Below are 461373 nucleotides of genomic sequence, written 5' to 3'. Positions count from 1 at the left end.
TGGGAGCGGGTCGTGCGCGAGGCATGGTCCGTGCCCGCAGGGCCCGTCAGCCTCGTGCTCGCCGATCCGACGTCAGGGCCCGGAAGGGCTCTCGTCCGCATATTCCCGCACGCACGTCTCACCCTCCTCGCCGACCGCCTCGAGCGCTGGGCACCGTTCCCGAAGCCGCTCGGTGACGGTGTGCCGGGTCGGCTCGACCTCCTCGTCGCTCCCGAGCTCGTCCCCGGGCTCCGGCCGCGCGTGCTCGACGAGCACGGCACAGCCACGGTCGTCGTGCCCGTGCGACGCCTCGTCGACGTCGTCACCGAGGTCGTCCGCCCGGGGCCGCCGGGCGTTCGCCCCGGCGGCCCCGGGACCGGGCGCACGGCGCTCGTGCTGCTCGATCCCCCGGGCGATCTTGGCCTGGACCTGCCTGACGGTGACGGCCCACCCGATCCGACCGCGGTGTCGCTCGCGGAGGCGCTCACCGACGACCTCGCGGGCCTCGTCGCCGCAGAGGTCCGGTCGGCGTCGATCACCGAGGTCGTGCTCGTCGCCCACCCACGCACGCCCGCGCGGCTCGTCCAGCGCGCCGTTCGCGCCGTGCGCGCCACGGGCGCGACGGTCCGCGCGGCGGACCCCGACGTCCCCACGGAGGTCCTCGTCCACCGTGATCGGCCCGCGCTCGTGCTCGGGACCGCGTCGACGTCTCTCGTCACGGCGCTCGCGCTCGGTGCGCCCGACGTGCGCGCTCTCGGCACGGCCGAGACGCTCAGGTCGCTCACCCCGTACCACCACCCGGCTCGCACGGCGCTCACGGTGGTCGACCGGCTGCTCGCTCCGGGCGCCGACCCGACGGCCTCCGACGTCGTCCGGCTCGTGGACGCGGTCACGTACGTCATGTACCCGCAGCGAGTTCCGCACCTGCGGCCGGCGGCCGTCGCGCTCCTCGTCGCGGAAGGTCAGCACGACGCGCAGGGGCGGGCCGCGTGGCGCCGGTGGGTGCGCAAGCGACGCGTCGAACGCCTCGGGCTCCTCGACCACGCGACGTCGAGGGACGACGCGGCACCATCGAGGGATCACGCGACGTCGAGGGACGACGCGGCCCCGGCGGTCGCGCGCGCGGTGCCTGGTACGCCGCCGACGGCGAACGTGGCCGCCGCTGCCGCGCGCGGGCTGCGCGTCCCGCGCCCGGGTCGGCTGCGGGCCGCGTGGGCACGCCTCACCCCGTCAGGCCACTCCCGGCGCGACGCATGACGCACCTGGCCATCGTCGAGTCACCGCTCCAAGTGCTCGGCCTTGCCGAGGCCGTCCTCGCGGGTGCGGAGGGTCCGGTGACGGTCGTGCCGCGCACGGCCACGGCGTCCGCGACCCTCCGCGTCCTCGCGCCACACCTGCCCGCCAACCTCACGGTGCACCCGTCCTGGCTGCGCCCCGGCACGCCCGGGTCGTCGTCGCTCGTCCTGGGTGACGCGCTCTCGGGTGCGGGGCAGGCTCGCCTCATCCTCCACGGCCGCCGCTCCCCGGTGACGTTGCTCGACGACGGGACGGCGACCCTGCTGCTCATCGACGCGCTCGTGGGACAAGGGTCGCTCGTGCGCGCGCAGTCCCCACCGTCAGTCCCGCGACGAATGCTCGCCGCCGCGGCGCGTCACGCCCTCGCGTCCCGCGCTCGCGCGGGCCTGCTCACCGTGCGCACGTGCCTCCCCCTCGACCCGCACGAGGTCATCGCGCTCACGCGCGAGGGGGTGCGCGTCGAGCGGCACGCGCTCGAACGCGTCCGAGCGCTCGACGTCGCGCCCGCCATCACCGACGACGTCGTCGTGCTGGGCTCGGCCCTCGCGGACGACGGCCTCATCGCGGCCGACGCCTACGAGGTGTGGCTCACGACGACGATCCGGGCTGCGCGCGAGCAGGGATCGAGCGTCCGCTACCTCGCCCACCGTCGCGAGCCCGCCGCGCGGCTTGCGCGAGTTGCCCGCGAAGGTGCGTCGACCGATGCGATCCCGGTGCCCGCCGAGCTCCGGCTTCACGGCCGCGGCGGTGTTCGACGCGTCGTCACCCTGCCGACGTCCGTCCTCCTGACGATCGGCCCAGCACTCGTGGCCGACGGCGTCGACGTCGACGCACAGGCCGTCCCGGCGTCGTGGTGGACACCGCGTGCGTCACTCGCCACCCGCGCCCACCTCGGCATGCCGCTCGCGCTCTTCACCCGGGCTGCCGCCGCGGGCGCACCGCGCCCAGGCCCGGCGCCCGCTCCCCCACCATCTCGAGAGGTCCCCGCAGAATGACGGCACAACTGACCGGCGACATCGCACCCGCACGCGCGCCCCGGATCCTCGCGATCGCTGACTCGGACTCCTACCTCAAGTGGGGCGCCGCGACCCTCGCGACGCTCACCGACGTCGGTGAGCTCGACCTCGTGCTCCTTCGCTCACCGATCCTTCCCTCGGAACTCCAGCGAGCCGCGGCTGTCGCGGGGACGCCGTTCGAGAGCCGCGAGGTTCCGGTGCTCACGCTCCGCAGCCTCCGTTCACGACTACGCACCGCGCGCCCCGACGTCATCGTGCTCTCGGCGACCGGCCCCGTGGCCGAGCTCATCATCGATCTCGTCGCCCGGCTCGGCACGGGCCGCAGCGAGCACGAACGCGCTCGTCGCACCGCGCGCACGGTCGCGGGCACGACCCCACGCGCGGGCAGGCCCGCGCTCGTCGGGGGCCTGCCCGGCATGTCGTACCCCGCGACGCTCAGGGCGTTGCGGTTCCGCGCCGGGCAAGATCTCTTCGTCGTGCACTCCGCGCGTGAACGGCGCGAGTTCGCGGCCGTCGCCGACCAGCTCGAGCTCGACCTGCGCATCGCCCTCGCGCCGCTGCCCTTCCTTCCTGACCGCGTCACCCGCGCACCTGCCCGTGCTGGCGCCAAGGACGCGGAGGACGCGGAGGCTGCGGCCACCGCGTCGGCACCGCACCCCCTCACGCGCGTGGTCTTCACGCCCCAGGCGAAGATGCCCGTGACGCGTGCCCACCGCGAGAAGATCGTGCGTGCGCTCGCGCGGCTCGCGACCGAGCGCCCCGAGGTCGACGTTGTCATCAAGGTCCGGGGTCGAGCCGGAGAAGCCCAGACGCACCGCGAGGACCTACCGTTCGACACGCTGCTCGACGAGCTCATCGCCCAGGGCGTCGTCCCGCCCGGGGCGATCCGGGTCGCGACCGGGCCGCTGGCTGACCAGCTCGAGCCCGGCTCCGCTCTCGTCACCGTGTCCTCGACCGCCGCCCTCGAGTCACTCGCCGCAGGCATCCCGACGCTCATCCTCGAGGACTTCGGCGTCAACGAACGCATGCTCAACGCGGTCTTCCTCGGCTCCGGCTGCCTGGGCTCGCTCGACGACCTCGCAGCAGGCCGCTTCGGAACCCCCGACCCGGTGTGGCTCGAGGACAACTACCTGCACGGTTCCGCGAGCGAGCTGGCCGACGCCGTCCGCGAGCTCGTGCAGCGCGGCAGGTCCGCGGACCTGCCCCACCCGGATCTCGCACGACGACCAGGGGTCGTGCTCGGACGTCAGCGCAGGCGGCTCGTGAGGACCCGGCTGCGCTCGGAGCTCCCGGCAGGCCTGCTTCGCGTCCTCACGGCGCCGGGACGCGCGCGTCGCGCGCTGCGACGCGGCCTGCTCCGCGCGGCACGTCGACCCCGCGCAGGAACCCCGCACCCCAGCTGAGGTGCATGGTCGCGAGCACCGCGGGCAGCCGGACGACGACGCGCCACGGCTGATCCCGTCCCGCGACGAGCGCGCCTCCGGCAAGGACAGCGCCGTAGCCGAGCCCAGGCATAGCACCGAGCCCCGTGAGCCACACGCCCCATGAGTCGTCCGTGAGCAGGCCGACGACGCCCGCGGCGAAGAGCACCAGCCCCGTGACCAGACCGAGCACGGTGAGGGGCGGAGCAAGGTACCTCGGGGAGGCCGTGCCGCGGTGACGCCGCACGACCTCGCGGCGCCACCGACCCGTCGACCAGAACTGGCGTGCCAGGGCCCGGAACGACGCACGCGGCCGATACTCGACGACGAGACTCGGGTCGAACCACACGAGTCCTCCCGCACGCCTGATGCGAAGGTTGAGCTCCCAGTCCTCGGCCCGCTCGAAGAGCTCGTCGTAGCCGCCGGCACGGTCGAGGGCCGCGCGCCTGAACACGCCGAGGTAGGCGGTCTCGCTCGGGCCCGCGGCACCTCCGACGTGGAAGGGCGCGGGCCCGATCCCCACCGGGTGGGACATGCCGATCGCGACCGCACGCTGCGTCGCGCCGACACCGCGCGGGCTCATGAGCCCGCCGACGTTGGCGGCACCCGTCGCGAGGAGGATCGTCACGGCCTCCCGCACATAGCCGTCGGGCAGCGCCGTGTGCCCGTCGAAACGCACGAGGACGTCGGAGCGAGCATCGCACGCACCCATCGCGACATTGAGGCCGTCGGGAATGAGCCCCGTGCGGTTCTCGACGATGCGCACGCGGGGGTCGGAGCGGGCCATCTCGGCCGCGATGCCATAGGTGTCGTCCCGGGACGGCCCCACCGCGACGACGACCTCGAAGTCACCCGGGTAGTCCTGGGTGAGGACCGACTGCAGCGCCCGTCGCAGGTGGTGCTCCTCGTCCCGGACCGTCGCGAAGATCGAGACCGGGGGCCAGGGATGGGCGTCGCGGTCAGCGTCGGTGAGCGTCACGCCCCGACGCTAGGACTCCCGGACGTCCGTGGAGCGAGAAGCTGTCGACGCCGTGGCGTCGGCGACGTGAACAGCCGTCGTCTGGGCGCTCGCGACGCTCGGACGCGGCGGCTCGTTCTCGAGCGACTCGACCGAGACGGGCGCGGCGGACCCGGCGACGTGCCCGCGCACCTCGGCTGGGGCCGCGGTGCGCTGCGCGTCGTCCTGCGGCGCTGGTGGCGTGAAGAGCCACGTGTACGTCGGCTGGATGAGGGGCCTGAAGACGCGTCGCACGGGCGGCGTCGCGAGCAGCGTCGCAAAGACTGCGGTCGCGGCGAGCAGGAGGAGCACGTCCGTGCGGGAGTCGAGCCGGTCGAGGAGGCCCGTCTCGGCAAGCTGCCGCACCGCGAACGGGTGGATGAGGTAGATGTAGAACGAGCCCGAGCCGAGGTACGTGATCCACAGGAGACGTCCGCGCGGCATGAGCGCGAGAACCGCGAGCGCAGCGAGGATCCCGCCACCGATGAGAACGAGCACGCGCGCGGTGAAGTCGCCCATGAGGTTGCTCTCCGCGTACGGCTTGACCATCGAGAACCAACGACGCTTGAGGTCGTCCTCGGTTGCGAAGATCGCGACGGTCCACACGGCGAGGACGGCCACGGAGGCCCATCGCACCCAGACGCGGTCGAGCACGTGACGCAAGCCATGCTCGCGCAGCTTCGCGCCGACGAGGAACACGGGGAAGAACGCGAGCGTGCGGCTCATGGAACCGACCCCCGCGATCGAGGGTGCGAAGCCCGCGATGAGGGCGACGCCGATGCTCAGCAGAACGACCCCGCGCAGGTGCGTGACCAAGGGCAGGAGCGCGCGCCAGATGAACAGCGACAGGAGGAACCACAGGGCGAGCGACGGACGCGCTGGATCGAACTGGAGGGTGCCGCTGAGCATCCACTTGTGCGCGGTCGCGAGGAGCTCGAAGCACAGGTAGACGAACAAGATGTTGCGCAGGAGCGAGATCGCGTGCCGTCGATCAAACGGCCCGGCGTGCGAGAAGTACCCCGCGAGGAGCGCATACAGCGGAACGCGCGCGGGCCAGGCGACGAAGAGCAGGTGGTCGAGGATCGCGCTCTCACCCTGGACCTGGTCACCGAAGTGCACCATGACGATGAGGACCGCTGCAAAGAACCGCGCGTTGTCCGGCCACGGGTCGCGCGGACCGCGCCGCGTCCTGGCCGAGGCGTCAGCCGTGCGGGTGCTCACGTGTGGGATCTCCTCAAAGTTCGGGGGTGGCGCGTGCCGAGGCTGACGGTGCCACCTCACGCAAAGAGAAGTGTGCCGTACTTTCCGACGATGAGGGCTGCGAGAACGATCACAAGGCCGGCTGCTGCGTAGGCGTCGGCTCCCGAACGCACGAAGGCGAGCGCGCGGCGCTGGGCTGCGGGCGGGAGATAGAGGTTGTCCTCGAGGATGTTGTGGTGAAGGAGCGTCATGAAGACGAGAGTCGTGCCGACCGTGATGACGAGGCACCACGGGCACAAGGCGCCGATGACCCACATGGACTGCGAGAAGAGCCACAGCGCGAAGGCGAGGCCGAAGAGGTAGACGACCTGCGCCGAGAACATGAACCATCGCGGGAACCGCACGCCACCCAGGCTTGCGACAGCGATCGTGATGACGACCGGCTCGCAGATCATGCCGAGGAACGCGTTGGGGAAGCCGAAGAGCGCGGCCTGCCACGACGCACCGACCGCGCCGCACGAGAGCACCGCGTTGATGTCGCACGCGAGCGCGGCGTCGGGGTTGGCGGCCAGCGTGATGGCCTCGGTTGAGAGCACCCACGAGGCGATGAGCGAGCACAGGGCGGAAAAGAGCATCGTGCCGAAGATCCAGCCACGCGTGTGGCGGAAACCTTCTCGAGCGTCATCGAGTACGCGCGGTTCGATGTCAGTCATGTGCCCTCCTGGGTGTCCGGTCCATCGTGTGCGACGTCCGGCCACGCATGCTGGGGACGAAGGTCCCCAGAAGCGTACTGTCCCGACGCTGGGAGTTTCCGGGGAGCCGCGATTCTCGATGCACGACTGCTCCCCCGCGGCCTAGTGTGCCGTCATGACCACTTCCGCACACGCCGCGTCCGCACCTGACCCCGCTGCGGCTCCCACCTCTGCCACCTCCTCACGGACGCCGACAGCGATCGACGCCCTAGCAGACGCTCATGTCGCGACGGTGTGCCGCCTCGACCCGTTCACGGCGACGGGCATCGGCGTGCCGGGCTACGACCACCTTGCGCCCGACTGGTCGCCCGCGGGAGTGACGGCTCGGGCGGAGGCGGCGCGCGCGACCCTTGCGGCGCTCGACGCCCTCGTGCCGGTCGACGACGTCGACGTCGTGACGGCCGCTGCCATGCGCGAGCGTCTGGGCCTCGAGGTCGCCCTGTTTGACGCGGGCGAGCTTCTCGCGCCCCTCAACAACATTGCGTCGGCCGCCCAAGAGCTGCGCGAGATCTTTGATCTCATGCCGACCGCGACGCCCCAGGACTGGGAGACGATCGCGTTGCGGCTGCTCGCAGCGCCCGCTGCGCTTGACGGCTACATCGTCTCGCTCCGCGAATCGGTGCAGACCGGGCCGCTGCCCGCCCGCCGTCAGGTCGAGCTCGTCACGGCCCAGGCACGTGCGCAGGCCGACGCGGCCACCTCGTTCTTCACGTCGTTCGTCGAGGGCGAGGCGGTCGACGCGGCCCTCGATGGTTCCGCGACGTGCGCGGCGGTTCGCCGTGACCTACTCGAGGGTGCGGCGGCGGTGCGCGCCGCGTACGGGCGCCTCGCTGACGCTCTCGAGCGCGACATCGCACCGCACGCGTCAGACGTCGACGGCGTCGGCGAGGAGCGCTACGCCCTGTGGTCGCGCTACTTCCTGGGCGCGCGCATCGACCTGCGCGAGACGTACGCGTGGGGGCTCGAGGAGCTTGCGCGCATCGTTGCCGAGCAAGAGGCCGTCGCGGCTGAGATCGGCGGCCCTGGGACGAGCGTCGAGCGGGCCATCGAGCTGCTCGACGCCGACCCCTCGTACACGCTCGAGGGAACAGATGCGCTGCGCCGCTGGATGCAGGAGACCTCGGACGCGGCGATCGCGGCCCTCGACGGCACGCACTTCGACATCCCCGCACCTCTGCGCCTGCTCGAGTGCCGCATCGCCCCGACGCAGACGGGTGGCATCTACTACACGGGGCCGTCGGCCGACTTCTCACGGCCCGGCGCGATGTGGTGGTCCGTGCCCGCGTCGGTCACGACGTTCTCGACGTGGCGCGAGCTGACGACCGTCTACCACGAGGGCGTTCCTGGACACCACCTTCAGGTCGGCGGCGCGGTCGCGCTCCCGCTCAACGAGTGGCGACGCCTGCTGTGCTGGACGTCGGGCTTCGGTGAGGGCTGGGCGCTGTACGCCGAGCGGCTCATGGCCGACCTCGGGTTCGTCACGGCGCCGGGCGACCGGCTCGGCATGCTCGACGCGCAGCGCATGCGCGCGGCACGCGTCGTCCTCGACATCGGCGTGCACCTGGGCCTCGAGCGGCCCGAGGAGTGGGGTGGCGGGACGTGGGACGCGGACAACGCGTGGGAGTTCCTCCGGGCCAACGTGAGCATGGACGAGGACTCGTTGCGTTTTGAGCTCAACCGCTACCTTGGCTGGCCCGGTCAGGCTCCTGCCTACAAGGTGGGGCAGCGCCTGCTCGAGCAGATGCGGGAGGCCGCGGGTGCCGCGGCCGAGTCGCGCGGCGAGGAGCTCGACGTCCGCCAGTTCCACTCGCGCGTGCTGTCCGTCGGGTCGCTGGGTCTCGACACCCTCAAGGAGGCCGTCCTCGCGCAGGCGTGAGCGCGCGCCACGATGAGATGGCGATGCCCCGCCCCCGTGTGTTGGAGGGCACGCGTGGCGGGGCACCGCGACTCCAAGCGTGGGTGCGGGGTATCGGAGGGGTACGTACCCCCGCGCCCACGCTCGCTTGTGGGCGACAGCGTTGTCGCCGGGACCTGACGGCTCCGAGGCGCTCGTCGAGCGCTCCGGGTGATCCCGGCACGTGTCCCTTGCCTTATCCTCGCGGTGCGTGCCCGCCCTCCCGGGGGACGAACGTCCCCGGCGCCGGGGTCGCGCGACCCTCGCCACTACGCTGGTGGCATGACCCGGCTCGTCCTTGCCTCTGCGTCCCCCGCCCGCACCGCGACCCTGACGTCCGCCGGGATCGACGCACCCGTGCGTGTCTCGGGCGTCGACGAGGACGCGGTCCTCGCTCAGGCGACCGCGCGGTTCGGTGAGCTCACGCCAGCCGACGCGGTGCTCGCGCTCGCGCAGGCGAAGGCGCTCGCGGTTGCAGCGGAGCTCGGGTCCGACGACGACGACACCTCGCGCGACGTCGTCCTTGGGTGCGACTCCATGCTCGAGATCGATGGCGCTGTCGTCGGCAAGCCGGGCGACGCGGCGACGGCGCGCGAGCGCTGGCGCGCGATGCGCGGCCGCTCGGCTTCGCTCCACACCGGCCACTGGCTCGTCGACCTGCGCACGGCTGAGCAGGGTGGGACGGGTGGCACGCTCGGCGCGACGAGCACGACGGTCGTGCGGTTCGCTGATCTGAGCGACGACGAGATCGACGCCTATGTGGCGACGGGCGAGCCGCTCGTCGTCGCGGGGGCCTTCACGATCGATGGTCTCGGCGGGCCGTTCGTCACCGCCGTCGAGGGCGACCCGCACGGCGTCGTCGGGCTGAGCCTGCCGCTTCTACGCGAGCTGCTGGCCGAGCTCGGTATTCGGATCCACGACCTCTGGCGCACCGCTCGCTGAGCGGGTTGACGCGCCCGGCTGCTTGTCGGCCGCGCACAACGTCGCACGTCCTGAGCGGAGGCCGGACCCGCCTCGTTTGTTGACCCTGAACAAACGGCTGAGGTCCGGCTTGGACCGCCGTCCAATGTTGTCCCGACACCCGGATGCCTGCCCGCGACGGCACCGGTCGAGGCGATACGGTGAGCCGTGCCCGCACTCACGAAGGTCCTCATCGCCAACCGTGGCGAGATTGCCGTCCGTGTCGCCCGCGCTTGCGCCGACTCCGGTATCGCCTCGGTCGCCGTCTATGCCGACCCGGACCGCGACGCCCTCCACGTCCGGCTCGCCGACGAGGCGTTCGCGCTCGGCGGTGCCCGCGCCGCCGACACCTACCTCGATGTCGCCAAGCTGCTCGACGTTGCTCGCCGCTCGGGCGCCGACGCCGTCCACCCGGGCTACGGCTTCCTCTCGGAGAACGCCGCGTTCGCGCAGGCGGTCATCGACGCCGGCCTCACCTGGATCGGCCCTCCACCGTCCGCGATCGAGTCGCTCGGCGACAAGGTGAGCGCACGCCACATCGCCCAGCGCGCCGGTGCACCCCTCGTGCCCGGCACGGCCGACCCCGTGACGTCCGCGGCCGAGGTCGAGGACTTCGCGCGCTCGCACGGCCTGCCCATCGCCATCAAGGCGGCCTTCGGAGGTGGCGGCCGCGGGCTCAAGGTCGCCCGCACGTATGAGGAGATCGGCGAGCTCTACGAGTCGGCGGTGCGCGAGGCCGTCGCCGCGTTCGGTCGCGGCGAGTGCTTCGTCGAGCGGTATCTCGACCGGCCGCGTCACGTCGAGACGCAGTGCCTCGCCGACGCGCACGGGACAGTCGTCGTCGTCTCGACGCGCGACTGCTCGCTGCAGCGTCGCCACCAGAAGCTTGTCGAGGAGGCGCCCGCGCCGTTCCTCACGGACGCGCAGAACGCCGAGCTCGTCGCGGCGTCGAAGGCGATCCTCTCGGAGGCCGGCTACGTCGGCGCAGGAACGTGCGAGTTCCTCGTCGGGCTCGACGGCACCCTGTCGTTCCTCGAGGTCAACACGCGCCTCCAGGTCGAGCACCCTGTGACGGAAGAGGTCACGGGGATCGACCTCGTGCGCGAGCAGCTGCGCATCGCTGCGGGCGAGCCGCTCGGCTACGACTCGGTCGAGGTCCACGGGCACTCCTTCGAGTTCCGGCTCAACGGCGAGGACCCTGCAGCGGGATTCCTCCCGCAGCCGGGCACGATCACGCGCTTCGACCTTCCGACGGGACCGGGCGTGCGCGTCGACTCGGGCGTCGTCGCAGGCGACACGGTCTCGGGCCTCTTCGACTCGATGATCGCCAAGCTCATCGTCACGGGCGCGACGCGCGAGCAGGCGGCGCAGCGGGCTCGCCGCGCGCTGCGCGAGCTGACGATCGAGGGCATCGCGACCGTCGTCCCCTTCCACCGGGCTGTCATGGCCGACGAGCGCTTCGTCCCCGTCGACCCGGACGAGGCGTTCGGGGTGCACACGCGCTGGATCGAGACGGAGTTCGTCGACACGCTCGCGTCGCTCGCGCCCGCGACGGGGGCTGGCACCGCCGAGCCCGACGGCGCTCCCGCGACCGAGCGCGTCGTCGTCGAGGTCGCGGGCAAGCGCCTCGAGGTGGTCATCCCCGCTGGCCTCACGGGGGCACGCCGCCCGTCAGGGCCGGGGGCCCGGCCGCAACGGGTGCGTCGCCAGACGCGCGTGGCGTCAGGCTCGTCGGGCACCTCGCTGTGCTCCCCCATGCAGGGAACGATCGTCAAGGTCGCCGTGGCCGAGGGCCAGGAGGTCGCCGCGGGCGACCTCGTCGTCGTGCTCGAGGCGATGAAGATGGAGCAGCCGCTCGTCGCCCACCGCGCCGGGACGGTGACGAGCCTGCAGGCGGCCTCGGGCGCGGGCGTGAGCTCGGGCACCGTCATCTGCGACATCGTCTGACCTGACGACCAGCCGGCCGTCCGACCTCTGGGAGTGCGCGCGCCACCGACCGAGAAGTCCCAGCGCGACCAGTCGCCGGAGTCGTACCGTGGGACCGACAGCTTCGACCGAAACGAGGAGTCTCGTGTCCACCTCCCCCATCGACGCCACCACGACGACCGCGTGGCGTGCGCTCAGCGAGCACCGCGACGCGTTCCGCGGCGACCTGCGCGGCTGGTTCGCTGCGGACCCCCAGCGGGCCGAGCGACTCACCCGCACCGCCGGTGACCTGCACGTCGACCTCTCGAAGAACCTCGTCACGGACGAGACCCTCGAGCTCTTGGTCCGTCTCGGCGACGAGGTCGGCCTCCGGGGCCGCATCGAGGCGATGTTCGCGGGCGAGCACATCAACACGACCGAGGACCGCGCGGTCCTTCACACCGCGCTGCGCCGTCCCGCCGACGCCGAGCCCGCGCTCGTCGTCGACGGCCAGGACGTCGACACCGACGTCCAGGAGGTCCTCGCCGAGGTCGCTTCCTTCGCCGAGAAGGTTCGCACGGGCGAGTGGCGCGGGGTGACGGGCGAGCCCGTCAAGACTGTCGTCAACATCGGCATCGGCGGCTCCGACCTCGGCCCCGTCATGGCGTACGAGGCGCTCAAGCCGTACGTCGGCGACATCGAGGTGCGGTTCGTCTCGAACATCGACCCGACCGACGTGGCAGAGACGACCGCGGGTCTCGACCCGACGACGACGCTCTTCATCGTGGCCTCCAAGACCTTCACGACTCTCGAGACGCTGACGAACGCGCGCCTCGCGCGCGAATGGCTCTGGGAGACCCTCACGGCCGCAGGGGCGATCGACGGCTCCGAGGCCGCCCGCGCGGGCGCCGTCGCCCACCACTTCGTCGCCGTCTCGACGGCGCTCGACAAGGTCGAGGCGTTCGGGATCGACCCCGCGAACGCCTTCGGCTTCTGGGACTGGGTGGGAGGCCGCTACTCGGTCGACTCGGCGATCGGGCTCGCGCTCGCGATCGCGATCGGCCCCGACGCGTTCGGGGAGCTCCTCGAGGGCTTCCACACGATGGACGAGCACTTCCGCACCGCGCCGTTCGAGCAGAACGTGCCCGCGCTCATGGGCCTGCTCAACATCTGGTACGTCAACTTCCTCGACGCACACTCCCACGCGGTCCTGCCCTACGCGCAGCACCTGCACCGGTTCGCGGCGTACCTCCAGCAGCTCACCATGGAGTCGAACGGCAAGTCGGTCCGCTGGGACGGCTCGCCCGTCACGTCGCAGACCGGTGAGATCTTCTGGGGCGAGCCGGGGACGAACGGCCAGCACGCCTTCTACCAGCTCATCCACCAGGGCACGCGCCTCGTTCCCGCGGACTTCATCGCCGTGGCAACCCCCGCGCACCCGCTGCGCGACGGCGAGGCCGACGTCCACGAGCTGTTCCTCTCGAACTTCTTCGCGCAGACGAAGGCGCTCGCGTTCGGCAAGACGGCCGACGAGGTGCGTGCTGAGGGCACGCCCGAGGCGATCGTCCCGGCCCGCGTGTTCTCGGGCAACCGCCCGACGACGTCGATCATGGCCCCCGCGCTCACGCCCGCGGTGCTCGGTCAGCTCGTCGCGCTGTACGAGCACATCACGTTCGTCCAGGGCATCGTGTGGGGCATCAACTCCTTCGACCAGTGGGGTGTCGAGCTCGGCAAGAAGCTCGCGATGGAGATTGCTCCGGCGATCTCGGGCGACGACGCGGCTCTCGGGGCGCAGGATGCGTCGACGAAGGGCCTCATCGAGTACTACCGGGCACACCGCGCCCGCTGACGCGCTCGCACGCCTCTCACCGTTCGGCGGTTTCTGGGCCCCCTGCACCTTCGCGGTGCAGGGGGCCTCGTCGTGCGCGAGGTGGTGTGACCCACGTCATAGTCCAGCCTTCGACACGGACGGGCCTCGCGAGTGTCGTGCCCCACACTGTCCGGTAACGTCACGAGCGAACAAAGGGCAGGCTAACCTCACCACGTCGCCTGACCACCGCGCCTGAAAGGACCACACCGTGCTCGCGAACTTCCTCATCGGTCTGCGCGAAGGCCTCGAGGCTGCTCTCGTCATCGGCATCCTTGTCGCATACCTCGTCAAGGTCGGTCGGCGCGACTTGCTCGGACCGCTCTGGGCCGGCGTCGGTCTCGCGATCGTCATCTCGCTCGGTTTCGGAGCCGCCCTCACGTTTGGCCCCAAAGGCCTGAGCTTCGAGGCGCAGGAGGCGATCGGCGGAGCCCTCTCGATCGCCGCCGTCGGGCTGCTCACCTGGATGATCTTCTACATGGGCCGCACCGCGCGGCACCTGCGCTCGCACCTGCACGCGACGCTCGACGACGCGGTGGCAGCAGGCCGCGGCGCGATCGTCGTCGCTGCTCTCCTCGCCGTCGGGCGCGAAGGCCTCGAGACCGCGCTCTTCCTGTGGGCGGGAGCCCAGGCGACGGGCGCCACGACGCGCCCTCTGCTCGGTGCGCTCGCCGGCCTCCTGGTCGCCATCGCGCTCGGGTGGGCGATCTACCGCGGTGCGCTGCGCCTCAACCTGCGCCTGTTCTTCGCGTGGACGGGTGTCTTCCTCATCATCGTCGCGGGCGGCGTCCTCGCCTACGGCATCCACGACCTGCAAGAGGCCCGGATCCTGCCCGGACTGCACACCCTCGCCTTCGACGTCTCGGCCCAGATCCCACCGTCGAGCTGGTACGCGACGCTCGTCAAGGGCATCTTCAACTTCACGCCTGCCACGACGTGGCTCCAAGCCATCGGCTGGACCGCGTACGTCGTGCCGACGCTCGCGCTCTTCGTGCGCAGCGTGTGGTTCTTGCCCGCGCCTGGACGTCCCGTCGCCGCGGTTCCCGCCACAACGACCGCGTGACCTGCTCGACCGCCGCCTCCGATCCCTCCACCCCGCCCCCGCCCGGGCCGCACCCGCACTGCGGTGCTGGGCTGACGTCAAGGACTCCCATGAACCGCACCGCCCGTCGCGCCACCCCGTTCGTCGCGCTCGCACTCACGCTGCCCCTCGCAGCGTGCGTCGACAACGCACCCGCCGTGCCCGGCGGAGCCACCGGCGCGGCGGGTCTCGCGTCGATCACAGTCGACTCGTCCGCGCAGGCGTGTGCGCTCTCGTCCGCGAGCGCACCGTCGGGCAACGTCGTCTTCACGGTGACGAACTCGGGCACGGACGTCACCGAGTTCTACCTGCTCGCCGAGGACGGGCTGCGCATCGTCTCCGAGGTCGAGAACATCGGCCCGGGCCTCTCGCGCGACCTCGTCGTCGTCGCCAAGCCCGGCACCTACGTTGCTGCCTGCAAGCCGGGCATGATCGGCGACGGCATCCGCACACCGTTCACCGTGACGGACTCGGGCGCGATCGTCGCGCCGTCGGGCGAGCTGGCCGAGCAGATCCAGGCCGCGACCGCGAGCTACGTCGCGTACGTCAAGGACCAGACGGAGCAGCTGCTCGCGGGCACGCAGGCGTTCGTCGACGCCTACACGGCGGGCGACGACGACGGGGCGCGCGCGCTGTATGCGTCGACCCGCCTCCACTGGGAGCGCATCGAGACCGTTGCCGAGTCGTTCGGCGACCTCGACCCGCGCATGGACCTGCGCGAGGCGGACCTCGCCGAGGGCGAGGAATGGACCGGCTGGCACCTCCTCGAGAAGGACCTCTGGGCACCCGAGCTCGCGCAGAACGGCGGGGAGACGTACACGCCGCTCACGGACGCGCAGCGCGACGACTACGCGGCTCGCCTGCTCGCGGACACGACCGAGCTCGACGCGCGGACGCACGCGGCCGACTTCGCCGCGACGATCACCGCGGACTTCATCGGTAACGGCGCCAAGGGGCTGCTCGACGAGGTCGCCACGGGCAAGGTCACGGGCGAGGAGGAGATCTGGTCGCACACCGACCTGTGGGACTTCCAGGCGAACGTCGACGGTGCTCGCGTCGCGTACGAGGGGCTGCGGGACGTCGTCGTCGCGAAGGACGCGGCGCTCGCCGAGGACCTCGACGCGCGCTTCGCGACGCTCACGACGCTCCTCGACGCTCACCGCGAGGGAGACGGCTTCGTCCTCTACACGGAGCTGTCGAAGGACGAGGTCAAGAAGCTCTCGGTCGCGGTCGACGCGCTGAGCGAGCCGCTGTCGCGGCTCACGGCGGCCGTCGTCCTCTGACCGACTGCCCGCCGCAGCGCCCGCGACATCCGACCCGCACGACCGATTCGAGAGCACGATGACCGACGCACGCACGACCGGATCGCCCGCCCCCGACGAGGGGGCGGGCGCCGCCGCGCCCGCGGGCACCTCCCCGACCTCCGGGATCTCCCGACGCGGCCTGCTCAGCTTCGCGGGCGCGGGGCTCGCGGCCGTGGGGCTCGGCGGCGCGGGCGGCTGGGCGGCGCGCGGCACGACGGCAGCGGCGCCCCCCGCGGCGGGCTCCTCCCCGACTGGCGTGCACGCGTTCACCGGCCTGCACCAGGCTGGCATCACGACGCCTGCACAGGACCGCCTGCACCTCGCAGCCTTCGACGTCACGACGGACAACCGCGCAGACCTCGTTGCGCTCCTGCGCCGTTGGACGTACGCGGCGGAGCGCATGGCACGCGGTCTGCCGGCCGGGGACCGTGGCCCGACGGGTGGCTCGTACGACGCACCACCGGACGACACGGGCGAGGCTGACGGTCTGCCCGCCTCCAACCTCACGGTGACGATCGGTTTCGGTCCTTCCCTGTTCCGCGACGCGGACGGCCGTGACCGCTTCGGCCTCGCGTCACGTCGACCAGCGCTGCTCGAGGACCTGCCGCACTTCCCAGGCGACACGCTCGACCCGGCGCGCACGGGTGGCGATCTCGTCGTCCAGGCATGCGCAGACGACCCGCAGGTCGCGGTGCACGCGGTGCGCAACCTTGCTCGCCTCGCATTCGGCGCGGCGACGGTCCGGTGGTCACAGCTCGGATATGGCCGGACGTCGTCGACGTCGCAGGCGCAGGCGACGCCCCGCAACCTCTTCGGGTTCAAGGACGGCACCGCGAACATCATGGCCGAGGAGACGGCGGAGCTCGCGAAGCACGTGTGGGTCGACGCTGCCGACGACGCCGGCGCGGGATGGCTCGCAGGCGGCACGTACCTCGTCGCCCGGCGCATCCGCATGACGATCGAGACGTGGGACCGCGCGCCCCTGCGCGAGCAGGAGGCGCTCATCGGGCGCACGAAGGGCTCGGGCGCGCCGCTCTCGGGCGGCGAGGAGCACACCGCGCCTGACTTCGCCCTCGCTGGGCGCGAGGGGACGCCACTCATCGACCCGGCCTCGCACGTCGCGATGGCCCACCCCTCGACGAACGACGGCGTGCGCATGCTGCGCCGCGGCTACAACTACACAGACGGCTCCGACGGCCTCGGCCGGCTCGACGCGGGCCTGTTCTTCCTCGCGTTCGTCCGCGACCCCGCGCGGCAGTACATCCCCATGCAGACGCGCATGGCGCGCAACGACCTGCTCGTCGAGTACCTGCGGCACACCGGCTCGGGGCTGTTCGCGGTGCCGCCGGGCGTGCCGAACGGCGCGCGGCTGTCCCCGATCGACGGGGCGTTCGTGGGCGAGGGTCTGTTCGTCTGACGTGCCGTCGAAGGCATACCGCACAGTACGTGGTGACGACACCATAGCCTCGCCGGTCGGACGTGTCGGTCCGGAAGTTCTCGGCATGTCGGGGGCTGTCGCTAGTGTGCTGCCATGATCGATGCCCCACCGCGCCCCCTCGCGCGCACCGCACTGCTCACGCTGGTCACGGCGCTGACCGTCGAGCTCGTCCGCGTGAGCGGGCCGATGTTCGACCGCGCGTTCGCGGCGGGCGTCGTCATCGTCGCGCTCACGGCGCTCGGTACCTACGTCGCACCGGGTCTCGTGGCCCTCGCGGTCGCGCAACTGCGGCCCGTGACGGGCCGCACGGTGCTCGTGGGTGTCGTGCTGCTCGCGCTCGCGCGGGTCGCGGTGCAGGCGACGGGCGGGGTGCCCCGGTACTGGATCGCGCTCGGTGCCGCATCGGTCGCGATCGGCGTCCTCGTCCTCACCGTGCACCTCGTCGCAGGTGACGACGGCCCGCACCGGGCTGCGTCGAGACGTGCCGCGATCGGCGTGCTGACAGGGGTCGTGCTCGCGACCGGTCTGAGCATGGCGTTGTCGACGTGGGACGCGGTGTGGCGGCCGGGCCTCGAAGGCTGGCTGCCGACGCTCCTCGTCGTGATCGGCGCGCTGTGGTGCGCGTGGCGGCTGCGCGGTGCCGCAGCGACGGCCCCTCCGCGGCGGGTGTGGGCTCTCGGCCCGTACCTCGCGCTCGCGGTCATGGTCATGGGCAACCCCGCGTACCTCGCCTCGCAGCTCGGCCGGGCCCTCGACGACCTCCTCGTACCGCTGACCTTCGGTCTCGTCATCGCGAGCATGTGGCTGTCCTTCGCGCGGGTCGGCGCAGGTCGCGGGCTGGGCCGGCGTGGCCCGGCGCTCGCGCCCGTCCTCATGGCGCTCGTGCTCGTCGCGACGGCGGTCGCGGTCTTCGTCCCGACGCCGGCGCTCGGCGAACCCGCAACCGGACTCGGTGTGGTCGTCGCGCTCGTCGCGCCCCAGCTGCTCGTCGTCGCCTCGACGTACGCCCTCGCGGTCGCCTGGTCGGTCCCGCTGCCGGGTCGCGGTCCCGTGCGCGCAGGCCTCGCCCGGGCGGGCACGGCGACCGCCGTCGGTCTCGGGCTCATCCTGCCGCTTCTCGTCTACCAGCTCGACTACGACGTCCCCCTCGGCTTCCCCAACTGGCTCGTCGTCCTCGCAGCGGTCGTCGCGCTCGGGGCGGCCGGCGTGCGGCGCCCCGCACCGTCGCCGCAGGACACGGACGGCACGCGGTTCCGTCTCACCCGGCCCGCGCACCTGGCCGCGGCGACGGTCGCGATCCTCATGCTCGTCGCCGTGCCCGTGCGGGACAGGGTCGCGCCGCCGCGCGTCGCCCCGGCGATCGACAAGGGTGCGGGCACCGTGCGCGTCCTCGACTGGAACCTCCACTACGGCGTCACGCAGGACCCGGGCCTGGGCCTGGGACGCATGGCCGAGGCGATCCGCGGGACAGGCGCGCAGGTCGTCGCGCTCCAGGAGGTCTCGCGCGGCTGGGTCATGGGCGGCGGAGCCGACATGCTCACGTACCTCGAGCGAGCGACGGGCTTCCGGTCTGTTGCCGCGCCGGCGGCGGACCGCCAGTTCGTCAACGTCCTCCTCGTCGACCCCGCGCTGCTCGGCAGCGACGGCGCGTTCGGTGCGGAGGAGAAGGTCGTGCGCACGCGTCTGCCGTACGGCGACGGGCCGCAGTGGCGCTCCGCGATCACGGCGACCGTCCACGTCGCGGGGCCGAGCGGCGACGTCGTGCCCGTCGTCATCACGAGCGCGCACCTGCAGCACCGTGAGGAGAACACCCCCACCCGCCTTGCGCAGCTCGACGTCCTCATGGCCGCTGACATCGCGTCGAGCCCCGCCGTCGTCATCGCCGGCGACCTCAACTCGGAGCCGGGATGGGCGGAGATCGAGCACGTGACGAGCCGCGGGTTCACGTCCGCGCAAGAGGCTGCGGGCGATCCGTCGGCGCTCACGTTCCCCGCATGGGACCCCGAGGTGCGCATCGACTGGATCTTCGGTCGCGGCGTGACGTTCACGGACGTGCAGGTCATGCCGGACGACGGCTCCGACCACCGTGGCATCCTCGCGACACTCGACCTTGCGGCCGTTGCCGCGGTCCCGAGCGAGTAGGACCCCCACCGTGGACGTGTCACTCACGCTGCCCGAGCTGCTCGCGCTCGCCGCCCCGAACGGGCTGCCGCCCGGGATCGGAACACCGACACTCGTCGGGGATGTGCTCGTGGTCGACGTCGACCCACGCGCGCTGCCCGACCTCCCGACGGCGGCCCGGCTCGCAGCGCGCGCCGCAGGAACCGTGTCGGTGCGGATCACGGTCGTCGGCGTCGTGGCGGGGCGTGCGACGTTCGACGTCGCGGCGTTCGCGCGCGGCCTGCCCGCGCACCGCCTCGTCGGCCTCGTTCATGGCCTGGTCGCGGCGGCTGTCCACGACGCGCTCGTCGGACGCGGGATCGCCCGTGAGGCAGTCGAGCTTGTCCCCCGCGAGGGGCGGCTCGACGTCATCGCCGACACGGCCGCGCTCCTCGCCCCCGCGCGCCTCCCCTCGCACCTGCGCGGCCTGCAGGTCACGCACCTCGCGCTCAGCAGCGGTCGCCTCCACGTGACGGTCGCACTCCCCTAGGGACGTGACCTGCGTCCTTGCGAGCACACGCGAGACTTGAGGCGTGACTTTCGCTGACCGCTCCCTCATCCTGCTCGACCTCGACGGCACGCTCATGGACTCGGCGCCCGGCATCATCGCGTCGGTCGTCCACGCGTTCGAGACCCACGGGCTGCCCGTCCCGTCGCCCGACGACCTCCGCAGGTTCGTCGGCCCGCCGATCGGCACGTCCTTCATGACGCACGGTTTTACGTCCGAGAACGTCGCCGAGGCGATCGGCACGTACCGCGCAGACTTCATCCCGCGCGGGATGTGGATGAACTCCGTCTTCGACGGCGTGCCCGAGCTCCTCAGCACTCTGAGGGCCTCAGGGCGTCGCCTGGCCGTCGCGACGTCGAAGCCCGAGCCGTTCGCTCGGCAGCTCACCGCGCACTTCGGCCTCGACGAGCACCTCGAGGCGGTCTTCGGCGCAACCCTCGACGAGACGAGCCGGGCGACGAAGGCCGCGGTCGTCGGCTACGCGCTCGCCGAGCTCGGCGTCGACCCCGCTGCGGCTCGCAGCGACGCGATCATGGTCGGCGACCGGTCCCACGACGTCCACGGCGCGGCCGAGCACGGCCTCGCGACGATCGGCGTCGCCTGGGGCTACGCGGACCCCGGCGAGCTCGAGTCCGCAGGAGCGGTCGCCGTCGCGGCCGACGTGACTGCGCTCCGGTCGCTCCTTCTCGGCTGAGGGCCGGCCGGGCGGGCGCCGAGCCCGTCAGTCCTGCGGGCGGAGGTGGCCCATGCGCGCGACCTCCGCGATCGAGCCCGTGAGCGACGGGTACACGGTGAACGCCTCCGCGACGTCGTCGACCGTGAGCCGGTGCTGCACCGCGAGCGTGATCGGGAAGATCAGCTCGCTCGCGCGCGGCGCCACGACGACGCCGCCGAGCACGACGCCCGCGTCGGGGTGGTGGAAGAGCTTGACGAAGCCGTGACGCATGCCGAGCATCTTGGCGCGCGCGTTGCGCGCGAGCGGCAGCATCGTCGCCGTGTACTTCGACCCGCGTTCCTGGAGCGCGGTCTCGGAGTAGCCGACGGTCGCGATCTCGGGGGTCGTGAAGATGTTCGCGGCGACGGTCCGCAGCCGGATCGGCACGACCGCATCACCGAGCGCGTGCGACATGGCGATGCGTCCCTGCTGCGCGGCGACCGACGCGAGCGGCAGCACCCCGGTGACGTCGCCGGCCGCGTAGACGCCGCGCACCGACGTGCGTGAGACTCGGTCGACGTCGATGTGGCCCGACTCCGTGAGCCTCACGCCGACGTCCTCGAGCCCGAGGTCGCTCGTCGAGGGCACCGAGCCGACCGCGAGGAGCACGTGGGAACCCTCGACGACGCGGCCGTCGGCGAGCGTCACCTCGACGTGCTCGCCCTCCCCCTCGCCTACGACGCGTGCGGACTCCGCGCGCGAGCGGCCCATGACGGTCATCCCGCGGTCGCGGAAGACTTCCTCGATGAGGTTGGCGGCGTCCGCGTCCTCGCCGGGCAGCACGCGGTCGCGGGAGGAGACGAGCGTGACCGGCACGCCGAGCGCGTTGTACGCGCCCGCGAACTCGGCGCCCGTCACGCCGGAGCCGACGACGATGAGGTGCGTGGGCAGCTCGGTGAGCTGGTAGACCTGCGTCCAGCTGAGGATCCGTCGCCCGTCAGGTCGTGCCGAGGGCAGCTCGCGCGGGGTTGCGCCGACGGAGAGGAGCACGACGTCGGAGTCGTGCGTCGTCACGGTGCCGTCCTCCGCGGTCACCGAGACGCGCGTGGGCGACACGAGACGGCCCGTTCCCGTGAGAAGGCGCACACCTTCGCGTTCGAGCCGGGCACGGATGTCGACCGACTGCGCCTGCGCGAGCTCGCGCACGCGGGCGTTGACGCGCCCGAGGTCGACGCGGGCGCGCAGGGCGCCAGGCTCGGCGTCCTCGCCCTCGGGGGCGAGGGAGATGCCGAGCTCGTTGGCGCGCTCGGCGATCGTCATCCAGTCCGACGTCGCGATGAGCGTCTTGGACGGGACCACGTCCGTGAGGACGGCCGAGCCACCGACGCCGCGCCGTTCGACAAGAGTGACCTCGGCGCCGAGCCGGCACGCGATGAGCGCCGCCTCGTACCCCCCGGGGCCTCCTCCGATGATCGAGACGGTCTGTGCCCTGTGGTCCTGTTGTGCATGTGTCACGGACCCATCGTGCCACCATGCGGACATCGGGACGAGCGCGGGCGAGAAGAGCAGGTCCGGGAGCACCAGGTACCGCTTAGCCTGGGTGCATGACGACTCTTTCGATCGACGACCCCACGACCGACCCCCTCGACGTCGCGGCGGCCGCCGCGGCAGTCATCGCTGAGCGCACGGGTGTGGCGCGCCACGACGTCGCGCTCGTCCTCGGATCCGGGTGGGGCGGCGCAGCCGAGCTCCTCGGCGAGACGGTCGCCGAGATCCCGTCGGCCGAGATCCCCGGCTTCTCTGCCCCCGCCGTCGCCGGCCACGGTGCGTCGATCCGGTCGATCCGCATCGAGGCGACCGGCGCGCACGCGCTCGTCCTGGGGTCCCGCACCCACTACTACGAGGGCAAGGGCGTGCGCCGCGTGGCGCACGGCGTGCGCACGGCCGCGGCCGCTGGCTGCTCGACGGTCATCCTCACCAACGGCTGCGGCGGCCTCAACCCCGCGTGGGGCCCGGGCACGCCCGTCCTCATCTCCGACCACATCAACCTCACGGGCACCTCACCGATCGAGGGTGCGAACTTCGTCGACCTCACCGACCTCTACTCCTCGCGCCTGCGCGACCTGGCGCGCGAGGTCGACGGCACGCTCGACGAGGGCGTCTACGTGCAGTTCCGTGGCCCTCACTACGAGACCCCGGCCGAGGTGCGCATGGCGGGAACGATCGGTGGCGACCTCGTCGGCATGTCGACGACGCTCGAGGCGATCGCAGCACGCCAGGCGGGCCTCGAGGTCCTCGGCATCTCGCTCGTGACGAACCTCGCGGCCGGCATCTCGCCGACGCCGCTGTCGCACGAGGAGGTCATCGAGGCCGGTCAGGCCGCTGGCCCGCGCATCTCTGCGCTCCTCGCGACGATCGTCGGGAAGCTCTCATGAGCGTCTCGAGCGAGCTCCGCGCCCAGGTCGAGGCGTGGATCGCGGACGACCCCGACGCCGGCACGCGCGCAGAGCTCGAGGTCCTGCTCGACCGCGCGACGCCCGACGACAGCGAGGCCGACGTCTTCGCGGCGGAGCTCGCGGACGCGTTCAGCGGCCTGCTCCAGTTCGGCACGGCCGGCCTGCGCGGCAAGATGGCGGGCGGCCCCGCCCGCATGAACCGCGCGGTCGTCATCCGCGCCGCGGCGGGCCTCGCGGCCTACCTGCTCGAGGCGCGCGCCGGCGCGCAGCCCTCGATCGCGATCGGGTACGACGCGCGGCACAACTCACGGACGTTCGCCCTCGACACGGCGGCCGTCATGACGGCTGCGGGCGTGGCCGCGACGGTTCTGCCCCGTGCTCTTCCGACCCCCGTCCTCGCGTTCGCGGTGCGTCATCTCGGACTCGACGCGGGTGTCATGGTGACGGCGAGCCACAACCCGCCCCAGGACAACGGCTACAAGGTGTACCTGGGCGGGGCGATCGTCACGGATGCCGGCCAGGGCGCCCAGATCGTGCCGCCCTACGACGGGCTCATCGCGGCGAAGATCGCTGCGGTCGAGTCGGTCGCGTCGGTGCCGCGGGCCGAGGACGGGTGGACGACGCTCGGCGAAGAGATCCACCTCGCCTACCGCGAGTCCGTCGGGCGCCTGGCGCACCCGCAGGACGAGACCTACCCGCGCGACCTGCGCGTCGTGTACACGCCGCTCCACGGCGTGGGCGCGGAGACCGCGCTCACGACGCTCGCGGGCGCCGGCTACGGCGACCTCTTCGGCGTCGAGCAGCAGCTCGAGCCCGACCCCGACTTCCCGACGGTCACGTTCCCCAACCCTGAGGAGCCCGGTGCGATCGATCTCGCGATCGAGCTCGCCCGCACGGTGGGCGCGGATCTCGTCGTCGCGAACGACCCCGACGCCGACCGGTGCGCCGCGGCCGTCCTCGACCCGCGTCGCGCGGGCCCGGACTCCGACGGCTGGCGGATGCTCCACGGCGACGAGGTCGGTGCGCTGCTCGGTGCGACGCTCGCCGAGAACGCGGCGCGGCTGCGCATCGCGCCGAGCGCGCTGACGTTCGCCAACTCGATCGTCTCCTCGCGTCTCCTCGGCCGGATCGCGACGTCCCACGGCTTCACGTACGCCTCGACCCTCACGGGATTCAAGTGGATCTCACGCGCCGAGGGTCTCGTGTTCGGTTATGAGGAGGCGCTCGGGTACTGCGTCGACCCGGTCCAGGTGCGCGACAAGGACGGCATCTCCGCTGCCCTTGTCCTCGTGCAGCTCGCCGACCGTCTCAAGGCCGAGGGGCGCACGCTCCTCGACCTGCTCGATGACCTCGCGCGCACGCACGGCCTCCACGTCTCGTCGCAGCTCTCGGGCCGCTTCCGCGACCTCGCGCTCATCCCGGCGACCATGGAGCGCCTGCGCTCCGCTCCCCCGTCGATGCTCGCCGGCTCGCCGGTCGTCTCGGTCGAGGACCTCTCGCAGGGTCTCGACGGCTTGCCGCCGACCGACGGGCTCCGTCTCACGGCGGCGGACGCGACGCGCGTCATCGTGCGGCCGTCGGGCACCGAGCCCAAGGTGAAGTGCTACCTCGAGGCGGTCTTCCCCGTCGAGCACGACGCGTCCTACGAGGCGATCTCCAGGGCACGCATCGAAGCCCACGCGCACCTCGAGATCGTCACGAGCGAGCTGCGCGAGCTGCTCGGGCTCTGAGGGCGCGTGAGCGCGGGATGCGGCAGCCCCTGATCCGCCGCATCCCGCGCTCCCACGAGCGGACGCCGCTGGTGCGGCGCGGTTCAGCGGCCTAGTGCTGCCGTTCAGCTGCCGAGTGCTGCCTCGTCGCGTGCGACCGCGTCCTTCCACTCGCTCTTCGAGGCGCGCCAGCCCTCGTCATCGACGCCTAGCCGCCAGTAACCCGACGCGGAGAGGTCCTCTCGCGTGACGCGGCGGTCGGCCCGGACGTGACGACGCAGCTCGCGCACCACGCCCGCCTCGCCGTGAATGAACGCCTGGACGCGGCCGGTCGGCAGGTGCGCGTCGCGCACCGCGCGGACGAGCGCTCCGCCCCACGTCTCGCCGCGCAGAACCCACGTGACGTGGATTCCGTCGCGCGGCGCAACGTCCTGGCGTTCGTCCAGCGAGGCGACCTCGACGAAGACGGACGTTGCGAGCCCGTCGGGCACAGCCTCGAGCGTGCGCATGATGGCGGGCAGCGCGGACTCGTCGCCCGCAACGAGGAGCGCATCGCACGCCGCATCGGGAAAGAAGTCGCCGCCTTGCCCGCGCAGCGTCACCTGGTCGCCCACCGCCACGGCGTCGGCCCACGGCCCCGCAACGCCAGCGGCGCCGTGCACGACGAAGTCGATCGTCATCTCGCGAGCAGCCGCGTCCCACGCGCGCACCGTGTACGACCGCATGACGAGGCCGTCCTCGGTGGGCAGGACGACCTTGACGTACTCGTCGGTCCACGGAAGTTCTGCGACCTCAGCGAGCCCGGGTCCGCCAAGGACGACGCGGACCATGTGCGGGGTGAGGCGCGCGACGCGCACGACCTCGCCCACGTGCTCGCCACGGACGCGGGTCGGCGCGTCAGGCAGGGGCACTCAGTAGCCCCCCGCGTCGCCGCTGACGTAGTCGGCCGCCGTGGCACCCGCGTCGATCCCGTCGAGGACGGCGGCAGTGCCCGAGAGGCCCAGCCGCGTCGCCCCCGCCTCGATCATCGCGAGCGCTGCCGCACCGTCCCGGATCGCGCCCGACGCCTTGACGCCAAGACGCGGGCCGACGGTCTCGGCCATGAGCCGCACCGCGTGCACGCTCGCGCCCCCGGTCGGGTGGAACCCGGTCGACGTCTTGACGAAGTCCGCACCCGCAGCCTCAGCAGCACGGCACGTGCCGATGATCTGCTCGTCGCTCAGCGCGGCCGACTCGATGATGACCTTGAGGATCTTGTCGGCCGGAACCGCCGCGCGCACAGCTGCGATGTCCGCCTCGACGGAGTCGAAGTCGCCCGTGCGGGCCGTGCCGACGTCGATGACCATGTCGATCTCGTCGGCGCCGTCCGCGATCGCACGCGCGGCCTCGGCGGCCTTGATCTCCGACTTCACCTTGCCCGACGGGAATCCGACGACCGTCGCCACCTTGAGCCCCTTCGCGTCGAGCGGGAGCATCGACGGCGAGACGCACACGGAGAACACTCCGAGGGCGACGCCCTCGTCGACGAGGGCCGCGACGTCCGCGCCAGTCGCCTCCGGCTTGAGCAGGGTGTGGTCGACGAGTGCGGCAACTTCAGCAGACGTGGTCACTTGGATCGTTCCTCCTTGACAACCGCGGTACGCGGCAAGATGAGCTGGGCGACGAGGTCACGACGTTCGCCGAAGGGCAGGAACGTGTTCCACGCAGCGGTGAGCGTCACGGCGAGCAGGTCGTCGAGCGTCCAGTCCGCGTCGGTGACGAGGCGGTGCATCTCTGTGGACATCGACGTGCGCGACATGAGCCTGTTGTCGGTGTTCACCGTGACGGCGAAGCCGAGGTTCTTGAGCAGCGTGATCGGGTGGTCACGCACCGAGGTCGCGGTTCCGGTCTGAACGTTGGAGAGCGGGCAGAGCTCGAGAGCGACGCGGCGGTCACGCAGCCACGCGGCGACCGGGCCGAGCGTGAGCTCGTCGAGATCGGCCTTGCCGCGGCGACGCATCGCCTCGGGAACGCCCTCGATGTCCTCGATGATGCGCGCGCCATGGCCGATCCGGGCGGCGAAGCCGTCGGTGATCGCGGAGCGCACGGAGTCGACGCCGTCGGCCTCGCCCGCGTGGATCGTCGTGGGGAACAAGCCGTCGTGGAGGAGCTCGAACGCCTCGGCGTGCTTCGACGGTGGGAAGCCGATCTCGGCACCCGCGATGTCGAAGCCGACGACCCGGTGCTGGCCTCGGTTGGCGAGCGTGAGCTCGGCGATCTCGACGGAGCGGTCTGCGTGACGCATCGCGGTGACGAGCTGGCGGGCGATGATGCGTCCGCCCGAGGCGCTCACGTCGGCCTCGCCCGCGGCAAGGCCGCGGCCCACTGCCTCGACGGCGTCCTGCAGGGTGAGGCCGTTGCGCAGGTGCTGCTCGGGTGCCCAGCGCTGCTCGGTGTAGACGACGCCGTCGGCGGCGAGGTCGATGACGGCCTCCCGCGCGATGCGCTCGAGCGCGTCGGCCGTCTGCATGACCGCGATCGTGTGATCGAAGGTCTCGAGGTAGCGCACGAGCGATCCGGAGTCGGCCGCTTCTTCGAACCAGTCGGCGAGAGCCTCGGGAGTGCTCGCGGGCAGCTCGTACCCGATGAGGTTCGCGAGCTCAAGGAGGGTCTGGGGCCGCAGGCCGCCGTCGAGGTGGTCGTGGAGGACAACCTTCGGCAGGGCGCGGATCTGGTCGAGGGACGGCGCAGTCATGGGCTCAAGGATAGTTGTCCGGGCAGCGTGCGGCGGCCATTCGCCGCGTGTCCGGGCCAGCACGTCATTGCGGCGGGGCGTCGCCCGGCTCGGAGGCCTCGTCGAGGACGACCTCGACCGCCTGGTCGGCGACGTCACCTTCGCTCGCCTCGCCGGTCGTGTCCGGGCGGGCGATCGAAGGGATGTACTCCTCGGGGTCCTCCGGCTCAGTCCCGGGGTCGTGGAGAAGGTCGACGGGTTCGCCGGGCGTCGGCGGCTCAAGGCCTGCGTCGGCCCACCCTTCGGTGGGATCGGTGCTCATGGGAGACCTCCTTGTGGGCGCGGACGGGCTCACCATCTTGCTCGCGTCCGCGCGCGCTCGCACCCGGAGCCGGCCGCGTTCAGCGCGGCAGCAGGATCCAGTGCGGGCGGCTCCACCGTCCCCAGGCGTCCCGCCGTTCCGGCTGCGCCCAGGTCGCGGCGGCAACCGTGAGGACCCTGCCGGACGCGGGCTCGTACACGCGCCAGTGCGGGTTCTCGCCCGGCTGGGCTGGGAGACGGTCGCCTCCGGGGCCATCGTCGAGGTCCGCACGGCTGTCCTGACGCGCCCCGACGACGGTTACGGCCGCGACGTCGACGAGCAGGACGACGTGGCGGGGCACCGCGCTCGCCCATCCCGTCGCGCTCGACCCACCCGTCCACAGCGGAAGGGGGATGCCCTCGCGCAGGTGTGCGTCGATGCGTCTCGTCAGGCGGCGCACGCCCTGTGCGTCGTCGACGTCGACGACGACGCCTCGGTAGCGGACGTCCGCCCACCGGACCTCGCGGGCCAGCCCCCACGGAGTGGTGCCGAGCGCGCGAGGCCAGGGCAGAAGAGCGAGGAGCGACCGGCGAGCCGTGGCAGCGTGCAGGTGGCGCTGGAGCGCCACGAAGCCGCGCGAGGCTGCGACGAGCCGGGCGTCGAGCGGCTCCGAGGTGGCCGGGGGCCGCGTCGGGTTCGCACCGGGCATACGCGTGAGGTTGACGCCCGTCTCGAGCGCATAGGCGAGCACGGGGTCCCCGGCGGCGCAGAGCATCGCGCCGACGGCTGCCCCGCACGTCGTGCTGTCGGTCTGGGACGCGCGCTCTCCGCGCCACTGGGGAGCGTCGACGCTGAGCGGCGCGCCGACGCGCTCGAGCTCGGTCCGCGTGAGCGTGCGCGTCGCGTCGCGCAGGCGCCCGACGGTTGCGGGCGTGTGGCCCGCACGATGTGCACGCACGCACATGTCGTCGACGAGCGCGTCCCTGGCGGCGAGGACCGCGTCCCTCCCCGCGAGGCGGGCACCCTTCGCGGCGAGGTGCGCGCCCTTCCCCGCGAGGGGTGCGTCCCACCCCGCGTCGGGTGCGGCGTCGGGCGCGGCGGGCGTCCCGAGCGTCCCGCGCGGCTCAGGCTCGGGCCCGACCCGCGTGCCGATGCCAAGCGCGCCGAGAAGCCGTGCGAGGGACCAACCACCGAGGACGCTCTCGCCGCCGGAGCTCGCGCGAGGCAGGCGGGTCGTCACCACGTCATGCCCTCGATCGCCAGGGCCGCGCCGACCACGGCGAGCGCGAGCACGCACAGCGCGGCCCTGCACAGGAGCGGCCAGCCCTCGCGGACGAGCGCACCGGCCAGACCGCCGCCCGCGAGCGTTCGGCCCCTGCGAGGGCGCAGCACCCCGGGCCAGATCGCCGCGACCGCGACGCCGAGCGCACCCGCGGCGATCCACCAGTGACCCGCGTGCAGGGCGGTCGTCCCCGCCAGGACCGACCCCAACGTCACGCCGAGCACGGTGCGCTGCCACGCGAGGCTTGAACGCTCCGCAGGCAGCCCCTCGTCCCGCGTGAGCGCGACGTCGACGTTCATACCGCGCGGCCCAGGGCGAACGCTGCGAGCAGGAGACCGAGCAGGACGACTCCCGCCACGAGCGTCGGCAGCGCCCCCGGGACAGGAAGCGGCTGTCGGAGCCGCAGGGCCCGCTCGTTCGCACGCCAACGCGCGAGGGCGTAGAGCGCGACGAGCCCTCCCGTGAGGCACGCGAGCGCAGCGACGATGTCGACGACGACGTGCGGGTCCGTCAGGCTCGCGAGGCTCGCGAGCCCCACACCCCCGGCGACGAGCCCGAGCGCGGTTCGCAGCCACGCGAGCGCCGTCCGTTCGTTGGCGAGCGAGAAACGTGCGTCGGGCTCCGTCCCGACCCCGTACACGGACGCGGGCCGCCGCGGCGGCGCAGCCTCCCCCGGCGGGGGTGGCGCGCCACCGACAGGTGGTGTCACGTCCTCGGCCACGCTCAGAACCCGCTGATGCGATCCATGATGAGAGGTGTGGGCTCGAAGCTCGCGCCGTCGTTGACGTCGAACGAGCCCTCGAGCGCCTCGAGCGCACGGCCGAACCTCTCGGGCGTGTCTGTGTGGAGCGTGAGCAGCGGCTGCCCCTTGCGGACGGTGTCGCCCGGCTTGGCGTGCATGACGACGCCCGCGCCGGCCTGCACGGGGTCCTCGCGGCGGGCCCGGCCCGCGCCCAGACGCCACGCGGCGATGCCGATGTCGTACGCGTCGAGCCGCGTGAGGACACCGTCAGCCGGAGCCAGGACGTCCTGCGTCTCGCGGGCCCACGGAAGCTCCGCGTGCGGGTCGCCCTCCTGCGCCTCGATCATGCGGTTCCACACGTCCATCGCGCGGCCGTCGGACAGGGCTGCACGGACCTCGTCCTCGCCGACCGGCTTGCCCGCGGCGGCGAGCATCTCGACGGCAAGGGCAACCGTGAGGTCGACGACGTCACGCGGGCCACCACCTGCGAGCACCTCGACGGACTCCCGGACCTCGAGCGCGTTGCCGGCCGTGAGACCGAGCGGCGTCGACATGTCCGTGAGCAGCGCAACCGTGCGCACTCCCGCATCCGTCCCAAGGTCGACCATGGTGCGAGCGAGCTCGCGGGCGCGGTCGAGATCCTTCATGAACGCACCCGAGCCGACCTTGACGTCGAGCACGAGCGCGGCAGTTCCTTCAGCGATCTTCTTGCTCATGATCGAGCTCGCGATGAGCGGGATCGCCTCGACCGTCCCCGTGACGTCGCGCAGCGCGTAGAGCTTGCGGTCCGCCGGGGCGAGGCCCGAGCCCGCCTGGCAGATGACGGCGCCGACGCCGTCGAGCTGCGCCATCATCTCGTCGTTGGTGAGCGCAGCGCGCCAGCCCGGGATGGCCTCGAGCTTGTCGAGCGTCCCGCCGGTGTGTCCGAGGCCGCGGCCCGAGAGCTGCGGGACGGCAACGTCGAACACCGCCACGAGGGGCGCGAGCGGGAGTGTGATCTTGTCGCCCACGCCGCCCGTCGAGTGCTTGTCGGACGTCGTGCGCGACAGGCTCGAGAAGTCCATGCGCTCACCCGAGGCGATCATCGCGGCGGTCCAGCGCGCAATCTCGGGACGGGTCATGCCGTTGAGGAGGATCGCCATGTTGAGGGCGCTCATCTGCTCTTCGGCGACGACGCCGCGCGTGTACGCGTCGATCACCCAGTCGATCTGGGCGTCGCTCAGAACCGCGCCGTCGCGCTTGGCGACGATGACGTCAACAGCGTCGAACGCTTCGGTCGGAGACTGGGTCATGGGGTCCTCCTGGTGTCGGGGCTCGGCGACCCGGTCGGGGTCGCGGCGATCGTGTGTCGTGCGCCGGTCGGGCGCTGTGTGCGCGGATCACGCACGGTGTGCGCCGGTCAGGCGCGGGTCACGAGGTCGTCGGGCCCGAACGCGTCAGGCAGCACCTCGGTCATGGGGCGGATCCCCGTGACCGAGTCGACGAGAAGGGCAGCCCCGCCGTGCTCCCACAGGAGCTGGCGGCAGCGGCCGCACGGCATGAGCTTGTTGCCGTGACGGTCGACGCAGGCAAAGGCGACGAGCTTGCCGCCGCCGGTCGCGGCGAGCTGCGAGACGAGCCCGCACTCGGCGCACAGGCCGACGGGGTACGAGGCGTTCTCGACGTTGCAGCCGACGACGACGCGACCGTCGTCGACGAGCGCTGCTGCGCCGACGGGAAACTTCGAGTAGGGCACGTAGGCGCGGGACATGACCTCGCGCGCTGCGGCGCGCAGGGCGTCCCAGTCGATCTCGGGTGTGGGCACGGGTTACCTCCCGGACGAGGACACCCCGCGGCCGTCCGGCCGCGGGGTGTCGGTGGTCATTCCTTGACGTAGGCCGTTCCGGACGCCGCCGGCGCCCGGGACTTGCCGATGAGTCCGGCGACCGCGAGCAGGGTGACGACGTACGGGAGCATGAGCATGAACTGGCTCGGCACGGGTGCCTGCACGATGCTCATGGCGCTCGCGAGCGCAGTCGAGAAGCCGAAGAGCAGACCCGCGAGGGTCGCCTTGATCGGGTTCCACTTGCCGAAGATCACGGCGGCGAGGGCGATGAACCCGGCACCCGCGGTCATGTTCTTGCCGAACGACGACACGGACACGAGCGTGTAGTACGCCCCGCCCATGCCGACGATCCCACCGGCGACGAGGAGCGCACGGTAGCGCACACGGTTCACCTTGATGCCCACCGTGTCTGCGGCGAGGGGGTGCTCCCCGACCGCGCGCAGACGCAGGCCCCAGCGTGTGCGGAACATCGCGAACCACACGGCCGGGACAGTGAGGTACATGAGGTAGACGATGACCGACTGGTGGAAGAGCGCGGTTCCGACGATCGGGATCTCGCTCAGCAGCGGGATCGAGACGCGCGGGAAGCGGTCGGTCGAGTTGAAGAGGTCGGCCTGCGGCACGAGCACCTGGGAGTAGATGAAGCTCGTCAGACCGAGGACGAGGACGTTGAGCACGACACCGACGATGACCTGGTCGACGCGGTACGTGATCGTGAACAGGCCGAGGACGAGGGCGACGAGCGCGCCCGCGAACACACCTGCGAGCAGACCGGCCCAGGGGCTCTGGGTCATGGTCCCGACGACCGCAGCGACGAAGGCCGAGCCGAGCAGCTGGGCTTCGATCGCGATGTTGACGACGCCGGCGCGCTCACCGATCGTGCCGCCGAGCGCACCGAAGATGATCGGGACGGCGAGCAGGACGGTCGAGCCGAGGAGGTTCGAGATCGGCATGTCCTGGGCAGAGCCGGCGCCCGCCCACGCGAGGAAGCCCGCGAGGAAGAAGAGCGCGAAGACGACACCGATGAACCAGGGGGTCCTGCGGCGCGCGCGCCACAGCATCCAGCTGAGGAGCGTGAGCACGAGGCACACGACGACGCTCACCCATGCGACAGGCATCGCGGGCACCGACACGCTCGCGATCTGCAGCGACTCACCCGAGCCGGAGAAGCGGAACTTCGCTTCGCCCTCGCGCGGGACGAGCCCGATGATCGCGACGAGGATCGCGCTCGCCGCACTGAGGACGATCGCAAACTTCGCGCTGATGATCTCGACGTGGCGCATGCCCGCCGAGACGGACTGCTCCTCGGGAATGGTCGTGGGGGCACTCATGCCGCCACCTCCTTGCGGGCACGTCGCGTGGCCTTCGTGGCCGAGCTGCCCGGCGCAGGAAGCCGGAAGATCGCTCGGACGAGGGGCGGTGCGGCGATGAAGAGGACGATGAGGGACTGGATGACCGTGACGATCTCGATCGGGATGGTCTCGGCGGCCTGCATGGTGGCACCACCGGACTTGAACGCTCCGAAGAGGATTCCTGCGCCGAGGGTTCCGAGCGGCGTCGATCGGCCGAGCAACGCGACGGTGATGGCGTCAAAGCCCATCCCCGCGTCGACGTCGGTCGAGAAGCCGGTCGTCGAGGTGCCGAGCACCTGGGTGGCGCCTGCGATGCCGAGCATCGCACCCGAGACGAGCATCGAGTAGACGGTCGTGCGCTTGACGTCGATTCCTGCGACGCGTGCAGCCTGGGGGTTCTCGCCGACAGCGCGGAACGAGAAGCCGAGGCGGGAACGTTCGAGCAACCACCACGTGACCGCGACGGCGCCGAGCGCCAGCAGGAAGCCCGCGTGGAGCGGGAACCCGCTGCCGAAGAGGTTCGGCAGGACCGCCGAGTCGCTCATCGGGGGTGTCTTGGGGTTCGCAGAGCCGGGGGCCTGGAGCAGGCCCGGCGTCGCGAGCAGGAAGAAGAGCAGGTAGTAGGCCGTGTGGTTGAGCATGATGGTCGTGATGACCTCGTGCGCTCCCGTCGCGGCCTTGAGGAGACCGGCGATCCCGGCCCAGAGGGCGCCCGCGACGACGCCGACGACGATCGCGAGCAGCAGGTGCAGGCCGGCGGGGAGGTCGAGCGCGAAGCCCACCCAGCCCGCACCGATCGCGGCGAGGATCATCTGTCCCTGGCCACCGATGTTGAACAGGCCGGCACGGAAGCCGATCGTGAGGCCGAGACCGGCGGCGATGAGCGGCGTCGCGTAGGTGAGGGACGTGGCCAGCGGGCGGATGTTCTCGAGGAACGTCTCGCCTCGAGGGTTCCAGACCGCGCCGCGGACGAGTGCGCCGTAGGCGTCGCGGACGGCGCCCCACACGGCCATGACCATGTCGCCGGGCTTGGAGAAGAAGTAGGTCGCGGTCTGACGGACGGTCTCGTCGGTTGCCGCGATCATCACGGCGCCCGCGAGGAGCGCGAGGATGACGGCGCCCACGGACACGCCCCACGAGCCGCCGACGATCTCACGCCACGCGTTCGCGAAGCGGTTGTCGGGCTCGGTCACGGGGGCGGTGGGCGCGGGAGCCGCGGACGACCCGGGCGACGCTGCGAGGCTGTGGCCCTCGCCGCCCGGCTGCGGGTTCTCGGTGGTGCTCATGCGGCTTCGTGCCCTTCTGCCGGGATACCGGCCATCATGAGGCCGAGGACGTCGCGCGGGGTGTCCGCGGGAACGATGCCGACGATGCGTCCGCGGTACATGACGAGAATGCGATCAGCGAGTGCGACGGCTTCGTCGAGCTCGGTTGCGACGACGATGACGGGAACGCCCGCATCGCGGGTCGCGACGATGCGCTTGTGGATGAACTCGATCGACCCGACGTCGACGCCGCGCGTCGGCTGCGAGGCGACAAGAAGGCTGAGGTCGCGCGAGAGCTCGCGAGCGAGCACGACCTTCTGCTGGTTGCCTCCGGAGAGTCGGCCCGCGTGCGTCGTGATCGACTGCGTGCGGATGTCGAACTCGGCGACCTTCTCTTCTGCGAAGCGGTCGCGCTCGCCGAGCTGGAGCGACCCGGCCTTGACGAACGGGGCACCGTCGGTGCGGTCGAGGATGAGGTTCTCGGCGACGGTGAACGTGCCGACGAGGCCGTCGTGACCGCGGTCCTCGGGAACGAACCCGACGCCGGCGTCGAGGAACTGGCGCACCGAGCGCCCGACAAGGTTGGTGCCGTTGAGGCGGATCTCGCCGCCGGCGGGTGTGACGAGGCCGAGCAGCGCGTCGGCGAGCTCGGTCTGGCCGTTGCCCTGAACACCTGCGATGACGAGGATCTCGCCGCCTCGCACGGAGAACGAGAGGTCATCGACGAGGACGAGCCCGGTCGCGTCACGGATCTCGAGGTTCTCGATCTCGAGCAGCGCAGACGAGTGCTGGGGGGCGTCCTTGTGGACCGTGAGCTCGACCGCACGACCGACCATGAGCGAGGCGAGCTCCGCGTCGCTCGAGCCCGGCTCGGCGTGTCCGACGATCGCCCCGCGGCGCATGACCGTGATCCGGTCCGCGACCTCGCGGACCTCACGGAGCTTGTGGGTGATGAAGACGATGGCAGTGCCCTCGTCCTTGAGCTGGCGCATGATCATCATGAGCTCGTCGGTCTCTTGCGGCGTCAGCACGGCGGTCGGCTCGTCGAAGACGAGGACCTTGGCCTCGCGCGAGAGCGCCTTGATGATCTCGACTCGCTGCTGGACCCCGACGGGGAGGTCTTCGACGATGGCGTCGGGGTCGACCTGGAAGCCAAAGCGGTCGGCGATCTCTCGGACCTTCGTGCGCGCGGCGTCGAGGTCGAGCCGGCCGCCGGCCTTGGTCTGCTCGTGACCGAGCATGACATTCTCGGCGACGGTGAACACGGGCACGAGCATGAAGTGCTGGTGCACCATGCCGATCCCTGCGGCCATCGCGTCGCCGGGCCCAGCGAAGTGCACGGGCTGGTCGTCGAGGAGAACCTCCCCCTCGTCGGCCGCGTAGAGGCCGTAGAGGACGTTCATGAGGGTGGACTTGCCAGCACCGTTCTCGCCGAGGAGACAGTGGATCTCTCCGGGTTCGACCGTGAGGTCAATGTGGTCGTTGGCGACGAGGGCGCCGAAGCGCTTCGTGATGCCGCGCAGCTCGAGCTTCATCGGTCGGGGTTCCTTCACAGAGGGATTCGCGGGGCATGCATCCTCCCCGGGGCGGCCGTGCCGCCCCGGGGAGGATGCATGGGGTCACTTCGCGAGGTAGGACGTGACCTTGACGGTGCCGTCGGCGATCTGCGCCTTGAGCGCGTCGACCTCGGCGAGCAGCGTCGCGTCGACCTTGCCCTCGAAGTTGTGGAGCGGGGCCAGGCCCACACCCTCGTTCGCGAGCGTGCCGACGTAGGCCTCGGCCGAGAAGTCGCCCTTGCCGGCGGAGATGACGGACTCGTAGACCGACTGGTCCATCTTCTTCTCGATCGACGTGAGGATGACGTCCTGCGTCTTCGGGTCGGTGTTGAAGACGTCCGCGTCGACGCCGATCAGCGCGATGTCGCGGCCCGAGTCAGCGATCGAGTTGAGCGCAGCCTGGTAGATCGGGCCACCCACGGGGAGGATGACGTCGACGCCCTGGTTGATGACCGAGTCAGCGGCCTCACGGGCCTTCTGGTTGTTCTCGAAGCCACCCGTGAACGTGCCCTTGTCGCCACCCTCGAAGCCGATGACCTTGACGTCGGCCGACTTCACCTTGTTGTAGTGGTCGACGCCCTGCTTGAAGCCGTCCATGAAGATCGTCACGGTCGGGAACGGCATGCCGCCGTACGTCCCGACCTTGCCAGCCTTCGAGAAGCCGGCGGAGAGGTAGCCCGCGAGGAACGCGGCCTGAGCCGTGTCGTAGACGAGCGGCTTGATGTTCTCCGCGTCCTTCTTGCCGTCGAAGTCGTTGTCGGCAGCGTCGTCGACGAGGACGAACTGGACGTCCGGGTTCGCGTTCGCGGCCTCAACCGTGGCGGCCGAGAGCGCGAAGCCGACCGACGTGATGAGCGAGCAGTTCGTCGAGAGGAGCGAGTCGATGTTCGTCTTGTAGTCGGACTCCGACGTCGACTGGACCTCGCCGGCCTTGACGCCGAACTCGGCGGAAGCCTTGATGAGGCCCTCGTGCGACAGCTGGTTGAACGACTTGTCGTCGAAGCCGCCAGCGTCCGAGACGATGCACGGCTTGAAACCGTCGATCGGCTTGATGGTCTGGACCGGCGTCGGGGCCGACGTCGCGCCGTCCGTGCCGGGTGCTTCGGCGCACGCGGCAAGCGCGAGCGCGGCCACGGCCGCAACAGCCGTGAGCTTCATGGTCTTGTTCACTCGGATCTCCTCAGCAGATCTCGCTATGTCGCTCGTCGGCAGGGGTGCGGCGGCACTCGGCGCACGCCGACAGCCGTCACACCGCACCTCACGTCAGAGCGTGGTGGCACGACTCTACCCAAGGAGTTCGAGTGACATTGGCGACATGGGCCCCGCAGAACCCAGCCGTTACGGAGTCGGTACGGATCGTCTCGTTCCCGGGATGGGACGTCTCACACACCGGAAGCGCGGTGGTCGGGCGCTCAGGAGGGAGCAGAATCGTCGCCCGCGTGCGACGCAGCGAGATTCTCGATCGCAACCGCGGCGAGCAGCCGGACGCCGAGCGCGATCGCGGCCTCGTCGGGCACGAAGTCACCTTGGTGAAGATCGCCCGGCAGCGCACCGGGCGCGCGCGTCCCGAGCCGCGCGAGCGCTCCCGGCACCTTCGTGAGGTACCACGCGAAGTCCTCTCCCCCGAGCGACTGCTCGGTGAGCACGGTCGCCTGCCGCCCCACGACGTCGCGCACAGCACGGTCGAGCGCCCGCGTGCACTCCTCGTCGTTGACGACGGGTGGCACGCCCCGGACGTGCGTGAGCTCGGCAGCAACGCCGAGCGGCGCCACGACGTGCCCGACGGCCTCCGCGAGGATCGGCCCGGCGAGCTCGGCCGACCGCGCGGTGAGGCTCCGCAGCGTGCCCTTGAGGATGCCGCGCCCAGGGATCGCGTTGTGGGCGTCACCCGCCTGGATCGCTCCCCAGGTGAGGTTGATGCCCGAGCGAGGGTCGAGGCGCCGACCGAGGATCGCAGGAAGCTGCGTCGCGAGCTGGCCGAGAGCTGCCACGACATCACCGGTGAGGTGCGGCCGGGACGTGTGCCCGCCCGCGCCTTCGACGCGGATCGTGATCTCGTCGGAGGCCGACGTGATGGGGCCGATGCGCGTCCCCACGAGCCCCACGTCAAGCTTGGGCTCGCAGTGCACCGTGAAGATGCGCGCGAGCCGCTCGGTCACACCCTGTTGCAGGAGGTCGAGCGCCCCGCCTGGCTGCACCTCTTCGGCCGGCTGAAAGACCAGCCGCACGGGGTGCGGAAGGGGCGCCTCGCGGTGGAGCCGCGCGAGCACGATTCCGGCCCCGAGGACGACCGCCGTGTGGACGTCGTGGCCGCACGCATGCGACACGCCCGGGACCGTCGAGGTGAAGGGCAGCCCCGTCGCCTCGGGCACAGGGAGCGCGTCGAGGTCGGCCCGCAGGCCCACGCGCAAGCGCGTGTCCGCTGGGCCGTCGGTCCCGATGTCGCACGTGAGGCCCGTCCCCGCGAGCATCCGTGGCTCGAGGCCCTCGGCGCGCAGCCGCGCGGCGATGAGCGCGGTCGTGCGGACCTCGGCGCGCGCGAGCTCGGGGTGGGCATGGATGTCCCGCCGGATCGCGACGAGCTCGTCAGCGAGCTCGTCGACGAGGTCGAGGACCCTCTGTGCGGCGGTGGTGCTCATACCTCGAGGTTATCGCCGCCCGGTCAGAGCAAGTCGTCGCGTCCGCGGTCGCGGACCGCGTCGACCGCGGCCTTGACCTGCTGGGCACGGGCGCGGGTCGTAACGAGCACGACGTCGTCCGTGTCGACGACGACGACGTCGTCGAGCCCGAGCACGACGATCTGGCGGCCCGCAGCAGGCACGACGACCGATCCCGCGGACTCGATCCGCAGCACCTGGTCGACGTCACCCAGCACCTTGGACCCGCGGTCGTCGACCGCGGGCAGCAGAGCGGCAAGAGAGTTGAAGTCGCCGACGTCGTCCCACCCGAAGTCACCGGGAACCATCGCGACCCCGCCCGCGGCGGCCACGGGCTCCGCGATCGCGTGGTCGATCGCGATCTTCTCGAGCGTCGGCCACACGCGCGCGAGGACCTCGGCCCCCTCAGCGGTGTCCCAGGCGCGAGCGATCTCGCGCAGCCCGTCGTGCAGCTCGGGACGCTGCCGCGCGAGGTGAGCGAGCAGGACGTCGCTGCGCGTGATGAACATGCCAGCGTTCCAGCGGTACTCCCCCGACGCGAGGTAGCGACGCGCCGTCGCCGCGTCGGGCTTCTCGGTGAAGCCGCGCACGCCGCGCACCTGGGGCGCGCCCGCGATCCCGAGCGGCTCGCCCGCGTGGACGTAGCCGAACGCGATCGAGGGGCGCGTCGCCGCAATCCCGATCGTCGTCACGTAGCCCGCGCGCGCGGCCTCGATCCCCTCGCGCACCGCGGCGATGAAGGTCGCCGCGCTCGTGATCACCTGATCGGCGGCGAACGACCCGAGCACGACGGGACCGTGCCGCTGCTCGAGGACCGCGGCGGCGAGGCCGATCGCGGCCATCGAGTCGCGCGGGCTCGGCTCCGCGAGCACGTCGTCGTCGCCCAGCGCGGGCAGCTGCCCGCGCACCGCGGCGACGTGCCGCATGCCCGTGACGATCATGACGCGCGGCTCGCCGAGACCGCTGAGGCGGTCGACGGTTGCCTGAAGAAGACTGCGTCCCGAGCCCGTGAGGTCGTGCAGGAACTTGGGCGCGCCCTCCCGGGAGAGGGGCCACAACCGGGTGCCCGCGCCGCCTGCGGGAATGACCGCGTAGAACGGAAGAGAGGCGGCGGCGACGCCCTCGGGGAGGGCGGGGGTTGCGGGGCTCGTCATGACGACGATCCTAGGTGCACGGGTCACCAAGCCTGTCCCTCGCGTGTGCAGTGCGTCACAATCTGGCGCCGCTTGCGCACAGTTCCGCCACGAACGCGTCACGGGTCGTGCCGCGTAACACTAGAGTGGGGCCGTGCGGCAGGACCTCCGTCCTATCCGCTCGACAGGAACGACGACGAGGACGTCGCCGTCGGGAACTCGCCCCCGGGAGGCCCCCGTGCCCAAGGCACAAGGCACCTTGTACCGCGGCCGTGAAGGCATGTGGTCGTGGGTCGCGCACCGCGTGACCGGAGTGCTCATCTTTTTCTTCCTGCTCGTGCACGTGCTTGACACGGCGCTCGTGCGGGTCTCGCCCGAGGCGTACAACGCCGTCATCGGCACGTACAAGAACCCGGTCATGGGTCTTGCCGAGGCCGGGCTCGTCGCAGCGATCGTGTTCCACGCGTTCAACGGCCTGCGCATCATCCTCGTCGACTACTGGAGCAAGGGCGCCAAGCACCACCGCACCCTCTTCTGGGTCGTCGTCGGCCTGTTCGTCGTGACGATGGCTGGATTCCTGCCACGCCACCTCATGCATGTCTTCGGAGGCTGACCGTGACCACTCCCACCATCGCCGCGCCGCGCTCCCCCTTCGCACGCCGCAAGACCACCCGGGGCAACTTTGAGCTCTACGGCTGGGTCTTCATGCGCCTCTCAGGCGTCGTCCTCGTCGGGCTGATCTTCACGCACCTGTTCGTCAACCTCCTCGCGGGCGAGGGCATCAAGGCCATCGACTTCGCGTTCGTCGCAGGCAAGTGGGCCAGTCCGGTCTGGCAGGTCGTCGACCTCATCATGCTGTGGCTCGCGATGATGCACGGGACCAACGGCGTACGCACGATCATCAACGACTACGCCGAGAAGGACCGCACCCGCGGCATCCTCAAGACCCTTCTCTACGCGGCCTTCGTCATCGTCGTCATCACCGGGACGCTCGTGATCTTCACGTTCGAGCCGTGCCCCGCCGGTGCCGACCCCGCGGTGCTCGCGGACTTCTGCAAGAGGCTCTGAGCCAGGCCCTCGGCCAGCCCTACCCGAACCGTCCCAGGAGGCATCAGAAGCGATGCAGATCCACCAGTACGACGTCGTCATCGTCGGCGCAGGCGGCGCCGGCATGCGCGCAGCCCTGGAGTCCTCGACCCGCGCCCGCACCGCCGTCATCTCCAAGCTCTACCCGACGCGCTCCCACACGGGAGCCGCCCAGGGCGGCATGTGCGCCGCGCTCGCCAACGTCGAGGAAGACAACTGGGAGTGGCACACCTTCGACACCGTCAAGGGCGGTGACTACCTCGTCGACCAGGACGCCGCCGAGGTCATGGCCAAGGAGGCCATCGACGCGGTTCTCGACCTCGAGCGCATGGGTCTGCCGTTCAACCGCACACCCGAGGGCAAGATCGACCAGCGCCGCTTCGGCGGTCACACGCGCAACCACGGCGAGGCCGCTGTGCGTCGCTCGTGCTACGCGGCCGACCGCACGGGCCACATGATCCTCCAGACGCTCTACCAGAACTGCGTGAAGAACGACGTGGAGTTCTTCAACGAGTTCTACGTGCTCGACATCATCCTCGACAAGGACCTCGCGCACGAGGACATCGTCGAGGGCGAGCCCGTTTCCGTCGCCGGAGTCGTCGCGTACGACCTCGCCACGGGCGAGATCCACATCTTCCGCGCCAAGTCCGTCATCCTCGCGACCGGTGGCGCGGGCAAGATCTTCAAGACGACCTCGAACGCCCACACCCTCACCGGTGACGGCATGGCCCTCGCCCTGCGACGCGGCCTGCCCCTGGAGGACATGGAGTTCTTCCAGTTCCACCCGACAGGCCTCGCGGGCCTCGGGATCCTCCTGTCCGAGGCCGCACGCGGCGAGGGCGGGATCCTACGCAACGGCGACGGCGAGCGCTTCATGGAGCGCTACGCCCCGACCATCAAGGACCTCGCCCCGCGCGACATCGTGGCGCGCTCGATGGCCAACGAGGTGCGCGAAGGCCGAGGGGCAGGCCCGAACAAGGACTACGTCCTGCTCGACCTCACGCACCTCGAGCCCGCGCACATCGACGCCAAGCTGCCCGACATCACCGAGTTCGCGCGCACCTACCTCGGAATCGAGCCCTACACCGAGCCCGTGCCGGTGTACCCGACCGCTCACTACGCGATGGGCGGCATCCCCACGAACATCACGACCGAGGTCCTGCGCAACAACACCGACGTCATCCGCGGTCTCTACGCGGCCGGCGAGGTCGCGTGCGTCTCCGTCCACGGCTCCAACCGCCTCGGCACGAACTCGCTCCTCGACATCAACGTCTTCGGCAAGCGCGCGGGCGTCGCGGCCGCCGAGTACGCGGCCGGCGCAACGCTCCTCGACATGCCCGAGGACGCAGCCAACCGCACGATCGCCGAGCTCGACGCGATGCGATCGCGTCCCGACGGTGAACGCGTCGCCGACCTGCGCCGCGAGCTGCAGGAGTCGATGGACCGAGGCGCGCAGGTGTTCCGCACCGAGGCCTCGCTCACCGAGACCCTCGCCGTCGTGAAGAACCTCCAGAAGCGCTACAGCAACGTCTCCGTCCAGGACAAGGGCCGCCTCTTCAACACCGACCTCCTCGAGGCCGTCGAGCTCGGCTTCCTGCTCGACCTCGCCGAGGTCGTCGTCGTGGGTGCCCTCGACCGCAAGGAGTCACGCGGCGGTCACTTCCGTGAGGACTACCCCGACCGCGACGACGCGGGCTACATGGCGCACACCATGGCCTACCGCCGCGGTGACGCAGAGGCCGCCGACGCGGCCGGCATCCCTCCGCACGAGATCCGGCTCGAACAGAAGCCGGTCGTCGTGACCCGCTACCAGCCGATGGAGCGTAAGTACTGATGACTGCCACGACTGAGCAGACCACCGCCGCGATGCCGGTGGGTGAGATCCCGACCTTCGAGGTGACGCTTCGCGTGCGCCGGTTCCTGCCCGAGGGTCCGCACGGCGACGAGTCGTACTGGGACGATCACGTGCTGACGATGAACGGCACCGACCGCGTGCTCGACGCGCTCCACAAGATCAAGTGGGAGCAGGACGGCTCGCTCACGTTCCGCCGCTCGTGCGCCCACGGCATCTGCGGCTCCGACGCGATGCGCATCAACGGTCGCAACCGCCTCGCGTGCAAGACGCTCCTCAAGGACCTCGACATCCGTAAGCCGATCACGGTCGAGCCCATCAAGGGCCTGCCCGTCATCAAGGACCTCGTCGTCGACATGGAGCCGTTCTTCGCCTCCTACCGCGAGATCATGCCGTTCCTCATCACGTCGGGGAACCAGCCGTCCGGCGAGCGCATCCAGTCGGCAGAGCAGCGTGCGGTCTACGACGACACGACCAAGTGCATCCTCTGCGCCGCGTGCACGTCGTCGTGCCCGGTGTTCTGGACTGACGGCCAGTACTTCGGCCCCGCCGCGATCGTCAACGCACACCGCTTCATCTTCGACTCGCGCGACGAGGCTGCGACGCAGCGCCTCGAGATCCTCAACGACAAGGAGGGTGTGTGGCGCTGCCGCACGACCTTCAACTGCACCGAGGCGTGCCCGCGCGGGATCGAGATCACCAAGGCGATCGGCGAGGTCAAGCGCGCGATGATCACGCGCGCCTTCTGACCTGAGACCAGCACTGACCCCAGGTCACGACAACCCCTGGGGACACGACCACGACGGCCCGAGCTCGGAGCGCCTCACGGCATTCCGAGCTCGGGTCGTTCGTTCGGTGCGCGGCGATGGTGCGTCCGGCGCGCAGTGCGCGGCGACAGTGCGCTCAGTGCGCTCAGTGCGCGGCGACGCTGCGCTCGGTGCGCGGGGTCAGCGTCCGAGCGGGAACGACCGGCGAATGCGCCAGACGCCGTCGTCGCCGTGCGCGTACAGGTCGATCTCCGTGACCTCGAACGCCGCGTCATAGTCGGCCATGCTGACGAACGCTTCGTCGAGCGCCTCGTCGGAGACCTCGTGCGCGACCGTGACGTGCGGGTGGTAGTGGAAGCGGAGGTCCTGAGCGAGGATGCCTCGGCGCACCCGCGCCTCGAGCCCCTCACACTCCGCGATGCCCTGGGCCACCTGGACAAACACGACGGGCGAGACGGGACGGAACGTGGCGGCACCGCGTAGGTGAAGCGTGAACGCCGCGGACTCCTGCGCGACCCGCGCGAGGTGCTCCTCGACCGCGGGCATGTCTGCCATGTCGACGACCGTCGGTCCGAGCAGCGTCACGTGCGGCGGGATGAGATCCGCGTAGGGGTCTCCTGTCGCGCGCCGCGCATCGGCCAGCTGCGTTCCGAACGGCTCGGGAACCGTGACCGAGACGCCGATGCGCGCCTGGTCATCACCGCGCTCCGGCATTCTCATCGCACGGCTGCCGATGCCGGGCGGACAAGACCGAGCCTGTCGTAGACACGCTCGAGGGTCGCCGACGCGACGTCGCGCGCCCGCTCCGCTCCGCGCGCGAGGATCGCGTCGAGCTCGGCGGGGTCGTCGAGGTACGTGCGCGCCGTCGCCTGAAGCGGCGTGAGGAACTCGACGACGATCTCGGCGAGGTCGACCTTGAGGTGGCCGTACATCTTGCCCTCGTACTCCGCGACGATCTGGTCGATCGTGCGTCCGGTGAGGACCGAGTAGATGGTGAGGAGGTTGGAGATGCCGGGCTTGGCGGCGGGGTCGAAGCGGATCTCGCTCCCGTCGTCCGTGACGGCCGAGCGGATGTTCTTACGGGCCTGGGCGATGTCGCCGAGCAGCTCGATCGAGCCCTTGCCGGACTCGGACTTGCTCATCTTGCGCAGCGGGTCCTGGAGGTCCTGGATCTTGGCGCCCGCCTTGAGGATGTGGGCCTCCGGGACGACGACGGTCCCCTCGCCGAAGCGCGTGTTGAGCCGCGTCGCGATGTCGCGCGTCAGCTCGAGGTGCTGCCGCTGGTCCTCGCCGACCGGAACGAGCGCCGTGTCGTAGAGCAGGATGTCGGCTGCCATAAGGACCGGGTAGGTGAAGAGCCCCACGGTCGTACCGTCGTTGCCGCTCTTGGCGGACTTGTCCTTGAACTGGGTCATGCGGCCGGCCTCGCCGAAGCCCGTCTGGCACGAGAGCACCCACGCGAGCTCCGCGTGCTCGGGGACGTGCGACTGGATGAAGAGCGCAGCCCGCTCGGGATCGACGCCGCCCGCGAGGTACTGCGCCGCCGTCGCGCGCGTCCTGTGCCGCAGTGCAGCAGGGTCGGGATTGACCGTGAGGGCGTGGAGGTCGACCACGCAGTAGAACGCGTCATACGCGTCTTGGAGTGCGACCCACTGGGACAGTGCCCCGATGTAGTTCCCGAGGTGGAGCGAGTCCTGTGTCGGCTGCATCCCCGAGAGAATGCGCGAGGTCGGCGGCGTCGTTGCGGGCATCTGCCCATCATGACAGGTGAGCCGGGCCCGCTGGAAATCCGTTCGCGGCGATGTGGACGGCCGCGTCCGCAGCCCCGCGCTGGTAAGCGACGTGCCCGTCGCGTCAGGTTGCCTCGTCGTCGAAGGGAGCGGGGTCCCCGTCGGCGAGCGTCGCGTCGTGCCGGGCGCCGGCCGCGCCCGGTGCCCCCGCTGCGCTTGCCCCGCGCACCGTGCCCGACCCGGTGGCCGCGACCGAACGGCGGGAAGCTGACGCGGGCTCGTCGAGGAGCGCCTCGCGCACGATGCGGCGCGGGTCGTACTGCCGCGGGTCGAGCGCCTTCCAGTCGACGTCGCCGAGCTCCGCGTGCACCTCGTCGTCGACGCGGTCGCGCACCTTGGTGATCTGCTCGCGCGCTGCGCGCACGAACTGTGCGAGCTGCCGCGCGTACTCGGGCAGGCGGTCGGGTCCGACGACGAGCGCGACGACGAGCAGGATGACGACGAGCTCGGCGCCGTTGATGTTGAAGAGACCGCCGTTCATCAGTCTGCGTCGGCCTCGTCGAGGACCACCGTGACGTCGCGTTCCCGTCCGGCCTCGCGGATCGTGAGGGTGACCTCGTCGCCCGGGGCGAGCGCGCGGATCGTCACGAGCAGCTCGTCCTCTTGCGTGACGGCGCGGCCGTTGATCGCCACGATGATGTCGCCCGGGCGCACGCCCGCCTTGTCGGCGGGGCCCCCGGGAGTCACGGGGTGCTCCCCCGGTCCGACGTCCTCTTGGCGGACGACGCGCACGCCCTCGCCCTCGTAGCGGTTGTCGATGAGCGCGCCGATGATCGGTCGGGTCGCCCGGCCTGTCTCGATGAGCTGCTCAGCCGTGCGCCGCACCTGGTTCGCGGGGATCGCAAAACCGAGACCGATCGAGCCCGAGCCGGACTGCCCGGCCCCCGGTGCCTGCGCGATCGCCGAGTTGACGCCGACGACCTCACCCGCGAGGTTGACGAGCGGCCCACCGGAGTTGCCCGGGTTGATGGCCGCGTCCGTCTGCAGCGCGTTGATCCACGAGGTTGCTCGAGCGTCGCCCGCGGTCACGGGACGGTTGAGCGCGCTCACGATCCCCGTCGTCACCGTGCCTTCGAGGCCCAACGGGGCGCCGATGGCGATGACCGGGTCGCCCACGACGACGCTCTCGGAGTCGCCCAACGTCAGCGGCGTCAGGCCTGTCCGGTCGACCTTGACGACCGCGAGGTCGTAGCCCTCGGTGCGGCCGACGACCGTCGCGCCGACCTCTGCACCGTCGGCGAACGTCACGGTGATGGAGTCCTGGCTCGAGGCCCCCGCGACCACATGGTTGTTCGTGATGACGTAGCCGTCGGCCGAGTAGACGAAGCCCGAGCCGGTCGCCACGCCGTCCTGGCCGCGGACCTCGAACGAGACGACGGACGGCAGCACGGCCGCCGCAACACCGGCGAGGGACGTCGGCGAGCGATCCGTCGTCCCGCCCGCAGGCTTGCCGGGCACCTCGACCACGGTCGAGGCCGAGCCCGGACCGTCGCCACGCAGCGACAGGAGCGACACTGTTCCGACGGCGCCGAGCGACCCGGAGGCGAGCCCCAGCACGATGACGGCAACGACAGCGCCGGGGCCGAGGCCACGGCCGCGGGACTGCCGGCGCGGAGCCCGCCCGGGGATCGTGCCCTCGGTGCCCCACGCGGGCGCGCCCGCGAGCATCCCGGCGGGAGCGACCGGGCTCGGCGGGTACGACGACCCGGGTGGCGCCGCGGCCGGTGCACCGTAGGGCGTCGGGCGCGGTGGCGCGTACGGTGACGGCTGGGGCGGCGAGTACGGGCCGTACGGCGAGGCCGGGGACGCGAACGGCGACAGCGGAGCAGGTGGCACAGGCCCGTGTCCGCCCCGCTCGGGATCTGCGGACGGATGGGTCATCGGGAGATCTCCTCGGTGAGCACTGACCAGCCATGCGACACGCGCGAGACGATGCCGACGCTCGCGTGGCCCTCGAGCGAGGCGAGGACGTCGCGCGCCGGCTCTCCGTCGCCGGGTGCGTACAGCTCGACGACGACGTCGCCGACCTGGGTGACGACGTGCCAGGGCTCGGTCGTCAAGACATAGACGGTGTGCCCCTCGACATCGACAGCGGGGTGCTGCGCGAGAGCGTCAGCAAGGGTTCCCCTGCGCTCGATCACGACGACAGCACCGGACGGCGTGTCCAGGTCGATCTCGAGCACGTCACCACGCACCGCGTGGTGCGCGAGGCTCACGCCGTCCGGAAGCGCGGACGGCAGGATCCACCCCTCGCGACGCAGACGCGCGAGCACGTCGTCGGACCCGGTCGTCGCCGCGATCCCCACGACGCCGCGCACGGGCGCGAGCGAGAGCGTGTCCAGGGCGGACGCCTGGGCGGTGTCGGGGTTGACGAGAGGGGGGCGGCCGAGCTCGGACAGCCCGATGACGCCGCACCCGACGACGACGGCCGACACCGCGACCCACCGTCGTGTGCGGCGGCGCCGACGCAGATCGCCCGTGAGCGCCGGGAAGGACCTGCTCCCGGTGTCAGGACGCAGGTCAGGATGGCACTCCCGGCGCTGCGTCGGGTGTGCGGCAGATGCGGGGGGCGCTCCCGCGAGGATGCGCGCCGCGAGGTCAGGGCCAGGCGCGACGTCGCGTGCGGCGAGAAGGAGCGAGCGGGCGCGGCGCTCGTCCCCGAGCTCACGGGAGCACGCCGCGCACACGAGGATGTGCGCCTCGAGGCGCTCTGCCTTGGCCGAGGGCAGCTGGCCGTCGGCGTACGCGCTGATCCAGGGACCGAAGTGGCTGCTCACGTACCAACCTCGAGCGTGCTGGCCCCCTCGGGCAGGCGCCGGTGCGCGAGCTCACGCCGCAGCTGGGCACGAGCCCGGTGGATGCGCGAGCGCACGGTGCCGAGCTTGATGCCGAGCGTTACTGCGATCTCTTCGTAGGAGAGTCCTTCGATGTCGCACAGGACGACGGCCGCACGGTACTCCGGGGCGAGCGCGTCGAGTGCCTGCTGGATGTCGACGTCAAGGTTGGCGTGCTCGAAGCCGCGCTCGGGCTCGACCTCGCTCGAGCCCGCGACGCGGGCCGCGTCGTCCCCCATCGCGTCCATGCGGATGCGCTGACGCCGACGCGCGCCGTCCAGGAAGAGGTTCGTCGTGATGCGGTGCAACCACCCATCAAAGTTGCCGGGCTCATACCGGTCGAGCGATCGCAGGACGCGGACGAAGACATCCTGGGTGAGGTCCTCCGCATCGTGGCGGTTGCCCGTGAGCCGGTACGCGAGGCGAAACACGCGCGCGGAATGATCCTGGACGATCTGCTCCCAGGTCGGCACGGTGGTCTCGACATCGCTCACCGGGCCAGTCTCTCAGGTGCCACGCCCGCACGGGAACCGGATGCGCCACGGGCGAACACGCCCGCTGCCGCGGGCTCTCGCCCTCGCTGCCGCGGGCTCGTGCGCCCGTGCCGATCAGGAGCCGCCGCGCGGAGCGTCCCCGGCGGTAAGATCGGCGAGGGCCGACGTGTACCGCGACCGGCCGCACGCCGACGAGGAGGACACCATCTCCAGCGACAAGACCCTGGCCTGGGACTACTGCGAGGACTACGTCGTCGAGGACGACGTTCTTCTGCGCGCGCGCGAGCGCGCGGCACAGTACGGCTGCCACGCGATCGCGCCCGGTGCTGGTGCGGTGCTGCGGCTGCTCGCGACGACGTTGCGTGCGCGCACGGTCGTCGAGGTCGGGACGGGCACGGGAGTGGCTGCGCTGTGGCTGCTGCGCGGCATGGAGCCTGACGGCGTTCTCACGACGATCGACCCCGAGGCGGAGAACCAGCGGGCCGCGAAGGCCGCGTTCACCGAGGACGGGGTGCGTCCCGCGCGTGCACGCACGATCAACGGCCGGCCGCGCGACGTCCTGCCCCGCCTCGCCGACGGCGCTTACGACCTCGTGCTCGTCGGTGCGGACTCCCCGCACGCAGCCGACCACGTGGAGCAGGCGCTGCGTCTGCTGCGCCCGGGCGGTGTTCTCGCGCTCGACGAGGCGCTATGGCACGGCCGCGTCGCCGACCCCGCGCGCCGTGACGAGGCAACGACGCTCGTGCGGGAGATCGGGCGCACGCTGCGCGAGGACCCGCGGGTGGTCCCGGCGATGATCCCCTCGGGCGACGGTCTGCTCCTCGCGGTGCGCCGCTGAGTCACCGCGGTCGACACTGCCCTGGAACGCGGGCGTGACGGCCACAAGCTCGACACGACGATGCCCGGCAGTCGGTGACTGCCGGGCATCGCCACGTCGACGTGAGCTCGCGCTCTACCTCGTGCGGGCGGGCTGCGTGCGGGCGGGCTGCGTGCGGGCGGGCTGCGTGCGGGCGAGGCTCTCGAGCGCTCCGAACACGAGTCGAGCCCCGAACCCGGTCGCGCCCGCGGGGATCTCGTGCGAAGCCTTGTCGGCATGGGCGGGACCCGCGATGTCAACGTGGGCCCAGGGCACGTCCCCGACGAAGCGGCGCAGGAAGAGCGCGGCCGTGATGGCACCGCCGCCACGCTCGTCGGCGGGCACGTTGCGCACGTCGGTGAGCGAGGAGTCGATGCGCGCGTCGTACTCGTCGACGAGCGGGAGTCGCCAGACGGGTTCGCCCGTCGTCACGGCGGCCGACTCGATCGCTCCGGCGAGGGCGTCATCGGTTGCGAGGAGGGCTGCGGTGCGCGCACCGAGCGCGACCTCGGCGGCGCCCGTGAGCGTCGCGACGTCGATGATCGCGTCAGGCGCGAGGGTCGCACGCGACCAGGCGATGGCGTCGGCGAGCACGAGGCGCCCCTCAGCGTCCGTGTTGCCGATTTCGACGCGGGTCCCGTCGGCCATCGTGAGGATGTCGGCGCGACGGTAGGAGCTCGCGCCGAAGTGGTTCTCGGCGAGCGGCAGCACCGCGGTGACGCGCAGCGGCAGCTGGGCGTCGCGAGCCGCGAGGACGGCCGCGAGCACGACGGCTGCTCCGCTCATGTCGTTCTTCATCGTCACCATGGAGGTGCGCGGCTTGATGTCGATGCCGCCCGTGTCGTAGGTGATGCCCTTGCCGACCAGCACGATGTGCCGGGCGTCCGCGGGTGCGTCGTCGGGCGTGTAGGAGACCGCGACGAGCTCGGGGGCGGAGTCGGAGCCCTGCCCCACCGCTGCGAGGCCGCCGAGGCCGGCCGTGGCCAGGTCTGCGCCGTTCAGACGTGTCACGGTGAGTCCTGCGGAGCGGCCGAGCCGCTCGGCGACGTCGGCTACCCACCGGGGGGTCTTGATGTTTGACGGGACCGTCGTGAGGTCCCGCACGAGCCACGTCGCGCGCGCCGTGCGCACGGCCTCGTCGACAGCGGACTGGGCGTGCGCCCCGAGGAGCACGAGCTCGGTCGCGGGAGCCTTGCGCGGCTTGGCCGTCGCGGCGCTCGGCGCGCGGTACGCGCCGAGCAGGTAGCCCTCGACGAACGCACGCTGGTCCTCGAACGTGTCTGTTCCGCTCGCGGTCGTCACGACGCGCCCGACGCCGCGCGTGACGCGCGCGACCGCGGCGCCCGCTCGGCGGAAGTCCTCGACGCGCGAGAGTCCCAGCCCGAGCAGGACGACGCGCTCGGGGAGACCGGCCCACGGCAGTGCGTCCGTGCCACGGTGCGCGCGAGGAAGGTCGACGACGAGCGTCTCGCCCGCGCCGCCGTCGAAGCTCGCGCGGTCCGCGAGCTCCGAGAAGTCGACGCCGTAGCGCAGCGCTGCGTCGATCATGCCGTGACGCGGCTCGAGGCCGTCGCCCTCCTCGGGCCCGGGGGCCACAGGGAGGACGACGACCTCGACCTCGTCCTGCGTGAGAAATGCGCACTCCGCCAGCCGCCCGGCCACGACGACGACCTGAGGAAGGTCGTGGTCGACGCTCCACGGGTCGACGATGGGCGCAGCCGTGCGTGCAGGCGTCCGCGGCAAGGTGTCAGCCCACCACGGCGTCGAGCGCAGCGCCGAGCTCGGCAGCCTCGCCAGCGTTGAGTTCGACGACGAGCCGGCCACCACCCTCGAGCGGGACGCGCATGACGATGCCGCGGCCCTCCTTCGTCACTTCGAGCGGTCCGTCGCCGGTCCTCGGCTTCATCGCTGCCATCGGTGGCTCTCCCTTGTGTCCGTTGTGGCCGCCGTCACAACCCCCGGTCCGCTCGCCCGGCGCCTCGGCGCAGGTCGAGCGGGGTCTTCCAGTGGTTGGACACGACGGATTCCTTACCCATTCTAGTTCATAGACGCGTCATGACGCCGCCCTATGCAGCACGGACCGCCCCCAAAGCCTCGGGTTCACAGTCCGCGAACAGCGGCACGCGGTGGCAGGTCACCGCGGATCGCAGCGACCATGTCGAGCGTGCGGCGCGTCGCTCGGACGTCGTGCGCCCGAAAGACGCGCGCACCGCCCCACGCGGCGAGGGCCGTGGCTGCGAGCGTCCCCTCGAGACGTTCGTTGACCGGGAGGTCGAGGGTCTCGCCCACAAAGTCCTTGCGGGAGAGTGCCATGAGGACGGGATGGCCGAGCGAGACGAGGGCCGGTGTGTGCCGCACGAGGCGCAAGGAGTCCACCGTGCGCTTGCCGAAGTCGTGCGTCGGATCGACGAGAACCCCGAGCGGGTCGACGCCGCAGGCGACCGCGCGCGCCGCGCCGCGCCGAAGGGTCGCGACGACGTCGTGCACGACCGCATCGAGCGGATCAGCATCGTCAGGGGCGTCGGGAGGCAGGTCGAAACGCACGCCGTGCGGGTCGGTGCGCGGCGGCAGTCCACCCGTGTGCGAGACGACGACCGCGAGGCCGCGCCGGCCCGCAACCTCGACGAGGCCCGGGTCGGCTCCCGCCCACGTGTCGTTGAGCAGTTCAGCACCCGCCTGGGCAACCGCCTCGGCCACGTCGGCACGCCACGTGTCGACGGAGAGCACCACGTCGTCACCCACCTCGGACCGCAGCCGCGCGATGAACGGTGCGACCCTGTCGATCTCTTCGACCGGACTCACGTCGGGGCCGACACCCGCGCGCACACCGCCCACATCGATGATCTCGGCACCGTCGCGCACCGCACGCTCGACGGCCGCGAGCGCGACGTCGTCGTCTGCATGGCGGGCACCCGGGAAGAAGGAGTCGGTCGTGCGATTGACGATCGCCATGACGGCGCCGCCCCGCACGCCCACGTCACGGCCGCGCACGCGCAGCGGCGGCGACAACCGAGGCGGTGCGAGGAGCGAGGAGGCGAGGGCGGACCACGGCAGGGCGCCGCCCTCAGCCTGCCTCGTCATGACGCGTCGCGAACGTCCGTCGTCCGGCCCGCAGCCGCGTCCTGGTCGGCCTCGAGCGCGTCGAGGGCCGCGCGCTGCGCTGCGCGCAGCTCGATGTCGCGGCCCACGACGATCTCGACCGCTTCCTCGGCGGAGTCGACGATCTTCACAAGCTCGAGGTCAGCGGCCGAGATCATGCCGCGCGCGAGCACGGGGCCCCGCAGCCACTCCATCATCGGCGTCCAGTAGTCGGAGCCCACGAGGACGATCGAGAACTCCGTGACCTTGTGCGTCTGCACGAGGGTGAGCGCCTCGAAGAGCTCGTCGAACGTGCCAAAGCCGCCGGGCAGGACGACGAAGCCCGACGCGTACTTGACGAACATCGTCTTGCGCGCAAAGAAGTAGCGGAAGTTCACACCCAGGTCGACCCACTGGTTCATGCCCTGCTCGAACGGGAGCTCGATGCCGAGACCCACGGAGACTCCCCCGGCTTCGGAGGCGCCCTTGTTCGCAGCCTCCATGATCCCCGGGCCACCGCCCGTGATGACCGCGTAGCCCTTCGAGACGAGCCTGCGACCCACGTCGACCGCGAGCTCGTAGTCCGGTGTCCCCGGCTTGGTGCGCGCCGAGCCGAAGACACTCATGGCGGGACCGAGCTCGGCGAGCGCCCCGAAGCCCTCGACGAACTCCGACTGGATCCGCATGACCCGCCACGGATCGCCGTGCACCCAGTCGGCGTCGCCGTCCTTCGACAGCAGGCGCTGGTCGGTCGTCTGCTCCGGGATCTGACCGCGTCGCAGCAGGACGGGACCCTTGCGGTAGCCGGTTCCGGGCTGGGAGATGCCTTCGTCACTCATGCTGCCCACCCTAGGGCCAGCGTGTGACATCCGGGTGGACGCGGGACGATCGCTCAGCGCGCGGACAGCCAGTCGAGCAGCGCGTCGTACGTCGCTGTCACCTGCGTGACGGGGCAGTGCTCGTCGTCCTTGTGCGCGAGCAACGGGTCGCCCGGGCCGAGGTTGACGGCCGGGATCCCGAGAGCCGAGAAGCGCGCGACGTCGGTCCAGCCGAGCTTCGCGGCCGGCTCGCCCCCCGTCACCGCGAGGACCGAGGCGACGAGGTCCGCGACGAGCGGATCGTCGAGGCCCGGACGTGCGCCCTCGGCTCCGTCGGTCACCGTGACCTCGTACCCGGCGAAGACGTCGCGCACGTGCGCCTCGGCCTGGGCGAGGTCGAGCGCGGGAGCGAAGCGGTAGTTGACGGTGACGACGCACTCGTCGGGGATGACGTTGCCCGAGATGCCACCGCGGATGCCGACCGCATTGAGCCCTTCGCGGTAGGCGAGCCCATCGACGTCGACGGTCCGGGGGACGTACACGGCGAGGCACGCGAGCACGTCTGCCGCATCGTGGATCGCGTTGTGCCCCGTCCAGGAACGCGCAGAGTGCGCCGCGACGCCCGTCGTGCGGACCTCGGCGCGCAGGGTTCCGTTGCAGCCGCCCTCGATCCCACCCGACGTCGGCTCGCACAGCACCGCGACGTCGCCCGTCAACCAGTCGGGGTGATGGCGGACCAGCCGACCCAGGCCGTTGAGCTCCGCCGCGACCTCTTCATGGTCGTAGAACACCCACGTGACGTCCGCGGCGGGGACGACGTCGGCTCCGAGGCGCGCCGCGAGCGCAAGCTGGACCGCGACGCCGGCCTTCATGTCGACGGTCCCTCGCCCCCACAGCTCAGGGCCGCCCGGCCCGTCAACGACGCGCACGGGGAGGTTCGGCGGGGACGTGAGCGGCACGGTGTCGAGGTGGCCCGCGACGACGACGCGACGCGCGAGGCCGAGGTGCGTCCGCGCAACGACCGCGTCGCCGTCGCGCAACACCTCGAGGTGCCCGAGCCCGCGCAGCGCCGCCTCGACCGCGTCCGCGAGCCGCGTCTCGTCGCCCGAGACCGACGGGATGTCGCACAGCGCGGCGACGAGCGCGGCGAGGTCGCCACGAAGATCGAGGGCGGGGGCGGGCTGCGGCGTCATGCAGGCATGCTAGAGCCGCCACGCATGCCGAGCCCGGACAGCGCCACGGAATGGAACGCACCTCGGGAGCGCGCCGGGAGCGCCTCGGGAGCGCAGTCGCGACCTTCTCGTTCCAGGTGCGGGACGATCTCCACGTCGACGACATCGTCGCCGGCTCCGATCCGCTCAGCGAGGCAGGGTGGCGACGACCACGACACGAGCGTCGTCGTCGCCGGCAGCGTGATCCGGGACGTGCGGGGATCGTGGAGGATCCACGGGGCGATGACGGGCCTGCACCGGCCACGCCCTAGGGTTGTCCCATGACCCAGACCTCCCGAAACGCCTGGGGTCTCGGCCTGGCGACGATCGCAGCCGACGGCTCTGTCCTTGACACGTGGTACCCCGAGCCGCGCCTCGGCCTGGCGCCGGACGATCCGTGGGCAGATCCCCTCGCGCAGCGGGTGAGCGAGCTCGCCGTCGACGACGACGCGCGCCGGGTGCGCCGTGAGGTCGTGCTGCGCGAGATCGACCTCGACGCTCCTCCCGCAGACGCGTCCGACGCCTACCTGCGCCTCCACCTGCTCTCGCACCGCCTCACGGCTCCTCACACGCTCGACCTCACCGGCATCTTCGGCCTCCTGAGCAACGTCGTGTGGACCGACCGCGGCCCGTGCGCGGTCGACGGGTTCGAAGAGACGCGCCTGAGGCTCATGGCCACCGGTCCCGTCGCCGTGCTCTCGGTCGACAAGTTCCCGCGCATGGTCGACTACGTCCTGCCGACCGGTGTGCGCATCGCGGACGCTGATCGCGTCCGCCTCGGCGCGCACCTCGCTCCCGGCACGACCGTCATGCACGAGGGCTTCGTCAACTTCAACGCGGGCACGCTCGGCGTCTCGATGGTCGAGGGCCGCATCTCGCAGGGCGTCACAGTGGGCGACGGCTCCGACGTCGGCGGCGGGGCGTCGATCATGGGCACCCTCTCCGGCGGTGGGACGACCGTCGTCTCGATCGGCCGTCGCACGCTCCTCGGCGCCAACTCTGGCCTCGGCATCCCGCTCGGCGACGACTGCGTCGTCGAGGCGGGGCTCTACGTCACGGCGGGCACCAAGGTGACGCTCGTCGGCGGCACCTCCGGCGCAGCGACGGTCGTCAAGGCGCGCGATCTCGCGGGACGCGACCGGCTGCTCTTCCGACGGTCGTCGCTCACGGGCGCCGTCGAGGTCCTCGTCCGCGACGGCGTCGGCGTCTCTCTCAACGCTGCGCTGCACGCCTGACGTGCCCGCACCACGCACGTCCGCCGCGTCCCGGCCTCGCTCGAGGTCGGGACGCGCTCGGCGCACGCTCGTCCGCTCGCTCGTCGGCATGACGGCGACGGTCGGGCTCGCGATCGGCGGCGTGTGGGCCGTCGCTCAGGTGCTCGACACACGACGTCCTGCGCCTGAGCCGCGGCACACCTGCTGGGCGAGCGTCGGCGAGGACGACTGGTACTTCTCCCCCGACCAGGCCCAGAACGTCGCGCTCTTCGCTGCCATGGCGGCCGAGCGTCGCCTGCCCGCGCGCGCCGTGACGATCGCCATCGCGACCGCCATGCAGGAGTCGCGGGCCGTCAACATCGACTACGGCGACCGCGACTCGGTCGGGCTCTTCCAGCAGCGGCCCTCGCAGGGGTGGGGCTCGGTCGAGCAGATCATGGACCCGGTGTATTCGACGGGGAAGTTCTACGACGGCCTGGTCAAGGTCCGCGACTACACCTCGCTCGACGTCACGGTTGCGGCGCAGGCCGTGCAGCGGTCCGGTTTCCCCGACGCCTACGCCCAGCACGAGGGTCGCGCGCGAGCGTGGGCGTCGGCCCTCACCGCGCAGGACGGCGCGGACCTCACGTGCGAGCTGCGCCCCTCCCTGCCCGGCGGTGACGTGCGCGTCTTCGCGAAGCGCGCCAGCCGCGACATGCCTTCGGCCTCAGTCACCGCCGATGCCGCGACGCGAACCGTGCGGCTCTCGCCGGGATCACTCGCCGGAGATCACGATCGCTCCCTCGCGCGGATCGCGATGTGGGCCGTCGCGGTCGCTGAGCCTGGTCAGGTCGTCTCCGTGACGCTCGGCGACCGCACCTGGGAGCGCGCGACCGGCGCCTGGCGCACCGTGCCGGCGCCGTCGGGCGCGACGACTCCGGCGTCGAGCCCCAACGCGGTCACGGTCGCCCTCGCGCCCTAGGGCCTCGCCCCGTCCTCCCACCCCCCCCACTTCCCTGCGCCCCCGCACCCCCCAGGGGTGCCCCAACGCAACCAACCGGGCACGCCGCGTCGGGACCGGCCAGGCCGCGCCGAGACCCGTCCCAGTTCCCTGCGCCCACGCACCCCCCAGGGGTGCCACGACGCAACCAACCGGCCGGGTCGGGCCGAGACCGGCCGGGTCGGGCCGAGACCGGCCGGGCCGGGCCGACGCCGCGTCCAGAGCGGACCTCGCCCGCCCCCACCCAGTTCCCTGCGCCCACGCACCCCCCAGGGGTGCCCCAACGCAACCAACCGGGCACGCCGCGTCGGGACGACGCCCGGCCCAGCGAGGGCGCGTCGGAGAAGACTGCGCGGTCGCACCACTTGGGGGTGCGACCGCGCAATGAATGCCTCCGGCCCAGGGGGCCGGCACGTCACGGTGAGCTCAGCGCTCCGTGACCGGGACGTAGGGGCGCTCCGTGGCGCCCGTGTACACCTGGCGGGGACGGCCGATCTTCGTCGTGGGGTCCTTCATCATCTCGCGCCACTGTGCGATCCAGCCGGGCATGCGGCCGAGCGCGAACAGCGGCGTGAACATCGTCGGGCTGAAACCCATCGCCTTGTAGATGAGACCCGTGTAGAAGTCGACGTTCGGGTAGAGCTTGCGCTCGATGAAGTACTCGTCGTTGAGAGCGATCTCTTCGAGTCGCAGCGCGATGTCGAGCAGCTCGTCGTGCGCGCCGAGGGCGTCGAGCACCGCGTAAGCCTTCTTCTTGACGATCGCCGCGCGCGGGTCGTAGTTCTTGTAGACGCGGTGGCCGAAGCCCATGAGGCGGACTCCCGCCTCCTTGTTCTTCACGCGCGTCATGTACGTGTCGACGTCGTCGCCCGACTTCTTCAGGTCGTTGAGCATCGCCAGGACGGCCTCGTTGGCGCCACCGTGCAGAGGGCCCGAGAGTGCGTTGATCCCGGCGGAGACCGACGCATAAAGGTTGGCGTGCGCCGAGCCGACCATGCGCACGGTCGACGTCGAGCAGTTCTGCTCGTGGTCGGCGTGGAGGATGAGCAGCGTGTCGAGGGCGTCGACGACGATCGGGTCGGCCTCGTACGGCATGTAGGGCTGCGCGAAGCTCATGCGCAGGAAGTCGTCAACGTACCCGCGCGAGTAGTCGGGGTAGAGCAGCGGCTCCCCGATCGAGCGACGGTGGACGTACGACGTGATCGTGCGCGTCTTGGCGAGCAGCAGGACGCTCGCAAGCTCGACCGTCTCGTCGTCGAAGGGGTCGAGCGACTCGGGGTAGAACGTCGAGAGGGCGTTGATGGCGGACGCCATGACGGCCATGGGGTGCGCGTTGCGCGGGAACGTCCCCATGAACGTGCGGAAGTCCTCGTGGACGAGCGTGTGGCGGTTGACGCGCGTGACGAAGGCCTCGAGCTCGGACGCCGTCGGCAGCGAGCCGTGGATGAGGAGGTAGGCGACCTCAAGGAAGGTCGAGCCCTCGGCGAGCTGGTCGATCGGGTACCCGCGGTAGCGCAGGATGCCCTCGCCGCCGTCGATGTAGGTGATCTCGGACTCGCACGAGGCGGTGTTGGTGAAGCCCGGGTCGAGCGTGACCTTGCCGGTCGTGCCCAGGAGGGACGAGACGACGATGCCGTCGTTGCCCTCGCTCGCGGGGACGACGGGGAGGTCCTGAGTGACCTGACCGACGGTGAGCGTCACACCGGTCTGCGCGTTCGGGGTCATGGTGTCCTTCCTTGGGGCCTGGCACAGAGGCTGCGGCCGCGTACGTCCGTGAGCGTCGACGACCTCTCGGTGCCGTCCGCGAGAGAAGCGGAAGGATCCGTCCTGCGGACCTGGGGAACCCCAGCTCCGGCGGGCTGCGTCGACCGTCAGGCTCGACGGTACCTGCGCGGACCGGCTCACGACCAATCAGTTCGGGTCATCCACGGGTCAGAATCTGGTGATGAACATCACAAAACCTGGGACCATGGTCCCGACGAGCGGTTTCAGAGCTCTGCGAACGTCGTCAGCCGCGCGGCCGCGACCGCAGCCTGCTCATCGCTCACGGTGAGCGCGATCCGCACGTGACCGGCTCCGGCCTCGCCGTAGAACGCGCCCGGGGCCACGAGAATCCCGAGCCGCGCGAAGTGCCCGACGGTCTCCCAGCAGTCGACGGCCTCACCGGAGGGTCGCACCCACAGGTAAAGTCCAGCCTCCGAGTGGTCGATGACAAAGCCCGCCTCGGTCAAGGCGTCACCAAGGACCCGACGTCGGGCGCGATAGCGCTCGCGCTGCTCGGCCACGTGCGCGTCGTCCCCGAGCGCCGCGACCATCGCAGCCTGGACGGGCGCGGGAACGATGAGCCCGAGCTGCTTGCGCAGCGCGAGCAGCTCCCCGACGAGCGCGGGATCACCTGCGACGAACGCCGCCCGGTAGCCCGCCATGCTCGACTGCTTGGACAACGAATACGCGACGAGCAGACCGGACTGGTCCCCGTCGCAGACCCGCTCGTCGAGGAGGCTCGGCACGGCGCCGTCGCCCTCGGCACCCCAGCCGAGCTCGGCGTAGCACTCGTCCGAGACGACGATCGCGCCGATCCGTCGCGCTGCCACGACGACCTCGCGCAGCTCCTCGACACGGGCGACCCGCCCATGAGGATTTCCCGGCGAGTTCACCCAGACGAGACGGACATCGTCGCGGCCCTCCCACGCGGCGACGTCGTCGGTCGCGAGCGACCGCGCCCCCGCGAGGCGCGCACCGATGTCGTACGTCGGGTACGCGACGGCCGGGTGGACGACCGTGTCGCCCTCGCCCAGGCCGAGCATCGACGGCAGGAGGCCGACGAGCTCCTTGGACCCGACCGTGGGGAGCGTGGCGTCGGGCGCGACCTTGACGCCGCGCCTGCGCTCAAACCAGCCGGAGATCGCAGCGCGCAGCGCAGGCGTCCCGGCCGTGAGCGGGTAGCCGTGGGCGTCGGACGCCGACTCGAGAGCGTGGCGCACGACCGCGGGCGTGGGATCGACGGGCGTCCCGACCGAGAGATCGACGATCCCGTCCGGGTGCGCGGCGGCTCGGGCCTTGGCGGGCTCGAGGAGGTCCCACGGAAAGGCGAGCCCTGCGAGGGAGGTCAGGCCCATGCGTCTACCTGCTCTCCCGTGCGCGGTTGCGCTGCGTCGTCGTGCATCGCCACTCCTTCGCTCGGCGGCGCGCCAACTCTACGACCGAGCACGAGCTGCGTGCGGCGGCCGTCCATCGCGCGGGCGCGCACGGCCGACGCACCCGGGACGTGAGATCCGGACCCGACGTCAGATCAAGTCGTCCCGGATGGCGGGACGGGTTGTTGCGGACTCCGGGGCTCCCTACGTTCAGGTCCGTCACGCACCGCCGCAACAGCTCTGCGCAACAGCTCTGCGCACCACCGCCACACCGCACCGCGCCGCACCACCGCACCGCACCACCCGAGGGGGCACCATGACGACGACAGCTACCGACAACGCCGAGGCCGCACCCCGCGCCTCGCGCGGGGTCGCTCGCCCGTCACGTTCGACGCGCCCCCAGGGTCAGTGGTCGGTCGACGGACGCGAGCCGCTCAACCCGACCGAGGTGCTCAAGCAGAAGGACGACGGCCTCAACGTCCGCGAGCGCATCGAGACCGTCTACGCCCAGGGCGGCTTCGCCTCGATCGACCCCGAGGACCTCCACGGCAGGTTCCGCTGGTGGGGCCTCTACACGCAGCGCCGCCCCGGGATCGACGGCGGCCGCACGGCGCAGCTCGAGCCCCACGAGCTCGAGGACGAGTTCTTCATGATGCGCGTGCGCGTCGACGGCGGTGCGCTCACGACCGAGCAGACGCGGGTCATCGGCCAGATCTCGGTCGACTTCGGGCGCGACACGGCCGACATCACCGACCGTCACAACATCCAGTACCACTGGATCGACATCAAGGACGTCCCCGAGATCTGGCGTCGGCTCGAGGCGGTCGGCCTGCGCACGACCGAGGCGTGCGGCGACGTCCCCCGCGTCATCCTCGGCAGCCCCGTCGCCGGGATCGCCAAGGACGAGATCCTCGACCCCAGTCCGCAGATCCGTGAGATCTCCGAGCGGTACATCGGCGACCCGTCATTCTCGAACCTGCCGCGCAAGTACAAGACCGCACTCACGGGCCACCCAAGCCTCGACGTGCTCCACGAGATCAACGACCTCGGCTTCGTCGGCGTCGTGCACCCCGAGCTGGGCCCCGGCTATGACATCTGGGTCGGCGGCGGGCTCTCGGCCCAGCCGCGTCTCGCTGAGCGCCTCGGAACCTTCGTCAAGCCCGAGCTCGTCGCAGATGTCTGGGTCGGCATCACCTCGATCTTCCGCGACTACGGCTTCCGCCGCCTGCGCAACAAGGCGCGCCTGAAGTTCCTCCTGGCCGACTGGGGCCCGGCGAAGTTCCGTGAGGTCCTCGAGACCGAGTACCTCGGCTACGCCCTGCCCGACGGGCCGGCCCCCGCGCCCGCCCCGCGTCCGGGCGACCACATCGGTGTGCACGAGCAGAAGGACGGCCGCTTCTACATCGGCGCGGCCCCCTACGCCGGCCGCATCTCTGGAACGACGCTCCTCGAGGTTGCGCGACTCGCCGAGGCCGTGGGGTCCGAGCGCGTACGCCTCACCCCGCACCAGAAGATCCTCGTTCTCGACGTCCCGCGCGAGCGCGTCGACGAGACGGTCGACGCGCTGCGTGCGGCGGGCCTCGAAACCCACGCGAGCCCGTGGCGTCGCGACACGATCGCGTGCACCGGGATCGAGTTCTGCAAGCTCGCGATCGTCGAGACCAAGGCGCGTGCCCGCGAGGTCGTCGAGACTCTCGAGACGCGGCTCGACCGCGGCGACCGTGCGCCGATCCTCCTCAACATCAACGGGTGCCCCAACGCGTGCGCCCGCACCCAGGTCGGCGACATCGGCCTCAAGGGCCAGATCATCACGACCGCGGAAGGCGAGCAGGTCCCCGGGTTCCAGGTGCACCTCGGCGGCGGCCTCCAGGGGCACGGCCGCGACGAGGGCGGTCTGGGCCGCACGGTGCGGGGCCTCAAGGTCACGGCCGACGGTGTGGCCGACTACGTCGAGCGCGTCGTGCGTCGGTACGACGCCGAGCACGAGGGCGACGAGACGTTCGCTGACTGGGCGCTGCGCGTGGACGACGAGGTGCTCCAGTGAGCACCGGCAAGCACTTCGCTGCGGCGCCACCGGGCCTCGTCGTCGTGGGCGGGGCGGCGCAGCGCGTCGCCCCCGAGCGCGACGCGCTGCGCGCCGTCGGCCAGGCGCGCGCGAGCGACGTGTCGGCCATCGGCGCCGCGGGCCGTGCGCGCGCCGCGGCGCACGAGCGCGACCGGGCCGAGCATGCGGCGGCCCGCGCCGCGCGTGCGGCGCGCCGCCGCAGCGACGAGGAGCTCCGCGCGCTCGTCGCGCAGGGCGCCGCGCTGCTGTCCCCGTCGGACGGCCCCGAGGCCCCGGCCTCCGAGGTCGCGGCGTGGGCTGCCGAGACGTTCGGTGACCTGCTTGCGGTTGCGTGCTCGATGGCCGATCTCGTCCTGCCGCACGTCGTCGCGCAGCACGCTCCGTGGGTCGACGTCCTCTTCCTCGAGACCGGCTACCACTTCCCCGAGACCATCGGGACGCGCGACGCAGCCGCCGCGACGATGCCGATCACGGTCGTCGACGTGCGCGCGCAGCAGTCCGTGGCCGAGCAGGACGCCGAGCACGGACCCCGCCTCCACGAGCGCGACCCCGGCCTGTGCTGCGCACTGCGCAAGGTCGCCCCGCTGAGCGCGTCCCTCGGGCTCTACGAGGCCTGGGTCACCGGGGTCCGCCGTGACGAGGCACCCACACGCACGGGCACCCCGCTCGTCACGTGGGACGAGAAGAACGGCCTCGTGAAGATCAATCCTCTCGCCGCCTGGTCGTTCGACGACCTGCTCGGCTACGCGACGCAGCACCAGGTGCTGCTCAACCCGCTGCTCAACGACGGCTACCCGTCGATCGGCTGCGCACCGTGCACCCGCCGGGTCGCCCCTGGCGACGACCCTCGCTCAGGACGCTGGGCCGGACTCGACAAGACAGAATGTGGGCTCCACGCATGACGACGACGACGACGACCGACGCCCCTGCCGTGCAGGCCGCGCCGTACACCCTCAGCCACCTCGACCAGCTCGAGTCCGAGGCGATCCACATCATCCGTGAGGTCGTCGCCGAGTTTGAGCGTCCCGCGCTGCTCTTCTCGGGCGGCAAGGACTCCGTCGTCATGCTGCACCTCGCAGCCAAGGCGTTCTGGCCCGCACCCGTGCCCTTCCCGCTCGTGCACGTCGACACGGGTCACAACTTCCCCGAGGTCCTCGCGTACCGCGACGCTGAGGTCTCGCGGCTCGGCGTTCGTCTCATCGTCGCGTCCGTGCAGGACTACATCGACGACGGCCGGCTGCGTGAGCGTGCCGACGGCACGCGCAACCCCCTGCAGACCCAGCCGCTTCTCGACGCGATCTCGGACGGACGCTTCGACGCAGTCTTCGGAGGCGGACGGCGCGACGAGGAGAAGGCTCGCGCCAAGGAGCGCGTCCTGTCGCTGCGCGACGAGTTTGGCCAGTGGGACCCGCGCAACCAGCGGCCCGAGCTGTGGAACCTCTACAACGGGCGCCACCGACCGGGCGAGCACGTGCGGGCGTTCCCCCTGTCGAACTGGACCGAGCTCGACGTGTGGCGCTACATCGAGCGCGAGCGCATCGAGCTGCCCGGCCTCTACTACGCGCACACGCGCGACGTCTTCGACCGCGACGGCATGCTCCTTGCCGTCGGCCCGCAGTCGCTCCCCCGCACGGATGCGGAGGCTGCAAGCGTGCGTGCCGAGCTCGTGCGCTACCGCACGATCGGTGACATGTCGTGCACCGGAGCCGTCACGTCGGACGCGACGACCGTGGCCGACGTCATCGCGGAGGTCGCCACGACCCGCATCACCGAGCGCGGTGCCACCCGCGCCGACGACCGCATCTCCGAAGCCGCGATGGAGGACCGCAAGAAGGAGGGGTACTTCTAGGATGCTCCCCCTCCCGCACGTCCCCGCACCGGCCCGCACGTCCCGCCTCAAGGAGGCACGCTCCTCATGACCGCCACGACCGTCCGGCACGACGCCGCGACCCTCCCCGCCTCCGCAACCCTGTTGCGTCTCGCGACCGCGGGTTCGGTCGACGACGGCAAGTCGACCCTCGTCGGACGCCTGCTGTACGACTCCAAGTCGGTTCTCGCCGACCAGCTCGACGCTGTCGAACGGGTGTCGCGCGACCGCGGCCTCGAGGGCGCCGACCTCGCGCTGCTCACGGACGGGCTCCGCGCCGAGCGTGAGCAGGGCATCACGATCGACGTCGCCTACCGCTACTTCGCCACCGCGCGCCGCGCATTCGTGCTGGCCGACTGCCCGGGGCACGTCCAGTACACGCGCAACACCGTGACGGGCGCCTCGACCGCCGACGCCGTCGTGCTGCTCATCGACGCCCGCAAGGGCCTGCTCGAGCAGACTCGACGTCACCTCGCGGTGGCCTCGCTCCTGCGCGTCCCGCACGTCGTGGTCGCCGTCAACAAGATCGACCTCGTCGACTACTCGGGCGACCGCTACGCCGAGCTTGCCGAGCAGATCCGTGCGGCCGCGGCCGACCTTGGCGTGCCGGCCATCCACACGGTTCCCGTGAGCGCGCTCGTGGGCGACAACGTCGTCACGCGGTCGGCCGCCACCCCCTGGTACGACGGCCCGAGCCTGCTCGAGCTGCTCGAAGAGCTCCCGGTCGGCGAGGACGTCGCTGCCCAGCACCTGCGCTTTCCCGTCCAGGTCGTGCTGCGCCCCCAGGGTGCGGCACGCGACCCGCAGCACGTCGACTACCGCGGCTACGCGGGGCAGATCGCCGAGGGAATCGTGCGTCCGGGCGACGAGGTCGTCGTGCTGCCGTCGGGCCGCCGCACGTTCGTCGAGGGCGTCGACACGGCCGACGGCCCGCAGGCCGAGGGTTTCGCCGGCCAGTCGGTGACGCTGCGGCTCACGGACGAGATCGACGTCGCGCGCGGCGACACGATCGTCGCCGCGGCCAACGTTCCGGCGCTCACGCAGGACGTCACTGGCACGCTCGCGTGGCTCGGTGAGAACCCTCTGCGCGTGGGGCAGCGCGTGCTCGTCAAGCACACGACGAAGGTCGTCCAGGCCGTCGTGCGCGACATCGAAGGGCGTCTCGACCTCGACGCCGCCCACCTCGTGCCCGCCGAGACGCTCGAGCTCAACGACATCGGCCGCGTCCACCTGCGGCTGGCCTCGCCGGTCCCTGCCGAGGAGTACGTCGATCACAAGCGGACGGGTGCGTTCCTTGTCATCGACTCCTCCGACGGGCGCACGCTCGCCGCAGGCATGGTGGGCGACGCGCTCGCCGCAGCACGGTTCCCGGGCGAGCGCCCCGTCGAGTTCACGATCTGACCGCGGCCGAGGCGGACGTCGCCCGTGCGGCGGCCGCGGCGCCGCACGGGCGTCACACGGTGGAAACGCGCGGCTGGGTACGATCGCGCCAGCCGCTGGCACCCGCCACAGAACTCGGAGGCACCGTGGACGACGACGCAACACCCGACCCCGCCTACCCGTTGACGCTGCGCGTCACCGGCCGCCGCTGCGTCGTCATCGGCGCCGGTCACGTCGGGACACGTCGCGCACTCGCGCTCGTCCGTGCGGGCGCGGACGTCACCGTGGTCTCGCCCGCGGCGAGCTCCGACGTCCGCGACGCCTCGGACCGCGGCGAGCTCACCTGGATCGAACGCCCCTACGCACCGGGCGATCTCACCGACGCGTGGCTCGCCCACACGACGACCGGCGACCCCGCGGTCGACGCCGCAGTCGCGGCCGAGTCCGACGCGGCACGCGTGTGGCTCATCCGCTCTGACGACCGCACGCTCTCGGACGCGTGGATGCCCGCGGTCGCGCGCGCCGACGACGTCACCGTGGCCGTGAGCGCAGGAGGCGACCCGCGCCGCGCCATGGAGGTGCGCGACACGATCGCCTTCCTCCTGCGCGACGGCACGGTCTCGGCGCCCCGGCACCGCGCGCCCGCCGCACCCGTGCCCTCGCCCCTGTCTGCGACGCCACCCACCGCGCCCGTCCCTGCGCCACCTGGCGTCGGCTCGGTCGCGCTCGTCGGCGGCGGCCCCGGCGACCCCGGACTCCTCACCCTGCGCGCGGTCGAGCTGCTCGCGCAGGCGGACGTCGTCGTCATCGACCGCCTAGCGCCGCGCAGCGCGCTCACGCACGCACGCGCCGACGTCGAGGTCATCGACGTCGGCAAGCACGCCGGAACCCACCCCGTGCCGCAGGAGGCCATCAACGCGCTGCTCGTCGAGCAGGCGCTCGCCGGACGACGCGTCGTCCGGCTCAAGGGCGGCGACCCCTACGTCTTCGGCCGCGGCGGTGAGGAGCTCGACGCGTGCACGGCGGCGGGCGTGCCCGTCGACGTCGTGCCCGGTGTGACGAGCGCGATCGCCGTCCTCGCCGCGGCCGGCATCCCCGTGACCCACCGTGGCCTCTCACGCGGCTTCACCGTGCTCACCGGCCACGACGACCTCGGCACGGTCCCGCAGGCCCCCGACCACACCCTTGTGCTCCTCATGGGACTCGGGCGGCTCGGCACGACGGCCGACGAGCTCATCGCACGCGGCCGCGACGCCCGCACACCTGCCGCCATCCTCGAGGACGGCTTCGGGCCGCGCGCCCGCACGACCGTCGCAACCCTCGGAACGCTCGCTGAGGCCGCCCGGTCCGCGGACGTGCGCGCCCCCGCGATCACCGTCATCGGCCCCGTCGTCACGCGCGCACCCGAATGGGTCGCGCACAGCTGACGCAGCGGCCCCAGCCACGGCGCACGAGAGCCGGGCAGTCAGATGACTGCCCGGCTCTCGTCGTCCTGGTGCCCGTCGTCGAACGACGGGCGGCGTCTCACTCCCCCTGCGGCGGAAGTGCAGCGATGAGCGGGTGATCCATGTCGATGAGACCCATCTTTGCGGCACCGCCCGGCGAGCCGAGCGTGTCGAAGAAGTGCACGTTCGCGTCGTAGTAGTCGCTCCACTCCTCCGGGACGTCGTCCTCGTAGTAGATGGCTTCGACGGGGCAGACAGGCTCGCACGCACCGCAGTCAACACACTCGTCCGGGTGGATATAGAGCGAGCGGTTGCCCTCGTAGATGCAGTCGACGGGACACTCCTCGACGCACGCCTTGTCCTTGACGTCAACGCAGGGCTGCGCGATCACATACGTCACGGTCCGACCTCCTTGAAGTTCAGGCTCCAGTATCCCCCGCCGAGAGCCTTCACCGAGCAGTTCTGGCCGAGTGTCCCGCGTGGTGGTCGTCCTAGACTCGGGCCGTGACCTCAGCAGACCTTCCCCCTTGGCGCTCCTGGACCGTCGGCACCCGCGTCATGGTGCGGCGCACGCTCACCGGAGAGTCCCACCGCTACACCGACATCCTCGGCGAGATTGTTCACAGCAACGAGACCGGGCTCGTGCTGCGCACGCGCACGGGCGACGAGATCGCCGTTCCGGGCAGCGAGATCGCGATCGGTAAGCCCGTTCCGCCGCCTCCCGCACGCCGTCGGCCGCGCTGAGAAGATTGCCCCGGGACGCTCGCGCCGGGGCGGCTGCACCGACGCGGACGCGCCCACGCGGTTGCGCCGAGACGGGCTCCGCCGGTGCCGCAGCGCTCAGCGCGGAGGGAGGGCGAGCGTGATCGCCCGGGCGGACTCGTCCGCACCGACGACGAGCCCCCTCGGACGTCCGAGCAGAGCCGGCCGCCACGTCGCGGGCGAGAGCGTGAGCGTCGTGCGCGGATCCTCCGGGGTCGCGACGCTGGAACCCGCGCGCACCGCAGCCGCAGCGTCGAAGAACGCGGCGACCGGCTCGCCGGCGTCGAGCGCGTCGGCGAGGGCTGCGAGGTCCGCCGCGGCGCGGCGCAGCGCCGGAGCGACCGCCGCCGCGTTCTCGGTCACCATCGCCTCGGTCCGACGCGGGTGCGTACCAGCGACGCGCGTACCGTCGCGGAACGATCCGGCCGCAAGGGCGAGGGCCAGATCTGTGACGTCCGAGTCACCCACGAGCCGCAGCAGCTCGCTCGCGACCACGTGCGGGACGTGGCTGACGAGCGCGACGGCCGCGTCGTGGACGTCCGGCGTCGTCACGCGCGCGACCCCGCCCAGCGGACCCGTGACGAGCGCGGCAGCACGGAGGAACGCCTCGAGCCGTGTGTCGTCCTCGACCGTGAGCGCCCACCGGGCGCCGTCGAGCAACGCCGGGTCAGACGCGGCATAGCCCGCCTGCTCCGTGCCCGCCATGGGGTGCGCGCCGACGAAGCGTGAGGCGAGTCCCGCCTCGCGCACGACGCGGGCGACCGCGCCCTTGACGGAGCCCGCGTCCATGACGATGGTCTCGCCTCGCACGTGCGCGGCCACCTCACGGGTGACGTCGGTCATCGCTCGCAACGGTGAGGCGAGCACGAGGACGTCGGGCTCGGTCGCGCACAGCTGAGCGATCGATCCCGCAGGGATCACGCCGTCCGCAGCGGCGGCCTCGAGCGCAGGCGCGGACGGGTTCCACGCGCGCACCTCAACCCCGTGCCCGACGAGCTTGCGGGCCACGGACCCGCCGATGAGCCCGAGCGAGACGATGCCGACGCGACGCGTGAACGACCCCGCGCTCCCGGAGGCGGCGGAACCGGCTACCACAGGAGCTCCCGAGCCGTCGTCGCGTCGTCGGCGCCCGCACGCACCGAGCCTGCGGGAACCCGCGACGTGTCAAAGCCTGCGTCGCGGCCCGTGCTCGCGGGAAAGACGCCGAGGGTCTTGAGCGAGTCGCCCGCGGCGAGCAGCTGGCGGACGAGAGCGCGCACGTGCGGCTCCCAGGGCGCGCCGTCGAGCGTCACGACGAACACGTACGTGCCCTCCTGCGCCTTGAGCGGGCGCGTGATGAGCGAGGACATGTTGACACCACGCTCGCCGAAGGCCGCGGTGATGCGAGCCAGGACGCCCGGCCCGATCTCGTGCGGCGTGATCGCGAGCATCGTGCGCCACGCCCGCGACTCCTCACGCCGAGCAGCGAGCTCCGCCCGCGCCGCGTCACGTGGGATCACGAGGAAGAAGCGCGTGCGCGCTCCCGCGAAGTCCTGCACGCCACGCTCGACGAGACGCAAGCCGTACAGCTCCCCGCACTGGGCCGGGCCGAGCGCGACCTGGTGCGGTGCCACGTCCCGGCACGCGGCGGCGTTCGACGACGCGGGCACGGCAGCAAGGCCGCGCGCAGCGATCCACTCCGAGCACTGCGCAAGCCCGTGAGGGTGCGCCACCACCTCGGTCGCGGTCACCGCCTGCGGATGCGTGAACGCATCGAAGGCGACGTCGACCGTCACCTCGTCGACCGCGACCACGTCACGCGCAGCGACGATCGCATCGAGTGACGGCACGACGTAGCCCTCGACCGAGCTCTCGATCGCGACGACACCCGCGTCGGCGCGCCCCGCCGCGACGTCCTCGTACACGTCCGTGACGAGCGGGCGCGGCACGGGAGTCCCGCGCCCAGCGAGCGCGAGCGCCGCCGCGTGCGTGAAGGTCCCCTCAGGGCCGAGGTAGGAGAGCGTCGCCATGGGGCTCAGCTCCTTGCCGCCCAGACCGGCGTGACCGCGGCCGGGCCGGGGACGAAGGCTGCACCCCTCATGACGCCGAGGACGCGGTGGGTGACGCCCTGCTCGCTCAGCTGTGCCTTGAGCGCGCGCAGCGGGGCGGACGTCGGAACGGTGAACGACGCAAAGAAGACGTGAGGGCCGTCGGCCGAGGGCTGCGAACGCAGGTGCTGCAGGTCGATCCCCGCCGCGGCCACGAGGCCGAGCGTCAGCTGGAGGGAGCCGCGGTGGTCGTCGCGCGGCCCGAACGCGAGCCACACCTGAGCAGGCTCATCGAAGTCTGCGGGCTCCGCGACGGGCTCGACGAGGCCGTACCAGAGCGGGGCGTGGTCACGGAGGACCGCCGAGCCCGGGACCTCCGAGAAGCCGTCGGGCACGTGGTCGCGCTCGACGACGAGCGACCCGTGCTCGCCCGCGAGCGCGATACGCGCAGCGAGCGAGGTGCGCGCGGGAACGAGGTGCGGGTTGGCGCCGAGAGTCCGCAGCTGGTGACGGCAGTCGCGCATGCCCGCCTCGTCGACCACGACGTGCCCGTCGAGCTCAGTCCCACGAGCCACCCACACCCAGCGCGAGGCCACGGCCTCGACGGCCGTGACGCGCAGCGGTGCGGCGCTCGCGAGCAGCGAGCGCTCGAGGTCGTGGTCGGGTGCTGCGGGGTGCCCGACGTGCATGACGCCGCGCAAGCCGTCGATCCGCGAGACGGTCGCGAGGGCCGCCGACATCGACCCGAGGTCGAGCAGATCTGTGGGCTCGTCGAGGTTCTCGTGCGAGTCCCAGCCGCCCTGCCGTGCCGCCGCAAGGGCGTGCGCGCCCGACTCCCGTTCGCTCCTGCCGAGCATCGCTGCCGTCCCTCCCGGTGCCGTGCGACCGGAACAGGCCGCGCCGCGATCCTACCGAGCGTCCGCACCGCGGGCGCTCGTCGTCTCAGTCGTCGTCCTGAGCCTTCTTCGCCTTCTCCTTGGCGGGGTCGGGCCCACACACAAAGCGGTTCTGCGGCGTGTACCGCCAGGCGCTCGACTCATCCTTGACGAGCTCGCCGTCGTGGGACACCTTGCGGGTCACCGTGACGGCGAACCCGGGCGAGCCCGAGCCCTGGGCGATGCAGCCCTGCTCGGTCGAGTAGATCGTGCGCGGCTGCACGACCTCACGACGGGGCGAGGTCGTCGACTTCACGGTGAAGTGCGGCGACGACCACAGCTTGACGACGACCTTGCCGTCGCGCACCGACGCCTGCATGAGGATCCCGTAGGGAGTGTCGTTCTTCACGCGCATGTCGATCGAGCCCGTGAACATCGTCGACTCGCGGCCCTCGGGGTAGCGCGAGAAGTAGTAGCTGTGCGGGCGGTGCTCGAGGATCTCGACACCGGAGAAGAAGAAGGCGTTGTACGTCGTCGTCGCCATCTGTGACAGGCCACCGCCCACGCCGTCCTGGAGGCGACCGCGGTCGACGATCCCGGCGTTCTTGTAACCGCCCTCCAGCGTGATGGGGCTGATCGCCTCGGTGAGCGACCACTCGGCGTCCGGCTTGATGAGCTGGCCCGTGATCTTCTTGGCAGCGAGCGCAAGGTTCGCGTTGCGCGCCGCGTAGGACCCGGCGAGCGACGTCGAGAACTCCGAGACGACCTCTTTGACACCCAGCTTCTCGAGCGCGGCGCGCGAGCTGTCCGACTCCGTCTCGACGAGCTTGGTCGTGGCCGTGCGTGTCCCGGGCGTCGTCGCCGCCGTGAGAACCGACGCGGCGAGGGCGTCGCGGTCGAGCGCGAGGCCCGTCTTGCCGCCCGTGATCTTCGGCTTGCCGTCCTTGAACGTGAACTTCGCCGCGGTCGCCTTCTCCTCGAGATCGTTCGTGCGGTCAAGGACCGCCTTGGCGATGGTCTCGGCATCGAGAGTGAGGGCGAGCGCGCCGTCCTTGGCGACGAACGTCGCGGCCGCGCCGAGGACCGAGATCGGCAGCTCGGCCTTCTGCTCGGCTACCTCGACGCGGACGGGGGCCGAGACGAGGGTGGTCCCCGTGAGCTTTGCTGCGTCGGTCTCAGCCTGCGTGATCTGCGGCTCGACCTTCTTCACCGGGAGGTCGACCGGCCCGGTCGTCGCGGGGAAGGCGCCGATGACCTTGTCGCGGGCGCGGGCCACGTCGACCTCGAGACCGGGCGTCGCGGGAAGCACCTCGACACGGCCGTCGATGAAGGCGACCTTGCCGTCGACCGGCTCGGTGCGCAGGCTGCCCGCAGCATCCTCGAGCGCCGAGGTGAGCAGCTCGTCGTCGACCGTGACCGACGGCGCGATCTCATCGCCTCCGAAGAGCGAACGCACGAGGTCGCCCGGCGCCAACGAGAATCCGGTGAGCCCCGCGACGGTCGCCCGCGCGTCAAGCCCGAGGCCTGCCTCGACAGGGTCGATGTCAGCGGACAGCTGGCCTGCCGTCACCGTGAGGGGCTGCGTGGCGCGCTCTGCGAGCGACGACTCGATCGTCGCGATCGCATCCGTGCGGCTGAGTCCGCCGATCTCGACACCCACGACGGTCGTCCCGCGCGGGATCTGGTCGGCCGTGGCCACCTGGGCGGCCACGTACGCGCCCGCGAGCACGACGACACCGAGCGCGCTCCACATCGCCACCTTGAGGCCCCGGCCCTTGTGCCCCGTGGGCTTCTCGGACTCGAATCCGTCGAGCGGCGACCCCGTGCGGCCCGTCGCGTTCGATCGCTCCTGCGTCATCCGTCCATCCGTTCTGGCTCTCGCAGCGGCACTGCCGCTCCCCCCGGGTGCGCCCGCAGGCGCCCGTTCATCGTACGTTCCGGCCGTTGTCCGACGCCGCGACCGCTCGATCGTCGCGCCGCGTGCGCGCAACCTCGGTGTCGGCGAACCACGTGCGTGGCAGCCCGAGGACGCCGAGGACGAGCAGCGCAGTCCCGTAGGACCAGACGTAGCCGAGCGTGTCGGCGACGACCTGCGTGTCGCCACCCGGTCCGCCCGCGGCGAGGATCTGCACGGCGACCGTCCAGCCCACGAGGTACGCGATGACCGCCATGGGGGTGAAGGTTGCCCGCACCCAGATGCCGGCCGCGACGCACGCGAGCACCGCGAGGACGAGCCCCCACGGGGCGACCGACCTGTGCCCGAAGGTGCCCAGCACGCCGAGCACTGCGCCCACGACGATCGCCGCGACGTACATGAGGAACCGCTGCATCGTCATCCGGTCACGCTACCCGTCGGATCGTCCCGGCGAGCGGCACCGCCGCCCACCGGTCGCGGTCGGCCTGGGAGGGCTCGCCGCCGTCAGCGCCGACGAGCGCGTACGCCGCGACCCGCGGGAGCCCCTGCACGACGCGGTTCGAGAGCGCAAAGATCGCCGCGACCACGCGGTCGTCCTCGGGAGCGGGGGTCACTGCCATGACCTGCGTCGCGTGCGCGCGCAGCGCAGCGACGACCGCCTCACGGACGGGCGCCACGTCGACGAGCGCGGCAAGCTCGCGGTCCGCGACCACGGCCGGCGGGCGTCCGTCGGCCGGTCCGGCGAGCTCGTGCTCGGCGCGTACGCGCGCGATCCACGGCGCCGCCGTGAGGTGCGCGCGCACCTCTGCGTCGCGTGCGGGAGAGATCGTCGGGCACAGCAGCACGGGCACGGGCCCGCCCGCCGCTGCCAGCAGCGCGAGCGCCCGCACCGTGATGTCGTGCGTGCGGACGTGGTCGGGGTGGCCGTAGCCGCCGCCCGCGTCGTACGTGACGACGACGTCGATCGAAAGCGTGCGCACGTGCTCCGCGAGGGCGTGCGCGGCGTCGTCGAGCGGGACGCTCGTCAACGCCCCGGGGCCGGCGTCGTCGGCCGGGCCGGCGGTGCCGCCGGGGGCGTCGACCCACCGCATGCCCGAGTCGACGATGCGCGCGGGCAGCGTCCGCCGACCCCCCGGAGCAACGAGGGCATCGAGGAACGTGTGCCCAGTGACGCCGAGCGCGACCAGCGCCGCTCTCAGCTCGTCGGTGCGATGGGCCGCAAGCGCGGGGCCGTCGCCCTCGAGCGCCGCGCGGGGTCCGAGGACCTCGCCGCGCTCGCCGCGTGTGCACGTGACGACGAATGCCTCCCCCGGCCCCGCCCACGCCGCGAGCAGAGGCCCTGTTGCCAGGGTCTCGTCGTCGGGGTGAGCGTGGACCGCGAGGAGGCGCACGTCGTTCAGAGGATCAGGACTTCTTTGCGCGGGATGCGGCGCGGCCACGCTCGGTCTGGTCGAGGACCACCTTGCGGATGCGCACGATCTCGGGCGTCACCTCGACGCACTCGTCCTCCTGCGTGAACTCGAGGGACTCCTCGAGCGTGAGACGACGCGGAGGGACGAGGTTCTCGAAGTTGTCCGAGGAAGCTGCACGCATGTTCGTGAGCTTCTTCTCCTTGGTGATGTTGACGTCCATGTCCTCGTTGCGCGAGTTCTCGCCGACGACCTGGCCCTCGTACACCTCGGAGGTGGGCTCGACGAAGAACGAGCCACGCTCCTGAAGGTTGATCATCGCGTAGGGCGTGACCTTGCCCGAGCGGTCGGCGACGAGCGAGCCCGTCACGCGAGTCTCGATCTGGCCGGCCCACGGCTCGTAGCCCTCGGCGAGCGAGGACGCGATGCCCGTGCCGCGCGTCTCCGTGAGGAAGCGCGTGCGGAAGCCGATGAGGCCACGCGCGGGGACCATGAACTCCATGCGCACCCAGCCGGTGCCGTGGTTCGACATGCTCTCCATGCGGCCCTTGCGCTGCGCCATGAGCTGGGTGACGGCGCCGAGGAACTCCTCGGGCACGTCGATCGTCATGCGCTCGATCGGCTCGTGGACCTTGCCGTCGACCTTCTTCGTCACGACCTGGGGCTTGCCCACGGTGAGCTCGAAGCCCTCGCGGCGCATCTGCTCGACGAGGATCGCGAGTGCGAGCTCGCCGCGGCCCTGGACCTCCCACGCGTCGGGACGCTCGGTCGGCAGGACGCGCAGCGAGACGTTACCGATGAGCTCTGCGTCGAGACGGTCCTTCACCTGGCGTGCGGTGACCTTGTGGCCCTTGCCGCCCTTGCCCGCGAGGGGCGAGGTGTTGATACCGATCGTCATCGAGATCGCGGGGTCGTCGACCGTGATGAGGGGAAGCGGACGCGGGTCGTCCGGGTCGGTGAGGGTCTCACCGATCGTGATGTCCTCGATCCCGGCGACCGCGACGATGTCGCCCGGGCCCGCAGACTCGGCGGGCACTCGACTGAGCGCCTTGGTCTCGAGGAGCTCGGTGATGCGGACGTTCTGGAGCGTGCCGTCGTGGCGTGCCCACGCGACGGTCTGGCCCTTGCGGATCGTGCCGTTGAAGACGCGCAGGAGCGCGAGACGCCCGAGGAACGGCGACGCGTCGAGGTTCGTGACGTGAGCCTGGAGCGGCGCGCCCTCCTCGTACGTCGGCGCGGGAATCTTCTCGAGGATCGTCCGGAAGAGCGGCTCGAGGTCCTCGGAGTCCGGGAGGGAGCCGTCGGCCGGCTGCGTGAGGGAAGCGCGCTTGAGCTTGGCCGCCGCAAAGACGACGGGGACGTCGAGGACCGAGTCGAGGTCGAGGTCGGGGACCTCGGCCTGGAGGTCGGAGGCGAGGCCGAGCAGGAGGTCGGTCGCCTCAGCCACGACGTGGTCGATGCGGGCGTCAGGCCGGTCGACCTTGTTGACGACGAGGATGACGGGGAGCTTGGCGGCGAGCGCCTTGCGCAGCACGAAGCGGGTCTGCGGGAGCGGGCCCTCAGAGGAGTCGACGAGAAGGACGACGCCGTCGACCATCGACAGGCCGCGCTCGACCTCACCGCCGAAGTCCGCGTGGCCGGGGGTGTCGATGACGTTGATCGTCATGCCCTCGGGGTGCCCGAACTCCGCCGCGGACGGGCCGGTGTACCGGACCGCCGTGTTCTTCGCGAGGATCGTGATGCCCTTCTCGCGCTCGAGGTCGCCCGAGTCCATCGCGCGCTCGTCGACGTGGTCGTGCGCACCGAACGCTCCGGAGGTGTGCAGCATGGCGTCGACCATCGTCGTCTTGCCGTGGTCGACGTGGGCGACGATCGCCACGTTGCGCAGATCGGAGCGCACAGACATAGGGGTAACCATTCCTTCAGGGGGTGAGGGCGTCGCGCGCATCTCCGCTGCGCAACGGTCCATCCTACCGCGCTGGCAAGCAGATGCGGTGTGGGTCCCCTCACTCTCCTCGCTCGCGGCCCCCTCCGCGAGCGAGCTCCCTGATCCCATCGCCCCGCCGCGCCGAGGGGGCGACCACGGGGTGAGACGGCCTACGCGGCCGTGAGGTGGCCGTCGTGCAGGTCGTAGACGCGGTCGGCACGCTCGACGAGGATCGGGTCGTGGGTCGCGACGACCGCCGCGACCCCGTCGACGCGCGTCAGCTCACGCAGCACGTCCATGACCGCTCCCGCGGTGACCGAGTCGAGCTGCCCCGTCGGCTCGTCCGCGATGACGAGACCCGGACGCGTGACGAGCGCGCGCGCGATCGCGACGCGCTGGCGCTGGCCGCCAGAGAGCTCGTCGGGCCGCTGGTGCCCGTGGCGCGTCAGACCCACGGTCGCGAGCGCCGCCGCCACGCGGGAGTCGCGCTCGTCCGACGGCGTGCGCACGACGCGCAGCGGGAGCTCGACGTTCTCGGCAGCGGACAGCACCTCGACGAGCCCGAACGTCTGCATGACGTACCCGATCCCGCCCGGCCCGCTGGGCCGCGTCACGGTGCCCGACGTGGGCACGTCGGCCCCCGCGAGCATGCCGAGCAGCGTCGTCTTGCCTGCTCCCGAGCGACCCCGGACGACGACGAGCTCGCCCGCGCGCACCTCGAGGCTCGCGCCGACGACGGCGTGGACGACGCCCGCCGGGGTTCGGAACTCGCGCGAGACGTCCTGCGCGGACAGCACGATCTCGGTCATGACGGCTCCTCGGGCACGGCGGTCTCGGGCACGGCGGTCGGGGACGTGGCGGTCTCGGGCGCGGCCGGACCAGCCGCGCTCGTGCCCGGCCACACGCTCACGTGGTCGGGCTCGAGATCGAGCCGGACCCGGTCACGCAGCCCCAGCTGCGTGACGAACTCGGGAGGCAGCTGCATGCGCCCGACGGGGTCGAGGACCGCAAACTCCTCGACCAGATCGTGCGCGACACCGTCCGCACCGATCTCGCGCCGGCGCAGCACCTCGAGCGAGGTGCGTCCGTCACGGATGCGGACGGTGCGCGAGACGTGGTCGGCGACCGTGGGGTCGTGCGTGACGACGAGGACGGTCGTGCCGAGCTCGGCGTTGGCGGTGCGGAAGGCCTCGAGAACCTCAGCGCTCGTCGCCTCGTCGAGCTCGCCGGTGGGCTCGTCGGCGAGGAGGACACGCGGCTGGTTCGCGAGCGCCACCGCAATCGCGACGCGCTGCTGCTCGCCGCCGGACATGTGCGCGGGTCGCGTGTCCGCGACGTGCCCGACGCCGAGCATCTTGAGGAGCTCAGCGGCTCGCGCTGCACGCTCCGCGCCGCGCCGCGGCGTGCCCGCGAGGGCGAGGGGGACGACGACGTTCTGCGTGGCGGTGAGGTAGGGCAGGAGGTTGCGTGCGGTCTGCTGCCATACGAACCCGACGCGGTGGCGCTGAAAGACGACGCGCTCCCGGCGCGTCATCGAGGCGAGGTCCTGCCCCGCGACGCGGGCCGCCCCGCCCGTGGGTCGGTCAAGGCCCGAAAGGATCGACAGGAGCGTCGACTTGCCCGACCCTGAGGCCCCGACGAGCGCGACGACCTCGCCGCGCTCGACGCGCAGCGTGAGGCCCTGGAGCGCCTGCACCTCAACACCCTCGGTGACGAAGATGCGGACGAGGTCGCGGCAGAGGATGTCGGGCTCGTCCTCGTCAGCCCGGGTGTCGTCCCAGAGAGCGGTCATAGTGCCTCCTCGGTGAGGGTCGGGCGGGCTCGAGCAGTGAGGACGGCTGCCACCGCTGCGGCAGCGACGACCACACCGGTGACGAGCGCAAGAGCGCCGACGTCGAAGCGTGGTGGGACCTCGCGTGCGTCGAGGAAGGCGGGAAGGTCGACGACCTCGACCGCGACGAGGGTGAGCCCGATGCCGAGTCCCGCCCCCACGACGAGCCCGGGGACGACCCAGGCCGCGAGCTCGACCGCGACCGCGGTGCGCAGGTCGCGGCGTCCGCCACCCAGGGAACGCAGGACGGCGAGCGACCGGCGGCGCGCAGGCGCGGCCGCCGCAAGCGCCGCGGCCAGTGCTGCGGCAACCGCGAGCAGAGCCATGCCCGCACCCACGGTCGTGCCCCGCACGAGCCACGCGATCGTCGGGTCTGCCAGCTGCGCGTCCCGCTCGGGGGCCAGCGAGCGGACGTCGCCCGTGCCCACGATCCCGGCGAGGGTCGTGCCGAGCGCGGTGACCTGCGCGGCGTCGAGCGAGTCGTCGACGTCGACGAGGAGCACCTGCGGTGTGGGCCGCTCGAGACCGTGCGCGACGAGTGCGGTCGCGTCGACGAGCACCCACCGCGAGGAGTTGCCGAGTCCCGCCACGACATCGGCGGACGCGATGTCGGCCACGGGCACGTCGAGTCCGGCTGCGGTGAGGTGCACGTCGCCGGGCGCGTACTCGCCGAGCGCGTCCCGGACCGCGCGCGAGACGACGACCGGCTGCGGGTCCGCGACAGCACTCAGGGCCGCGTCGTCCGGGTGACGGTGGCCTGCTGCGTCGAGGCGCGCGAGGCGCGCAATGTCGACGACGAGGGCGTCGACGTTCGTGCGGACGCCGCCGAGCCTGAGCGCCGCAGGCGTGAGGACCTCGGCAGCGACGGCGAGGTTGACGCCGTCGACCTTTTCGACGCGCGCGACGAGGTCGGGTGACATCGTCGGGCCCGAGAGTCTGAGGTCAGCTCCCGTCGCTTCCCATGCGCTGTCGTCCGCTCCCCCGCGCACCGTGGCGAGCAGCGCGGTCGACTGGACGACGACGCCCATGCCCACGACGAGCGCCAGGATGCCCGCGACGACGCCGGGGCGGCCGCGCGCCGCGCGGGCCAGGCCGACGAGGATCCCGGGCCCGCGCGTGCTGCGCGCCGCACGCACGAGGACTCCGAGCCCAGGCCGGACGAGCGCGACGACGAGCACAGCGGTTGCGGCGGCCACGAGCGCGGGCAGGACGACGACGAGCGGGTCGCCCGCATCGAGCCTCCCCGTGAGGGCGAGCACCGTGGCGCCAGCCGCTCCCCCGACGAGCGCGATCCCACCGGTCGTGCGAAGCGCACGCACGAGCCGGGCCCGCGACACGCTTGCGCGCGGCGGCGCGACGAGCGCGGCGGCAAGCGCCCCGGGAGCGAGGGCGACGAGCGCCGGGCCGAGGAGGTCGCGGCCCTCGCCGGGCGCGACGGACTCCCCCAGGGCTGCCGCGATGACCGTTCCGACGGCGGCTGCGGGCACCGAGACGAGGAGGGTGTCGAGCGCGGCGAGGCCGCGCACCTGGAGGCCCGAAGCGCCACGGGCTCGCGCGAGCGCAAGGTCGTCACGACGGCCGGCGACGCGGCTCTGCGCGCCGAGACCCAGGGCGAGGGCGAGCGCGGCAAGCGGTCCGGCGAGCGCGAACGCGCCCAGGGCGCGCGAGGTCGCGACGTCGGCCACCGCGTCATCGAGGAGCGCAGGCATGCCCGTCGAGAAGCGCACTCCGCCGAGCGGGGCAGACGCGCTCGCCGCCGCTGCCCGCAGCTGGGCGGCGACTGTCGTCGGGTCTGCGTGGCCGATGGCACCGACCGGGTACCAGACGTCGAGCGTGGGGCGCTGGGCATAGGCGAGGAGCTCCTGCGGATCGAGGATCCCGAGCACGCGCACCGTGACGCCCTTGTCGAGGTTGTCATCGACGTACGGTCCGACCGCCGCGGGCGTGTGCAGCCAGTAGCCGTCGTCAGGGTCGAGCACCTCGTACGTCCCGACGAGGCGGTAGCCCGAGCTCCGGACCGTCGCGTCGCGGACGTCTCCGACGGCCCAGCCCAGACGCTCGGCGCCCGCCCGGGAGACGAGGACCTCCGTGGGGTCCTCGTTCCACCGGGCGTCCGCGCCCCGGTCTGCAGGGGCGCGGCCCTCGATGATGCGCACGCGGTCGATGAAACCCGTCGCTGCGGCGGGCAGGAGCTCGGGGAAGCGCACGTCCGCTCCCGCACCCGCGTCTGTCCGGGCCAGGTGGTCGGTCGCGTCGGAGACGCGCGCCTCGGGTGCGCCGACAGCGGCACGGGCGGGCTCGGGGATCGCGTCGCGCGCACCCGAGAGGGCGGCGACGACGGGTCCGAGCGTGCGCTGCATGCTTCCGGTGAGGCCGGGTGCCTCGGCGTCGGGCGTCGTCCACCGCGAGGTACGGAGCATGAGGTCACGAGCGAGCGGTGAGGCGGCCGCGACGCGGGCACCGACGACCGCGGACTCCATCGCGGTGACGCCGCGCGGCCACAGGGTGAGGACGCCCGCGCCCACGAGGGCGACGAGCGCGACGACGAGGCCGGCTCCGAGGCGCTGGCGCAGCGCCGCCGCGACCAGGCGGGTGCGGGAGACGTTCGCACGACCCGCAGTCTGCCGGGTCTGCACCTGCGAGGTTGGCGGCCTCATGCGGACACCTCCCGCAGGTCGGGGTCAGCGGCTTGACGCACGACGGAACGCGCGTAGAGCGCGATGACGAGCGCGACGGCCGCGAGGAGCGCGGCGAGCCCCCCGAGAAGCGGCGGGAGGTCGAGGGTCGTCGCGGCGGTCGACACGCTTGCGGTTGCGGCTCGGACGAGCAACGGTGTCGCAAGGGCAGCGACGACGCCCCCACTGACGACCCCGACGGCGACTCCCGCCCCGATCACCCACGCGGACTCCGCGACCCGCGTGCGGGCGAGCCGTCGGGGTGCGAGGCCGAGCGCGCGCAGCCCGACGACCTCTCCTTCACGCGCGGCCAGCTGGGCGCTCGTCGTTGAGCGCAGACCAGCGAGTGCAAGCAGGACCGCAGCAAGTCCCGCGGTCCAGAAGGCCGCCGCGACGTCGGTCCCCCGGGGCGCGGCGACGACGGTAAACGCTGCGGGTGCCGCGCCCCAGGTCCCGTCCGCAGCAAGTCGGTCGGCGAGTGCGCGCGCTGCAGCGGGCGCGGCGACGTCATCGGCCGTCGTGCGCAGCCACACCTCTTCGGAGGCGACGGGCGCAGAGCCGGCGGCCAGCTGGGCGGCACGGAGCGAGGTTGCGTCGAGCGCGAGCGCGGGAGCAGCCACGCCGGGGAGCCGGTCGTGGACGGAGACCACCCGGACGTCGAGCGAGCTCCCCGCGATCGTGAGCGGGACGATCGAGCCGGGACTGAGGGCGAGGGACGTCGCGAGGGTGCGGTCGACGACCCCGGGGATCGGGGCCGAGGCGTCGGAGGCGTTCGGCGGCATCCACCGCGCCGTCGTCCCGGGTCGGACGCGCTGCCCCGCCGCAGGCGGGGCGTCCGGCTCGTCACGGGGCGAGTCGTGACGCTCCCACGCACTGACGTCCACGGGTTCGCCCGCACCGCCGATGGTGCCGACGTCGAGCCCGTCGCGCGCGCTGTCGGTCACGCCGAACCCGGCAAAGCCGTCGACCAGCACCTCGTCGACGACGACGTCGACTGCGGCGAGCCGCCACGCGCCGGAGACCTCGGGGACGAGGCGCAGCTGCGCGGACGCGGGTCCAGCGGCATCGAGGAGTGTGCTCGCGCTGCGCACGAGAGCCGTGCGGCCCGCATCGTCGATGAGCCAGGCGGCAGCCATGACGCGCACGGTGATCGTCGGGCGTGCGGGCGCGAACATCGCGGTGAGCTCGCCGACGTGCCCCTCGAGCTGCGCCCGGACCGGCACGGTCAGACCGTCGGGGCCGAGCACCGGCCCCGTGAGCGTCGGACCGCCTGCGATGTCCGCGGCGATCCCGTCGCCGTCGCGGACGACCGCGGCAAGCGCGTCCGCAGGCGCGGCGAGGACGACGACGTCCTCGGTCCCGACCTTCGCCGGCCGCACGACGACCGCGGCGCTCGCCGCGGCTCCTCCTGCGAGCGTGGGGTCGACGTCGATCCCTGCGACCGAGCCCGAGGGTGCCACGGCGACCCGCACGTCGGCGCCCGCGTCGAGCACCGCGAGACGCGCCCCCGTCTGAGCGGACGTACCGGCATACGCGGAGGCGAGGACGAGGGCACCCACGGCCAGCGCGACGACGAGCGCGGGCAGTCGGACCCCGCGGCGACGAGCAGCCGTGCGGAGCGCGAGCACCCGGTCAAGCCGAGGGCTCCGCGCAGCCCGGCGCGCGAGCCCGGCGAGGACGCCCGCGCTCGCAGCGACGCCGAGCAGGACGAGCGCGACGAGCAGCACGCCGGGCGCGGCGAGCGCGAGCACGTCAGGCTGGGCGCCTCGAGCCACGAGGATCCGCCAGGTCGCGACGACGGCCGCGACCGCGAGGACGACGCCCGAGACGATCTGGCCCGTCGCGAGCGTCCCTCGAGGCTCGGTGCGCAGCAGGTCGTCGAGCTGGCGGCCCGCGAGAACGGCCGCCGTGAGAGCCGTGACAGCAACGGTTGCGACTGCGGTGAGGAGGGCGCGCCCGGCGAGGTCGCCGACGCTCTGGGAGGTCGCGGCGAGGACGGCGAGCGCGCCGACGGCACCGGCGACCGCCCCGAGCGTCGTGACCGTCGCCGTCTCCGCTGCGGCGAGCGCACGGACGTGCGCGGGGCCGATGCCGCGCGCCGCGAGGAGTGCGTCCTCGCGGCGGCGACCCGTCACGATCTGACGCACCACGCGGCCGAGGCCGACCGCACCGATGACGGCGAGCACGAGCACGGGAACGACGGCGACGCCACGGAACGCGGTCACGCGCTCGGCGAGCCCGCTCGTCGCGGCCACGAGTCCCCCGCTGACGACGAGACCGCGGGACTGCGCGTCGGACGCCTTGACCGCGCTCTCGAGGGGCGGGAGCCCTGCTGCGAGCACGATGACGTCGTCAGGGCTGAGAGTCCGGGGATCGACGGCGATCGTCCAGGTGACGAACGGGGTGTCGTCTCGGTCGGGGTCCTCGGCACGCGTCACCGTGACGTTCGCCGCGCCGGTCGCGTCGGAGACGATCGCGCGGACGGTCCCGTCCTGTGCGGCCCCGTCACCGAGCAGCCGGGTGCGGAGTTCTAGCCTGTCGCCGTCGCCCGCGAGCTCGGTGGCTGTGCTCACCGTGTGCCGCACGCTCTGCTCGACCTGTCCGAGCACGCCGACGACGCACGCGACGGCGAGCGCCGCCAGCAGGCCGAGAGCGAGCACGGGCCCGCGGCTCGCCGCAGCGCGACGAACCGCGAGCCCGAGGAGCCCGTGCTTGACGGTCAATTGATGCGAAGCTCGGTGACCGAGTCACCCAGCTCCGCGAGGAGTGCGTGGCGCTCGTCGCGACGACGACGCTGCTCACCCGGCTCCGGAACGGGCGCTGCGGCCAGAAGCCGACGCGTGTACTCCTCGCGAGGGTTGCCGAGGACGTCCGCACGGTTCCCCTGCTCGACGATCTTGCCGTTCTGCAGGACGACGACACGGTCGGCGAGCATGTCGATGACCGCGAGATCGTGGCTGACGAAGATGCACCCGAACTTGTAGCGCTCCTGCAGGGCGAGGAACATCTTGAGGACCTGCGCCTGGACGGAGACGTCGAGCGCGCTCGTGGGCTCGTCAGCGACGAGCAGCTGCGGGTCGAGCGTGAGGGCACGTGCGATGCTCACGCGCTGACGCTGGCCGCCTGAGAGCTCGTGCGGGTAGCGGTTGATGACGTCGCGAGGCAGCTCGACGGCGTCGAGCAGCTCGTAGACGCGCGCGAGCTGCGTCTTGCGGTTGCCCACCTTGTGCACGACGAGCGGCTCGGCGATGCAGTCACCGATCGGGAAGCGCGGGTTGAGGGAGGAGGCCGGGTCCTGGAAGACGACGCCGACGCGCCGGCGGATGGCCTTCTCGGCCTTGCCCTTGGCGCGGTAGAGGTCGGTCCCGAAGATCTCGACCTCGCCCGCGGCTGCCGGGATGAGGCCGAGCGCGCAGCGCGCGATCGTCGACTTGCCTGAGCCTGACTCGCCGACGAGCCCGACGATCTCGCCGGGCGCGACCTGGAACGAGACGTCGTCGACGGCGCGGAAGGGGGCCTTGCCGAGTCGCTGGTACTCGACGACGAGGTTGCGGACGTCGAGCGCGAGAGTCGAGTCGCCCGTCGTGTCGTCCTCGCCCGCCTCGACTGGCACGATGCCGAACTGGCCGGGGCCCTGCCCGAGGTGCGGGACGGCTGCGAGCAGCCGCTTCGTGTAGGGGTGCTGGGCGTGGTTGAGGACTTCCTCGGCCGTGCCCTGCTCGACGATCTCGCCCTTGAGCATGACGGCGACGCGGTCGGCCATGTCAGCGACGACACCCATGTTGTGGGTGATGAGGAGGATGCCCGTGTCGAGCTTGTCCTTGAGCGAACGCAGCAGGTCGAGGATGTCGGCCTGGACTGTGACGTCGAGCGCGGTCGTAGGCTCGTCAGCGACGATGACCTGCGGGTCGCAGGACAGCGCCATGGCGATGACGACGCGCTGACGCTGGCCGCCCGAGAGCTCGTGCGGGAACTGCGTGACGCGCCGCTCGGGCTCGGGGATGCCGACCATGCCCAGCAGCTCGACAGCGCGGTCGTCCGCGTCCTTGCCGTGCGCGATCCCGTGCAGCTCGAGGGACTCGGTCAGCTGTGTGCCGATCGTGAGGACGGGGTTGAGCGCCGTCATCGGCTCCTGGAAGACCATGGCGATGTCGTTGCCGCGCATGCGCCGCAGGGCTGCGTCGTCGAGCTCGCCGACGACCTTGTCGCCGACCGTCACGCGCCCGGAGACGCGGGCGTTGCCCGGCAGGAGTCCGAGCGCGGTCATCGAGGTGACGGACTTGCCCGAGCCGGACTCGCCGACGAGGGCAAGGACCTCACCGGGACGGACCTCGAGGCTGATGCCCTTGACTGCGTGGACGGAGCCGAACTCGGTGCGGAACTTCACGTCGAGGTCGGTGAACGAGAGGACCGGGTCCTGGGTGGTGTCGACGCTCATCAGTCCTTGCTCCTGTTCTGGCGCGGGTCGAAGGCGTCTCGCAGCCCGTCGCCGATGAAGTTCACGCACAGCGCGATCGTGAGGATGAGCACGCCCGGCCACCAGAACAGCCAGGGCCGGGTCGAGAAGGCGCCCTGGTAGGTCGAGATGAGCGTTCCCAGCGACACGTCGGGAGCCTTGACGCCGAAGCCGAGGAAGCTCAACGAGGTCTCGAGAAGGATCGCGGAGGCGATCGACAGGGTTGCGGAGACGATGATGACGCCGATCGTGTTCGGCAGGATGTGCCGGAAGATGATGCGGCGCGGTGGGGTGCCGATCGCGAGCGCTGACGCGACGAACTCGCGTTCACGCAGCGAGAGCACCTCTCCGCGGACGAGTCGGGCCAGGCCCGTCCAGGTGACGCAGGCGAGGACGATCGCGAGGAGCCAGACGCCCTTCTGCGAGGCGATCTGGCCGAGGACGGCGGCGAGGACGAGCAGCGGGATGACGATGACGAGGTCGGTGAGGCGCATGAGGATCGACTCGATCCAGCCCCGGAAGTAGCCCGCGAGGCCGCCGATGATCGTTCCGATGAGCGTCGAGCCGATGCCGACGACGAACGCGATCATGAGCGAGATCTGGGTGCCGCGCATCGCGAGCGCGAAGTAGTCCTTGCCCGTGTTCTCTTGGCCAAAGGGGTGCTCGCCGAGCGAGAACGGCCAGAGAGTGAGTGTGGGTGCACCGCCGTTGACGCTTGCGCCCGCTCGTGAGAAGTCCTTGTCCCACCAGCCCGGGAGGGGACCGAAGCCGATCGAGGTGTAGGCCACGACCGTGACGAACAGGAGGATGACGAGCGAGATCATCGCACCCTTGTGCCGCAGGAAGCGGCGCATGACGAGCTGGCCCTGTGAGTAGGACTTCTGCTGCGGTGCGGGCGGCGTCGGCTCGACCGCGAGGTCGACTCCGGCGACCGAGGCCTCGACGCCACCGACGCCGGGGGCGGGGGGCTGGAGGTTCTCGTGCGGTGCGGGGGTGTTGGGGTCAGTCATGGCGGACTCCGCTGAGGGCGTGGTGGACGGCGGTCGGTGTCGTGGTCAACGCGATCACCGCCTGATCCGGGGGTCGAGCGCCGCGTACGCGAGGTCAGCGACGAGGTTCATGACGACGGCGGCCGTTCCTGTGACGAGGAAGAACGCCATAACGGGCGCGGGGTCGACCGCCTTGAGGCCGGTCTGGAAGAGCTCACCCATGCCCTTCCAGCCGAAGACCTGCTCGGTGATGACCGCGCCACCGATGAGGCCCGCGAAGTCGAACGCGACGATCGTCGTGATGGGGATGAGCGCGTTACGGAAGCCGTGCTTGACGATGACGACGCGCTCGGAGAGGCCCTTCGAGCGAGCGGTGCGGATGTAGTCCTGGTTCATCACCTCGAGCATCGACGAACGCGTGTAGCGCGTGTACGACGCGATCGAGACGAGCGTGAGGATGATCGTCGGGAGGATGATCTGCGCGCCCTTGTCGAGGAAGGACTCCCAGAAGCCTCCCGCGAAGTTGGGTGTCTGGGAACCGATCGTCGAGATGGGGCGGCTCTTCAGCCCGAGGAACGATGCCCAGTGGCGGCTCGCGACGTCCGCGACGATGAGCATGCCCATGATGACGGCGATCGACATCGACAAGATGGTGGCTGGCTTGCGCGAGTAGCCGCCGACGAACCAGCCGATGAGTCCGCCGACGAGAAGCAGGACGGGCAGGAGCGCGAAGATCGTTCCCCAGCCACCGTCGGTGAGCATGGGCAGGACGACGATGTGGCTCACTGTGCCGGCCGCGACCGTGCCGAGCGTCGCGTACAGGACGCGGCGGTTGCGGATCCCCGTGAACAGTGCGGTTCCGCCGACAGCCGCGCCGATGCCGACGAGGAGGACGAAGCCGAGGCCGAGAAGGGGGCGGCGGAACCACTCGGTGGCCGAGAAGTAGGACATCGCCGCGATGACGAAGACGAGGGTCGCGCCTGCGGTGATCGCACGGCGGCGCACTCCCCCGCCCAGGATTCCCTGGAGGATCACTCCGAGGACGACCGCGGTGATCGCGATCTGCCCGAGCGTGAAGGTGGGTTCGACGATCCAGTCGTTGAAGCGGATCGCGCCGAACTCCTTGAGGAGCACTGCGGCCCAGAACACGGGGAGCGAGAAGAAGAGGAACGCGAGGAACGTCACGACGTAGTCGAAGCCGGAGTACTGACGGATCGCGGTGACGATTCCGACGATGACTCCGATGACGATCGCGAGGACGGTCGCGAGGACGACGAGCCGGAGCGTCGAGGACGCCGCGTTGCCGAGCATGCTCACAACGTCGACGCCGTTGCGGTTGGTCCCGAGGTCGCAGCTGAGCGTAACGCACTTGGCGACGCCGCCGAGCCAGACGCCGTAACGCTGGAACCAGGGCGTGTCGAGGCCCATGAACTCTGTGCGCTGGCGGATGAGGTAGTCGCGGTTCTCGGCGTTCGACTCTCGAAGGTCCCCGATGGGGTCACCGGAGATGGTGACGAGGAAGAACAGCAGCATCGAGCCGCCGAGCAGCACGAGCAGCGATGCCCCGAGCCTGCGCAGGATGAACTTGGCCACGGACGATTCCTTCACGTCTCTGGGTGGTGCGGGGATGGTTTGGCACGGCACCGACGCCGACCCGCTCCGGTCGGGAACGGGTCGGTGGCATCCTCGCGCCGCTGGGGTGAGGTCGTTGGACGACCTCACCCCAGCGGTCTTGCTGTGCAAGCCTACGTCGCTCTCGCGACCTAGACGGTCGGGACGGCAGCTAAGCCGTCACCGGGTCGATCAGGACGCGCGAACCCACTGCTCCGCGTTCCACGCGACGGTCGACTGGGTCGAGGTCTTGCGGACGTTGGAGATGGTCGAGTCGAACGCGATGAGACCGGGGTGAGCGAACACGGGGATGTTGAGCATGTTGTCCCAGAGCTGCTTCTCGATGATCTCGATCTGCTTGAGCTGCTCGGCGCGGTCGAGGGTCGAGCCCAGGGCCTTCCACGCAGCGTCGATCTCGGGGACGTCCCAGCCGTGGTAGTTCTGGCCACCGTCAGAGGCGTAGATGTTCTGGCCCGAGACGATCTGGCCGGAACCTGCCCACGCGAAGAGCGCGATCTCGTAGTCGCCACGCTCCATGGTGCCGCCGGGCTGGAAGAAGTCAGCGTTTCCGGCGTCGACGACCTCGAAGCCAGCGTCAGCACAGCTCGAGGCGATGAGCGCGACCTGGTCGGTGCGGCGCTGGTTCGGGCCGGAGTAGCCGATCCGGACCTTGATGGGGGTCTCGACGCCGGCAGCAGCAACGAGCTTCTTGGCCTCGTCGATGTTCACCGTGTCGTAGCGGCCGTCGTACGCGGCGCTGGTCACGGCGGCGTAGTCGGGCTGGAACGGGAAGACCTCACGAGCGTTCATGATCGTCGCGTTCGGGTCGATCGGCTTGACGAGGTTGTCAACGATCGTCTGGCGCGGCACGCAGTACGCGAACGCCTGGCGAAGCTCGAGGGAGTCCTTGAAGGCACCGTCGTTGAAGTTGAAGTCGAGGTGCTCCCACGTGAGGGACTGACCCGTCTCCATCTTCACCGCGTCGCCGAGGCCCTCGATCTGCTTGACCGTGTCAACCGTGGCCTGGGGCTCGATGATGTTGAGGTCCTTGTTGGCAAGCGCCTGCACCTGGGTCTCAGGAGCTGCGAAGCGGTAGACCAGGGTCTTCGTCGCGGCCTTCGTGCCGAAGTAGTCGGGGTTGGCCGTCAGCGTGATCGACTGGCCAGCCTCCCACGACGAGAGCGCGTACGGGCCCGAGGTCGGCGTGATCGCCGGGTCAGGAAGCTGACCGGGCGTCTTGGAGAGCCAACCCTCGTTCCAGAACTTCGCTGCGGGGCGAAGCTTCTCGACGTCCTTGTCCTGGATCGCCTTGACGAGCTCCTCGACGGTCATGTCAGCCTGCTTGGCGACGATGTGTGCGGGGAACGCGCTGCCGACCTGAAGCTGGTAGTCGGGGTACGGCGCCTCGTACTCGTAGGTGAACGTCTTGCCGCCGATCTCACCCTGCGGGCCGGCGACGACGCGCTTGCCGAAGTCGAGTCCACCGACGTGGTTGAACAGCGGCTTGGCGTTGCCCTTGTCGTCCTTGCCGTCGGAGATCGCCTGGGCGGCCCAGTCGAGGAGGTAGTCCTCATATGAGATCGCCGTGCCGTCGGACCACTTAGCGGCGTCGCTCAGCGTGTACTCGACCTTCATGGGCTCGTCGGAGACGAGCTTGAACGTGCCGTAGTCAGCGTCCTGGTAGACGGTGCCATCGGTGCCGAAGTAGATGAAGCTGCCGAAGATGCGGTCGTTGACGACCGAGTTGTACGTCGAGTAGGTCTCGGGCGTGTTGCCGTTGTACCCGAGCCACTCCTCCGCGCCGAGCGAGTAGGAGATCGAGTCATCCTTGGTCGTGACGTCACCGAGGTCGGCCTTGCCGGAGTTCTCGGGGGCGGCGCTCGAGCCGCCGCTGGTCGTCGTGGTGGCGGGCGTCTTCGGGTCCTCGGACGTGCCGCACGCGCTGAGCACCAGCGCGCCAGACGCCAGGAGCGCGAGCGGAGCCGCAAACTTCCTGATCTTCAATGTTCCTCCTCGGGTGGTCAGCGCACGACCCCGGGTCGTCGGGTCCCGACGCGAGGGCAGCCACCCTTACGCCGTCGTGCGCCAAGACAAGAACCAACTGTGGTTCTCCGAAACCGTACACAGCAAATCTCGTGACGGGCGCGCCTTTCTGTGCTCCAGCCGACATCGTTACAAAGACGGAATGCCCCGACGTCCGCAGAAGACCCGCTGACGACGCCCAGCACGTGCGCCCGTGACCTGCAGCAACACGCCTAGATCTCACGTGTTGGACGAATTTCGCCCACTCTATGCGCATTGTTCGCACGCGCGGCGACAGCTTTGATGATTGTCCCGCTCGGCCCCATTCGTTACTTCGAACCTGTCGTTTCAGGTACCGGCCATTATCGTCCGGTCCGTGAGATGCGCCCCGGCGCTAGAGTCTGGGCATGCCACCCCGGACCCGCGTCGCCACGTATGCCCGTCGGCGCAAGCGGCGGCTTGCCGCCGTGACGAACGACCTCACTGGCGCTCAATGGGCCGACATCGTTGAGATGTGGGGCGGCTGTGCCTATTGCGGAGCCGACGACGTCAGCATGCAGAAGGACTGCGTCCTTCCCATCTCGCGCGGCGGCCGCTACACCGCGACGAACGTCGTGCCCGCCTGCCGCTCGTGCAACGCGAGCAAGTGCAACGACGAGGTCACCGGGTGGATGCGTCGAAAGAAGCTCGACGAGCGAAAGTTCCTCGGGCGTTGGGCGGAGCTGCTCCGCTCGGTGCGCACCGTCGTGCCCGACGACTCCGTCGACGCTGCGCTCGGCGACCCCACAGCCAGCGACCCCACAGCCGGCGCATAGCCACGCAGTGGACGACATCGTCGTGCTCCCCGCGCCTGGTGCGCCGCGCGGGCTGAGAATCCCGGCCCGCGAGCTCACCGAGCAGTTCTCGCACGCGTCCGGCCCGGGCGGCCAAGGAGTCAACACAGCGGACTCACGGGTCCAGCTGAGCCTTGATCTTGCGACGACGAGCGCTCTCGACGACGCGCAACGCACCCGGGTCCTGGCGGCGCTCGCACCCCGCCTTGCCGGGACGGTGCTCACGGTCGACGCGTCCGAGCAGCGCGCGCAGCACCGGAACCGTCGGGCAGCACGTGAGCGCCTCGCGGCCCTCCTCCGCGAGGCCGTCGCTCCCCCGGCCGTCCGCCGCGCGACCCGCCGAACCGCCGGATCCCAGCGGCGTCGTCTGCAGGCCAAGCGCGAACGCTCCGAGACGAAGCAGACTCGCCGCCGCCCGGCAGGCGACTGAGCCCCCTCACCCGAGCGGCCTCACCAGGACGACGCACGGGGTGTCTTCGCCCCACAGCTCGGTCTCCTCGAGCCCGAGCCCCCGTCGTCACGCTCCCAGGAGTGCGAGCGGGACGACCGCAACGCCGTCGGGCCTGCGGTACGCCGTCGTCCCCGTCGTGACGACGACGAGATCGGCGACCCGCTCCGGCACCTGCTCCCGGAGCCAGAGCAGGTGCCGCACGTCAGACGACGTGACGGCCGCGGCCAGCTTCACCTCGATTCCGACGAGACGTCCATCCGCCCCCTCGACGATGAGGTCGATCTCTCGATCGCCGGCACTGGTCCGCAGGTGGCTCACGCGCGCTTCGGCAGCCTGCGCCATGACGCGGACACCAAGCGTCACAAGAGATTCGAAGAGCGGTCCAACCAACGACGCGCCAGGCCCCGTGACAAGGCTGCTCGCGGACAGCCCGAGCAGCCGCGCGGCGAGCGCAGGGTCAGCGAGCTGGTGCTTGGGCGAGCGCTGGAGTCTCGTCATCGCGTTGCTCGATGGGCTCCACCCGGGGACCGGGTCGAGCAGCCAGAGCTGTGACAGGTGGTCCCTGTAGGCGATGGTCGTCGATCGTGCAGGCTGCCCTCCGTCACCAGCCGTGGTCGCGTCGAGGAGACGGGAGTAGGCGGTCGTCGTGGACGACGCGGCCGCATAGGCGGCGAGCCAGCGCCTCAGCGTCTCGGGGCGCCTGACACCGAAGCCCAGATCGGGCAGGTCACGGTCGATGATGCGCTGCACATAGGCATCCAACAGCTCGCGCTGCACGCGCGCGCTCCGTCCCGTGATGCCCGGGAACCCGCTGGACACGATGGATTCGACGTAGTCGGGCAGACCGAATGACGACGCCCCCTCGACGGGTGCCTGCTCACCCGTGAGCAGTCCGGCGAGCGAGACCGTCGACGCGACCTCGCCTCGCTCGTGCAGCCCCATGGGGCGCATGCGCAACGAGAGGATGCGTCCCGCGCCGCTGTGCGTGCCGGCCGCGTCGGCGGGCGTCGCGGAGCCAGTGAGGAGGAACCTCCCCGGCGGTGCGCCCGCATCCACCCGTCGGCGCACCGCGTCCCAGATCTGCGGGAGCCGCTGCCACTCGTCGATGAGCACCGTGCCGCGGGACAGCGTCGTCAGGCCGAAGTCTGCGCGTGCGAGTTCGAGGTGCGCGGGGTCGTCGAGATACCACGCCGCATCGGCCCGCCGTGCGGCCGAATGTGTCTTGCCGACGCCCTTCGGGCCGTCGATCGCGATCGCCGGCGCCGACGGCATGAGTTCGTCGAGCTCGCGGTCGATCGTCCGTTCCCGGTATGCCATGGGGCTCACCCCTCCTGAGTGTTGTTGGGCCATGCCCTGGCGCGTGCGGCGGGGTCGATGGCCGGTTCGGCTCGCCGGCATCTCTACGCTACAGATTTTATGCTCTCTACGCTACAGATTTCAGAGTCCCTACCCGACAGATCTCATGGCCCACCGTGGGGACAGGGTGGGGCCGGCTCACGCCGCGTCGAGCTCCGCGAGGACGGCCGACACTCGCTCCGGCACGGCCCACACGCGGTTCTGCGTCGGGCACGCGGGTCTGGACGCGCGTGCGCGACTGAGAGTCGCCCGTAGGCGGGCCCGGTCGACGGATCGACAGGAGCTCAGCGCGAGGGTGACGATGGAGGCCTGTCCGACGTCGACGTCGGGCCGCGACGCTGGGAGGAACGCATGGCTGACTCAAACGCTGGACTGTCCAAGGACGAGCGAGACGCAGTCAAGCAACGGGCTGCCGAGCTACGGGCCCAAGAGAAAGCCGGCAAGAGCCGCGCTGCCGGTGAGAAGGCGGTGCGAGAGGCGATCGACGCGATGACCGAGGCCGACCGGATCCTCGCCGAGGGTGTTGACCGCATCGTCGCCGAGGTCGCGCCACACCTCGTGCCGAAGACCTGGTACGGGTTCCCCGCCTACACGAACGCAGACGGGAAGGTCGTCGTCTTCTTCAAGGCTGCGGCGAAGTTCGACTCCCGGTACGCGACCCTCGGTTTCGAAGAGGCCGCGCAGCTCGACGACGGCGACATGTGGGTGACGTCGTTCGCTCTCCTCGCACTCACCGACGAGACCACACGGCAGATCACCGAGTACGTCCGCCGCGCAGCGAGCTGACGCGCCCATGGGGCTGACCGATCGGTTGAGGTCGACTGGCGCCGACCTGCCGTTCGGCGACCCGAGGCGTGCCCACCGCGGAGTCGCGATGGAGGGCTACTTCTGGCGTCTCACCGACCGCAGCACAGGACGCGTCGTCATCGCACTGTGCGGTGCAAATACCGGGCCACGCGGGCCGTGGGCGACACTCGGGCTCGCCGCGTGGCCCGACGGCGACGTCTGGACCGCTGCGGTCGACGGCGCATGGGCGGACCCGCGCGGCCTCGGTGTACGCGGAGGTGCAGGCCACTTCGAGGGTAGTGAGCACGGTCTGCACGTCGACCTCGGTCCCGACGCGCGGCTCGACGTCGAGATCCGCGAGCTCGTGCCCTGGCCGCGCCGCGCCTTCGGCGGGTCGAGCATCTTCCAGATGATCGGCGGCCTGACCCAGTATTGGCACCCGTGGCTGCTCGGCGGCAAAGCCACGGGGACCGCAACGATCGGTGACACAACCTGGGACCTGCGCGACGTCGACGTGTACGCGGAGAAGAACTGGGGTCGCGAGGGATTCCCCGAGACATGGTGGTGGGGGCAGGCCCAGGGGTTCGACGACCATGGGGCGTGCGTCGCGTTCGCGGGAGGCATCGTCAGCGCGGGCGCCCTACACATCGAGGTGACAGCGCTCGTCGTGCGCTTACCGAACGGCCACGTGGTCCGGCTGGGTAATCCGCTCGTCAGCCCTGTCCGGACGCGCACGAGCGACGACCATTGGCACGTGGCAGGGCGCGGCTTCGGCTGGCGCATCGACGTCGAGGCGTCGGCGCCGCTCGACCAGGCGTTCGTGCTGCCCGTGCCGCTGCCGAGCGAGCATCGCAACGTGCCCGGCGACCTGGAGCACCTCACCGGTGACCTCACCGTCACCGTCACACGTCACGGCCGTCGGGTCTGGTCGGGGCGAACAGCTCTTGCCGCGCTCGAGCACGGCGGACTCGACCGCGCACAGCGCGAGCTGCGCCGCCGCGGCCTCAAGCCGACGACACCGTCAGCCCCTCCACGATCGGGACCTCGGCCGAAGGCGTAGCTGAGTGCGTCTGCCGCGGGCGAGCACAAGATGACGGAGCATCGCTCCGAAGACGAGCGCCCACACGAGCACGGCGACGACGAGCGCACCGCCGCCGAGCGTCTCGACGAGCGGCAGGTTGTCCACGCGGCCCAGGTTGAGCGAGGCGACCGCGAACATGCCGACGGGGAAGACGATCGACCACAGCGTCGGGACGTAGGTGAGCGGGACGCGATGGACGACGTGCCGCCACACGCCGGCGCCGATGAGCACGGGCAGCAGCCAGAGGCAGAAGCTCCAGAAGATCGCGACTGTCCCCGCGATGAGCGCGCGCGTCGCATCGACCATGGGAGTCGACCCCATCGCGACGATGTCGCTGCCAGCAACGACCGCGATCGCCATCGCGCCCATCGCCACCCAGTACGGCGGTTCGAACTCGCGCGGCGTGATCCCGAAGTGGACGATGCGCAGCAGCACGAGGATCGCGACGCCGCCGTACAGCGCCACACCGACCGACCACGACAGGACAGCCACGAGCCCCACGAGCGCGCGGCCGTGCTCGAGGGAGGGGTGGATCGCGGTCATCGCGACTGCGAGCGACTGGCTCGCAACCGCCCAGATGAACCACGTGCCGTTCGTGCGCGCGAGCACCGGTAGGCCGTCACGCGTCATGAGCACCTGCCATGGCAGGACGTACCCGAACACGAGCCACAAGAGCGTGGCGACGACGACGAGCGGCACGGCGACGGCGACGAGCCCCTCCGCCACCAGGCGCACCGCGAGGACGTCGCTCGCCGCGACGACCGTGAAGTACGCGAACGCGGTCTCCGGGTTGCGCAGATCGCGCATCATCGCGGACCGGTAGGCGATCGCACGCCACACGTAGAGCACCCAGAGGACGAGGTAGGCGAGCGCCGCGATGACGAGCAACGCGACCGAGAGCTCACGGGCACCGACGGCGTTGAGGCCGACCGAGACGATCCCCGTTCCCATGACGAGCGCAAAATAGCCCGGAGAGAGACCCTCCACTCCGTTCATCGCCGCAGGTGGGGTGGCGAGGACTACTTCGGTCGACGCTTCATGCTCGTCCATGGCGACAGCGTACGGGGAGTGATCCGTGCGGCGAGGATCACACCCATGGGATGTTTTCACCGGCCAGTACCGTCGCGGTGTGCGGCGGCCCATGCACATACTGGCGTCATGTCGTTCCACGTCCCTGACGGTCTGTCCCCCGCGGGCCGCGATCTGCGCGCCTACACCGACGAGCTGCGTCCGGACCACCCCGTCGTCCGCAATGATCGCGACGAGTGGGTTCTGCTGCGCCACGACCTCGTGCGCCGCGCAGCCCTCGATCCGGCGACGTTCTCGAGCGCCGCGTCTCGATTCCGCCAGGTGCCCAACGGGCTCGACGGCGCCGAGCACGCCGCATTCCGCCAGGCGACCGACCCACTGCTGAGCGCCGACGCGCTCGCGCGGCACGTGCCGGTCTTCGAGCGCGTCGCCCGCGACCTCGTGGCGAGCCTTCCCCTGGGGGCTCCCATCGACGCCGTCGGTGAGATCGGCGCGGTGTTTGCGGTCCGCGCGCAGAGCGCATGGCTCGGCTGGCCGTCAGACGTTGAGGACCGCCTTCTCGCGTGGATCGGTGAAAACTACGCCGCGACGCGTTCGGGCGAGCTCGCGCGAACGCGCCAGGTCGCCGAGGACTTCGACGACATCATCCGAACCGTCCTTGCCGGCCGCACGCCCGACGCGTCGCCCGACGCCGACGTCACGGACCAGCTGCTCGCCGTGTCCGTGGACGGTGCGCCGATCGCGCACGACGACGTCGTCTCGATCCTGCGTAACTGGACAGGTGGCGACCTCGGCTCGATCGCGCTGTGCACAGGTGTCCTCGTTGCGGGCCTCCTCGCATCGCCTGGACTTCAGGCTCGGCTGCGCCAGAACGTCTCGGACGTCGAGCTTGACGCCATCATCGATGAGCTTCTGCGGCGCGACTCGCCGTTCATCGGCAATCGCCGGGTGACGACCTGCCCGGTCTCGCTCGACGGCGTTGAGATTCCCGCGGGTGCCCGCGTCAAGCTCCACTGGACGTCAGCGAACCGTGACGAGGCCGTCTTCGGCGACCCCGACGTGCTCGATGCCGAGGGCAACGCGCCGCACAACCTGGTCTACGGGATCGGGCCGCATGTGTGCCCGGGCCGCACGCTCGCGACCATCGAGCTGCGCACGCTCGTCCGAGCGCTCGTCGACGGCACGCGCGCGCTCATCGCCGACCCGATCGACGAGGCCACGCGCGAGGTTGCGCCCGTGGGCGGTTGGGCGCGCGTGCCCGTCGTCCTGGGCTGAACGGTCCGCCGCTCACTCCCCCGCTCGGCGACGGTTTGCGCGACGGGCATACGGGTTGTTCACAGTTCGACACCTCCGCGTGCGTCGGCGGCATACGCGCCCTATCTTCGACCGCATGCCCGCCACCGAGACCCCCACCCTGCGCACGCGGTCACGCGCCCGTACCAAGTCGCCGCTTCCCGCGATGACCGCCTGCGCGTTGGCAATCGGACTCACCGCATGCACATCGAGTGGGCCCAAGACGGCTCCGCCCCCTACTACGTCGGCAACACCAGCGGTCACAGCGACGACGCCCCCGCCCACTGCGGCGCCGTCACCCACCGCCGACCCCAACCCCGCCGGCCTGGCAGCGCTGCCCGCCAACGAGATCGACGCATCGTTCGTGACCATCGAGAACTTCTTCAAGGCTTATGCACACGGGCTAGCGACTGGGGATCGCACGCAATACTCCGAGCTCTATACCGCGGACTGCGAGACATGCCGAACTCTTGACGTCAACATCAGTCTCGTGAGGGAGCGGGGCGATCGCGCCCGGGGCGGGGAGATCAAGATCTGGCGCTCCGAGATGCTCAGTAGCGCAGCACCCGGACGCATCGCATGGCTTCTCGAAGTCGAGCTGGCCCCCCTGCACGTCGGCCGAGCCGACGGTTCGACTTTCGACGACAAGGGCTTCCAAGGCCGAATGCAAGTCGAGGTCGCACCAAATCCCAACGGCGGGTCGAGATTCGCAGTGTCGGGGATCGACACGGATCCCGTCGACCGATGACAGCCAAACGCCAGCTCGGTCTCAGGACGCCAAGAGCGCACACGCCTCACTACGCTCGTCCCACAATCCCGGCGACGTGGGTGCTGGCGCTCTGCATGCTCCTTGCATCGCCGGCTCGGACACCTGGCGTCCCATCACCGGCACCGGTTCAACGACCCACACCACGGCCTCCTTCGAGACCCGCGAGATCCGCTCGGTCCTCAGCTGAGGATCCCTCACGCGACCCTTCAGGCCGCGCTCCCACCGTCGGGTCGTCCACAGTTCGACACCTCCGCATGCGTCCGCCGCATACGCGCCCTATCTTCGACCGCATGCCCGCCACCGAAGCAGTCAAGACTCCCGCGCGCACCCCCGCCAGGGCGTTGAGCTCGGTGTCCGCTCTCTGCGCTCTCGTCCTTGCACTAACGGCGTGCACACCTAGCGGGCCGGTGACCACGCCATCCGCTGCTACGGCGACAACGTCGACGCCGTCGCTCAGCGTGCCACCACCCACTGCCACGCCCACACCTGATGCGAACCCAGCGCGACTCACACCGCTGCCCGATGACGAGCTTGACGCCGGACTCGTGACGATCGACAACTTCTTCAAGGCCTATGCCTACGGCTTATCGACGGGCGACGCGGGCCCATACAAGGGCGTTTACACCGATAAATGCAGCAAGTGCGACGCAATCCTGGTCAACATCGAGCAGGCGTCCACTCCCGGGACAAAGGTGTCGGGTGGCAAGTTTGAGTATTCGCGACTCGTCCTCCTCAACAGCACTGACGCCCGAAGGGCGGTATGGCGCGTAGATCTGACACAGGAAGAGACAACATTCACGTTCAGCGACGGGTCCACGACCAAGCTCGAAGGATTTGACGGCCCCGTCTTCATCGAAGTGGTGCTGGATGCACCGATCCGAGTGTCGGGGATCGACTCACGGGGTGTGGAATGAAGGTTCGCTTTCGAAGACCCTTTCGAGCCGTTGTCGATCGAATCGGACGCGTCGCGAGTGGACTCGCGCATGGGGCGCACTACGGGCTTCTCCTCGCGCTGTTCATGTTGCCGCTACAGGCGGTGAGCATCCAGGTGAGGCCCGATCCAGACTCTTCAATCCCTTCAGGTTCCTTCGATGGCCCGGAGACCGACGACGCTGCCATCACGCGTGAAGAAAGAAGAACTCGTGCGGGAATCGCCCCGAGCGAGCCTCCCGACCGCGATCCTGGGAACCGTCGAGCTCGAGGCCACCCCAACCACCTTCGCGTGGGACCCGGGCGACGGCACGGACCCGTTCACGTCCGCCCAGCCCGGCGCGCCCTTCCCCAACGACACGGTCACGCACATCTACACGAAGGTCGGAGAGTGCCGGATCACGCTCACCACCACGGCCTCGTTCGAGACCCGCGAGATCCGCTCGGTCCTCAGCTGAGGATCCCTCACACGACCCTTCAGGCCGCGCTCCGAACGTCGAGTTGTCCACGGTTCGACACATCCGCATGCGTCGGCCGTATACGCGCCCTATCTTCGACCGCATGCCCACCACCGTGGCAGCTCACACTCCCGCGCGCACCCTCGCCAGCGCGTTGAGCCCGGTGTCCGCTCTCTGCACACTCGTCCTTGCGCTAACGGCGTGCACGCCTAGCGGGCCTGCGACCACGCAGGCCACCGCTCCCTCCGCAAGCCCCATGGCACCCGCATCGGCGCCTCCCGTCACCGCAACGCCCACGCCGACGGTCGACCCCAACCCCGCGGACCTCGCGCCGCTTCCCGCGGACGAGCTCGACGCATCGTTTGTCACCATCGAGAACTTCTTCAAGGCGTACGAGCATGGGCTAAGGACGGGCAACCAGAGCGTCTTCACAGGCCTCTTCACGACACCATGCAAACCATGCACGGCCCTCCTCGGCAACATCGAGAGCGTGGCTGAGCCTGGCGTTCGCGCAGAAGGAGGATCGATCTCGTTCTCACGTGCCGACCTCCTGGAAAGCACGGTGCCCGGTCGTCTTGCATGGCGGCTCGAACTCACTCAACGTCCAACGACGTTCTTCGATGTCGACGGCACAACGACTTCACTCGACGGGTTCACTGGACCCACGCTCGTCGAAGTTGGAAGCGACGACGGCACATGGGTGATCACCGGTATCGACACAGCTCCGGGGCACCGGTGACTTGGCCACGCGTCACAGGCCTTCGACGTCGGCTTCTCGTGCGCATGCTGACGCCACTCGTCGAGGCCGGCACCGGCTCCACCACCCACACCACGGCCCCGTTCGAGACCCGCGAGATCCGCTCAGTCCTCAGCTGAGGATCCCGAACACTCAGCGCAGCGCTTGACACACCCACCCGTCAGGCAGGACGCCGTCAGCGAGAAGCGCGCGGACCTGAGCCACCTCGGACTCGTCGAGGTCCGAATCCATGTACGGATAGATGATCGGCTCCTCCTTCTCGTTGTGCCGCTCGAGCAGCTCGAGAATCGCGGTGCACGCCACCGCCGTCCCGTCGGCCGTCGCAGCCGGATCAGCGAGCTGACCTGCGAGCTCGTCGATCCGCGTCCAGAGCTCGCCGTGCTCACGCCGCATCACCATGAGCGGCATCATGAGCGCACCGGCGGGCAGGTGCGGGAAGACGATCTCCTCCTCGAGGTAGATGTGCCTGCGCAGCGCCTCAAGCGCCCTGAGGAGCGGGGCCGCGCGACGAGCAGGCTCGTCGCCAGAGGCGAGGTACGCCTCGATCCCCGCGTCGATCTCGTGGTGCTCGCGAGTGAACGCGTCCGCGAGCGAGAGAGCTGCGTCGTCCGTCGTCGTCATGCTGGTTCCTCGATCCCTGGCCGCCGCGGCCGCGCGCGGCGCTGCTCTCAGCGCCTCATCACCGACGGGTGCGGCTCGCACTCAGGGTAGAGTGAGAGTTACTACGGAACAACCTGTAGTTATTCAAGGAGGGTGCCCGGGTGGCAGCAGAAGGACAGGCCGACGACGCGCTGACGGCGACCGTCGGCTACCTCATCAAGGCGCTCCGGGCGCTCGGTCACGCGGGAGCGCCCGACGCCGCCAACCGGCTCGCCGCCCAGGCGTGGCTCGCTCTACGCGACGATCATGCGCGCCAGGCCGAGCGCCTCAATGGCGCGATGCACTACCTGGCCCGCCTCCCGCAGCAGCCCGGCAATCCCTCCACCACCGCACCCGCGCCACCCACCGATGAGGAGAACTCATGAGCACCGACCCGCAGCTCGACGTCCGCAACGACCCGCCGCAGCGACGTCACGAACTGATTCTGCAGAACTACCACGACCTCGAGGCGGGCCACGGCTTCGAGCTCGTCAACGACCACGACCCCAAGCCGCTGTGGTACCAGTTCGACGCCGAGTTCCCGGGCCAGTTCACGTGGGACTACCGTGAAGAGGGCCCGACCGTCTGGCGAGTGCGGATCGGCAAGCCTGCAGCGTGACCCACGCCGAGGCGGAGCCCCACCACGACGGCGCGGCTCCGCCTCGCACCACGCGACAACCACCACACGCGCCACAACCGGAAGGACATCTCATGCAGATCGCTGTGACAGGAGCAACGGGCCACCTCGGACGCCTCGCCATTGACGCGCTCATCACCCGCGGACTCGCTCCCCAGAACATCACGGCGATCGTCCGCGACGCCGCCAAGGCCTCCGACCTTGCCAACATGGGCGTTCAGATCGCCGTGGCCGCCTACGAGGACGAGACCGCACTCACGGCCGCGCTCCAGGGCGTCGACCGGTTGCTCTTCATCTCGGGCAGCGAGGTCGGTCAGCGCGTCGCGCAGCACACGAACATCGTCAACGCTGCCAAGCGCGCCGACGTGAAGTTCATCGTCTACACCAGCCTGCTCAACCTCGACACCTCGAAGCTCGGGCTTGCTCCGGAGCACGCCGCAACCGAGAGCCTGCTCTCCGCGAGCGGCATCGACCACGCGCTCCTGCGCAACGGCTGGTACTGGGAGAACTTTGCCTCCGCGCTCGACTCGGGCCGCGCAACCGGCAAGTTCTTCGGTGCCGCAGGCGCCGCACAGGTCTCCGGCGCTGCCCGTCGCGACTACGCGGAGGCAGCAGCCGTCGTCGTCATGAGCGAGAACCAGGCCGGCAAGATCTACGAGCTCGCCGGGTCCCCGAGCCTCTCGTACCAGGGCATCGCGGACGCTGCGGGCGCCGTCATCGGTTCGCAGGTCACCTACGTCAACCAGTCGGTCGAGGACTACCGGGCAACGCTCGAATCCGTCGGGATGCCCGCACCCGTCGCCGCACTGTTCGCGTCGATGGAGCCCGTGATCGAAGCCGGCGCGCTCTACTCGGAGAGCACTGACCTCCCCGACCTCATCGGCCGTCCCACGACCTCGGCAACCGACGCTTTCTCCGCGGTCTCAGCCTGACCACACCAGTCCGCCCGTGGCCCTCGCGTACGCACGTACGCTGAGCACACACATGCGCGAGGGAGGCACGGCGTGAAGATCACGGTTGTCGGAGGCTCACAGGGCACGGGTGCGGCACTTGCCGCTCTCGCGACCAAGGCAGGGCACGACGTCACAGCACTGTCGCGCAGCGGCGGCGCGCCAGGGGGCGTGCGGGCGCTTGCGGGCGACGCGACGAACGCCGACGTCGTCCGCGCGGCCATCGTCGGAGCGGACGCGGTCGTCGTCACCGTCGGGGGCGCCAAGGGCGCCCCACGCCAGCGCTCCGCCGTCACCCGGGCCGTCATCAGCGCGATGGAGCAGGAGGGCATCCGTCGCCTGGTCGTGCAGTCGTCACTGGGCGCAGGCGACTCGGGAGCCCTCATGCCCGCTCCCCTGCGGTTGCCCATGAAGGGTGTGCTGGCCGCACCTCTTGCCGACCACAACGAGCAGGAAGCCGCGGTCCAGGGCTCCGCCCTCCGATGGACGATCGTGCGGCCCACCGGACTCACCCACAAGCCTGCGCTCGGTACGTGGCGCGCGCTGCAGGTCGGGCAGACCGGTCGGCTCGGCGGAACGATCCCGCGAGGTGACCTCGCCGCTTACATGCTTGAGGCGCTCGGTGACGACTCGCTCATAGGCGCCGCCGTCGGCATCAGCAGCTGACGCAGCGCATGGCAACGCGCACGGGGGCTCACGCCATGGGGTGTTGAAAGCCAGTTCGCGACGAATCACGTCGGGCACTTCGCGCTCACGGGGCACCTGCTCCGCGCACTCGAACAGAGCCGCGATCCGCGAGTCGTCACGGTCTCGTCGTCCCTCTACAAGGGCGCGAACCTCGACCTCGCGACGCTCGGCAGCTCGGACCGCTACTCACTCGGGCGCGCGTACATGCGATCCAGACTCGCCAACGTCGTGTTCGCGCTCGAGCTCGAGCACCTCCTGCGTGCGTCGGGGAGCGCTGCCCGCAGCTTCGTCGCGCACCCAGCCCTGGCTCGCACACCCATGCACGGGATCTATCCGTCACGCCTGACGCGACTGATCACCTCAGCGTTGGCGCGCGACCGGTGGGCGCTCTCCGCCTTGCTCACTGGCGTGGAGTTCGTTGCCGGACCATCGGGGTAGGGAGCGAGCAAGACCGCCTGCATGAGCCGCCGAGCCTCCCGGCCCCATCCGGCACCCGGTGTCAGCGCGGGGGCGCGCCTGCCGAGTGACTGGCCGCCGCTGCACGGGATAGCCACGCGGGGATGCGGCCCGGCCGCTGGGGCGGGATCAGTTCGCCCGCCTCACAGCATGTGACGAGCATCCGTGCGCGGCGTTCACGCGTGGCGACCTGCTTCGCGGACATGATCCAGTGACGCACGGCCTTTCGGTAACCTGGCGTTGCGTGCTCAAGAAACGCGACCGACCCGGGCGAGGCGTCGACGATGGCCTGTAGGTCAGACGTGAGGTCACGCTCGGCGCTTTCATGAGAGTAGGTGCCGGAGCGATCACGGGTGCGACGTTCGAACGCCGCAACACCGGCAGGGTGCATGCGGCCCTCCGCCGTGAGTCTCTCGACGTGCGCGATATTGACGTTCGACCACGTGCTGCGACGAGCGCGGGGCGACCACCGCTGGCGACGCGAGTCGGCGTCGATCTTCTGGGAGACCGAGTCGATCCATCCAAAGCACAGCGCCTCGAGCACGGCGTCGGCCCACGTGAGTCCGCGGTCGTCGACGTGCGCGAGACGAAGCTCCATCCAGAGGTGATCTTCAGTCTCATGGTTGTGTTCAAGCCAGGCGCGGAACTCCCCGGCATCGCGAAAGAACGTGGCAGGTCGTTCAGGCGTTCCGCCCGGAGTGCCGTGGCGCGGGGTCATCTGCCAACTTTAAGTGCCTGCGCGGCGAGACAATCGTCACGTCACATCACGATCGGAGATCTATGAGCACCGAGACCCACCGCAGCATCGGCGAGGCGCTCAGCCCCCTGGAGAACACACTGCTCGACATTCTCTGCAGTGGCGAGGACGCCGCCTCTTCGATCGCGCGCGCACAACGCGCGACAGCGACGTGGGGCGGGTACGAACATGAGGGTTGCGAGTGTTTCCTCGTTGCAGTCGCGCCCGCCGAGGGGAGCGCAGCCATCGAGCACGATGGCGGCCCGTTTGCTTTGGCGGAAGTGTCCGACGGAGCAGAGGCACTCGGGCTTCTCGAACTCTGGGTCGTTGATGGACGTCTGCACTCCGTCAACTACATGCCGTTCGGCAATGATCACAGCGCGCTTCCAGCACCCGACGACTACGCGATCACCCTGATTGATCCAGCGTGACGGACCGAATGTCTGGCTTGAAGGAGCCGCAACCAGGCATGACAACGCAAAGCGAACTTCGCCCGGGTTCAGAGGCCCCTCGCGTCACCAGCCGGTGCTTGAATGGGGATTTCATCGAGGAGGAAGCGCAGGGAGCCCGCGTGGCAGCACTGGCGGCAGGTCGCAGGCACTCCGTGGCACTCCGACGCGATGGCACGGTCGTCGCCTGTGGCAACGGACGAGCCGGCGAGTGCGAGGTGGGTTCGTGGTCCGAGGTCATCTCGGCAGGTGCTGGCAATGTGCACACAGCCCGTAACACCGGACGCTCCCACACCGTCGGGCTGCGGGCCGACGGTACGGTCGTCGCGACGGGGTGGAACGGCGATGGACAGACCGACGTGGCCGCATGGCGTGACGTCACGGCCGTTGCAACAGGCTGGCGGACGACCCTCGGCCTTCGGAAGGACGGCACTGTGCTCGCCGCCGGGCGTCACGTCGAGGGCCAGTGCGCTGTCGATGATTGGCGAGACATCGTGTGGGTCGCGTCTGGGGACTGGCACTCCGTTGCTGTCCGCGCCGACGGAACCGTCGTCGCAACGGGAAGCAATGTGCGGGGACAGTGCGATGTCATGGACTGGAGGCGCGTCACTGCAGTCTCCGCCGGATACCTCCACACCGTCGGGTTGCGCGACGATGGCAGTGTCACCGCCACCGGTGAGCGCCGCAAGGGTGAGTGCGACGTCGACGGCTGGAGTCGAGTCACGGCGATCGCTGCTGGCAGCAGCCACACGGTGGCGCTCCACGACGACGGAACGGCCTCGGCGGTCGGCGACAACAGCTGGGGTCAGTGCGAAGTGCGCGGGTGGACCGGCTTGACGGCGATCGCAGCTGGATCGACGCACACCATCGGACTGCTTGGCGATGGAACCGCCGTGGCAACCGGTCGCAACAGTGACGGCCAGTGCAACGTCACCACCTGGAACGTTGCTCAGTGATCAACCACCCGAACCGGTCGGCGACGACCCCGACGCGGCTGGACGCTCAACCGGAACGATGAGCAGGACATCCAGCCTCTCGATCATCTTCCGCGCGTGATCGGCGTGATCGCCGCGATCTGCTCAGCCGCACGCTCCTCGGCCAATTCCAGTTCGTAGTGCGACTGCAGGTTGAGCCAGAACTGCGGATCGATTCCGAAATACCGCCCCAGTCGCAGTGCGGTGTCAGCAGTGATCGCCCGCTTGCCGTGCACGATCTCGTTGATGCGGCGTGGCGGCACACCGATCGAAACGGCCAGCTTGTTCTGAGTGATCCCGAAGCCTTCGATGAAGTCAGCCATCAGGACCTCACCAGGGTGCACGGGATCCCACTTCTCAGTGGAAGTCGACGAGTTCGACATCTTCAGCACCTCCTTCCGTCCAGGTGAAACAGATCCGCCACTGATCGTTCACGCGGATGCTGTGCCGCCCCGCACGGTCGCCTTTGAGCTGCTCCAGCCGGTTCCCCGGCGGAACACGCAACGAGTCGAGAAATCGGGCCGCGTGAATCTGCGTCGATTTTCGGATGGCCGCCTTCTGGACACGCGGATCGATCGACGGCACTTTGTCGCGATGCCACAGCCGCTCGGTCACCTTGCTCCCGAAGGAGCTGATCACGAGACGAGCGTGCCAGGCTTAACGCAACGCGTCAATAACGCTAGACGTTAAACCGGAACTCCACCACGTTTCATCACTTGGAGAACATTAGACCGCACCGATCAGGTGCTGAAACTTTCCTCAGCGCGCCAGTCAGCGTCTGCAAGAACACGCTCCAATGCATCAATGGGCCCGACGGTGGCGTCGAACACCGACTCTTCCAAACCGGCAACCCGATCTTCGCAGCGGTACCAGGACGCGACATCGGCCTCTGACACTTCGGCCGCCAGCGCTTTGGTGCGGTGCCGCTTAAGCGTCTCTTCAAGTGAGAGCTCGTAGTAATAGCAGCAGGTCAGACCCGCATGATCGTTTCGCAATTGCGTGAGCATCTCGCCATAGCTCTCGGAATGCAGGATGCCTTCAATCACCACGTCGAGACCGTTGTCGAGTGCGAACCGCGCCGACAGGTCGATGTAGGAAACGCTCAGCGCACCGGGATGATCACGAACATGAAGGACTTCTCGCCGCAGCACGTCTTGACCGATAATCGCCACACCCCGCGGTCGCGCACCTCGGATAGCGTGCGCCAACTGCGATTTCCCACTACCGGAGTTCCCGCGGATGATGATCAGACGAGAACCCTCCGAGCCAGTCACACCAGACGTCACGCGACCTTCAACGGCGTAATGGCGGCGACCTTGTCACGGAGAGCGCGCCGCTCGAGCCGCAGCTCGTAGTTCGACTGCAGGTTCATCCAGAGCTCGTCGGACGTCCCGAAGTACCGCGCCAGACGAATCGCGGTGTCCGCAGTGATGCCCCGCTTGCCGTGCACGATCTCGTTGATCCGGCGCGGCGGCACACCGATCGACACAGCCAGCTTGTTCTGCGTAATGCCGAAGCCCGCGATGAAGTCCTCCATGAGGATCTCCCCCGGATGGATCGGCTCGATCTTCCGCAGAGCCGCCCGTTGCACCGTCCGGTCGACGCGCTTGACGTACTGCTCCTGCCAGATGCGTTCGGTGCCCTTGCTGCCGAACGATCTGATCATAAAACCAGCATATAACGGAGTCCGTCAATAACGCTATGCGTTAAATCTAAATTCAACCACGTCGGCGTACATACCAGCCTCTCGTTGAATCTCGCCAACAGAGCGCCCTCCGATCACTCGGTTGGCGTCATCACCTCGATGCGATTGCCGAAGCCGTCGCGCGCATGGAACCGAACGTACCCCTCGAACGTGTCGCGCTCTGTCCACGACACCTCGTAGCTTCCCCGCTCGACGCGCTCAGCCGTCGCCTCCAACTCATCCAGGGATGCGCAGACCAGACCAGGGTGGGCCTTGTTCGCAGGCTGGAATGGAGTGTCAACGCCGAGATGGATCTCGGCAACGACGACATCACCGTCGTAGGCGCGGAACCAACAGCCACCCCGACCGACGAGGGCGGGCGGTTTCTGCACCTCCCGAAGTCCAAGGGCGTCGCCGTAGAAGCGCCGCGCTTCATCCTCCGCGCCAACAGGCATGGAAATCTGAACGTGGTGGAGCTTCATCTCCGCCTCCTGTTCATCTCGACGTCAAGATAAATCTAGAGGTGAGCGCTCATGGCGCACCAAGGCAGACGGCAGTCCGCCAGAACGATGCCTCCATTCCGCAACAGAGGTTGAACCGGAACGCGACTAGACGTTGAACCGGAACTCAACCACGTCCCCGTCCTGCATGACGTAGTCCTTGCCCTCGATGCGCGCCTTGCCCGCTGACCGGGCGGCCGCGACGGAGCCCGCCTCGACGAGGTCGTCGAATCCGATGACCTCTGCCTTGATGAAGCCACGCTCAAAGTCGGTGTGGATGACGCCCGCAGCCTGCGGGGCGGTCCAGCCGCGGCGGATCGTCCACGCGCGCGACTCCTTGGGGCCAGCGGTGAGGTAGCTCTGCAGACCGAGGGTGTGGAAGCCGACCTTGGCGAGCTGGTCGAGGCCCGACTCGTCCTGGCCGTTCTCAGCGAGCATCTCAGCGGCCTCGTCCTCGTCGAGCTCAACGAGTTCGGACTCGAACTTGGCGTCGAGGAAGATCGCGTCGGCGGGAGCGACGAGCGCACGAAGCTCGGCCTGCATGGCCTCGTCCGCGAGGCCCGCGTCGTCGGTGTTGAAGACGTAGATGAACGGCTTCGCCGTCATGAGCTGGAGTGGTGCAACCTCGGCAAGATCAAGCTTCTCTGACGCGGCTGCCGAGAAGAGGGTGCGGCCAGACTCGAGGATCGTCTGTGCCTTGAGCGCAGCCGCGAGCAGCGTGGCGTCACCCTTCTTGATCTTCACCTCCTTCTCCATGCGCGGAACAGCCTTCTCAAGCGTCTGGAGGTCCGCGAGCACGAGCTCAGTGTTGATCGTCTCGATGTCATCCTTGGGCGAGACCTTGCCGTCGACGTGCACGACATCGGGGTCGGCAAAGGCGCGAGTCACCTGGCAGATGGCGTCAGCCTCACGAATGTTCGCGAGGAACTTGTTGCCCAGGCCCTCCCCCTCGGAGGCACCGCGCACGATGCCAGCGATGTCGACGAACGACACGGTCGCGGGCAGGATCCGCTCGGAGCCGAAGATCCCCGCGAGGACCTTGAGCCTCTCGTCGGGCAGCGGCACGACACCAACGTTGGGCTCGATCGTCGCGAACGGATAGTTCGCGGCGAGCACCTGGGCGCGCGTCAGAGCGTTGAAGAGGGTCGACTTGCCGACATTGGGAAGACCGGCGATTCCGATAGTGAGGGCCACGGGCACACAGTCTACGGGGGCAAGGGTTGGCCGGTGCACGACCGCCTGTCCCCCGCGCCGCGGGCTGAACATCACCGGCCGCGCGACGGCGTCGTCACGTCGGGCCCGACACCGCGGACGAGTGCGACCTCAGCCGCGCGATCGCAACGCGTGGACGAGCTCGGGCACGCGCGCGTCGTAGATCCGCGCCCCGCCGCGCAACCCCGCGACAAGAAGCACAGCCCCGAGCCCCAGGCCGAGCACGAGCCCGCCCCACCCCGCGGCGGCAGACCCGCGCCAGACGAGGACCGCCAGGACGATCGACGGCGTGGCGAGCACCATGACGACCGTCCACGCGATCGACTGCACGAAGAGGTTCGCCGTCGCCGAGCCGTGCGGCGTCGAGAACGGACCGTCCCCCGGCGCCGGCACAGCAAACAGCACCCACGCCGAGACGATCGACGAGATCCCGAGAGCTCCGCCGAGCAGCACCGCTGACAGGCCGAGCGACGCCGGCACGAGGTCCCACCGGTCCGCCCGCCACGCCCCCGCGACGAGCGTGGCGACAACCGCGGGGACAGCGATGACGAGCACAGCGAGCGCGCGCCCCGTCCGGTCCGCGATGCCCCGCACCCCTGCAGACGCATGCAGCCAGAACGCCGAGGAGTCCATCGCGATGTCAGCGACGATCGCCCAGCCGAGCGTGAACGCGACGATCGCGGGCGCGACGAACGTCGTCACGGGTGCCGCGTCCTGCGCGAGGACGTGCAGAGCGACGACGAGCACGGGAAGCACCGTGAGGTTCGACATGTAGCGCGAGTCGCGTCCCCAGTAGGTGAGGCTGCGTGCGACGACCGCACCCGTCGGGGTCGCGGGGAGCCTGCCGAACCAGCCCGCGCCGCGTTGCGCGACGACGTTCGGCCGTGGCGGGGGCGACGTGAGGGCGCGTTCGAGCCCGACGTCCCACAGCTTGACGAGCAGCGCTGCGGTGACGACCGCGATCGCGAGGTGCGCCGCGGCTCGGCCCCACCGGCCCTGCGCGACGTCGACCTGGACCGCCCACACCGCGCCGGGCGGGGTCCACCCGACGATCTCGATGAGGGCGGGGGCGACGTCCGCACCGCGGCGCAGTGCGCGCAACGACTGCCCGAGCGCCGGCGCGACGAGGACGGCCGGCGCGAGCGCGAGCACGCCGACGACCTCGCGGAAACGCCGCGCCGCGAGCAACGGCTCCATGAGCAGGGCGAACGCCCGTGACCCGGCGATGCACGTGAGCATGACCAGCGGCAGGAGCGCGAGACCGGCGAGGACCGGCAGGACGTCAGGGAGCCACACGAGCAGTCCGGCCGCCGAGATGACGAGCGTCGTGAGCCCGGGGATCCCGAGGAGCCCCGCGACCGCGAGTCCGGCGAGCAACGGCCGTCGCGGCACTGCGAGCAGCGCGAACCGGCGCGGGTCGAGCGCGGAGTCGACACCGAACGCGAGCAGCGGGACGACCCACCAGCCCACCACGACGAGCGCGCCACCGACGATGAGCGTGACGTCCCACGCCTCCTCGGCGATCGTCCGGGTGTACGCCATCGACCCGACAAGGACGAGCGCGATGAGGACCGCGTTGAGCAGGCCCAGCACGAGCCCGACGACCTGCCACGGGCTCCGCCGCAGGCTCCCGGCCCACAGCGTGAGCCGCAGCTTTACGACGTGTGCAACCACTGCAGCCCCCCGGACGTGCGACGACCGCCGACGAGCTCGACGAAGCGGTCCTCGAGCGTCGCGGTGCCGCGCACGTCGTCGACCGTCCCCGCGGCGAGAACACGGCCAGCCGCGACGATCGCGACGTGGTCGCACATGCGCTCGACGAGCTCCATGACGTGCGACGAGACGACGACCGTGCCACCACCTGCGACGAACTGCGCGAGGATGTCGCGGATGTTCGCAGCCGACACCGGGTCGACGGCCTCGAAGGGCTCGTCGAGCACCATGACGCGTGGCCCGTGGACGATCGCGCTCGCGAGCGCGACCTTCTTCGTCATGCCGGCCGAGTAGTCGGAGACGAGGGTGTTCTGAGCGGACTCGAGGTCGAGGGCGGCGAGGAGCTCGGCGGTGCGTGCTGCGACGACGTCGCGGTCAAGCCCTCTGAGCAGGCCGGCGTACGTGATGAGCTGCGCGCCCGTGAGGCGGTCGAAGAGACGGACGCCGTCGGGCAGGGCTCCGAGCAGACGTTTGGCCGCGTCAGGGTCCGACCACAGGTCGTTGCCGTGGATACGGACCGTGCCCGCGTCAGGACGCAGCAGGCCCGTGACCATCGAGAGCGTCGTCGTCTTGCCCGCGCCGTTGGGGCCGACGACGCCGTAGAACGACCCGGTCGGCACGAGGAGGTCGGCGCCCGCGACCGCGACCGTCGAGCCGAAGCGACGCCACAGGCCCCGTGCTTCGATGGCGAACTGCGTCGGCCCTGGTGAGTCCATGCGCAGAGCCTAGCTGTCACGAGAATGTCTGAGGCGGGTGCAAGGCTCGGGCCATGGATGATCCAACCCTGCTCCTTGCCGTCGTCGCCGCGCTCGCCGTCGGTGGCGTGCTCGGGTATCTCGTCGCGGTCGTGCGGAGCGGCAGCGCGGGGCGCGAGCATGCGCTGCACGCAGCTCGCCTCGAGGCGCAGCTGCTCGCTGAGCAGCGCGCCGGGGCCGAACGCCTCGCCGCTGAGGCCGAGGCGGGCAAACGCGCCGAGGATCGCTTCCGAGCTCTCGCTGCCGATGCCTTGGCGCAGAGCTCGGAGCAGTTCCTCGGCATGGCTGAGCAGCGCTTACGGACCACGCAGGTCGCCGGGCAGGCGGACATGCAGCGTCGCGAGGAGTCGGTGCGCGCGCTCGTCGACCCCATCGCGCAGACGCTCAGCACGCTGCGCGCAGAGGTGACGGCTGCCGAGCACGCGCGCCTCGCGGGCAGCGCGAGCATCGGCGAGCAGGTGCGCGCGATGCGCGAGAGCTCCGAGCTGCTCCGTCAGGAGACGGGCCGGCTCGTCAGCGCGCTGCGCACGAGCGACGTCCGGGGCCGCTGGGGCGAGACTCAGCTCCGACGGGTCGTCGAGGCTGCAGGCATGATCGACCGCGTCGACTACGACGAGCAGGTTCACGTGCGCACCGACGACGGTCCGCTCCGACCCGACATGGTCATTCGGCTCGCGGGCGGCAAGAACGTCGTCGTCGATGCGAAGACGCCGCTCGCCGCGTATCTCGAGGCATGTGAGAGCGACGACCCCGCCGTCCGCACCGAACGGCTCGCAGCGCACGCACGTCACGTGCGTCGACACGTCGACGAGCTGAGCAGCAAGCGGTATTGGGAGCACCTCGCGCCCACCCCCGAGTTCGTCGTGCTCTTCGTGCCCGCCGAGCCGTTCCTCCACGCTGCGCTCGAGGTCGACGGCGGCCTCGTCGAGCACGCCTTCTCCAAGAACGTCGTCATCGCGACGCCCATGACGCTGCTCGCCCTGCTGCGGACGGTCGCGCACGCCTGGCGCGAAGAGACGCTGGCCGAGAACGCGCAGCAGGTCCTCACCCTCGGCCGCGAGCTCCACACGCGTCTCGGAACCCTCTCGCAGCACCTCGGCAAGCTGGGGCGCGCCATCGAGTCGGCCGCCAGCGCCTACAACCAGACGGTCGGCTCCCTCGACTCCCGGGTCCTCGTCACCGCACGCAAGTTCCGCGAGCTGGGCGTGACGGATGCCGACCTCCCGGCCCCGCCTGCGGCAGCACCTCAGCTCGCGGTGCTCGCCTCGCGGGACGACGCCGAGCCCGGTCCCGCACCGGAGCCCGACGTGCGTAGCCTGGAGGGAGCCTCATCGACCAAAGGACAGCCATGACCGGGTTCGACTACCCCACGCTCGAGAACACCGTCGGGCGCACACCTCTTGTGCGTCTGCAGCGGCTCGCCGAGGACGCCGCGGGCGGCTCACTCGTCCTCGCCAAGCTCGAGGGTGACAATCCGGCGGGCTCGGTCAAGGACCGTCCCGCGCTCAACATGATCCGGCGCGCCGAGGAGCGCGGCACGATCAGCCGCGGCGACACGCTCATCGAAGCGACGAGCGGCAACACCGGCATCGCGCTCGCCATGGCCGCGGCGATCAAGGGCTATCGCATGGTCCTCGTCATGCCCGGCGACCTCTCGGTCGAGCGCGCCCGCGCCATGCGCGCGTACGGGGCCGAGCTCATCCTCACCGACCCGAGCCTCGGCATGGAGCATGCACGCGACCTCGTCGCAGCCATGGCCGCGCGCGGCGAAGGCATCGTGCTCGACCAGTTCGGCAACCCGGACAACCCCGACGCCCACTACCGGTCGACCGGCCCCGAGATCTGGGAGGCCACCCGCGGTCAGATCACCCACTTCGTGTCGTCCATGGGCACCACCGGGACCATCGTCGGCACCGCGCGCTACCTCAAGGAGCGCAACCCCCACGTCCAGATCATCGGCGTCCAGCCCGCCGACGGCGCCCGCATTCCCGGGATCCGTGCCTGGCCCGCCGAGTACCTGCCAGCCATCCACGACCCGTCGGTCATCGACGAGGTTCGCACCGTCACGCAGACCGAGGCAGAAGACACCACGCGCGCGCTCGCCTCACGCGAAGGCATCCTCGCGGGAGTCTCCGCCGGCGGGGCTACCGCGGTCGCGGTCCGGCTCGCACGCGAGGTGGACGACGCGACGATCGTCGTCATCCTCCCCGACCGCGGCGACCGCTACCTCTCGACGGGCGTCTTCCCCGACTAGGCGGGCAGGGCCCCGCCCCACACGCAAGCGGCGGCCGTCGCCTCAGCAACGGCCGCCGCAGCAGCATCACGCGTGCTCGGTCACACGGTGTCGACGCGCAGCGCGCGACGCCCCTCACGCTCGGGACGGCCCGTGCCCTTCCCCGACGCCTTGAGCGCACCACGCAGCTCGCGCGGCAACGAGAACATGAGGTCCTCCGTCGCCGTCCGCACCTCTTCGACCTCGCCGTAGCCACGCTCCGCGAGGTAGCGCAGCACCTCGTCGACGAGGATCTCAGGAACCGACGCCCCCGACGTCACGCCCACCGTCGTCACGCCGTCGAGCCACGCCGGGTCGATCTCCTTGGCGTAGTCGATGAGGTGCGCGTCGTCAGCGCCAGACTCCTTGGCGACCTCCATGAGCCGCACCGAGTTCGACGAGTTCCGCGAACCCACGACGATGACGAGCTCACACCTCGGCGCGAGCTTCTTCACCGCAACCTGACGGTTCTGCGTCGCGTAGCAGATGTCGTCGCTCGGCGGGTCCTGAAGCGTCGGGAAGCGCTCACGCAGGCGGCGGACCGTCTCCATCGTCTCGTCGACCGACAACGTCGTCTGCGAGATCCACACGACCTTGTTCGGGTCACGGACGACCACCTTGTCGACCTCGTCGGGCGAGTTGACGATCTGGATGTGGTCGGGCGCCTCGCCAGCCGTTCCCTCGACCTCCTCGTGCCCGTCGTGACCGATGAGCAGGATGTCGTAGTCGTCGGCGGCAAACCGCACGGCTTCCTTGTGAACCTTGGTCACGAGCGGGCACGTCGCGTCGATCGTCTCGAGCGAACGCGCGGCCGCAGCCGCGTGGACCGCGGGTGCCACACCGTGCGCCGAGAACACGACGCGCGCGCCCTCGGGGACCTCGTCAGTGTCATCGACGAAGATCGCGCCCCTGCCCGCAAGGGTCTCCACGACGTACTTGTTGTGGACGATCTCCTTACGCACGTAAATGGGCGCACCGTAGTGCGCGAGCGCCTTCTCGACGGCAACGACAGCGCGGTCGACTCCCGCGCAATAGCCTCGGGGGGCAGCAAGCAGCACGCGCCCCTGCGTCGGAACAGCGGGCACGGCGGACGTCGGCTCGATGATGGTGGTCACGCGGCCAGTCTAGGTGAGGACCGCAGCTCGGGGCCGTGAGGTGGCACACCCCCGCACGTCCTCCACGACCCGCACGAATGTCGGTCCCGGCAGGCATGATGGGCGCGTGACGACCGACGACCCGACCGCGCCAGCGCGCGCAGCCCTGCCCGCGCGCGCCCTCGACACGACGGCCGAGAACCCCTGGCCCGTGCGGTTGCTCTCGCAGAAGATCGCGGACTACATGGCCCGCATGTCCCCGACCTGGGTCGAGGGGCAGATCGTCCAGCTCAACCGCCGCCCGGGCGCGTCGATGGCCTTCCTCACGCTGCGCGACACCGACGCTGATGTCTCGCTCCCCGTCGCCATGTACGCCAAGGTCCTCGCCGCCCAGCAGGGCACGGTCACCGAGGGCGCGCACGTCGTCGTGCACGCGACCCCGACCTTCTGGAAGGGCCGCGGCTCGTTCCAGATGCAGGCCGACGAGATCCGGCCCGTGGGCGTCGGCGAGCTGCTCGCCCGCATCGAGCACCTCAAGAAGGTCCTCGCAGCCGAAGGGCTCTTCGGCGCGGAGCGAAAGACGCCGCTGCCGTTCCTCCCTCGCGTCGTCGGGCTCGTGTGCGGACGCGAGTCCAAGGCCGAGCACGACGTCGTCGTCAACGCGCGCGCTCGGTGGCCCCAGGTGCGCTTCGAGATCCGCGAGGTCGCAGTCCAGGGCAAGGACGCGGTGCAGCAGGTGAGCGCTGCGATCGCCGACCTCGACGCGCGCGAGGACGTCGAGGTCATCGTCGTGGCCCGCGGCGGCGGCGCGGTCGAGGATCTCCTGCCGTTCTCGAACGAGGCCCTCGTCCGGGCTGCGGCCGCGTGCCGCACGCCGCTCGTCTCAGCGATCGGCCACGAGACCGACACTCCCTTGCTCGACCTCGTCGCCGACTATCGCGCATCGACCCCAACCGACGCGGCCAAGCGCATCGTGCCCGACGTCGCCGAGGAGCGACTGCGACTGCGGCAAGCCCGGCAGCGGACCATGCTCGCGGTGCGCGGCCTGCTCGATCGCGAGTCGCGCGGTCTTGAGCAGGTGCGCTCACGCCCGGCGCTCGCCCGTCCAACATCAATCATCGACGCACGCGAGGCGGACATCCTGCAGGTCCGCGAGCGCGGACGCGGCACCTTCGCGACCGCGCTGCTGCGCGGCTCTGCCGACATCGCGACGCTCGCCGCCCAGGTCCGGGCACTGTCCCCCGCCGCGGTTCTCGACCGCGGGTATGCGGTCATCCAGCTGGCCGACGGCCAGGTGCTGCGCGCCCCCGACCAGGTGAGTGCGGGGGACGCGTTGCGGGTGCGCCTCGCAGGGGGCGAGATCGCGGCTACGGCGGGCTGACAGAGCCCGGCCGCGTAGGCACGCGGGCAAGCGCGTGAGGACCAGTCGTGGCCCGTCGCACCGTCCTCGAGCAGGCCGCGTGCCGTCGGCACGTCGAGGCAGACTCCACGACTGTCGGCGGTGGCGGCTACCGTGGACCCGTGCCCGAGACTCCTCTGACTGACGTCGCCGCCCTCACCTACGAGCAGGCCCGCGACGAGCTCATCCAGGTCGTCGCACGCCTTGAGGCAGGCGGTGAAGCTCTCGAGGCCAGCCTCGCGCTGTGGGAACGAGGTGAGGCTCTCGCCGCACGCTGCCAGGAATGGCTCGACGGCGCGCGTGAGCGGCTCGACGCGGCGACCCGCGCGGGCCAGGGCACACACACGGGCGACGACACCGAGGGTGAGGCGTGAGCCCCCACTCCTCGCTGCCGTCTGCGGCCCCGGCGCCGCCGGGGCCGACCGGCCGCGCGCTCGTCGTCGGAGAAGCCCTTATCGACGTCGTCCGGCGCACGGACGGGTCCGTGGACGAGCACCCGGGGGGAAGCCCCGCCAACGTTGCTCTCACGCTGGGTCGGCTCACCCGGGACGTCGACCTCCTCACCTGGATCGGCGAGGACGCGTACGGAGCGATGGTGCGGCGGTGGCTCGAAGCCTCACGCGTCGCCCTCCATACGGGATCAACGGGCGCCCCGGAGACCTCGATCGCGACCGCAACCCTCGATGCGACGGGCACCGCGAGCTACGACTTCGACATCGAGTGGCGCCTGCCTCAACGCATTGACGTCGATCCGGACACCCTCGTCGTCCATACGGGCTCGCTCGCGACGGCGCTTGCACCGGGAGCGGACGCTGTCGCGGAACTCCTCGGAGCGCAGCGACGCTCCTCGACGATCACCTATGACCCCAACGTGCGGCCCGCGGTGCTCGCCCACCCTCTCCGAGCGGCGCCGGGCGTCGAGCGGTTCCTCATGCTCGCTGACGTCGTCAAGGTCTCGCGCGCGGGGCTTGCCTGGCTCTACCCGCACCGCGACCCCGATGTCACAGCTGCGCTGTGGCACAAGCGGTCGGGGGCGGTCGTCGTGCAGACCCGCGGGGCGGACGGAGCGAGCGCGTGGGCGGCGTGCGGCCGTGTCGACGTCGAGGGTGTGCGCGTCGAGGTTGCCGACACCGTGGGTGCGGGTGACGCCTTCACGGGGACGCTCATCGACGGGCTGTGGGAGAACAACCTGCTCGGAGCAGCGCAGCGGACCGCGCTGCGCGGAATCGACGCCGAGCTCCTCGCACACGTCGTCACACGCGCGGTGCGCGCGGCGGCGATCACGACCTCACGCGCGGGGGCGCAGCCACCCCGCCGCGCTGACCTGGATGGACGCTAGGGCACATCCCGCCAGCCGGACAGTTCCTGGACCCACCTGCGGACGAGCGCTCAGGGGCGCACAATGTCGATCGTGAACGCCATCGCCTCCTCGTCGCTGCCCATCCCGTCACCCGCCGCCGCATGGCAGGCGCTCAAAGAGGGCAACAGTCGTTTCGTCACGGACGAGATGCAGCATCCGTCCCAGGGCGCGGCGAGACGCGCCGAGCTCGCGGTCGCCCAGAATCCCTTCGCGGTGATCTTCGGCTGCTCCGACTCCCGTGTCGCGGCAGAGATCATCTTCGACCAGGGCCTCGGCGACGCCTTCGTCGTGCGCACCGCTGGCCACGTCCTCGACACGACCGTCATCGGCTCGATCGAGTACGGGATCGGGGTCCTCGACGCCCAGCTCATCGTCGTCCTCGCGCACGACTCGTGCGGCGCGATCGCCGCCGCCGCGCACACCCTCTCCACGGGCGAGCAGACCGACGGCTTCGTGCGCGCGATCGTCGACCGCGTCATCCCGTCGATCGTCGGTGCGACCGGTGAGGGCATCGACTACCTCGACCCCGACACCCTGCGCCGTCAGCACGTGCGCCACACCGTCGACCAGCTTTACGGGTACTCCGCCGCGGTCAAGGCTGAGGTCGACGCGGGGACGGTCGCGATCGTGGGCGTCGAGTACACGCTGGCCGACGGCCGCGCGACCCTGCTCTCGGTCCGAGGCGACGTCGGCGAGGAGCCCGTCACGCACTGAGCCCACGGCTCACTGTGACCCAGGTCCCATTTCGCGCACTGTCGCCCGGGTCGAACGACGGGCGCGTCGTGCGGCACGATGGACCCATGACTGACAACGCTGTCGGCGACGCGCCGAACCCTGCCCAGGAAGCCGACTACCGCATCGAGCACGACACCATGGGTGAGGTGCGCGTACCCGCCGCCGCCCTCTACCGCGCGCAAACCCAGCGCGCTGTCGAGAACTTCCCCATCTCGGGCGCCGGCCTCGAGCGCGGCCACATCGAGGCGCTTGCGCGCATCAAGAAGGCTGCGGCTCGCGCGAACGCCGAGCTCGGTGTCCTGCCCCAGGACATCGCCGACGCGATCGTGGTCGCTGCCGACGAGGTCGCCACAGGCATCCACGACGCACACTTCCCGATCGACGTCTACCAGACCGGCTCGGGCACGTCGTCGAACATGAACACCAACGAAGTGCTCGCGACTCTTGCCACGCGCCACCTCGGACGCGACGTCCACCCCAACGACCACGTCAACGCGTCGCAGTCCTCGAACGACGTCTTCCCGACCTCGGCGCACGTCGCGGCGACCGCGGGCGTCGTGCGCGACCTCATCCCCGCGCTCACGCACCTCGCCGATGCGCTCGGCGCGAAGGCCACCGAGTTCGCGAGCGTCGTGAAGTCGGGCCGCACGCACCTCATGGATGCGACGCCGGTGACGCTCGGCCAGGAGTTTGGGGGCTACGCCGCGGCGATCCGCTACGGCATCGAGCGCCTCGAGGCAGCCCTCCCGCGCGCAGCCGAGGTCCCCCTGGGCGGAACCGCCGTCGGAACCGGCATCAATACTCCCGCGGGCTTCCCGCAGCGCGTCATCGCCCTGCTCGCGCAGGACACGGGGCTCGCGCTCACCGAGGCCCGCGACCACTTCGAGGCACAGTCCTCGCGCGACGGGCTCGTCGAGCTCTCGGGCGCGCTGCGCACGATCGCGGTGTCGCTCACGAAGATCTGCAACGACCTGCGCTGGATGGGCTCGGGCCCCAACACGGGCCTCGGTGAGATCTTCATCCCCGACCTGCAGCCGGGCTCGTCGATCATGCCGGGCAAGGTCAACCCGGTCGTGCCCGAGGCCGTGCTCATGGTGGCGTCACGCGTCATCGGCAACGACGCGACCGTCGCCTGGGCGGGCGCGTCGGGCTCGTTCGAGCTCAACGTCCAGATCCCCGTCATCGCGTCGGCGATCCTCGAGTCGATCCGCCTGCTCGCCACCTCCTCGGTCGTCCTCGCTGACCGCACCGTTGCGGGCATCACGGCGAACGTCGAGCGTGCGCGTGCACTTGCCGAGTCCTCGCCGTCGATCGTCACGCCGCTCAATCGCGTCATCGGCTACGAGGCGGCTGCGAAGGTCGCCAAGCACGCCGTCAAGGCCGGCATCACGGTGCGTCAGGCCGTCGTCGACCTCGGCTTCGTCGAACGTGGCGAGGTCACCGAGGCGCAGCTCGACGAGGCGCTCGACGTCCTCAGCATGACGCGTCCGCCGCAGGCCTGAGCGCCCAGCACAACGGGCGCGGGGGGGGGGAGGGGGGGGGGGGGGGGGGGGGGGGGGGGGGGGGGGGGGGGGGGGGGGGGGGNCACAACGGGCGCGGCCCCGCACACCGTCGGGTGTGCGGGGCCGCGTCCCGGCGTCGCCATCGCGTGGTGCCGCTCAGTGGGGACGGCGTTCCATCGCCAACGCCGCGAGAAACCCGATGAAGAGCACCGCTGAGGCAATGAGCATCGTCTGACCCACGGCGGTCGCGAACCCCGCGTTCACGGCCCCTGCGACCGCATCACGCACCTGGGTAGCAACGTCGGGGGGAATGTCCGCGGGAAGATCAAGCACGGCACCGGGACCGCCTGCCATCCCGCCAGCGAGGTCAGGTGCAAGACGCGCAACGACCTGCTGGGCCGCCGCAGGCAGCCCAGCAGCGGCGTGGGCGAGCGCCGCCGGAATCTCCGTCGCGATGCGCGAGGTGAGGGCCGCGACGATGACGGCCGAACCGATGACCCCGCCAACCTGCCGGTTCATGTTGAACGCGCCCGCACCCGCGCCCGCTGTCGCGGGTTCGAGCCCTGACGTTGCCAGCGCCGCGAGGGGTGAGAAGAGCATCCCGGTGCCGATGCCGAAGAGCGTCATCGGCAGGTAGACGTGCCAGACCGCGACGCCCGGCTCAAGGACGAGCGCAACCCACGCCACAGCGACGACGAGGCATCCGAAGCCCGCCGCAACGACCCACTTGCCCGGGATCCTGTCGGACAGGCGCCCGGCAAACGGCGCGACGATCCCCGACAGCACCGAGCCTGGCAGGTTGACGAGGGCCGCGTGCAGCGCGCTGAGCCCGAGCACCTGCTGGAGGAAGAGCGTGAGCGGGAAGAAGATCCCGATCATGGCGAACGAGGCAACGGCTCCGCCCACGTTGGCGAGCGCAAAGGTGCGGTGAGTGAAGAGTGACAGCGGCAGGAGCGCGTCTGCTCCTCGGCGACGCTGCCACAGGAGGAAGGCACCGGTGACAAGGGCACCGGCGCCGATGATCCCCCACACGGTGACGGGGCCGACAACGGTCCCCCATGCGAAGCTCTGCCCCTCCTGAATGCCGAAGACGAGCAGGAAGAGCCCGACGACGGACAGCACGACACCCAGGGTGTCGAACGAGCGCGAATGGGTTGGGAGGGTCGGCAGGGTGCGGAGCGCGAGGACCAGGGCAACGATGCCGACGGGGATGTTGACGTAGAAGATCCACTCCCACCCGATCGACTCGACAAAGAGCCCTCCGAGCAACGGACCCGCAATCGTCGCGACGCCGGCGACCGAGCCCCACACCCCCATCGCTGCGCCGCGGCGCGCAGGCGGAAAGACGCGCGTGATCATCGACATCGTCTGCGGCGTCATGAGCGCTGAGCCAACTCCCTGCACCGCGCGCGCAGCGACGAGCAGCTCGATCGACCCGGTGAGGCCCGACAGTCCGCACGCGAGCGAGGACAGCGTGAACACGACGAGGCCCCACACGAACACGGGGCGGGGCCCGATGCGGTCGCCCAGCCGCCCGGAGACGAGGAGCAGCACGGCGAAGCTCAGCAGGTAGGCGCTGTTGACCCAGCCAACGGTGGTGAGCGTCGCGTCGAACGCGGCCTGGAGCGTGGGCACGGCGATGTTGACGATCGTCGTGTCGACCATGATGACGAAGAAGCCCAGGCACAGGGGCGGCAGGATGCTCCATGGGCTGCGGCCGCCCAGGTCAACGAGTGAGGCGGGGGCAGAGGGCGCGGCGGTCTGTGGGGACGCGGAATCGCTGGGGGTCACCGGTGCAGGTTAACCACGTCGTGTCAGCACGACCAACAGGGTCCAGACGACGACGGCGCCGTCCCGCAGGTGCGGGACGGCGCCGTGCGCCTTGAGCGTGGGCTCAGGTCCAGTTGATGAGCTTGCGACCCTCGGAGTCCTTGAACGCGCCGACAACGATCATGATGAGGTCGATGAGGGCCCAGACCCCCAGCCCGCCGACCGTGAGAAGCATGGCAATTCCGGTGCCAATCTTTCCCACGTAGAAACGGTGGATGCCAAGGCCACCGAGAAAGAATACGAGGAGGAACGCCGGAAGGATGAGCTTATCGCTCGCAGGCGTTCCGTCGGGCGCGTAGGCGGGGCGCACGGGGGCACCGGGCTGCTGGCCGTAGGGCTGCTGCGGGTAGGGCTGCTGCGTCGGATCAGTCACGACAAACCTCTCGTCGATGGGCACGTCCCCCTGTGGAACATGGCGACACACTAGCGTCATGGCGCCCGTTTGTGCAGGACCGCCGGGGTGTCGCTACGCCTCGACCCCTTCGAGCAGCTGCGTGACGAGCGCGGCGACAGGAGAGCGCTCCGATCGCGTGAGGGTCACGTGGGCGAAGAGCGGGTGCCCGGCCAGCTGGTCGACGACCGCCGCAATGCCGTCGTGCCGTCCCACCCGCAGGTTGTCGCGCTGCGCGACGTCGTGAGTCAGGACGACGCGTGAGTTCTGACCGATCCGAGAAAGCACGGTGAGAAGAACCCCGCGCTCGAGCGATTGCGCCTCGTCGACAATGACAAAGGCGTCGTGCAAGGAACGACCACGAATGTGTGTGAGGGGCAGGACCTCAAGCAGATTTCGCGCGAGGACCTCGTCGACAACTTCCTTGGCGACCACGGCACCGAGCGTGTCGTAGACGGCATCAGCCCAGGGGTTCATCTTCTCGGCCTCCGTCCCCGGGAGGTAGCCAAGCTCCTGTCCACCCACGGCGTACAGCGGGCGGAACACCATGATGCGGCGGTGCTGGCGCTTCTCGAGGACGGCCTCCAGCCCGGCGCACAGCGCAAGGGCGGACTTGCCCGTCCCAGCACGCCCGCCGAGCGAGACGATGCCGATCGAGGGATCCGTGAGCAGCTCGATCGCGAGCCGCTGCTCGGCGCTGCGGCCACGCAGCCCGAAGACTTCCTGATCACCCCGGACGAGCTGGACGTGCTTGTCAGCAGTGAGGCGTCCGAGCGCCGAGCCACGTGGGGAGTGCACGACGAGTCCCGTGTGGACGTGGGGCGGCGTCGTCTCCTGGAAGGCCGTGAGCATCGCCGGGGGCAGGTCGCTCAGCGCGAACGACTCGTGCTCCCAGAGCGCCGCCATCGTCTCGGCGGGAACGTCGAGCTCGGCCATTCCGGTGTGCCCGGGTTCGCTCGCTTGCTCCGCGCGGTACTCCTCGGCCGTGAGCCCGCACACGGAGGCCTTGATCCGCATGGGCAGGTCCTTGGAGACGACCGTGACATCGGCGCCCTCGGCGCGCAGGTTCGCCGCGACGGCGAGGATCCGGGAGTCATTGTCCCCGAGGCGGAAGCCTGCCGGCAGGACGGCGGGGTCGATGTGGTTGAGCTCGACGCGCAGGGTTCCGAGCCCGGTGCCGAGCGGGACGGGGCGATCAAGGCCTCCGTGACGGAGGCGCAGGTCGTCGAGCGTGCGCAGGGCGCTGCGCGCGAAGTGGCCAAGCTCGGGGTGATGACGCTTGGCTTCGAGCTCGGTGATGACGGTGAGCGGCAGGACGACGTCGTGCTCGGCGAAGCGCCGGAGTGCGGCGGGATCGGCGAGGAGGACGGACGTGTCGACGACGAACGTCCTCGCCGCACCCTCACCCCCCGTCGTGCCCGTGGTCTCGGTGACCGTCGTGCTCGTGCGGTTCATGAGGGCTCCCTGCGCGTAAGGGACGGCCTGGGTGGCTGGCCTGGGCGCCGAACGACGGGTGTGTCGTCCGTCACAGCCAAACTACAGCCGTGTGGTTCCGTCGGGAAGTGGTGCGCGATGAACGTGGGCCGAACACCCCACGTCCCCACTCCTGGCCGACCGCGGCGCCGGCCCGCCCGCCCTCGCCCCGCCAGGCCTAGGCTCGGGGCATGAGCGAGCTCCACGACCTCACCGCACTCGAGACCGCCGCAGCGATCCGCACCCGCGAGACCTCCCCGACCGAGGTCGTACGCCATGCCCTCGACCGCGCCGAACGCCTCGGGCCCCAGGTCGGCGCGTTCGTCACGCTCACCCCCGAGCGCGCGCTCGCCGAGGCCGCTGCGGCCGAGAAGATCCTCGCCGCCGCGGACGACCCGCGACAGCTCCCGCCGCTCCTCGGCGTCCCGTGCCCCATCAAGGACCTCACCATGGTTGCGGGCGTCCGCTTCACCGCGGGCTCCGCGCTGCTCGCCGACAACGTCGCCGAGGTCGACGACGGCGTCGTCACCCTCCTGGCGCGCGCGGGAACCGTCATGCTCGGCAAGACGACGACGCCCGAGCTCGGCCTGCCCTGCTACACCGAACCCGACGGCACTCCCCCAGCGCGCACGCCGTGGGACACCTCACGCACCGCGGGCGGCTCGAGCGGAGGCGCGGCCGCCGCAGTCGCCGCACGCATCGTCCCAGTCAGCCACGGCAACGACGGGGGCGGGTCGATCCGCATCCCCGCGAGCGCGTGCGGGCTCGTCGGCCTCAAGCCCAGCCGGGGCCTCGTGAGCCCCGGGCCGTGGGGTACGGACGGCGCAGGGCTCACGAGCAACGGCGTGCTCACGCGCGACGTCCGCGACACGGCCGCGCTGCTCGACGTCCTTGCGGTGCCGTGGCCCGGCGACCTGGTCGAGGCTCAGCGCCCTGCAGGCGGGTTCCTCGCCGCGCTCGACGCCCGCCCGCGCCGCATGCGCGTCGGGCTTCTCACGACGCCCCTCATCACCGCGGACGCGGACGTCCACCCCGCGTGCCTCGCTGCCGCCGAGAAGGCGGCCGCCGACCTCGCAGCGTTCGGGCACGACGTCACCCAGGCTCCCGTGCCGTTCCCCGCACACGACTGGGACGCGTTCGTCGCGCTGTGGTCGGTCATGGCGCTCGGCGCGCCTGTCCCTCCCGAGGCAGAGGGCATGCTCCGTCCGCTCACGCAGTGGCTGCGCGCACGCGGCCGGAGCGTCTCGGGCATCGAGCACGCCGACGCCGTGCTGGCTCAGCAGCGTCTGGTGCGGGCAGTCGGGCAGGCGTGGGACCACCTCGACGTCATCGTCACCCCGACGCTCGCGCAGCCACCCATCCGGCCGGACGAGCTCCGCAACGACGCGGACCCGGCCGAGGACTTCGCCGCCCAGACGCGGTTCACGCCGTGGACGAGCGTGTGGAACCTCACCGGTCGGCCGGCGATCTCCGTCCCGCTCGGGGAGGTCACGGCCGACGGCATCACGCTGCCCGTCGGGGTGCAGCTGGGCGGCAGGCTCGGTCGCGACGCCGACCTGCTTGCGGTCGCGGCCCAGCTCGAAGAGGTGCACCGCTGGCAGGATCGACGTCCTGCGCTCGCGTAGTGCGAACGCGGACCCTCACGGCCTTAGGCCTGTGCGTGCTCGGGGGACGCGACGAGGTGGGTGGCGATCGTGGCCGCCCAGTCCCGCACGGCCGCCATGTCACGGCGGTCCCCCTGCTTCCCGCGAGCAGCGGCGATGATCGCGCGCTCAGAGAAGTTGAGGACGTTGAGGTCGAGCTTTCCGGGAAAGTGACGGTGCGCGATCGCGCCCGTGACGTTCATCCGGTCAACGGTCTCAGCAGGACGGTTCGACGCCTTGGCCGGCGCGTCGGCGAGACCCGAGGAGAAGAGCCACACGGGGCGCGACGCGAGCTCGGTGACGTGGGAGTCGACGAGGTCACGCGCGTCTGCGAGCCACCGGCCGGTGTACACGGCCGAGCCCACGACGACGGCGTCGTAGCCGTCGAGCGACGTGACGGACTCAGCGGGGCGCACGTCGCAGCCGAGCCCTGCGTCGCGCAGGACAGCACCGATCTGCTCGCCGATCTCGTACGTGCTGCCGTGACGCGATGCCACGGCGACCAGAACCAACATGTGTGTCTCCTTGCAGACTGCCGGATGGATACGACCCCTCGCATTCCGTCCGTCCAGTCTTTCCCACGTCCTCCGCCTGGGGCTGGGCCTGAGGTCCCCCACGTGAGCCGCTGCCTGTCACACCTGCCCGTCACGTCTCTGACGAGGCGCGGGCGAGCCGTGACGCGCGCGGGCGCGTCAGAGGTCGAGGACGCGACCGCTCGGCGGCGCGGCAGGATCGCCCTTGCCGCTGCGGGCGCCGCGCGCCCGGCGCTGCTCGTCTGCGAGGTCGAGGGGTTCGAGTCCGGGGATCCACATGGGGGCCTCGGCTCCGAGAGGTGCAGCGTCGCCCGCGCCCACGGGCTGTGCGTCGGGCAGAGAGGCGGGCGCCGGAGGTGGGGCCGGAGACTCGAGCCGGCGGCCCGTCTGGAGCGCGGGTGCGCCCTTGCTCAGGGCTCCCCACGTGCGTCCGCGGCCCGCGCGAGGAGCAGGCGCCGGCGGTGGCGCGTCGGGTCGGCGTCCGACGGCGAACGGGTCCGCAGCGGGCGACTCGAAGCGGCCGACGCCCGCTGGGCCCGTGCCGGGAAGGGGCAGCACGTCGGGCCGCACTCCCGCGTCCCCGAGCCCGCTCGCGATCATCGAGTACTCGCGCTCGACCTCCGCCGCCGCGCGCTCTCGCAGCCGCGCGCCGTGGTCGGCGTACACGTGGAGCAACGACGCGAACCTGACGGCCCACACGAGCACCGAGACGAACGACTCCTCGGTCGTCGCAAACGCGAGCCCGCCGCCATACACCCACGAGATCCCAGCGATCACGCCCCAGACGGCGGCCCACGATTCGTCGCGGTCGCGTCGGTGGGTGTGAAACTGCCGCATCGCGTGCAAGCCAAACCACGCGAACGTGAAGATCCCGAGGGTCGCGACCGTCATGGTGAACGCGACCCGCTGGCCGTGGGACCAGTGCGGGTCGTCGACACGTTCGTCGACGCTGCGGACCCTGCCGAGCGACATCAGTACGCCACTCGCCGGCCGCGGACGTCGTCGGGGGCAAGCTCGGGGTGAAGCGGCACGCCGGGCTCGTCGACGAGGCTCGCGGCGACGGCACGCGACGCGGCCCACTCGCGGGTCCGCCCGATCTGCTCTGCCTGCGTCACCGAGAGCGGCACGGTGTTGACGACCGAGCGGCGCACGTCCTCGACCGTCAGGCTGCGCCGTCCGGCGTACGCGTCGAAGCAGGCCGAGACGATGGCTTGCTCGATCTCGGCGCCCGAGAAGCCGTCGGACCCCGCGACGAGGTCGCGCAGGAAGCCCGGGGTGGGTGCAGCCGCCGTGCCGAGCTCGGGCCCCGCGCTCAGGCGCCGTTCGAGGTGGAGGCGCCAGATCTCTTCGCGCTCGGTGGGCGTGGGCAGGTCGACGAAGAAGATCTCGTCGAAGCGTCCCTTGCGGAGGAACTCGGGGGGCAGGGCGTCGATCTTGTTGGCGGTCGCGATGACGAAGACAGGCGCGGTCTTCTCCTGCAGCCACGTGAGGAACGTGCCGAAGACGCGCTGGCTCGTCCCCGAGTCGCCCGACTGGCCGGACGTCGCGGAGCCGAAGCCCTTCTCGATCTCGTCGATCCACAGGATCGAGGGTGCGACCGCCTCGGCGAGGCGCAGCGCCTCGCGCATGTTCTGCTCGGAGGAGCCGACGAAGCCTGCAAAGACCTTGCCGACGTCGAGCCGCAGGAGCGGCAGGCCCCAGAGGGTCGAGGAGCACTTGGCGGTGAGGGACTTCCCGCAGCCGGGGACGCCCGTGATGAGAATCCCCTTGGGCGCGGGAACACCCCAGCCGGCGGCTTGCGGGAGCCACGAGCCGTCCCGCGTGACGAGCCAGCGCTTGAGGTTGTCGAGCCCGCCGATGTCATCGATCGTGCCGCTCGGGGGGACGAACTCGAGAAGTGCGGACTTGCGGATCGTCTGGCGCTTTTCCTCGACGACGCGGCTGATGTCGTCGCGGCTGAGGACGCGGTCGCCCGCGATCGCGCGCGCAAAGGCGTTCTCGGCCTCCCAGCGGGTGAGACCGCGCGCGGCCTGGAGCAGGTTCTCGCGGTCCGTGGGAGTGAGGTCGATCCGGATGCCACCGGCGTTCGCCGTGCAGATCGCTTCGAGGACCTCGCCGAGCTCGTCAGTGTCGGGCAGGGGCAGGTCGACGACCGAGACGACCTTCTCGAGGTCGACGGGCAGGTGGAGCGAGGGCGAGACGATGACGAGCGTGTGGGCGATCTCGCCCGCCTTGAAGGCCGCTGCGGTGTCGAGCAGCGCGCGCACAAGGATCGGGTCGACCTCCCTGCCGTTGCCGCCGAGGAAGTGGTGGAGGTCGTTGAAGACGAAGATCGTGGGCTGCTGCGTCGCCATCGCGGACGCGAGCGCGTCCTCTGCGGTCTGGGTGCGCCCCGGGTCTCCCGGGTGGTGCAGCCCGCGCGAGAGGGAGTAGGCGAGGACCTGCCGGGGCGTGCGCAGCGCGGTGGGGTCCTGTGCGATCGAGACGACTGCTGCCATGACGCGTTCGGTCTCGTGCGTCTCGACGAGGACGACGGGGTGGCGTGCGCGTAGGAGGTCGAGGAGTGAGGCGCGGAACCTCTGCGACGTGCTCAATGCGTCATCCGAGCCCATGAAGCCCCCTCCCCTGAGGCGCGGCACCCGCGCGTATCTGCGAGCCAACATAGCGCAGTAGATTGCTGCCATGGCGACGCTCTTCACCCGTATCATCAACGGCGAGATCCCCGGTCGGTTCGTCTGGTCGGATCCGGTGGCGGTCGCGTTCGCGACTATCGCACCCATCTCGCCAGGTCACGTCCTGGTCGTCCCGCGCGCTGAGATCGCGTCGTTCACCGAGGCCGACGACGATCTGCTCGCGCACCTCATGAGCGTCGCGGCGACGATCGGTCGCGCGCAGGAGGTCGCGTTCGCGGCGCCGCGGGCGGCGCTCCTCGTCGCGGGGTTCGAGGTCCCTCACCTGCACGTGCATGTGCTCCCGGCGTGGGGCGAGGCCGAGCTGTCATTCGCCAACGCGCAGCCCGACACGCCGGGCGCCGAGCTCGACGCGGCGATGGACCTGCTGCGTGAGGCCCTGCGCGCGGCCGGATCTGGCGATCACGTGCCGCCGTCGTCGGGGTCTTCCGCGTAGTCCCCGATCGTCCGTCGCCTGGGGGCGGGTGGCCCGTATGACGAACATGCGCGCGCCAACCCCGACGAAGGTCCTAAGGTCAGGGACGTGACCCACCAGGACCCCACCCTCACCGCTCCGGACGAGCGCGGCACCGCACGGCACGAGATGCCGGACGAGCTGCGCGCCGATGTCCGCCTTCTTGGCGGAATGCTCGGCCAGGTCCTCACCGAGTCGGTCGGCCAGGAGCTGCTCGACGACGTCGAGCAGCTGCGCGCGCTGACGATCGCCGCCTACGACGAGGACGGCTCGGCCTCGATCGAGGCCGCCGAGGCCCTCATCGAGACGTTCACGCTCGAGCGTGCCGAACAGGTCGCTCGCGCGTTCACCTGCTACTTCCACCTCGTCAACCTCGCTGAGGAGCACCACCGCGTACGCATCCTGCGGCGCCGTGAGGCCGACGCTCAGGATGTCTCGCACGTGAGCGACGACGTCCAGTCGGCCGTGGCCCAGCTGCGTGAGGAGGTCGGTGACGACGAGACGGCGCGGCGCATTCGTGCGCTCGAGTTCCGTCCCGTTCTCACCGCTCACCCGACCGAGGCTCGACGCCGTGCGGTTGCCGCCGCCATTCGCCGCATCACCGAGCTGCTCGGCGAGCGCGACGACCAGGCGATCGGCGGCATCACGCTCGCCGACAACCGCCGTCGTCTTCTCGGTCAGGTCGACACCCTGTGGCGCACGGCGCCCCTGCGCTCCTCGAAGCCGTCGCCGCTCGACGAGGTCCGCACCGCCATGAATGTCTTCGACCAGACGCTCTTCGAGACCTTCCCGGCCGTCTACCGCCGCTTCGACGACCTCCTCAACGGCGACTCGGCCGGTATGAGCGAGCCGCTCGTCGCACCGTTCGTGCGCCTCGGCACGTGGATCGGCGCGGACCGCGACGGCAACCCGAACGTCACGGCCGCGATCACGAAGCAGGCCGCTGCGATTGCCAACGAGCACGTGCTCATCGCGCTCGAGAACGTCGTGGCCGAGCTCGGCCGGAGCCTCACGCACGACGGCGACTCCACGCCCGGCTCCGCCGAGCTTGCGTCGCTGTGGCGCACGCAGACGCGGATGGCTGAGGAGCTCACACGTGAGATCGCCGTGCGCTCTCCCAACGAGCCGCACCGTCGCGTGCTGCTCGTCGTCGCGGCTCGCGTGCGTGCGACGCGTCGGCGTGACGCTGACCTTGCCTACCGCACGTCGGACGAGCTGCTTGCCGACCTCCTCGTCGTGCAGCGCTCGCTCGTCGAGGCGAAGGCCATGCGCGTCGCGTACGGAGATCTGCAGCAGGTCATCTGGCAGGTCCAGACCTTCGGCTTCCATCTCGCGGAGCACGAGGTGCGTCAGCACTCGCAGGTCCATCGCGAGACGCTTGCTGAGATCGCTGAGCACGGTGTCGACGGCCCGCTCTCGGAGCGCGCGGTCGAGGTGCTCGACACCTTCCGTGCCATCGCGTTCATCCAGGACCGTTACGGAATCCAGGCTGCGCGACGCTACATCGTCTCGTTCACGACGTCCGCCGAGGACCTCGGGAACGTCTATGCGCTTGCGCGTCACGCCCTCGGCGAGGACGCAGAGCTTCCCGTGCTCGACGTCATCCCGCTGTTCGAGACGTTCGCGGACCTCGAGGCCGCAGTCGACGTGCTCACGGAGTACGTGACGCAGGCTGAGGTCGTCGAGCGTCTTGCGGCGACGGACCGTCGTCTCGAGGTCATGCTTGGCTACTCGGACTCCTCGAAGGACGTCGGCCCGGTCTCTGCGACCCTCGCGCTGTATGTCGCGCAGCAGCGCATCGCGCAGTGGGCTCAGGAGAACAACCTCACGCTCACGCTGTTCCACGGTCGCGGCGGTGCGCTCGGCCGTGGCGGCGGTCCCGCGAACCGCGCGATCCTTGCCCAGCCGCCGCACTCGGTCGACGGCCGCTTCAAGCTGACCGAGCAGGGTGAGGTCATCGCGGCACGCTACGGCGATCCCGCGATCGCCACGCGGCACATCGATCAGGTTGCCGCTGCGACGTTGCTCGCGTCGGCGCCGAGCAACGAACGCCGTAACTCTGAGGCTGCGGAGGCGTTCTCAGCGACCGCAGCCGTCATGGACGCGGCGTCGCGCGCTCGATTCTTCGAGCTCGTCCACGCTCCCGGCTTCCCGCAGTGGTTCGCTCAGGTGACCCCTCAGGAAGAAGTGGGCCTGCTGCCGCTCGGCTCGCGTCCGGCGAAGCGCGGCCTGTCGATCAACTCACTCGACGACCTGCGTGCGATCCCGTGGGTCTTCGCGTGGTCGCAGGCGCGCATCAACCTCACGGGCTGGTTCGGCCTCGGCACCGCGCTCGCCGCGGTGGGTGACGTCGACGAGCTGCGCCGGGCGTACGAGAGCTGGCCGCTGTTCGCGACGATGATCGACAACGTTGAGATGTCGCTCGCGAAGACCGACGAGCGCATTGCCGCGCGCTACCTCGCGCTCGGCGATCGCGAGGACCTGGCCGCGCTGGTCCTCGACGAGATGGCGCTCACCAAGGAGTGGGTGCTGCGGACGACGAGCAAGGACCGCATGCTCGCGAACATGCGCGTGCTGGGCCGGGCGGTGCAGATGCGCAGCCCGTACGTCGACGCGCTCTCGCTCATCCAGGTGCGTGCACTGCGTGCGCTCCGGTTGGACGATTCTCGTTCTGAGGAAGAGGTCGCGCGGATCCAGCGCCTTTTGCTCATCACGCTCAATGGCGTGGCCGCAGGCCTCCAGAACACGGGCTGACCTGCACACACCGTGAACGCCGGGTCGCGCATCGCGCGGCCCGGCGTTGGTGTCTTCCGGCACCACGCCGGCTAAAGGTAGGATGTTTTGAGAAGTGCCCCGGGAGGCCGTCGGCCGCTCGCACAGCACTCATCGTCCGCTCCCGCCCGGCCCGCCCCTTCGGACTCGCCGCACGCAGAAGGAATCCCAGTGCCGCACCACGGCCAGGCAGACCTCTCCGGCCACGCCCCCACGCAACGCAACACGATCGATCACGTCACGCCACGCGCCCTCGTCGTCTGGGGCGTGGCGCTCCTCGCCTACGTCCTCGCTGTGGCCGCCCGCTCCTCGCTCTCGGCGACGGGCGTCGAGGCCGCCGAGAGGTTCGCGACGACGTCCGCGACGCTTTCGTCGTTCGCCGTGCTTCAGCTCGTCGTGTACGCGGGGCTTCAGGTCCCCGTCGGGCTCTTTCTCGACCGCTTCGGGCCGCGCATGTCGCTCACGGTCGGGTGCGCCCTCATCGGTGCGGGGCAGATCTTCCTCGGCCTCGCCGACTCGGTTCCCGCGGCCGTGGCGGCGCGCGTGCTCGTCGGCTCGGGTGACGCGTTCGTGTTCATCCCGGCGGTACGGCTGCTGCCTGCGTGGTTCCCGGCGCGCACGGTCCCTGTCGCGACCCAGGTGACGGGGCTCGTCGGCCAGCTGGGCCAGCTGCTGTCGTTGGGTCCCTTCGTCGCGCTCGTCGCGGTGCGAGGGTGGACGGGTGCGTTCACAGCGGCGGGCGTGGTCACGTTGCTCGCAGCGGTCCTCGTCGTGCTCGTGGTGCGCGATGCGCGGCGCGTGAGCGTCGAGGTCGACCTCACCTCGCTTCCCGACGCCCACGCCGCGCCCGCGGCCCCACCGGCGCGCGCTGCGGTCGTCATTCCGACACCCGATGCGCCGTCGCTGCGCAGGACCCTCCTCGACCCCGGGACGCGCGCGGGCTTCTGGCTCCACTTCGTCGCCGCGATGCCGGCCTACGCATTCGTCCTGCTGTGGGGCTTCCCCTACATGACGCGTGCGGAGGGGCTGTCCGACGAGAGCGCGCTCCAGGTCCTGTCCGTGTACGTCGGGGCGTTCATCGTGTTCAGCCCGGTCATGGGACTCTTGTCGGGGCGCTTCGCGTCGCGACGGCTCATGCTCGTGCTGGGCGGGGTCGGACTGCAGGTCGCTGCGTGGACCGTGACCCTCACGTGGCCCGGACACACGCCGACGACGCTCCTGCTCGCACTCGTCATCGTCATGGGCGTCGCCGGGCCGGCGTCGCTGCTCGGGCTGGACCAGGCGCGTGCCACGGTGCCGCTGCGCTCCCAGGGCGTCGCGACGGGCATGGTTAACGCGGGGGCCTTCCTGGCGAACCTGCTCGCGATGGGCATCATCGGCATCGTTCTTGACCTTGCTGGCGAGACGAACCCGGCGCTGTTCACGGATCGCGGCTTCACGTGGGCCTGGCTGGCACTCACGCCGATCCTCGTCGTGGGCATCGTCATGGCAGTGTTCGAGGACCGCCGCTTGCGCCGTCATCTCGCGAGCACAGTCGCCGCGTAGCCGAGCGATGCTGCCCAGGGTCACAGCCCCAGCGTCTGGACCTGCCCTGTTGCGGCGGCGCGGTGGGCGGCCGCCACAACGTCGAGGGTGACGGCCGCGCTCTCGACACTCACGGGCACGGGTCCGCGGCCGTTCGCGGCGTCCGCGAGACGCGTGTAGAACACGCCGTAGTCGCCCGGGATCATGCGCACATCGCTCACTTCGGTGCTGTCGCCGGAGGTGAGCGTGAGCGCCATGGTCCCGGCCGGAGTGCGTGCACCCCAGAGCGTGCCGTCGTCGGCCAGCCCGTCCCCCACGGGGTGCCGCCCCGCACGCAACGCAACTTCCTGCTCGTCGAGCCCCCACGACTCGGCCTGGCCCCGGGACCCGATGACGCGCAGCCGGGGGCCCGGTGAGGGCACGAGCGCACTGATGGTCAGGTGCGTGCGAGCGCCGCCCACGTGGGTCAGTGCGACGAAGGCGTCGTCGTCAGCTCCGACCCCCGAGCGCCGAACGTCAGTCTCGGCATAGACGGTCGCGACGGGGCCGAGCAGGTCGATCGCCTGGTCGGCGAGGTGCGTGCCGAGGTCGTTGAGCAGGCCGGGCATGTCCGCAGGGTCGGCCGACTCGCGCCAGCCGCCGCGCGCGGCGGGCCGCCAGGACTCCCAGCGCGACTCGTAGCGGCGCACCTCCCCGAGCGTGCCCGCCTCGATGAGGCTGCGGAGCGTGAGGTGGTCGTCGTCCCACCTGCGGTTGTGAAAGACGGTGAGGAGCACGCCGCGCTCATCGGCGAGCTCACCGAGCTGGCGGAGCGTTGCACCGTCAGGCGCGGCGGGCTTGTCGATGACGACGCCGATACCGCGCTCGAGCGCTGCGCGCGCGAGCGGCACGTGCGTCCGGTTGGGGGTTGTGACGACGACGACGTCGACGCCCGCCTGCCAGAGTGCGTCGACGTCAGGGACGACGCGTGCCCCGGGGTAGCGGGCGGCGATCTCGTCGGCTGCGGCGGCGCGGCTCGTGACGATCGCCGTGAGGGCGAGCCCCGGAGTCGCGGCGACGAATGGCGCATGGAACGCGGCGCCACCCAGGCCGTAGCCGATGATCCCGACCTTGACGTCACTCATCACGTTCTCCCTCGTCGTTGCGGGTCGTCGTCGATATCCTGCCACCTCCCAAGACGCGGCGGGACTATGGTCGACGAGTGACTCACGCCCCACGCCCACGGTCTGCCCGCCTCGCTGCCGTCGTCGCTTCTGCTGCGCTCACGCTCGCAGCATGCGGACCTTCGGCCCCTGAGGAGCCCGCCGCCGCGTATGTCGCCAGCGACGGCAGCTATCACGTGCCGGTGATCGCGCGCGACATGCGCTTCCATCCCGCGTCGGTCACGGTGCCCGACGGACGCCGGCTCGTCATCGAACTGACGAACGTCGACGGCATGCCGCACGACCTTGTCACAGAGACCGGTGCGGGCACCCGCCTGCTGTCGCGGGACGAGACGGCGACGCTCGATGTCGGCGTCGTCGATGGCACGCTCGACGCGTGGTGCGCCGTCACAGGCCACCGCGAGGCAGGCATGGTCCTGACGATCAGTGGGTAGGGCGAGTGGAAACCGAAGATCCTGCTCCGCCTCGAGCACGAGCCGGATCGCACGCTCGCGAAGCTCCTCGGGGTACTTCCTGGGCGCACCCTTGACCCTCATCCTCCGTGGATTGAGAGCATCTACGAACCCGGGGCGGTTCATTCCAGCCCCAACGACCCAGCACACCAGAAGAACGCACCATTGCGCCATCCCTGCTTCGCCGACCCCTGCCGGCTCCTGTTGACGCGTCCGCACCGGACGTTGAGGAGGATCCTTTCACACCTCTGGACCTTCGCTGACCGATAGATCCCCACCTCGACATCGAGCCTCTCGACGCCAAGATTCTTGCGCACCCTCACTCGTCTCGAGGACACGCGGATCCGCGGAACTCCGGGGACCAACGGCCCGGGAGGCTGGGGACCATCGGCCCGCTCGCCTGCAGACCGTCGTGCAAATACTGGGGTGAGCACACCCGGACGACGAAAGGGCATGACAGTGAAGGACGTTCTCGTCATCGGAGGCACTGGCCTCCTCGGCTACCACACGACCCGCGAGCTGGTGAGCCGCGGCTACCGTGTCACCTCGCTCTCACTTCCGCCCGTCCCGGCCGAGAACCTCTTCGGGGACCTCGACGGTGAGCCTGTCACCGAGCTGCTCGGCGACGTCACCGAGATGTCCGACGGCGAGCTCGCCAACCTCCTCGCGGGCATGCATGCCGTCATCTACGCGGCCGGCGCCGACGAGCGGATCGTCCCGGATGCTCCGGCGGCCCACTTCTTCTACAACGCCAACGTCCGTCCCACGCAGCGCGTCGCACGCGCAGCCCGGCGCGTCGGCGTCGAGCGCTTCGTCCTGTTCGGCTCTTACACGGCAGAGTTCGCCGAGCTGTGGCCCGAGCTCGGCTACCGCACGCGCAACGGCTACCCGCGCACACGTCTCGCTCAGGAGGAGGCCGCGTACCTCGAGGGCGACGGCGCCATGGAGGTCATGTCGCTGCGCCTGCCCTACATCTTCGGCATGATGCCGGGCCGCATGCCGCTGTGGGAGATGTTCGTCAACCGCATCGCAGCGACGCACGGCGCGATTCACGTGCAGCGAGGCTCGACGTCCGCGGTGACGGTCGCGCAGGTCGCGCAGGCGGCCGTGGGTGCGATGGAGCGCGGGGAGCATGGTGGTCACTATGCGATCAACGACTATGCCCTCACCTACCGCGAGTTCCACGAGATCATCTGCACCGAGCTCGGCCGAGACACCTCGGACGTCGTGACGGTCCCGCTCGAGGCGATCCTGCCGGCGATGGAGCAGTACGACGCAGCGACGGCGGCAGCGGGCAAGGAGCACGGCATCCACCTCGTCGACTCCGCCGTCTTCCAGGACCGTGACGCCGTCACGGATCCCGGGCTCACGCACGAGGCGCTCGGGATCGTGCACGAAGACGTCCGCGCCGCGATCGTCGCGACGATCCGCTCCGTGATCTCGCTGCAGAAGGCCTGACCACACGACTGACGGCGTCGCACCCGGCGAGGGGAGCGGCGCCGTCGGCGTTGTCGAGGTGAGCGCTACTCGAAACGGCTCGGGTCCCCCGAACCCACGCGAACAACGACGGGCGCCCCGTCGGACAGGTCAACGACCGTCGTCGGGCGAGCCTCGGTCTCTTCACCATCGTCAATGATGGCGTCGAGCTCGTGCTCGAGCTCGTCCTTGATCTGCCAGCCCTGCGTGAGCGGCTCGTCAAGGTCCGGCAGGAGGAGCGTCGAGGACAGCAATGGCTCCCCCAGCTCCCGCAAGAGCGCTCGAACCACGGGGTGCTCGGGAATGCGCACACCGACCGTCTTCTTGCGTGGGTGCGCAAGCCTGCGCGGCACTTCCTTCGTCGCCGGAAGGATGAACGTGTACGGCCCAGGTGTCGCGTGCTTGACGGCTCGGAACGACGCATTGTTGAGGTGAACAAGCTGGCCGAGCTGGCTGAAGTCCGAGCACACGAGCGTGAAGTGGTGGTCCTCGCCCAGCTTGCGCACGCGCCTGATGCGATCAGCTCCCGCATGGTTGCCGACCGCGGTGCCGAGCGCGTAGCCGGAGTCCGTCGGGTAGGCGATCACCGCATCGTCCCGGAGCATCGCGACCACCTGCGCGATCGCGCGTGGCTGCGGATCAGCGGGGTGAACCTCCACGTAACGTGCCATGAGGTGAGCCTACGCCGCCGACGCACGCATCATGCGGACGGCGTCGCGCAGATCTCGTCCTCGTAGCCCTCGAGGATCGACCGGGGCCACTGCCCACGCGGCCCCAGCACGTCGACGTGAGGGTGCACGACCGAGGCGACGATCGCCTCGATGGCATACGCGCTCGACTGCCCGAGGTCGAGGCGGTCGGGGTCGAGGAGCCACTGCACCTGGAGGCCGTCCATGACGGCGACGATCGCAGCCGACGCTGAGGCGACGTCCGCCGACGGCGGCACGCCAAGCTCGGCGCACATCTCGTCGAACGCATGGCTCACGTCGTCGCGCAGCGACCGGAAGCGGCCCGTGAAGTAGGTGCGTCCAGGGTTGCCGTCGGTGACAGACTCTGCGGACAGCACGGCGAAGGCTTGGACGATCCCGGCGCGGTGCGCGTTGACGAACGCGGTGCGTACGAGGTGCCGGAAGAGGTTGACACCACCGGGCATGTGCTTGCCCTCGAGGGTGGCGACGTCGTGCTCGTCCCGGCGTCGCAGCACCTCGATGAGGAGCGCCTCCTTGGAGCCGAAGTGATGAAGCACCCCGGCGTGCGTCATGTCGACCTGCTCCGCGATCTCGGCGAGCGAGCCGTTCGAGTAGCCCTTGGACCCGAAGATCTCGAATGCGGCGTCAAGGATGCGCTCACGGCGCTCGACGGTCCCCGCCCTCATTCCTCTGCGTTGCCGAACAGCCGCCATGCCCCACCTTCCGCTGCACGAAGGGCGCAGACTGCGCCTCATGTCGCAGCCGATGGTACGCGTCGGCCGTGGCACCCGTCCGAGCTCAGGTGCCGATCGGCTCCCCACAGCGCTCTTCCACCTCACGACGCACGGCCTCGTCCGCGGCCTCGCCGGGCGCGTGGACGGGACGCAAGGGCGCGAGCTCGTCAAGACGCAGGGCGCGCAGCGCCGAGAACCATGCCGGCACGAGCAGGACGACGGCGCCGAGCCAGGCGAGCGGGTTGCCCCACGCGACGCCGACGAACCCGAACAGACCGCCGAGGATGATTGCGGCGACGACGCGCATGACGAGCTCGATGACGCCCGTCGCGGTCGGGATGAGCGTGCGGCCCATGCCCTGCAGTGCTCCGCGGATCGTGAAGAGCATGCCGAGCGCCCAGTAGAAGACGCCGTTGATGACGAGGAACTTGTGCGCGAGCGCGACGACGTCCTCCTCACCCTCTCCGACGAACGACCGGATGATCGAGCTACCCGCGGTGATGAGGATGAGTGCGAGGACGAGCGAGACCCCCACCGCCATGAGCGTGCCCTCCTTGACGCCCCTGCGGATGCGGGCGGGCAGGCCCGCGCCGTAGTTCTGCGCTGCGAAGGTCGAGACCGCGAGGCCGATGGACGCGAGGAACGCGACCGCGAGACCGTCGACGCGCACCGCGGTCGTCCATGCGGCAACGGCGTCTGCCCCCATCGTGTTGAGCCGCACCTGGACCGCGAGCGAGCCGATCGCGATGATCGACGCATTAAAGCCCATGGGCAGGCCGATGCGCAGGTGCAGGCCGAGCTCGGCACGTGAGACCCGCAGGTCGGAACGCGTGATGTGCAGGGCCGGGATGCGGCGGCGCACGTGGTTGACGCACAGCGCGACGGAGAACGCTTGCGCCGCCACGGTTGCGTAGGCGGCGCCGGCGACGCCGCCGTCGAGGACGGCGACGAAGAGGTAGACGAGCCCGATGTTGAGGACGCACGAGATCGAGAGGAAGACGAGCGGCGTGCGCGAGTCACCGATCGCTCGGATGATCGCGGCGAGGTAGTTGAAGTACATGGTGGCGAAGCCGCCGAGGAAGCTGATGACGGCGAACGTCGTGGCTTCGTCGAGGAGCTCGGCCGGAGTCTGCATGAGGGCGAGCAGGGGCCGGGCGAAGAGCGCACCGATGGCCATGACGGCGAGCGTGGCGAGGCCCGTCAGGGCGATGCCCGCGCCGACCGACCGTCGCACACCCGCCGCGTCGCCTGCGCCGAAGGCCTGCGCCGTCGGGATCGCGAAACCTGAGGTCATGCCCCACGCGAAGCCGAGCAGGAGGAACATCATCGCGCCCGTCGAGCCGACCGCGGCGAGCGCGTTGACGCCCAGCTCACGGCCGACGACCCAGGCGTCGGCCACCTGGTAGAGCTGCTGGACGACGTTGCCGATGAGGAGTGGCAGGGCGAAGAAGAGGATGACGCGCCAGGGGGTTCCGGCGGTGAGTGCCTTGGACATGGCAGAACTCCGGTGAGCAGGACGTGCGGGGGCGAGGTGTGGAGCGGCCGTCAGTGGTCGCCCGCACGTGCGGAGCCAGGCTGGTCGAGAGCCGGGGGCGCCGTGGATCGTAACGTTTCGATCCTACGCCCAGACCTCCCCCGTCCGTCCAGCCCATAGGCAGCTCGACTCGCGACAACACCGTGTGACGAGGGCAACCCCCGGAAGCACTGAAGTCCCCCGCCCCCGAGCCGACGCGGGCCCACCCCGGCGACCGGAGACAGGCCTCAGGGCTTGGGCGCGAGCTCGGTCGCGCCACACGGGCAAAGGGAAACGGCCCTTGGTGTGCGTTTCCGCAGACCAAGGGCCGTTTCATTCGTAGCGGGGACAGGATTTGAACCTGCGACCTCTGGGTTATGAGCCCAGCGAGCTACCGAGCTGCTCCACCCCGCGGCGATGTCTTAACCTTACGACACGGCGGCCGCCACGCCAAATCGAGGTGCTGTGACGCCCGGCACCCGGCACCTCCGGCGCAGACGATCAGCGGGCGCGGAGCGTACGGGCGTCGCGGAGACGGCTGAGGGCGGGCGACCATGTGGTCGCCCGCCCTCAGCCGCACACCCGTGGCGTCAGCTGCCGGAGCCCTGCGCCGCGATCGCGCGAGCGATCGCATCCTCGAGCGACTTCTGCGCCTCGCCGTACGCCGCGAAGTCACCCGCCTTGAGCGCGGTGTCCGCAGCGTTGATCGCCTTCTCCGCGTCGGCGAGCGCCGTCGCGAGCTGCTCGGCCGGCGTCCCCGGCGCCGGCGGCGTCGCCGGGTCGGCTGGCTCCGTCGTCGGCTCCGACGGAGTCGTGGGATCCGCAGGCGGGGTCGTCGGGTCCGTCACGGGCGGGGTCGTCGGAGCCGTCGGCCCCGGATCCTCGTCCGTCTCCGCACCAGAGTTCCCCCCGAACACGTCGTCGAGCGCCTGCCCGAGCGTGTTGCCCAGCCCGACCTGGTCACCGAAGGAGACGAGGACCTTACGCATGAGCGGGATCTTCGTGCCCGAGCTCGACTGCACATACACGGGCTGGACGTAGAGCAGACCGCCGCCGACCGGCAGGGTGAGGAGGTTGCCCGAGACGACCGTCGCGTTACCGACGCGCAGACCCGTGATCGCGTCGGCGATCCTCGCGTCCGTGTCGAAGTTGTTCTGGACGTTGCCCGGCGCCGGAACCGCATTGTCCTTCGGCAGGGTGAGCAGCCGCAGCTTGCCGTAGCCCTCACCGATCGTTCCCGCCTTGTTGCCTGCCTCCGCATCAGCGGCAAGGTAGCCCGTGAGCACCTGACGCTGCCCTGTTGTGGCACCGCCGGGGATGAAGGTCGACATGAGCGAGAACGACGGGACGTCCTGACCGGGCATCTGCAGCGTGAGGTAGTACGGCGGCTGCAGAGGCGCATTCGTCTCGGACGACGACGTCGGCTCGAACGGTGTCTGCCAGAAGTCGGCGCTCGAGAAGAACGCCGCGGACTCCGTGACGTGGTAACGGGCAAGCAGCGAGCGCTGGACCTTGAAGAAGTCCTCCGGGTACCGGATGTGGCTCATGAGGTCACCCGAGATCTCGCTCACGGGAGTGAACGAGGCAGGGAAGATCTTCTGCCACGTCTTGAGAACCGGGTCCTCGGTGTCCCACGCATACAGCGTGACGCTGCCGTCGAACGCGTCGACCGTCGCCTTGACCGAGTTACGGATGTAGTTGACGGTCTGCGGCGCGACCTCGGCCACGAGGTTGTTGCGCGCGGCGGTGTCGTCCGTCATGGCCTCGAGCTGCTGCTGGGTCGCGTAGGGGTAGTCAGCGCTCGTCGTGTAGCCGTCGACGATCCACTTGACGCGCCCGTCGACGACCGCCGGGTACACACGCGAGTCGAGCGTGAGGTACGGAGCGATCTTCTGCACACGCTCACGCGGGTCGCGATCGTAGAGGATCTGCGACTCCGAGGTCACGCGGTCGGAGAAGAGAATCTGCTCGTCACCGAACCGCACCGCGAACAGCAGCTTGCTGACGGCGTTGCCGATCGTGGGACCAGCGTCGACGCTCCCCGTCGGGAAGGTCGTCATGACCTGGCCCTCGTCGTTGTCGGGGTAGTCGAGCTCCCAGTTGCCACGCCCCTCGGGCGCGCCCACGATCGAGTACGTCGGCGAGTTCTGGCCGAAGTAGATGCGGGGCTCGTACTCGCCGAGCTCACCGACCGACGGGATGCCACCCTCGAAGAACGACGGCTGGCCGTCCTTGCTGACCGCGTTGCCGTAGGCAGCCACGACACCGAAGCCGTGCGTGTACACCGTGTGGTCGTTGACCCAGTTGCGCTGAGCCTCGCCGAGCCCGGCCTGGTTGAGCTCGCGCACCGCGATAACGGTGTCGCGCTTCTCGCCGTCGATCTCGTAACGGTCGACCTGGAGCGAGCGCGAGAACGCGTAGTACTGACGGTTCTGCTGCAGCTGCGTGAACGTCGGCGAGACGATCGCCGGGTCGAGCAGACGGATCGAGGCCGCGGTCTCGGAGTCCTCGCGCAGCGCGCCCGCGGTCGCCGTCGTCTTGGCGTCGTAGTCCGTGACCTCAACCTTGTCGATCCCGAACGCCGTACGCGTCGCATCGATGTTCCGTTGGATGTACTCCGATTCGAGCTCCTGCGCGTTGGGGCGCACCTGGAATCGCTCGACGAACGCCGGGTAGAGAGCACCTATCGCGACCGCGGAGACGATCATGAGGCCGACGCCGATCGCCGGGAGCTTCCAGCTGCCGCGCACCGCGGTGATGAGGAAGAGGATCGCCACGATGATCGCCACGCCCGCGAGGATCGCGCGCGCAGGGATGACGGCGTGGACGTCCGAGTACGTCGCACCGGTGTAGGGCGCGTCAGTGACGCCGCCGGCCGAGCTCAGGAGGATCGCGTAGCGGTCGAGCCAGTAGTTCGCGGCGAGCAGGAGCATGACGATCGCGGCGAGGACTGAGAGGTGCACGCGCGCGGAGCGCGTCGTGCGCGACTCTCCCGCGGTGACGCTTCCGAGACGGATGCCGCCGTAGAGGTAGTGCATCGCGGCCGCACCGATGAGGCTGACGACGACGATCGCGAGGAGCGTCGAGACGACCATGCGCAGGCCCGGCAGCGTGAACGTGTAGAACGAGACGTCAAGGCCATGCTCAGGGTCGGCGACGCCGAAGTCCTGGCCGTTGATCCACAGCAGGACCATCTCCCACCGGGCCGAGAGCGCGCCCCCGGCAAAGAGACCGAGCAGGGCAGGCGCACCGAACGTCACGACACGGCGCAGCGGCTCGACAGCCTCGCGGTACTGGTCGAGGGTCGCCTGCTCAGGCGTCGAGGGCGCGTAGACGGGCCGGTTGCGCCATGCGAGGTGAAGGTTGACGCCGACCGCGACGCCCATGACGAGGAACCCGACGACGAAGAGTCCCGCGCGCATGCCCCACTCGGTGAGCAGCACACGCTCGAAGCCGAGCCCCTTGAACCAGAGCACCTCCGTCCAGAAGCGCGCCGCGAGGACCACGACAGCAACGATCGCGGCGAGCACCCCGATCGTGACGCCGAGCGGAGAGAGCTTGCGCCGCTCACCCGGCGCGGCAGGACGAGGGCGTGCTGGAGGGCGTGTGAATGCCACGGGTTCTACCTTCTTCGAGAGAGACGTTCTCATGGGGCCAACGCCCCAGGGTCCGAGGAGGTTCCCACCCCCGGTTCGGCAGCGGGCGGCAGCGTCCGGCAGACTGGAACGATGACCACCGAGGGAGCACCCGAGCACACGCTCGAGGAACTGACGCTGTCCGAGACGATTCGTGAGATCGAGCAGCACGTCGCTCGCGGCGGCTGGGACGGACCGCCACGAGTCTTCGCGATCATCCGTACGAAGGAGGCGCTCGCATCCTCCCCCGAGCTCGCTCACGAGATGCCCGAGCTCCCCGGCCAGGTCGAGGCCAACGAGTTCGCGATGCTCTCGATCGAGCAGGAGGGGTTGCCTCCCGCCGACACGCTCGAAGAGCTGCTGGGCTCGCTCGCGTGGCCGTCGACCGTCCACGGCGCGGCGCTCGTCGTCGAGCGCGTCATCGTGCCGCCCGAGGCCGAGGTGGGGATGCCGTCGGACCCGGACGAGGCGCTCGACTACCTGGCCCAGCACCCCGAGCGCGAGGACGTCCGCCTGGCGGTTGCCGTCATGCGTGCGGGCCCGACGTGGTGCGCCATCCGCACGCGTCGCAACGACGACCCGACGCAGGTCGCGCTCGGCCCCGACCTCGTACCCGGTCTCATCGCCGCGCTCAACGCGACGTTCGACGACTGACGCGGGCGCGTCCCGTCGTCACAGCGCGGGCGCGTCCCGTCGTCACGACGCGGGCGCGTCCCGTCGTCACAGCGCGGGCGCGTCCCGTCGTCACGACGCGGGCGCGGGACGCGTTCCTGCGACTTCCTACGAGCAGGTCGCGAGCGTCGCGCCGCGGCCCTCGCCGATCGCGACGACCGCGTCGTACGCGTCGTCGAGGGTCGTGACGGACACGGCACGCATGCCGTCCGGAACGTGCCCGACGACCTCGGCGCAATTGGTCGAGGGCGCGAGGAACCACGCCGCGCCTGCGTCGCGCGCGCCCCGCATCTTGTAGGTGATGCCGCCGATCGGACCGACCACCCCGTCGGTGCCCATCGTTCCCGTGCCCGCGATGATGGTGCCACCGGTCTCGTCGACCGGCGTGAGCTTGTCCATGATGCCCAGGGCAAACATGAGGCCGGCGCTCGGGCCGCCCACCTCGTCGATGTGCATGGAGACCTGGGGCGTCGTCTCGAAGGTCCGATCCACGCTCACGCCCAGGTACGACCGCTCGACCGGGTTGTGCGGGTCGAGCGGCCCGGGGGACGTCACGACCTCGAGGTCCGTCGGCGTGCCGTCGCGTTCGACACGCACCGTGACCGTCGTCCCGGGCTCGATCGCGTCGAGGAGCGTCGCAAGCTGTTCGAAGGACTCGAGCGCAGTTCCGTCGAGCGCGAGCAGAACGTCGTCCGGCTGCACGATCCCGTGTGCCTTCATCGCGGGGTCGGCCTCGACCACGGTGAGGGTCTCGATGACCGGCTCGCCGAGCGCGCGCAGCGCGGCAACGGTCGCCGACTCCTGGCTCGTCACCATCTCGGCGAGCCCTTGCTGCTCGGTCTGCTCGGTCGTCGTGCCCTCGGGGAAGAGCCCCTCGACCGGGTAGACACCCTCGTCCGGGTCGAACCATGCGCGCACGAGCCGCGCGACGGGAACGGATGCCTCACGGTTGCCGAGCGCCGAGACGGTCGTGAATCGCAGCTGCCCGGTCGACGGGAAGGTCTCCGCCCCGGTCACCTCGATGACCTCCGTCCCGTCCGACCCCAGCGTGTCGAAGGTCGGCCCCGGCAGGCGCACGACATATCCCGTCGGGATGGCGACGAGCCCTGCGAGCGCGAGCGCCGCCGTGACGAGCGCGATCGTCTGCGTGAGGACCCGGCGGGTCATGAGCGGCACCTGGCGCCATTCGTCGTCCCGGAGCCCGACGGGCGCGTCGGGCCCGACGGAGGCGTCGGCAGGCTGGTGCGGTGGGACGTCGTGAGGCACGTCGTCCATCATCGCGCAGGAGCGGCGCGATCGCGCCCAGGTCTCGCGTCGCCGCGTCTCACCGACGACGCACCTGACGCATGACGGCTGCGGTTCCGAGGAACGCGACGGCGGCCCCGACCGCACCGAACGCGGCCGCGTCGCGGCCCTGGACGCGTCGCCCGACGAGGGCCGTGCGACCCTGCACCCCGACGAGCAGCTCGCCCAGACAGTCGTCGTTCGTCCGGCTCGGCTCCCAGCCGAGCGCGAGCAGGCGCTCGGGCGCCACGGTCCACGAGTGCACGACGAGCGAGAGGTCGGCTGCCGACGCGGGCAGCAAGCCCGCGCGGTGGAGACGTTCGGCGATGCCGAACGCGGTCTGCGCGGGCAGGTCGACGCGGCGCATCCCTGACGCCGCAACCACCTCGCGCACCGAGAGAGGCTCGGGCGTCCCGACGACGATCGTGCCCCCGAGGTCGTGGTCGAGGACCGTGCGCACCGCGGTCGCCAGGTCGTCGACGTGCAAGAACTGCCACTCCCGGTCGATCCCGCGAAGCGTGAGGAGCCAGGGCATCTCGAAGTGCCGCGTGATCATCGTGTCGATCCCGGGCCCGACGACGGGCGCCGCGCGCACGACCGTCACGGGGATACCGAGCGCATTGGCCGCGTCGACGACATGGCCCTCGAGCGCCGCCGTCATCGCGGCCGTTCCCTCGATCCCGTTCTCCGGCACGGCGTCGTCCGTGTGGGCGCCACCCTCGGCGAGCGTTCCGAGCACGGTTGCCGACGAGACGACGACGACGCGGTGAACCGAGCCGGGACGAAACTCGGCCACCTCCCGCGCGATCTGTGCGTCGTGCTCCTCGAGCCAGGCCCCCACACGAGCCGGCGGCATAGGGTCGAAGGCGCCCCCGTCGACCACGACGACGACGTCGACATCGCCCAGGACGGGAGCGTCAGCCTCGGCCTCGAGGATCCGCGCGAGGGTGTCGACGACAGGCCCACGGCCGCGCAGCACGGTGCGCCGTGAGCGAACCTGCCCTTCAGACATGCCTCCACCCCTCTCTCCCGCCGCAGCGACGGCTACCGTGGATGTTCCCACGTCCGGTCGCCCGGGCGCACGTACACCTGCACCGGGAGACACCAATGACGGAGCACTTCTCTGGCGAGTCCCCTCAGGAGGAGCCCTGGGAGCGTCTGCTGCGCTCCGTCTTCGGAGCCGACGCTGACGAGGCGATCGCGCAGCTGCGGGCCCGCGGCATGGACGTCGACGCGCTCAACGCAGCAGCCGGGATCACCGACGACCCACGGCTCATGGACCAGGTCCTCGGGCAGGTGCGGTCGCTCCTGTCGATGGGGTCGGGGCCGGTCAACCGCGACGTTGCGCACGACGTCGCCCGGCAGGTCGCCGTCACGGGCGGCGACCCGAGCGTGAGCGAGGCGCACCGCCGTGCCGCGCTCGACGCCTTCGGCGTGGCGGACCTCTGGCTCGACATCGCGACCGACCTTGCGCCCGCAGGCGGGACGCGTCACGTCTGGAGCCGTTCGGAGTGGGTCGAGCAGACGTTGCCCGCGTGGTCACGTCTCGCTGCGCCCGTCGCGACGAACCTTGTCGCCGCGCTCACGGGCGTGCTCGGTGAGCGGCTGCCCGAGGACATGTCTGACATGCTGCCGCCCGGCATGGCTGCGGTCCTTCCGCCCGGCGCCCTCGCGGACCCGTCGAAGCTGCTCGAACGCCTGGGCTCAGCCATGTTCGGCATGCAGATCGGGCAGGCTGCGGGCACGTTCTCTCGCGAGGTCTTCGGCCTCACCGACATCGGCGTCCCCCTCGTCACCGAGCCGATGAGCGCACTGCTGCCCGCGAATGTCGAGGCGTTCGCCGAGGGCCTCGACGCCCCTCTCGAGGAGGTGCGGCTCTACCTCGCGCTCCGCGAGACGGCACACGCACGTCTCTTCACGCACGTGCCGTGGCTGCGCGGGCACCTCCTCGGCCTCATCGACGCCTACGCGCGCGGCATCACGATCGATGTCGACGCTCTCGACGAGGCGGTCCGGGACGTCGACCCGGGCGACCCCGAGCAGCTGCGTTCGGCCCTCGCCGGGGGCGGCTTCTTCGGCATCGGCCAGACCGAGGAGCAGCGTTCCACGCTCGACCGGCTCGAGACGACGCTGGCGCTCGTCGAAGGGTGGGTCGATGAGGTCGCGACGGCGGCAGCGCTCCCCCACCTGCCGCACGCCATGCCGTTGCGCGAGATGCTGCGCCGGCGCCGCGCCGCAGGAGGTCCTGCCGAGCAGACGTTCGCGACGATCGTGGGGCTCGAGCTGCGTCCGCGACGCTCCCGCGAGGCTGCCGCGCTGTGGCGGCTCATCGCCGAGCAGTCCGGGAACGAGGTCCGCGACGCGGTCTGGGACCACCCGGACCTCCTGCCGACGGCCGAGGACCTCGACGACCCGGCGGGCTTTGCGGGGCGCCGGGCGAGCGCGAACGCCGAGTTCGCAGACGTCGACCGGGCGATCGAGGAGTTCCTCGCCGAGGCCGAGGGCGAGCGCACGACGGACGACGGGGACGGCGACGGCGGAGCCGACGGCGGGCCGAGCTCGTCAGGGAGCTGAGCCGGCGCCGGGCCAGGGCCAGGCGACCGCGTCAGTCGACGTGGTCGCCTGTTCCGGGGTCGCCCTCTGCGCCGGCGCTGTCCTGCGTGAAGGCCACGCCCTCGAGGAAGCCGCGGGCGCGCTCCGTGCGCGGGTAGCGCTCGACAAGCTCCCAGAACCCGGGACCGTGCCCCGCCTGCAGCAGGTGCGCGAGCTCGTGGACGAGGACGTAGTCGAGGACCCACGACGGCAAGCCACGCACGCGCGTCGAGATGCGGATGGTGCGGTCGTCGACCGAGCACGAGCCCCAGCGACGCTCCTGGTGCGCCGACCACGTGACGCTCGACGGAACCGCGAGACCGTCGAGGTACCGCGCAGAGAGCTCGGTCGCGCGCGCGAGGAGCTGGTCGTCCGACGGACGCCGACGGGCTTCCTTCACAGCGAGCCGCTCAAGCATGCGCTCGACCCACTCGCGCTCCTGCGCCTGGGTGAAGCGGGCGGGAATCGCGACGACCGTGCGGCCGCCCTCACGGTAGGCGCTCACGGTGCGGGTACGCCGACGGCTGCGACGCACCTCAACGGCGCTCACGTTCGACGCAGCCCCCTCGCTCATAACTTGACCGTACCGTGACCCGCGCGCGTTCGGCACCTCACGCGCCGTGCCTGTGGACAACTCCCACGACACCGCGGCCGCTGCGATCCTCGAACGCGTGACCACCGAGACGCGTCCTCTCCCCCGTCCCGCCGCGACGGCGCACGACGCCGTGCCCCTCCTAGCCCGCGACGCCACGACGACCGAATCCATCGCAGCCCCCACCGACGCGGTCAGCTCGCACGTCATGAGCGCGAGCGTCGGGATCCTGGGGCTCGGCCGTCTCGGCGTCCAGCTGGCCCGCACTCTGGCCTCCGTCGGTGTGCGTCGCCTCGTCGTCGACGACGCAGCCGTCGTCGGCCCGGACGACCTCGGTGTCGGCGGGTACCGGATCGGGGACGTCGGGATGCCCCGACCGCGGGCTGCCGCCTCCGTTCTCGCCGACTCTCCCGCGACGCGGACCACGCTGTCACCCGGGGTGCTCGACGGGCATGATCCCGGAACCCTCACCGCTGCGGTCATCGTGACGCACGAACAGATCGACCCGGCATGCATGTGGCGGCTCGTCGCCCAGGGAGTGCCGCACCTCGTCGTCACGTGGTGGCCTGGTCGGCTCGAGGTGGGGCCGGGCGTCATTCCCGGTCAGACCGCCTGTCTGCGGTGCGTCGACCTGCACCGGGCAGACGAGCACGTGCCGCCCGCACGCGGCCGGCACGTGGGGCACGGGGCCGAAGATCCTGTTCTCGCTGTTGCCGGCGCGGGTCTCGCGGCAGCGCGCACGCTCGAGCTCATCGATCCGCGCGGGTCGCTGTCGCGGCTGGCTCGATCGACGTCGTTGGTCTCGCCGAGCCTCGAGCACACGAGCGAGTACTGGCCCGTGCACCCGGCCTGCGGGTGCGGCTCGTTGTAGCGTCCCTCAGAACGCCGAAGGCCGGCGCACCCGCGCGGCGGGTGCACCGGCCTGCGGTGCTGCGTCCCAGCGTGGCGCTGGGCGGGTGGCGGTCATGTCGTGACCTGCGCATCCCTGGGGCGGGTGTCGCGTCTCATGCGACGCGCGCCTCGTCGGGACGCACCTTGCGGGGGCGACCGCGCCCTCGCTTGACGGCGACGATCCTGCCGTCGACGAAGACCTCGCCGCCCCAGACGCCCCAGGGCTCACGGCGTTCGAGAGCTCCGTCGAGGCAGCCCGCGGCGAGCGGGCAGCCGCGGCAGAGCTCCTTGGCGCGTTCGACGTCGGCGGTGTGCTCGGCAAACCAGAGCTCGGGGTCTTCGGTCCGGCACGGGACGACCGCGGCGAGGAGTGCGTCGAACTCTGCGCGTTCCTCGCGGGTTGCGGTCGCGGGGGTGGGCTGCACGGGCCTCGCTGGGGTGAGGCCCGCAGGAGCGGGACGCGACACGGGTGCGACAGCGAGGTCGTCGCGCTGGATGGATGGTGCAAGAAGCATGCTGGGCCGCATGGTGGCCTCCGGGTGTTCCAGGTGGTGCAAGAGAGAAGGTGCGCCACGTGCCGGGTCAGCTCACGGGGTCGACGGGAGTGCCGGAGCATCCCAGAAGGTCGAACGTGTGAGTGATCCGCCGAGCGGGCGGGTTGATGATCAGGGGCTGACGCGCAAAGCGTCAGACGTCATACCTGGTCATCTGAGGCGAGTGATGCACTGCGCCGGGGAGCAGACGGTGTGCTCCGGCGAGGTGGGCACGCGGACGACGGCTGGGAGTCATTCCCTGCGCGACGATCGAGATCGCCGTAGTCGTGATGGTCTTCATGCGTGCTCACCCCTCTCTCTTCTCGGCCTGCGACGCTCGGCGTCGTGGGCTCTCCGTCAGGAACTTGTCCACCGTAGACCGACCGCTCCTCGCGTGGCCAATTCATTAATGAACGACGGTCGCGATCGTGACCTGTTCGTGACCTCAGGGTCGGGTGCGATGCGCGGACAGGACCCTGAGGAGGTCGTCTGAGTAGCGTTCGAGCCGATCTGCCCCAAGCCCGCGGATCGTCGCGAGATCGTCGAGCGTGCTGGGCCGCAAGGTCGCGATCTCGTTGAGGGTGACGTCCGTGACGACGACGTGCACGGGCCGGCCGATGTCTTCCGCACGTGCGTCCCGCCACCGCTGGAGAGCATCGAGGAGCACGGGGTCGGGTCCCTCGCTGCGGTCGTGCTCGACCACGCCGCGGCGGCGCGGCCCGCCGTCGGTGCCCAGGTGCTCGAGGAAGCGCGAACGGGTGCGCGACGCACGACCAGACCCGCTCCGTGACCGCGCCCACGACAGGTGGAGATGCTCGCGGGCGCGCGTGATGCCGACGTAGAGAAGGCGCTTCTCCTCGGCGATCGCCGCCGGGTCAGTCGCGAGGGAGATCGGCATGAGCCCCTCGCTGAGACCGACGAGGAAGACGGCGTCCCACTCGAGGCCCTTCGCAGCGTGCAGGGACGCGAGCGTCACACCCTCGACCGTGGGAGCGTGCTGGGCGGCGGCGCGTTCGTCGAGCTCTGCGACGAGCATGCGGATGTCCGCTCCGTCACGCCCCGCGAGGTCGTCGGCGAGCGCCACGAGCGCCTGCATGGCTTCCCACCGTTCACGCACGGCACCGCGGGCGGCGGGGGCTGCAGGCGCCCAGCCCGCGTTGAGCAAGACATCACGGACGGCGTCACCGAGCGACATCTCAGGATCGGCGGCACGCGCCGCCCCGCGCAGCAGGACGAGAGCGTCGCGGACGTCCTTGCGCTGGAAGAACCGCTCGCCGCCACGCACCAGGTACGCCACGCCTGCGTCGGCGAACGCGTTTTCCAGGACCGCCGACTGGGCGTTCGTGCGGAAGAGCACCGCGATCTCGCTCGCGGGCGTTCCGGCCGCGATGAGCCGCGCGGCACGGCCTGCGACGAACGCGGCCTCGGCCTCGTCGTCGTCGTGCATGGATCGCCCCACGGGCGGCCCGGCGGGCCGCTGGGCGACGAGCTCAAGCCCCGCGTAGGTGCGAGCGCGCGGGTCAGCGAGCAGGGCGTTGGCCGCACCGACGACCTGGGGCGTGGAGCGGTAGTCGCGGACGAGGCGGACCTCGGTCGCGTCCGGGAAGCGCTTGCGGAACTCGAGTAGGTGGCGCGGGGTCGCACCCGTGAACGAGTAGATCGTCTGCGAGGGGTCACCGACGACGCACAAGTCGCGGCGCGGCCCCATCCACTGGTCGAGGACGAGCTGCTGGAGCGGCGAGACGTCCTGGTACTCGTCGACGACGAAGCGCCGGTACTGCTGCCGGATCTCGTTCGAGACGGACGAGTGCGAGCCGATCATGTCGGCGAGGTAGAGCAGGACGTCCTCGAAATCCATGAGGGCGCGGTTGTTCTTCGTGTCCTCATAGGCGCGCAGGAGCCGCGCGACCGTCTGCGCCTCGAGGCCCGCAGGAGGTTCGCGGCGCAACGCGGTCACGGCCGCCTCGTAGCCGTCAGAGGGGACGAGCGAGACCTTCGCCCACTCGATCTCCGAAGCAAGGTCACGCACCGCGAGCCGGTCGACTGAGATGCCGAGCGCGGTCGCCGCGTGCGCGACGATCTGGGCCTTCTGCTCGACGATGCGGGGCGGGGCCCCGCCCACGATCTTCGGCCAGAAGTAGCCGACCTGCCGGAGCGCCGCCGCGTGGAACGTGCGCGCCTGGACACCGCCGACGCCGAGCGCACGCAGCCGCGAGCGCATCTCTCCGGCGGCGCGCGCGGTGAACGTCACTGCGAGGACCGACGACGCCGGGTAATACCCAGCACGCACGCCGTAGGCGATGCGATGGGTGATGGCGCGCGTCTTGCCCGTGCCTGCGCCAGCGAGCACGACGACGGGCCCGTGGACCACCTGAGCGACAGCGCGCTGGTCAGGGTCGAGGGCGTCAAGGATCTCGTCGGGAGTCATCAGGTCGATCATCCCAGCAGCCACGGACATCCACGGCACGGGGTCGCGAACCTCGGGACGACGAAGGCCCGTGCCGTCCCTGGGGACAGCACGGGCCTCGAACGAACACTCAGACCAGACGCGCCTTGACCTGCGCGAGCGACGGGTTCGTCGCTGCGGTGCCGTCAGGGAACACGACGGTCGGCACGACCCAGTCCCCGCCGTTGACCGACGCAACATAGTCCGTCGTCCCGGGCACCTCCTCGATGTTCACCTCGGTGTAGCCGATGCCCGCCGAGTCGAGCTGAGACTTCAGACGCTGGCAGTAGCCGCACCAGGTCGTCGAGTACATGACGACAGACCCGGCCTCAGGAACGTGCGGAGCAGCGATGGTCACGGTTCTCCTCCAGGAGCGTGGGACGCCTAGGCGTCGGGTACAGGAGCGGGCCGGGAGGCCCTGCCGCAGGATAACGATCCCGCGCCTCCAGGCATTCCCTGCGGCCCGCCGGGACGCACGACGACGTCAGGACGCCTCGTCCTCGAGCGCCCCGACGAGCAGCGCGACGAGCGCCTCGAGCTGGATGTCCGTCGAGGACGACTCGTCGTCAACGTCGGCACCGTCGAGAGCCCTCGCCGCAAGCCCCGACTTCGCGTCGATGAGCTCGGCGATCTTCGTGTCGATCGTCTGCGCCGCGACCACCCGCCATGCGGTGACGGGCTCGTCCTGACCGATGCGGTGGACGCGATCGATCGCCTGAGTCTGCTCCGCGTCCGTCCACGGGAGCTCCGCCAGCACGAGGTTCGACGCGGCCTGAAGATTGAGCCCGACGCCCGCAGCCATGAGCGAACACACGACCACCTGCACCTCGTCGTCCTCGGTGAACGCCGTGATGGCCTGCGCCCGGGCCCGGGCGCTCTGGTCACCCCGGATCGAGACGAACGGGATGCCCCGATCTGTGAAGGCCTGCTCGGCCTGGTCCATGACGTCGACATGCTTGGCGAAGAACACGACCTTGCCGACGCTGCGCGCGAGCTGCGCCGTGTAGTCGGCAGCGAGACCTGCCTTGGCCTGCCCGAGCCGACGCACCATCGTGAAGATGTTCTCGCCCGTGGCCTTCGACGTGGAGTCCTTGAGCTCGGTCGCCGCGACGCGACGCGCGAGAACGAGATCCACGCCGTCGACGACCTCGACCGGCCGGTGCGCGATCGCCATCGAGTAACGCTCGACCATGCGTCGGGCGAGCGCCTCCTCCGACGCGCGGATCGAACGACCCAGCGCGCCGTCGATCTCCACGGGGAGGTCCGCGACCCGACGTGCAGGGAAGTCCGTGAGCACGTCCGCCTTACGCCGCCGCACGATGCCCATGTCGACGACCGCCCGGCGCGCGGCCGCGTAGAACCCGTGGTCGGCCGGGCTGAGGCCCGTCTCCTCGAGCGCCGTCATGAGGCCTCCGACCGGCAGCTTCTCGTCGATCCAGCCGAGGAACTGCCAGATCGCGCGGAAGTCCTCGACCGAGTTGATGAGAGGCGTGCCCGTGAGCGCGACGAGCAACGGCTTCGCCGTCCGCTCCCGGATGCGCTCGGCGAGCGTGAGGACGTTGCGCGAGCGCTGCGAGGACCTGTTCTTGATGAAGTGCGCCTCGTCGACCACCATCCCGCGGAAGCCGAGCTCCCCGAGCCAGCCGACGTGCCGGTCGAGGATCTCGTAGTTGACGACGAAGATGTCGGCGAACGCGTCGACCCTCCCGCTGCCACCCTCACCGTCGCCGTCGCCGTGGATGACCGTGACGCGCCTGTGAGGGACCCACAGCTGCGCCTCGTGCGCCCAGTTCGTCTTGACGACGTTCGGGACGACGACGAGCAGCGGGAATGCTCCTGCAGCCTGGGCGGCGAGGAGCGCTTGGGCGGTCTTGCCCAGCCCCGGCTCGTCCGCGAGAAGGAAGGTCCGATGGCCCTTAGCGGCCGCGTGCACGACCTGCGCCTGGTGGCGCATGAGCCGACGTCCGGACGGCGCGCTCGCACCCGACCCGTCCGGCAGGGCCATGCACGCGATCTCGCCCGTGCCTGCGACCTCGAACGACCGGAACAGCGGCTCGAGGAGCTCCCAGCCGGCTAGACGGCGCGGGCGCGCCGCCTGACGCTCGGCGACCGCCTCGAAGTCCGGGGCGAGGAACGGGTTCGCGCGACGCCGGGCGACGGCCGACTGCGGCACGACACGGTGCGGCGCGACCGCCTCGACGACGACCTCGGGCTCAGGCTCCACGACCTCCTCGGGAGGTTCGATGCCAGCGGCCCTCAGCACTGTCGCGGTGTACGTGCGCGCAGCCGCCGACACGCGCGCATCCTCCGCGAGGAGAGTGAGCAGCGAGGTGTCCCGCGCGGCGATCCGCGCGAGGGACGTCGCCACACCGTCGAGACGCTTGAGCTCGTTCGCGCGCTTCGCGGCGCTCAACGACTCGTCGGCCTGGACACGCGCACGCTCGCGCCGGACGAGGAGCGCGACGACCTGGAACTTCGTGCGCACCGCCGGCTGGGCCGGAGCCGTGCGCACCGCGTCACCGATCTCACGGGAGACCCCCGCGAGAATCTCGGCGAGGCCCCGGTCACCGTCACGTCGACGCTTCCCACCCGAACCATTCGGACCGCCCGAACCCCCGCGGGGACGTCCAGACCGGTTGCCGCCTGCTCGTGCCACAGCACTTCCTTCGTTCGTCACCAGAGATACGGGCTCGACGCACTCCTGCACGCTGCGTGCACCGAGCGGCCGGTCCCCTTGCGGCCGCACGCACGACAGCACGGCGCAGCCAGCAGGGCACGCACCCGCAACGGGGGCTGCACTCACGGCCGCACAGCACGGTCGGCAGGGTGCACACCCAGGACGGGGCGCTCGCGAGGCCGCACAGCGCACAGGCATCTACCGTGCGAGACCACCCCTACGTCAGCAGACGCGTCTCGCTCCGTCCACGGGCTGCGTCGTGATCGACGTCTGCTGCAGCCCCGGACGAACAGATCCTACGCCCCTCCACCCCCTCCGGCGCGCGGCCCCTCCGCCCGCCGGCCCACATCGGCACGCTCGGCCTCAGCCCGGCTCGGCGATCTCCCCGCCGAACCACTCCTCGATGAGCGCCCGCGCGATCGACGACTGCATCGGCAGCAGGACCCGCCCGGCCGCGACGTCCCCCGCAAGCCCGTCGCGCGTGAACCAACGGGCCTCGGTCACCTCGACGTCGTCCGTCGTCACCGTCGTCGTGAGCGCGTGCGCGACGAAGCCGAGCATGAGCGAGGCCGGGAACGGCCACGGCTGCGTCGCCCTGAACTCGACCCGACCGACGACGACGCCCGTCTCCTCGAGGACCTCGCGCCGCACCGCGGTCTCAGCCGACTCCCCCGCCTCGACGAAGCCGGCGAGCGTCGAGAACCGACGCTCGGGCCAGTGCGCCGCATGTCCGAGCAGCAGCCGGTCGTCGTCGTCGACAACCGCCATGATGACCGCCGGGTCCGTGCGCGGGTAGTGCTCGATCCCCTCGTCCTCGCAGCGACGCGCCCAGCCAGAGCTCACGGGCACCGTCGGCTCACCGCACGACGGGCAGCGCGGCGCACGCGCGTGCCACGCGGCGAGCGCGACCGCCGCGGTCGCGAGACCCGCGTCGTGCCCGTCGAACAGGTGCCCGACGTCCCGCAGCGCCCCCCAGCGTCGGCCGGACGCCAACACCTCAGCCGGGGTCGGGGCCTCGACCCCCTCGATCCCCACCGCAGGGCGGCCCGCCGGGACGACGAGCGCAATGACATCGATCCCACCGTCTCGCGGCGACCGGCCGAGGTCGCAGACGAGCGCTGAACGCGCCGCCTCGCGAGCCTCAGCCGCGGGAAGAAGCGCCAGGCGGTGCCCGTCGCCTTCCTCGAGCGCAAGCTCGCCTCCCCTCACGACGAGGACTCGCGTCGTCGGGGACTCCAGGAGCCGCGCCACGTTGTCCACATCTGAGCGGCGCAACGCAGCACGGTCCGTCCCCGTGCGGGACAGCGGCAGAGCGGACCACTCGATCAGGGGTGTCACGTCCTTCACGGTACCCGCGTCGCGATCCGCAGGGCGTGCCCTCACCGGATCCAGGCCCCGTGCGCCGTACCGTGGAACGATGCACCGCTCCGACCTCGCACTCGCCGCACTCGCGACCGCCGCCGTCCCCGGTCTGCGGGCCGCCGAGGTGCGGACGATCGCGTCCGACGGCGACGACGACGTCGCGCTCGTCGTCGACGACGAGTTCCGCCGCTGGATCGTCCGCTCCCCGCGCGACGCCGCCTCGGGAGCGAAGCTCGAGGCCGAGATGACGCTGCTGCGCTCGTTCGGCGCGTACGTCGACTCAGGGCGGCTGCCGTTCGCCGTCCCCGCCCCTGCGGGCTTTGCGCAGCTCGACGAGGGCGGCCGCGCCGTCGTCTACCCCGAGATCCCCGGAACGCCGCTGCCCGTCGAGTCGCTCCGCCCCGGCCCGGGCCTGGCACGCGCGGTCGGACAAGCCTTGGCCGCGCTGCACGAGCTGCCGGCCTCGCTCGTCGAGGATGCCGGCCTGCCTTCCTACACGGCTGACCACTACCGGCGTCGCCACCTGTCGGCTCTCGACGAGGCGGCCGCAACCGGCCGCGTCCCGGTGCGACTGCTACGGCGTTGGGAGACGGCCCTCGAGGACGTCGCGACGTGGCGGTTCCGGCCCGTCGTCACGCACGGCGACCTGGGCACTGACCACGTGCTCATCGCTCAGCAGTCCGTCAACGGGATCGTCGACTGGTCGTCGTGCCAGGTCGCCGACCCGGCCGACGACCTCGCGTGGTTCGTCGTCGTCGCACCGCCCGACGCAGTCGAGTCCGTCCTCGAGGCCTACCGTCAGGCGCGCACCGAGCTCACCGACACGCACCTCGTCGAGCGTGCCCACCTCGTGAGCGAGCTCGCGCTCGTGCGCTGGCTCCTCCACGGCGTCCACCAGGACGACCAGCAGATCCAGGCCGACGCGGTCGAGATGATGCTCGACCTCGACGAGGTTCTTCACCCCGAGGGCAGCACGCCCACCACCGGAAGCGTGCGCGTCGCGGCGACGGTCGCCTCCGGCACGTCGCGTCAGAACGCGCGGCCCGTCGAGGCGACCGAGGTCGCGGACGGGATGCCGATCATCAGCGCATTGAGCACTCGCAGCGCGACGAGCGGGCGCAGTGCGGTCAGTGGGCACAGTGCGGTGAGCGGTCTGTCCGCGGCCAGCGCCGTCACGGGCGGCATCGGTGTGGTCCGTTCTCCGGACGACGGCGGCGCCGCTGCGAGCTGGTCGGTGCACGTCCCCACAGCAGCGACCGAGGCGATCGACGTCGCCGACGCGCGGGCCGCGTGGGCGATGGACGACTCTGGGGCGTCGGACGGCTCTGGGGCGTCGACGTGGGTCGCGTCCCCGGCCGAGATTCCGGTGAGGGCCCGTTCGGCGGGCTCCGCCCAGGACGATGCACGGGGTGAGGACGATGCGCGAGGTGAGGACGACGCAGTGATCGAGGACGACGGCGCCCGCGAGGACGCCGCACCGATCGAGGACGACGGCACCCGCGCCTGACCCCCGGCTACCCGCGGAGCAGCGCCTCGAGCTCTGCCTCGTCGTGGAGGCGTTGAGGTCGCACGGTTGTGCCTGAGCCGACGTAGCAGAATGCCGCGTCGACCATGGTGAGCGGCAGGCCCGTCCAGCGAGCCCAGGCGAGCCGGTAGACCGCGAGCTGCACCTCGCGGGCGGCAGCCGCAACGGCGTCGCGCGGTTCGCGGCCGGTCTTCCAGTCGACGACGACAACCTTGCCCGTGCCGGGGGCTGCCGGGTCGGGGAAGACCGCGTCGATGCGTGAGCGTGTCATGACGCCCGCGAGCGGTGTCTCGACGTCGACCTCGATCGCGATCGGGACGATGTCGGCCCACGGAGTCGCGAGGAACGTCTGCTTGAGGGCGTCGAGGTCGGCGTCGGGGGCCTCGTCGTCGGCGTCGTCGAGGTCGAGGACGTCGATGAGCGAAGGGGCCGCATAGTGCTGTTCGACCCACGCGTGGAACGTCGTGCCGCGCCTCGCGTGAACGGAGGGCGCGGACGGTACGGGCCTGCGCAGGGCGAGCGCGTACTCGGCGCGGTCAGTTGCCATGCGCACCATCGCGGAGGCAGAGACGTGGGTCGGGATGTCGACCGCGTCGACGGGACGCTGGCGTTCGTCCCGCTCGGCCAGGAGCATCGCCGCGGTCGCGGCGAGGTCCGTCACCGGCCGCGCACCCGAGGCCTCCACCTGCTGCGTCCGGCGGGCGCTGCGCGCGGCCTCGACGCGATGCGCTGCCTCGACGAGCGCTGCGGGCACGTCCTGCCCGCGCGGCCACGTCCCCGTGTGTGCGACAGCGAGCGACGGGTTCTCACCCTCAGGACGCTCGGCCCACCGTGCCGTCGAGAGCAGCTGTGCCTCGGCGAGCTCCGCGAGGAACGTGCTCGGCGGCGTCGGGGTCCGACGCTCGCCACGGAACCACGAGCCGGAGAGCAGGAGATGTTCGCGCGCCCGTGTGAACGCGACGTAGGCGAGACGGCGTTCCTCGGCGACCTGGTGCTGCCCGGCATCTTCGGTGAAGAGCACGAGGCTCGCCGCAAGATCGGCGTGGTCCTCGGCTGTGTCGTAGCGGAGGTGCGGCAGGTCGGGGGCGTCGCCGCGCAGCGGGTAGGGCAGGGTCCCGAGGCCCTTGAGCCACGCCGAGTCCGTCGGTGCCTTGAGCTCGCCCGTGCGGGCGTCGACCGTCTGCGTGGCCGTCGAGGGGAACGCGCCGTCGGTGAGACCAGCAACCGCGACGACATCCCACTCGAGGCCCTTGGCCGCGTGGACGGTGACGATCTGTACTGCGTCGGGGTCAGGCTCGGTGAGCGCGCCGTCGAGCCGCTCGTTGGCTTTCGCCGTCGCGTCGAGCCACGTGAGGAACGCTCCCAGCGTCGGGGTGTCGGCACCGTCGACGAACGACAGCGCAAGGTCGCGGAACGCGTCGAGGTTGGCGCGTGCGCGGCCTGCATGACCTGGTCCGAGGAGCCCGGCCTCGATGTCGAGGCCCAAGGTGCGCTCACACTCGACGATCAGCTCGGGGACCGACAGGTACGTGCGCCCGCGCAGACGCTCGACGACGCCGGCGAGGCGCGCAAGACGCTCATAGCCGTCGTTCGTCAGGCTGCGACCGTCATGACTCGTCCACCCCCGAGGAGGCAGCTCGTCGAGGACATCGACGATCGTCGTCTCGTCGCTCGCATCGGACTCGGGGACGACATGACCGGGCTGGACGAGGTCGTCGGCCCCGGCCGCGGTCACCACGTCGGCCGAGTGCGTGGACGCGTCCCCTGGCACGTCGGGACGCCGCGCACGCTGGTGGCGGTGCGCGAGCTCGCGCGCTCGGTCCGCGAGCGCGAGGAGGTCGGCGATCCCCAGGTCGACCCACGGCCCCGTGAGCAGGCGCATGAGGGAGTCGCCGCGCGAGGGATCGTGGACGACCTCGAGGAGGGCTCGGAGGTCGACGACCTCGGGGGCCTCGAGCAACCCGCCGAGCCCCATGACCTCGACGGGGATCCCGAGGGCCCGCAGCGCCGCCTCGAGAGGGCCGAACTGCTTGCGCGCGCGGCACAGGACGGCGGCGCTGCGGGCTCCGTCCGGGTGGGAGCGCGGACGCCACGATGCGGCGATCTCTTCGGCGATCGCGGCCGCCTCCTCGTCTTCCGTCACGGAGTAGATGCTCGTCACGGTGCCGGCTCCAGCGCCGGGTCGGGTGCCAAGGGTGGGGATCTCGAGGCCCGCTCCGCCGTGCGCGCGTCGGAGCGGTGCCGCGACCTCGTTGGCGACGAGGAGCACGGTCGCGTCGTTGCGCCACGACGTGGAGAGCGTGAGGTGATGCAGCCCTGTTCCGGCGCGGAAGATGTCACTGAAGCGGGCGAGCCCGGAGGCACTCGCCCCTCGCCAGCCGTAGATCGACTGGTGCGGGTCGCCCACTGCCGTGACCGCGTGACCGTCGCCGAAGAGCGCTCCGAGCATGCGGGCCTGCGCGTAGGAGGTGTCCTGGTACTCGTCGAGCAGGACGACCTTGTAGCGGGTGCGCTCGGCCTCCCCCACCTCGGCGAAGCCCTCGGCGAGGCGCGCACCGAGCGCCACCTGGTCGGAGAAGTCGAGCGAGTCCGTCGCGGCCTTGCGGCGTCGGTACTCCTCGACGAGGTCGAGCAGGTCGATCCGTTCGGCGAGGAGGCGTGCGAGGTCACGCACGCGCGCACGCACGCCCTTGCGTCCCTTGGCGACCTCGGGGGCGGCGAGCATCGTCTCGATGATCTCGTGCATCCGTGCCCGCGCGTCGGCGATCGGCACGAGGTGCTCACCGAGCGCCTGCGACATGCTGCGCACGGCGTCGACGACGGTGCTGGTGGCCGACGTGAACGAGAGCTCGCCCGTCCAGCGCTCGACGATGTCATGGGCCAGCTGCCACTGGCTCGCCTCACCCAGCAGACGCGAGCCGGGCTCGATCCCCAGGCGCAGGCCGTGCTCACGGACGAGGCTCGACGCGTAGGAGTTGTACGTCGCGACGACCGGGCGGGCGAGCACACCGAGCAGCGCAGCACCGGCGTCGTCGTCGCCTGCTGGAGCCCAGGGGACGGCTTCGCCGCTCGCGCGGGAGGATGCCGCGAGGGCCCGCAGGCGCCTGCGGATACGCTCGGCGAGCTCTCCGGCGGCCTTGCGCGTGAAGGTGAGGCCGAGGACCTCGTCGGGGGCGACGAGTCCGTTGGCGACGAGGTAGACGACGCGCGCCGACATGGTCTCGGTCTTGCCCGAGCCCGCGCCCGCGACGACGAGGACGGGGGCAAGCGGCGCCTCGATGACGGCGGTCTGCTCGGGCGTCGGCGGGAACTGACCGAGGCGCTCGGCTATCTGGGCGGCGGAGAGCCGCGGGAGGGCCGTTCCGTCCGACGGGACGGACTCGGCGAGCGACGTGGTCATGCGGGGGTGCCTCCCATCGTTCGGCCCTCATCCTGGACCGGGCAGCTGCGTCGCACGGGGCAGAAGTCGCACATCGAGTTCCGGGCGGCGGTGAAGGTTGCGGCGGCCATCGTGGTGGCTGCGCCCTCGACGAGGTCGCGTGCCCACCCCGGGTCGTCGGCCTCGTGCAGCGGCGGCTGCGCGCGCAGCGAGGGCCCCTTGGAGGAGCCTCCCACGTGAACGAGGGTCGCCCCGCCGGCCGTGGGCGCATCGCCCACGCCGACGACGTCGGCGAAGGCACCGGCGGCGAGCGCAACCTGGTACGCGCCGAGCTGCGCGTTGACGCGCGCGTCCTCGGCGCTTGCGGCCGCACCCGTCTTGAGGTCCTCGATCATGATCGAGCCGTCAGGCTGGGCGACGATGCGGTCGACGCTCCCGACGAGGTCGGCACGCCCGACCTCGGCGGCGAACCGCGCCTCGGTCGCGAGGACCTCACCGCTTGCCGCGAAGTGCTGAGCCAGCCGGTCGATCATGGCGCGGGCCTTCGTGTGTGCGACGGTCTCGGGCCATCCGGGCCGCAGGCCGAGCTCGGGCCAGCGACGTTCGAGCTCGGCCGCGAGCTCGGAGAAGCTCCCCGCGGGCGCGCCCTCTGCGATCGCGTGGACAAGGGTGCCGAGGCTTTGCTGGACCGCGTCGGCGGGCCGCCCGCCCGAGGCCTCGAGAGCCCATCGCAGGGCGCAGCGGTGCACCTGCTCGACCTTGGAGGGTGAGACGCGCACGCGGTCGTGGGGACCCCAGGCGGGGTCCGTGCTCGAGACCTTGTGCGCGCCGTACCACCCGGCGGGCTCGGCGACGCCGACCCCGGCGTCGGCGAGGAGCGCAAGGACCTCTGCGGCCTCGGTCTGCTCTGCGTCGCTCGACTCCTCGCCCTGCAGAAGGAGACGTGCCCGCAGGACGAGACCACGCAGGTCGAGGGCGACGGGTGCCTCGCGACGGCGCGGGTCGGGCTCGTCGTCGTCGGCCCCCGGCGGCTCGATGAGGTCGACGAGAACCGACGGGACGTGCTCCATGTCGCTCACGGCCGTGACGAGCAGGTGCTCGCGCGCACGCGAGACCGCGACGAGGAACGCGCGTACCTCGTCGGACAGCACGGCCCGGCGGGCCCGCGCGAGCCTGTCCGGGTCGCCCGCGACCGCCCGGTGGCCGGCGACGGCATCGACGAGCGCCTGTGCGCCGAGGAGGGTGTCCCGCAGCCGCAGGTCGGGCCACACGCCCTCCTGAACTCCGGCGACGACGACCGCGCGCCACTGCCGCCCGGCAGCCCCGGCGGGCGTGAGGACGCTGACCGCGTCGGTCACCCCGCCGCGTTGTGCGAGCGAGTCGGCGGGCAGCTCCTGGGAGCGCACGTGGTCGACGAACATGCGTGGCGTGCGCCGCGCATTGCGTTCGACGAACCACTCCGCGGCCTTGAAGAGCGCGAGCACCGCGTCGAGATCGCGGTCCGCGCGGGCTCCCGCGCTGCCTCCTCCGAGCGCGGCGTCGCGCCACAGCGACGCGAGACCTGTCGCCTCCCACACGGCCCACAGGACGGTCTGTGCGTCGGCCCCCGGCTGTGCGGCGGCCTCGCGACCACGCGCGAGCACCTTGGCGACGCGCGCGGGTGCGCGACGCACCGCGGAGGGCAGGACGGCTGCGTGCGCGGGGTCGGCGAGCGCCTCGCACACGAGCTCGTCGGACGCTCGTGTGCCGCCGGACGAGAGCTCCTCGGCGCGCAACGCGCGGCGCAGGCGCCGCAGCCCGACGACGTCGAGGCCGCCGAGGGGTGAGAGCAGGAGCGCGACTGCGCGCTCCGCATCGAGCTCAGCCCCCGAGGCGATGTCGACCGCATCGAGCAAGGGCCGGACCGCTGGCTCGTCACGCAACGGTCCTTCGGACCCGACGACGGTCACGGGGACCGAGGCCGCAAGGAGTGCCCGGCGCAGGGCGGTCACCTGCCCGCCAGAACGCGCGATCACGACCATCTGCGACCACGGGATGCCGTCGTGCAGGTGCCAGGAACGCATGGCGTGGGCGACGTACGCGTGCTCCTGGGCGGGGCCGTCGAGGATTGCGGCACGCACCGACCCGTCGAGAGCCGGGCCGTCGGGAGCCGACCCGTCGAAAGCCGGGCCGTCGGGAGCCGACCCGTCGGGAGCCGTGCCACCCTGCCCGGCCACGGCCTTGCGGTGCGCGACCGTGCCGACCGCCCCGACGAGCGAGGAGACCCGGGCCGTCACGTCGCGCAGCGCGGGACCGTGCCGGTGCACCGTGCCGAGCACGATGTGGTGAGCACCGAGCGCGGCGGTCCCGGCCGTGCGCGGTGCCACCGCCTGCGCGAGCAGGCCGGGAACAGCCCCCCGGAAGCCTTGGACGGCGAGATCCGGGTCACCGAGCAGCACGAGCCGCGCCCCGTCGTCGAGGAGAAGAGCGCACAGCCGCGCGAGCGCCTGCGTCGCCTCGTGGTAGTCGTCGACGACGACAAGATCCCAGCGCGGACGCGGCGCACGCGGGACCTCGTCGTCCCAGGCGAGCAGAGCCTCGACGGCCTCGTGCACGACCGAGGCGGGGTCGACGCGCTCACCGAGGTCAGGGGTGAGGGTGCGCAGGGCCATGACGTCGCGGTACTCCTCCATGAGTCGCGCGGCAAGGCGCCACTCAGGCCGGTCCTGCGCGGAGCCGAGCGTGTCGAGAGCGACCGGGTCGAGGCCGCGCTCGGCGGCCCGCATGAGGACGTCACGCAGCTCGTCACGGAACCCGCGCGTCCGCAGCGCGTCGACGGGCACGCCCGCGGGAAGGACGAGATCCGTCCCCTCGCCCTCGAGGTGGCCCTCGAGGAGCTCGGCAAGCACGAGATCTTGCTCGGGGCCTGAGATGAGCGTGGGCGCGGGCTGCTCGAGCGCAGCCGCCCGTCGCCGCAGGATCGCGTGCGCGACCGACGGCGCGGTCCGCACGAGGGGTGCTCCCACGGTGCGTCCCGTGAGCGCTGCCAGCCGGTCACGCATCTCGCCCGCGCTGCGACGGCTCGAGGTGACGACGAGGAGCCGAGCGGGATCCATGGCCGCCCGCCCCTCGCCGGGAAGGAGGTGGTCGGCGGCGATCCGCAGCGCCGTCGTCGTCCGCCCCGTGCCCGGCGCCCCCGTCACGACGAGAGCCTGCACGGTACGCGCGCGCTCGACCACGTCGTCCTGCTGAGCGTCAGGGACGAGGACGAGCGGCGCGTCGGCTCCCGCGAGGCGCGCCTTCATGCGCGCTCCACGCGTGCGCTGCGCGCACGCAAACGCTCGGCCGACGGTCGGATCCTCATGCCACGCATCCCATCACGAGCCACGGACATCGCGCCGCCCCTGCCTGCCCGGCCGTGTGCGCGCTGGGCGAACACGCCCGCGGGAGGGTTCCGGAGGTGGGATGCTGGCACAGAAGATTGGTCCGCCCGAATCCAAGGAGGTCGACGTGGAGATCACGATCGGCGTGCAGAACCTCACCCGCGAGATCGTCGTCGAGACCGAGGCGAACGCCGAGGAGATCGCGGCATCCGTCGCCAAGGCCCTCGACGGGGGCACCGTCCTCGACCTCACCGACCACCGCGGGCGCCGCGTCCTCATCCCGACCGCGACGATCGCGTACGTCGAGATCGGCGCCGAGGAGCAGCGTCGCGTCGGGTTCGGAAGCCTCTGACACTCGTTGACGACGATGCCCTCCCCGCCACGGCGGGGAGGGCATCGTCGTCTCGGCTGAAGCCCCGGCCACGCACTGAGGCCGGGGCGACGCGTCCACTCCGGGTCACGCACTGAGGCCGGGGGCGCACCCCGGCGCGGCTCGCGCGCTCAGGCAGCGAGGCCGACGCGTCCCATCCGGCGCGCGTGCTCAGCCGTGAGCTGGCCGAAGAGCCACGTCGTCACGGATGCAGGAGCCTCACCGTCCGCGGACCTCGTCTCAGCAGCGCGAACGAGGAGTCGCTGCAGCGACTCGTGCTCCGTGAGGAGCACCTGGACGACGCTCAGCGCCTCACCCACGACCCGCCGGCCCCAGAGCGCGAGGCGTGACGCCAGCTGCTCGTCCTCGTCCGTGGCCTCGTCGACGAGCACGATCGCCGCCTCGGTCGTGAGCTCGCCATCGATCGCAGCGACGACAACCTCGCGCGATGCGGGGTCGAGCGCCTCCGCGACGATCCGGCAGAAGTCGTAGGCGACGCCGTGGCCGACGTACCCCTTGACGAGTTCTTCCCACCATCCGCTCGCCTGCGTGCGGGAGTTGAACTCGTCGAAGGCACCGTCGAACGCGATGTACCGCCCGAGGGCGGCGTCCGACCCTCCGAGCACCTCGTCCGTGCGCGCGAGCACACGTTCCTGCCGCTCGTAGGACTCGGCCGCGAGTCGCACGAGGTGCAGGCGCCGTTCCGGGTCGAGAGCCTCGCCCGCGGCGCCCGCGAAGCGCAGGAACGCGGTCGTCTCCATCTGGGCGACGAGCGCAAGCAGATCGGCGGCGTCCGCGGCGGCCTCGGAGACAGGCGCGGGCACGAGAGAGGACGTTCCGGAGGCGTTCGGCATCCCACCATCGTAGGACTCGCGCACCCTCCCGTGGGTCGCGTCCCGCCGGTCCTTGACCCCGTCCGATACTCTGGGCCTGTACAACGGATGCCCGGTCGTCTCGACACCTTGAAACGTATGACGACTCCCGGCCTCGCCGCCCCGCTCGCCGTGGGCGCGCGGTCGGCAGAACTGCGCGATCGGCTTCCGGCCACATCCGGCGCGGACGCGCTGGCCGCCGAGAGCCTCTCGCCGCGAGTTCGGGCCCCGCCCGCCTCCGCGCCGCGCGGAGCGCCCCCTGGTGAGCGACGTCCGCACCTCGCACATAGAACGAGGCACCGTGACCATCGAGTCCCCCACCGAGCCCGCGGCGATCGCCGCGAGCGTCCAGTCCGCCGAGAACGTCACCTTCGGTGACTTCGGCGTTCGTCCCCAGATCGTCGAGGCTCTCGCCGAGGCGGGAATCGTCCGCCCCTTCCCCATCCAGGCGATGACGCTCCCCGTCGCGATGCAGGGCCACGACATCATCGGCCAGGCCAAGACCGGAACAGGCAAGACCCTCGGCTTCGGCGTCCCCCTGCTTCACCGGGTCGTCGCCCCCGGCGAAGAGGGCTACGACACCCTTCCGTTCGCCGGCAAGCCGCAGGCTCTTGTCGTCCTTCCGACACGCGAGCTCGCGGTCCAGGTCGCGAACGATCTGGCGACCGCCTCGCGCAAGCGTTCCGTGCGTGTCGTCCAGGTGTACGGCGGGCGCGCCTACGAGCCGCAGATCGACGCGCTCGCAAGCGGCGTCGAGGTCGTCGTCGGGACGCCCGGCCGCATGATCGACCTCCTCAAGCAGGGCCACCTCGTGCTCTCGCACGTCAAGTGCGTCGTCCTCGACGAGGCCGACGAGATGCTCGACCTTGGCTTCCTGCCCGACGTCGAGACCCTCCTGTCGCGCACTCCCGCGACGCGTCACACGATGCTCTTCTCGGCGACCATGCCGGGCGCGGTCGTCGCGATGGCGCGCCGGTACATGTCGCACCCGACGCACATCCGCGCAGCAGACCCCGACGACGAGGGCCTGACGAAGAAGGACATCAAGCAGGTCGTCTACCGCGCGCACGCCCTCGACAAGGTCGAGGTGCTCGCCCGCATCCTCCAGTCCGACGGCCGTGGCCGCACGATCGTCTTCGCGCGTACCAAGCGCACGGCTGCGAAGGTGGCCGACGACCTCGTCGAGCGCGGCTTCGCGGCGGGCTCGCTCCACGGCGACCTCGGCCAGGGCGCGCGTGAGCAGGCGCTGCGTGCGTTCCGCAACGGCAAGGTCGACGTGCTCGTCGCCACCGATGTCGCGGCTCGCGGAATCGACGTCGACGACGTCACGCACGTCATCAACTACCAGTGCCCCGAGGACGAGAAGACGTACCTGCACCGCACGGGCCGTACGGGCCGCGCGGGCAACAAGGGCACCGCGGTGACGTTCGTCGACTGGGACGACGTCCCCCGCTGGTCGCTCATCGACAAGGCGCTCGGCCTCGGAATCCCGGAGCCCGTCGAGACGTACTCGTCGTCGCCGCACCTCTACGAAGAGCTGCTCATCCCCGTCGGGACCAAGGGTCGTCTGCCGCGTTCGAAGCAGGTTCTCGAGGGTCTCGCGGGCGAGGTTCTCGAAGACCTCGGCGAGACGGGCAAGCGCGGCGGCAAGGGCCAGAGCACCGGGGGCCAGCGCGACGGCGGTCGCCGCGGCGACCGTGACGGCGGACGCGACGGCGGACGCCGCGAGGGTGTCCGCCGCGACGGTGGACGCGAGCCCGGGGCGCAGGCGCCCGCGTCCGCGCCGGCTGCCGGCGCTCCCGCGAAGGCCGACGCCAGCACCGAGTCCGGCGATCGCCCGCGCCGCTCGCGCAGCCGCCGCCGCACCCGTGGCGGGCGCCCGGACGGTGGCGCCGCAACGACGGAGGCCTGAGCCGCGCTCTCCTCACGGAGACAGGCGAGGCACGACGAAGCGCCCGCGCGCACACCTCATGGTGTGCACGCGGGCGCTTCGTCGTGCCAGCAGGTCGACCCGAGGGTCGCGCGGTCAGTCCGGGTACAGCTAGGCGGCCTTGACGAACGCGGTGACCGCGTCGGCCACGAGCTGCACCGCGATCGCGGCGAGGAGCAGACCGGCGATCCGCGTGACGAGGATCGTTCCGGACTCACCGAGGATCCGCAGGATGACTCCCGCGAAGCGCATCGCGACCCACATGGAGAGCACGACGCCGGCGAAGCCGACGACGACCGCGATCCAGTCGGCGGCCGACCCGTCGACCCGCTGGACGAAGAGCATCGCTGCGACGATCGCGCCCGGACCCGCAAGAAGCGGTGTGCCGAGCGGGACCATGGCGATGTTGACGTTGCCGTGGGGTGCCTCGGGGTTCTCCATCTTGCCCGTGAGGAGGTCGAGCGCGATGAGCAGGAGCAGCAGGCCGCCCGATGCTTGCAGCGCGGGCAGCGAGATGTGCATGTAGTCGAGCAGGCTCTGGCCGAAGAGGGCGAAGCCGATGATCACTCCTGCGGCGACAAGGACGGCCTGGCGCGCGGCGCGGTGGCGTTCCTTCGCGGTCATCGTGCCCGTGAGGCCGAGGAAGATCGGCACGATCCCCGGGGGGTCCATGATGACGAACAGCGTGATGAAGACCTCCGTGAGGAGGCGCAGGTTCATGATGTCGCTCACGCTCGGACCATTCTTGTCGTGCCACGGCGCTCGATCTCGGCAAGCACCTCGCTGGAGGTGAGGTTCTCCCCGAGGCGGTTGGGCTTGCCTGCGCCGTGGAAGTCGCTCGAGCCCGTCGTGAAGAGGCCGAGCCGAGCCGCGTGGCGGACGAGCCGGGCGCGCTGCTCGGCGTCGTTGTCGCGATGGGCGACCTCTAAGCCTGCCAGGCCAGCCGCCGCGAGCTCGTCGATGACAGCATCCGAGACGATCCGTCCCCGTGCGTGGGCACCGGGGTGCGCGAAGACGGGCACACCGCCCGCAGCGACGATCGCGCGCACCGCGTCGGGTGCGTCGGGCACCGCGTGACGGACGTAGTAGGGCGAGTCCACGTGCAGCAGATCAGCAAAGGCCGCGTCCCGTGAGGGACGCACGCCGGCGGCGACGAGAGCGTCGGCGATGTGCGGGCGACCGATCGTCGTGCCCTCCTGCATCTGGGCGACCACGTCCTCCCACGTGAGCGGGAAGTCCTCGCCGAGGCGCTCGACCATCGCGCGCGCGCGGCCACCGCGCGAGACCTGAACCGCGTCGAAGAGTGCGAGCAGACCCGCGTCGAGCGGGTCGTGCAGGTAGCTGAGCAGATGGACGGAGACGCCCTCGGCCCGCGAGGTGACTTCCGTACCAAGGACGACGTCCACCCCGTAGGTCGCGGCGGCCTCAGCCGCCTCGGCCCACCCGCCGACCGTGTCGTGATCGGTGAGGGCCATGACGTCGAGCCGCGGCACACCCTCCGCGAGCGCCGACGCAGGGCCACGGCCTGCGGCAGCCGCGACGAGCTCCGCAGGAGCGTCCGTGCCGTCCGAGACGTGGGAGTGGGTGTGGAGGTCGATGAGCACACCTCACTCTAGGGGCGTGCCCGAGGACACACCGCCACGACCGTCCCACCACCCAGCAGGGCATCGGTGGGACCATGGGAGCATGAGCACCGACGCCACTACCCCCGGCACCGAGCAGGATCCGACGACGACCCCGGATGCCGCAGTCACCGAGCAGAGCCTCGCCGCGCGCGGCGAGCAGCGCTCACAGCGCCCCGACTCCTCGGCGTTTCGCGACTTCGTCATGTCTGGCTGGGGAGCCCCCACCACCTCGGGGCCAGTCCGCGCCGAGGTCGCTGACTTTGCGCAGCGACGCCGTGACGCGATCTCCGCGCAGTTCCCCGGCGCACGCCTCGTCGTTCCCGCGGGCCCGCTCAAGGTGCGCTCGAACGACACCGACTACCGCTTCCGCCCTCACAGCGCGTTCGCGCACCTCACCGGGCTGGGCACGGACCAGGAGCCCGACGCGGTCCTCGTCCTGCACCCGCGCGCCGACGGCGGGCACGACTCCGTCCTCTACTTCCGTCCCGCCTCGGGCCGCGACACCGATGAGTTCTTCTCGAGCTCACGCTACGGCGAGTTCTGGGTCGGCCCGCGCCCGACGCTCGAGGACCTCGCCACGGTGCTCGGCATCGAGACGCGACACCTCGACACGCTCGAGGATGCGCTCGCGAAGGACGTCGGCGCGGGCACCGAGCTGCTCGTCGTCGCCGAGGCGGACGAGAACATCACGGTGCTCGTCGAGGCCGTGCGCGCTGCGGCCGGTGTCGAGCAGGGCGAGGACGCACGTCTCGCCGAGGCCGCCTCCGAGCTGCGTCTCGTCAAGGATGCGTGGGAGATCGAGCAGATGCGCGCGGCCGTGGCCGCGTCCGTCACGGGCTTCGAAGAGATCGTTCGTGCCCTGCCACGCGCCGTCGCGCACGAGCGCGGCGAGCGCGTCGTCGAGGCGGCGTTCGACGGCAACGCCCGCATCGAGGGCAACGCCGTTGGCTATGACACGATCGCCGCCGCGGGCGACCATGCGACGACGCTCCACTGGATCCGCAACGATGGCAAGGTCCGCGAGGGCGAGCTCATCCTCGTCGACGCGGGCGTCGAGGTCGACTCGCTGTACACGGCTGACGTGACGCGCACTCTTCCCGTCTCGGGGACGTTCACGGACGTCCAGCGCAAGGTCTACGAGGCCGTGCGGGAGGCTGCGGACGCGGCGTTCGAGGCCGCGGTTCCGGGCAACGTCTTCTCTGACGTTCACGCGGCCGCGATGGAGGTCATCGCGCGCAAGGTTGCCGAGTGGGGCCTCCTGCCCGAGGGTGTCACGGCCGAGGTGTCGCTTGCTCCCGAGGGGCAGTTCCACCGCCGCTGGATGGTCCACGGCACGAGCCACCACCTGGGCATCGATGTTCACGACTGCGCGCAGGCGCGCCGCGACATGTATGTGGGCGGCAAGATCGTGCCCGGCATGGTCTTCACGATCGAGCCGGGTCTCTACTTCAAGTCCGACGACATGCTCGTGCCCGCCGAGTTCCGGGGCATCGGCGTGCGCATCGAGGACGACGTCCTTGTCACCGTCGACGGCAACGAGAACCTCACGGCGGCGCTCCCCCGCACGGCCGACGAGGTTGAGGCGTGGATGGCGTCGCTGCGCTAGAAGATGCGCAGATGGCGACGAGGCTGGTCTCACCACGATGTGGTGGGACCAGCCCCGCGTCGTTGCTGTGCCCGCCGGGGGCTACCTCTGCGGCGGATTCGGCCTGCGGTAGGGGTCCGGAGCGGGCTCCTGCGACTGGGGCGCCGCCCCGTCGGGGGGCGCGGGGGCGTCGGGCGCGGCCGGGACGTCGGGTGCCGCAGGAACGTCGGGCGAGGCGGACGAGCCGTTCGGGGCCGGCTCCGCCGGCTGCGCAGCCGCTGCGTCGGGCTTCGGGGTGCCGTCGGCCTGGAGGTCCTCGTGACGCAGGCCGTAGCGCGGGCGCCCGTCAGGCGTCACGTACTGCGACGAGATCGACGACGGCCGCGGCCGGGCGACGGGAAGCGCCGAGCCGTCCGCGGCGACCGGTGCGTCGCCGCCAGCGGGCTGGTTGGCTGCAGCGGGCGCCGGGGGCGGCGTGTAGGCCGGCGGCGGAAAGCCGGGGACGACGTCAGGTGTCGACCCGAGCGTGTGTGTTCCCGCTGTCGAGCGGATGCTCGCGGCCGCGAGCATCTGCCGCGCACGCCCCGCGTGCTCGACCTCGCACAGCACGGTATACCGCGTCGCGACGATCTGGCTCTGCGACGTGAAGTCCCGCTTCCCGCGCGAGAGCGCGTAGGAGATGAGCGAGAACATCGCCGTGAACGCCGCGCCCATGAGGATCGCAGCGATGAGCGGGATCCCCGAGCCGTCGTCCGAGAACATCGAGAGCAGCAGGCCGACGAACAGACCGAACCAGGCGCCCGAAAGCAGCCCACCCAGCGCGACCCGGCCGTACGTGAGGCGGCCCGTCACACGCTCGACCATCCGCAGGTCGTCACCGACGATCGTCAGCGACCGCACCGGGAACGCCTCGTCAGAGAGGTGGTCGACGGCCTTCTGCGCCTCGAGGTAGGTGCGGAACGACGCGACGGGCGTCCCTTCGGGCAGCGTCGGAACGGTAGGGACCGGTCCGCGCCCAGTGGCAGGAAGCATCGGGTTGCTCATACGACGATCATGCCGCACCGCGGGCGCGGACGGTCGCCCACGGGCGGACCTGCGCGCATAGGCTGTGCCCGTGAGCGCCGTCGGAACCCGTGTCTTTGTCGCCCGGCTCGCCGAGACCGCAGTCTTCGACCCGCTTGGAGACCGCGTCGGGCGGGTCCGCGATGTCGTCGTCCTCATGCGCCCCAAGGGTGCGCCGCGCGCCGTCGGCCTCGTCGTCGAGGTGCCCGGCAGGCGCCGCGTGTTCCTGCCGTTGACGCGCATCACGAGCATCGATGGTGGCCAGGTCATCTCGACCGGCCTCGTCAACATGCGGCGCTTCGAGCAGCGACGCATGGAGTCGCTCGTCGTCGGCGAGCTCTTCGACCGCGTCGTCGAGCTTGCGGACGGCTCGGGAACTGCCCAGATCGAGGACATCTCGATCGAGAAGCAGCGCAACGGCGACTGGATGGTCGACCGTCTTTTCGTGCGGCGCACGCAGGCCTCACGGAGCACCCTCGGCATCCGTCGTCGCGGTCAGGGTGAGGTCATCGACGTCACCCAGCTGCTGTCGCTCGCCTCGGCCGAGCAGAACCAGGGCGCGGCCCTCCTCCTTGCGGCCTACGAGGACCTCAAGCCCGCCGACCTTGCCGAGGCCCTGCACGACCTCTCGCAGGAACGTCGCATCGAGGTCGCCGCGGCGCTCGACGACGAGCGTCTCGCCGACGTCATCGAGGAGCTCCCCGAGGACACCCAGGTCGAGATCATGTCGGCGCTCGATCCGGGCCGCGCGGCCGACGTCCTCGAGGCGATGCAGCCTGACGACGCCGCCGACCTCCTCCACGAGATGCCGGACGCGCGCGTCTCGCAGCTGCTCGGTCTCATGGAGCCCGAGGATGCGCGCGACGTCCAGCGTCTGCTCGCGTACGACGACTACACGGCGGGCGGTCTCATGACGACCGAGCCCGTCGTCCTGTCCCCCGAGACGTCGATCGCGGCCGCGATGGCGCACATCCGCCGGGCCGACCTGCCGCCGGCGCTCGCATCGATGGTGTTCGTCGTGCGGCCCCCTCTCGAGACCCCGACGGGCCGCTTCCTCGGTGTCGTCCACTTCCAGCGGATGCTGCGCGAGCCTCCCCACCAGTCGCTCGGCGACGTCCTCGACGCGGTCGACCACGTGGGGCCGTCGGCGCCGCTCGGGCAGGTGACGCGTCTGCTCGCGACGTACAACCTCCTCGCGCTGCCCGTGCTCGACCCGGACCGTCGCCTGCTCGGCGCCGTGTCGGTCGACGACGTGCTCGACCACATGCTTCCCGAGGACTGGCGTGAGGACGACCACGTGCCGGACGCCCCCGTGGGCGGTGAGAGCCGTGGCTGAGCGCCTCGACCAGCCCAAGGGCAAGCGCACGTCGCTGCGCGAACGGTTGCTGCCGCGGCGCAACGACGACACGTTCGGGCGCGCCTCGGAGGGTATCGCGCGGTTCATGGGGACCCCGCGGTTCCTCGTCTACATGACGATCTTCTGCGTCGTGTGGCTCGCCTGGAACACGTGGGGGCCGGAGGATCTGCGATTCGACTCGGTCGCGATCGGCTTCACCCTGCTCACGCTCATGCTCTCGCTCCAGGCGTCGTACTCGGCGCCGCTCATCCTCCTCGCGCAGAACCGGCAGGACGACCGGGACCGCGTCTCGGCTGAGCAGGACCGGCAGCGGGCCGAGCGCAACCTCGCGGACACGGAGTTCCTCGCACGTGAGATGGCGGCGTTGCGCATCGCGCTCGGCGAGGTCGCGACGCGCGACTTCGTGCGCTCCGAGCTGCGCAACCTGCTCGAGGAGATCGAGGCGGGGCGCGAGGCCGCTGACCGGGATGCGACCGACACGGACGAGACGCGCTGAGACGTCACGTCCGGTTGGTGACAGGGACCACGGTCTCAGTCGTCTCCGGACTGCCGCGACCTATGATGGTCCCATGACTCAGCCGACGCTCGTCGAGGCCGTGCGCGCAGCGCTCGCCACCGTCATCGACCCCGAGATCCGCCGTCCCATCACTGAGCTCGGCATGGTCCGCGAGGTCGAGGTCACAGGCGACGGAGAGGTCAAGGTGCTCATCGACCTCACGACGGCGGGCTGTCCTCTCAAGGCCAAGATCGTCGAGGACGTCACGGCTGCGGCGTCGGCCGTCGACGGCGTCGCGTCGGTCGCGGTCGAGATGGGCGTCATGAGCCCTGAGCAGCGTGTGCGCCTCAAGAAGCAGCTGCGTGGCGGCGACGGCGAACCTGTTATCCCGTTCTCGCAGCCTGGGTCGCTCACGAAGGTCTACGCGATCGCGTCCGGCAAGGGCGGCGTCGGCAAGTCGTCACTCACGGCGAACCTCGCGGTCGCGATGGCAGCCGACGGCTTGCGCGTCGGCGTCGTCGACGCCGACATCTACGGGTTCTCGATCCCGGGCATGCTCGGCACGCGCGAGATGCCGACGAAGGTCGACGACATGCTTCTGCCGCCCATCGCGCACGACGTCAAGGTCGTCTCGATCGGCATGTTCGTGCCCGCCGGCCAGGCCGTCGTCTGGCGGGGCCCCATGCTCCACCGCGCGCTGCAGCAGTTCCTCGGGGACGTCTTCTGGGGTGATCTTGACGTGCTCCTGCTCGACCTGCCGCCGGGGACGGGCGACATCGCGATCTCGGTCGCGCAGCTCTTGCCGGGCTCGGAGATCATCGTCGTGACGACGCCGCAGTCGGCGGCGGCCGAGGTCGCCGAGCGCGCGGGCTCGATCGCGCACCAGACGAACCAGGGCGTCGTCGGAGTCGTCGAGAACATGTCGTGGCTCGAGCAGCCTGACGGGTCGCGGCTCGAGATCTTTGGCTCAGGCGGCGGCGAGCGCGTCGCGACGTCACTCTCGCAGCGGCTCGGCGTCGATGTCCCCATGCTCGGGCAGGTGCCGCTCGACGTGTCGCTTCGCGAGGCGGGAGACGGCGGGACTCCCGTCGTGCTCTCAGCCCCGGACTCCCCCGCCGCTGTCGAGCTGCGTCGCATCGCGCGCGGACTCGCGGCCCGTGGCCGCGGTCTTGCGGGCAAGAAGCTCCCGCTCACCGTCAACTGACGCACTGAGCCCGTCCCCCACGCGCACCCCCGAACCGACATGGTTCGAGGCTGCACGGAGGGACGGGCTCGGCCCGGCTGGCTAGTAGCCGGCGGCGCGGTCGACGCGGCCCGTGAGAGGCTCGCCCGCCGCCCACGCGCGCACGTTCGTCTCGATGCGACGGGCCATCATCGCCTCGACCATCTCCGGGGTGTCAGCCGTGTGCGGCGTGACGAGCACGTCGTCGCGCGACCACAGCGGATGCCCGTCGGGCAGGGGCTCCGGGTCGGTGACGTCGAGGCCCACGCCTGCGATCTGGCCCGCGTCGAGCGCCGCGACGAGTGCATCGGTGTCGATGAGCCCGCCGCGTGCGACGTTCGCGATGACCGCGCTCGACGGGAGCGCTGCGAGCACGTCGGCGTTCACCCAGCCACGCGTCTCGTCGGTGAGCGCGATCGCGCCCACGAGCACGTCGATCTCACCGAGATGTGCGCGGAAGCCGTCGAGGTCCGTCGTCACGTCGGCGCCCTCGAGCGGCGCCGTCGAGCGGCGCGCGACGATCGTGCGGACGCCGAACGGTGCGAGCAGCCGCAGCAGCTCGGTCGTGATGCCGCCGCCACCGAGGATGCCGACCGTGAGGCCGTAGAGGCTGATGCCCGCGGGCGTGCCCCACGACGTCGCGCGTGCCCGTCGCGTCACGTGCCGCAGCGCGGCGAGCGTGAGCAGGAGCGCGTGCTCGGCGACAGGCTCCGCGAACGCACCCTTGGCCGACGTGAACTCGACCTCTCGTTCGAAGACCCCGGCGGCGACGTACGCCTCGACACCGGCCGACGGCAGCTGGACCCACTTGAGGTTGGGTGCGGCCGCGAGCACGGGGACGAGCTCGCTCGCGGGGCCCCCGTGCCAGACGAGGACCTCGGTCTGCTCACCGAGGTTGGTAAGCTCGCCGCCTCCTCGGACGACGGCCTCACGCCAGGCGGGAACGTCCCCCGTGATGGTGACGAGCGGGGCGTGTGTGGTGCTGTTCATGCGAACCTCCGGTGCGGCTTCGGCGCCGCGATCAGGGACCGGCGTGGACGGCCGGCCGGGTCTGTGCGCCCCGTGCGGGGCTCGGCGGACTCAGCGCGGCGCCTCCGCGATCGCGTCGACGGCGCGCTCCCACGCACCCGACTGCGCCTCGGCTGACAGGTCGCGTGCGGCCGCGTGCGAGGCTGCCTTCCACGCGGCGACGTCCTCGGGCGTCACCGCGTCGAGAGCGGCCGCGAGCGCCGCGGCGGTGTTCGCTTCGGCCACCGCGCCCAGTCCGTGCTCGCGCACGAGCCGCGCCATCTCGGGGTTGGGCCCGACGACGAGGCCCAGGCGCGCCTGGACGAAGTCGAAGATCTTGTTCGGCAACGCCATGGCGTTGTTGCGGTTGACCTCAGGCAGCACGTAGACGCCGAGGTCATAGGCGGCGAGTGTGTCGCCGAGCTCGGCGTACGGCACGGGGTCGTGCACGGTGACGCGAGCCGAACCAGCGGTGCGGGCGCGCAAGTCATCAACGTAGGCGGGGTCATTGCGCACGAGGTAGAGGTCGAGCGTGCAGTCCGTTCGTGTCGTCTCTGCTGCCTCAACGAGGTGATCGAGGAATCGGTTGGCAAGGCCAGCACCCGAGTGGACAAGGCGCAACGGGTCATGGACGGGGCCAGGCTCACGCTCGACGAACGGCGCTGCATTGACGACGACGTCCGTCGCGAGCCCGTATTCACGCTCGTAGGCCTCAGCGATGCCGGGGGCGACGGTTGTCACGGACGCGGCCTGCGTGACGTAGCGGCGCAGCAGCCAGCGCACGTAGGGCGCGACGAAGAGTCGCCACCGCAGGAGCTCTTCGTTCTGCGCGGGCGCGTACTCGTGGAGGTCGGCGTGGACTGCGGCGCGGCCCGAGGCAAGACGCGGGGCAACCTCGAGGGCGAGCGGCACGGCGTCGACGTCGTCGGCGAGGACGACGTCGAACTCTCGGCCCGCGAGGAGCGTGCGCGCCGCCGTGGACGCGGCGTTGCGTGCGAGAACCGTCCCGTGCCGGAACGTGAGGAGCGCGAGCGGGTCCTTGCGCCAGTACACGGCCTCGTCGGGCACGCGGAGGTGCTCGGTGACCCCCTCGGGCACTGGCCCGTACCCGCACGTCGTCACGTCGTAGCGCTCGGCGAAGAGACGCACCTGCTTGAGGACGCGGGCGTCGGACGCAATGGGCGAGAACGAGAGGATGAGCAGGCGGGGTCGGGGGATCATCGGGCGGGCTCCTCAGCAATGGCGTCGATCGCGCGGACCCATCCGTCGACCTGTTCTTCAGCGGACAGGGCACGCGCAGCAGCATGCGAGGCGGCCTTCCACCTGCGAACGTCGTCGCGAGTGAGGCCGTCGAGGACGTCGGCGAGGTCCTGGGCGGCGTAACCCGACGTCGTCATGCCGATCCCGTGCTGGTCGACGACCGCAGCCATCTCTGGGTTGGCCGACACAACGAGGCCAAGCCGCGCCTGGACGAAGTCGAAGAGCTTGTTCGGCAGCGCCCCGGCGTTGTTTCGGTTGACTGGCGGGAGCAGGTAGACGCCGAGGTCGTAGTCGTTGAGGGTTGCGAGCAGCTGGTCGTACGGGACGGGCTCGTGGACCGTGACGATACCCGTGGACTCCGCCTTGCGGCGGAGCGCGTCGACGTAGCCCGGGTCGTTCCGCGTGAGGTAGAGGTCGAGCGTCACCCGTGCGGTCGTGAGGGTTGCCGCGTCGACGAGAGTCTCGAGGTGCCGGTTGGCCAGTCCTGCGCCCGAGTGCACGAGCCGCAGCGGTAGGTCGGCGGGGACGGGAGAGGGCGCGAGGTCAACGTAGGGTGCGGCGTTCGCGACGACGCCAGCGTCGACGCCGAGCTCCCGGTAGGCGCGGGCGAGCACGCCGCTCACGGTCGTGGCTGACGCCGCCCGGTACACGTACCTGCGCACGAGCCACGTGAGGTAGGGCGCGATGCGTCGCTTCCACGCCAGGTTCTCCTCGTGGAGCCAGGGAGAGAACTCGTGGAGGTCCGCGTGGACGCCGCGCCGGGGCCGCAGCCGGAGCGCGAGCGGCACCGACTCGACGTCGTTCGCGAGAATGACATCGAACGCACCGCGCCGGACGCCGGCATCGTCGAGCGCGCGTGTCGCGCCCACGACGGCGGGCGTGCGCCGCTCGACCAGTGAGTACGCGCGCAGCGTGATGAGGCGCCCGTCGAGCGCGAGACTCGCGTGCTCGGCAGGGATCTCGACGTGCCGGGCGTCCTCAAGCCCAGGGCCGAGCGGTGCGGGCCCAAAGCCGCACGTCGTCACGTCGTAACGGCCCGCGAAGAGCCGGACCTGCTTGAGGACGCGCGCGTCGGACGCGATCGGCGAGAACGAGAGGATGAGGAGCGATGGACGGGGCACGGCTCTAGTCTCCCAGGGCTGTGGGTCTGTCGTCACACCACGTTGGCACTTCTTCGGCAGCCTCACGAGTCCCATGAGTTATGCGAGACCAACGCCTTGCACGGAAAACGCCTCGACTCGTCGTCGCGACCGCGGCGAGGCCCCAGGGGAGCGGAGCCCGCGCAGTCACGCCTTCGTCACGCCGCAGAATCCCGCGAGCGCCTCGGCGCTCGCGCGGCCGTCATGGAGTGCGCGCACGAATGCGGGGCCTTCGGTCCAGGCCCGTTCGGCGACCGTCGAACGCTCGTCGAGCACGCTCGTGAGGACGTCGGAGAGAGTGTCAGGGGTTGCCTCGAGGACGGGCAGGTCCCGTCCCGCACGGTGCGCGACCGCGTCCCGCACCTGCTCGGTCACGTGCGCGACGACGACGCGTCCGGCGGCCATGGCCTCGCACGTCGCCACGCCGTAGGAGCCGAGCGCGAACTGGTCGAGGACGACGTCTGCGTCACGGTAGACGTCACGCATGCCCTCGGCGGGCACGCCCGTGACGCGCCGGTACTCGATCACGCCGCGGGCCGCGAGCCGCTGGAGGGCGGGCTCGATCGCGGCGGTGCCCTTGACGGGGCCGTTCGTCGGCGCGTGGACGACGACGGGCACGGCCCGCGCAAGTGGCGGCTCGGGCGTCACCCAGGCCGAGGGGTCGACGACGAGGGGCAGCCACGTCGCGGCCGGGCGGTCGCGCAGGAGGTCGGGCGTCGAGACGAACGTCGGGATGCCGCGCGCCTCGAGCTCGTCGAGGCGCCGGTTGTGCTCGGGCGCGGAGACCGCGAGCAGGCGTCCGGTCTCCCACTGCTCGTCGCGGAACGGGGACCATGGCGTGGCGTCAAGGTGGCGCGCGGGGTCGCGCACGTCGCTGCCGTGGGCGACGAGGCCGACGACGAGGCCCGAGGCTCGTAGCTCGTCGATCTCGCGCCACACGCCGTTCGGCTCGCGGACGCTCGCATGCAGCGTTCCGAAGAGGGGGCGGCAGGCCTCGACGAGGACATGGGTGAAGCGCCCGACGTAGCGTCGCTGGGCGGTCTGCCAGCGGTGCGAGCCGGTGTAGATGTCCTGGGGCACGCGGACGTCGGTCGAGAAGCGAAAGCCGGCGGCGGGCTCGGCAGTCATGGCGACGGCGCCGACGCCGGGGAGGAGCTCGGCCGCGCGCGCCCACGCGGTGCCCTGCCCGGCGTAGTTCGCGGGCCCGACGTAGAGGCGCACGGGCGCGCCGGGCACGGGCGGGTTCGCGGGGACGTCGTCGGGCGCCCACGGCCGCAGTCGCGGGGCGACCGCGCGGACAAGACCGTCGGGCGCGCGGCGTACGACGGCTCCCGCGGCGCGTGCAAGCGCAGGCGGAAGGCTCACCACGGCAGTCGGTACCTCACGTAGCGGGTCGCGGTCGACTCGGGGTCGAGAAGGTCGGGCAGGTCGCGCGGCACGAGCGTTGCGAGCCGGCCCGCGCGGGCACGGACGAGCGCCGCGGAGGCGAAGGTTCCTGCGGTGGCGGGGACGCCGTCGCCGGCGCCGACGGGCAGGCGGCCGTCATCGCCCGTGCGTGCCACCCACGCGGGGCCCGCGACGACCCGGAGCGCGGCAAGGTCGGCACGCGCGAGCGCGTGCAGGGCCGTGGGCGCGGTCTCGAGCCAGGCCCGTGCCTCGGCGCGCAGCACGGCGGGCCCGTCGTCGTCCCACGCGTCCGCGGACGGGCGGCGCGCGAGGGCGCCGAGCACGTGGACGCGGAGGACCTTGATCGCGAGCGCGCGGCGCTGCGAGGGCACCAGGTCGGCGGTGAGGCCGGTGCCGCGCAGGCGCGTCACCGCGGCGAGCTCGTCGGCGACGGGCCGCACGACGCTTGTCACGCGGTCGGCAGCGTCTGCGCCGACGACATACGCGGGGGCCGAGGGCAGCATGTCGATGCGCGCGCCCGAGCACCACAGGCGCGTGGAGAGCTCGAGGTCCTCCCCTGTCGCGAGGCCCTCGGTGAACGTGAGGCCGAGGCGCGCGAGCGTCGCCCGTCGGAGGAGGCCGAGAGGTGCGGAGCGGTAGAGGAGTCGGTCAGCGACCACGTCGAGCGGGGTCGTCGCGCGCGGGCCGGGGCGGCCAGTGCCGGGCCGCACGAGCGGGTTGCGGAGGATCTCGCCGCCCTGGCGCAGCGGGGCGAGGACGACGTCGGAGTCGCGCTCGAGCGCGACGTCGAGCCACGCGCGGACCGCACCTCGCTCGAGCGTGTCGTCGGAGCCCATGACGGCGACGTGCTCGGCCGTCGCGTGCGCGAGACCGTGGTTGAAAGGCCCCGCGGGGCTGCGCACGTGGTCGGAGAACCCGAGGACGCGCACGTGGTGTCGCTCGTCGGGCGTGAGGGCCAGCGCGGCGTCGACCGTGCCGACGCCGAGGTCGTGCGCGACGACCGTGACCCGGACGAGTCCTTCGGAGCCCGCGAGCACGCTGCGCACGGCACGCCCGATCTCTCGTCGCACGTCGTGGACGGCAATGATGAGGTCGACCGCGGGGGTCGGGGTGGCGGCGTGCACGTCAGCCATCCTGCCGGACGGGCCCCGACGAGCCACCCGCGTCGCCCCCGTCGGGAGGGGAGGAGGTGAGGCCCGCGAGCGCGGCCTGCACCTGGAAGTCGGGGACCGCCGCGACGAGCTCGTCAAACGTGCCACGCGCCGCGATCGTGCCGTCGGCCATGAAGCACACTTGGTCGGAGTGGCGGATCGTCGACAGTCGGTGAGCCACCGAGATGAGGGTGACGCGCCCGCGCAGACCCGCGATCGCAGCGGCGACGGACGCCTCGGTCTGGGTGTCGAGCGCACTCGTCGCCTCGTCAAGGACGAGCACGAGCGGGTCGGAGTACAAGGCGCGAGCGATTCCGAGGCGCTGACGCTGACCGCCCGACAGCGCCATGCCGCGGTCTCCGACGCGTGCGTCGAGGCCGCCCGCGCGGGCGTCGACGACGTCGAGCAGCTGCGCGCTCGCGAGGCACGCACGGACCTTGTCACGATCGATGTCGTCGGTCCAGGTGAGCGCGACGTTCTGCGCGACGGTGCCGTCGAACAGCGCGACGTCCTGCGGCACGTAGCCCACACGTGCGCGCCACGCGGCGAGCACGTCTGTGAGGTTCTGGTCACCGACGCGCATCGTCCCGGTCTGGGGGACGAGCAGACCGAGCAGAACGTCGACGAGCGTCGACTTGCCCGCGCCCGAGGTCCCGACGAGCGCGAGGGACGAGCCGAGCGGCAGGTCGAGGTCGACGTCGCGGATCGCCTCGGTCTGCGTGCCGGGGTAGGTGAAGCCGACGCCCCGCAGGGTGAGGGTCGTCGGCTCGCCCGCGAGGGGCTCGCGTCCGCCGGTCTCCGCCGCACGGAGGTAGCCCTCGGCGGCCACGATGTCGCCGATGACGGCCGTGACGTTGGGGATGTTCGCGGCGGTCGTCGCGATGACGGCCTGGAAGCCCGTGATCGCTGGGACCATGCGGAAGCCGGCGACGCCGAACATCGCGAGCGCACCGAAGGCCGCCCCGGGCCCGTCGAGCAGGTACGCCGCTCCCCCGACCAGGAGGAAGCCTCCGACGATCGCGGTCTCGACGACATAGCGCGGAACCGCGGCGAGGAACGAGAGGTTCGCGCGCGCCCGCACGGTGTGCGCGCGGTTGGCGCGCACGACGTCAGCGACCTCGCCCGCCTTGTCGCGCAGCGTGATCTCCTTGAGCGCGCCGACCATCTCGGTCATGAGCCGCGCGACGCGGAACGAGTAGTCACGGTTGACGCGCCCGGCCTGCACCGAGCGGCGCGAGACGACGCGGTAGAGCAGGAGCCCGACGAGCCCGAGGTAGACGAGGGTGATCGCCGCGGTGACGGGCTCGGTGACGACGAGGACGAGCAGCACGGAGGCAAACGTCGCGGCGAGGGCGGGCAGCCCCGCGACCGGCAGGAGGAACCCCGCGGTCGCGTTCGCGATGCCGACGTCAGCGAGGCGCACGAGCTGTGAGGTCGAGCGCGAGAGCCGGTCGGTCCACGGCGCGCGGATGTACGCGTCGAAGAGCCGGTCGCCGATCTCGAGCTCGTACGCCGCGAAGCGCCGCGTGACGGTCCACTGGAGCGTCACGGACAGGACGCCCTTGAGAAGGATGAGCGCCGAGACGGCGCCGATGACGACGACGTTGCCGACCTCGCCCAGCAGCGGCAGGGAAGCCTGCCCGCCCGCGAGCATGGGGGCGAGCGAGACGGCGAGGAGCGCCAAAGCTGCGACGTCGAGCAGGGACAGGCCCGCATTGGCGACCATGTAGGTGCGCAGGAACCGCTGGGCCCGCCCGGGCAGGAGCGGGACGAGCTGCTGCCACGTGCGCCAGATGAGCTTCACGACTGACCGTCCTCGCCCGCGGCCGCGCCCCGTGCGCGGCCGTCGCGCCATCGTCGCACGTGAGCGGCGACGGATGCCCCGACGTGGGCGATGCTCGCGTTCTCACGCGCCCACGCGGCAAGGCGTGCGGAACGGTCGGGGTCGGCCCCGGCGTGGTCCAGCGCGGCGATCATCGCGGCCGCGACCTCGTCGACGTCGTAGGCGACCGCGTGCCCCAGCCCGTGCTCGCGCACGATGGGCACGGCCGGGCCGGGCCCGGCGAAGACCACGGGGGTGCCGCACGCAGCGGCGGCGAACGTCTTGGTGGGCAGCGCGAGGTCGTAGCCGACGCCCGGTCGCACCGACACGAGCGCGGCGGCGGCATGGCTGATCCAGGCGGCAGCCTCGAGCGCGGGCACGAGGGGGCTGAGGTGGACGGCGCCGGGTGCAACCTCGTCCGCAAGCGTCCGGAGGGTGTCGAAGTCCGAGCCCTGGCCGAGGATGACGAGCTCCGCGTCGGGGGCCACCGTGCGGACGCGTGCGAGCGCGCGCACGAAGACGTCGGCACCCTGCCACGCTGACGTCGTGCCTGCGTAGACGAGGTAGCGGGCCGGCGCGCCCTCGGGGCGCGGCAGGCCCGGCCGGAAGACGTCCGTGTCGACGCCGTTGCGCACGACGACGACCTCGGGTCGGCGCCGATTCCGGCGGCTCGTGCGGCGCGGCCCGATGAGGTGCTCGACGCGTTCGGCGACGTCGGGCGAGACCGCGACGATGCCCGCCGCGCCGCGCATGGCCCAGCCCTCGACCCTGGCGAGCAGCCGCGTGACGACCCCGGGGACCGAGCCGTCGCCCGCGGTCGCGTCCGACCACACGTCGGCCGCGTAGTAGACGTACGGCACGTGGCGCACGGCGCATGCGAGGCGCGTGATCGCGCCTGTCGTGGGCGGTGGCTCCACGATGACGATGTCGGGGCGGGGCGTGGCGAGCATCCGCAGGAGCAGCGGGATGTCGAACGAGAGGTAGGGCAGGTAGCCGCGCACGTAGCCCGTGCGGTCCCGCAGCACCGGCGCTCGCTCGACGCGCACCCGGGACTCGCGCAGCACCTCGTCAGAGGTGCGTGCGGACGCCCGCTGGTCGCGCCGTGACTGCGTTGTCAGCACGGTGACGGCGTGGCGCTCGCCCGGCGCAGCGGGGTCGACGGTCGCGAGCGCGCGTGCCAGCGCTTCGAGACGGAACGAGGCCGCCGCGGGCTCGGGCGCGAAGATCCGCGTCGCGAGCACGCTGTGCCGCCTCACCTCGGGCGCCGTCACAGGCGGATGGTCTCCTGCGTCTCCGACGACCGCTTCGCAGCCTCGGCGACGCGCAGCGTCGCAAGCCCCTCGGCCATCGACACGGTGCGGTTCTCCCCGCCGAGCACGGCGTCACGGAACGCCTCGAGCTCGGTGCGCAACGGCTCACGCTTGGCGATCGCGTACCGCGTGACGTCACCCTCGGCGACGCCGCGGAACGCCGCGACGGCGTCCCACTCGGTCTGCACCCGCCCGTTCTCGTAGAACGTCACGTCGGCTGTCGCCGTGTCGGCGACGATCGTGCCGCGCTCACCCGCAACGACGGTGAGCCGTTCCTTCATGGGCGAGAGCCAGTTAACCGTGTGGTTGATGTTGACGCCGTTGGCGAGACGGCCCGTGATGAGGACCATGTCCTCGTGCTCACGGCCGGAGCGGAATGACGTCTGCGCCGCGATGGTCGCGTACGTCGACTGCGCGGCCCACGCCGTGAGGTCGATGTCGTGCGAAGCGAGGTCGAGGATGACCCCGACGTCCGCGATGCGCGCGGGGAACGGCCCCTGGCGGCGCGTCGAAATCTGGTAGACCTCACCGAGCTGCCCGTCGGCGATGCGTCGGCGCACCTCCTGGATCGCGGGGTTGTAGCGCTCGATGTGGCCGACGGCGCCGACGAGGCCGGCGTCGTCGAACGCGCGCGCCATGCGTTCGCCCGCGGCCGAGTCGACCGCGACGGGCTTCTCGACGAGCGTGTGCACACCCGCTGCTGCGAGCGTGAGCGCGGTCTCCTCGTGGAAGCGCGTGGGCACGGCGACGACCGCCAGGTCGATGCCTGCGGCCGCGAGCGCGGCAGCGTCGGGCAGGACCTCGAGGCCGCCCGCGACGCGGAACGGGTCACCGCCCGGGTCGGCGAGCGCGACGAGGTCGACGCCCTCCATCTCGCGGAAGACACGCACGTGGTGGCGACCCATGGCGCCGATCCCGATGACTCCTGCGCGCAGGTTCGCCATCATGCACCTGCCCCGACGACGGCGGTCACCGCGGCGACGATGCGCTCGAGGTGCTCGGGCGTGAGCGAGGGGTGCACGGGGAGCGAGATGACCTCGCGTGCCGCCCGCTCGGTCTCGGGCAGGTCGAGGCCCGGGGCGTAGTGCTCGAGCGAGGAGAGGCGGTGGTTGGGGATCGGGTAGTAGACGCCCGAACCCACCTGGTGCTCGGCCTTGAGCGCGGCGACGACAGCGTCACGCTCGGCGCCGGTCGCCCCGTCGAGGCGGATCGTGTACTGGTGGTAGACGTGCACGGCGCCCTCACGCACGGGCGGGACGACGACGCCGTCGACGCCGGCGAGGCCCGCGTCGAGGAACGCGGCGTTCGCCTGACGCTGGGCGGTCCAGCCGTCGACCTTGCCGAGCTGGACGCGGCCGATCGATGCGTGGATGTCGGTCATGCGGTTGTTGAAGCCGACGACCTCGTTCGCGTACTGCTTCTCCATGCCCTGGTTGCGCAGGAGCCGCAGGTTGCGGGCGATCGTCGCATCGGCGCACGAGACCATGCCGCCCTCGCCGGACGTCATGTTCTTCGTCGGGTAGAGGCTGAACATGGCGAACGCGCCGAACGTACCGACCTTCTCGCCGCCGAGGCTCGCGCCGTGGGCCTGCGCTGCGTCCTCGAAGAGCTGCACGCCACGCTCGGCGGCGAGCGCCTGGAACGCGGGGGCGTCGAACGGGTGCCCGTACAGGTGGACGGGCATGATGCCCGCGGTGCGCTCGGTGATCGCGGCGGCTGCGGCCGCGGGGTCCATCGCGAACGTGTCGGGCTCGATGTCGACGAAGACCGGCGTCGCGCCCGTGAGCGCAACCGAGTTGCCGGTTGCGGCGAACGTGAACGACGGTACGAGGACCTCGTCGCCCGGGCCGATGCCCGCAGCGAGGAGGCCGAGGTGGAGGCCCGCGGTCCCCGAGCTCACGGCGACGCACTCGCGGCCCGCCACCATGTGCGCGCCGAACTCCTGCTCGAACGCGGCGACCTCGGGTCCCTGCGCGACCATGCCGGACCGCATGACGCGATCGACGGCAGCCCGCTCGTCGTCACCGATGATCGGCTTGGCCGGGGGGATGAACTCCAGCTCGCTCATGCGTTCTCAACCTCTCTGATGGTGTCGCCGGCGGGCTCGTAGAGCCGGCCGCTTGCAGGGCATCGGAAGCGGTCGCCCTCGGCGACCAGGGGGTGGCCCGCGTGGCCGACCCAGCCGACCTGGCGGGCGGGCACTCCGCGGACGATCGCGTGCGCCGGGACGTCGCGCGAGACGACGGCGCCTGCGGCGACGGTCGCCCAGGCACCGATCGTCACGGGTGCGACGCAGACAGCGCGGGCGCCGATCGCGGCGCCGGTCCCGATCGTCACGCCGACCGCGGTCCAGTCGGAGGCGTCCTTGAGGGTTCCGTCGGCGTTGATCGCGCGCGGGTACTGGTCGTTGGTGAGGACCGCGGCGGGGCCGATGAAGACGCCGTCGGCGAGCTCTGCGGGCTCGTAGACGAGCGCGTAGTTCTGGATCTTGCAGTGGTCGCCCATGCGGACACCGGTTCCGATGTATGCGCCGCGGCCGACGATGCAGCCGGCTCCGAGGACGGCATCCTCGCGCACCTGCGCGAGGTGCCAGATCGAGCTGCCCTCTCCGATGGTGGCCTCTTGCGAGACGTCCGCGCTCGGCGCGATGCGCACTGCCATTCCTGCTCCGTCCGGGTGACGTCGGGGCGCGCTGCGGCGCCGGTCGGAGAGCCGACCTCGGTCAGACTACCGCCGCGGGGGCCGGACCTTCAGGACGATCGTCCAGCGGATGCGGCGCGGGGTGCCACAATATCGGTCATGACCCGCCCTCCCGTCCTCGACGCGTGGCTTGTCGTCCCGTTGTACAACGAGGCGGCGGTCGTGGGTGAGGTTGTTCGCGACGTGCTCCCGACGTTCCCTCACGTCGTGTGCGTCGACGACGGCTCGTCCGACGGCTCGGCCGAGGCTGCGCGCGCTGCGGGTGCTCGCGTCCTGGAGCACCCGGTCAACCTGGGGCAGGGCGCAGCGCTGCAGACCGGAATCTCGTACGCCCTCTCCCGCGGGGCGCGCTACGTCGTGACGTTCGACGCTGACGGCCAGCACCGCGTCGAGGATGCGCTCGCGATGGTCGACCTCGCGCGCGCGGAGGACGTCGCGATCGTCTTCGGGTCGAGGTTCCTTGACGACCGCACGCAGGCGGGGCTTCTCAAGCGGCTCGTGCTCAAGATCGCGGTGTGGTTCACGAACCAGTCGACGGGGCTCCGGCTCACGGACGCTCACAACGGCTTGCGTGTCATGCGCGCTGATGCCGCGCGCGGGGTGCACCTGCGTCAGGACCGTATGGCGCACGCGAGCGAGATCGTCCTGCAGCTGGGCCGCACCCGCCTGCCGTGGCGCGAGCACCCCGTGCACGTCCTCTACACCGAGTATTCGCGCGGCAAGGGCCAGTCGCTGTGGAACTCGGTGAACATCCTCGTCGATCTCGTCTTCCGGTAAGGGGGAGCTGTGCTCATCCAGGTCATCCTCCTCGCGTCGATCGCGTGGGTCGCGGTCATCCTCAACCGGTCGACGGGCGATGCGCGGCACCAGGCGATCCGTCGTCTGCTGCTCGTGCTGTTCATCGTGGCAGCGGCCGCGTCGGTGCTCTTCCCCTCGATCCTGTCGCAGGTCGCGAACGTCATCGGCGTCGGCCGTGGCGCGGACCTCCTGCTCTACGCGCTCGTCATCGCCTTCCTCAGCTTCATCGCGACGTCGTTCAGGCGCATGAACCGCATGCAGTCGCAGCTGACGGCGCTTGCGCGCGAGCTCACGCTCGCCCGCGCCCGCCTCGTCGACCACGGCGTCGTGCCCGACACGGCCCTGGTCGAGAAGCCCGGGCCCACCCCGCAGGACCCCGCGACCGACGAGGCACCGCCGGGCGCGACGTCCGCCGACGGGGGCGTCTCCTAGCCCACGCTGGGCCGGCTCAGCCATCTCCACAGTTCTCTCACCCCCCAGCCTCGGACCCGCCGGGCCACCGCCGCGCAGGCCGCCTAGGATCGACGGGTGACCTGCCCGTTCCGCCCTGTCCGCCACGCCTCGCGCGCCGCTGCCTGCGTGGAGCTGATGCACCCGTGAGCAACGACCGGCAGCGTCCCGAGGGCTCCCCTCCCCCCAGCTTCTCCCCGCAGGCCGCGGGCGGCTCCCGCCCTGCGTCCGACGACGGCGCGGTTCCTGTCGGCGGCGGCAACGGTCCCGTCTCTCACGTGGCCTCGCGTCCGACGCGTCGTCCGACGTCGGGAGGGGTTCCTCGCGCTCCCCGTCCCGGTGACGCGCCCGGCGCGTCCCGGCCCGCGTCCGTGCCGCCGCGGTCGTCGGGCTCGCCGCGTCCCTCGAGCGAGGGTGCGCGTCCGACGGGTGCCGGCAGCGCGGGTGCTCGTCCGGCCGCGGGCTCGGTTCAGGGCGGTGCAGCCGCGGCCCGCCCGGGTGCGCCCCGCTCGGGTGCGCCTCGTTCGGGTGCGCCCCGTTCGGGTGCGCCCCGCTCGGCAGGGCCCGGCGCTGCCGGGGTTCGTCCCGCAGACGCCCGACGCGCAGGATCCCGTCCCCCGGGGGCCCACCCCGTCGCGCTTCCGGCCGACCATGACGACAGGCTCGGCGATGCACCCGCAGCAGGCGGGGGTGCGCCTCGATCGCGGTTGCGCGTGCGTCCCGGGCGCCTGGCTGCGGTCGTCGCCGTGCTCGCTCTCGTCGGGCTCATCGCGTGGCCCGTCGGGCTGGGCATCTGGGCCAACGGCAAGATCACGCACGTCGCCGCGCTCTCCGGTGCGGCCGCAACCGAGGGCACGACGTACCTCCTCGCAGGCTCGGACTCCCGTGACGACGGCGCGATCGCGTCCGACGGCACGGCGGGTGCGCGCACCGACACGATCATGGTGCTCCATGTCCCCGACTCGGGGCCCTCAGCTCTCGTCAGCGTTCCGCGCGACACGTTCGTCGAGATCCCCGGCCACGGCGGACGCAAGCTCAACGCGTCGTACGCCTATGGCGGCCCTGAGCTTCTTGTCTCGACCGTCGAGGGCCTCACGGGCCTCACGGTCGACCACTATGTCGAGATCGGTCTCGGCGGGGTCAAGGGCCTCGTCGACGCGGTCGGCGGCGTCAACCTCTGTCTCGACTACAAGGTGCGGGACAAGCGTTCGGGCCTCAAGTGGAACCCCGGCTGCCATGACGTCGACGGCAAGAAGGCCCTCGCGTTCGTGCGCATGCGCTACGCGGACCCCAAGGGCGACCTGGGCCGCGCGGAGCGTCAGCGCCAGCTCATCGGCGCTGTCACGAAGAAGGCCGCACGCTTCGGCACGGCGGTGAGCCCCGGCAAGCAGATCGACCTCGTCGACGCGGGCCTCGGCGCGATCGCTGCCGACGACGGCACGGGGATCGTCGACCTCGGCCAGCTCGCGCTCGCGTTCCGGTCGGCCACGGGCGAGGGCGGGATCACGGGCACTCCCCCGGTCGCTGACCTCGACTACCGTCCGGGCGGCGGGGCTGGCTCGACCGTCCTGCTCGACCCGGAGCGCACCGGCGCCTTCTGGACTGGTGTGCGTGACGGAACGCTCGAGCCGGGCCGTTACGACGGCGACGGGCTCGTGGAGAAGACGTCCGACGAGAAGACGGCGAAGCCGACCCCGTAGTCGACGAGGTCCCGCACGTGCGTCGCTCCTACTCGCCGCGCTCGAACGCCTCACGCAGCGCGACGCCCTTGGCCTGAGCTTGGTCGCGCAGCTCCTCCTGGAACCCGCGCATGCGGGCGCGCACAAGAGCAGCGTCGTCGTCGGTTCCTGAGCCGAGGATCCGCGCTGCGAGCAGGCCCGCGTTGCGCGCCCCGCCGACCGAGACGGTCGCGACCGGGACTCCGGCGGGCATCTGGACGATCGAGAGCAGCGAGTCCATGCCGTCAAGGTAGGCGAGCGGGACGGGTACACCGATGACGGGCAGCTCCGTGACCGCCGCGAGCATGCCCGGCAGGTGCGCGGCACCGCCCGCGCCCGCGATGATGACGCGCAGGCCGCGCGCGGAGGCCTCGCGACCGTAGTCGATCATCTCGGTGGGCATGCGGTGGGCCGAGACCACGTCGACCTCCACCGGAACATCGAACTCTGCGAGAGCCTCGGCTGCGGCGCGCATGACGCGCCAGTCCGAGTCGGATCCCATGACGATGCCGACGACGGGTGCGGGCGTGGTGCTCACTTGAGGCTCCTGTGGGTCGGGCGGGCGCGGGGCGTGGAGAGGGGCGGGCGTGGGGTGGGGCGGGGCGGGCTCGACGTCGGCTACTCGCCGCGCAGCTGCGCGGCAGCGGCGATCGCGCGTCGGCGGACGTCGTCGAGGTCGGCCCCCGAGACATTGACGTGGCCGAGCTTGCGCCCCGGTCGCACGGACTTGCCGTAGAGGTTGACGCGCGCGCCGGGGTCGGCGGCGAAGAGGGCGGGGAGCGCGTCCGTCAGCTCCGTGAGCGCGGAGCCCAGGACGTTGGCCATGACGGTCCACGGCGCGCGCGGCGAGGTGTCTCCGAGAGGCAGGTCGAGCACTGCTCGCAGGTGCTGTTCAAACTGGCTGGTCACGGCACCGTCGATCGTCCAGTGGCCTGAGTTGTGGGGTCGCATCGCGAGCTCGTTGACGAGCACGCGTCCGTCGACCTCGAACATCTCGACCGCGAGGACTCCCGTCACGCCGAGCCCCGTGACGATCGTCTCGGCGATCGCGCGGGCCTCGGTCTCGAGCGCGGCCGACAGGTCGGGGGCGGGGGCGATGACCTCGGAGCACACGCCGTCGCGCTGAACCGACTCGACGACCGGGTAGGTCGCGACCTCGCCCGAGGGCCGGCGCGCGACGAGGACTGCAAGCTCGCGCACGAAGGGCACGCGTTCCTCGACGAGGAGCGCGGAACCTCCCGCTGCGACGGCCTCGAACCAGTCGGCAGCCTCGTCAGCCGAGCGCACGACGCGCACTCCCTTGCCGTCATAGCCACCGCGGCTCGTCTTGACGACCGCGGTCCCGTCCCCCTCTGCAAGGAACGAGGCAAGCGTCGCGTGGCCCTCGGCGGGGGACGTGGGGAGCACGGCCCAACGCGGGCACGGGACCCCGAGCGCCGTGAGCTTGGCACGCATGACGATCTTGTCCTGCGCGTGGATGAGCGCGGCGGGGCTCGGGTGGACGGGCGTCCCGGCCGCAGCAAGCTCATCAAGGAGGGCGAAGGGCACGTGCTCGTGCTCGAAGGTGAGAACGCTTGCGCGGGCCCCGCCCGGCACGGTCGCGCCCGCCGACGAGGTTCCCGCCGAGGACGTTCCCGCGACGAGCGCGCGCACCGCAGCGTGGTCGGCGGCAGCGCCGACGGGAGCGTCCGCGACGACCTGGGCGGCCGACGATCCGGGCTCCTCGACGAGCACGCGCAGGTGCACCCCGAGCTCACCCGCGGCCGGAGCCATCATTCGGGCCAGCTGGCCCCCACCCACGACTGCCACGACCGGTGCGCTCACGATCCCCAAGGGTACGCGAGGCAGGCACGACGCCCGAGGGGTGCCCGCTCGGCGGACGCCCAGCACGGGGCCAACGTCACGCACGGCTCCGTCACGCACGGCTCCGCCACGCACGGCTCCGCCACGCACGGCTCCGCCACGCACGGCTCCGCCACGCACGGCTCCGTCACGCACGTTCGCCTCAGTCGCTGGGTCTCAGCGCACGGGTCCCTCAGCGCACGGGGTCGAGGGGCGCGCGCTCGCCGCTCGTCCCGACATCGCCTGAGCCCGGGTATGAGCCCGGGTCTGAGCCCGAGTCCATGCTCAGGTCTGAGCCCGAGTCCATGCCCGGGACCGTGCCCGGGCCCGCACCCGGCTGCACGTCGTCGCCGACCCCGGCCGTGAAGACGAAGCTCCGGTAGGCGAGGTACCGGAAGACCATGCCGAGCAGGAGCCCCACGACGCTGCCCGAGATGTTGTCGGCGAGCACGCTCGTCAGCCCAAGGACGTAGCGCGAGAAGGCAAGGCAGGCGACAGCGATGAGCATGCCGCCGACGTTGACGACGGCGAATCCGACGAACTCCCGGACGCGGTTGGCGGTCTTCCGGTCGGAGAACGTCCAGTAGCGGTTGCCGACCCATGAGAAGACGGTCGCGACGGCGACGGCGATGACCTTGGAGACGAGCGGCTTGTGCCCGAGGACCTCACCGGGGCCGTGGACGAGCAGGTTGAACACGCCCGTGTCGATGACGAAGGCGATGCCGCCGACGGACCCGAAGCGCACGAGCTCCCAGAAGCGAGCGAGGAGACGTGCGCGCAAGGTGCGCCGCACCGGGGATGCAGTCGAGGGCATTGTCTGAGCCTAGCCCCGCGAAGGGGACGTAGGTGATACGGGAAGTCCCGTACGGGATGCGCGAGACTCAGGTCGGGGGGCGACGACGACGGCTCCAGCCCGACGACACGACCGAGCCGACGGGGAGCACGACCGAGGGGTCGAGCGACTTTGGCACGCCGACGAGGAAGAGCGAGAAGACGGGCGGGCGGCGCTGCGAAAGTTCGAGGCGCGCGCCGTCGGCTGCGGCGAGGTCACGCGCGAGGGCGAGCCCGAGCCCGTTCCCGGAACCCGAGGTCACCTCGCGTTCGAAGATGCGAGGTGCGAGGTCGTCGGGCACGCCCGGGCCCTCGTCGGACACCTCGACGACGACGGCGCCGCTCGTTCCCGGACGGGAACGCACGGTCGTCGTCCCGCCGCCGTGCTTGATCGAGTTCTCGACGAGGGTCGCGATGATCTGCGCTAGGCTTCCCGGCGTCGCGAGGACGGTCGTCGCGCGGTCGACGTCGACGACGAGGTCGCGCCCGAGCGCAGCGTAGGTGGGGCCCCACTCCTCGACCTGCTGCGCGACGACGTCCGCGAGGACGACAGCCTCGTTGTTGCCGCCGAGCGAACGTCGCGACCGCGAGAGCAGGTCGTCGACGACCGTGACGAGCCGCTCGATCTGCTCGAGCGACACACGCGCCTCTTCTTGCACCGCCTCGTTGTCGGGGGCAGCCAGAGACATCTCTTCGATGCGCATCGTGAGCGCCGTGAGCGGTGTACGCAGCTGGTGGGACGCGTCAGACGCGAACTGCCTCTCGACCGCGAGCCGCCTGGCGAGCCGGTCGGAGGACCGGGCGAGCTCGGCCGCCACGAGGTCGATCTCTTCGATCCCCGAGGGTTCGAGGCGCGGACGCGTCTGCCCCGAGCCGATCTGCTCGGCCGACGCCGACAGGTAGAGCAGAGGCGCCGCAAGGCGGTTGGCCTGCCACGTCGCGACGACGATGGCTGCACCGACCGCGACGACCGCGGCGACGCCGACAAGCACGATGATCTGCGCCGACCTCACGTAGAGGTCCCATGACGAGACCCGGACCTCGACGATCGCCTTGGAGTCTGAGAGGGCGAGCGTCTTGGTCACGCGACCCGTGACCTCCTCACCGCCCGTGATGACCTCGCCCGCAGGCCCGATGACATGGACGTAGGCGGACAGGCGTCCGTTGCCCCCGACGTAGCCGTCGAGCATGTCGTCGCTCAGCTCAGCCCCACGCGCGACGCGGCCGTCGATCGCGCGGGCAATGTTCTGCGCGCGGATCTGCAGCTCGCGCACCTCGTTGTCCTTGACCAGCTGGGCACCGAGGAACGCGAGCGGAAAGCCGAGCAGCAGCACCGCGACGGCAACCGCTGAGAGGGCTGCGAGGATGAGACGACGGCGCATCCGACGGCTCGGTCAGCGGGCCCCGGTCTCGAACCGGAAGCCCATGCCACGCACCGTCGAGATGTACCGCGGGGAGTTCGCGTCATCGCCAAGCTTGCGACGCAGCCACGAGACGTGCATGTCGAGCGTCTTCGTCGAGCCGACGAGCTCCGAGCCCCACACCTCGCGCATGAGTGTGTCGCGCACGACGACGGTGCCGACGTTGGCGACGAGCACGCGCAGGAGGTCGAACTCCTTGGTCGTGAGGTGGAGCTCGCGGTCCGACTGGAACGCGCGGTGCGCGGCGACGTCGACGCGGACGTCCTGCGCACGGATCTCGTCCTCGGCCTCGACCTCACCGTGCGTGCGGCGCAGGAGCGCGCGGACGCGGGCGAGAAGTTCGGCAAGACGGAAAGGTTTGGTGACGTAATCGTCAGCCCCCGCGTCGAGCCCGACGACGAGATCGACCTCGTCGGCACGCGCAGTGAGCACGAGGACCGGGGTCGTCAGGCCCTGAGCGCGGATCGCGCGGGCCACGTCGAGCCCGTCCATGTCTGGAAGGCCCAGGTCAAGGACGACAAGGTCGACGTCGGCAGCGCTCGCGAGAGCGCCCTGCCCCGTCCCCTGGACGATGACGTGATAGCCCTCACGGGTAAGCGCGCGAGCGAGCGGCTCGCTGATCGCCGGGTCGTCCTCGGCAAGAAGCACGTTCGTCATTCCCCCATGTTAGGTCATGACTTCCCCTAGAGACGCCCAGCGACGCATCTGACAACGCAGATCGTGCGAGGTATCACACGGATCACCCGCCCCGCTCCCCCCCTCGGGAGGGCATCGCGACCGACCGCTCCGCCCGCAGGATGACGCACCTGGGCCACACGCCAACCTAGGCTGGACGCGTGTCCGACGACTTCCGGCCCCCCTGGTGGCAGCGCCTGCAGCAGACCTGGGACCGCAACGCGCTGTGGATCGATGTCGCAGGCACGGCCCTCCTGCTCGTCCTCGCGATCGGCCTCTTCGGCGTGTCGATGCTCGAGGGCGTCTACGCGATCCTCTTCCTCGCTCCCCTCGCCCTGCGCCGCTACCGGCCAACACTGTCCGTCGTCCTCGTCTACTCCGTCGGCCTCTTCTACACCCTGACCGCTCCAGAACCGGGCGCCAACCCGGCGATCCTCGCGGTGCTCGTCGCCCTCTACTCCGTCACCGTCCACGGACCACGGTGGGCCTACCGCACGGCGATGATCACCGGAATCGCCGGAGCAGTGCTCTTCTCCATGATGCTGTGGGTCACCGACGGCATCGGGACCCCGGGCGCCTTCATGGGCATCGCCTTCGGTGCGTTCTCGATGGTCCTCGCCGAGCTCGCCGTCTGGGGATTTGCCCTCACACGTCGAGCCCGCAAGGACATGGTGGCCGCGCTCATCGACCGCGCCGAGCGGCTCGAGGTCGAACGCGACCAGCAGGCGCGCATCGCGACAGCCGCCGAGCGCACCCGCATCGCCCGCGAGATGCACGACATCGTCGCCCACTCGCTGTCGGTCATCATCGCCCAGGCCGACGGCGGCCGGTACGTCGTCCGACACGACCCCGCCGCGGGCGAACGCACGCTCGGAACGATCGCCGACACGGGGCGGGACGCCCTCGCCGACATGCGACGGCTGCTCGGAGTTCTCCGCGAACCCGACGGGCTCCGGCCACCCACGTCGCTGCCCGACGTGGCCGCCGGGGCCACCTCCCCGGGTTCGCGGGCAGGCTCGCCGCCCGGAGACCGCGCTCCGCAACCGGCCTCAGGCGACCTCGAAGGGCTCGTCGCCCAGGTGCGCGCAACGGGCCTCGACGTGTCGTTCGTCCGCATGGGTACGCCCCGTACCCTCCCACCGGGTGTCGGGCTCGCGGTCTACCGCGTGTGCCAGGAGTCCCTCACGAACATCCTCAAGCACGCCGGGCCGTCCCCGAGCGTCACCGTCGTGCTCACGTGGGGCATCGAGTCCCTCACGCTCCAGGTCTCCGACGACGGCCGCGGCGCCTCGGCAGGAGGCGACGGAGCAGGCCAAGGCCTCCTCGGCATGCGCGAGCGTGCCACGATGTTCGGAGGAACCCTGACCGCAGGCCCTCGCCCCGGCGGCGGGTTCCGCGTCCATCTCACGGTTCCGATCCCGCGCGGCCCCGCCGCTGCACCCCCCACCCCTGAGGAGCCCTCGTGACCTTCGACCCGACCCACGACGTCGTCCGTGTCGCACTCGTCGACGACCAGCAGCTCGTGCGCGCCGGCTTCCGCATGGTCATCGACTCCCAGCCCGACCTCACCGTGACCCTCGAGGCGGGCGACGGGGCCCAGGCCGTACGCCTGCTCGTCGACCATCCGGTCGACGTCGTCCTCATGGACGTCCGCATGCCAGAGCTCGACGGGCTCTCCGCGACCGCACGCCTCACGGAGGCCTGGCAGACGCGACTTCCCGCCGAGCAGCAGCCCCGCATCATCGTCCTCACGACCTTTGACCTCGACGAGTACGTCATGGAAGCGATCCGCGCCGGAGCGAGCGGGTTCCTCCTCAAGGACGCCCCTCCCGAAGAGATGCTGGCCGCGATCCGCACCGTCCACCGCGGCGACGCAGTCATCGCGCCGTCCAGCACGCGCCGTCTCATCGAGCACATGGCGACAGCACTGCCCGCACCCGGCACGACCGCACCGGCCGACGACTCGCGCGTCGCCGCCCTCACCGACCGCGAGCGCGAGGTCCTCGTCCTCATGGCGCGGGGCCGCTCCAACACGGAGATCGGCGCTGACCTCTTCGTCGCCGAGGCCACCGTCAAGACGCACGTCGGGCGCATCCTCGCCAAGCTCCGCGCACGCGACCGCGTGCAAGCGGTCGTCACCGCCTACGAGACCGGGCTCGTCCGCCCGGGCGCGTAGGTGCGCCACCTCGCGTCGGGCAACGGTACGACCGTGGGATGACACGGCCCACGCACCGAACCCTCCTGCAGGCCGACGTGCCCCCGCAGGTCACCTCGATAGCGTCGGAGAAGCCGGCGGGCCCCCGCCCGCCTCACCCCCGTACGCATGAGGAGCACCACCATGGACACCACCGTCGCCCCCGGTACGACGGGCGCGGTCAGCGCCCGCGGACTCACCAAGGTCTACGGCAAGGGAGCCGGTCAGGTCATCGCGCTCGACAAGGTCGACGTCGACTTCGCCCCCGGCCGCTTCACCGCGATCATGGGCCCCTCGGGCTCGGGCAAGTCGACGCTCATGCACCTGCTGGCGGGCCTCGACTCGGCGACCGCCGGCTCGTCACGCATCGGCACGACCGAGATCACGTCGCTCGGTGACGATGCGCTCACCGAGCTGCGTCGCACCCGCGTCGGCTTCGTCTTCCAGTCGTTCAACCTCCTGCCGATGTTCACAGCGGAGCAGAACATCCTGCTGCCCCTCGACCTCGGCGGGACCAAGGTCGACCGCGACTGGCTCGCCACTCTCGTCACGACGCTCGGTCTCGGCGACCGCCTCACGCACCGTCCGGCCGAGCTCTCAGGCGGGCAGCAGCAGCGCGTCGCGATCGCACGCGCGCTCATCACGAAGCCCGACGTCATCTTTGCTGACGAGCCCACGGGCAACCTCGACTCGCGCTCCGGCGCCGAGGTCCTCAGCTTCCTGCGCCGTTCGGTGCGCGAGCTCGGCCGCACCATCATCATGGTGACGCACGACCCGGCCGCCGCGGCCTACGCGGACCGCGTCGTGCTCATCGCTGATGGACGCATCGCGGGCGACATCACCGACCCGACACCGGAGTCGGTCCTTGCGGGCCTCGACGCCCTGCGCACGCTCGAGTCGACGCCGGTCGGGGGTCAGGCCTGATGTTCCGCCTCACCTTCGCTCAGATGCGCAAGTCGGTCGGGAGGCTCGTCGCGGCGGGCATCGCGATCGCGATCGGCACCGCCTTCGTCGCTGCGACGCTCCTCGCGGGCAACCTCATGACGACGACGACGACCGACTCGGTCGCCGCGTCGCTCGCCGACGCCGACGTCTTCGTCGACGCCTCGGCCATCGGTCAGATGCCTCTCGACAAGATCGTCGACTTCACCTCCGTCCCCGGGGTAGAGACCTCGAGCCCCTTCACCCAGACCTACCTCACCGTCCGCAAGGACGAACGCTCACTCGGCATCATGGGCACCCCCGTGGCGCTCACGCCTGAGCTGAACGTCCAGGTCGTCACCGCGGGACGTCTTCCGACGGCCTCGGCGGAGGTCGCGCTGCCCACGAACCTCGCCACGCGTCTCGACGTCGCGATCGGCGGAACCATCGAGATCGAGACCATGCTCCCGGTCGAAGGCGACGCCTCGCGGCGCCTTCGCGTCCCTGTGACGGTCGTGGGCCTCGTCGACGACCCCCACAGCGCGTTCATCGCCACCGACGGTGCGCTCGTCGCGCTCGCCTCAGACCTCCTCACGTGGGACGACTACAGCGGCATGTCGCAGGCGCTCCTTGTCACGGCTGCGGGGACCGATCCCGAGTCCGTTCTCGCGGACGTGCGCAAGGCCGCCACCGCGGCGCTCGTCGCAGGCGGCACGGACGAGGCCTCCGCGGGCAGCGTCGTCGTCCAGACCAAGCAGCAGTACGCCGACGCCCGCATCGCCCAGATGAGCGGCGACACCAATACCGTCATGTACGTCGTGCTCGCATTCGGCGCGCTGGCGCTCATCGTCGCGGGGCTCGTCATCGCCAACACCTTCCAGGTGCTCGTTGCGCAGCGCACCCGCACGCTCGCACTTCTGCGCTGCGTGGGAGCCACGAAGAAGCAGCTGCGCGGATCCGTGATCCTCGAGGCCACGACGCTCGGAACCTTGGCCTCCCTCGCAGGCATCCTGCTCGGGTCCGCCGGCGTGCAAGCGTTGCTCGCGGTCTTGCGCACGCGGGACTTTGCGGTCGCGCTGCCGACGACCATCACGATCACGCCCGCCGTCATCCTCGTCCCGCTCATCGCGGGTATCGCCGTGACGACACTCTCGGCCTTCGCCCCGGCGCGCGCCGCGACCCGGGTCGCTCCGCTTGCCGCGCTCCGCCCCGCAGATGCGCCCTCGATCCGGCAGGGCTCGACCGGCCGGCTCGTCACCTCGATCGTGGCGACCGTGCTGGGCGTGCTCCTCCTCGGCGGCGGCGTCGCGGCAGGCATCGTGCTTGAACGGCCCGAGATCGGCCTCCTTCTCGGCATCCCTGGCGGTGCGATCTCGTTCGTCGGGCTCATCGTGGGATCGGTGTTCTGGATTCCTGCCGTGGCCTCGGCCGTCGGACGCCTGCTGTCTCGCACGGGTGCGGCCGCTCGCCTTGCCTCGGCCAACACGCTGCGCAACCCGCACCGCACCGCAGCAACGAGCACGGCGCTCCTCATCGGCGTCACGCTCGTTGCGATGATGTCGACTGGCGCCGCGAGCGCACGGGCGACGTTCAACGCGCAGCTCGACTCCAACTTCGCCGTCGACGCGATCATCGAGTCAGGCCAGCAGACGCCCGGCGAATCACCGTTCACTGACACGGTTCAGCAGGAGATCGCGGCTGTCGCCGGTGTTGCGGCCGTGGCCCCGGTGTCCTCGACCAACGTCGCGAACATCGCCTTGACGACCCCGAGCGGTGTGGTCGACCTGCCGGAGGCCACCGTTCAGGGTGTCGAGCCCGCACGGGCGCGCGATGTTCTTCACGACGTGCGGCTCGTCGACGGGATTGGCGACGGCGTTCTCGTCGTGACGTCGCAGGATGCCGTGGTTGCCACGGCGACTGCCGCGTCCCTCACGTTGAACGACGGATCGAAGATCGATCTCGCGGTGGACGTCGTCACCCAGGGGCTTGGCGCCCCAACCGTGACCATGGCGACGCTCGCGACGTTCGCACCTGACGCTCCGGTCTCGACGCTCTTCGTCAAGCTCGACTCGAGCGAGCCTGTCGCAACCATCGACGCGATGAAGGACGTCGTCGATGATCTCGGCGTGTGGGTGACGGGGCTGGCCGCCGAGCGTGCCATGTTCGAGCAGGTCATCAACATCCTGCTCGCGGTCGTCGTCGGACTGCTCGCGGTTGCCGTCGTCATCGCCCTCATCGGCGTGACCAACACGCTCTCGCTCTCCGTCATCGAACGTCAGCGCGAGAACGCGATGCTCCGTGCAATCGGCCTCTCGAAGCGTCAACTGCGCTCGATGCTCGCGATCGAGGGCCTGCTCATCGCGGTCGTCGGAACGCTCCTCGGGATCGTCCTCGGCCTCGTCTACGGCTGGTCGGGTGCGGCCGCGATCCTCGGATCGTTCGGCGACCTGCAGCTCGCGATCCCGTGGCGTGATATCGCGATCGTGCTCGTCGTCTCGGTCGTGGCCGGGTTGCTCGCCTCGGTCATCCCGGCACGGCGCGCGGTGCGGACCTCACCGGTCGAGGCCCTCGCGGTCGACTGATCGAGCGCGTCACGCGCCAAGCCCCGCGGCCTGACGCACGGCCCTGTGGTCGGGGATCTCTTCCCCAGCCGCAGGGCCGTTGCGCGCGCCGGGGCGGCGCAGGCACGATCGTCGGTGCATGCGCTCATCTGCTCTGCCTCCCGCTGCCGCGTCCGGGGGACCAGACAGCACCGCCACCCCTGGCACCCCCGGCGTCTCCGGTAGCCCCGGCGTCTCTGGCAGTGCCGGCGTCTCTGGCAGTGCCGCGTCGGGCACCACCGGCGTCTCTGGCGGTGCCGCGTCGGGCGACCACGTCCGGATGACGGTCGCGGGCGAGGACGTCGAGCTCGAGCGCGGCGCGAGGCTCGGCGCGCTGCGCGGGCAGCTCGCCGAGGTGCTCGGACGCTCGGAGCTTCTCGAGACACCTCTGGCCATCGGGACGCGGTTGCTCGACGACGACGTGCTCGTCGGGTTTCCTCCCCTCGTCGCGGGCGCCGACATCCGGGTGCACGTCCCGCGGCGACGGCCAGACGGACGGGACGAGGGGGCAGTGTCCCGCGCACGTCGGGCCCTCGCCGCGGAAGCCTTCTGGGAAGTCGTCGCGGGGCCTCACGCCGGTCTCATCGACACGGATGTCGCGCGCGCGACGGGCGGCCTCGTTGTCGAGGGGCGGACCCGGCGCGGCGCGGCCCGACCTTCGGCCGGTGCGGGCACCACCCGGCTGCGCGTCGCGCGCGCGGGTCACGCGCGACGCACGCGCGTGACCCTCGTGCGTGAGCGCTCAGGCGACCGGCCGCGCAGTCTGCGGCTGGCCGCCCGACGGGTCGGGCACGGCGACGTCCTCACCGTGGGCGCAGGCGCGGTCGTCGTCCGGCGCGTCGTCGTGAGCGTCGCGGCCGAGCGCGCTGCGCGCGCAGCCGAGGAGTCGCGTGCGCAGGGGACGGCACGCTCGCGCACGATGACGGCGGGGCTGTCCGTGACGACGCTCGTCGTCCCTCTCGTCTCAGCCGCGATGCTCGCGCTCGTGACGAGCAGGCCCGCCTTCGCGCTCGTCGGCCTCGTCGGCCCGATCGCGCTCGGGGTCACGGCGTTGGCGCGTCGTCGTCGACGCGCCCTTCCCGCCGAGGGCCCGATGCCCTGGTCGTGGGATGAGCTCGCCTCCGCACCGGTCGCGCTCACGACGCTGATCCTTGGCGCCGCCGGACCCACCGCACCGGAGTCTCCGGCCCCGCACCCGACGGCGGCACCCCGAGCGCTCGCTGCGTCCGGTCCCTGGGCGCACCGGCGCGCTCGCAGCGCCGTGCTCGCGTTCGCCGCCCTGTTCCCCGGTGCGCCCGTCCGGATCGTGGGGGGCGACGCGCACTCCTGGGAGTGGGCGCGGTGGCTCGGGGCGCGTCCCTCGGCCCTGTCCGGCGCGGAGGCGGGCGTCGAGCCCGGCGCACGGGCCGGGGCAGGGCCCGGCGCACGGCCCGGGACGGGGCCGCGCGCGGTGATCGGCACGGCCACGGGTGAGCACGGCGCGTCCGGCGCCGCCGACTCCCCCGAGCTCGTCGTCGTCATCCTCGCGGGCCCCGCCGACCTGCGGCGCACGAGCGAGTGGTGGGCGAGCGCCCCCGCCGGCGTGCGCGTCATCCTCGTCGCGCCGGACGGACACCCGACGGCATGGTGCGAGGACGCGATCGCCGGACCGGGCCTCGGCACGGATCTGGCCCACGAGCTCGCGCGCGCCCTGGCGCCACAGGTCGCAGAGGCGATCGGTGCTACGCACGCTGCGACGGTTCCGCTCGCCGACCTTCTCGGCCTCGACACGACGCGTCCGGTGCACGCCCTCGCGCGCGACGTCGACGCGCGATGGGCGCGCGCCCCTCGCTCCCCGGTGGCCCTCGTGGGTCGGCTCGCCGACGGTGCGCGGAACGCGTGGTCGATCGACCTGAACAAGGACGGCCCGCACGGCCTCATCGCGGGGACGACCGGCGCGGGCAAGTCGGAGCTCCTGCAGACGCTCGTCCTCTCGCTCGCTCTCACGCATCCGCCCGAGCGGCTCACCTTCGTCCTCCTCGATCACAAGGGCGGCGCGGGCCTGGGCCCGTGCCTTGCCCTGCCGCACGTCTCGGGCGTCGCGACCGACCTCGAGCCGGGCTCGGCCCGGCGCGCCCTCGCGGCACTGCGCGCCGAGCTCCGCGAGCGCGAAGAGCTCTGCGCGCGCCACGACGCACCCGACATCGACACGCTCGCGCGGCGGGGAACGGGGGTGTGCCCGCCCCGGATCCTCGTCGTCGTCGATGAGCTGCGGGCGCTCGCCGACGACGATCCGGATCTCGTGCCCTCGTTCTTGCGCATCGCCGCCCAGGGTCGGTCGCTCGGGCTGCATCTTCTCCTTGCGACCCAGCGCCCGGCGGGCACCGTGAGCGCGGACGTGCGCGCGAACGTCGGGCTGCGGGTCGCCCTGCGCGTCGCGTCAGACGCGGACTCGCGCGACGTCGTCGAGGTACCCGACGCGGCGAGCCTCCCGGCGTCGATGCCCGGGCAGGCGATCGTCGTGACGAGCCGGTCGGTTCATCGCACGGTGCGGTGCGCGCTCGCCTCGGCGCCGTCGACGCGGGCCTCGGCGCGCGTCCGCCGGGTTCCGGGGTCGCCGGGGCCGCCACGGCTCGCCGCCCCGGGCTGGGGCGCGGACGCGGCCACGCGGTTCGTCGCGGCCGCGAGCGAGGCGATCGCGCTGCGCGGCGGTGCGCGCGCCACACCGCTGTGGGCGCCTCCCCTGCCCGACGCGTGCCGCGCCGACGACATCGCGCCCGACGCGGCGGGTGCGCTCGTGAAGCTCGCGTCCGAGGTGTCCGCGCTCGACGCGGCGGGTCGCGAGGCCCTCGTCTCCGACGCGCCCGCGGGGTTGCCCGTGGCGTTGCTCGACGTCCCCGACGAGCGGCGACGCGCCCACGCGACGTGGGAGCCCGAGCGCGGTCACCTGCACATCGAGGGAGCGCCCGGCTCGGGGCGTTCGACGACGCTGCGCGCACTTGCTCTCGAGGCAGCCGACCGGGGCTGGCACGTCCACGTCCTGGGGCCCGACCCCCTCGTCACACCCCCGAGCCTGCCGCCCTGGTTCGGCACCCACGCGCCCGCATCCGACCCGCGCCGCGTCCATACGCTCCTTACCAGGCTCCTCGCCGCACCCCCCGCTGAACCGACGCTCGTGCTCGTCGACGGTGTCGAGGAGATCCTGGCGGCGCTCGGGCGCGTCAACCGTGGCGCGGGCGCTGACACCCTCGTGGCGCTCGCGCGTCAGCCGGCCGCCCACCGCGTGAGGTTCGCCCTCGCGAGCAGCCGTCACCTCGCCGGGCCGCTCGCCTCGACCCTCGGACCGCGCCTCGTCTTCACCGGCACGGACCGTACGAGCGACCTCGGCCGCGGGGTCCCGAGCGCACTGGTCGGGCTCGGCGGTCGGCCGGGCCGCGGGGTCTGGACGGGAGCGGGCCCGGCACGGCTCGCGCAGGCGTTCCTGCCGAGGCACGCGCACGAGGTACCGCAGCCCTCCGGGAGTCACGCGCGGCCTCTCCGCCTCACCCGGCTCCCGTCCGTGGCCGATGACCGAGCACGCGCCGATCTTGCCCATGCCGTCGAGCACGCCGAGCATCCTGGGCTCGCACCTCTCGGGCACGGGGGCGACGACGCAGGTCCGCGCACCCTCGACGTCACACGGGATGTCCTCGTCGCCGGGCCGCCCGGATCAGGCCGGACGACCATCCTCGCGCAGCTCGCCCGTCATGCGCTCCGGCAGGGGCCGGTCGTCGTCGTGGGTCGCTGCGCGGGTCTCGAGTCCGTGCCCGGTCTGGAACGGGCACCCCTGTCGGCAGAAGGGCTCGCGATGATTCCCGACCTCGTCGCGTCAGGCGGGTGGACGCTCGTCGTCGACGACGTCGACGTCCTCGCGCGGCTCCTTCCTGCCGAGCACGACCGTGCGGCAACGATCCGGGGTGTGGAGCGCTTTCTCGTCTCCTCGACGACGTCCGCTGCGACCATGGCCTCCCGCGGTGTCCTGGCCCGCGTGCGGGCGGGCCGGCACGGCGTCGTGCTCGACCCGGGCAGGCCCGGGTCGGCGGACGTGCTCGCGGCCGACGTCAGCGAGGTGGTCGAGCCCGGACCGTGCCCCGCGGGGCGCGGTGCGCTCGTCGCCGAGGGCCGCATCGAGCTCGTCCAGTGTCTTGCGCCCACCGACAGCTGAGCGCGCTCGACGCGGAGCGCAGCGGGGTCGCGCCGCCGTCAGGACTCGGTCTCGCGCCCCGTCAACGTGCGCCTGACGACCGACGGCAGGAGGAGCCCGACGATGACCCCGACCGAGGCCGCCAGGAGGATGATCGGCGACAGGCTCACCTCACCCTGCAGCCACGTGACCGCGATGACGATCTGGAAGAGCTGCCAGGTGATGGCGGGCGAGCGTGCCCACCGTCGCCCGTCGAGCAGTCCGCGGGCCGCCACCACGAGGAACGCGGCCAGGCCCCACGCGAACGCGGCAAGGAAGAGGTCCACACCCACGCGGCCACCACGCACAAGATCGACGACGGCGGCGCCACCTCCCACGACGAGCACAGCCGCCTCGACCACGAGGAGTCCGGCGACGGCGAGCAGGGTCGTCCGGCCGGGGCCGGGCATCGCGACGCCGGGACGGCGGAGAAGATCGACAGGCACGCGGCCAGCCTACGGGACGACCTCATGTCAGTACGTGGGCAACAGGGTCGACCGCACACGTCTCGGACCTGCGCCGAGGCGTTCCCCACCGCTTCGCATGTCAAGAACGGACCTTGTGACTATCGCCTCACGGCCACCGGGGCGAAACCTCCCCGTGACCTCTTGTGCAACTCGCCATGAGGTGTGAACCTTGGGGAGGTCCCCAGGGACCGTCCCCCCACTCTTGTACGGTCGCAGCGCGCTGCGCGTGGCACCGTCATGTTCGACCGAGGAGCATTTCCATGGACTGGCGTCACCGCGCCGCATGCCTCACCGAGGATCCCGAGCTGTTCTTCCCCATCGGGAACACCGGCCCGGCGATTCTGCAGATCGAGGATGCGAAGGCTGTTTGCCGTCGATGCGACGTCGTCGACACCTGCCTCAAGTGGGCACTCGAGTCCGGCCAGGACGCGGGCGTCTGGGGCGGCATGTCCGAGGACGAGCGCCGCGCGCTCAAGCGCCGGACGGCACGGGCTCGTCGCGCTGGCTGAGCACCACATCATTCGGCTGAGGGCCGGCACCCCGCGGGGTGCCGGCCCTCAGTCGTGAACAAACACCCCTCTGCTCGGCGTCGGTCGCTCCTCGGCTCAGCTCAGACCACCTCGGCGCGCGCCGAGGCCCGGTGCCCGCGGGCATCGCGCAGCACGACCTGCACGGTGACGTCCGTTCCACCCTCGGGCGTCGCCGCCCACGTGATCGAGCCATGGAGCTCGTTCTCGACGAGCGTCCGCACGATCTGGGTTCCAAGGCCCGAGCCCGGGCCACCGTCGGGCCCCAGACCGATGCCGTCGTCGACGATGTGGACGGTGAGGTTGCTCCCGTCGCGTGTCGCCTGGATCTGCACTGTTCCTGTGGCCCGATCAGGGAAGCCGTGCTCGACGGCGTTCGTCACGAGCTCGGTGAGAACGAGCGCGAGGGGCGTCGCGTCCTCGGAGTGGATCATCCCGAAGGCGCCCCCGGAGACCGTGCGGACGCTCGTGTCGGCGGAGGCGATGTCCGCCGCGAGGCGCAGCACGCGGCCCACCATGTCGTCGAACTCGACCTCTTCCTCGAGCGTCTGGGACAGCGCCTGGTGGACGAGAGCGATCGTGTCCACGCGTCGCATCGCCTCCTCGAGCGCCGCGCGGGCCTCGGGCACGTGCATGCGCCGAGCCTGCAGACGCAGGAGTGCCGCGACCGTCTGGAGGTTGTTCTTCACCCGGTGATGGATCTCGCGGATCGTCGCGTCCTTGGTGATGAGCTCACGCTCGCGGCGCCGTACCTCGGTGACGTCCCTGCAGAGGAGCACGGCACCCATGCGGCGGCCGTCCTCGGTGATGGGCAGCGAGCGGACCGAGAGCGAGACCCGGTCGGACTCGAGCTCGGTTCGCCACGGCGCGCGTCCCATCATGACGACGGGCAGCGACTCGTCGACGGGTGCCTGCTGGACGAGGAGGTCCGCGGTGATCTCGACGAGCGACTCGCCGACGAGGGGTCCGAAGACGCCGAGCCGGTGGAAGCACGACAGTGCGTTGGGGCTCGCGTAGAGCACCTCGCCCTCGGCGTTGAGCCGGAGCAGACCGTCGCCGACGCGAGGGGCTCCGCGACGCGGTCCCGTCGCGGAGTCGGCCTGCGGGAACTCGCCGCGCGAGATCATGCCGAGCAGCCCTTCGGCCGCTTCGACGTAGTTGAGCTCGAGGCGGCTCGGCGTGCGGCCGGAGCCCAGGTAGGTCTGGCGGACGAGCACGGCGATCGCGCGGCCCTCGTGGACGACCGGGACGAACTCTTCACGCACCGCGTACGCGCCGAGCCAGCGGGGTTCGCGCTCGCGGTGGATGCGGCGGTCCTCGAGCACGCCGCGCAGCTGCGTGCGACGCCCCGCTGTGGCGATCGTCCCGACGATGTCGTCGTAGTGGACGGTCGCGCCGGTCGACGGACGGCAGTGCGCGATCGCGACGAGCTCGCCGTCGTCGGCGGGCAGCCACAGCACGAGGTCGGCGAATGCCAGGTCTGAGATGGCCTGCCAGTCACCGACGAGGAGGTGGAGCCAGTCGATGTCGGCGTGGTCGAGGGACGAGTGGCGGGAGATGAGCTCGCTCATGACAGACACGACTCCAGCGTACGTGGCGGGGACGCGGACCCTTGACGCCGCTAGGCTCAGTGCATGCACGTGTCGATCGACGTCCCCGTCCCGCTGTCCGCTGCCGCGTACGCGACGCTCATGCGCGACCTGACGTTCGTGCGGTTCCGCGCATCGGTTCCTGACGCGCGGGTCGAGGATGTTGTCGTGACGCCCACCGACGGCGATGCGTTCAGTGTGACGATCCGGCGTTCCGTGTCGGCCGCGCAGATCCCGGCGCAGGTGCGCTCGTTCGTGGGCTCCGAGCTTGAGATCCGTCAGGTCGAGGCCTGGGACGGCGCCCGTGACGGGACGTGGCGGGGCACGGTTGCGCTCGAGATCACGGGTACGCCCGTGCGGCTCACCGGCACGGTCGTGCTGCGTGACTCGGGTGAGGGTGCGCTCCTCACGTACGACGGCGACGTGCGCGCGGCGATCCCGCTGTTCGGTGCCGCGGTCGAAAAGTCGGCCGCCAGTGCGATGCGAACCACGCTTGAGGCCGAGGGGCTGCGGGTGCGCGCCTGGCTCGACGTCCACGGCACACCTGCCTGAGGACTCACGGCCCAGGTCCTCGCGCCGAGCCCGGTGAGTCGCGCGCAGCGTGCGTCCGAGAGCTGCCTCACGCGGCTCCGGGACGTGAGACGCGCGACGAACTCACCGTAACGATTCGGCAACGCGCCTTCTCCACGCAACCCTCTGACCTGCGGTTTTGGACTTGTGGGATCGCTTCCACACCGAATCGAGGACCAACCGCTTGACAGCGCTCCCACCCGTTGGCCACCATCATCTTCAGCGGCGTGGAAACGCTCCCACGGTCTTGGTGGAAGCGCTCCCTTGACAGGGCTCGCCGAGTTTCGACGTTCATCCGTCGGGTGAACGGCAGGGACGGCACGGCAGCGAGGCCGAGCCACGACGAAGGAGTCATCAGTGCGCATGAACATCAGCAAGACGTGGGCCGCAGCGGCCGGCGTCGCGACGATCGCGCTCGTCGCGACCGCGTGCGGCGGCGGGGAAGCAGCTGCTCCGACCAGCCGGGCACCCGGCGAGAAGGTCACGATCACCCTCTCGACGTTCAACGACTTCGGATACAAGCCGCACATCGAGCAGTTCATGAAGGACAACCCCGACATCATTGTCGAGGAGAAGGTCATGGGCGGCTCCGACGAGGCGCGCGAGAACATCCTCAACTTCCTCGGCCAGTCCTCCGGTCTCGGCGACGTCGAGGCCATCGAGGGTGACTGGGTCCCCGAGCTCATGCAGTTCGCTGACAAGTTCACGGACCTCACGGACCCCGCGCTCGCGGGCCGCTGGCTCGACTGGAAGACCGCCCTCGGAACTGACTCCAAGGGCCGTCTCATCATGTACGGAACGGACGCTGGCCCCAACGCCATCGCGTACCGCGCCGACCTCTTCAAGGAGGCTGGCCTCCCGAGCGACCGCGAGTCGGTTGCCAAGCTCCTCGAGGGCGACTGGGCTCACTACTTCCAGGTCGGCGCGGACTACACCGCCAAGACCGGCAAGCCCTGGCTCGACAGCGCACGCGGAACCTTCTTCGGCATGATCAACCAGGTCGAGCGCGCCTACGAGAACGAGGACGGCACGGTCCGCGACCTCGCCGGCTCGGACGTCGAGGCGCTCTTCCGCCAGGTGCTCGTGGCTGCGACCGACCAGAACCAGTCGCCGCACTCCGGTCAGTGGAACCCTGACTGGGACAAGCGCTTCAAGGGCGACGACGGCTTCGCGACGATCCTGGCACCGGGCTGGATGCTCAACGCCATCAAGGAGCGCGCAGGCGACGACTTCAAGGGCTGGGACGTTGCTGACGTCTTCCCGAACGGCGCTGGCAACTGGGGCGGCTCGTTCCTCGCGGTTCCGTCGCAGTCGAAGCACCCGGTCGAGGCCAAGAAGCTCGCCAGCTACCTCACGTCCCCCGAGGTTCAGGCGAAGCTCTTCGTCGACCAGGGCGCTTTCCCCTCGACCGTCGACGCGCTGAAGTCGTCTGACGTTCAGAACGCGACCTTCGAGTGGTTCAACAACGCCCCCACGGGCAAGATCCTCTCGAACCGCGCCGAGGGCATCGTCCAGGCCTACAAGGGCCCGCTCTACAAGAAGGTCTCCGACGTCGTCAACAACGGTCTCGACCGTGTCGACATGGGCGTCAAGGGCAAGAAGCAGACGATCGACGAGTCGTGGGCCCAGGTGCTCAAGGAGCTCAAGGACCTCAACTGATCGCACCGAGGGCCGGGGTGCACACCGCACCCCGGCCCTCGGGTCTTCACGTGCGCGGCCGTGACCGCGCGGCAGTGACATCGGCCCTCCGCCCGCCGCAGCGGGCACACACGAAGGAACACCCATGACCGTCAGCACGTCCTCGACCCGTGAAGCGGGAACGGGCGGTCCGACTCAGGTCCCGGCCCCACCCCAGGCACGCCGCCTCGGCTGGGGCCAGCGCATGAGCCGGTTCGACCTCAAGGTCTCGCCCTACCTCTACATCTCGCCGTTCTTCATCATCTTCGCGATGTTCGGTCTCGCGCCGCTCCTCTACACGGCGTACGTCGCCGTTCACAAGTGGCACCCGATCGGTGGCCAGGGCGAGTTCGTCGGCCTCGACAACTTCACCGCGATCCTCCAGCAGGACCAGTTCTGGAACGCCGTCACCAACACGTTCTCGATCTTCCTGCTCTCGACGATCCCCCAGCTCATCGTCGCGGTCTTCATTGCTGCGGTGCTCGACTCCAACCTTCGCGCTGGCACGTTCTGGCGCATGGGGGTCTTGCTCCCCTACATCGTCGCGCCGGTCTCCGTGGCGCTCATCTTCTCCAACCTCTTCGCAGAGCAGTTCGGAGTCGTCAACACGCTTCTCGGCATGATCGGGATCGACCCTGTTCCGTGGACCTCGGACGTCATCCCGTCGCACATCGCCATTGCGACGATGGTGAACTTCCGCTGGACCGGGTACAACACGCTCATCCTGCTCGCCGCCATGCAGGCCGTCCCGCGCGACCTGTACGAGGCCGCGACGATCGACGGCGCCGGCCGCGTGCGTCAGTTCTTCTCGATCACGGTCCCGATGCTCAAGGCGACCATCACCTTCGTCGTCATCACCTCGACCATCGGTGGTCTGCAGATCTTCGACGAGGCTCGCATGTTCGGGCCGGGTGGGTCAGGGTCCGGCCGAGGCGGAGCTGACGGCCAGTGGAAGACCATCACGCTCTACCTGTGGGAAGTCGGCTGGAACCAGGCCAACTTCGGCCGCGCAGCTGCCGTCGCGTGGCTGCTCTTCCTCCTCATCCTTCTCGTCGGTGTCGTGAACTTCTGGTTCACCCGCCGCATCTCGTCGCAGGGAGGCGACCGATGAGCTCGATTCCTGCCATCGCCCAGAGCGCCGGGCCCGGCGCCGCACGCGCCGCTGCCCGTCGCGGCCCTCGCAAGACGTCGCCGTTCACCAACGGTGCGCGTCGTCCAGGCGGCGTGACCTACACGATTCTCACCGCCTTCGTCCTGCTGTCGGCCTTCCCGTTCTACTGGTCGTTCCTCATCGGGTCGAAGGACAACGACTTCGTCTTCTCCGGGTCGCTCAACCTCATTCCCGGCGGCAACTTCGTCGAGAACGTCAAGCGCGTCCTCGAGTCGGACATCAACTTCTGGGGTGCGACCCTCAACTCGCTCGTCGCCGCGACGTCGACGTCGATCTCGGTCGTCCTGCTCTCGACCCTCGCGGGCTTCTCGTTCGCGAAGCTCAACTTCAAGGGCCGCCGCGGTCTGCTCGTCGCAGTCATCGCGACGATGGCAGTTCCGACCCAGCTCGGCATCGTCCCGCTCTACCTCGTGATGAACAAGCTCCACCTCCAGGGCAACCTGCTCGCGATCATCCTTCCGGGCCTCGTCACGGCGTTCGGTGTGTTCTGGATGACGCAGTACCTGCAGGACGCGCTGCCGACCGAGCTCATCGACGCTGCCCGCGTCGACGGCTGCAACCTCATCCGCACGTTCTGGCACGTGGCCATGCCGGCCGCACGCCCCGCCGCGGCGATGCTGTTCCTCTTCACGTTCGTCGGGTCGTGGACGAACTTCATGTGGCCGTACATCATCCTCGACCGGGCCAGCGGAACCCTGCCGGTCGCCCTCCAGGGCCTGCAGTCGCAGTACTACACGGACTACCCGCTCATCCTCACGGGTGCGCTCCTGTCCGTGGTCCCGTTGCTCATCATCTTCATCGTTGCCGGCAAGCAGCTTGTCGCTGGCATCATGGCGGGCGCGGTCAAGGGCTGACCCGCCTCACCGGCAGCCGCCCGGCGGCCCTCTGCGGAGGGTCGCCGGACCTCGGGAGGTCGAGGCCCGTGGTCGTGGGCGGCGGTCGTCGGTGCACGTTCCGTGCTCCGCGACCCACCGTGGGCCCCGTCCGGCGAGGGCGGGGCCTACGGCGTCTCATCGACGAGACCTCCGTCTAGCTGCCGAGACGTCAGCGCGCCGTTCATGCACGGCAACCGCGCCTCACCTACCCTCTTCTCACGAGCGGTCCTTCTTCGACCGTCGCCCTGACGAAAGACCTCGACGATGTCTGAGTTCCCCCCGCGCAACGACGCTGCGGCGCCGACGCTCGACGAAGTAGCCGCAGCGGCCGGCGTCTCACGGTCCACCGCATCCCGCGCGCTCAACGGCGGCCTGCGTGTCTCGCCCACCGCGCGTACCGCGGTCGACGACGCGGCCAGGCGACTCGGCTACGTGCCCAACCGCGCTGCGCGTTCGCTCGTGACCCGTCGTACGGACTCGATCGCGCTCATCATTCCCGAGCCGGACGAGCGCCTCCTCTCCGACGCGTTCATCGGAGGAACGCTGCGAGGCGTCGGCGACGCTCTCGCGCGCACCGACCTTCAGCTCGTGCTGCTCCTCTCGCGCAAGGACGAGACGGCCGACCGCATCGCGCGCTACCTGCGCGGCGGCCACGTCGACGGCGCCGTCATCACCTCTCACCACGAGGGCGACGACCTGGAGCGCGTCGTCGCGGCGTCAGCCATCCCAGCAGTGTTCGTCGGCCGCCCGTTCGACGCCCCGCGCGAACTCATCTACACCGACGTCGACAACGTGGCGGGCGCCCGCCTAGCCGTCGAGCATCTCGTCACGCGCGGCCGCACCCGCATCGCCCACATCGCTGGGCCTCAGGACATGACGGCGGGTGTCGACCGCCTCAAGGGGTGGCGCGACGCCCTCGCGGGTCATGGCTTCGCCACCGATGCGTTGGCGTACGCGCAGTTCAGCGCCGCCTCCGGCGACGAGGTGGCGACGCAGCTCCTCAAGGATCACCCCGACATCGATGCGATCTTCGCGGCGTCGGACACGATCGCGGTCGGCGCCCTGCGCGCCCTCGCGCGGGCGGGCCGCTCGGTTCCCGGGGACGTCGCGGTCATCGGGTACGACGACCTCGACGCCGCGCACGCGTCCACACCTCCGCTCACGACGCTCCACAACCCCGTCGTGGACCTTGCGGCGACCGCCGTCGGCCAGCTGCTGCGCCTCATCGAGGCGGACCCGGACGGCGAGCGCGTCACCTCGATCGTCTTCCCGCCGCGTCTGGTCTTGCGCGCGACCACCTGAGGGCAGCGAGCCGCGCGGGCTCGTCGTCGCGCGGTGAGCACCGCTGGTGCGTCAGCGTGCGGGCCACGCCCACGGCGGGCCGTCGAGCGGTCCCTCACGTCCGACGATGCTCGTCGGGCGTCCGCCCCCACCGTCGAGCTCCACGTGCAGCCCGCCCGAGCGTTCGAGGTGCTCGGCGAGCGCTCGTGAGTGCGTGACGACGAGGACCTGCCCGCGTTCGGACGCCCGCACGAGGAGCCTGGCGAGCGGCCCGACGAGATCGGGGTGGAGGCCCGTCTCAGGCTCGTCGAGGACGCACAGTTCGGCTGGCGTGACGCTGAGGAGTGCGGCGACGTGCACGAGGTAGCGCAGAGTTCCGTCGGAGAGCTCGGCAGCCGTGACGGGGCGCAGCAGCCCCGGCTGCTCGAGCGCGAGGCGGAAGAGCCCGGCGTCAGCCGTCACACGGAGCTGGGAACCTGGGAACGCATCGTCGACGGCCGCATCGAGAACGTCGGCGCCGCCCGCGTCCGCAATCGTCGCAAGGGCGGCCGCAAGGTCGGCTCCGTCGTGACCCAGGACTGCGGTGCGCGTCCCGATCTGGGGGCGCCGCACGGGTGCGCCCGCGTCCGTGCGGACGTCGTCGTGGAAGCGCCAGCCGCGCAACGTGCGGCGCACGAGCCCGACCTCGGGCGCGCGGTCCGGGTCGGCGACCTCGTCGACGAGCGACTCGTAGGGCGCGAGGACGCGCGGATCGTCGCGCCAGGCACCGCCGGCATCCCGGACCCTCACGTGCGAGCCGCGGCGCTGTGCCTGGATCGCTCCGGCACGCATCGGGCCACCGCTCCAGATGGTCTCGGACTTGATCTCGGGATCGAGCGCGAACGGGGACTCCCCCGGCAGCTGCGGCAGGCCGAGGTCGACCGCGTAGCCCACCCCGTCGCCCTCGAGGCCGAGCCGCAACGCGACTCGGCCCTGCGGGCCGGGCGCGCGAACGTCGCCTGCCCACAGGGCCGAGCCGAGGCCACCTTCGCGAGCGAGGGCGCCGACGATCTCACCTGACCCGCAGGCCGCGAGCAACCGCAGCGCCCGGAAGAGTGAGGACTTGCCCGCGCCGTTGGGCCCCGTGACGACCGTGAGCGTGCCGAGCTCGAGAGTGACGTCGGCAAGGCTGCGGTAGCCCGAGACTGCGAGCGTGCGAATCATGCCGCGAGCCTAACGACAAGCTCTGGCCCAGCACGTCGAGTCTCGCGCCGGACCGCCCGGCAGCCCAGCCGCCCGGCCGCCGGACCGCCCGACCGCCGGGCAGCCCGACGCGCGTTCAGCGGGTGAACGCGAGGTGCCAGGTCTCCGGTCCGCGCTGGAGGTACTCGACCGAGAAGGCTCCCTCGTAGCGAGCCTCGATCTGGGCGAGGAGCGGCAGCGGGTCGTGGGGCGCGATGAGGACGAGGCCACTGCCTTCCTCGACGATGTCGAGCGCGCCGAAGATCGTCGCGTGACGCACCGCGTGCGGGATAGCCGTCGCGTCGAGCACGGGCAGGTCGGACCCAGCTGCCGGAGTCGTCGCGCTCTCTGCCGCGGGTGCGGGGGCAGCCTCAGCTGCGGCCTCGGGAGCGGGTTCTGCGCTGCCGCCGCCACCGCAGCCGCCACCGCCGCAGCCGCAGGCGTGGCCGGTCGGTGCAGCGGGGGCGCGGAGCACCTCGCGGACCTGCTCCGCCGGTGCGGCGAGGGGGGTGCGTCCGTCGCGGGCGACGAGCGGGACGACGTCGTGGTCGAGAGTGTCGGCGTGAACGGTGAGCAGGGCCGCGAGGACGTGGGCGGAGCCCACGGCCTCGAGCGGGTGCGTCGTCGAGGCGAGGTCCGAGGATGCGGTGCGCACGGCGCCGTGGAGGCGTACGAGGATCGCGGCGGCGGGGCCGCCGTCGGTCACGGTGCGCACGGCGGGCAGCAGGTGGGACTCCTCGGCGTCGAGGTGCGGCAGGAGGCGGTCGGCCGTCCACGTCGCGAGGCGGTCGCGTGCGGCGCCCGCGGCCTGGGCGTCGGAGCCTGCGACGGCGCGTGCGAGCTGGTCGACGAGGACGTGGAGCGTGCCTCGCATCGCGGTGTGGTCGCCGGCGAGGTCCTCGGCTGCGCGGGCGTCGTCGAGGTTCGTGGCGAGGAGGAGGTCGTCCATCGGTCATCTCCGGTCGTGGTCGGGACCTCGGTCCGGTCCGTCTGCGCTGAAGAATAGTACACTTGGCTCCGTGGAAATAACCCCGCGCCCCGGCTACGGTCCCGCCGCAGCCGTCCCGCGCCCCTCGCCTGCTGCGGCGCTCTCGCGTGCACGCCGCCAGGTGCTCGAACTTCTCGTGGACCGCGGTGTGCCGACGTCAGTCGCGACCCTCGCAGACGAGCTCGGGCAGCACACGAACACCGTGCGCGAGCACCTCGAGGGACTCGCTGACGCCGGCTATGCGGAGCGCACGACCGCACGGCCCTCCGGCCGCGGCCGGCCCGGGACGCTCTACGAGGCTGTTCCCCCACCCGTCACCGACTCCGCTGCCAGCGAGTACGCCGGCCTGGCCTCAGTTCTTGCCGACCAGATCGCACGGACGAGCCCCGACCCCCGCAGCGACGCGCTCGCCGCGGGAGCACGCTGGGGGCTCGACCTCATGGCCCGCGCGATCGCCGACGGCCACGTGCAGTCGTCGGGCGTCGGTATCGCGGCCGACGCGTGCGCCGACACCCCGGCCTCTCACGCCGCCGACGCACGCCGCCACGTCGTCCGTCTGCTCGACCGGCTCGGCTTCGCCCCGGCCCCCGACGCGGACAGCACGCGCATCGAGCTGCGCCGTTGCCCGCTGCTCGACGCGGCACTGCGGACGCCCGAGGTCGTGTGCGCCGTCCACCTCGGCCTGGCTCGCGGCGCCCTCGACGCGCTCGCTACCCCCTCGGACGGCACGACGCTCGAACCCTTCGCCCTCCCGGGCGCGTGCCTGCTCCACCTCGAGACCTTGGAGGCCTGACGGTGGCCGTCCCCTCCGGCGCGCTGCGCCGCTTCCCACTCATGCTCCTTGCAGGCCTGAGCCTCTTCGCGGGGCTTGATGCCGCCCTGCTCCTGCTCGGTCTGCCCGCACCCGTGACGACGGAGCGGCTGCCCGACGTCCACGGCATGCTCATGGTCCTCGGCTTCGTCGGGACCCTCATCTCGCTCGAGCGCGCGGTCGCGCTGCGCCGCGCGTGGGGCTTTGCGTCGCCGCTCCTGCTCGGGCTCGGCGCTCTCGCGCTGCTCTCCCCGCTGCCGCTCACCGTCGGGCGCGGGCTGCTCACCGCGGGCGCCGCCGCTCTCGTCGCGCTCTACGTGCCCCTGTTCCGACGCTCGCGCGACACCGCGGTGCTGTGTCAACAGCTCGGGGCTGTCGCCGCGATGTGCGGCGCGCTGCTCTGGTGGGCCGGAGCGCCCATGCCCGCGACCATCCCGTGGCTCACGGCGTTCACCGTCACGACGATCGCCGGGGAGCGCCTCGAGCTCGCGCGGGTCGCGATGTCCGGCCTCAGGCCGGGCGACCGGACACGTGCCGACACCGCGATCCTCACGGTGTGCCTCGCGACCGTGCTTGGCGCGGGCGCGGCCACGGCGTGGCCCGAGGCTGGACACTCTGTTCTCGGCGCCGCCCTCATCGCGTTGTGCGTCTGGCTCGCCGGCAACGACGTCGCGCGGCGCACGGTGCGTTCGACGGGCCTGCCGCGCTTCACGGCTGCGTGCCTGCTCGCGGCCTACGCGTGGCTCGCGGTGGCCGGGTTCGTGTGGCTGCTCGGCGGCCCGCAGACGTCGGGCCCCGGCTACGACGCGGTGCTGCACGCCGTGTTCCTCGGCTTCACGATGTCGATGATCATGGCTCACGCCCCGGTCATCCTGCCGGCGGTCCTGCGCGTTCCGTTGCCCTACCACCCCGTCATGTACGGACCTGCAGCGCTCATGCACGTCACGCTCATCCTGCGTGTCGGCCTCGGTGACGGTCGCAGCCTTCCGGCCCTCGTGACGATCGGCGGGGTCGGCAACATCATCGCGATGCTCGCCTTCGTCGCGACGAGCGTCGGTGTCGGCATCGCCGGGGCGCGCACGGCACGTCGCGTCCGCGACGAGCGGGCGGCGGCCCGCGCCGTCCGCTCCGCGGCCGTCCCAGCGCCTGACGCGGCCGCCGCACCGTCTCCGAGCACCCCGTCTCCGAGCACCCCTGGCTCCGCCGCTGGCACAGCCTCCCCCACCACCGAGGAAGCTCCTGCCCGATGACCTCGCTCTCGCCGCGCCCCACGGGCGCGACCGGCTCTCCGTCCGCGCCCCGTCCCCTGTCTGCACGGTCGTCGTGGCATCTGGCCGCCAACGCCCCCGTCGTCGCGTGGCTGCTCGCTGCGGCCGTCGTGTCGATCGTGCACCGGGAGGTTCCGGCGTCCTCGTGGCTCCTCGTGCACCTCACACTGCTCGGCGCGGCGACGAACGCGATCCTCGTGTGGAGCGCGCACTTCGCCGACGCGCTGCTGAGGCGCCGGGTCGCTGAGGGCGCGCGGCGGTGGCAGGCGGTTCGGCTCGTCACGCTCAACGTGGGTGTGCTCGCGACGGTCGTCGGCATGGTGGCGTCGCGCTGGGGTGTGACGATCGTGGGTGCGAGCATCGTCGGGCTTGCGGTGGCGTGGCACGGGGCGGCGCTTGCCCGGTCGACGCGCGGCGCGCTCACGGGCCCGCTCGCGGTGTGCGTGCGGTTCTACGTCGCGGCCGCGTGGTTGCTGCCGTTCGGCGCGGTGGCGGGCGTGCTGCTCGCGCGCGGCGCGGCGCCCGGCGAGCACGCGCGGCTCATCCTCGCGCACACGGGTCTCAACGTGCTGGGCTTCATCGGGCTCACGGTGCTCGGCACGCTCGTCACGCTGTGGCCGACGATGCTGCGCACGACGATGGACCCGCGCGCCGTGCGCGCCGTGACCCCGACGCTCGCGCTCACCCTGACGGGTCTCACCGTGGGGGTGGCGGGGTCGCTCACGGGGCTGCGCCTCGTCGCTGCGGCTGGTGTCGCCTGCTACATCGCGGGCGTCGTCGTCGCCGTGGTCCCCATGATGGGTGCCGCGCGCAAGCGCCCGCCCGCGTCGTTCTCGACGCTCTCGGCCGCCGCCGCAGTCACGTGGTGGCTCGGGGTGCTCGTCACGGTCGTCGTGCTGCTCCTCTCGCAGCCGTCGTGGACCGGGCTCGAGGCTCGCCTCGGCGTCCTCACCGTGCCGCTCGTCGGCGGTTTCGTCGCGCAGGTTCTCATCGGCGCACTCACGTACCTCGTGCCCGTCGTCCTGGGCGGTGGCCCTGCGGTCGTGCGGACGACCGCGGCCCGGCTCGAGCGCGGGGCGCTCACGCGCGTCGTCGTCGCCAACGGCGCTCTGCTCATCTTCGTCCTGCCGGGCACGAGCGCGCTGCGGGCGCTGTCGTCGATCGCGGCGCTCGTCGCGGGGGCGTCGTTCATCGTCATCCTCATGCTTGCTCTGCGTGACCACAGGCGCGCGCGTCGCGGGCTCATCTCGACGGTCGACGCTCCTGCCCCGCCGACGCCCGGGACTCCTCAGGGGCCGCAGGTCGAGGCCGTCCGGGGGTCGGCGCGTGCGACGCAGCTCGTCTCGGGAGTAACGGTTCTTCTGCTCGTCATCGCGGGGGCGGCTGCGCTCGACCCGACCGTCTTGCGGCTCGGGGAGGCGCCGTCGGGCGGTTCTGCTGGCGCCGCCGGCGGCGGCACGACAGCCGTGCAGCCGACGGGGCGGACGACAACCGTCGAGGTCGAGGCTCGTGACATGCGCTTCACCCCCTCGCGCATCGAGGTGCCCGCTGGCGACCGGCTCGTTCTCGTCGTGCGCAACACCGACCCGACGACCGTGCACGACCTCGCGCTCGACACAGGTGCGCACTCGGGCCGCATCACGGTCGGAGGCTCAGCGACGATCGACGTCGGCGTCGTGGGCCGGAGCATCGGCGGCTGGTGCACGATCGTCGGCCACCGGCAGTCGGGGATGACGCTCGACATCGTCCCGACGGGCCTCGGCACGTCGGCGGGAGCGCCGACGACTGGCGCGCCCGGCGACGGGACAGCCGGCTCGACCCCGGGCATGGACCATGGCGCAGGCCACGGAAGCACTCCGGGAACGGAGCCGGGCGCGTCGGCCGCGGCCGACATCGACCTGCACCGGGAGCCCGCTGCGGGCTTCGAAGCGTTCGACGCTGCGCTCGAGCCGCTCGACGACGCGACCGTGCGCGAGGTGACGCTCACGGTGTCCGAGCTGACGGCTGACGTCGCTCCGGGCGTGAGTCAGCTGCTGTGGACGTTCGGCGGCTCTGCGCCGGGTCCTGTCCTGCACGGGCGCGTCGGTGACACGTTTGTCGTGACGCTCGTCAACGACGGGACGATCGGTCACTCGATCGACTTCCATGCGGGCATGCTCGCGCCCGATCAGCCGATGCGGACGATCGCCCCCGGGGAGTCGCTCACGTACCGGTTCACGGCGACGATGAGCGGGATCTGGATGTATCACTGCTCGACCATGCCGATGAGCGCACACATCGCCAACGGCATGTTCGGTGCGGTCGTCATCGAGCCCCCGGACCTCCCGGAGGTCGACGCAAGCTACGTCCTCGTGCAGAACGAGTTCTACCTCGGCCCCCAGGGTGCGGAGGTCGACGTCGACAGGATCGCCACGCAGCAACCGGATCTCGTGACGTTCAACGGTTACGCGAACCAGTACGTGTACGACCCGATCGAGGCGCGTACCGGTGACCGACTGCGGTTCTGGGTGCTCGCCGCGGGCCCGAACGTCGCGTCGTCGTTCCACGTCGTGGGCGGACAGTTCGACACGGTCTTCCATGAGGGGGCATACAGGTTGCGGCCGGGCAACGCGGAGCACGGCGGGTCGCAGGCGCTGGGGCTGAGCGTTGCGCAGGGCGGGTTCGTCGAGCTCGTCATGCCTGAGGCGGGCACCTACCCGTTCGTCTCTCACGTCATGAGCGACGCCGAGAAGGGCGCGAGCGGGCGGATCAAGGTGACGGACTAGCGCCTCGGGTTGCCGCTGAGCTATTTGCCGAGCCTGCGGTCGCGCGTCGCGTAGGAACGCAGCGCGCGCAGGTAGTCGACGCGCCGGAAGCTGGGCCAGTAGGCCTCGCAGAAGTAGTACTCGGCTTGCGCCGACTGCCACAGGAGGAACCCGGAGAGGCGCTGCTCACCCGAGGTGCGGATGACGAGCTCGGGGTCGGGCTGGCCGCGCGTGTAGAGGTGATCGCCGATCTCGTCGACGTCGATGCACTCGGCGACGTCGGCGAGCGTGCGTCCTTGGGCGTCCTGCTCACGGAGGTAGGCGCGGACGGCGTCGGCGATCTCGTGGCGGCCGCCGTAGCCGACGGCGACGTTGACGCCGAGGCCGTCGACTCCTGCGGTTGACTCCTCGGCTGCGCGGAGCGCGGCGGCGGAGGCGTCGGGCAGGAGGTCGAGGCGTCCCATGACGCGCAGGCGCCAACGCTGGGCTGCGGCGAGGTCCTCGACCGCGCGGACGATGATCTCGATGAGGGGCTCGAGCTCGGCGGCAGGGCGGGCGAGGTTGTCGGTCGAGAGCATCCACAGCGTGACGACCTCGATCCCGAGGTCTTCGGTCCAGCCGAGGAACTCGAGGATCTTCTCGGCGCCGCGTTGGTGGCCCGCTGCGGTCGACTCGCCGAAGGAGCGTGCCCAGCGGCGGTTGCCGTCGAGGATGACTCCGATGTGGCGCGGCAGGGCGTCGATCGGCAGGGAGCGCGCGAGCTGGCGTTCGTAGATCCCGTAGAAGGGGGTGGGGATACGCACTGCGACCTCGTTCGGGTGACCTAGGCTTCGTCGACGTCGCCAACCTACCGGACGCGTGGGACGCTGCGGCGTGCAGTCGCCGGAAGTTCAGCCGGTGACCCCGGCCTGACACGCGATCTCCACAACCTACGGTGGCGTAACCTACGGTCCCGTAGGTTATTCTTGCCGGGCACCGACGGACGCGTCCGCGTCCGCCGCACATGACAACTCCCTGAGGATCGAGACATGTCGCGAGCCACGCACCCCACCACTGCGGGCGAGACCGTCGAGGCAGCCAAGGACGCTGTCGTCGAGGCCGTCAAACCCCGGCTGCGCGGCTGGATCCACGCGGGCACCGCTCCCCTCGCCATCATCGGCGGCATCATTCTCACGGCGCTCACCCCGGCCACGGCGCCACGCGTCGCGGTCCTCGTCTTCGCGATCACGGCGACGCTCCTCTTCGGCACGAGCGCCATCTACCACCGCGGCACGTGGAGCCCCCGCGCGCACGCCGCCCTGCGCCGCGCAGACCACGCCAACATCTTCCTCATCATCGCCGGGACGTACACGCCTCTCGCGGTGCTCCTGCTCGAGAAGCGCACGGCGACGATCCTGCTCATCCTCGTCTGGAGCGGCGCGCTGCTCGGCCTTGCGGCGCGCATGCTGTGGCTCGGCGCCCCGCGCTGGGTCTACACCCCCGTGTACCTCGCACTCGGCTGGGTCGCGGTCGGGTTCATGAAGCAGTTCTGGGACGCAGGCGGCCCCACGGTCGTGTGGCTCATCGCCATCGGCGGACTCGGGTACACGCTCGGCGCGATCGTCTACGCCCTCAAGCGACCCAACCCGAGCCCGCTGTGGTTCGGGTTCCACGAGATCTTCCACGTCGGCACGGTCATCGGCTTCTGGTGCCACTTCGCGGCGATCGCGGTCACGATCGCCCACATGAGCTGAAGCTCGACGGCGCGCTGCCGGCTGCCGGCTGACGGCGCGCTGCTGCTCGGCTCGCTGCTGCTGGGGTCTCTGCTGCTCGGCTGGCTACTGCTCGGGTCTCGCTGCTGCTCGGGTCGCTAGCGCCGCGGCTGCACGTCGTACTGCCTGTGCGTGAGCGCCGGGTTGCGTGTGCGCGCGTCGGTGACGCGCTCACGCGCGATCTCGACGACGACGGTGGCCGACTCGAGACCCAGACGGTGCACGACGGTTCCTGACGGGTCGACGACGAGGCTCGTGCCGCACACTCCGGGGCCTGCCATGCCGACGGCGACGAGCCAGGCGAGGTTCTCGAGAGCGCGCGCTTGGGCGAGGATCCTCCACTGCGCGGACTTGCCGGGGCCAGCAGCCCAGGCGGCGGGGACGACGATCACCTCGGCGTGCGCGTCGACGAGGCGCCGAGCCGATTCGGGGAACCTCAGGTCGTAGCAGGTGAGGACGCCGACACGCAGTCCGTCGACGTCGATGACGAGAGGTTCCGCAGCCGGGTCGCCGGGAACGAAGCGGTCGGACTCACGCTGCCCGTACGCGTCGTAGAGGTGCACCTTGCGGTAGTCGCGTCCGCGGGTGCCGTCGGGGCGCACGTGGACGACGGCGTTGCTCGCGCGCGCGGTCCCATCGACCTGCTCGTCGGCCGTGAGGGTCACCCCCGCGAGCACGTGCACCCCGCGCGCCCGGGCGACGCCCTGGACGGTCGTGAGGAAGTGGCCGTCGAGGGCTTGCGCGTCGGCCGGCCCGACGCCGCGCGGGTCGAACGCGCTCGCGTACTCGGGGAGGACGACGAGGTCCGCGCCGTCGTCGGCGCACGCCTCGATCGCCCGGGCCGCGACGATCGCGGCCTGGGCAGGGTCGTGCGGCGCCGCGATCTGCGCGATGCCGACCCGCACGGTCAGCTCGTCGGGTCCGTGCCGGCGTTGTGCGTGTCGGTGCTGACGCCGTGGTCGCCGGTGCCGCGCGTGCCGCCCGGCTCGCCGGTGCCACCGGGCTGCGCCGCGTCGTCGAGCAGCGCCGCGTCGTCGGGCAGCGCACCCCCGCCGGGCAGCGTTCCGTCGGCGACCGGGCCGTCGTCCGCACCGGCGGCGCCGGCCGCCCGCTCCTCGAAGCGCAGGCGGCGGACCTTGCGGTTGAGCGAGAGCCACCCGACGATGCACACGCCGGCGACCGCGAAGATCGCGAGGAACCCGAGGAGTCCCGGTGAGACGTCGTAGGGGTCGAGCCCGGGCCGCAGCACGTCGGTGGGCGACGGCGAAGGCGCCACCCGGAGGAGGTCAGCGGGCAACCGCGCGGCGAGCGCGGTGAGGGAGGCGATCACAGGTGCTCCTCGGTGAGTCCCGCGAACAGGTCGTCCTCGGGCAGGGAGACCTCGATGCGAGCGGCTGCGAGCTCGTATTCCTCCCATGGCCAGACCTCAGCCTCAAGGTCGCGGGGGGTTCCGAAGAAGAAGCCGTCGGGGTCGATCTGGGTCGCGTGCGCCCGCAGCGCCTCATCACGCGCGTCCATGTGGGCGGAGATCTCGATGCGGGTCGTGACGACCCGCTCGACGATCTCGCGTGCCGCGCGGGACTCGACCCATTCGCCGAACGGCGACTCAAGGCCTGCGTCGACCATGGCCTCGTGGATCGTGCGGATCCGGTTCATCGAGAAGTCGTGGTTGTAGTAGAGCTTGAGGGGCGTCCACGGCTCGCCGGCCTCGGGGAAGCGCTCGGGGTCGCCTGCGGCGTCCCACGCGGCCGCGGTGACCTCGTGCGTACGGATGTGGTCGGGGTGGGGGTAGCCGCCCGACGGGTCGTACGTCGTGATGACGTGGGGGCGGAACTCACGGATGACGCGCACGAGCTCGGCCGCCGACTCCTCGAGGGGAACGAGCGCGAAGCAGCCGTCGGGCAGCGGTGGCAGGGGGTCGCCCTCGGGAAGGCCCGAGTCGACAAATCCGAGCCAGTGCTGGCGCACGCCGAGCGCAGCCGCGGCAGCGGCCATCTCGCCGCGGCGCACGGCCGCGATCTCGTCGCCCTCGGCGAGGGTGCGGCCGTAGCTGGGGTTGAGGACCGAGCCACGCTCGCCGCCGGTGCACGTGACGACGAGGACCTCGGCCCCGGCTGCCGCGTAGCGGGCGGTCGTCGCGGCGCCCTTGCTCGACTCGTCGTCAGGGTGGGCGTGAACGGCCATGAGGCGCAGGGGCGTTGTCACGTCGGGTTCCTCTCGGTGTGCGGGCCCGTGCGGGCTCCACCACTCACCGTAACGCGCGCGACCGACAAAGCTGTTCCCGCCCGTCATGAACGCGCTGCGTGTGACCACGACGGGCACACCACTCACCACTCACCACTCACCACTCACCACTCACCACACCAGCGTCTCCTCTCTCCCGCGCCCCGGTTCCCCTCGCACCCTGGTTCCCCTCGCACCGGTCGGGCTGGGACACTGGGGCCATGACTTCCTCCCCTTCGACGCCGACGGGCCCGACGGATCTTGACGACCGGTACGGGCGGCTCTCCCCGGACGCGGCACGTTCGCGCACGCTGCGGATCGCGGCGATCCTCGGGCTCGCGCTCGCCACGGCGGGGGCGGGCTGGGCCGGGTGGAGCATGGTGGCCGGCGAGCCGTGGACGACGAAGCCCGTCGGCTACTCCGTGAAGAGCGCTGAGCTCACCGAGGTGACGTTCCACGTGACGAAGCGCGCGGACCTCGCACTGCGCTGCTCGGTCGTGGCGCTCGCTGAGAACTACTCACAGGTGGGCTACCGCGACGTCGTCATTCCGGCGAGCTCGGGCGAGCGCGAGTCGTTCACGGTTGACGTGCGCACCTCCGAGCGGGCGACGACCGGCATGGTCGAGGCGTGCGAACCGGTCGCTGACTAGTCGCGGCGCTCGGGCCACGCTCTTTTCCCGCGATCGAGCGGACGTGCGGCTACACTGGGTGTTTCGACCACTGCTCGGCGATCGTGCAGCGCGTTCTCGTCCACGCCTCCGGCCGACCCGTTGCACGGGCCGTCGTCGCGCGGCACGCGAGGAAGCGTTGCCCAGGCGGGCGGGGTCGTCATTCTTCATCACATCATCTCGGCGCACGGTTCCTACCGTGCGCCGTAGTCCTACGTGGACCGAAAGGAGCGACAATGACCGGGACCACCACGTGGCTGACGCAGGAGGCGTACGACAGGCTCAAGGCCGAGTACGAGCACCTCACCGGCGCTGGTCGGGACGAGATCGTCGCGAGGGTCGCGCAGGCGCGTGACGAGGGCGATCTCAAGGAGAACTCCGGCTATCACGCGGCCCGCGAGGAGCACGCGAAGCAGGAGGCCCGTGTCCGTGAGCTCAAGGCCAAGCTGGAGAGCGCACAGATCGGCACTCCCCCGGACGACGGCCTCGTCGAGCCCGGCATGATCGTCACGCTCGACTTCGCTGGCGAAGAGATGACGTTCCTCCTCGGTTCGCGTGAGATCGCAGGGACCACAGAGCTCGATGTCTTCTCGGAGGCCTCGCCTCTCGGATCGGCGATCCTGCGGCACACGGTGGGCGACGAGGTGAAGTTCACCGCCCCGAACGGCGCTGAGCGTCTCGTCAAGATCATGGCCGCGGTGCCCTACGAGGGCTGAGCGCCACCAGATCTGCGCTGAACGAACGACGTGGGCCACCCCGGCGGGGTGGCCCACGTCGTTCGTTGTCGACGCCCGAGCGGCGACGTTCCCACGCTCAGTGGCCCGGTGTGATCCGATAGCCGGTCGCGCGCAGGTGCGAGAGCAGCGCCTCCTGGTGCTCGGCGCCCTTGGTCTCGACCTGGAGCACCACTTCGACCTCGTCGATCGCGAGGTGCGGGCCCGTCCGCACGTGCTCGATGTGCATGACGTTGCCGCCTTCGCGGGCGATCGCGAGGAGGATGTCGGCGAGCATCCCGGGACGGTCGGTGAGCAGCGCGCGGACCTCGAGGTAGCGGCCGGCCGACGCGAGGCCGTGGCGCACGACGCGCAGCAGGACGACCGGGTCGATGTTGCCACCCGAGAGGACGACGACGATGGGTCCGTCGAACCCGTCGGGCTCTGCCATGAGTGCCGCGACTCCCGTCGCTGCGGCGGGCTCGACGAGGAGCTTGGCGCGTTCGGCGACGAGCAGGAGCGCGCGTGAGATCTCGTCCTCACTCACCGTGACGACCTCGGCGTTGCCTGCGCGCAGGAGCGCGAGCGGGACGTCCCCGGGGCGGGCGACGGCGATGCCGTCGGCCATCGTCGATCGAGCGGGCACGGTCTCGGGCGTGCCCGTGCGCAACGATCCCGGATAGGCGGCCATACGTTCGGCCTGGACCCCGACGACGTGGACGTGGGGGGCGAGCTCAGCGAAGGCCGCGACCATCCCAGCTGCGAGCCCGCCGCCTCCGACGGGAACGACGACCGTGCGCACGTCGGGCACCTGTTCGAGGATCTCGAGTGCGATGGTCGCCTGTCCGGCGACGACGTCGACGTGGTCGAACGGGTGGATGAGAACCGCTCCCGTGACGCGCGCGTGCTCGTGCGCGGCCGCGAGCGCGTCCTCGACGCTGTGGCCGACGAGCCGCACCTCGGCGCCGTAGGCGCGGGTCGCTGCGATCTTGGGGAGCGCGGCGTCCGAGGGCATGTAGACGACCGCGTGGATGTCGAGCTCGCGCGCAGCGAGCGCGACCCCTTGTGCGTGGTTTCCTGCGCTCGCGGCGACGACGCCCCGGGCACGCTCGACGGGGGTGAGCCGGGCGAGGCGCACGTAGGCGCCGCGCACCTTGAACGAGCCGGTGCGCTGGAGGTTCTCGCACTTGAGGAAGACCTCGGTGCCGGTGAGGTCGGCCAGGGCGCGGGAGTGCTCGACGGGTGTCGTCACGGCGATCGCGCGCAGGAGCTCCCGAGCGTCGTCGAGGTCGCGCGCAGTCAGCGGTTCCGTCGTCATGCGTCGTCGTCCTTGTCCGGCTGGGGCGTCGTGCCGAGCAGCTCGCTCGCTGCGACGGCCACGGCCTCGGGGTCGCTGCGCCTGAGCGCGAGGGCGCGGCGCCGTACCTCGGCCTCGGCCTCGGGCCGGAAGGTGAGCCTGTCGCCGATGCCGAGGTCGGGGAACTTGTCGTGCCCTGAGAGATACAGGATGACGGTGTTGACGACCGAGGCGATGGGGACGGCGAAGAGGGCGCCGACGATGCCCGCGACCATCGTTCCGCCCGAGACGGTGAGAAGGACTGCGACGGGGTGCATCGAGACTGCGTGCCCCATGAGGAACGGCTGGAGCAGGTGCCCTTCGATCTGCTGGACGAGGAGCACGATGCCGAGCATCACGATCGCCCACACCCAGCCCTTGACGACGAGCGCGACGAGGACGGCGATCGCGCCTGTGACGACGGCGCCGACGAACGGGATGAACGAGCCGATGAAGACGAGGATGCCGAGCGGCACGACGAGGGGCAGCTGGAGCGCGGCGGCACCGATCGCGATGCCGGACGCGTCGATCGCGGCCACGAGGATCTGGGTGCGGGTGTAGGCGGCGAGCGTGACGAGCCCTCGTCGGCCGGCTTGGTGGACCTCTTCGCGGGCGGCGCGCGGCAGCAGCCCGACGATCCATGTCCAGATGGTGCGACCGTCGTAGAGGAAGAAGATCGTGCAGAACAGGGCGATGACGAAGCCCGCGGCGAGGCCCGTCACGGTCGAGCCGACGGACAGGGCGCTCGAGACGACGGTGCCGATGTTCTCCTCGATCGCCTTGGTGGCGTCATTGAGCATGCCTTCGAGGCGGGCGGTGTCGAGTCCGAGAGGCCCTGTCGAGAGCCAGTCGAGCATCTGCTCGAGGCCTTCTCCCGCCTGGGTCGAGAGGGAGGCGATGCCGGTGGCGATCTGCTGCCCGGCGAGGACGATGAGCCCGATGGACGTGCCGAGCAGCAGGAGGACCGACACGACGGCTGCGAGGGCACGGGGGAATCGCAGGGTGCGTTGCAGCCACCCGTGGAGCGGCGCGAGCAGGACGGTGAAGAGGAGCGCACCGGCGACGGCGACGAAGAGAGCACCGATGGGCCGGAGCACCCAGATGAGCGCGCCGACGCAGATGCCGATGATGAGCAGGCGCCACGCCCACGCGGCCGCGGCCTGGACCGAGGGCGGGATCGACCGTGAGGCGACATAGTCGCCGTGGAGCGGGTCGGCCGCGCGCAGGCCGCTCGCAGCGCCCGCCGGCTCGGGCGTCGCGTCCGCGGTCGGTCCGGGCTGGGCTCCTGCCGCGGCCGGCTCGGCGGCGCTGCGCTCGAAGTCGTCGCTCGTCATCGTCGTCCTTCCCTCCACCCGCGTCCGCGCTGGTCGGACGCCTGTCCCGGGGCCGGCGACCCCGCGTGCCAGACTACGGCGAACGACGGTCGCGGGCGCGCGTCCGCGCCGAACATTCACGTCGTACTGCACGGGAACACTCGGGTCGCTGCGGGTGTTGCACTTCATCGCGGATCATCCATCTCACTTTCGGAGGCCACCGTGCTCGAGAACCTCTTTGGACGTCGCGTTCCCACGACGCTCGTCAGCGCCGACAACGCACTTCCTGGCCGCGCTGAGCGCGCGTATGCCGTCCCGGAGACGCACGCGGTCCTCGGCACGCCGCTCGCCGGACCCGTGCCCGACGGCCTCCACGAGATCTTCTTCGGGCTCGGCTGTTTCTGGGGTGCCGAGAAGCTCTTCTGGGAGCTCCCCGGGGTGTTCTCGACGTCGTCGGGGTACATGGGTGGCTCGACGCCTCACCCGACGTACGAAGAGGCGTGCACGGGGATGACGGGCCACACCGAGACGGTGCGGGTCGTCTGGGACCCGGCGCTCGTGAGCGACGAGGACGTCCTGCGCACGTTCTGGGAGAACCACGACCCGACGCAGGGCTTCCGCCAGGGCAACGACGTGGGATCGCAGTACCGGTCGGCGATCTTCACGACGACGCCTGAGCAGGCCGAGATGGCCGAGCGCATGCGCGAGGCGTTCGGTGCGCGCCTCGCGGCGAAGGGCTTTGCGCCCATCACGACCGAGCTGCGGCCCGCGTCCGAGGCGGGTCCGTTCTACTGGGCCGAGGACCACCACCAGCAGTACCTGCACAAGGTTCCGAACGGCTACTGCCCGGTGCACGCGACGGGCGTGCGCTGCGAGCCGCTCGAAGCGTAGGGGCTCTCCTTCTCCACACGATCCGCACGGACGTCCACGTCACCCGACGATCGGGCCCAGCACGGGGCGCCGCGGCTGTGCCACGATGACGTGGTGCGCAAGATCACGCAGTCCAAGAAGCTGAAGAACGTCCGCTACGACGTCCGGGGTCCGATCCTCGTCGAGGCTCAGCGCCTCGAGTCGCTCGGCAACAAGATCCTCAAGCTCAACATCGGCAATACCGCGCCGTTCGGGTTCGAGGCCCCGCCGACGATCGTCGCCGACATGATTCAGCACCTGCCCGAGGCCCAGGGGTACTCGGACTCGCGCGGGATCTACTCGGCGCGCACAGCCGTCGCGCAGTATTACCAGTCGCGCGGCCTTGTGGAGACGCACGTCGATGACGTCTTCATTGGCAACGGCGTCTCGGAGCTCATCACGATGGTGCTCCAGACGTTCGTCGACGACGGCAACGAGATCCTCGTCCCGGCCCCCGACTACCCCTTGTGGACGGGCGCCGTCACGCTCTCGGGCGGCACGCCCGTGCACTACCGGTGCGACGAGTCGAACGGCTGGAACCCGGATCTTGACGACATCGAGTCGAAGATCACGAAGAACACGCACGGCATCGTGCTCATCAACCCGAACAACCCCACGGGTGCCGTCTACTCCGAGGACGTCGTCAAGGGGATCGTCGACATTGCGCGACGTCACGACCTGGTGATCTTCTCCGACGAGATCTACGAGAAGATCCTCTACGACGGCGCGACGCACCATCACACGGCGACGTATGCGGGCGACGACGTCCTGTGCCTGACGTTCTCGGGATTGTCGAAGGCCTACCGGATGTGCGGGTACCGCGCCGGGTGGCTGATGATCTCGGGCCCGACGCATCTCGCGACGGACTTCCTCGAGGGCCTCACCCTCATGGCGAACATGCGCATGTGCTCGAACGTCCCCGCCCAGCACGCGATCCAGACGGCGCTCGGCGGTTATCAGTCGATCAACGAGCTTGTCGTGCCGGGCGGTCGGTTCTACGACCAGATGATGCTCGCCGACCGCCTGCTCAACGAGATTGACGGTGTGACGAACGTCCAGCCGCGCGGGGCGCTGTACTGCTTCCCCAAGCTCGACACCGAGATGTTCGGCATCACGGACGACCAGGAGTTCGTGCTCGACCTGCTGCGTTCCAAGCACATTCTTGTGACGCACGGGACGGGCTTCAACTGGTTCGAGCCCGACCACTTCCGGCTCGTGTGCCTGCCTGACGAGAAGATCCTCACCGAGGCGATCGGCCGCATCGCGGAGCACCTCGACGAGATTCGACGCTGAGCACACAGCGTCGTAGTGGCCGCGCGACGCCGTTCAGCGCGCGGGATCTCGTCCTCGCGTCGCGCTACCGTCCGCGCTTGGTGCCCTTGCCCTTGGCTCGGCTCTGGTCGCCGCGCTTGCGCTGCTGCGCAGCGGTGCGGTCGGCCTGGGCACGGGTTGCTGCGGCCTTCTTGCGTCGGGCTTCGCCTGCGCGCGTGAGCGCACCGTCGGGCGACCCTCCGCCGCCTGCGCGGTCGCCCTTGCCTTCGCCCTTGCCCTTGGCGTCGCGGGCGCTCACCTGGTCGTGGGCGGCGGCTCCGCGTGAGCTGTTGACGGACCGCCCGCGCACGATCCCGACGAACTCCTCGCACAGGGGGTTGGCGTCGACTGCTGGCCACACGAGGCTCACCCCTGACGTCGGGCCGCCGCTGAGCGGCACGGCGACGACGTCACGACGGTGGTGCAGGCGGGCGATCGACATGGGCAGGACGACGACGCCGACGCCCGCGGCGACGATCTCGACCGCTTCCTTGGCATGCGCGGGGCGCATGGAGCCGGGCTCACCCGGCGGTGTGCCCGTGATCGCGGTGGGCTCCTCACCCGCGGCCAGAGCGTTCCAGTCGAAGCGATCGTCGAGCGGGTGCCAGACGGTCTCGTCGGCAAGGTCGTCGAGCGTGACCTCGTCCTCGAGCGAGAACAGGTGCTCCTTGCCCACGACGACGACGGGTACCTCGTCGTAGAGCGGGATGGCGTGACGTGCGCGCAGGCCGTCGTCGCCGTGCGTCGTCACGGGACGCCGGACGAGGGCTGCGTCGACGTCGCCGCCCTCGGCGCTGCCCAGGGCAGCGCCGGCGTCGTCGGTCTCGAGCGGCACGAGCGCAAGCGGGACCGTGAGGCGGGCTCGCCACGTCCGCACCCACTTGGCCGGCGTCGTGCCGGGAACGAAGCCGAGCCTGAATGCGGTGCGGCCGTCGGGCTGGGTGTCCTCCGAGGCGTCATTCACACATGAAGCGTAACGGGCTGCGCGGTACGCCCCCGCGGACGGCGCCGGAGCGCACGACGCGGGGGCGTACGGCTTGAGGGCGCACGATGCGGGATCCCGCGACGCCGAGCGCACACCGGGAGTGCGCTCGGCGTGAGTGCGCACACCGTGAGTAGGCACAACGTGAGTGCGCACGCCGTGAGTGCGCACAGCGTGAGTGCGCACTGCTCTCACGCGTCAGCGTCGCTCCGTGCTCAGAGGTCGCCCTTGAGGAGCCGCCACGTCCCGATCGCACCCGGCAGCGCGATCCAGATCGCGGTGGCGCTGGCGAGCTGGGCCCACTCGAGGCCCGTGATCCCGGCCGTGCCGTACAGGGGCGCGGTGGCGCTCCAGAAGGAGAACCAGGGGGCGGCGTCGGCGACCGCGGGGATGAATGCGGTGATGAGGCTGACGAGGTTGGGGACGACGAGGTAGGCGATGACCGCGAGCGGCGTCGAGCGCAGCAGGAGGCCGAAGGCCGTTCCCTGGATGACGGAGAGGACGAGGATGAGCGCTCCCGCTCCCACGGTTCGTCCGTCGACGTCCCAGGCTGCGGTGTCGCCCCGCAGGGTTGCGGCGGTGAGCAGGACGACGGCGGCGATCACGAGGCCGACGAGGACGAGGGCAGCGGTTGCCGTGAGTGCAGCGGCGATCTTCGAGGCGACGACGCGTCCGCGGCGCGGCTCGAGCGTGAGGGTGACGGCGAGGGTCCGCTGGGAGAACTCGGAGGTCACCGCGAGGATCGCGAGGATCGGCGCGAACATCGCGATTCCGGAGGCGATCGCGCCGTCGAGGAGGGAGCCGAACGTCAGGGGTACGTCCCCCGGCCAGCCCGCGACGAGGACGGACATGCCGACGACGACGAGGGCGATGAGGCCAAGGAACACCGCCCCTGCGCGGGTGTCGACGATCTTGCGGTTCTCAGCGTTCCACGTGCGCAGGAACGGGACGGGTGCGTGGGCGAGCAGGGCGCTCATCGGAGGTTCTCCTGGAGTTCGGCGATCATGGGGACGGCCGCGAAGCGGCGCGACGGTGCGGGGCGGACAGTGGCGTCGGCGGGTGCGGCGTCGGCGGGTGCCGGGGCCGCTGGGTGCGGCGTCCGGGCGTTGCTCACTGCCCGACCCGTTCGCGGTCGGTTCCGACGGTGAGGCGCACGAACGCTTCTTCGAGGTTGCCGTCGGACTCGACGAAGCTTGCGGTCGTGCCGTGGGCGAGGACGCGGCCCTTGCCGACGACGACGACGTCGTCGCACACGCTCTCCATCTCGGTGAGGAGGTGGCTGGAGAGCAGCACGGTCCTGCCTTCGGCAGCGAATCCGCGCAGGAGGGTCCGCATCCAGCGGATGCCCATGGGGTCGAGGCCGTTGGCCGGCTCGTCGAGCACGACGACCTCGGGGTCGCCGAGCAGTGCGAGGCCGAGCCCGAGCCGCTGGCGCATCCCGAGCGAGTAGGTGCGTGTGCGTCGGCGCGCTTCGCCGGTGGTGAGGCCGACGATCTCGAGGACCTCGTCGACACGGGTCGCGGGGAGTCCGAGGACACCGGCGGCGAGGCGGAGCTCTTCGCGGCCGGTGCGGCCGGCGTGGAGCGACTCAGCGTCGAGCATGGTGCCGACGTTGCGAGCCGGGTTGGGGAGGTCGACATAGTTGCGGCCAGCGATCGTCACGCTTCCGGACGTCGGGCGGACGAGCCCGACGAGGGAGCGCAAAGTCGTCGTCTTGCCGGAACCGTTCGGACCGAGGAGGCCCGTGACGCGGCCGGGAAGGGCAGCGAAGGTGGCGTCGTCGACGGCCGTGACGCGGCCGAAGCGCTTGGTGAGGTGGGTGACGTTGATCATGCCTCTACGGTCGCTGGCGCGGGTGCGTGCGGGCATCGGTCGGCCGTCGAGAGTCGCTGCGTCGCAGGGAGCCGATGACTGCGCCCGTCGGCGTGCTCGGCTCCGTCCACCGGCGGGCGACCTCAGTCTCTCGGCTCGGGTCGTCCGTCTCTCGGCTTGGGTCCTCCGTCTCTCGGCCCGGGTGCTCCGTCTCTCGACCCCGGTCCTCCGCCCTGGGGCGGAGGCGCTGGCGAGCGGGACGCGCCCGCGGACTCTCCCTCGGCGCGGGCGGAGTCCGTAGGCTCAGGGCGTGCGTCTGTCTTCCTCTGTCCGCCGGCTCGCGTCGAAGCCGCCTGTTCCGGCGCCGCCCCTCACTGCGTGGGGTCGCACGTGGCGCTTCACGGCGGTCTTGCTCTGCTCGTTCGTGCTGTTCGGCTCGGTCCTGCCGGAACCACCCGGCTCCCCCGACATCGCGGTCTCCTCGGTGGCTGAGGCGACGGCGCGTGAGGCCTTGGACGTCGCTCTGGGGCTGGCTTCCTACATCATCGTCTGGTTTCGTCGACGCTGGCCCATGACCGTCGTCGTCGTGCTGCTCGTCATGTCGTCGCTGTCGGTGTCCGCGAGCGCCGCCGCAACTCTTGCCGTCGTGTCGGTGTGCGCGCGGCGGCGCATGATCGAGGTCGTCCCCGTGACGGCGCTGCTCATCATCACGTCGCTCGCGTCCTACTACACGGTCGACGGCCTTCCCCACATGCGGTGGTGGGGCGTCGTGATCGTGCAGCTCATGTCGACGATCCTCATCGTCGGCGTCGGCCTGTACATCGGCGCGCGACGCGAACTCGTGTGGACGCTGCAGTCGCGGGCCGAGGCGGCCGAGCGGGCGCGAGCCACGGATGCGGAGCGTGCTCGGGCGCAGGAGCGCGCCGCGATCGCCCACGAGATGCATGACGTCCTCGCCCACCGCGTCTCGCTCGTCGCGATGCACGCCGGGGCGCTCGCCTACCGCACCGATCTCAGTCCCGAGGAGGTGCGGGAGTCGGCGGGGGTCGTGCGCGACAACGCGCACCGCGCGCTCGAAGAGCTGCGGGAGGTGCTTGGCGTGCTGCGGGCGGGGACCGACCTGAGCGCGACCGACGCCCCGCAGCCGACGCTCGAGCGCATCGACGATCTGGTCGCGGACGCTCGGGCGCTCGGCGCGCGCGTGGACTTCGGGATGACGCCGTCGGTGACGGATGAGTCCGCGACGCTCGCCGGGTCGACGGTGCGGACCGCGTACCGGATCGTTCAGGAGGGGCTGACGAACGCGCGCAAGCACGCTGCGGCGTCGCCCATCGTCGTGCGGGTGACAGGGACGCCCGACGACGGGCTCACGGTCATGGTGCGCACGCTGGGCCGTCGCGGCCCGGGCGGGGGCACGCACCGCGGGGCGCTTCTCGCGACGCCTGCGGGCTCGGTGGGCGCGGACGTCGGGGTTGCGAGGGTCGGTGGTTCGGCCGGGCCGTCGTCTGGGGGTGCGTCTGCAGGATCGTCGCCTGGGGGATCGTCGTCGGGGGGCGCGATGGCCTTGCCTGCGTCGGGCCACGGGCTGCGCGGCCTGCGCGAGCGGGTCGCGCTGCTCGGCGGAACGTTTGACGCGGGCGACGACGCAACCGGCGGCTTCGTCGTGCGTGCCTCTCTCCCGTGGTCACGCTGAGCGCGACTCCCGCGGCCCGCGCAGCTCTCATGGCCCGCACAGCTCTCACTGCTCACCCAGCTGACATGGCTCCCGCGAGTGCGCGTGCCGGGTCCAGCGCGTGCGCGTGCGCGCGCGCTCCCGGCGCGTCGCAGGCGCGGGTAGGTCTGCCGCGCCCACGGTCCCCCCGCCCGGCCCAGCGGCGCCCGGTCCCGCGCCCGTGACCGCCCCGTGGTCCCGCGCCCGTCGTCCCACGCCCGTGACCGCGCCCGTGGTCCCGACCCCGTCGTCCCGACCCCGTCGTCCCGCCCCCGTGGCCCAGCCCCCGTGACCACGTCCGTGCCTTGCGCGTGTGCTCCAGGATTCACCGCAACGGCTCGTGAGACGCTGTCGGACGTGACCGACTCTTCCGATGCCCGCGTCCGGATCGTTGTCGTTGACGACGATGCTCTTGTCCGTTCTGGTCTGCGCATGATCCTGGGTGGTGCGCGTGCGCTCGAGATCGTCGGCGAGGCGGCTGACGGCATCGAGGCTGAGGACGTCGTCGCCGCAACGTCACCCGACCTTGTGCTGCTCGACGTGCGGATGCCGAGACGTGACGGGCTCGCGACGGCCCAAGCCCTGCGGTCGCGGTGGCCCGCGTTGCGCATCCTCGTGCTCACGACGTTCGACACGGACGACACGGTGATCGAGGCGCTGCGCCATGGAGCCGACGGGTTCCTCCTCAAGGACACGCCGCCCGACCGGCTGGTCGACGCTGTGCTGCGCACGACTGCGGGCGAGCCGATCCTCTCCCCGACCGTGACGAGCCGCCTCATCGCGGCCGCGACGAGCGACTCTCCGTCGCGGTCGGCCGAGGCGCTCGAGCGGCTGGGGCGCCTCACCGAGCGCGAGCACGAGGTTGCGCGTGCGGTGGCGCGAGGGCTGTCGAATACCGAGGTCGCAGCCGAGCTGTTCATGAGCGTGCCGACCGTGAAGTCGCACGTCGGGCGGATCTTCGCGAAGCTCGAGGTCGACAACCGGGTTCAGGTCGCGATCTGTGTGCACGACGCAGGTCTCGGCTGACGCATCGTGGGGCCCCTCGTGGGTCCGCGCCCGGCCCATGGCGGCCCACGCACGGCATCGTCGACTGGTCGTGCGCGACCACGCTGCCGGGCTCGCTCACAGCCCCACACGTGACCTCGAGTGGCGTCTCTCAGCTGCTCGCACGGGCCTGTCGACGGCTCCCGCACCACCACTCTGCCGGGCTCGCGCACTGTCGCGCCGTGGTGCGTCGTGCACGTCACCACACGCAGGTGCGTTCGGCGGGCCGCACGACTGTGCGCGCTCGGTAGGATGGTCCCTGTGAGCAAGCACCCTCAGGCGATGAAGGCCGCGACAGCGGCGAAGAAGCTGGGCGTTTACCTGCCCGCCACGCCGGAGGAGTTCCAGCAGCGTTTCATCACGCGCGCCGAGCTCGACACGTGGCAGACGGAACCCCCGCAGTGGCTCGTCGAGCTGCGCCAGAACGGCCCGCACCCGCGGCCCGTGGTCGCAGCGCGCCTTGGCGTGTCGATCTCGGGCTTGGCCCGCGGTGGCGTGACCGAGGCACTGACGACCGACCAGATCAGTGAGCTGCGCGAGAAGAACCCGGACTGGCTCGTGCGCGAGCGCAAGATCCAGGACGAGGTGCGCGCAGAGGAAGAGCGCGTGCGCGATCGCGACGCGAAGCGGGCGACGAAGGATGCACCGCGCGGTCGCTGACGAGCGATTCTCTCATCCCACCTGCGGCGCAGGAAGTCGACACTATGCACCGTGATCTTCCGGACGACGTCCTCGCACTGCTCGGTGTGCTGAGGCGTCGGCCCGATGTCGAGGCGCCCGAGCTCGTCGCGGTCGACGCGGCTGACCGGCTCGTTCTCGCGGAGTCCCGCACGCTGCTCGCGTCAGCGGGACCGGGCGAGGTCGCAGTGCTCGACGACGGCTACGGCGCGCTCACCCTCGGGGCTCTCGCACTCGGCGCACCGGACGTGCGCGTCGCGACGGACACGGTGACGAGCAAACGGGCGATCCTTCTCAACGCGGCGGCGGTCGCGACGATCTCGGGCATCGACGTCTCGCAGGTGCGCGTCCTTCCTGCGCTCGATCCTGCCGTCGTCGCGGGGGCCCGCATCGTCCTTGCGCGTCTTCCTCGGTCGCTCGACGCGCTCGCCGAGCTCGCGGACCTCGTCGCCGACCAAGCCGCGCCGGACGTCGTCCTCCTCGCGACAGGGCGGCTCAAGCACATGAGCCGGAGCATGAACGACGTGCTCGCGGTGCGCTTCGGCGAGGTGTCGGCGACGCTCGCGCACGGCAAGGCTCGCGCACTCATCGCGCGGCGGCCTATGGCCGCGGCTCTGGGGTACGAGCCGTTCCCACGACGGGCACGCATCTCCGTCCCCTACGGCAACCAGGGCGATCTCGGCGGTGACGGCGCAGGCGGTGGCGATGCGGCTGGTGATCGCGGTCGCGGTGGTGTTCCAGGCGGTGGCGGCACGGGTGGTGATCGCGCTGGCGGCGGTCGTGCGGGCGGCGGTCGTGCAGGCGGTGGTCGTGCAGGCGGTGGCGCTCCAGGCAGTGCTGGCACGGCCGGTGATCGCGCTGGGGGTCTCGAGGTGGTGGCGCACGGGGCCGCATTCGCCGGGCCGAACCTCGACATCGGCACGCGCGCGCTCCTCGACGCACTCGACGAACTCCTCGACGAGCATCGTGACGGCGTGTCCCGTCGTCCCGGCGCCGGCGCCAACACCGCGCGTGATCTCTTGGGCGAGCCCACATCGTCATCCCGTCGTCTCGGCACCGACACCGGCGCCGCGCGTGATCTCTTGGACGAGCCCACATCGTCGTCGGGCTCCGATCCCGGCTCTCTGGCGCGGGGCGCTTGGCGGCTTCTCGACCTCGGGTGCGGGACGGGCGTGCTCGCGACGATCCTCGCGCTACGCCTGCCACGCGCGACCGTGATTGCGACGGACCGGTCCGCGGCTGCCGTGCTCTCGGCAGCGGCGACAGCCGCCGCGAACGGTGTCGGTGACCGCGTGAGGACACTGCTTGACGACACGGCGGCGTCCGTACCCGACGCGTCGGTCGACGTCGTCGTCTGCAACCCGCCGTTCCACGCGGGCGCGGTCGTGAGCACGGACATTGCTGAGGCGATGTTCCGGGCGAGCGCGCGCGTCCTGCGGCCGGGCGGCGAGCTGTGGGTCGTGTGGAACTCCCACCTGCGCTACCGACCGATGCTCGAAAGGATCGTCGGGCCGACGTCGCAGGTCTCGCGGACACCGAAGTTCACGGTGACGCGGTCGGTGAGGCCGTCACGGACGCAATAGTTCCGCCCCGCACTCGCGAAGCTGGTCGCCTCACCCGATCGTGAGCCTTTCGAGAATCGCGGAGTCACCTGCGTAGATGCCGTCCGTGCGCGGCCTGTGGACGACGACGTCGGTAAACCCGAGCTCGGCAGCTCGCCCGACCATGTCGTCGAACTTGTCGACGGATTCGAGCGAGTAAGTGAACGTGTCGAGGTTGAGGTAGCGCGGGAAGAGCTCGTGGTCGGCGACAGCGTCGCTGCGACCGGCCCGCTCGAGCGCGTCGTCGAGCCGGCTGCTGAGGGTTGCGAGGCTCTGCCACCACGCGTCGACGTCGTCGACCTGCTCGAGGCCTGTTGTCACCCAGCCCTGGCCGCGGCGGACGACTACGTCGAGGGCACGCGGACCGTTGCCAGCGACGAGCAACGGCGGCGGGCCGACGAGCGGGCCCGGATGGGTGCGGGCGCCAACGGCGGTGTAGAACGCGCCGTCATGGTCGGTGACGGGTTGCGTGAGCATCGTCGTGAGCAGTCCGAGGAACTCGTCGAGGCGACGTACTCTCTCTCCCGGCGTGAGCGGCGCGTCGCCGAGGACGGCGGCGTCGAAGCCGCCACCACCTGCGCCGATGCCGAGGAGCACGCGGCCGCTTGAGATGTCATCGAGCGTGAGGATGTCTTTCGCGAACATCACAGGGTGGCGGTAGTTCGGCGTTGCGACGAACGTGCCGAGAGGAATCGTCGTCGTGGCGAGTGCGGCCGCAGTGAGGGTCGGCACCGTCGCGAACCAAGGCTCGTCGGCGAGAGAGCGCCACGCAAGGTGATCGTAGGTCCAGGCGTGGGCGAAACCGAGGTCCTCCGTTTCGCGCCACATGGGAGCGGCTTCGCTCCAGCGGAACTGGGGCAGGATGCACAGGCCGACTCGCATGGTTCGAGCGTAGCGGGATCACCGCCGTGCGGTCCCCTGTCTCCCCGTCCATTCCCCTGCCCCTACCCCTCGTCCCTTCCCTACCGGCGGCCTCGCGCCCGTCCCTCCCCCGGCCCCTCCTTTCCCTTCGCCCCACCCCTCTGCCGTCCCTTCCTCTCGCCCCACGCCTGCGCCCACCCCTTCCCCTCGGCCCACCTCTCTGCCGCCCCTTCCCCTCGGCCCACGCCTGCGCCCGTCCCTGCGCCCTTTTCCACTCCTCGCACCTCCCCTGAAGCCCGCGCCTTCCCCTCGCCTGCCCCCGATGCCCGCGACCGCGTACCGGCTCGCACCGAGCACGCCGCACGGGCTTCACCCCGCCCTCACCCTCGTACCAGTTCAACCTCACCCCACAACCACCCCACCCGCGCTCGAAACTCGAACGCATGTTCGATACGTTAACTCTCATGGCGGCCAATACCGATCGCAGCGCACGCGAGCGACGCATCGTCTCCCCACCCCGCGGCCACGCCGCTTGGGTGGCGGAGGGCATTGAGCTGCGGGAGACGCAGGACCGCGTGCTTGAGGTCGTCGAGCACGCGGAGCGCACAATCCGAGCCGCTGCAGCCATGAAGGCTCGCGCTCTCGCTCATCTCGGCGTTCTCGCCGATCAAGAAGCCGCGCACGCGGAGCACGTCGATGACGTGCTGCTGGCGTCGTCGCGGGCGGTCGAGGCCGCGCACCGCTCGGGTATCGCGGAGGTCGCGACGATGATCCGCATCCCTGAGGGCACTGTGCGCCGCGCCTGGGAGGACGCTCGAACCGCCGCCGACGAGCATGCGGCGCTCTGGAAGGCGCTTCTCGACGGCGTCATCTCGGAGCGTCACGTCACAGTCGCGCTCGAGGAGCTCACGACGCTGCCCGTGGGCGCGCGCGATGCTCTCGAATCCGAGATCCTCGAGAAGGCACCGACAGTCACTGCGGCAAGCCTCCAGGTGTTCGCCCGACGTCGCCGCGAGATGTACCACCCAGAGTCGATCGAGGTGCGCCACCGCCGGGCTCGCGCCGGGCGGCACGTCCTGCTCGCACCGCCGCGCGATGGGATATCGACACTCACGGCGCACCTGCCTGCGGTTGCAGCGCACGCGATCTACAACCGCTGCATCGATGCTGCGATGGCAGTCCGGTCGCCGCAGGATCCGCGCACACTCACCCAGCTGCGTGCCGACGCGTTCATGGCATACGCACTCAGCGATGGTGCGCTGCTCATCCCGCAGCAGGGCACCAGACCAACCCCACGACGACCTCACGAGCCCGCCCCCACCGAGGGCTCCGCGCACGTTCCGCAGTCGAACGACGACGACTACCCGCGGACGCAGCCAGAGCCATCAGAAGGCCGTGCGACACAGGACGGCCCGGCAGCGTCGACAGACGGTTCGGCTCTCGCAGGCTCGGTGCACCCGGCGGGCAACGGATCAACAGACATCGTCGATCCTCCGTCGATCAGCGACGCACGCGTCGGCGGATCGGGCGATCCCGCGCGCTCCGAGCGTCGTCCCAGCGACCGGACCGGCCTTTCCTCGAGCCAGCAGCGCTTGCTCGAGGTCGCCTACACCGAGGCTCTGGGCGACGACGACGAACACACGGCATCGTCAGCCTGCGACGTGGACATCTACGGCATCGTCCCGACAGTGGCAGTACTCGTGCCAGTCGACTGGCTCGGAGACTCGCCGGACGCAGCAGCAGCCCCATGGGGCGCTAGCGCGAGGCGGGACGAGACCAGCGAAGCAAGCGGTGACGCCAGCGGCATCGGCAGCAGGAACGCACCCACCCCGCACGGCATGCTCGTCAACAGCGGGCCGATCGATCGTGCGACCGCGCGCTCGCTCGTTGCGCAGAGCCCGTCGTTAAGGAGGATCCTCACCGATCCGCACACCAGCGCGCCTCTCGACATGTCACGGTCGACGTACCGCGTCCCGTCTCACCTGCGCATCTTCACGCAGCTACGTGACGAGACGTGCCGGTTCCCGTCGTGCCGGCGGCGCGCCGAGGCGTGCGACCTCGACCACGTCGAAGCCTGGGACGAGGGTGGAGCCACGTCCGCGTCGAACCTCGCCCACTTGTGCCGTCAGCATCACAGGCTCAAGCATGCGGGTACATGGACGGTTCATGTGGCCGACGACCCTCAGGCCAGGGCACTCCGCGAAGCGGCACGCGCCGCCGACCCATCTGGCCCTGACGTCGAGGACCTCAACAGTCCCCACACGTCACCGTCGAGTGCCCCCGCTCGCCCGACGCCCGCGCGAACCTCGCGACTTCGACCATCACGCCTCATATGGACGTCGCCCACGGGACGCACGAGCTCAACAAGCGCGGCACTCACCTCAGCCGTCACTCGACCGAGCGCGGACGCCCCGCGAACGCGAGCACGAGTGCGAACACGCACACGGACACGGACACGGACACGGACACGAGCACGAGTGCGAACACGAGCGCGAGCGCGAGCGCGGACACGAGCCAGGGATCGAGGCCGAGCCTTCCGAGCCTTCCCCCGAGGAACCCCACTGGCACATCTGGAAGCGAGCCGCCGAACGAGGTCCGGCGCGGGCAAGCAGACCAGCCCGCGAACGCCCATGCGGAGAAGTCCGACGTTGCGTCCGCTCAAGCCACCAGCACCACGCCCACACATCAACTATCTAGTGCAGACGGGGCCATTCCAGTCGGTCCGCCCGCCGACGACGACGCGGGGACACCAGTCGGCGGCGCCCTGAGCGTGACTCGCCACCCCGACGAGGGCGTCGGGAGCAGTGACCAGGCCAACCCAGAGGACTCGATTCCGTACTGACTAGGCCCGACGCTCTGCCGTCGGCCATGCGCACCGGCCCCACGCGGCATGGGACGCCACACACGGCGTACACAACCCACCAGCCTGCGCACGACGCACAGCACACGGCACACGGCACACAGCCGAGGGCGCTCGCGACGATGTGCCTCAGCGACCGCACTGGGTGCGCCACTGCAGGAACGCTCACGACGGGACGCAGCCCGGGCGGCGATCCGGCGGGTGCACTCGGTACGACTCAGGGGCGGCCCACCCGGGCCGCCCCTGAGGACGAACGTTCTGATTCACCGCTGCCACACGGCCGGAACCGGGACGCGGTGAGTCGTGAGACTGCTCAGTTGGTGCCGATGATGTCGACGACGAAGACGAGAACGTCGTCCCCTCCGATGCCGGCCTGCGGAACGCCCCGTGAGCCGTACCCGTGGTGCGGCGGGATGGAGAGCAGAACCCTCGAGCCGACCTGCTTGCCGACGAGGCCTTGGTCCCATCCGCCGATCACTCGGCCCAGACCGATGGGGAAGTCGATCGCGGAGCCGCGGTCGTACGAGTTGTCGAAGACGTGTCCGCCCCACGTCTGGCCGAGGTAGTTGACGACGATGTTGTCGCCAGCCTCGACGGTGTCGCCCGTACCCTGGACGAGGACCTGAACCTCGAGCTCAGCGGGGGCCGCGGTGTCGGGGAAGGTCAGCTCCGGCTTGTCGCCGAAACCGCCGGATGCCTGGGGAAGGGTAGCCACGGGGTCGAACCTCTCGTCGTGGTGAAGCCGCGCGGTCGCGGGGCCTCGGTCAAGGGTAGTCGGCACATCGGACAACCACACACGGTGGACGCCGAAGCCGACCGACTAGCTGCGGGCGCCATCAAGTAGCTCGTTCACACCCACGCGCAACGAGCCCCACACCACGATCCCCGACACATCGATGCCCCATGCATCGATGCCCCCATGCATCGATGCCCGGTCCCGCGCGTCTCGCGCGGTACCGGGCATCGTGGCGGACGGCACCCAGAGGTCCGGGTGAATCGTCAGAGCATCAGCGTGAGGCCATGCGCTCAGTCGCGGCCCGAGAGGATCGCGAAGATCCGGAGGAACTCGACGTAGAGCCAGACGAGCGTGACGACGAGTCCGAACGCGAACGTCCATGCGAGGTTGCGGGGCGCACCGACCTCAACGCCGTGCTTAATCTGCTCGAAGTCCATGACGAGCGAGTACGACGCGAGGAGCACCGCGACCGCGCCGATGATGACGCCGAGCGGCATTCCCGCGATCTCGACGCTCGAGCGCAGACCCCACGCCGCGTCGTTCGCACCGAACAGCATGATCCCGAGGTTGACGAGGGAGAACGCCGCGTAGGAGATCATTGCGATGAAGAACATCTTCGTGAGCTTCGGCGACGTCCGGAGCTTGCCGCTCTTGAACCCGAGCAGCACCACGGTGAACGTCACGACAGTCGCGATGAGCGCCTGCATCGCAACGCCCGGGTAGAACTGGTCGAGGAAGAACGACAGCCCACCCAGGAAGACACCCTGAGCAGCGGCGTAGCCCATGATGAGCGCGGGGCTCGGCTTCCGCTTGAAGATGTTGACGAGCGCAAGGACGAAGCCGACGATCGCTCCGCCGATGTAGAGGCCCGGCATCGACGGCGCCACCTGCCACGAGATCGCCGCCAGCACGACGACGATCGCAAGAAGACTGCCCGTCTTCACGATGACGTCGTCGTACGTGATGCGGTTCGTCTGGACAGGAGAAGCCGAAGGCTGCGCGTACAGGCTCTCGAGAGTTGCCGCGGATGCGGCCGATCCGTCACCGAAGCCCTGAGCCGAGTGCCCGCGCTGCTGCACCGGGTCCCGGAAGGCCCGGCTCGACGTGAAGACGGGGTTGCTCACTATTCCTCCTGGCAGTCGTGACAGGCCGGGCGATCGTCCGGGCTGCTCGCGTAGTTGCGCGTCTGACGGTGCAACGCCTGCGGGGTCAACATCGTTCCCATCCCCGGGCGGGCTGCGGCACGTCGCGGTATGAGCATGCCAGGAGGGACCGACTGTGCGCGAGACCAAGCCCGCGCCTTGTGAGAACAGGCCGACTGTGCACGAGAACAAGTCGACCTAGCAGGAGAACAAGTCGACCTAGCGCTAGGACAAGCACCCTGAGCGCGACAACCCGCGAGAACCCGCAGGCCCCACGCTCGCGCAGAGGACGCGCGTAGCAAATGCGCGGCGAGTGCCCCCGGTGGGACTCGAACCCACACTGCATCGGGTTTAAGCCGATTGCCTCTGCCGGTTGGGCTACGGGGGCGCCGCATACGCGGACGCAACGCCCGCGCAGCACGAACGATCGTCCCACGGATCTCCCTCTGCACGCGTCCCAGTTTCACGGGCGGAACCACGCGCTGACGACGGTGGCCCTACGACGACGTGGCCCCGCGACGACGGTGGCCCCACGACGACGGTGGCCCCACGACGACGTGGCCCCACGACGAGGGTGGGCCAACGGCGAGGGTGGGCCAACGACGAGGGTGGGCCAGCGACGACGCGCGGACAAGGACAAGGACAAGGACAAGGATGATCGACGATCGACGACAACCGACAGCCGACAGCCGACAACCGACGATGGCCGACGACGATGGGCCGCGCGACGACACGCGCCGCGCCACAGGCCACCCCACTGGTCTAGACCAGATCGCCTCGGTCGCCTACGATCAAGATGACACGCAACGCAGCGCGAAGGAGCTCGACCATGGAACGTACCGTCACAGTCGCGATTCTCGAGGGGCTCCACGCACGCCCCGCCGCACTCTTCGCTCAAGAGGCCGGCAAGCAGGCAGTGCCCGTGACCATCGCCCGCGGCACCGAAGACCCCGTCGACGCAAGCTCCGTCCTCGGCGTCATGACGCTCGGCGCCAACGTCGGCGAGGTTGTCACGCTCCACACCGACACGGACGGGGACGACGCCACCGCCGCGCTCGACGCCCTCGAGGCATTCCTTCTCCAGGAGACCATCTAGCGGAGCACCGCTACGCGCAGAGCAGCGATGCTCGACACCCTCACGCGGCAGGACCGCCCGACGGGGCTGGCCCGGGAACTCCCAGGCCGGCCCCGTCGTCGTCCATCAGCCGGCGTCGTTCAGCCACAGTGCCCGCAGAAGCTGAGTTCCCTTCAGAGCCCAGCTCCCTCCACAGTCCCAGCTCACCTCAGAGCCTGAGCTCGTACCAGAGCCCGAGCTCCCTCCAGAGCCCCAGCTCGCACCAGCGGCACAGCTCCCTTCAGAGCCCTAGCTCCGCGAGCGCTGGGATTCCCGCTCGCACAATCGACCTGGCCGCATCGGCGTCGGGTTGCGCGAGGGCTTCGTTCGCAAGCCGCTCGCACGTCGCGAGGTCGACCGACGCCAGCACGGCAGCGACGTCCGCCAGAGCGCGGGGCGTCATCGACAGCGACGACACTCCCAGCCCGACGAGCACGACCGCGAGCGCCGGGTCTCCGGCCGCCTCGCCACACACCCCCACGGGTGCGTCATTGGCCGCCCCGCCGCGGCACGTCGCCGCGACGAGCTGCAGAACTGCGGGCTGCCAGCCGGTCGAGAGAACGGCGAGCGCTGCAGTCTCGCGGTCGGCCGCCATGCAGTACTGCGTGAGGTCGTTCGTTCCGATCGAAGCGAACGACGCGTGCGCGAGGATGTGCTGCGACTGCAGCGCGGCCGCGGGCACTTCCACCATGACGCCCGCGGTCTTCAGCCCGTGCGCGGCACACCGCCCGACGAAGCTCTCGGTCTCGGCGACTGTCGCCACCATGGGCGCCATGACCCACACGTCCGCGTCTTCCGCCTGCGTCGCGGTGGCGATCGCCTCGAGCTGCCGCTCGAGCACGTCGGGGTGTTCGAGCGCCGTGCGGAGGCCGCGCACGCCGAGAGCCGGGTTGGGCTCGCCGTCCGCGGTCACGTACGCGAGCGGCTTGTCCGCACCCGCGTCGAGCGTCCTCACGACGACCTTGCGCCCAGGGAAGCGCGACAGGATCGCCCGGTAGGCGTCGACCTGCTGGTCGACGCTCGGCTCGTCAGCGCGCCCGAGGAAGCAGAACTCGGTCCGGAAGAGGCCGACGCCCTCGGCGCCCGCGGCCACGGCCGCGTCAGCACTCGGCGCGTCAGCGACGTTGGCGAGCAGCGCGACCGCGTGCCCGTCGGACGTGTGGCCGTGCCCGTCGAAGGACCTCGCGGTGCCCGAGAGCGCCTCGGCTGCAGCCACGTCGTCGTCCGACGGAGCCGTGTCCACCGTTCCCTCGCCGCCGTCGACGAGAACCGTCGTCCCGTCAGGGATGGCCGTCGCACCGGCGCACGCGACGATCGCCGGGATCCCGAGAGAGCGCGCGAGGATCGCCGTGTGCGACGTGGGACCACCACCCGCGGTGACGATCGCGCGCACCGTCGCGGGGTCGAGCGTCGCCGTGTCGGCAGGGGCAAGGTCAGCAGCCGTGAGGATGAACGGCACGCCAGGGTCCGGGACGCCCGGCGCGGGCAGGCCACGCAACGCTGCCACGATCCGGTCGCGGACGTCGCGCGCGTCGCGCGCACGCTCCGCCATCATGCCGCCGAGCTTCTCCAGCTGACCCGCGATCTGCTCGGCCGCATCCCACACTGCACGCTCGGGGGTCGCGCCGTCGTCCTCGATGCGCTGCGCCGCACCCTTCGAGAGCGTCGAGTCGCCCGCCATCGCGGCCGTCACCGTGAGGACGTCGGCCGCTGCACCCTGCGCCCGGCTCGCGCGCTCGAACAGGTCAGCCTGGACCGCCTGCACGGCGGCCGCGACCTGCGCGACCGCCGTGCTTGCGTCGATCCCGGCTGACCTGGCGGCCTCCGAGGGCTCCGGGACGGGCGCTGGCATCGCGTAGACGACACCCGCCACCCGCCCGGGGCTCACGGGAACACCGGTCAGCTTCGACGTCATGCAGAGTCACCTCCAGGTGAGGTCCCGCCTGCGGACCCCGACGCGTGAGCACCGCTCGCGCCCGACGCGCGGGCCGACGACACCCCGGCGGACCCGCCGTCGACGAACTCAGCAGAGTCGATGCCCGCGTCGGACTCGTCTTCGCGGCCCGGTGTCTTGAGGTTCCAGCGCGTGATGACGAAGCGGAACAAGAAGTAGTAGATGACGCCGAACACGAGGCCGACGAGCACGATGCCGACGGGATTTTCAGCGATCCGCCAGTTGAGCAGGAAGTCGATCGCACCGGCGGAGAAGCCGAAGCCCGAGCGCATCTCGAGGGCGTTGACGATCGCGAGCGAGGCGCCCGTGAGCACCGCGTGAATCGCGTACAGCGGGTAGGCGACGTACACGAACGCGAACTCGAGCGGTTCCGTCACGCCCGTGACGAACGCGACGAGCGCGGCCGAGCCCATGATGCCCGCGACAATCTTGCGGTTGTGCGGCTTTGCCGTGTGAACAAACGCCAAGGCGGCAGCCGGAAGCGCGAACATCATGATCGGGAAGAAGCCCGCCTGGAACATTCCTGCGGTCGGGTCGCCCGCGAGGAATCGCGGAATGTCACCGTGCACGACGTTGCCCGCAGCGTTCGTGTACTCACCGAACTGGAACCACGGCATCGAGTTGAGCAGGTGGTGCAGCCCGAACGGCACGAGCAGGCGGTTCAGAGTTCCAAAGACGAAGCCGCCGACGATCGCCGAACCCGTCACCCAGTCACCCACGGACGTGAAGGCCGCGTCGAATGCGGGATAGATGAACGACGCGAACACGCCGATGAGAACCGCCGCACCCGCCGTGATGATCGGCACGAACCGGCGCCCACCAAAGAACGCCAGGTAGGCCGGGAGCTTGATCCGGTAGTACTTCTGGTAGAGCAGCGCCGCCGTCAGACCAATGACGATGCCGCCAAGAACGCCGTAGTTGATGAGTTCCTGCGCCGGCGCATCCATGCCGATCGCATGCTTGAGGAGCTGGGTGAAGTCACCGCTCTCCGCGGCTGCACGAGCAGCCGGATCCGCGCTCGCGAGGACGTCCGCGGGCGTGACCGCGGCCGGCTTGCCGAGGATGTAAGGCGACATCGCCTTGGTGACCCCCGTGAAGACGAGGTAGCCGATGACGGCAGCAAGGCCCGTCGAACCGTCAGCCTTGCGCGCGTAGCCGATCGCGACGCCGAGCGCGAAGAGAATGGGGAGGTTGTCGAGGAGCGCACCACCGGCAGCGGCCAGGACCGCGGCCACCGGCACGAGCCAGTCAGCGTTCTTGGCCAGCCCGTCGGCACCGAGCATGTCAGGTTGTCCGAGCCGCAGCAGCAGCGCCGCTGCGGGCAGGGAGGCGATGGGAAGCATGAGAGAACGACCCACCCGTTGCAGCTGGGCGAAGCCGGGGATGCCTCGCCTCGCTCGTGGGGCGGCCTGATTGACCGTGGTCATGGCACTCCTTCGGGGTCACGTGGCGGCGACGCGTCGGTGCGTCGCCGAAGAATGGACGTGAGATGGTTCGCGTGGAACCTGTGATGCGTGGAGCGGGTGTGCGTGGAGCCTGAATTCATCGAGGGCGAGCGTCGTCGACCATCCCTCGGCCCTGGCAGCATGTCGTCGGACAGGTTGTCTGGACCACTTGCCACCACAGTGGTCTAGACATGATGATGTGTCAAGGGCTCCGATGACGGAGCGCACGGCCCGACGATGGGACGACCAGGGAGGTGGATTCCATGACGACCGAGCACTCCGCCCGGCGCCACAAGCACCTCGTCGTCCGCGACTACCTCGCAGAGCTCATCGCCAACGAGCTCGAGGTCGGCGACGCCGTCCCCTCCGAACGCACCCTCACCGAACGCTTCGACGTGTCACGCATGACCGTCCGCCAAGCGCTCGACGCCCTCGTCGCCGAAGGGACCCTCGTCCGCGAACAAGGCCGCGGAACCTTCGTCGCCCCGCGCCACGCGGACTTCGAGATGCGCCTCACCACATTCGGTGAAGAAGCCCGACGACGCGGTCTCGAACCCGGCGCTCGCGTCCTCGACGCGACCACCATGCCCGCACCACCCCGCGTCGCACGCGCTCTCGACCTCCCCGAGGACGAGCCCGTCCACCACGTATCGCGCCTGCGCACCGCGGACGGCTCACCCATGAGCATCGAAAGCTCCTGGATCCCCGCGCGGCTCGCCCCCCACCTCCTCGCAGACGCCGTCCCGACGAGCCTCTACAGCGTCCTGCGCGACCTCGACCTCAGCCCCACCTGGGGCGAAGATACCCTCCAGGCCGCGGACGCGACCGCAACCGAAGCCGAGCTCCTCGACATGACGACGCAACGCGCCGTCCTGCGCACCCAACGCCGCTCGTACGCGGGGCAGACCGCCGTCATGTACACCCAGTCAACGTTCCGGGGCGACCGCTACAGCGTCCTCGTCCCGCTACGTGAAGCTCGCCCCATGCTCGTCCCCCGCCCCTCGCGCACCCCGCGACGCGGACCACACGCCACCGCCACCTCTCCGGAAGGAGTCATATGAGCACGTCCGACCAGGACCGCGCCGCCGCGATCCTCGCCGCACTCGGCGGCGTCGACAACATCGTCGAGATCGACCCGTGCACCACGCGCCTTCGCGCACTCGTCACCGACCCCGGCATCGTCGACACCGCCGCCCTCAAAGCAGCCGGCGCCTACGGCGTCGCAAGCCACGGACGCGTCGTCCAGGTCGTCGTCGGGCCCGAGGTCGACACGATCGCCTCAGCACTCGACGATCTCATGTAACTTGCACCCCATCGCATCGCTGACCCGCTGCAACGTCGCAGCCCAGCCCGCGTTCCGCCTACGACACCAGGAGCACACCATGAGTAAGGCGTCCCAGATCCTCGCAGCCCTCGGCGGGGATGCCAACATCATCGACCTCGAACCCTGCATCACGCGCCTGCGCGTGGAGGTCGAGGACCCCTCACTCGTCAACGAGCCTGGCCTCAAGGCCGCAGGCGCCATCGCCGTCGTCATGAGCGGCGACGCCGTGCAGGTCATCGTCGGCCCCGAAGCCGACACGCTCGCGTCCGACATCGAGGACCTCCGGTGACCGCGCCCCTCGACGTCCTCGCCCCGGTCGCCGGCACCACCATGGCGATGATCGACGTCGACGACCCCGTCTTCTCGGAAGGATTCGTCGGGCCTGGCATCGCCATCGTCCCCGACCCCGAAACGGGTCGCAACGCGATCGCACCCTTCGACGGGACCCTCATCAAGGTGCACCCCCACGCGTTCGTGCTCAAGGGCGACGACGGACACGCGGTCCTCGTGCACCTCGGCATCAACACCGTCCAGCTCGAGGGCGAGGGCTTCACCGTCCACCACCAGCAGGGCGACACCGTCAAGCAGGGCGACGTCCTCATCACGTGGGACCCTGCGGCAGTCGAAGCGAGCGGCCGCTCCTCCGTCTGCCCCATCGTCGCGCTCGAGGCTCCGTTTGCCGCCATCACCGCAGGCAACCCTGACGGCACTGCGGTGAGCGTCACCGACACCCTCTTCGTCTGGGGCTGAGCCCTCAACGCACGAGGGCCTCACCATGGAGTACGCGCTCCATGGTGAGGCCCTCGTGCGTGAGAACTGCGTTGCCCGACGTCAGCCGCGAGCCTGCGTCACACGTCAGTCTGGGCAGCGGCGGGCTGCGCCGCTTCGGGCTGCGCCGCTTCGGGCTGCGCCGCGTCGGTCTGCGCCGCGTCGGTCTGCGCCGCGTCGGTCGCGGCCGGCTTGGGTGCCACAAGCTTGGGCGCCGGCGGCTGCGAGGCCGCACGGAACGACGCACGCGGGTCGTGGATCGAGCCGAGCGAGACGACCTCGCGACGCAAGAACAGCGCACCCGTCCATCCAGCCATGATGCGGATCTTGCGGTTCCACGTCGGCATCGCCATGACGTGGTACGTGCGGTGCAGGACCCACGCGAACCAGCCGCGGACCTTGATGCGGCCAAACATCTGCGCAACACCCATGTACATGCCGAGCGACGCGACCGCGCCTACGTTCTTGTGACGGTACTCGCTCGGGGCCGCCGAGCGGAGCGCCTTCGCGAGGTTCTCGCCCAGCCGGTTTGCCTGCCGGATTGCGTGCTGCGCGTTGGGCGGGCACGTGCCACCCACGACGAGGTCGGGGACAGCAGCGCAGTCGCCAGCAGCCCAGGCGTCGGGCACGACGGTCCCGTCCGCGTCGGCGACCTGGAGGAAGGAGTTCGTAATGACGCGGCCCTGCTCGTCGAGAGGCAGATCCGAGTCGCGCAGGACTGGGTTCGCCTTGACGCCGGCCGTCCACACGACCGTGTCAGCGTCGAACTCCTGGCCGTTCGACAAGACGATGTGGCCGTCGACGCACGAGTTGAGGAACGTCGACAGGTAGATGTCCATGTCGCGCTTGCGCAACTGATCGAGCGTGTAGCCGCCAAGCTCGGCGGACACCTCGGGAAGGATGCGGGGGGAACCCTCGACGAGCACGAAACGCAGGTCCTTCGCGTCGATCTCGGGGTAGTACTTGATCGCCGCACGCGCCATCGACTCGACCTCGCCGATCGCCTCGACGCCAGCAAAGCCACCGCCGACGAACACGAACGTCAGCATGCGCCGACGCGTCTCGGGGTCCCACGTCGAGCTTGCGACGTCGATGCGGTTGAGCACCTGATTGCGGACAGCGATCGCTTCCTCGACGGTCTTGAAGCCGATCGCCGTCTCGGCAAGGCCCGGGATCGGCAGCGTGCGCGACACGGCTCCGAGACCCACAACAAGGTGGTCGTAGCGGATCGTGTACGCGTCGCCCGACTCCGGCTGGATCGTCACACGACGGTTCGTGTGGTCGATCGACGTCACCATGCCCTGCAGCAGGTCGACGCCCTTGACGGCGCGACGCAGCGGGGCCACGACGTGACGGCCATCGATCGAGCCGCCCGCAGCCTCCGGGAGGAAGGGCTGGTACGTCATGTACGGGCGGGGGTCGACGACGACGATCGCTGCCTCACGGCCACCCAGGCGGCGACGGATGCGCCGAGCCGAGTACAGACCAACAGAACCGCCGCCAAGCACGACGATGCGGGGCACCTTGCGGGACGCAGGGGCGGCCGGCTTTTGGGTGCGCGAAACCTCGGTCAGATCATCCTGGGGCATGCATCTATCGTATATCGACCGAGCCACAACGACCGTGGGGTTTACGTCACACGGACGTGACGAAATTCGAGGTGGGGCCGAGCGACGGCATGATCTCGCGGGGCAAGAGCAACCTGGATCAGAGGACCCGTCCCCTCACGCAGGCAGGTCCACTGGGGCTGCGCGTCGCGCGCGCGCCGCGCGCCTGCTGTCCCACGCGCTACGCAACCGACGTTCCGCCGGGCGCTCGACCGCGACATGCAGCAACCACGCCGCCCCGATCGATGCCGCGAGAGCGCCCACGCCGACGACGACGCCGACAGCGCCGTGCTGCCGGCCAAAGAGCGCGAGGAGCGCGTAGAGGATCGTCGCGTGGACGAGGTAGAACGCGTACGACCATTCACCGAGCCGCACGAGCCACGGTGCGCCCAGTCGCTTCGGCCCACGCTCAAGCTCGCGAACCGCGACCGCAGCAACGAGCAGACCGAGGCCGACCGTCATGACCTCCTGCATCCCCGGAAGGACCGCGTCGTGCACGGTGAGCGCGAACGACGACTCTCCCCCAAGGTCGTCGAGCAACTCGCGGCCCAGGGCGAGCCACGTCACGACGACCCCCAGCACGCCGGCGACGAGCCCAGGCCGCAGTCGCGGACGCCACCCGAGCGCGACAGCCCGCGCAAGCGCCATGCCGAGGAAGAACTCCGTGACACGCAGGACCGGCCAGGGCCACCCACCGACCGCACCGCCCGCAGCCGTGCCCGACCCGATGAGCACGCGCACCGCGACCGCCACGACGACGACACCGAGAGCGACGGCGAGCGCACCCCTCCGCGACGTCCGCGCGAGCGCGCGGTCCGCAGCCGGGTGCAGCGCATAGAAGAACGCCTCGCACGACAACGTCCACGCCGCAGGGTTGCCCGAGAACAGCACCATCGGATCACGCGACCATCCCTGGAGCAGGACGACCGAGAGCGCGAGGATGCCAAGACTGAACGGGTCCACCCACCAGCCCGACCCCTCGGCCACGAACAGTGACGTGAACACGGGGACCGCGAGGAGCAGAGCCACGAGATGCGCAGGATAGATCCGTGCAAAGCGTCGCCACCAGAACGTCCGCGCATCGGGGACGCTCGCACCGGGCACCGCCCGACCCGACGACCACGTGAGCACGAAGCCCGACAGGACGAAGAAGAACGTCACACCATGGACGCCAAGCACCGTGACCCGCGCGAGGACCGGCGGGTAGGGCACAAGAATCGCGAGGTGATGGATGAAGACAGCCGCAGCAGCCCACCAACGCAGACCCGTGAGCGAGTCAAGACGCGGCGCCCTCACCGGTCGCGCCCCAGTCACCGTTACGGACCCAGTCACCGTCACGAGCCGACAGCCGCCGAGAGCGCGATGCCGTCAAGGATGTCGTGCTCGCTCGTGAGCACCTCGGTGAGCTCTCCACCACGCTCCGCGACACGCTCGACGACGCGCGCAACGACCTCAGACCACACGAGCGCACCCGCGGCGATGACGTCGACCCGACCCGGGTGCATGAAGCCGAGCCCGGCCCGCTGCTCACGCGGCATCGACAGAAGGTCCTCGCACGCCTCGAGGACGACAGCAACAGGAAGGACGGCCCCGTTGATCGCGTCACGGTCGTAGGCCGTAAGACGCAGCGCGTGCGCCGTCACCGTCGTCACCGAACCCGCCAGACCCACGAGCGTGCTCGCCGCACCCAGGTCGACGTGCTCCTCAGCCGCGTCGAGCGCCGCACGCACATCAGCGCGCGCAGCCGCGACCTGCTCGGCCGTCGGCGGATCGCTCAGCAGGTGCCGCTCAGACATGCGCACGCACCCGACATCCATCGAGAACTCCCCCACCGGAGACTCTGTCCCAAGGACGAGCTCCGTCGAGCCGCCGCCGAGGTCGACGACCACGTACGGAGCCGCGCGCCCATCGCCGATGACGCTCGTCGCACCCGCGAACGACAACCGGGCCTCCTCGGCGCCCGCGACGACCTCCGGCTCGACACCGAGGACCTCCCGCACACCGTCGACGAACGCCTGCCGGTTGCGCGCATCACGCGTCGCCGACGTCGCGACGAACCGCACCCGCTCGACCCCGAGCTCAGCGATCGTCGCCCCGTACTCGCGCGTCATCGCAAGCGTGCGCTCGAGCGCCACCGGATCAAGCTCACCCGTCCGGTCGACGCCCGCCCCCAGGCGCACCACCTCCATGCGGCGCACGAGGTCCGTGAGCGTCCCGTCAGGAGCGACATCCGCAACGAGAAGTCGGATCGAGTTGGTTCCACAGTCGATGGCAGCTACGCGAGTCACGACGGACATCCTCCCACCACCGTCGGACACTGCTGAACCCGCGACCCGGACGCGACCCATGCATCGCTCCCACCAGCCCCGCGCAATCGCGCGTGCGAGAAGCGCACCGTCACCCGCGTACCGCTTCCCAGCCAAGCCGCGCCCGACCAGGCCGCCACTCAACCGGGCCGCGCCCAACCAGGCGCCCCCAACCAGGCCGCGCCTCAGCTCAGCAGTAGCAGCGCTCCCGCGACCACGTGCCAGCCGCAGCGATGAGCGCGAGCGCCTCGTCACCGAGTGGTTGCACACCCGGGCCCGCCGCAAGCGCATGACCCACAAGCACGTGCAAGCACTTCACCCGCGTCGGCATGCCACCGGCCGAGATCCCGTCGATCTCCTCGACATGACCGAGCGCCTCACGCTCCGCCAGATAGTGCTCGTGCGCACGCCGATACGCCGCAGCAAGCTCCTCGTCCTCGAGCAGCCGCGCCGACATCTCCTTCATCACACCGTTGGCCTCGAGCGTGCTCGCCCCCGCCACGAGCGCAGGATGCGTGAGATAGAACGTCGTCGGGAACGGCGTCCCGTTCTCAAGCCGCGGCGCCGTCCGGACCACGAGCGGGCGCCCACACACGCAACGCGCCGCAATCCCCACGATGCCCCGCGCCTCACGCCCCAGCTGCTCGTGCAGCGCACTCACATCAGCGGAGGACACTGTCTCGTCGACGGCACGGACCGAAAGGTCGACGTCGGGACGCGCGTCAGACGCCATCGGCTCAGACTGCTCGGTCACGGGGCTCCCATCGGGGACGACTGCGGGGACGAGAGCCATTCTCCCCCACGCACCACCGCACCGCGGAACGAGGACACAGGGACACAGGGAACGTCAGTCAGAGGTGGCGCCGTCGGGCTGTGCTCCGTCGGGCTGTGTTTCGTCGGGCGTCGCGACGTCCTCGTCAGCGTCGCCCGACACCTTCGGGCGCGGCACCGGATCGCCCTCGCCTGTCACCTCGACCGTGCCCGCGACCTCGAGCGAGTTCCACAGCGTCGCGTACCACGGCGTCACCGCGAACCCCACGTCGACCGGCCCCTGCGTCACGGTTTTGCCGGTCTCAGGGTTGACGTTCTCGACGACCGACTCCGGGTCGAGGACACGCAGAGCGACCTCCCCCGGGTAGACGTAGGCGAGGCGTTCACGGGCCTGGGCCGCGACAAACGCGTCGTCGTCCCACCGCCCCAGCTCATAGCGCAGCTCGTCGTTGCGCACCTGAGCGTCCACCACCTGCTGTCGCATCGCCTGAAGCTCGGCCGTCTGCGCAAAGTAGGCGCGCACCGTCGGGAACAACAGCACGAACGCGAGCATCGCGACGACAAACAGCACGATCGACCGCACCGTGAACGTGCGCGGCCACGCCGAGGCCGTCGCCGCCGGACGCTCCACACCCGGCGCCACGCGCGGCTCGCGTCCCGCGGGGCGCGTGCTCGCAGGACGCGCCGCACCGCCACGACCCGTGCTGCTCCGCGGCGCACCCGGGCGCGCGCGCGTGCCCGACGACCGCGACGGGCCGCCCGGCGCGACGGGACGACGAGAACTCACGAGACCATCCTGCCCGTTCCATGAGCCGTCCGGGCCCAGCGACCCGCATGCGTGCAGTGTCTTCACCACCACACGGACGACGAAGGCCGGACCCCCGAAGGGATCCGGCCTCGTCAGGCAGCTGACACCGAAGCGCCTAGCACCGCCCAGAACTCATGCGCACGCGGCGCAACAGCTCACTTGCCCCAGCGCGGGAACGCCGAACGGCCCGCGTAGACCGCAGCCTCGCCCAGGGCGTCCTCGATGCGGAGGAGCTGGTTGTACTTGTTGATGCGCTCGCCACGGGCAGGAGCACCCGTCTTGATCTGGCCAGCGTTGACCGCGACCGCGAGGTCAGCGATCGTCGTGTCCTCGGTCTCACCCGAACGGTGGGAGACCATCGCCGTGAAGCCGGCACGCTGCGCGAGCTGAACAGCCTCGAGCGTCTCGGTGAGGGTACCGATCTGGTTGAGCTTGACGAGGAGCGAGTTCGCCGACTTCTCCGCGACACCGCGAGCGAGACGCTCGGGGTTCGTCACGAAGAGGTCGTCGCCGACGATCTGCACCTTGTCGCCGACCTTCGCGACGAGCTTCGCCCAGTCGCTCCACTCGTCCTCGGACAGCGGGTCCTCGATCGAGACGAGCGGGTAGTCCGCGACGAGCTGCTCGTAGTAGGCGATCATCTCGTCGCCCGACTTCGTGCCGCCCTCGAACTGGTAGGCGCCGTCCTTGAAGAACTCGGTCGCGGCGACGTCGAGCGCGAGCGCGACGTCCTCGCCAGCCTTGAAGCCAGCCTTCTCGATCGCCACGAGAATGAGGTCGAGCGCGGCACGGTTCGACGAGAGGTTCGGCGCGAAGCCACCCTCGTCGCCCAGACCGGTCGCGAGACCCTCAGACTTGAGCACCGACTTGAGGGAGTGGTAAACCTCAGCACCCGTGCGCAGCGCCTCCTTGAAGGACGACGCGCCGATCGGAGCAACCATGAACTCCTGGATGTCGACGTTCGAGTCAGCGTGCGAGCCACCGTTGAGGATGTTCATCATCGGGACAGGCAGGACGTGAGCGTTGGGGCCGCCAACGTAGCGGTAGAGGTCAAGACCGGCCTCGTCCGACGCAGCGCGCGCCACGGCGAGCGAGACACCGAGGATCGCGTTCGCGCCGAGCTTGCCCTTGTTGGACGTGCCGTCCAGCTCGATGAGCGTCTGGTCGATCGCGCGCTGGTCCTCGACGTCAAAGCCGAGGATCTCCGGGGCGATCTCTTCGTTGACAGCGTCAACAGCACCCTGGACGCCCTTGCCGAGGTAGCGGCCCTTGTCGCCGTCACGGCGCTCGACAGCTTCGAACGCACCGGTCGACGCGCCCGAGGGGACGCCCGCACGCGCGGTGACGCCGGAGTCGAGTGCGACCTCGACCTCGACGGTCGGGTTGCCGCGCGAGTCGAGGATCTCGCGTGCGTAGACACCTTCGATGATGGCCACAGAGAACTCCTTCAGATGACTGTGTGGTGGTCACTCCTAGGGTAGTCGCCCCCGCACGCTCCGGGGCACCGTCTTTCGTCCTACGGACGACACCCCAGACTCAACGCACCCCGGGCAGAGGCGCGCGGACCTCCCCCGAACGTCCGCACGCCGGCCGCGAACGCGCCGGGACGAGCGAGGGGGACCGAGAACGTGTCCCAGTCCCCCCTCCCTCACGTGCCGAGACGAGCGGGGGACCGAGAACGTGTCCCAGTCCCCCCTCCCTCACTTACCGAGACGAGCGAGGGACACCGAGAACGTGTCCCAGTCCTCCTTCTCCATCGACGTCGACTCGTCGGCCGAGTACGCCTTCGTGGCGTTGTCGAGAACCGTCGGGTCGTGGGGCAGCGAGTTGATGCCCGACTGACCGAACGTGCTGATGAGCTGCACGCCCACGCCCTGCGACTCGAGCGTCGCCTTCGTCAGGCCGAGCGACGCGAGCGGGATGGACATCTCATAGAACGTGTCCTGCGCCGCGTCGTGACCCGCCTTGAGGAGGTCCGTGTACTTGCTCGCGTCCGCGAGATCCGCAGGCGTATACCCCTCGTACCCGTTCTTCTTCACGCCGAGGACCGTCGACGCCGTCAGACCGTCGCCGGCCGCGTACGTCACTCCACCTGCCGTGAATCCCAGGACGTTCGCCGGCTTGTAGTCGAACGAGCCGCCCGCGTTGAGCGAGAAGATCGACGGCTGGCCGACACCCGACTTCGCGGAGAACATCGCGAGCTTGTCCACACCGTTCGTGAACTTATTGCGGATCCCCCACACGCCATCGGTCGTCGCGTCGATCAGGCCCGACGCCGACTTGGCCGGGTCGATGTCGAACGCGAGCTGGAACGGGATGTCACCGTTCGTCGGCTTGCCGTTGTCCGAGATCGGGTACCCCTGCGCAGGATCGACGACATCCGTGACGTTCGTGATCTGCCACATGAGGTAGAGATTCGTCTGGTCCCATGCGCCGGAGAGCGAGTAGAGGTCGTACACGGGACCCTCGTGCGAGCCGCGGAAGGTCCGCGGGTCGTCGTTCGCCACGCCCTGGGCGATGACCATGTCGGCAGTCCACTCGGACGCGCTTCCGTCGACCGTGATCGTCTTGCTCTTGCCCTTCTGGCCCGACGGGTTCGTCGCGTAGTGCGGCCCCTCGGCCGACCCACCCGTGGGAGGAGTCGACGAACCGTCGGTGGGCTCATCCGTGGGCTCGTCCGTGGGCTCGTCCGTGGGCTCGTCCGTGGGCTCGTCCGTGGGCTCGTCCGTGGGCTCAGGCTCCGGCTCGGCTGCGCCAGCCGTCACCTTGGCGGAATAAGCCGACGCCTGGCCGTCTGCACCCTCTGCTCGGACCTTGTACGTGTAGGTGAGACCCTCAGCGAGCCCCGAGTCGGCGAACGACGGCGCTGAAACCTCACGCTTCACAGCGAGAGCACCACCCTCGCGCACGACGGTGTAGAGCACAGCGCACTCCGAGTCGACCGGCGCGTTCCACGTGACGGTCGCCTTGTCACCGTCGAGAACAGCCGTGACACCCGTGGGAACGAGCGGCTGCGCGCCCTCGGTCGTGCACGCACCGGGCTCGTCGGTCGGCTCGTCCGTCGGCTCGTCCGTCGGCTCCTCCGTCGGCTCCTCCGTCGGCTCCTCCGTCGGCTCCTCCGTCGGCTCCTCCGTCGGCTCCTCCGGCTCCGACGCACAGGGCGCCCCGGACGTCACGACACCGTTCTTCACCTGCACGGACTCCCCGGAGAGCGAGTAGTCCTTCGATCCGTTGTTGTCCCACGTGCCCGAGCCGTTGTTGAACACCGCGGTGATCTTCTGACCCTTGGCGTCGATCGTGTGCTTGACCCAGCCGTCACAGGCGGGCGCCATCGCGACGCCCGGAACCTCGGTCCACGCGCCAGTTCCCACCCGGAAGTGGATGTTCGTCGTCGCCCACGTGCCAGACGGGTAGTAGACGGTCGTCGTGTCGGACGTCGGCGTGCACGGGTTGCCGGCCTCAACCGATCCACCCGAGACGATGACAGACGTGCCAGAGAGCGAGTAGTCCTTCGATCCGTTGTTGTCCCACGTGCCCGAGCCGTTGTTGAACACCGCCGTCACGCCCGATGCACCGTCCGGGATCTCAGCGGCAACATAGCCGTCGCACGCCGGAGCCATGGCCGTGCCGGGTGAGGTCGTCCACGTTCCCGAGCCGACCTTGTAGTGGATGTTCGTCGACGACCACGACGACGCGTAGTAGACCTTCATCGCCCCAGACGCCGGAGGCGTCGTCGGCGGATCCGTCGGCTCGGTCGTCGTGGGCGGGTCGGTCGGCGTCGTTCCACCGCGAACCAGCGCGAGTGCGCCGTACTGAGGAACGGTCGCTGTGAACTCTCCCGTTCCGTTGACGGTGTACGTCTTGCCCGCAGCCGAGATGACGTCCGTGTACACGCCAGCAGGGAGCGACGTCCTGTAGGTGCGCGTGGCAGGCGAAGCCTCGTTGTTGAGCGCGATGAAGCCCTTGTCGCCGCGACCGAACGCGATCTGGTTGCTGCCGTTGTCCCACCAGTTCGTCACAGACGTGCCCGCCACCGCATTGTGGAACTTCACCATGCCGGTGATCTCGGTCTTCTTGTGCGTGCACGTCCAGGCGCTCGACGAGCACGACGCGTCAGGCACGTCCGAGCCCGAGGCGCCCGGGGCGCCAGCATCCTTGTTGGTCCAGGCATAGCCCGTGTACACCGACGGCGACCCGTACGGCCACGCCAGCATGAACGCGTTGGCGAGCAGGTACTTGGCGCCCCACTTGTAGTTCATGGTCTCGCCGTTGCGCTCGGTGTCGTGGTTGTCGACGAAGACCCCCGCGCGGTCCGAGGGCAGCTTGCCGTCGCCGATCGACCGCAGATTCTTGATCTGCCCGTCAAAGTGCGTCTTGAGGTCGCGACCGTACTGGAACTCGTGAGAATCCCCCGAGCCGAGGTACTCCGAGGGCTGGATGGGCTCGCCATGGGCACCGATCACCTCGTGGACCCAGAAGACGGGCTTGGTGAGCTTCGACTTGATGGCCGCCAGGTCGGCCGCCGGAATGTGCTTGGCAGCGTCGATGCGGAAACCCACGACGCCCATCGAGATGAGGTCGTTGAAGTAGCCGGCAATCTTGGTGCGCACGTCCTCGGAGCCGGTCTTGAGGTCCTGCAGGGAGACGAGGCGGCAGTTCTGGACGACGTAGCGGTCGCCGTAGCGATTGCCGATGTTCTCCTTGCAGTCGTTGAAATTGCTCGGACCATAGAGGCCCGGGTAATTCTCGATCCCGTAGGTCGAGCCGCCCGTCCCGGTTCCGCCACCCTTGTCGGCGCCGGTCATGTGGTTGACAACCGCGTCGGCGATGATGCCGACCCCTGCTTTCTTGCAGGTGTTGATCATGGCCTGGTACTCGGCACGCGTGCCGAGCTTGGACTCGATCTTGTACGAGACCGGCTGGTAGGAGGTCCACCACTCGGTACCTTGGATGTGCTCCTGCGGGGGCGACGTCTGGACGTACCCGTAGCCAGCGGGCCCGATAGTCGACGTGCACTCCTGTGCGATCGAGTTCCAGGACCACTGGAACATGTTGAGAATGACGTCGCCACGACCGTTCGGCGACGAGACTGAGGTGGCCGGGGGCGGCGTTGCGCCCTGGGCCGGCAGCGCGAGAGCGGCGAGGCCCGATCCCGCAAGCGCGGCAGCCGCGGCGGCGGCCAGAAGCCGCCTGCCGCGACGCTCACGCGTCGGCGTGAAAGGGGTGGTCGAGGGGTAAGGCATCAGGGGGCTCCTTGCTCGGGGTCGTCGATGACCCGTCCGAGACGCGACGACCTCGTCGCGCCCGCGCCGGTCGCCTCCCGCAAGACTCCGTCGCGTACTGCAAGGTTACGGAAACTTGCGAGAGCCGCAAGGGAGAGAGCAGGACAGCACTGGTCGACTCGCGGGCACCCGCCCGAGAGCGCGAGTCCTACAAGATGGGATCTTCTCCGCCGGTCCGCATCGCGAGATATTCAGCGGGTGGAGGACCCGCTGTCCGACCGTCCTCGCCGGACGCCGACCCACTCCCCTCGCGCCGCCGAGCGGCAGCAGTCAGCCGCGACGTGCGAGTCCGCAGCACGCTTTCCAAGTCCACACCCGCCGCTTCAGCGTCCGTGATGAGCGATTCGAGACGATCCCCCAGAACCGCTGCGACGTTCACGCTGGATTCTTGCGGAGAGTTGCGCGATGAGGGCGCGTCGGCGACGGCGGCGGGGACGCGGTGAGGCACGGCATCGGCGGGCGCAGCGTCGGCACGCACAGCATCGTCGAGCGCAGCGTCAAGGAGCCCTGCTCGGCGTAGCCTCCCCCGCACCTTCTGCGCCGCGGCCAATGCCCCGAGCCCGGCGGGGATCCCATCGAGCACCGACTCGCGCTGCTTCTCCCGCGCCTTGAGCGCATCCCACTGCGCCTCACGATCCGCCATGATCGCGGCCCCCTCAAAGACATGCGGGTGCCGGTGGACGAGCTTCGACGTGAGGTCAGCAACGACGTCGTCGATCGTGAAGGGGTCCGCGGTGTCCTCCTGCGCGATCCGCGCGTGAAACACGACCTGCAGCAGGACATCGCCGAGCTCTTCACGCAGACCCGCCCGGTCACGCAGCTCGATCGCCTCGGCGAGCTCGGCCGACTCCTCAAGGAGGTACCTCACGAGGCTCTCGTGCGTCTGCTCCGCATCCCACGAGCACCCGCCCGGGGACCGCAGGCGGTCCATCGTGCCAACAAGCTCATCCCACACGTCACTCATGACGCCATCATCCCGGACCGCGGGGCCGCCTGGATGGAGTTGCCCCTGGCGTCCGGGATGACAGTGCCCCCTGGCGTCCGGGCTGGCGCCGCCACTCGTCGGCGACAGCCCGGACGCTGGCCGGGGCGGACGGCCGTCGTGTGAACGACGGTCAGGGGGTGAGTCCGACCCGGAGCTCTGCGTGTCAGTACGCGCCCTCGTGTGCAAACACCGCGCGGAAAGTCCTCGCGAGAATGAGCACGTCACCGACGATCGACCAGTTCTCGACGTAGTAGATGTCCTTGCGCAGGCCCTCTTCCCACGAGAGGTCCGAGCGACCCGACACCTGCCACAAGCCGGTGAGCCCCGGCTTGACGAGCATGCGACGTGGCGCGTGACCGTCGTACTGCGCGACCTCCGACGGAAGCGGCGGACGCGGGCCCACCAGGCTCATGTCACCCCGCAGCACGTTGAGCAGCTGCGGCAGCTCATCGAGCGAGTAGCGACGCAGCACAGCGCCCGTCGGTGTGACACGCGGGTCGTCCCGCATCTTGAAGAGCGGGCCTGCCGCCTCGTTCGCCGCCGCCAGCTCATCAAGCTCGGCATCCGCGCCCACGCGCATCGACCGGAACTTGAGCATCTTGAAGGGACGCCCATCACGGCCCACCCGCTCCTGGCGGTAGAGCACGGGACCTGCGCTCGTCGTCCGCACCCGCAAGGCGATGAGGAGCATGGGCAGGCCGAGGACGAGGAGAGCCACGAGGGCCAAGCCGCGGTCGAGCGCCGACTTCGCGACGTACCGCACCCCTGTGAACTGAGGTGCGTCGACGTGCACGAGCGACAATCCCTCGGCGGGGCTGAGCACGACCCGCGGCCCCGCCACATCAACCAGCCCGGGCGCGACGATGAGATCAGTTCCGGTCGACTCGAGGCGATAGCCCAAGTCCCGAACGACTCCGGCGGTGAGACTGTCCGCTCCAGCAACCGCAACCGCGTGAGCCCGTACCACCTTGACCTGGTGCGGGATGTCGGGGACATCGCCGAGAACGGGGACACCCGCGACCGACTCACCCCTGAGGGGATCGCCACCCGGGACACAGGCACCCACGACAAGGTAGCCCGCCCGAGGGTTGGTGTTGAGCTCGTCGATCAACTCTTCGACGCACCGCCGGGAGCCGGCAACGACAAGGCGTGACAACGCACGTCCCTCGTCGCGCAACGACCTCAGGTACGTGCGCGCGCCGTAGCGCGCAAGGAGCACGAGCGGCAGCCCGACGACCATGAGCAGAACCACGACCCAACGGTCAACCGGAACGCCCGCAAGGAACGCACCAAGGCCGAACGCGGCGGCGACGCGCCAGCTCGCACGCCACACCCGCGCGTACTCCTCAAGACCGATGCCGACGATCCGGCGGTCGCGCGTCTTGTCGACCATGAGCCCCCCGACCCACAGGAACGAGACAAGAAGCGCGACCACCGTCCGGCCCAGCAGGTCGCCGCCCGCCCACGGACGCACCGCCACGGCCGCAGCCGCGACGATCGCCATGACGTCGAGCATTCCGACCAGCGAGGAGTAGCGGCCCGTCCACGGGATGCTGGGAAGGAGCCTGCGTCGCGTCGCGCGCTGCGCAACCCACGGGGTCCCGCCCGCGCGGTCGCCGGCGACGAAGTCCCGCACGGGCTTGATCGCGACGCTCTCGAAGAAGCGGCGTACATCGTGGTCGCCGACGAGCCGACGTCCACCCAGGAACGACGTTCCTACCTGGTGAGCCACGGCCTGCTCCGTCACTCGGCAGCGACGCTCGTGCGCGCCGCTGCTGGATCGAGGAGGGTGAGCGCACGACGCAGCTGGGTGCTCGATGTGTGCATCGTGTACGGGAAGTAGACGACCTCGACGCCGACCTCACCGAACCGCTGCTCGAGGTCCGCGCCCGCCGGCGTCCCCCGCCAGTCGTCGCCCTTGAAGAAGAGGTCGAACGGGTGCTCGCGCCACGTGAGGAGCTTGTCCGGCTGCGTCTCGACGACGACCTCGTCGACGAAGCGCACGCTCCGGATGATCTCGGCCCGCTCCAGAGCAGGAACGACCGGCCGACGCCCCTTCGCGGCCTCGAGCATCGCGTCGTCGACGACGCCCGCAATGAGGTAGTCACAGCGCGCAGCCGCATGCCGCAGCACATTGAGGTGGCCCACATGGAAGAGGTCCCATGCCCCGGGTGCGTAACCCACGACCTTGCGCGCCGCCCCCACGGCACGCATCCGCCCTGCACCCATGTGACGTGCTCCCCATCGCTTGACTCGCTGGCGTGGCCGTCTCGCACACGCTTCCTGCGAAGCCCTGGCCTCGCAGGATCCAAACTAGGAGCGAGAAGGGATCACTCGGCACCCCTGCGCGGGGTGGGGGTCGGGTGACCTGAGCGGATGAGGCTCAAGCAATGGGGTGAGGGTGGGGCGAGGGACCGTATCTGCAGGGTGGGGGCGCGGATGAGCGACTCTGGCAGCACCCGGGATGTCGGGTTCTTGCACTGAGCCGCCGTCCCCGACCTACTCTCCAGCGCCGCGCGCGGCCGCCGCCGCGACCGACCCGAGCACCACCGCTTCCACCAGCTGCCGCGCCCACGCGAGAACCTCCGCGCCGTGCAGCGGACGTCCGCCCACGCGTGCAGTCGTCGGGAACGGCACGAGAATCGAACGGATCGCCGGCTTGAGCATCGTGCCCGGGTAGAGCCGCTGCAGTCGCATCGTCGCCGACTCGGGAAGCTCGAGCGGTGCGAAGCGAATGTGCTTACCTTGCGCGGTGACATCGCGCAGGCCCGCCGCACGCACAAAGTTCCGGAACGACGCGACGTCGAACAGTGCCGAAACCGCCGGAGGAACAGGCCCGTACCGATCGACAAGCTCCGCGCGGACCTCGGCCAGAACGTCGTCCGACTGCGCCGCCGCAATCTTCTGATAGGCCTCGAGACGCAACCTCTCGTGCGCGATGTAGTCGTGCGGCACGTGCGCGTCGACCGGAAGCTCGATCGACACCTCGGGGGCCTCCTCTTCCGCGTCGCCGCGGTAGGCGGCCACAGCCTCCCCCACCATGCGCACGTAGAGATCAAAGCCGACGCCCGCGATATGACCGGACTGCTCGCCGCCGAGCAGGTTCCCCGCGCCGCGAATCTCCAGATCCTTCATGGCGATCTGCATACCTGCGCCCAGGTCGGTGTGCGCAGCCATCGTCGCCAGCCGGTCGTGAGCCGTCTCGGTGAGCGGCTTCTCCGGCGGGTAGAGGAAGTACGCGTACGCACGATCCCGACCACGGCCCACACGGCCTCGCAGCTGGTGCAGCTGCGAGAGACCGAGAACGTCGGCGCGCTCAAGGATGAGCGTGTTGGCGTTGGAGATGTCGAGGCCGGTCTCGATGATCGTCGTCGAGACAAGGACGTCGAACTTCTTGTCCCAGAAGTCCTGGATCACTTGTTCCAGCTGCGTCTCGTTCATCTTTCCGTGCGCTGTCGCAATGCGCGCCTCAGGCACAAGCTCATGCAACCGCGCTGCGGCCCGAGAGATCGTGTCGACCTTGTTGTGGACGTAGAAGACCTGACCTTCGCGCAGCAGTTCACGCCGCACAGCCGCAGTAATCTGCTTCTCGTCATACGCCCCGACATACGTGAGAACCGGGTGGCGCTCCTCAGGCGGCGTCTGCAACGTCGACATCTCCCGAATCCCCGTCACCGCCATCTCCAGCGTGCGCGGAATGGGCGTCGCGGACATCGCGAGCACATCAACGTTCGTGCGCAGCTGCTTGAGCGTCTCCTTGTGCTCGACACCGAAGCGCTGCTCCTCGTCAATGATGACAAGACCCAGGTCCTTGAATCGCATGAGCCCCGTGAGGAGCCTGTGCGTGCCGATGACGACGTCGACCGAGCCGTCCTTGAGGCCCGCAAGAACCGCCTCAGCCTCCGTGTCCGTCTGGAATCGCGAGAGCGCCTTGACCGTCACAGGGAAGGCCGCGTAACGCTCCGTGAACGTCTCGACGTGCTGCGAGACAAGAAGCGTCGTCGGCACCAGGACCGCGACCTGCTTACCGTCCTGAACGGCCTTGAACGCCGCCCGCACCGCAATCTCGGTCTTGCCGTACCCCACGTCCCCGCACACGAGCCGATCCATCGGAACCGGCTTTTCCATGTCTGCCTTGACTTCGTCGATCGTCGCAAGCTGATCGGGAGTTTCGACGTAGGCGAACGCGTCCTCAAGCTCACGCTGCCACGGCGTATCGGGGCCAAACGCGTGGCCCTGCGTCGCCATGCGCGCCGAATACAGACGGACCAGCTCGCCCGCAATCTCCTTGACGTGCTTGCGCGCCTTGGCCTTGGTCTTCTGCCAGTCGGCGCCACCCATGCGGTTGAGGCTCGGCGACTCACCTCCGGTGTACTTCGTCACCTGGTCAAGCTGATCCGTCGGGACAAAGAGCCGGTCACCCGGCTGTCCGCGCTTTGATGACGCGTACTCGACGACGAGGTACTCGCGCACCGCCTTCTTCGCACCCGCACCGGTGGCCCGCTGCACGAGCTCGACGAACCGCCCCACACCATGCTGCTCGTGGACGACGTAGTCCCCCGGACGCAGAGCCAGCGGGTCAACGACGTTGCGGCGCTTCGACGGCATACGACGCATGTCGCGCGTCGAGCTGCCTGCCCGTCCCGTGAGATCAGACTCCGAGAACACCGCCAGCTTCAGGTCCGGGTGCACGAAGCCCGCGCCCGCGGACGCAGCCAGCACGTGAACGACCCCGCCCTCAGGCGCACCCTCGACCGCGCTCACCAGCCGAGCAGCCGTCCCCTCGGCCGACAGCTGCTCGGCCATACGCCGCGCGGGGCCGTGCCCCTCGGTGAGCAGGACGAGGCGCCAGCCCGCGAGCTGAAGCCCACGAACATCGTCGAGCGCCCGCTGCAGGTCCCCGCGATAGGTCTCGACGTCACGCGCCCCCACGCGCAGGACCGGAGCGTCCTCGTCGACCACCGTGACGTCCTCGCCCTCGGGGCCGTGCGCGAACGGCGTGAGCGTCCACCAGCCCAGACCGCGCACGGCCGCCAAGTCACGCAGGTCGGCGATCGTGAGGAACGACGCAGCTGACAGGTCGAGCGGCGTCGCCGCCCCAGCGGCGGCCGACGTCCACGCGGCCGCAAGAAACTCCTCGGTCGTCGCGACGAGGTCATACGCCCGACGACGCACCCGCTCCGGGTCCGCGACGACGATCAGCGACTCGTCCGGCACGAGATCGAGCACCGGGATCATCTCATCGACGAGCGCGGGCGTGAGGGACTCCATGCCCTCGACCGCAATGCCCTGGGCCATGCGGTCGAGCATCTCCGTCGCACCCGGCAGCCGCTGGATGAGCGCCTCAGCCCGCGCCCGCACGTCCGGGGTCAGCAGCAGCTCTCGGCACGGAGGCGCCCACAAGCCGTGCTCGGCGATCTCGAGGCTGCGCTGGTCAGCAACCGCGAACCACCGCACCTCCTCGACGTCCTCGCCCCACAGCTCGATGCGGACCGGGTGGTCCTCGGTCGGAGGGAAGACGTCGAGAATGCCACCACGCACCGCGAACTCACCGCGTCGCTCCACCATGTCGACGCGCGAGTATGCGGCGTCGGCAAGACGCTGCGCGACCTCGGTGAGATCAACCCGATCGCCCGCCCGCAGCTGGACCGGTTCGAGATCGCCCAGACCCGCGACCACGGGCTGCAGCAGCGATCGCACCGGCACGACGAGCACCCGGATCGGGCCATCGACGCCACGCTCCGCAGCCGGGTGAACGAGCCTGCGCATGACGCCCAGGCGCGTCGCGACCGTATCTGCGCGCGGCGAGAGACGCTCGTGCGGGAGCGTCTCCCACGCGGGCAGGACAGCGACGTCGTCCGGAGGCAGGTAGCACGACAGGGCCGCGGCCATCTCGTCGGCCTCGCGACCTGTCGCCGTGACAACGACGAGCGGGCGGCCCGTGCCATAAGCGGTCGCGAGGTCGCTGCTCGTCGGCGCGCTGCCGGACGCTGCCCGGCCGGGCGGACGCGCACCGGCAAGGAGCGCGAGCAACCCCAGGCGAACACCCGCGGGCGCGACGACATCGAGCGCACCGCGCGCGCTCACACGGTCGACGGCCTCGGCAACCGCCGCATCGTCACGCAGCAGGTCGAGCACACCGGTGAGGGACATCATTCTCCAGGGAGTGAGGCAGCGCCGCTCTGGCGAGGGCACGCGGACAGGCCCGACACGCAGGCACGAGAGGTGCGCGGTCAGGCCGTAGGCCCAACTCTACGCCCGGGACTCGCAGCCACACCTTGAGCGTCAGCCCCCTGTTTCACCCCACGACTCACCCCCACGCCCCCTGTCGGCTGCTCCCCCCTCATCGCGACGATCGACACAGACACCTCTCCACATCCCGAGCGAGGAGGACTCGTGCCCATCGAGATCTACGCACCGATCGTCGCCGTCGCCCTGACGCTGCTCACCGTCGTGCTCGCCGTCCGTCGACACCACCGCCGCGACCGCACGATGGCCGCGCGCACCGCCCCACCGACGATATGGACCCCCGCGGCCACGACCGCCGCTGCCTGGCACAGCGCCCAGAACGGCACATGGACCGACTCCTGGAACGACGTCTGGGGCGACGCTCGCTGAGAGCCCCGCTGGGGGCCCGGCTCGAGAGCCCAGCTAAGAACCCAGGCTCCGAGCGCCAGGGCTCCACGAGCTCAGCTCCGCGAACGGCTCCGAGCGCCAAAGCTCCGCGAACCGAGGGTCCGCCGGCGCCAGGCTCAGCGAACCTAGGCTCCGCCGGCGCGCGAGGACCGCTCCGTGACGGACGGCGCTGAGGGCGGCGGCTTGCGGACGAGAAGCAGGCCGACGAGGAGCGTGAGGAACACCATCGTGCTCGCGATGGGCGCAAACAGCAGGTCCCAGAGCACGCGCAGGCTCAGCAGAACGATGAGCGCATTCGCGGTGCCGTCGACGAGCCTCACCAGGAGGCCGCGCACGACGACAACGAGGAGCGCACCACCGAGGATGACGCCCGCGATGCCACACCAGGCCCACAGGTCACCGATGAACGAGTGGACCTCAACGCCCCGGCCGAACATGTACCGCTCGACGTAGCCATTGTTCGGGTCGTAGCCGAGCTCAGCCATCCCCACCTTCGCGGCGCGCAGCTCCGACGCATCGGGGACGACGCCAAGCCCAAAGCCGAGCGGACGTTCGTGCACGAGGGCGAACGTCGCTCCCATCTCCGGCCGCGACCCGACGAGCATCGACCCCGACTGTTCGATCTGCCGCGCGGATCGCTCTGCTGCCGCAGTACCGAGCGCACCCTCGAGCGCGAGCGCCTGCCCCATCTGGTACGCCGCAGCACCGAGGACGGCGATGAGCAGGAACAGCCCCAGGACACTGCCTTTGCGCGCCAGCTGTCCACGCCGGGCACGCGTGCGCTGCCGCCATCCCTGCCACGCGACGATCGCCGCGGTCATGAGGACAAGACCAAACATCGAGCGGGAATCGTTGACGGCGCACAGGGCCGCGATCGCCAGCAGCGCCACCAGCTCAAGACCGCGCCTGCGCCACAACCACGCAAGCGACAGCACAACGACCGCAACCGGAACCGACAGCGTGAACTTCCACGCGTTGATCGGCGAGAGGTCCGTCGCCGCACTCGCGAGCATTCCCAGGCCAAAGAGCAGCCCGACTGCGGGATCACTCCACCAGCGTCGGGCCCACAGCACGATCGGCACACCCAGGGTGATCCCCAGCAGGTGGAAGGCGCCGTCCCGCGTGACATTCGGCAGAACAGTCGAGTCCATGCGCGCCAGCTCGGCAAGAACAAGACCCGAGCCGATCGCGACGAGCCACACGACGAAGAGCGCGGTCGCGCCCCGGAAGTGACGCAACGACCCGAGCACGACCGGAGCGAGCGCGACGGCGAGCACCGTGGCGACAGTGAGCCCGCCGACGACGGGATACCACGCACCCGCAGCAAGGACGAGACCCCCCGCGAGGACGCGCTCAACGCCCGTGGCGCGGGGCTCGGGCGCACCCGCGGCAAGCCTCCGCGCGGCAGGCGTCCCCGCGGCAGGCGTCCTCACAGCAGGCGTCCTCACAGCGGGCGCACTCGTGGCTCTCGCATCGACCATCGTCACGTCTCTTGCTTCCCTCCCGTCCGCATCTCGTTCTCTCACCTCACCAGGAGCACGGTCTGGCTTCAGCGGCGGTACTCCTCATACACACCCCCGAAGGCGCCCGCGACCATGCCCGCACCGCGCGCAACCGTGCGCGCACCACGCGCTTGATGCGCGACCCGCCAGCTGAGGGTTCCGGCCGCCGCGCGCGCCGCCCCACCACCGATCCTCACGAGGCCAGCCGAGGCCCCGCGCACACGATGACGCACCTGGTCCCCGAGCGACGACGCCTGATGGACGGCAACGCGCACCCGCGAGTTGCCGCTACGGAATGCCCGTCGCAGAACCCATCGTCGGGTCGCTCGCTCAACCGGGACGACGTCGAGCACGGGCGCCTCGTCACACCAGTAGAGCTGCCCGCCCGCGGCCGTGAGCTCGCGCGTGAACGCGGTGTCCGAGCCTCCCGAGACCCGGAACGCCTCATCGAATCGCGTTCCGTGACGCCGCACCGACGGCAGGTCGAGCAGCAGGTTGCCCGTCCCCGCAAGAGGAACGACCGTTCCCGTCGGGTAGCGCTTGCGCTCGAAGAAGCGGCCTGCAGCGATCCACGGGTCGAGCGTGCCCTCAATCTCACCGAGAACCGGCCCGACGACGCCCGCGCCTCCGAAGCGACGATGTGCCTCGAGCATGGTGTCGAGCCACCCCGGCGCGGGCCGCTCGTCGTCGTCGAGGAACACGAGGACGTCGCCGGTCGACTCGTCGAGCGCACGATTTCGACCAGCAACGATGCCCGGCTCGGGCTCGTGCACGTACCGCACGGGCTGGCCGGCCCCGCGGAGCTCCTCGACGACGCCGCGTGCGCTCGGCACGGCATCGTTGTCGACGACGAGAACCTCGGCGTGCGGCACGTGCGCGACCTGCTCAAGAACGAGTGGAAGCGTGGCCGCGAGGCCCTCGGGCCTGCGGAACGTGAGGATGCCGACCGTCACACGTGCACCCGTCACTGCGCGCTCCTGACATCAAGCTCGTCCCAGGCGACCGTGACCGTCGGCGAGCCCGCCGCCCCGCCCACGTACGCCTGGAGGCCCACACCGCCCGCCGACTGGAGGTCACCCGTCGAGTCCGTCGTCGTGGCCCGCCAGGCACCCGGCTCGTCGGTCCCCTCGGCCCACACCTTCGCGCGGATCGTCGTCGGGCTCTCCCCCGTGACCCGCAGGCGCATGCGATAGCGCGTCTCCGGGTCAAACGTCAGGCCCGCGACCACGCCGCCCGCAAGCGGGGTGATCGACTGAACTCCGCGCCCGACGTGCAGCTGAAGCGAGTCGTCCGTCCCGACGCGCAGCCGCGCGACGTAGCCGGTCGAGCCGGTCGTCCGGGCCGCGAGGGTCCAGAAGCCGGTTCCCGCCCCCCGGACGTCTGCACCCACGACGACCTCCGCGTCGACGTCCCGCACGTCGAGCGCGGCGACGCGCGCAGTGCGTGTCGCACCCGGCGTGAGCGCCATGAGACCACGACCGCTCGCAACCGAGTACGACGACTGCGGGTTCGACGTCGTCCACGCGCCGCCCGCAACGGCCGAACCCCAGCCGTTCGAGACAGTGCGCGCGAACGCGTCCTCGACGAGCGCGCCGGTCGGCGCGGCCACCGTGACCTCGTGCGTCACCGAGTCGGTTGCCCCGTCGTCGTCGGTCACGGTGAGCCGGACCTCGTACGTCCCCGCGGCCGCATACGTGTGCGACGGCGTCGCCCCCGTCCCCGACTCCCCATCGCCGAACGTCCACGCATACGAGGCAACCGAACCGTCAGGGTCGGTTGAGTCACGGCCATCAAGCTCGACCTCGAGCGCCGAGACATCCGACGTGAATGCTGCCGTCGGCGCGACGTTCGCGGGCGGGGTCCCGCCACCCGGAGCGGTCCCGGGCTCCCCCGCCCACACGTCGTCCCACGCGGCCGTCACGACGGGCGAACCCGAGGCGCCACCAACGTAGACCTGAGCGCCGATCCCACCTGCCACCTGCAGGTCAGCGGTCGAGTCCGTGGCCGTCGCGCGCCACGCCGACGGTTCAGGCGTGCCGTCGATCCAGACCTTCGCACGGATCGTCGTCGGGCTCGCACCGGTCGCTTGGAGCCGGATCCGATAGGCAGTGCCCGGCTCGAACGTCAGCCCCGTGACCACGCCGCCCGCGAGCGCCGCGATCGACTGAACGCCACGGCCGACGTGAAGCTGGATCGTGCCGTCTGTGCCGACGCGGAGGCGACCGACGTAGCCCGTCGTGCCGGTCGTGCGCGAGGCGAGGCTGAGGTAGCCCGTGCCTGCGGGGAGCCGATCGAGCGCGACGGTCGCCTGAACTTCGACGTCCCGCGCCCCGACCTCTGTGAGGCGCGCGACGCGCGTGGCGCCGGCCGGCAAGGACATGCGTCCCGTTCCCGAGGCCACCGAGAAGCCGGAGGCCGGCGCCGCATTCGTCCAGGGACCGCCCGTGGGGGCGCTGCCCCACCCGTTCGACACCGTCCGGCTGAACGCGTCCTCGACGATCGCACCCGTGGGCTCGGCCACCGTGACGGACCGCGTCGCGGTGTCGGTCGCGTCGTCGTCGTCGGTCACCGTGAGCGTCACCGTGTACATGCCCGCAGCGGCATACGTGTGCGTCGCGGTCTCACCAGATCCGGTCTCGCCGTCCCCGAAGTCCCACGCGTACGACGCGATCGTGCCGTCGGAGTCGTCCGACGCCGCGGCATCGAGCGCGACCGCGAGCTCCGTGACGTCCGCGGTGAACGACGCCTCGGGTGCCACGTTGGGCACGGTGCCCGTGCCGAGCTGATAGTGCGCCGCTACCGTCGCGTCACTGAGCTGCCGCCCGTACACGGCAACCTCGTCGATCGTGCCCGCGAGCGTCTGAGCGGTCGAGCCCCACGTGTTGTCTCGGCCGACGCGCCACCAGCCCGAGTAGTTCTCGGCATGGGTCTGCGGATTCGTCGCCACGAGCTCGCCGTCGACGTAGAGGCGCATGCCCTGGGAGCCGAGGCTCGAGACGACATGGTGCCACTGCCCATCGTTGTAGGCGTCGGCGGACGTCGCCCGGAACTCTGCCCCCACATAGACGCCGAAGACGAGACGGCCGTCGTCCTGCATGTACGTGTGCCGGTCGTAGCTCGTCGAGGTGTTCGCCCGCGAGTTGCCGAAGCCGACGATACGACCGCCCTGCGTCGACGTTGACCTGAACCAGGCTTCAGTCGTGAACCGCGAGGGATTGGTCATCTGGCGTTCTGCGACGACCTGGGCGTCGGTCGAGAAGCCGAAACCAGTGTTGTCGACATCGACGAGCGCGCCGTCGGCGCCGTACGTGACCGATCCGGTGAGTGTTCCCGCCTGGCGCGAGGCTGACGCGTCCGTGACTATCGTCCCCGACTCCTCGGCGAGGCGCCAGAACAGGTCAGGCTCGTCATTGAACACGGCGGCGCCGTAGGCGTCAGCCGGGGCCGTCGGAATGGTCACCGTGCCCCCAGCCGCCGCATAGTGCGCCGCAACCTGCTGAGGCGTGAGGACCCGGCCGTCGTACACCGCAACCTCGTCAATCTCACCCGCGAGGCTCGACGAGGAGGGGGCCGACGGCCACGCACCGATCGAGTCGCCACCGATGCGCCACACGCCGTTGTAGGCGTCGGCGGTGCGAATGTCGCCGCGAGCGCCGACGAGACGTCCGTCGACGTAGAGCGAGAGTCCGCCCGACTGGTCCATCGTTCCCACCACGTGGTGCCACTCACCGTCGACGACGCTCGAGGGCGAGACGACCGTCGAGCGACCGTACGTAGCGACGCCAAAGGCGACGCGTCCCTGGCTGTCGACATAGAGGTGGCGGTCATTCGTCCCGGAGTTACCGGAGGTCGACGAGCCAAAGCCGACGATGCGGCCGCCGCGAGTCGAGGAGGTCTTCAACCAGGCTTCGACCGAGAACTCGATCGGAGCGGGCTCCGACGACGTTCCGGCAGCCCATGACGTGCTCGAGCCCGACAGCGTCCGGGCGCTGCCCTCTTGCCCCGCGAGCGCGGTGCCCGCGCCAGTCCCGACGCCCGAACGAGCGGTGAGACTGCGTGTGCCGACAAGGTCGGTGATCGTCGAGCCACTGGATTCGTCCATGCGCCAGTACGAGGAGGGTCCGTCCGCCGCAACGGTGCTCGCGTACTCGCCGAACACGCCCGAGGTTGCGATCGTCACGCTCACCCAGTCCGACCATGCGGCGTTGCCCGCGGCGTCGGTCGCCCGGACGCGGTAGCGGTGCGTCGAGCCAGGGGTGAGATCGCTGTCGACGAACGTGAGGGTCGGCAGCTTCCAGAAGGATGCGGTGACGGTGCGCTCCTCGATGATCGTCGACAGGTCGTCACGGTAGAGGCGATACGTGAGCTCCTCATCACCGCGGTCGCGGTTCGCGGGCCAACGCACGAGCGCAGTCCCGGCTGCAGGCGACGTCGCGACCAGGCCGGCGTTCGCGCCTCCGAGGCGTGGGCCATCCGTGTCAGCCGTCACGGTTCGCTGCGCGAACCTCACGAGGCCCTGCTGCGGGATGTTGTTCACTCGCGTGAACTCACCGCCTGCGACGAGGTAGCCGCCTCCGGCTGCAAGAGACCACGGCCCCTGGCCCTGCCCCGTGAACGTTCCCGTGTTGAACTCCGGGAACCAGTCGAGCATGTCGGGGCGCGGCTGGCCGTCGTGGTGCTCGTAGCCGTAGATGTCCGCAACGTTGGTTTCGCCCGACGCCGCCTTGGTCACCGACGTGCCGTAGTTCATGCGCCACGGATTCGTCTGCGGGTAGCCCGCCGAGTTGCCGCAGTAGTGCTTGTGGCTCGCGGTATAGACGACGTCGCCGAGCGGTGCGGTCGAGTAGGAGTCGCCGTGGCAGTCCTCGACCCATTCGAGGCCGCCATCTGACCACCGTCCCGCGAACGTGCCCTCGGTGTTGCCACCGGAGCCGAAGTGGTAGCCCGTTCCGTAGAAGAGGTCGTCATCCGAGGCGAGCGAGTACACCGACGACGACGCGCCGGCGTTGCGGACCTGGTCATTGATGGGCGTGGCCAGCACGTCGCCTGTTGTCCCTGACACGCGCACGAGCCCGTAGCCCGGGTTCGAGGAGCCACCGACGGTCGTGAAGCTTCCGCCGACGACGACGGCGCCGCCGTCAGGTGCGACCTCGAGCGCCTGGACGCGGCCATCGTCGATCGCGACCGAGAACGGCAGGGTGCCACCGGTGACGGGATCGACCGCCGCAACCTTCTGGCGCAGCACGCCGTTGACGGTCGTGAAGATGCCACCGACGTACACAGCAGTCGCCGACACCGCGACGTCGAGCGCGGTCGCGTTGAGAGCCGGCCGGAAGTCGAGAAGCTCACCTGTGGCGACGTCAAAGGCTGCGAGGCGGTAACGCGTGGCACCGTCGATCGACGTGAACGTGCCCGCGACGTAGAGCGTCGCCCCGTCAGGTGAGGCCGCAAGGCCGCGCACCGCGCCGTTCGCGTTCGGCGCCCACGGCAGGAGCGCACCTGTGCGGACGTCGTAGGCCATGAGGTTGCCGCGTGCCTGGGTCTGCGACCCCGCTGCGGCACCCGGCGGACGCGCGGTCGTGAACTCGCCCCCGACGAAGACAGTCGTGCCGACGACCGCCTGCGACCACGCGACACCGTCGATCTGCGCGGTGGGCAGACCGGTTGAGCCGACAACGGCAGGTTTGGTCGTGCGGGCGGGACCTGCATGAACAGCCGAGTCGACCGTCGGCGACGCGGCCGCGCTCGTCGACGGAACGAGCGCTCCGAGAAGGGCGGTCGCGACGACGGCGAGCACAGCTGCGCCCCGACGAGGGCTGATGCGGTGGGACGGACTCATGGGGACCTCGGCAGGTGAGGAGGAGTTCAGGGCTGAGTGCGCCGCTCGGGCGCTGGTGCGGCGCGGGGTCATCGTGTCCCCGCGAACGCGACGACGGTCGGGGCGTCGGCGATGTCGACCTCGACCTCGAGGTGGCCGTCGCGCTCGTCCGTCCTGAAGACGTACGTCGCACGGGCGGTGCCGTCTGCGGCGAGCGTCGCCGGAAGGGCGAGGCTGCCGGGACCGGAGAGCACCGACGTCGGAACCTTCTCGGTCCCGGTGTAGAGGTTGACGACCGCGCCGCGCAGATCAAGCGCGTCGGCCGTCCCGTTGACGAGCTCAACGGTCACGCGCAGTGCCTTGCCAGCAACCTCACCGGGGCCTTCGGCCTGACCTGCGACATCCTCGACCGTGACGAGGTGGGCCGTGACACCCGGGGCGGGCGTCGCGACGGACGTGAGATTGACCGAGGTCGCACGGGGCCGGTCGACCGACGGGACCGGGGTCGGCTTCGCAGGCTTCTTGGGCTTCGCCGGCTTCTTCTGCGTGCGCGGCTTCTTCGGCTTCGCCTGCTCGCTGGGCTTCTCGGGCGTCGTGGTCGACGCTGAGGGCTCAGAGCTCGACGCCCTGGGCGCCGGGGTCGCTCTCGGACCCGACGGGCTCGCGACCGGAGCCTGCTCGCCATTCACAGCCGGGTGGGTCTGAGCGGTGGCCTGGGCCTGCGGATCCGCCGGGCTACTCGGGCTGCATGCAGCGCCTGCCCAGGCGAGCGGCACGGCCACGCAGACGACGACGGCAGCTCTGCCGCGTCGAGCCCTCCCTGGCCGGTCTGCCCCCGCTGACCCTGTCCTTCTCCGCATCGTCCCCGCCCCTTACATCCCCCTGCGCCGCGTGGTCCCGCGGCATCACCTGATCCTCCGCGAGAGCCCCGGGGCGAGAGCCAGCCATCGGTCTCCGAGTCACCCGAGGCTCACCCGCTCCTCACCTCCCGTGGCCCCGCACATGCGGCCAACCCTCGGTACGTTGGCGGGGACCACCGCCACCGAGCAGCAGGCACCCCGCCGCAGCCGAGCCGCCCAGCCGAGCCGCATCCAGCGAGGTCTGACCCAGTCCAACCCGCGAGTCGACGAGGAGCCCGGAACCCGTGAGAGCGCTCATCGTCGTCAGCTACGGCTCGTGCGACCTCGTCGCCGCCAACCTCACGGAGTGGGTCGACCCTGAGCGCGAGGGCTGGCGCGTCGTCATCGTCGACAACGCGACAACGGCTGGCGAGCGCAGCCGCGTGACCGAGCTCGCCCGGGAGCGGCGCTGGACCCTCGTGACGCCCGATTCCAACCTCGGGTTCGGCGGCGGGTGCGCGGCCGGTGCCCGCGCCGCAGGCGACGTGACGAGCATCCTCTTGCTCAACCCGGACGCACGCGTTGATCGCGCGACAGCCGACACCCTCGCCTCACGAGTCGAAGCCGAACCCGATCTCATGCTCGCGCCCCGCATCCACGACAGCTCGGGTCGCCGGGGCTTTGCTGGCGCACGCCTCGACGTCCGGACAGGACGCTCCCGCCCGTGGGCGCAGGACGGCGGCGTTCCCTGGCTCACCGGAGCCTGCCTCGCGCTCAGCGCACACGCGTGGCGCAGGCTCGACGGCATCACGCCGGACTACTTCCTCTACTGGGAGGACGTCGACCTCGGCTGGCGCTGGAACGCTCTCGGCGGTCGCTCAGCCGTCGCCGACGACCTCGGCTGCGTCCACGACCCCGGCGGCACACAACGAGACAGCGCCGGGAGCCGCGCCAAGTCACCGACGTACTACTACTACGACACCCGCAACCGCCTCGTCTTCGCGCGCCGACACCTGCCGATTCATGACCGGCTCCGTTGGGCGCTGCACGCTCCCGGCTACGCCTGGGCGTGCCTGCTGCGGGGCGGGCGACGACAGCTGCTCCACCCGACGACGACGCTCTGGCCTGCGCTGCGCGGCACGTGCGCCGGGCTGCTCGCACTCGTTCGTCCGACCGGGCCTGTCGCGCATTCGTGAGTGTCGTGCGGGCCGCGTGCGAGCAGGCAGACGCACGGCGGCCGAGGTCGGCACACCCACCGCCCGGCCGTGACGGCAGGTCGCGCCACCCGCGCTGCGGCACGCGGTGCGAGGGCGGGGTGGTCGCGGGGTGGGATCCCGCCGAGAACGCTCCCCTCACCCCGGTCCCATGATTCGATCGCCTGAGGTCCTGCCAAGGGCCTCCGCAGCGCCGACCTCACACGAGTCCGTGCTGCTGACGGGAACACCGGGGGGTGGACACGTGGAACTCATGGAATACGTCGCGGTGCTGCGGCGGCGATGGCTCGTCATCGTCATCATCGCGCTCGTTGGGGCAGCCGCCGGATTCGGCGCCGCACGATCAACGCAGCCGCTCTACAGATCGACGACGACGTCGTTCGTCTCTCTCACCCAGGGCGGTTCGGTCGCCGAGCTCGTCCAGGGGACGACGTATACGCAGAACCTCGTGCAGTCATTCACGCAGCTCGCCACGATGCCCGCGGTGCTCGACCCCGTGATCGATGAGCTCGGACTCGACATGTCCGCGCGCACCCTCGCACGCGTCGTCACCGCAACGACGCCTCTTGACACGATGTTCGTCGAGATCACGGCGGTCTCGCCTGATCCTTCGGTGGCGACCGCGACGGCGGACGCAGTCGCGGCGAGCCTCGCACGCCAGGTCACCGAGATCACTCCCGGCTCGGCCGACAAGCCCGTGGTTCGCCTCACTGTGGTGGCGCCGGCCGCTGACGCCCGCGTGCCTTTCACACCGAACACACGACGCACGGTCATGCTCGGCGGGGCAGCGGGTGTCGCTCTCGGAGTTCTCGGTGTGCTCGCGCTGTCGTTGCTCGATACCCGCGTCCGGCGCACCGCCGACCTTCCCACACGTTCCGATGCCGTCGTTCTCGGCATCGTGCCGCGCGACCGTGACGCCCGCCGTTGGCGGCCCGCGATCGTGGCGGGGCCTGACGGACATGTCGCCGAGTCCTACCGGCGCGTTCAGACCAACCTGCAGTTCATCAGCGCCGCCAGCAAGGTGAGGTCGTTCGTCATCTCGTCGTCGGTCTCGGGCGAAGGCCGCACGACCGTGGCGATCAACGTGGCCGCGGCGCTCGCCGAGAAGGGCTCACGCGTCTTGCTCGTCGACGCCGATCTGCGCGGCCCCTCCCTTGCCGAGCACACCGGCATCGACTCGCGCGACGGGCTCACGACCATCCTGCTCGGCGAGGCCGAGCTGCGCGACGTCATGCACCATTGGGGACCCGAAGGGCTCGACGTGGTCGTCGCGGGCGGGACTCCGCCCAACCCGGCCCAGCTCATCGACTCCGCGGCCATGCAGTCGTTTCTCACGGACGCGCTCGCCACATACGACGCTGTCATCCTCGACGCCCCTCCGCTCCTTCCCTTCACCGACGCGGCCGTTCTCGCGCGCCACACTGACGGACTTGTCATGGTCGTCGGCGCCTCGACCGTCAGGCGCACCCAGGTCGCGGCCGCGATGACAATGCTCGACACGATCGATGCGACGTGCCTCGGCGTCGTCCTCAACGGGGCCACCTCGCTCGAGTCGGGACGCGCAAGCCGTCGCACTCACACGGGACGCGGCGCTCGGGCACGGCTGACGAAGCGCGCACCTGCCCCGGTCGACCTCACTCGTCCCGTACCTGTCGCGCGGCCCCTGGACAGAGCGCGGGACCTCGAGCGGCCGGCCATCGACACTCACCGCCGTACGGGGCGCGTCAGTGAGGTCACGAACGCACCCGTGAGCGACGTCGCCACCGAGCCGTCCGGACGCGATGACTCTGGCAACGCGCCCTCGAGCCCAAGCACCGCGGCGACGGGCCGCTCCGCGTACGACAGCGCGCCCCACGGCACTCAAAGCTCCGCCACGCACCCGGTCAACGGCCCCCGGGCTCGTCGAAGCGCCTGAGAGGTCGCGGCTGCGACTGGGGTTGGGGTTGCGGCTGGGGTTGCGGCTGAGGTCGCGACTGGGGTTTTCGTCTGCCGTCAGCGCCGACGGCTGACTGCTGCGCGGACGACCTCAACGACGTCGGTCGCATCCCGACGCACCCACGGGATCGCGAGCGCGGCGCCGAGCGCGGCCGCGCCAGCAAGAAGTCCGGCGCCGAGCGACAGCCATGCGGGCCCGTCGATGAGCATCGTGCCACCGTGCGCGGCAAGCCCCACAACGAGGCCGACACCGAGCACGTGCCCAGCACCGCGTGCCAGCTCGCGCCCCGGAAGGGGCGCATGGCGCGAGAGCCACGCGAGCGAGAGCGGCCATTCCAGCGCGTGAGCAAGCGTGTACGCGGCGGCCACACCAACAACACCCCACGTGCTACCGAGGACGACGAGCACGACCTTGAGCGCCACCGTGAGGAGCGTGTACCGGAGCAGGAGCGATGAGAGCCCGAAGACGAGGTACACCCAATAGCCGACGTACGCGAGCGTCTGCAAGAGCGCGGACGTCGCCATGAACCGCACGAGCGGAGCCGCGCCATCCCAGCCCTCACCGAGCAGGACCGCGGTCGCGGGCCCGGCCGTCCCCACCAGGAGCGCTGCCCCGACCATGACGGGGTACGCAAGTGCGAGCTGTGCGCGCACGAGGTACCTGCGCAGCCGCGCGGGCTCGTCGACGAGTCGCGTGAGGACGGGCAGCGCAATCGTTGTCGTGGGTGCCCGGACCTGCGAGACAGGCGTCATGACGAGACGGTAGGCCCGGTCATAGAGGCCGAGCGCCGTCGGGCCGAGGCGCGTGCCGATGACGAGAGCGTCGACGTTGTTGCCGATGTAGACGGCGATCTGCGAGGCCGCGAGATGCCCGCCGAAGCGCCAGAGCTCAGCCATGGGAACACCCCTGCGGGGCCGCGACGGGATCCACCGGCACAGCAGCGCGCACGCAATCATGACCGTGGCTGACTGGACGACCTGCTGCGCCGCGAGTGCGGCCACACCCGCCCCCGCGACAGCGAAGACGACCGCGACCGTCGCGCCGAGCAGCTGGGACCCGACGTCGATGGCCGCGAGCGCCCCGAAGCGTAGCCGTCGCTGCAGGTCAGCCCGCAGCTGTGCGGTGAGGCCGTTAAGCAAGAAGACGACCGCGACGTAGCGGGCGATCGGGACGACATCATCGCGTCCGAAGAGCATGCCGACGAGCGGGGCACCCGCGAGGAGCGCGACGGTGAGGGTCGTGCCAATGAGCGTGTTGGCCCAGAAGAGGTTGGACCGTTGAGCGTCGGTGAGGTCCTTGGTGCGGACCGCGGCGGTCGACAGGCCAAGGTCGCGCACGACCTCACCCACGCCGACGACGACGAGCACCATCGCGATGACACCGTAGTCCGCAGGGGTCAGCAGGCGGGCCAGCACGACGACCGAGAGCATCTGCACCCCGACGCGGGCGACCTGCGCGACCACGGTGACACCTGCGCCGCGCGCGGCGCGACGACCGAGCTCCTCCACGTGTTCCCCGTCCCCTGAACCGTCCTGGCGTGGCGAGTCTATGACCGCACGTGCATCCGCACTCGTGAGCACGGGGTGAGGACGGGGCGACCCTTCGTGGGCGTCGGGCGGGCGCTGGGTGAGATCTCCCCTGCCCCTCACCCGCTCCGCCTAGCGTGGACGACACCACTCCCGATGCCGAGGGACTTGCCGTGCCACTCCTGTTCGTCGCCCACCCGTCCGCCGATGTCTACGGCAGCGATCTGCAGCTCATCGAGTTCGTGCTGGCCGCTCGGGAGGACGCGTGGGAGGTGACGGTGACGGTTCCAGGCCCCGGTCCGCTCGTCGCGCGGCTCGAAGAGGCGGGCGCGCAGGTCATCGTTGACGCCCGGACGCCGGTGCTGCGCAAATCAGCCCTCACCCCCGTCGGGCTCGTGCGGTTGGCGGGCGCGATGCTCCGGTCCATCGTCACGGGCAGTGCGTTGCTGCGGCGGCTGCGGCCGACGGTCGTGGCCGTCAACACCGTGACGATTCCGTCGTGGCTCGTGGCCGCGCGCCTCACGCGCACTCCCGCGCTCTGCTACGTCCACGAGGCAGAGGACGGGGTCTCGCGCATCCTCAGGCGGGGGCTCGCCGCTCCCCTGCGGCTCGCGCGGACGATCCTCGTCAACTCCCAGTCGTCGGCCGGCGTCCTCACGGACGTCGACTCCGGCCTCGGCCGTCGCCTCACGATCGTGCACAACGGCGTTCCGGACGCCGGTGCGCCCGCGCCGCTGCGGTCGCGGCGTCCGGGCGACCCCGCTCACCTGACGCTCGTGGCACGGCTCTCGCCGCGCAAGGGTGTTGACGTCGCGCTCGACGCGGTCGGCATCCTGCGCGCCGCGGGCCGCGACGTGACGCTCGACGTGTGCGGCACCCCGTTCGCAGGCTATGAGCCGTTCGAGGCTGAGCTGCGCGCGCGTGCTGCCCAACCCGACCTTGCTGGCGCGGTGCACCTGCGCGGGTACGTGTCGCCGACGCGTCCGGCACTCGATGCTGCCGACATCGTGCTCGTCCCGTCGCGGCAGGAGCCCTTCGGCAACACCGCGGTCGAAGCGCTGCTCGCGGGGCGCCCGCTCGTCGCCAGCGCAACCCAGGGACTGACCGAGATCGTCACGCCGGGCGTCACTGGACTCCAGGCACGCCCCGGGGATCCAGCGGATCTTGCACGAGCCATCGCGGAGCTGCTCGACGATCCCGCACGGGCCGCTCGTCTTGCTGCGGCTGGTCGCGACGAGGCCGTCGACCGATTCGGCATCGCTCGCTATCGGGCGGCGGCACGAGCAGTCCTCAACGCGACGGCCGACCGTCCCGTGTCAGAGCGTCACCACGGCGTCGTCGCACCGACCGTCACGGTGGCGATCCTCACCTACCGCCGCAATGACGAGGTGCGGCGAACCCTCGCGCACGTCGCCGAGCACGTACGCGGGTTGGCCGCGGCAGACGACGCTCACCGGGACGCGTCGACGGGACTTGCGGCGCGCACACGCGTGCTCGTCGTGGACAACGATCCCCGCGGCGGTGCGCGCGACACCGTTGAGCGCGCGGCCCTCGCACTGCGCGAGTCGGGTGGGCCCGACGTGCGGTACGTCCACGAACCCCGCTCGGGCATCGGGGCAGCTCGCGCCCGCGCGCTCGACGAGGCGACGACGGACCTCCTCGCGTTCATCGACGACGACGACGCCCCGGGTGAAGTCTGGCTCGCGCCGCTCGTCGACACGTGGGCCACGCACCGTGCGACGCTCGTCGCCGGCACGATCGTCCCGGAGTGGCCCGAGCCACCCGACGCCTGGACCCAGGCTGGCGGCTTCTTCCGCCGCCCGGTCTATGACACGGGAGCCGCGCGGCGCAGCGCACCGACCGGCAACCTGCTCATCGACGTCACCGCCGTGCGCGCGCTCGGCGTGGGCTTTCGTGCCGACCGCGGACTGCGGGGAGGCGAAGACACGCTCTTCACGCGCGAGGTCGTTGCCGCAGGCGGTGTCCTCGTCGCATGCGCTCAATCGATCGTCGTCGATCGCATCCCGCACGAGCGAACGTCACGCGCCTGGCTCCTGCAGCGCGTCCAGGATCACGCTGCGACTGCCGTCGACGTCGACCTGACCCTCGCTCGGGGCCGCCTCGCGCGCGCCCGAGTCCGCGCAGCCGCAGGCGCGCGCGGCGCGATCGTCACTGCGCGGGGAGCGTGGCGACTTGGGCGATCACGAGGCACGCAGGGCGTCCGTGACATCGACGACGTCCATGCACGACGCGACCTCGCGCGGGGACGCGGACTCCTCGCCGGCGCGCGTGGCATCCGAGCCGAGCCCTACCGGCGGAACACCGCAGGCGCCGGGGTCCCGCCCGGCACGCCCCGGCCCTCCGGCACGCGGGCGCGTGCCGGAGCAGACACGGCTGTGCCCGCCACGGAGATGTCCATGGCGGGCACAGCGAGCGACAGATCGCCCCGAGTAGGGGGACTCAGCCGCGAGTGAGGCGGAACGTGCGGCCGTCGGTGAAGTAGTTCCCCGTGGCCTGGAGCTCAACCTGCGACTCCTTGCGGATCACCGCGCACGAGGCAATGCGCTGGTTCGTGCCGAACTCGTTGTCGAGGATCTTGATCGCCTTCATGACGCCGAAGTTGCCCTTGTCGTCAATGTTGATCGTGCAACCACCGTGGTTGAGTCGGTTGCCCTGGATCGTGACGTCGGAGACGACACCCGTCGCCTGCGTCACCTGAACGGCCGCGTTGTTGGCCGAACGCATCGTCGTGTTGGTGATCGTGATGCGTCGACCCTGCTGGATCTGCACGCTGTCGGCGTGCGACTCCTTGCCCCCGTGGTTGGGGTCAGCCGCGTAGTAGAGGTTGTCGTCGAACGTCGAGTTCTTGATGACAACGTCGTTGCCCTTGATCGTCACCTGGTCGATGACGTTCTTGATCGTCACACCATCGAGCGTGAAGCCCGCGCCGAGGACACCGTTGATCCACGGAGACTTGATCGTCGGCAGGAACGTCGAGTCGATGACCTTGAGGCCCGTGTTGCCCTCGGTGTTCCACAGCATGAAGTAGTTGGACGTGGGAGCCGTCGACGGACCGACGAACAGCGAGTTGCGGATCGTCACGTTGTTCGCGCGGATCTTCAGCTGACCCGAGATGATCTTGTTCTCGATGACCGTTCCGGCGGTCCACACGGTCGAGGGGCCCGTGTACGCGGTCCGCGCCGGAGGCGTCGTCGCCGTGGACGTGGACGTCACGGTCGGCTTCGGCGTCGCGGTGGCGGTCGGCTTCGGCGTCGCGGTGGCGGTCGGCTTCGGCGTCGCGGTGGCGGTCGGCTTCGGCGTCGCGGTAGCAGTCGGCTTCGCGGTAGCAGTCGGCTTCGAGGTCGCCGTCGCCGTGGGCCGAGGAGTCGCCGTGGGCTTCGAGGTCGCCGCGGGCGTGGGCGTCGGGCGGTTCGTCACGGTGGCGAGGGTCCGACGTGCCTGAGCAAGCGCCGTCGCGCTCTTGGCCTTGGCGGCAAGCGCCGTGCGCGCGTTGATCACGGCCCGACGGTGCGCGACCTTGGCCTTCGATGCGGCCTTCGCCTTCGACCGTGCGACGGCCTTGGCCTTGCGGAGCGTCTTCGTCGTCTTGACGAGGGTGGCACGTGACGACGTCACGCGGACAGCTGCGGCACGCGACATGCTCGCACCGCCGGCACGACGCTTGGCAACCGCGCGCTTGGCAACCTTCGCGCGCTTCTTGGCGATCACGTAACGCTTCTTGGCGATCGTGTACTTCTTCGCCGCTGCCCGGCGCTTGGACGTGGCCGACTTCGCAGCCTTGCGGGTTGTGGTGACCTTGGCGGAGGTCTTCTTCTTCGCTGCGTTCGCACGCGTGGCACGCGTCGTCGCACGCTCATGGACGTCGGCCGCCGACGACACTGCCGCGGTCGCAGCAGCAACAGACGTCGTCGTCTCAGCGGCACTCGCAGTCGTCACAGCGACCGCGGGCACAACAAGCCCTGCAACGAGGAGCGCTGTGGCCCCACGTCGCCGCAAGGAGCTGAAGTTGCTCATGTTCACTCTCATTCGCTCGGGGTGGTCGGCCCCTCGTCATCGACGACGACTGCGTGTCCGCTGCGCACTGGTGGGTGCGCTCGTCATAGATATCGGTCGGTGCCGTAGCGAGATTGAGATTAGGAACGGAGAACATCGTTTTTCTGTGACCCACGACCCGTTGTGATCACGGTCTCCACGGGCATAAAAGATCCCATTGCTTCAGTACTCGAAACGTGCATGTGGGCGATCGGCGGGACTTCCCCCATCGTGACCAGCAGGGATCATCCGAGCCGCACCCCGCCCAGCGCCCGCCCTTGCACTACCACGCGGCACGTAGCGCCCTGAACAAACTTGGTGTGAGGTACGTCATGTCGAGGGTGATTTCACCTCACCCCGCGGAGAAACCGCCCGAACTGGACGCCCGTCACTCTGGGTCAGCGCGATGCGGGGAGGAACTCACTCCGACCACACCGGCAACGCACCGCGGCCCCGGTTCTCCACGTGAGGGAGACCGGGGCCGCAGCGATGGCGCGCCAGCGCGCGCAGAGGACGAGACGCGTCGCGGGGCTAGGCGCTTCGCGGGCCCAGCGCCCGCACGTCACGGAACCACTTAATGCTCGCGGCGAGCGTGAAGAGCGCGGTTGCCGCGACGATCGCGGTGTAGACGGCGAGGAAGGCGGGCATGACCCCGAGCAGCAGGAAGGCGAGACACAGCACGCCATAGTCGGTCGGGATGACGAGCAGCGCGCGGACGTCGGGTCCGCGCCCACCCGATGGCGCACGCGATGTCACACCGGCAGCGCGACGCAGCTGCTCGGTGAGGATCATGCCGAAGAACAGGACGGCTCCGACGACGGCGTGCGCGAGGGGCACGAGGAGCCAGACCACGGGCGCCGCGTCGGCGCGAAAGAACCCGACGAGCAGAGCAAGGGGCAACGCCGAGATCTTTGTCGCGTCGACGACGTGATCAAGCCACTCCCCTGCCGGGCTGCTCGCACCCGTGAGCCTCGCGACCTGACCATCCGCGGAGTCGAACGCGTATCCGAGCACGAGGCACACGCACACGGCCAGTCCCAGCCATGCCGACGGCGGGAGCGCCGCAAGAAGGCCAATGCCGGTGAACGTCAACGCCGCGCTCACGAGCGTCACCTGATTGGGGCTCAGCCCGACGCTCGCCGCCCACGCAGCCAAGACCCGCCCCATGCGCCGGTTGACGTACCGCGAATAGGCGGGGGCCGAACGAGCCGCCCCCTTCTGCGCCGCGGCAAGCACGCGGTAGGCCTCACGGAACGAGAATCTCGTGTTGCTGGGACGCGCAGGCGCCGTCACAGGCGCAGGTCGATCCCCCGCGGCTGGGACCGAGGCTGGCGCTGGGGCCGAGGCTGGCGCCGGCGCCGAGACTCGTGCAGGGGCTGAGGCCTGCGCTGGCGCGGGCGCGGGGGCTGCTGGACGCTCGAACGGGTTCATCGCACTGCCTCCGCCCACTGCGGCACGTCCCGCCTGCGCGCGCTCTGGGGGCCGGGAACATTGCCCGCCATGAGATCACGGGCAAGAGTCTCATACCGTGCGGCCACGTCGTCCCAGTCGTAGTCCCGCGCCCTCACCGCGAGGCTCGCCCCCCGCCGCGCGACGCCGTCGGCGTCCGCCTCGACGTCGGTGAGCAAATGAGCGAGCGACGGCGCATCGGCGAAGAAGAGCCCCGCGTCTCCTAGCACCTCGCGATTGAAGACGACGTCGTACGCGATCGTCGCCGTCCCCGCGCCGATCGCGCGCAGCAGCGAGGGGTTCGTGCCGCCGACCGAGTGCCCGTGCACGTACGTCGCCGCACCGGCGTACAGGGCGTCGAGCAGCTCCGCGTCCCAGACCCCACCGAGGAATCGCACGCGCGGGTCGCCCTGCGCAAGGTCATGGACGCGACGGGTGTACGTGTCGTCATAGGGCGCGGAGCCGACGACGACGAGCGGGCGCTTCGCGCCCGAACGCACGTAACCCTCGACTGCGAGGTGCACGTGATTCTCGGGCTCAAAACGCGCGACGACCAGATGAAAGCCACCGGGCACGAGACCGAGCTCGGCCAATCGCCCCAGATCAGCCTCGAGGCGCGGTGCGCCGTAGGCGATGAGGCGCGTCTGCGCGCCGAACTCGTCCTCGTAGTAGTCCGCGATGCCCTGGGCGTCGGCAATGAGGGCGTCCGAGCGACGAACCGCAGCCTGCTCGGCCCACCGGTAGTACTTCTTGCCCGTGCCAGCCCACTTGGTGCGCCGCCACTCAAGGCCGTCGACATGCGTCGCCACGGGAATCCCGCGGGCCCGCAGAGCTCCCAGGAACGGCGCGTTGGCAGCGTTGAAGACAAACGCCACGTCGGTTCGGCGCGCCATGAGGTGGGCAGCCGACAACGCCGTGTGGCTGAGGGTCTCAAGACTGCGACGACGCAGCGCCGGAAGGTGCACGAGGCTCATGCCGGCGTGCTCAGGCGCGTCACCCTGCGCTCCGCCATTGCCCCGGCGGCAATACACGCGCACGTCATGTCCACGCGCAACGAGCCGCATGCCGATCTCTTCGATCGCTGTCTCGAAGCCGCCGTACCGCGCGGGCACACCACGGGTGCCGACCATCGCGATGCTCAACCTCGCACGGCTCAGCCCTGCCTGCCCACGCCCCACCATGCGACCCCCCGGTCCTCCGGCGTCGCGATGGACGCCCAGGCCGCACATGCAGGCCCACATCCAGCATGCAGGCTCGCGACCTGGGCAGCGCCACCAGGGCACAGTCGTCACCCCCGAGCCACCCCGAGGGCCTACGGAGTCACCCGCGCATCCTCACGCGGGAGCGTGGAACTTCCCTTGGGCCGCGAGCAGCCCCTCCGCGACGAGCATCTCAACCGCGTCGGCCGCAGAGTCCAGCAGGAACGGCAGCTCCTGACGTTCCGCCGGCCCAAAGTCCTTGAGCACGTAGTCCGCGGTGTCCATCCGCCCCGGGGGGCGTCCGACGCCCACGCGGACGCGCAGATAGTCCTTCGTGCCGAGCGCCCGCGTGATGTCGCGCAAGCCGTTGTGCCCACCCTCGCCGCCGCCCATCTTCAGGCGCACGTCGCCGAACGGGATGTCGAGCTCGTCGTGCACGACGATGAGACGGTCGGGCGTCACCCCGAAGTACCCGGCGAGCGCCTTGACCGGGCCCCCCGACGTGTTCATGTACGACTGCGGCTTGGCGAGGACGACCCGAGGTCCCGGCGCCCCGCCCGGGCCCAGGCCGAGGCGAGCCTCGGCTGCCGCGGTCTGCGACCGGTGCGAGGCAAGCTTGACGCCGCAGCGGGCAGCGAGCTCGTCGAGCACCATCTGCCCGGCGTTGTGTCGGTTGCGCGCGTACGTCGGGCCGGGGTTACCGAGCCCGACGATGCACCAGGGTCCGTCGGTCATGCTGTCCTCCTCGGGCGCACACACGCCCCGTCGACGGTCGTTCCGAGCGACGCCGCCCACCTGGGCGGCGTAACGCGAACGCCCGGCACCCGCGAGGGCACCGGGCGTTCACACGCATGAGCGGGAGGCTCAGGCCTCCGTGGTCTCCGCGTCAGCGGCCGGCGCTGCCTCGGCGATCATCTCGGAGATGATGACGATGTCGGTGTCGCCCTCGTTGATGAGGGTCGAGCCCTCGGCCAGGACGAGGTCCTTGCCGTAGACGACCGTGCCCGCGGTGAGGCCCGTGATGTCGACGGAGACCGAGTCGGGGAGGTTCGTGGCCTCAGCCTCGATCTGGACCGAGAGCTGCTCGACGACGTGCATCGTGCCGGGGACGCCGTCGCCGACGATCGTCACGGGAACCTCGACGACGACCTTCTCGCCCTTGCGAACGAGGAGGAGGTCAAGGTGCTCGATCTCGCGGCGGACGGCCTCGACCTGGACGTCACGGACGATGGCAAGCTTCGTGTCGCCCTCGACGTCGATCTCGAACAGTGCGTTCTTGTGGCGGACGAGCGCGAGGTACGTCTCGTGCGTCGGGAGCGACACGTGGAGCGGGTCCGCGCCGTGCCCGTAGAGGACGGCGGGAACGCGACCCTCACGGCGCGTGCGGCGAGCCGCACCCTTGCCGAAGTCGGTGCGGAGAACTGCGGAGAGCTTGACGTCAGACATGCGGGGCTCCTGAGGGAGTCGGGAGAGACCGGGAACGGTAGCGGGACCCGGTGGGCGGTGCCTCGGCGCGGGGCGCATGACGGACGCGCGCGAGCGGACCGCCCAGTCGATCACGGATCATCTGGGGGGCGGACGCATCCGCCGCCGAGGCGCGCGATTCGCGGCCCGTCAGACATCCCTCGCCGAGGCAACCTGTCCAGGATACACGAGACCGGCGGCGCCCTGGGGTGCCGCCGGTGTGCGCGTTCTCTCACCGACCGGCGCTGCCAACCCGCGAGTTCTCAGGCGTTGCCGTCGAAGAGGTTCGTCACCGAGCCGTCGTCGAACACCTCACGGATCGCACGCGCCAGGAGCGGCGCGATCGAGAGGACCGTGAGCTGCGGGAAGCGCTTCTCAGCGGCGATCGGCAGCGTATCCGTCACGACGACCTCGCGTGCACCGGACTCCGAGAGCCGCTGCGCCGCCGGGTCCGAGAGCACGCCGTGCGTGGCCGCGACGATGACCTCCTTGGCGCCCGCCTCGAGGACGACGCGCACCGCTCCGGCGATCGTGCCACCCGTGTCGATGAGGTCGTCAACGAGGATGCAGCTCTTACCCTCGACGTCACCGACGACGCGGTTGGCGACCGCCTGGTTGGGCCGCGAGGTGTCGCGCGTCTTGTGGACGAACGCGAGCGGACCGCCGCCCAGCTTGGCCGCCCACTGCTCGGCGACACGGATGCGGCCGGCGTCAGGTGAGACGACGGTGACGTTGGAGATGTCGACGCGGGTGCGCACGTACTCGATGAGGATCGGCTGCGCCCACAGGTGGTCGACCGGACCGTCGAAGTAGCCCTGGATCTGCGACGTGTGCAGGTCGACGCTCATGAGACGGTCGGCGCCCGCCGTCTTGAAGAGGTCAGCCATGAGACGAGCCGAGATCGGCTCGCGGCCCTTGTGCTTCTTGTCCTGGCGCGCATACCCGTAGAACGGCAGGACCACCGTGATCGTCTTGGCCGAGGCGCGCTTGAGCGCGTCGACCATGATGAGGTGCTCCATGATCCACTGGTTGATGGGCGCGGTGTGCGACTGCAGGACGAAGACGTCAGCGCCACGCACCGACTCCGCGTAGCGCACGTAGATCTCGCCATTGGCGAAGTCGTACGCCGTCGTGTGCACCATCTCGATGCCGAGGGACGCCGCGACCTCGCGCGCGAGCTCGGGGTGGGCTCGGCCCGAGACGAGGACGAGCCGCTTCTCGTCGGCGTGGGAGATGATCCCGGTCATCGTGCGCTGTCTCCTTCAGATACGACGTCGCCCGAGGCGGACTGCCCCGGGAGCGTAGGGGCTGCGGCGCTCTCGGCCCGCTCGCGCTCGGCACGCGCCTGCGCGCCGAGTCCCTGCGGTCCGGAGGCCGCGATCGCGCGGGCCGCTGCCCGCGCCGAGTCCGTGCCCGGCCGACGGCGCTCGACCCAACCGTCGATCGTCCGCTGCGGTGCGTTCGAGACGGCCAGGGCGCCCGGCGGGACATCCTCGAGAATGACGGTTCCGGCGCCCGTGTAGGCGCCGTCGCCGATGGAGACAGGGGCGACGAACTTGTTGTTCGCGCCCGTGCGGGCGTGGGCGCCCACGGTCGTCCGGTGCTTGTCAACACCGTCGTAGTTGACGAAGATCGAGCCCGCGCCGATGTTCGTGCCCTCGCCGATCGTCGCGTCACCGACGTACGTGAGGTGCGGAACCTTCGATCCCGCACCGATCTCGACGTTCTTGGTCTCGACGAACGTGCCGATCTTCCCGCGCGACGCAACGTGCGTTCCGGGGCGCAGGTAGGCGAAGGGGCCGACGCTCACGCCGTCCTCGAGAACCGAGAGCGAGCCGTGCGTGCGCACGATCGTCACGTTCTCGCCGACCTCGACGTCGGTGAGCGTCGTGTCGGGGCCGATCGTCGAGCCCGTGCCGACGGTCGTCGCCCCGTGCAGCTGCGTCCCGGGCAGGATCGTCACGTCCTGGGAGAGCTCGACGTCGACGTCGATCCACGTCGTGGCGGGGTCGACGATCGTCACACCGGCAAGCATGTGCGCGTGCAGGGTGCGGCGGTTGAGCTCCGCCCCCAGCTGGGCGAGCTGCGCACGGTCGTTGACGCCCTCGACCGTGAGAGCGGACGGCGCCTGGACCGCGCCGATGATGCCGCCGTCGGCGCGCGCGATGGCGAGGACGTCGGTGAGGTAGACCTCGCCCTGCGCGTTGTCCTGTCCGAGGCGCCCCAGGGCTCCTCGCAGGACAGCGGCGTCGAAGACGTAGATCGACGAGTTGATCTCGCGGATGCCCCGCTGCTCGGCGGTCGCGTCACGGTGCTCGACGATCCCTGCGACCTGGCCGGCCTCGTCGCGCACGATGCGGCCGTAGCCCGTCGCGTCGGGAACGACAGCGGTGAGGACCGTCGCGGCATGGCCGCCTGCGGCGTGCGCAGTGTGGAGGGCCGTCAGCGTCTCGGTGTCGATGAGGGGGACGTCGCCCGCGACGACGATGACCGTGCCCTCGAGCCCGACCGCGACGCCCGCTGCTGCGGTGCCCTCACCTGCTGCGACGGCGTGAGCCGCGGCATCGAGCCGTTCGAGCGCGCACTGCACGGCGCGCCCCGTCCCGGGAATGTCGTCCTGGTCGGCGACGACGACGTCGGGAACGCGTGCGAGAGCCTCCGCCGCAACATCTTCACGGGCGTGACGGACGACGACGACGAGCCGCTCGGGCTCGAGCCCCTGCGAGGCAGCGAGGACATGACCGAGGACGGTACGCCCGCCGATCGCGTGAAGCATCTTCGACGTCGTCGACCTCATACGGGTTCCTTGACCTGCGGCAAGGACAACGACGGCGGCGGGGCGTGCGGTGGTCACATGGACTCCGGTCGCTCGGGGGCGGGATCGGCCTCACAAAGGCCCGGCCGACAGTCTACCGCCGCGCTCGGACCCGCCCGCCAGGTCCTCGGGCTCCGCCCCCGGGATTCGAACCCAGACTGCACGGCTCCAAAGGCCGGCGTGCTGCCATTACACCAGGGCGGAACAGCGGGCAGAGCCCGCCGCCTCGACGATTCTGCCAGCCTCGCACGGCATGTTCGAACTCGCGCACCCCACATCCGCGCCCGGCGCGGCATGATGGGGGCGTGTCCGCTGAGAACAAGAGGGTCCCGCGCGCCCGGATGTCCGCGAAGGAACGCCGAGAGCAGCTCCTTGCCGTGAGCCGGGAGCTCTTCGGGGCGAAGGGATTCGACGGCACCAGCATCGAAGAAATCGCTGCGCGCGCGTCCGTGTCCAAGCCCGTCGTCTACGAGCACTTCGGCGGCAAGGAGGGCATCTACGCGGTCGTCGTCGACCGCGAGGTCGAGGCGCTGACGAGCGCGCTCACGCGCGCGCTCGAGGCTGGCGGCCACCCCAAGATCCTCGTCGAGCGCACCGCGATGGCGCTCTTCGACTACATCGAGGCGAACGAAGACGGCTTCCGCGTCCTCGTGCGCGACTCACCCGTGACACAGTCGTCGGGCACGTTCTCCAGCCTCATCGGTGACGTCGCCATGCAGGTCGAGCACCTGCTCGGCGCCCAGTTCACGCGGCGCGGCCTCAACCCGCGCTACTCCCCCATCTACGCGCAGATGCTCGTCGGCATGGTTGCCCTCACGGGTCAGCACTGGCTCGACCAGCGCACCGCCTCGAAGGAAGAGGTCGCCGCGCACCTCGTCAACCTCGCGTGGAACGGCCTCGCGGGCATGGAGAGCGCCCCGGTCCTGCCGACGCGCACGAGCGGCGACGCGACCCTCGACAAGCTCCTCGGACAGTCGGCCACGGGACCGAACGAACCGCGGCCTGACGGCGGCACCGCGAGCGCGTCACGCGAGTCCGCCAAGGACCGCACACGCCTCGAGAAGGACGCCGCACGCGAGCTGGCGCGGCTCGACAAGGAGCGCGAGAAGTCCGAGAAGGAAGCCGCACGCGACCGTGAGAAGGCAGCGAAGGACGCGGCCAAGGAGGCCGCGCGGCTCGCGAAGGAGGCGGCGAAGTCACGCCCGTCGGCCGACGAGCCCGGAACCGCGACCGCCACGTCCTGACCCCCGGCATCGCACACGGCTGCGGCGCCCCGCTCGTGAGGGAGCAGGGCGCCGCAACCGGTGACGGCGAGCCTTACGGCATCGGCGTCAGCTTGGCATAGTCCTCGACCGTGCCGTCCCGCAGACACGTCTCGATGATCTCGCGGCCCAGCGGGTCGAGCTCCTCGGTGAGGAACTGCTGCAGCTCCTCCTTGAAGAACGCGACGAGCGTCTGAGCTCCCTCGTCGTAGGCCTCGAGCCCCACCTGCGACTGGTTCTGCGGCTGCAGGAACGTCGGGCGCACGAGCTGACCGTCGAGCTTGACCTCGGTCGGCGTGTAACCGAACAGCGCACAGCGCGCCGGAACCAGACGATCCTTGGGGAACTTGCCCCCGCCACGACGCGCCAAGTACTCCCGCGTCAGCCACTCGGCGGCGAAGCCCACCTTGTACGCACCGATGTGCTGGTTGGGCGTGAGCACGTAACGCGTCCGGTCAGCGGCAACGAGCTGCCGGAGCAGCAAGTTCGCAGCAGCGACCTTCGTGCCGGTCGAGAACGGCCAGTACGAGCCGACGCCCTCGGAGACGAGCCCGCCGTGCGTGAGCTTCTTGACGTCCGACGTCGACTCGCCGATCGACGGGTTCTTGTCGCCGCGCGGCGCGATGAGACGCCACAGCCACGCGAGCGACGCGGGCACGACGTGCATCATGCCCATGACGCCGTAGGACGGCTTCTCCCGGGTGCACGCGGGCATGCGAACACCGAACGTGCGCACGTCGACGGCCATGGGCTCATTGACGACGTCCTTGATCATGCGACGCGGGATGACGACGCGCGGGTTGGGGCACCGCGAGCCATTCGAGTCGAGCGAGTGCTCCCACGGCAGGATCGTCGCGCCCGGCGTGCCCTGGATCGAGAAGAACACGAGCGGGGCGTCGGGCTCGATGCAGGCGCGCTCGAAGTGCGGGTCGTCGCCGTAGTGCTGCATGCCGTCGACACGGACGAACCAGCCGTCCTCCGCGTCGGCGACGACGAGCTGGCCGTCGACCGTCTGCAGGTCCTTGTGGCACAGCGTCATGTCGTCCGTGACGGGCGCAAGGCGCGAGGACTCCGAGAGGTTGATGAAGTACGGCTCGTTCGAGACGACGTTCGTACCGAGGAGGATGCGGCCGTCGTCCTGACGACGGATGTCCTGACACATCTCCGACTTGCCGCCGCCCGAGGCGCCCTCGTGCATGATGATCGTCTCGTTCTCGTACGGCGTCGTCACCCGCACCGACGAGGCGTGCGCGGTCAGCCACCCCTCCTGCTCACCGATGTCGAGCAGCGCCGAGAACACGCCCTTCTTCGCGGACGGCCCCGGGTAGAGGTTGTACGCGAAGATCTCGTGGAGCGTCTCGGAGCGGTCGTGGACGACGACCTGACGCCCCTGGTAGTGGGTGTGACGGAACGGCGGCGCCGCGTAGAGGATCGAGCGCGGCGCGTACGGCTCGAGCTCGTCGAGCGTGACGAACCCCTGCAGGTCGACGAGCGCGGTCGCGAAGAACGCCGTGTTGGCGGGGACGATCGCAAGCGACGGGGATCCGTAGGTGAGTCCGCCAGCCTTGTAGGGCACGACGATGAGGTCCTGCGTGCCGAGCCAGTCGAGCGTCTCTTGCTTGACCGCGGCAAAGGACTCGCCGTACACGTCGGCGTAGCGCGGCTTGTCCGTGCGACCGTCGTCCGCGATGCGCATGCAGTCCGGGTCCCGGCGGCGCATGTAGTCCTCGGGGTAGTTCACCGCGATGCCGTTACGGCCGCGGACGATCTCGGCCTCGACGACGCTCGAGCCGTCGGGCAGGGGGTAGACGACGTCGAACCTGTCGCCGCCCTCCGGACCGAGCGAGAGCTCGAAGAGCTCGGCGCGCGTGCGCGGCACGATGACGGACGGTGCGGCCTCGAGCGCGGCCTGGACCGCCGGCGGCAGCGACACCTTGGCGAGCAGTTCTTCCACGGGTTTCTCCTCACGTGAGCAAGCGCACGCGAGCCCCCTGGGGCGACGTCACGTGCTGGACGGCCGGTGGTCGCCCCGGGACGGGCCTTGACCTGCCGTTGACTTCAACGTTAGCCGGGGCCATTCACGCGAATCGTGGGACCTTGGACCACATCTGTGGTCACGCGCTGGACACTTCCGTGGCGGATCGGCTGGCATTGATGTGGCAGACCTCACCCGCCAGATGGCAGGCTGGTGCCCATCCACACGTCCCGACCTCGGAGAACACGTGACCAGGCTCGAACTCCGCTCACTCATGAAGTCCTACGGAACACGCCGCGTTCTCGACGACGTGTCGTTCACGGTCGACGGGGGTGAGATCCTCGGTTTTGTCGGCGCCAACGGCGCTGGCAAGACGACGACGATGCGCATCGTCCTCGGCGTCCTCGCCGCTGACGGAGGCGAGGTCCTGTGCGACGGACGCCCGCTCGACGCGATGCAGCGCCGCAGCATCGGGTACATGCCCGAGGAACGCGGCCTCTACCCGAAGATGAAGGTCGGCGAACAGCTCACCTACCTGGCCCGGCTCCACGGGCTCGACCCGGCAGCGGCGCGCGCCGCGACGCTCGAGTGGACCGAGCGGCTCGGCGTGGCCGAGCGCCTCGGCGACGAGGTGCAGAAGCTCTCGCTCGGCAATCAGCAGCGCGTCCAGCTCGCGGCCGCCCTCGTCCACTCCCCCGAGATCCTCGTCCTCGACGAGCCCTTCTCGGGCCTCGACCCGGTCGCCGTCGACGTCATGAGCTCGGTTCTGCGCGAGCGCGCCGCCGCAGGCGTCCCCGTCGTCTTCTCCTCTCACCAGCTCGACCTCGTCGAGCGGTTGTGCGACCGCGTCGGGATCATCCGGGCGGGCCGCATGGTCGCGCTCGACTCGGTCGACCGCCTGCGCGACGCCGGCGCCCCGCGCTGGCGCGTCCTCGCCCCCGCAGCGGCGCCCGGGTGGGCGGCCGCCGTGCCCGGCGCGCGACTCATCTCCGACGGGCCAGAGGGCACGGTCGTCGAGGTGACGCACGACGGCGTCGAGCAGCAGGTCCTTGCCGCCGCCCAGCAGACGGGAGCGGTCCACGAGTTCACGCGCGTCCGCCCGTCGCTCACCGACCTGTTCCGCCACGTCGTCGCCGAGGGCGACGCTGCTACCGAGGAGGCCCGCGCATGAGCACGGCCAGCACCGTCCGGCTCGTCGCCGCCCGTGAGATCTCCGTCCGCGCACGGTCGAAGGCCTTCGTGTGGACGACCGCGATCATCCTGGTGCTCATCGTCGCGGGTTCGGCGCTCATGGGGTTCCTGGCCAACCAGACTCCCGACCCCGTCGACGTCAAGGTCGCTGACGCAACGACCGCAACCGCGCTGACGCGTGCCGCAACGTCGACGGGAGTGACCCTCACGACGACGGTCGTCGACACGAACGCGGGTCTCCCCGAGCTCGTCGACGACGACGTCTACGTCGAGCTCTCGCCCGACGGCACCGTGCACGCGACGGTCCTCGCCGAGGTTCCCGGAACAGTCGCGACCGCCCTGACTGTCATGGCTCAGCAGGCCGCGCTCGGGGTTGCGATCACCGACCTCGGCGGCGATCCGGCGACGGTTGACGCGGCCGTCCTCAACGCGCAGCCCCAGGTGACGACGCTCGACGAGCCCACGGTCGGGCCCGAGCTCGGCGCGTCAATCCTCGGCCAGGTCGTGGGCATCCTCATCTTCGTCGCGATCATGACGACGGGGCAGATGGTCGCGCAGGGCGTAGTCGAGGAGAAGTCGAGCCGCGTCGTCGAGATCCTCTTGTCGACGATCCGACCCGCGCAGCTCATCGCGGGCAAGGTCGTCGGCATCGGAGCACTCGGCCTGGCGCAGGTGGCCGCGTACGTCGTCGTCGGGTCATTGTCTGCCAAGTCCTTCGGGCTGCTCGACGGGATCGACATCGATCTGTGGTCGGCGGCGGGCTCGACGCTCGTGTGGTTCCTGCTCGGGTACGCGATCTACGCACTGCTCTTCGCGGCGGCCGGAGCGCTCGTCTCTCGCCAGGAGGACGTCGGCTCCGTGACGACGCCGATCCTCATGATGCTCATGATCCCGTACGTCGTCGGCATCTCGATCGCGCCGTGGGACCCGTCGAACACGCTCGTCACGGTGCTGTCGTACGTGCCGTTCTTCGCGCCGCTCATCATGCCGATGCGGTCGGCGCTCGACGTCGCGATGCCGTGGGAGGTCGTCGTCATGATCGTCGCGTGCCTCGCCGTCATCGGCCTGCTCGTGTGGGTTGCGGGCACGATCTACGGCCGCGCCGTGCTGCGGACGGGCGCCCGCGTGCCCCTACGCGAGGTGCTGCGCTCCCGCTGAGCGGCTGCGCCGGGCCGGTCTCGCGTCGGCTGCGCCGGGCCGGTTGCTTGCGCGGGCGCACCTCCGAGGGGTGCGGACGCGCAAGCAACCGGTCGGGACGCCGGCCGGGACGCCGGTCCTGGCTCCCGATATCTCGACGTCAAGTAATCTGGTGCGATGGACGACGGAACCGGATCCCCGCAGGTCGTGCCCGTGAGCGCACCCGCGGTCGCCGACGAGGTCGACCGGATCGTCGCCGCGTGGCGCCGGGAACGACCCGATCTCGACGTCTCCCCGCTCGAGGTCCTCTCGCGCGTGACGCGCCTCGCCCGCCATCTCGACCGCGCCCGCCGCGGCGCCTTCGCCCGCCACGGCCTTGAGACCTGGGAGTTCGACGTCCTCTCGGCGCTGCGTCGCGCAGGCCTGCCCTACGAGCTCTCCCCCGGTGCGCTCCTCACCCAGACGCTCGTCACCTCAGGCACCATGACGAACCGCATCGACCGTCTCGAGGACCACGGGCTCGTCTCACGCCGCCCCTCCCCGGGGGATCGCCGCGGCGTGCTCGTCCGGCTCACCGAGTCGGGCCTCACGAAGGTCGACGCCGCGATGGCCGACCTCGTGGGCGAGGAGCACGCGATCCTCGCGTCGCTCGATCGGGACCAGCGCGTCGCTCTCGCCACGCTGCTCCACGACGTCCTCGGGCAGTTCGACGCCTGACCGGTGAGGCGCTCCGGCGTCGCCCACCCGCACGACCGATAAACTCACGCGGTGGCCCACCTCCTCGGCGCAGAAAACCTGCGCATCGCTTTCCCGCACAAGGTCGTCCTCGATTCCGTGACCCTCGGACTCGACGAGGGCGACCGCGTCGGAGTCGTCGGACGTAACGGCGACGGCAAGTCGACGCTCATGCGCCTTCTCGCGGGCCGCACCGACCCCGACGACGGACGCGTCACCGTCCGCGGCGGCGTGACGATCGCGATGCTCGACCAGGCCGACACTCTCGACCCCGACATGACGGTGGCCACCGCGGTCGTGGGTGACCGCGCCGAGCACGAATGGGCGGGCGACGCCCGCGTGCGCGACGTCCTCGACGGTCTTGTCCGCGACCTGCCCTGGGACGCGCGGATCGGTGACCTCTCAGGAGGTCAACGTCGCCGCGTCGCGCTCGCCGCACTCCTCACGCGCGACCACGACGTCCTCTTCCTCGACGAACCCACGAACCACCTCGACGTCGAGGGCGTGGCCTGGCTCGCCGCTCACCTGCGCACGCGCTGGTCGGCGAACGCTGGCGCCCTGCTCGTCGTCACGCACGACCGCTGGTTCCTCGACGAGGTGTGCACGACGACGTGGGAGGTCCACGACGGCATCGTCGAGCCCTTCGAGGGCGGCTATGCCGCCTACGTCCTCCAGCGCGTCGAGCGCGATCGGCAGTCGGCCGTCGTCGAGCAGAAGCGTCAGAACCTCATGCGCAAGGAGCTGGCCTGGCTGCGTCGCGGCGCACCCGCGCGGACGTCCAAGCCACGCTTCCGCATCGACGCCGCCAACCAGCTCATCGCTGACGTGCCGCCCGTGCGTGACACGGTCGAGCTCTCGCGCGTCGCGACGGCGCGCCTCGGCAAGCAGGTCGTCGACCTCGAGAACGCGAGCTTCGCGTACGGCGACGTACCCGTCCTGCACGACGTCACGTGGCGGATCGCCCCGGGCGAGCGCACGGGGCTGCTCGGCGTCAACGGCGCGGGCAAGTCGACGCTCCTCAAGCTCATCACGGGCGAGCTCACCCCGAGCGGAGGCCGCGTCAAGCACGGCAAGACGATTCAGGTCGCCACGCTCACGCAGGAGCTCGCCGAGCTCGCTGACGTGTGGGAGGACCGTGTCTCTGACGTTGTCGCGCAGTACCGCACGACGTACGTCTCGGGTGGCAAAGAGATGACGCCCGGGCAGCTGCTCGAGCGTCTCGGTTTCACGAACGCGCACCTCTCGACGCAGGTCAAGGACCTCTCGGGCGGTCAGCGTCGGCGCCTGCAGCTGCTGCTCATCCTGCTCGACGAGCCGAACGTGCTTGTGCTCGACGAGCCGACGAACGACATGGACACCGACATGCTGGCGGCGATCGAGGACCTCCTCGACACGTGGCCTGGCTGCCTCCTCGTCGTCTCGCACGACCGCTACCTGCTGGAGCGCGTCACCGACCAGCAGTACGCGGTCACCGAGGGCACGTTGCGGCACCTGCCGGGCGGGGTCGACGAGTACCTTGCGCTGCGCGCCACGCAGCGCCGTGAGCAGGATGCCGCCGCGCGCGGCCGGGCCACGGCCGCGTCGGCCGACGCGGCGACCCGGGACGGCGGCGCGCCCGCGCTCTCGGGCGCCGAGCGCCGCGACCTCACCAAGGAGCTCGGCGCGATCGAACGTCGGATGACGAAGCTCGAGAACCAGGTGACGAAGGTGCACGCCGACATGGCGGTGCACGACCAGTCCGACTTCGAGGGCCTGGCGAGTCTCCAGAAGAAGATCGCCACGTCCGAGGCCGAGCTTGCGCAGGCAGAGGAACGCTGGCTCGAGCTCACCGAGCTGCTCGGGTGACCTCTCCCGCTCCTCTACTTCTGCCAATCCGTCGGGGCCTGGTCCCATGGGTAGCCGATCTGCACGTGCGACGTGTACGAATCCGCGAACGCGCGCCCCATTGAACGGTGGGAACGCGTCAATTCGTCGGCGAGATGGAGGGTGGGAGCGTGGGCGGGGGGGCAGAGGGCGGCGGGATGGACGCCGGGACCGTGAGGGTCCGCGCGCCCGCGACGTTGCCGGTTGCGGTCGTCACGTCGTCGACGTGCCCCGACGCGATCATCGCCGCGGCGAGCGCGAGCGCGTGCCGCGGCGAGCGGCCCAGTGCCGCAACGGTCGGGCCCGACCCTGAGACGACGACGCCCAGGGCTCCCGCGGCACGTGCGACATCGACGACGTCACGGAGCGCCGGCTCGAGGTCGCACGACGCGGCCTCGAGATCATTGCGCAGGTGCGCGCCGACCCCGTCGGCATCGCCCGCGCGGAGCGCTGCCATGAGCGCGGGCCCCGGCTCGTCGTCCCACGCAGTCGCCGTCGGAACATCCTCGCCACGCACAGCTGCGTCGGCCAGCCGCGCGTCGAACCGGGCGTAAGACGCCGCGGTCGAGATTCCCTCGTGCCGCAGCCCGAACGCCCAGTGAAACTCCCCACGCACGAGCGCGGGTGTGAGCAGCTCGCCCCGGCCCGTGCCGACCGCGGTATGCCCGACGAGCGGGAACGCGACGTCCGCCCCCAGCTCGCCCGCGAGCTCGAGAAGCCGCTCACGCGGCAGGCCGGTGCCCCACAGGGTGTCGCACGCGAGGAGGGCGGCCGCGCCGTCGGCCGAGCCGCCCGCCATGCCGCCCGCGACCGGCACACCCTTGGCCAGGTGAAGGTGGACGTCAGGCTCGAGCCCGACCTCGGCGGCAAGCAACTCGGCCGCCCGCCACGCGATGTTCGACGCGTCGAGGGGCACCAGCTCGGCCTGCGGCCCCGACGCCGTGATCGACAGCCCCGTACCCGCGGTCGCCGTGACGTCCTCGTACAGCGACACCGCTTGGAACACGGAGACGACGCGGTGGTACCCGTCGTCCCCGAGGGGACTCACGTGAAGCGCAAGGTTGACCTTGCCCGGGGCGCGGACGATCACCCGCTCGGGAGCGCCGGGCGTCATTCCTGAGGCTCCGCCTCACGCGGGGCACGCTCACGACGCGACGCGCGCGGCGCGGGTGCGTGAAAGCCGCCGCGCGCGAGCAGCTGCTCCGTGATGCGCGCGAACGCGTCGATGTCGCAGACCTCACCGCGCGCGGACGGGTCGACCCCCGCGGCTTCGAGCGCCTCGGCCGCCGCGGCCCCCGAGCCGGCCAGGCCCGCAAGCGTTGCGCGCAACGTCTTGCGGCGCTGCGCGAACGCCGCGTCGACGACCACGAAGACGTCCTCGCGCGCAGCCGTCGTCGACGGCGGCTCGCGCCGCTCCATCGCGACGAGCGCCGAGTCGACGTTCGGGGCGGGCCAGAACACGTTGCGGCCGATCGTCGCAGCACGCGACGTGCGGCAGTACCAGGCGGCCTTCGCCGACGGGACGCCGTAGGTCTTCGAGCCCGGAGGGGCAGCGAGCCGGTCGGCGACCTCGAGCTGCACCATGACGAGCACCCGCTCGAGGGAGTCGAAGCGCTCGAGGAAATGCAGCAGCACAGGCACCGAGACGTTGTACGGGAGGTTCGCGACGAGCGCGACGGGCGGCGGCCCGGGCAGCTCGGTGATCGTCATCGCGTCCTGCGCGACGAGCGAGAACCGCTCAGCCGCGTCGGGCTGGAACCTCGTGACCGTCGCGGGCAGCTCCGCCGCCAGCACCGGGTCGATCTCGACCGCGATGACATCCGCGCCGACCTCGAGCAGCCCGAGAGTGAGCGAGCCGAGCCCGGGCCCGATCTCGACGACGCGCTCACCCGCGCTCACCCCGGCGGTCCGCACGATCTTCCGGACCGTCCCCGCGTCGATGACGAAGTTCTGGCCGAGGGTCTTCGTCGGCCGGACACCGAGGCGCTCAGCGAGCTCACGCACCTGGGCGGGGCCGAGCAGGGAGGCGGCAGAAGTCATGCGCACGAGCCTACGCGGCCCGGCGCCGCCTGAAGAACTCGGGGCACACACGACTCGGGCGTCCTTCCGCAGCTGCGGAAGGACGCCCGAGGTCACGTGAGCTGACGAGCTCAGCGCAGACCGAGCTTCGCCGAGCAGTGGGGCCACTGACCCCAGCCCGAGCGGGCCTGGAGGATCTTGGCGCGCTTCGTCTGCTCGGCGGCGGACGCCTGCGACGGCAGTCCCGACCCACCGACCGACCGCCACGTGGCGACCGAGAACTGGTAGAGGCCGTGGTAGCGACCACTCGCCGAGACCGCGTTCGGGCGACCGCCCGACTCACACCTCGCGAGCTGCTCCCAGACCGTGCCCGACGGGGCCTTGCCCTGGTCACCGACCGACGGCGCCTTGCGCGCGGGCGGCTCGGGACGCGTCTTGGTCCCCACGACGATGACCTCGGTCACCGGCTTCTTCGTCACCTTCTCGGAGAGCTTCTGCTTGTCGACGACCTCGCCGTCGACGGTCCGCACGCGGTGGACGATCGTGCGCACGCCGTCCTTGCCCTCGGTCCGGACGATCTTCGCCTGGTCCGAGTACCGGTCGCGGTCCTTGCGGGTCTCAGAATCGTGAGCGATCTTCTTCGTCGTGGTCTTCTCCTCGACCTCGACGCGACGCACGACGACCGTGACGATGCCGTTCTCGCCCGCGGCGAGCTCGGAGCCGTCGGCTGCGCGCTCCGCAACGAGGACCTCGTCGAGCTTGCCGAGCTCGACGGACGCGGCGGCGAGCGCGGCGTCGACGTCGGCGGCGCCGGCCGCGACGGGGGCGACGTCGCCGTCAGCGAGCACCTGGAGCGGCTGGTCGAGCGGGAGGCGCACGCCGATCTCGGTGCGCACAGAGGAGCGGGACGCGACGAGGTGAACGTTGCCCTCGCGGCCCTCGAGCGAGTCGAGCACCTCGGCCGCGTCGAGCGCGGTCGTCCACACGGACTCGCGGTCGGTTCCGTCAGAGACGGTCACCTCGCGCCCGTAGCGCACCACGACGACGTCACCGTCGTCGAGCGCGGAGCTCTCGGCCGGAGCGACGACGTCACGCGCCCCTGCCTCGACGCCGATGTCGTCGAGGAGGTTGCCGACCGAACCGGCCCACGTGTCGACCTCGACGGTCTTGCCGTCGATGTCGAGGCTCACGGTCTTGTGGGCGTCCGTCGCGACAGCGACACCCACGCCGCCGAGCGCAAGCGCAGCGGCGGTCGTGCCGACGATCCACGGTCGGCGCCTGAGGGGCCCACGTGCGTGCACCCCCTCCGACGCGTGGCGGATGGGCTGGGTGCTCTGCGCACGTGCGGCGCGGCTCAGGGGGTTGTGCATCAGTGTCCAGACGTTGACCTGCCCGGCACCGGCGACGACACTCCTCACGCCCTCTAGGGCACGGTCCTGGTGTCGCGCCCGAGGGCGCGGCCTGAGGGCCGTGGTGCGCACGCGCACGCAGCGTGGGATCGAGACCGGATCCGGCTGAAGACCGCGCCCCCTTGCGAGGTGGCACCCCACCCCATGCGGGGCGAGGCGGCCGTGGCGGCCGCTCGTCGTTGCCACGATGCACCGTCCGGGGGCCGCTCAGCGACCTCCGTCCGGCCCGCCGGGCAGCGGACGAACGGTCTACCGTAACCGGCTCGTGATCATCGGTCCAACCCTTCGTGGGGGAGATCACCCCGGGCGCCACACCGACGCGGGCTAGTAGTAGCCCTTGCGGTCGGAGAAGTCGAGCGCCTTGCACGGCGTGCCGTAGCGGCCCGAGATGTACCGCAGGCCCCAGTCGATCTGCACGCTCGGAGTCGTGAGGTAGCGGGTGCCCGCCTCGTTGGTGCGCCAGTCGCTGCCGAAGTGGATGCTCATGATCGCCTGCGGGATCCCTCGCGCGGTCGACCACGGGTTGGCGGCCTTGTAGCTCCAGTTGCTCTCCCGCTCCCAGAGCGTCACGAGGCAGCTGTACTCGGCGCTCTTCCAGCCGCGCGCCGCGACCTTGCGCTTCGCGATCGCTTTGGCTGACGACGGCGTCGTGCCCGGGGTTCCGGGAGGTGCGATCGACGGCGCTGCGGTCGGCTCGGGCGACGGCTCGGGCGACGGGGCGGGGGCCGGCTCCGGCTCGGCGGTCGACGGCTCCGGGCTCGGCTCGGACGGCTCGGCCGACGGCGTCGTCGCCTCGTCGTCGTCGTCCTCGTCGTTCCCTGGTCCGGCCGGTTCGGTCGTCGGCGCGGGCGCGGGCGTCGTCGGACGCGGGGCAGGCGTCGTGGGCCGCGGCGCCGCGGGCTGCGTGGCCTCAGCCGCGCGCGTCCCGACCCGCACCGACCCCGCGACGGGCTCGCGCAGCACGACCGAGACGACCTCGGCGCGCGAGGACTCGACCCCGTCGATCGAGGCGACGAGGAACGTGCTCACGGACCGACCAGGCGTTCCGTGCGAGACGACGCGACGGGTACCCTCCGCGAGCGTCGCGTCGTCGACCTCCGTGAGCTCCGGCTCGACGTCGACCTCGACCGTCTCGTGCGTCCACGTGACCTCGACGACCTCGACGCGCATGCCGCTCACCACGGGAGCATCGAGGTCGTGGGACACAGCGCGCGTGCCCAGCACGATGCCCTGCTCGACGAGCAGCCCCGTGACGTCCGTCGCCGACGTGACGACACCGTGCTCGACCCCGTCGACGACGAGGTCAACGGCCACCACCGGACCACGGTCGGTCGAGCGCGAGGCGGGCGTCGGCTCGCTTGTCGCGCGCTCCGTCGCCGCGACCACGGGGCGCGGGTCGCCGAAGGTCATGACGCCGTCCGGGGCGAACTGCCGCAGCGAGAACGTCGTCGCAGCCGCCACGATGAGGACGACGACGAGCGAGACCGCGACGCGCGCGGGCCGGTGGGACCTCACGCGCCTAGTACCAGCCCCGGGCGTGGGAGTGCGAGAGCGCGCCGCACGGCGTGCCATACCGGTTCTCGATGTAGCCCAGGCCCCAGATGATCTGCGTGCGGGCGTTCGTGCGCCAGTCCGAGGCGACCGACGCCATCTTCGTCCCCGGGAGCGACTGCGGGATCCCGTACGCGCCCGAGCTCGTGTTGTGCGCGGTCACGCGCCAGTTCGACTCGCGCGTCCACAGGGTGTTGAGGCACGAGAACTGGCGCCCGTCCCAGCCTCGCTCGGCGACGAGCGACTTGGCGAGGGCCTTGGCCTCCTTGGGCGAGAGGACCTTCGTCGAGGCGTCCGGGACGGACATCGTCCCGACGCGCACGACCTCGTCGCGCACCTCGGAGACGACGACGCTCGTCACCGGCGTCCGCTCGATCTCGTCACCGTTCGCGCTGCGCACGAGGTACGTCGTGCGCGACTCGCCGTCGGACCCGCGCGTCTCGACGATGCGTGTGCCCTTGACGAGGTCCGGGTCGTCGATCTCGGAGGAGCCGTGCTCGACGGTCTCCGTGACGGTCGCGGTCGACTCCGTGACGTCAACGAGCTCGATCCGCATGCCGTCCGTCACGGTGGCATCGAGGTCGGCGAGGACGACGTGGGTGTCGTCGAGCGTGATGTTCTCGGCGTGGAGGGCGGTCCGTACGGTCGGGTGCGTCGTCGTCACCTCACGTGCGACACCGTCGACGACGATCGTGAGGAGCGTGGCCCGGGCTGCGCCGCGCGAGGCCATGTCCTGCGTGCGCACCGCGAGGTCCGACGCCGCGGCCACGACCGCGGTGGGCTCGACGTCGCTCGCGCGGTCGGAGCCCACGTAGGCAGCGGTTCCGCCGACGACGATCGCGAGGACCGCGACCTGGGCAGCCACATGGAGAGTCGAACGACGCGCGCGCTGCTCGCGGCGCGCTCGGCGAGTCTCCACTGTGATGTCTCCCTGGGGTCGGACGTCGTCCACGGTCACGGACGCCCCCGATTCAACCCCGCCGGGCACGCCCGTGGCAACACCCGGTGACCCGCATCACGAGCACGCACGGCGCGTGCGAGCGCGCGGGACCCCGATTCGCACGATTCACCAGGGACCATAGAGCCGCTCTGCGTTCTGGCTGGTCACGGTCGCGACCTCCGCCTCGCTCAGACCCAGGGTGTCCGCCACGAAGCGCACCGTGTGCGGCAAGAGGTAGGGCGCGTTGGGCCGCCCGCGCGCAGGGACGGGCGTGAGGTAGGGGGCGTCGGTCTCGACGAGCAGGCGACTGAGCGGCGTCACTCGGAGCGCAGCGCGCAGCGCCTCGTTCGCGTTGTACGTCACGGGCCCCGCGAACGAGAGGAACCAGCCGTGCTCCGCGCACAGCTTCGCCATCTCGGCATCGCCCGAGAAGCAGTGGAAGACGACCGCCGCCGGCGGGGTGTCGCTGAGCAGCACGTCGATGACGTCGGCGTGCGCGTCGCGGTCGTGGATCTGCACGGGCAGGCCCGTCTCCCGCGCGATCGCGAGATGCGCCCGGAACGACTCGCGCTGCACCTCACGGGCTCGCTCACCGCCCCGGAAGAAGTCGAGACCGGTCTCCCCCACCGTCCGCACGCGCGGGTGCCGTGCGAGCTCGGCGATCTGCGCGAGCGCATCCTCGAGGCTCACCGCGTGCCAGTCACGCACCGCCGGCTCGAGGCCGTCGGGGCCGATCTCACGGAGCCCCGCGTGCAGCGGGGCCTCGTTCGGGTGGATCGCGACGCCGCCGAGCAGCTCGGGGTGGGCCTCGACGAGCTGCGTCGTCAGGTGCGCGGACGGCAGGTCGCAGCCGATCTGCACCATGCGCGTCACGCCGACGGCCACCGCCTGGTCGATTGTCTCGCGGATGCTCGGCCGCGGGTCGTCGGGCCCCAGAACGTCGTGGATCGAGTCGAGGTGCGTGTGACCGTCGACGGCCGGGACCTCGAGCGGGGCCGGGCTCGGCGCCCACCCCCGCTCACGGCGGCGACCCATCTCAGGCCTCGGCCGGGTCCTCGAGCCGCGGGAAGAGCGCCTCACCCTTCGTCACGACCGTCCCCGCGGGCAGCACGCCGAACGTCGCAGCGCCCGCGACCGGCTGCTCGCCGAGCGCGCCGAGGTGCACGCCTGCCCCCAGCTGCTCCCACAGCGACTCGGTCGCCTTGGGCAGGACGGGGTGGAGGAGCACCGCGAGGGATCGCAGCGACTCGGCGAGCGTCACGAGGATCGTCGCGAGACGGCCCCCGTCGCCCCCGGCGGCCGGATCCTTGGCGACCTTCCACGGCTCGGTGTCCGTCACGTAGTGGTTCGCGGCATCGACGAGCGTCCAGATCGCATTGATCGCCTCGTGAGGAGCGATCTTGTCGATCGCGGCGTCCGCAGCGGCCGTCGCCCGCTCCGCGACAGCCGCGAGCGCCCGATCGATCTCGGCAGGCTCCCCCGCGACGGGCAGGACCCCGCCGAAGTACTTGCCGACCATCGCCGCGACGCGGCTCGCAAGGTTGCCCAGGCCGTTGGCGAGGTCACCCGCGTAGCGCGCCGACATGTCTTCCCACGAGAACGAGCCGTCCGAGCCGAACGAGATCGCGCGCATGAAGTAGTAGCGGAACGCGTCCGAGCCGAAGTGGTCGATGACCTGCGCGGGGGCGATGCCCGTGAGCTTGGACTTGCTCATCTTCTCGCCGCCGACGAGCAGCCAGCCGTGCGCGAAGACCGTCCCGGGCAGCGGCAGTCCGGCGGCCATGAGCATGGCGGGCCAGATGACGGCGTGGAACCGCAGGATGTCCTTGCCGACGAGGTGGACGCTCGCGGGCCAGCGGCGCGCGAACTGCTCGGCGCCGGCGCCCTCGGTGTCGCCCAGGCCGACCGCGGTCGCGTAGTTGAGGAGCGCGTCGAACCACACGTAGAGGACGTGCGTCGTGTCCCACGGCAGCGGGATGCCCCAGTCGAAGGTGTTGCGTGAGATCGAGAGGTCCTTCATGCCGCCCTTGACGAACGCCATGACCTCGTTGCGCGCGGACGCCGGCTGCACGAACTCCGGGTGCGTCTCGTAGAGCTCGACGAGCCGGTCGGCATAGGCCGAGAGGCGGAAGAAGTAGTTGTCCTCGGAGAGCCAGTCCACGGGACGGGAGTGGATCGGACAGACCTTGACGCCCTCGTGCTCGCCCGTGCCGTCGACGAGGTCGCTGTCGAGCTTGTACTCCTCGCAGCCCACGCAGTAGTAGCCCTCGTACGTGCCCTGGTAGATCTCGCCCGCGTCGAAGAGTCGCTGGACGAAGTCCTGCACCCGGTGCGTGTGACGCTCCTGGGTCGTGCGGATGAAGTCGTCGTTCGTCGCGTCGAGCGTCGCGAGAACCGGCTGCCACTCCGCGGCGACGAGGCGGTCCGCCCACTCCTGAGGCGTGACGCCGTTCGCCGCGGCCGTGTTCATGACCTTCTGACCGTGCTCGTCCGTGCCCGTGAGGAACCACGTGTCCTCCTGACGCTGGCGGTGCCAGCGAGCGAGGACGTCCGCCGCGACCGTCGTGTACGCGTGCCCGATGTGAGGCGCATCGTTGACGTAGTAGATCGGCGTCGTGATGTAGAAGGACGAGGTGTGGGCCATGCGCACATTCTAGGGCTGCGCAGGCGGGGCCTGCGCTCGGTTCCCAGCGCCGTCCGCGGGCTGCCGTCAGCTCCCCGAGAGCGTGAGCCGCCAGATGCGGTCGTCGCCCGGACCGGGCTCGCCCCGGCCGTCCGTGATGCTCGAGCCGACGAGAAGGCGTCCGTCGGGCTCGGCGACCACGGCACGCAACCGCCCGACGCCCTCGAGCACGACCGTCGGCTCAGCCTCGCCACGCTCGAGCGCGACCCGGTCGATGCGCCACAGGCGCTCCCCGCGGAGGGCTGCGACGTAGAGGCCCTCGTCGGTCACGGCCAGCCCCGACGGTGAGGCCTCCTCGGGCGCCCACGTGAGGAGCGGGTCCTCGAAGCCGTCGTCCGTGCCACCCATGCCCTCGACCTCGGGCCAGCCGTAGTTACGGCCGGGCATGATCTGGTTGAGCTCGTCGAACGAGTCCTGCCCCAGCTCTGAGGCGAACATGCGACCCTCGGCATCCCACGCGAGGCCCTGCACGTTGCGGTGGCCGAGGCTCCACACGAACGAGCCCGGGATGGGGTTGCCTGGCGCGGGCTCACCGTCTGGCGTCAGGCGCAGGATCTTGCCGTTGAGCGAGTCCGGGTCCTGTGCGCTCGCGGGCTCGGTCGCGTCGCCCGTGGCGACGTAGAGCATGTCGTCGGGCCCGAACGCGAGCGCACCGCCGTCGTGGAACGGGGCGGCCGCGATCCCGTCGAGCAGGGTCGTCAGCTCGCCGAGCGTCGTCCCGTCGAGCGTCGCACGGACGACGGCGTTGCTCGCCTCGCCCGTCCGCTGGAGCACGATGTCCGACGTCCCCGGGACGACTGCGACGCCCAGCAGCCCTGACTCCGAGCGGTGGACGGTTTCGCGTTCGAGGGCGTCCGCGCCCGGTCCGGTCACGGGGCTGCGCGTGCCGCCCGGGGCGACCCGCACGAGCGTGCCCGTGTTGCGCTGCGTCACGAGCAGGTCGCCCCCCGGAAGCCGCGCGACGCCCCACGGGGTCACGAGGTCGCTCACGACCTCGGTGCGGTCCGAGACGACGAGCGTCCGCGGCTCGGGGGGCGTGGTCGACGTCGGCTCGGGCGTCGGCGTCGGGCTCGTCGGCCCGGCCGACGGTGTCGGGGTCACGGGCGTGGGCACGGGCGGCGGACGCCGGTCGAGGACGGACCCGACGACGATGACCGCGAGCGCGGCGAGCAGCGCGACGACGATGATCGCGATGCGCGCCCGACGCTCGATCCGCACCTGCGCGCTCACGGCTCGCCCTGCCACCCGAGGTTGCGGGCCAGCTGCTGGAGCGTGAGGACCGTCACCTCGTGGTCGCGTGCCGCGAGGCCGCGCGTCATGCGGTCACGTTCCTCGGCGAGGTCACGCTGCAGCGCGGCGTAGGCCTCCTCGCCCGTCACCGTGACGGCGAGCCCGCCGACGTCTGCGGGGGCGTCCTCGAGGTGGGCCGGACCCGTCACCCAGCCCCGGGAGCGCAGGTCGTCGAGCAGGCCGAGCGTCGTGCCCTGCCCCGGGGCGCCGAGCGAGGCGTCGACCTGGGCGGGGCTGCTCGCACCGTCGCGCACGACGGCGAGCACCTGCCAGTGACGCCGGTCGAGGCCCGCGTCGTCGTAGACCCTGTTGACGGCGTCCTCGGCGAGTCCGCCGACGAGCCCCAGCCAGTAGCTGAGCGGGCGCGAGCCGCCCGGTCCTGCAAATGCCCCAGTCGACGCCATGCTGCACCTCCGCGCGTAGTTCTTCACCATCCTCGCGCAGGTCGGCGCCCCGCGCGAGGGCGTCAGCGCGGCTGGGCGCCGCGGGCCGCGAGCGCGGCCTCGTAGAGGTCGCGCTTGGGCACGCCGACGCGGGTCGCGACCTGCGCGACGGCGTCCTTGAGCCGGACGCCGCCGTCGACGAGTCCGAGGACCTCGGGCACGACGTCGCTCGGCTGGGCGGCGGCGGGCGGCTCGGCGCCCGCGACGACGATGCAGATCTCACCGCGCAGCTGGTCGGCCGCGGCGCGGGCAGCGAGGTCGCCGAGCGTTCCGCGCAGCACCTCCTCGTACGTCTTGGTGAGCTCGCGGCACACCGCAGCGGGGCGGTCCGAGCCCCATGCGGCGGCCATCGCGGCGAGCGTCGCGTCGACGCGGTGCGGGGACTCGAAGAAGACCATGGTGCGGCGCTCGTCGCCGAGCGCCCCGAACGTGCGTGCGCGGTCACCGTCCTTGCGCGGCGCGAAGCCTTCGAAGCAGAAGCGGTCGGTCGGCAGGCCCGAGAGCGCGAGGGCCGTGAGCACGGCGCTCGGTCCGGGCGCGGCGGTGACGCGCAGGCCGCGCTCGACCGCGCGCTGCACGACGCGGAACCCCGGGTCCGAGACCGTGGGCATGCCGGCGTCCGAGACGACGAGGACGGTGCCGCCTCCCTCGACGACGTCGCACAGGTCGTCGGCCCTGTCGGCCTCGTTGTGCTCGTGGTGGGAGACGATCCGGCCGGGGATCTTCAGCTCGAGCCTGCCCGCGAGCGCGAGCAGGCGCCTCGTGTCCTCTGCCGCGACGACGTCGGCCTCGACGAGGAGACGCCGCAGCCGCGGCGACGCGTCCTCGACGTCGCCGATCGGGGTGGCGGCAAGGATGAGGGCTCCGGTCATGCCCACAAGACTGCCACGGTCTGCACCCGCCCCACGCGTGTCCGCTCCCCTACGATGTGTGACGTGACGACCGCCCCCGCGCCCGCTGACGCCGACGCGACCGACGCTGCCGACGCCACGGGCGGCGTGAGCACGGAGCAGCGGCTGCTGCGCGACCTGCTCGGCGAGCGCGCCCTGCGCCTCGGTCTCACCGCCCACGACAGGCTGTGGGGCTGGCTCGGGCCGCTTCTCGTCACGGTGCTCGCCGCGGTCCTGCGCCTGTGGGACCTGGGTCGCCCCGCAACTCTCGTCTTCGACGAGACGTATTACGTCAAGCAGGCGTACACGCTGCTCGAGGTCGGCTACGACGCTGCGTGGCCCGACGAGCCCAACGCACGGTTCGAGGCCGGGGACCGCAACATCTTCCTCGACCGCGCCGACTACGTCGTCCACCCCCCGGTCGGCAAGTGGATGATCGCGCTCGGCATGAAGCTCGGCGGAGCGGAGAACCCGTGGGCGTGGCGGCTTGCGACGGCGGTCGTCGGGATCCTCGGTGTGTGGATCGTGGCGCGCGTGGGTCGGCGCGTGTTCTCCTCGACCGTGGCGGGTGTCGTCGCGGGTGGGATCTTCGCGATCGACGGTGCTGCGATCGTTCACGCACGCACGGGTCTGCTCGACAGCTTCGTCATGTTCTGGGCGCTGGTCGGCTTTGCACTCGTCGTCGCTGACCGCTTCGACTCCCGGCGCAGGCTCGCGGCGCGTGCCGCGGCGCTCATCGACTCGGGCCAGGGGCTGGGCCGGTGGGGTCCGGGGCTTGGCGTGCGCTGGTACCGGATCGCGGCGGCCATCGCGTTCGGGCTGTGCATCGGCACGAAGTGGTCGGGGGCCTACTTCCTCGCGGTCATGTGCGTCATCGTCGTCCTGTGGGATGCGTCGGCACGCCGCACGATCGGTGTGACGGGATGGGCCAACGGCGCCCTGTGGAAGGACGCGGTCCCCGCGGCGGTCACGATGGTTCCGCTCGCGGGCCTCACCTACCTCGCGTCGTGGACCGGCTGGTTCGTCAACCGCAGCTCGTACAAGCGCACGTGGGCCGAGGACAACCCGGGCGAGGGGATCGGGTGGCTGCCCGGAGCGTTGCGTTCCTTCGTCGAGTACCACCGACAGATGTGGGACTTCCACACGGGCCTCACCTCGCCGCACACCTACCAGTCCCACCCGCTCGGATGGCTGCTGCAGCTGCGTCCGACCTCGTTCTACTACCGCTCTGTCGAGCGCGGTGCGGCGCTGCCCGACGGGCTCGGGACGTGCGAGTACGAGAAGTGCTCGATGGCCGTGACGTCGCTCGGCAACCCGCTCGTGTGGTGGCTGGGCACCGCGGCTCTTGTGCTTGCCGTCGTCTGGGTGACCTGGCGCAAGGACTGGCGCGGTGTCGCGGTGCTCTCAGGTCTCCTGGCGGGCTGGGCGCCGTGGCTCCTCTATGCGCACCGCACGATCTTTACGTTCTACACGATCGCGTTCGCGCCGTGGGTGTACCTCGCTCTGGGCTACGCGGTGACGCTCGCGCTCGAGCATTCCGACGGCTCCGCCGGCCGACGACGCGTCGTGCGCCGGGTCCTGGCCGTGGTCGGCGTCCTCATCGTCGTCGTGAGCGTGTTCTTCTACCCGATCTGGACGGCCAAGATCGTGCCGTTCCCGTTCTGGCAGTGGCACATGTGGCTGCGCTCCTGGATCTAGCCGGAAAACCACTCCCCGTTGTCGGTGGCGAGGGTTATCGTCGAGTGCTGCTCAGCACTCACGGAAGGCTCCTCGGTGACACTCCTGCGCCTCGCGCTCCGGCACGCCCGCCCCTATTGGTCGTGGATCGTCGCCGTAGCCGTCCTCCAGCTCGCGTCGACGATTGCCGCGCTCTACCTCCCGAGCCTCAACGCTCGCATCATCGACAAGGGTGTCTCCGTCGGTGACGTCGACTTCATCTGGCGCACGGGCGGACAGATGCTCCTCGTGTGCCTCGCCCAGATCGCCACAGCGATCGCCGCCGTGTACTTCGGCGCGCGCACCGCGATGAGCATCGGCCGTGACCTGCGCCGCGAGGTCTTCCGCAAGGTCGACTCGCTCGGCACCCTCGACGTCGCGCACTTCGGCACCGCAACCCTCATCACGCGCTCGACGAACGACGTCCAGCAGGTGCAGATGCTCGTGCTCATGACGCTCAACTTCATGGTGTCGACCCCCATCATGTGCATCGGCGGCATCATCATGGCGCTCCGCGAGGACCCGGGCCTGTCATGGCTCATGTGGGTGTCGGTCCCGCTGCTGTTCGCGATCGTCTCCGTCATCGTCGTCAAGCTCCTGCCCCTGTTCCGGCAGATGCAGGACCGCATCGACGCGATCAACGACGTCCTGCGCGAGCAGATCACCGGGATCCGCGTCATCCGCGCCTTCGTGCGCGAGCCCTTCGAGGCCGCGCGCTACGAGAGGGCCAACCGCGAGATCACCGACGTCTCCGTCAAGGTCGGCAATCTCTTCGTCCTCATGTTCCCCGTCATCATGATGATCCTGCACCTCGCGACGGCCGCCGTGCTCTGGTTCGGCGGGCACCGCGTCGACTCGGGCCAGATCCAGGTCGGTGCGCTCACGGCGTTCCTGCAGTACCTGCTGCAGATCCTCGTCGCCGTCATGATGGGCACGTTCATGATGATGATGGTGCCGCGCGCAGTCGTCTCCGCCGAGCGCATCGACGAGGTCCTCGAGTCCGTCCCGACGATGAAGGCGCCCGCACACGGCGAGACCGCCGCGCCCGAGGGCGGTGACGTCGTCTTCGACCACGTGACGTTCGGATACCCGGGCGCCGAGCTTCCCGTTCTCGACGACGTGACGTTCACGGCCCGCGCAGGTCGCACGACGGCGATCGTCGGCTCGACGGGCGCCGGCAAGACGACCCTCCTCGGCCTCGTCCCTCGCCTCTACGAACCGCAGCACGGCACTGTCTCGATCGGCGGCGTCTCGGTCTCGTCGCTCGGGCGCAAGCAGATCGCGGGGCTCGTCGGCCTCGTCCCCCAGCGCCCCTACCTGTTCTCCGGAACCATCGCCTCCAACCTCCGCTTCGGTCGGCCCGAGGCGACCGAGGCCGACATGTGGCACGCACTCGAGGTCGCCCAGGCCGCCGAGTTCGTCCGCGACAAGCCGCACGGGCTCGAGGAGCCCGTATCGCAGGGCGGCACGAACGTCTCGGGCGGTCAGCGTCAGCGCCTGTGCATCGCCCGCGCTCTCACCGCGGCGCCGCACGTCTTCCTCTTCGACGACTCGTTCTCCGCTCTCGACGTCACGACCGACGCCCTCCTGCGCGAAGCCCTCGTCGAGGCCACGACCGGAGCCACCGTCATCATCGTCGCGCAGCGCATCTCCACGATCCGCACAGCCGATCACATCGTCGTCCTCGACGACGGCCGCGTCGTCGGTGAAGGCACGCACGACGACCTGCTCGCCACGAACGCGACCTACCGCGAGATCGTCGAGTCCCAGATGAGCATCGAGGGGGTGGCCTGATGGCCCGCCGCACCACGCAGCCGGACGACGCCACGGGCGTCGCCGACACCACGTCGACGGGCACCGCCCTCACGGACGACGAGCTCGACTTCACGCCGGGCGAGACCGACGGCGACCCGTTCATGGGCGGGCCGCCCGCACGCAAGGCCCAGAACTTCTGGCCCTCGGCCAAGCGGCTCGTCGGGCTCCTCGCCCCCGAGAAGTTCCTCATGAGCCTCGTGCTCGTGCTCGTCATCGCGAGCGTCGTCCTCAATGTCATCGCGCCCCGCATCCTGGGGCGCGCCATGGACGTGATCTTCAGCGGCTGGCTCGGCCGGCAGTTCCCGGCCGACGTCCCGCTCGACGCCGTCGCCGAGGGCCTGCGAGCCCAGGGTCAAGGCACGTATGCGGACATGCTGCTGCGGTCGGGTGCCGTGCCCGGGCAGGGCATCGACTTCGACAAGCTCGCCGTGCTCATCGCCACGGTCCTCGGCCTCTACGTCTTCTCGTCGATCTTCATGTGGGCCCAGGGGTTCATCCTCAACCGCCTCGTCATGCGCGTCGTCTACAACCTCCGCGAGGACATCGAGCGCAAGCTCAACCGACTGCCCCTGTCCTACTTCGACACGCGTCAGCGCGGCGACCTCATGTCGCGCGTGACGAACGACGTCGACAACGTGCAGTCGGCTCTGCAGCAGGCGTTCAGCCAGCTCGTGCAGTCCGTCATGATGGTGCTCGGCATCCTCATCATGATGTTCGTCGTCTCGTGGCAGCTCGCGCTTCTCGCGCTCATCGCCCTGCCGCTCTCGGGTGCCGTCGCCGGCGTCATCGGAGTGCGTTCTCAGCGCCTGTTCAAGGCGCAGTGGAAGCACACGGGCGCCGTCAACGGGCACGTCGAAGAGACGTTCTCAGGCATGGAGCTCGTGCGGGCCTACGGCCGCGACGACGTCATGCTCGAGGAGTTCGACGAGCGCAACAACAAGCTCTTCGACGCCTCGTTCGGCGCGCAGTTCGTCTCGGGCATGATCATGCCCGCCATGACCTTCGTCTCCTACCTCTCCTACGTGCTCATCGCGGTCGGCGGCGGGCTGCGTGTCGCGGCGGGCAACATGACGCTCGGCGACGCCACGGCGTTCATCCAGTACTCGCGCGAGTTCACGCAGCCGATCGCTGAGATGGCGGGCATCGCGAACATGCTGCAGTCGGGCGTCGCCTCGGCCGAGCGCACGTTCGAGATGCTCGACGCAGACGAGGAGGAGCCCGAGGTTGCGACGTCGACCCTTCCTCAGCGGTCCGACGGTCACGTCGAGCTCCGCAACGTCTCGTTCTCCTACGACCCCAAGAGCCCGCTCATCGAGAACCTCTCGCTCACGGTCGACCCGGGCCAGACGGTCGCGATCGTCGGGCACACGGGCGCGGGCAAGACGACGCTCGTCAACCTCATCATGCGGTTCTACGAGATCCAGGGCGGGCAGATCCTCGTCGACGGCGTCGACGTGCGCGACCTCACCCGCGCCGACCTGCGTTCGCAGGTGGGCATGGTCCTGCAGGACGCATGGCTGTGGGGCGGCACGATCCGCGAGAACATCCGCTACGGGCGCCTCGACGCAACGGACGACGAGGTGGTCGAGGCCGCGCGTGCCACGATGGTCGACCGCTTCGTGCGGCAGCTGCCTGACGGGTATGACACCGTTCTCGACTCCGACGGCGGCTCCGTGTCGGCTGGTGAGCGGCAGCTCATCACGATCGCGCGCGCGTTCCTCTCCCAGCCCTCGCTCCTCATCCTTGACGAGGCGACGAGCTCGGTCGACACCCGCACCGAGCTGCTCGTCCAGCACGCCATGCACGCGTTGCGCTCCGACCGGACGTCGTTCGTCATCGCGCACCGTCTCTCGACGATTCGCGACGCCGACCTCATCCTCGTCATGGAGGCCGGCCGGATCGTCGAGCAGGGCACGCACACCGAGCTGCTCGAGCGTGGCGGCGCCTACCAGGAGCTTTACGAGAGCCAGTTCCGCGGTGGTCGTACGGGTGCCGAGGAGCCCGCAGGGTCCGAGACGTCCGACGCCCCCGCGACGCTCCCGCAGGCGCCGCCGGAGTCCTGAGGCGCCTGCGCTCCGAGCGGTTACCGTAAACGCATGCGCATCGGAGTTCCGACGGAGACCAAGCCGCACGAGTACCGGGTCGCGTGCACGCCGGGTGGGGTGCACGCGCTCGTGGCTGCGGGACACGACGTGCTCATCGAACGGGGTGCAGGCGCGGGCTCAGCGATGCCCGACGACGAGTATGTGGCCGCTGGCGCGCGCCTCGCCTCGTCGTCCGCCGAGGTCTGGGAGCAGGCCGACCTCGTGTGCAAGGTCAAGGAGCCGACTCCCGCCGAACAGCCGCTCATGCGGTCCGGCCAGGTGCTCTTCACCTACCTGCACGCAGCCGCTGACCTCACGCTCACGCGCGCGCTGCTCGATCGCGGCGTGACGAGCTTCGCGTACGAGACGGTCACGGGTCCGCAGGGCGGCCTGCCGCTCCTCGCGCCCATGAGCGAGATCGCTGGGCGTCTCGCCGCCCAGGTGGGGGCGGTCGAGCTCATGAAGTCGCGCGGTGGCCGCGGCATCCTCATGGGCGGGGTCCCGGGAACGCCTCCTGCGAAGGTCGTCGTCCTGGGTGGTGGCACCGTCGGGCGCAACGCCGCGCAGATCGCGCTCGGCATGCGCGCTGACGTCACGGTCGTCGACATCTCCCCCGAGACGCTGCGCGCGATCGACGTCGAGCTGGGCGGGCACGTGCGCACCGCGGCGTCGAACGCGTGGGAGATCGAGCCGCTCCTGCTTGAGGCCGACCTCGTGGTCGGTGCGGTTCTCGTGCCCGGGGCGCGCACGCCCCACCTCGTCTCGGACGAGCTCGTCGCGCGCATGCGTGAGGGGTCCGTCCTCGTCGACGTGGCCGTCGATCAGGGTGGCTGCTTCGAGGTGTCGCGTCCGACGACGCACGACGATCCCGTCTACGAAGTTCACGGGTCGCGCGTCTATGCGGTGGCGAACATGCCCGGCGCTGTTCCTGTGACGTCGACGCGCGCGCTGACGAATGCGACGTTGCCGTACTTGCTGGAGCTCGCCTCGGGTGGGGACCGTCCCGGTGCCACGGAGGCGCCGCCGTGGCGGGCGTCGCTGCGTGCGGGTCTGCGTCACGGCTTGACGACGCGCGACGGCCGCCTGTGGCACGCGGGAGTCGCGGACGCTCATGGGATCGAGCTGGCGACCGAGTAGCTCCCGTTGTTACCTAGCCAGTCTAGGTATATGCTGACGCGGTGACCTTGAAACGACCCAGCCGCCTGCTGCGCACCCTCATCCCCGCGTTCCTCGTCCTCCTGTGGCTCGGTCTCGCCGGCGTCGGCGGTCCGCTCTTCGGTCGCATCGACGAGGTCTCGTCGAACGACCCGACCGCCTACCTCCCCTCGAGCGCGGAGGCGACGCAGGTCCAGGAGTCCCTCACTGACTTCCTCGGCGACGACGCCATCCCCGCCGTCATCGTCGCCGTCCGGGACGGCGGCCTCACCGAGGCCGACCTCGCCGCACTCGGCACCGCCGCACACAAGGCAGCAGAGCTCGAGCAGGTCGTCGGCGGCGCAAGCCCCGCGCTGCCCTCCGAGGACGGTCAGGCCGTCCAGGTCTTCGTTCCGCTCAGCACGCAGAGCGACCTCGGCGAAGGGGTCGAGGCGATCCGTGCGGCGTTCGCCGCCGAGGTCCCCGACGGCGTCAACGTTCTCGTCACCGGCCCGGCTGGCCTCTCCGCCGACCTCGGGGCAGCCTTCGCAGGGATCGACGGCCTGCTGCTCGGGGTCGCGCTCGCAGCCGTCCTCATCATCCTCATCATCGTCTACCGCTCACCCCTGCTCCCCCTGCTCGTCCTCACCTCGAGCGTCTTCGCGCTGTGCGCGGCCCTCGCCACGGTGTGGCTCCTCGCGCGCGAAGGCGTCGTCCTGCTCTCGGGCCAGACCCAGGGCATCCTCTTCATCCTCGTCATCGGCGCCGCGACCGACTACGGCCTGCTCTACGTCGCACGCTTCCGTGAAGAGCTCCGCGTCGACCCCGACCGGTGGAGCGCGACCCGCGCGGCTCTGCGCGGCGCCGCCGAGCCCATCGCCGCCTCGGGCGGAACCGTCATCGCCGGCCTCCTGTGCCTCCTGCTCTCCGACCTGCAGTCCAACCGCGACCTCGGCCCGATCGCCGCGATCGGCATCGTGTGGGCGATGATCGCGTCCTTCACCCTGCTCCCCGCCATGCTCGCCCTCGCCGGCTCCGCTGCCTTCTGGCCGCGTCGTCCCGCGAAGCTCTCGGCCGAGCAGGCCGCCGACCCAGACGCCCGCATGCCCTCCCGCGGCCTGTGGCACGCCCTCCCGGGCGCCGTCGCACGCCGGCCGCGCGCACTGTGGGTCGGCACGACGCTCGTCCTGCTCCTCGCGTGCGTCGGGCTCACCCAGCTCAAGGCCGACGGCGTCGCGCAGTCCGATCTCATCCTCGGCGACTCCCCCGCCCGCACCGGTCAGCAGCTGCTCTCCGAGCACTTCCCCGGCGGCTCGGGGTCCCCAACCTACGTCCTTGCACCCGCAGACTCGCTCACCGACGTCGCGGCGACGATCCTCGACGCCCCGGGTGTCGCAAGCCTCGCAGTGACGGCCAAGGACTCCCCGTCCGGGACGGCGCCAGTGACGGCTGAGGGAATCCAGGCGGCAGGTCGCCCCGGTTCCGAGCCACCCGCCCCCACCGTCGTCGACGGCCAGGTCCTGCTCCAGGCGACCCTCACCGACGCCGCCGACTCACTCGCAGCCGAGGACACGGTCCGTCAGCTGCGCCAGGAGCTCGCCGACGACGCCCTCGTCGGCGGAACAACCGCGACGGCGATCGACTCCAACGACGCCTCGGTCCACGACCGCAACCTCATCATCCCGGTCGTGCTGCTCGTCATCCTCGCGATCCTGGCTCTCCTGCTGCGCGCGGTCGTCGCGCCCATCCTGCTCATCGCGACCGTCGTGCTCTCGTTCGGCGCGACCCTCGGCGTGAGCGCCCTCATCTTCAACCACGTGCTCGACCTGCCTGGCGCTGACCCTGCTGTCCCGCTGTTCGGGTTCATCTTCCTCGTCGCGCTCGGGATCGACTACAACATCTTCCTCATGACACGCGTACGGGAAGAGTCGCTCAGCTACGGCACCCATCGTGGGATCACTCGCGGGCTCTCGATCACGGGAGGCGTCATCACGTCCGCGGGGCTCGTGCTCGCCGCGACGTTCGCAGCGCTTGCCGTCCTTCCGATCCTGTTCCTCGTCCAGTTGGCCTTCATCGTCGCGTTCGGCGTGCTCGTCGACACGTTCCTCGTGCGGACCGTGCTCGTGCCCGCCCTCGGGTATGACATCGGTCGGACGATCTGGTGGCCGTCACGCCTCGCCCGCGGCGAGCGGTAGGCGGCGAGCGGTAGGCGGCGAGCGGTACGGACCTCGTCACCAGCCCCAGAAGATCGCGATGATGACGAGCGTGACGAGGGCTCCGCACACCTGGTTGAGCCAGAGGAAGCGGCGCCAGCCTGCGTGTGCCGACTCGCAGGTCTCGTCGGTGACGTGGCGGTGCGGCCACACGTTGATCGCGTGCAGCAACGGGGCCGCGGCCGCGAGGCGGCCGGGCCAGCCGGCGCCGACGAGCACGAGGACGCCCGAGAGGACGTAGCCGCCGAGCGCGAGACGGGTCGTCACGCGAGCGCCGAGGACGGTCGCGACCGAGCCGATCCCGGCTGCGCGGTCGGCCCGGACGTCCTGGACCGCCCCGAACGCGTGCGACGCGGCACCCCAGACGAAGAAGGCGGCGAGAACGGCGAGGACCTCCGTTGAGAAGGCCCCTCCCGCGAGGGCGACGCCGTAGACCGCGGGGGCGACGAAGTGGGTCGCGCTCGTGAGCGAGTCGATGACGGGACGTTCCTTGAGCCGTGCGGGCGGCGCCGAGTATCCGACGACGGCGAGCACGGCGATCGCGAGCCCGCTGTTCGCGGCGGGAGTGCCGACGGCCGCGAGGACGACGAGGAAGGGGACGTTCGTCGCCGCTGCTGCGACGATCGTCGTGCGGTGCAGGCGACGCTCGAGGATGATGCCCTCGACGCCACCCTTGCGGGGGTTGGCGAGGTCGGACTCGTGGTCGAAGACGTCGTTGATGCCGTACATCGCGAGGTTGTACGGCACGAGGAAGTAGAGGCCGGCGATCGCTCCGAGCAGCCAGGACTCGCCGCCCGCGAGCGCGTACGCGGCGACGAACGGGTAGGCAGTGTTGACCCACGAGATGGGTCGGGAGGTCCCGACGAGCCTGGTGAGGACGCGACGCCACGAGGTGGCCGCGAGCGCGGGCGCGGCCTCGCCGCCCGGGCTGGCCGCGAGCGCGGCGGCGAGCGCGGGCAGGACGAGCGCCATCGCGACGGGCCAGGCGAGGTCCTCGACGGGTGCGAGCCACACGGTGACCCCGAGGAGCGTTCCGGCGTCGAATCGGAAGAGGTCCGCGGCGATCATGAGCGAGTCGAAGACGACTGTGAGCGCGACGAGCACGACCGCCGTCACGGCGGTGGCGGTCCCGAGGCGGGGCGGCAGGGTGCCGCGTCGTCGAGCGACGGCCCGGCAGGCGACGTGCGTGATCGCTGCGAGTCCGACGGCGATGAGTGCGAGCGTCGTATAGGTCACTCAGGTGCTCCTGCGCTCGGGCTGGCGCGGCGGGCGCCGAGGATGCGGAGGGTGGCGGCGGCGGTCACGAGCGTGACGTAGGGAAGGAAGACGATGAAGACGAGCTCCTCGACGGGCAGGTGCGGGGCCACCTCGATGCCGAGGAGCGCGTCGCCGTGGCCGAGCCCGTAGAAGCCTTCGCTGATGGCCACGAGGTCCCACACGAGCAGGAGGACCGCGCCGGTGGCGAGCGCCGCGGCGGCGCGCCAGCGCCCGGGCAGGGCGCCGCCGCGGGCCGGGGCCGCGAGCAGGAGCTTCCAGCGCACGTCGATCGCGGCGACTCCCGCCGCGGAGCCGAGCAGGGCGAGCAAGTAGGTGCCGTTCATGCAGGCCACGCCCGCGCGAGGGTGTCGCGTGCGACCTGTGCACTCAGCAGGCACATGGGGACGCCGACGCCCGGGACGGTCGACGCGCCCGCGTGGACGAGGCCGTCGACGGTGCGTGAGGCGTTGCGCGCACGCATGAACGCTGACTGGCGCAGCGTGTGCGCGGGGCCGAGGGCTCCGCCGCGCCACGCATGGAAGTCGTCGGCCATGTCGCCCGGGCCGACGGTACGTCGCACGACGATCCTCTCGGCGAGGTCGTCGATCCCCGCCCATGCGGCGAGCTGGGCGATCGCGCGGTCGGCGATGGCCTCGACGCCTGGGTCTCCGGCCCCGTCGACGCCGCCGCGACCGAGACCCGGGTCGGCGTGGACGGGCACGAGGAGGAACAGGGTCTCGCAGCCGGGCGGCGCGACCGCCCGGTCGGTGCGCGAGGGTGCGCACACGTAGGCGGAGGCCGGGTCTGGGAACGGGCGAAGGCCGTCGACGGCGTCGAAGCCCTCGTCCCAGTCGCGCGTGAACATGAGCGTGTGGTGCGTGAGCTCGGGCAGGGTGCCGCGGACGCCGAGGTGGACGAGGACGGCTCCGGGGCCGGGGTCGCGCGTCGACCACCAGCGCTCTGGGTAGGTGCGGAGCTCGGGGGGCAGGACGCGGGTCTCGAGGTGGTGGAGGTCGCCTGCGCCGACGACGGCGTCGGCGTCGATCGTGCGGGGCCCGCCGGGCCCGACGACGTCGACCCCGGTCACGTGGGCGCGTGGGCGCCGCGCGGTCCTCACCTCTCCCCTGCCCGGTGCTGTCCGCACGCCGGTGACCTCGGTCCCCACGGTGATCGTCACCCCTGCCGCCTCGGCGAGGCGTGCGAGCGAGGCGGCGACCTCGCCGAAGCCGCCTCGCGGGTAGAAGACGCCGTCAGCGAGGTCGAGGTGGCTCATGAGGTGGTACATGCTCGGCGCGCGCTCGGGGCGGGTTCCGAGGAAGACGGCCGGGTAGGCGAGCACCTGCCTGAGGCGTCGGTCGGTGAACCGTGTGCGCACGTGCCGGTCGAGCGAGACGGTGAGGAGCCGCGCGAGCGTCGGCAGTCGCGTGAGGACCGCGGGGGTGAGCAGGTCGCGGGGTCGGCTGAAGTCGGTGCGCAGCAGGTGGTCGACCGCGACGCGGTAGACGTCGCCCGCCTCGTCGAGGTAGCGGCCGAGGCGGGTGCCCGCGCCGGGCTCGACGGACTCGAAGAGCGCGGTGACGCGATCGCGGCCGGAGCGGACCTCGAGAGGGGGCGCGTCCTGCGCAAGGACGCGGTAGGCGGGGTCGAGCGCGACGAGGTCGAGCTGTTCGGCCGTCGTCGTCCCGCACTCGCGGTAGAAGCTCTCGAAGACCTCGGGCATGAGGAACCACGACGGCCCGAGGTCGAACGTAAACCCGTCGTGGTGCCACGTGCCGGCCCGGCCGCCGACCACGTCGAGCCGTTCGATGATCTCGACGTCGTGGCCGTCCCGGGCGAGAAGGGTTCCCGCAGCGAGACCTGCCACACCGGCCCCGACGATGACGACGCGGCTCATCGCCCTGCCTTCCGGGCGGCAACCGCGTCCCGCGCGAGGGCCGCTGTGATGACTGTGAGCTTGCGGTGCCCGGGGACGCGCGTGCGGGCGGCGGCGATCTCGGTTGCGGGCGTGGCGCGCAGGCGGCGGGAGAGCTCGGCGAACAACGCGGTGGCGGCGACGACGGCTCGGCGAGCACCGGGTGGCAGCAGCGGGATGGCGGTGCGAGCCGTGGCGATCTCCGCGTCGATGTCGTCGAGCGTCGCATCTCGGGCGGCCTCTGTCGGGTGGGTCGCGAGATCGGCGAGGTACGCGCGGCCACGCTCGTCGAGGTCCGCGCCGAGGTCGCGGACGAAGTTGACCTTCTGGAACGCTGATCCGAGGGCGCGCGCACCCGGGGCTGCGTCGGCCAGGAGACGGGTCCGCTCGGGCTCCGGCAGGTGAGCGGTGAAGACCCGGAGGCACATGAGCCCGACGACCTCGGCTGAGCCGTACACGTAGGTCGCGAGCGACACGGGGTCGTGGTCGTCCTGGACGAGGTCCGTGCGCATGGCGGCGAAGAACGGGGCGGTGAGGTCGTCGCCGATCCCGCTGCGGAGCGCTGCGAGCGCGAACGCGTGGACGACGAGGTTCGTCGAGCAGCCGCGCGCGCGGGCCCGGCGGACCTCGTCCTCGAGGTCGTCGAGGAGGGCCGCGCGCTCGGCGGGACTCACCGCGTCGAGCGCGCCGTCGACGATCTCGTCGGCGAGTCGCACGAGTCCGTAGATCGCGCGGACGTCGGCGCGTTGCGTGGGCGGCAGGAGCCGTACGGCAAGGGAGAAGCTTGTCGAGTACGACGAGATGACCGTCTCGCTCGCCGCGCGTGCGGCCGCGTCGTAGCGTTCGCGGTCGGCCGCGCTCATGAGCCCGCCCCGGCGCAGAGCATCGCGAGGAGGTGCTCCGGGACGCCTGCGGCACGCCCGACGTGAACCGCGCTCGCGATGCGGTCGGCGGCGAGGCGGGCGACAGCTCCGTCGACGCCGTGGGCGCTCAGGGCTTCGCGGACGGGCGCGACGCGGTCGTCGTCGAGGTCGGGGTCGCCGAGGACGGAGGCGACCGCAGACCAGGCGCCGGTGCCTGCCGCCACGGCAACGAGCGAGGTGATGCGGCCTTCACGCAGGTCGGAGAGGCAGGACTTGCCGGTTGTCTCGGGGTCGCCGAACGTGCCGCGCAGGTCGTCACGCAGCTGGAAGGCGACGCCGACGAGCCGTCCGACTCGTTCAAGGGCCGGGGCGAGCGCGAGCGCGTCGGGCGTGCCGACGAGCAGTGCCGCGGCGCGCATGGGCCACACGAACGTGTAGGCGGCCGTCTTGCGTTCCGCCGTGGTGAGGGCGGTCGCGAGGTCAGGCGTGCCCGACGGGAGGGCGGTCGTGTCGCTGAGCTCTCCGGCAGCGGACTCAGCGACGATGTCCTCGAGGAGCTCGACGAGTGCCACGCGCGTCGCGTGATCGGCGTCGAGGAGCGCGACCGCGCTCACGGCCCGGACGAGGGCGAGGTCGCCCGCGAGGATGCCGGCGGCCAGGCCGGCGTCGGCGGCCGCTGCACGAGAGGCGCCGCGTCCGTGGGCCCGGGCGGTGTGTTCTGCGACGACGGTCGGGCGTCCGCGGCGAACCTCGTCGTGGTCGATGACGTCGTCGTGGACGAGGAACGCCGTGTGGAGGAGCTCGGTCGCGTCGGCAAGCTCTCGGGCGACGCGGTCGTGCGTGCCGCCGAGGGCACCGTAGGTCGCGAGCAGGAGCGCGGGGCGCACGCCGCTGCCCCCGTGCGCGGCGTCGGCGAGCGCGTTCCACAGTGTCGTGAGGTGCCCGCCCGGGTCGGGCACACGAGACGCGCGTGCGCGCAGGTCTGCGGCGAGGTTGTCGGCCGTCCAGCTCTCAGCGGTCTGGAGCATGCCGACCTGGGCCGGGGCGCTCACAGCGCGTCCTCGAGGTCGGCGAGCTCACGCAGCTGCGCGACGGCCCAGGGGCTGAGCGACCAGGGGGCCGTGATGCTCGTGCGTCCGAGGTCGGTTGCGTCGACCCAGACGGTCTCGGCAACCTCACGGGGGTTGAGCTCGACACTCGGGTGTCGGCCCGGGATGCGCGCGAGGACGACGGGGCAGATCTCGTTCTCGACCGTGCCGTGCGCGTCGACTGCGCGGTAGCGGAACTGCGGCAGGACGACCTCGAGGTCGAGGATCTCGTCGATGCCGAGCTCGGTGCGTGCGTGGCGGCGGACGGCGTCGAGCAGGTCCTCACCCGGTCGGGGGTGCCCGCAGAAGGCGTTCGTCCAGACGCCCGGCCAGGAGCGTTTGGTGAGCGCGCGGCGGGAGAGGAGAAGGTCGCCCGAGTCGTCGGTGAGGTGGCAGGAGAACGCGAGGTGCAGGGGGGTGTGGGTGTCATGCACGCCCTCGCGTGGCGCGGTGCCGATGGCACGACCGTCAGCGTCGAGCAGGACGACGCGGTCCTCGGTCGTGCTGGCGCCGGGGTGGAGCGCGGGTACGACAAGCGTCATGTCAACTCCTTCAGCGACTGATCGATACCAAGAACGCTAGCCAGGCTAGCAACATGTGACGCTAGTATATGCACGTGCGAGACAACGGCAAGGGGACACCGGATCCCTACTGGTACTCAGACGACGACGTCCTCCAGCTCTTGTCGGCCCTGCGCCAGTTCCGCGTCGCTGACACCGGGATGCGCCGTCGCACCGCACGCGCCATGGACATGAACGAGTCAGACATGGCGGCCCTCCAGCTGGTCATTGCCGCACAACGCCACGGAACGATCGTCACACCCAATGCGGTGGCGCGACACCTGGACATCTCCACGGCGTCAACGACCAAGCTCGTCGACAGGCTCGAAGAGTCGGGCTACCTCATCCGTGAGGCGCACCCCACCGACCGACGCTCAGTCGCCCTCGTGCCCACGGAGCGCGCCCACGACGAGGTCCGCAGCCGCCTGGCCGAGATGCACTCGGCGATGGAGCGGGTGGCGCGCACGATCCCAGCCAGCTCACGCCACGATGCCGCTCAGTTCTTACGCGGGATCGCCCAGCTTCTCGACGAGCAAGAGGGCATCAGGCCCCTGCTCTGACAGGGAAACATCAAGGGCCGCATCCCGATGGGATGCGGCCCTCTCTGTGGAGCTAAGGAGATTCGAACTCCTGACCTCTTCGATGCGAACGAAGCGCGCTACCAACTGCGCCATAGCCCCGTGAAGCGATCACTACGTTAGCACGCACGAACACTCACAAGAAAATCGACGGAGGTCGGTGCGGCACCTCACGCACCCGACGCGCGACGGCGCGCCAGGATCGCGTCAAGGCCCAGGCCAAGGCCCTCGGTCGTCGTTGCGGGCTCCTCCGCTGAGGCGGCGTCTGCGGCCGTCGCGGCCGCACGCTCGGCCGCGTTCGCGGGCGTCGTCACGTCCGCATCAGTGAGCGGGGCAACCTCACGACGGGGGGCAGCGGCCTTCATCGTGTACGTCGGGCGGGGAAGCGAGAAACCTCCGAGCACGCGCTCGGAGTCGTCGGCCCGGCGTGCGTCCTCTGTCTGGCGCGAGCCGCGCACGCGGCCCGCGTCGGCCGCGACGACCGGAGTCTCACGCTCGGCCGTGGGAGCCACCTCGGCCGAGGCGTCCGCGGGTGCGGCCGGGGCGTCGTGCACGCTCGCGGCGGCCGCGGCGGTCGCTGCCGGCTCGGCCACCTCGCCGGCACGTCGCGTCGAGGCGGTCGTGCGCTCGAGAACCTCGGCGCTCGAGATCATCTGCGTCGCCGTCTGGCTGCCGTGAACGGCACGGCCCGTGACGCTCGCTCCACGCGCGGTCCCTGCCCGACGAGCGGTGCGCGCACCGTCGACTCGAGCCGTTGCGTGAGCGGACGGCGCGGACGCTACCCGGGCGCCACGCGCACGTCGAGCGGCCTCGGCGTCAGCGCGACGTGCCGTGACGACGGCGCGGCGGCCGAGTCCGAGCACGCCGACGAGTGCGGCCGTGAGCACGGCGGGAACGGCGACGGGGATCGAGAAGGCGCTCACGGCCGTCCAGGCGATCGCCGTGGCAGCGAGGAGCGCAAGCGTGAGAGCCAGGCGGCGACGAGCCGCAGCGGCGCGCCGTGCCGAGAGTGCCTCGGCGCGCGCACGTGCGGCCGCGCTGAGCCCGGTCCGCGCCGCCGAGGGCTGGCCGGTGGCAGCCGAGCGCGTCGTGGCCGCGGGGCGTGCAGGCTCGTGCGACGCGCGGGAAGCCGGTGCCGTCGCGCGGTCGGGGGTCGCCGTGCCGCCGCGGGCGTGCCCTGCGGGCGCGCTGGCGCGGCGCTCGGAGGCGATGACCGGTCGGTCCATGGTGAGGACTCCTTCCGCTGCGGTCGGCTGCGCGATGACGACGGGCATCGGGCCCGTCAGCAGTCGTCCGTGGGGAATCTGCCGCGGAGGGCAGTCGTGCGTCGCACTTGGATCAGCGCGGCCGTCGCGATGAGCGACCGCGAGGATCCGCATGGCACCCGAGTGCCTGTCATCGGTGCGGGCCTCGACGACCTGCGTCCGCTGCGACACTCGCTGTGGCAAGAGGTACATCGCCCACAATGCGGCGATGGCAAGCACCCCTGCCCCGGCCAGATTCTCCACTCCCCGACGGTATGCGAGCCGCGCTGCACTCCCGGGCACGCCCCTCGGCGTGTCTGACACGGGTGTGATTCACCCGCGTCACAGGCGCGCGACCAGACCGCCGGGAACGTCCTCGGTCGTCACGGCGAACACTCGGTGGTCCCGCCAGCGCCCGTCGATGTGCAAGAAGCGCTCGCGCACCCCCTCCTCACGCAGCCCGAGCTTGGCGACGACCCGCAGGCTCCGCACGTTCTCGGGCCGGATCGCGATCTCGACCCGGTGAAGCCCACCGGCAGCGAGGCAGTGGTCGACGACGAGCGCGACCGCCGCCGTCATGAGGCCCTGGCCCGCGACCGCCTCGTCGATCCAGTAGCCGATCGACGCCGTGCACGCCGAGCCGCGCACGATCCCCGCGACGGTCACCTGCCCGACGAGCCGACCGTCGAGCTCGATGACGAACGGCATGAGCGCACCTGCGCGCGCCTGCGCGCGGGCCGCGCTCACGTAGGCGGCGAACGACACGACGGGCGCGCCCGTGGGGGATGTCGCCTCCCACGGCTCCAACCACTCCGCGTTGCGTGCTCGCACCGCCGACCACGCGCGCGCGTCGCGCCGGCGCAACGGCCGGACCGTGAGGGCGCCGGCAGGCAGCGACGCGCGCAGCGTCGCGGGCCACCCGAGGGTCATCCCTCGAGGACCAGGCAGTGCACGCGCGAGCCGAGCCGCACGAACGACTCGCCCTCGGGGACGACCGCGAGCGCGTTGGCGGCCGCGAGCGAGCTGAGCGACATCTGGTCGATCGCGCGCGGGTCGGCGACGGGCACGACCCGGTAACCCTCGTCGGGGCTTCCCGTGAGCTGCGCGGGCACGAACTCGCGCAAGCCCGCGGGGCTGTTCCACTCGGCGTCGGCGTACGCGACGACCGAGGGTCGGAAGAGGTCGGTGTGCCCGGCGATCTCGAGGAGCGCGGGCCGCACGAAGACCTCGTACGCGACGAGCGCGGCCACGGGGTGGCCGGGCAGGGCGACGATCGGCACGCGGTCGTCGTCCTCACCGATCGTGCCGAAGCCATGGCCACGGCCAGGGGCGAGCGCGACGTGGTCGAAGCGCACGGTCCCGAGCGGGCCCAGGACGTCCTTGAGCGTGTCGTTGCTGCCCTCGGAGAGACCGCCGGTCGTGAGGACGAGATCGGCGCGCACGAGCTGGTCAGCGAGGACCTCGCGCAGGTGCACGCGATCGTCCTTGACCGGGGCGATGGGGATCGCGACCGCACCCGCGTCCTGGACCGCGATCGCGAGCGCCTGCGCGTTCGCCTCGAAGACGCCAGCGCCCGTGCTGCGCCTGCCAGGCAGGCGCAGCTCGTCGCCGACGGGAACGATGACGACGCGCGGGCGCGGGTGGACGCGCAGGTGGGAGCGTCCCAGGGCCGCAGCGAGCGAGATCTGGCGCGGCCCCAGACGCAGTCCAGCGGCGAGGACGACGTGCCCCGCGCGGGCGTCAGCACCCGCACGACGCACGCCGGAGCCGACTCCGACCGACCGACGCACGCGCACCTGGGCGGTGCCGCGGTCGGTGTGGTCGAGCGGCACGACCGCGTCAGCGCCGCGCGGCAGCGCGACGCCCGTCGAGATCCGCACGGCCTGACCGATGACGAGCCGCTCGGGCTCGCCCGTCGCCGACCACAGGTCAGCGACGACGGGAAGGACGACGGGCCCCGCATCAGTTGCGGAATGGACGTCGTCGGCCCTCACCGCGTAGCCGTCGTGCGCGGCGGTCGCATGCGCGGGGACGTCCGCGTCGACCGTGACGTTCTCCGCGAGGATGCAGCCAGCGGCGTCGCCGAGGACGACGTCGAGCGGTGGGACAGGGCTGAGACCTGCGAGAATTTCCGCGAGGTGCGCCTGGACGCTCAGCACGAGCGGGTCATGCGTCGAGCGTCGGGACGTAGCCGCGCAGCCAGTCGCGGAAGTCGGGGCCGAGGTCGTCGCGCTCAGACGCGAGCCTGACGACGGCCTTGAGGTAGTCGAGCTTGTCACCCGTGTCGTACCGGCGTCCGCGGAAGACGACGCCATAGACGCCGCCGCCCTGCTCGGCCGGCATGGTGGCGAGCTCGGCGAGCGCGTCGGTCAGCTGGATCTCGCCGCCGCGGCCCGGTGCGGTGCGCTCGAGAACCTCGAAGACGGCGGGGTTGAGCACGTAGCGGCCGATGATCGCGAGATTGCTCGGTGCGTCCTCGGGTGCGGGCTTCTCGACGAGGCCCGTGACGCGCACCATGTCGTCCGTCGGCACGCCGTCAATCTCGCCGACCTGCGGCGCGGCCTCGGTCGCGGCACAGCCGTAGAGCGAGATGTTCTCGGGCTCGACCTCGAGCAGCGCGATGACCGAGCCGCCCGTGCGCCGCGCGACCTCGATCATCGCGGGCAGGACGGGGTCGCGCTCGTCGATGAGATCGTCGCCCAGCAGAACCGCAAACGTGTGGTCGCCGACATGGTTCTTGGCGCGGAGCACCGCGTGGCCGAGGCCGAGCGGGTCGCCCTGGCGCACGAAGTGCACGTCGGCGAGCACCGAGGACTCGCGCACCGTGGCGAGGCGCTCGTCGTCGCCCTTCGCCTCAAGGTTCGCCTCGAGCTCGGGCATCCCGTCGAAGTGGTCCTCGAGCGAGCGCTTGGACCTGCCGGTGATGAACAGGACGTCGTCGAGCCCGGCCGCGGTGGCCTCTTCGACGACGTACTGGATCGCGGGCTTGTCGACGACAGGAAGCATCTCCTTGGGCGTCGACTTCGTGGCAGGCAGGAAGCGGGTGCCGAGTCCAGCGGCGGGGATGACAGCCTTCGTGATCTCCATGCAGACACCATAGCGACCGACGTGCGTGACCTCAGGACGAGTGACGGCGGATCTGCCGTCAAAGTTTGGGATGATGGGGTCATGAGCGGAGCAGCGCAGCCCATCCATGTCCCTCAGGGTCTTGAACCTGAGGACGCCAAGTCGATGTTCCGCAAGGCGGTCCGCGCGGCCCGTGAGAATCGCTCGCCGAGGCGCCGCCAGGAGGCTGCCGCCGGGTTCGTCCACGCGCTCGCCGACTTCGAGCACCTGCATGAGGCGACGTGCGTCGCCGCGTACGTCTCGCGCCCCGCCGAACCGGGGACGTTGCCGCTTCTCGAGGATCTTGCCCTGCGCGGTGTGCGCGTCCTGCTGCCCGTCCTGGGCTCAGGCCTGGAGCGTGACTGGGCGCCGTTCGCGGGCGCCGACGATCTTCTTGAGCGCGCTCCTGGTCGCCCGCCGGAGCCGGGCACAGAGCACCTGGGAGCCGGGGCACTTGCCCTCGCGGACGTCATCATCGCGCCCGCGCTCGCGGTCGACACCTCGGGTGCACGACTGGGGCAGGGCGGCGGTTGGTATGACCGTGCCCTCGGGCACAAGCGGCCCGACGCGAAGGTCGTGGCGCTGGTCTACCCCGAAGAGATCTACGACGCGGTCGACTCGCCGATCCCGACCGAGCCGCACGATGTTCCGGTCGACGCGATCGCGACGCCGTCGGGCTGGCGCTGGACGGAGCCGCGCGGCGCCTGAGCCACGCACGCGCCGGGGGCCTGGCTACTCCGGGCTGGGCACGAGGTGCAGTGTGCCCGTGCTTGCCCGCGTGATCGCCTCGGGCGTGAAGGGCCACGGGAAGGTCTCGCCGGCGGCCCATGAGGTGAGCTGGTCGGCGTAGTGCCGGTGGCCTGGGTGTCCTGAGGTTCCGGTGACGACGACCCAGGTCGAGCGGTCGAGGTCCGCGAGGTCGGCCACCATGCGCATGGACGGACCTGAGGTCACCTGGAAGTCGGTGCGGCCCGACGGCGTCACCGCCGCCGCATCCCAGCCCGTGGCGTCGACGATCGACGAGCCGCCGCCGAGCTGGAGGGGCTTCGGGTTGACGAGCGCGCGCACGGGCCCGGGGATGGACTCCCCGCCGAGCACGGGGTGTTCAAGACGCAGCTGGTGGAGGCGGCCCCACTGCCACTGCGAGGGGTCGCGGCCGAGCGCGGTCGTGAGGACGAGGCGGGCGTCGACGAGGGCCTGACGCAGGATCTCGTCGCGGGTCTCGACGACGTCGACCGTCGTGCGGTCGTCCCACAGGCGGTCGTCGGGGTCGTCGAGCAGACGCGTGACGACGGCCAGCCAGCGGCTTGACCCGCTGGGCTTGATCGACTCCGGCAGGTCGTCGGCAAAGGCACCGTCGACGATCTGCGCCCAGACGGAGTTGAAGTATGCGGCGGCGGGCGAGAGCTCGTCGGTGTTGAAGTCCCAGCTGCGCAGCAGCTCCTGGCCCTGGGCCGCAAAGTCGTCGTCGAGGTCGATCGTGAGGAGCGTCGGCACGAGCGCGGCGGCAAACGGGCTCCACACGTCGGACTGGATCGCCGACATGGTCTCGGGCGTGATCGGCATGCCGGACGAGAGCGCCGTGTCGAGGAGCGTCGAGATGCGCTGGGAGCGGTAGCCGTAGTCCCAGTCGGAGGTGAGGAAGGGACCTTCGCCTGCGGGCAGGACGGCCTGGTTCGCGGCGACGATGACGCCGGCGGCGGGGTCGAGGACCGCAGGCATGTCGGCCGGGTCGACGAATCCCTGCCAGTCGTAGGCGGAGTTCCAGCCGGGTCGCGGCCAGGTGCCGTCGGAGGGCACCTCGCCTGAGACGTGCGCGCGCACCGGGATGACGCCGGGCGCCTGGTAGCCGATGTGGCCGTCAACCGTCGCGAAGACGATGTTCTGGGAGGGCACGGCGAAGAGCGCGGCAGCCTCCGCGACGTCGTCAGCGGTCGCTGCGCGGTTGAGCGCGAAGACCGCGTCGGCGGTGCGGCCGGGAGTGAGCGCTGTCCAGCTGAGCGAGACACCGTAGGTGACGCCTGCGAGCCCGGCGCTCGTCAGGGGCGACAGCATGGCTGCGACGGACTCCCCGAGGGCCCCGGAGATCACGGGGCCGTGCACGGTCTCAGCGACGTCGATGACGATGTCGTCGGCGCCGTTGACCTTGATGGTCTCGTGGCGGACGTTGAGCGACTCCCAGGCGCCGTCGCGCAGGTAGGTGTCCTCACGGATGGCTTCGACGAAGAAGTCGGTGACGTCAGCGCCCAGGTTCGTCAGGCCCCACGCGAGCTTGGCGTTGTGGCCGATGATGACGCCGGGCAGGCCCGAGAACGAGAAGCCTGAGACGTCGTACGGGCAGGCATCCGAGACCGTTGCGCAGCGCAGCGAGATCTGCGCCCAGATGCTCGGAGCCGCGAGCGAGAGGTGGGGGTCGTTCGCGAGCAGCGGCTTGCCGCTCGCGGTGTGCTCCCCGGCGACGACCCACGAGTTCGAGCCGGTTCCCTCGCCGCGACCCACCTGATGCGGGATGGCACCGAGCGCGTCGGACGCAGCGCCGAAAGCGGCCGCGAGCGCGGCATCCTCGAGAGGCAGGTTCTCAAGCTGGGGGTTGTCCGACGAGGCGTCCGCGCCGCCGGTGCCGCCCGACCCGGAGGCGGCCGTGCGGGCGGCGCGTGTCGTCGCGGCCTCGTCGGTGTCGAGGATCGGCGCGTTGACGTCGTCCGGGTAGTCCGGGAAGAGGGAGTCGACGAGGGCGACGTCCCGCAGGGTGCCGTAGGCGGCGGCGCGCTCGAGCTCGTCGTTGAAGTTGCCGCGCAGGTCCCACGCCATGGCCTTGAGCCAGGCGACAGAGTCGATCGGCTGCCACGGCTCGGGGTCAGTGACGTCGACCTGGACGCCGAGGACGGTGTACTCGATCCCGAGCTGCGAGGGCGAGCGGTCGGCGAGGTAGGCGTTGACGCCCTCGGCGTACGCCGTGAGGTTCGCCTGGGTTGCCGGGTCGAGGAGCGGCCACTCCTGCTCGGCGACGCGTCGCCACCCGAAGGTCCGGATGACCTTGTCAGCGGCGATCGCGTCCGGGTTGTCGCCCACGAGCTCGGCGAGGCGGCCCGCGGTCACGTGGCGCCGGTAGTCCATCTCGAAGAAGCGGTCCTGCGCGTGCACGTAGCCCTGCGCGCGGAAGAGGTCCGCGCTCGTGGTCGCGGTGACGTACGGGACGCCGCGTGCGTCGCGCTCGACCGTGACGGCGCCGTCGAGGCCGGGCAGAGACACCTCCCCCGACGTCGTCGGGAAAGGACGGCGCACGACGACGACGGCTGCGATCGTCGTCGCCACGAGGACGAGGACGAGCAGCGAGACGACGACGAGAAGCATCTTGCGCGGTGACGAGAGTCGGCTGAGCACGTCATGAGCCTAGTCGGGCGCTCGGACACTGGCAGGAACGACCACCAGCGCGGGGTGTCCGCGTGTGATGGGATGCACGGCCAGACGCGCGCCACGCGTCGTATAGTTGGCACTCGGAACGACGGAGTGCCAGCCCTCGGCGGCCCGTCCGGCCCCGCACCCCGCCAGCAAGGAGAGAGATCCGTGCCCACCTACGCGTACACGTGCACCGCGTGCGGTCACAGCTTCGACATCCACCAGGCATTCTCGGACGACGCCCTCACGGTGTGCCCCGAGTGCTCGGGTCGGCTGCGCAAGATCTTCTCGACCGTCGGTGTGACCTTCAAGGGCTCGGGCTTCTACCGGACAGACTCCCGCTCGGGGTCGTCCTCGACCGTCTCGGGCACGTCGAGCTCCGCGGGCGCGTCGTCGTCAGACTCGTCGTCGTCGAGCTCGTCGTCGGGGTCGTCGTCGGGGTCGTCGTCCTCGTCAGGGTCGTCCTCGTCAGGGTCGTCGTCGGGCTCCTCTGGCTCCTCGTCCTCGGCCAGCTCGTCGTCGTCGAAGGCCTCGGGCGCCGCCTGACGCGCCCGGCGTCCCGGACCGGACACCGCTTGCACCCTGCCCACAGCGGCGGGCACGACACGACCGCCCACAAGCGGATCCGCATCGTCACGCGACCGGCCTACGGTCGCCGCATGACGCACTCCCCCCTCCTCGGTGATCACGGCCGCGCCGTCTCGACGAGCCGCAGGGCCCGCATCGCCCGCGTCCTCGCCTGGCGCAGCCGCCGGATCGTCGCCTGCGCGGGGCTCGGCGTCCTCGCCTGGGCGCTCGTCACGGCCACGCAGCCGCCGCAGCCGTCCCGGAGCGCGGTCGTCGCGCTCGCCCGCGACGTCCCCGCCGGCCAGCCCCTGAGCGCCTCGGCCCTCACGCTCACGCTGGTCCACAGCGGCTCGGCGCCGCCGTGCGCGCTCGACACGATCGACGCGGCGCTCGGCTCGCACCCGGCGATCGCGCTCGCTGCCGGCACACCCCTGTGCCCCGAGATGCTCGTGCGCGGCGCCGCGGCGCTGCCTCCGGGCACCGCCGCGGTTCCCGTCCGGCTCGCCGACGCTCAGGTCGCCGTCATGCTCGTGCCCGGGACGCGCGTCGACGTCATCCAGCCCGGCGCACCCGACCCGGGCGGGGCCGCGACCGCCGAGGGTCGGGTCCTCACGCGCGACGCGCTCGTCCTGCCCTCGCCCCCTCCTGGCGCGCAGGACGCGGGCCTGCTCGGCACGTCCGCTGCCGCGGAGCCCATCGTCCTGCTCGCGGTGCACGTGAAGGACGCTCCCGATGTCGCCGCATCGGCTGTTTCAGGAGGCCTCGGGGTCATCCTCGTGGCATGATCGGCACGCAAGTCATGCCCAGCGAGCAGGAGGAACGCCGTGAAGGACGTGTTCAGCGGTTTCAAGAACTTCATCATGCGTGGCAACGTCGTCGAGCTGGCAGTGGCCGTCATCATCGGTGCTGCCTTCGGCCGGATCGTCACGAACATCGTTGACGCGATCATCACGCCACTCATCGCCGCGGTCTTCGGTTCACCGAACCTTGCCTCGTCGCTCAACTTCACCATCAACGACGCGGTCTTCATGCCCGGTCTCGTCCTCGACGCGATCATCAACTTCCTCGCCGTCGCCGCAGCCGTGTACTTCCTCATCGTGCTGCCGATGAACAAGCTCGCTGAGCGCCGCGCCCGCGGCGTCGAGCCTGAGCCCGAGGTCAAGGCTGAGGACGTTGCTCTTCTCGAGGAGATCCGCGACCTGCTGCGCGCGCAGAACGGCGGCACACCGCAGAGCGGTGGCACCCCGCTGATCTGAGCATCCGCTCGTCCGCACGAGCCCGGTCTCGCAGCCCTCAACGAGGGTCGCGGCACCGGGCTTGTGCGTTGCACGGACGGCCGTGCGGCCAGGAACGCTGTGGGGTCCGGAACGCCGTGGGGTCCGGAACGCCGTGCGGTGCGGACGTCGTGTGGCGCGGGTGCGTGCGCGGTTCGGAGGCTCGACGTCAGTCGCGGTAGCCCGCTCCACCCCAGTGGGGCGGGCGGTCGCGCAGGTAGTCGGCGTCACGGGAGGGACTCCCCTGCTCGGACCACCCCTCGGAGCGTTCGTCCGCGCTCGTGCCGCTCACGGTCCCGGACTCGGTTCCCTGCCGCACGACGCGGCGGCTGCCACGGTGGCGCTTCGCAGGGGTCTGCGCGGCTGCACCGCTCGGGGCTGCTGCACCGCTCGTTGCTTCTGCACGGCTCGTGGCCGCCGCACCGCTCGGGGCTGCTGCACCGCTCGCGGGTGCCGCACCGTTACGGGCGTCGTCCGGGTTTGCGGAGGTCGTCGGGTCAGGCAGTGTCATGATCCGAGGAGTCGGCGCACGGCTGCGGCGACCGCCGCGTCGACGCGGTTGGAGCGGCGCACGACGCCGAGCTCGGCCCGCAGGGCGCCCGCGAGCTGCTGCTCGTTGCGCACGACGCCGTCTGACGTGATCCACTGCGCGAGCGCGTCGAGGTCGTTGTCGCCGTAAGCGCTGATCGGCAGGCCTGGCGTCACGTCGGGTCGCGTCTGACGGCCCGGGTCGTCGTCGCCGACGTCCTCGCCCGTGCTCGACGTCAGCAGGTCCGGCTGCACACCCCCGACCATCGCGAAGCCGCCCTGGAGGACAGCCTCGCTGCGGGCCGTGCCCCCGGGTGAACGGGGCGAGCGCACGAACGCCCGCGGCTCGGCCGAGGCCTCGTCGACGACCTCAGCAGCTGTCATCGCCGACACGACGCTCGCGCCCGTCATCGCGCTGGTGCCCGTCATCGCGCTCGCACCGGTCGTCGTGCTGACGCCGGTCATCGCGCTCGCGCCGGTCGACGCGCTCGCACCCGTCGTCGTGCTGACGCCGGTCGACATGCTCGCGCCGGTCGACGCGCTCGCACCCGTGGCGGGGTGCGTCGGCGCGACGGGGCTCGGCGTGGCGCTCGTGGTCGCGGCAGGGCTCACGACGTCACGCACGGGAGCATCGCTCGCCGTCTCGTCCGCACGACGGGCATCCGCCAGGCCCTCATCGGCCAACGCTCCGTCGGCCAGCGCACCATCGGCCAGCTCGCCGTCGGCCGCGGCTCCGCCGCCCAGCGCACCATCGGCCAGCGTTCCCTCAACGAGAGCGTCGACGTCCATGGCCTCGCCCAGCACTGCCGCGTCGCGCGGGGCCGCGGCGGTCGCAGGCGCTTCGCTCGACCGCGCCGTCACAGCGGCGGAGCCAGGGGCGGCTCCGGTCGGCACACCGTCCGCGAGCTCATCCGTCGTGTGCCCGAGCGCGAGCCCACCGAACAGCGGCGCCTGACGCAACGCGGCGGCGGCGTCGAGCACGGCGGTGCGGATGCGGTTCGCCTCCTTGACCGGATCGAGGAACGCGGCGGCGCTCCACACCTGCACGACGGTCCAGCCGAGCTGCTCGAGGCGCTCGGCGCGCTGGCGGTCGCGCACGCGCACGGACTCTTCAGCGATGTAGGCGTCGTCGTCCGTGAGCACGGCGACGAGCATGCGCTCGGGAAGGTCGGGGTGCCCGACGACGAGGGGGATGCGCTCGCCGCTGCGCTTGCCGAAGTCGGTCTCGACGAGCAGGCCGGCGCGCCACAGGCGCTCGGCGAGGTCGATGACGAGCCGGTCGGGGTTGAGCCCCGTCTCGGGGGCCTCGGTGCTCGCCATGCCGTGTCCCGCACGGGCGCGGTTCTCGGCGAACGCCAGGAAGTCGGCGAGGAGCTTGGTCCCCGGCGCGCGCAGACGCTCGGGGTCGAGGTCGGCAGCGGAGAACGACGTGATGACGTCGAGGCGCGAGCGCGAGACGCCGAGGGCGTCGAGCAGCATGGCCTCCCCCGCCGGCTCGGCCACGGCACCGAAGCGGTGCAGGACACGGCCGTGGGGGGTGCGTCCGAACCCGACCGAGAGGATGACGGCGTCGCGGCTGAGCCCGGCGACCGCGGACATGTCGGCGACGACGACGGTCTCGGCGCGCTCGGGTGAGAAGAAGTCGGCGAGGCCCGGGTTGCGACGCACCTCGGTGTGGAGAGCTTCGCGGACCCGCTCGGCGTGCACGGCAGAGAGCGTGACGATCGCGAGCGACTCCTCGGGGCGCACGAGCGCGTGCTCGACGGCCATCTCGACGACGCGCGCGACCTCGGCCTGGGTCGTGAGCACGGTCCCGTCGTCCGAGGGGACGCCGGTCCCTCCGATGTTGTCGAAGCGCACGAGCTCGCGCGCCAGGGGCAGCGGCGTCGGGCTGAGCACGCCGTCGTACCCGTGCGCGACGAGGAAGTCGATGAGCTCCGGGTCGCGCGAGGAGACGTGCGCAGTCACGGCGATCGAGGGCAGCAGGCGCGCGAGGTCGCGCACGCCCGAGCCCGACGCACGCCGCGGGTCGCCCACGACGACGACCTGGCGGGCGCGAGCGATCGCGGGCATGAGGACGTCGAGCGGCAGGTGCTGCACGGCGTCGAGCACGACGAGGTCGACGGTGCGGCTCGGCGGCAAGATGTGCGGCACGAGCGTCGGGCTCGCCACGACGACGGGCCGCAGGGCCCGCACGAGCGCCGGGTAGCGGCCCATTGCGTCGCGCAGTCCGCCGAAGCGCCCCTCGAGGAGCTCGGCGAAGAGAGCCTCGGCGTCGTCGGGGTGGCGGCGCACGGCGAGGGTGATGCCTGAGAGTGCGGCGACGAGGACGGGACCGGGCAGGCCCGCGACGTGCTCACGGTCGAGCTCGCGGAAGCGCTGCGCGAGGGCCTCGAGGCTTGCGCCGTCGTAGATCGCGAGCGAGCGGTCTTCGGCGAGGATCGCCTCGAAGGCGGTCGCCCACCAGGCGAGCTCGAGCTCGGGGATGACGAGGCCCGTGCTCACGCGGCGGTCGCGAAGGTCGGTGACGAGGTCGCCGAGGCCGCGCGCGGCGAGCGAGCGCACGAGGCGCGTGCGCTCGGGAAGGGTGTCGAGCGCCTCGCGGTCGTCGGCGAGGGCCGCCATGCGGCCGAGGAGGTCCTCGATCGGGGTGTCGAGGAAGTTCGCGCCCGCCGGGGTCGTCGCGAGGACCGGGGTGAGAGCGTCGAGGTCAGCCATGAGGCTGTCCCAGGTCTGCTCCATGTCGGCGAGGCCGTCGGGCAGGATCGGCCAGCCGCCGCCCGGGCACACGGCGGTCCACGCGTCGCGCTGCGCCTGGACCTCGACGAGGGCCGCGTGAAGATCGGGGACGCGCATCCCGGGACGCAGCATGTCCTTGGCCTGCTTGACGAGGCGGCGGCGCTGCAGCGCGGTCATGTCGTCGGGCTGGCCGCGGCGCGTGCGGGCGTCCGCAGTCGCAGCGACGAGCCCCGCGGCGGTGCGCTCGAAGATCATCGGCTGGAAGACGTCAAGCGTCGACCGAAGACCATCAAGGGTGGTGAGGCGTTCGCCCCACTCACGCACCGTGCGGGGCTCGACGAGCCCTGCCGTGCGGCGCACGTGTTCAATCTGCCCGAGGACGGTTGGCAGAGTGGTGCTCGCGAGCCGTGCTGCACGTGCGAGGCTATCAAGTGCTGCGTCTTGATTGTCAAGATCTGCGCCGAACCAGGGGGTCGCACCTGGCCGCAGCGTGAACGCGCCCAGCTCGCTCGCGCGCACGAGGTCGTCGGCGACGTCGAGACGCGCGTCGCCGCGCAGTGCGGCAGCGGCCGCAAGGTCGAGGCGCACGTGGGTCGTCGGCGACGGACGTTCCGCCGTGAGCCGCGCGAGCGACTGCAGGACGTCGTACGCCGAGACGTCCCACGGAGCACGCACGAGGTGCAGCGACCTCATGTAGCCCGCGAGGCGCCGGCGTGTGTCGATGAGGTCGGCGCGCGTGCGGCCCAGGGCCTGCCGGTCGACGTACGGGGGCTCAAGCGTCATGGCCGCGAGCAGGCGTCGTGACACGCCCGCACGCCACGACGACGACGGCTCGATGTCGAGCGCGAGGTCGTCGATCCCGTGCTCGGCCATGCGCGCGAGCACCTGCTCGGCGGCGCGGCGGTGCCCGGGCACGTAGAGGACGCTGCGGCCCGACGCGGCGGCGTCGGCAAGGACGGCAGTGATCGTTCCGGCGACGTCGGCGCCCGCCGGTGCGTCGACGAGGATGTGACGGCCCGCGGTGACGGCGTCGAGCAGGTGGCGCTGGGTGCGATCGAGGTCGCCCACGCCGCGTTCGTCGGCCGGGTCCTCGTCGCCCATGCGCATGGGCGGCAGGTCGCGCTGGACGTGCACGCGCGCGGCGGCCGCGGCCGTGTCGTCGGGCAGCTCGACCGCCGGGACGTCGGACTCCTTGGCGTGCTGCACCAGGTGCGCGTCCTCGAGGTCGAGGTGCGCGAGCGCGACGACGAGGTCGTTGTGCTCGAGCCCGACGAGCTCGTCGAGGTCGTCGACGAGCGCCTGGCCAGGGTGGACGAACGAGCCGACGAGCAGCTTCTCGACGAGCTCGAAGCCGGGAAGGACAGCTGTTCCGAGTGCGTGGATGCGCTCGGTCACGGCGCGCGGGTCGAAGCCGCCGCCGTCGAACGCACTCGCCGCGAGCGCGGAGGGGTCGAGGAGCGCGCCGCGGGCACGCAGGGCGCGCGCGAGGAAGGGGTTGAGCTCGGCGGTCGGCTCGAGGCCGATCTCGAAGTCGCCGTCGCTCGACGTGCGCTCGGCGAGGCGCACGGGGCGCAGCAGGACGGGTGCGTGCACGGTGCGGGGGCCGACGGGCGCCTCGTCGTCGAGCTCCGTCCTCGGCGCGGCGGACGCCGCGATGCGCGCGAGCGCGGCGACGTCGTCGTGCGACGTCGACGACGCGGAGTCGACCGTCCACGACGCGACGCCGATCGCGAGGAACGTCGGCGCGATGCCGTAGCGCTCGGTCTGCTCGGTTGCGCGGGCCGAGACCGCGCGGGCGCGGCGGCGGGCGGTAGGCAGCGAGACGCCCTCGCGGAAGAGGTTGGCGAGGGCCGTCGTGCGGCCCGCGAAGAGCTGCGCGACGCCCGACGGGTGCGCGTGGGTGAGGTCGAGGACGGCCTCGCCGAGCAGGTCGACGTCCGCGAGCGAGGAGACCCCGGCTCGGTCGGAGAGGCTACGGCGCCACCCAGCGACTGCGCGGGCAACGACCTGCGGTGTCGTCGGCGGCACGACGACGCGGGGGGCCGCGGACGAGGGCGCAGTGCCCTGCCCGTCGTGCTCACCCGGGGAGGTCTGGCTGGCGGCGACGTTCACCCCGCCACGCTAACTGCGGTGGGCGCGCTCAGCGCGATGCCACGCCGCGCAGCGTGTTGTGCGGGTGGCCTCGCCGCCCCGCTGCCACGGCGTCCGTGCCCGGGCATGAGGGACGGCGCGCACCACGCAGGGGGCAGGCGATGCGCGCCGTCATCGAGAATCTTGCACATTCAACCACCTTGTGTCAACGCAGGTCCCGGGCGGGTTCTGGATGCCATGAGGGGCCCGTGTGCGGTCGTCACGCGCGCCTGGGTGCGGTCTCGCGGGCGCCCGTGTGCGGTCGTCCCGGGCGGGCACGGTAGGCTCTCCTGCGTGCGCGGGCTGGCCCGCGCCCAGCGTCTGTAGCTCAGGGGATAGAGCACCGCTCTCCTAAAGCGGGTGTCGGCAGTTCGAATCTGCCCAGGCGCACCACGCATCAGGCGTGATGGGCAGCGCCCGCACGCGCAGGGTCGCGCCGGCGGGGCGCGGCCTCGCCTGTTGAGCGTCGTGCTCGTCGCCGGGCTGAGACGGGGCCCGTGCCCGTCGCCGTCCGGCTCGGGTCGTGGAAAACTGGGCGACATGACGTCATCTCCTGATCTCGAGCTCGCCGCCGCTCTCGCCGCCGACGCGGCTGAGGCCGCAGGGGCGCTGCCCGACGACCCCGCTCCGGTGCGCCTCGAACGCGTGGGCCCGCGGCAGTACGTCGGCTACAACGACCGCGGCGCGGTCGTCCACATCGGCTCGGGCGAGCACGATGAGCGCTTCACCCCTGGCGAGCTGCTCAAGCTCGCGCTTCTCGGGTGCACGGGGCTCTCGACGGACGTCACGCTCGCACGCCGGCTGGGCGAGGACTATGAGGCGCAGCTCGCGGGCGCCGCGGTGAAGAACGTCGCGGAAGAGCGCTACACGGCGGTCCACGAGCGTCTCGAGATCGACTTGTCGGCGCTCGAGCCCGAGGCCGCGGCACGTCTGCTCACGGCGGCGGGCCGCGCGATCGACAAGAACTGCACGGTGGGCCGCACGGTCCAGGCGGGTGCGGAGGTCCACGTGACGTTCATCGACGCCGCGACGGGTCAGGCGACCGCGCATCTCGCCGAGGAGGTCGCGCGATGAGCCGCGCTGGCGACCCGTTCGAGGAGTTCTCGAAGGTTCCGGGCTCGGGCGTCGTGGCGCGCGCGATCGACGCGGCTGTGCGTGTGCCGTCGTCGGCCATCCATGCGCATGTCACCTCGTTGCGTCGGCGCAACCCTGAGGCGTCCCCTGAGCGGATCCTCGCGATCCTTGACGCGGAGTTCCTCGGGCTCGTGCAGACCACGGGGGGCGCGGTGGGTGGCACGGCCGCGATCCCGGCCGTCGGCACGGCGGTTGCGGCGACGCTCACCGCGGCGGATGTCGCGGCGTTCTTTGCTGCTGCCGCGGCGTACACGCTCGCGGTGGCCGACGTCTACGGCGTCGAGGTCGACGACGTGGCGCAGCGGCGCACGCTGCTGCTCGCGTCGGTTCTGGGTGAGGACGGCTCGCGCGCGATGGCGTCGGCTGGTCTCAACCCGACGGCGTGGGCGCGGGTCGGTCTGGCGTCTATGCCGTCGTCGACGATTCAGCGGGTCAACAAGGTGCTGGCAGGACGCTTCGTCAAGAAGCATCTGCTGCGGCACTCGAGCATGCTGCTGGGCCGCCTCGTCCCGTTCGGTATTGGCGCTGCGGTCGGTGTCATTGGTGGCCGGGCGCTGGGCCGCGGTGTGGTCAAGCAGGCGCGAGCAGCGTTCGGGGATCCGCCCGCGGCCTTTGCTCCGCAGCTGCGCGTCATCGACGGCTTCGCTCAGGGATCGCTTGAGGCGGCGTCGCTTGAGGCTGCTCCCCTGCACCCGAAGGTCGACTGACGTGGCACGGCCCATGCGGTTGCTCATGTGCCCGCCGACGGAGTTCACGGTGGGGTATGAGATCAATCCGTGGATGGACGCGTCGCGGCCTGTCGACGTACCCCTTGCGATGGCGCAGTGGGAGTCGTTGCGTGAGGCGTATGTGGCGGCGGGGCACACGGTCGAGCTGATCGATCCGCTTCCGGGGATGCCGGACATGGTGTACGCGGCGAATGGCGCGACCGTTGTCGACGGTGTGGCGTATGAGGCGCGGTTCTTCGTTGCGGAGCGCCGCGAGGAGGGGCCCGCGTACCTCGCGCGTCTCGCCGAGCTGGGTCTGCGCACGTGTGAGGCTGAGCATGTCAACGAGGGTGAGGGTGATCTGCTCACGGTCGGCGGCATGCTGCTTGCTGGGACGGGGTGGCGCACGGAGCGTGCGGCTCACGCGGAGGCAGCGCAGGTGTTGGGGCGCGAGGCGGTGACGCTCGAGCTCGTGGACGCCCGCTTCTATCACCTCGACACGGCGCTCACGGTGCTGCGTGATGACGCTGAGGGCGTGGATGTGGCGTACTTCCCCGGGGCGTTCACCCCGGAGTCACAGGACGTGCTTGCGCGCCTGTTCCCCGATGCGTTGCATGCGACGGAGGACGACGCTGCGCAGTTCGCGCTCAATGCGTTGAGCGACGGCGAGCGGGTGTGGTTGAACGCGGGGGCTCGTGCGTGGCAGGAGCGGTTGCGCGAGCGCGGCTACACGCCCATGCCCGTGGATGTGTCAGAGATCTTGCGCGGTGGCGGCTCGGTGAAGTGCTGCACGCTCGTGCTGCGCTGAGGCTGGGCCTCAGCGCAGCTGCGCGTCGCGGGTCATTCTGCGGCGGCCTGGTTGCCGACCGGGTTGTCGGCTGCGGCGGCGCGCTTGGTGACGACCATGACGGGGCACTTGGCGTGGTGGAGGACGGCTTGCGACGTTGAGCCCAGCAGGAGCCCGGCGAAGCCGCCGCGGCCGCGGGAGCCGACGACGACGAGGTCAGAGGCGGTGGAGAACTCGGTGAGGAGCTCGGCGCCGGAGCCGTCGAGGACGATGCGACGGACGGTCTGGCCGGGGTGGTCGACGAGGACGCGGTCGACGGTGACGCTCAGCCCCTCGGCGACGTCGGCGAGGACGGCCTCGTGGTCGACTGCTGCGGGCAGCCACGCGAGCATGCCGGCGCCGGAGCCGACGGGCACGCCGGCGACGGCGACGAGCTCGCAGTCCCAGAGCTTCTGCTGACGCAGGGCGGCGCGCAGGGCGTCTTCTGCGGTCGGTGAGCCGTCCATGCCGACGACGATGCGTCGCAGGGGGAACAGCGGGCGCTGATCGACGGGGTCGAGGCCTGCGTTCGAGGCGATCGAGCTGATGGCGGTGCGTTCGCCGTCTTCGCCGAGGTAGGGCACGACGACCGTCGGGCAGTGGCTGTGCGCGGGCAGCGCGGAGGAGACGGTGCCGAGGAGGCGTCCGGCGAAGCCGCCGTGCCCGCGGGTTCCGACGACGACGAGGCGGTGGTCTTTGGAGAGGTCGACGAGCGCGCCTGCGGGGTCGCCTGTCGTGACGGTTGCGGTGACGGCGACGCCTTGGGCGGCGGCGCGGTCGCGTGCTTCGTCGAGGACGGAGCGGGCTCCGTCGAGGATTGCGGTGTCGTCGAGTGCCGCGTAGCCGCCGTCGAGTGACGCGGCGGTGAAGGAGGGCAGGGAGTACGCACAGACGACGTGCAGTGGCCAGCCGAGCTTTTTGGCTTCAGCAGCGGCCCAGTCGAGGGCGTGGAGGCTCGGGGCTGAGCCGTCGACTCCGACAAGGACTACGTCACGGTGCGGCACAGGTGGCCTCCTTCATTGAAGTGACGGCGCGAGCGGACCACGTCGTCCTGCCGTTGACTTTACCCGTTCCCGACCTGTTCTTGCACACCGCACGGGCAGCGGCGTGTGGTTCAACGACAACGGCCTGACCCCGTGCGGGGCCAGGCCGTTGTGCGGTGCGTGCTTCTCAGCCGACGCGGATGAACGTGGGGTTGCTCTGCCAGATCTTGCGGAACTGGATGGTCTTGCCGGGACGCGGGGCGTCGATCTGGGTGTTGCCGCCCGCGTAGATCGCGATGTGGCCCGGGGTCCAGATGAGGTCGCCGGGGCGTGCGTCGGCGCGCGAGATGATCTGGCCGGCGCCGCGCTGGGCTCCGGACGAGCGCGGCAGGTTGACGCCGACCTGGGCGAAGACGTAGGACGTGAAGCCCGAGCAGTCGAAGCCGCGGGGCGTCGAGCCGCCGTAGACGTACGGGACGCCGACGTAGCGCGAGGCGATCTCGAGGACCTTGGAGCCCGAGACGCTCTGCGGGATCGGGTTGTTCTTGACGCGGGGGGCCTCGGTGCGCTCGGAGGAGCGCGAGGCAGGGGCCGCGCGGCGCTCAGGAGCTTCGGCGCGCGTGGGCGCCGGGGCGGCCCGACGAACCTCGGGTGCCGGGGTGACCTTGACGACCTCGACCTCGTCGATGTCGGCGGCCCAGGAGCCTTCGGAGACGGTCACGGCGGGAGCTGCTGCGAGCTGAGCGCGGGCCTGCGACGTGAGGGCAGAGACATCGGCGGAGCCGATGGCGACGGCGTCAGAGCCGACTGCTGCGTTGGCGGGGGCCACAGCCATCGAGACGAGGAGGCCAGAGGACGCTGCGACGACTGCTGTGCGCCGCCCGATGCCCTCTCCTGCGACGTCGACAATGACTTGGCCGAGGGGGCGGCGTGCGGCACGGTGGCGTCCGCGGGTGGTGCTGAGGGTCACTGCTGGCCTCTCTCCAACGCCTGCGAAGTTAGCTGTCGGGTTCGGGCTGAAGAGTGCCCGGCCGAAACGACCGAGGTCGTTCCGGCTTCACCCCGGGTCTCGTGTCTCCACGAAACCAAGGTGGTTCCCCCGCCTCTGCCAGCGGTTCAACGTGTTCGCGGCCGGTGGCAGAGCTCGGCGTTCCGTCCGCGGTCCCGTCCGGTTGACCGGTCGGGCAGATCGAAGGTACCCCACCGACCTACGCCATGTCACGTTCCGATCACGTTTCGTGGACACCTCTTTTGGGGACCCCGGGGTGCGGCGATGAGAAAGGGCGCCCCACCTGCGGCGGGACGCCCTTTCGTCATGATGCGAGGGAGCGGTCAGCGCTCCACGAAAACGTGTCGGAAGACTTCGACGGGCAGGTCTGCCCCCACCTCGGCGTCGACCGACGCCGCTTCGAGGCGCTCGGCACGCCGCGTGAGGACGACAGTCGTCCCGGGTGTGAGGCCCGCCGCGGCGAGGCGCGCCAACAGCTCGATGTCCGTCTGCAGGGGCTCACCCAGGCGCGCGACGATCCCGGTCGCGGAGGATCCGTCGGCGAGCTCGTCGTGAACGACCTGGAGCGAGACGACGCCGTCAAGGAAGGCCGCGCCGGGGTCGGTCCCGCCGATCTCGGCGAGGCCCGGGATGGGGTTGCCGTAGGGCGAGCTCGTCGGGTGGTCAAGCAGCCCGATGAGGTGGCGCTCGACGCGGTCGCTCATGACGTGCTCCCACCGGCAGGCTTCGTCGTGGACGAACTCCCAGTCGAGCCCGATGACATCGGTGAGCAGGCGCTCGGCGAGACGGTGCTTGCGCATGACGCGCATGGCCTTGTTGTGACCGTCCTCGGTGAGCTCGAGGTGACGGTCGCCCGAGACAACGACGAGGCCGTCGCGCTCCATACGCGCCACGGTCTGCGAGACGGTGGGGCCGGAATGTCCCAGTCGCTCAGCGATGCGGGCGCGAAGCGGGACGATCCCCTCCTCGACAAGCTCGTAGATGGTCCGCAGATACATCTCGGTGGTGTCGATGAGGTCGCTCACGGCGCACAGCCTCCCTGTTTCGTCGGTCGCGGCCCAGTCTAGGCCGTCCCTTCTGACGCGGGGTCACGAACCCGCGGGGCCGGCTCCAGCGCCCGCGCAGTCCCGTCGTCAGTGGGCGGACGCCCCTGCCTGAGGCCGGGCGACGCGCGTATTCTCCGAGCGTGACCGAGAACACCGCGATCGTTGTCCCTGCTGATCTGCTGCCCCGCGACGGGCGCTTCGGCTCTGGCCCGTCGAAGGTGCGCCCTGCGCAGGTTGACGCGCTCGCAGCCGCGGGTGCGCACCTGCTGGGCACCTCGCACCGCCAGGCACCCGTCAAGGACGTGGTGCGGCGAGTGCGGGCCGGGTTGAGCGAGCTGTTCTCCCTGCCCGACGGCTATGAGGTCGTGCTGGGCAACGGTGGCGCCACGGCGTTCTGGGACGTGGCGACGTTCTCACTCATCGATGACCGTGCTTCACATGCGGCCTTCGGGGAGTTCTCGGCGAAGTTCGCTGCCGCGACGTCGCGCGCGCCCTTCTTGGGTGACTCGCTCGTGCGGACGTCGGAGCCGGGCACGGTGTGCCTCCCCGAGGTCCGTGAGGACGTCGACTTTTACGCGTGGCCTCACAACGAGACGTCGACGGGTGCGATGGCACCCGTCGTGCGCCCTGAGGGCTCGGACGGCGCGCTCGTGGCGATCGATGCGACGAGCGGCGCGGGCGGCCTTGCACTCGATGCTTCGCAGGCCGACGTCTACTACTTCGCGCCGCAGAAGGTCTTCGCGTCTGACGGTGGGCTGTGGCTTGCGACGCTCTCCCCCGACGCCGTGGAGCGCACCGAGCGGCTCGCGAAGGAGCGTTGGATCCCCGAGATCCTCTCGCTGCAGATCGCGCTGACGAACTCGCGCCTCGACCAGACGCTCAACACGCCCGCGGTGGCGACGCTCGTCATGCTTGCTGAGCAGGTTGAGTGGCTGCTCGCGCAGGGTGGCCTTGCGTGGTCGGCGGCGCGTTGCGCGGAGTCCGCGTCAGTCCTCTACCGCTGGGCTGAGGAACGGCAGTGGGCGACGCCGTTCGTCGCTGACCCGGCCGCGCGCTCGAACGTCGTCGCGACGATCGACATCGACGAGTCGGTCGACGCCACGCGCATCGTCAAGGTGCTGCGCGAGAACGGCGTGCTCGACGTCTTCCCGTACCGCAAGCTCGGCCGCAACCAGCTGCGCGTCGGCGTCTTCCCGGCCGTCGAGCCGAGCGACGTCGAGCGCCTCACGCAGGCGGTCGACTACGTCGTCGAGCGGATGGGCTGAGTAGCTAGCGGGCGAGCGCCGACCGCTTCCGGGGTGGGGTCAGGGTGATCTCGGCACGCAACCCTGTCGCGCTCGCCCGATGCGTCCGTAGCGTGTGCACACAGCACGCCGCGCCATGGCGTGTCGGGACGGGGGAAGCGCGATGTTGCTTGAGACCGCTGAGCGGGTTGCCGCCATCGGCCAGGGGTGCGTCACGTGACGCGCGGCGAGGTCGTCGGGCTCAAATCGACGACATACGCGGGCGCGCCCGACGAGAGGCTGTTCTGCTTCACGAGGTACGCGGCAGACGAGGACCTCAGTGAGAACCGCCTACCCCTCAACCTGAGCCGCCTCTCGTGGCGCGTGCGTGAGCGTCTCGAGCAGGGGTCCCTTCTCGCCAAAATCGCCAACGACGTCGACGAGTACACGTGGTACAGCGCGAGCCGCGTCGCCACGCTCCTCAACCGCTTCGAGCACGGCACGATCGCGCCCGCCACCCAAAGTGCGCCCGCCCGGCCGCCGACCCCCACGCCCTAAGCATGCCCGGTCTGTCAGCCGGCGAGAACGCCAACGGCGAAGCAGCCGCGCGATGTTTGAGGCCCAGCACCCGAACCGGTCGCCGATCAGCTCGACACCCGTGGCCAGGACACACCCCACGCCTACGTCGGGCATTCCTGTACTCCGACGATCTGCCATCGCCTGTCGTCCGCGTCTGAAGATGCGACGACGACCTTCTTTTCACATCCAAGATTCACGGCTCGCCCTGTTCATCGCGAGGCCTGCCTAGCATCCAGCCGACCCTCCAGGAGGTTCACCATGCAGTTCCGAGAACTCAGTCTCAACGGCGCGTGGGAGATCACGCCCCAGCAGCACGAAGACGACCGCGGCGTCTTTCTCGAGAGTTTCAAGGCCTCAGAGTTCGAGGCAGCGGTCGGACGCTCCCTCGACCTCCGGCAGGCGAATGTTTCGGTGTCCTCCGTCGGCACACTACGCGGCGTCCACTTCGCCGACGTGCCCCCCGGGCAGGCCAAGTACGTCACATGCGTCAAAGGCGCCGTCCTCGATGTCGTCGTCGACATCCGGGTGGGCTCACCGACGTTTGGACGTTGGGACGCGGTCCTGCTCGACGATGTCGACCGGCGCGCGACCTACCTTGCCGAAGGCTTGGGGCACGCATTCTGCTCGCTTGAGGACGGTTCAACAGTCGCCTACATGTGCTCGACGCCGTACGCGCCTGGGCGCGAACACGGCATACATCCTCTCGACCCCGAGATCGGCATCGAGTGGCCCACGCGCGCCCGCGATGGCAGCCCGCTCACATACGAGCTCTCCATAAAGGACGAAGCCGCCCCGACGCTGGCAGAGGCGCTCTCAGCGGGTCTGCTCCCGACGATGGATGCGGTCGACGCGTACGTCGGATTCCTCGGACCTCACTACGCCCCGAGGCGCACTGTGGGGGTGTAGGGGGTATGGGGGTGAGGTCAGGGTGAGCGGCGCTCCGTCCGGGGAGGAGTCCGGGACAGGATCAATTGCATGCGGGGGATCATCCTTGCCGGGGGTTCCGGCACACGACTTCATCCGATCACCATGGGCGTGAGCAAGCAGCTCGTTCCCGTGTACGACAAGCCAATGATCTACTACCCGCTCTCGACGCTGCTGCTCGCCGGGATCCGGGACGTGCTGGTCATCACGACACCGCACGACGCCGAGCAGTTCCATCGGCTACTTGGCGATGGTTCGCAGTTCGGCATCTCGATCAGTTACACGGTGCAGGCGGAGCCGAACGGCCTCGCGCAGGCGTTCGTGCTCGGCGAGGACTTCGTCGGCGCCGATAAGTGCGCTCTCGTCCTGGGCGACAACATCTTCTACGGGCACGGCCTGGGCCGGCAGCTGCAGGGCTACACGGATGTCGAGGGCGGCGCTGTGTTTGCGTACCGGGTGGCGGACCCGACTGCGTACGGGGTCGTCGAGTTCGGCGCGGACGGCCGCGCGATCTCACTCGAGGAGAAGCCGGCCGTTCCGAAGAGCTCGTACGCCGTGCCGGGCCTGTACTTCTATGACAATGACGTCGTCGAGATCGCCAAGAGCCTCGAGCCCTCGGCGCGCGGGGAGTACGAGATCACTGACGTCAACAGGGAGTATCTGCACCAAGGCAAGTTGCAGGTCGGAGTCCTCCCCCGCGGCACGGCGTGGCTCGACACGGGCACATTCGACTCGCTACTCGAAGCCTCCGATTTCGTCCGCACGATCGAGAATCGGCAGGGCATGAAGATCGGCGCACCGGAGGAGATCGCGTGGCGGCGCGGGTTCCTCACTGACGACGAGCTCGCAGAGCGCGGGCACGCACTCGAGAAGTCGGGGTACGGGGCCTATCTGTTGGGGTTGCTCGACCGTTCGCTCTCGCCACTGCTCGCGGTGTGAGAAGCCCACGCTCGCGCTAGTGCGCGAGCGTGACCGGCTTGAGGTGTTCGACGCGCATCTCGATGCCGTCCTTGCGGGCGACGACCCTCACGTTGTAGGCACCCGACGGCGCGGTGAAGGGCTGGGCGTCGAGAACGGCGTCGGCGACGCGCAGCGGGACGACGGTGCCGTCGGGCCCAACGAGCGTGAGCCTGACACTTGCGACGGTGGGACGATGCCCATCTGCTGTCGCGGCGAGGTGCGGCACGTCGAGATGCGCGCGTGTGGGGGCAGTGCCCGTGACAGGAAGCAGCCGTTCGGTGTCAGTGTCGCGGACGATCGCGTGCCACGTGCTGCCGTGAGGAACGTCGGCGAGGCCGGCCTCGACGAGGCCGAGGTCGAGGCCGTCGTCATGAGCAGCCACTGCGGTGAGGCGCGCGCGTGGGCCCGGGATGATGTGGAGCGTCCCGCGCACGGACGCCGCTAGGCCTCGTGGGAGGGAGTTCCGGAGGGCCGTCGACGCGACGATGCGCGTGCCCCGAGTTTTGACGACGGCCTCGAGCGGGGCGTCGTGGTCGGCGTGCGCGAGATGGTCGAGCGCGACGGTCCAGGTGCCGTCGTCGGGGGCGAGCGGAATGTACGGCTCGGTGCCGCTGAACGCGACGCTCTCCGGCTGGGATTCTGCGGAGAGTGCGACGCGGAGGTGGCCGTCAGTGACCGCGAGCATCGTCGCTATCGCCGCGGGCCGGCTCGTCCGCAGGTGGAGCTCGTCGTCGGCGACAACGGGGAGTACCGCTGTGCCGTCGATGATCTCGGCGCGGGGCCGAGGGGCGCGCGTCCCCGTCCCGGCGGCGAAGGTGACCGGCTCGGTGTGCGTGCCGGCGAGGACGAGAGTGGCGCGCACAGGGGTGGCGGTGCCGCGCACGGTGGCGAGCGTGGCACGCGAGATGACGGCGACGACGTCGAGCTCCGACCCGGTATGGGGCGCGTCGGGTCGGCGGGACGCCGGGCCGACGACGTGCGCCCGGATCTCGCCGGGCAGCTCGCCGACCGTGAGCGTGACGGCGGCATCGCCGGGCACGACGGCGAGGCCGGGGATCTTCAGCGTCCCGCGGACGACGAGGCCCTCCGAGTTCCACGTGAGCCGGTTGAGCATGAGCGACGACTCGACATCGAGCGGGACCTCGGCCCACCAGTCAGGCAAGGGCTGCACAGCGGCGGCACGCGAACGGTCGTCGACCACGGCGCGGGGGGCGCGCAGCCCGGAACGGTCGAGCCGCGCGAGCGGAGGCCGCCTGCCGGCAAGGTCGGCGGCGAGCGAGGCGAGCGCAGTCCAGTCGCGGTGGGCTGCGTACCAGGCTGCAAGGCGCTGCGGTCCGCGTACCCGCGCGGCGAGCTCGCGTCGCCCCTCGGGCGTCGAGGAGCCGTGCTCGAGATACGTCGCGACGGTCGTCGCGAGCAGCTCCTGGTAGTCGGGCTCGGCCGTGCCGGCATGGTTGAGGTACGGCACGAGGTCGAGGTCGAAGACGCGCGCAATCCACAGCGCCTTCTCCGTCGCGGTGCCCTCACGCTCGAGAAGGTCCCACGCGTCAGCTTTGGCCCGTGCGCGGTCAGCGAGGTTGGCGAGCTCGTCCTTGGGCTGGCTGAGGGATGTGCCGTCGTCACGCTTCCGCCAGCGGTAGGTCACCTGGGCGAGCACGTCGAACCGTGTGCCGTTGAGGTAGGAGCGCAGCATGGGCACGTGGTCCTCGTAGACCATGCCCTCGGGGAACGGGCCGATGTGTTCATCCCAGAAGGAGCGTCGGTACATGCGGTTGCACGCGAGAATGTCGCGCATGGCCTCGGGAAGCTCGGCGAGGGTCGTGCTTCGCCTGTCTCGCCCATGCACCTCACGCACCCAGCGAGCGATCCACGCTCGCGTCGAGTCAAAGCGCTCGACCCCGCCCGTGACGAATGCCGAGCCCGACGCCTCAAGCGAAGCGACCATGGCGGAAAAGGCGTCCGGCGGAACGATGTCGTCAGCGTCTACGAACGTCACGTAATCACCGCGAGCCCGCTCGAGCCCACGGTTGCGGGTCGCGCCAAGACCACCGTGGTCGACTGCGACGACCGTGATGCGCGGGTCCTCCTGAGCGAGGCGGCGAGCGAGCGCGAGCGAGCCGTCCGTCGAGTCGTCATCGATGAGCAGGATCTCTAGATGCCGGTACGTCTGCGCCGTGAGCGAGCCGACCGCCTCCGCGAGGTACTCCTCCACGTTATAGACCGGGACGATGACAGTGACGAATGGCGGGTTGAGCGCATCGGAAGCCACGGTGCTTTCAAGCCGCCAGGAGCGTCGCCACCACGACGCCCCAGAGCGGTCGGTTCGTCTCTCACGCATGCGTACTACCTCGGGCTCGGGCTCACGAGAGCATTGCGACGGCCCGGCCATCACTCGGGCCTTGGGCGCCGCGGGTCATCAGACAGTGTCGTCGTCCGCCAGTGCGGAGTCGCGCCGGACCACGTACGTTGGTCTCTGCATCGAGCGGGTGTGGAGCCTTCCTACGTACTCGCCGAGGACCGCGATCGAGATCATCTGGGCCCCGGAGAAGATAGCGATCATCGAAGCGAGCGTCGTCCACCCAGCGACGGTGATGTCGCCAGCAATGAACTTCACCAGGACGAAGACGAGCAGGCCGATGCCCAGGGACGCACAGAACGCACCTAGCCACGCGACGGCGCGCAGCGGAAGTGTCGAGTATCCCGTCACCATGTTGAGCGTATGGCGGATGAGCGAACGCAGGGAATAGTTGGAGGTTCCCACGGTGCGTTCGTCCATCTGGACGGTGACCCGGCGCACCCCAGTCGTCGCCCAGGACAAGAGAACGTCCATCGACACGTAGGGGTCGTTCACGTCGGCGAATACGCCGTTGAGGCTTCGGCGGAACGCGCGGAATGCACTGACATCGGTCGCGCTCGGCACGCCAGACGCACTGAGACCACGCTTGACGACACGAGACGCGAGCGAGCGCCAGAATCCGTGCTCTTCCTCTTGCGCGACTCCGTAGACGAGGTCCACGGACTCGTCATGCAGCGGCTCGACGAGCGCTGAGATCTCGTCCGGGCGGTGCTGGAGGTCATCGTCCATCGTCACGACGACCTCGAACTGGGCGCGCAGGACACCCGCGAGTAACGCGTTGTGCTGGCCGTAGTTGCGACGCAACTCGACGCATCGCACCTTCGCGTGGTCGGCCAGGTTTCGCGCAACGTCAGCCGTGTCGTCGGGGCTGCCGTCCACGACGAGGACGACCTCGTAGTCCGAGGCGGGCGATCCACTCTCCGCACCTAGAGCGGCGTGCAGCTCGGCGACGAGCTCTGGGAGCGTTGCGCTCGACCGGTAGCAGGGGATGACGACACTTATGCGCACGTTCAAGAATCTTCTCTGTGGGCGTTCTCACCGGCGGGCGACCGGTGACGGAAGGAGACGAACCGGTGCCCCAAGTAGGAGAGCACCGCGACGACAACGATGGCGACGACCTGTGCGACCAGCGGGTGCCAACCGACAATCTCGACGAGCGCCGGTGTTGCGACGATACCGGCGACAGCACCCGAGGACCACACACCGAGGAAGCGTATGAAATCAGGGAACCACGGCCCTTCCGACCGGAAGATCAGGGTTCGGTAGGCGGGAAACGCAATGGAGACAATGATGACCTGCGCTGTGAGGATCGCGACGAAGTAGTGGAGTCGGGTGGTGAGGAGCAGTGCGAGGACCCCGATATAGACGAGCGAAGTCGTTCCCGCGACGAGCAGGTATCTCACCTGCTCGAGTTCGAGCAGGCGCCGGGTGAACGTCGCAACGGATCGACTATCCGAGCCTCCGTGAGGCGTGTCGACAGAGTCGTGAGGGAGTGGACGCACGGCACGAGATTAGTACGTCCGGTGGCATAGGATGTGGGATCCTCAGATGTGACCGTCGACGCCATCTTGTTCTCCCGCCCGTACCGCACACCCGACGAGCTCGGGTATCTCGATGAGGTCCTTGCCTCGGGCCATGGCCAGGGTGATGGCCCCTTCACGCAGCGGGCCATCGACCTCATTGGCGCCATCACTGGAACGCACCACTCGCTCCTTACTCCGTCGGGCACGCATGCTCTCGAACTCGCGTTCTGGCTCCTCGACCTCGAACCCGGTGACGAGGTGGTCGTGCCGAGCTTCACCTTCACATCGACGGCCGCGGCGGTCGTCCAGGTCGGCGCAGTCCCCGTCTTCGTCGACATCGACTCGCGCACGGGCAATATCGATCCTGCAGCGTTCGCGGCGGCGATCTCGCCTCGCACGCGCGCGGTGTGCGTCGTCCACTACGGAGGCGTCGGCGTCGACTTCGACGCGATCACTGCGGTCGCCGAGCCGCACGGTATTCGGATCGTCGAAGACAACGCGCACGGCCTGGGTGCCTCATGGCGCGGCCGGAAGCTCGGTACGCTCGGCGACGTGGCGGCGCAGTCGTTCCACTCGACGAAGAATGTGCACGCGGGCGAGGGCGGCGCGCTCCTCACGGGGTCGGACGAGATGGCAGATCGAGCCGAGGTGATTCGCGAGAAGGGCACAGACCGAACGCGGTTCCTGCGCGGCCAGGTCGACAAATACTCGTGGGTCGACCGGGGCTCGAGCTTCCTGCTAAGCGAACTCAACGCCGCAGTTCTCACGGGCCAGCTCGAGCACTTCGAGGAGATCCAGGCCCGCCGCCACGCGGTGTGGGACGCCTATGCGGCGGGGCTCGCTGGGTGGGCCGTTGAGTCCGGCTGGTCCCTCATGCACGTCCCGGCCGAGGCCGAGCATCCGGCACACGTCTTCTACGTACTTGCACCTGACCACGCTGGGCAGACCGACATGCTCAGCCACCTACGGGCCCACGGCATCAACGGCACCTTTCACTACGTGCCGCTCGACACGTCGGTCGCCGGTCGCCGCTACGGCCGGACACCCTTCCCATGCACGGCGACCGCCGACTTCTCTTCCCGCCTCGTGCGGCTCCCGCTGTGGACCGGGCTCACCGAGGCCCAGATCGCTCGCGTCATCGAGACCGTCCAGACCTACACCCCGTCTGCTACCGCCTCGCGCGCGTCATGAGTTGGGCCGAGCACGCCCGTCCCGGGCTCGTAGTGGCGGACTCTCCCTACGAGTCCGCGCGATTCGGGAGGTCATTTGCCCGAGCAACTATCGGCACCGCCAACGCTGCGCAGGTGACGAGTGCTCTCGACTCGCGCGACGAAGAGATTATCGTCGTGCGCTTTGACGCCTCGCGACGGGACATCGGAGCTGCGCTCGCGCGCACAGGGCGCGTCGTACTCCCCGCCGGGACGCTCACCTACTGGGAGCGTCCGTCGTCGCTCGGCGAGCTCGAAGTCCCCGAGCACAGTCTTCGCGTCGTCGAGGCGTCCGAACCGGGCGCACCCTCCGAGGACGAGCTTGACCTCGTTGTCGGCGACTCCTTCGCGGCCTACGGCAACCACTACAGTGCGAATCCGCTCCTCGACGCCGCTGCAGCGCTCGCTGGGTACCAGGAGTGGGCCCGACGCAGCCTCGAGACACCCGACCACGAGGTCGCTTTCCTCTTCGACAGCGACGACCTCATCGGTGCCGCCACGGTCCACATCACGCCTGAACACGCCGAGATTCTCCTCGCGGGACTCATCCGGGCGGCCCAGGGGCGGGGTGCCTACCGTGCACTCCTGTCTTGGTGCGTCGCTACTGCCGCCCGGCACGATGTCTCGAAACTCATCATCTCGACCCAGGCCGACAACGTCCGTGTCCAGCGCGCCTGGGCTCGCGCAGGGTTCGTGCCGTTCGCGGCCGTCGAGACAGCGCATCTCGTACGCGAGGGACTGCCCGAATGATGCGACCGCAGACGCAAGTGAAGACTTCCTGTCAGGAAGTTCTATCCTGGGAACCCCGCCCAGCATACGGATCCCGCCTTTCCTGCCAACGACGCGGGAGAGCCCTAGGATGCTGAGAGCTCCCAGCCAAACGACCGACCACACCAGGCCAAAGTCCAGCGCGCGGAAGAACTGGAGCTAACTACTTGCTAGGAGTCGACCTTGATCGCCACATCACTTCATCGAGCCGGGAGACCCGTAGCGCCATGAGCAAGACCAACACGGTCAGCAATCGCCCAGAAGCGCTCCGAGGTTGGCGCTCTCCCAAGTCCCGATTCGGTGCTACCGCAGCGTGCATAGTCCTGTGCGCCTTCATCTTCAACGCCCTAACCCCACTCGTCGCGGACGACTGGGGCCGCGCAACAGCAATGACGAGCGTCAAAAAGATTCTCGTAAATTCACGGAACTTCTATCTCGAGTGGGACGGCCGGTTCGTCAACACCATCTTGGGCAACTCCACATTCCTCTTGCCGAGCTATATCTTTGACGCGATTAACGCAGCCGCCTTCCTCGCGCTTATGCTACTCATCTATGCGATCGCAGCTCCTAAGAATGCACTTAGCACTACACTACTCGCTCTCACGACATTTCTAACATGGCTCTACCTCCCCGCGTTCGGTCAGATCACGCTCTGGCAGCTGGGATCGGCGATCTATCTGTGGGCCGCGGTTCAGATTTTCGCTGTAATTTGGGTATTCGCCAGATATTACACTCGCAAAGAAGAGCTTGGCCGCCGGCCAGCTGCACGAGCCGTTCTATTGTTCGTCCTGGGCGCGATCGCTGGAAACGCCGCCCAGAACGGATCGGGCGGTGCGCTTCTCATCCTCACAGGCATTGCGATCGCCACTTGGTTCAAGTACCGGAAGATTCCTCTCTGGATGGTGACGGGGTGGTCCGGGACCGCGTCAGGGCTCGCCGCGGTCGTGCTGGCTCCCGGGAACTCGATCCGCGAGGACGCGCTAACCACAGAGCGCGACGCCGGTCTCCGCGGCCTCTTAGGCCACTTCGACTTCCTACTGACGCGGCAGTACCAAGAGATGGGCAGCCTAATGATTCTCATTGCCGTTCTCTTCGCCATCTACTTCGCGCTCCACCGTCGGAACGCCGACAGGATCGTCATGGCATCCCTGTTTGTCGCGGCCGGCTTCGCGGTGACCTTCGTGATGATGGCTGCCCCCCGCGGCGCCGCGACGCATCGCACCTACTCCTTCAGCGCCTTCTTCTTGATCGCTGCCGCTGTCGTGCTCATCGCTGGCATCGTCGAGGCGATCGAACGCCCAGGCTTGATTGCACAACGCGCGCTCGCTGCGGGGATCGGTGTGATGACCATGTTTACCATGGTCCCTGCCGTATATGACGCCGCGGAGATGTGGACCGCGGACCGCGATCGGACCGCTCGCGTCATCATGAAGCGCGAGGCAGGCAAAACGAAGGTAGCCGTCGCCCCTCTCCCAGCACCTAGATCAAAATACCGTGCCGACCACAACCTAGGCGATGTCACGGACGACCCCAACCATTGGCGGAACAGGTCATTCGCGCACTACACAGGGGTTAAGACTGTTGTCGCTCGGACACCCCGCCCCGCTGGCTAGGCGGGGCGCCGCGTCGCATGAAGCGGTGTGGTGTCCCTAGCTGCGGTTCGCAGAATTCGCGGCGGGTTAGACATTGCCGGGCCAGCATGGCGAAATATACTCCTGCCTTCACCCGGCTCTAACGAGCGAGGCGAGGTATGTACCGTACCCGCTCTTGCGTAGCGGCTCGGCGAGGAAGAGCATCTGATTGTCGTCAATCCAACCTTGGCGCCAAGCGACTTCCTCCGGGCATCCGATCTTCAACCCCTGACGAGCCTCAACAGCGTGAATGAAATTAGCGGCCTCCAATAGCGAATTCGCAGTCCCCGTGTCCAGCCACGCTGTCCCACGAGGCAAGACGGAGACCGTGAGCCGCCCCTGCTCAAGGTATCTCTCATTGATTGCGCTGATTTCGAGTTCGCCCCGCGGGCTGGGCTCAATGCTGTGCGAGATTTCCACAACATCCGGGCTATAGAAGTACAGACCGGGGATGGCATAATTAGATCGTGGATTCTCAGGCTTTTCCTCGATCGACAGCACGGCCCCATCCGCGGCGAACTCGACGACGCCATACTCCCGAGGATCGCTCACGTGATAGGCGAATATCTGGCCGCCGTCGACATCGCGCTGCGTCGCGAGAGATAGTCCAAGCCCAGACCCGTAAAAGACGTTGTCGCCGAGCACCAACGCTACGGGTTCGTCACCGATAAAGTCCGCGCCGATGTGGAACGCTTGGGCAAGGCCTTCCGGCTTCGGCTGCTGGGCGTACGTGATAGAGATCCCCCAGCGCGCGCCGTCACCCAGGAGGCGCCGGAACTGCTCGGCATCGTTCGGAGTCGTAATAACGAGCACTTCACGGACCCCCGCTGTCATGAGCGTTGTCAGCGGGTAGTAGATCATCGGCTTGTCATAGAGGTTCAGGAGCTGCTTTGACACAGCTGTCGTCACGGGATGCAGTCTCGTACCGCTCCCCCCGGCCAGGATGATTCCACGCATGGCTGCATGCTACCGGGTCGCCCGCTCGGCGGCCGTTCCTGCGGAAGGTCCGCGGTGAATCGTTGACTCGGGCCACCGTGTGTTGAAGCCCTACTGAGCTCATCATTGCCGTCGTCGGGTTCACCCTGGCCAGTCGGCGACGAAAGACGCTCTGCGGCCAGCCGCCTGTCGACCCAACATCACAGCGATGGCGGGGCTTCCGTCTACGGCGCGCTCGGAACCGCAAACTCGGGCGGGGTGCTCGCTGTGGACAAGCCAGTGACCACAACGTGGATAGGTGCACGCGCCAGCGATAGGCCCGGGCGCCGCCGGACACCGGCCGACGGGGCGCGGCATTCGAGACGGTCCTTGTGCGTCCCGAGATCACCGACCCGACGACCGCCACCATGGACACCACCTGGAGCTGCTCCTGAATACCGCCAGGTCCGTGAGCAACCTACGGCTCCAGGTGGCCAGCGCGACGGTCGATCAGTCACCAGCCCCCGGCGCGCAGCATGGTCTGAGTCCCGATCCGCGGCCCTTGCGTCCGCGCTGCCCGGTGGTGTCCCGTTAGACGCGGCGGCGAGGCCCGTCGACAGCTTGAGCGTTGAGCTTGACGACGTGGCCCGAGTACGAAGCTGCTGTCCCGTCGCCGATCTCGGTGTCGATCGCCTCCTTGTGACCGCCAAACCGGTCCAGCGCATCGACCTCTATGGTTGCGCGCACGCGCGACCTGGGTCGATGAGCCGCTCGGCATAGCGCGTCCGAGAGCCGCTGACTGCCAGGCAAAGAAACCGTCCCTGATACCACTTTGGCGCGCGCCATAACGTGCGCCTCGTCGAGGCCCTCGGAGACGAACTGGCAACTTGGTAGCTTCAGATCACTGGGGACCTCTCGAACCCCCACCGTACGCGCAACCCGTCAGACGCATCGCGCCCCACAGGAACGTCGAACGCGCCGACTATAGCCTCGGCCGCATTCCGCGATGGGTTTGCAACCACCGGAAGCCTGCGCCCATGAGTGAGTGCCCAGGCCTAGGTAGGGTCAGGTCAGGGTGCGAACCATCCATGCGGCATCCTCGAGCGCCTGCCCGTACTGGACCGCCGCCGGGCTCTCCCGCCCGCCGACACCCAAGCCGTGACCGAACAGAACGCGAGCACGACACACTCCATCGGGAGCAGGACGAGGGCGTTCTTTGCTACGCGCACCGTCACTCGGGACACGCCAGTGGTTAACACGGCCGGCTCGGCCGATTGGTTGAAGGACCAAGCCCGCACCATCACGGCTACCAAGCCCGCCACCTGCAACTCTGCCGCCTAGCGCCCGCACCACGGCACGGTGGAGCCAATGCCGACGGGAGTCCGATCCTCGGCGCCAGTCCTCCGAGTCACCGTCAACGCCACCCCCAGCCGGGGAACCTAGGCTGGCATCGGGGAGGCAGTCTCGAGGCTCAGGAGGACCGACCGCGCGGCCGCCACATCCCCCAGTTCGGTCTTGGCATCCGTCGGGATGCCGGCAAGAACGCTCCCCGGCTCCACAACCGCCCAGATCTTGGCACCAGAACCCACGTAGTCCGAGTACTTCGACGGAAGGTAAGGGTTGATGCCGTGCACGTCGGCGACTCGCGCATCAGTCACGACGAGCCAGTCGAAATGCTTGGTGAGCTCGAGAAACTCGAGATACGGCAGGTATTGCTGAACCGATACACAGTCGTCAAGTCCGCGAGAAGCCACCTCGGCCGCAGTGTCTTCGGGCGCGTTGGTGAATACATGCAACATCACACGAGACCGCTCCTGCGGCGTCAGAGCGCTGAGCGCCTCGAGGAGATCGCCAACCCCTCGCACCTTATAGAAAACTCCGAAATACCCGATGTTGACGCGACCTGCGGGCAGCTGATATTCAGACTTCTCGAGGTGATAAAAGCGTTCTGGAAGGGTCGGGTGACGGTCCACTCGCGCGATACTCTGTGCCCGGGCCGCATGCTCCGGGTAGACGGCATGATCGAGCATAAATCGCTGCTGGTTTGCATTCGTGAATACAATCTCGTCGGCGAGCGCATAAGCCGTGTTCTCAACCCACTCCCACATGTTGCGACTCTCTGTCGCCGACAGACCGCGGTGTCGGATGGCCCGCTCAACTTCCTCAAAGACGCCGTCGTCCTGAGGAATAGAACTGGTTCGAATGTTCCCTTCTGAATCGATATGCATCGGATCGGAAAACTCCGCGACCCAACGGACATTCGGATTGCGTACCTTGAAGAGTGCGGCCATGACATGGGCCGCAGGCCACATTGATCGACTGTATATCGAACGATAGGGACGTCCACGCCGCGTCAAGTGGTCCTGCACCATCTCGTTCCCGCGAGTTGCAAAGACCGAAATGCGATTCCAGTTAGCAAAGACTGCTGGCCCACCGACCGTCATCAAGTGGCCTACTGACTCCTTCACGAGCAGATCTGCTAATGGGTCCTTCTTGCGGATAGCGTCCATCGAGTGCGTGAGGACGTCGACCGGCTCTCGCGCCAAACACAGGCGCCGCGCAACCACCATGGCCGACGTGTCAAGGTACGGAGGAAAGGCGTAGGAGACAACGAGCTTTTCAGCTGTCTCGATATTCACTCTTGCATGAGGGAAGTCCACAGTAGCCATCTCGGCAATGCGGTCCAGTATCGGAAGCCGCTCCGCGGGGAACTCCCGCAGGTATCGGCCCAGGTTCGACGCCTGTCCCGCCATGAGCCTCCGCAGTGGCGCGTCAAGGGAAGGGTTGGCTCTCGCCAGGTCCTCAAGGTGAGCAATAATGGCCAGCCTGTCATCCGCAAAGGTTCTGGAGTAACTCCGCGAGATGGAAGATTCTCGGACGAGTCTGCGGTACACCGCGCCCGACGCAGGCGGGACGACTCTGATCTGGAGATCTTGGACCGCAAAGACCTCTGCCCAGAAGGCGACGTCCTCACCCGACGACAGGTCAGTACGATACCTGTGGGCTCTTGCAACTCGTGCAGGGATTAGCTTTGCACCATTAGCGGCCGCAGCGTCCGACAGCTGACTGAAAGTGACATCTCTGCCTGCGAAACGCAACGTCGCACGATTCAGGTAATTATTGAAGTTTGAGTGCGCCTGGCCAGGCTCTTCCACGTCAGCTATCGGCACAATCGTGACGTGCGAAGGGCTAGCATGCTCAACAAGAACCTCGAGGTAACGCGGTGTCACCGTGTCGTCATCATCGACGAATGTCACGTAGTCCCCGCGCGCAATCGCCACACCCAGATTTCGGGCGTTCGCGGCGCCCGGCTCGGCAATGCGGACCATGCGGAGCGGCGCAGGGAAACTATAATTACGCAATCCCTCCACTACTGCGGCCGTGCCGTCATCGGGTCCATTCGATACGACGATCACCTCAAAGCGTTCCGCTTCGAGCGTTTGAGCCGCGAGGCTCTCGAGGGTTAGCGCGATCCGATCCGCACCGCAATATGTGGCGACAATCACCGATACGTCTGGGCGGCGCTCATCCTCGGTGTACCGCGTGGCCACGTCGACAGTCTCGCGCACTACATCTCCCTCTTGGCACCAGAACGCCTGGTGACGCTGTCCGTGAGCGACAACATGTTGGTCGGACGCATTACCTATGGTCATGCCGGTCATAGAGCCCGAGCTCTCCATCGACGACACCAAAGGCGTGACGGGCCGCATCAAGGTCACCGCCGATGAGCGTCTTCCATGCTTCCAGGACACGATTTGCATCGAGTACCGGGTTCGCCCGAAGGGCAAAGGAGCGGCTCTCGAGCACTCCATCCGACCGCACATCTAGGATCGCGCGCACCGCAGAATCGAGAGTGTCGTGCACAAGCTCTTCCGGCCACATGCCGAGGATCCCGGGCCAACGCCGCGCCACTCCGAGTGCTCCTGACGCGATCCCTTCCGCGAAGGCGACATGCGAGCCCTCAAGATCCGACAGCGAAAGGATGACACCGATTTGTCGGAACCAGGATGACATGTCCTGCCCGGGGCTGTCGAAGTGGACAGCACCCCGCAAAAGAGGATCATTCTTTACGCGAGCGAGCGTCTCGTACCACTGCGCCCGCGCGCCCGGATCCTTCTCCCAGTTGATGTAATCGAACGGCAACGCCGAGCGCACCCGCAGGTTGTACCGCGCGTCATGGTTACGCAATTCACGAAGCAGGTCGAGCGCTAGGTCGATACGTTTGAGGCCAGGACGAATGCCAACCACGCCGAGCGTGAACTGTGCGCCCTCAAGTTTTTCCCGCTCAAAGTAGTTTGACTCGATGTAGTTCGGGATGTAGACGATCTTGTCAGCTGGCCAGCCGTAGGTCTGAACAAGCTTTCGCCCCACCCAAGGCGTGATGACCACCGCCGCGAAGTACCGAGTCATGTCAACCCGATTGGGGAACTCGGTCGTGATCTCATAACGGTGGCCTCGAACGATCAGCCTGCGATCGAAGTCTGCGTGCTCTTGGATCCACTGCGCATTCGGACGAATCCACTCCGCGATGACCGTGTCCGAGGTATCCAGCAGATGTTGCGCAACGACCGGGTCAGGCGGGCCGGAGAGATGTGTCCACTCTTGTGCACGCACCTCTCGCACGTGCCCCCGCGAGAGCTGTTCCGTCAACTGCTGGATGAAGTTCAAGTTTGCCCCGAGCACGGAAACGCTCTGGTCCACCATGGTCGGATTCACAGGTACCGCGAGTCTGTCCAGCGCCTTCGACGCTGCGGGTTGCTTCCAGCTCGTCGCCCTCAGGTTGTCCGTGTGGTCGGATCGTTCGCCATCGAGATCCTGCCAAGTATCGGCCCAGGTTCCGGAACTCTCGACGTGCGCGCCGCCAAGGGACCAGTCCGTGTAGTCGAACCTCCCGCCAGGATCGGCGCCGTCTAGAGTCCGAGGAATGACGACGATCTCGTGACGTCGATGGGCTAGAACGTGCTCGACCTGATCGCGACTCTCTTCGGAGTCGACGATAAAGCGTGGTGCCTCGATGGCTTCACTCGCATGCAGAACGTCGGCCACCCAGTCCCGAGAGCGAGGATCACGACGGTCGGCGGTCGGGAGCACGAGGATCCAGAAGCCGCTAGCTTCGATGCCGTGATCGATGACCATCCGTATCGCTCCGGATTCGACAATCACGAGAGAGGCGGCGGTTATTGCTTCCCTCGCTTTTGAGAAATCGGATTCCGTGACGACGTGCCCCACGCGCATCCGCATCTCGAGCTCATCCACGAGCTGCTCGCGAAACAGGCTGGCCGGACGCGTCGGATTCAGACGCGGCGCATAGACAACGACCGCACCACCGTTCACTTGCGCCTCATTTCATCAATCGCCTCGAGCGTCATCGTGTTCAGAGTTCGAGCGTGGGTCTGCTCTCGCTGCACGGCCCCTAGCACTCGCATGAGATTGCCCCGCTGGGTCTTGGCGAAGGCCAGGTCGTCAGCTGTCCTCTTCGCAGACTTCCGGGTCGCGCCGGCCTGGCTCAGCAGAAAACTGCGAAGCCGGACAATCAGGTAGAGCATTGCGCTCTGGAGCGCAACGACGCTCCCCCACAAGAATCCCGCCACGATGTGGCCCTCCACTGCTATACCCGCAGCGGCCATCCCAGCCGAAAGGCCTAACCCAGATCCGATCAGGACGAACTTGTTTCGGGTCAACCGCCGCAGGGTCAGCTTCAGGCGCCGGCGCAAGCGATTACGTCTCTTGCGAGGACCTCTTGCGGGTGGCTCGCTTGCGAGTTCCGCAACCGGCTCGTCCAGCTCGAGATCGGCGTCCTCCAGCAACGCAAGCTCAGTGCTCGCGTCTGATTGCTCTTGGTCGAGTTCCACGGAGGTAAGTTCGAGCCACGCGTAGGACGCGAGGTTCCCGGCCCCCGGAGTGGTGTCGACGAGAACTAGCCGGATGCCTTCCGCAGTCAAGACACGCGCGGCGTCCAGGCCGTCAAGGGCCTGCTCGAGCACGTCCTGGAGAGCTTGACGCCCGGACTCAGGGGCATCACCACTCGGAGAGGTCACGCCCGCAAACTCGCCGCCTTCAAGGAAGCGGCCATTAGCGGTCTGTAGATCATGGGACGTGAAGGTGACGAGTACACCTTCCCGGGATGCGGCGAGCGTCCGCAACACTGCCCCACCATCCGCAATCGCGTCGGCAAGTCCCACCAAGACGTGGTCGTGATGAAGAGACTCGACGGGTGTATTCAGACCGAAAAACTCGATGTCCGAGCTCTGGCGCAAGGCAGGACCGAGCAGCAATGCCGCCGAGCCTCCATGCAGGACGGCGATCGTCCCGCCAAGTGTTCGGTGCATGCCGGCGACATCCTCCAGGTTGGTAGGCGCAGTCGTACCCTGGCGCCGCTAACGGGAGCATACCGTGGCGCACGCGACCCACACCTCAGTTGCCCCCTTCGCACGGTAGCCTGAGACCCGCTAGAACTAGGCGATGCGCCAACGCACGCCTGTAGGACGTCCGTCGCGCGCTGCAGTCAGGGAAGGACTCATCCAGTGGTCTTCAAGGTGATGCCGGTCTACGGCACCCGTCCAGAGGCGATCAAGATGGCCCCCATCGTCAAGGCTCTTGAGGCTGCCGAGGGTATCGAGGTGTACACCGTCGTCACGGGGCAGCATCGCGAGATGCTCGAGCAGGTCAACAACACGTTCGGCATCGTTCCGGACGCCGACCTCGACATCTTCGCTCACGGCCAGGGCATTGACGCTGTGACGAGCAAGACCCTCGAGCGCTTGACACCCCTGCTCAAGGAACACAAGCCTGACCTCGTGATCTCGCAAGGTGACACGACGTCTGCCTTCGCAGCGGGTCTCGCCGCCTTCTACCAGCGCATCCCAGTCGCCCACGTCGAAGCGGGTCTCCGTACAGCCACTATCTGGTCGCCGTTCCCTGAGGAGGGCAACCGTCGTCTCCTCACCCGCATCAGTTCACTTCACCTGGCGCCCACCACTGGAAGCCGCGACAACCTCCTCGCCGAAGGCGTTGACCCTGAAACGATCGCGGTCACGGGGAACACGGTCATCGATGCGTTCCTCGAAGTCGCTCAGACCGAGCGCGAGTTCGAGGCTCCGGAACTCCGCAACCTTGATCTCAGCCGCCGCATCGTCCTCGTCACATCGCACCGCCGAGAGTCCTGGGGTGACCCCATGCGGCGCACAGCTGCCGCCCTGCGCCGGCTCGCGCTCCAGGAACCGGAGCTGCAGTTCGTTCTGCCACTGCACGCCAACCCTCTCGTTCGCGAGATCTTCCGCCCGGCGCTCGAGGACCTCAACAACGTGCTCCTCACCGAATCGCTCGGCTACACCGACTTCTCGCGTCTGACAGCACTCAGCACACTCGTTGTTACCGACTCTGGGGGTGTGCAGGAAGAAGCACCGTCGCTGGGCAAGCCGGTACTCGTCCTGCGCGAAGACACCGAGCGTCCCGAAGCCGTCACGGCCGGCACAGCACGGCTCATCGGCACCGACGAGGACCTCATCGTCAGCTCTGTGACGGAACTCCTCCACGACGCACAGCGATATGCAGAGATGGCAAACGCAGTCAACCCGTATGGTGATGGGCGAGCAGCGGAACGGACGGTCGCGGCGATCAAGGCCTTCTTCGGTCAGGGCGAACGGCTGGCAGACTTCCACGCCCAGTGAAGTCCGACGCATGAAGACCCCGTGGACACTCGGGACACACCCGGCGAACAAACGAGAGACAGAGCAGGCATGATCACCGATACCACCGTCGTCGTCATGGGCCTTGGCTACATCGGCCTCCCCACCGCGGCAATCCTCTCCTCCAAGGGCGTTCGCGTCCACGGCGTCGACGTCAACCAGCACGTCATCGACGCAGTCAACGCCGGGACCGTACCGTTCGTCGAACCCGACCTTGGCGGCTACGTCCAGCAGGCCGTCGCAGCGGGCACCCTCAGTGCAAGCCTCGAACCCATCACGGCAGACCACTACGTCATCGCCGTACCCACGCCGTTCCTCGACGACCGCACCCCGGACCTCGGGTACATCAAGGCCGCTGCCGAGAAGATCGCTCCCACCATCAAGCCTGGCGCGCTCGTCATCCTCGAGTCGACCTCGCCGCCCCACGCAACCCAGCAGATGTCCGAGTGGATCCTCGACGCCCGGCCGGACCTCATCAACGACGAGGGCGAGGCGCTCGTCCACTTTGCTCACTGCCCCGAGCGAGTCCTTCCCGGCCGCGTCATGGTCGAGCTCGTCACGAACGACCGCATCGTCGGCGGTATCACCCCGCGCGCTGCAGAGTTGGCCAAGGAGCTCTACGAGGTCTTCTGCGAAGGTGAAATCCTCCTCACAGACGACGTCACCGCTGAGATGGCGAAGCTCACCGAGAACTCGTTCCGCGACGTCAACATTGCGTTTGCCAACGAGCTCTCGCTCATCTGCGACGACCTTGGGATCGACGTCTGGGAGCTTATTGAGCTCGCCAACCACCACCCCCGCGTCAACATCCTCCAGCCCGGACCGGGTGTCGGCGGTCACTGCATCGCCGTTGATCCCTGGTTCATCGTCGCAGCCAACCCCGAGCGCAGCCGGATCATCCGCACAGCACGCGAGATCAACGACGCCAAGCCCGGTTGGGTCCTCGACAAGGTCACGAAGGCAGTTGCCGGTAACGAAGCTCCCGTCATTACGCTGCTGGGACTCGCCTTCAAGCCCAACATCGATGACCTCCGCGAGTCCCCGGCACGCAAGATTGCCGCGACCGTCGCAGACGAGTTCCCCCACGCCTCCGTGCGGATCGTCGAGCCCCACATCGAAGAGCTTCCCAAGGAACTCGGCAACCGCAAGAACGTCACCCTGGCCCCGCTCGACGACAACCTCGAGGAGAGCGACTGCGTTGTTCTCCTCGTCGACCACAATGCTTTCAAGGCGCTCGACCGCCCGCAGAGCCCGACGGTCGTCGACACGCGCGGTATGTGGCGCTAGGCCACAAGGCTTGACGACAAGGCGGGACCGCGACACACGCGCGGTCCCGCTTTCGCGCCCCATCCGGTCAACCAGCGCCACCTCTCGACGTGAGGACCCCCACCGTGACCAAGGCAGCCCCCCCGGCTCTCCTCACCCGAATTCGACGCGCAGCTGCAAGCAGATCAAGGCGCACCGCCGCGCGCCTGGGCATTCCCTCTGACCGAGACCTCATCATCTCGTTCCTCTTCCCGCCCGCCAACGAGACTGCCGGCATCGTCATGGCCAAGCGCCTCCGCGCCTGGCCCCGCGACGTCGACGTCATCGCCAACGAGCCCCCGGGCAAGCGCGCGCCCGACCCCGGCACCCTGAAGATCGCTGGCCCGCGCGTCAAGCGCGTCGCCCGCGTCAAGGGCAAGAAGAACCCCCTCAAAGACTGGGCCGTCGTTGCGAACTTCGTCGCCAAGGGCGACGCAGAGATCCGCCGGTTCGAGGGGACCCGCGGCCCCTACCGGCGCGTCCATAGCCGCGCGATGATGCCCGCGTCCCACTTCCTCGCGATGCAGTACAAGCTCCGGCGCCCCGCAGTACGCTGGACGGCTGAGTTCTCTGACCCCCTCATGTATGACACCCACGGAGATCTCCGGTACGCCAACACCGGAAGTGCTCCATTGGCGCAGGAGATCGCTGCAAGGATTGCCGCGCGCGGCGTCACCCTCGTCGACCCCGACAACTTGTTTGAGCTCGTTGAGTACGGAGCATACGTTCTTGCGGACACCGTCCTCTTCACCAACGCCGTACAGCGCGACCTCATGCTCTCAAAGATCACCCATGACGGTCTCCGTAACGAGGTGCTGAACAAGTCCGTCGTCTCAGCCCACCCCGTGCCCGCTGCGGAACTCTACGAGCTCGTTGAGCCGACGTTCGATGTCGAGCCAACGCGGCTCGAGATCGGCTACTTCGGCGCCTTCTACACGCGCCGCAGCGCCGGCGACATCCTCACGCCGTTCCACCACCTGACCCGAGCCGAGCGTCGACGAGTTCGATTGCGCATCTTCACCGACAAGGTCGATCCAGCACGCGCCGCCGTCGACGACGCAGGCCTCACCGACTGCGTCGAGGTTCGCCCGTACATGCCCTTCCTCGAGTTCCTTGCAGCCACGAAGCGACTCGACCTCCTGCTCCTTGCAGACGCGCGAGTGGCCGACTCCCATGCGGCAAACCCGTACCTGCCGTCCAAGCTCAGCGACTACCGCGGCTCGGGCACACCGATCTGGGCGCTCGTTGAACCAGGGAGCCCTCTCAGCCGCGAGGAGGGAACCACGTCAACTCCACTGGACGATGTCGACGCCCAGGTCGCCTACCTTCGAGCCGCCATCGCCGCCCACTGATCTACGCCGCCGTCGTCTCCCCGCCTGCGCGGTCCGTCTCGAGGCCGTCACGCACCTGAGCGCGCGGCGACTGCGGCCGCCCCTCCTGGACAGCGTGGTGGTACCGCACCTGCAGATGAGGCCGTTCGGAGAGCGTGTAGCGGACGTCGTACTCCCAGCGGCGCTTCGTCCACCACGCTGCCGCGAGCGCAACGAGCATCGACGCGATCGCGCCGACCCCGATCGACCAGCGTGCACCCCAGTGCTCACCGATCCACCCGACGAGCGGCGAGCCAAGGGGTGTCGAGCCGAGCAGAACCGTCTGATAGATCGCCATGACGCGCCCCCGCATCGACGGGGTGACCGACATCTGCAACGTCGTGTTCGCCGCCGTGAGCATCGTGAGCGAGCACAGGCCCACGATGATCGACGCAGCCGCGTATGTCCAGAACGTCGGCATGAGTGCCATGAAGCCGCTTGCCGCACCAAACCCGAACGACGCGCCAATGACCAGGCGCACGCGCGGCCGCTTGCGGCGCGCCGCAAGCAAGGCGCCGGTGAGGGAGCCGATCGCCAAGATCGACCCCAGAATGCCGTACTCCCCCGCCCCCTTGCCGAAGACGCTCGTCGCCATGAGGGCGCTCGTCAGCTGGAAGTTCAGCCCCAACGACGAGACGACGCCGGCGACGACCATGATGACGAGGATGTCGCTGCGCCCGCGGATGTAGCCGAGGCCCTCACGCATCTGCGCCAGCCCGCCCTTCGAGCGATCAGCCCGCGGCAACGGCCGCAGCTCGCTCTTGCGCATGAGCATCATCGCCGCGATCGTCGCGGCGAACGAGACGCCGTTGATGACGAACGCCCACCCGGAGCCCACCGCCGCAATGAGCAGGCCCGCAAGGCCCGGGCCGATGAGGCGGGCGGCATTGAACGACGCCGAGTTGAGGCCCACCGCATTGGCCAGGCCCTCAGGCGGCACCATCGCCGCCACGAACGTCATACGAGCCGGACCATCAAAGGCAGAGACCGAGCCGAGCATGAACGCGAGCACGTAGACGTGCCACAGCTGGGCGTGCCCCGAGATGACGAGGCCACCGAGCGCAAGCGCGAGCATGCCCTGCAAGCCCTGCGTCCACATGAGCAGCTTGCGGTTGTCGACGCGGTCAGCAATGACCCCCGCGTACGGGGAGAAGAGCAACGCCGGGGCAAACTGCAGCGCCGTGACGATGCCGACGGCCACACCCGAATTGTCCGAGAGCTCGGTGAGCACGAGCCAGTCCTGGGCGACACGCTGCATCCACGTGCCGATGTTCGCGACAAGAGCCGCCGCAAACCACACGCGGTAGTTGAAGAAACGTAGAGAAGCGAAAGTCTGGGTCATCCGTGAGCGATCCGTGTCATGAGTTCCGTAGCGGCGGCGAGCGTCGCGCGCTCGTCAGGTGAGAGCGACTTCAGCTGCTTGACGAGCCACTGGTCCCGGCGCCGCCGTACCGTGCGAACCTCGTCCGAGCCCCGTTCACTGAGCTCAACGAGCACCTGACGGCGATCCGTCGGGTGCTCGAGCTTCGTCACCAGGCCCAGCTCGGCAAGCGCATTGACCGACCGGGTCATCGCGGGCGCAGACACCCGCTCGTGATCAGCGAGGGCGCCCGGCGACATGCTCCCGTGGTGCTTGAGCGTCATGAGGACAGCGATCTGCCCCTCACCGATCTCGACGTCACCGCGTTGGGCCCGCAGCCTGCGCTGGAGCCGGGTGACAGCCGAGGTGAGCTCGGTGCTGAGAGCCGTCCGGGCGGAGGCCGGAGCGCAGATGTCGTCGTGTCCCACAAGTCGTTACCCTAGTTCATTACCCCGGGTAATAACAGGGGAAGGGGTGCACGTCACACCCGAGAATCCGCCACTCAGCGCACGTCCGCGCCCAGCACCTCCGGCGCGGCCGGGTCCTCAGCGAGGTAGCGCGTCACATCGTCGGTCGCGATCGCCTCGGCCAGCGGAGCCAACGCCTCACGATCAAGACGCACGATCGACTGGCTGCCGTCAGGGCTCCACCCCGTCCCCGCAACGGGCGCCGTGAAGAACACGACGTCGTGCGCACGTAGCTCCTTGAGCTCGCTCGCCAGCCGCACCATGTCGGCGAGGCCAAGGTTGTCGTCGACCGCGATCGCGCCCGCGACCGTCGAGACGAACGACGTCGCCCGTCCAGGGTCCGTGAGGGTCCCCTGCGAGACGGCCTTCGCAAGGATCGCGCGCGCCCAGTTCTGCTGCCGTTTGACCCGGTCAAAGTCGCCACCCGGCAGCCCGTAGCGCTGCCGGGCATACGCGAGCGCCTGCGCGCCGTCGAGCACGTGCGTGCCCGCCCCGACGACGAGCTGGCCCAGCCCACCCGAGTCGTAGACGTCCTGGCCCACCGTGACCTCGACTCCCCCGAGCGCGTCGGTGAGCTCGGTGAACGACTCGAAGTCCGCGATCGCCACGTGATCGATGCGCACGCCCGTCAGCTGCTCGACCGTCTGCACGAGCAGCGCCGGCCCGCCCAGGGAGTAGGACGCATTGATCTTGGCGTCCTCGTGCCCCGGAATGCTCACCCACGCATCACGCGGGATCGACATGACGCTCGCGTGCTCCCGATCGCCATCGACGTGCACGAGCATGATCGCGTCGGTGCGCTGCGCCCCCGCCTCCCACTGGCTCGGGTCCCCCGCCGAGACGCGAGAATCCGAGCCCAGCACGAGCACGTTGAGCGGATCAGCGTCAGCCTGGACGACGGGCACGGCACGCGTGGGGCGCGCGGCCTCAGGGATCGCCGTGAACGGATCGCCAAAGCGCTCGACGCGCGAGTTCAGCCACAGCGCGCCGCCGCCCACCGCAAGGGCACCTGCCGCGACGAGCCCTCCCAGCACGACGAGCGCAATGACGAGCGCACGCCGTCCCACTCGGCGCTCCGCGACCTCCGCGCGCGCCGACGCAGCCTCAGGCTGCTCATCCGTGCCTGTCTCGTCTCCCCCGAAGCTCCCCACGGGGCCACGCTAAGACCGGGGCGCAGGGTGAGCGGCCCCTTTCGCACGCGACCACCCGCAGCTCACCCCGCTCGCGCGTCGCGCACCGGTCAGGGCACGAAGACCATCGTGGCCCGGCCCTCGCCCCGTGCCTCGATCCGCCCCGCCGAGTGCGGCACAAAGACCGACTCCCCCTGGGTGAGCGCGACCTCGGACCCCTCAGCCGTCCTCAGTGCGAGCGTGCCCTCGGTGCACAAGACGATGCGCGGCCCGTCCTGCGTGAGGTACGTCGCCCGGCCACGCTCGGTCCGCGTCGGCGCGACGAGCGCGAGCGCAAACTCCCGCGCGGGCGCACGCACAACCGCAGGCCGGCCCTCATCACCCGGCACCGTCGCGGGTCGCATGGCGGCAGAATCCGCGTAGTCAACAACCCGCAACAACTCGTCGACGTCGATCTTCTTGCGCGTCAGCCCAGCCCGCAGCACGTTGTCCGAGCTCGCCATGACCTCAAGCCCCAGCCCCGCGAGGTACGCGTGGACGACGCCCGCCCCGACGTACACGAGCTCGCCCGGCTCAAGAGTGAACCTGTTGAGCAAGAGCGACGCGACCGCCCCCGGGTCACCCGGGTACCAGTGCGCAAGCGCCGCCACGGTGCCATACACCTGCTGCGCCCCAAAGCCCTGCGCGAGCTGCTGCTCGCAGCCCCGCACGGTCACCTCGATGTCCTCGGCCAGCACCGAGCCGCGCGCGTGCAGAACGGCCTCGAACGCCGCCCGCATGCCCTCAGGCGTCGGCGACTCGCGCAGCGCACACCTGATCGTGTCGACCAGCTCGCCCTCGAGCGGCTCAAGCAGCTCAAGCACCTGACGCGGACGCCGAAACCCGCACAGCCCCTCGAAGCGCGTGAGCGCGAGCAGCATCTCAGGCTTGTGCTGATCGTCGTGATAGCTGCGCCCCGGATGCCCCGCGGGCAGCTCAGCCGCCGACTCCTCGCGCGCAAAGCCGTCGGCCGCGGTCGCCAGGTCCGGGTGCACCTGAAGCGACAACGGTCGCGAGGCCCCCAGGATCTTGAACAGGTACGGCAGGCGCGGCCCGAACGCGTCAAGCACGCGCTCGCCGAGCATGCCCGCAGGGTCCGCCGCAACGATCTCGTCGAGCCCCCGCCCGCCCCCGCGTGACGGGGACGACGGATGCGCCCCCATCCACACCTCAGCCACCGGCCGGCCATCAGCCGGACGGCCCAGGAACGCCGGGATCGCAGTCGTCGATCCCCAGTCATAGTGCTTCACCGGGTTCGTCAGGCGGTACATCGGGCTCCCGTCTCCGCGCCCGCGGCGCACGCCGCGGACGACAGGGACCCCGGGCACGACACGTGCCCGGGGCCCCGTCCGAACATTCCGACCGAGCCTAGCGAAGACTCAGACGCCCAGGAGCGCCCGCAGCGGAACGAGCGTGAAATAGATGACGAACATCGCCGAGGCCACCCACATGAGCGGGTGCACCTTGCGCACCTGACCCGTCGCGAGCTTGACGACGACGTGCGCGATGAAGCCCACGCCGATACCGGCCGTGATCGAGTACGAGAACGGCATGATCGCGAGCGTGAGGAACGCGGGGATCGCGATGTCCGGGGACTTCCAGTCGATGTCGAGGACCTGCGTCATCATGAGGTAACCCACGATGACGAGCGCGGGCGCCGCAGCCTCGTTCGGGATGAGAGCGACGACAGGCGCAAGGAACGTCGAGAGCAAGAAGCACACGCCCGTGACGACCGCGGCCAGGCCTGTGCGCGCACCGGCAGCGACACCCGTCGTCGACTCGACGTAGCTCGTGTTCGACGACGACGACGTCATACCGCCGACCGCGGCTGCAACCGAGTCGACGATGAGGATCTGCGTCGACTTCGGCGGGTTGCCGTCGGCGTCGAGCAGCTTGGCCTCGGAGCCCACCGCGACCATCGTGCCCATCGTGTCGAAGAAGTCCGCGAGAAGGAGCGAGAAGACGAGGAGGATGAGCGCGATCCAGCCGATCTTCGACACCGAACCGAAGAGCGAGAACTCACCAAGCAGACCGAAGTCCGGAAGCGCGACGGGCGAGCCGTCAAGCGCGGGAACGTTGAGGTTCCAGCCCTTGGGGTTGACCGCCGAGGACCCGAGCTTGGCCACAGCCTCGATGACGAGCGCGAGAGCCGTCGCCGCCGCGATCGAGATGAGCATCGCGCCACGCACGCCGCGGACCGTGAGGATGATCGCGAGCGTAAGCCCGACGACGAAGACGAGGACCGGCCACGTCTGCAGCGAGCCGAAGATGCCCAGCTCGAGCGCGACTCCCTCGGGCGCCTTACGCACGAAGCCCGCGTTGACGAGGCCGATGAGCGTGATGAACAGACCGATGCCCACCGAGATCGCCGTCTTGAGCGTGCGCGGAACCGCACGGAAGACCGCCGTGCGGAAGCCCGTGAGCACGAGCACGAGGATGACCAGACCCTCAAGCACGACGACGCCCATCGCGTCAGCCCACGTCATGTTCGGGAGCGCAGCGATCTGGAACGCGACGACAGCGTTGAGGCCGAGGCCCGCAGCCAGGGCCATCGGGTAGTTGGCCACGACGCCCATGAGGATCGACAGCACACCGGCGGCGAGCGCCGTCACGGCCGCAACCATCGGCAGATCGGGGGCAGCCCCGCCGCCCAAGAACTTGCCGGTGCCGTCCTGAGCCGTGCCGATGATGAGAGGGTTGAGGGCGATGATGTAGGCCATCGCCGCGAAGGTCACAAGGCCACCGCGGATCTCCGCACGCACCGACGAGCCACGCTCGGTGATCTTGAAGAAGCGGTCGATCGCACCCGCCGGTGCGACCGTGGAGGGGGAGGAAGTCATGGCTCGCATATTCCCACGACGACGCAACTTCATGCGGGAACTTCTCAGGGGCCGGACACGTTCGTGCACCTTCGCGCCCGCCGCACGACGATCAACCACACGCACCACCAACGAAGGGCCCCCGCACACGTGAACGCGACCACCACGCCCACCCCGCCACGCCTCGTCGTCATGGGCGTCTCCGGCTGCGGCAAGTCCACCGTCGGGGCCCTGCTCGCCGGCCACCTCGAGATCCCCTACCTCGACGCCGACGACCTCCACCCCGCCGCGAACATCGCGCGCATGGCCTCGGGCATCCCCCTGACCGACGACGACCGAGCCCCCTGGCTCGACCTCGTCGCCGACGCCCTCGCAGCGCCCGCAACAGGCGCCGTCATCGCGTGCTCCGCACTGCGTCGCAGCTACCGCGACCGCCTGCGCACAGGCGCACCCGGAACAGCGTTCGTCCACCTCACGGGCAGCGCCGAGCTGCTCGGCTCACGCCTCACCGCACGCACCGACCACTTCATGCCCGCGTCCCTGCTGACGACGCAGCTCGCCACGCTCGAAGAGCTCTCCCCCGACGAGATCGGGCTCACGCTCGACGTCGCAGCGCCCGCGCGCGATCTCGCCGCAGCGGCCGCCGCGTGGTGGAACGACGCCAGCCAGCAAGCACTCAGTCGCGCGGAACGACGATGACGCCGATCGCGCCCGCGCCGTAACCAGCCACCTCGACGTCCAGGTCAAGCCGCGCCACGTGCGCCGTCACCCACTGCGCGACATCACCCGGAAGAGCAGCGCCCGGCTGGTGCATCGTCGTGAACCGCAGGTGCGGCGCGTCATCCGCATTGAAGAGCGACGCCACGACATTGCAGATCTCGCTGAAGTTCTCGATCTGAGCGGCGCTCAGCTCCTTGTACTTCACCGAGGCCTGAACCTCCTTGGCAGGCACCAGGCCGATCGCCGAGCCCGCGGCCGCCGCAAGCTCAAGGTCCGCCACGACGAGCGCAGCAAGCTGCATCTGGTCGTCCACATACTCGGCGACCGTCGCGCCCAAGCCTCGAGCCGGGTCGATCCCGCGCGTGCGCACACCCACCGTGATGTCACGACCCACGAGCCCCTCAAGAAGCTCACGGATCGCCAGAGCCGTCGGAAGCGGCGTCACGGCGTTCATGCGAGCACCGGCTCGATCGCGTCACGGAACGCATCAGCCGTGAACGGCTTCGAGACGAGGAACAGCGCGCCCTCGGCGTCGGCCAGCGCCTGCATCTCTGCAGAGCCCTCCGACGTGACGAACGCGAGCGGGACGTCATTCCCAGCCGCGCGCAGCGCACGCAGCAGCTCAATGCCGGTCATGCCAGGCATGTTCCAGTCCGAGAGAATGAAGTCCGGCTGCTCAGACATCGCCTTGTCAAAGGCGTCCTGCCCGTCGACCGCCTCAAGGATCTCCCAGTCATACCCCGCCTGACGCAGCGTACGCACAACGATCTGCCGCATGACGCGCGAGTCGTCAGCGACCATGACATACAGGCTCATGAAAGCCCCACTTTCCTTCGTTCTTGCTTCGACTCGTCCCGCCGCTCACGCAATATGAGCAAGCGTGACGACCACGACGCGGCCGCGCCACACGAGCGGAACCGACACGATCAGCATGCCCTCGTCACCGCCCACACCCGACGCCACCTCAGGCAGCGTGAGCGTCGCCAGCTGCGGCAGCAGCGCCTTGACGTTCCCACCCACCACGTTAGCGATCTCACCAAACGCATCAACCACGTCCTCGTGCGAGACCTGAGTTCCAGCAGGCTCCCGCAGGAGCGCACAGACGAGAACCTCAACGTCCCCACGCTCAGCGACAACACGCGTCCGCACACCGCCGGGAACCCCAGCCGTCCGCATGTCGACCCACGCCGAGACCGGATCCGACCACGACGCAGGCGCATCGCCCTCAGAGACCAGCACCTCGCCGTCGTCGACCAGCGCCGCAAACACATCCTGCGCGATGGCCACCACCGTAGCCGGGGTCGCCGCAGCAGCATCGATGACCGTCATGACACCTCCTGAGGGAGCAGCCCGAGCCACTCCAGCTTGTCCCGGATCGCATCCGGGCTGAACGGCTTGATGAGGTACTCGTGAGCCCCCGCGGCAAGCGCCCGCACAATCTGCCCGTGCTCCGACTCGGTCGTCACCATCATGAGCGTCGTCTCACGCCACTCACGCCGCAACCGCACCGCCTGGACGAACTCCAGCCCATTCATCACAGGCATGTTCCAGTCGATGCAGCACAACGTCACGGGGCCAGAGTCCTCCATGCGTTCGAGCGCCTCGGCGCCGTCGGCGGCCTCGACGACCTCAAACCCCAGATCGCGCACGACCCCCGCGATGATCCGCCGCATCGTGCGGGAATCATCAATCACCAACGCCTTCATGAAGTCCTCCCTGAACCCAAGCGGTACACGGACGTACGGCCGACGGGCACGCGCTCCCACGCGTCATCGACCCCCACAGTCGTCTCGGCGGCGCCGAGAACGAGATACCCCCCGGGCCGCAGCACCTGCGCCATACGACGCAAGATCTGCTGCTTGACCGGAAGATCGAAATAGATGAGGACGTTGCGCAAGAACACGACGTCAAAAGGCCCACCCGCAGGCGGCGCATCCAACAAGTTGTGGCGCATGAAGCGCACGCGCGCACGCAGCCGCTCATCGACCGTCCACGAGGCACCCTCGCGGTTGAAGTACTTGACGAGATACGGCGCCGGGAGACCCCGGTTGACCTCAAGCTGCGAGTACGAGCCCGCCCGTGCCTTCTCGAGCACCTCGTTCGACAGGTCCGTCGCCACGATCTGCACGAGCGCGTGCGGCGGAAGCAGCTCATCGAGCAGCATCGCGATCGAGTACGGCTCCTGACCCGTCGAGCACGCAGCCGACCACACGTCGAGGCGCGGCACCACCTTGCCCTCAAGCGTCTGCGGCACGATCAATGACCGCATCGCATCAAACGGCAGATGATCGCGGAACCACGACGTCTCATTCGTCGTCATCGCCTCGACAACAGCCTCATGGAGACCGCCATCCGTGCCACGACGCAGCCGCTGCACAAACATCTCAACACTCTCGCCCGCGCCCCGCGCAAGCGGCGCCAGGCGCGACTCGACAAGATACTCCTTGCCCGGGCCCAAACTAATGGCTGACCGCCGCCGCACAAGGTCGGCGACGTACGAGAACGACTCGTCCGTCAACGTCATGACACACCCCCTATCGCAAAAGCTCCGGAATCCTCACACCGCGCCATGACGGCGTCGGCAATGGCATCGAGCGGCAAGATTCTGTGAGTCGAACCCGCCGCCGCCACCGCACCCGGCATGCCCCACACGACCGACGTCGCCTCGTCCTGCGAGATCATCGTCCCGCCCGCGGCCACCAGCTCAGCAGCCCCCGCAGCACCGTCCTGGCCCATGCCCGTGAGCATGACGCCCATGAGCTGAGGGCCCAGAACCGCAAGCGCAGAGCGCATCATCACGTCGACGCTCGGACGGCAGTAGTTGACCGGCTCGCTGCTCGACAGCACGACCCGCGCCCCCGTCGCCGACCCGCTCAGCTCGAGATGCAGGTCGCCTGGCGCGATGTACACGTGGCCAGGCCGAAGAACATCACCGTCGGACGCCTCGACGACCGTCGACGGCCCGAGCCGGTCAAGCCTCAGCGCCAGCTGCGACGTGAACAGCGGCGGCATGTGCTGAGTGACAAGCATCGGAACCTTGAGCGGCCGTCGGAGACCTCCCAACAGCCGCGACAATGCCTCGGGGCCACCCGTGGACGACCCCACGAGGACCGCGCGCACGGGATGCGCCGGCGCGGGCGGCAAGACCTCCGCAGCACGGCGACCCGCGCTCGACCCCGGTGTGGCACCGATGCCGAGCCCGGCAAACGTCGGAACAGTCGTCGCCGGCCGTGCGTTCGGGCTCGTGCCCGCACGGGGCGCGACCTGGCCCGCCCGGCTCCCGGGAGCCGGCGCAATCGCACCGCGACCGACAGCCGACGGGCGTGCGCTCATGCGCGAACCGCGGCCGACGAGGGCACGCAGCTTCGGCACGAGCTCATCGGCAACACGCGCCAACGCCTCAGCGAGCGATCCGACGTTCGACGGCTTCGTCACGTAGTCGCTCGCCCCCGCCGCAAGCGCGTCAAGCGTCGCCGACGCACCGCGTGCGGTGAGGGTAGAGAACATGATGATCGGCACGTGCACGCCGCGACGACGCAGCTCCCGCACCGCCGTGACACCGTCCATCTGCGGCATCTCGATGTCCATCGTGATGGCATCGGGCCGCAGCTGCTCGGCCTTGACGAGCGCACGAGCACCATCCGGCGCCGTGCCAATCACCTCAACATCGACGGCAGACTCGAGCGCCTGCACGAGGAGCCGACGAATGACGACCGAGTCATCAACGACGAGCACACGAATCGACATACGCCACCTCCCTCAATACTCGCTACACCAGGAACGCCGGTCGGCGTACCCGTGGGCGAGGACGACCATGCCGTCCTCATCGGCCGCAGACCGCCCGTCGTGAGCGGTCTGCGACCAGGTGTCAGAACACGAACGCGTCGACGCGCTCACGCAGGCCGCGGGCCGCGCCCGCAAGCTGCTCGGCCTCGGGTCGCAACGACTGCGCAACCTCGCTCGACGTCCGCGCAGCCTCAGCAACCGACGCGATCGCCTCAGCGATCCGGTCCGCACTGGCCGAGGCCCGGTCCATCGACCCGCCCAGCTCAGAGCTCGTCGCCGTCTGCTCCTCGACCGCCGACGCGATGGTCATCTGCATGTCGCTGATGCGCGCGACCATGTCGCGCACCTCCTCGATGCGCCGCACCGTCTCAGTCGTGCCGGCCTGAATCGCGCCGACACGCTCGCCGATGTCTTGCGCCTGGCGCGCAGTCGTGAGCGAGAGGTCCTTGACCTCATCGGCCACGACCGCGAAGCCCCGGCCCGCCACACCCGCGCGTGCCGCCTCGATCGACGCATTGAGCGCCAGCAGGTTCGTCTGCTTGGCGATGCGCGTGATCGCGCCCACCACCGCACCGATCTCCTCGCTCGCACGCTCAAGCTCAAGAACCGTCGCGACCGTGGCGCCCGTGACCCCGCCGGCCTCCGAGGCCATCTGCGCGGCCTCCGCAGCACTGCGCGAGATCTCGCGGATCGACACACCCAGCTGGTCAGTACCCTCGACAGCCGTGGCCACCGAGACCGTGACCTCGCCCGCCTCACCCTCAACGGTTCCGGCCTGGCTCGACGCGCTCGACGCAGCCGCATCGGCACGCACCGTGCCCGACTCGACGCGGCCAGCGCCGTCGATGACAAGGTCGGTCGTCTCACGCACGCCCGCCAAAAGCTTGCCGAGCGACGCCCGCGCCGCATTGAGCGACTCAGCCGCGCGCCCGATCTCGTCGCGAGTCGTCACCGTCGCGGCCCGCGTGAGGTCGCCGTCGGCCATCGCCTCGATCGACCCCTGAAGATCCGCGACGTTCCGCCGGATCCGGCGCGCCACGCCCATGGCGACGAGCGACGTGCCCGCCGAGCCGATGAGGTACGCGATGATGACGATGATGATCGCGCGACGCGCGCTCGCGCTCGACGACGCAACCGACGCCGCAAGGCGCTCGTCCATCGTCGCGTCAAGGTTCTCGAGCTCCTGGCCGATCCCCTCGACGAGCGGCGCATACTCCTTCTGGTAGCGCGTCGGGAACGTCTCGTCGCCCTTCGAGAAGAGCGCCATGAGCACGACCCGGGTCGCCTTCGCCTCCTCGACGATCGCGATGACCGGGTCGATGACCGCCGGCTCAAGATGCGCCTTCAGCTCAGCAACCGTCGCGGCAACGTCGTCGTCGTTGTCGCCCAGCTGGTCCACGAGCGTGTAACGGACGAGGACGTCATCGGTTGCCGCAGCCTGACCGATGAGCGCACTCGAACGCTCAACCTGCGCACGCAGACGCGCCGCCGGAAGAGCGATCTCCGAGCTCGTGCGCGCGACCTCCTTCGTCGCACCCGACAGGCCGATGACCTGCACGATGCTCGTCACCCCCAGGACCGCAAGGCACACGCCCGCCACCAGGACGAGAACAGCCATCTGAGCGCGCAACGAACCTCGCAGAAGAGACTCGAACGGGTTGCCGCGCGGGCGCTTGCCCGCGCGCGGCGCCCGAGCGCGCCCCAGACGCGCCGGACGCACCTTCCTCCCCAGCTCGACGGCACGCGACGGAAGGGCCGCAAGCGGCCGCAGCCACGACGGACGTGCCCGCGTCGAGCGCGGCAGGGGTGTCACGACGCCCGCTCCTCGCCCGCCTGCAATGCGACCGCAGCCACCACGTCAAGCAACAACAGCAATCGACCCTCGAGCTTGTGCACACCCACGACGAGCGAACGCATCGCAGAACCCACCGTCTCGGGAACCGGCTCGAAGGTCGCCTCGTCAACGTCGAGAACCTCGCCCACCGTGTCGACGAGCAGGCTCACCGCCTCACCATCGACCTTGACGACCACCATCATCGCCTCAGCCCCCGGCGCCAACGGCGCAAGGCCCAGCAGCGGACGCAGGTCAACCGTGAGCACCACCTGACCGCGCAGGTTGACGAGCCCCGCCACGCCACGCTGAGCGAGCGGCACCAAGGTGCGCGGCTGATGCCCGAGCGTCTCCTGGACGAGCCCGACCGGCACGCCATACATCGCGTCATCGATCTTGAAAGTCACCAGCTGGTTCGTCACGAAGCCACCGCCATCAGCGCGTCGGAGTCGACGTCACCGTCGAGAGGGTCAGAGAAATAGTCGGGATCCGCGCTCGTGAGCACGACGCCCAGGTCGACGACCTCCGTCACACGTCCACCGATCGTCGCCAGCTCGGCCACGCCATGCGTGTCCGCGACGCGACGCTCCGTCGACGTGTCCGCGACGATCTCGCGGATCGAACCGACCACCATCGCCACCGAACGCGACCCGCGGTTGAAGACGACAACGTCGAGCGGACCCTCACCCGAAGGCGCACCGCCCAGCACGGACGACAGCCGCAGGATCGGCAGGATCGACCCGCGGTAGCGCAGCACCTCACGGTGCCCCGCCAGCTCGATACGCGCCGGGTCGATCTGCTCGAGCCGTGTCACCGCATCGAGCGGAATCGCAGCCTGACGCGTCTCATCGAGCGCCACGACCAACAGGTCACGCGACGACTCCGTCACCGCAACCGCGGACGACGTCACCCCGACCTGCTCGACGAGGTCAGCGACAAGCGCACGGCGCGCGATCGCCTGCACGTCGAGGATGAGCGCGACGCGCCCATTCCCCATGAGAGTCGCCCCCGCATACGTCGCCGCAGCACGCAGCTGCGACGCAAGCGGCTTGACGACGATCTCCTCCGTGTTGAGCACCCGGTCGACGACCAGGCCGAAACGCTGGTTGTCAGCGCGCAGGACCGCGATGACCATCGACGACCCAGGCTCGCTCGGCATCTGCAGGACATCCGTGAGACGCACGAGCGGAAGCAGCTCGCCCCGCAGGCGGTACACCTCAGACGCCCCCACGTGCTCGATCGCCTCGGACGTGCGCGCGGTGTCGAGCGCCACCAGCTCAAGCAGGCTGACCTGCGGAATCGCATAGATCTCCGCACCGGAGACCACCGTGAGCGCCGGCATGATCGCGAGCGTCAGCGGAATCTGCAGGCGCCACACGGTGCCCACGCCCACCTCGGACTCGACGTCGACCTGCCCGCCGACCTCCTCAAGGTTCGCGCGCACGACGTCCATGCCGACACCGCGGCCCGACACGTTCGTCACGGTCTCCGCAGTCGAGAAGCCGGGCAAGAACACGAGCGACTGCAGCTCGGTCACGCTCATCGCGTCCAGCTGCTCAACCGTGCGCAGCCCGCGCTCGAGCGCCTTCGCGGCCACCTTCTCCTGGTCGATCCCGCGGCCATCGTCACGGACCTCGACCACGACCTGACCACCTGCGTGGTAGGCGCGCAGCACGAGGCGACCCTGACGGGCCTTGCCCGCCGCCTCACGCTGCTCAGGGGTCTCGATGCCGTGGTCGACCGCGTTGCGCACGAGGTGCGTGAGCGGATCCTTGACCGCCTCGAGGAGCGAACGATCGAGCTCGGTGTCGCCACCGACCATCTCGAGCTCGACTTCCTTGTGCGCGCCGTTGGCGAGATCGCGCACGACGCGCGGCATCTTCGACCACACGTGCTCGATGGGCTGCATACGCGTCTTCATGACGCCCTCTTGCAGCTCGGTCGCGATCGTCGAGAGACGCTGAGCCGAGCGCAGCAGCTCCGGGTCAGTGTCCTGGCCCGTGTTCTGCGTGATCTGGTTGCGGACGAGCACGAGCTCGCCCACCTGGCGCATGAGCTCGTCGAGCAGCTCGACATCAACACGGATCGACGTCTCTGCCGTCGCTGAACGGGGGCCCGCAGCGCGCTGCTGCTCACCCGGGGTCACAGCGCCGCGGTCGGCCGCCGCACCCGAGTGGGCGTCCGCGCGCGGACCGCGCTGGCGGGCCGTGACGCGCGAGGCTCCCTGGACGGGGCCGGCGGCCGCTGGAGCCGGGGCTGGGGCTGGGGCTGGGGCCGCTTGTGCGGACGGCACGGCGTCTGCCGCGCCCGCGGCGACCGCGACCGGAACCGCTGCAGCGGGCACCGCGACGGCTTCGACGGCCTCGGGCTCAGCAGCGACGATCTCAGAGGCAACCTCGTCCTGGCCGGGCTCCGCAACGCCGTCGAGCATCCGCTGAATGCGCGCGACGACCGCCGCCGTCTCGACACCGTCCTCGCCACCCGACTCATCGATCCGCGCGAGAATCGCGCGCACCGTGTCGACCATCTCGAGAAGGACGTCGGTCGTCGGCTGGTCCATCTGCCGCTCGCCACCACGCAGCTCGACGAGGAGGGACTCCCCCACGTGCGTCACTGACTCAAGCGCATGGAACGACAAGAAGCCGCTCGTACCCTTGATCGTGTGGATCGTGCGGAAGATCGATCCCAGGAGCTCACGCGAACCCGGGTCGGACTCCAATGCAATGAGGTCCTGGTCGAGCTGGTCGAGGTTCTCGGTGCTCTCAATGAGGAACTCGCGAACGATCTCGTCGATGCCTTCCATGGCACTCCTTCGGCGGGGCTACGCGCACGGCCGGAACGGCCGTCACCCCCCACCATCGGACGCCGACGCCTCGCTATGAGGCGTTGAGCCGGGCCCTGCCTCCCGGCGCGACCGCGGCCCTACTCAGGGCGGCGCAGACGACCGAGCAGGTCACGCACGTCGTCCTCGGTGGCCTCGGCTGCACCCGCCGCCGCGTTGGCCTCAGAGACCGCCGCAACCACCTCAGATCGATGCACGCGCATCGATCGGGGGGCGTCGATGCCGATGCGCACCGCATCTCCGCGTGCCTCGACGACCGTCACGACGATGTCGTCCCCGATGAGCACGCTCTCACCGACCTTGCGACTCAGCACCAGCATGGCACGAGGCTAACCCAGGAACGCTCCCGAACCCGCAGTCTCTCCACCAGCTAGTCCCACACAGCGTCGTCGAGGCGCTCCGCCAACGTCGCCGCCCACACGGGAGCCGACGCCACCAAACCGTCGAGAAGCCCGACGGGAGTCCCGAACGCCAGCACCTGCGCAGGCGCCGAGGACCCCTCGACCCCCACGGCCGCGAGCGCGTCAAGCGGGCGCCGTTCACCCACGAACGCAAGCCACCGGCGCGTCTCGACCGCAGACCGGCCCACGTCGACCGCGGCCCACAGCTGAGCCGGGCGCAGCGCGTCGAGGACAGCGCCCACGCGCTCACGCCCCGCACGGTGCGAAGGAATGGCGACCGCGACGACGACCGCCGTCGTGCTCCCCGAGAGTCGCGACGCCAGCTCGGCCGCATCGTCCGCGTCCTCGAGCACGATGCGATCGTCCCGCTCCCGGTCCTCCGCGTCCTGCCCGGCGAACCGAGAATGACCGTGGTCGCCCGCGAGCACGATGCGCGACGGGGCGATGCCCGCCCGGCGCGCCAGCTGACCCGCAACCGTGAGCACAGCTCCCGGCTCGCCGACCACGGCGAGGATGCCGCCCGAGGGCCGCACGATCTCGGGAGCCCGCTCGACGTGCGAGAGCAACGACGACAGCGCGATGCGCAGGCCGGGCGCCGGCGGAACCGGACCCAGCACGGACGCGATGAGGTCAGAGGGAACCCCGACCTCGATGAGCTCAGGAACCGTGACCCCCGCACGCGGAGAGACGACGGGACGGTGGACGACGCGCGCCGCCGCCGGCGTCACGGTCGCCGGCGCGTCGTCGTCGGGCACGGCACGCAACGCACGCGGCCGTGGAGCCTGCGCTGCAGGCGCGGGGTTCTGGGCCGCGACGAGCGCGCGCACCCGGTCGAGCACCTCAGCAAAGTCCGAGCCGTCGGTCGAGAGGCCGACCGCGGGGGGCGCGGCGCCGCCAGCCGCCTGTGCCTCAGCGGCGTCCGCCGCATCAAGAAGATCTTCGAGCGAGGAGGGCGCCGCCGACGACCGCGCGCTGTCCCCGCGGGGAACTGCAGCGAGCGGGGTCGCCGCACGGAACGCACCGGGCGCGCCCTGCATGCTCGGCGCGCCGGCAGCCGGGGCGAGACCTGCCTCAGCAAGCTCGTGTGGCTCCGGCACGTCGACGAGCACCTCGTAGTACTCCCGAGCGAAGAAGCCACCCACGCCACCCGAACGCACGCGCTCGGCCTGCACGACCTTCGCGTACGGCCCATGCTCACGACGCACGCGCGCCACGAGCGCGTCGAGGTCAGGACCGTCAAGCAGCAATCGCCGGGACATCGCTCACCACCCCGACGGGCTCGACACGCTGGACCGTGCCCGTGACCTCGGCATACGACATGACAGGCACGTCGCCCAGCTGCGAGCGCACCAGACGCGCAAGCGCCGGCCGCAACGCAGGGGCGCACACGAGAATCGGCTCACGACCCTGCGCAGCACCGGTCTCGCGCAACTCACGCACGCGGTCGCACAGCGCCGCCAGACGGTTGGCGTCGAACGCCAGCTGCGTCCCCGAGTCTCCCGAGCGCAGCGACTCAAGGAGCGCGTGCTCAAGCATCGGCTCGATCGTCATGACCGGAACCACGCCCTGAACCGTGTGCTGCGCCGTGATCGCGGGCGCAAGCGCACGCCGCGCCGCCTCAACAAGACCCTCAGGATCCGTCGAGACCCGCGCGCGCGTCGTGAGCGCCTCATAGATGCGGCCGAGGTCACGCACCGAGACACCCTCGGACAGCAGGCCGGCAAGCACGCGCTGCACCTCACCGAGCGGGAGGAGCGCGGGAACAAGCTCGTCGACGACAGCGGGGCTCACCTGCTTGAGGCTCTCCGTGAGGACGCGCACGTCCTCACGCGTGAGGAGTCGGTCGGCGTGCTGCACGACGATGTCGGACAGGTGCGTGGCCAGGACCGAGACACGGTCGACGACCGTCGCACCCGTCATCTCGGCAGCGAAGCGCGACTCCGTCGGGACCCAGCGGCCATCGAGACCAAAGACGGGCTCACGCACGGACTCACCCGGGAGCGAACCCAGGTCATCGCCGAGCGCCAGGACGCGCCCGGGCGGCAAGATGCCCGTGCCGACCTCGACGCCCGCCACGAGGACCGAGTAGGTCGCGGGCGAAAGCTCGACGGAGTCACGCGTCCGCACAGGCGGGACGACGATGCCGAGGTCGAATGCGATCGTGCGGCGCAGCGAACGGATCCGGCCGAGCAGGTCGTCGCTCGCTCCCGGACGCACCAGGTCGACGAGGTCGGGCGCGAGGCGCACCTCGAGCGCGTGGACGCGCATCTCCTCAAGGATCTGCTCGGTTGCGTCGCGCTGCGGCTCCGCGGGCGACGCCTCGGCCTCAGCCTCGGCCACCTCACGCGCTGCGTCACGGTTGCGCACGCGGCGGCTCGCGACGACAAGGACGATGCCGACAGCAAGGAAGGGCAGCTTCGGCATGCCCGGCAGGAGCGCCAGACCGATCGACGCGCACCCCGCGATGAGCATCGCGGTGCTCGACTGCGACAGCTGCACGCCCGTCGCGGTACCGAGGTCCGTGTCGCTCGCGGAGCGCGTGACGATGAGGCCCGTCGACACCGACAGCAAGAGCGCCGGGATCTGCGTGACGAGACCGTCACCGATCGTGAGGAGCGAGTACGTCTCGAGGGCCTCGCCCGCGCTCATGCCGCGCTGGGCCATGCCGATCGCGAAGCCACCGACGAGGTTGATGACCGTGATGATGATGCCCGCGATCGCGTCACCCTTGACGAACTTCGAGCCACCGTCCATCGCACCGTGGAAGTCGGCCTCGGCCGACACCTCGGCGCGGCGCCTGCGCGCCTCGTCCTCGGTGATGAGCCCCGCGTTGAGGTCGGCGTCGATCGCCATCTGCTTGCCCGGCATCGCGTCGAGCGTGAACCGCGCCCCGACCTCAGCCACACGCCCCGCACCGTTGGTGATGACGACGAACTGGATGACGACGAGGATGAGGAAGATCACCATGCCGATGACGAGCGATCCGCCGATGACGAAGTGACCGAAGGCGCTGATGACCTCGCCCGCGTAGCCGTCGCGCAGCACGAGGCGCGTCGAGGCGACGTTGAGGCCGAGCCTGAAGAGCGTCGCGACAAGAATGATCGACGGGAAGATCGAGAAGTCGAGCGGCTTCTTCACGTACATGCTGATGAGCAAGATCATGAGGGAGCCAGCGATGTTCACGACGATGAGCACGTCGATGAGCGGCGCCGGCAGCGGCACCACGAGCATGAGAACGATGCCGACGATCCCCACCGGAACGGCGAGGGGCCCAATCTTCTTCATCAGTCAGACTCCTGGAGCGGGGCGGCGGCACGGTTGACGACAGACCTATCGGCCGTCGCCGTCGAAGGGTGAGGAGTTCGCGCCTCACGGGCACGCCGCTGACCTTCCCGGCGTGAACGCAAGCGATCAGCACGCGACATAACGGGAACCTCGGTCCCCTTGGGCATCGTGTGGTGCCCTTGGCCCGCACCGCGTGCCTTGAGCGCCATGACGAACGCGAGCACCTGCGCGACAGCCGTGAAGAGCTCGGCGGGAATCTCCTCGCCCACCCGGCACGAGCCGTGGATGACGCGGGCGAGCGGGATGTCGTGCACGAGCGGCACGTGGTGCTCCTCGCCCGCCTCACGGATGCGCGCGGCAAGCGCGCCCTGGCCCGCGGCGACGAGCCGCGGCGCGCCCGTGCCGGGCTCGTAGCGCAGCGCCACAGCGATGTGGGTCGGGTTGACGATGACGACGTCAGCATCAGAAACATCAGAGATCATGCGGTTGCGGCTCATCGCCAGCTGACGCGAACGGATCTGCCCCTTGAGCTGCGGGTCACCCTCGGACTGCTTGTGCTCTTCCTTGATCTCTTGCTTCGACATGCGTGACTGCTTGCGGTTCTTGCGCACGATCACCGCGAGGTCGACGAACGCCAGGCCGAGGCCCGCAGCCACCGCGCCGACGACGAGCGCCCGCACCGCGCCCCCGCCGATCCCGAGCAGCGAGGCGAGCGAGTGCCCGCCCGCGACGGTGAGCTGCGGGACGATCGAGGACACGCCCTGCCACAGCACAAGACCCACGACAACCGTCTTGAGCAGCGCCTTCGCACCCTGCCACAGCGACTGCACCGAGAACACGCGCTTGAGGCCCTTGGCAATGTTGAGCTGCTGGAACGACGGCTTGAGCTTCTTCGTCGAGATGTGCAGGCCGCCCTGGGCGACGTTGGCGATGATCGCGGCGAGCACGACGACGACGAGCACGGGCGTCAGAGTCCCGAGAACCGAGCCGAGGGCGTCGGTGAGCGCAGCCAGCGCACGCTCGGGGCTCGGGTCCGCCGCGATGTCGGTCACGGCCGTCAGCTGCGCCTCGCCCGCCGCCCGCGCGGAGTCGATGACGCGCGGCAGCATGAGCGCTGCCGCGCCCACGCCGAGCCACGCCGACAGGTCCTGGCTGCGCTGCAGGGAGCCGTCCTTGCGCAGCTTCTTCATCCGTTGCGGTGTGGCCTTCTCGGACTTCTCACCACCGCCCGACGCGTCAGCCACTACCCCACCCCGAGGATCCGGCCGAACGACCGCAGCGAGTCATCAGCAAGACGCTCGACCAGGTGCGGGAGCGCAAGCATGACGAAGGGAACGAGCAGGAGCGTGAGCAAGATCTTCAGCGGGAAGCCCAGGACGAACGCGTTGAGCGCGGGGGCCACTCGCGTGATGAGACCGAGGGCCGCGTCAGCGAGGAAGAGCACGACGACGAGCGGACCCGCGACCTGGAGCGCCACGAGGAACATGCGCCCCGCAACCTGCGCGATCTCGCCCGCCGCAGGCCCCATGTCGAGGCTTGCGTGAAGCGGCACGAGGTCAAAGCTCGCGGCCAGGCCCGAGAGCGTCACCTGGTAGGCACCCGTGACGAACATGAGGACGATCGCGATCATCTGAAACAGACGCGTGAACTGCGCGCCCATCACCATCGACTGAGGGTCGTACGCCTGCGCGATCTGAAAGCCCCCGAAGAAGTCGATGAACGAGCCCGCCGCCGAGACCGCAGCGATGAGCGCGTACGTGACGAAGCCGAGCGCCGCGCCGACCACCACCTGGATGAGCAGTGCCCCCACGAACGCGCTCATCGCCGTCGACGCGGGCTCCTCGAGCCGCGGCAAGACCGCGAGCGCGAGCCCGACCGAGAGCATGGCCCGCACCCGCGCAGGGACCGCGCGGTGAGAGAACGGAGGCGCGATGACGAGGAACGCGACGATCCGCACCGAGGCGAGCGCGACGGTCTCAACCGTGGCGAGCGCGAAGGACAGCTCCACGTCGCTCAGCCTCCGAGGAGGCCGGGAATACGCTCAAAGAGCTCGTGGGTGAACGAGACGAGCTCAGCGATCATCCAGTGCCCCGTGACGAGCAGCGCCACCGCGACCGCGATCGCCTTGGGCACGAACGACAGCGTCACCTCTTGCACCTGGGTGATCGACTGCAGGAGCGAGACGGCGAAGCCCACAACGAGCGCCGTCACGAGGATCGGCGCAGCAAGCTTGGCGGCGACCGTCATGGCGCTCAGCGCGATGTCGAGAACAGCGTTGGGGCTCATGTGTACGTCCCGACGAGAGCGGTGATGATGAGCGACCAGCCGTCGACGAGCACGAAGAGCAACAGCTTGAACGGAAGCGAGATCATCACGGGTGGGAGCATCATCATGCCCATGCTCATGAGGGCCGACGACACGACGAGGTCGACGACGAGGAACGGCACGAAGATGACGACGCCGATGATGAATGCCGCGCGCAGCTCCGAGAGCATGAACGCCGGGATGAGCGTGAGCATCGGGACGTCCTGCGGGCTCGCCGGGTTCTCGAGGTTGCCCGCGCGCGTCATGAGCGCGACATCCTCCTCACGCGTGAGACCGAGCATGAACTCACGCAGGGGGCCTGTCGCCGCCTCGACCGCGGCGCCCAGGTCGATCGAGCCGTCGAGGTAGGGCTGAAGCGCCGCCTCGTTCACCTCGCTGAGCACGGGCTGCATGATGAACAGCGAGAGGAACAGCGCGAGGCCCGCGAGCACCTGGTTGGGCGGGACCGTCGTGAGGCCCAGGGCGTTCCGCGTGAGGCCGAGCACGACGAAGATCTTCGTGAAGCTCGTCATCATGAGCAAGAGCGCGGGGGCGATCGAGAGCACGGTCGTGCCGAGCAGGACGAGAAGCGAGGTCGACGGGGCTGACTTCTCACCGTCGATGTAGATCGAGACGGCTCCGCCGTCGTCGTCGCCCGGAGCCGCAGGCAGCGGCGCAGCAGGCAGGGGCGCCGCAGGCAGCGGTGCAGCGGGCAGCGGTGCAGCGGGCAGGTTCGCAGCCGGGAGGGCCAACGTCTGCGTCGTCGTCTGGACCGCCGTGCCGGCAGGCACAGCCTGCGCCTGCGACGGAAGCGCAAGCCCGACGCCCACCACGACGACGAACGCCATCGCGACCACGACCGCAGCCCGCATGAGACCGTGCAGGCTCCGCCCCACCCGCACGCTCACAGGAGCCCAGCGCGACCCTGCGCGCCCTCGGACGCGGCAAGGCTCGCCCGCAAGATCTCATCAAAGTCCGCCGCCTCATCGGCGCTCGACGCCTCGTCGGCGGAGAACACCACCGCGTCGTCCGCAGCGGCGACCGGAGCCTGCGACGTATCAAGAACAGAGATGCCCTGCTCAGCGACGCCGAGCAGAAGGCGTCGGCCACCCACCTCGACGAGCGCAAGGCTCGCACGCGGCGTCAACGTCGCCCGCTCGACGACGCGCAACGCACGCTCAGGCGCCGGACGCCGCTCACCGAGGCGCGCAGCAAACGCACCCCACACCTCACGCAGCCCCGAACCCGCACCGGCGCCCGCGCGATTCGTGCGCAGACCCAGCCCGCGACGCGGAGCACGCGCGGCAGACGCGGCCGGGCCGCCGAGACCCGAGCCCGCAAGACCGGCACCCGACGGGGCACGGCCCGCAACCCGCCGACCCGCCCACCACAGCAGCCCGGCGATCGCGGCCACCGCGACAACGGTCCGCAGCAACGGGACGACGAGCTCCATCAGAGCCCCGCGTGAGCGAGGTCGACGATCTCAGTGATGCGCAGACCGTAGTCCTCGTCGACGACGACGACCTCACCGCGCGCCACCAGGTGACCGTTGACCATGAGGTCAGCGGGCGCACCGGCGACACGGTCCAACTCAATGACCGAGCCCGGAACCAGGTCGAGCACCTGACGCACAGGAAGCTTCGCGCGGCCGATCTCAGCCGTGAGCGTCATCTCGACGTCGTAAAGCATGCGCAACGCAGCCGCGTTCGGGCCCGCCGCGGGAGCCCGCACGGCCGCCGGGGGCACGGGCGCCGTCTCACGCACACCGAACCAGCCGACGACGGTCTCGCCCTCGGTGAGCGCGAACACCTCCGTGCCGTCCGTCGCAAACGTCGCCTCGGTCGTCGGGGCCGCGCTCATGTCCGTGAGCACGCCGTCACGCAACGCCGCAGCCGCAGCCTCGAACGCAGGACGCACGACGTCCTCCAACGTCCCGCCCGCGCTCGCGAGGGCCGCGTCGACCGCGGTCCCCACCACGAGAGTGAGAGCCGCGCCGCCCGCGCCCACCACCTTGCCCGCAACCCCCGCACCCGCGGGAACCACGTCGTCCGACGTGCGCACGCGCACGCCGAGCGGAACATCGGTCGGAAGGGCAGCGGCCAGCGCAAGCGCAGCCGGAAGCGCCGTAGCGGCGCCGTCGGTCATCGAAGTCATCGTTCGTCCTCCTCGAAGTTGACGACCTGGCAGGCCAGCTGCCGGCCGTTGGCACCGACCACCGCGTGGGCCAGGACCTTGTCGTCGACGACCACATCAAGGGGCCGCGACGACGGATGGGTGAGCATGACGAGGTCGCCAACCGCAAGGTTGACGAGCTCACGCGGGCGAATCGGCAGGGCGCGCAGGCGCACACCGACCTCAAGCGGAACCTCATGGATCTGGGCGTTGACCCGGCGACGAGCCTCGCGCACCTCGTCGGACTCACCGCGGCCACGGCCACGGTTCTCCGTGACGCGCAGAGCGTCGATGAGGTGCTCGGCGGGCGTCATCACCGTCGCGGTCCACTCGCTGCCGTCGAGCGCGACCCTGTACGCGATGCGCACGACGGGCTCGGCCGCAGGAATGAGCTGGGCGAACTGCGGGCTGTACTGCAGCTGCGAGATCGTGCCGTCAAGCGGCGCAACCGAGGAGAACGCGTACCGCAGGTCGCCCATGGCGCCCTGCAGCATCTTCGTCACGAGCTCGCCCTCGATCTCGGTGTGCTCGCGCTCGGGCACGGCTCCGCGCAGGCCCGGCCCCGCGAGCATGAGGTCGATCCACAGGAGCGAGAGCTCAAGGGGCACCTGGACGACGAGGGGCGCGTGGGAGTTCGGAAGCTTCGCGACCGCCATGAGCGTCGGGTCAGGCAGCCCGCCCACATAGTCGTCGTACGACACCATGTGCACGGACTCGAGCTGGACGCCCGTGACGACACGCAGACGCGAGGTCAGCAACGTGCCCCACTGGCGCGCAAACGTCTCCGCCGCAACCTCGATCGCACGCGAGTACTCGCGCGCAAGCGTCATGGGTCGCCGGAAGTCGTAGGTCTCGACAGTCTTCGGCTGGGTGCCCCGGAGAGTTTCGTTGGTCACGAGAGCCAGATCGGCCCTCGCTCACCAGGTATGAGTCATTATCGGCGAACGTCATGCCGCCGCAGGTCAGCGCCCCAGGACTGCGCCCCTACTGGGTGACGAAGTCGGTGAAGTACACGCTCATCACATGACCTTCGTAGGCGACGCCCAGCTGCTCCTCGAGCGCCTCACGCACCGCCTCGCGCCCCTCAGGCGTCGCGACGTCGGTGACCTCACGGCCCGTGAGCAACGTGATGACCGCGTCCTTGGCCCGCGTGACGTCAAACTCCGCGCCCGCATCAGCCGTCAGCTGCAACCCCAGCCCGACGCGCAGGTACTTGCCGGCCGCGAGATTGACGTTCATCGGCTCGAGCTGCACGATCGCGCCCGGCACGGGCGGCTCGGCCGCCTTGCGGGCGTCCGCGTCCGGCTTGAGCACGACGAGATACACCGTGAGGCCCGCCGCGAGCACCGCGGCCAGCACAGCGATGAGAGCGAACTTCACCCATGAGGGACGACCCGGCTTCACTTCCGGGGTCGGCTCCGGCTCAGGGGCCTGCGCCCCACGGCCCGCACCGATCTTCTGACGAGGCGCGCCGACGACGCGCTGCTCCACAACGGCCATGTCAAGCCCCTTCCGACTGCTTCTGGATCTCTGGCAGGAGCTCGCGCACCCGCTCCGGCTGCGCGCTCAGCACGACGATGTCAACCCGCCGGTTCGCCGCCAACGACTTTGCGTCCGTCCCATCGATGAGCGGACGAGCCTCGCCATAACCGACGGACGACACGCGGCTCGGCGTCGCGCCGCTCTCCTCGACGAGGCGACGCAGCACTGCGGTCGCCCGGGCCGACGACAAGTCCCAGTTGGTCGCGAAGCGCGACCCCGACGGAACGATGTCCGCATGCCCCTCGACCTTGAGCTCGTAGCCGCTGTCCGCGAGCGGGCCGCCGACCGCGTCGACAACCTCGCGGAACGCACCCGTGATCGCGTCGGAGCCTGGCGCAAAGAAGACGTCGGACGTCACCATGCCGATGATGAGCCCCTCAGCCGTCACGCGAAACTCAACCGCGCCCTCGTGCCCCTTGGCACCGAGCGCGCCCGCCACCTGCTCGCGCAGCTCCGTGAGGTCCGCGAGCTCAGCAGAAGCCGCCGCATACTCCTCAGGAGTGTGCGCGTTCCCCGCCTGGCTCGCCATCTCGGTGAGCGTCGAGCCGACGTCGGGAACCGCCACCAGATCGCTCACCTGCGTTGTCACGCCCGCGCCACCCAGGAGCACCACGTCACCCGACTGCCCGAAGCCGCGCGCGAGAGAGGACTTCAACGCCTCAAACTTGCCCGCATCGACCTGACCGATCGCATACATGACGAGGAAGAGCGCCATGAGGACCGTCATCATGTCGGAATAGCTCACGAGCCACCGCTCATGATTGACGTGCTCTTCAGGCTCTTCGCGCCTGCGCCGCCGCCCACTCATGCCGCATCCTTGAGGACCTGGCCGGGAGGCAAGAGCGACCGCAGACGTTCGCCCACGAGGCGCGGGTTTGCACCAGACTGCACAGAGAGCAAACCCTCAAGGACGAGCTCCATCTGCGCGCACTCAAGGTCAGAGAGCCGCCGAAGCTTGTTCGAGATCGGGAGCCACATGAGGTTGGCCGACGCAATACCCCACAGGGTCGCGACGAACGCCGCAGCAATCATGTGACCAAGCTGCTCAGGCTGCGAGAGGTTCTCAAGCACGTGCACGAGCGAGACGACCGTTCCGACGATGCCGATCGTCGGCGCATACCCGCCCATGTCTTGGAAGAACTTCGAGAACACGCGGTCCGAGGTGCGCTTGGCAGCAATGCGGTCCTCAAGGATGACGCGCAGATCTTCCGGGTCGGTGCCATCGATCGCGGCCCGCAAGCCCTCACGAAGAAACGGGTCACCCAGGTCGCGAGCGTCACCCTCGAGCGCAAGGAGACCCTCGCGTCGGGCACGCTCAGCGAGCGAGACGATCGCAGCGATCGACTCGTCGGGCGTCGGAACCTTGGCGGAGAAAGCTCGGGGCAGAGCCTTGAGCGCGCCGACGAAGTCACGCAGCGGGCCACCGGCCATCGCGGCACCGAAGGTGCCGACGAACACGAGGACCATCGGCGCTGGGAGCAGGATGCTCATCGGCGACGCGCCCTCGAGGACGATCATCGCGAGCACACCGCCGAAACCGACGATGAGGCCTAGAGCGGTTGCGGGATCCATCAGCGACCCTCCTCGGGAATGGGACGGACGACGGCCAGCGGCTGACGCTGAGCCTCGCCCTCGTCGTCGGACACGAACGACTGCGCCCTCGCAATGACGCGGGCACGGAAGTCAGTCATCGCCTCAACAAGGTCTTCGAGGGACTCGGCCACGATGTACTTCGTGCCGTCGACGAGCGTGATGACCGTGTCCGGCGTTGTCTCGACGCGCTGGACGAGATCGGGGTTGACGGCGAACCGTCCCCCTTGAAGGCGCGTGACAACGATCATCTTTCTTCACCGTTCCCTGGTGTGTAGCGGGTCCTTCCGTGGACCCTCACGCTGCCCATCGGCGGGCGCCGGGAAGCCATGAGGAATTCGGCGCTCCACGCCGTTCCTTATTCCCGGCTCCGGCCGTCCGATAGTGACGTGCAGACGCGTGGAGCGCCCCGCTCTCGACGATTCACAGGAGAACGACGACGATGACGACAAGCTCAGCACCCAGCGCTCGCTTCGGCACGAAGCGATTAGCGAACCTCCGCATTCGCACGAAGATCCTGCTCCTTGCCCTCACGCTCGGACTTTTCGCCACGACGATCGCCGTCTTCGGCTCCATCCAGCTGCAGACCCTCGCGACCTCGAGCGGATCCGTGAGCCAGCGCACCGCCGAGCTCGCCGACTCGATCCGCCAGCTCCAGAACAACGTGTGGGCCACCCGCGCCGGCGTCCTCGAGATCGGGGCGGTCCCCCGCTCGGCGCGCCCCGCGGTCCAGGAACGCGTTCAGACGACCTATGACGAGATCGCCGGCTCGAGAGACGCGTACGAGGCGTACTTCCTCAAGCTCACGGGCCAGGAGCTCAGGTCGGCTGACACGTTCTACGCCGCGTGGGAGGCCTACGGCGAGGTGGCCCTCGGCCGCATGATCCCCGCCGCCATCGACGACAAGACCGTCACCTACCAGACCCTGCAGGCGACCGAAGGCACGACCAAGGGCGCCGCGACGATCGAAGCTCTCAGCGGCATCACCGACGACCTCAATGCCGCGATCGACTCGAGCATCGCGTCGAGCAAGGCCCGCGCCACGCAGACGACGATCGTGCTCGTCGCACTCTCAGCCGTCCTCATCGCCCTCGGCCTCATCTTCGCGTTCGTCATCGCCAACGCGATCGCCCGCCCGATCGGAAGCGTCCGCGACGCCCTCCAGGCCCTCGCTCGCGGTGACCTGTCGACGGTCGTCGCCGTGCGTGGCCGCGATGAGGTCGGTCAGATGTCCGAGGCCCTCAACGACGCCCAGGCCATGCTGCGCACGACCCTCACGGGCGTGGCCGAGTCCTCGGTCACCGTGGCGGCCTCGTCCGAAGAGCTTGCGGCGAGCAACGCGCAGATCGCGTCCGGCTCCGAAGAGGCATCGGCACGCGCAGGCGTCGTCGCCTCCGCAGCCGAAGAGGTCTCCCGCAACGTCCAGACCGTGGCCGCAGGCGCCGAGCAGATGAGCGCCTCGATCCGTGAGATCGCACAGAACGCTGCCGAGGCAGCATCGGTGGCCGCGACGGCCACCGCACAGGCCGCCACGACGTCCGAGACCATCGCGCGCCTCGGCACGTCCTCCCAGGAGATCGGCGCCGTCGTACGGGCGATCACCTCGATCGCCGAGCAGACCAACCTGCTCGCCCTCAACGCGACCATCGAGGCCGCGCGCGCAGGCGAGGCCGGCAAGGGCTTCGCGGTCGTCGCCGGCGAGGTCAAGGAGCTCGCGCAGGAGACCGCGCGCGCGACCGAAGACATCGCCCGACGCGTCGAGGCCATCCAGGCCGACACCGACGGTGCCATCCTGGCGATCGGTGAGATCACGCAGATCGTCGCACAGATCAACGACTACCAGATGACGATCGCGTCGGCCGTCGAGGAGCAGACCGCGACGACCAACGAGATGTCACGCTCCGTGACCGAGGCCGCCACAGGGTCGACCGAGATCGCACAGTCGATCACGGGCGTCGCAACCGCGACGGCGTCGGCGACCGAGACCGTCGCCCAGACGAGCACGGCGGTCGACGAGCTCGCACGGCTGGCCGCCGACCTGCGCTCGAAGGTCGCGGTGTTCTACTTCTGAGTCTGATGCTCCCCTGAGAGCCGCGGTGGGGTCAGCCCCACCCGCGCGTCACGTCGGCCCTTCGCACTCCGTGCGGGGGGCCGACGGCGTTCCCGACCCGGTCGGGGCGTCGGGGCGTCGGCACGTCGGCACGTCGGCACGTCGGCACGTCGGGACGTCGGGACGTCGGGACGTCGGGACGTCGGGACGTCGGGGCAAGACAAAACCGCGGCCCTGACCTCCGGGGGATGAGGTCAGGGCCGCGGGGCCATCGTGCGGGGCTCAGCCCGCTGTCATCAGCGCTTGAGGTTGACGAGCTCCGAGAGCAGCTCGTCGCTCGTCGTGATGACGCGCGAGCTCGCCTGGAAGCCACGCTGGGCGATGATGAGGTTGGTGAACTCCTGCGAGAGGTCGACGTTCGACATCTCGAGCGCACCACCCATGAGGCTGCCGCGACCACCAGCGCCGGCGATGCCGATCTGCGGGTCACCCGAGTTGACCGACGTCGTGTACGACGAGCCGCCCGCCTTCTCCAGACCGACGGGGTTCGAGAACGACGCGATCGAGATCCGGCCGACAGCCTGCTTCGTGCCGTTCGAGAACGCACCCATGATCGTGCCGTCCGGGTTGATCGCGAACGACTGCAGCGCACCTGCGCGCGCACCGTCACGGCCCGTCGACTCAACCGTCGTGAGGGCCGCGTAGCCCGTGATCGCCGACAGGTCGACGCTGCGCGCACCGACCGTCATCGTGCCGCCCGCCGTGAGCAGACCATCGGTTCCGAAGGTGAGCGCACCCGTGGCCGTGTTGACGCCGTCGGAGGCCGCCACATCCCAGCCGGCCGCGGTGCGCGTGTAGCTGACCGTGAGGGTCGACGCCGTTCCCACGCCGTCGTAGACCTCGACGTCACGCGTGAGCACGGTGCCGAGGGCCGCGTCGTCGGGCAGGTTCCCGCCGAACTTCACCTCGGTCGTCGCGCTCGCACCCACGAGCGTCGTCATGGGCAGGCTGAGCGTCCCCACGGGGCCGCCCACGTCGACCGAGCCGTCCGCGGCCGCGGTCCACCCCTGCACGAGCGAGCCGTCGGCCGTGACGATCTGGCCGAGCGCATCAAGCTCGAACGAGCCGTTGCGCGTGTAGTACTGCTGCCCAGCGCGCTCGACGACGAAGAAGCCGTCGCCCGAGATCATCATGTCGGTCGAGCGGTTCGTCGTCTGCGACGCACCCTGCTGGAAGTTCGTCGTGATGGCAGCCACGCGCACGCCGAGGCCGACCTGAGCGGGGTTCGAGCCACCGACGCCCGGCTGCGGGGCGCCCGCGTTCTGCAGGACCTGCGAGAGCGTGTCCTGGAACTGCACCTGCGAGGTCTTGAACCCCACGGTGTTCGCGTTGGCGATGTTGTTGCCCGTGACGTCGAGCATGGTCTGGTGTGAACGGAGGCCGGAGATCCCGGAGAAGAGCGAACGCAGCATGGTGGAGTCCTTCCTAGGGCCGTCAGGCCGCGGACGAGTCGGTCGAGGGTGCGCCTGCCTCATCGGCCGGCGCGTCGGGGTCAGCAGCGGTTTCAGGGTCCGTCGGCGCCGCAGGCGGCGGGACGATTCCCGAGATCGCATCGAGAGTGACGTCGGTGGCCCCGACGCGAACCGTCGGCACGGAGCCGGCGAACGACACCGCGGAGGCCAGGCCCGTCTGGGTCTGCCCCTCGGCGTCGGTGTAGGTGACGTGCTGCCCGACGTAGGCCGTCGCGGTGGCACGCATCTGCAGCGCGAACGACTCGAGCGACGTCGAGCCCAACTGCGTGAGCTGCTCGACCGTCGCGAGCTGCGAGGTCTGCGCCATCATCTGCGTCGTGTCCATGGGCGACGTCGGGTCCTGGTAGCGCAGCTGCGCAACCAGAAGCTTGAGGAAGGACTCCCCGTCGAGCTCGTTCTTCGAGGACGCGGGGGTGGTCCCGGAGTGGATCGCGGTGCTTGCTCCGGCACCCGAGATTGCGTCGGTCATCTGTCTTCCTCTCAGGCGACGACGTCGACGCCGCCGCGGCGGGTCACGTCCTCGTTCGGGGCGGCTGCGGCACGTTCGGCGCCCGCCGTGGGTTCGGTGGTCGCCGAGGCACGCGCCTCGCGAGCCTCGTGAGCGAGCTCGCGCTCGGCGTCACGGCTCTCGCGCTCGGCGATCGTGCCCTCGTCGAGGGTGAGGTCGCCGCCGCCTGCGGCCGCAAGGTCCCGGCGCAGGTCAGTGAGTGAGGCGCGCAGCTGCTCGCGGATCGCGTCGGTTGCGCCGACGAGCTCGACACGCACGCCGTCAGCCCCCAGGTGCGCCCGCACCTGGACGGGGCCCAGGTCACGCGGTTCGACGCGGAGGGTGAGGATGTGGTCGCCGAGGGGCAGAGCCTTGAGCGCGCCGAGGGGCACGCGCAGCTGCTCGCTCATCGGCGGTGCCTGCGGCTGAGGTGCGGGGGCCGCGGCGGACGCTGCGACGGGTGCGGCGGGCGCGGCCACGGGGGCGGCGCCGGCCGGTGTCACCGCTGCGGTGGGTGCCGCGGCAGGCGCCGCAGGTGCGGTGGCCGACTCGGCATTCGCGGGCGCGGCGACGACGCCCGCCTGGGCGGGCGCCGCAGGTGCGTCCTGCGCTGCGACGATCGACGGGCCTGCGTTCGGGTGCGCGGCGCCGTCGGCCCCGGCCCCGGCAGCTCCCGATCCTCCCGCTCCCGTGCCCGCACCGGAGCCGGTCACGGGGGTCGCTGCCGCGGGTGCGGCAGCGGCGATCTCGCCCGACGGCGCCGCGGCGGTCGGTGCCACGACGGCCGCGGGCACGACCGCAGTGGCCGGCGCGGTCGCCGAGCTCGCGGTCGCGGCGGGGGCTGCGGGCTGGTCTGCTGCGACCGCTTCGCCCACGGCGTCTGCAGCGGTCGTCGTCTGCGCGGGCGCGGCCACGGCGGGCGCGGCCACGAGCTCGGTCGCCGACGCGTCGGTCGCGCCCGGTGCGGGGACTCCGCCCGCGAGCACGAGGCTCGGGTCGGTCGGGGCAGGCTGCGGCTGCGGGCTGAGGGCGTTCGCGCCCGCGGCATCCGTTGCGGCCTCGCTCACCGATGCGTCGCTCGACGCGGTCTCGGACGACGACGCCGCGCTCGACGAGGCGGTGCCCGACGACGCCGTGCTCGACGAGACGGTGCTCGACGACGCTGTGCTCGACGAGTCCGTGCCCGACGCGGCCTCGCGCACCCGAGCCTCGCGAGCCTGAGGCTCACGCACCCGTGCCTCGGCCCGGGTCGCATCCGCCGACGTCGCCGCGGCGAGGGAGCGCGTAAAGTCATCGCCGCCGCCGGACGTGCCAGAGCGAGGCGCGGTGCGGGCAGGCGCCGGAAGCGGCGCGACCTGCATGATCGTCGTCATCGTGTCTCCTTCTCACTCGGTCCGACGTTGGGCTTGGTTCGCCCGGCGGCCTCATCGAGGGCCTTTTGCTCTTCGGCTAGCTCGTCGGCCGCGACCTCGGCATCGTGCCGCTCTTCAAGCCGTTCGAAAGTCTTCACGCGTCCCCGCGCCGCAAGCCACGCCTCTTCAGCCACGCGAGCGGCCGCGCGGTGCACCGCGACGAGGGCGTCGGCATCCGAGAGGTCGCGCCGCATCGCGGCGCGCGAGGCCGCGAGCGCCTGCCACACCGAGACAGGCACCGACGTGTCGAACGTCGACCCCGCAAGCCGCGCGGTGGCCTGGGCGCTGCGCTTCTGAGCGTCGGAGACGACCCCGTGAGCGCGCGCGAGGTCCGCCGCGGCCTGATCTTCCTGGAGACGACGCACGCGCAAGAGCGCGGCGAGTCGAAAGGGACCACTCATGCGACATCCCTTCGTGTGCCGAGCGCGTCAACGAGCTGCGCAAGGCGCTGCCACGAGTCCACGGGGGACGCCGAGGCCTCGACGGACTGCTGAAGAAAGGCGTCGATCGCGTCCGTGTGGGCGAGCGCCGCGTCGACGAGCGGGTTCGACCCGCTCACGTACGCGCCGACGTCGACGAGATCCTGCACGCCACGGCGAGCCGCCATGACCCGCCGCAGCTCGGTCGCGTCGCCGCGCTGGGCGGGGCTCGTCACACGGCTCGCGACGCGCGAGATCGAGCCGAGCGCGTCGATCGCCGGAAAGTGTCCTGCGGTCGCCAGACGCCGGTCGAGCACGACGTGACCGTCGAGGATCGACCGTGCCGCGTCCGCGATCGGTTCGTTGTGGTCGTCGCCGTCGACGAGAACCGTGTAGATCCCAGTGACGGAGCCCGTCGGGCCCGTTCCCGCCCGCTCGAGCAGCTCAGCAAGGACGGAGAACGTCGACGGCGGGTAGCCGCGCGTGGCGGGCGGCTCCCCGACGGAGAGTCCGACCTCACGCTGAGCCATCGCGACGCGCGTCAGCGAGTCCATCATGAGCACGGCGTGGCGGCCCTGGTCCCGCAGGTCTTCGGCGATGCGCGTCGCGACGAACGCCGAGCTACGACGCACCAGAGCGGGCTGGTCGCTCGTCGCGACGACGACGACGGACCGTGCGAGGCCCTCGGCCCCGAGGTCGTCCTCGAGGAACTCACGCACCTCGCGGCCACGCTCACCGACGAGCGCGATGACCGAGACCTCAGCCTCGGTCCCGCGCGCGATCATCGACAGCAAGGTCGACTTACCGACGCCCGAGCCCGCGAACAAGCCGATGCGCTGGCCGCGCCCGACGGACGTGAGCGTGTCGAGCACGCGCACTCCGAGGTGAAGAGGCTCGGCGACGCGGGCGCGCTCGAGCGGGTGAGGGGCCCTGCCCGCGACGGGCACGTAGCGCACGTCGCGCAGGGGGCCGCGGCCGTCGATCGGGCGACCGAGCCCGTCAAGCACACGTCCCAGCAGGCCTGGGCCGACCGGAACACGCAGCGGGCCGCCGGCCGAGCGGGCCTCGAGGCCCGTACGAATGCCGACGGCTGGCGCGAGCGGCATGCACCGCAGGACGTCGCCCGACGTCGCGACAACCTCGGCGGGCATGCGGTCGTCGCCGAGCTCGACAAGATCGCCGATCGCGCAGCGCAGACCCTCGACCTCGACCGAGAGACCCACGGCCTCGCGCACGCGGCCGACGAGCTCGGGCCGCGCGGCCTGGAGCGCGGTCGCCCACGTCATCGCGCACCTGCGTCGGTCGGGTCACCCAGGAGGTCGGGGAGGCGTGACGCGTCGGCGACGGACTCCTCAAGGGCGGCGCGCAGGCGCGCCATGGCCGTGCCGAGACGTGCGTCGAGGTGACCCGTGGGCAGCTCACTCACTGCGTCGCCCCGCTCGAGCGTGGCGTCCTCGGCGAGCGTCACGTGCGCGGGGAGCGCGTGGTCGCCACGCTCGCACATGGCGCGCACGTGAGCGAGGTCGGTCGGGTTGAGCCGCACGACGACGGGGCCGGTCGTGGCAGGAAGCTCGAGCGCCCGGGTGAGGGCGGCCCGCGCAGAGAACTCGTCACGCGAGAGCTCGACACCCACGATCGCCTCGGCGAGGTCGATCGCGAGCGCGACGAGCGTCGCGGTCGCATCCTCGACGACGCCGGCCTCACGGGAGGCGGCGGCGCCTGCGGCCGCTCCGAGCGTCCGCAGGGCGTCGTTGAGGCGCGCCCGCGCGTCAGCTTCGGCAGCCTCGGTGCGCTGCGCAACGCGCTGCGCCGCGGCGACCGCCGCATCGGCTGCCGCACGCGCGCCCGCAGCCCAGCCGGCCGCGTGCCCCGCGACCCGAGCCGACTCCCTCACGGAAGCGGTGCGGGACTCGGAGACGACGGCCAGCTGTGCCGGGGCAAACACGTGCTCAATTGACATATTCGTCCTCGCCCTCGCGCGAGATGACGATCTGACCAGCCTCTTCGAGGCGGCGGATGCCCTGAACGATCTCGGCACGCGCCTCCTCGACCTGCGAGACACGGACCGTGCCGAGCAGCTCGATCTCTTCGACGAGGTTCGTGCGCGCCCGCTCCGACATGTTGCGGAGCACGGCGTCGCGCTCGGCGTCGCCCGCACCCTTGAGCGCGAGAGCCAGCGTCGGCGTCTCGACGCCACGCATGACGAGCTGAAGCGCACGGTCCTCGAGCAGGACGATGTCGGCGAAGACGAACATGCGCGAGCGCACCTCGTCCGCCAGGTCCGCGTCGCGGTCCTCGAGCCCCTCGAGGATGAGCTTCTCGGTGCCCGGGTCGGCGCGGTTGATGATCTCGACGAGCGGCTGCACGCCACCGAGGGCTGCCGACTCGCGCGGCGTGAGCACGGAGGCGGACTTGCGCTCGAGCGCATCGGCGACCGCCATGACGACGTCGGGCGCCGCGCGCTCCATGAGCGCGATACGGTGCGCAACCTGCGCCTGCGTGGCCGGCTGGAGGCCGCCCAGGATCTGCGAGGCGTGCTCGGGACGCAGGTGAGCGAGAACGAGAGCGATCGTCTGAGGGTGCTCACCATTGATGAGAGCGATCACCTGGCGGGCGTCAGCCTGCTGAAGGTACTCGAACGGCTTGCCCGCGAGCGAGGTCTGGAGACGCTCCAGCATCTCGCCGGCCTTCTCAGCGCCCATCGCGCCCTCGAGCAGCTGGGTTGCGTAGCCGAGGCCACCGCGCGAGACCTGCTGAGTCGTGGACATCGACTCGTGGAACTCACCGATGACAGCGTCAACGACGTCGCGGTCGATGCGCTCCATGCGCACGATCGCGGCCGTGACGTCTTCGATCTCGGTGTCCGACAGGAGCGCGAGGATGCGCGCGGCGCGCTCCCGGCCCAGCTGCATGAGCACGAGCGCGGCACGCTGCGTGCCCGAGAGGCCCGCGATGTTCGGCCGCGGACGAGGCCGCTCGGCCTCTTCGACGGGCCCCGCGACGACCGCAGGAGACTCAGCGGTGGGCTGATCGGTTGTCGTAGCAACGGTCATGAGCGAGCCCCCGCATCCATGAGTGCACGAATGCGCTCCGCCATGTCGGCCGGGTCTTCGTCGGCCGCGGTCATGACCTCAGCACGCTTGGCATCGGCCTCGATCTGCTGGCGGTCGACCGGACGCGACGCCACGAGCGTGCGCTGTGCCTCGTCGACGACCTCGAGCGCGAGGGCCGTGGGGTCGGGTGCGATCGGTCGCACATCGATCTCGCCGATGTCGAGCGCGAGGCGGTCCGGAGCCGGAGCCCGGCGGCGACGCAGCGCGAACGCGACGATGACGAGCGCGAGAAGAACAGCACCGGCGATCGCGGCCTGGCGGATGAGCGCCGAGCGCTCCGCAGCCGCGGCGGCAGCCTCGTCGGCCGCGATCGCGGCAGCAGCCGCGTCGGCGTTCGAGGAGTCGAAGGCCATGCGCTGAACCGTGACGACGTCACCGCGCTCAGCGTTGACGCCCGCAGCGGTCGCGACAAGCTGCTCGAGGTCCACCATGTCGAGGGCGTTGCCCGCCGTCGCGTCAACCGCGACGGAGACGGACTGGCGACGCACGGTGCCCGGCGTCTGCTCGGTGATCTCGGTGATCTTGTCGACCGCGTTCGTCACGGTGCTCGACTCGTTGAGGTACTCGCCGTCGCCCCCGCCCTGACCGTTCGGCACGGCGATGTTGTCGGGGCCGAGCACACCGGTCGTGCTCCCCGTCCCCTGGAACTCCTCGCGCGTCGTCGACTCCGTGAGCGGCAGGCGCTCCTCGGGCGTCTCAAACTTCTCCGACGTCGTCGTGCGGCTGTCAAGATCAAGGTCGGCAGTCACCGAGACGACCGCGCGGCCCTGGCCGACGATCCGGTCGAGCATCGTCTGCACCGCGGCGGCAACCCGGCCCTCGTACGCGGTCACGCGCTTGTCGGTTCCGCCGTCAGCCGCACCAGGGGTCGCCCCGACGGCTGAGAGCACGGTCCCGCCCGAGTCGACGACGGCGACGTCCGTCGCCTTCATCCCCTCGATCGACGCCGACACGAGGTGCGTGACGGCCTGGACCTGATCGCTCGTGAGCGTGGTGCCGCGCTCGAGCGTGACGAAGACCGACGCCGTCGGGTCGGGAGTCTCGGAGACGAAGACCGTCTTCTCGGGGAGCGCGAGCCGCACGGAGGCGGCGCGCACGCCGTCGAGCGCACCGATCGTCGCGGCAAGCTCACCCTCGAGGGCGCGCTTGTACGTCGTCGTCTGCTGGAACTCCGACGAGCTCATGCCCATGTCGTCGAGAAGCGAGTAGCCGCCCTGGCTCGCGTCGGCAGGCAGGCCAGCCGCCGCGGTCGCGAGACGCATGCGGTAAACGTCGTCGCGGGCGACGAGCACGGAACCGCCCCCGTCGGCGAGGTCGTACGACACGCCCTCAGCCTCGAGGACATCGACGACCGCCGCCGCGTCCTGCGCGGACAGACCGGTGAACAGGGGTGCGTACATGGGGCGGTTGCCCCAGACGACGAGCGCCGCGACGACGAGCGCGATCGCGGCGAGACCAATGAGGGCGAGCGTGCGCTGGGCCACCGTGAACTCGCGCACGGCGCCGCCCACGCGCCCCAGCGCGACGGAGAACTTCTCGGGCATCAGGCCTGCATCCTCATGATCTCGTTGAACGCGTCGACAGCCTTGGTGCGGACGGTCGCCGTGAGCTCAAGCATGAGCGCAGCCTGCGACGACGCGATCGTGTACTGGTGGACGTCCTTGAGGTCGCCCGTGACCGCACGTACCGCGAGGGCGTTCGACGTCTCCTGAGCGGAACGCAGGTCATCGAGGGCGCCCACGAGGACGCCACCGAAGCCGCCGTCGTCGGACGCAGCCGCACCCGGACGCGTCGCGGACGGGGCCGAGCCGACCGCAGCAAGTGCGGCGGGGTCGAGGTAGCGGGTCGGCGTCGTGCCGATCCCCGCGATGGCGTCGATCATCAGGAACGTCCGATCTGCAGTGCGGCCTCGTAGGTCTCCTTCGCGCGGTCCACCACGGTCGCGGAGGCCTGGTAGCCACGCTGCGCCATGATGAGCTGCGTCATCTGAGACGACATGTCGACCTCGGGGTAACGGACGTAGCCGTCCTCGTCAGCCAGGGGGTGCGTGGGCTCGTGCACGAGCCGGCCCTCGGCCGAGCCGAGCACCGTTCCGCGCACCTGGACCCCGCCGCCGTCCATCGACCCGGCCACGACGTAGCGCGCCCGGAAGGCCTCTTCGCTCGTCGCGGTCGCGTTGTTGACGTTCGTGAGGTTGTCGCTCACGGCATCGAGCCACTTGCGGTGGACGGTGAGTCCCGTGCTCGCGATCCCGATCGCTCCGAAGATGGTCATCTCAGCTCCTCATCGCGGTGCGCACCGAGCTGAACGCGCCATCGACCGCGCGCGTCGCCAGCTGGACCCGCAGCACGGTGTCGATGTTCGACAAGGTCTCGGTGTCGAGGTTGACGTTGTTCCCGTCAAGGCGGGTCGGCTCGAGGCTGCGCGCCGACGTCGGGGTGACGTGGCCGGATCCGTCGCGCACGGCGGACAGCAGCTGCTCTTCGAACGCGACGCGTCGCGCCTGGTAGCCGGGGGTCTGGAGGTTCGCCACGTTGTCCGCGATGGCACGCTGGCGCTCGGCCAGGCCATCCAGAGCGCTTGTGAGCGCTGACAGGGTCACGGATTCAAGCACGCGTCGCCTCCACGGTCGAACGGTGTGGTGTGCCAATCCATGGCGTCAGGGTGAGCATTCCGTTGCTCACGTGCCTCATCGGCCCACCACTCGCGGGTATGAGGAAGAGTCGTGCAGGATTTCCTGCGGACTCCGGGTCGACCGCCCAGGGTGGACGAGGCGGTCGGTACGAGGTCAGCCTTCGGCGTCGAGGTACACGGGTCGCGTGTGGTTGACGGCCGAGTCCTGCACGCGGGCGCGGACCCGCGTGGCACTGAGCGCACGAGCCAACCGGGTTGCGGTCGTCCGCTGTGCGTCGAGCACTGCGCGCGCCCGGTCCGAAAGCTCGGGCGGCAGCGGGCCGAGGCCTTGGGGCACGCGCCACGCCGTGGCACGGCGCAGGACGAGCGGTGCCACCTCGTCGGGCGAACCGTCAAGGAGCAGGTTGGTCTCGGCCAGGTCGGCTTCGAGGACGTCGAGCGCAGCCGTCCAGGCGGCGACGTCGGGTGAGGTCATGGTGCCCATGGCGGCTCAGGCGATGCCGAGGTCGCCGCGTGGGCCCGCAGTGCGGGCCGGGGCGGGGATGCCGCCCGCTTCGACGTCAACCTCACGCAGTGCGCCGTGCCAGGCGTCGCGCAGCTCGCTCACGTGCGTCGTGCACGTCGCGAAGCGTTCCGCATCGAGCGCGACGGTTGCCGCCATCGTCTCGGTGAGCAGGTGCGTGTAGAGCGAGAAGAGCCTCTCCGCTCCGTCCCAGGCCGTCTGGTCGAGGCTCGACATGAGCTCGGCGAGGATGTCCTGGGCGTGGCTCGCGTGCTGCACGGTCGTGCTGCGATCACGTGCGGTTGCGGCCGTGCCGGCGCGCTCGAGGTCGAGCGCGAGCCGGTCGTAGAGCATGGTGACGAGGCGACCCGGGCTCGCAGAGAGCACGGAGTCACGCAGGAACTGGGCCCGACGGGCGGTTGCGGTGATGGTCACTTCTTCGTCCCCTGCAGCTGCGAGAGCTGCTGCTCGAGCCAGCTCGACGTCGAGTTGAGCTTGGAGAGCGACACCTCGAGGGCCGCGTACGTGCGCTCAAGCGTCGCCCGGCGCACCGCGAGACGGTCGTCCCAGGCGACGATCCGGTCCCCGAGGTCCTTGACGGCCCCCTCGGTTCCGCGGATGCGCGAGGTCAGGGTCCCGTTCTGCGGGTCGGATGCCCGGGTCGCAATCGCACCGCCGGCGTCGGCGAGCGCCGTGACGAGTGCCTGGGCCTTGGCGGGGTCCGCCGCGAGGGCGTCGCCGAAGGCCTTGGCGTCGAACGCGTAGCGTCCGTCGCGGCCGAGGGTGATGCCGACGTTCGCGAGAGTCTCGCCGCCGGCCGTGAGGCCCGCGATCGAGAGCAGGTCGGTTCCGAGCCCGCGCACGAGGCTCTCGCTCGCGAGGATCCCGGGGGTGAGCTTGGTCGAGCCGTCGGAGGTCGTCGTCGTCGTCGCCTTAGTCCGCGAGGAGATCTCCTCGAGCAGGACGTTGAGCGTGGAGACGAGGCCCTGCGCGGTCTTGGTGATCGTCGCTGAGTCGCGCACGAGGTCGACCGTGACGGGCTCCTCGGTCGCTGCCGTGAGCGTGAACGTCACGTCCTCGATGACACCGGCCACCGAGTTGGACGCGCTCGTCACGGTGCGCTCAGCGGCGCTTCCGGGGAAGAGCGTGAGGCGAGCATCTGATGCTGCGCTGATCTCGACGAGGTCGAGGGCGCGCGTGCCGGTCGTCGTGGCGGCCTCGACGGTGAAGCCGTTATGCGTGCCGGTGCTCGTCGCGGTGAGCTGAAGGCGGTTCTCGGGGGCCTCGGCCGTGCCGACGTTGATGACCGACGCGCTCACGCCGAGGTCGGCCTTGTTGATCGCGGCGGCAAGGTCACGCGGGTCGGTGCTGAGCGGGCTCACCGTGACCGGGTCGCCGCTTCCGATGCGGACGGTCAGCGACGGCGCAGAGGTGTCGAGGTCGGCGGGAAGGGTGACGAGCGAGGACTGCGCAGTCGCGAGGGCGTCAACCGTGAACCGGATCGAGCCAGCGGCCGCCTTGGCACCCGCGGCGACCGTGACGGCCGGTGAGCTGGAGGACGCGGTGACCGCGGTCCACGAGGACGGGTCAGCGACCTTCTTGGCGGTCTCGGCGAGCGACGCGAAGCGCGTGTTGAGGCCCTGGAGCGCGGCGACCGTGGCGGAGGCCGAGATCTTCTTGTTGTTGAGGAGCGTCTGCTGTCTCGCCTCGACCTGCATGAGCTGGTTGATCATCGCGGTCGTATCCAGACCGGAGACGATGCCGTCGATTCCGAAGCCTGCCATGGGGTGTGTCCCTTCCGAGTCCGCGCCGTAGCACGGGAGCGGGGTGCGGGGTGCGCGGCAGAGCCGGCAGAGGTGGACGGCGCGAGGCCGACGAGTGCAAGCGCGGCGGACCGCAACCTGGATGAACGCCTGACGGCGGGCGGACGAGTCCGCCCGCCGTCAGGGTGTGGCGGATCTTGCGGTGCCGGCCGAGGCCGGCACCGACGAGATCACTGAAGGAGCTGAAGAACGCTCTGGGGGATCGACTTCGCCTGCGCGAGCATGGCCGTGCCGGCCTGCGAGAGGATCTGTGCGCGGGTGAAGTCCACCATCTCCGACGCCATGTCCGTGTCACGGATACGGCTCTCCGACGCGGACAGGTTCTCTGCAGCGACGTTGAGGTTGTTGATGGTGTGGTCGAAGCGGTTCTGCACGGCACCAAGCTGCGAACGCGTCTTGGAGACGGAGCTGATCGCAGTGTCGATCGCGTTGATCGCCGCGTCGGCGCCGCCCGTCGAGGTAGCTGCGGCACCGGCAACGCCAGCAACCTCAGCACCCGTGATGCCGCCGCCGGCGACGGTGACCTTGCCGAAGGAGTCGACACCAGCCGAGAAGTTGGTGTTCTTCACGGCCGCCTTGAGAGCGGCGTCGAGGATGCCCTGGTTGGTCTTGGCGTCGGCCGAGCTTCCGGTCGTCGCCCAGCCCGTGAGGTCAAGGTCGAGCGTGGTGGTGCCCGCAGCCGTGGTGATCTCAAGCGCACCGGTGCCCGTGGGGGCGGTCGCTGCGAAGAGGTCCACGTCGGCGACGAACGAGCTCGCCGTGCCCGTGATGTCGACGCCGTCGACACCGAGGCCGGCAGCGCTCATCGAGCCACCCGTGAGGTCGACCGTGATCTTGTCGGCCGCAGAGGTGTTCGCACCGACCTGGAAGGAGCCGGTGTAGGAGCCGTCGAGCAGCGCCTTGCCGTTGAACTGCGTGGTGTCGGCGATACGCGTGAGCTCGGTCTTGAGCTCGTTCATCTCGTCCTGGATGTTGCCCTTGGCAGCCTCGTTGAGGCCACCGTCGTTCGCAGCCTGGACGGAGAGCGTACGCATACGCTGGAGGATCGAGTGCGTCTCGGTGAGCGCGCCTTCAGCGGTCTGAACGACAGAGATGCCGTCCTGAGCGTTACGCACAGCCTGCTTGGTGCCACCGATCTGGGCGCGCATGCCCTCGGAGATGGCGAGGCCGGCAGCGTCGTCGGCCGCACGGTTGATGCGGAGACCGGACGAGAGCTTCTCGAGCGAACGCGAGAGGTCGTTCTGCGTCGTCGAGAGGTTGCGGTACGCGTTGAGCGCCGCGACGTTGGTGTTGATCGAGAGAGCCATGATGTTTCTCCTCCTTGAAGTGGCCCGGAACGAGAGTCCATCCGTGGGCTCTCGCTGTCCTTATCGGTTGACCCCCCACAGGCGTGAGGAGTTTTGCCGACGAAGTTTTCTCGGTGCTCGCGCGCCTGACGTCGCGGTCAGGCGAGGGCTGCGAGGGTGCTCGCGCCGTGGGGGTCGGCCGCGCGTCGCGCGTTGCGGGCGACCGCCGCTGCGGCACGGGCCGCGGGCATCGCCGCGGCATGTGCCGCGAGAGCAGTCATGTCCGTGCGCACGGGAGCGGCGGCCTGGCCCACGGCGTCGACGTAGGCACGACGGCGGCGCTGCGCGACGCCTTCGGCTTCCACGGGCGCGTCGGCGGTCTGCGCCTCGAGGTGGATGTCGAGGGCCTCGCGCATGAGCGAGGTGGCCTCGGCGCGCAGCTGGCTCACGCGCGACTGCGTGACGCCGAGGACGGTCGCGACGTCGGTGACGGTGCGGTCCTCGAAGTAGACGAGACGCACGACGAGCTGGAGCCGCTCGGGCAGGGCGCTCATCGCGGCGTGCAGGTAACGGAGCTTCTCTGCGGCGACTGCGCTTGCCTCGGGGTCGGGCGCGCGGTCGGGCAGGAGGTCGCTCACGGCGCCGTCGAAGGCGTCGATCGACAGGACGCGGCGGCCCGCGTCGTCGCGCGCCTGGTCGACGTCTGCGACGTCGACGCCGAGCGCCTGGGCGAGCTGTTCACGGCTCGGGGCGTGCCCGAGCTGGGAGGTGAGCTCTTCGGTCACAGCGGTGAGCCGGCGGACGCGCGAGCGGGTGCCGCGGGAGGCCCAGTCCATCGAGCGCAGCTCGTCGACGAGGGCGCCGCGCAGGCGGATCGCTGCGTAGCGAGCGAACGGCACTCCCGTTGCCGGGTCGTACGCCGCTGCTGCGCGGACGAGTGCGAGTGCCCCGGCGGACGCGAGGTCGTCACGGGAGACGTGCTGCGGGATGCGCGCCGCGACCTCGTTGACGTGGTAGCCAATGAGGGGCAGGTGTGCCTCGACAAGCGCAGACTGCTCACCAGTGAGCTTGGTGGCGCCGTGACGGTTGCTCTCGTTCATGCATGGAGTCTGTGCCGACGAATCGATTTCACGGAAGACCCCAAGAGATTCCACGGACTGACCAACTTCGTCGTTTCCTTGGGTGCTTGCACCTAGGAACCGCAGAGTTCCACACTTTCGCTGGGCGGACCTCCCGTGCTGTGACTCTGCTCTCATCGGAAAATGGCGCGATTGCAGCGCACGATGCCCACGGTCTGAACAGACTTCGACCCAGTCGGAACGTTCTGAACAACCTCGCCTACCACCGCATCGCGCCACATGTGGTTCATGACTTGTTCCCACGCCGCTGACTTGCCAAGACTCAGCCGTGAAAGCCCTCTCCGCCCCGGACGAGCGGCGCTAGGCTCACCGCACGCGGGCCCGCCCCGAATTCCGACGCCCGCGACCCCTCACATCCACGTCATGACATCCGATGATGTCTCTCGAACGGGCCCGACCGGCCCACAACCACGACGGAGGACGACGATGAGCATGGAGGGCCTCTCCGCACTCCTCTGGCGCGAACGGCATCTCCTCGAGCTGCTCCTGTTCAAGCTCGACGTCGAACAGCTGCTGCTCACCAACGGGCGCAATCGCTGGCTCGCGCACGCGACCGACGAGGTCACGACCGTCCTCGACGAGATCCGCACGACCGAGCTCGGTCACGCTGTCGCATCCGACGCCGTCGCGCTCGACCTCGGACTCGCCCCGGGCGCAACCCTCGCCGAGCTCGTCGCCGCGGCCCCCGCCCCCTGGGACACGATCCTGGGCGAGCACCGCGACGCCTTCCTCGACCTCACGCACCAGATCGGCGCGCTTGCGGACGACAACCGCACGCTGCTCTCGGCTGCCCACAGGTCCGCCCAGGAGACCCTCCTCGCGGTCGACCGCACCGTCCAGACCTACGACGCCCAGGGGCATGCCGGCACATCGGCAGGCCACGCCACCCTGTTCGACGCACGCCTCTAGGAGCCAGTGACCATGTCCACCTTCTCGACGCTCTCGACCGCCCTGAGCTCGCTGCACACGCAGCGTGCCGCGCTCGACGTCGCGGGTCAGAACATCGCCAACGCCAACACCGTGGGCTACACCCGCCAGCGGGCCGAGACAGCGTCGGTCTCGGCCAACGCGGCCGCGTCACGCTTCTCCGCGGGCCTCACCGTCGGCCAGGGCGTCAAGGTCACCGGAGTCACCCGCCTGGGCGACATCTTCGCCGACGCCCGCGTGCGCTCGACGACCTCGCTCGCCGCCGACCTCGCAGCCCGCGCAACGACCCACGCGCGTCTCGAGGCGAGCATCGCCGAGCCGAGTGACAAGGGCATCTCCGCGCAGCTCGCACAGTTCTGGGCCGGCTGGCAGGACGTCGCCAACAACCCGTCCGAGCCCGCCCCCGGACAGGTCGTCCTCGAGTCCGCCGGAATCCTCGTCGAAGCGATCGCCACGGGCTACCGCGCCGTGCGCACCCAGTGGGACGAGACCCGCGCGCAGTCGGTCGCCTACGTCGAGCAGATCAACTCCGCCGCGTCCTCGCTCGCCGAGCTCAACGGTGCGATCCGCTCCGTCACCGTCTCGGGTGGCAACGCCAACGAGCTCATGGACAAGCGCGACATGCTCGCGACCCAGCTGGCCGAGCTCACGGGCGCAACGCTGCGCCACCAGGAGGACAGCACCGTCACCATCTCGATCGGCGGCAACCACCTCGTCGCGGGTGACACCGCGTACCGCATCAACCTCGCCGGGTCCACGACCCTGCAGGGCTCAGGCACGGACTCCCCGCGCCTCGAATGGGCGCGCGCCTCCGCGGGCCCCGTCTCGCTCGACGGCGGACTGCTCAGCGGAGCCCTCGCGGCCCTCGCCGGACCCCAGCCGGACGGCTCGGGCGGCGCACTCAGCGAAGCCGCCGCCGCCTACGACCGCCTCGCCACGCAGCTGCACGACCGGGTCAACGCGGTCCACACGACCGGCGTCACGACGTCCGGCACCCCGGGCGGGCCGTTCTTCGCGCTCTCGGCCGACCCCAGCGCCCCCGCGGCGCTCAGCCTCACCGTCGCGGTAGCCGACCCCGCCCACATCGCCGCAGGCGCACCCGGCAACGGCGCGTTCGACGGCTCGATCGCCGACGCGATCGGCACGATCGGCGCATCGGTCGACAGCCCCGACCGCTCGTGGTCCGCGTTCGTCGTCGACCTCGGCGTCCGCACGCAGGCCTCGATGCGCTCCGCCGAGGTCTCCGAGCAGGCCCGCGCCACCGCGTCGCTCGTGCAGCTCTCGAGCGCAAGCGTCGACATCGACGAAGAGACCGTCAACATGCTCGCGCTGCAGCGCGCCTACCAGGGTGCCGCACGCGTCCTCACGACAGTCGATGAGATGCTCGACACGCTGATCAACAGGACAGGAGTCGTCGGACGATGAGCTACACACGTGTCACCCACCAGATGACCCAGCAAGCGTCGCTCGCGAACGTCCAGCGCAACCTCGCAGCGATGTCCAAGCTGCAGGGTCAGGCGTCGAGCCTGCGCCGCATCGAGAAGCCGTCGGACGACCCCGCCGGCACCGCGCAGGCGCTGCGCCTGCGCGCCGAGCAGCGTGCGCTCACGCAGTACGACCGCAACGCGTCCGACGGCCGTGGCTGGCTCACCGCAGTCGACACGTCGCTCCAGACGACGTCCGCGCAGCTCATCCGTGCGCGCACGCTCGTCGTCCAGGCGTCCAACACGGGCTCGCACACAGCCGTGTCCGCCGAGGCCATCGCCCTGGAGATCGAGGCCGTGCGCGACGCTCTTCTCGGCCAGGCCAACGCGACGTACCAGGGACGCTCGATCTTCGCGGGCACGTCGGACGCCGATGCCGCGTTCGCGCCCCAGGCCGACGGCACCTACGTGTACGAGGGCGCACCCGGCTCGGTCGACCGCCGCATCTCCCAGGACGTCGTCGTGCGCGTCGACGGCGACGGCGCCTCGATCTTCGGCGACGCGACCGACTCGGTTTTCGCGTTGCTCGACCGCGTCGCGGCCGACATCCGCGCCGGAGGCGAGGTGAGCGGTGCGCTCGCCGAGATCGACGGCTGGCACGCACGCACCACCTCAGCGCTCGCGACCACGGGTGCCCGCACCAACCAGGTCGAGTCACAGCTCGCCGTCAACGCAAGCATGACGCTGACCCTCAAGGCCGACATCTCTGCGGTCGAGGACGTCGACCTCGCCGAGACCCTCGTCCACCTGCAGACGCAGGAGGTCGCCTACCAGGCGGCCCTCGGCGCGACCGCGCGCGTCCTGCAGCCGACCCTCCTGCAGTACCTCTCATGATGACGCCCGGCCCCGCCACGTCGAGCACCACCGACGACCACGTGACGTTCGTCGCGCCCCTTCCGGGGCTCGGCGACGTCCGCGAGTTCACGCTGCGCACGCTCGACGAGCACGCGACCGTGTTCGCGCTGCGCGGCCGCGCGGGCGACGAAGCCCCCGCGACCCGCCTGTTCCTCGTCCACGCCGCCGCGCACGTGCCGGGCTACGCGCCCGACGTCACCGCGATGCACCTCGCGCTGCTCGGAACCGATGCGGAGCCCGCGTCAGAGGACGACATCGCCACACTCGTCGTCCTCAACCCTGAGGGGGCTGACGGTCTCGCGACGGTCAACCTCCTCGCACCCGTGCTCGTCGACACCCGCACCCACCGGGCTGTCCAAGTCGTGCTCGAGGGCAGCTGGCCCTTGCGTGCGCCGCTCGCTGCACCATCAGATCCCCACTGAGAGCACCGTGAACCCCATGACCTCGCCATCAGACGCCGACATTCGCTTCTCCCGCTTGCCGATCTATGACATCGCGGGGATCGTCACCGGATACCTCCTCACCCCGTCGTCGCCTGTGCCGCTGCTGCGTGCCGACCTGCACTCCGAGCTTGAGCTCGCCTACCTCGAGCTCGACCTTCCGTCGCTCGCGCTCGACCGCACGATCTTCATCGTCGCGACGCCGCGAATGATCGACGGAAGCGTCGGCATCCCCCACCACGGCGGCCGCGTCGGACTCGTCGTCACACCGACCGCGTTCTCCCACGCGCACATCATCGAGCACCTCACCGCCCTGCGGGACCGTGGCTACCTGCTCGCGCTCAGCCTGTACCGCGGCACCGAGGCACAGCTCGACATGCTCACCCACTACACGCACGTCATCCTCGACGAGAACCTCACGTACGAGGAGATGCTGCCGATCGCCGCGCAGGCCTCCGCGGCAGGCGTGCGGGTCATCGCACCGCGCCTCGGAGCGTCCGAGACGCACCGTGAGCCCGCCCCGGGCGTCAACGCGTTCATCGGCGCGGCCACGGCAGGTCCCGCGGTCGAGATCGGCGAGCAGGAGCTCCTGCCCAACGAGATTGCGTGCCTCGAGGCCGTGCGTCTGCTCGGCGAGCCCGAGATCGACATCGAAGCGGTCACGCACGTCCTCGGCGCCGACCCGGCCCTCGTGCTGCGCGTCCTGCGGCTCGTCAATGGTGCGGCGACGGGCATCTCGCAGCGCGTCGACTCGGTGAGGCGTGCGCTCGTGCTCCTTGGCCCCTCCCAGGTCCAGGGTCTTGTCATGGCGTCCCTCGTCGCCTCGACGACGTCCCAGCTCGACAACCTGTGGCTGCTCATCGCACGCGGGCTCACGTGTGAGCGTCTCGCTCCCGAGCACGACTCCGCGTACACCGTCGGCCTGCTCTCCGCCCTTTCGACGGAGCGCGGCATCCCGACGCAGATCCTTGCCGAGCGCACGCGCTTGTCGAAGGTCGCCTACGACGCGCTCGTCCTCGGCGAGGGTCCGCTCGGCGGGGTGCTGCGCGCTGTCGTCGCGCACGAGCGCAACGACATGGAGGCCGTCGAGGCCGCGGGCCTCGAGGTGGGGGCCGTGACGCGCGCCTACTTCGACGCGATTCCCGACGCCCTCGACGCGGTGCTCACGGCGCTCACGCCGTCGGGCGCCGAGCTCTGACACCACGGCACGAGCACGAAAGCGGCCGTCGGCCCCGGGACAATCCCGGGCCGACGGCCGCTGCTCGTTCTGCACTGCCGCGTCCGGCGGCGGTGCGTGCCGACCGGATCGCGCTCGGCGTCAGGCCTCGGCAGGCCCCGCGTCATCCGTAGGGGCGGCCGGTCGGTGGATCTCGACGATCTCCACCGCGCCCTCGTCGATCACCGCGTGCGGAGCGGGCCACAGCGAGGCCATGGGCGGGACGTCGGTCTCGGAGTGCGCACCGCAGCCGTGGTCGAACGCCACGACGCGGCCGTCGTCCGGGGACCACGGGTTCGTGCACACGCCGAAGACCTGGCCGAGTGAACCCTGGAGCGGGACGAGGTAGCCGCACGTGAGGCACGGGTCGCTCGCCGCCTGCGCGGCGGCGCTCCGCGGGCCGGACGCGCCGTCGTACCAGCGCTGGGCAGCCTCGTCGATGCCGTCGTCGGAGAGCACGCGGGCGCGGGCGAGAGCGAGCTCACCGATCGCGACCTCGTCGACCTCGTCGTCGCCGCTCGGCGTCCACCCGGCCTCGAGGCGCGGGTCGTCCGCGACGAAGGGCAGCACGTCGCCGGGGCCGACGTCACCCGGGCGCAGGCGCTCGGACCACGGGAGCCACTCGGGAGCGAGGATCGCGCCGTCAGCCGGGAGCAGATGGGTCTCGCACACGGTCGCGGTGCGCCCACGCGGGACGCGGGCGAGCGTGATCGTCCAGACCCAGCCCTGGTAGCCGGCCATCGTGGCGGCGAAGCGGTGCTCGACGAGGCGGTCCTCGAGGACAAGGGTCCCGAGGTGCTCGCCCACGTGCTCGGGCTCTTCAGCGATCGACTCAGCCGCCGCGCGGGCGAGGTCGACGGCCGACTCGAGGAGGGGGTCGGGCTTGCGGCGTACGGGACGCGTCGCTGTCGCGGTGGCCACCTCAGGCCTCGAGGCTCTCGGCGACCGCACGAAGAAGGCTCGCAACCTTCGTGCCGTGCGTCTTGTCCGGGTAGCGACCGCGGCGCAGATCGTTGCCCACGCGGTCAAGAACCTTGATGAGGTCTTCAACAATGACCGCCATGTCTTCAGCAGGCTTCCGCACGGCCTTGGCGACCGAGGGCAGCGGATCGGTGAGCGTCACCTGGAGCGCCTGGGGACCGCGGCGCCCGTCAGCGACCGAGAAGTCGACCTTGGCACCCGGCTTGACGACGGCGTCGGCAGGCAGCGCCGAGGCGTGGAGGAAAACCTCCGAGCCGTCCTCGGACGCAATGAAGCCGAAGCCACGCTCGGCGTCGAACCACTTGACCTTGCCGCTGGGCACACGCACCTCGGATGAGAGAAGTTGGGGACGCGCGGCACGCGCGCGTCGTCGTCTCCCCCGAGGATAGCCGGACACGAACCCTCGCGGAGCACCGCCCGGGGTCCGAGAACCCCATGATCTCGGGCACATCGCTGGTAGCGTGCCATCGACACCCGACACAAGGAGCCCTCGTGCGAGTTCTCGTCACCGGCGGCGCCGGTTTCATCGGCGCCAACTTCGTCCGCCAGACCGTCCGTGAACGCCCCGGAACCAGCGTCACGGTCCTCGACGCCCTCACCTATGCGGGCAACGCCGACTCGATCGCGGGCCTGGAAGGCGTCGAGATCGTCGTGGGTGACATCGCTGACGCCACGCTCGTCGACGCGCTCGTCGCGCGCTGCGACCTCGTCGTGCACTTCGCCGCCGAGTCCCACAACGACAACTCCCTGCACGACCCCTCCCCGTTCATCCACACCAACGTCGTGGGCACGTTCACGCTGCTGGAGGCCGTGCGCAAGCACGGCGTGCGCTTCCACCACGTCTCCACCGACGAGGTCTACGGCGACCTCGAGCTGGAGGACCCGGCCAAGTTCACCTCCCAGACCCCGTACAACCCCTCGAGCCCGTACTCGGCGACCAAGGCCTCCTCGGACCTGCTCGTGCGCGCCTGGGTGCGCTCGTTCGGCATCGAGGCGACGATCTCGAACTGCTCGAACAACTACGGGCCCTACCAGCACGTGGAGAAGTTCATCCCGCGCCAGGTCACCAACCTCATCGACGGCATCCGCCCGCGCCTGTACGGGGCGGGGGCCAACGTGCGCGACTGGATCCACGTCGAGGACCACAACACCGCGGTCTGGACGATCATCGAGCGCGGCACGATCGGTGAGACCTACCTCATCGGGGCCGACGGTGAGAAGAACAACCTCGAGGTCGTCGAGATGATCCTCGCCGAGTTCGGCCTCGCGCCCGACGACTTCGACCACGTGACCGACCGCGCAGGCCACGACCTGCGCTACGCGATCGACGCGACCCGGCTGCGCGACGAGCTCGGCTGGACGCCGCGGTACACGAGCTTCGCCGAGGGCCTGCACGCGACCGTGGAGTGGTACCGGGCCAACGAGGCCTGGTGGCGTCCCGACAAGGCCCTCACCGAGCAGAAGTACCAAGCCGCCGGGCACTGAGCGCACGGCGGCCGCTACTGTCGGAGCCGGACCGCACCCGTCGGGCGCGGCCGCTCGCGGCCGGGCGTGGCCGCAGGATCGGGGGCGTCGGCACATGCGGTGGTTGATCGTGGGAGCCGGGGGCATGCTCGGCCGGGACGTCGAGGCGTGCCTCGCAGCGTCCGGTGAGGCCGACGTCGTCGCAGCCGGCCGGGCCTCGCTCGACGTGCTCGACGCGGCGGCGTGCGCCTCAGCGATCGCGGGCGTCGACGTCGTCGTCAACTGCGCCGCGTGGACGGCGGTCGACGACGCCGAGGCCCGCGAGGCCGAGGCCTTCGCCGTCAACGCCGTCGGGCCGGCGAACCTTGCGCGCGCCGCGTCGGCTGCGGGAGCCCGGCTCGTGCACATCTCGACCGACTACGTCTTCGACGGCGCCGCGCACACCCCCTACGAGGCCGACGACGCCGTCGGACCCCGCTCGGCCTACGGCCGCACGAAGCTCGCGGGCGAATGGGCCGTGCGCGCCCACGACACCGCGAACCGGCACCTCGTCCTTCGCACCGCCTGGCTCTATGGCCGCCACGGCGCGAGCTTCCCGCGCACGATCGTGCGCGTCGCCCGCGAGCGCGGTGCGGTCTCGGTCGTCACCGACCAGGTGGGACAGCCGACGTGGACAGCTGACGTCGCTGATCTTGCGCTCAGGCTCGTGCGCGCCCAGGCGCCCGGCGGGACGTATCACGCGACGTCGGGCGGGCAGGCGTCGTGGTGGGACTTCGCGCGCGCTGCGGTTGCCTCGGCGGGGCTCGACCCGGCCGTCGTCGCGACGACGACGAGCGCGGACTTCGTCCGCCCGGCCCCACGCCCCGCGTGGTCGGTCCTCGGCCACGCGAGCCTCGCCGCAGCCGGGGTCGAGGGGATCGGGCCGTGGCGGGAGCGCTGGGAGGCGGCGTGCGCATCGCGGGACTTCGCGGCTGAGGTCCTCGGCCTCAGCGGTGCGTGACGCGCCTGGACCTCAGTGCTCCACGTGCGCGGGGCGCGACGCCCAGGGCGCGGTTTCGCTGACGGCGTGAGGGTTTCTTTGCCCATCCTTTGCGCACATCCCCTGGTCTCCACGATGATCAGGGGGTGACACCTTCACGCGTGGCCCACCCGTTGCGTCGCGCCTTCGTCGGCGCACTCCTCGCCGCCGCCGCGGCGCTCGGCCCTGCGGCGCTCGCGCCCGCCGCCGCGGCACCGGTTTCAGTCGCGCCCGTGGGCGTGAATGCGCAAGGCGCGGCTGTGGATGGCGTGGCTGCGCAGGGCGCGGCTGCGCATGGCTTGGCTGCGAAGGGCGGCGCCCGCGCGGGGCTCGCCGCGCGCGCTCCCGAGCGGCTGCGTGAGCCGGTCACCAATCCCGAGAACATCCTCAGCGCCTCGCAGGTGAGCGCGATCACCACCCGCCTCGAGGAGCTCTCGCGTGCGACGACGTTCGAGCTCTACGTTGTCGTGACCCGCAACTTCTCCACCATGTCGGGGCGCGACTGGGCCAACGCGACGGCTGATGCCTCGGGCTTCGGCCGGACCCAGGTCGTGCTCGCGGTCGCCGCCGACGACCGCCTCTTCGGAATCGGGGCCAAGGACGACTCGGCGGTGCCTACCGACGCCGTTGCGCAGATCGAGGACGACGTGCGGGACGCGCTGCGCGACGACTTCAACTACGTCGCGGCGGTCGATGCCACGGCGAACACGCTCACCGCCGTCGAGGCCGGAACGTTCGGCGAGGCTGCGGGCGGTGGCACGTCGTCGAGCTCAGGGATGCCGCTCGTCGTCGTCCTGCTCCTCGTCGGCATCGGTGCGATCATCATCGTCTCGGTCGTGAAGTCCCGGAAGAAGACTGCGGTCGGGGGCCCGGGCCCGCGCCCGGGGCACCAGGTGCCGCAGCTGTCGCTCGAGGAGCTCCGCAAGCGGGCAGGGACGGCCCTCGTCGCGGCCGACGACGCCGTGAAGTCGTCCGCGGAGGAGCTTGCGTTCGCCAAGGCCCAGTTCGGGCTGCAGGCCACCGACCAGTTCACGCGCGCCGTCGACGCGGCACGCGCGGACGTTCAGAAGGCCTTCCACATCCAGCAGCTGCTCGACGACGAAATCCCGGAGCCGGACCACGTCAAGGGCCAGATGCTCACGGACATCCTCGGGCTGTGCGAGCGCGCCTCGGCGACGCTCACCGCCCAGGAGGCCGCGTTCCACGAGCTGCGCGGCATGCGGGCGCGACTTCCCGAGCACCTGGACGAGCTCGAGCAGCGCTCCGGGGAGGTCCGTGCACGGGTCCATACCTCGCGCGTCGCCCTCGCGGAGCTCGCTCGCCGTTACCCCGCGCGCGCCCTCGCGTCGATCTCGGCGAACCCCGACCAGGCGCTCGAGCTCCTGGACGGCGCAGCGGAGTCGGTCACCGAGGCGCGCGCCGACGTCGCCAAGGAGGACCGTGCCACGGCGGTCGTGCGCACGCGCGCCGCTCAGCTCGCGGTCGGTCAGGCGGCCTCGCTCCTCGACGCGGTCGACGGTGCGGGCGCCGAGCTCGAGGCTGCTGGCCCCCGGCTCGTGAGCGCGATCGCGTCGATCAGCTCGGACGTCACCGACGCGCAGCGTCTGGCTCACTCCAACCCGGCGATCGCGCCCTACGTGACGCGCGCCCAGGGTGCGATCACGCAGGGTCGCAGCGCGCAGAGCAGCGGCGACCCGCTCGCCGCGCTGCGCGAGCTCACGGCAGCGGAGGCGGCGATCGACGAGGCACTGGCTCCGCTGCGCGCCGCCGACGAGCAGATCCGCCGCTCCTCCGCGATGCTCGTCCAGGTCATGGGGCAGGCGGACGCGATGATCCGCGGGGTCGACGACTTCATCAGCACGCGCCGCGGGGCCGTCGGGCCGACCGCCCGGACGCGCCACGCCGAGGCCGTGCGTCACCTGCAAGGGGCCCACCAGTTGCGTGAGATCGACCCGCAGCGTGCGCTCGCTGAAGCGCAGCGGGCCCTCGACCTCGCGCGCTCGGCCCGCGACATCGCGCAGAGCGACGTCAACCGTGACCGTGGCCCCGGGCCTGGCGGCGGGGGCATGAACAACGTCGGTGGCATGATCCTCGGCGGCATCATCCTCGACTCCCTCCTGCGCGGTGGCGGCGGGGGTGGCTTCGGCGGAGGCGGCTTCGGCGGAGGCGGTGGCTTCTCGGGCGGCGGAGGAGGCGGCTTCTCGGGCGGCGGAGGCGGCTCCTTCTAGCCGGGCCGGGCCCCGGCCCGGCGCCGCACGCGCAGGCACGGGCACGGGCACGGGCACGACGGACAGCACGATCCACGAGCACACAGACCAGCCGGCCCTCGCCGGTGAGCACGACCCCCAGCACGACTCATTTTCGAGAGAGGCGACACCATGGCTGAGAAGCAGACGATCTTCGGGCGCGTGGCCCAGCTGGCCAAGGCCAACATCAACGCGCTGCTCGACCGCGCAGAAGACCCGCAGAAGATGATCGACCAGCTCATCCGCGACTACACGAACAACATCGTCGAGGCGGAGCAGGCCGTCGCCCAGACCGTGGGCAACCTGCGTCTGGCCGAGCAGGACTACCAGGAAGACCTCAACGCCGCGCAGGACTGGGGTGCCAAGGCCATCGCCGCCTCGACGCGCGCCGACCAGCTGCGCACGCAGGGCAACACCGCTGAGGCCGACAAGTTCGACAACCTCGCCAAGGTCGCCATCTCGAAGCAGATCTCCGCCGAGGGTGAGGCGAAGAGCGCAGAGCCGATGATCACGTCGCAGCGCGACGTCGTCGAGAAGCTCAAGTCGGGCCTCGTCCAGATGAAGAGCAAGCTCGGCGACCTCAAGTCCCGCCGCGATCAGCTCGTCGCGCGCCAGAAGTCGGCGCAGGCGCAGGCCGCCGTCCAGGGCGCGATCTCGTCGATCAACGTCCTCGACCCGACCTCGGAGCTCGCCCGCTTCGAGGACCGCGTCCGTCGCGAGGAGGCCCTCGCGATCGGCCAGGCGGAGGTTGCGGCATCGTCGCTCGACTCACAGTTCGCCGAGCTCGAGCTCGACGCCGGTCAGATCGAGGTCGAGGCGCGGCTCGCCTCGCTCAAGAACCGCGCGCTCGGCGGCACGCAGGCGGCGCAGATCGAGGCACCCGAGGCCTGATCCAGCACGCGCACGACGCCAGGGGGTCGGTCCGCACGGACCGGCCCCCTGTGGCGTCCCCCTCCTCCGCCCTCGCAGGGGCCCTCGCCCCTGGTCGCACGGCTAGGCTGGGGGCATGAGCCCTGCCGCACCCCGCAAGACGTACCTCCTCGTCGATGGCGAGAACATCGACGCGACGCTCGGCGTCAACGTCCTCGGTCACCGGCCGAGCCCGGAGGAGCGACCGCGCTGGGACCGCATCACGGAGTACGCCGAGCACGTGTGGAACCAGCCGGTCCACCCGCTGTTCTTCCTCAACGCGAGCTCGGGCCAGATGCCCATGCCGTTCGTCCAGGCGCTCCTCGCGATGGGCTACAAGCCGGTGCCCCTCTCGGGCGGTCCGGGGCTCAAGGTCGTCGACATGGGTATCCAGCGCACCCTCGAGGCGCTCATCCCCCGCGACGCGGACATCCTGCTCGCGAGCCACGACGGCGACTTCATCCCGCAGATCGAGGCGCTCATCTCGCCCGAGCGCCGCATCGGTGTGCTGTGCTTCCGCGAGTTCGTCAACGCGCGCATGGCCGAGCTCTCGGAGCGCGGCGTCGAGTTCTTCGACCTCGAGTACGACATCTCGGCGTTCAACACGCCCCTGCCGCGCGTTCACATCATTCCGATCGAGGACTTCGACCCGCTGCGCTTCATCTAGTGCTCGGCGCGTGCCCGGCCCTCGCGGCCGGGCACGTTCCGTCGCACCTCGCGAGTTCGCGCCGCGTGGGTACGCGTCGAGGAATCTGCGCGTCGCGGAATGCGGGCGCGCGTTCAGGAATGTTCCAGGATTCGGGAGCATGCTGGAGTCATGAGCGCTCCCGAGGCATCGATCCTCGTCGTCGACGACGAGCCCAACATTCGCGAGCTCCTCGCGACCTCGTTGAGGTTCGCGGGTTTCGACGTGCGCTCTGCCCCCGACGGCGCCACGGCGTTGCGTCTCGCTCGTGAGGCTGCCCCGGATCTCGTGCTGCTCGACGTCATGCTCCCGGACATGGATGGGTTCACGGTGACGCGACGCCTGCGAGAGAAGGGCCAGACGATGCCGGTCCTCTTCCTCACGGCGCGGGACGACACCCAGGACAAGATCACAGGCCTCACCGTGGGCGGCGACGACTACGTGACCAAGCCGTTCAGCCTCGAAGAGGTCATCGCGCGGATCCGCGCTGTGCTGCGGCGCATGCGCACGTTCGAGGCCGTGGACGAGGACGCCGTGCTGCGCGTGGCCGACCTCGAGCTCAACGACGACACGCACGAGGTCCATCGTGCCGGTCGGCTCATCGAGCTGTCACCGACGGAGTTCAAGCTGCTGCGCTATCTCATGCTCAATCCCAACCGGGTGCTGTCGAAGGCGCAGATCCTCGATCACGTGTGGCAGTACGACTGGGCCGGTGACATGAACATCGTCGAGTCCTACATCTCCTACCTGCGCCGCAAGATCGATGTTCCGCGGCCGGACGGGGTCGCGCCCGCGCCTCTCATCCAGACGAAGCGCGGCGTCGGCTACATGCTGCGGGTGCCGCAGGACTCATGAGCCTGCCGCCTCCCCCGCCACCACCGCCTTCCCCACCGTCCTCGTCTTCTCCGGGGCCGGGCGACGGCGGTCCGCAGCTGCCTCGGCTGCGGACGCTCGGCCAGCGCGTCACGCTGAGCGCGCGCATGGTCGTGCTCGTCGTCGTCGTCCTCACGACGGGTCTCGCCCTCTCGACGATCGCGGCGACCGCCCAGCTGCGTTCGCACATGCTCCGCCAGGTCGACGAGCAGCTCGTGGTCGCGCTGCGCTCGAGCGAGGACATGGTCCTCGACGACCTCGTGAGGTCGATCAACCGCCGGGCCCTCGACTCCGACCTGCAGCTCTCGCTCCAGATCGACGGGCGGCCGATCGCTGCGCAGGCCGCGCGGGAGCCGCGGTGGGGGACGCCGGCGGTGCCGATCTTCACGGTGCGGTCCGTCGAGCTCGACGGCGCGCCCTTCACGCTTGCGGGCGCGCCCTCGCCGACGGGCGTGAGCACGCAGTGGCGTGCGGTGGCGCGCCCCGTCGTCGGGGTGGGCGACCGGTTCATCGGCACGGTCGTCGTCGCGCTCCCGGTCGCGCCCGTCACGCAGACGACGTCAGAGCTGGCCAAGGTGCTCACCCTGGTCTCGTGCGCTCTCGTCGTCGCGGCTGGAGCCCTCGGCTACCTGGCGGTGCGCCGTTCGCTGCGCCCGCTGCGGCAGATCGAGGCGACCGCACGGCGCATCACCGAGGGTGATCTCTCGAGCCGCATCCCGCACATGCCGACGACGACCGAGGTGGGTGCGGTCGCCGAGAGCCTCAACGTCATGCTCGGCCGCATCCAGGAGTCGTTCGACGCGCAGGCGGCCTCGGAGGCGCGCATGCGTCGCTTCGTCGCGGACGCGAGCCACGAGCTCCGGACGCCGCTCGTCTCGATCCGCGGCTACGCCGAGCTCTTCCGGATGGGCGCGGTGACGACGCCCGAGCAGACGGCCGAGACGATGGGACGCATCGAGTCGTCGGCGGTGCAGATGGGCACGCTCGTCGAGGACCTGCTGGCGCTCGCACGCCTCGACGAGCAACGCCCGGTCGCGCTCACTCGCGTCGATCTGGGCGCCCTTGCGGCGGACGCGCTCGCTGACCTGGGGGCGATGGACCCGACCCGGACGACCCGGCTCGTCGTCGTCGGTCCGGACGGGGCCGAGGTCACGGTGCCGGACGGTGCGGTGCCGCATCACGAGGTGCTGGCCGACGAGGCGCGGTTGCGGCAGGTGTTCACCAACCTCGTGGGCAACGTCGTGCGGCACACTCCTGAGGGTTCTCCCGTCGAGGTCGTCGTCTCGAGCGACGGCGTGCACGCGTCGGTCGCGGTGCGTGACCACGGCCCCGGCGTCCCGCCCGAGCATCGCGCGGCGATCTTCGAACGCTTCCACCGGGTGGATGCGTCGCGGAACTCGGCGTCGGGCGGCTCTGGTCTGGGGCTCGCGATCGTCTCGTCCATCGTCCAGGCGCATGGCGGGTCGATCGTGGCGTTCGCGACCGCGGGGGGCGGGGCGACTTTCCAGGTGACGCTGCCGCTCGCGACCTGACCGTTTCCGGACCGTGTCCGTGACGTGACCGCAGCGGCTGCGCCGGGCCTCGCGACGGAGGTAGTGTGGCCGTTTGTCACTTGCTGCCCGAGGAAAGCTGTCCCATGTCCGTGTCCTACGTGGACGCCCCGCAGTGGTTGTTGTCGTCGTGGTCCCGCGCGTGTGCTGAGGCCGGGGCGACCGCCTCTCCCGAGCGTGTCAAGCAGGTCGGCGAGGCGCTTCTGGCGCGTTGGTGCGATCCTGCCCGGCAGTTCCATGACCTCAGGCATCTTGCCGACGTCCTCAACCGTGTCGACGAGCTTGCTGAAGAGACCCACGAGCCTGCGCTCGTTCGTCTTGCTGCCTGGTACCACGGTGCGATCTTCGATGCCGAGACCAAGGCGACGTATGAGGCCCGGGGCGGTGAGAACGAGACGGCGAGCGCGGTCCTCGCGCACGAGCAGCTCATGGAGCTCGGTGTCCCTGAGCGTGCCGCGCATCGCGTCGCACAGCTCGTCACGGCGCTCCTGCGCCACGCGCCCGACCCGGCGGACTTCGACTGCTCGGTCTTGTGCGACGCGGACCTCGGCATGCTGGCCTCGGAGCCGCAGCGGTACAAGTCGTACCTCGCCGACGTGCGCAAGGAGTACCAGCACATCCCTGCCCGGGACTTCGTGCGGGCCCGCGTCGCGATCCTCACGCGGCTCCTGGAGCGTCGCGCCCTGTTCTCGAGCCCGCTCGGGGCTGCCTGGGAGGACGCGGCACGCCAGAACGTCCAGGGAGAGCTCGCGCGCCTGCGCAAGGAGTGGGCGGCGCTCGGGGAGGATCCGGCCGAGCTCGACCGTCCCCTCCCCGACCGGCCCTCGCCGTCCGTCGTCACCACCCCCGCGCCCGTCGCCGACTCCGGCGTCGGGCTCATCGATGACGAGGACGACGAGGACTAGAGCGTCGGCTCAGCGCTGGAACATGCGCCCTGCGTCGGCCTCCGCGTCCGCGTAGATGGTCGAGGCGTTGGCGAGCGCCCCTCCGATCGACTCGAGCGCCGTCTCGAGCTGCAGGCGCGCTGCATCCCACTCGGCGAGAACGCCGGCGAAGCCGGCCGCTGCGGATCCCTTCCACACCTGTTCGAGGTCACGCAGGTGCAGGACCATCGCGGCGGTCTCTCCGCTGATGGTCGACCTGCTCGTCGCCACGCGCTGGGATGCTTGGGCCACCTGGGCCGAGTCGACTTCGTAGCTTGACATGCGCTACCTCCGGGCTCACGCCCCGGCCGTGCGCCGGGGGTGAGTGGGACGGTAGGCGAGCGTGCGGCGCTCGGTCCTGCGCCCGCTCGCATCTGGGGACGCCGAACCCGAGAGACCCTCTGTGGTCAGCCAGCCGCCTCGTGGTGGTCGAAGTCGGAGACGCCGCGGCGCCAGTAGCCGTCGACGTCGTGCTGGTCGCGGCCGAAGCCCATGCGACGCAAGTACCGGCGCACAGGCTTGATCGACTCGGCCTCGCCCGCGACCCAGACGAAGCCGTCACCCTCGGGCAGGTCGAGCGTCTGGACGGCGTCAGCGAGCAGCGAGCTCGTGCCGGGCTCGGCGCGGCCACGGAAGAGCCAGGTGATCTCGGCGCGTGCGGCGGTCGGCAGGTCGATGACGTTGCCGTCGTCCTGGGCCTCGACGACGACCGTGACGCGCGCGTCCGACCTCAGGGACTCGAGCCAGCGGGCAGCGGCGGGAAGTGCGGTCTCGTCGACCGCGAAGACGTACCAGGCGAAGTCGTCGGGGATCATGACCGAGCCGCGCGGCCCCAGCACTCCGACGCGGTCCCCGACCGCGGCCTTGCCGGCCCAGCGTCCCGCGGCGCCGTGCTCGTGGACGAGGAGGTCGATGTCGAGCGTTCCCGCCTCCGCGTCGACGCGACGGACCGTGTAGTCGCGGCTCGTGAGATGCCGCCCACCCACCCACCGGTCATCGACGACCTCGGGGAGCTCGGGCGTCGCTCCCGGCTCGTCGGGGAGGAAGAGCTTGACGTGGTCCTGCGGCGAGGAGGAGACGAAGTCGGCGAGGTCGTCCCCGGCCAGGCGGATGCGCACCATGCGCGCAGCCAGCTTCTCGACGCTCACGACGGTGAGGAGTCGTGAGCGGAGCGGATGGCGGACGCGCGTGATGGCTCGGGGATGGGACACGGTGACGGACATGGGACTCTCCAGGCTCGGTCACACGCTCATGTAAGGCGTGCCTAAGTGAGGCTACCCTTACTCCGCGCTGAGGGCCAGGTCATGCCACGCCACTCCACGGCGAAGGCCGCCGACCGGGCGCGAGCCCGGCCGACGGCCTTCACTGTCGTGAGGTGGAGGGTCAGAAGCCCATGCCACCCATGTCGTCGCCGCCGGCCGGCATGGCCGGAGCCTTCTCCGGCTTGTCGGCCACGACGGCCTCGGTCGTGAGGAAGAGCGCAGCGATCGACGCAGCGTTCTGCAGCGCGGAACGCGTCACCTTGACCGGGTCGTTGACGCCCGCGGCGAGGAGGTCCTCGTACTCACCGGTCGCGGCGTTGAGGCCGTGGCCCGACGGGAGCGAGCGCACGCGCTCCGCGACAACGCCACCCTCGAGGCCGGCGTTGACGGCGATCTGCTTGAGCGGCGCGTCGATCGCGCGCAGGACGATGCCCGCACCCGTCGCCTCGTCGCCCTCGAGCAGCTCGAGAACGGCAGCAGCCTTGGCACCGGCCTGGATGAGCGCGACGCCACCACCGGCGACGATGCCCTCCTCGACGGCAGCCTTCGCGTTGCGAACGGCGTCCTCGATGCGGTGCTTGCGCTCCTTGAGCTCAACCTCCGTGGCCGCACCCGCCTTGATGACGGCGACGCCGCCAGCGAGCTTGGCGAGGCGCTCCTGGAGCTTCTCGCGGTCGTAGTCCGAGTCCGACTTCTCGATCTCGGAGCGGATCTGGTTGACGCGGCCCGAGATCTGCTCGGCGTCGCCAGAGCCCTCGACGATCGTCGTCTCGTCCTTCGTCACGACGACCTTGCGGGCCGTGCCGAGAAGGTCGAGCGTCGCGGTCTCCAGCTTGAGGCCGACGGTCTCGGAGATGACCTGGCCACCCGTGAGGATGGCGATGTCCTGGAGGATCGCCTTGCGGCGGTCGCCAAAGCCCGGGGCCTTGACGGCGACGGACTTGAACGTGCCACGGATCTTGTTGAGCACGAGGGTCGCAAGAGCCTCGCCCTCGATGTCCTCGGCGATGATGAGGAGCGAACGGCCCTGCTTCATCACCTGGTCGAGGAGCGGGAGGAGGTCCTTGACGTTCGAGATCTTCGACTCGACGAGCAGGACGTACGGGTCCTCGAGAACAGCCTCCTGGCGCTCCGGGTCCGTCTCGAAGTAGCGCGCAAGGAAGCCCTTGTCGAAGCGCATGCCCTCGGTGAGCTCAAGCTCGAGGCCGAACGTGTTCGACTCCTCGACCGTGATGACGCCTTCCTTGCCGACCTTGTCGAGCGCCTCGGCGATGAGCTCGCCGATCGCGGTGTCGCCGGCCGAGATCGCAGCGGTCGCGGCGATCTCTTCCTTCGTCTCGATCTCCTTGGCGGCGGCGACGAGCTCGGCCGTGACGGCCTCGACGGCCTTCTCGATGCCGCGCTTGATCGCGATGGGGTTCGAGCCGGCCGCGACGTTGCGCAGGCCCTCGCGCACGAGCGCCTGGGCGAGAACGGTTGCGGTGGTGGTGCCGTCGCCTGCGACGTCGTCCGTCTTCTTGGCGACCTCCTTGACGAGCTCGGCGCCGATCTTCTCGAACGGCTCCTCGAGCTCGATCTCCTTGGCGATCGAGACGCCGTCGTTCGTGATCGTGGGGGCGCCCCACTTCTTGTCGAGGACGACGTTGCGGCCCTTCGGGCCGAGGGTGACCTTGACGGTGTCGGCGAGGACGTTGAGCCCGCGCTCCATACCGCGACGAGCCTCCTCGTTGAAGGCGATGATCTTTGCCATGGGGATGTGATCCTCCGCTTGTGGCGTGGTGGTCGGTCGGTGCCCGCGACGGACGGCCTGCGCCCCCTGCGTTCACGTCACGCCGACGGCCCGGACCTCACCTTGCGACCTGGGTGGGTCCACTCCTGCCCCGAGCGACGACTGTCACTCGAAGGTCGAGAGTGCTAACCCATTATTGGCACTCGACCCCCGCGAGTGCAAGGTGGTCGCGGCCTCGTCCGCGCAGAGCCGAACACGCCGTGCACGGTTGCGCGGCCTACCCCCGAGGGCCGAGCGCACCCGGCCGCACGCCCCGCCTCGCGAGGAGCGAGCGCGCAGCAAGATACCCGCCCATGCCGTGGACGCCCGGCCCCGGAGGGCTCGCAGCGGAACCCAGCAGGACGAGCCGTCCGCCCACCTCCCCGAGGAGGTGCGGGTCGGGGGCGAGCCGCGGCCGGGCGAGCATCTGCCACGCGGTCACGGCCCCGGTCGCGATGTCACCGCCGAGGAGGTTCTCGTCGTGCGCGGACAGGTGAGCCGCGGGCACGCAGCGCGTCGCAAGCACGCGGTCGCGCACGTCCGGCGCGTACCGCTCGACGTGCGCGAGGACGTCGTCCGTGACGTCACGTCCGGAGCCCGCCGGGACGTGCGCGTACGCCCAGACGACGCGAGCCGTGGGACGCGCGCTCCCGAAACGCGCCGGGTCCCACGGCGTGGGGTCGCCGAGGAGCACGACGGGGCGCTCCGCGTGCCGTCCGGCGCGCACGGCGGCCTGCGCGGCCCGCACGTCGTCGACGCTTCCGGCGACGTGGACGGTGCCCGCCTCCCGGGCACGTGCGTCGGCCCACGGCACGGGCCCGTCGAGCACGAGCTGGACCGCGGACGCGCCGGGCCCGCTGCGGAAGCGCCGCAGGGCGGCGCGCACGTGCCACGGCACGCGGTGCCCGACGATCCCGAGCGCGCGCGGAACCGACGTCGTGAGGAGCACGTCCGCCCCGGCCGGCAGGTCGCCCCACGACCTCACCCGACGGCCGGTCTCGACCTCGACGCCGTGCGCCCGCAGGTCGGTGAGCAGCGCGTCGACGATCGCGCGCGAGCCCCCGACGGGCACGGGCCAGCCACCCGCGTGCGCGAGCGCACCGAGCAGCAGCCCCGTCCCCGTGGCGGCGGGCGAGGACAGCGGTGCCATCGCATGGGCGGCGACGCCGGCGAGCAGCGCGCCCGCGCGCCCCTCGCGAGGCGCACGCACGAGCGCGTTCGCGAGCGCGGCCGCGGCACGGGCCTGACCCGGGCCGCCGAGCGCCGCACGACGGTCCCCGAGCAGGAGCCCCGCGAGCGCGTCCGGCCGTTCAGCGAGCGAGCCCACGCTGCGCCGCCAGGCGGCGCCATCGGGTCCGAGCTCGGCGACCGTCTGCTCGAGCGACCGGTGCGCGAGGACCGCCCCTCCCGGCAGGGGGTGCGCGTAGGACACCCGAGGGCTGACGAGCTGCACGCCGCGCGCGGCCAGGTCGAACCCGCGCAGGAACGGTGAGGCGAGGGCGAGCGGGTGGGTCGTCGAGCAGACGTCGTGCGGGAGCGCGGCGATCTGCTCGGCGTCGACGCCGCGGCGGACGACGAGCCAGTCGGTTCCGAGCGGGAGCGTCCGCGCTCCCCCACCGGCCGTAGCCTCCGCCTCGACGACCCGCACATGCAGCCCCGCCCGGACGAGCGTGACGGCTGCAGCGAGCCCGTTGGGGCCAGACCCCACGACGACGACGTCGACCATGCGCACCCCCTCGGACCCTCGGAACCTCCAGTATCGCGGGCACACCTCCGCGCGACCTCGTCGATCGCGCGCTGCCACCGGACGAGGCCGCTCGACGCGGGCCGCAGGCGCTAGAGTCCACGGGTGCCGTCACGCCGGGGTCGTCGGGTCGCGGGCCTCACGTTGGCCGCGGTCCTTGCGGCGACGGCGCTCGTCTCGGCCGCGGGCGCGACGCAGGGCGGAATCGACCGCAACGTCATCGAGCTGTACTCCGACGGGCTCGTCGTCACACCTCAAGGCGTCGCGACGGTTGCGCCCGGGACCCGACAGGCGTACCTGCCGGGGGTGCGCGTACCCGCCGTGTCCGGAGTCGACGCGGCTGGGCGCGCGGAGCTCGACCGGCTCGCGAGCAAGCAGCGTGCCTGGCTCGACGCGGGCACCATCCCGGGGGTCGGCACGCGCTTCGAGGACATGGCGAGGGGCGCTCTCGGCGACCTCCACGCACTCCTCGGTGACGACGGCGCGGTGCCCGCGGCACTCCACGAGCGCTGGGGGTATGCGTGGCCGCGGGACAACGCGTTCGTCGCCGCCGCGCTCGCCCGCACGGGTCACGGCGCGGACGCCGTGCGCGTGCTCGACTTCCTTGCGCGCGTGCAGGCAGACGACGGCTCCTTCGAGGCCCGCTACACGCTCGACGGCGCAGGTCCGCCCGACGGGCGCCACCCGCAGACCGACGGCACGGGCTGGGTCCTGTGGGCGCTCGGCGAGGTGCTCGACGCGACCCAAGAGGGGCCCGCCACCACCCCAGCCGTTACCTCGAGCGACGCGGCACCGACCCGCACGGACGTCGCCCTGAGCCTGCGCGGCCTCCTCGAGCGTGCGACAGACCACGCGATCGCGCTCACCGAGGGTGGCCGCCGGCTCCCACCTGCGTCACCGGACTACTGGGAGGTTCGGGAGTCGGTGACGACGCTCGGCACGGCCGCGCCGCTGCTCGCGGGGCTCGAGGCCGCGACGGACGCGTGGACGCTGCTCGGCGAGCCAGAGCGGGCACGCACGACGGCCGACGCGGCGGCAACGCTGCGCGAGCGCATCGAGAGCACCTTCGGGACGCTCGGCTATCCGCGGCACGTCACAGGTGGCGCGCGGGATGCGGCGACGGCGTTCGTCCTGCCGCCGTTCGTCACCGTGCCGCTCGACGGTGCGGAGGCCGCATGGCGGGCGAGCGTCGGGCCCATGCTGCGGCCCGCGGGCGGCCTCGCCCCGGGAGGGTCGTGGCGGCCCGACGGCGTCTCGTGGACCCCGCAGACGACGCTCTACGCGCTCACGGCAGCGTCGCTCGGCGACCGCACGACCGCCGAGCACTGGCTCGGCTGGATCGACAAGCACCGCACCTCCTCCGGCGCGATCCCCGAGAAGGTCCTCGCAGACGGTTCGCCTGCGGCGGTCGCGCCGCTCGCGTGGTCGAGCGCCAACGTCCTCCTTGCGCTCACGGCCCTCCAGGACGCTCCGTGAGCGCGCGCGCCTGACCCAGGGTGCGCGACCCGGCACACCGTCCGGCGCCGAGACTCGCCCACGTGGCAGGCCGGCCGCACACGAAAGCGCTCCCCGCCGGCGTCAATGCCGTCGGGGAGCGCCCCTCACGCGTGGGTGAGGGTGGTCAGACCGGGCGGACCTGCTCCGCCTGCGGCCCCTTCGTCCCTTGCCCCACCTCGAACTCGACCGGCTGACCCTCGTCGAGGGTCCGGTAGCCGTCGGTCTGGATCGCGCTGAAGTGAACGAAGAGGTCCTGTCCGCCGTCGGCCGGGGTGATGAACCCGAAGCCCTTCTCGGAGTTGAACCACTTGACCGTGCCCTGGGCCATCTACCGCTCCTTGCTCGTCTCGTGCGTGCATCCGCGCCCTCCGTCGGGCACGAATGTGGCCAGCCTAGGGGAACGGGCTCCGTGAGCGAAAGGGTTGGCCCGCCCCGGGAACTCGGTCACGCGCGGCCGCGAGCGACCGTGAGCGGCGTCAGCCGACGAGCACGACCGACATGTCTCCGCGCAGCTCCTCCACGAGCGTGACGGTGGTGATGCCCAGGTCTGCTGCGACCTGCTTCGCCTCATCGGCGAGGTCCGCCGAGCGGTACCAGACGGACGTGGACGAGGGGGCGTTCGAGCTGCTCGGGAAGTTCTCACCGACGACGTTCGTCCAGCCGGCCTGCTTGAGCGTGGAGACACGCGAGGCCGCGAGGCCCTGCGTGCGCGTCGCGTTGAGGACGCGGATCGCGGTCGAACGCGTGAGCTCGGGGGCCGCGGGCTCCTCGGTCGTCGGGTCCTCGTCGGGCTCCGTCGTCGTCTCGTCGTCCGCAGGCTCGGTCGTCGTTTCCGTCGAGGGTTCCTCGCTCGGCTCGACCGTGGTCGTGGGGGCCGTCGTGGCGGCCGCCGTCGTGGACGTCGACGGCGGCGCGGCGTTGTTCTTCACCCGTCCCTGCGACGTGAACCAGGTGACGAGCGCGACCGCGAGCGCCGCGCACACGAGAACGACGACGAGGAAGGGCCAGATCTTGCTCCACGTCGATCGACGAGCATGGTGGATCCCCAGGGCATGGGAGTCATCAAGCTCAATGTCGAACTCGTCGTTCGGGTAGGGGTAGCCGCTCACCAGGACAGGCTACCGGTGCCCGAGCGCCCGACCGTGTCGGCGCGGCGCGGCGCCGCGCGAAGAGGTTGCGAAGATCCCTGGCGGGATCGTGCGCGTCAGCCCTCGGTGCCGAGGCGACGCTGGCTGCGCGCGCGATGCCGGCTCGAGCGCAGGCGGCGCAGGCGCTTGACGAGCATCGGGTCGAACGCGAGGGCCTCGGGGGTGTCGATGAGTGCGTTGAGGACCTGGTAGTACCGGGTCGCCGGGAGGTCGAAGAGCTCGCGCACGGCCTGCTCCTTGGCCCCCGCGTACTTCCACCACTGCCGTTCGAACGCGAGGATCTTCTCGTCGCGCTCGCTCAGGCCCGACGGACGTTCGTCGCTGCCAGGCTCGGCCGGGTCCGTCTCGTGGTCGTCGGGGACCGCGTGCAGCTCAGCCACCGCTGCCTCCCTCGTCGTGTCGATCCGGCGCACGGCGCACAGCCGCACGCGTCGATCGTACGCTCGAACCACACCGGTGTCATTCCTCGAGGCTGCGGTCGCGAGCACGCACGTCGTGCGCCCCGGTAGCGTGAGATCCGTGCCCCTCGTCGATGCTCTTCACCCCTCGTGGGCCCGCGCTCTGGCGCCCGTCGCCCACCATCTCGACGTCCTCGACGACTTCCTCGACGACGAGGTCAGCGCGGGGCACGACGTCCTGCCGCCGCGGCACCTCGTCATGCGTGCGTTCGAGCGGCCGCTCGAGGACGTGCGCGTCCTCGTCGTCGGGCAGGACCCCTACCCGACCCCCGGCCACGCGCACGGGCTCGCGTTCTCGTGCGAGGCCGACGTGCGGCCGCTGCCGCGGTCGCTGCGCAACATCCTCACCGAGCTGCACGACGACACCGGCCAGGCCGCCGCGACGTCGGGCGACCTGTCCGCGTGGGCGAGCCGCGGCATCCTGCTGCTCAACCGAGTCCTCACGGTGCGGGCGGGTGAGGCGGGCTCGCATCGGGGGCGCGGGTGGGAGCACGTCACCGACCGCGTCGTCGAGGTGCTCGACGCGCGCGACGCCCCGCTCGTCGCGATCCTGTGGGGCAAGGACGCGGAACGTCTCGCACCTCGCCTCGCGCATCACCCCGTGCTCGTCTCGGCGCACCCGAGCCCGCTAGCCGCGCACCGCGGATTCTTCGGCTCGCGGCCGTTCACGCGCGCGTCGGACGCACTCGTCGCCCAGGGCGCCGCGCCGCTCGACTGGTCGCTCCCGGAAGGTGCACGATGGAGGGCGTGACAACCGTGCCCGCCGCCACTGTGCCCCGCTGGACCCGCTACGTCGCGATCGGCGACTCGTTCACGGAAGGCCTCTGGGACCGCGACGCACCCGGGTCCGACGCGTGCCGCGGCTGGGCCGACCGCCTCGCCGAGCACCTCGACGCTCGTCGCCCCGGCGGCATCGAGTACGCCAACCTCGCGATCCGCGGGCGGCTGCTCGGGCCGATCCTCACCGACCAGCTGCCCGCAGCTCTCGACCTGCAGCCTGACCTCATCTCGATCGTCGGCGGCGGCAACGACATCCTGCGGCCCAACGTCGACGTCGACCGTCTCGCCGGGAGGCTCGAGAACGCCGTCGTCCGCGCTCGCGAGGCGGGCGCGGACGTCCTGCTCGCGACGGGCATGGACGCCGACGGCTCCGCGGTCATGCGACTCACCCGGCCCCGCGTCGCGACGTTCAACGCACACCTGTGGTCGATCGCGCGTCGCCACGGCGCCTACGTCGTCGACCAGTGGGGCATGCGCTTCATCAAGGATTGGCGGATGTGGGACACCGACCGCCTCCACCTCACGAGCGAGGGACACCGGCGCATCGCCGAGGCCGCTCTCGCCGCGCTCGGCCTCGAGCCCACCGATCCCGCGTGGGACGTCCCGCTCGACGCGCCAGGCGCAGAGGCGTGGGCCGTGCGGATGCGCGAGAACGCAGCGTGGATGCGGGAGCACGCCTACCCCTGGGTGCAGCGTCGCCTCACGGGACGTTCATCGGGCGACGGCCGCAGCCCCAAGCGCCCGGTGCCCGGCCCCGCCCGGGCCGTCCCCGACGCCCGGTCAGGTGAGCCAAACACTGCGGACGACGCCGCAGGACCCGACCAGCGCGGCTAGCTAAGCCCGACCAGGACGCTGGTCGCACCGAGCACCTCCTACGCCGCTGGGACGCGTCCGCCCTCGGCGAGGGCCGTGGCCGCCGCGGAGGGCAACGGTTCATTGGCGGTGCGGAGTTGGTAGCGGGCGTCGTCCAGGGGTGCCCCAGCTTTGCGTTCGCCGACACCCTGCCGGACAAAAAGCGTGACAGGCACACTGTGGCTGTCACCAGAAATGACCGGAGGGGATGATGGACGCAGCGCACCTGCCTGACCTGCTGGATGCGAGCACGCTCGCGGCCGCGGGCGTCTCGCGGCGGCAGCTGCGCGCCCTCCTCTCCGAAGGCCGCTACGAGCATCCCTGGCAGCAGCCCGTCGACGATCCTGACGCAGGCCGCGTCGTTCCCGCAGGCGACGCCTGCACTCCGTGACGCATTGGAGATCCTGCTATGACGCCACTGCCTCAGCGAGGAACACTCGAAGGTGGCGTCGCCCTGCTCGCTGCCCTTGCCGCACGGCGCCCCACCAAGGACAGCGACCTGCGAGCAACCGGTCTGGCCACAGCGCAACGGAGGGCGGGATGCCGAATACGGTGGCCTGAGCCACTATATTCAACGTCGCGCCGGGGAGTCTTGCTCAATATGGTGGGTGCGGCCTACATTTGAAGCATGATCGCTCTTGAGGAAGTCGTCGACCTCGCGGCCGACCAGTGGGGCCTGGTCACCGCCGCGCAGGCCGAGAGACTCGGCGTGCCCCGGCATCACCTGACCTCCGCGGTGGCCTCGGGCCGCATGGAGAGGATCTCGTACGGTGTCTACGCGATGGCAGGGGTACCCGACTCCCACCTGACCCGGCTGCGCGCGGCCTATCTGAGCGTCGATCCGGCGGCAACCCTCGCCGAGCGCGGACGCCAGCTGCCCAGCTCGGGCGTCGTCTCCCACGCCTCGGCTGCAGTCGTGCACAACCTGGGCACGCTTCGTGCCCTGCAGCACGAGATAACGTTCCCCGCGCAACGACGGACGACACGCCGCGAGCTCAAGTTCCACACCATGAAGCTCGGCCCCGCGAGCATCACGCAGGTCGACGGCCTACCCGTGACGACCATCGAGCGCACCGCTGCCGACCTGCTGCGCTCGGGTGCCGACGAGGACCATGTCTCCCGGATACTCATGGACGCCATCAGGCGTGACGCGCTCAACAGGCCGCGGCTGGTCCGAGAGCTCGCGCCTGTCGCCAAGCGCCACGGGCTCGACCCGGTCGAGTGGGCAGCCAGCCTTGCCCCGGCTCCCAGTCTCGAGAGGCTGCTCTCGAAGCACTACCTCGCGCACGTCCCGATGGACAAGGTCATGGGGGCCGCGGGTCAGGACTACTCGTCGTCGCTGACGCCGAAGTACGACGCCAGCATGTTCTCGAGCATGATGCCGAAGTACGACGACGACATGTTCTCGGGTCTGGTACCGGACGATCCCGTGATCAGGGCTCGTCTCCGGGAAGCGGGCAAGGCTGCGCGCCGCGCGCTGGAGGACCTGGCGGCAGATTCCGGCGTGCCGGTCTCTGACCTCGTCGGGCCGATGCTGCGCGCTGGGGGCCTTGATGGCTGAGCGCAAGCGGTACGTCTCGGCCAACGCGCTGCGCAAGGCGCTGACCGCCAAGGCCAAGGTCGTGGGGATGTCGCCCGAGGCGGCCCAGTCCGGCTTCATCTTCGAGCGGTTCATGGCTCGCGTCGTGCAAGTCGCAGACGACTGGGTGCTCAAGGGTGGCGGCGCGCTGCTCGTCCGCGTCATCGACACTCGCTCCACCACCGACCTCGACCTCGTAGCGCGAGGGTCGAACATGGCTGACGTGCGACGGCGCCTCGAGGCGATCTGCTCGCTGGACCTCGCCGACGACTTCGTGTTCGTCCTCAAGACGGTGACTGCGGGCCACGAGCTCGACTACGACACGGCCGTGGCCACCGTCGTGCTCGGCGTGGACATCTGCGGCCGTCGCCAGCAGGAGTCGTTGAAACTCGACGTGTCCTACGACGTGCTCCTCACCCAGCCTGTCGAGCACGTTCGGCGGGGAGACGCGCCTCGGCCCGCCGGGTACGAGGCCCCTCTCATCCCCCTGTACCCGGTCGTCGATCACGTCGCCGACAAGGTCTGCGCCACCGCCCAGACGTACAAGACGGGGACGTCGACGCGAGTGCGCGACCTGGTCGACATCTGCGTGCTGGCACTCACCCACGACATCGACGGCCGAGACCTTGCCGAGGCGATCGCCGGCGAGTGGAAGCACCGCGGCCTGGAAGGCCCGGTGACCTTTGTCGTGCCCGAGACGTTCACGGCCAGCGGCTACGACCAGTACATGGTCGAGGCCGTCGTGTGTCGCGAGCACGCTGCGAACCTGCGCGACGGTGAACGGCTCGCGGGGGCGCTCATGGCTCCAGTCGTCGACGGCACGGCCGCGGACATGGTGTGGCAGTCGGCGGGCAGACGATGGGTCGCGCGCGATGAGACTCGCACGGAGTAGCGAAACCAGGGGCCTGCTGCGCGAACCGGTGACACCCTGACCTGATCGTGAGTCCCCACCGCCCCCGATGGCCAGGTGCGCCTAGCGGTCGCTCGGCAAGTGGCCGAGGCCCGAGATCGACTCGCGAATGACCGGGAGCCGCGCCCGCAGGTGCGCATGGTGCACGTGCTGGCCGTCGACCTCGCCCGAGCGAATCCGCGCCTCCTCGACGTCAGACGTCACGGTGAGCATGCCCCCGGCAAGTTCGAGGCGTTCGCGCAGGCGTCGCGTCCCCGAGCCCTGAATGGCCTTCTCGGCGTCGACGGGCCCGCCGTTGTTGGCGATGTCGATGACGATCGTCGAGTCCTCGACGTCCATCGAGACGACGAACGACGTGGCATGGCCGTGCCGCAGCCCGTTCGTCACCGCCTCCTCGACGATCCGCACGACGAGGAGCCTGTCGGCCGGTGGGACTTCCGAGTTCCCCGGGTCGTCGAGCCGTCGCAGTGCCTCGCCCACGTGCATGCGCGTGGCGATGCCCGTCGGAAGGCGACGCAGCAGCATCCGCACGGCAGGCACGACACCGATCTCGATGCCCTCGGGGTAGAGCATGCGGCTCGTCGCGCGCACGTCGTTCTCGCGAATGTCCTCAAGATCGCTCCGCAGCGACAGGAGCGGCTCAGTCACCTCGTCGCCTTCACCGCGGCGATGAGCATCCGCGATGAGCATGTCGACCTGGACCGCGGCAATGACGAGCCGCTGCTGGAGGCTTCCGTGGAGCCCCTCTGCGATCGACCGTCGGACGCGGACCTCCTCGGTCTCGAGCGACTTGAGGGCCAGCTCGCGCTGATATCCGGCCTCGGCGGCGTAACGGGCCTCGGCACGTTCGGAGCGCCGCACCGAGGTGTAGGCGAAGCCGAGGATGCCGCCGCCGACCCCGAAGACGAGCCCCGCGACGCCCTCGAGCGTGTAGAAGCGCATATCTGGCGGGAACACACCGGTCGCGACGAGGAGTCCGATCCGCACGATCGAGCCGCCGAGCGCGGCGACGAGGATCCCGGGAAGCGCCCGGCCCACATGAGGGGCGCGGTACGCGGGGACCACCGCGAGCACGCCGGCGACCGTCACCGACGAGAGCAGGTTGACGCCGTAACGCGTCCACGACGTCGAGACGACCGTCGGCACCTCGAAGGCCACCTGGGCCCACATGTAGATGCCGGTGATCGTGTAGAAGGTGGCGATGGTGCCGAAGGTTGCGGCGACGTGCGCGATCCGGTCGCGCCGCTCGTCATGTCGCGGGGGGCTCGTTCCCATGCCCCAGTATGACCACAGTCCGTCAGCAAGGGGAGGCCTGCGCCCACATGTCCCTTGTCACGCTCCCCAGCCCGATGGGGTGAGATGTGGTCCTCACGCGAACGAATTCACGCGAACAAGAGTCCACGAACCCCGCAATGACCCTCGACACGCCATACTGGGGCGATGGAGAACGGTGACGTCACACTGCGTGTCGCAGTCGTTGAGGACCACACGCTGTTCCGCAGCATGCTCGAGCACCTCGTCACGGACGTGCCCGACATCCGCCTCGTGTGCTCGGTCGAGACCGCGACCGAGGCACGCGCACGCATCACACCTGGGTCCACGGACGTCGTCATCCTTGACGTCGACCTGCCCGACGGCAACGGCATCGGCCTCGGCGTGCTCCTGTGCCGCGCCGACCCCAAGCTCAAGGTCGTCCTCCTCTCGGCCCAGGACGCCATCGACCTCATGCTCGACCTGCCACGCGACGTCGCCGGCAGCTGGAGCTACCTGTCGAAGACGTCGACGAACGACTCCGACTCCCTCTTGCGGGCGATCCGTGTCGCAGCTGCCGGCGGGTCGACGCTCGACCCGGTGCTGCTCGAACGGATGAGGCCTCGCGCAGGCTCGCGCGTCGCCCAGCTGACCGATCGGCAGTACTCGGTCCTGCGGCTGCTCGCCTCGGGGCTGTCCAACGGCGGCATCGCCCACGAGCTCGGCATCGCCGAGAAGTCCGTGCAGAACCATGTCAACGCCGTGTACTCGACGCTCGGGATCGACGCGCACCCCGACCGCAACCCGCGCGTGAGCGCGGCCCTGCAGCTCATCGAAGAGACCGGGCCCGCCTAGGCCGCCCATGCATGAAGGCCCCTGCCCTGCGTGATCGCAGAGGAGGGGCCTCCATGTGCTGAGCCGCCTGTCGGATTCGAACCGACGACCTTCGCTTTACAAGAGCGGTGCTCTACCAGCTGAGCTAAGGCGGCCTGCCCTCAGCAGAGGGCGCGGCCACGAGTGTAGCCGCTCTGCGGGGCCAGACCATGACGGCCCGGCCCCGCAGAAGCGAACTCAGCCCTGAGCGGCTGCCGCGTCGACCGCGGCGCGCAGCGCGCCCTGGGCGCGCCAGTCACCGTCGAACTTCTGGCCGCCGATGACGATCGTCGGCGTCGAGAACTGACCCTCGGGGGTGTGGAGGTTCGTGTCAGCCGTGGCCTTGTCCGTCTGAGAACCGATCCACCGGGCGTACTTCTCGTAGGACTTGGCGCTTGCGATGTCATCCACGACCGACTGGGGGACGCCGACGCTCTTCGCGATGTCGGCGATCTCGCTGTCCTTGTGGCCCGAGCTGCCCTCCTCGGGCTGCTGGGCGAACATCGCCGTGTTGAACGCGTCGAACTGCTCGGGTGCGTTCTCGGCGACGTAGACGGAGGCCGCGGCCGAGCGGGTCGAGAACTGCGTGCCCGCAGACATGCGGTCAAGGATCGAGACCGGGTGGATGACGAGCGTGATGTCGCCCGCCTCGCGCCACTGCTTGAGGAGCGCGCCGTTGGTCTCCTCGAACGTGCCGCACCACACGCACATGTAGTCGAGGTAGAGGTCGACGACGGGCGCCCCCTCGTTGACCGTGCCGGCGACCCCGTCCTTGCCGACGGAGATTCCGCCGGACTCGGCGACGATCGCCGGGGCGGCGAGCGCGCCGGGCTCAGGCAGCTTGGCGGGCTGGGACTTGATGAAGAGCAGGGCGATCGCTCCGACCAGCGCGACGACGGCGATGCTGAAGATGGTGACCGCGATGATTTTGAACCGCTTCTCGCGGTTGGCCTGCTCGGCGCGCATCGCGGCGGACAGCGCGCGGGCTTCGTCGCGGCTCAGGCTGGCGTTGGACTTCTTCGAGGACATGGAGGGGCCTTCCGAATGGTTGCGTGGACGTGCTGCGTGTGCGGGAGCTGGCTCAGGCCGCGCAGGCAGGAGGACCACGGCGCACGGGCACCGGTCCACCGACGCGCACCAGGACGCGTCGGACGAAGGGTCGCGGGATGGTCCGCACGCGCGCCACGGGAGGAGCGCTCGGGGTCGCGACGGGCAGCGCCATCGGCGCGCCGAGCACGGCGCGCGCGCAGTGCCACGAGGCGCGCAGGGCGGCAAGGACGCCGCCGACGGCGACGAGCACGAGGGCCTGCGCAAGCAGGGCCGGGAGGGCGATCGTCGCGAGGACGACGGCGACGTCGGCAGGGGCTCCGCCGAGTGCGAGGCTGCCCTCGGGGCACGCCGCGTCGACCCGGACCATCGCGAGGTGCGTCGCCCACCAGACGGGGGCCCCCGCGGTCGTCACGCAGCGCGAGACGATCGAGACGCCGTGCTCTCCGAGCGTCACAGCCAGGTGGAGGCACGCCTGGAGGAGGAGGAAGCCGCAGGCGAGGACGCCGGCTCCGAGACGCGCGCGCGACGCGAGGACACGCAGGCGCGCGGGGGCGCGGCCCGGGGTCGTCCTCATGCTCTGCACGTGGCGAGAGTACTGCACTCCCCTGGACGTCACCTGGGAGCGAGGTCCCTTACGCGAGGTTGGGCGGGCCACCGAGGGGCGACCACAGGATCGGCATGCCGATCGCGACGAGAAGGGCTCCGACCCCGACGAGGACGAGCGCGACGAGGACGACGAAGAGCGTGCCCCCGCGCCCCGGCGCCAGGTGCCCGAGGACGGTGCGGGCCCCCCACCGGGTCGACCAGCCGAGCGGCCCCCACCACAGCAGCAGGAGCCACACGAGACCGATGAGCGCGAGCGCTGCGACGAAGACCCAGGTCGCGTTCTGGGTACCTTCCGCGGGGACGACAAGCTCGCCGTGGCCGCGTTCCCCGAGCTCGCGGGTCGACAGGACGAACCGGTTGGTCTGCAGGAGCCACCACAGCGGGCCGCCGAACATCGTCGCCACGGCCCCCGCGACGAGGAACGCAGGCAGGAACGTGAGCGCGCCCTTGAGGAGGTACCAGGGGTAGGCGAACGTCGCGCGGGCGCCGTCAGCGCGGCCACGGCCGCGCGTCGCGCGCCTCGTCCGCAGCGCATCCGACGTCACGCCCACCGAGCGGACGAGGACAAGGACGACGACGATGGCCAGCACGCTCACCACGGGGAAGAGGCCGAGGGCGAGGGCCGCCGGGAGCGCGAGGGCGAGGACCGCGACCGGACGACGTCGGTGCTCGACGTCGTCGGGCACGCCGTCGCCGTCGGCGTCGTGGGTCACGGCGACGTCGTCGTCGAGCGGGTCGCCTTCCCACACGCGGCGCGTGTCGGCGTCGCCGTCGTCCGCGGTCAGGTCGGGAGCCGGCGCGCCGTCGTCCGGCGCGAGCTCAGCGGCCGGAGCGGCGGGGGCATACGGGTTGCGGGGCACCATCGCGGTCGCTGCCTCGCCGCGGTCCTGCACGCCGGTCGCGCGACCGACGTCGCCCGACTCCATGAGCGCCGTCGAGCCGTCGGCGCCCGCGGGCAGCGCCGTCGTCGTGGCGCCCGGATCGACCGGGTCGAGCCCGTGCGCGCTTGCGGCCGCCGCGGCCGCGAGCGCGACCCCGCTCGGCGCTGCCGCACGCCCGGCGACGACGTCGTCGAAACCTGGGAGCGCGGGCGCGCCGGGCTCGGGCTCCGGCGGCGGTGGCGGCGTCCCGAACGCACCCGTCGGCACGCGCATCACCTCCGTCTTGCCGTCGTTGGCCGGGCCGGGCGCCGTCGTCACGCGCGGTCCGGCGCCGGGCCCGTAGGGGCCCGCACCCTCGTGCTCGACGACACGCGCGTCGGGCGCTGGGGCGGGGGCGTCGTCGTCGCGGGAGCGCACGGCATGACCGACCGCGAGCGCGGCGGGAACCGCTGCGTGAGCCTCGTGCGCAGCGGCCGCCTCACGGAGCGCGGCGACGACGGCGTCGGGCGAGGTGCGGGCCGCGGGGTCTCGGACGAGCGCACCCCGCAGCGCCTCGGCCGTGAGCGGGCCGGCGCCGCGCAGGTCGACGTCGCCCGCCCGAACCCGGCCGAGCACAGCCTCGAGCGGCCGCACCCCGAAGGGCGCGCGTCCCGTGACCGCGAAGGCCAACGAGGCGGCCCACCCCCACCAGTCGCCCTCGGCCGACGGGTCGGCGCCGTCGAGCAGCTCGGGAGCGAGGTAGCCGGGGGTACCCATGACGAACCCGTGCGAGGTGACGCGCGCGTCCGTCACGGCCTGGGCGATGCCGAAGTCGATGAGGACGGGCCCATGGTCGGCGAGGAGGATGTTCGACGGCTTGACGTCGCGGTGCACGAGCCCCGCATCGTGGACAGCGTGGAGCGCGCGGGCGAGCTTCTCGGCGAGCTCGAGGACGTCCTCGGCATCGAGCGGTCCGCCGCCCAGGACCTCGTCCTCGAGGCTCGGTCCGTCGACGAGCTCGGTGACGACGAACGCCTCGTCGGCATCGACCTCGGCGTCGAGCACCGTGACGAACGCGTCGTCCTCGACCTTGCGCAACGCGGCGACCTCACGCACGAGGCGCTCGCGTGCGGCGTCGGTCGCGGCGAGCGAGCGGTGCAGGACCTTGAGCGCGACGGGGCTGCCGCCGCCGTCGACCGCGCGGTAGACGGTGCCGGACGCGCCGGCCCCGAGCACCCGCTCGATCGTGTAGCCGCCGACCTCGTCCCCGGGCTTCCGCTCGTTGCGCTCCATCTAGGCAACCTAACCGAGGTGATCCGTGGGCGCGCTCGGCACACGCCGTGGGTGCAGTCCGCGCCCTCGGGGCCAAGACTTCTCCCCAGGACGGTCAAGGCCAGCCCAGGTACACTGGTGAGAGGGTCGGACGTGCGCCTTTCGCGCACGTCATCCTGAGCAGAGTTGCCCCGGTTCGCTCCGCGGACTGGGGCTGTGTGCATGTGTAGAGGAGCGGAACGTTCATGACCGAGAGCCTCACCTCCCCACGTCCCGGCGCCGCGGCGCCCGACGACGGATACGACCTCGTCGTCGTCGCCAACCGGCTGCCCGTCGACCACACGGTCGACGACGACGGCCAGACCGTGTGGCGCCGCGCACCCGGCGGGCTCGTCACCGCGATCGCCCCGCTCATGGAGGCTGACGAGGGTGCGTGGGTCGGCTGGGCCGGCTCCCCGGACGTCGAGCACGAGCCCTTCGACGCGAGCGGGATCCGGTGCGTTCCCGTCACTCTCTCTGCCGACGACGTCGAGCGGTACTACGAAGGCTTCTCCAACGACACGCTGTGGCCGCTCTACCACGACGTCATCGCTCCCCCGAGCTTCCACCGCACGTGGTGGGAGTCCTACCAGGACGTCAACGATCGCTTCGCGCGCGCCGCGGCCAAGGTCGCGGCACCCGGCGGCGTCGTCTGGGTCCAGGACTACCAGCTGCAGCTCGTGCCCGCGATCCTGCGACGCTTGCGACCCGACCTGCGCATCGGGTTCTTCGACCACATCCCGTTCCCGCCCGTCGAGATCTTCGCGCAGCTCCCGTGGCGCCGCCAGGTCCTCGAAGGGCTCCTCGGCGCGGACGTCATCGGCTTCCAGCGCAAGGCCGACGCCGCCAACTTCCTGCGCGCGGTCCGTCGCCTCACCGGCCGTCAGACGCGCCGCCACCACGTCATCGTCCCGACCGACGACGGTGGCACGCGCGAGGTCCGTGCCGGCGCGTTCCCCATCTCGATCGACGCGAGCGGCTTCGACGCCCTCGCCCGCACCCCCGAGGTCCAGGCGCGGTCGCGCGAGATCCGCAACGAGCTCGGCAACCCCAAGGTCGTCATGCTCGGCGTCGACCGCCTCGACTACACCAAGGGCATCCGCCACCGCATCAAGGCCTTCGGCGAGCTCATGCGCGACGGCCACATCGACATCGGCGACGTCACGCTCGTGCAGGTCGCGAGCCCCAGCCGCGAGAACGTCGGCGCCTACATGCAGCTCCGTGAAGAGGTCGAGGGTCTCGTCGGGCGCATCAACGGCGAGGTCGCCGACTTCGGGCACACGGCCGTCCACTACATGCACCACTCCTACCCGGCTGACGAGATGGCAGCGCTGTTCTGCGCCGCCGACGTCATGCTCGTCACCTCGCTGCGCGACGGCATGAATCTCGTGGCCAAGGAGTACGTGGCGGCGCGGTTCGACGAGTCCGGCGTGCTCGTGCTCTCCGAGTTCACGGGCGCGGCCGACGAGCTCGCCCGCGGGGCGCTCCTGTGCAACCCGCACGACATCGACGGCCTCAAGGAGACGATGATGCGTGCGGCGAGCATGCCCGGCCGCGAGATGCGGACACGCATGCGCCGTCTGCGTCGCCAGGTGCTCGAGAACGACGTGGCGCTGTGGTCTCGCACGTTCCTCGACGTCGTGCGGGGCAACGGCACGCACGCCGACACGTCCCTCGAGGAACGCCACCCGGACTCCTACGCGAACACCTCGGGGGCGCCTGCATGACGGCCGCGCTCCCCGAACCGCTCCTCGCAGCGCTCGACGGCCTCGCGGGCCACGCCCGCGCTGGTCGGTCCGTCATCATCGCGTCAGACTTCGACGGCGTCCTCGCCGACCTCGTCGACGACCCCGGCGCGTCACGTCCTCGGCCCGAGGCCTCGGCCGCGCTCACGGTCCTCGCGGGCACAGACCCGCACGTCGGGCTTGCGCTCGTCTCGGGCCGCGACATCGTGACGCTCTCACGGCTCTCGAGCCCGCCTCCCGGCACCGTGCTCATCGGGAGCCACGGCGCCGAACGCGGCGTCATCGCGCCCGACGGCACCCTCGCGGCACGTCCTCTCGTCCTCGCGCCCGCCGACGCCGAGCTCCTCGCGCGGGTCGTCGCAGCTCTCGAGGACGTCGCCGCCACGGCCGAGGGCGCCTGGGTCGAGCGCAAGCCGACGTCGGCCGTCCTTCACGTGCGCCTCGTCGGAGGTGACCGTGCCGAGCAGGTGCGGGGTGCGGCCGTCGAGCGCGTCCGCACGCTCGGGCTCGAGGCCATGCTCGGCAAGGACGTCGTCGACTGCAACGTCGTCGCGACCTCAAAGGGCGCGGCGCTCGCGGCCCTGCGGGCCGAGACGGACGCGGTGAGCGTCCTCTACCTGGGCGACGACATCACGGATGAGCACGCCTTCGCGGCGCTCACGCCCGACGACGTCACGGTGCGGGTGGGCCCGGGCGAGACGGTCGCGCGGTTCCGCGTCGCGGGCACCGCCGAGGCGGCCGCGGTCCTCGCCCACGTCGGCGCGGCACTCTCAGCCTGACGGAGGCTCCCGCCAGGACGGACGTCCTGCTCCACCCGCCGCTGACGTGTGGCATCATGGGCTCGGGTCTCGCGCAGGTGCGGGATTCGTGTCAGAGACGACGCACAATCGAATCAACGCTGACACTCTTCACAACGGATCGTCCGGCACGTACCTGCCGGTGAAGGGAACGGTGTCCATCATGGCAACCGTCACTTACGACAAGGCTTCTCGCGTCTACCCGGGCACGGAGCGCCCCGCGGTCGACCAGCTCGACCTCCACATCGAGGACGGCGAGTTCCTCGTCCTCGTCGGCCCCTCCGGCTGTGGCAAGTCGACCTCCCTGCGCATGCTCGCGGGTCTTGAGGACGTCAACGGCGGCCGCATCCTCATCGGCGACAAGGATGTCACGCACATCCAGCCGAAGGACCGCGACATCGCGATGGTCTTCCAGAACTACGCCCTGTACCCGCACATGACGGTCGCGGACAACATGGGCTTCGCCCTCAAGATCGCCGGCACCCCCAAGGCCGACATCCGCGCCCGCGTCGAAGAGGCCGCCAAGATCCTCGACCTCACCGAGTACCTCGACCGCAAGCCGAAGGCCCTCTCGGGTGGCCAGCGTCAGCGCGTCGCCATGGGCCGTGCGATCGTTCGTCAGCCCCAGGTGTTCCTCATGGACGAGCCGCTGTCGAACCTCGACGCCAAGCTCCGCGTCCAGACCCGTACGCAGATCGCGTCGCTCCAGCGCCGCCTCGGCGTCACGACCGTCTACGTCACGCACGACCAGACCGAGGCCCTCACCATGGGTGACCGCATCGCGGTCCTCAAGGACGGCGTCCTCCAGCAGGTCGGCACGCCCCGCGACATGTACGACACCCCGCAGAACGTCTTCGTCGCCGGCTTCATCGGCTCGCCCGCGATGAACCTCGGCACGTTCAAGCTCAACGGTGGCGTGGCCGAGGTCGGCCCCGCGCGCATCCCCGTGTCGCGCTCCGCCGTGGCCGCGATGTCGGCCGAGGACAACGGCCGCATCACGCTCGGCTTCCGTCCCGAGTCGCTCGACGTCGTCTCGCAGGCCGAGGCGTCCGCGTTCCCGGTCGAGGTCAACATCGTCGAGGAGCTCGGCTCCGACGCGTTCGTCTACGGAACCCTCAAGGGCTCGCTCGCAGACGCCGACATCACGTCAGGCGCCGGTGACAACCAGATCATCGTCCGCATCGACCCGCGCAACGTTCCCGCCAAGGGCGAGCGCATCTTCGTCGCGATCCGTCCCGGCGAGGAGCACCTCTTCGGCGCGGGCTCGGGCCAGCGCCTCCCGGCCTGATCACGCATCGCTCGCAGGGGCGGTCCGGCACACGCCGGGCCGCCCCTGCGGCGTCCCACGCTCCTATGCTGGAGCAGGGAGCATGCCGCACCCACATCGACGTCGCGACCAAACGAGGACTCCGTGCCGCTCCAACGCCTGCAGATCACGGCTGCCGACCCTGATCCCAGCCTGCTCGACCTCCCCTGGAACATCCCCCTCGAGCACTGGCCCGCCGACCGGCTCGCCGCACTCCCCCGCGGCATCTCCCGGCACATCGTGCGCTTCGTGAGGCTCTCCGGCGGCGTCATCGCGATCAAGGAGATCGGCGAGTCCGTCGCGTACCGCGAGTACGAGCTCTTGCGACAGCTCGGACGCATCGGCGGCGTGCCATGCGTCGAACCCGTCGGCGTCATCACCGGCCGTGCCTCTGACGCGGGTGAGGCGCTCGAGGCCGTCCTCATCACGCGACACCTGCAGTTCTCCATGCCCTACCGTGCCCTGTTCAGCCAGGAGCTGCGCCCCGAGACCGCGACGCGCCTCATCGACGCGCTCGCCGTGCTGCTCGTGCGCCTGCACCTCGTCGGCTTCTACTGGGGCGACGTCTCGCTGTCGAACACCCTCTTCAGGCGCGACGCCGACCGCTTCGCGGCCTACCTCGTCGACGCCGAGACGGGCGACCTCCACGCCCGGCTCACCGACGGCCAGCGCAACTACGACGTCGATCTGGCGCGCACGAACATCATCGGCGAGATGATGGACCTGCAGGCTGGGGAGTACATGGACGAGGACACCGACATCATCGCGATCGGTGATGCCCTCGTGCAGCGCTACAACGAGCTGTGGGCCGCGCTCAACGAGGAAGAGGTGTTCGGCGCCGCGGACCGCTGGCGCGTCGCGGCACGCGTCGAACGTCTCAACGCCCTCGGCTTCGACGTGGGCGAGCTCGAGATGACGACCGACCTCGACGGGACCAAGGTGCACATCCAGCCGAAGGTCGTCGAGGCCGGTCACCACTCCCGGCGCCTCCTGCGGCTCACGGGCCTGGACGTCCAGGACAACCAGGCGCGACGCCTTCTCAACGACCTCGACGAGTACCGTGCGGCGACCGACCGCCAGGGCGAAGAGGAGCAGTTCGTCGCACACGACTGGGTGACCGAGGTCTTCGAGCCCACGGTCCGCGCCGTCCCGCGCGAGATGCGCGGCAAGCTCGAGGCCGCGCAGATGTTCCACGAGATCCTCGACCACCGGTGGTACATCTCCGAGAAGCAGCGTCGTGACGTCCCGATGCCCGAGACCGTCGCGAGCTACGTCGCCAACGTCCTCACTCACCGGCGCGACGAGCAGCGCCTGCTCGGCCTCTCGCCCGAGGACGCCGCGCTCCAGGAGGACGGGGGCAGCTGGGGCTAGCCCCCACCCCCGCAGCGCGAGAGCGCGTGCCCGGCCACGAGACGCGTCATCACGCACGCGCTCCCGGCTCAGGCACGCGCTCTCGCGTTCTGACGGGGTGTGAGGCAGGCGGCGCTACGCCTCGCGGCGGGTGCGGGCCACCTCGTAGAGGGCGATGCCCGCGGCGACGCCCGCGTTGAGCGACTCGGTCGCGGCGTCGATGTCGATTGACGTGATCGCGTCGCACGTCTCGCGGACGAGTCGCGCGAGCCCCTTGCCCTCCGAGCCGACGACAAGGACGAGCGGGTCGGTCGCATACGGCAGGGTGTCGATCGTCGTCTCGCCACCCGCGTCGAGCCCGACGACGAAGCAGCCCGCAGAGCGTGCCTCTTCGAGGGCGCGCACGAGGTTCGTCACGCGGGCGACGGGAAGACGCGCGGCCGCGCCGGCCGAGACCTTCCAGGCAGCGGCGGTCATCTGGGCAGCCCGGCGCTCGGGGACGAGCACACCGTGCGCGCCGAATGCCGCGGCCGAGCGCAGCACGGCGCCGAGGTTACGCGGGTCGGTGATCTGGTCGAGCGCGACGATGAGCGGCGCCCGGCCCGACGCGGCGGCCGCGTCGAGCAGGTCGTCGAGGTCCGCGTACTCGTACGGAGGCACCTGGAGGGCCACACCCTGGTGGATCGCGCCGTCCGTCATACGGTCGAGCTCAGGACGCGTCACCTCGAGCAGGTGGATCGAGCGCTCCACGGCGATCTGGAGGATCTCCTTGGTGCGGTCGTCCTGCTCGAGCCGCGAGGCGAGGTAGAGGTTGGTCGCGGGGATGTCCGCGCGCAGCGCCTCAAGAACCGAGTTGCGGCCCGCAACCATCTCGTGGGTCGAGGACTTGCTGCCGCCTGAGCGCCGGCCCGCCTGCGGACCGCGCCCGCCGGTGCGCTGCGGCGCACGCGTCGCCGTCGCAGCGGCCTTGCGCTTCGCCGCCACGTGGTAGTCGCGGTCCTCAGCCTTGGGTGTGGGGCCCTTGCCCTCGAGCGCCTTGCGGCGGTGCCCGCCCGTCCCGACGGTCGCGCCCTTCTTCGAGCCGGGCTTACGGACCGCCCCGGGTCGCTTGGCCTTGCCTGCTGCCATCAGTGGTCCTTCGGTGAGTCGGTCGCGAGTGCCCAGCGGGCGCCCGTCGGGGAGTCTTCGACGACGACGCCCGCCGCCGCGAGGCGATCACGCACGGCGTCTGCCGTAGCGAAGTCGCGGTCGACACGAGCCTGCGCACGACGCGCCAGCTCGGCTTCGACGAGCACGTCGAGCGCGCGCTGCGCCCGGTCGTCGGATGCGGCGCCCGCCCACACGGGGGACGCCGGGTCGAGGCCAAGAACGTCGAGCATGACACGGACGTCGAGCAGCGCCGTGCGCACCGCGTCGTCGTCACCCGCCGCGAGCGCCGAGTTGCCCGCGCGGAGCGCCTCGTGGACGACCGCGAGGGCGACCGAGACGTTGAGGTCGTCGTCCATCGCTGCAGCGAACGCCGCGGGCACCTCGGCCCGGGCGACGTCCGCGTCGTCGACGTCGACGTGCTCCGAGGCGCGCGCGACGAAGCCCTCGAGCCGGGTCCACGTGGCCTCGGCGTCGGCGAGCGTCTCGTCGGTCCACTCGAGCATCGAGCGGTAGTGCACGGTCGCGAGCGCCCAGCGCACCGCCGCAGGACGGGCACGCTCGAGGAGCTCGGCCACGCCGAGCCCGTTGCCGAGCGACTTGCTCATCTTCGTGCCGCCCTGCGTCACCCACGCGGAGTGCATCCAGTGCTGGGCGAAGCCGAGGCCCGCAGCGCGCGACTGCGCCTGCTCGTTCTCATGGTGCGGGAAGCGCAGGTCGAGCCCACCGCCGTGGATGTCGAACGCGTCGCCGAGGTACCGGCGGGCCATCGCGGAGCACTCGAGGTGCCAGCCGGGGCGGCCGGCACCGAACGGCGTGGGCCATGACGCGGTCGCGGGCTCACCGGGACGGTTCGCCTTCCACAGCGCGAAGTCGTGCGGATGCCGCTTGCCGTGGGCGTCCGCGGTCTCTTCGGCGGGGAGCAGGTCCTCGCGGCGCTGCCGGGTGAGCGAGCCGTACTCGGCGTACGAGCCGACGTCGAAGAAGACGTTGCCGGGCGTCGTCGTGTACGCGTGCCCGCGCTCGACGATGCGCTCCATGAGGTCGACCATCTCGGTCACGTGGCCGGTCGCACGCGGCTCGTACGTCGGGCGGCCCACGCCGAGCGCGTCGTACGCCTCGGTGAACGCGCGCTCGAAGAGCGCGGCGTGCGCCCACCACGGACGACCCGCGGCCTCAGCCTTCGCAAGGATCTTGTCGTCAATATCGGTGACATTCCGAATGAGGGTGACGTCGAGGCCGCTGCGCCGCAACCACCGCACGAGGACGTCGAACGCGACCGCCGCGCGCATGTGCCCGACGTGCGGTGCGCTTTGCACGGTTGCGCCGCACAGGTAGATACCGACCTTGCCCGGCTCGAGGGGCGTGAGGTCGCGCAGCTCGCGTGCGGCGGTGTCGAAAAGGCGGAGGGTCACGGACCCTAGCCTATCGGCCCCACCCGCAAGGCTCAGCCCGCGCCGGTCAGCCGAACGTCTGCTGCTCGCCCCGGTAGGTCGCCACGGTGCGCTCGACGACAGACCCGCGCACGAGGTGCACACGGTCGAACCGCTCCATGACCTCACCCGCCTTCGCGTGCCGCAGCCACACACGGTCCCCGACCTCGAGGTGGACACCACGCGGCACGCGCAGCGGCGTCTGCACCTCGCCAGCACCCTCGGCCCCCGTGAGGCGCAGGCCCGCGGGAGCCAGGAGGCGCGGGGCTCGCGAGGGCCCCGTCGGGCCGGAGGCGATGTAGCCGCCGCCGAACACCGTGACCATGCCCGGGCGCGGCACGCGCACGACCTCGAGCGCGAAGAACGCGGCAGGCCTCGGCTCAAAGCTGCGGTAGCCGTCAAAGAGCCCCGGGACGAGGAGCCCCGAGCCCGCCGTCACCTCGGTGACCGTCGAGTCACCCGCACTCGACTCGATCGATCCAGAACCACCCGAGTTCACCAGATCAAGCCGGCGCCCGAGCGCCGCTTCGACAGCGCCGCGCACCGCACAGCGGCGCCGATCAAGGTCCGCGACCGAGCGCGCCTTGACGAAGCGCACCGCCGCGCTCGTGTCGGGCAGACCCGCGACCTGCGCCTCGTAGAACATGAGCCCGCGCACCGTGAGACCGCCGAGCGCGTCGACCGCGCGCGCAACCCGCACGACGTCGCCCACGTCGTGCAAGGGCGACCTCCGCGTGCCGAGGTGCGCACGCACGCGACCGATGCCCGGCCGCCACGACGCATCGATGTCGAGGCAGACCCGCACCTCCGGGCCCGGGACCACCGCGAGCGCGTCGGCGGCGCGGCGCGCCTGCACGACGTCGTCGACCATGAGGGTCACGGCCGCGCGGGCCGCGGGCGAGGCCGCGAGCGCGGCGAGCGACGCCCGGTCGACGACCGGGTACCCGAGCAGGACGTCGTCGTGACCGTGGTCGACGAGCCACAGCGCCTCGGCGAGCGAGAACGCCATGATCCCCGCCCAGCCCGGTCGCCCGCCCACGTGGTCGAGCAGCGCGCGCACGCGCACCGACTTCGAGGCGAGCCTCACGGGTGTGCCGGCGGCGCGGCGGACGAGGTCGTCGGCATTGGCCTCAAGGGCATCAAGGTCGACGACGACGAGCGGCGCGGACAAGCCCGCAGTCGCAGCGTCGAGACGGGAGCGCAAGGTGCTCATAGCGCCGAACCTACCTCGGACGCCACGCCGCCGGGACCAAGGTCATTGACCCGAGGTCAAAACCACCACGACAGTACGGTGTGGCTACTTTCCCGTTCACGCCCTCGCACGCCCCCGGCCCGAGCGGCCTGTGGCGCAACTGGTCCGGCTCGGTCGCCTCACGGCCGCACTCGTTCGTCGAGGCCATCGACGCCGACGACGTCGCCATGCGCGTCGGCCACGCGGTCGCAGCAGACCGGCCGGTGCGCGTCGTCGGGGCCGGGCACTCGTTCTCGCCCCTCGTCGCAACGAACGGGACACTGCTGAGCCTCGACCGGCTCGCCTTCGTCGACGAACCGGTTGCGCTCGCAGTACCCGACGGTCGTGCCACGCATACCGTCCGCGTCGGGGCCGGGCTCCGCCTGCGCCACCTCAACGCAGCGCTCGCACGCCTCGGGCTGGCGATGAGCAACCTCGGCGACATCGACCACCAGTCCGTCGCGGGCGCGATCTCGACCGGGACGCACGGCACGGGCGGGGCCGTCGCAAGCCTCTCCGCCCAGGTGCGCGCGGTCGAGCTCGTCCTCGCCGACGGCTCACGCGTGAGCGCGTCGCCGACTGCGCGGCCCGAGCTCTTCGAGGCGGCGCGCCTCGGCCTGGGCACGCTCGGCGTCCTCACCGCCGTGACCCTCGCGGTCGAGCCCGCCTACGTCCTGGAGGCGCGCGAGGAGCCCTGGCCCCTCGACCGTGTCCTCGACCAGCTCGACGACCTGCTCGACCTCAACGATCACGTCGAGTTCTTCTGGTTCCCCCACACCCGGCGCGCCCTGCTCAAACGCAACAACCGTCGTGCGCACTCGGACGCGCCTCTTGGTCGCGCTCGGGCCTTCGTCGACGACGAGGTCTTCTCCAACGGCCTCTTCGAGGTCGTCAATCGCGTGGGGCACGTCGCTCCGCGCGCCATCCCGCGGCTCAATGCGCTCAGCTCGCGGGCGTTGTCCGCACGGCGCTTCACGGCCCCGTCCCATGACGTCTTCGTCTCACCACGGCGCGTGCGCTTCCGCGAGTCCGAGTGGGCTGTCCCCCTCGACGTCCTGCCCACGGTGCTGAGCGAGATCGAAGCGTGGATCGCTGGTTCGGGCGAGCACGTGTCGTTCCCCGTCGAGGTGCGCTTCGCTGCTCCCGACGACGTGTGGCTCTCGACCGCCTACGGCCGCGACACGGCCTACGTCGCCGTCCACCAGTACTGGCGCACCGACCCGACTCGGCTGTTCACCGCCGTCCAGCAGATCATGCTCGCGCACGAGGGCCGTCCGCACTGGGGCAAGGAGCACAGGGTGGGGCTCGACCACCTCGAGGCCGTCTACCCGAGGTTGGGCGACTTCCGAGCGGCCCGCGCGGCCGCTGATCCGTCGGGCATGTTCCTCAACGCGCACCTGCGACGGATGTTCGAGCTGTGAGCGGGCACGGCCCGGACGGGGCCGGCGTGGACGACGCCGGCGTGGACGAGGCCGGCGTGGACGAGGCCGCGCCGTCCGTGCGGTCGCTGCGTGAGCTCGCGCTCACCCTGCCGGACGCGCGCAGCGACTTCCCGTTCGGGTCGGGTGCCGAGGCCTTCCGCATCCACGGCCGCATGTTTGCACTGCTCACGCGCACTGCTCGCGTGAGCGCCGAGCACGCGTTCGTCAACCTCAAGGTCGAACCTGCGCTCGTGGACGGGCTCATCGCCGCGCACGACGACATCCTCCCCGGCTGGCACATGAACAAGCGCCACTGGGTGTCGCTCGTCCTGCACGACGGGCTCGACCCGGACCTCCTCGAGCAGCTGCTCGAGGACTCCTACGACCTTGTCGTCGCGAAGCTTCCCGTGCGGCTACGTCCTGTGACGCACCAGCGCTGAGCGCCGCGGCCGAGCAGGGCGTGCTGCGGCGCGCTCAGTCCGCGCCGGGCTTGCGCCGAGGGCGCAGTGCGAAGGACAGGAAGATCGACGCGCCGACGAGCCACGCGACCGCCGTGACGGGATCAGATCCCCACGGGCGCACCGCCTCGCGGTACGCGAACCACAGGAGCATGGCCCCGGCGAGGAACGCCACGACCCGGGCGCCGTTCGTCTGCATGCATCCTCCTTCGGCGTGCACGGTCTCACGAGCATCTTGCCCGACGGCGCAGGGTGCGCGCACGCGCGTCCTAGGGTTCGAGCAGCGTCGAGGGTGCGCCCCGGCGGCAACGACGCACGTCGGGGCGTGTCAGGGCGTCGGGACGCGTCGGGGCGTGTCAGCCCGCGTCGGGACGCACCGCGACGACGAGCGCCGTCGCGATCGCGCAGATCCCCTCGTCGCGGCCCGTGAACCCCAAGCCGTCCGTCGTCGTCGCGCTCACGGTGACCGGCGCGCCGCAGGCCGCGCTCAGCGCCGCGGCCGCCTCGGCCCGACGCGGACCGAGCCGCGGCCGCTGCCCGACGACCTGGACCGCGACGTTGCCGATCTCGAAGCCCGCAGCCCGCACCCGCCGCGCAGCTTCGGCAAGCAGCACCGTGCCCGCCGCACCGGCCCACTCGGGCTCGGCGGTCCCGAAGTTCGATCCGAGGTCACCGAGGCCCGACGCCGAGAACAGCGCGTCCGCAGCCGCATGAGCCGCAGCATCCGCGTCGGAATGGCCCGCGAGCGGCCGGTGGCCGGGCCAGACGAGGCCCGCGAGCGCGAGGTCGCGCTCGTCGTCGTCGCCCGCCCACGCGTGGACGTCGACCCCGATGCCCGTGCGGGGCAGCGGGAGAAAAGCGCGGGGCACGTCGGCCTGGGTCATGCGGGGACCTCCTCGTCGTGTGCCGCGTGGTCAGCGAGCAGCACCTGGGCGAGCGCGAGGTCGCGCCGCGTCGTGATCTTCATCGCGAGGTCGTGCCCCGCAACCGCATGGACGACGTGGCCCGCCCGTTCGACGAGCGTCGCGTCGTCAGTTGCGGCCGTGGCCTCATCGGAGCCGTCGACGCCCGCAGCGCGCGCGGCCGCGTGCGCAGCCTCCAGGGCCCCGCGGTCGAAGCCCTGCGGTGTCTGGACGATCCCGAGGCCGGTGCGCGCCCGCGCACCGAGCGTCGGTGCGCCGCCGTCGGGCAGCCGACCTCCCGCGAACGCGCCGTCCGCGACGGCCTGGAGCGAGTCGACGACGGGCACGAGCGGGGTGACGGCGACGTGCCCGGCGGCGACCGCCTGAGCGACACGCGCGATGACCTGGGGCGGAGTGAGCGCACGCGCAGCGTCGTGGACGAGCACGGTGCCGTCGCCGGGGGGCAACGCCGCGAGACCAGCGGCGACCGACGCCTGACGGCTCACCCCGCCCGGGACAACCGTGAGTGCGGGCGCGGATCCGTCGGGCAGGGCAAGGCCGCCCAGAGCCGCGCGCACGTCCGCGACGTGCGCGGACGGCGCCGTGACGACGAGCGTCGTCACCTCGCCCGACGCGAGCAGCCGCTGCGCGGCGTGGACGAGCAGGGGGACGCCGTCGAGCGGGACGAGTGCTTTCGGGAGCGTCGACCCGAGGCGCGAGCCGGAGCCGGCTGCCAAGAGGATCGCTGAGCGGAGCATGCCCCGAACCTATCGCGCCGCCCGACCGCCGACGCCCCTCGAGGGTGCTCGCCACAGTGCAAGAGCCCCGCACCGACGAACGGTGCGGGGCTCTGCGGATGCTGCTCGTGCGCGCGTCAGGACGCGAGCACCTCGTCGAGGATGCCCTCGGCCTTCTCCTCGTCGGTGTGCTCAGCAAGCGCGAGCTCCGAGACGAGGATCTGACGCGCCTTGGCGAGCATGCGCTTCTCGCCGGCCGAGAGGCCACGATCTGCGTCACGACGCGAGAGATCACGCACGACCTCGGCCACCTTGATGACATCGCCCGAGGCGAGCTTCTCAAGGTTGGCCTTGTAACGGCGCGACCAGTTGGTCGGCTCTTCCGTGTACGGGGCGCGCAGCACCTCGAAGACCTTCTCGAGGCCTTCCTGGCCGACGACGTCGCGGACGCCCACGAGGTCGACGTTCTCGGCCGGGACCTCGATCGTCAGGTCGCCCTGGGCGACCCTGAGCTTGAGGTAGACCTTGTCCACGCCCTTGATGGTCCGAGTCTTGATCTCTTCGATCAGTGCAGCGCCGTGGTGCGGGTAGACAACGGTCTCTCCCACTGAGAAAGTCATTGGATTGGATCCCCTTTCGCGGACGGCCATCCTACCACGAAAAACGGCAGAATCTCGGGCGACTTCCGCCCTCCGGGCCGCCGTGCGCCCGGCCGCGGCCCAGCCCTCACCACCGGAGCACTACAGTGGGCGCGGGACATCCGTACCAGACGATCGCCGCGCCGACCCGGGACCCTTGGTCCGCAGCGCGCCCCGGACTCAGCCAACAGGAGCACACGTGAACCGCCTGCAGACCCGCACCCGCCGCGGGGCCGCCGCCGCCCTCTCCCTCGCCGTCGTCGCAGGGCTCGCCGCATGCTCGCCGCTCACGACCGACCTGCCCTACGCGGCCTCCGACGGCATCCGCGTCGACGTCGCCCCCGGCGTCATCGTGCAGAACCTCCTCGTCATCGCAGCCGACAAGGGCGCGCCCGGCGCGATCCAGGCCGGCCTCGTCAACAACAGCGCCACCGACATCACTGTCGCGATCGGCGTCGAGCGCTTCGACGTCGCCGCGGGCACCACGACCGTCGTCGGCGGCCCGAGCGGCACCCCGTCGCTCATCACCTCCGTCAGCGTCGCACCGGGCGCGGTCCTGCCCCTCGCCGTCGGGACGCCCGAGTCCGCGACCGAGGTCCCCGTCCCCGTGCTCGACGCCACGCACCCCGAGTACGCGGCGCTCGTGCCCACCGAGGGCACCGAAGGCACCGAGGGCTGAGACCCCCCACCGCCACGCACGACGACGGCCAGCCGCGATGGGGTGCGGCTGGCCGTCGTCGTGTCCGGGGCAGAGCCCCGGACATCAGCTCACCCGAAGCGGCCCGAGATGTAGTCCTCGGTCGCGGGGACCGAGGGCGACGAGAACATCGTCGGCGTGTCCGCCATCTCGATGAGCTTGCCCGGCTGCCCCGTCCCGGCGATGTTGAAGAACGCCGTGCGGTCCGAGACCCGCGCAGCCTGCTGCATGTTGTGCGTGACGATGACGATCGTGTACTCGTTCTTCAGGTCGCTCATGAGGTCCTCGATCGCGAGCGTCGAGATCGGGTCGAGGGCCGAGCACGGCTCGTCCATGAGCAGCACCTGCGGCTCGACCGCGATCGCGCGGGCGATGCACAGGCGCTGCTGCTGCCCCCCCGAGAGCGACGAGCCCGGCTTGTCGAGACGGTCCTTGACCTCGTTCCACAGGTTCGCGCCACGCAACGATCGCTCAACCGTGTCCGCCGAGTCCGAGCGCGACATGCGCTTGTTATTGAGACGCACGCCCGCAAGCACGTTGTCCGCGATCGACATCGTCGGGAACGGGTTGGGACGCTGGAAGACCATGCCCACCTGGCGACGCACCTGCACCGGGTCGACCTCCGGCGCGTAGAGGTCCTGACCGTCCATCACGGCCCTGCCCTCGACGCGCGCGCCCGGAATGACCTCGTGCATGCGGTTGAGCGTCCGCAGGAACGTCGACTTGCCGCAGCCCGACGGCCCGATGAGAGCAGTGACGGAACGCGGCTCGATCTTCATCGAGACGCCCTCGACCGCAAGGAAGTCACCGTAGTAGACGTCGAGATCCTCGACATCGATGCGCTTGGACATTCTGGGAACCTTTCCGGAGCCTCAGCGGCTGGACTTGGGGCGGAACGCCCGGCTGATGCCACGCGCCACGAGGTTGAGCAGCATGACGATGAGAATGAGGGTGAGCGCCGCAGCCCACGCCCGGTCGACGCCGACGCCACCCTGCTGATACTGCGAGTAGGCGAACACCGGCAGGGTGGCCATACGGCCCTCGAACACGTCCCAGTTGGTGCGCGTCACCATGCCGACCGTGATGAGCAGAGGAGCTGTCTCGCCGATGACGCGGGCGATCGCGAGCATGACACCGGTGACGATTCCGGCGATCGAGGTCCGCAGGACGACCTTGATGATCGTCAGCCACTTGGGCACGCCCAGCGCGTACGCGGCCTCGCGTAGCTCGTTCGGCACGAGGCGCAGCATCTCCTCGACCGAGCGGATGACGACGGGCGTCATGAGGACCGCGAGCGCAACCGCACCCATGAGGCCCGACCGGTAGGCCGGTCCCATGACGAGCGTGAACAGCGCGAACGCGAAGAGGCCCGCGACGATCGAGGGAATGCCGGTCATGACGTCGACGAAGAACGTGATGCCGCGCGCGAGCGCGCCCCGGCCGTACTCGACGAGGTAGATCGCGGTGAGCAAGCCGATCGGGACCGAGATGAGCGTCGCGGCAAGCGTCACCATGAGCGTCCCGACGATCGCATGCGCCACACCACCCGACGTCATGTCGCCGAAGACACCCACCATGTCCGTCGAGAGGAACGCCCCCGAGAACAGGACCATGCCGCGGCTCACGACGGTCCACAGCAGCGACACGAGCGGGATGAGGGCGAGCAGGAACGCGACCGTGACGAGCGTCGTCGCGAGACGGTCCGTCGCGCGACGCGGGCCCTCGACGTAGCGGGCGACGCTCGTCAGAGCGATCGCGTGCAGGAGCGCGGTGAGCGCGACGACCGTCGTCGGCGTGGGCTCGCCCGCCAGGGCGATAACCCCCCACGCGACGAGCGCCGAGCCCACGAGCGAGGCCCACGGCGCCCACCGGGGCAGGCGGTTGCCCGTCAACGAGAGCGCCGAGCGCTCCGACGTGGGCCCCGCAGAGGCAGTGGCGAGAGACATCAGTTCGCTCCGGAGAACTCGGCCCGACGGGCAATGATCCACCGAGCGGCCATGTTGACCGCGAGAGTGATGACGAAGAGCGCAAGGCCGGTCGCGATGAGCACCGAGACCGAGAGGCCGGACGCCTCAGGGAACTTCGCGGCGATGTTCGCCGCGATCGACTGGTGCTGACCTGGCTTGAGCAGGAACAACGAGAACAAGTAGCCGGGCGACAGGATCATGAGGACCGCCATCGTCTCGCCCAGTGCGCGGCCCAGGCCGAGCATCGAGGCCGAGACAAGGCCCGAGCGACCGAAGGGCAGGACGGCCATGCGGATCGTCTCCCAGCGCGTTGCACCCAGTGCGAGCGCTGCCTCCTCGTGGAGGAGCGGAGTCTGGAAGAAGATCTCGCGCGCGACCGCGGTGATGATCGGGATGATCATGACCGCGAGCACGGTCGCAGCAGCGAGCACGTTGCGCGCCGGAGCCGTGTAGCCCGCGAAGAGCGGGATGAAGCCCAACGAGTCCGAGAGCCAGCGGAAGATCGGGTCGAGCACGGGGGCGAGCCAGAGCGCGCCCCACAGGCCGTAGACGACCGACGGGATCGCGGCGAGCAGGTCGATGATGTAGCCGAGCGCCTGCGCGATGCGGCGCGGCGCATAGTGCGTGATGAACAGCGCGATGCCGATCGACAGCGGAACCGCGAGCGCGAGCGCCAGGAGCGCCGAGAGCAGCGTCCCGAAGATGAGCGGTCCGACGTACTCGAGCAGCGACGCGCCATTCAGCCACGAGATCGTCCCGAGCTCCTCGCGGCTCGCGGTGAGCGCCGGCCAGGCCCTCATGACGAGGAAGCCCGCGACCGCGGCCAGGACGACGAGGATGAGCACACCCGTCGTCCCCGAGACGCCCTTGAAGATGCGGTCCGCGACGCGCGAGAAGCCGCTCGCACGAAGCGAGAGCAACCCTCCGCCCGCACCGGGCTGGTTGGGCTCGGGGGCCGCGTGGTCCACGGCCGTCGGCCCGGGCGGCGCCCACGCCTGAGTGTCGTCGTGCATGTCCTCGTCCATCGTCGCTGCCGCCGTCCGGCGGCCGTACGCCGGCGTCCCCGAAGGGACGCCGACGGTGGCTGTCACAACCCCGCGAGGGGCAGGCCCACCGCCCTCGCCGGCGGCATCCAGGCGGGGGTCGCCGGGGAGGGAGGTGGGCACAGGATCACTTCGCCGAGATCGAGTCGATCGCGGCCTGGATCTTGGTGCGGAGCTCACCCGAGATCGGTGCGGAGCCCGCGACGTCGGCACGCGCGGCACGCTGCTGGCCCTCGTCCGAGGCGACGTAGGAGAGGAACGCCTTGACGTTCGTGGCGTCCGCGGCGTTCTCGTAGACCGAGCACGCGATGTCGTAGGAGACGAGGACGAGCGGGTAGGCGCCGTC

Annotated in this window: 403 protein-coding genes, 6 tRNA genes, 4 pseudogenes and 1 riboswitch (2 of these 414 only partly in view); of the genes and pseudogenes, 161 read left to right on the top strand and 252 right to left on the bottom strand. The window is 70.6% G+C overall.

What is annotated here, in order from left to right; all coding sequences use genetic code 11:
* The 3 genes in view from ACTVCO_RS06965 to ACTVCO_RS06955 are tightly spaced (each overlapping or abutting the next) and all read left to right on the top strand, a layout consistent with a single transcriptional unit that may run on beyond the window.
* A protein-coding gene (locus ACTVCO_RS06965) for a hypothetical protein (protein ID WP_443727671.1) crosses the window boundary here: on the top strand, positions 1-1236 show its 3' portion. 267 nt of this gene lie to the left of the window's left edge; the window shows 1236 of its 1503 coding nt (coding positions 268-1503); the start codon falls outside the window, past its left edge; it ends in the stop codon at positions 1234-1236.
* Positions 1233-2270, top strand: coding sequence for a hypothetical protein (locus ACTVCO_RS06960; RefSeq protein WP_443727670.1), 1038 nt, complete (start codon positions 1233-1235; stop codon positions 2268-2270). The genes ACTVCO_RS06965 and ACTVCO_RS06960 overlap by 4 nt, the downstream gene beginning before the upstream one ends.
* Complete coding sequence (locus ACTVCO_RS06955) at positions 2267-3694, top strand: DUF6716 putative glycosyltransferase (RefSeq protein ID WP_443727669.1); 1428 nt, start codon at positions 2267-2269, stop codon at positions 3692-3694. Before ACTVCO_RS06960 ends, ACTVCO_RS06955 begins: the two co-directional genes overlap by 4 nt.
* On the opposite strand, the gene ACTVCO_RS06950 is transcribed toward ACTVCO_RS06955, so the two are convergent.
* The 3 genes from ACTVCO_RS06950 to ACTVCO_RS06940 are packed head-to-tail and all read right to left on the bottom strand — an operon-like array spanning position 3603 to position 6622.
* Entirely contained in the window at positions 3603-4691 is a 1089-nt protein-coding gene (locus ACTVCO_RS06950; RefSeq protein WP_443727668.1) for a glycosyltransferase family 2 protein, read from the bottom strand. The two genes, ACTVCO_RS06955 and ACTVCO_RS06950, sit on opposite strands and share 92 nt — an antisense overlap.
* A gap of 9 nt (positions 4692-4700) precedes the next feature.
* Positions 4701-5930 carry an acyltransferase family protein gene (locus ACTVCO_RS06945; RefSeq protein ID WP_443727667.1) on the bottom strand — a complete coding sequence of 410 codons (1230 nt, stop codon included), beginning with the start codon at positions 5928-5930 and terminating at the stop codon, positions 4701-4703.
* Positions 5931-5986: 56 nt separating this feature from the next.
* Complete coding sequence (locus ACTVCO_RS06940; protein ID WP_443727666.1) at positions 5987-6622, bottom strand: vitamin K epoxide reductase family protein; 636 nt, start codon at positions 6620-6622, stop codon at positions 5987-5989.
* Positions 6623-6776: 154 nt separating this feature from the next.
* On the opposite strand from ACTVCO_RS06940, the gene ACTVCO_RS06935 reads away from it, so the two are divergent.
* The 10 genes from ACTVCO_RS06935 to ACTVCO_RS06890 all read left to right on the top strand — a co-directional run bounded on the left by ACTVCO_RS06935 (position 6777) and on the right by ACTVCO_RS06890 (position 20472).
* Positions 6777-8537 carry a DUF885 domain-containing protein gene (locus ACTVCO_RS06935; protein ID WP_443727665.1) on the top strand — a complete coding sequence of 587 codons (1761 nt, stop codon included), beginning with the start codon at positions 6777-6779 and terminating at the stop codon, positions 8535-8537.
* Between the two features lie 300 nt (positions 8538-8837).
* Positions 8838-9497 (top strand): Maf family protein, encoded by a 660-nt coding sequence (locus ACTVCO_RS06930; protein ID WP_443727664.1) that lies wholly within the window; start codon positions 8838-8840, stop codon positions 9495-9497.
* A 186-nt stretch (positions 9498-9683) separates the two neighbouring features.
* The gene (locus ACTVCO_RS06925; RefSeq protein ID WP_443727663.1) at positions 9684-11462 is read left to right on the top strand and encodes an acetyl/propionyl/methylcrotonyl-CoA carboxylase subunit alpha; all 1779 of its coding nucleotides are present in this window, start codon (positions 9684-9686) and stop codon (positions 11460-11462) included.
* A gap of 124 nt (positions 11463-11586) precedes the next feature.
* Positions 11587-13269, top strand: coding sequence for a glucose-6-phosphate isomerase (pgi, locus tag ACTVCO_RS06920; RefSeq protein ID WP_443727662.1), 1683 nt, complete (start codon positions 11587-11589; stop codon positions 13267-13269).
* Positions 13270-13498: 229 nt separating this feature from the next.
* A complete protein-coding gene (efeU, locus tag ACTVCO_RS06915) occupies positions 13499-14350 on the top strand; it encodes an iron uptake transporter permease EfeU (protein WP_443727661.1) in 852 nt (283 codons plus the stop codon).
* An 89-nt stretch (positions 14351-14439) separates the two neighbouring features.
* On the top strand, positions 14440-15651 hold the full coding sequence (efeO, locus tag ACTVCO_RS06910; protein WP_443727660.1) for an iron uptake system protein EfeO: 1212 nt from the start codon (positions 14440-14442) through the stop codon (positions 15649-15651).
* Positions 15652-15709: 58 nt separating this feature from the next.
* Complete coding sequence (efeB, locus tag ACTVCO_RS06905) at positions 15710-17089, top strand: iron uptake transporter deferrochelatase/peroxidase subunit (protein ID WP_443727659.1); 1380 nt, start codon at positions 15710-15712, stop codon at positions 17087-17089.
* A 114-nt stretch (positions 17090-17203) separates the two neighbouring features.
* Positions 17204-19252: an endonuclease/exonuclease/phosphatase family protein gene (locus ACTVCO_RS06900; protein WP_443727658.1), complete on the top strand. Its 2049-nt coding sequence runs from the start codon at positions 17204-17206 to the stop codon at positions 19250-19252.
* 10 nt (positions 19253-19262) lie between these two features.
* Complete coding sequence (locus tag ACTVCO_RS06895; protein ID WP_443727657.1) at positions 19263-19760, top strand: hypothetical protein; 498 nt, start codon at positions 19263-19265, stop codon at positions 19758-19760.
* A gap of 43 nt (positions 19761-19803) precedes the next feature.
* Positions 19804-20472 carry an HAD hydrolase-like protein gene (locus ACTVCO_RS06890; RefSeq protein ID WP_443727656.1) on the top strand — a complete coding sequence of 223 codons (669 nt, stop codon included), beginning with the start codon at positions 19804-19806 and terminating at the stop codon, positions 20470-20472.
* A gap of 27 nt (positions 20473-20499) precedes the next feature.
* Here ACTVCO_RS06890 and ACTVCO_RS06885 read toward each other — a convergent pair whose 3' ends face one another.
* Positions 20500-21975 (bottom strand): NAD(P)H-quinone dehydrogenase, encoded by a 1476-nt coding sequence (locus ACTVCO_RS06885; RefSeq protein ID WP_443727926.1) that lies wholly within the window; start codon positions 21973-21975, stop codon positions 20500-20502.
* 62 nt (positions 21976-22037) lie between these two features.
* Here ACTVCO_RS06885 and ACTVCO_RS06880 point away from each other — a divergent pair, with 62 nt between their 5' ends.
* Positions 22038-22868: a purine-nucleoside phosphorylase gene (locus tag ACTVCO_RS06880; protein WP_443727655.1), complete on the top strand. Its 831-nt coding sequence runs from the start codon at positions 22038-22040 to the stop codon at positions 22866-22868.
* Entirely contained in the window at positions 22865-24619 is a 1755-nt protein-coding gene (locus ACTVCO_RS06875; protein WP_443727654.1) for a phospho-sugar mutase, read from the top strand. The genes ACTVCO_RS06880 and ACTVCO_RS06875 overlap by 4 nt, the downstream gene beginning before the upstream one ends.
* A gap of 104 nt (positions 24620-24723) precedes the next feature.
* On the opposite strand, the gene ACTVCO_RS06870 is transcribed toward ACTVCO_RS06875, so the two are convergent.
* The 15 genes from ACTVCO_RS06870 to ACTVCO_RS06800 form a co-directional block, all read right to left on the bottom strand.
* Complete coding sequence (locus tag ACTVCO_RS06870) at positions 24724-25509, bottom strand: siderophore-interacting protein (protein WP_443727653.1); 786 nt, start codon at positions 25507-25509, stop codon at positions 24724-24726.
* The gene (gene deoC, locus ACTVCO_RS06865; RefSeq protein WP_443727652.1) at positions 25510-26208 is read right to left on the bottom strand and encodes a deoxyribose-phosphate aldolase; all 699 of its coding nucleotides are present in this window, start codon (positions 26206-26208) and stop codon (positions 25510-25512) included.
* Positions 26205-27332, bottom strand: coding sequence for an adenosine deaminase (locus ACTVCO_RS06860; RefSeq protein WP_443727651.1), 1128 nt, complete (start codon positions 27330-27332; stop codon positions 26205-26207). Before ACTVCO_RS06860 ends, deoC begins: the two co-directional genes overlap by 4 nt.
* A 64-nt stretch (positions 27333-27396) precedes the next feature.
* Positions 27397-27633 carry a hypothetical protein gene (locus ACTVCO_RS06855; protein WP_443727650.1) on the bottom strand — a complete coding sequence of 79 codons (237 nt, stop codon included), beginning with the start codon at positions 27631-27633 and terminating at the stop codon, positions 27397-27399.
* 79 nt (positions 27634-27712) lie between these two features.
* Positions 27713-28855, bottom strand: a complete 1143-nt coding sequence (locus tag ACTVCO_RS06850) for a hypothetical protein (RefSeq protein WP_443727649.1) — start codon at positions 28853-28855, stop codon at positions 27713-27715.
* Positions 28849-29193: a DUF202 domain-containing protein gene (locus ACTVCO_RS06845; protein ID WP_443727648.1), complete on the bottom strand. Its 345-nt coding sequence runs from the start codon at positions 29191-29193 to the stop codon at positions 28849-28851. The genes ACTVCO_RS06850 and ACTVCO_RS06845 overlap by 7 nt, the downstream gene beginning before the upstream one ends.
* The gene (locus ACTVCO_RS06840; RefSeq protein WP_443727647.1) at positions 29190-29603 is read right to left on the bottom strand and encodes a YidH family protein; all 414 of its coding nucleotides are present in this window, start codon (positions 29601-29603) and stop codon (positions 29190-29192) included. The genes ACTVCO_RS06845 and ACTVCO_RS06840 overlap by 4 nt, the downstream gene beginning before the upstream one ends.
* Before the next feature lie 14 nt (positions 29604-29617).
* Positions 29618-30928 carry a thymidine phosphorylase gene (locus ACTVCO_RS06835; RefSeq protein ID WP_443727646.1) on the bottom strand — a complete coding sequence of 437 codons (1311 nt, stop codon included), beginning with the start codon at positions 30926-30928 and terminating at the stop codon, positions 29618-29620.
* A gap of 107 nt (positions 30929-31035) precedes the next feature.
* The gene (locus tag ACTVCO_RS06830; RefSeq protein WP_443727645.1) at positions 31036-31440 is read right to left on the bottom strand and encodes a cytidine deaminase; all 405 of its coding nucleotides are present in this window, start codon (positions 31438-31440) and stop codon (positions 31036-31038) included.
* Between the two features lie 56 nt (positions 31441-31496).
* Entirely contained in the window at positions 31497-32792 is a 1296-nt protein-coding gene (locus tag ACTVCO_RS06825) for an ABC transporter permease (RefSeq protein WP_443727644.1), read from the bottom strand.
* Entirely contained in the window at positions 32789-34099 is a 1311-nt protein-coding gene (locus tag ACTVCO_RS06820; protein WP_443727643.1) for an ABC transporter permease, read from the bottom strand. The genes ACTVCO_RS06825 and ACTVCO_RS06820 overlap by 4 nt, the downstream gene beginning before the upstream one ends.
* Positions 34096-35613, bottom strand: a complete 1518-nt coding sequence (locus ACTVCO_RS06815) for an ABC transporter ATP-binding protein (RefSeq protein WP_443727642.1) — start codon at positions 35611-35613, stop codon at positions 34096-34098. Before ACTVCO_RS06815 ends, ACTVCO_RS06820 begins: the two co-directional genes overlap by 4 nt.
* Positions 35614-35697: 84 nt before the next feature.
* Positions 35698-36804, bottom strand: a complete 1107-nt coding sequence (locus ACTVCO_RS06810; protein ID WP_443727641.1) for a BMP family lipoprotein — start codon at positions 36802-36804, stop codon at positions 35698-35700.
* A gap of 242 nt (positions 36805-37046) precedes the next feature.
* Complete coding sequence (locus tag ACTVCO_RS06805; RefSeq protein WP_443727640.1) at positions 37047-38273, bottom strand: amidohydrolase; 1227 nt, start codon at positions 38271-38273, stop codon at positions 37047-37049.
* 23 nt (positions 38274-38296) lie between these two features.
* The gene (locus ACTVCO_RS06800) at positions 38297-39445 is read right to left on the bottom strand and encodes a mannose-1-phosphate guanylyltransferase (protein WP_443727639.1); all 1149 of its coding nucleotides are present in this window, start codon (positions 39443-39445) and stop codon (positions 38297-38299) included.
* Between the two features lie 217 nt (positions 39446-39662).
* On the opposite strand from ACTVCO_RS06800, the gene sdhC reads away from it, so the two are divergent.
* From sdhC to ACTVCO_RS06780, 4 genes are read left to right on the top strand one after another with little or no spacing between them, the layout of a single operon-like run.
* A complete protein-coding gene (sdhC, locus tag ACTVCO_RS06795; protein ID WP_443727638.1) occupies positions 39663-40037 on the top strand; it encodes a succinate dehydrogenase, cytochrome b556 subunit in 375 nt (124 codons plus the stop codon).
* On the top strand, positions 40034-40492 hold the full coding sequence (locus ACTVCO_RS06790; protein ID WP_443727925.1) for a succinate dehydrogenase hydrophobic membrane anchor subunit: 459 nt from the start codon (positions 40034-40036) through the stop codon (positions 40490-40492). The genes sdhC and ACTVCO_RS06790 overlap by 4 nt, the downstream gene beginning before the upstream one ends.
* A gap of 52 nt (positions 40493-40544) precedes the next feature.
* Positions 40545-42344, top strand: coding sequence for a succinate dehydrogenase flavoprotein subunit (sdhA, locus tag ACTVCO_RS06785; protein WP_443727637.1), 1800 nt, complete (start codon positions 40545-40547; stop codon positions 42342-42344).
* The gene (locus tag ACTVCO_RS06780; protein WP_443727636.1) at positions 42344-43111 is read left to right on the top strand and encodes a succinate dehydrogenase iron-sulfur subunit; all 768 of its coding nucleotides are present in this window, start codon (positions 42344-42346) and stop codon (positions 43109-43111) included. The genes sdhA and ACTVCO_RS06780 overlap by 1 nt, the downstream gene beginning before the upstream one ends.
* A gap of 198 nt (positions 43112-43309) precedes the next feature.
* Here ACTVCO_RS06780 and ACTVCO_RS06775 read toward each other — a convergent pair whose 3' ends face one another.
* From ACTVCO_RS06775 to sigE, 6 genes are all read right to left on the bottom strand, one after another.
* The gene (locus tag ACTVCO_RS06775; protein WP_443727635.1) at positions 43310-43849 is read right to left on the bottom strand and encodes a 2'-5' RNA ligase family protein; all 540 of its coding nucleotides are present in this window, start codon (positions 43847-43849) and stop codon (positions 43310-43312) included.
* Entirely contained in the window at positions 43846-44880 is a 1035-nt protein-coding gene (gene trpS / locus ACTVCO_RS06770) for a tryptophan--tRNA ligase (RefSeq protein WP_443727634.1), read from the bottom strand. The genes ACTVCO_RS06775 and trpS overlap by 4 nt, the downstream gene beginning before the upstream one ends.
* Positions 44881-44983: 103 nt before the next feature.
* Positions 44984-45400, bottom strand: a complete 417-nt coding sequence (locus ACTVCO_RS06765; protein ID WP_443727633.1) for a twin-arginine translocase TatA/TatE family subunit — start codon at positions 45398-45400, stop codon at positions 44984-44986.
* On the bottom strand, positions 45400-46800 hold the full coding sequence (locus ACTVCO_RS06760) for a S1C family serine protease (RefSeq protein ID WP_443727632.1): 1401 nt from the start codon (positions 46798-46800) through the stop codon (positions 45400-45402). Before ACTVCO_RS06760 ends, ACTVCO_RS06765 begins: the two co-directional genes overlap by 1 nt.
* Positions 46797-47696: an anti-sigma factor family protein gene (locus tag ACTVCO_RS06755; RefSeq protein WP_443727631.1), complete on the bottom strand. Its 900-nt coding sequence runs from the start codon at positions 47694-47696 to the stop codon at positions 46797-46799. The genes ACTVCO_RS06760 and ACTVCO_RS06755 overlap by 4 nt, the downstream gene beginning before the upstream one ends.
* Positions 47693-48247: an RNA polymerase sigma factor SigE gene (sigE, locus tag ACTVCO_RS06750; protein ID WP_443727630.1), complete on the bottom strand. Its 555-nt coding sequence runs from the start codon at positions 48245-48247 to the stop codon at positions 47693-47695. The genes ACTVCO_RS06755 and sigE overlap by 4 nt, the downstream gene beginning before the upstream one ends.
* A 166-nt stretch (positions 48248-48413) precedes the next feature.
* Between sigE and ACTVCO_RS06745 the strand changes: the two genes are divergently transcribed.
* Positions 48414-49085 carry an O-methyltransferase gene (locus ACTVCO_RS06745; RefSeq protein WP_443727629.1) on the top strand — a complete coding sequence of 224 codons (672 nt, stop codon included), beginning with the start codon at positions 48414-48416 and terminating at the stop codon, positions 49083-49085.
* 114 nt (positions 49086-49199) lie between these two features.
* On the opposite strand, the gene ACTVCO_RS06740 is transcribed toward ACTVCO_RS06745, so the two are convergent.
* From ACTVCO_RS06740 to dapE, 5 genes are all read right to left on the bottom strand, one after another.
* Positions 49200-50846: a leucyl aminopeptidase family protein gene (locus tag ACTVCO_RS06740; protein WP_443727628.1), complete on the bottom strand. Its 1647-nt coding sequence runs from the start codon at positions 50844-50846 to the stop codon at positions 49200-49202.
* A 4-nt stretch (positions 50847-50850) separates the two neighbouring features.
* Positions 50851-51018, bottom strand: a complete 168-nt coding sequence (locus ACTVCO_RS06735; RefSeq protein WP_443727627.1) for a DUF3117 domain-containing protein — start codon at positions 51016-51018, stop codon at positions 50851-50853.
* Positions 51019-51203: 185 nt separating this feature from the next.
* A complete protein-coding gene (gene folP / locus ACTVCO_RS06730) occupies positions 51204-52184 on the bottom strand; it encodes a dihydropteroate synthase (RefSeq protein ID WP_443727626.1) in 981 nt (326 codons plus the stop codon).
* On the bottom strand, positions 52181-53020 hold the full coding sequence (locus ACTVCO_RS06725; RefSeq protein ID WP_443727625.1) for a TIGR00730 family Rossman fold protein: 840 nt from the start codon (positions 53018-53020) through the stop codon (positions 52181-52183). The genes folP and ACTVCO_RS06725 overlap by 4 nt, the downstream gene beginning before the upstream one ends.
* Before the next feature lie 53 nt (positions 53021-53073).
* Entirely contained in the window at positions 53074-54192 is a 1119-nt protein-coding gene (gene dapE / locus ACTVCO_RS06720; protein WP_443727624.1) for a succinyl-diaminopimelate desuccinylase, read from the bottom strand.
* Positions 54193-54491: 299 nt separating this feature from the next.
* Here dapE and dapD point away from each other — a divergent pair, with 299 nt between their 5' ends.
* Positions 54492-55445 (top strand): 2,3,4,5-tetrahydropyridine-2,6-dicarboxylate N-succinyltransferase, encoded by a 954-nt coding sequence (gene dapD, locus ACTVCO_RS06715; RefSeq protein WP_443727623.1) that lies wholly within the window; start codon positions 54492-54494, stop codon positions 55443-55445.
* Positions 55446-55533: 88 nt separating this feature from the next.
* Complete coding sequence (locus ACTVCO_RS06710) at positions 55534-56385, top strand: hypothetical protein (RefSeq protein WP_443727622.1); 852 nt, start codon at positions 55534-55536, stop codon at positions 56383-56385.
* 444 nt (positions 56386-56829) lie between these two features.
* Here ACTVCO_RS06710 and ACTVCO_RS06705 read toward each other — a convergent pair whose 3' ends face one another.
* Together ACTVCO_RS06705 and dapC are read right to left on the bottom strand one after the other, a co-directional pair.
* Positions 56830-58128: a citrate synthase gene (locus ACTVCO_RS06705; RefSeq protein WP_443727621.1), complete on the bottom strand. Its 1299-nt coding sequence runs from the start codon at positions 58126-58128 to the stop codon at positions 56830-56832.
* A 263-nt stretch (positions 58129-58391) separates the two neighbouring features.
* The gene (gene dapC / locus ACTVCO_RS06700; protein WP_443727620.1) at positions 58392-59522 is read right to left on the bottom strand and encodes a succinyldiaminopimelate transaminase; all 1131 of its coding nucleotides are present in this window, start codon (positions 59520-59522) and stop codon (positions 58392-58394) included.
* A gap of 334 nt (positions 59523-59856) precedes the next feature.
* Here dapC and ACTVCO_RS06695 point away from each other — a divergent pair, with 334 nt between their 5' ends.
* The 5 genes from ACTVCO_RS06695 (at position 59857) to cobA (ending at position 66279) form a co-directional block, all read left to right on the top strand.
* A complete protein-coding gene (locus ACTVCO_RS06695; protein ID WP_443727619.1) occupies positions 59857-61584 on the top strand; it encodes a nitrite/sulfite reductase in 1728 nt (575 codons plus the stop codon).
* Positions 61585-61703: 119 nt separating this feature from the next.
* Positions 61704-62507 carry a phosphoadenylyl-sulfate reductase gene (locus tag ACTVCO_RS06690; RefSeq protein ID WP_443727924.1) on the top strand — a complete coding sequence of 268 codons (804 nt, stop codon included), beginning with the start codon at positions 61704-61706 and terminating at the stop codon, positions 62505-62507.
* Entirely contained in the window at positions 62504-63454 is a 951-nt protein-coding gene (gene cysD / locus ACTVCO_RS06685) for a sulfate adenylyltransferase subunit CysD (RefSeq protein ID WP_443727618.1), read from the top strand. The genes ACTVCO_RS06690 and cysD overlap by 4 nt, the downstream gene beginning before the upstream one ends.
* Before the next feature lie 66 nt (positions 63455-63520).
* Positions 63521-64873 (top strand): sulfate adenylyltransferase subunit 1, encoded by a 1353-nt coding sequence (locus ACTVCO_RS06680; RefSeq protein WP_443727617.1) that lies wholly within the window; start codon positions 63521-63523, stop codon positions 64871-64873.
* 125 nt (positions 64874-64998) lie between these two features.
* The gene (cobA, locus tag ACTVCO_RS06675) at positions 64999-66279 is read left to right on the top strand and encodes a uroporphyrinogen-III C-methyltransferase (RefSeq protein ID WP_443727616.1); all 1281 of its coding nucleotides are present in this window, start codon (positions 64999-65001) and stop codon (positions 66277-66279) included.
* Between the two features lie 97 nt (positions 66280-66376).
* On the opposite strand, the gene fdxA is transcribed toward cobA, so the two are convergent.
* The gene (gene fdxA / locus ACTVCO_RS06670) at positions 66377-66697 is read right to left on the bottom strand and encodes a ferredoxin (RefSeq protein WP_443727615.1); all 321 of its coding nucleotides are present in this window, start codon (positions 66695-66697) and stop codon (positions 66377-66379) included.
* A 104-nt stretch (positions 66698-66801) separates the two neighbouring features.
* On the opposite strand from fdxA, the gene ACTVCO_RS06665 reads away from it, so the two are divergent.
* A complete protein-coding gene (locus tag ACTVCO_RS06665; protein WP_443727614.1) occupies positions 66802-67041 on the top strand; it encodes a putative acetyltransferase in 240 nt (79 codons plus the stop codon).
* A gap of 96 nt (positions 67042-67137) precedes the next feature.
* Here ACTVCO_RS06665 and ACTVCO_RS06660 read toward each other — a convergent pair whose 3' ends face one another.
* From ACTVCO_RS06660 to ACTVCO_RS06590, 15 genes are all read right to left on the bottom strand, one after another.
* Complete coding sequence (locus ACTVCO_RS06660; RefSeq protein ID WP_443727613.1) at positions 67138-68154, bottom strand: prephenate dehydrogenase; 1017 nt, start codon at positions 68152-68154, stop codon at positions 67138-67140.
* Positions 68148-69068, bottom strand: coding sequence for a prephenate dehydratase (locus tag ACTVCO_RS06655; protein ID WP_443727612.1), 921 nt, complete (start codon positions 69066-69068; stop codon positions 68148-68150). The genes ACTVCO_RS06660 and ACTVCO_RS06655 overlap by 7 nt, the downstream gene beginning before the upstream one ends.
* A 5-nt stretch (positions 69069-69073) precedes the next feature.
* Positions 69074-69943: a hypothetical protein gene (locus tag ACTVCO_RS06650; RefSeq protein ID WP_443727611.1), complete on the bottom strand. Its 870-nt coding sequence runs from the start codon at positions 69941-69943 to the stop codon at positions 69074-69076.
* A gap of 85 nt (positions 69944-70028) precedes the next feature.
* Positions 70029-71819 carry a VanW family protein gene (locus tag ACTVCO_RS06645; protein WP_443727610.1) on the bottom strand — a complete coding sequence of 597 codons (1791 nt, stop codon included), beginning with the start codon at positions 71817-71819 and terminating at the stop codon, positions 70029-70031.
* 67 nt (positions 71820-71886) lie between these two features.
* Positions 71887-72297, bottom strand: coding sequence for a DUF6113 family protein (locus ACTVCO_RS06640; protein ID WP_443727609.1), 411 nt, complete (start codon positions 72295-72297; stop codon positions 71887-71889).
* A 4-nt stretch (positions 72298-72301) separates the two neighbouring features.
* Positions 72302-73267 (bottom strand): PIG-L family deacetylase, encoded by a 966-nt coding sequence (locus tag ACTVCO_RS06635; protein ID WP_443727608.1) that lies wholly within the window; start codon positions 73265-73267, stop codon positions 72302-72304.
* Positions 73268-73280: 13 nt separating this feature from the next.
* On the bottom strand, positions 73281-75191 hold the full coding sequence (gene typA, locus ACTVCO_RS06630; RefSeq protein WP_443727607.1) for a translational GTPase TypA: 1911 nt from the start codon (positions 75189-75191) through the stop codon (positions 73281-73283).
* A 191-nt stretch (positions 75192-75382) separates the two neighbouring features.
* The gene (locus ACTVCO_RS06625) at positions 75383-76021 is read right to left on the bottom strand and encodes an ABC transporter ATP-binding protein (protein ID WP_443727606.1); all 639 of its coding nucleotides are present in this window, start codon (positions 76019-76021) and stop codon (positions 75383-75385) included.
* Positions 76018-77004, bottom strand: a complete 987-nt coding sequence (locus tag ACTVCO_RS06620) for an ABC transporter ATP-binding protein (protein ID WP_443727605.1) — start codon at positions 77002-77004, stop codon at positions 76018-76020. Before ACTVCO_RS06620 ends, ACTVCO_RS06625 begins: the two co-directional genes overlap by 4 nt.
* A complete protein-coding gene (locus ACTVCO_RS06615; RefSeq protein WP_443727604.1) occupies positions 77001-79700 on the bottom strand; it encodes an FtsX-like permease family protein in 2700 nt (899 codons plus the stop codon). The genes ACTVCO_RS06620 and ACTVCO_RS06615 overlap by 4 nt, the downstream gene beginning before the upstream one ends.
* Complete coding sequence (locus tag ACTVCO_RS06610; protein WP_443727603.1) at positions 79697-82441, bottom strand: FtsX-like permease family protein; 2745 nt, start codon at positions 82439-82441, stop codon at positions 79697-79699. The genes ACTVCO_RS06615 and ACTVCO_RS06610 overlap by 4 nt, the downstream gene beginning before the upstream one ends.
* A complete protein-coding gene (locus ACTVCO_RS06605; protein ID WP_443727602.1) occupies positions 82438-84156 on the bottom strand; it encodes an ABC transporter ATP-binding protein in 1719 nt (572 codons plus the stop codon). The genes ACTVCO_RS06610 and ACTVCO_RS06605 overlap by 4 nt, the downstream gene beginning before the upstream one ends.
* Entirely contained in the window at positions 84156-85184 is a 1029-nt protein-coding gene (locus ACTVCO_RS06600) for an ABC transporter permease (protein ID WP_443727601.1), read from the bottom strand. The genes ACTVCO_RS06605 and ACTVCO_RS06600 overlap by 1 nt, the downstream gene beginning before the upstream one ends.
* 54 nt (positions 85185-85238) lie before the next feature.
* Positions 85239-86756 carry an ABC transporter permease gene (locus tag ACTVCO_RS06595; RefSeq protein ID WP_443727600.1) on the bottom strand — a complete coding sequence of 506 codons (1518 nt, stop codon included), beginning with the start codon at positions 86754-86756 and terminating at the stop codon, positions 85239-85241.
* Between the two features lie 210 nt (positions 86757-86966).
* Positions 86967-88778, bottom strand: coding sequence for an ABC transporter substrate-binding protein (locus ACTVCO_RS06590; RefSeq protein ID WP_443727599.1), 1812 nt, complete (start codon positions 88776-88778; stop codon positions 86967-86969).
* Between the two features lie 425 nt (positions 88779-89203).
* Between ACTVCO_RS06590 and ACTVCO_RS06585 the strand changes: the two genes are divergently transcribed.
* Together ACTVCO_RS06585 and arfB are read left to right on the top strand one after the other, a co-directional pair.
* Positions 89204-89611, top strand: coding sequence for an HNH endonuclease (locus ACTVCO_RS06585; protein ID WP_443727598.1), 408 nt, complete (start codon positions 89204-89206; stop codon positions 89609-89611).
* Between the two features lie 7 nt (positions 89612-89618).
* Positions 89619-90059 carry an alternative ribosome rescue aminoacyl-tRNA hydrolase ArfB gene (gene arfB / locus ACTVCO_RS06580; RefSeq protein ID WP_443727597.1) on the top strand — a complete coding sequence of 147 codons (441 nt, stop codon included), beginning with the start codon at positions 89619-89621 and terminating at the stop codon, positions 90057-90059.
* 87 nt (positions 90060-90146) lie between these two features.
* Here arfB and ACTVCO_RS06575 read toward each other — a convergent pair whose 3' ends face one another.
* Positions 90147-91397: an ATP-binding protein gene (locus ACTVCO_RS06575; RefSeq protein WP_443727596.1), complete on the bottom strand. Its 1251-nt coding sequence runs from the start codon at positions 91395-91397 to the stop codon at positions 90147-90149.
* Between the two features lie 390 nt (positions 91398-91787).
* On the opposite strand from ACTVCO_RS06575, the gene ACTVCO_RS06570 reads away from it, so the two are divergent.
* Positions 91788-92222: a hypothetical protein gene (locus ACTVCO_RS06570; RefSeq protein ID WP_443727595.1), complete on the top strand. Its 435-nt coding sequence runs from the start codon at positions 91788-91790 to the stop codon at positions 92220-92222.
* An 88-nt stretch (positions 92223-92310) separates the two neighbouring features.
* Positions 92311-93282 (top strand): tocopherol cyclase family protein, encoded by a 972-nt coding sequence (locus ACTVCO_RS06565; RefSeq protein WP_443727594.1) that lies wholly within the window; start codon positions 92311-92313, stop codon positions 93280-93282.
* Here ACTVCO_RS06565 and ACTVCO_RS06560 read toward each other — a convergent pair.
* A complete protein-coding gene (locus ACTVCO_RS06560) occupies positions 93244-94353 on the bottom strand; it encodes a tellurite resistance/C4-dicarboxylate transporter family protein (RefSeq protein ID WP_443727593.1) in 1110 nt (369 codons plus the stop codon). The genes ACTVCO_RS06565 and ACTVCO_RS06560 overlap by 39 nt on opposite strands.
* Positions 94354-94461: 108 nt before the next feature.
* Between ACTVCO_RS06560 and ACTVCO_RS06555 the strand changes: the two genes are divergently transcribed.
* The 5 genes from ACTVCO_RS06555 (at position 94462) to ACTVCO_RS06535 (ending at position 98521) form a co-directional block, all read left to right on the top strand.
* Positions 94462-95607 (top strand): cytochrome P450, encoded by a 1146-nt coding sequence (locus tag ACTVCO_RS06555; RefSeq protein WP_443727592.1) that lies wholly within the window; start codon positions 94462-94464, stop codon positions 95605-95607.
* A gap of 115 nt (positions 95608-95722) precedes the next feature.
* Complete coding sequence (locus ACTVCO_RS06550; protein ID WP_443727591.1) at positions 95723-96373, top strand: hypothetical protein; 651 nt, start codon at positions 95723-95725, stop codon at positions 96371-96373.
* A 566-nt stretch (positions 96374-96939) separates the two neighbouring features.
* Positions 96940-97308 carry a DUF6318 family protein gene (locus ACTVCO_RS06545; RefSeq protein WP_443727590.1) on the top strand — a complete coding sequence of 123 codons (369 nt, stop codon included), beginning with the start codon at positions 96940-96942 and terminating at the stop codon, positions 97306-97308.
* 228 nt (positions 97309-97536) lie between these two features.
* Positions 97537-97782 (top strand): PKD domain-containing protein, encoded by a 246-nt coding sequence (locus tag ACTVCO_RS06540; protein ID WP_443727589.1) that lies wholly within the window; start codon positions 97537-97539, stop codon positions 97780-97782.
* A 256-nt stretch (positions 97783-98038) separates the two neighbouring features.
* Entirely contained in the window at positions 98039-98521 is a 483-nt protein-coding gene (locus ACTVCO_RS06535; protein ID WP_443727588.1) for a hypothetical protein, read from the top strand.
* 150 nt (positions 98522-98671) lie between these two features.
* Here the strand turns inward: ACTVCO_RS06535 and ACTVCO_RS06530 are convergent, their stop codons facing one another.
* Positions 98672-99160, bottom strand: coding sequence for a hemerythrin domain-containing protein (locus ACTVCO_RS06530; RefSeq protein WP_443727587.1), 489 nt, complete (start codon positions 99158-99160; stop codon positions 98672-98674).
* 140 nt (positions 99161-99300) lie between these two features.
* Between ACTVCO_RS06530 and ACTVCO_RS06525 the strand changes: the two genes are divergently transcribed.
* The 4 genes from ACTVCO_RS06525 to ACTVCO_RS06510 all read left to right on the top strand — a co-directional run bounded on the left by ACTVCO_RS06525 (position 99301) and on the right by ACTVCO_RS06510 (position 101431).
* Positions 99301-99564 carry a hypothetical protein gene (locus tag ACTVCO_RS06525; RefSeq protein ID WP_443727586.1) on the top strand — a complete coding sequence of 88 codons (264 nt, stop codon included), beginning with the start codon at positions 99301-99303 and terminating at the stop codon, positions 99562-99564.
* Positions 99561-99797: a DUF2249 domain-containing protein gene (locus tag ACTVCO_RS06520; RefSeq protein ID WP_443727585.1), complete on the top strand. Its 237-nt coding sequence runs from the start codon at positions 99561-99563 to the stop codon at positions 99795-99797. Before ACTVCO_RS06525 ends, ACTVCO_RS06520 begins: the two co-directional genes overlap by 4 nt.
* 92 nt (positions 99798-99889) lie before the next feature.
* The gene (locus tag ACTVCO_RS06515) at positions 99890-100747 is read left to right on the top strand and encodes an SDR family oxidoreductase (protein WP_443727584.1); all 858 of its coding nucleotides are present in this window, start codon (positions 99890-99892) and stop codon (positions 100745-100747) included.
* Between the two features lie 72 nt (positions 100748-100819).
* Entirely contained in the window at positions 100820-101431 is a 612-nt protein-coding gene (locus ACTVCO_RS06510; protein WP_443727583.1) for an NAD(P)-dependent oxidoreductase, read from the top strand.
* 520 nt (positions 101432-101951) lie between these two features.
* Here the strand turns inward: ACTVCO_RS06510 and ACTVCO_RS06505 are convergent.
* A complete protein-coding gene (locus ACTVCO_RS06505; RefSeq protein ID WP_443727582.1) occupies positions 101952-102506 on the bottom strand; it encodes a YdeI/OmpD-associated family protein in 555 nt (184 codons plus the stop codon).
* A 182-nt stretch (positions 102507-102688) separates the two neighbouring features.
* On the opposite strand from ACTVCO_RS06505, the gene ACTVCO_RS06500 reads away from it, so the two are divergent.
* Positions 102689-103075 (top strand): hypothetical protein, encoded by a 387-nt coding sequence (locus ACTVCO_RS06500; protein ID WP_443727581.1) that lies wholly within the window; start codon positions 102689-102691, stop codon positions 103073-103075.
* Positions 103076-103113: 38 nt separating this feature from the next.
* Positions 103114-104049, top strand: a complete 936-nt coding sequence (locus ACTVCO_RS06495; protein ID WP_443727580.1) for an RCC1 domain-containing protein — start codon at positions 103114-103116, stop codon at positions 104047-104049.
* 83 nt (positions 104050-104132) lie between these two features.
* Here ACTVCO_RS06495 and ACTVCO_RS06490 read toward each other — a convergent pair whose 3' ends face one another.
* The 8 genes from ACTVCO_RS06490 to ACTVCO_RS06455 all read right to left on the bottom strand — a co-directional run bounded on the left by ACTVCO_RS06490 (position 104133) and on the right by ACTVCO_RS06455 (position 109892).
* Positions 104133-104450 carry a HigA family addiction module antitoxin gene (locus ACTVCO_RS06490; protein WP_443727579.1) on the bottom strand — a complete coding sequence of 106 codons (318 nt, stop codon included), beginning with the start codon at positions 104448-104450 and terminating at the stop codon, positions 104133-104135.
* Positions 104425-104706 carry a type II toxin-antitoxin system RelE/ParE family toxin gene (locus ACTVCO_RS06485; protein WP_443727578.1) on the bottom strand — a complete coding sequence of 94 codons (282 nt, stop codon included), beginning with the start codon at positions 104704-104706 and terminating at the stop codon, positions 104425-104427. The genes ACTVCO_RS06490 and ACTVCO_RS06485 overlap by 26 nt, the downstream gene beginning before the upstream one ends.
* 101 nt (positions 104707-104807) lie before the next feature.
* Positions 104808-105341 carry an AAA family ATPase gene (locus ACTVCO_RS06480; RefSeq protein ID WP_443727923.1) on the bottom strand — a complete coding sequence of 178 codons (534 nt, stop codon included), beginning with the start codon at positions 105339-105341 and terminating at the stop codon, positions 104808-104810.
* 8 nt (positions 105342-105349) lie between these two features.
* Positions 105350-105658, bottom strand: a complete 309-nt coding sequence (locus tag ACTVCO_RS06475; RefSeq protein ID WP_443727922.1) for a HigA family addiction module antitoxin — start codon at positions 105656-105658, stop codon at positions 105350-105352.
* Positions 105659-105846: 188 nt separating this feature from the next.
* Positions 105847-106233, bottom strand: a complete 387-nt coding sequence (locus ACTVCO_RS06470) for a VOC family protein (RefSeq protein ID WP_443727577.1) — start codon at positions 106231-106233, stop codon at positions 105847-105849.
* Between the two features lie 126 nt (positions 106234-106359).
* The gene (gene ychF, locus ACTVCO_RS06465; RefSeq protein ID WP_443727576.1) at positions 106360-107445 is read right to left on the bottom strand and encodes a redox-regulated ATPase YchF; all 1086 of its coding nucleotides are present in this window, start codon (positions 107443-107445) and stop codon (positions 106360-106362) included.
* A gap of 129 nt (positions 107446-107574) precedes the next feature.
* A complete protein-coding gene (locus tag ACTVCO_RS06460; RefSeq protein WP_443727575.1) occupies positions 107575-109137 on the bottom strand; it encodes a hypothetical protein in 1563 nt (520 codons plus the stop codon).
* Complete coding sequence (locus tag ACTVCO_RS06455; RefSeq protein WP_443727574.1) at positions 109119-109892, bottom strand: ABC transporter ATP-binding protein; 774 nt, start codon at positions 109890-109892, stop codon at positions 109119-109121. Before ACTVCO_RS06455 ends, ACTVCO_RS06460 begins: the two co-directional genes overlap by 19 nt.
* A 53-nt stretch (positions 109893-109945) precedes the next feature.
* Here ACTVCO_RS06455 and ACTVCO_RS06450 point away from each other — a divergent pair, with 53 nt between their 5' ends.
* Together ACTVCO_RS06450 and cysM are read left to right on the top strand one after the other, a co-directional pair.
* Positions 109946-111283: a DNA recombination protein RmuC gene (locus ACTVCO_RS06450; protein ID WP_443727573.1), complete on the top strand. Its 1338-nt coding sequence runs from the start codon at positions 109946-109948 to the stop codon at positions 111281-111283.
* Positions 111280-112185, top strand: coding sequence for a cysteine synthase CysM (gene cysM / locus ACTVCO_RS06445; RefSeq protein WP_443727572.1), 906 nt, complete (start codon positions 111280-111282; stop codon positions 112183-112185). The genes ACTVCO_RS06450 and cysM overlap by 4 nt, the downstream gene beginning before the upstream one ends.
* A gap of 80 nt (positions 112186-112265) precedes the next feature.
* Here cysM and ACTVCO_RS06440 read toward each other — a convergent pair whose 3' ends face one another.
* Positions 112266-113318 (bottom strand): 4-hydroxy-3-methylbut-2-enyl diphosphate reductase, encoded by a 1053-nt coding sequence (locus tag ACTVCO_RS06440; protein ID WP_443727571.1) that lies wholly within the window; start codon positions 113316-113318, stop codon positions 112266-112268.
* A gap of 106 nt (positions 113319-113424) precedes the next feature.
* Between ACTVCO_RS06440 and xseA the strand changes: the two genes are divergently transcribed.
* The 5 genes from xseA to ACTVCO_RS06415 all read left to right on the top strand — a co-directional run bounded on the left by xseA (position 113425) and on the right by ACTVCO_RS06415 (position 118293).
* Positions 113425-114678 carry an exodeoxyribonuclease VII large subunit gene (gene xseA, locus ACTVCO_RS06435; RefSeq protein WP_443727570.1) on the top strand — a complete coding sequence of 418 codons (1254 nt, stop codon included), beginning with the start codon at positions 113425-113427 and terminating at the stop codon, positions 114676-114678.
* Between the two features lie 140 nt (positions 114679-114818).
* On the top strand, positions 114819-115070 hold the full coding sequence (locus ACTVCO_RS06430; RefSeq protein WP_443727921.1) for an exodeoxyribonuclease VII small subunit: 252 nt from the start codon (positions 114819-114821) through the stop codon (positions 115068-115070).
* Positions 115067-116035 (top strand): carbohydrate kinase family protein, encoded by a 969-nt coding sequence (locus ACTVCO_RS06425; RefSeq protein WP_443727569.1) that lies wholly within the window; start codon positions 115067-115069, stop codon positions 116033-116035. The genes ACTVCO_RS06430 and ACTVCO_RS06425 overlap by 4 nt, the downstream gene beginning before the upstream one ends.
* 81 nt (positions 116036-116116) lie before the next feature.
* Complete coding sequence (locus ACTVCO_RS06420) at positions 116117-116770, top strand: carbonic anhydrase (protein ID WP_443727920.1); 654 nt, start codon at positions 116117-116119, stop codon at positions 116768-116770.
* An 86-nt stretch (positions 116771-116856) separates the two neighbouring features.
* Entirely contained in the window at positions 116857-118293 is a 1437-nt protein-coding gene (locus ACTVCO_RS06415) for a class II fumarate hydratase (protein WP_443727568.1), read from the top strand.
* 156 nt (positions 118294-118449) lie between these two features.
* Here the strand turns inward: ACTVCO_RS06415 and ACTVCO_RS06410 are convergent, their stop codons facing one another.
* The 3 genes from ACTVCO_RS06410 to ACTVCO_RS06400 form a co-directional block, all read right to left on the bottom strand.
* Complete coding sequence (locus tag ACTVCO_RS06410; protein WP_443727567.1) at positions 118450-120084, bottom strand: DHA2 family efflux MFS transporter permease subunit; 1635 nt, start codon at positions 120082-120084, stop codon at positions 118450-118452.
* 103 nt (positions 120085-120187) lie between these two features.
* Positions 120188-120496, bottom strand: a complete 309-nt coding sequence (locus tag ACTVCO_RS06405; RefSeq protein WP_443727566.1) for a TM2 domain-containing protein — start codon at positions 120494-120496, stop codon at positions 120188-120190.
* 93 nt (positions 120497-120589) lie between these two features.
* A complete protein-coding gene (locus ACTVCO_RS06400) occupies positions 120590-121969 on the bottom strand; it encodes a PhoH family protein (protein WP_443727565.1) in 1380 nt (459 codons plus the stop codon).
* Positions 121970-122178: 209 nt separating this feature from the next.
* On the opposite strand from ACTVCO_RS06400, the gene ACTVCO_RS06395 reads away from it, so the two are divergent.
* Positions 122179-123612: an amidase gene (locus ACTVCO_RS06395; protein ID WP_443727564.1), complete on the top strand. Its 1434-nt coding sequence runs from the start codon at positions 122179-122181 to the stop codon at positions 123610-123612.
* A gap of 23 nt (positions 123613-123635) precedes the next feature.
* On the opposite strand, the gene ACTVCO_RS06390 is transcribed toward ACTVCO_RS06395, so the two are convergent.
* From ACTVCO_RS06390 to ACTVCO_RS06380, 3 genes are all read right to left on the bottom strand, one after another.
* Positions 123636-124145 carry a flavodoxin domain-containing protein gene (locus tag ACTVCO_RS06390; protein WP_443727563.1) on the bottom strand — a complete coding sequence of 170 codons (510 nt, stop codon included), beginning with the start codon at positions 124143-124145 and terminating at the stop codon, positions 123636-123638.
* Positions 124146-124322: 177 nt separating this feature from the next.
* A complete protein-coding gene (locus tag ACTVCO_RS06385) occupies positions 124323-125135 on the bottom strand; it encodes a hypothetical protein (protein WP_443727562.1) in 813 nt (270 codons plus the stop codon).
* The gene (locus ACTVCO_RS06380) at positions 125135-126757 is read right to left on the bottom strand and encodes an AAA family ATPase (protein WP_443727561.1); all 1623 of its coding nucleotides are present in this window, start codon (positions 126755-126757) and stop codon (positions 125135-125137) included. The genes ACTVCO_RS06385 and ACTVCO_RS06380 overlap by 1 nt, the downstream gene beginning before the upstream one ends.
* An 88-nt stretch (positions 126758-126845) precedes the next feature.
* Between ACTVCO_RS06380 and ACTVCO_RS06375 the strand changes: the two genes are divergently transcribed.
* The 3 genes from ACTVCO_RS06375 (at position 126846) to ACTVCO_RS06365 (ending at position 131624) form a co-directional block, all read left to right on the top strand.
* Positions 126846-127289: an HIT family protein gene (locus ACTVCO_RS06375; protein ID WP_443727560.1), complete on the top strand. Its 444-nt coding sequence runs from the start codon at positions 126846-126848 to the stop codon at positions 127287-127289.
* Positions 127290-127436: 147 nt separating this feature from the next.
* Complete coding sequence (locus ACTVCO_RS06370) at positions 127437-130061, top strand: phosphoenolpyruvate carboxylase (RefSeq protein ID WP_443727919.1); 2625 nt, start codon at positions 127437-127439, stop codon at positions 130059-130061.
* 189 nt (positions 130062-130250) lie between these two features.
* Entirely contained in the window at positions 130251-131624 is a 1374-nt protein-coding gene (locus tag ACTVCO_RS06365; RefSeq protein WP_443727559.1) for an MFS transporter, read from the top strand.
* A gap of 20 nt (positions 131625-131644) precedes the next feature.
* On the opposite strand, the gene ACTVCO_RS06360 is transcribed toward ACTVCO_RS06365, so the two are convergent.
* The gene (locus tag ACTVCO_RS06360) at positions 131645-132727 is read right to left on the bottom strand and encodes a Gfo/Idh/MocA family protein (RefSeq protein ID WP_443727558.1); all 1083 of its coding nucleotides are present in this window, start codon (positions 132725-132727) and stop codon (positions 131645-131647) included.
* 77 nt (positions 132728-132804) lie between these two features.
* Here ACTVCO_RS06360 and ACTVCO_RS06355 point away from each other — a divergent pair, with 77 nt between their 5' ends.
* Together ACTVCO_RS06355 and ACTVCO_RS06350 are read left to right on the top strand one after the other, a co-directional pair.
* Positions 132805-133200 carry a hypothetical protein gene (locus tag ACTVCO_RS06355; RefSeq protein ID WP_443727557.1) on the top strand — a complete coding sequence of 132 codons (396 nt, stop codon included), beginning with the start codon at positions 132805-132807 and terminating at the stop codon, positions 133198-133200.
* A 471-nt stretch (positions 133201-133671) separates the two neighbouring features.
* Entirely contained in the window at positions 133672-134676 is a 1005-nt protein-coding gene (locus ACTVCO_RS06350) for an NAD-dependent epimerase/dehydratase family protein (protein ID WP_443727556.1), read from the top strand.
* A gap of 65 nt (positions 134677-134741) precedes the next feature.
* On the opposite strand, the gene ACTVCO_RS06345 is transcribed toward ACTVCO_RS06350, so the two are convergent.
* The 5 genes from ACTVCO_RS06345 to ACTVCO_RS06325 form a co-directional block, all read right to left on the bottom strand.
* On the bottom strand, positions 134742-135365 hold the full coding sequence (locus ACTVCO_RS06345) for an L-threonylcarbamoyladenylate synthase (RefSeq protein WP_443727555.1): 624 nt from the start codon (positions 135363-135365) through the stop codon (positions 134742-134744).
* Between the two features lie 29 nt (positions 135366-135394).
* Positions 135395-136096 (bottom strand): TetR/AcrR family transcriptional regulator, encoded by a 702-nt coding sequence (locus ACTVCO_RS06340; protein ID WP_443727554.1) that lies wholly within the window; start codon positions 136094-136096, stop codon positions 135395-135397.
* 85 nt (positions 136097-136181) lie between these two features.
* Positions 136182-137612 carry an MATE family efflux transporter gene (locus ACTVCO_RS06335; protein ID WP_443727553.1) on the bottom strand — a complete coding sequence of 477 codons (1431 nt, stop codon included), beginning with the start codon at positions 137610-137612 and terminating at the stop codon, positions 136182-136184.
* Positions 137613-137970: 358 nt separating this feature from the next.
* Positions 137971-138044, bottom strand: a tRNA-Met gene (locus ACTVCO_RS06330).
* 176 nt (positions 138045-138220) lie between these two features.
* On the bottom strand, positions 138221-141247 hold the full coding sequence (locus ACTVCO_RS06325; RefSeq protein WP_443727552.1) for a UPF0182 family membrane protein: 3027 nt from the start codon (positions 141245-141247) through the stop codon (positions 138221-138223).
* A gap of 111 nt (positions 141248-141358) precedes the next feature.
* Here ACTVCO_RS06325 and ACTVCO_RS06320 point away from each other — a divergent pair, with 111 nt between their 5' ends.
* A complete protein-coding gene (locus tag ACTVCO_RS06320) occupies positions 141359-141919 on the top strand; it encodes a PPA1309 family protein (protein WP_443727551.1) in 561 nt (186 codons plus the stop codon).
* Between the two features lie 126 nt (positions 141920-142045).
* On the opposite strand, the gene ACTVCO_RS06315 is transcribed toward ACTVCO_RS06320, so the two are convergent.
* Positions 142046-143203, bottom strand: coding sequence for a YlbL family protein (locus ACTVCO_RS06315; protein ID WP_443727550.1), 1158 nt, complete (start codon positions 143201-143203; stop codon positions 142046-142048).
* A 58-nt stretch (positions 143204-143261) separates the two neighbouring features.
* Positions 143262-144233 carry an NAD-dependent epimerase/dehydratase family protein gene (locus ACTVCO_RS06310; RefSeq protein ID WP_443727549.1) on the bottom strand — a complete coding sequence of 324 codons (972 nt, stop codon included), beginning with the start codon at positions 144231-144233 and terminating at the stop codon, positions 143262-143264.
* 95 nt (positions 144234-144328) lie between these two features.
* On the opposite strand from ACTVCO_RS06310, the gene ACTVCO_RS06305 reads away from it, so the two are divergent.
* Positions 144329-145795 (top strand): zinc-dependent metalloprotease, encoded by a 1467-nt coding sequence (locus tag ACTVCO_RS06305; protein WP_443727548.1) that lies wholly within the window; start codon positions 144329-144331, stop codon positions 145793-145795.
* Positions 145796-145826: 31 nt separating this feature from the next.
* On the opposite strand, the gene ACTVCO_RS06300 is transcribed toward ACTVCO_RS06305, so the two are convergent.
* Positions 145827-146387: a M48 metallopeptidase family protein gene (locus ACTVCO_RS06300; RefSeq protein WP_443727547.1), complete on the bottom strand. Its 561-nt coding sequence runs from the start codon at positions 146385-146387 to the stop codon at positions 145827-145829.
* Between the two features lie 97 nt (positions 146388-146484).
* Here ACTVCO_RS06300 and ACTVCO_RS06295 point away from each other — a divergent pair, with 97 nt between their 5' ends.
* Entirely contained in the window at positions 146485-147276 is a 792-nt protein-coding gene (locus ACTVCO_RS06295) for a ThiF family adenylyltransferase (protein WP_443727546.1), read from the top strand.
* Positions 147277-147409: 133 nt separating this feature from the next.
* Here ACTVCO_RS06295 and ACTVCO_RS06290 read toward each other — a convergent pair whose 3' ends face one another.
* The 5 genes from ACTVCO_RS06290 to nudC form a co-directional block, all read right to left on the bottom strand.
* Complete coding sequence (locus ACTVCO_RS06290; protein WP_443727545.1) at positions 147410-147811, bottom strand: WhiB family transcriptional regulator; 402 nt, start codon at positions 147809-147811, stop codon at positions 147410-147412.
* 463 nt (positions 147812-148274) lie between these two features.
* A complete protein-coding gene (locus tag ACTVCO_RS06285; protein WP_443727544.1) occupies positions 148275-150257 on the bottom strand; it encodes an ATP-dependent DNA helicase UvrD2 in 1983 nt (660 codons plus the stop codon).
* 109 nt (positions 150258-150366) lie between these two features.
* Positions 150367-150588, bottom strand: coding sequence for a mycoredoxin (locus ACTVCO_RS06280; protein WP_443727918.1), 222 nt, complete (start codon positions 150586-150588; stop codon positions 150367-150369).
* 171 nt (positions 150589-150759) lie between these two features.
* The gene (locus ACTVCO_RS06275; RefSeq protein ID WP_443727543.1) at positions 150760-152931 is read right to left on the bottom strand and encodes a DEAD/DEAH box helicase; all 2172 of its coding nucleotides are present in this window, start codon (positions 152929-152931) and stop codon (positions 150760-150762) included.
* Positions 152932-153315: 384 nt separating this feature from the next.
* Positions 153316-154290 carry an NAD(+) diphosphatase gene (gene nudC / locus ACTVCO_RS06270; protein ID WP_443727542.1) on the bottom strand — a complete coding sequence of 325 codons (975 nt, stop codon included), beginning with the start codon at positions 154288-154290 and terminating at the stop codon, positions 153316-153318.
* A gap of 79 nt (positions 154291-154369) precedes the next feature.
* Here nudC and ACTVCO_RS06265 point away from each other — a divergent pair, with 79 nt between their 5' ends.
* Entirely contained in the window at positions 154370-155821 is a 1452-nt protein-coding gene (locus ACTVCO_RS06265) for a phosphotransferase (protein ID WP_443727541.1), read from the top strand.
* Positions 155822-155828: 7 nt separating this feature from the next.
* On the opposite strand, the gene ACTVCO_RS06260 is transcribed toward ACTVCO_RS06265, so the two are convergent.
* Together ACTVCO_RS06260 and ACTVCO_RS06255 are read right to left on the bottom strand one after the other, a co-directional pair.
* Positions 155829-159239, bottom strand: a complete 3411-nt coding sequence (locus ACTVCO_RS06260; RefSeq protein WP_443727540.1) for a UvrD-helicase domain-containing protein — start codon at positions 159237-159239, stop codon at positions 155829-155831.
* Positions 159236-162502 carry an ATP-dependent helicase gene (locus ACTVCO_RS06255; RefSeq protein ID WP_443727539.1) on the bottom strand — a complete coding sequence of 1089 codons (3267 nt, stop codon included), beginning with the start codon at positions 162500-162502 and terminating at the stop codon, positions 159236-159238. The genes ACTVCO_RS06260 and ACTVCO_RS06255 overlap by 4 nt, the downstream gene beginning before the upstream one ends.
* Before the next feature lie 205 nt (positions 162503-162707).
* Between ACTVCO_RS06255 and ACTVCO_RS06250 the strand changes: the two genes are divergently transcribed.
* Positions 162708-162932: a DUF3107 domain-containing protein gene (locus tag ACTVCO_RS06250; RefSeq protein WP_443727538.1), complete on the top strand. Its 225-nt coding sequence runs from the start codon at positions 162708-162710 to the stop codon at positions 162930-162932.
* A 149-nt stretch (positions 162933-163081) separates the two neighbouring features.
* Here the strand turns inward: ACTVCO_RS06250 and ACTVCO_RS06245 are convergent, their stop codons facing one another.
* The gene (locus tag ACTVCO_RS06245) at positions 163082-163804 is read right to left on the bottom strand and encodes a ferritin-like fold-containing protein (RefSeq protein WP_443727537.1); all 723 of its coding nucleotides are present in this window, start codon (positions 163802-163804) and stop codon (positions 163082-163084) included.
* Between the two features lie 319 nt (positions 163805-164123).
* Between ACTVCO_RS06245 and ACTVCO_RS06240 the strand changes: the two genes are divergently transcribed.
* Positions 164124-165734, top strand: a complete 1611-nt coding sequence (locus ACTVCO_RS06240) for a DEAD/DEAH box helicase (protein ID WP_443727536.1) — start codon at positions 164124-164126, stop codon at positions 165732-165734.
* A 129-nt stretch (positions 165735-165863) separates the two neighbouring features.
* Here the strand turns inward: ACTVCO_RS06240 and ACTVCO_RS06235 are convergent, their stop codons facing one another.
* Positions 165864-166472: a MarC family protein gene (locus ACTVCO_RS06235; protein ID WP_443727917.1), complete on the bottom strand. Its 609-nt coding sequence runs from the start codon at positions 166470-166472 to the stop codon at positions 165864-165866.
* An 8-nt stretch (positions 166473-166480) separates the two neighbouring features.
* Positions 166481-167356 carry a PHP domain-containing protein gene (locus tag ACTVCO_RS06230; RefSeq protein ID WP_443727535.1) on the bottom strand — a complete coding sequence of 292 codons (876 nt, stop codon included), beginning with the start codon at positions 167354-167356 and terminating at the stop codon, positions 166481-166483.
* An 82-nt stretch (positions 167357-167438) separates the two neighbouring features.
* On the opposite strand from ACTVCO_RS06230, the gene ACTVCO_RS06225 reads away from it, so the two are divergent.
* A complete protein-coding gene (locus ACTVCO_RS06225; protein WP_443727534.1) occupies positions 167439-168983 on the top strand; it encodes an aminopeptidase P family protein in 1545 nt (514 codons plus the stop codon).
* Positions 168984-169064: 81 nt separating this feature from the next.
* On the opposite strand, the gene ACTVCO_RS06220 is transcribed toward ACTVCO_RS06225, so the two are convergent.
* Positions 169065-170006 carry a general stress protein gene (locus ACTVCO_RS06220; protein ID WP_443727533.1) on the bottom strand — a complete coding sequence of 314 codons (942 nt, stop codon included), beginning with the start codon at positions 170004-170006 and terminating at the stop codon, positions 169065-169067.
* 70 nt (positions 170007-170076) lie between these two features.
* Here ACTVCO_RS06220 and ACTVCO_RS06215 point away from each other — a divergent pair, with 70 nt between their 5' ends.
* The 3 genes from ACTVCO_RS06215 to ACTVCO_RS06205 all read left to right on the top strand — a co-directional run bounded on the left by ACTVCO_RS06215 (position 170077) and on the right by ACTVCO_RS06205 (position 173081).
* A complete protein-coding gene (locus tag ACTVCO_RS06215; protein WP_443727532.1) occupies positions 170077-171360 on the top strand; it encodes a magnesium transporter MgtE N-terminal domain-containing protein in 1284 nt (427 codons plus the stop codon).
* Positions 171353-171877, top strand: coding sequence for a DUF1003 domain-containing protein (locus tag ACTVCO_RS06210; RefSeq protein WP_443727531.1), 525 nt, complete (start codon positions 171353-171355; stop codon positions 171875-171877). The genes ACTVCO_RS06215 and ACTVCO_RS06210 overlap by 8 nt, the downstream gene beginning before the upstream one ends.
* A gap of 73 nt (positions 171878-171950) precedes the next feature.
* A complete protein-coding gene (locus ACTVCO_RS06205; protein WP_443727530.1) occupies positions 171951-173081 on the top strand; it encodes an Mrp/NBP35 family ATP-binding protein in 1131 nt (376 codons plus the stop codon).
* 81 nt (positions 173082-173162) lie between these two features.
* On the opposite strand, the gene ACTVCO_RS06200 is transcribed toward ACTVCO_RS06205, so the two are convergent.
* The 10 genes from ACTVCO_RS06200 to ACTVCO_RS06155 all read right to left on the bottom strand — a co-directional run bounded on the left by ACTVCO_RS06200 (position 173163) and on the right by ACTVCO_RS06155 (position 184857).
* Positions 173163-174089, bottom strand: a complete 927-nt coding sequence (locus ACTVCO_RS06200; protein WP_443727529.1) for an NAD(P)-dependent oxidoreductase — start codon at positions 174087-174089, stop codon at positions 173163-173165.
* 90 nt (positions 174090-174179) lie between these two features.
* Complete coding sequence (locus tag ACTVCO_RS06195; RefSeq protein WP_443727528.1) at positions 174180-175328, bottom strand: glycosyltransferase family 1 protein; 1149 nt, start codon at positions 175326-175328, stop codon at positions 174180-174182.
* Complete coding sequence (locus tag ACTVCO_RS06190; protein WP_443727527.1) at positions 175325-176488, bottom strand: glycosyltransferase family 1 protein; 1164 nt, start codon at positions 176486-176488, stop codon at positions 175325-175327. Before ACTVCO_RS06190 ends, ACTVCO_RS06195 begins: the two co-directional genes overlap by 4 nt.
* Positions 176489-176653: 165 nt before the next feature.
* Positions 176654-177871 (bottom strand): hypothetical protein, encoded by a 1218-nt coding sequence (locus ACTVCO_RS06185; protein ID WP_443727526.1) that lies wholly within the window; start codon positions 177869-177871, stop codon positions 176654-176656.
* A complete protein-coding gene (locus ACTVCO_RS06180) occupies positions 177868-179037 on the bottom strand; it encodes a glycosyltransferase (protein WP_443727525.1) in 1170 nt (389 codons plus the stop codon). Before ACTVCO_RS06180 ends, ACTVCO_RS06185 begins: the two co-directional genes overlap by 4 nt.
* A gap of 1 nt (position 179038) precedes the next feature.
* On the bottom strand, positions 179039-180868 hold the full coding sequence (locus ACTVCO_RS06175; protein WP_443727524.1) for an ABC transporter ATP-binding protein: 1830 nt from the start codon (positions 180866-180868) through the stop codon (positions 179039-179041).
* Positions 180865-182157, bottom strand: coding sequence for a glycosyltransferase (locus tag ACTVCO_RS06170; protein WP_443727523.1), 1293 nt, complete (start codon positions 182155-182157; stop codon positions 180865-180867). The genes ACTVCO_RS06175 and ACTVCO_RS06170 overlap by 4 nt, the downstream gene beginning before the upstream one ends.
* Positions 182154-183140, bottom strand: a complete 987-nt coding sequence (locus ACTVCO_RS06165) for a Gfo/Idh/MocA family protein (protein ID WP_443727916.1) — start codon at positions 183138-183140, stop codon at positions 182154-182156. The genes ACTVCO_RS06170 and ACTVCO_RS06165 overlap by 4 nt, the downstream gene beginning before the upstream one ends.
* Positions 183140-184264 carry a DegT/DnrJ/EryC1/StrS family aminotransferase gene (locus ACTVCO_RS06160; RefSeq protein WP_443727522.1) on the bottom strand — a complete coding sequence of 375 codons (1125 nt, stop codon included), beginning with the start codon at positions 184262-184264 and terminating at the stop codon, positions 183140-183142. Before ACTVCO_RS06160 ends, ACTVCO_RS06165 begins: the two co-directional genes overlap by 1 nt.
* Positions 184261-184857: an acyltransferase gene (locus ACTVCO_RS06155; protein ID WP_443727521.1), complete on the bottom strand. Its 597-nt coding sequence runs from the start codon at positions 184855-184857 to the stop codon at positions 184261-184263. The genes ACTVCO_RS06160 and ACTVCO_RS06155 overlap by 4 nt, the downstream gene beginning before the upstream one ends.
* Positions 184858-184995: 138 nt before the next feature.
* Between ACTVCO_RS06155 and ACTVCO_RS06150 the strand changes: the two genes are divergently transcribed.
* The 3 genes from ACTVCO_RS06150 (at position 184996) to ACTVCO_RS06140 (ending at position 187844) form a co-directional block, all read left to right on the top strand.
* Complete coding sequence (locus ACTVCO_RS06150) at positions 184996-185673, top strand: glycosyltransferase family 2 protein (RefSeq protein ID WP_443727520.1); 678 nt, start codon at positions 184996-184998, stop codon at positions 185671-185673.
* A gap of 9 nt (positions 185674-185682) precedes the next feature.
* A complete protein-coding gene (locus tag ACTVCO_RS06145) occupies positions 185683-186126 on the top strand; it encodes a DUF2304 domain-containing protein (RefSeq protein WP_443727519.1) in 444 nt (147 codons plus the stop codon).
* A gap of 731 nt (positions 186127-186857) precedes the next feature.
* A complete protein-coding gene (locus ACTVCO_RS06140; protein ID WP_443727518.1) occupies positions 186858-187844 on the top strand; it encodes an LCP family protein in 987 nt (328 codons plus the stop codon).
* 28 nt (positions 187845-187872) lie between these two features.
* Here the strand turns inward: ACTVCO_RS06140 and purE are convergent, their stop codons facing one another.
* Both purE and ACTVCO_RS06130 read right to left on the bottom strand, forming a co-directional pair.
* Positions 187873-188364, bottom strand: a complete 492-nt coding sequence (gene purE, locus ACTVCO_RS06135) for a 5-(carboxyamino)imidazole ribonucleotide mutase (RefSeq protein WP_443727915.1) — start codon at positions 188362-188364, stop codon at positions 187873-187875.
* 116 nt (positions 188365-188480) lie between these two features.
* Positions 188481-189686: a 5-(carboxyamino)imidazole ribonucleotide synthase gene (locus tag ACTVCO_RS06130; protein ID WP_443727517.1), complete on the bottom strand. Its 1206-nt coding sequence runs from the start codon at positions 189684-189686 to the stop codon at positions 188481-188483.
* Between ACTVCO_RS06130 and ACTVCO_RS06125 the strand changes: the two are divergent.
* Positions 189677-189847: pseudogene (locus ACTVCO_RS06125) on the top strand (pentapeptide repeat-containing protein); the annotation flags it as partial. The gene ACTVCO_RS06130 and the pseudogene ACTVCO_RS06125 sit on opposite strands and share 10 nt — an antisense overlap.
* A 50-nt stretch (positions 189848-189897) precedes the next feature.
* Here ACTVCO_RS06125 and ACTVCO_RS06120 read toward each other — a convergent pair.
* The 3 genes from ACTVCO_RS06120 to ACTVCO_RS06110 form a co-directional block, all read right to left on the bottom strand.
* A complete protein-coding gene (locus tag ACTVCO_RS06120; protein ID WP_443727516.1) occupies positions 189898-190518 on the bottom strand; it encodes a GtrA family protein in 621 nt (206 codons plus the stop codon).
* Between the two features lie 67 nt (positions 190519-190585).
* Positions 190586-191917 (bottom strand): ATP-binding protein, encoded by a 1332-nt coding sequence (locus ACTVCO_RS06115; RefSeq protein ID WP_443727515.1) that lies wholly within the window; start codon positions 191915-191917, stop codon positions 190586-190588.
* A gap of 12 nt (positions 191918-191929) precedes the next feature.
* Positions 191930-192613: a response regulator transcription factor gene (locus ACTVCO_RS06110; RefSeq protein ID WP_443727514.1), complete on the bottom strand. Its 684-nt coding sequence runs from the start codon at positions 192611-192613 to the stop codon at positions 191930-191932.
* 179 nt (positions 192614-192792) lie between these two features.
* Here ACTVCO_RS06110 and ACTVCO_RS06105 point away from each other — a divergent pair, with 179 nt between their 5' ends.
* The 5 genes from ACTVCO_RS06105 to ACTVCO_RS06085 all read left to right on the top strand — a co-directional run bounded on the left by ACTVCO_RS06105 (position 192793) and on the right by ACTVCO_RS06085 (position 202529).
* Entirely contained in the window at positions 192793-194097 is a 1305-nt protein-coding gene (locus ACTVCO_RS06105; RefSeq protein WP_443727513.1) for a sensor histidine kinase, read from the top strand.
* The gene (locus tag ACTVCO_RS06100) at positions 194094-194807 is read left to right on the top strand and encodes a response regulator (RefSeq protein ID WP_443727512.1); all 714 of its coding nucleotides are present in this window, start codon (positions 194094-194096) and stop codon (positions 194805-194807) included. Before ACTVCO_RS06105 ends, ACTVCO_RS06100 begins: the two co-directional genes overlap by 4 nt.
* 162 nt (positions 194808-194969) lie before the next feature.
* Positions 194970-195749: an ABC transporter ATP-binding protein gene (locus ACTVCO_RS06095; RefSeq protein ID WP_443727511.1), complete on the top strand. Its 780-nt coding sequence runs from the start codon at positions 194970-194972 to the stop codon at positions 195747-195749.
* The gene (locus ACTVCO_RS06090) at positions 195749-198328 is read left to right on the top strand and encodes an ABC transporter permease (RefSeq protein WP_443727510.1); all 2580 of its coding nucleotides are present in this window, start codon (positions 195749-195751) and stop codon (positions 198326-198328) included. The genes ACTVCO_RS06095 and ACTVCO_RS06090 overlap by 1 nt, the downstream gene beginning before the upstream one ends.
* A gap of 118 nt (positions 198329-198446) precedes the next feature.
* Complete coding sequence (locus ACTVCO_RS06085; protein WP_443727509.1) at positions 198447-202529, top strand: FtsK/SpoIIIE domain-containing protein; 4083 nt, start codon at positions 198447-198449, stop codon at positions 202527-202529.
* A gap of 38 nt (positions 202530-202567) precedes the next feature.
* Here ACTVCO_RS06085 and ACTVCO_RS06080 read toward each other — a convergent pair whose 3' ends face one another.
* Positions 202568-202993: a hypothetical protein gene (locus tag ACTVCO_RS06080; RefSeq protein ID WP_443727508.1), complete on the bottom strand. Its 426-nt coding sequence runs from the start codon at positions 202991-202993 to the stop codon at positions 202568-202570.
* A gap of 281 nt (positions 202994-203274) precedes the next feature.
* On the opposite strand from ACTVCO_RS06080, the gene ACTVCO_RS06075 reads away from it, so the two are divergent.
* Positions 203275-203523, top strand: a complete 249-nt coding sequence (locus ACTVCO_RS06075) for a WhiB family transcriptional regulator (RefSeq protein WP_102510284.1) — start codon at positions 203275-203277, stop codon at positions 203521-203523.
* Positions 203524-203624: 101 nt separating this feature from the next.
* Here ACTVCO_RS06075 and ACTVCO_RS06070 read toward each other — a convergent pair whose 3' ends face one another.
* A complete protein-coding gene (locus tag ACTVCO_RS06070; RefSeq protein WP_443727914.1) occupies positions 203625-205112 on the bottom strand; it encodes a sensor histidine kinase in 1488 nt (495 codons plus the stop codon).
* Between the two features lie 63 nt (positions 205113-205175).
* Between ACTVCO_RS06070 and ACTVCO_RS06065 the strand changes: the two genes are divergently transcribed.
* The 5 genes from ACTVCO_RS06065 to ACTVCO_RS06045 all read left to right on the top strand — a co-directional run bounded on the left by ACTVCO_RS06065 (position 205176) and on the right by ACTVCO_RS06045 (position 210725).
* Positions 205176-205682 (top strand): DUF2505 domain-containing protein, encoded by a 507-nt coding sequence (locus ACTVCO_RS06065; RefSeq protein WP_443727507.1) that lies wholly within the window; start codon positions 205176-205178, stop codon positions 205680-205682.
* A 381-nt stretch (positions 205683-206063) separates the two neighbouring features.
* Positions 206064-207359: an ABC transporter substrate-binding protein gene (locus ACTVCO_RS06060; protein WP_443727506.1), complete on the top strand. Its 1296-nt coding sequence runs from the start codon at positions 206064-206066 to the stop codon at positions 207357-207359.
* Positions 207360-207483: 124 nt separating this feature from the next.
* Positions 207484-208488, top strand: coding sequence for a carbohydrate ABC transporter permease (locus ACTVCO_RS06055; RefSeq protein ID WP_443727505.1), 1005 nt, complete (start codon positions 207484-207486; stop codon positions 208486-208488).
* On the top strand, positions 208485-209402 hold the full coding sequence (locus tag ACTVCO_RS06050; protein ID WP_443727504.1) for a carbohydrate ABC transporter permease: 918 nt from the start codon (positions 208485-208487) through the stop codon (positions 209400-209402). Before ACTVCO_RS06055 ends, ACTVCO_RS06050 begins: the two co-directional genes overlap by 4 nt.
* A gap of 285 nt (positions 209403-209687) precedes the next feature.
* Positions 209688-210725, top strand: coding sequence for a LacI family DNA-binding transcriptional regulator (locus ACTVCO_RS06045; protein WP_443727503.1), 1038 nt, complete (start codon positions 209688-209690; stop codon positions 210723-210725).
* A 51-nt stretch (positions 210726-210776) separates the two neighbouring features.
* Here ACTVCO_RS06045 and ACTVCO_RS06040 read toward each other — a convergent pair whose 3' ends face one another.
* Both ACTVCO_RS06040 and ACTVCO_RS06035 read right to left on the bottom strand, forming a co-directional pair.
* A complete protein-coding gene (locus tag ACTVCO_RS06040) occupies positions 210777-211907 on the bottom strand; it encodes an AAA family ATPase (protein WP_443727502.1) in 1131 nt (376 codons plus the stop codon).
* Between the two features lie 115 nt (positions 211908-212022).
* Complete coding sequence (locus tag ACTVCO_RS06035) at positions 212023-212874, bottom strand: DUF2249 domain-containing protein (protein WP_443727501.1); 852 nt, start codon at positions 212872-212874, stop codon at positions 212023-212025.
* Positions 212875-212944: 70 nt separating this feature from the next.
* On the opposite strand from ACTVCO_RS06035, the gene ACTVCO_RS06030 reads away from it, so the two are divergent.
* From ACTVCO_RS06030 to ACTVCO_RS06020, 3 genes are read left to right on the top strand one after another with little or no spacing between them, the layout of a single operon-like run.
* Positions 212945-213706, top strand: a complete 762-nt coding sequence (locus ACTVCO_RS06030) for a helix-turn-helix transcriptional regulator (protein ID WP_443727500.1) — start codon at positions 212945-212947, stop codon at positions 213704-213706.
* Positions 213707-213708: 2 nt separating this feature from the next.
* Positions 213709-214974, top strand: a complete 1266-nt coding sequence (locus ACTVCO_RS06025) for a hypothetical protein (RefSeq protein WP_443727499.1) — start codon at positions 213709-213711, stop codon at positions 214972-214974.
* Positions 214971-217757: a multicopper oxidase domain-containing protein gene (locus tag ACTVCO_RS06020; protein ID WP_443727498.1), complete on the top strand. Its 2787-nt coding sequence runs from the start codon at positions 214971-214973 to the stop codon at positions 217755-217757. The genes ACTVCO_RS06025 and ACTVCO_RS06020 overlap by 4 nt, the downstream gene beginning before the upstream one ends.
* A gap of 20 nt (positions 217758-217777) precedes the next feature.
* Here ACTVCO_RS06020 and ACTVCO_RS06015 read toward each other — a convergent pair whose 3' ends face one another.
* Positions 217778-218539, bottom strand: a complete 762-nt coding sequence (locus tag ACTVCO_RS06015; protein ID WP_443727497.1) for an isoprenyl transferase — start codon at positions 218537-218539, stop codon at positions 217778-217780.
* Positions 218540-218764: 225 nt separating this feature from the next.
* On the opposite strand from ACTVCO_RS06015, the gene trhA reads away from it, so the two are divergent.
* Positions 218765-219469, top strand: a complete 705-nt coding sequence (gene trhA, locus ACTVCO_RS06010; protein WP_443727496.1) for a PAQR family membrane homeostasis protein TrhA — start codon at positions 218765-218767, stop codon at positions 219467-219469.
* Between the two features lie 116 nt (positions 219470-219585).
* Here trhA and ACTVCO_RS06005 read toward each other — a convergent pair whose 3' ends face one another.
* Genes ACTVCO_RS06005 through mca form a run of 3 tightly spaced genes read right to left on the bottom strand, consistent with a single transcriptional unit; the run spans position 219586 to position 221671 of the window.
* Complete coding sequence (locus ACTVCO_RS06005) at positions 219586-220392, bottom strand: nitrilase-related carbon-nitrogen hydrolase (RefSeq protein WP_443727495.1); 807 nt, start codon at positions 220390-220392, stop codon at positions 219586-219588.
* A 2-nt stretch (positions 220393-220394) separates the two neighbouring features.
* Positions 220395-220817 (bottom strand): hypothetical protein, encoded by a 423-nt coding sequence (locus ACTVCO_RS06000; protein ID WP_443727494.1) that lies wholly within the window; start codon positions 220815-220817, stop codon positions 220395-220397.
* Positions 220814-221671 carry a mycothiol conjugate amidase Mca gene (mca, locus tag ACTVCO_RS05995; RefSeq protein WP_443727913.1) on the bottom strand — a complete coding sequence of 286 codons (858 nt, stop codon included), beginning with the start codon at positions 221669-221671 and terminating at the stop codon, positions 220814-220816. Before mca ends, ACTVCO_RS06000 begins: the two co-directional genes overlap by 4 nt.
* A 260-nt stretch (positions 221672-221931) precedes the next feature.
* Here mca and ACTVCO_RS05990 point away from each other — a divergent pair, with 260 nt between their 5' ends.
* Both ACTVCO_RS05990 and greA read left to right on the top strand, forming a co-directional pair.
* Positions 221932-222360 (top strand): DUF4307 domain-containing protein, encoded by a 429-nt coding sequence (locus ACTVCO_RS05990; protein WP_443727493.1) that lies wholly within the window; start codon positions 221932-221934, stop codon positions 222358-222360.
* Between the two features lie 254 nt (positions 222361-222614).
* Positions 222615-223094 (top strand): transcription elongation factor GreA, encoded by a 480-nt coding sequence (gene greA, locus ACTVCO_RS05985; protein WP_443727492.1) that lies wholly within the window; start codon positions 222615-222617, stop codon positions 223092-223094.
* A gap of 97 nt (positions 223095-223191) precedes the next feature.
* Here the strand turns inward: greA and ilvA are convergent, their stop codons facing one another.
* Both ilvA and ACTVCO_RS05975 read right to left on the bottom strand, forming a co-directional pair.
* Complete coding sequence (gene ilvA / locus ACTVCO_RS05980; RefSeq protein WP_443727491.1) at positions 223192-224409, bottom strand: threonine ammonia-lyase; 1218 nt, start codon at positions 224407-224409, stop codon at positions 223192-223194.
* The gene (locus ACTVCO_RS05975) at positions 224406-225761 is read right to left on the bottom strand and encodes an AI-2E family transporter (protein ID WP_443727490.1); all 1356 of its coding nucleotides are present in this window, start codon (positions 225759-225761) and stop codon (positions 224406-224408) included. The genes ilvA and ACTVCO_RS05975 overlap by 4 nt, the downstream gene beginning before the upstream one ends.
* Before the next feature lie 201 nt (positions 225762-225962).
* Here ACTVCO_RS05975 and msrA point away from each other — a divergent pair, with 201 nt between their 5' ends.
* Positions 225963-226631, top strand: coding sequence for a peptide-methionine (S)-S-oxide reductase MsrA (msrA, locus tag ACTVCO_RS05970; RefSeq protein WP_443727489.1), 669 nt, complete (start codon positions 225963-225965; stop codon positions 226629-226631).
* 93 nt (positions 226632-226724) lie between these two features.
* Positions 226725-227942 carry a pyridoxal phosphate-dependent aminotransferase gene (locus ACTVCO_RS05965; RefSeq protein WP_443727488.1) on the top strand — a complete coding sequence of 406 codons (1218 nt, stop codon included), beginning with the start codon at positions 226725-226727 and terminating at the stop codon, positions 227940-227942.
* A gap of 64 nt (positions 227943-228006) precedes the next feature.
* Here ACTVCO_RS05965 and ACTVCO_RS05960 read toward each other — a convergent pair whose 3' ends face one another.
* From ACTVCO_RS05960 to ACTVCO_RS05950, 3 genes are all read right to left on the bottom strand, one after another.
* Positions 228007-228924 (bottom strand): LysR substrate-binding domain-containing protein, encoded by a 918-nt coding sequence (locus ACTVCO_RS05960; RefSeq protein ID WP_443727487.1) that lies wholly within the window; start codon positions 228922-228924, stop codon positions 228007-228009.
* Positions 228925-229157: 233 nt separating this feature from the next.
* Positions 229158-229919, bottom strand: coding sequence for an ABC transporter permease (locus tag ACTVCO_RS05955; RefSeq protein WP_443727486.1), 762 nt, complete (start codon positions 229917-229919; stop codon positions 229158-229160).
* 133 nt (positions 229920-230052) lie between these two features.
* Complete coding sequence (locus ACTVCO_RS05950) at positions 230053-230775, bottom strand: ABC transporter ATP-binding protein (RefSeq protein WP_443727485.1); 723 nt, start codon at positions 230773-230775, stop codon at positions 230053-230055.
* A gap of 289 nt (positions 230776-231064) precedes the next feature.
* Between ACTVCO_RS05950 and ACTVCO_RS05945 the strand changes: the two genes are divergently transcribed.
* The 4 genes from ACTVCO_RS05945 to ACTVCO_RS05930 all read left to right on the top strand — a co-directional run bounded on the left by ACTVCO_RS05945 (position 231065) and on the right by ACTVCO_RS05930 (position 235770).
* Positions 231065-232447 carry a sensor histidine kinase gene (locus ACTVCO_RS05945; protein ID WP_443727484.1) on the top strand — a complete coding sequence of 461 codons (1383 nt, stop codon included), beginning with the start codon at positions 231065-231067 and terminating at the stop codon, positions 232445-232447.
* A gap of 375 nt (positions 232448-232822) precedes the next feature.
* The gene (locus ACTVCO_RS05940) at positions 232823-233491 is read left to right on the top strand and encodes a response regulator (RefSeq protein WP_443727483.1); all 669 of its coding nucleotides are present in this window, start codon (positions 232823-232825) and stop codon (positions 233489-233491) included.
* A gap of 300 nt (positions 233492-233791) precedes the next feature.
* Complete coding sequence (locus ACTVCO_RS05935; protein ID WP_443727912.1) at positions 233792-234169, top strand: DUF5997 family protein; 378 nt, start codon at positions 233792-233794, stop codon at positions 234167-234169.
* A gap of 44 nt (positions 234170-234213) precedes the next feature.
* A complete protein-coding gene (locus tag ACTVCO_RS05930) occupies positions 234214-235770 on the top strand; it encodes a class I SAM-dependent methyltransferase (RefSeq protein ID WP_443727482.1) in 1557 nt (518 codons plus the stop codon).
* Positions 235771-235800: 30 nt separating this feature from the next.
* Here the strand turns inward: ACTVCO_RS05930 and ACTVCO_RS05925 are convergent, their stop codons facing one another.
* Positions 235801-236670 (bottom strand): LLM class flavin-dependent oxidoreductase, encoded by an 870-nt coding sequence (locus ACTVCO_RS05925; RefSeq protein ID WP_443727481.1) that lies wholly within the window; start codon positions 236668-236670, stop codon positions 235801-235803.
* Positions 236671-237092: 422 nt separating this feature from the next.
* Between ACTVCO_RS05925 and ACTVCO_RS05920 the strand changes: the two are divergent.
* Positions 237093-238787: pseudogene (locus ACTVCO_RS05920) on the top strand (DUF222 domain-containing protein); the annotation flags it as partial.
* 250 nt (positions 238788-239037) lie between these two features.
* Here ACTVCO_RS05920 and ACTVCO_RS05915 read toward each other — a convergent pair.
* The 4 genes from ACTVCO_RS05915 to ACTVCO_RS05900 all read right to left on the bottom strand — a co-directional run bounded on the left by ACTVCO_RS05915 (position 239038) and on the right by ACTVCO_RS05900 (position 241775).
* Positions 239038-239160, bottom strand: a complete 123-nt coding sequence (locus ACTVCO_RS05915; protein ID WP_443727934.1) for a hypothetical protein — start codon at positions 239158-239160, stop codon at positions 239038-239040.
* A 662-nt stretch (positions 239161-239822) separates the two neighbouring features.
* Positions 239823-240224, bottom strand: coding sequence for an FKBP-type peptidyl-prolyl cis-trans isomerase (locus ACTVCO_RS05910; RefSeq protein WP_443727480.1), 402 nt, complete (start codon positions 240222-240224; stop codon positions 239823-239825).
* Positions 240225-240535: 311 nt separating this feature from the next.
* Entirely contained in the window at positions 240536-241369 is an 834-nt protein-coding gene (locus ACTVCO_RS05905; RefSeq protein WP_443727479.1) for a Bax inhibitor-1/YccA family protein, read from the bottom strand.
* 332 nt (positions 241370-241701) lie between these two features.
* Positions 241702-241775: transfer RNA gene (locus ACTVCO_RS05900), tRNA-Leu, on the bottom strand.
* A gap of 441 nt (positions 241776-242216) precedes the next feature.
* On the opposite strand from ACTVCO_RS05900, the gene ACTVCO_RS05895 reads away from it, so the two are divergent.
* A complete protein-coding gene (locus ACTVCO_RS05895) occupies positions 242217-242483 on the top strand; it encodes an HPr family phosphocarrier protein (RefSeq protein ID WP_443727478.1) in 267 nt (88 codons plus the stop codon).
* A 259-nt stretch (positions 242484-242742) separates the two neighbouring features.
* On the opposite strand, the gene ptsP is transcribed toward ACTVCO_RS05895, so the two are convergent.
* Both ptsP and ACTVCO_RS05885 read right to left on the bottom strand, forming a co-directional pair.
* Positions 242743-244416 carry a phosphoenolpyruvate--protein phosphotransferase gene (ptsP, locus tag ACTVCO_RS05890; protein ID WP_443727477.1) on the bottom strand — a complete coding sequence of 558 codons (1674 nt, stop codon included), beginning with the start codon at positions 244414-244416 and terminating at the stop codon, positions 242743-242745.
* Positions 244413-245882, bottom strand: a complete 1470-nt coding sequence (locus tag ACTVCO_RS05885) for a PTS transporter subunit EIIC (RefSeq protein WP_443727476.1) — start codon at positions 245880-245882, stop codon at positions 244413-244415. Before ACTVCO_RS05885 ends, ptsP begins: the two co-directional genes overlap by 4 nt.
* 281 nt (positions 245883-246163) lie before the next feature.
* Here ACTVCO_RS05885 and ACTVCO_RS05880 point away from each other — a divergent pair, with 281 nt between their 5' ends.
* The 4 genes from ACTVCO_RS05880 to ACTVCO_RS05865 all read left to right on the top strand — a co-directional run bounded on the left by ACTVCO_RS05880 (position 246164) and on the right by ACTVCO_RS05865 (position 247974).
* A complete protein-coding gene (locus tag ACTVCO_RS05880; RefSeq protein WP_443727475.1) occupies positions 246164-246961 on the top strand; it encodes a GntR family transcriptional regulator in 798 nt (265 codons plus the stop codon).
* A complete protein-coding gene (locus ACTVCO_RS05875; protein WP_443727474.1) occupies positions 246958-247203 on the top strand; it encodes a glucose PTS transporter subunit EIIB in 246 nt (81 codons plus the stop codon). The genes ACTVCO_RS05880 and ACTVCO_RS05875 overlap by 4 nt, the downstream gene beginning before the upstream one ends.
* Positions 247204-247282: 79 nt before the next feature.
* A complete protein-coding gene (locus ACTVCO_RS05870) occupies positions 247283-247513 on the top strand; it encodes a PTS transporter subunit EIIB (RefSeq protein WP_443727473.1) in 231 nt (76 codons plus the stop codon).
* The gene (locus ACTVCO_RS05865; RefSeq protein WP_443727472.1) at positions 247510-247974 is read left to right on the top strand and encodes a PTS sugar transporter subunit IIA; all 465 of its coding nucleotides are present in this window, start codon (positions 247510-247512) and stop codon (positions 247972-247974) included. Before ACTVCO_RS05870 ends, ACTVCO_RS05865 begins: the two co-directional genes overlap by 4 nt.
* A 98-nt stretch (positions 247975-248072) precedes the next feature.
* Here ACTVCO_RS05865 and ACTVCO_RS05860 read toward each other — a convergent pair whose 3' ends face one another.
* From ACTVCO_RS05860 to mfd, 11 genes are all read right to left on the bottom strand, one after another.
* Positions 248073-249581 carry an NAD(P)/FAD-dependent oxidoreductase gene (locus tag ACTVCO_RS05860; protein WP_443727471.1) on the bottom strand — a complete coding sequence of 503 codons (1509 nt, stop codon included), beginning with the start codon at positions 249579-249581 and terminating at the stop codon, positions 248073-248075.
* Positions 249582-249716: 135 nt separating this feature from the next.
* A complete protein-coding gene (locus ACTVCO_RS05855) occupies positions 249717-250895 on the bottom strand; it encodes an acyltransferase family protein (RefSeq protein WP_443727470.1) in 1179 nt (392 codons plus the stop codon).
* A gap of 38 nt (positions 250896-250933) precedes the next feature.
* A complete protein-coding gene (locus ACTVCO_RS05850; RefSeq protein ID WP_443727469.1) occupies positions 250934-251887 on the bottom strand; it encodes a Ppx/GppA phosphatase family protein in 954 nt (317 codons plus the stop codon).
* Positions 251888-252095: 208 nt separating this feature from the next.
* Positions 252096-252638 carry a DUF501 domain-containing protein gene (locus tag ACTVCO_RS05845; RefSeq protein WP_443727911.1) on the bottom strand — a complete coding sequence of 181 codons (543 nt, stop codon included), beginning with the start codon at positions 252636-252638 and terminating at the stop codon, positions 252096-252098.
* Between the two features lie 114 nt (positions 252639-252752).
* Positions 252753-253463, bottom strand: coding sequence for an FtsB family cell division protein (locus ACTVCO_RS05840; protein ID WP_443727468.1), 711 nt, complete (start codon positions 253461-253463; stop codon positions 252753-252755).
* A 176-nt stretch (positions 253464-253639) separates the two neighbouring features.
* Positions 253640-254920, bottom strand: coding sequence for a phosphopyruvate hydratase (gene eno / locus ACTVCO_RS05835; RefSeq protein ID WP_443727467.1), 1281 nt, complete (start codon positions 254918-254920; stop codon positions 253640-253642).
* 264 nt (positions 254921-255184) lie between these two features.
* Positions 255185-258727: a carbohydrate binding domain-containing protein gene (locus ACTVCO_RS05830; protein WP_443727466.1), complete on the bottom strand. Its 3543-nt coding sequence runs from the start codon at positions 258725-258727 to the stop codon at positions 255185-255187.
* Positions 258728-258914: 187 nt separating this feature from the next.
* Positions 258915-259730 carry a MazG family protein gene (locus ACTVCO_RS05825; protein ID WP_443727465.1) on the bottom strand — a complete coding sequence of 272 codons (816 nt, stop codon included), beginning with the start codon at positions 259728-259730 and terminating at the stop codon, positions 258915-258917.
* A 184-nt stretch (positions 259731-259914) separates the two neighbouring features.
* The gene (locus ACTVCO_RS05820; protein ID WP_443727464.1) at positions 259915-261483 is read right to left on the bottom strand and encodes a sugar transferase; all 1569 of its coding nucleotides are present in this window, start codon (positions 261481-261483) and stop codon (positions 259915-259917) included.
* Positions 261484-261494: 11 nt separating this feature from the next.
* The gene (locus tag ACTVCO_RS05815; protein ID WP_443727463.1) at positions 261495-261980 is read right to left on the bottom strand and encodes an adenylyltransferase/cytidyltransferase family protein; all 486 of its coding nucleotides are present in this window, start codon (positions 261978-261980) and stop codon (positions 261495-261497) included.
* A gap of 270 nt (positions 261981-262250) precedes the next feature.
* A complete protein-coding gene (gene mfd, locus ACTVCO_RS05810; protein WP_443727910.1) occupies positions 262251-265904 on the bottom strand; it encodes a transcription-repair coupling factor in 3654 nt (1217 codons plus the stop codon).
* 243 nt (positions 265905-266147) lie between these two features.
* Between mfd and ACTVCO_RS05805 the strand changes: the two genes are divergently transcribed.
* Complete coding sequence (locus ACTVCO_RS05805) at positions 266148-266369, top strand: hypothetical protein (RefSeq protein ID WP_443727462.1); 222 nt, start codon at positions 266148-266150, stop codon at positions 266367-266369.
* Positions 266370-266512: 143 nt separating this feature from the next.
* On the opposite strand, the gene ACTVCO_RS05800 is transcribed toward ACTVCO_RS05805, so the two are convergent.
* The 4 genes from ACTVCO_RS05800 to ACTVCO_RS05785 all read right to left on the bottom strand — a co-directional run bounded on the left by ACTVCO_RS05800 (position 266513) and on the right by ACTVCO_RS05785 (position 274396).
* Positions 266513-267820, bottom strand: coding sequence for a hypothetical protein (locus ACTVCO_RS05800; RefSeq protein ID WP_443727461.1), 1308 nt, complete (start codon positions 267818-267820; stop codon positions 266513-266515).
* A gap of 116 nt (positions 267821-267936) precedes the next feature.
* The gene (locus ACTVCO_RS05795) at positions 267937-268857 is read right to left on the bottom strand and encodes a glycosyltransferase family 2 protein (protein WP_443727460.1); all 921 of its coding nucleotides are present in this window, start codon (positions 268855-268857) and stop codon (positions 267937-267939) included.
* Complete coding sequence (locus ACTVCO_RS05790) at positions 268854-273728, bottom strand: LamG-like jellyroll fold domain-containing protein (RefSeq protein WP_443727459.1); 4875 nt, start codon at positions 273726-273728, stop codon at positions 268854-268856. The genes ACTVCO_RS05795 and ACTVCO_RS05790 overlap by 4 nt, the downstream gene beginning before the upstream one ends.
* A gap of 68 nt (positions 273729-273796) precedes the next feature.
* Complete coding sequence (locus tag ACTVCO_RS05785; RefSeq protein ID WP_443727458.1) at positions 273797-274396, bottom strand: hypothetical protein; 600 nt, start codon at positions 274394-274396, stop codon at positions 273797-273799.
* Positions 274397-274851: 455 nt separating this feature from the next.
* Between ACTVCO_RS05785 and ACTVCO_RS05780 the strand changes: the two genes are divergently transcribed.
* Positions 274852-275742, top strand: coding sequence for a glycosyltransferase family 2 protein (locus tag ACTVCO_RS05780; protein ID WP_443727457.1), 891 nt, complete (start codon positions 274852-274854; stop codon positions 275740-275742).
* A 271-nt stretch (positions 275743-276013) separates the two neighbouring features.
* A complete protein-coding gene (locus ACTVCO_RS05775) occupies positions 276014-277675 on the top strand; it encodes a polysaccharide biosynthesis tyrosine autokinase (RefSeq protein ID WP_443727909.1) in 1662 nt (553 codons plus the stop codon).
* Between the two features lie 77 nt (positions 277676-277752).
* On the opposite strand, the gene ACTVCO_RS05770 is transcribed toward ACTVCO_RS05775, so the two are convergent.
* Positions 277753-279204, bottom strand: a complete 1452-nt coding sequence (locus ACTVCO_RS05770) for a lipopolysaccharide biosynthesis protein (RefSeq protein WP_443727456.1) — start codon at positions 279202-279204, stop codon at positions 277753-277755.
* A gap of 155 nt (positions 279205-279359) precedes the next feature.
* Between ACTVCO_RS05770 and ACTVCO_RS05765 the strand changes: the two genes are divergently transcribed.
* On the top strand, positions 279360-281696 hold the full coding sequence (locus tag ACTVCO_RS05765) for a glycosyltransferase (protein ID WP_443727455.1): 2337 nt from the start codon (positions 279360-279362) through the stop codon (positions 281694-281696).
* Here the strand turns inward: ACTVCO_RS05765 and ACTVCO_RS05760 are convergent.
* The 8 genes from ACTVCO_RS05760 to ACTVCO_RS05725 form a co-directional block, all read right to left on the bottom strand.
* Positions 281683-283257, bottom strand: coding sequence for a hypothetical protein (locus ACTVCO_RS05760; protein ID WP_443727454.1), 1575 nt, complete (start codon positions 283255-283257; stop codon positions 281683-281685). The two genes, ACTVCO_RS05765 and ACTVCO_RS05760, sit on opposite strands and share 14 nt — an antisense overlap.
* Positions 283258-283806: 549 nt before the next feature.
* Positions 283807-284568, bottom strand: coding sequence for a CDP-alcohol phosphatidyltransferase family protein (locus tag ACTVCO_RS05755; protein ID WP_443727453.1), 762 nt, complete (start codon positions 284566-284568; stop codon positions 283807-283809).
* Positions 284569-284702: 134 nt separating this feature from the next.
* Positions 284703-285854 (bottom strand): DUF1972 domain-containing protein, encoded by a 1152-nt coding sequence (locus ACTVCO_RS05750; RefSeq protein WP_443727452.1) that lies wholly within the window; start codon positions 285852-285854, stop codon positions 284703-284705.
* A gap of 204 nt (positions 285855-286058) precedes the next feature.
* Positions 286059-286658, bottom strand: a complete 600-nt coding sequence (pth, locus tag ACTVCO_RS05745) for an aminoacyl-tRNA hydrolase (RefSeq protein WP_443727451.1) — start codon at positions 286656-286658, stop codon at positions 286059-286061.
* Between the two features lie 129 nt (positions 286659-286787).
* Positions 286788-287369 carry a 50S ribosomal protein L25/general stress protein Ctc gene (locus ACTVCO_RS05740; protein WP_443727450.1) on the bottom strand — a complete coding sequence of 194 codons (582 nt, stop codon included), beginning with the start codon at positions 287367-287369 and terminating at the stop codon, positions 286788-286790.
* Between the two features lie 281 nt (positions 287370-287650).
* On the bottom strand, positions 287651-288634 hold the full coding sequence (locus ACTVCO_RS05735; protein ID WP_443727449.1) for a ribose-phosphate diphosphokinase: 984 nt from the start codon (positions 288632-288634) through the stop codon (positions 287651-287653).
* Positions 288631-290241 (bottom strand): bifunctional UDP-N-acetylglucosamine diphosphorylase/glucosamine-1-phosphate N-acetyltransferase GlmU, encoded by a 1611-nt coding sequence (gene glmU, locus ACTVCO_RS05730; protein WP_443727448.1) that lies wholly within the window; start codon positions 290239-290241, stop codon positions 288631-288633. The genes ACTVCO_RS05735 and glmU overlap by 4 nt, the downstream gene beginning before the upstream one ends.
* Before the next feature lie 93 nt (positions 290242-290334).
* Positions 290335-290406 (bottom strand) — tRNA-Gln (locus ACTVCO_RS05725).
* A gap of 137 nt (positions 290407-290543) precedes the next feature.
* Here ACTVCO_RS05725 and ACTVCO_RS05720 point away from each other — a divergent pair.
* Positions 290544-291140 (top strand): annotated as a pseudogene (locus ACTVCO_RS05720) (TetR family transcriptional regulator); the annotation flags it as partial.
* 379 nt (positions 291141-291519) lie between these two features.
* Here the strand turns inward: ACTVCO_RS05720 and ACTVCO_RS05715 are convergent.
* On the bottom strand, positions 291520-293418 hold the full coding sequence (locus ACTVCO_RS05715; RefSeq protein ID WP_443727447.1) for a DUF4914 family protein: 1899 nt from the start codon (positions 293416-293418) through the stop codon (positions 291520-291522).
* Positions 293419-293686: 268 nt separating this feature from the next.
* Here ACTVCO_RS05715 and ACTVCO_RS05710 point away from each other — a divergent pair, with 268 nt between their 5' ends.
* The 4 genes from ACTVCO_RS05710 (at position 293687) to ACTVCO_RS05695 (ending at position 298347) form a co-directional block, all read left to right on the top strand.
* Positions 293687-294610 carry an ABC transporter ATP-binding protein gene (locus tag ACTVCO_RS05710; RefSeq protein ID WP_443727446.1) on the top strand — a complete coding sequence of 308 codons (924 nt, stop codon included), beginning with the start codon at positions 293687-293689 and terminating at the stop codon, positions 294608-294610.
* Positions 294607-295788 carry an ABC transporter permease gene (locus ACTVCO_RS05705; protein ID WP_443727445.1) on the top strand — a complete coding sequence of 394 codons (1182 nt, stop codon included), beginning with the start codon at positions 294607-294609 and terminating at the stop codon, positions 295786-295788. The genes ACTVCO_RS05710 and ACTVCO_RS05705 overlap by 4 nt, the downstream gene beginning before the upstream one ends.
* Positions 295789-295944: 156 nt before the next feature.
* The gene (locus tag ACTVCO_RS05700; RefSeq protein ID WP_443727444.1) at positions 295945-296484 is read left to right on the top strand and encodes a MarR family winged helix-turn-helix transcriptional regulator; all 540 of its coding nucleotides are present in this window, start codon (positions 295945-295947) and stop codon (positions 296482-296484) included.
* A gap of 51 nt (positions 296485-296535) precedes the next feature.
* Positions 296536-298347 carry an ABC-F family ATP-binding cassette domain-containing protein gene (locus ACTVCO_RS05695; RefSeq protein WP_443727443.1) on the top strand — a complete coding sequence of 604 codons (1812 nt, stop codon included), beginning with the start codon at positions 296536-296538 and terminating at the stop codon, positions 298345-298347.
* Between the two features lie 118 nt (positions 298348-298465).
* Here the strand turns inward: ACTVCO_RS05695 and ACTVCO_RS05690 are convergent, their stop codons facing one another.
* The 10 genes from ACTVCO_RS05690 to rsmI form a co-directional block, all read right to left on the bottom strand.
* Entirely contained in the window at positions 298466-299479 is a 1014-nt protein-coding gene (locus ACTVCO_RS05690) for a 4-(cytidine 5'-diphospho)-2-C-methyl-D-erythritol kinase (RefSeq protein ID WP_443727442.1), read from the bottom strand.
* Positions 299476-300405: a 16S rRNA (adenine(1518)-N(6)/adenine(1519)-N(6))-dimethyltransferase RsmA gene (gene rsmA / locus ACTVCO_RS05685; protein WP_443727441.1), complete on the bottom strand. Its 930-nt coding sequence runs from the start codon at positions 300403-300405 to the stop codon at positions 299476-299478. The genes ACTVCO_RS05690 and rsmA overlap by 4 nt, the downstream gene beginning before the upstream one ends.
* 110 nt (positions 300406-300515) lie before the next feature.
* Positions 300516-301754 carry a transglycosylase family protein gene (locus tag ACTVCO_RS05680; RefSeq protein ID WP_443727440.1) on the bottom strand — a complete coding sequence of 413 codons (1239 nt, stop codon included), beginning with the start codon at positions 301752-301754 and terminating at the stop codon, positions 300516-300518.
* A gap of 363 nt (positions 301755-302117) precedes the next feature.
* Complete coding sequence (locus ACTVCO_RS05675) at positions 302118-303308, bottom strand: G5 domain-containing protein (protein WP_443727439.1); 1191 nt, start codon at positions 303306-303308, stop codon at positions 302118-302120.
* Positions 303309-303312: 4 nt separating this feature from the next.
* On the bottom strand, positions 303313-304209 hold the full coding sequence (locus ACTVCO_RS05670; RefSeq protein ID WP_443727438.1) for a G5 domain-containing protein: 897 nt from the start codon (positions 304207-304209) through the stop codon (positions 303313-303315).
* Between the two features lie 201 nt (positions 304210-304410).
* Positions 304411-305319: a TatD family hydrolase gene (locus ACTVCO_RS05665; protein ID WP_443727437.1), complete on the bottom strand. Its 909-nt coding sequence runs from the start codon at positions 305317-305319 to the stop codon at positions 304411-304413.
* A gap of 1 nt (position 305320) precedes the next feature.
* On the bottom strand, positions 305321-306928 hold the full coding sequence (gene metG, locus ACTVCO_RS05660) for a methionine--tRNA ligase (RefSeq protein ID WP_443727436.1): 1608 nt from the start codon (positions 306926-306928) through the stop codon (positions 305321-305323).
* A 66-nt stretch (positions 306929-306994) separates the two neighbouring features.
* Positions 306995-308197, bottom strand: coding sequence for a PQQ-dependent sugar dehydrogenase (locus ACTVCO_RS05655; RefSeq protein WP_443727435.1), 1203 nt, complete (start codon positions 308195-308197; stop codon positions 306995-306997).
* A complete protein-coding gene (locus ACTVCO_RS05650; RefSeq protein ID WP_443727434.1) occupies positions 308194-308661 on the bottom strand; it encodes a hypothetical protein in 468 nt (155 codons plus the stop codon). The genes ACTVCO_RS05655 and ACTVCO_RS05650 overlap by 4 nt, the downstream gene beginning before the upstream one ends.
* A gap of 62 nt (positions 308662-308723) precedes the next feature.
* Positions 308724-309572, bottom strand: a complete 849-nt coding sequence (rsmI, locus tag ACTVCO_RS05645) for a 16S rRNA (cytidine(1402)-2'-O)-methyltransferase (RefSeq protein ID WP_443727433.1) — start codon at positions 309570-309572, stop codon at positions 308724-308726.
* A 54-nt stretch (positions 309573-309626) separates the two neighbouring features.
* Here rsmI and ACTVCO_RS05640 point away from each other — a divergent pair, with 54 nt between their 5' ends.
* The 5 genes from ACTVCO_RS05640 (at position 309627) to ACTVCO_RS05620 (ending at position 318534) form a co-directional block, all read left to right on the top strand.
* On the top strand, positions 309627-311288 hold the full coding sequence (locus ACTVCO_RS05640) for a dolichyl-phosphate-mannose--protein mannosyltransferase (protein ID WP_443727432.1): 1662 nt from the start codon (positions 309627-309629) through the stop codon (positions 311286-311288).
* 75 nt (positions 311289-311363) lie between these two features.
* Complete coding sequence (locus ACTVCO_RS05635; protein WP_443727431.1) at positions 311364-313100, top strand: ABC transporter ATP-binding protein; 1737 nt, start codon at positions 311364-311366, stop codon at positions 313098-313100.
* Positions 313100-315184, top strand: a complete 2085-nt coding sequence (locus tag ACTVCO_RS05630; protein ID WP_443727430.1) for an ABC transporter ATP-binding protein — start codon at positions 313100-313102, stop codon at positions 315182-315184. Before ACTVCO_RS05635 ends, ACTVCO_RS05630 begins: the two co-directional genes overlap by 1 nt.
* Positions 315185-315217: 33 nt before the next feature.
* Positions 315218-316342, top strand: coding sequence for an alanine dehydrogenase (gene ald / locus ACTVCO_RS05625; protein ID WP_443727429.1), 1125 nt, complete (start codon positions 315218-315220; stop codon positions 316340-316342).
* Positions 316343-316383: 41 nt separating this feature from the next.
* Positions 316384-318534 (top strand): MMPL family transporter, encoded by a 2151-nt coding sequence (locus tag ACTVCO_RS05620; RefSeq protein WP_443727428.1) that lies wholly within the window; start codon positions 316384-316386, stop codon positions 318532-318534.
* A gap of 36 nt (positions 318535-318570) precedes the next feature.
* On the opposite strand, the gene ACTVCO_RS05615 is transcribed toward ACTVCO_RS05620, so the two are convergent.
* The 6 genes from ACTVCO_RS05615 to idi are packed head-to-tail and all read right to left on the bottom strand — an operon-like array spanning position 318571 to position 324214.
* Entirely contained in the window at positions 318571-319788 is a 1218-nt protein-coding gene (locus tag ACTVCO_RS05615) for a prenyltransferase (RefSeq protein WP_443727427.1), read from the bottom strand.
* Complete coding sequence (locus ACTVCO_RS05610; protein WP_443727426.1) at positions 319785-320153, bottom strand: lycopene cyclase domain-containing protein; 369 nt, start codon at positions 320151-320153, stop codon at positions 319785-319787. Before ACTVCO_RS05610 ends, ACTVCO_RS05615 begins: the two co-directional genes overlap by 4 nt.
* Entirely contained in the window at positions 320150-321703 is a 1554-nt protein-coding gene (crtI, locus tag ACTVCO_RS05605) for a phytoene desaturase family protein (protein ID WP_443727425.1), read from the bottom strand. The genes ACTVCO_RS05610 and crtI overlap by 4 nt, the downstream gene beginning before the upstream one ends.
* Complete coding sequence (locus ACTVCO_RS05600; RefSeq protein ID WP_443727424.1) at positions 321700-322584, bottom strand: phytoene/squalene synthase family protein; 885 nt, start codon at positions 322582-322584, stop codon at positions 321700-321702. The genes crtI and ACTVCO_RS05600 overlap by 4 nt, the downstream gene beginning before the upstream one ends.
* The gene (locus ACTVCO_RS05595) at positions 322581-323636 is read right to left on the bottom strand and encodes a polyprenyl synthetase family protein (protein ID WP_443727423.1); all 1056 of its coding nucleotides are present in this window, start codon (positions 323634-323636) and stop codon (positions 322581-322583) included. The genes ACTVCO_RS05600 and ACTVCO_RS05595 overlap by 4 nt, the downstream gene beginning before the upstream one ends.
* The gene (gene idi / locus ACTVCO_RS05590) at positions 323633-324214 is read right to left on the bottom strand and encodes an isopentenyl-diphosphate Delta-isomerase (protein WP_443727422.1); all 582 of its coding nucleotides are present in this window, start codon (positions 324212-324214) and stop codon (positions 323633-323635) included. The genes ACTVCO_RS05595 and idi overlap by 4 nt, the downstream gene beginning before the upstream one ends.
* 74 nt (positions 324215-324288) lie before the next feature.
* On the opposite strand from idi, the gene ACTVCO_RS05585 reads away from it, so the two are divergent.
* On the top strand, positions 324289-324792 hold the full coding sequence (locus tag ACTVCO_RS05585) for a MarR family winged helix-turn-helix transcriptional regulator (protein ID WP_443727421.1): 504 nt from the start codon (positions 324289-324291) through the stop codon (positions 324790-324792).
* 47 nt (positions 324793-324839) lie between these two features.
* Here ACTVCO_RS05585 and ACTVCO_RS05580 read toward each other — a convergent pair.
* The 5 genes from ACTVCO_RS05580 to ACTVCO_RS05560 all read right to left on the bottom strand — a co-directional run bounded on the left by ACTVCO_RS05580 (position 324840) and on the right by ACTVCO_RS05560 (position 329141).
* Positions 324840-324912: transfer RNA gene (locus ACTVCO_RS05580), tRNA-Ala, on the bottom strand.
* 68 nt (positions 324913-324980) lie between these two features.
* Complete coding sequence (locus ACTVCO_RS05575; RefSeq protein WP_443727420.1) at positions 324981-326318, bottom strand: hypothetical protein; 1338 nt, start codon at positions 326316-326318, stop codon at positions 324981-324983.
* A gap of 78 nt (positions 326319-326396) precedes the next feature.
* Positions 326397-326984, bottom strand: a complete 588-nt coding sequence (locus ACTVCO_RS05570) for a GNAT family N-acetyltransferase (RefSeq protein ID WP_443727419.1) — start codon at positions 326982-326984, stop codon at positions 326397-326399.
* A complete protein-coding gene (locus tag ACTVCO_RS05565; RefSeq protein WP_443727418.1) occupies positions 326981-328213 on the bottom strand; it encodes a molybdopterin molybdotransferase MoeA in 1233 nt (410 codons plus the stop codon). The genes ACTVCO_RS05570 and ACTVCO_RS05565 overlap by 4 nt, the downstream gene beginning before the upstream one ends.
* A 7-nt stretch (positions 328214-328220) precedes the next feature.
* A complete protein-coding gene (locus ACTVCO_RS05560) occupies positions 328221-329141 on the bottom strand; it encodes a UTP--glucose-1-phosphate uridylyltransferase (protein ID WP_443727417.1) in 921 nt (306 codons plus the stop codon).
* Positions 329142-329222: 81 nt separating this feature from the next.
* On the opposite strand from ACTVCO_RS05560, the gene ACTVCO_RS05555 reads away from it, so the two are divergent.
* Positions 329223-329867, top strand: coding sequence for a 5-formyltetrahydrofolate cyclo-ligase (locus ACTVCO_RS05555; RefSeq protein WP_443727416.1), 645 nt, complete (start codon positions 329223-329225; stop codon positions 329865-329867).
* A 24-nt stretch (positions 329868-329891) separates the two neighbouring features.
* Here the strand turns inward: ACTVCO_RS05555 and ACTVCO_RS05550 are convergent, their stop codons facing one another.
* Complete coding sequence (locus tag ACTVCO_RS05550) at positions 329892-332543, bottom strand: penicillin acylase family protein (RefSeq protein WP_443727415.1); 2652 nt, start codon at positions 332541-332543, stop codon at positions 329892-329894.
* A 3-nt stretch (positions 332544-332546) separates the two neighbouring features.
* On the opposite strand from ACTVCO_RS05550, the pseudogene ACTVCO_RS05545 reads away from it, so the two are divergent.
* Positions 332547-332867 (top strand): annotated as a pseudogene (locus ACTVCO_RS05545) (FmdB family zinc ribbon protein); the annotation flags it as partial.
* A gap of 14 nt (positions 332868-332881) precedes the next feature.
* Here ACTVCO_RS05545 and ACTVCO_RS05540 read toward each other — a convergent pair.
* Positions 332882-333130, bottom strand: a complete 249-nt coding sequence (locus ACTVCO_RS05540; protein WP_443727933.1) for a hypothetical protein — start codon at positions 333128-333130, stop codon at positions 332882-332884.
* Between the two features lie 87 nt (positions 333131-333217).
* Here ACTVCO_RS05540 and ACTVCO_RS05535 point away from each other — a divergent pair, with 87 nt between their 5' ends.
* Both ACTVCO_RS05535 and mscL read left to right on the top strand, forming a co-directional pair.
* The gene (locus ACTVCO_RS05535; protein WP_443727414.1) at positions 333218-333910 is read left to right on the top strand and encodes an RcpC/CpaB family pilus assembly protein; all 693 of its coding nucleotides are present in this window, start codon (positions 333218-333220) and stop codon (positions 333908-333910) included.
* 39 nt (positions 333911-333949) lie between these two features.
* Positions 333950-334381, top strand: a complete 432-nt coding sequence (mscL, locus tag ACTVCO_RS05530; RefSeq protein WP_443727413.1) for a large conductance mechanosensitive channel protein MscL — start codon at positions 333950-333952, stop codon at positions 334379-334381.
* Positions 334382-334568: 187 nt separating this feature from the next.
* Here the strand turns inward: mscL and ACTVCO_RS05525 are convergent, their stop codons facing one another.
* Together ACTVCO_RS05525 and ACTVCO_RS05520 are read right to left on the bottom strand one after the other, a co-directional pair.
* On the bottom strand, positions 334569-334910 hold the full coding sequence (locus tag ACTVCO_RS05525) for a hypothetical protein (RefSeq protein ID WP_443727412.1): 342 nt from the start codon (positions 334908-334910) through the stop codon (positions 334569-334571).
* Positions 334907-339778, bottom strand: coding sequence for a hypothetical protein (locus ACTVCO_RS05520; RefSeq protein WP_443727411.1), 4872 nt, complete (start codon positions 339776-339778; stop codon positions 334907-334909). The genes ACTVCO_RS05525 and ACTVCO_RS05520 overlap by 4 nt, the downstream gene beginning before the upstream one ends.
* Before the next feature lie 335 nt (positions 339779-340113).
* On the opposite strand from ACTVCO_RS05520, the gene ACTVCO_RS05515 reads away from it, so the two are divergent.
* The 4 genes from ACTVCO_RS05515 to ddaH all read left to right on the top strand — a co-directional run bounded on the left by ACTVCO_RS05515 (position 340114) and on the right by ddaH (position 342445).
* Positions 340114-340189 (top strand) — tRNA-Arg (locus ACTVCO_RS05515).
* A gap of 147 nt (positions 340190-340336) precedes the next feature.
* Positions 340337-340870: an OsmC family protein gene (locus tag ACTVCO_RS05510; protein WP_443727410.1), complete on the top strand. Its 534-nt coding sequence runs from the start codon at positions 340337-340339 to the stop codon at positions 340868-340870.
* The gene (locus ACTVCO_RS05505; protein ID WP_443727409.1) at positions 340867-341637 is read left to right on the top strand and encodes a hypothetical protein; all 771 of its coding nucleotides are present in this window, start codon (positions 340867-340869) and stop codon (positions 341635-341637) included. Before ACTVCO_RS05510 ends, ACTVCO_RS05505 begins: the two co-directional genes overlap by 4 nt.
* A gap of 1 nt (position 341638) precedes the next feature.
* The gene (gene ddaH, locus ACTVCO_RS05500) at positions 341639-342445 is read left to right on the top strand and encodes a dimethylargininase (protein ID WP_443727408.1); all 807 of its coding nucleotides are present in this window, start codon (positions 341639-341641) and stop codon (positions 342443-342445) included.
* 32 nt (positions 342446-342477) lie between these two features.
* On the opposite strand, the gene ACTVCO_RS05495 is transcribed toward ddaH, so the two are convergent.
* From ACTVCO_RS05495 to ACTVCO_RS05485, 3 genes are all read right to left on the bottom strand, one after another.
* A complete protein-coding gene (locus tag ACTVCO_RS05495) occupies positions 342478-343467 on the bottom strand; it encodes a universal stress protein (RefSeq protein WP_443727407.1) in 990 nt (329 codons plus the stop codon).
* A 166-nt stretch (positions 343468-343633) separates the two neighbouring features.
* Positions 343634-344416 (bottom strand): C40 family peptidase, encoded by a 783-nt coding sequence (locus ACTVCO_RS05490; RefSeq protein ID WP_443727406.1) that lies wholly within the window; start codon positions 344414-344416, stop codon positions 343634-343636.
* A 2-nt stretch (positions 344417-344418) separates the two neighbouring features.
* Positions 344419-344578: riboswitch (cyclic di-AMP (ydaO/yuaA leader) on the bottom strand.
* 200 nt (positions 344579-344778) lie between these two features.
* Entirely contained in the window at positions 344779-345480 is a 702-nt protein-coding gene (locus ACTVCO_RS05485; RefSeq protein ID WP_443727405.1) for a metal-dependent transcriptional regulator, read from the bottom strand.
* A gap of 161 nt (positions 345481-345641) precedes the next feature.
* Here ACTVCO_RS05485 and serC point away from each other — a divergent pair, with 161 nt between their 5' ends.
* The 4 genes from serC (at position 345642) to rfbA (ACTVCO_RS05465) (ending at position 349166) form a co-directional block, all read left to right on the top strand.
* Positions 345642-346766 carry a phosphoserine transaminase gene (gene serC, locus ACTVCO_RS05480; protein WP_443727404.1) on the top strand — a complete coding sequence of 375 codons (1125 nt, stop codon included), beginning with the start codon at positions 345642-345644 and terminating at the stop codon, positions 346764-346766.
* Between the two features lie 195 nt (positions 346767-346961).
* Positions 346962-347282 carry a hypothetical protein gene (locus ACTVCO_RS05475; protein WP_443727403.1) on the top strand — a complete coding sequence of 107 codons (321 nt, stop codon included), beginning with the start codon at positions 346962-346964 and terminating at the stop codon, positions 347280-347282.
* Positions 347283-347561: 279 nt separating this feature from the next.
* Entirely contained in the window at positions 347562-348209 is a 648-nt protein-coding gene (locus ACTVCO_RS05470) for a dTDP-4-dehydrorhamnose 3,5-epimerase family protein (protein WP_443727402.1), read from the top strand.
* Positions 348210-348278: 69 nt separating this feature from the next.
* Entirely contained in the window at positions 348279-349166 is an 888-nt protein-coding gene (gene rfbA, locus ACTVCO_RS05465; RefSeq protein ID WP_443727401.1) for a glucose-1-phosphate thymidylyltransferase RfbA, read from the top strand.
* 16 nt (positions 349167-349182) lie between these two features.
* Here rfbA (ACTVCO_RS05465) and ACTVCO_RS05460 read toward each other — a convergent pair whose 3' ends face one another.
* From ACTVCO_RS05460 to ACTVCO_RS05450, 3 genes are all read right to left on the bottom strand, one after another.
* A complete protein-coding gene (locus tag ACTVCO_RS05460; protein WP_443727400.1) occupies positions 349183-351456 on the bottom strand; it encodes a glycosyltransferase in 2274 nt (757 codons plus the stop codon).
* A gap of 147 nt (positions 351457-351603) precedes the next feature.
* Positions 351604-352551, bottom strand: coding sequence for a glycosyltransferase family 2 protein (locus tag ACTVCO_RS05455; protein ID WP_443727399.1), 948 nt, complete (start codon positions 352549-352551; stop codon positions 351604-351606).
* Between the two features lie 2 nt (positions 352552-352553).
* Positions 352554-352946 carry a GtrA family protein gene (locus ACTVCO_RS05450; protein ID WP_443727398.1) on the bottom strand — a complete coding sequence of 131 codons (393 nt, stop codon included), beginning with the start codon at positions 352944-352946 and terminating at the stop codon, positions 352554-352556.
* Positions 352947-353093: 147 nt separating this feature from the next.
* On the opposite strand from ACTVCO_RS05450, the gene rffA reads away from it, so the two are divergent.
* The 3 genes from rffA (at position 353094) to ACTVCO_RS05435 (ending at position 356655) form a co-directional block, all read left to right on the top strand.
* Positions 353094-354257 (top strand): dTDP-4-amino-4,6-dideoxygalactose transaminase, encoded by a 1164-nt coding sequence (gene rffA / locus ACTVCO_RS05445; protein WP_443727397.1) that lies wholly within the window; start codon positions 353094-353096, stop codon positions 354255-354257.
* Positions 354258-354370: 113 nt separating this feature from the next.
* On the top strand, positions 354371-355024 hold the full coding sequence (locus ACTVCO_RS05440) for a GNAT family N-acetyltransferase (RefSeq protein ID WP_443727396.1): 654 nt from the start codon (positions 354371-354373) through the stop codon (positions 355022-355024).
* Positions 355025-355269: 245 nt separating this feature from the next.
* The gene (locus ACTVCO_RS05435; protein ID WP_443727395.1) at positions 355270-356655 is read left to right on the top strand and encodes a DUF3329 domain-containing protein; all 1386 of its coding nucleotides are present in this window, start codon (positions 355270-355272) and stop codon (positions 356653-356655) included.
* A 108-nt stretch (positions 356656-356763) separates the two neighbouring features.
* Here the strand turns inward: ACTVCO_RS05435 and rfbA (ACTVCO_RS05430) are convergent, their stop codons facing one another.
* The 5 genes from rfbA (ACTVCO_RS05430) to ACTVCO_RS05410 all read right to left on the bottom strand — a co-directional run bounded on the left by rfbA (ACTVCO_RS05430) (position 356764) and on the right by ACTVCO_RS05410 (position 363917).
* Complete coding sequence (rfbA, locus tag ACTVCO_RS05430) at positions 356764-357630, bottom strand: glucose-1-phosphate thymidylyltransferase RfbA (RefSeq protein ID WP_443727394.1); 867 nt, start codon at positions 357628-357630, stop codon at positions 356764-356766.
* Between the two features lie 549 nt (positions 357631-358179).
* On the bottom strand, positions 358180-358335 hold the full coding sequence (locus ACTVCO_RS05425; protein WP_443727393.1) for a hypothetical protein: 156 nt from the start codon (positions 358333-358335) through the stop codon (positions 358180-358182).
* A gap of 692 nt (positions 358336-359027) precedes the next feature.
* On the bottom strand, positions 359028-361250 hold the full coding sequence (locus ACTVCO_RS05420) for a glycosyltransferase (protein ID WP_443727392.1): 2223 nt from the start codon (positions 361248-361250) through the stop codon (positions 359028-359030).
* Positions 361228-362922 (bottom strand): hypothetical protein, encoded by a 1695-nt coding sequence (locus ACTVCO_RS05415; protein ID WP_443727391.1) that lies wholly within the window; start codon positions 362920-362922, stop codon positions 361228-361230. Before ACTVCO_RS05415 ends, ACTVCO_RS05420 begins: the two co-directional genes overlap by 23 nt.
* Positions 362919-363917, bottom strand: coding sequence for a hypothetical protein (locus ACTVCO_RS05410; protein WP_443727390.1), 999 nt, complete (start codon positions 363915-363917; stop codon positions 362919-362921). The genes ACTVCO_RS05415 and ACTVCO_RS05410 overlap by 4 nt, the downstream gene beginning before the upstream one ends.
* A 210-nt stretch (positions 363918-364127) precedes the next feature.
* On the opposite strand from ACTVCO_RS05410, the gene wecB reads away from it, so the two are divergent.
* From wecB to ACTVCO_RS05395, 3 genes are all read left to right on the top strand, one after another.
* On the top strand, positions 364128-365258 hold the full coding sequence (gene wecB / locus ACTVCO_RS05405; protein WP_443727908.1) for a non-hydrolyzing UDP-N-acetylglucosamine 2-epimerase: 1131 nt from the start codon (positions 364128-364130) through the stop codon (positions 365256-365258).
* Between the two features lie 69 nt (positions 365259-365327).
* A complete protein-coding gene (gene wecC / locus ACTVCO_RS05400) occupies positions 365328-366563 on the top strand; it encodes a UDP-N-acetyl-D-mannosamine dehydrogenase (RefSeq protein WP_443727389.1) in 1236 nt (411 codons plus the stop codon).
* 104 nt (positions 366564-366667) lie between these two features.
* Positions 366668-367933, top strand: a complete 1266-nt coding sequence (locus ACTVCO_RS05395) for a hypothetical protein (protein ID WP_443727388.1) — start codon at positions 366668-366670, stop codon at positions 367931-367933.
* Position 367934: 1 nt separating this feature from the next.
* On the opposite strand, the gene ACTVCO_RS05390 is transcribed toward ACTVCO_RS05395, so the two are convergent.
* The 5 genes from ACTVCO_RS05390 to ACTVCO_RS05370 all read right to left on the bottom strand — a co-directional run bounded on the left by ACTVCO_RS05390 (position 367935) and on the right by ACTVCO_RS05370 (position 373787).
* Positions 367935-369293: an MFS transporter gene (locus ACTVCO_RS05390; RefSeq protein WP_443727387.1), complete on the bottom strand. Its 1359-nt coding sequence runs from the start codon at positions 369291-369293 to the stop codon at positions 367935-367937.
* Entirely contained in the window at positions 369290-369739 is a 450-nt protein-coding gene (locus ACTVCO_RS05385; protein ID WP_443727386.1) for a MarR family winged helix-turn-helix transcriptional regulator, read from the bottom strand. Before ACTVCO_RS05385 ends, ACTVCO_RS05390 begins: the two co-directional genes overlap by 4 nt.
* Positions 369740-369813: 74 nt before the next feature.
* Positions 369814-370929: an LCP family protein gene (locus ACTVCO_RS05380; RefSeq protein ID WP_443727385.1), complete on the bottom strand. Its 1116-nt coding sequence runs from the start codon at positions 370927-370929 to the stop codon at positions 369814-369816.
* An 89-nt stretch (positions 370930-371018) separates the two neighbouring features.
* On the bottom strand, positions 371019-372218 hold the full coding sequence (gene manA / locus ACTVCO_RS05375) for a mannose-6-phosphate isomerase, class I (protein ID WP_443727384.1): 1200 nt from the start codon (positions 372216-372218) through the stop codon (positions 371019-371021).
* Positions 372219-372326: 108 nt separating this feature from the next.
* On the bottom strand, positions 372327-373787 hold the full coding sequence (locus tag ACTVCO_RS05370; RefSeq protein ID WP_443727383.1) for an NCS2 family permease: 1461 nt from the start codon (positions 373785-373787) through the stop codon (positions 372327-372329).
* Between the two features lie 129 nt (positions 373788-373916).
* Between ACTVCO_RS05370 and ACTVCO_RS05365 the strand changes: the two genes are divergently transcribed.
* Positions 373917-374465, top strand: coding sequence for a gluconokinase (locus ACTVCO_RS05365; RefSeq protein WP_443727382.1), 549 nt, complete (start codon positions 373917-373919; stop codon positions 374463-374465).
* On the opposite strand, the gene ACTVCO_RS05360 is transcribed toward ACTVCO_RS05365, so the two are convergent.
* The 23 genes from ACTVCO_RS05360 to ACTVCO_RS05250 form a co-directional block, all read right to left on the bottom strand.
* Entirely contained in the window at positions 374443-374940 is a 498-nt protein-coding gene (locus tag ACTVCO_RS05360) for a hypothetical protein (RefSeq protein ID WP_443727381.1), read from the bottom strand. The genes ACTVCO_RS05365 and ACTVCO_RS05360 overlap by 23 nt on opposite strands.
* Entirely contained in the window at positions 374937-375302 is a 366-nt protein-coding gene (locus ACTVCO_RS05355; protein ID WP_443727380.1) for a response regulator, read from the bottom strand. Before ACTVCO_RS05355 ends, ACTVCO_RS05360 begins: the two co-directional genes overlap by 4 nt.
* Positions 375303-375347: 45 nt before the next feature.
* Positions 375348-375815, bottom strand: a complete 468-nt coding sequence (locus ACTVCO_RS05350; protein WP_443727379.1) for a chemotaxis protein CheX — start codon at positions 375813-375815, stop codon at positions 375348-375350.
* A complete protein-coding gene (locus tag ACTVCO_RS05345) occupies positions 375812-376192 on the bottom strand; it encodes a response regulator (protein WP_443727378.1) in 381 nt (126 codons plus the stop codon). The genes ACTVCO_RS05350 and ACTVCO_RS05345 overlap by 4 nt, the downstream gene beginning before the upstream one ends.
* The gene (locus ACTVCO_RS05340; RefSeq protein WP_443727377.1) at positions 376189-377010 is read right to left on the bottom strand and encodes a CheR family methyltransferase; all 822 of its coding nucleotides are present in this window, start codon (positions 377008-377010) and stop codon (positions 376189-376191) included. Before ACTVCO_RS05340 ends, ACTVCO_RS05345 begins: the two co-directional genes overlap by 4 nt.
* Complete coding sequence (gene cheB, locus ACTVCO_RS05335; RefSeq protein WP_443727376.1) at positions 377007-378233, bottom strand: chemotaxis-specific protein-glutamate methyltransferase CheB; 1227 nt, start codon at positions 378231-378233, stop codon at positions 377007-377009. The genes ACTVCO_RS05340 and cheB overlap by 4 nt, the downstream gene beginning before the upstream one ends.
* A gap of 121 nt (positions 378234-378354) precedes the next feature.
* Positions 378355-380085, bottom strand: a complete 1731-nt coding sequence (locus ACTVCO_RS05330; RefSeq protein ID WP_443727375.1) for a methyl-accepting chemotaxis protein — start codon at positions 380083-380085, stop codon at positions 378355-378357.
* Positions 380082-380525 carry a chemotaxis protein CheW gene (locus ACTVCO_RS05325; protein ID WP_443727374.1) on the bottom strand — a complete coding sequence of 148 codons (444 nt, stop codon included), beginning with the start codon at positions 380523-380525 and terminating at the stop codon, positions 380082-380084. The genes ACTVCO_RS05330 and ACTVCO_RS05325 overlap by 4 nt, the downstream gene beginning before the upstream one ends.
* On the bottom strand, positions 380522-382906 hold the full coding sequence (locus tag ACTVCO_RS05320) for a chemotaxis protein CheA (protein ID WP_443727373.1): 2385 nt from the start codon (positions 382904-382906) through the stop codon (positions 380522-380524). The genes ACTVCO_RS05325 and ACTVCO_RS05320 overlap by 4 nt, the downstream gene beginning before the upstream one ends.
* 119 nt (positions 382907-383025) lie before the next feature.
* Positions 383026-383265, bottom strand: coding sequence for a carbon storage regulator CsrA (gene csrA / locus ACTVCO_RS05315; protein ID WP_443727372.1), 240 nt, complete (start codon positions 383263-383265; stop codon positions 383026-383028).
* 50 nt (positions 383266-383315) lie between these two features.
* Positions 383316-384605 carry a hypothetical protein gene (locus tag ACTVCO_RS05310; protein ID WP_443727371.1) on the bottom strand — a complete coding sequence of 430 codons (1290 nt, stop codon included), beginning with the start codon at positions 384603-384605 and terminating at the stop codon, positions 383316-383318.
* Entirely contained in the window at positions 384583-386631 is a 2049-nt protein-coding gene (gene flhA, locus ACTVCO_RS05305) for a flagellar biosynthesis protein FlhA (protein ID WP_443727370.1), read from the bottom strand. The genes ACTVCO_RS05310 and flhA overlap by 23 nt, the downstream gene beginning before the upstream one ends.
* Complete coding sequence (locus ACTVCO_RS05300) at positions 386631-387875, bottom strand: EscU/YscU/HrcU family type III secretion system export apparatus switch protein (RefSeq protein WP_443727369.1); 1245 nt, start codon at positions 387873-387875, stop codon at positions 386631-386633. The genes flhA and ACTVCO_RS05300 overlap by 1 nt, the downstream gene beginning before the upstream one ends.
* Entirely contained in the window at positions 387875-388639 is a 765-nt protein-coding gene (locus tag ACTVCO_RS05295; RefSeq protein ID WP_443727368.1) for a flagellar biosynthetic protein FliR, read from the bottom strand. Before ACTVCO_RS05295 ends, ACTVCO_RS05300 begins: the two co-directional genes overlap by 1 nt.
* A 5-nt stretch (positions 388640-388644) precedes the next feature.
* Positions 388645-388917 carry a flagellar biosynthesis protein FliQ gene (gene fliQ, locus ACTVCO_RS05290; RefSeq protein ID WP_443727367.1) on the bottom strand — a complete coding sequence of 91 codons (273 nt, stop codon included), beginning with the start codon at positions 388915-388917 and terminating at the stop codon, positions 388645-388647.
* Entirely contained in the window at positions 388914-389837 is a 924-nt protein-coding gene (fliP, locus tag ACTVCO_RS05285; RefSeq protein WP_443727366.1) for a flagellar type III secretion system pore protein FliP, read from the bottom strand. Before fliP ends, fliQ begins: the two co-directional genes overlap by 4 nt.
* 2 nt (positions 389838-389839) lie before the next feature.
* Entirely contained in the window at positions 389840-390388 is a 549-nt protein-coding gene (locus ACTVCO_RS05280) for a flagellar biosynthetic protein FliO (protein ID WP_443727365.1), read from the bottom strand.
* The gene (gene fliN / locus ACTVCO_RS05275; RefSeq protein WP_443727364.1) at positions 390388-391089 is read right to left on the bottom strand and encodes a flagellar motor switch protein FliN; all 702 of its coding nucleotides are present in this window, start codon (positions 391087-391089) and stop codon (positions 390388-390390) included. Before fliN ends, ACTVCO_RS05280 begins: the two co-directional genes overlap by 1 nt.
* Positions 391086-392003 (bottom strand): flagellar motor switch protein FliM, encoded by a 918-nt coding sequence (locus tag ACTVCO_RS05270; protein WP_443727363.1) that lies wholly within the window; start codon positions 392001-392003, stop codon positions 391086-391088. Before ACTVCO_RS05270 ends, fliN begins: the two co-directional genes overlap by 4 nt.
* Positions 392004-392091: 88 nt before the next feature.
* Positions 392092-392607 carry a flagellar basal body-associated FliL family protein gene (locus ACTVCO_RS05265; protein ID WP_443727362.1) on the bottom strand — a complete coding sequence of 172 codons (516 nt, stop codon included), beginning with the start codon at positions 392605-392607 and terminating at the stop codon, positions 392092-392094.
* A 1-nt stretch (position 392608) separates the two neighbouring features.
* A complete protein-coding gene (locus ACTVCO_RS05260; protein WP_443727361.1) occupies positions 392609-393457 on the bottom strand; it encodes a flagellar motor protein MotB in 849 nt (282 codons plus the stop codon).
* Positions 393454-394221, bottom strand: a complete 768-nt coding sequence (locus ACTVCO_RS05255) for a motility protein A (RefSeq protein WP_443727360.1) — start codon at positions 394219-394221, stop codon at positions 393454-393456. Before ACTVCO_RS05255 ends, ACTVCO_RS05260 begins: the two co-directional genes overlap by 4 nt.
* Positions 394221-394490, bottom strand: a complete 270-nt coding sequence (locus tag ACTVCO_RS05250; protein WP_443727359.1) for a flagellar FlbD family protein — start codon at positions 394488-394490, stop codon at positions 394221-394223. Before ACTVCO_RS05250 ends, ACTVCO_RS05255 begins: the two co-directional genes overlap by 1 nt.
* Positions 394491-394681: 191 nt before the next feature.
* Here ACTVCO_RS05250 and ACTVCO_RS05245 point away from each other — a divergent pair, with 191 nt between their 5' ends.
* Complete coding sequence (locus ACTVCO_RS05245; RefSeq protein WP_443727358.1) at positions 394682-396310, top strand: methyl-accepting chemotaxis protein; 1629 nt, start codon at positions 394682-394684, stop codon at positions 396308-396310.
* A gap of 275 nt (positions 396311-396585) precedes the next feature.
* Here the strand turns inward: ACTVCO_RS05245 and ACTVCO_RS05240 are convergent, their stop codons facing one another.
* The 16 genes from ACTVCO_RS05240 to ACTVCO_RS05165 all read right to left on the bottom strand — a co-directional run bounded on the left by ACTVCO_RS05240 (position 396586) and on the right by ACTVCO_RS05165 (position 410597).
* Complete coding sequence (locus tag ACTVCO_RS05240) at positions 396586-397761, bottom strand: flagellar hook protein FlgE (RefSeq protein WP_443727357.1); 1176 nt, start codon at positions 397759-397761, stop codon at positions 396586-396588.
* Positions 397762-397783: 22 nt separating this feature from the next.
* A complete protein-coding gene (locus tag ACTVCO_RS05235) occupies positions 397784-398290 on the bottom strand; it encodes a flagellar hook assembly protein FlgD (protein ID WP_443727356.1) in 507 nt (168 codons plus the stop codon).
* Positions 398291-398301: 11 nt separating this feature from the next.
* Entirely contained in the window at positions 398302-399681 is a 1380-nt protein-coding gene (locus tag ACTVCO_RS05230; RefSeq protein ID WP_443727355.1) for a flagellar hook-length control protein FliK, read from the bottom strand.
* Positions 399678-400121, bottom strand: a complete 444-nt coding sequence (gene fliJ, locus ACTVCO_RS05225; protein WP_443727354.1) for a flagellar export protein FliJ — start codon at positions 400119-400121, stop codon at positions 399678-399680. Before fliJ ends, ACTVCO_RS05230 begins: the two co-directional genes overlap by 4 nt.
* Positions 400118-401425 carry a FliI/YscN family ATPase gene (locus ACTVCO_RS05220; RefSeq protein ID WP_443727353.1) on the bottom strand — a complete coding sequence of 436 codons (1308 nt, stop codon included), beginning with the start codon at positions 401423-401425 and terminating at the stop codon, positions 400118-400120. The genes fliJ and ACTVCO_RS05220 overlap by 4 nt, the downstream gene beginning before the upstream one ends.
* The gene (locus ACTVCO_RS05215; protein WP_443727352.1) at positions 401422-402099 is read right to left on the bottom strand and encodes a FliH/SctL family protein; all 678 of its coding nucleotides are present in this window, start codon (positions 402097-402099) and stop codon (positions 401422-401424) included. Before ACTVCO_RS05215 ends, ACTVCO_RS05220 begins: the two co-directional genes overlap by 4 nt.
* On the bottom strand, positions 402089-403192 hold the full coding sequence (gene fliG / locus ACTVCO_RS05210) for a flagellar motor switch protein FliG (RefSeq protein ID WP_443727351.1): 1104 nt from the start codon (positions 403190-403192) through the stop codon (positions 402089-402091). Before fliG ends, ACTVCO_RS05215 begins: the two co-directional genes overlap by 11 nt.
* Positions 403189-404796: a flagellar basal-body MS-ring/collar protein FliF gene (fliF, locus tag ACTVCO_RS05205; protein ID WP_443727350.1), complete on the bottom strand. Its 1608-nt coding sequence runs from the start codon at positions 404794-404796 to the stop codon at positions 403189-403191. Before fliF ends, fliG begins: the two co-directional genes overlap by 4 nt.
* A complete protein-coding gene (gene fliE / locus ACTVCO_RS05200) occupies positions 404796-405134 on the bottom strand; it encodes a flagellar hook-basal body complex protein FliE (RefSeq protein WP_443727349.1) in 339 nt (112 codons plus the stop codon). The genes fliF and fliE overlap by 1 nt, the downstream gene beginning before the upstream one ends.
* Positions 405134-405526, bottom strand: a complete 393-nt coding sequence (locus ACTVCO_RS05195; protein ID WP_443727348.1) for a flagellar basal body rod protein FlgC — start codon at positions 405524-405526, stop codon at positions 405134-405136. Before ACTVCO_RS05195 ends, fliE begins: the two co-directional genes overlap by 1 nt.
* A gap of 1 nt (position 405527) precedes the next feature.
* Positions 405528-405866 carry a flagellar basal body rod protein FlgB gene (locus ACTVCO_RS05190; RefSeq protein WP_443727347.1) on the bottom strand — a complete coding sequence of 113 codons (339 nt, stop codon included), beginning with the start codon at positions 405864-405866 and terminating at the stop codon, positions 405528-405530.
* A 174-nt stretch (positions 405867-406040) separates the two neighbouring features.
* Entirely contained in the window at positions 406041-406361 is a 321-nt protein-coding gene (locus ACTVCO_RS05185) for a hypothetical protein (protein WP_443727346.1), read from the bottom strand.
* Between the two features lie 15 nt (positions 406362-406376).
* Positions 406377-406823, bottom strand: coding sequence for a flagellar export chaperone FliS (locus ACTVCO_RS05180; protein ID WP_443727345.1), 447 nt, complete (start codon positions 406821-406823; stop codon positions 406377-406379).
* The gene (gene fliD / locus ACTVCO_RS05175) at positions 406820-408172 is read right to left on the bottom strand and encodes a flagellar filament capping protein FliD (protein ID WP_443727344.1); all 1353 of its coding nucleotides are present in this window, start codon (positions 408170-408172) and stop codon (positions 406820-406822) included. Before fliD ends, ACTVCO_RS05180 begins: the two co-directional genes overlap by 4 nt.
* A gap of 209 nt (positions 408173-408381) precedes the next feature.
* The gene (locus ACTVCO_RS05170) at positions 408382-409518 is read right to left on the bottom strand and encodes a flagellin N-terminal helical domain-containing protein (protein ID WP_443727343.1); all 1137 of its coding nucleotides are present in this window, start codon (positions 409516-409518) and stop codon (positions 408382-408384) included.
* 137 nt (positions 409519-409655) lie between these two features.
* On the bottom strand, positions 409656-410597 hold the full coding sequence (locus ACTVCO_RS05165) for a sigma-70 family RNA polymerase sigma factor (protein WP_443727342.1): 942 nt from the start codon (positions 410595-410597) through the stop codon (positions 409656-409658).
* 465 nt (positions 410598-411062) lie between these two features.
* On the opposite strand from ACTVCO_RS05165, the gene flgN reads away from it, so the two are divergent.
* Genes flgN through ACTVCO_RS05140 form a run of 5 tightly spaced genes read left to right on the top strand, consistent with a single transcriptional unit; the run spans position 411063 to position 415540 of the window.
* Positions 411063-411545 (top strand): flagellar export chaperone FlgN, encoded by a 483-nt coding sequence (gene flgN, locus ACTVCO_RS05160; protein ID WP_443727341.1) that lies wholly within the window; start codon positions 411063-411065, stop codon positions 411543-411545.
* A 12-nt stretch (positions 411546-411557) separates the two neighbouring features.
* Positions 411558-412988, top strand: coding sequence for a flagellar hook-associated protein FlgK (gene flgK, locus ACTVCO_RS05155; RefSeq protein WP_443727340.1), 1431 nt, complete (start codon positions 411558-411560; stop codon positions 412986-412988).
* Positions 412985-413881 carry a flagellar hook-associated protein FlgL gene (flgL, locus tag ACTVCO_RS05150; protein WP_443727339.1) on the top strand — a complete coding sequence of 299 codons (897 nt, stop codon included), beginning with the start codon at positions 412985-412987 and terminating at the stop codon, positions 413879-413881. The genes flgK and flgL overlap by 4 nt, the downstream gene beginning before the upstream one ends.
* Positions 413878-414324, top strand: coding sequence for a flagellar assembly protein FliW (locus ACTVCO_RS05145; RefSeq protein WP_443727338.1), 447 nt, complete (start codon positions 413878-413880; stop codon positions 414322-414324). Before flgL ends, ACTVCO_RS05145 begins: the two co-directional genes overlap by 4 nt.
* 16 nt (positions 414325-414340) lie before the next feature.
* Entirely contained in the window at positions 414341-415540 is a 1200-nt protein-coding gene (locus ACTVCO_RS05140) for an EAL and HDOD domain-containing protein (RefSeq protein WP_443727337.1), read from the top strand.
* A 120-nt stretch (positions 415541-415660) separates the two neighbouring features.
* On the opposite strand, the gene ACTVCO_RS05135 is transcribed toward ACTVCO_RS05140, so the two are convergent.
* Complete coding sequence (locus ACTVCO_RS05135) at positions 415661-416479, bottom strand: DUF3027 domain-containing protein (RefSeq protein ID WP_443727336.1); 819 nt, start codon at positions 416477-416479, stop codon at positions 415661-415663.
* 1 nt (position 416480) lies between these two features.
* Positions 416481-416861 carry a cold-shock protein gene (locus ACTVCO_RS05130; RefSeq protein WP_443727907.1) on the bottom strand — a complete coding sequence of 127 codons (381 nt, stop codon included), beginning with the start codon at positions 416859-416861 and terminating at the stop codon, positions 416481-416483.
* 170 nt (positions 416862-417031) lie between these two features.
* Between ACTVCO_RS05130 and rfbB the strand changes: the two genes are divergently transcribed.
* From rfbB to ACTVCO_RS05090, 8 genes are all read left to right on the top strand, one after another.
* On the top strand, positions 417032-418024 hold the full coding sequence (gene rfbB, locus ACTVCO_RS05125; RefSeq protein ID WP_443727335.1) for a dTDP-glucose 4,6-dehydratase: 993 nt from the start codon (positions 417032-417034) through the stop codon (positions 418022-418024).
* A 94-nt stretch (positions 418025-418118) separates the two neighbouring features.
* The gene (rfbD, locus tag ACTVCO_RS05120; RefSeq protein ID WP_443727334.1) at positions 418119-419003 is read left to right on the top strand and encodes a dTDP-4-dehydrorhamnose reductase; all 885 of its coding nucleotides are present in this window, start codon (positions 418119-418121) and stop codon (positions 419001-419003) included.
* A gap of 125 nt (positions 419004-419128) precedes the next feature.
* Positions 419129-421249, top strand: a complete 2121-nt coding sequence (locus ACTVCO_RS05115; RefSeq protein WP_443727333.1) for a TPM domain-containing protein — start codon at positions 419129-419131, stop codon at positions 421247-421249.
* Between the two features lie 150 nt (positions 421250-421399).
* Positions 421400-422158: a PspA/IM30 family protein gene (locus tag ACTVCO_RS05110; RefSeq protein WP_443727332.1), complete on the top strand. Its 759-nt coding sequence runs from the start codon at positions 421400-421402 to the stop codon at positions 422156-422158.
* Between the two features lie 115 nt (positions 422159-422273).
* The gene (locus tag ACTVCO_RS05105) at positions 422274-422843 is read left to right on the top strand and encodes an NYN domain-containing protein (protein ID WP_443727331.1); all 570 of its coding nucleotides are present in this window, start codon (positions 422274-422276) and stop codon (positions 422841-422843) included.
* 150 nt (positions 422844-422993) lie between these two features.
* Positions 422994-423716 carry a response regulator transcription factor gene (locus ACTVCO_RS05100; protein ID WP_443727330.1) on the top strand — a complete coding sequence of 241 codons (723 nt, stop codon included), beginning with the start codon at positions 422994-422996 and terminating at the stop codon, positions 423714-423716.
* The gene (locus tag ACTVCO_RS05095; protein ID WP_443727329.1) at positions 423713-425266 is read left to right on the top strand and encodes an ATP-binding protein; all 1554 of its coding nucleotides are present in this window, start codon (positions 423713-423715) and stop codon (positions 425264-425266) included. Before ACTVCO_RS05100 ends, ACTVCO_RS05095 begins: the two co-directional genes overlap by 4 nt.
* 104 nt (positions 425267-425370) lie before the next feature.
* Positions 425371-426189: an HD domain-containing protein gene (locus ACTVCO_RS05090; RefSeq protein WP_443727328.1), complete on the top strand. Its 819-nt coding sequence runs from the start codon at positions 425371-425373 to the stop codon at positions 426187-426189.
* Between the two features lie 9 nt (positions 426190-426198).
* On the opposite strand, the gene ACTVCO_RS05085 is transcribed toward ACTVCO_RS05090, so the two are convergent.
* The 4 genes from ACTVCO_RS05085 to ACTVCO_RS05070 form a co-directional block, all read right to left on the bottom strand.
* Positions 426199-426489 carry a WXG100 family type VII secretion target gene (locus ACTVCO_RS05085; protein ID WP_443727327.1) on the bottom strand — a complete coding sequence of 97 codons (291 nt, stop codon included), beginning with the start codon at positions 426487-426489 and terminating at the stop codon, positions 426199-426201.
* A 125-nt stretch (positions 426490-426614) separates the two neighbouring features.
* Positions 426615-427430: a siderophore-interacting protein gene (locus tag ACTVCO_RS05080; protein ID WP_443727326.1), complete on the bottom strand. Its 816-nt coding sequence runs from the start codon at positions 427428-427430 to the stop codon at positions 426615-426617.
* A 160-nt stretch (positions 427431-427590) separates the two neighbouring features.
* Positions 427591-429219, bottom strand: a complete 1629-nt coding sequence (groL, locus tag ACTVCO_RS05075; protein WP_443727325.1) for a chaperonin GroEL — start codon at positions 429217-429219, stop codon at positions 427591-427593.
* A gap of 256 nt (positions 429220-429475) precedes the next feature.
* Entirely contained in the window at positions 429476-430963 is a 1488-nt protein-coding gene (locus tag ACTVCO_RS05070; RefSeq protein ID WP_443727324.1) for a phytoene desaturase family protein, read from the bottom strand.
* Positions 430964-431086: 123 nt separating this feature from the next.
* On the opposite strand from ACTVCO_RS05070, the gene ACTVCO_RS05065 reads away from it, so the two are divergent.
* Complete coding sequence (locus ACTVCO_RS05065) at positions 431087-432457, top strand: glycoside hydrolase family 15 (RefSeq protein ID WP_443727323.1); 1371 nt, start codon at positions 431087-431089, stop codon at positions 432455-432457.
* A gap of 145 nt (positions 432458-432602) precedes the next feature.
* Here the strand turns inward: ACTVCO_RS05065 and ACTVCO_RS05060 are convergent, their stop codons facing one another.
* From ACTVCO_RS05060 to ACTVCO_RS05050, 3 genes are all read right to left on the bottom strand, one after another.
* Positions 432603-432806, bottom strand: coding sequence for a cold-shock protein (locus ACTVCO_RS05060; protein WP_443727322.1), 204 nt, complete (start codon positions 432804-432806; stop codon positions 432603-432605).
* Positions 432807-432954: 148 nt separating this feature from the next.
* Positions 432955-433587, bottom strand: a complete 633-nt coding sequence (locus tag ACTVCO_RS05055) for a LytR C-terminal domain-containing protein (RefSeq protein ID WP_443727321.1) — start codon at positions 433585-433587, stop codon at positions 432955-432957.
* A gap of 95 nt (positions 433588-433682) precedes the next feature.
* The gene (locus ACTVCO_RS05050) at positions 433683-433997 is read right to left on the bottom strand and encodes a DUF3263 domain-containing protein (protein WP_443727906.1); all 315 of its coding nucleotides are present in this window, start codon (positions 433995-433997) and stop codon (positions 433683-433685) included.
* Between the two features lie 139 nt (positions 433998-434136).
* On the opposite strand from ACTVCO_RS05050, the gene ACTVCO_RS05045 reads away from it, so the two are divergent.
* From ACTVCO_RS05045 to ACTVCO_RS05025, 5 genes are all read left to right on the top strand, one after another.
* A complete protein-coding gene (locus ACTVCO_RS05045; protein ID WP_443727905.1) occupies positions 434137-434835 on the top strand; it encodes a uracil-DNA glycosylase in 699 nt (232 codons plus the stop codon).
* Positions 434823-435698, top strand: a complete 876-nt coding sequence (locus ACTVCO_RS05040) for an SGNH/GDSL hydrolase family protein (RefSeq protein WP_443727320.1) — start codon at positions 434823-434825, stop codon at positions 435696-435698. Before ACTVCO_RS05045 ends, ACTVCO_RS05040 begins: the two co-directional genes overlap by 13 nt.
* Before the next feature lie 226 nt (positions 435699-435924).
* The gene (locus tag ACTVCO_RS05035; RefSeq protein ID WP_443727319.1) at positions 435925-436107 is read left to right on the top strand and encodes a hypothetical protein; all 183 of its coding nucleotides are present in this window, start codon (positions 435925-435927) and stop codon (positions 436105-436107) included.
* A gap of 237 nt (positions 436108-436344) precedes the next feature.
* Positions 436345-437277, top strand: coding sequence for a type IV toxin-antitoxin system AbiEi family antitoxin domain-containing protein (locus tag ACTVCO_RS05030; protein WP_443727318.1), 933 nt, complete (start codon positions 436345-436347; stop codon positions 437275-437277).
* Positions 437270-438187: a nucleotidyl transferase AbiEii/AbiGii toxin family protein gene (locus ACTVCO_RS05025; RefSeq protein ID WP_443727317.1), complete on the top strand. Its 918-nt coding sequence runs from the start codon at positions 437270-437272 to the stop codon at positions 438185-438187. Before ACTVCO_RS05030 ends, ACTVCO_RS05025 begins: the two co-directional genes overlap by 8 nt.
* A gap of 81 nt (positions 438188-438268) precedes the next feature.
* Here the strand turns inward: ACTVCO_RS05025 and ACTVCO_RS05020 are convergent, their stop codons facing one another.
* The gene (locus tag ACTVCO_RS05020; RefSeq protein ID WP_443727316.1) at positions 438269-439480 is read right to left on the bottom strand and encodes a sensor histidine kinase; all 1212 of its coding nucleotides are present in this window, start codon (positions 439478-439480) and stop codon (positions 438269-438271) included.
* Positions 439481-439645: 165 nt separating this feature from the next.
* Between ACTVCO_RS05020 and ACTVCO_RS05015 the strand changes: the two genes are divergently transcribed.
* Positions 439646-440311 (top strand): response regulator, encoded by a 666-nt coding sequence (locus ACTVCO_RS05015; RefSeq protein ID WP_443727315.1) that lies wholly within the window; start codon positions 439646-439648, stop codon positions 440309-440311.
* Positions 440312-440372: 61 nt separating this feature from the next.
* On the opposite strand, the gene ACTVCO_RS05010 is transcribed toward ACTVCO_RS05015, so the two are convergent.
* The 4 genes from ACTVCO_RS05010 to ACTVCO_RS04995 form a co-directional block, all read right to left on the bottom strand.
* Positions 440373-440445: transfer RNA gene (locus tag ACTVCO_RS05010), tRNA-Thr, on the bottom strand.
* Positions 440446-440527: 82 nt separating this feature from the next.
* Entirely contained in the window at positions 440528-441358 is an 831-nt protein-coding gene (locus ACTVCO_RS05005) for a DsbA family protein (RefSeq protein WP_443727314.1), read from the bottom strand.
* 52 nt (positions 441359-441410) lie between these two features.
* Positions 441411-441962 carry a hypothetical protein gene (locus tag ACTVCO_RS05000; protein ID WP_443727313.1) on the bottom strand — a complete coding sequence of 184 codons (552 nt, stop codon included), beginning with the start codon at positions 441960-441962 and terminating at the stop codon, positions 441411-441413.
* A 49-nt stretch (positions 441963-442011) separates the two neighbouring features.
* On the bottom strand, positions 442012-444138 hold the full coding sequence (locus tag ACTVCO_RS04995; RefSeq protein WP_443727312.1) for a serine/threonine-protein kinase: 2127 nt from the start codon (positions 444136-444138) through the stop codon (positions 442012-442014).
* Between the two features lie 224 nt (positions 444139-444362).
* Between ACTVCO_RS04995 and ACTVCO_RS04990 the strand changes: the two genes are divergently transcribed.
* From ACTVCO_RS04990 to ACTVCO_RS04975, 4 genes are all read left to right on the top strand, one after another.
* A complete protein-coding gene (locus tag ACTVCO_RS04990) occupies positions 444363-445883 on the top strand; it encodes an alpha,alpha-trehalose-phosphate synthase (UDP-forming) (protein ID WP_443727311.1) in 1521 nt (506 codons plus the stop codon).
* Positions 445880-446680, top strand: coding sequence for a trehalose-phosphatase (otsB, locus tag ACTVCO_RS04985; protein ID WP_443727310.1), 801 nt, complete (start codon positions 445880-445882; stop codon positions 446678-446680). The genes ACTVCO_RS04990 and otsB overlap by 4 nt, the downstream gene beginning before the upstream one ends.
* Positions 446681-446861: 181 nt before the next feature.
* Positions 446862-447986, top strand: coding sequence for an ABC transporter ATP-binding protein (locus tag ACTVCO_RS04980; RefSeq protein ID WP_443727309.1), 1125 nt, complete (start codon positions 446862-446864; stop codon positions 447984-447986).
* Between the two features lie 123 nt (positions 447987-448109).
* Positions 448110-449375 carry a DUF4032 domain-containing protein gene (locus ACTVCO_RS04975; protein WP_443727308.1) on the top strand — a complete coding sequence of 422 codons (1266 nt, stop codon included), beginning with the start codon at positions 448110-448112 and terminating at the stop codon, positions 449373-449375.
* A gap of 114 nt (positions 449376-449489) precedes the next feature.
* Here the strand turns inward: ACTVCO_RS04975 and rlmB are convergent, their stop codons facing one another.
* Genes rlmB through ACTVCO_RS04960 form a run of 3 tightly spaced genes read right to left on the bottom strand, consistent with a single transcriptional unit; the run spans position 449490 to position 453146 of the window.
* A complete protein-coding gene (rlmB, locus tag ACTVCO_RS04970) occupies positions 449490-450482 on the bottom strand; it encodes a 23S rRNA (guanosine(2251)-2'-O)-methyltransferase RlmB (protein ID WP_443727307.1) in 993 nt (330 codons plus the stop codon).
* Positions 450482-451915 (bottom strand): cysteine--tRNA ligase, encoded by a 1434-nt coding sequence (cysS, locus tag ACTVCO_RS04965; protein WP_443727306.1) that lies wholly within the window; start codon positions 451913-451915, stop codon positions 450482-450484. Before cysS ends, rlmB begins: the two co-directional genes overlap by 1 nt.
* A gap of 46 nt (positions 451916-451961) precedes the next feature.
* Complete coding sequence (locus tag ACTVCO_RS04960; RefSeq protein WP_443727305.1) at positions 451962-453146, bottom strand: alanine racemase; 1185 nt, start codon at positions 453144-453146, stop codon at positions 451962-451964.
* A gap of 80 nt (positions 453147-453226) precedes the next feature.
* On the opposite strand from ACTVCO_RS04960, the gene ACTVCO_RS04955 reads away from it, so the two are divergent.
* Both ACTVCO_RS04955 and ACTVCO_RS04950 read left to right on the top strand, forming a co-directional pair.
* Entirely contained in the window at positions 453227-454585 is a 1359-nt protein-coding gene (locus ACTVCO_RS04955; protein ID WP_443727304.1) for a D-arabinono-1,4-lactone oxidase, read from the top strand.
* 26 nt (positions 454586-454611) lie between these two features.
* Positions 454612-455025, top strand: a complete 414-nt coding sequence (locus tag ACTVCO_RS04950) for an MmcQ/YjbR family DNA-binding protein (RefSeq protein WP_443727303.1) — start codon at positions 454612-454614, stop codon at positions 455023-455025.
* 34 nt (positions 455026-455059) lie between these two features.
* Here ACTVCO_RS04950 and ACTVCO_RS04945 read toward each other — a convergent pair whose 3' ends face one another.
* The 4 genes from ACTVCO_RS04945 to ACTVCO_RS04930 all read right to left on the bottom strand — a co-directional run bounded on the left by ACTVCO_RS04945 (position 455060) and on the right by ACTVCO_RS04930 (position 457302).
* On the bottom strand, positions 455060-455242 hold the full coding sequence (locus ACTVCO_RS04945) for a hypothetical protein (RefSeq protein ID WP_443727302.1): 183 nt from the start codon (positions 455240-455242) through the stop codon (positions 455060-455062).
* 157 nt (positions 455243-455399) lie between these two features.
* Positions 455400-455927 carry a 2-C-methyl-D-erythritol 2,4-cyclodiphosphate synthase gene (ispF, locus tag ACTVCO_RS04940; protein WP_443727301.1) on the bottom strand — a complete coding sequence of 176 codons (528 nt, stop codon included), beginning with the start codon at positions 455925-455927 and terminating at the stop codon, positions 455400-455402.
* A complete protein-coding gene (locus ACTVCO_RS04935) occupies positions 455924-456703 on the bottom strand; it encodes an IspD/TarI family cytidylyltransferase (RefSeq protein WP_443727300.1) in 780 nt (259 codons plus the stop codon). The genes ispF and ACTVCO_RS04935 overlap by 4 nt, the downstream gene beginning before the upstream one ends.
* A gap of 116 nt (positions 456704-456819) precedes the next feature.
* Positions 456820-457302 carry a CarD family transcriptional regulator gene (locus ACTVCO_RS04930; protein ID WP_443727299.1) on the bottom strand — a complete coding sequence of 161 codons (483 nt, stop codon included), beginning with the start codon at positions 457300-457302 and terminating at the stop codon, positions 456820-456822.
* 217 nt (positions 457303-457519) lie between these two features.
* On the opposite strand from ACTVCO_RS04930, the gene ACTVCO_RS04925 reads away from it, so the two are divergent.
* A complete protein-coding gene (locus tag ACTVCO_RS04925) occupies positions 457520-457999 on the top strand; it encodes a hypothetical protein (RefSeq protein ID WP_443727298.1) in 480 nt (159 codons plus the stop codon).
* 89 nt (positions 458000-458088) lie between these two features.
* On the opposite strand, the gene pstB is transcribed toward ACTVCO_RS04925, so the two are convergent.
* From pstB to pstS, 4 genes are all read right to left on the bottom strand, one after another.
* Positions 458089-458868: a phosphate ABC transporter ATP-binding protein PstB gene (gene pstB / locus ACTVCO_RS04920; protein ID WP_443727297.1), complete on the bottom strand. Its 780-nt coding sequence runs from the start codon at positions 458866-458868 to the stop codon at positions 458089-458091.
* A gap of 21 nt (positions 458869-458889) precedes the next feature.
* Entirely contained in the window at positions 458890-459963 is a 1074-nt protein-coding gene (gene pstA, locus ACTVCO_RS04915; RefSeq protein WP_443727296.1) for a phosphate ABC transporter permease PstA, read from the bottom strand.
* Positions 459963-460997 carry a phosphate ABC transporter permease subunit PstC gene (pstC, locus tag ACTVCO_RS04910; RefSeq protein ID WP_443727295.1) on the bottom strand — a complete coding sequence of 345 codons (1035 nt, stop codon included), beginning with the start codon at positions 460995-460997 and terminating at the stop codon, positions 459963-459965. The genes pstA and pstC overlap by 1 nt, the downstream gene beginning before the upstream one ends.
* Positions 460998-461154: 157 nt before the next feature.
* Positions 461155-461373, bottom strand: the end of a protein-coding gene (gene pstS, locus ACTVCO_RS04905; RefSeq protein ID WP_443727294.1) for a phosphate ABC transporter substrate-binding protein PstS. The gene runs 927 nt beyond the window's last position; the window shows 219 of its 1146 coding nt (coding positions 928-1146); its start codon lies beyond the right edge, outside the window; the stop codon is at positions 461155-461157.

The organism is Sanguibacter sp. A247 (genome assembly GCF_052324925.1).
Lineage (GTDB): Bacteria > Actinomycetota > Actinomycetes > Actinomycetales > Cellulomonadaceae > Flavimobilis.
This window is presented reverse-complemented; position numbering and strand designations above follow the sequence as displayed.

Excerpts from the sequence above, each read along its gene's own strand:
- ACTVCO_RS06940 (WP_443727666.1), bottom strand. The coding sequence starts at position 6,622 with ATGACTGACATCGAACCGCGCGTACTCGATGACGCTCGAGAAGGTTTC.
- ACTVCO_RS06935 (WP_443727665.1), top strand. The coding sequence starts at position 6,777 with ATGACCACTTCCGCACACGCCGCGTCCGCACCTGACCCCGCTGCGGCT.
- ACTVCO_RS05240 (WP_443727357.1), bottom strand. The coding sequence starts at position 397,761 with ATGCTGCGTTCGCTCTTCTCCGGGATCTCCGGCCTCCGTTCACACCAG.
- ACTVCO_RS05095 (WP_443727329.1), top strand. The coding sequence starts at position 423,713 with ATGAGCCTGCCGCCTCCCCCGCCACCACCGCCTTCCCCACCGTCCTCG.
- fliJ (WP_443727354.1), bottom strand. The coding sequence starts at position 400,121 with ATGAGTGGTCCCTTTCGACTCGCCGCGCTCTTGCGCGTGCGTCGTCTC.
- ACTVCO_RS06800 (WP_443727639.1), bottom strand. The coding sequence starts at position 39,445 with ATGACGAGCCCCGCAACCCCCGCCCTCCCCGAGGGCGTCGCCGCCGCC.
- ACTVCO_RS05020 (WP_443727316.1), bottom strand. The coding sequence starts at position 439,480 with ATGGGAACGAGCCCCCCGCGACATGACGAGCGGCGCGACCGGATCGCG.
- ACTVCO_RS05005 (WP_443727314.1), bottom strand. The coding sequence starts at position 441,358 with ATGTCCTCGAAGAAGTCCAACGCCAGCCTGAGCCGCGACGAAGCCCGC.
- ACTVCO_RS06615 (WP_443727604.1), bottom strand. The coding sequence starts at position 79,700 with ATGAGGCCGCCAACCTCGCAGGTGCAGACCCGGCAGACTGCGGGTCGT.
- ACTVCO_RS05930 (WP_443727482.1), top strand. The coding sequence starts at position 234,214 with ATGCACCGTGATCTTCCGGACGACGTCCTCGCACTGCTCGGTGTGCTG.
- ACTVCO_RS05790 (WP_443727459.1), bottom strand. The coding sequence starts at position 273,728 with ATGAGTCCGTCCCACCGCATCAGCCCTCGTCGGGGCGCAGCTGTGCTC.
- ACTVCO_RS05750 (WP_443727452.1), bottom strand. The coding sequence starts at position 285,854 with ATGGTCGGCACCCGTGGTGTGCCCGCGCGGTACGGCGGCTTCGAGACA.
- ACTVCO_RS05990 (WP_443727493.1), top strand. The coding sequence starts at position 221,932 with ATGACTTCCTCCCCTTCGACGCCGACGGGCCCGACGGATCTTGACGAC.
- ACTVCO_RS06375 (WP_443727560.1), top strand. The coding sequence starts at position 126,846 with ATGGCGACGCTCTTCACCCGTATCATCAACGGCGAGATCCCCGGTCGG.
- ACTVCO_RS05310 (WP_443727371.1), bottom strand. The coding sequence starts at position 384,605 with ATGTCCCGGCGATTGCTGCTTGACGGTCCTGACCTCGACGCGCTCGTG.
- fliG (WP_443727351.1), bottom strand. The coding sequence starts at position 403,192 with ATGACCGTTGCTACGACAACCGATCAGCCCACCGCTGAGTCTCCTGCG.
- ACTVCO_RS06155 (WP_443727521.1), bottom strand. The coding sequence starts at position 184,857 with ATGGCAGTGCGCATCGCGCCGAGCGCGGACGTCTCGCAAGAGGCCACC.
- efeO (WP_443727660.1), top strand. The coding sequence starts at position 14,440 with ATGAACCGCACCGCCCGTCGCGCCACCCCGTTCGTCGCGCTCGCACTC.
- ACTVCO_RS06505 (WP_443727582.1), bottom strand. The coding sequence starts at position 102,506 with ATGGAGCTTCGTCTCGCGCACGTCGACGACCGCGGACTCACGTGGGCC.
- ACTVCO_RS06060 (WP_443727506.1), top strand. The coding sequence starts at position 206,064 with ATGAACATCAGCAAGACGTGGGCCGCAGCGGCCGGCGTCGCGACGATC.
- ACTVCO_RS06780 (WP_443727636.1), top strand. The coding sequence starts at position 42,344 with ATGACTGCCACGACTGAGCAGACCACCGCCGCGATGCCGGTGGGTGAG.
- ACTVCO_RS05560 (WP_443727417.1), bottom strand. The coding sequence starts at position 329,141 with ATGGAGATCACGAAGGCTGTCATCCCCGCCGCTGGACTCGGCACCCGC.
- ACTVCO_RS05140 (WP_443727337.1), top strand. The coding sequence starts at position 414,341 with ATGACCTCGCCATCAGACGCCGACATTCGCTTCTCCCGCTTGCCGATC.
- typA (WP_443727607.1), bottom strand. The coding sequence starts at position 75,191 with ATGTCTGTGCGCTCCGATCTGCGCAACGTGGCGATCGTCGCCCACGTC.
- ACTVCO_RS06815 (WP_443727642.1), bottom strand. The coding sequence starts at position 35,613 with ATGAAGCTCGAGCTGCGCGGCATCACGAAGCGCTTCGGCGCCCTCGTC.
- ACTVCO_RS06955 (WP_443727669.1), top strand. The coding sequence starts at position 2,267 with ATGACGGCACAACTGACCGGCGACATCGCACCCGCACGCGCGCCCCGG.
- ACTVCO_RS05035 (WP_443727319.1), top strand. The coding sequence starts at position 435,925 with ATGATGGACGCAGCGCACCTGCCTGACCTGCTGGATGCGAGCACGCTC.
- rsmI (WP_443727433.1), bottom strand. The coding sequence starts at position 309,572 with ATGACCGGAGCCCTCATCCTTGCCGCCACCCCGATCGGCGACGTCGAG.
- ACTVCO_RS05955 (WP_443727486.1), bottom strand. The coding sequence starts at position 229,919 with ATGAGCGCCCTGCTCGCCCACGCACCCGTCCCGTTCCTGCGCACGTGG.
- ACTVCO_RS06095 (WP_443727511.1), top strand. The coding sequence starts at position 194,970 with ATGGACACCACCGTCGCCCCCGGTACGACGGGCGCGGTCAGCGCCCGC.
- flgL (WP_443727339.1), top strand. The coding sequence starts at position 412,985 with ATGAGCTACACACGTGTCACCCACCAGATGACCCAGCAAGCGTCGCTC.
- ACTVCO_RS06450 (WP_443727573.1), top strand. The coding sequence starts at position 109,946 with ATGGATGATCCAACCCTGCTCCTTGCCGTCGTCGCCGCGCTCGCCGTC.
- ACTVCO_RS04935 (WP_443727300.1), bottom strand. The coding sequence starts at position 456,703 with ATGCTCCGCTCAGCGATCCTCTTGGCAGCCGGCTCCGGCTCGCGCCTC.
- ACTVCO_RS05360 (WP_443727381.1), bottom strand. The coding sequence starts at position 374,940 with ATGAACGCCGTGACGCCGCTTCCGACGGCTCTGGCGATCCGTGAGCTT.
- ACTVCO_RS06500 (WP_443727581.1), top strand. The coding sequence starts at position 102,689 with ATGAGCACCGAGACCCACCGCAGCATCGGCGAGGCGCTCAGCCCCCTG.
- metG (WP_443727436.1), bottom strand. The coding sequence starts at position 306,928 with ATGGCCCACACCTCGTCCTTCTACATCACGACGCCGATCTACTACGTC.
- ACTVCO_RS05340 (WP_443727377.1), bottom strand. The coding sequence starts at position 377,010 with ATGACGTTGACGGACGAGTCGTTCTCGTACGTCGCCGACCTTGTGCGG.
- ACTVCO_RS04990 (WP_443727311.1), top strand. The coding sequence starts at position 444,363 with ATGACCGAGAGCCTCACCTCCCCACGTCCCGGCGCCGCGGCGCCCGAC.
- ACTVCO_RS05630 (WP_443727430.1), top strand. The coding sequence starts at position 313,100 with ATGGCCCGCCGCACCACGCAGCCGGACGACGCCACGGGCGTCGCCGAC.
- ACTVCO_RS06205 (WP_443727530.1), top strand. The coding sequence starts at position 171,951 with ATGACTCAGCCGACGCTCGTCGAGGCCGTGCGCGCAGCGCTCGCCACC.
- ACTVCO_RS05390 (WP_443727387.1), bottom strand. The coding sequence starts at position 369,293 with ATGACCCAGACTTTCGCTTCTCTACGTTTCTTCAACTACCGCGTGTGG.
- ACTVCO_RS05060 (WP_443727322.1), bottom strand. The coding sequence starts at position 432,806 with ATGGCCCAGGGCACGGTCAAGTGGTTCAACTCCGAGAAGGGCTTCGGG.
- ACTVCO_RS06035 (WP_443727501.1), bottom strand. The coding sequence starts at position 212,874 with ATGGACGACCTCCTCCTCGCCACGAACCTCGACGACGCCCGCGCAGCC.
- ACTVCO_RS06195 (WP_443727528.1), bottom strand. The coding sequence starts at position 175,328 with ATGATCCCCCGACCCCGCCTGCTCATCCTCTCGTTCTCGCCCATTGCG.
- ACTVCO_RS05895 (WP_443727478.1), top strand. The coding sequence starts at position 242,217 with ATGGAACGTACCGTCACAGTCGCGATTCTCGAGGGGCTCCACGCACGC.
- dapE (WP_443727624.1), bottom strand. The coding sequence starts at position 54,192 with ATGACGCCGCAGCCCGCCCCCGCCCTCGATCTTCGTGGCGACCTCGCC.
- rfbA (WP_443727401.1), top strand. The coding sequence starts at position 348,279 with ATGCGGGGGATCATCCTTGCCGGGGGTTCCGGCACACGACTTCATCCG.
- ACTVCO_RS06645 (WP_443727610.1), bottom strand. The coding sequence starts at position 71,819 with ATGACGCAGGAGCGATCGAACGCGACGGGCCGCACGGGGTCGCCGCTC.
- ACTVCO_RS06550 (WP_443727591.1), top strand. The coding sequence starts at position 95,723 with ATGCCCGCCACCGAGACCCCCACCCTGCGCACGCGGTCACGCGCCCGT.
- ACTVCO_RS06725 (WP_443727625.1), bottom strand. The coding sequence starts at position 53,020 with ATGAGTGACGAAGGCATCTCCCAGCCCGGAACCGGCTACCGCAAGGGT.
- ACTVCO_RS05110 (WP_443727332.1), top strand. The coding sequence starts at position 421,400 with ATGGCTGAGAAGCAGACGATCTTCGGGCGCGTGGCCCAGCTGGCCAAG.
- greA (WP_443727492.1), top strand. The coding sequence starts at position 222,615 with ATGACCGGGACCACCACGTGGCTGACGCAGGAGGCGTACGACAGGCTC.
- fliN (WP_443727364.1), bottom strand. The coding sequence starts at position 391,089 with ATGACTTCGATGACCGACGGCGCCGCTACGGCGCTTCCGGCTGCGCTT.
- manA (WP_443727384.1), bottom strand. The coding sequence starts at position 372,218 with ATGTACCGCCTGACGAACCCGGTGAAGCACTATGACTGGGGATCGACG.
- ACTVCO_RS06570 (WP_443727595.1), top strand. The coding sequence starts at position 91,788 with ATGGCTGACTCAAACGCTGGACTGTCCAAGGACGAGCGAGACGCAGTC.
- ACTVCO_RS06395 (WP_443727564.1), top strand. The coding sequence starts at position 122,179 with ATGAGCGAGCTCCACGACCTCACCGCACTCGAGACCGCCGCAGCGATC.
- ACTVCO_RS06340 (WP_443727554.1), bottom strand. The coding sequence starts at position 136,096 with ATGGCGGCTGTTCGGCAACGCAGAGGAATGAGGGCGGGGACCGTCGAG.
- ptsP (WP_443727477.1), bottom strand. The coding sequence starts at position 244,416 with ATGACGTCGAAGCTGACCGGTGTTCCCGTGAGCCCCGGGCGGGTGGCG.
- ACTVCO_RS05250 (WP_443727359.1), bottom strand. The coding sequence starts at position 394,490 with ATGATCGTTGTCACGCGCCTTCAAGGGGGACGGTTCGCCGTCAACCCC.
- ACTVCO_RS06620 (WP_443727605.1), bottom strand. The coding sequence starts at position 77,004 with ATGACCGCTCTCTGGGACGACACCCGGGCTGACGAGGACGAGCCCGAC.
- ACTVCO_RS06880 (WP_443727655.1), top strand. The coding sequence starts at position 22,038 with ATGACGACTCTTTCGATCGACGACCCCACGACCGACCCCCTCGACGTC.
- ACTVCO_RS05505 (WP_443727409.1), top strand. The coding sequence starts at position 340,867 with ATGAGCCGCGCTGGCGACCCGTTCGAGGAGTTCTCGAAGGTTCCGGGC.
- ACTVCO_RS06900 (WP_443727658.1), top strand. The coding sequence starts at position 17,204 with ATGATCGATGCCCCACCGCGCCCCCTCGCGCGCACCGCACTGCTCACG.
- dapC (WP_443727620.1), bottom strand. The coding sequence starts at position 59,522 with ATGGGCCTGACCTCCCTCGCAGGGCTCGCCTTTCCGTGGGACCTCCTC.
- wecB (WP_443727908.1), top strand. The coding sequence starts at position 364,128 with ATGCCGGTCTACGGCACCCGTCCAGAGGCGATCAAGATGGCCCCCATC.
- ACTVCO_RS06530 (WP_443727587.1), bottom strand. The coding sequence starts at position 99,160 with ATGACGACGACGGACGACGCAGCTCTCTCGCTCGCGGACGCGTTCACT.
- ACTVCO_RS06345 (WP_443727555.1), bottom strand. The coding sequence starts at position 135,365 with ATGGCACGTTACGTGGAGGTTCACCCCGCTGATCCGCAGCCACGCGCG.
- ACTVCO_RS05280 (WP_443727365.1), bottom strand. The coding sequence starts at position 390,388 with ATGGAGCTCGTCGTCCCGTTGCTGCGGACCGTTGTCGCGGTGGCCGCG.
- rsmA (WP_443727441.1), bottom strand. The coding sequence starts at position 300,405 with ATGACTTCTGCCGCCTCCCTGCTCGGCCCCGCCCAGGTGCGTGAGCTC.
- ACTVCO_RS05435 (WP_443727395.1), top strand. The coding sequence starts at position 355,270 with ATGAGCAAGACCAACACGGTCAGCAATCGCCCAGAAGCGCTCCGAGGT.
- pstC (WP_443727295.1), bottom strand. The coding sequence starts at position 460,997 with ATGCACGACGACACTCAGGCGTGGGCGCCGCCCGGGCCGACGGCCGTG.
- ACTVCO_RS05525 (WP_443727412.1), bottom strand. The coding sequence starts at position 334,910 with ATGACACTGCCTGACCCGACGACCTCCGCAAACCCGGACGACGCCCGT.
- ACTVCO_RS06065 (WP_443727507.1), top strand. The coding sequence starts at position 205,176 with ATGCACGTGTCGATCGACGTCCCCGTCCCGCTGTCCGCTGCCGCGTAC.
- cysD (WP_443727618.1), top strand. The coding sequence starts at position 62,504 with ATGACGACGACGACGACGACCGACGCCCCTGCCGTGCAGGCCGCGCCG.
- ACTVCO_RS06415 (WP_443727568.1), top strand. The coding sequence starts at position 116,857 with ATGACTGACAACGCTGTCGGCGACGCGCCGAACCCTGCCCAGGAAGCC.
- ACTVCO_RS06575 (WP_443727596.1), bottom strand. The coding sequence starts at position 91,397 with ATGGCATACCGGGAACGGACGATCGACCGCGAGCTCGACGAACTCATG.
- ACTVCO_RS05370 (WP_443727383.1), bottom strand. The coding sequence starts at position 373,787 with ATGACTTCCTCCCCCTCCACGGTCGCACCGGCGGGTGCGATCGACCGC.
- ACTVCO_RS06070 (WP_443727914.1), bottom strand. The coding sequence starts at position 205,112 with ATGAGCGAGCTCATCTCCCGCCACTCGTCCCTCGACCACGCCGACATC.
- ACTVCO_RS05650 (WP_443727434.1), bottom strand. The coding sequence starts at position 308,661 with ATGGCGTCGACTGGGGCATTTGCAGGACCGGGCGGCTCGCGCCCGCTC.
- ACTVCO_RS05680 (WP_443727440.1), bottom strand. The coding sequence starts at position 301,754 with ATGCACAACCCCCTGAGCCGCGCCGCACGTGCGCAGAGCACCCAGCCC.
- ACTVCO_RS05975 (WP_443727490.1), bottom strand. The coding sequence starts at position 225,761 with ATGACGAGCGACGACTTCGAGCGCAGCGCCGCCGAGCCGGCCGCGGCA.
- ACTVCO_RS05265 (WP_443727362.1), bottom strand. The coding sequence starts at position 392,607 with ATGGCCGTTGTGGAGCAGCGCGTCGTCGGCGCGCCTCGTCAGAAGATC.
- pstA (WP_443727296.1), bottom strand. The coding sequence starts at position 459,963 with ATGTCTCTCGCCACTGCCTCTGCGGGGCCCACGTCGGAGCGCTCGGCG.
- ACTVCO_RS06290 (WP_443727545.1), bottom strand. The coding sequence starts at position 147,811 with ATGCTTCTTGCACCATCCATCCAGCGCGACGACCTCGCTGTCGCACCC.
- ACTVCO_RS06165 (WP_443727916.1), bottom strand. The coding sequence starts at position 183,140 with ATGGCGAACCTGCGCGCAGGAGTCATCGGGATCGGCGCCATGGGTCGC.
- ACTVCO_RS06455 (WP_443727574.1), bottom strand. The coding sequence starts at position 109,892 with ATGGACTCACCAGGGCCGACGCAGTTCGCCATCGAAGCACGGGGCCTG.
- ACTVCO_RS06835 (WP_443727646.1), bottom strand. The coding sequence starts at position 30,928 with ATGACCCAGTCTCCGACCGAAGCGTTCGACGCTGTTGACGTCATCGTC.
- ACTVCO_RS06735 (WP_443727627.1), bottom strand. The coding sequence starts at position 51,018 with ATGGCAGCGATGAAGCCGAGGACCGGCGACGGACCGCTCGAAGTGACG.
- ACTVCO_RS05195 (WP_443727348.1), bottom strand. The coding sequence starts at position 405,526 with ATGACCATCTTCGGAGCGATCGGGATCGCGAGCACGGGACTCACCGTC.
- ACTVCO_RS06490 (WP_443727579.1), bottom strand. The coding sequence starts at position 104,450 with ATGTCGAACTCGTCGACTTCCACTGAGAAGTGGGATCCCGTGCACCCT.
- mca (WP_443727913.1), bottom strand. The coding sequence starts at position 221,671 with ATGGCCGTTCACGCCCACCCTGACGACGAGTCGAGCAAGGGCGCCGCG.
- ACTVCO_RS05070 (WP_443727324.1), bottom strand. The coding sequence starts at position 430,963 with ATGGTCGACGTCGTCGTCGTGGGGTCTGGCCCCAACGGGCTCGCTGCA.
- ACTVCO_RS06320 (WP_443727551.1), top strand. The coding sequence starts at position 141,359 with ATGACCACCGAGGGAGCACCCGAGCACACGCTCGAGGAACTGACGCTG.
- ACTVCO_RS06960 (WP_443727670.1), top strand. The coding sequence starts at position 1,233 with ATGACGCACCTGGCCATCGTCGAGTCACCGCTCCAAGTGCTCGGCCTT.
- ACTVCO_RS06875 (WP_443727654.1), top strand. The coding sequence starts at position 22,865 with ATGAGCGTCTCGAGCGAGCTCCGCGCCCAGGTCGAGGCGTGGATCGCG.
- ACTVCO_RS05215 (WP_443727352.1), bottom strand. The coding sequence starts at position 402,099 with ATGTCAATTGAGCACGTGTTTGCCCCGGCACAGCTGGCCGTCGTCTCC.
- ACTVCO_RS06885 (WP_443727926.1), bottom strand. The coding sequence starts at position 21,975 with ATGTCCGCATGGTGGCACGATGGGTCCGTGACACATGCACAACAGGAC.
- ACTVCO_RS06860 (WP_443727651.1), bottom strand. The coding sequence starts at position 27,332 with ATGACTGCGCCGTCCCTCGACCAGATCCGCGCCCTGCCGAAGGTTGTC.
- ACTVCO_RS06680 (WP_443727617.1), top strand. The coding sequence starts at position 63,521 with ATGACCGCCACGACCGTCCGGCACGACGCCGCGACCCTCCCCGCCTCC.
- ACTVCO_RS06845 (WP_443727648.1), bottom strand. The coding sequence starts at position 29,193 with ATGAACGTCGACGTCGCGCTCACGCGGGACGAGGGGCTGCCTGCGGAG.
- ACTVCO_RS06705 (WP_443727621.1), bottom strand. The coding sequence starts at position 58,128 with ATGACCCCGAACGCGCAGACCGGTGTGACGCTCACCGTCGGTCAGGTC.
- folP (WP_443727626.1), bottom strand. The coding sequence starts at position 52,184 with ATGACGAGGCAGGCTGAGGGCGGCGCCCTGCCGTGGTCCGCCCTCGCC.
- ACTVCO_RS06160 (WP_443727522.1), bottom strand. The coding sequence starts at position 184,264 with ATGAGCGAGCTGGAGTTCATCCCCCCGGCCAAGCCGATCATCGGTGAC.
- ACTVCO_RS06115 (WP_443727515.1), bottom strand. The coding sequence starts at position 191,917 with ATGCGCCGTCGTCTCATCCTCGCAGCCCTCTCAGCGGTTGCCGTCGCG.
- ACTVCO_RS05830 (WP_443727466.1), bottom strand. The coding sequence starts at position 258,727 with ATGCCTTACCCCTCGACCACCCCTTTCACGCCGACGCGTGAGCGTCGC.
- ACTVCO_RS05705 (WP_443727445.1), top strand. The coding sequence starts at position 294,607 with ATGAGCACGGCCAGCACCGTCCGGCTCGTCGCCGCCCGTGAGATCTCC.
- ACTVCO_RS05355 (WP_443727380.1), bottom strand. The coding sequence starts at position 375,302 with ATGAGCCTGTATGTCATGGTCGCTGACGACTCGCGCGTCATGCGGCAG.
- otsB (WP_443727310.1), top strand. The coding sequence starts at position 445,880 with ATGACGGCCGCGCTCCCCGAACCGCTCCTCGCAGCGCTCGACGGCCTC.
- purE (WP_443727915.1), bottom strand. The coding sequence starts at position 188,364 with ATGGGATCCGACTCGGACTGGCGCGTCATGCGCGCCGCAGCCGAGGCT.
- crtI (WP_443727425.1), bottom strand. The coding sequence starts at position 321,703 with ATGAGCCGCGTCGTCATCGTCGGGGCCGGTGTGGCAGGTCTCGCTGCG.
- ACTVCO_RS04945 (WP_443727302.1), bottom strand. The coding sequence starts at position 455,242 with ATGCAGACGAACGGCGCCCGGGTCGTGGCGTTCCTCGCCGGGGCCATG.
- ACTVCO_RS06400 (WP_443727565.1), bottom strand. The coding sequence starts at position 121,969 with ATGAACCGCACGAGCACGACGGTCACCGAGACCACGGGCACGACGGGG.
- ACTVCO_RS06625 (WP_443727606.1), bottom strand. The coding sequence starts at position 76,021 with ATGACCGAGATCGTGCTGTCCGCGCAGGACGTCTCGCGCGAGTTCCGA.
- ACTVCO_RS05845 (WP_443727911.1), bottom strand. The coding sequence starts at position 252,638 with ATGGCGTCTGACGCGCGTCCCGACGTCGACCTTTCGGTCCGTGCCGTC.
- cysM (WP_443727572.1), top strand. The coding sequence starts at position 111,280 with ATGACCGGGTTCGACTACCCCACGCTCGAGAACACCGTCGGGCGCACA.
- ACTVCO_RS05080 (WP_443727326.1), bottom strand. The coding sequence starts at position 427,430 with ATGTCCGTCACCGTGTCCCATCCCCGAGCCATCACGCGCGTCCGCCAT.
- ACTVCO_RS05510 (WP_443727410.1), top strand. The coding sequence starts at position 340,337 with ATGACGTCATCTCCTGATCTCGAGCTCGCCGCCGCTCTCGCCGCCGAC.
- ACTVCO_RS06305 (WP_443727548.1), top strand. The coding sequence starts at position 144,329 with ATGACGGAGCACTTCTCTGGCGAGTCCCCTCAGGAGGAGCCCTGGGAG.
- ACTVCO_RS05925 (WP_443727481.1), bottom strand. The coding sequence starts at position 236,670 with ATGCGAGTCGGCCTGTGCATCCTGCCCCAGTTCCGCTGGAGCGAAGCC.
- ACTVCO_RS06350 (WP_443727556.1), top strand. The coding sequence starts at position 133,672 with ATGACAGTGAAGGACGTTCTCGTCATCGGAGGCACTGGCCTCCTCGGC.
- ACTVCO_RS06515 (WP_443727584.1), top strand. The coding sequence starts at position 99,890 with ATGCAGATCGCTGTGACAGGAGCAACGGGCCACCTCGGACGCCTCGCC.
- ACTVCO_RS05345 (WP_443727378.1), bottom strand. The coding sequence starts at position 376,192 with ATGAAGGCGTTGGTGATTGATGATTCCCGCACGATGCGGCGGATCATC.
- ACTVCO_RS05235 (WP_443727356.1), bottom strand. The coding sequence starts at position 398,290 with ATGACCGACGCAATCTCGGGTGCCGGAGCAAGCACCGCGATCCACTCC.
- fliD (WP_443727344.1), bottom strand. The coding sequence starts at position 408,172 with ATGGCAGGCTTCGGAATCGACGGCATCGTCTCCGGTCTGGATACGACC.
- ACTVCO_RS06775 (WP_443727635.1), bottom strand. The coding sequence starts at position 43,849 with ATGAGAATGCCGGAGCGCGGTGATGACCAGGCGCGCATCGGCGTCTCG.
- ACTVCO_RS04930 (WP_443727299.1), bottom strand. The coding sequence starts at position 457,302 with ATGACTTTCTCAGTGGGAGAGACCGTTGTCTACCCGCACCACGGCGCT.
- ACTVCO_RS05740 (WP_443727450.1), bottom strand. The coding sequence starts at position 287,369 with ATGTCTGACGTCAAGCTCTCCGCAGTTCTCCGCACCGACTTCGGCAAG.
- fliF (WP_443727350.1), bottom strand. The coding sequence starts at position 404,796 with ATGCCCGAGAAGTTCTCCGTCGCGCTGGGGCGCGTGGGCGGCGCCGTG.
- ACTVCO_RS05165 (WP_443727342.1), bottom strand. The coding sequence starts at position 410,597 with ATGAACGAGAGCAACCGTCACGGCGCCACCAAGCTCACTGGTGAGCAG.
- ald (WP_443727429.1), top strand. The coding sequence starts at position 315,218 with ATGCGCATCGGAGTTCCGACGGAGACCAAGCCGCACGAGTACCGGGTC.
- efeB (WP_443727659.1), top strand. The coding sequence starts at position 15,710 with ATGACCGACGCACGCACGACCGGATCGCCCGCCCCCGACGAGGGGGCG.
- ACTVCO_RS06695 (WP_443727619.1), top strand. The coding sequence starts at position 59,857 with ATGACGACGACAGCTACCGACAACGCCGAGGCCGCACCCCGCGCCTCG.
- ACTVCO_RS05245 (WP_443727358.1), top strand. The coding sequence starts at position 394,682 with ATGACGACAAGCTCAGCACCCAGCGCTCGCTTCGGCACGAAGCGATTA.
- ACTVCO_RS06555 (WP_443727592.1), top strand. The coding sequence starts at position 94,462 with ATGTCGTTCCACGTCCCTGACGGTCTGTCCCCCGCGGGCCGCGATCTG.
- ACTVCO_RS06535 (WP_443727588.1), top strand. The coding sequence starts at position 98,039 with ATGGCACCCGCATCGGCGCCTCCCGTCACCGCAACGCCCACGCCGACG.
- ACTVCO_RS05700 (WP_443727444.1), top strand. The coding sequence starts at position 295,945 with ATGGACGACGGAACCGGATCCCCGCAGGTCGTGCCCGTGAGCGCACCC.
- ACTVCO_RS05735 (WP_443727449.1), bottom strand. The coding sequence starts at position 288,634 with ATGACCGGGATCATCTCCCACGCCGACGAGAAGCGGCTCGTCCTCGTC.
- ACTVCO_RS05860 (WP_443727471.1), bottom strand. The coding sequence starts at position 249,581 with ATGCCCCAGGATGATCTGACCGAGGTTTCGCGCACCCAAAAGCCGGCC.
- ACTVCO_RS05885 (WP_443727476.1), bottom strand. The coding sequence starts at position 245,882 with ATGACCACGGTCAATCAGGCCGCCCCACGAGCGAGGCGAGGCATCCCC.
- ACTVCO_RS05555 (WP_443727416.1), top strand. The coding sequence starts at position 329,223 with ATGAGCGGAGCAGCGCAGCCCATCCATGTCCCTCAGGGTCTTGAACCT.
- ACTVCO_RS06020 (WP_443727498.1), top strand. The coding sequence starts at position 214,971 with ATGACCTCGCTCTCGCCGCGCCCCACGGGCGCGACCGGCTCTCCGTCC.
- wecC (WP_443727389.1), top strand. The coding sequence starts at position 365,328 with ATGATCACCGATACCACCGTCGTCGTCATGGGCCTTGGCTACATCGGC.
- ACTVCO_RS05030 (WP_443727318.1), top strand. The coding sequence starts at position 436,345 with ATGATCGCTCTTGAGGAAGTCGTCGACCTCGCGGCCGACCAGTGGGGC.
- ACTVCO_RS05420 (WP_443727392.1), bottom strand. The coding sequence starts at position 361,250 with ATGACCGGCATGACCATAGGTAATGCGTCCGACCAACATGTTGTCGCT.
- cheB (WP_443727376.1), bottom strand. The coding sequence starts at position 378,233 with ATGTCGATTCGTGTGCTCGTCGTTGATGACTCGGTCGTCATTCGTCGG.
- ACTVCO_RS05220 (WP_443727353.1), bottom strand. The coding sequence starts at position 401,425 with ATGACGTGGGCGACCGCGCTCCAGGCCGCGCGGCCCGAGCTCGTCGGC.
- ACTVCO_RS05815 (WP_443727463.1), bottom strand. The coding sequence starts at position 261,980 with ATGGGTGCAGGGCGGATGCGTGCCGTGGGGGCGGCGCGCAAGGTCGTG.
- ACTVCO_RS06300 (WP_443727547.1), bottom strand. The coding sequence starts at position 146,387 with ATGAGCGAGGGGGCTGCGTCGAACGTGAGCGCCGTTGAGGTGCGTCGC.
- ACTVCO_RS06040 (WP_443727502.1), bottom strand. The coding sequence starts at position 211,907 with ATGATTCGCACGCTCGCAGTCTCGGGCTACCGCAGCCTTGCCGACGTC.
- flgK (WP_443727340.1), top strand. The coding sequence starts at position 411,558 with ATGTCCACCTTCTCGACGCTCTCGACCGCCCTGAGCTCGCTGCACACG.
- ACTVCO_RS05100 (WP_443727330.1), top strand. The coding sequence starts at position 422,994 with ATGAGCGCTCCCGAGGCATCGATCCTCGTCGTCGACGACGAGCCCAAC.
- rlmB (WP_443727307.1), bottom strand. The coding sequence starts at position 450,482 with ATGGCAGCAGGCAAGGCCAAGCGACCCGGGGCGGTCCGTAAGCCCGGC.
- ACTVCO_RS05610 (WP_443727426.1), bottom strand. The coding sequence starts at position 320,153 with ATGAACGGCACCTACTTGCTCGCCCTGCTCGGCTCCGCGGCGGGAGTC.
- ACTVCO_RS06310 (WP_443727549.1), bottom strand. The coding sequence starts at position 144,233 with ATGTCTGAAGGGCAGGTTCGCTCACGGCGCACCGTGCTGCGCGGCCGT.
- ACTVCO_RS06760 (WP_443727632.1), bottom strand. The coding sequence starts at position 46,800 with ATGACCCATCCGTCCGCAGATCCCGAGCGGGGCGGACACGGGCCTGTG.
- ACTVCO_RS06225 (WP_443727534.1), top strand. The coding sequence starts at position 167,439 with ATGAGCACCGACGCCACTACCCCCGGCACCGAGCAGGATCCGACGACG.
- dapD (WP_443727623.1), top strand. The coding sequence starts at position 54,492 with ATGACCCAGACCTCCCGAAACGCCTGGGGTCTCGGCCTGGCGACGATC.
- flgN (WP_443727341.1), top strand. The coding sequence starts at position 411,063 with ATGAGCATGGAGGGCCTCTCCGCACTCCTCTGGCGCGAACGGCATCTC.
- ACTVCO_RS06360 (WP_443727558.1), bottom strand. The coding sequence starts at position 132,727 with ATGAGTGACGTCAAGGTCGGGATCATCGGCTACGGCCTGGGTGGCGCC.
- rfbA (WP_443727394.1), bottom strand. The coding sequence starts at position 357,630 with ATGCGTGGAATCATCCTGGCCGGGGGGAGCGGTACGAGACTGCATCCC.
- pth (WP_443727451.1), bottom strand. The coding sequence starts at position 286,658 with ATGACCGACGGACCCTGGTGCATCGTCGGGCTCGGTAACCCCGGCCCG.
- ACTVCO_RS06765 (WP_443727633.1), bottom strand. The coding sequence starts at position 45,400 with ATGAACGGCGGTCTCTTCAACATCAACGGCGCCGAGCTCGTCGTCATC.
- ACTVCO_RS06285 (WP_443727544.1), bottom strand. The coding sequence starts at position 150,257 with ATGACTCCCGACGAGATCCTTGACGCCCTCGACCCTGACCAGCGCGCT.
- fliQ (WP_443727367.1), bottom strand. The coding sequence starts at position 388,917 with ATGAGCCCCAACGCTGTTCTCGACATCGCGCTGAGCGCCATGACGGTC.
- ACTVCO_RS06605 (WP_443727602.1), bottom strand. The coding sequence starts at position 84,156 with ATGAGCGTCGACACCACCCAGGACCCGGTCCTCTCGTTCACCGACCTC.
- ACTVCO_RS05600 (WP_443727424.1), bottom strand. The coding sequence starts at position 322,584 with ATGAGCGCGGCCGACCGCGAACGCTACGACGCGGCCGCACGCGCGGCG.
- ACTVCO_RS06825 (WP_443727644.1), bottom strand. The coding sequence starts at position 32,792 with ATGAGTGCCCCCACGACCATTCCCGAGGAGCAGTCCGTCTCGGCGGGC.
- ACTVCO_RS05260 (WP_443727361.1), bottom strand. The coding sequence starts at position 393,457 with ATGAGTGGGCGGCGGCGCAGGCGCGAAGAGCCTGAAGAGCACGTCAAT.
- ACTVCO_RS06245 (WP_443727537.1), bottom strand. The coding sequence starts at position 163,804 with ATGCCGAACGCCTCCGGAACGTCCTCTCTCGTGCCCGCGCCTGTCTCC.
- ACTVCO_RS05470 (WP_443727402.1), top strand. The coding sequence starts at position 347,562 with ATGCAGTTCCGAGAACTCAGTCTCAACGGCGCGTGGGAGATCACGCCC.
- ACTVCO_RS05015 (WP_443727315.1), top strand. The coding sequence starts at position 439,646 with ATGGAGAACGGTGACGTCACACTGCGTGTCGCAGTCGTTGAGGACCAC.
- ACTVCO_RS05870 (WP_443727473.1), top strand. The coding sequence starts at position 247,283 with ATGAGTAAGGCGTCCCAGATCCTCGCAGCCCTCGGCGGGGATGCCAAC.
- ACTVCO_RS05085 (WP_443727327.1), bottom strand. The coding sequence starts at position 426,489 with ATGTCAAGCTACGAAGTCGACTCGGCCCAGGTGGCCCAAGCATCCCAG.
- sdhA (WP_443727637.1), top strand. The coding sequence starts at position 40,545 with ATGCAGATCCACCAGTACGACGTCGTCATCGTCGGCGCAGGCGGCGCC.
- ACTVCO_RS04995 (WP_443727312.1), bottom strand. The coding sequence starts at position 444,138 with ATGGAGCGCAACGAGCGGAAGCCCGGGGACGAGGTCGGCGGCTACACG.
- ACTVCO_RS05040 (WP_443727320.1), top strand. The coding sequence starts at position 434,823 with ATGGAGGGCGTGACAACCGTGCCCGCCGCCACTGTGCCCCGCTGGACC.
- ACTVCO_RS06335 (WP_443727553.1), bottom strand. The coding sequence starts at position 137,612 with ATGTCCAAGGCACTCACCGCCGGAACCCCCTGGCGCGTCATCCTCTTC.
- ACTVCO_RS06235 (WP_443727917.1), bottom strand. The coding sequence starts at position 166,472 with ATGAACCTGCGCCTCCTCACGGAGGTCTTCATCACGCTGTTCGTCATC.
- ACTVCO_RS06280 (WP_443727918.1), bottom strand. The coding sequence starts at position 150,588 with ATGTACTCGACGACCTGGTGCGGCTACTGCCAGCGTCTGAAGTCTCAG.
- ACTVCO_RS06050 (WP_443727504.1), top strand. The coding sequence starts at position 208,485 with ATGAGCTCGATTCCTGCCATCGCCCAGAGCGCCGGGCCCGGCGCCGCA.
- ACTVCO_RS05760 (WP_443727454.1), bottom strand. The coding sequence starts at position 283,257 with ATGAGCAACTTCAGCTCCTTGCGGCGACGTGGGGCCACAGCGCTCCTC.
- ACTVCO_RS05025 (WP_443727317.1), top strand. The coding sequence starts at position 437,270 with ATGGCTGAGCGCAAGCGGTACGTCTCGGCCAACGCGCTGCGCAAGGCG.
- ACTVCO_RS05665 (WP_443727437.1), bottom strand. The coding sequence starts at position 305,319 with ATGGGTCGCCGCCGTGAGCGGGGGTGGGCGCCGAGCCCGGCCCCGCTC.
- ACTVCO_RS05320 (WP_443727373.1), bottom strand. The coding sequence starts at position 382,906 with ATGGAAGGCATCGACGAGATCGTTCGCGAGTTCCTCATTGAGAGCACC.
- ACTVCO_RS06045 (WP_443727503.1), top strand. The coding sequence starts at position 209,688 with ATGTCTGAGTTCCCCCCGCGCAACGACGCTGCGGCGCCGACGCTCGAC.
- ACTVCO_RS05255 (WP_443727360.1), bottom strand. The coding sequence starts at position 394,221 with ATGGATCCCGCAACCGCTCTAGGCCTCATCGTCGGTTTCGGCGGTGTG.
- ACTVCO_RS05690 (WP_443727442.1), bottom strand. The coding sequence starts at position 299,479 with ATGACGCCCGGCGCTCCCGAGCGGGTGATCGTCCGCGCCCCGGGCAAG.
- ACTVCO_RS06110 (WP_443727514.1), bottom strand. The coding sequence starts at position 192,613 with ATGACGAACGTGCTTCTTGCCGAGGACGACCCGGCGATCAGCGAGCCG.
- ACTVCO_RS05570 (WP_443727419.1), bottom strand. The coding sequence starts at position 326,984 with ATGACCCTCGGGTGGCCCGCGACGCTGCGCGCGTCGCTGCCTGCCGGC.
- ACTVCO_RS06650 (WP_443727611.1), bottom strand. The coding sequence starts at position 69,943 with ATGCTCGGCAGGAGCGAACGGGAGTCGGGCGCGCACGCCCTTGCGGCG.
- ACTVCO_RS05535 (WP_443727414.1), top strand. The coding sequence starts at position 333,218 with ATGACGCACTCCCCCCTCCTCGGTGATCACGGCCGCGCCGTCTCGACG.
- ACTVCO_RS05825 (WP_443727465.1), bottom strand. The coding sequence starts at position 259,730 with ATGAGTGACGTGTGGGATGAGCTTGTTGGCACGATGGACCGCCTGCGG.
- ACTVCO_RS06710 (WP_443727622.1), top strand. The coding sequence starts at position 55,534 with ATGACGGCGACGGTCGGGCTCGCGATCGGCGGCGTGTGGGCCGTCGCT.
- ACTVCO_RS05935 (WP_443727912.1), top strand. The coding sequence starts at position 233,792 with ATGAAGGCCGCGACAGCGGCGAAGAAGCTGGGCGTTTACCTGCCCGCC.
- ACTVCO_RS04980 (WP_443727309.1), top strand. The coding sequence starts at position 446,862 with ATGGCAACCGTCACTTACGACAAGGCTTCTCGCGTCTACCCGGGCACG.
- ACTVCO_RS05170 (WP_443727343.1), bottom strand. The coding sequence starts at position 409,518 with ATGGCTCTCTCGATCAACACCAACGTCGCGGCGCTCAACGCGTACCGC.
- csrA (WP_443727372.1), bottom strand. The coding sequence starts at position 383,265 with ATGCTGGTGCTGAGTCGCAAGGTCGGTGAGAGCGTGCTCATCGGGGAC.
- ACTVCO_RS06560 (WP_443727593.1), bottom strand. The coding sequence starts at position 94,353 with ATGGACGAGCATGAAGCGTCGACCGAAGTAGTCCTCGCCACCCCACCT.
- ACTVCO_RS06390 (WP_443727563.1), bottom strand. The coding sequence starts at position 124,145 with ATGTTGGTTCTGGTCGCCGTGGCATCGCGTCACGGCAGCACGTACGAG.
- ACTVCO_RS04960 (WP_443727305.1), bottom strand. The coding sequence starts at position 453,146 with ATGAGCACCTTGCGCTCCCGTCTCGACGCTGCGACTGCGGGCTTGTCC.
- trhA (WP_443727496.1), top strand. The coding sequence starts at position 218,765 with ATGTCGCGAGCCACGCACCCCACCACTGCGGGCGAGACCGTCGAGGCA.
- idi (WP_443727422.1), bottom strand. The coding sequence starts at position 324,214 with ATGACGCTTGTCGTACCCGCGCTCCACCCCGGCGCCAGCACGACCGAG.
- ilvA (WP_443727491.1), bottom strand. The coding sequence starts at position 224,409 with ATGACGACGGAACCGCTGACTGCGCGCGACCTCGACGACGCTCGGGAG.
- ACTVCO_RS05640 (WP_443727432.1), top strand. The coding sequence starts at position 309,627 with ATGTGTGACGTGACGACCGCCCCCGCGCCCGCTGACGCCGACGCGACC.
- flhA (WP_443727370.1), bottom strand. The coding sequence starts at position 386,631 with ATGAAGAAGATTGGGCCCCTCGCCGTTCCGGTGGGGATCGTCGGCATC.
- ACTVCO_RS06385 (WP_443727562.1), bottom strand. The coding sequence starts at position 125,135 with ATGTCGCTCGGCAGGGTCCGCAGCGTCGACGAACGTGTCGACGACCCG.
- ACTVCO_RS06370 (WP_443727919.1), top strand. The coding sequence starts at position 127,437 with ATGCCGGACGAGCTGCGCGCCGATGTCCGCCTTCTTGGCGGAATGCTC.
- ACTVCO_RS06565 (WP_443727594.1), top strand. The coding sequence starts at position 92,311 with ATGGAGGGCTACTTCTGGCGTCTCACCGACCGCAGCACAGGACGCGTC.
- ACTVCO_RS06220 (WP_443727533.1), bottom strand. The coding sequence starts at position 170,006 with ATGAGCAACCCGATGCTTCCTGCCACTGGGCGCGGACCGGTCCCTACC.
- ACTVCO_RS06090 (WP_443727510.1), top strand. The coding sequence starts at position 195,749 with ATGTTCCGCCTCACCTTCGCTCAGATGCGCAAGTCGGTCGGGAGGCTC.
- ACTVCO_RS06200 (WP_443727529.1), bottom strand. The coding sequence starts at position 174,089 with ATGAACAGCACCACACACGCCCCGCTCGTCACCATCACGGGGGACGTT.
- ACTVCO_RS06585 (WP_443727598.1), top strand. The coding sequence starts at position 89,204 with ATGCCACCCCGGACCCGCGTCGCCACGTATGCCCGTCGGCGCAAGCGG.
- ACTVCO_RS05145 (WP_443727338.1), top strand. The coding sequence starts at position 413,878 with ATGATGACGCCCGGCCCCGCCACGTCGAGCACCACCGACGACCACGTG.
- ACTVCO_RS05775 (WP_443727909.1), top strand. The coding sequence starts at position 276,014 with ATGGAATACGTCGCGGTGCTGCGGCGGCGATGGCTCGTCATCGTCATC.
- fliE (WP_443727349.1), bottom strand. The coding sequence starts at position 405,134 with ATGATCGACGCCATCGCGGGGATCGGCACGACGCCGACCCGCTACCTC.
- ACTVCO_RS06495 (WP_443727580.1), top strand. The coding sequence starts at position 103,114 with ATGACAACGCAAAGCGAACTTCGCCCGGGTTCAGAGGCCCCTCGCGTC.
- ACTVCO_RS06075 (WP_102510284.1), top strand. The coding sequence starts at position 203,275 with ATGGACTGGCGTCACCGCGCCGCATGCCTCACCGAGGATCCCGAGCTG.
- ACTVCO_RS05105 (WP_443727331.1), top strand. The coding sequence starts at position 422,274 with ATGAGCCCTGCCGCACCCCGCAAGACGTACCTCCTCGTCGATGGCGAG.
- ACTVCO_RS05880 (WP_443727475.1), top strand. The coding sequence starts at position 246,164 with ATGACGACCGAGCACTCCGCCCGGCGCCACAAGCACCTCGTCGTCCGC.
- ACTVCO_RS06085 (WP_443727509.1), top strand. The coding sequence starts at position 198,447 with ATGCGCTCATCTGCTCTGCCTCCCGCTGCCGCGTCCGGGGGACCAGAC.
- ACTVCO_RS06640 (WP_443727609.1), bottom strand. The coding sequence starts at position 72,297 with ATGACGATGCAGCGGTTCCTCATGTACGTCGCGGCGATCGTCGTGGGC.
- trpS (WP_443727634.1), bottom strand. The coding sequence starts at position 44,880 with ATGCCCGCAACGACGCCGCCGACCTCGCGCATTCTCTCGGGGATGCAG.
- ACTVCO_RS06255 (WP_443727539.1), bottom strand. The coding sequence starts at position 162,502 with ATGAAGGCGCGCCTCGCGGGAGCCGACGCGCCGCTCGTCCTCGTCCCT.
- ACTVCO_RS06520 (WP_443727585.1), top strand. The coding sequence starts at position 99,561 with ATGAGCACCGACCCGCAGCTCGACGTCCGCAACGACCCGCCGCAGCGA.
- ACTVCO_RS06120 (WP_443727516.1), bottom strand. The coding sequence starts at position 190,518 with ATGCCCTCGACTGCATCCCCGGTGCGGCGCACCTTGCGCGCACGTCTC.
- ACTVCO_RS06260 (WP_443727540.1), bottom strand. The coding sequence starts at position 159,239 with ATGACCACGTCGCTCGCCGAGTCCGTCCCGTCGGACGGAACGGCCCTC.
- ACTVCO_RS06820 (WP_443727643.1), bottom strand. The coding sequence starts at position 34,099 with ATGAGCACCACCGAGAACCCGCAGCCGGGCGGCGAGGGCCACAGCCTC.
- ACTVCO_RS06470 (WP_443727577.1), bottom strand. The coding sequence starts at position 106,233 with ATGAAGCTCCACCACGTTCAGATTTCCATGCCTGTTGGCGCGGAGGAT.
- ACTVCO_RS05350 (WP_443727379.1), bottom strand. The coding sequence starts at position 375,815 with ATGACGGTCATCGATGCTGCTGCGGCGACCCCGGCTACGGTGGTGGCC.
- mfd (WP_443727910.1), bottom strand. The coding sequence starts at position 265,904 with ATGTCCCTCACCGGTGTGCTCGACCTGCTGCGTGACGATGCGGCGGTT.
- ACTVCO_RS05230 (WP_443727355.1), bottom strand. The coding sequence starts at position 399,681 with ATGACGACGATCATGCAGGTCGCGCCGCTTCCGGCGCCTGCCCGCACC.
- ACTVCO_RS06265 (WP_443727541.1), top strand. The coding sequence starts at position 154,370 with ATGCACCGCTCCGACCTCGCACTCGCCGCACTCGCGACCGCCGCCGTC.
- ACTVCO_RS05090 (WP_443727328.1), top strand. The coding sequence starts at position 425,371 with ATGTCCGTGTCCTACGTGGACGCCCCGCAGTGGTTGTTGTCGTCGTGG.
- ACTVCO_RS06055 (WP_443727505.1), top strand. The coding sequence starts at position 207,484 with ATGACCGTCAGCACGTCCTCGACCCGTGAAGCGGGAACGGGCGGTCCG.
- rfbD (WP_443727334.1), top strand. The coding sequence starts at position 418,119 with ATGCGGTGGTTGATCGTGGGAGCCGGGGGCATGCTCGGCCGGGACGTC.
- ACTVCO_RS06600 (WP_443727601.1), bottom strand. The coding sequence starts at position 85,184 with ATGACTGACCCCAACACCCCCGCACCGCACGAGAACCTCCAGCCCCCC.
- ACTVCO_RS06655 (WP_443727612.1), bottom strand. The coding sequence starts at position 69,068 with ATGGCGACGCTCTCCTACCTCGGCCCTGAGGGGACCTTCACGCACGCG.
- ACTVCO_RS06805 (WP_443727640.1), bottom strand. The coding sequence starts at position 38,273 with ATGAGCACCACCGCCGCACAGAGGGTCCTCGACCTCGTCGACGAGCTC.
- ACTVCO_RS05185 (WP_443727346.1), bottom strand. The coding sequence starts at position 406,361 with ATGACCTCACCCGACGTCGCCGCCTGGACGGCTGCGCTCGACGTCCTC.
- groL (WP_443727325.1), bottom strand. The coding sequence starts at position 429,219 with ATGGCAAAGATCATCGCCTTCAACGAGGAGGCTCGTCGCGGTATGGAG.
- ACTVCO_RS05950 (WP_443727485.1), bottom strand. The coding sequence starts at position 230,775 with ATGATCAACGTCACCCACCTCACCAAGCGCTTCGGCCGCGTCACGGCC.
- ACTVCO_RS06855 (WP_443727650.1), bottom strand. The coding sequence starts at position 27,633 with ATGAGCACCGATCCCACCGAAGGGTGGGCCGACGCAGGCCTTGAGCCG.
- pstB (WP_443727297.1), bottom strand. The coding sequence starts at position 458,868 with ATGTCCAAGCGCATCGATGTCGAGGATCTCGACGTCTACTACGGTGAC.
- ACTVCO_RS06150 (WP_443727520.1), top strand. The coding sequence starts at position 184,996 with ATGACCCGCCCTCCCGTCCTCGACGCGTGGCTTGTCGTCCCGTTGTAC.
- ACTVCO_RS06930 (WP_443727664.1), top strand. The coding sequence starts at position 8,838 with ATGACCCGGCTCGTCCTTGCCTCTGCGTCCCCCGCCCGCACCGCGACC.
- ACTVCO_RS05410 (WP_443727390.1), bottom strand. The coding sequence starts at position 363,917 with ATGCACCGAACACTTGGCGGGACGATCGCCGTCCTGCATGGAGGCTCG.
- ACTVCO_RS05875 (WP_443727474.1), top strand. The coding sequence starts at position 246,958 with ATGAGCACGTCCGACCAGGACCGCGCCGCCGCGATCCTCGCCGCACTC.
- ispF (WP_443727301.1), bottom strand. The coding sequence starts at position 455,927 with ATGACCCAGGCCGACGTGCCCCGCGCTTTTCTCCCGCTGCCCCGCACG.